The sequence below is a fragment of the Marinobacter halotolerans genome, from assembly GCF_008795985.1.
GTDB classification, from domain to species: Bacteria; Pseudomonadota; Gammaproteobacteria; order Pseudomonadales; family Oleiphilaceae; genus Marinobacter; species Marinobacter halotolerans.
Genome location: NZ_VMHP01000001.1, coordinates 1018735 through 1480107, shown reverse-complemented (window position 1 = coordinate 1480107; position 461373 = coordinate 1018735). Strand labels below are relative to the sequence as shown.

General features: G+C 59.1%; 430 protein-coding genes, 2 pseudogenes and 1 riboswitch (2 of these 433 cut by a window edge). Of the genes and pseudogenes, 245 read left to right on the top strand and 187 right to left on the bottom strand.

What is annotated here, in order from left to right; translation table 11 throughout:
• Positions 1-1514 carry the 5' portion of a hybrid sensor histidine kinase/response regulator gene (locus tag FPL19_RS06960; RefSeq protein ID WP_150911735.1) on the bottom strand. The gene continues 1864 nt to the left of window position 1, outside the view, so the window shows 1514 of its 3378 coding nt (coding positions 1-1514); it begins with the start codon at positions 1512-1514; its stop codon lies off the left edge, out of view.
• A gap of 349 nt (positions 1515-1863) precedes the next feature.
• Between FPL19_RS06960 and urtA the strand changes: the two genes are divergently transcribed.
• From urtA to FPL19_RS06810, 29 genes are all read left to right on the top strand, one after another.
• Positions 1864-3048: an urea ABC transporter substrate-binding protein gene (gene urtA, locus FPL19_RS06955; protein ID WP_150912428.1), complete on the top strand. Its 1185-nt coding sequence runs from the start codon at positions 1864-1866 to the stop codon at positions 3046-3048.
• A 101-nt stretch (positions 3049-3149) separates the two neighbouring features.
• On the top strand, positions 3150-4076 hold the full coding sequence (gene urtB / locus FPL19_RS06950) for an urea ABC transporter permease subunit UrtB (protein WP_150911734.1): 927 nt from the start codon (positions 3150-3152) through the stop codon (positions 4074-4076).
• Between the two features lie 9 nt (positions 4077-4085).
• Positions 4086-5285 (top strand): urea ABC transporter permease subunit UrtC, encoded by a 1200-nt coding sequence (gene urtC, locus FPL19_RS06945; protein WP_150911733.1) that lies wholly within the window; start codon positions 4086-4088, stop codon positions 5283-5285.
• Positions 5285-6043, top strand: a complete 759-nt coding sequence (gene urtD / locus FPL19_RS06940) for an urea ABC transporter ATP-binding protein UrtD (RefSeq protein WP_191965228.1) — start codon at positions 5285-5287, stop codon at positions 6041-6043. The genes urtC and urtD overlap by 1 nt, the downstream gene beginning before the upstream one ends.
• 2 nt (positions 6044-6045) lie before the next feature.
• The gene (gene urtE / locus FPL19_RS06935) at positions 6046-6735 is read left to right on the top strand and encodes an urea ABC transporter ATP-binding subunit UrtE (protein WP_150911731.1); all 690 of its coding nucleotides are present in this window, start codon (positions 6046-6048) and stop codon (positions 6733-6735) included.
• 26 nt (positions 6736-6761) lie between these two features.
• Entirely contained in the window at positions 6762-7808 is a 1047-nt protein-coding gene (locus FPL19_RS06930) for an aliphatic amidase (RefSeq protein WP_150911730.1), read from the top strand.
• Positions 7809-7823: 15 nt separating this feature from the next.
• Positions 7824-8867 (top strand): AAA family ATPase, encoded by a 1044-nt coding sequence (locus FPL19_RS06925; protein WP_150911729.1) that lies wholly within the window; start codon positions 7824-7826, stop codon positions 8865-8867.
• A gap of 101 nt (positions 8868-8968) precedes the next feature.
• The gene (gene fmdA, locus FPL19_RS06920) at positions 8969-10201 is read left to right on the top strand and encodes a formamidase (RefSeq protein WP_150911728.1); all 1233 of its coding nucleotides are present in this window, start codon (positions 8969-8971) and stop codon (positions 10199-10201) included.
• A 5-nt stretch (positions 10202-10206) separates the two neighbouring features.
• Positions 10207-10566 (top strand): zinc ribbon domain-containing protein, encoded by a 360-nt coding sequence (locus FPL19_RS06915; RefSeq protein WP_150911727.1) that lies wholly within the window; start codon positions 10207-10209, stop codon positions 10564-10566.
• 110 nt (positions 10567-10676) lie between these two features.
• Positions 10677-11168: an acyl-CoA thioesterase gene (locus FPL19_RS06910; RefSeq protein ID WP_150911726.1), complete on the top strand. Its 492-nt coding sequence runs from the start codon at positions 10677-10679 to the stop codon at positions 11166-11168.
• Between the two features lie 84 nt (positions 11169-11252).
• Positions 11253-11444: riboswitch (cobalamin riboswitch) on the top strand.
• 158 nt (positions 11445-11602) lie between these two features.
• Positions 11603-14386 (top strand): ribonucleoside-diphosphate reductase subunit alpha, encoded by a 2784-nt coding sequence (locus FPL19_RS06905; protein ID WP_150911725.1) that lies wholly within the window; start codon positions 11603-11605, stop codon positions 14384-14386.
• 16 nt (positions 14387-14402) lie between these two features.
• Positions 14403-15461 carry a ribonucleotide-diphosphate reductase subunit beta gene (locus tag FPL19_RS06900; protein ID WP_150911724.1) on the top strand — a complete coding sequence of 353 codons (1059 nt, stop codon included), beginning with the start codon at positions 14403-14405 and terminating at the stop codon, positions 15459-15461.
• A complete protein-coding gene (locus FPL19_RS06895) occupies positions 15427-15990 on the top strand; it encodes a DUF5615 family PIN-like protein (RefSeq protein WP_150911723.1) in 564 nt (187 codons plus the stop codon). Before FPL19_RS06900 ends, FPL19_RS06895 begins: the two co-directional genes overlap by 35 nt.
• Before the next feature lie 555 nt (positions 15991-16545).
• A complete protein-coding gene (locus FPL19_RS17630; RefSeq protein WP_150911722.1) occupies positions 16546-16767 on the top strand; it encodes a GDCCVxC domain-containing (seleno)protein in 222 nt (73 codons plus the stop codon).
• Positions 16768-16856: 89 nt separating this feature from the next.
• Complete coding sequence (locus FPL19_RS17840; RefSeq protein WP_150911721.1) at positions 16857-17276, top strand: GFA family protein; 420 nt, start codon at positions 16857-16859, stop codon at positions 17274-17276.
• Positions 17277-17392: 116 nt separating this feature from the next.
• On the top strand, positions 17393-17788 hold the full coding sequence (locus FPL19_RS06880) for a hypothetical protein (protein ID WP_150911720.1): 396 nt from the start codon (positions 17393-17395) through the stop codon (positions 17786-17788).
• 373 nt (positions 17789-18161) lie between these two features.
• Positions 18162-18383 carry a hypothetical protein gene (locus tag FPL19_RS06875; RefSeq protein WP_150911719.1) on the top strand — a complete coding sequence of 74 codons (222 nt, stop codon included), beginning with the start codon at positions 18162-18164 and terminating at the stop codon, positions 18381-18383.
• A gap of 87 nt (positions 18384-18470) precedes the next feature.
• On the top strand, positions 18471-18740 hold the full coding sequence (locus FPL19_RS06870) for a hypothetical protein (RefSeq protein WP_150911718.1): 270 nt from the start codon (positions 18471-18473) through the stop codon (positions 18738-18740).
• A gap of 89 nt (positions 18741-18829) precedes the next feature.
• On the top strand, positions 18830-19420 hold the full coding sequence (locus FPL19_RS06865) for a PDDEXK family nuclease (RefSeq protein ID WP_150911717.1): 591 nt from the start codon (positions 18830-18832) through the stop codon (positions 19418-19420).
• A 114-nt stretch (positions 19421-19534) separates the two neighbouring features.
• The gene (locus FPL19_RS06860) at positions 19535-19783 is read left to right on the top strand and encodes a hypothetical protein (protein ID WP_150911716.1); all 249 of its coding nucleotides are present in this window, start codon (positions 19535-19537) and stop codon (positions 19781-19783) included.
• A 112-nt stretch (positions 19784-19895) separates the two neighbouring features.
• Positions 19896-20492 (top strand): PIN domain-containing protein, encoded by a 597-nt coding sequence (locus FPL19_RS06855; RefSeq protein WP_150911715.1) that lies wholly within the window; start codon positions 19896-19898, stop codon positions 20490-20492.
• 66 nt (positions 20493-20558) lie between these two features.
• A complete protein-coding gene (locus tag FPL19_RS06850) occupies positions 20559-21110 on the top strand; it encodes a DUF2971 domain-containing protein (protein WP_150911714.1) in 552 nt (183 codons plus the stop codon).
• Positions 21111-21455: 345 nt separating this feature from the next.
• A complete protein-coding gene (locus FPL19_RS06845; RefSeq protein ID WP_150911713.1) occupies positions 21456-21740 on the top strand; it encodes a hypothetical protein in 285 nt (94 codons plus the stop codon).
• 88 nt (positions 21741-21828) lie between these two features.
• Positions 21829-22176 (top strand): DUF1428 domain-containing protein, encoded by a 348-nt coding sequence (locus FPL19_RS06840; RefSeq protein ID WP_150911712.1) that lies wholly within the window; start codon positions 21829-21831, stop codon positions 22174-22176.
• Between the two features lie 147 nt (positions 22177-22323).
• Positions 22324-22581 carry a type II toxin-antitoxin system Phd/YefM family antitoxin gene (locus FPL19_RS06835; RefSeq protein ID WP_150911711.1) on the top strand — a complete coding sequence of 86 codons (258 nt, stop codon included), beginning with the start codon at positions 22324-22326 and terminating at the stop codon, positions 22579-22581.
• Positions 22569-22871 (top strand): type II toxin-antitoxin system RelE/ParE family toxin, encoded by a 303-nt coding sequence (locus tag FPL19_RS06830; protein ID WP_150911710.1) that lies wholly within the window; start codon positions 22569-22571, stop codon positions 22869-22871. The genes FPL19_RS06835 and FPL19_RS06830 overlap by 13 nt, the downstream gene beginning before the upstream one ends.
• 105 nt (positions 22872-22976) lie before the next feature.
• Positions 22977-23378 (top strand): GFA family protein, encoded by a 402-nt coding sequence (locus FPL19_RS06825; protein WP_150911709.1) that lies wholly within the window; start codon positions 22977-22979, stop codon positions 23376-23378.
• Between the two features lie 246 nt (positions 23379-23624).
• Entirely contained in the window at positions 23625-23834 is a 210-nt protein-coding gene (locus tag FPL19_RS06815) for a DUF3565 domain-containing protein (protein ID WP_150911708.1), read from the top strand.
• 347 nt (positions 23835-24181) lie between these two features.
• Complete coding sequence (locus FPL19_RS06810; protein WP_150911707.1) at positions 24182-25105, top strand: M14 family metallopeptidase; 924 nt, start codon at positions 24182-24184, stop codon at positions 25103-25105.
• Positions 25106-25131: 26 nt separating this feature from the next.
• Here the strand turns inward: FPL19_RS06810 and FPL19_RS06805 are convergent, their stop codons facing one another.
• Entirely contained in the window at positions 25132-27714 is a 2583-nt protein-coding gene (locus tag FPL19_RS06805) for an ABC transporter permease (RefSeq protein ID WP_225314318.1), read from the bottom strand.
• On the bottom strand, positions 27704-28375 hold the full coding sequence (locus tag FPL19_RS06800; RefSeq protein WP_225314317.1) for an ABC transporter ATP-binding protein: 672 nt from the start codon (positions 28373-28375) through the stop codon (positions 27704-27706). The genes FPL19_RS06805 and FPL19_RS06800 overlap by 11 nt, the downstream gene beginning before the upstream one ends.
• 158 nt (positions 28376-28533) lie before the next feature.
• Between FPL19_RS06800 and FPL19_RS06795 the strand changes: the two genes are divergently transcribed.
• The 4 genes from FPL19_RS06795 (at position 28534) to FPL19_RS06780 (ending at position 33062) form a co-directional block, all read left to right on the top strand.
• Entirely contained in the window at positions 28534-29439 is a 906-nt protein-coding gene (locus FPL19_RS06795; protein WP_150911705.1) for a histone deacetylase family protein, read from the top strand.
• Positions 29440-29660: 221 nt separating this feature from the next.
• Positions 29661-30371: a PEP-CTERM sorting domain-containing protein gene (locus tag FPL19_RS06790; RefSeq protein ID WP_150911704.1), complete on the top strand. Its 711-nt coding sequence runs from the start codon at positions 29661-29663 to the stop codon at positions 30369-30371.
• A 201-nt stretch (positions 30372-30572) separates the two neighbouring features.
• On the top strand, positions 30573-32078 hold the full coding sequence (locus tag FPL19_RS06785) for a flavin-containing monooxygenase (protein ID WP_150911703.1): 1506 nt from the start codon (positions 30573-30575) through the stop codon (positions 32076-32078).
• Between the two features lie 63 nt (positions 32079-32141).
• Positions 32142-33062: a lysophospholipid acyltransferase family protein gene (locus FPL19_RS06780; RefSeq protein ID WP_150911702.1), complete on the top strand. Its 921-nt coding sequence runs from the start codon at positions 32142-32144 to the stop codon at positions 33060-33062.
• On the opposite strand, the gene FPL19_RS06775 is transcribed toward FPL19_RS06780, so the two are convergent.
• Positions 33056-34129 (bottom strand): transporter substrate-binding domain-containing protein, encoded by a 1074-nt coding sequence (locus FPL19_RS06775; RefSeq protein WP_150911701.1) that lies wholly within the window; start codon positions 34127-34129, stop codon positions 33056-33058. The genes FPL19_RS06780 and FPL19_RS06775 overlap by 7 nt on opposite strands.
• The gene (gene mltF, locus FPL19_RS06770; protein ID WP_150911700.1) at positions 34126-35499 is read right to left on the bottom strand and encodes a membrane-bound lytic murein transglycosylase MltF; all 1374 of its coding nucleotides are present in this window, start codon (positions 35497-35499) and stop codon (positions 34126-34128) included. The genes FPL19_RS06775 and mltF overlap by 4 nt, the downstream gene beginning before the upstream one ends.
• A 140-nt stretch (positions 35500-35639) precedes the next feature.
• On the opposite strand from mltF, the gene FPL19_RS06765 reads away from it, so the two are divergent.
• Complete coding sequence (locus FPL19_RS06765; RefSeq protein ID WP_150911699.1) at positions 35640-36095, top strand: DUF302 domain-containing protein; 456 nt, start codon at positions 35640-35642, stop codon at positions 36093-36095.
• 231 nt (positions 36096-36326) lie between these two features.
• Positions 36327-37628, top strand: coding sequence for a DEAD/DEAH box helicase (locus FPL19_RS06760; RefSeq protein ID WP_150911698.1), 1302 nt, complete (start codon positions 36327-36329; stop codon positions 37626-37628).
• A 29-nt stretch (positions 37629-37657) separates the two neighbouring features.
• Here the strand turns inward: FPL19_RS06760 and FPL19_RS06755 are convergent, their stop codons facing one another.
• Positions 37658-38134, bottom strand: coding sequence for a winged helix-turn-helix transcriptional regulator (locus FPL19_RS06755; RefSeq protein WP_150911697.1), 477 nt, complete (start codon positions 38132-38134; stop codon positions 37658-37660).
• Positions 38135-38223: 89 nt separating this feature from the next.
• Between FPL19_RS06755 and FPL19_RS06750 the strand changes: the two genes are divergently transcribed.
• The 5 genes from FPL19_RS06750 to FPL19_RS06730 all read left to right on the top strand — a co-directional run bounded on the left by FPL19_RS06750 (position 38224) and on the right by FPL19_RS06730 (position 42230).
• On the top strand, positions 38224-39336 hold the full coding sequence (locus FPL19_RS06750) for an NADH:flavin oxidoreductase (RefSeq protein ID WP_150911696.1): 1113 nt from the start codon (positions 38224-38226) through the stop codon (positions 39334-39336).
• A gap of 166 nt (positions 39337-39502) precedes the next feature.
• Entirely contained in the window at positions 39503-39814 is a 312-nt protein-coding gene (gene bamE, locus FPL19_RS06745; protein ID WP_150911695.1) for an outer membrane protein assembly factor BamE domain-containing protein, read from the top strand.
• Between the two features lie 56 nt (positions 39815-39870).
• Positions 39871-40437 carry an exopolysaccharide biosynthesis protein gene (locus FPL19_RS06740; RefSeq protein ID WP_150911694.1) on the top strand — a complete coding sequence of 189 codons (567 nt, stop codon included), beginning with the start codon at positions 39871-39873 and terminating at the stop codon, positions 40435-40437.
• Between the two features lie 111 nt (positions 40438-40548).
• Positions 40549-41091, top strand: coding sequence for a hypothetical protein (locus FPL19_RS06735; RefSeq protein WP_150911693.1), 543 nt, complete (start codon positions 40549-40551; stop codon positions 41089-41091).
• Positions 41088-42230: a patatin-like phospholipase family protein gene (locus FPL19_RS06730; protein ID WP_150911692.1), complete on the top strand. Its 1143-nt coding sequence runs from the start codon at positions 41088-41090 to the stop codon at positions 42228-42230. The genes FPL19_RS06735 and FPL19_RS06730 overlap by 4 nt, the downstream gene beginning before the upstream one ends.
• Positions 42231-42269: 39 nt before the next feature.
• Here FPL19_RS06730 and pntB read toward each other — a convergent pair whose 3' ends face one another.
• Positions 42270-43667, bottom strand: a complete 1398-nt coding sequence (gene pntB, locus FPL19_RS06725) for a Re/Si-specific NAD(P)(+) transhydrogenase subunit beta (protein ID WP_150911691.1) — start codon at positions 43665-43667, stop codon at positions 42270-42272.
• A 12-nt stretch (positions 43668-43679) separates the two neighbouring features.
• On the bottom strand, positions 43680-45269 hold the full coding sequence (locus tag FPL19_RS06720; RefSeq protein WP_150911690.1) for a Re/Si-specific NAD(P)(+) transhydrogenase subunit alpha: 1590 nt from the start codon (positions 45267-45269) through the stop codon (positions 43680-43682).
• A 408-nt stretch (positions 45270-45677) separates the two neighbouring features.
• Between FPL19_RS06720 and FPL19_RS06715 the strand changes: the two genes are divergently transcribed.
• Together FPL19_RS06715 and FPL19_RS06710 are read left to right on the top strand one after the other, a co-directional pair.
• Positions 45678-47270 (top strand): flavin-containing monooxygenase, encoded by a 1593-nt coding sequence (locus FPL19_RS06715; protein WP_150911689.1) that lies wholly within the window; start codon positions 45678-45680, stop codon positions 47268-47270.
• Positions 47271-47322: 52 nt separating this feature from the next.
• Positions 47323-48066 (top strand): glucosaminidase domain-containing protein, encoded by a 744-nt coding sequence (locus tag FPL19_RS06710; protein WP_225314316.1) that lies wholly within the window; start codon positions 47323-47325, stop codon positions 48064-48066.
• Between the two features lie 60 nt (positions 48067-48126).
• Here the strand turns inward: FPL19_RS06710 and FPL19_RS06705 are convergent, their stop codons facing one another.
• The 5 genes from FPL19_RS06705 to FPL19_RS06685 form a co-directional block, all read right to left on the bottom strand.
• A complete protein-coding gene (locus FPL19_RS06705) occupies positions 48127-48900 on the bottom strand; it encodes an SDR family oxidoreductase (RefSeq protein ID WP_150911688.1) in 774 nt (257 codons plus the stop codon).
• 19 nt (positions 48901-48919) lie between these two features.
• Positions 48920-50068: an acyl-CoA dehydrogenase family protein gene (locus FPL19_RS06700; RefSeq protein WP_150911687.1), complete on the bottom strand. Its 1149-nt coding sequence runs from the start codon at positions 50066-50068 to the stop codon at positions 48920-48922.
• 36 nt (positions 50069-50104) lie between these two features.
• Complete coding sequence (locus tag FPL19_RS06695) at positions 50105-51292, bottom strand: acyl-CoA dehydrogenase family protein (protein ID WP_150911686.1); 1188 nt, start codon at positions 51290-51292, stop codon at positions 50105-50107.
• Positions 51293-51731: 439 nt separating this feature from the next.
• On the bottom strand, positions 51732-52913 hold the full coding sequence (locus tag FPL19_RS06690) for an acetyl-CoA C-acyltransferase (RefSeq protein ID WP_150911685.1): 1182 nt from the start codon (positions 52911-52913) through the stop codon (positions 51732-51734).
• 72 nt (positions 52914-52985) lie between these two features.
• Positions 52986-55082 carry a 3-hydroxyacyl-CoA dehydrogenase NAD-binding domain-containing protein gene (locus FPL19_RS06685; RefSeq protein WP_150911684.1) on the bottom strand — a complete coding sequence of 699 codons (2097 nt, stop codon included), beginning with the start codon at positions 55080-55082 and terminating at the stop codon, positions 52986-52988.
• Between the two features lie 194 nt (positions 55083-55276).
• Here FPL19_RS06685 and FPL19_RS06680 point away from each other — a divergent pair, with 194 nt between their 5' ends.
• Positions 55277-55900, top strand: a complete 624-nt coding sequence (locus tag FPL19_RS06680) for a TetR/AcrR family transcriptional regulator (protein WP_150911683.1) — start codon at positions 55277-55279, stop codon at positions 55898-55900.
• Positions 55887-56699, top strand: a complete 813-nt coding sequence (locus FPL19_RS06675; RefSeq protein ID WP_225314315.1) for a hypothetical protein — start codon at positions 55887-55889, stop codon at positions 56697-56699. The genes FPL19_RS06680 and FPL19_RS06675 overlap by 14 nt, the downstream gene beginning before the upstream one ends.
• Positions 56700-56727: 28 nt before the next feature.
• Here FPL19_RS06675 and FPL19_RS06670 read toward each other — a convergent pair whose 3' ends face one another.
• Positions 56728-57633 carry an alpha/beta fold hydrolase gene (locus FPL19_RS06670; RefSeq protein WP_150911682.1) on the bottom strand — a complete coding sequence of 302 codons (906 nt, stop codon included), beginning with the start codon at positions 57631-57633 and terminating at the stop codon, positions 56728-56730.
• A 109-nt stretch (positions 57634-57742) separates the two neighbouring features.
• Between FPL19_RS06670 and FPL19_RS06665 the strand changes: the two genes are divergently transcribed.
• The 5 genes from FPL19_RS06665 (at position 57743) to FPL19_RS06645 (ending at position 61523) form a co-directional block, all read left to right on the top strand.
• Positions 57743-58747 carry a GlxA family transcriptional regulator gene (locus FPL19_RS06665; protein WP_150911681.1) on the top strand — a complete coding sequence of 335 codons (1005 nt, stop codon included), beginning with the start codon at positions 57743-57745 and terminating at the stop codon, positions 58745-58747.
• Between the two features lie 71 nt (positions 58748-58818).
• On the top strand, positions 58819-59670 hold the full coding sequence (gene rluF / locus FPL19_RS06660) for a 23S rRNA pseudouridine(2604) synthase RluF (protein WP_150911680.1): 852 nt from the start codon (positions 58819-58821) through the stop codon (positions 59668-59670).
• A 15-nt stretch (positions 59671-59685) separates the two neighbouring features.
• A complete protein-coding gene (locus FPL19_RS06655) occupies positions 59686-60309 on the top strand; it encodes a MarC family protein (RefSeq protein WP_150911679.1) in 624 nt (207 codons plus the stop codon).
• A 45-nt stretch (positions 60310-60354) separates the two neighbouring features.
• Entirely contained in the window at positions 60355-60909 is a 555-nt protein-coding gene (locus FPL19_RS06650) for a gamma-glutamylcyclotransferase (RefSeq protein ID WP_150911678.1), read from the top strand.
• A 185-nt stretch (positions 60910-61094) separates the two neighbouring features.
• Entirely contained in the window at positions 61095-61523 is a 429-nt protein-coding gene (locus FPL19_RS06645) for a hypothetical protein (protein WP_150911677.1), read from the top strand.
• On the opposite strand, the gene FPL19_RS06640 is transcribed toward FPL19_RS06645, so the two are convergent.
• Positions 61493-62398, bottom strand: a complete 906-nt coding sequence (locus FPL19_RS06640) for a DMT family transporter (protein WP_150911676.1) — start codon at positions 62396-62398, stop codon at positions 61493-61495. The two genes, FPL19_RS06645 and FPL19_RS06640, sit on opposite strands and share 31 nt — an antisense overlap.
• A gap of 130 nt (positions 62399-62528) precedes the next feature.
• Here FPL19_RS06640 and FPL19_RS06635 point away from each other — a divergent pair, with 130 nt between their 5' ends.
• Entirely contained in the window at positions 62529-63476 is a 948-nt protein-coding gene (locus tag FPL19_RS06635; RefSeq protein ID WP_150911675.1) for a LysR family transcriptional regulator, read from the top strand.
• A 9-nt stretch (positions 63477-63485) separates the two neighbouring features.
• On the opposite strand, the gene FPL19_RS06630 is transcribed toward FPL19_RS06635, so the two are convergent.
• From FPL19_RS06630 to FPL19_RS06620, 3 genes are read right to left on the bottom strand one after another with little or no spacing between them, the layout of a single operon-like run.
• A complete protein-coding gene (locus tag FPL19_RS06630) occupies positions 63486-64256 on the bottom strand; it encodes an ABC transporter permease (RefSeq protein WP_150911674.1) in 771 nt (256 codons plus the stop codon).
• Between the two features lie 2 nt (positions 64257-64258).
• Positions 64259-65254 (bottom strand): ABC transporter substrate-binding protein, encoded by a 996-nt coding sequence (locus tag FPL19_RS06625; protein WP_150911673.1) that lies wholly within the window; start codon positions 65252-65254, stop codon positions 64259-64261.
• The gene (locus FPL19_RS06620) at positions 65251-66021 is read right to left on the bottom strand and encodes an ABC transporter ATP-binding protein (protein ID WP_150911672.1); all 771 of its coding nucleotides are present in this window, start codon (positions 66019-66021) and stop codon (positions 65251-65253) included. The genes FPL19_RS06625 and FPL19_RS06620 overlap by 4 nt, the downstream gene beginning before the upstream one ends.
• 365 nt (positions 66022-66386) lie before the next feature.
• On the opposite strand from FPL19_RS06620, the pseudogene FPL19_RS17835 reads away from it, so the two are divergent.
• Positions 66387-66479: pseudogene (locus FPL19_RS17835) on the top strand (hypothetical protein); the annotation flags it as partial.
• A 224-nt stretch (positions 66480-66703) separates the two neighbouring features.
• Here the strand turns inward: FPL19_RS17835 and FPL19_RS06610 are convergent.
• Positions 66704-69211, bottom strand: coding sequence for an acyl-CoA dehydrogenase (locus tag FPL19_RS06610; protein WP_150911670.1), 2508 nt, complete (start codon positions 69209-69211; stop codon positions 66704-66706).
• 220 nt (positions 69212-69431) lie between these two features.
• Between FPL19_RS06610 and FPL19_RS06605 the strand changes: the two genes are divergently transcribed.
• Positions 69432-71078 carry a methyl-accepting chemotaxis protein gene (locus FPL19_RS06605; protein ID WP_150911669.1) on the top strand — a complete coding sequence of 549 codons (1647 nt, stop codon included), beginning with the start codon at positions 69432-69434 and terminating at the stop codon, positions 71076-71078.
• On the opposite strand, the gene FPL19_RS06600 is transcribed toward FPL19_RS06605, so the two are convergent.
• Positions 71075-71962 (bottom strand): AEC family transporter, encoded by an 888-nt coding sequence (locus FPL19_RS06600; RefSeq protein ID WP_150911668.1) that lies wholly within the window; start codon positions 71960-71962, stop codon positions 71075-71077. The genes FPL19_RS06605 and FPL19_RS06600 overlap by 4 nt on opposite strands.
• A 156-nt stretch (positions 71963-72118) precedes the next feature.
• Here FPL19_RS06600 and FPL19_RS06595 point away from each other — a divergent pair, with 156 nt between their 5' ends.
• Complete coding sequence (locus FPL19_RS06595) at positions 72119-73294, top strand: MalY/PatB family protein (RefSeq protein WP_225314314.1); 1176 nt, start codon at positions 72119-72121, stop codon at positions 73292-73294.
• Here the strand turns inward: FPL19_RS06595 and FPL19_RS06590 are convergent.
• A complete protein-coding gene (locus FPL19_RS06590) occupies positions 73291-74223 on the bottom strand; it encodes a DMT family transporter (protein ID WP_225314313.1) in 933 nt (310 codons plus the stop codon). The genes FPL19_RS06595 and FPL19_RS06590 overlap by 4 nt on opposite strands.
• Positions 74208-75836 (bottom strand): MBL fold metallo-hydrolase, encoded by a 1629-nt coding sequence (locus tag FPL19_RS06585; RefSeq protein WP_150911665.1) that lies wholly within the window; start codon positions 75834-75836, stop codon positions 74208-74210. Before FPL19_RS06585 ends, FPL19_RS06590 begins: the two co-directional genes overlap by 16 nt.
• Before the next feature lie 290 nt (positions 75837-76126).
• On the opposite strand from FPL19_RS06585, the gene FPL19_RS06580 reads away from it, so the two are divergent.
• Entirely contained in the window at positions 76127-76558 is a 432-nt protein-coding gene (locus FPL19_RS06580) for a thioesterase family protein (RefSeq protein WP_150911664.1), read from the top strand.
• On the opposite strand, the gene FPL19_RS06575 is transcribed toward FPL19_RS06580, so the two are convergent.
• The 5 genes from FPL19_RS06575 to FPL19_RS06555 form a co-directional block, all read right to left on the bottom strand.
• A complete protein-coding gene (locus tag FPL19_RS06575; protein WP_191965260.1) occupies positions 76559-77833 on the bottom strand; it encodes an MATE family efflux transporter in 1275 nt (424 codons plus the stop codon).
• Between the two features lie 59 nt (positions 77834-77892).
• Complete coding sequence (tpx, locus tag FPL19_RS06570) at positions 77893-78390, bottom strand: thiol peroxidase (protein WP_150911662.1); 498 nt, start codon at positions 78388-78390, stop codon at positions 77893-77895.
• Positions 78391-78483: 93 nt separating this feature from the next.
• Positions 78484-79689: a Bcr/CflA family multidrug efflux MFS transporter gene (locus tag FPL19_RS06565; RefSeq protein WP_150911661.1), complete on the bottom strand. Its 1206-nt coding sequence runs from the start codon at positions 79687-79689 to the stop codon at positions 78484-78486.
• Between the two features lie 227 nt (positions 79690-79916).
• Complete coding sequence (locus tag FPL19_RS06560; protein ID WP_150911660.1) at positions 79917-80819, bottom strand: LysR family transcriptional regulator; 903 nt, start codon at positions 80817-80819, stop codon at positions 79917-79919.
• A 21-nt stretch (positions 80820-80840) separates the two neighbouring features.
• Entirely contained in the window at positions 80841-82055 is a 1215-nt protein-coding gene (locus FPL19_RS06555) for an alpha/beta fold hydrolase (RefSeq protein ID WP_150911659.1), read from the bottom strand.
• A 99-nt stretch (positions 82056-82154) separates the two neighbouring features.
• On the opposite strand from FPL19_RS06555, the gene FPL19_RS06550 reads away from it, so the two are divergent.
• The gene (locus FPL19_RS06550) at positions 82155-82826 is read left to right on the top strand and encodes a haloacid dehalogenase type II (protein ID WP_150911658.1); all 672 of its coding nucleotides are present in this window, start codon (positions 82155-82157) and stop codon (positions 82824-82826) included.
• Positions 82827-82898: 72 nt separating this feature from the next.
• Here FPL19_RS06550 and FPL19_RS06545 read toward each other — a convergent pair whose 3' ends face one another.
• The gene (locus FPL19_RS06545) at positions 82899-83996 is read right to left on the bottom strand and encodes an alpha/beta fold hydrolase (RefSeq protein WP_150911657.1); all 1098 of its coding nucleotides are present in this window, start codon (positions 83994-83996) and stop codon (positions 82899-82901) included.
• A gap of 186 nt (positions 83997-84182) precedes the next feature.
• Between FPL19_RS06545 and FPL19_RS06540 the strand changes: the two genes are divergently transcribed.
• Positions 84183-85079 carry an acyltransferase gene (locus FPL19_RS06540; protein WP_150911656.1) on the top strand — a complete coding sequence of 299 codons (897 nt, stop codon included), beginning with the start codon at positions 84183-84185 and terminating at the stop codon, positions 85077-85079.
• On the opposite strand, the gene FPL19_RS06535 is transcribed toward FPL19_RS06540, so the two are convergent.
• The 10 genes from FPL19_RS06535 to folE all read right to left on the bottom strand — a co-directional run bounded on the left by FPL19_RS06535 (position 85076) and on the right by folE (position 96616).
• Positions 85076-85288 carry a hypothetical protein gene (locus tag FPL19_RS06535; RefSeq protein WP_150911655.1) on the bottom strand — a complete coding sequence of 71 codons (213 nt, stop codon included), beginning with the start codon at positions 85286-85288 and terminating at the stop codon, positions 85076-85078. The genes FPL19_RS06540 and FPL19_RS06535 overlap by 4 nt on opposite strands.
• A gap of 63 nt (positions 85289-85351) precedes the next feature.
• Complete coding sequence (locus FPL19_RS06530) at positions 85352-87331, bottom strand: ribonuclease R family protein (protein WP_150911654.1); 1980 nt, start codon at positions 87329-87331, stop codon at positions 85352-85354.
• Between the two features lie 73 nt (positions 87332-87404).
• The gene (locus FPL19_RS06525) at positions 87405-89123 is read right to left on the bottom strand and encodes a sensor domain-containing diguanylate cyclase (RefSeq protein ID WP_150911653.1); all 1719 of its coding nucleotides are present in this window, start codon (positions 89121-89123) and stop codon (positions 87405-87407) included.
• 73 nt (positions 89124-89196) lie between these two features.
• Positions 89197-89646, bottom strand: coding sequence for a DUF411 domain-containing protein (locus FPL19_RS06520; RefSeq protein ID WP_150911652.1), 450 nt, complete (start codon positions 89644-89646; stop codon positions 89197-89199).
• 125 nt (positions 89647-89771) lie between these two features.
• Complete coding sequence (locus tag FPL19_RS06515; protein WP_150911651.1) at positions 89772-92339, bottom strand: heavy metal translocating P-type ATPase; 2568 nt, start codon at positions 92337-92339, stop codon at positions 89772-89774.
• Positions 92336-92776, bottom strand: coding sequence for a MerR family transcriptional regulator (locus tag FPL19_RS06510; protein WP_150911650.1), 441 nt, complete (start codon positions 92774-92776; stop codon positions 92336-92338). Before FPL19_RS06510 ends, FPL19_RS06515 begins: the two co-directional genes overlap by 4 nt.
• Positions 92777-92932: 156 nt before the next feature.
• A complete protein-coding gene (locus FPL19_RS06505) occupies positions 92933-93253 on the bottom strand; it encodes a hypothetical protein (protein WP_150911649.1) in 321 nt (106 codons plus the stop codon).
• 58 nt (positions 93254-93311) lie between these two features.
• Entirely contained in the window at positions 93312-95573 is a 2262-nt protein-coding gene (locus FPL19_RS06500; RefSeq protein ID WP_150911648.1) for a bifunctional diguanylate cyclase/phosphodiesterase, read from the bottom strand.
• A gap of 81 nt (positions 95574-95654) precedes the next feature.
• On the bottom strand, positions 95655-96029 hold the full coding sequence (gene folX, locus FPL19_RS06495; protein WP_150911647.1) for a dihydroneopterin triphosphate 2'-epimerase: 375 nt from the start codon (positions 96027-96029) through the stop codon (positions 95655-95657).
• A gap of 20 nt (positions 96030-96049) precedes the next feature.
• Positions 96050-96616 (bottom strand): GTP cyclohydrolase I FolE, encoded by a 567-nt coding sequence (gene folE / locus FPL19_RS06490; protein WP_150911646.1) that lies wholly within the window; start codon positions 96614-96616, stop codon positions 96050-96052.
• Positions 96617-96830: 214 nt separating this feature from the next.
• Here folE and FPL19_RS06485 point away from each other — a divergent pair, with 214 nt between their 5' ends.
• On the top strand, positions 96831-97748 hold the full coding sequence (locus FPL19_RS06485) for an alpha/beta fold hydrolase (RefSeq protein ID WP_150911645.1): 918 nt from the start codon (positions 96831-96833) through the stop codon (positions 97746-97748).
• Here FPL19_RS06485 and FPL19_RS06480 read toward each other — a convergent pair.
• Positions 97742-98806, bottom strand: a complete 1065-nt coding sequence (locus tag FPL19_RS06480) for a GGDEF domain-containing protein (RefSeq protein ID WP_150911644.1) — start codon at positions 98804-98806, stop codon at positions 97742-97744. The two genes, FPL19_RS06485 and FPL19_RS06480, sit on opposite strands and share 7 nt — an antisense overlap.
• Before the next feature lie 114 nt (positions 98807-98920).
• Between FPL19_RS06480 and FPL19_RS06475 the strand changes: the two genes are divergently transcribed.
• The gene (locus tag FPL19_RS06475; RefSeq protein WP_150911643.1) at positions 98921-100003 is read left to right on the top strand and encodes a patatin-like phospholipase family protein; all 1083 of its coding nucleotides are present in this window, start codon (positions 98921-98923) and stop codon (positions 100001-100003) included.
• 11 nt (positions 100004-100014) lie between these two features.
• Here the strand turns inward: FPL19_RS06475 and FPL19_RS06470 are convergent, their stop codons facing one another.
• The 11 genes from FPL19_RS06470 to pilG form a co-directional block, all read right to left on the bottom strand.
• Entirely contained in the window at positions 100015-100806 is a 792-nt protein-coding gene (locus FPL19_RS06470; RefSeq protein ID WP_404802815.1) for an iron chelate uptake ABC transporter family permease subunit, read from the bottom strand.
• Between the two features lie 7 nt (positions 100807-100813).
• Positions 100814-101596: a zinc ABC transporter ATP-binding protein ZnuC gene (znuC, locus tag FPL19_RS06465; protein ID WP_150911641.1), complete on the bottom strand. Its 783-nt coding sequence runs from the start codon at positions 101594-101596 to the stop codon at positions 100814-100816.
• Positions 101589-102095 (bottom strand): Fur family transcriptional regulator, encoded by a 507-nt coding sequence (locus tag FPL19_RS06460; RefSeq protein WP_150911640.1) that lies wholly within the window; start codon positions 102093-102095, stop codon positions 101589-101591. The genes znuC and FPL19_RS06460 overlap by 8 nt, the downstream gene beginning before the upstream one ends.
• Before the next feature lie 100 nt (positions 102096-102195).
• Positions 102196-102660 carry a chemotaxis protein CheW gene (locus FPL19_RS06455; protein WP_150911639.1) on the bottom strand — a complete coding sequence of 155 codons (465 nt, stop codon included), beginning with the start codon at positions 102658-102660 and terminating at the stop codon, positions 102196-102198.
• 11 nt (positions 102661-102671) lie between these two features.
• Positions 102672-103724, bottom strand: a complete 1053-nt coding sequence (locus tag FPL19_RS06450; RefSeq protein ID WP_150911638.1) for a chemotaxis protein CheB — start codon at positions 103722-103724, stop codon at positions 102672-102674.
• Positions 103724-111247 carry an Hpt domain-containing protein gene (locus FPL19_RS06445; RefSeq protein WP_150911637.1) on the bottom strand — a complete coding sequence of 2508 codons (7524 nt, stop codon included), beginning with the start codon at positions 111245-111247 and terminating at the stop codon, positions 103724-103726. The genes FPL19_RS06450 and FPL19_RS06445 overlap by 1 nt, the downstream gene beginning before the upstream one ends.
• An 11-nt stretch (positions 111248-111258) precedes the next feature.
• On the bottom strand, positions 111259-112161 hold the full coding sequence (locus FPL19_RS06440) for a CheR family methyltransferase (RefSeq protein WP_150911636.1): 903 nt from the start codon (positions 112159-112161) through the stop codon (positions 111259-111261).
• Between the two features lie 27 nt (positions 112162-112188).
• Positions 112189-114270, bottom strand: a complete 2082-nt coding sequence (locus FPL19_RS06435) for a methyl-accepting chemotaxis protein (protein ID WP_191965226.1) — start codon at positions 114268-114270, stop codon at positions 112189-112191.
• A gap of 91 nt (positions 114271-114361) precedes the next feature.
• A complete protein-coding gene (locus FPL19_RS06430) occupies positions 114362-114907 on the bottom strand; it encodes a chemotaxis protein CheW (RefSeq protein WP_150911635.1) in 546 nt (181 codons plus the stop codon).
• Positions 114908-114927: 20 nt separating this feature from the next.
• Complete coding sequence (gene pilH, locus FPL19_RS06425) at positions 114928-115290, bottom strand: twitching motility response regulator PilH (RefSeq protein ID WP_150911634.1); 363 nt, start codon at positions 115288-115290, stop codon at positions 114928-114930.
• A 24-nt stretch (positions 115291-115314) separates the two neighbouring features.
• The gene (gene pilG, locus FPL19_RS06420; protein ID WP_135804132.1) at positions 115315-115707 is read right to left on the bottom strand and encodes a twitching motility response regulator PilG; all 393 of its coding nucleotides are present in this window, start codon (positions 115705-115707) and stop codon (positions 115315-115317) included.
• 243 nt (positions 115708-115950) lie between these two features.
• On the opposite strand from pilG, the gene gshB reads away from it, so the two are divergent.
• The 8 genes from gshB to FPL19_RS06380 all read left to right on the top strand — a co-directional run bounded on the left by gshB (position 115951) and on the right by FPL19_RS06380 (position 122848).
• Complete coding sequence (gene gshB / locus FPL19_RS06415) at positions 115951-116907, top strand: glutathione synthase (protein WP_150911633.1); 957 nt, start codon at positions 115951-115953, stop codon at positions 116905-116907.
• A 9-nt stretch (positions 116908-116916) separates the two neighbouring features.
• Positions 116917-117783: an energy transducer TonB gene (locus FPL19_RS06410; RefSeq protein ID WP_150911632.1), complete on the top strand. Its 867-nt coding sequence runs from the start codon at positions 116917-116919 to the stop codon at positions 117781-117783.
• Positions 117780-118346 carry a YqgE/AlgH family protein gene (locus FPL19_RS06405; RefSeq protein ID WP_191965225.1) on the top strand — a complete coding sequence of 189 codons (567 nt, stop codon included), beginning with the start codon at positions 117780-117782 and terminating at the stop codon, positions 118344-118346. The genes FPL19_RS06410 and FPL19_RS06405 overlap by 4 nt, the downstream gene beginning before the upstream one ends.
• Positions 118339-118779 (top strand): Holliday junction resolvase RuvX, encoded by a 441-nt coding sequence (ruvX, locus tag FPL19_RS06400; protein ID WP_150911631.1) that lies wholly within the window; start codon positions 118339-118341, stop codon positions 118777-118779. Before FPL19_RS06405 ends, ruvX begins: the two co-directional genes overlap by 8 nt.
• On the top strand, positions 118776-119282 hold the full coding sequence (gene pyrR, locus FPL19_RS06395; RefSeq protein ID WP_150911630.1) for a bifunctional pyr operon transcriptional regulator/uracil phosphoribosyltransferase PyrR: 507 nt from the start codon (positions 118776-118778) through the stop codon (positions 119280-119282). Before ruvX ends, pyrR begins: the two co-directional genes overlap by 4 nt.
• 22 nt (positions 119283-119304) lie before the next feature.
• The gene (locus FPL19_RS06390) at positions 119305-120318 is read left to right on the top strand and encodes an aspartate carbamoyltransferase catalytic subunit (RefSeq protein ID WP_150911629.1); all 1014 of its coding nucleotides are present in this window, start codon (positions 119305-119307) and stop codon (positions 120316-120318) included.
• Positions 120315-121625 carry a dihydroorotase gene (locus tag FPL19_RS06385; RefSeq protein ID WP_150911628.1) on the top strand — a complete coding sequence of 437 codons (1311 nt, stop codon included), beginning with the start codon at positions 120315-120317 and terminating at the stop codon, positions 121623-121625. Before FPL19_RS06390 ends, FPL19_RS06385 begins: the two co-directional genes overlap by 4 nt.
• Positions 121626-121828: 203 nt before the next feature.
• Positions 121829-122848: a putative solute-binding protein gene (locus FPL19_RS06380; protein WP_150911627.1), complete on the top strand. Its 1020-nt coding sequence runs from the start codon at positions 121829-121831 to the stop codon at positions 122846-122848.
• A 61-nt stretch (positions 122849-122909) separates the two neighbouring features.
• Here FPL19_RS06380 and FPL19_RS06375 read toward each other — a convergent pair.
• Positions 122910-123185: pseudogene (locus tag FPL19_RS06375) on the bottom strand (HU family DNA-binding protein); the annotation flags it as partial.
• 358 nt (positions 123186-123543) lie between these two features.
• Here FPL19_RS06375 and FPL19_RS06370 point away from each other — a divergent pair.
• Both FPL19_RS06370 and FPL19_RS06365 read left to right on the top strand, forming a co-directional pair.
• Positions 123544-124491 (top strand): hypothetical protein, encoded by a 948-nt coding sequence (locus tag FPL19_RS06370; RefSeq protein WP_225314380.1) that lies wholly within the window; start codon positions 123544-123546, stop codon positions 124489-124491.
• Between the two features lie 25 nt (positions 124492-124516).
• The gene (locus FPL19_RS06365; protein ID WP_150911625.1) at positions 124517-126580 is read left to right on the top strand and encodes a TRAP transporter large permease subunit; all 2064 of its coding nucleotides are present in this window, start codon (positions 124517-124519) and stop codon (positions 126578-126580) included.
• Between the two features lie 42 nt (positions 126581-126622).
• On the opposite strand, the gene FPL19_RS06360 is transcribed toward FPL19_RS06365, so the two are convergent.
• Positions 126623-127123, bottom strand: coding sequence for a TetR-like C-terminal domain-containing protein (locus tag FPL19_RS06360; protein ID WP_191965224.1), 501 nt, complete (start codon positions 127121-127123; stop codon positions 126623-126625).
• On the opposite strand from FPL19_RS06360, the gene FPL19_RS06355 reads away from it, so the two are divergent.
• The 4 genes from FPL19_RS06355 (at position 127107) to FPL19_RS06340 (ending at position 131052) form a co-directional block, all read left to right on the top strand.
• Positions 127107-128507, top strand: coding sequence for an NAD(P)/FAD-dependent oxidoreductase (locus FPL19_RS06355; RefSeq protein WP_150911623.1), 1401 nt, complete (start codon positions 127107-127109; stop codon positions 128505-128507). The two genes, FPL19_RS06360 and FPL19_RS06355, sit on opposite strands and share 17 nt — an antisense overlap.
• 2 nt (positions 128508-128509) lie before the next feature.
• A complete protein-coding gene (locus tag FPL19_RS06350; protein WP_150911622.1) occupies positions 128510-129610 on the top strand; it encodes a DUF2855 family protein in 1101 nt (366 codons plus the stop codon).
• A gap of 73 nt (positions 129611-129683) precedes the next feature.
• Positions 129684-130085, top strand: coding sequence for a PA2779 family protein (locus FPL19_RS06345; RefSeq protein WP_150911621.1), 402 nt, complete (start codon positions 129684-129686; stop codon positions 130083-130085).
• Between the two features lie 7 nt (positions 130086-130092).
• Positions 130093-131052 (top strand): PA2778 family cysteine peptidase, encoded by a 960-nt coding sequence (locus tag FPL19_RS06340; protein WP_150911620.1) that lies wholly within the window; start codon positions 130093-130095, stop codon positions 131050-131052.
• Between the two features lie 66 nt (positions 131053-131118).
• On the opposite strand, the gene FPL19_RS06335 is transcribed toward FPL19_RS06340, so the two are convergent.
• The 6 genes from FPL19_RS06335 to mutM form a co-directional block, all read right to left on the bottom strand.
• Positions 131119-132651, bottom strand: coding sequence for a phosphoenolpyruvate carboxykinase (locus tag FPL19_RS06335; RefSeq protein WP_150911619.1), 1533 nt, complete (start codon positions 132649-132651; stop codon positions 131119-131121).
• A 122-nt stretch (positions 132652-132773) separates the two neighbouring features.
• Entirely contained in the window at positions 132774-133628 is an 855-nt protein-coding gene (gene hslO, locus FPL19_RS06330; protein ID WP_150911618.1) for an Hsp33 family molecular chaperone HslO, read from the bottom strand.
• 83 nt (positions 133629-133711) lie between these two features.
• Positions 133712-134119, bottom strand: coding sequence for a ribosome-associated heat shock protein Hsp15 (gene hslR, locus FPL19_RS06325; RefSeq protein WP_150911617.1), 408 nt, complete (start codon positions 134117-134119; stop codon positions 133712-133714).
• A gap of 41 nt (positions 134120-134160) precedes the next feature.
• Entirely contained in the window at positions 134161-134850 is a 690-nt protein-coding gene (yrfG, locus tag FPL19_RS06320) for a GMP/IMP nucleotidase (protein WP_150911616.1), read from the bottom strand.
• Between the two features lie 77 nt (positions 134851-134927).
• On the bottom strand, positions 134928-135263 hold the full coding sequence (locus FPL19_RS06315) for a hypothetical protein (protein ID WP_150911615.1): 336 nt from the start codon (positions 135261-135263) through the stop codon (positions 134928-134930).
• 112 nt (positions 135264-135375) lie between these two features.
• Positions 135376-136200, bottom strand: a complete 825-nt coding sequence (gene mutM / locus FPL19_RS06310; protein ID WP_150911614.1) for a bifunctional DNA-formamidopyrimidine glycosylase/DNA-(apurinic or apyrimidinic site) lyase — start codon at positions 136198-136200, stop codon at positions 135376-135378.
• A 178-nt stretch (positions 136201-136378) separates the two neighbouring features.
• On the opposite strand from mutM, the gene FPL19_RS06305 reads away from it, so the two are divergent.
• On the top strand, positions 136379-137557 hold the full coding sequence (locus tag FPL19_RS06305) for a DesA family fatty acid desaturase (protein ID WP_150911613.1): 1179 nt from the start codon (positions 136379-136381) through the stop codon (positions 137555-137557).
• 4 nt (positions 137558-137561) lie between these two features.
• On the opposite strand, the gene rsmD is transcribed toward FPL19_RS06305, so the two are convergent.
• Entirely contained in the window at positions 137562-138152 is a 591-nt protein-coding gene (gene rsmD / locus FPL19_RS06300) for a 16S rRNA (guanine(966)-N(2))-methyltransferase RsmD (protein ID WP_150911612.1), read from the bottom strand.
• 149 nt (positions 138153-138301) lie between these two features.
• Between rsmD and ftsY the strand changes: the two genes are divergently transcribed.
• The 8 genes from ftsY (at position 138302) to FPL19_RS06260 (ending at position 146415) form a co-directional block, all read left to right on the top strand.
• Positions 138302-139498, top strand: a complete 1197-nt coding sequence (gene ftsY / locus FPL19_RS06295) for a signal recognition particle-docking protein FtsY (RefSeq protein WP_150912421.1) — start codon at positions 138302-138304, stop codon at positions 139496-139498.
• Positions 139499-139504: 6 nt separating this feature from the next.
• Positions 139505-140179: a cell division ATP-binding protein FtsE gene (gene ftsE, locus FPL19_RS06290; protein ID WP_150911611.1), complete on the top strand. Its 675-nt coding sequence runs from the start codon at positions 139505-139507 to the stop codon at positions 140177-140179.
• Positions 140172-141176 (top strand): permease-like cell division protein FtsX, encoded by a 1005-nt coding sequence (ftsX, locus tag FPL19_RS06285; RefSeq protein ID WP_150911610.1) that lies wholly within the window; start codon positions 140172-140174, stop codon positions 141174-141176. The genes ftsE and ftsX overlap by 8 nt, the downstream gene beginning before the upstream one ends.
• Before the next feature lie 194 nt (positions 141177-141370).
• Positions 141371-142240 carry an RNA polymerase sigma factor RpoH gene (rpoH, locus tag FPL19_RS06280; RefSeq protein ID WP_150911609.1) on the top strand — a complete coding sequence of 290 codons (870 nt, stop codon included), beginning with the start codon at positions 141371-141373 and terminating at the stop codon, positions 142238-142240.
• Positions 142241-142471: 231 nt separating this feature from the next.
• Positions 142472-143386 carry an NAD(P)-dependent oxidoreductase gene (locus FPL19_RS06275; RefSeq protein ID WP_150911608.1) on the top strand — a complete coding sequence of 305 codons (915 nt, stop codon included), beginning with the start codon at positions 142472-142474 and terminating at the stop codon, positions 143384-143386.
• Positions 143387-143389: 3 nt separating this feature from the next.
• Positions 143390-144169: a hydroxypyruvate isomerase gene (hyi, locus tag FPL19_RS06270; protein ID WP_150911607.1), complete on the top strand. Its 780-nt coding sequence runs from the start codon at positions 143390-143392 to the stop codon at positions 144167-144169.
• Between the two features lie 103 nt (positions 144170-144272).
• The gene (locus tag FPL19_RS06265; RefSeq protein WP_150911606.1) at positions 144273-144953 is read left to right on the top strand and encodes a winged helix-turn-helix domain-containing protein; all 681 of its coding nucleotides are present in this window, start codon (positions 144273-144275) and stop codon (positions 144951-144953) included.
• Positions 144940-146415 carry a sensor histidine kinase gene (locus tag FPL19_RS06260; protein WP_150911605.1) on the top strand — a complete coding sequence of 492 codons (1476 nt, stop codon included), beginning with the start codon at positions 144940-144942 and terminating at the stop codon, positions 146413-146415. Before FPL19_RS06265 ends, FPL19_RS06260 begins: the two co-directional genes overlap by 14 nt.
• Before the next feature lie 19 nt (positions 146416-146434).
• Here the strand turns inward: FPL19_RS06260 and FPL19_RS06255 are convergent, their stop codons facing one another.
• Positions 146435-146722 carry a hypothetical protein gene (locus tag FPL19_RS06255; protein ID WP_150911604.1) on the bottom strand — a complete coding sequence of 96 codons (288 nt, stop codon included), beginning with the start codon at positions 146720-146722 and terminating at the stop codon, positions 146435-146437.
• Between the two features lie 255 nt (positions 146723-146977).
• On the opposite strand from FPL19_RS06255, the gene greB reads away from it, so the two are divergent.
• Together greB and FPL19_RS06245 are read left to right on the top strand one after the other, a co-directional pair.
• Positions 146978-147469 (top strand): transcription elongation factor GreB, encoded by a 492-nt coding sequence (greB, locus tag FPL19_RS06250; protein WP_150911603.1) that lies wholly within the window; start codon positions 146978-146980, stop codon positions 147467-147469.
• Between the two features lie 175 nt (positions 147470-147644).
• The gene (locus FPL19_RS06245; RefSeq protein WP_150911602.1) at positions 147645-148094 is read left to right on the top strand and encodes a hypothetical protein; all 450 of its coding nucleotides are present in this window, start codon (positions 147645-147647) and stop codon (positions 148092-148094) included.
• 6 nt (positions 148095-148100) lie between these two features.
• Here the strand turns inward: FPL19_RS06245 and FPL19_RS06240 are convergent, their stop codons facing one another.
• Positions 148101-148427, bottom strand: a complete 327-nt coding sequence (locus tag FPL19_RS06240) for a site-specific integrase (protein ID WP_150911601.1) — start codon at positions 148425-148427, stop codon at positions 148101-148103.
• A gap of 139 nt (positions 148428-148566) precedes the next feature.
• Positions 148567-148827 (bottom strand): acyl-CoA-binding protein, encoded by a 261-nt coding sequence (locus FPL19_RS06235; protein ID WP_150911600.1) that lies wholly within the window; start codon positions 148825-148827, stop codon positions 148567-148569.
• Positions 148828-149100: 273 nt separating this feature from the next.
• Here FPL19_RS06235 and tssB point away from each other — a divergent pair, with 273 nt between their 5' ends.
• The 24 genes from tssB to FPL19_RS06115 all read left to right on the top strand — a co-directional run bounded on the left by tssB (position 149101) and on the right by FPL19_RS06115 (position 180058).
• Positions 149101-149601: a type VI secretion system contractile sheath small subunit gene (gene tssB / locus FPL19_RS06230; RefSeq protein ID WP_150911599.1), complete on the top strand. Its 501-nt coding sequence runs from the start codon at positions 149101-149103 to the stop codon at positions 149599-149601.
• 77 nt (positions 149602-149678) lie between these two features.
• Positions 149679-151160 (top strand): type VI secretion system contractile sheath large subunit, encoded by a 1482-nt coding sequence (gene tssC / locus FPL19_RS06225; protein WP_150911598.1) that lies wholly within the window; start codon positions 149679-149681, stop codon positions 151158-151160.
• 3 nt (positions 151161-151163) lie between these two features.
• Entirely contained in the window at positions 151164-151601 is a 438-nt protein-coding gene (gene tssE / locus FPL19_RS06220) for a type VI secretion system baseplate subunit TssE (RefSeq protein ID WP_150911597.1), read from the top strand.
• Positions 151602-151885: 284 nt separating this feature from the next.
• Complete coding sequence (gene tssF, locus FPL19_RS06215; RefSeq protein ID WP_150911596.1) at positions 151886-153658, top strand: type VI secretion system baseplate subunit TssF; 1773 nt, start codon at positions 151886-151888, stop codon at positions 153656-153658.
• Entirely contained in the window at positions 153622-154638 is a 1017-nt protein-coding gene (gene tssG, locus FPL19_RS06210; RefSeq protein ID WP_150911595.1) for a type VI secretion system baseplate subunit TssG, read from the top strand. The genes tssF and tssG overlap by 37 nt, the downstream gene beginning before the upstream one ends.
• A gap of 15 nt (positions 154639-154653) precedes the next feature.
• Positions 154654-155946 carry a type VI secretion system-associated FHA domain protein TagH gene (gene tagH / locus FPL19_RS06205; protein WP_150911594.1) on the top strand — a complete coding sequence of 431 codons (1293 nt, stop codon included), beginning with the start codon at positions 154654-154656 and terminating at the stop codon, positions 155944-155946.
• On the top strand, positions 155943-156476 hold the full coding sequence (gene tssJ / locus FPL19_RS06200) for a type VI secretion system lipoprotein TssJ (RefSeq protein WP_150911593.1): 534 nt from the start codon (positions 155943-155945) through the stop codon (positions 156474-156476). Before tagH ends, tssJ begins: the two co-directional genes overlap by 4 nt.
• Entirely contained in the window at positions 156476-157810 is a 1335-nt protein-coding gene (gene tssK / locus FPL19_RS06195) for a type VI secretion system baseplate subunit TssK (RefSeq protein ID WP_150911592.1), read from the top strand. The genes tssJ and tssK overlap by 1 nt, the downstream gene beginning before the upstream one ends.
• A 3-nt stretch (positions 157811-157813) precedes the next feature.
• Positions 157814-158617 (top strand): type IVB secretion system protein IcmH/DotU, encoded by an 804-nt coding sequence (gene icmH / locus FPL19_RS06190; protein ID WP_150911591.1) that lies wholly within the window; start codon positions 157814-157816, stop codon positions 158615-158617.
• Positions 158618-158627: 10 nt separating this feature from the next.
• A complete protein-coding gene (gene tssH, locus FPL19_RS06185; protein ID WP_191965223.1) occupies positions 158628-161249 on the top strand; it encodes a type VI secretion system ATPase TssH in 2622 nt (873 codons plus the stop codon).
• Positions 161250-161419: 170 nt separating this feature from the next.
• Positions 161420-162994, top strand: a complete 1575-nt coding sequence (locus tag FPL19_RS06180) for a sigma-54 interaction domain-containing protein (protein ID WP_150912419.1) — start codon at positions 161420-161422, stop codon at positions 162992-162994.
• Positions 162991-163647, top strand: coding sequence for a type VI secretion system-associated protein VasI (vasI, locus tag FPL19_RS06175; RefSeq protein ID WP_150911590.1), 657 nt, complete (start codon positions 162991-162993; stop codon positions 163645-163647). The genes FPL19_RS06180 and vasI overlap by 4 nt, the downstream gene beginning before the upstream one ends.
• A 10-nt stretch (positions 163648-163657) precedes the next feature.
• Positions 163658-165097 carry a type VI secretion system protein TssA gene (gene tssA / locus FPL19_RS06170; protein WP_150911589.1) on the top strand — a complete coding sequence of 480 codons (1440 nt, stop codon included), beginning with the start codon at positions 163658-163660 and terminating at the stop codon, positions 165095-165097.
• Positions 165098-165159: 62 nt separating this feature from the next.
• Positions 165160-168756, top strand: coding sequence for a type VI secretion system membrane subunit TssM (gene tssM / locus FPL19_RS06165; RefSeq protein WP_191965222.1), 3597 nt, complete (start codon positions 165160-165162; stop codon positions 168754-168756).
• Between the two features lie 93 nt (positions 168757-168849).
• Positions 168850-170955 carry a type VI secretion system Vgr family protein gene (locus FPL19_RS06160; RefSeq protein ID WP_150911587.1) on the top strand — a complete coding sequence of 702 codons (2106 nt, stop codon included), beginning with the start codon at positions 168850-168852 and terminating at the stop codon, positions 170953-170955.
• Entirely contained in the window at positions 170952-171776 is an 825-nt protein-coding gene (locus FPL19_RS06155; RefSeq protein ID WP_150911586.1) for a DUF4123 domain-containing protein, read from the top strand. The genes FPL19_RS06160 and FPL19_RS06155 overlap by 4 nt, the downstream gene beginning before the upstream one ends.
• Before the next feature lie 3 nt (positions 171777-171779).
• A complete protein-coding gene (locus tag FPL19_RS06150; RefSeq protein WP_150911585.1) occupies positions 171780-175181 on the top strand; it encodes a toxin VasX in 3402 nt (1133 codons plus the stop codon).
• Positions 175178-176308, top strand: coding sequence for a hypothetical protein (locus FPL19_RS06145; RefSeq protein ID WP_150911584.1), 1131 nt, complete (start codon positions 175178-175180; stop codon positions 176306-176308). Before FPL19_RS06150 ends, FPL19_RS06145 begins: the two co-directional genes overlap by 4 nt.
• A 148-nt stretch (positions 176309-176456) precedes the next feature.
• Positions 176457-176957 carry a DUF3304 domain-containing protein gene (locus FPL19_RS06140; RefSeq protein ID WP_150911583.1) on the top strand — a complete coding sequence of 167 codons (501 nt, stop codon included), beginning with the start codon at positions 176457-176459 and terminating at the stop codon, positions 176955-176957.
• Positions 176958-177035: 78 nt separating this feature from the next.
• A complete protein-coding gene (locus FPL19_RS06135) occupies positions 177036-177476 on the top strand; it encodes a VOC family protein (RefSeq protein ID WP_150911582.1) in 441 nt (146 codons plus the stop codon).
• An 80-nt stretch (positions 177477-177556) separates the two neighbouring features.
• A complete protein-coding gene (locus FPL19_RS06130) occupies positions 177557-177970 on the top strand; it encodes a TA system antitoxin ParD family protein (RefSeq protein WP_150911581.1) in 414 nt (137 codons plus the stop codon).
• Positions 177954-178535 (top strand): AAA family ATPase, encoded by a 582-nt coding sequence (locus FPL19_RS06125; RefSeq protein WP_150911580.1) that lies wholly within the window; start codon positions 177954-177956, stop codon positions 178533-178535. Before FPL19_RS06130 ends, FPL19_RS06125 begins: the two co-directional genes overlap by 17 nt.
• Entirely contained in the window at positions 178532-179278 is a 747-nt protein-coding gene (locus FPL19_RS06120) for a polyamine aminopropyltransferase (RefSeq protein ID WP_225314312.1), read from the top strand. Before FPL19_RS06125 ends, FPL19_RS06120 begins: the two co-directional genes overlap by 4 nt.
• Positions 179279-179281: 3 nt before the next feature.
• Complete coding sequence (locus FPL19_RS06115; protein ID WP_150911578.1) at positions 179282-180058, top strand: ATP-binding protein; 777 nt, start codon at positions 179282-179284, stop codon at positions 180056-180058.
• A gap of 31 nt (positions 180059-180089) precedes the next feature.
• On the opposite strand, the gene FPL19_RS06110 is transcribed toward FPL19_RS06115, so the two are convergent.
• From FPL19_RS06110 to pdsR, 3 genes are all read right to left on the bottom strand, one after another.
• On the bottom strand, positions 180090-181400 hold the full coding sequence (locus FPL19_RS06110; protein ID WP_150911577.1) for a DUF3422 family protein: 1311 nt from the start codon (positions 181398-181400) through the stop codon (positions 180090-180092).
• 93 nt (positions 181401-181493) lie between these two features.
• Entirely contained in the window at positions 181494-183503 is a 2010-nt protein-coding gene (locus tag FPL19_RS06105) for an ATP-binding protein (RefSeq protein WP_150911576.1), read from the bottom strand.
• Positions 183504-183506: 3 nt separating this feature from the next.
• Positions 183507-184208: a proteobacterial dedicated sortase system response regulator gene (gene pdsR / locus FPL19_RS06100; RefSeq protein WP_150911575.1), complete on the bottom strand. Its 702-nt coding sequence runs from the start codon at positions 184206-184208 to the stop codon at positions 183507-183509.
• A 212-nt stretch (positions 184209-184420) separates the two neighbouring features.
• On the opposite strand from pdsR, the gene FPL19_RS06095 reads away from it, so the two are divergent.
• The 5 genes from FPL19_RS06095 (at position 184421) to FPL19_RS06075 (ending at position 188650) form a co-directional block, all read left to right on the top strand.
• A complete protein-coding gene (locus FPL19_RS06095; protein WP_225314311.1) occupies positions 184421-186568 on the top strand; it encodes a marine proteobacterial sortase target protein in 2148 nt (715 codons plus the stop codon).
• Entirely contained in the window at positions 186565-187161 is a 597-nt protein-coding gene (locus FPL19_RS06090; RefSeq protein ID WP_150911574.1) for a class GN sortase, read from the top strand. Before FPL19_RS06095 ends, FPL19_RS06090 begins: the two co-directional genes overlap by 4 nt.
• A 49-nt stretch (positions 187162-187210) precedes the next feature.
• Positions 187211-187921 carry a lysophospholipid acyltransferase family protein gene (locus FPL19_RS06085; protein WP_150911573.1) on the top strand — a complete coding sequence of 237 codons (711 nt, stop codon included), beginning with the start codon at positions 187211-187213 and terminating at the stop codon, positions 187919-187921.
• Positions 187922-188003: 82 nt separating this feature from the next.
• Positions 188004-188246, top strand: a complete 243-nt coding sequence (locus tag FPL19_RS06080; protein WP_150911572.1) for a GlsB/YeaQ/YmgE family stress response membrane protein — start codon at positions 188004-188006, stop codon at positions 188244-188246.
• Between the two features lie 2 nt (positions 188247-188248).
• On the top strand, positions 188249-188650 hold the full coding sequence (locus FPL19_RS06075) for an MAPEG family protein (protein ID WP_150911571.1): 402 nt from the start codon (positions 188249-188251) through the stop codon (positions 188648-188650).
• A 16-nt stretch (positions 188651-188666) separates the two neighbouring features.
• Here the strand turns inward: FPL19_RS06075 and FPL19_RS06070 are convergent, their stop codons facing one another.
• Complete coding sequence (locus FPL19_RS06070) at positions 188667-189116, bottom strand: OmpA family protein (protein ID WP_150911570.1); 450 nt, start codon at positions 189114-189116, stop codon at positions 188667-188669.
• 205 nt (positions 189117-189321) lie between these two features.
• Between FPL19_RS06070 and FPL19_RS06065 the strand changes: the two genes are divergently transcribed.
• Entirely contained in the window at positions 189322-190773 is a 1452-nt protein-coding gene (locus FPL19_RS06065; protein WP_150911569.1) for a rhomboid family intramembrane serine protease, read from the top strand.
• A 21-nt stretch (positions 190774-190794) separates the two neighbouring features.
• Here FPL19_RS06065 and FPL19_RS06060 read toward each other — a convergent pair whose 3' ends face one another.
• A complete protein-coding gene (locus FPL19_RS06060) occupies positions 190795-192246 on the bottom strand; it encodes a B-box zinc finger protein (RefSeq protein WP_191965221.1) in 1452 nt (483 codons plus the stop codon).
• Positions 192247-192510: 264 nt separating this feature from the next.
• Here FPL19_RS06060 and FPL19_RS06055 point away from each other — a divergent pair, with 264 nt between their 5' ends.
• From FPL19_RS06055 to acnA, 3 genes are all read left to right on the top strand, one after another.
• Positions 192511-194262, top strand: a complete 1752-nt coding sequence (locus FPL19_RS06055; RefSeq protein ID WP_150912416.1) for an ABC transporter ATP-binding protein — start codon at positions 192511-192513, stop codon at positions 194260-194262.
• A gap of 145 nt (positions 194263-194407) precedes the next feature.
• Positions 194408-195868, top strand: a complete 1461-nt coding sequence (locus FPL19_RS06050; protein ID WP_225314310.1) for a methyl-accepting chemotaxis protein — start codon at positions 194408-194410, stop codon at positions 195866-195868.
• 209 nt (positions 195869-196077) lie between these two features.
• The gene (gene acnA, locus FPL19_RS06045) at positions 196078-198837 is read left to right on the top strand and encodes an aconitate hydratase AcnA (protein ID WP_150911566.1); all 2760 of its coding nucleotides are present in this window, start codon (positions 196078-196080) and stop codon (positions 198835-198837) included.
• Positions 198838-198880: 43 nt separating this feature from the next.
• Here the strand turns inward: acnA and FPL19_RS06040 are convergent, their stop codons facing one another.
• Positions 198881-201730, bottom strand: coding sequence for a PAS domain-containing protein (locus tag FPL19_RS06040; protein ID WP_150911564.1), 2850 nt, complete (start codon positions 201728-201730; stop codon positions 198881-198883).
• Complete coding sequence (locus tag FPL19_RS06035) at positions 201727-203514, bottom strand: sensor histidine kinase (RefSeq protein WP_225314309.1); 1788 nt, start codon at positions 203512-203514, stop codon at positions 201727-201729. The genes FPL19_RS06040 and FPL19_RS06035 overlap by 4 nt, the downstream gene beginning before the upstream one ends.
• A 99-nt stretch (positions 203515-203613) precedes the next feature.
• On the opposite strand from FPL19_RS06035, the gene FPL19_RS06030 reads away from it, so the two are divergent.
• Genes FPL19_RS06030 through FPL19_RS06010 form a run of 5 tightly spaced genes read left to right on the top strand, consistent with a single transcriptional unit; the run spans position 203614 to position 208089 of the window.
• Positions 203614-205248, top strand: coding sequence for a diguanylate cyclase domain-containing protein (locus FPL19_RS06030; protein ID WP_150911562.1), 1635 nt, complete (start codon positions 203614-203616; stop codon positions 205246-205248).
• The gene (locus FPL19_RS06025; protein ID WP_150911560.1) at positions 205245-206402 is read left to right on the top strand and encodes a response regulator; all 1158 of its coding nucleotides are present in this window, start codon (positions 205245-205247) and stop codon (positions 206400-206402) included. Before FPL19_RS06030 ends, FPL19_RS06025 begins: the two co-directional genes overlap by 4 nt.
• Complete coding sequence (locus FPL19_RS06020; RefSeq protein WP_150911557.1) at positions 206389-206778, top strand: response regulator; 390 nt, start codon at positions 206389-206391, stop codon at positions 206776-206778. Before FPL19_RS06025 ends, FPL19_RS06020 begins: the two co-directional genes overlap by 14 nt.
• Positions 206779-206838: 60 nt before the next feature.
• Positions 206839-207159, top strand: coding sequence for a DUF2288 family protein (locus FPL19_RS06015; protein ID WP_150911556.1), 321 nt, complete (start codon positions 206839-206841; stop codon positions 207157-207159).
• Positions 207160-207174: 15 nt separating this feature from the next.
• Positions 207175-208089 carry a lysine exporter LysO family protein gene (locus tag FPL19_RS06010; protein ID WP_150911553.1) on the top strand — a complete coding sequence of 305 codons (915 nt, stop codon included), beginning with the start codon at positions 207175-207177 and terminating at the stop codon, positions 208087-208089.
• On the opposite strand, the gene FPL19_RS06005 is transcribed toward FPL19_RS06010, so the two are convergent.
• From FPL19_RS06005 to FPL19_RS05995, 3 genes are read right to left on the bottom strand one after another with little or no spacing between them, the layout of a single operon-like run.
• Positions 208031-209659, bottom strand: a complete 1629-nt coding sequence (locus FPL19_RS06005; protein ID WP_150911551.1) for a Na/Pi cotransporter family protein — start codon at positions 209657-209659, stop codon at positions 208031-208033. The genes FPL19_RS06010 and FPL19_RS06005 overlap by 59 nt on opposite strands.
• Positions 209656-210864 carry an HD-GYP domain-containing protein gene (locus tag FPL19_RS06000; RefSeq protein ID WP_150911549.1) on the bottom strand — a complete coding sequence of 403 codons (1209 nt, stop codon included), beginning with the start codon at positions 210862-210864 and terminating at the stop codon, positions 209656-209658. Before FPL19_RS06000 ends, FPL19_RS06005 begins: the two co-directional genes overlap by 4 nt.
• Positions 210861-211670: a TatD family hydrolase gene (locus FPL19_RS05995; protein WP_150911547.1), complete on the bottom strand. Its 810-nt coding sequence runs from the start codon at positions 211668-211670 to the stop codon at positions 210861-210863. The genes FPL19_RS06000 and FPL19_RS05995 overlap by 4 nt, the downstream gene beginning before the upstream one ends.
• A gap of 117 nt (positions 211671-211787) precedes the next feature.
• Between FPL19_RS05995 and FPL19_RS05990 the strand changes: the two genes are divergently transcribed.
• Genes FPL19_RS05990 through FPL19_RS05980 form a run of 3 tightly spaced genes read left to right on the top strand, consistent with a single transcriptional unit; the run spans position 211788 to position 215161 of the window.
• The gene (locus FPL19_RS05990; RefSeq protein WP_150911545.1) at positions 211788-212630 is read left to right on the top strand and encodes a polyphosphate kinase 2 family protein; all 843 of its coding nucleotides are present in this window, start codon (positions 211788-211790) and stop codon (positions 212628-212630) included.
• A 42-nt stretch (positions 212631-212672) separates the two neighbouring features.
• Positions 212673-213944, top strand: coding sequence for a D-amino acid dehydrogenase (locus FPL19_RS05985; RefSeq protein WP_150911543.1), 1272 nt, complete (start codon positions 212673-212675; stop codon positions 213942-213944).
• 5 nt (positions 213945-213949) lie between these two features.
• Positions 213950-215161 carry a methyltransferase gene (locus FPL19_RS05980; RefSeq protein WP_225314308.1) on the top strand — a complete coding sequence of 404 codons (1212 nt, stop codon included), beginning with the start codon at positions 213950-213952 and terminating at the stop codon, positions 215159-215161.
• Positions 215162-215167: 6 nt separating this feature from the next.
• On the opposite strand, the gene FPL19_RS05975 is transcribed toward FPL19_RS05980, so the two are convergent.
• The 3 genes from FPL19_RS05975 to FPL19_RS05965 all read right to left on the bottom strand — a co-directional run bounded on the left by FPL19_RS05975 (position 215168) and on the right by FPL19_RS05965 (position 219444).
• Positions 215168-215650, bottom strand: coding sequence for a DUF4124 domain-containing protein (locus tag FPL19_RS05975; protein ID WP_150911541.1), 483 nt, complete (start codon positions 215648-215650; stop codon positions 215168-215170).
• A 134-nt stretch (positions 215651-215784) separates the two neighbouring features.
• On the bottom strand, positions 215785-216993 hold the full coding sequence (locus FPL19_RS05970) for an OmpA family protein (RefSeq protein WP_150911539.1): 1209 nt from the start codon (positions 216991-216993) through the stop codon (positions 215785-215787).
• Between the two features lie 141 nt (positions 216994-217134).
• Positions 217135-219444, bottom strand: coding sequence for an ATP-dependent helicase (locus FPL19_RS05965; protein ID WP_150911537.1), 2310 nt, complete (start codon positions 219442-219444; stop codon positions 217135-217137).
• Between the two features lie 216 nt (positions 219445-219660).
• Between FPL19_RS05965 and FPL19_RS05960 the strand changes: the two genes are divergently transcribed.
• The 3 genes from FPL19_RS05960 (at position 219661) to FPL19_RS05950 (ending at position 222926) form a co-directional block, all read left to right on the top strand.
• Entirely contained in the window at positions 219661-220041 is a 381-nt protein-coding gene (locus FPL19_RS05960) for a DUF2237 family protein (protein ID WP_150911535.1), read from the top strand.
• Positions 220042-220054: 13 nt separating this feature from the next.
• The gene (locus tag FPL19_RS05955) at positions 220055-222160 is read left to right on the top strand and encodes a tRNA(Met) cytidine acetyltransferase TmcA (protein ID WP_150912413.1); all 2106 of its coding nucleotides are present in this window, start codon (positions 220055-220057) and stop codon (positions 222158-222160) included.
• Positions 222161-222233: 73 nt separating this feature from the next.
• Entirely contained in the window at positions 222234-222926 is a 693-nt protein-coding gene (locus tag FPL19_RS05950) for an ankyrin repeat domain-containing protein (protein WP_150911533.1), read from the top strand.
• A gap of 7 nt (positions 222927-222933) precedes the next feature.
• Here the strand turns inward: FPL19_RS05950 and FPL19_RS05945 are convergent, their stop codons facing one another.
• Positions 222934-224052: an enoyl-CoA hydratase/isomerase family protein gene (locus FPL19_RS05945; protein ID WP_150911531.1), complete on the bottom strand. Its 1119-nt coding sequence runs from the start codon at positions 224050-224052 to the stop codon at positions 222934-222936.
• A gap of 185 nt (positions 224053-224237) precedes the next feature.
• On the opposite strand from FPL19_RS05945, the gene FPL19_RS05940 reads away from it, so the two are divergent.
• The gene (locus FPL19_RS05940; RefSeq protein WP_150911529.1) at positions 224238-224573 is read left to right on the top strand and encodes a c-type cytochrome; all 336 of its coding nucleotides are present in this window, start codon (positions 224238-224240) and stop codon (positions 224571-224573) included.
• Between the two features lie 12 nt (positions 224574-224585).
• Here the strand turns inward: FPL19_RS05940 and ppnN are convergent, their stop codons facing one another.
• Positions 224586-225968, bottom strand: a complete 1383-nt coding sequence (gene ppnN / locus FPL19_RS05935; RefSeq protein WP_150911527.1) for a nucleotide 5'-monophosphate nucleosidase PpnN — start codon at positions 225966-225968, stop codon at positions 224586-224588.
• Between the two features lie 140 nt (positions 225969-226108).
• Here ppnN and thiI point away from each other — a divergent pair, with 140 nt between their 5' ends.
• Entirely contained in the window at positions 226109-227584 is a 1476-nt protein-coding gene (gene thiI / locus FPL19_RS05930) for a tRNA uracil 4-sulfurtransferase ThiI (protein WP_150911525.1), read from the top strand.
• Here thiI and FPL19_RS05925 read toward each other — a convergent pair.
• Complete coding sequence (locus FPL19_RS05925; RefSeq protein WP_150911523.1) at positions 227565-228578, bottom strand: histone deacetylase family protein; 1014 nt, start codon at positions 228576-228578, stop codon at positions 227565-227567. The two genes, thiI and FPL19_RS05925, sit on opposite strands and share 20 nt — an antisense overlap.
• A gap of 191 nt (positions 228579-228769) precedes the next feature.
• On the opposite strand from FPL19_RS05925, the gene FPL19_RS05920 reads away from it, so the two are divergent.
• Positions 228770-230221: an NAD-dependent succinate-semialdehyde dehydrogenase gene (locus FPL19_RS05920; protein ID WP_150911521.1), complete on the top strand. Its 1452-nt coding sequence runs from the start codon at positions 228770-228772 to the stop codon at positions 230219-230221.
• A gap of 13 nt (positions 230222-230234) precedes the next feature.
• Here FPL19_RS05920 and FPL19_RS05915 read toward each other — a convergent pair whose 3' ends face one another.
• Positions 230235-230681 carry a phosphate ABC transporter substrate-binding protein gene (locus tag FPL19_RS05915; RefSeq protein ID WP_150911519.1) on the bottom strand — a complete coding sequence of 149 codons (447 nt, stop codon included), beginning with the start codon at positions 230679-230681 and terminating at the stop codon, positions 230235-230237.
• Between the two features lie 14 nt (positions 230682-230695).
• The gene (locus FPL19_RS05910) at positions 230696-231901 is read right to left on the bottom strand and encodes a hypothetical protein (RefSeq protein WP_150911517.1); all 1206 of its coding nucleotides are present in this window, start codon (positions 231899-231901) and stop codon (positions 230696-230698) included.
• Between the two features lie 277 nt (positions 231902-232178).
• Between FPL19_RS05910 and uvrD the strand changes: the two genes are divergently transcribed.
• On the top strand, positions 232179-234344 hold the full coding sequence (uvrD, locus tag FPL19_RS05905) for a DNA helicase II (protein WP_150911515.1): 2166 nt from the start codon (positions 232179-232181) through the stop codon (positions 234342-234344).
• A gap of 41 nt (positions 234345-234385) precedes the next feature.
• Here uvrD and FPL19_RS05900 read toward each other — a convergent pair whose 3' ends face one another.
• The 3 genes from FPL19_RS05900 to arsH all read right to left on the bottom strand — a co-directional run bounded on the left by FPL19_RS05900 (position 234386) and on the right by arsH (position 236728).
• Positions 234386-234838: a phosphate-starvation-inducible PsiE family protein gene (locus tag FPL19_RS05900; protein ID WP_150911513.1), complete on the bottom strand. Its 453-nt coding sequence runs from the start codon at positions 234836-234838 to the stop codon at positions 234386-234388.
• Between the two features lie 87 nt (positions 234839-234925).
• Positions 234926-235996 (bottom strand): ACR3 family arsenite efflux transporter, encoded by a 1071-nt coding sequence (gene arsB, locus FPL19_RS05895; RefSeq protein ID WP_150911511.1) that lies wholly within the window; start codon positions 235994-235996, stop codon positions 234926-234928.
• Between the two features lie 9 nt (positions 235997-236005).
• The gene (gene arsH / locus FPL19_RS05890) at positions 236006-236728 is read right to left on the bottom strand and encodes an arsenical resistance protein ArsH (RefSeq protein WP_150911509.1); all 723 of its coding nucleotides are present in this window, start codon (positions 236726-236728) and stop codon (positions 236006-236008) included.
• Between the two features lie 91 nt (positions 236729-236819).
• Here arsH and FPL19_RS05885 point away from each other — a divergent pair, with 91 nt between their 5' ends.
• From FPL19_RS05885 to FPL19_RS05870, 4 genes are read left to right on the top strand one after another with little or no spacing between them, the layout of a single operon-like run.
• Positions 236820-237584, top strand: coding sequence for a metalloregulator ArsR/SmtB family transcription factor (locus tag FPL19_RS05885; RefSeq protein ID WP_150911507.1), 765 nt, complete (start codon positions 236820-236822; stop codon positions 237582-237584).
• A gap of 46 nt (positions 237585-237630) precedes the next feature.
• Complete coding sequence (locus FPL19_RS05880) at positions 237631-238635, top strand: ArsJ-associated glyceraldehyde-3-phosphate dehydrogenase (RefSeq protein ID WP_150911505.1); 1005 nt, start codon at positions 237631-237633, stop codon at positions 238633-238635.
• Between the two features lies 1 nt (position 238636).
• Entirely contained in the window at positions 238637-239830 is a 1194-nt protein-coding gene (gene arsJ / locus FPL19_RS05875) for an organoarsenical effux MFS transporter ArsJ (RefSeq protein ID WP_150911503.1), read from the top strand.
• A gap of 27 nt (positions 239831-239857) precedes the next feature.
• Positions 239858-240673, top strand: a complete 816-nt coding sequence (locus FPL19_RS05870; RefSeq protein ID WP_150911501.1) for a formate/nitrite transporter family protein — start codon at positions 239858-239860, stop codon at positions 240671-240673.
• An 84-nt stretch (positions 240674-240757) separates the two neighbouring features.
• Here FPL19_RS05870 and FPL19_RS05865 read toward each other — a convergent pair whose 3' ends face one another.
• Positions 240758-241285 carry a hypothetical protein gene (locus tag FPL19_RS05865; protein WP_225314307.1) on the bottom strand — a complete coding sequence of 176 codons (528 nt, stop codon included), beginning with the start codon at positions 241283-241285 and terminating at the stop codon, positions 240758-240760.
• 188 nt (positions 241286-241473) lie between these two features.
• Between FPL19_RS05865 and FPL19_RS05860 the strand changes: the two genes are divergently transcribed.
• The 3 genes from FPL19_RS05860 to FPL19_RS05850 are packed head-to-tail and all read left to right on the top strand — an operon-like array spanning position 241474 to position 244047.
• Positions 241474-242082 carry an ABC transporter ATP-binding protein gene (locus FPL19_RS05860; RefSeq protein WP_150911497.1) on the top strand — a complete coding sequence of 203 codons (609 nt, stop codon included), beginning with the start codon at positions 241474-241476 and terminating at the stop codon, positions 242080-242082.
• The gene (locus tag FPL19_RS05855; RefSeq protein WP_150911495.1) at positions 242069-242866 is read left to right on the top strand and encodes an ABC transporter permease; all 798 of its coding nucleotides are present in this window, start codon (positions 242069-242071) and stop codon (positions 242864-242866) included. The genes FPL19_RS05860 and FPL19_RS05855 overlap by 14 nt, the downstream gene beginning before the upstream one ends.
• Positions 242863-244047 carry an MFS transporter gene (locus FPL19_RS05850; RefSeq protein WP_150911493.1) on the top strand — a complete coding sequence of 395 codons (1185 nt, stop codon included), beginning with the start codon at positions 242863-242865 and terminating at the stop codon, positions 244045-244047. Before FPL19_RS05855 ends, FPL19_RS05850 begins: the two co-directional genes overlap by 4 nt.
• Here the strand turns inward: FPL19_RS05850 and FPL19_RS05845 are convergent.
• Complete coding sequence (locus tag FPL19_RS05845) at positions 243951-244961, bottom strand: arsenic resistance protein (RefSeq protein WP_150911491.1); 1011 nt, start codon at positions 244959-244961, stop codon at positions 243951-243953. The two genes, FPL19_RS05850 and FPL19_RS05845, sit on opposite strands and share 97 nt — an antisense overlap.
• 91 nt (positions 244962-245052) lie before the next feature.
• Between FPL19_RS05845 and FPL19_RS05840 the strand changes: the two genes are divergently transcribed.
• The 3 genes from FPL19_RS05840 to FPL19_RS05830 all read left to right on the top strand — a co-directional run bounded on the left by FPL19_RS05840 (position 245053) and on the right by FPL19_RS05830 (position 250568).
• Positions 245053-246789 (top strand): isocitrate/isopropylmalate family dehydrogenase, encoded by a 1737-nt coding sequence (locus FPL19_RS05840; protein ID WP_150911489.1) that lies wholly within the window; start codon positions 245053-245055, stop codon positions 246787-246789.
• Between the two features lie 67 nt (positions 246790-246856).
• Entirely contained in the window at positions 246857-248965 is a 2109-nt protein-coding gene (locus tag FPL19_RS05835) for a putative bifunctional diguanylate cyclase/phosphodiesterase (protein WP_150911487.1), read from the top strand.
• A 79-nt stretch (positions 248966-249044) separates the two neighbouring features.
• On the top strand, positions 249045-250568 hold the full coding sequence (locus FPL19_RS05830; RefSeq protein WP_150911485.1) for a sensor domain-containing diguanylate cyclase: 1524 nt from the start codon (positions 249045-249047) through the stop codon (positions 250566-250568).
• A gap of 4 nt (positions 250569-250572) precedes the next feature.
• Here FPL19_RS05830 and FPL19_RS05825 read toward each other — a convergent pair whose 3' ends face one another.
• From FPL19_RS05825 to FPL19_RS05800, 6 genes are read right to left on the bottom strand one after another with little or no spacing between them, the layout of a single operon-like run.
• Positions 250573-251520, bottom strand: a complete 948-nt coding sequence (locus FPL19_RS05825; protein WP_150911483.1) for an HAD-IIA family hydrolase — start codon at positions 251518-251520, stop codon at positions 250573-250575.
• 4 nt (positions 251521-251524) lie between these two features.
• Entirely contained in the window at positions 251525-252355 is an 831-nt protein-coding gene (gene phnE, locus FPL19_RS05820; RefSeq protein WP_225314306.1) for a phosphonate ABC transporter, permease protein PhnE, read from the bottom strand.
• The gene (phnE, locus tag FPL19_RS05815) at positions 252352-253149 is read right to left on the bottom strand and encodes a phosphonate ABC transporter, permease protein PhnE (protein WP_150911481.1); all 798 of its coding nucleotides are present in this window, start codon (positions 253147-253149) and stop codon (positions 252352-252354) included. The genes phnE (FPL19_RS05820) and phnE (FPL19_RS05815) overlap by 4 nt, the downstream gene beginning before the upstream one ends.
• Entirely contained in the window at positions 253149-253970 is an 822-nt protein-coding gene (gene phnC / locus FPL19_RS05810) for a phosphonate ABC transporter ATP-binding protein (RefSeq protein ID WP_150911479.1), read from the bottom strand. Before phnC ends, phnE (FPL19_RS05815) begins: the two co-directional genes overlap by 1 nt.
• A 10-nt stretch (positions 253971-253980) precedes the next feature.
• Positions 253981-254934 (bottom strand): phosphate/phosphite/phosphonate ABC transporter substrate-binding protein, encoded by a 954-nt coding sequence (gene phnD, locus FPL19_RS05805; RefSeq protein WP_225314305.1) that lies wholly within the window; start codon positions 254932-254934, stop codon positions 253981-253983.
• A gap of 58 nt (positions 254935-254992) precedes the next feature.
• A complete protein-coding gene (locus FPL19_RS05800; protein WP_150911477.1) occupies positions 254993-255403 on the bottom strand; it encodes an acyl-CoA thioesterase in 411 nt (136 codons plus the stop codon).
• A 202-nt stretch (positions 255404-255605) separates the two neighbouring features.
• Here FPL19_RS05800 and FPL19_RS05795 point away from each other — a divergent pair, with 202 nt between their 5' ends.
• The 5 genes from FPL19_RS05795 (at position 255606) to phoU (ending at position 261119) form a co-directional block, all read left to right on the top strand.
• Positions 255606-256658, top strand: coding sequence for a substrate-binding domain-containing protein (locus tag FPL19_RS05795; RefSeq protein WP_225314304.1), 1053 nt, complete (start codon positions 255606-255608; stop codon positions 256656-256658).
• Between the two features lie 145 nt (positions 256659-256803).
• Positions 256804-258192 (top strand): phosphate ABC transporter permease subunit PstC, encoded by a 1389-nt coding sequence (pstC, locus tag FPL19_RS05790; RefSeq protein ID WP_150911473.1) that lies wholly within the window; start codon positions 256804-256806, stop codon positions 258190-258192.
• Positions 258185-259459 carry a phosphate ABC transporter permease PstA gene (pstA, locus tag FPL19_RS05785; protein ID WP_150911471.1) on the top strand — a complete coding sequence of 425 codons (1275 nt, stop codon included), beginning with the start codon at positions 258185-258187 and terminating at the stop codon, positions 259457-259459. The genes pstC and pstA overlap by 8 nt, the downstream gene beginning before the upstream one ends.
• Before the next feature lie 10 nt (positions 259460-259469).
• Positions 259470-260363: a phosphate ABC transporter ATP-binding protein PstB gene (gene pstB / locus FPL19_RS05780; RefSeq protein ID WP_150911469.1), complete on the top strand. Its 894-nt coding sequence runs from the start codon at positions 259470-259472 to the stop codon at positions 260361-260363.
• Between the two features lie 33 nt (positions 260364-260396).
• Positions 260397-261119, top strand: coding sequence for a phosphate signaling complex protein PhoU (gene phoU, locus FPL19_RS05775; RefSeq protein ID WP_150911467.1), 723 nt, complete (start codon positions 260397-260399; stop codon positions 261117-261119).
• A 72-nt stretch (positions 261120-261191) separates the two neighbouring features.
• On the opposite strand, the gene FPL19_RS05770 is transcribed toward phoU, so the two are convergent.
• From FPL19_RS05770 to mnmH, 5 genes are all read right to left on the bottom strand, one after another.
• Entirely contained in the window at positions 261192-261557 is a 366-nt protein-coding gene (locus tag FPL19_RS05770) for a histidine triad nucleotide-binding protein (RefSeq protein WP_150911465.1), read from the bottom strand.
• Between the two features lie 21 nt (positions 261558-261578).
• Entirely contained in the window at positions 261579-262865 is a 1287-nt protein-coding gene (locus tag FPL19_RS05765) for an FAD-dependent monooxygenase (protein WP_150911463.1), read from the bottom strand.
• A 90-nt stretch (positions 262866-262955) separates the two neighbouring features.
• The gene (locus FPL19_RS05760; protein ID WP_150911461.1) at positions 262956-263516 is read right to left on the bottom strand and encodes an aminoacyl-tRNA deacylase; all 561 of its coding nucleotides are present in this window, start codon (positions 263514-263516) and stop codon (positions 262956-262958) included.
• A gap of 160 nt (positions 263517-263676) precedes the next feature.
• Complete coding sequence (locus FPL19_RS05755; protein WP_150911459.1) at positions 263677-264513, bottom strand: mechanosensitive ion channel family protein; 837 nt, start codon at positions 264511-264513, stop codon at positions 263677-263679.
• Between the two features lie 84 nt (positions 264514-264597).
• A complete protein-coding gene (mnmH, locus tag FPL19_RS05750; protein WP_150911457.1) occupies positions 264598-265686 on the bottom strand; it encodes a tRNA 2-selenouridine(34) synthase MnmH in 1089 nt (362 codons plus the stop codon).
• A gap of 128 nt (positions 265687-265814) precedes the next feature.
• Here mnmH and FPL19_RS05745 point away from each other — a divergent pair, with 128 nt between their 5' ends.
• Positions 265815-266486 (top strand): class I SAM-dependent methyltransferase, encoded by a 672-nt coding sequence (locus tag FPL19_RS05745; RefSeq protein WP_150911455.1) that lies wholly within the window; start codon positions 265815-265817, stop codon positions 266484-266486.
• Between the two features lie 477 nt (positions 266487-266963).
• Here FPL19_RS05745 and FPL19_RS05740 read toward each other — a convergent pair whose 3' ends face one another.
• Entirely contained in the window at positions 266964-267353 is a 390-nt protein-coding gene (locus FPL19_RS05740; RefSeq protein WP_150911453.1) for a VanZ family protein, read from the bottom strand.
• Between the two features lie 83 nt (positions 267354-267436).
• Between FPL19_RS05740 and cysZ the strand changes: the two genes are divergently transcribed.
• From cysZ to FPL19_RS05710, 6 genes are all read left to right on the top strand, one after another.
• Complete coding sequence (gene cysZ / locus FPL19_RS05735) at positions 267437-268180, top strand: sulfate transporter CysZ (protein ID WP_150911451.1); 744 nt, start codon at positions 267437-267439, stop codon at positions 268178-268180.
• 42 nt (positions 268181-268222) lie between these two features.
• The gene (rapA, locus tag FPL19_RS05730; protein WP_150911449.1) at positions 268223-271090 is read left to right on the top strand and encodes an RNA polymerase-associated protein RapA; all 2868 of its coding nucleotides are present in this window, start codon (positions 268223-268225) and stop codon (positions 271088-271090) included.
• 102 nt (positions 271091-271192) lie between these two features.
• Positions 271193-273640 (top strand): acyl-CoA dehydrogenase, encoded by a 2448-nt coding sequence (locus FPL19_RS05725; protein ID WP_150911447.1) that lies wholly within the window; start codon positions 271193-271195, stop codon positions 273638-273640.
• 106 nt (positions 273641-273746) lie between these two features.
• Positions 273747-274127 (top strand): fluoride efflux transporter CrcB, encoded by a 381-nt coding sequence (crcB, locus tag FPL19_RS05720; RefSeq protein WP_150911445.1) that lies wholly within the window; start codon positions 273747-273749, stop codon positions 274125-274127.
• Between the two features lie 237 nt (positions 274128-274364).
• A complete protein-coding gene (locus FPL19_RS05715; protein WP_150911443.1) occupies positions 274365-274571 on the top strand; it encodes a cold-shock protein in 207 nt (68 codons plus the stop codon).
• Positions 274572-274707: 136 nt separating this feature from the next.
• Positions 274708-275403, top strand: coding sequence for a lysophospholipid acyltransferase family protein (locus FPL19_RS05710; protein ID WP_150911441.1), 696 nt, complete (start codon positions 274708-274710; stop codon positions 275401-275403).
• Positions 275404-275412: 9 nt separating this feature from the next.
• Here the strand turns inward: FPL19_RS05710 and FPL19_RS05705 are convergent, their stop codons facing one another.
• Entirely contained in the window at positions 275413-276219 is an 807-nt protein-coding gene (locus FPL19_RS05705) for a dienelactone hydrolase family protein (RefSeq protein WP_150911439.1), read from the bottom strand.
• 63 nt (positions 276220-276282) lie between these two features.
• Entirely contained in the window at positions 276283-276666 is a 384-nt protein-coding gene (locus FPL19_RS05700; protein ID WP_150911437.1) for a PAS domain-containing protein, read from the bottom strand.
• 223 nt (positions 276667-276889) lie between these two features.
• Here FPL19_RS05700 and ald point away from each other — a divergent pair, with 223 nt between their 5' ends.
• From ald to FPL19_RS05670, 6 genes are all read left to right on the top strand, one after another.
• On the top strand, positions 276890-278002 hold the full coding sequence (gene ald, locus FPL19_RS05695) for an alanine dehydrogenase (RefSeq protein WP_150911435.1): 1113 nt from the start codon (positions 276890-276892) through the stop codon (positions 278000-278002).
• A 23-nt stretch (positions 278003-278025) separates the two neighbouring features.
• Positions 278026-278598, top strand: coding sequence for a glutathione S-transferase family protein (locus tag FPL19_RS05690; RefSeq protein ID WP_150911433.1), 573 nt, complete (start codon positions 278026-278028; stop codon positions 278596-278598).
• A gap of 100 nt (positions 278599-278698) precedes the next feature.
• Positions 278699-279310 carry a Yip1 family protein gene (locus tag FPL19_RS05685; RefSeq protein WP_150911431.1) on the top strand — a complete coding sequence of 204 codons (612 nt, stop codon included), beginning with the start codon at positions 278699-278701 and terminating at the stop codon, positions 279308-279310.
• A 109-nt stretch (positions 279311-279419) separates the two neighbouring features.
• A complete protein-coding gene (gene ilvD, locus FPL19_RS05680; RefSeq protein WP_150911429.1) occupies positions 279420-281096 on the top strand; it encodes a dihydroxy-acid dehydratase in 1677 nt (558 codons plus the stop codon).
• A gap of 118 nt (positions 281097-281214) precedes the next feature.
• Complete coding sequence (gene pbpG, locus FPL19_RS05675) at positions 281215-282132, top strand: D-alanyl-D-alanine endopeptidase (RefSeq protein WP_150911427.1); 918 nt, start codon at positions 281215-281217, stop codon at positions 282130-282132.
• A gap of 23 nt (positions 282133-282155) precedes the next feature.
• Positions 282156-282635 carry an asparaginase domain-containing protein gene (locus tag FPL19_RS05670; protein ID WP_150911425.1) on the top strand — a complete coding sequence of 160 codons (480 nt, stop codon included), beginning with the start codon at positions 282156-282158 and terminating at the stop codon, positions 282633-282635.
• Here FPL19_RS05670 and FPL19_RS05665 read toward each other — a convergent pair whose 3' ends face one another.
• The 3 genes from FPL19_RS05665 to FPL19_RS05655 all read right to left on the bottom strand — a co-directional run bounded on the left by FPL19_RS05665 (position 282636) and on the right by FPL19_RS05655 (position 285626).
• On the bottom strand, positions 282636-283328 hold the full coding sequence (locus FPL19_RS05665; RefSeq protein ID WP_150911423.1) for a pseudouridine synthase: 693 nt from the start codon (positions 283326-283328) through the stop codon (positions 282636-282638).
• A 1-nt stretch (position 283329) separates the two neighbouring features.
• Entirely contained in the window at positions 283330-284361 is a 1032-nt protein-coding gene (locus tag FPL19_RS05660; protein WP_150911421.1) for a metal-dependent hydrolase, read from the bottom strand.
• 62 nt (positions 284362-284423) lie between these two features.
• Positions 284424-285626 (bottom strand): lytic murein transglycosylase, encoded by a 1203-nt coding sequence (locus FPL19_RS05655; RefSeq protein WP_150911419.1) that lies wholly within the window; start codon positions 285624-285626, stop codon positions 284424-284426.
• A 269-nt stretch (positions 285627-285895) separates the two neighbouring features.
• Between FPL19_RS05655 and FPL19_RS05650 the strand changes: the two genes are divergently transcribed.
• Entirely contained in the window at positions 285896-286789 is an 894-nt protein-coding gene (locus tag FPL19_RS05650; RefSeq protein ID WP_150911417.1) for a response regulator, read from the top strand.
• Here the strand turns inward: FPL19_RS05650 and phoR are convergent.
• From phoR to FPL19_RS05625, 5 genes are all read right to left on the bottom strand, one after another.
• The gene (gene phoR, locus FPL19_RS05645) at positions 286786-288126 is read right to left on the bottom strand and encodes a phosphate regulon sensor histidine kinase PhoR (RefSeq protein WP_150911415.1); all 1341 of its coding nucleotides are present in this window, start codon (positions 288124-288126) and stop codon (positions 286786-286788) included. The genes FPL19_RS05650 and phoR overlap by 4 nt on opposite strands.
• 56 nt (positions 288127-288182) lie before the next feature.
• Positions 288183-288875, bottom strand: a complete 693-nt coding sequence (phoB, locus tag FPL19_RS05640) for a phosphate regulon transcriptional regulator PhoB (protein WP_150911413.1) — start codon at positions 288873-288875, stop codon at positions 288183-288185.
• Positions 288876-288957: 82 nt separating this feature from the next.
• Positions 288958-289857, bottom strand: coding sequence for a 4-hydroxybenzoate octaprenyltransferase (gene ubiA / locus FPL19_RS05635; protein WP_150911411.1), 900 nt, complete (start codon positions 289855-289857; stop codon positions 288958-288960).
• Positions 289844-290407, bottom strand: a complete 564-nt coding sequence (locus FPL19_RS05630; protein WP_150911409.1) for a chorismate--pyruvate lyase family protein — start codon at positions 290405-290407, stop codon at positions 289844-289846. Before FPL19_RS05630 ends, ubiA begins: the two co-directional genes overlap by 14 nt.
• Positions 290388-290945: a hypoxanthine-guanine phosphoribosyltransferase gene (locus tag FPL19_RS05625; RefSeq protein WP_150911407.1), complete on the bottom strand. Its 558-nt coding sequence runs from the start codon at positions 290943-290945 to the stop codon at positions 290388-290390. Before FPL19_RS05625 ends, FPL19_RS05630 begins: the two co-directional genes overlap by 20 nt.
• A 232-nt stretch (positions 290946-291177) precedes the next feature.
• On the opposite strand from FPL19_RS05625, the gene FPL19_RS05620 reads away from it, so the two are divergent.
• From FPL19_RS05620 to FPL19_RS05610, 3 genes are read left to right on the top strand one after another with little or no spacing between them, the layout of a single operon-like run.
• Complete coding sequence (locus FPL19_RS05620; RefSeq protein WP_150911405.1) at positions 291178-291345, top strand: rubredoxin; 168 nt, start codon at positions 291178-291180, stop codon at positions 291343-291345.
• Positions 291346-291356: 11 nt separating this feature from the next.
• A complete protein-coding gene (locus FPL19_RS05615; RefSeq protein ID WP_150911403.1) occupies positions 291357-292508 on the top strand; it encodes an NAD(P)/FAD-dependent oxidoreductase in 1152 nt (383 codons plus the stop codon).
• Between the two features lie 25 nt (positions 292509-292533).
• Positions 292534-293391 (top strand): acyl-CoA thioesterase, encoded by an 858-nt coding sequence (locus tag FPL19_RS05610; RefSeq protein ID WP_150911401.1) that lies wholly within the window; start codon positions 292534-292536, stop codon positions 293389-293391.
• 4 nt (positions 293392-293395) lie between these two features.
• Here FPL19_RS05610 and FPL19_RS05605 read toward each other — a convergent pair whose 3' ends face one another.
• The 3 genes from FPL19_RS05605 to FPL19_RS05595 form a co-directional block, all read right to left on the bottom strand.
• Positions 293396-295915, bottom strand: a complete 2520-nt coding sequence (locus FPL19_RS05605) for an EAL domain-containing protein (protein ID WP_150911399.1) — start codon at positions 295913-295915, stop codon at positions 293396-293398.
• 141 nt (positions 295916-296056) lie between these two features.
• Positions 296057-296503: a flavodoxin domain-containing protein gene (locus FPL19_RS05600; protein WP_150911397.1), complete on the bottom strand. Its 447-nt coding sequence runs from the start codon at positions 296501-296503 to the stop codon at positions 296057-296059.
• A 16-nt stretch (positions 296504-296519) separates the two neighbouring features.
• Complete coding sequence (locus FPL19_RS05595; RefSeq protein ID WP_150911395.1) at positions 296520-297620, bottom strand: GGDEF domain-containing protein; 1101 nt, start codon at positions 297618-297620, stop codon at positions 296520-296522.
• Between the two features lie 193 nt (positions 297621-297813).
• Between FPL19_RS05595 and FPL19_RS05590 the strand changes: the two genes are divergently transcribed.
• On the top strand, positions 297814-299373 hold the full coding sequence (locus tag FPL19_RS05590) for an inorganic phosphate transporter (protein WP_150911393.1): 1560 nt from the start codon (positions 297814-297816) through the stop codon (positions 299371-299373).
• Between the two features lie 94 nt (positions 299374-299467).
• Positions 299468-299734 carry a hypothetical protein gene (locus FPL19_RS05585; protein WP_150911392.1) on the top strand — a complete coding sequence of 89 codons (267 nt, stop codon included), beginning with the start codon at positions 299468-299470 and terminating at the stop codon, positions 299732-299734.
• Positions 299735-299763: 29 nt separating this feature from the next.
• On the opposite strand, the gene panP is transcribed toward FPL19_RS05585, so the two are convergent.
• From panP to FPL19_RS05565, 4 genes are all read right to left on the bottom strand, one after another.
• A complete protein-coding gene (panP, locus tag FPL19_RS05580; protein ID WP_150911390.1) occupies positions 299764-301440 on the bottom strand; it encodes a pyridoxal-dependent aspartate 1-decarboxylase PanP in 1677 nt (558 codons plus the stop codon).
• Positions 301441-301597: 157 nt separating this feature from the next.
• Positions 301598-301936 carry a DUF503 domain-containing protein gene (locus FPL19_RS05575; RefSeq protein ID WP_150911388.1) on the bottom strand — a complete coding sequence of 113 codons (339 nt, stop codon included), beginning with the start codon at positions 301934-301936 and terminating at the stop codon, positions 301598-301600.
• Positions 301937-301975: 39 nt separating this feature from the next.
• Complete coding sequence (locus FPL19_RS05570) at positions 301976-303679, bottom strand: acyl-CoA dehydrogenase family protein (protein ID WP_150911386.1); 1704 nt, start codon at positions 303677-303679, stop codon at positions 301976-301978.
• A 2-nt stretch (positions 303680-303681) separates the two neighbouring features.
• Positions 303682-304314, bottom strand: coding sequence for a TetR/AcrR family transcriptional regulator (locus tag FPL19_RS05565; protein ID WP_150911384.1), 633 nt, complete (start codon positions 304312-304314; stop codon positions 303682-303684).
• Positions 304315-304569: 255 nt separating this feature from the next.
• On the opposite strand from FPL19_RS05565, the gene FPL19_RS05560 reads away from it, so the two are divergent.
• From FPL19_RS05560 to FPL19_RS05540, 5 genes are all read left to right on the top strand, one after another.
• Positions 304570-304791 (top strand): hypothetical protein, encoded by a 222-nt coding sequence (locus FPL19_RS05560; RefSeq protein ID WP_150911382.1) that lies wholly within the window; start codon positions 304570-304572, stop codon positions 304789-304791.
• Positions 304792-304812: 21 nt separating this feature from the next.
• Positions 304813-305847: a lipase secretion chaperone gene (locus tag FPL19_RS05555; protein WP_150911380.1), complete on the top strand. Its 1035-nt coding sequence runs from the start codon at positions 304813-304815 to the stop codon at positions 305845-305847.
• 138 nt (positions 305848-305985) lie between these two features.
• Entirely contained in the window at positions 305986-306996 is a 1011-nt protein-coding gene (gene hemB / locus FPL19_RS05550; RefSeq protein WP_150911378.1) for a porphobilinogen synthase, read from the top strand.
• 18 nt (positions 306997-307014) lie between these two features.
• Complete coding sequence (ppk1, locus tag FPL19_RS05545) at positions 307015-309159, top strand: polyphosphate kinase 1 (protein WP_150911376.1); 2145 nt, start codon at positions 307015-307017, stop codon at positions 309157-309159.
• Between the two features lie 64 nt (positions 309160-309223).
• Positions 309224-310519 (top strand): DUF945 family protein, encoded by a 1296-nt coding sequence (locus FPL19_RS05540; protein ID WP_225314303.1) that lies wholly within the window; start codon positions 309224-309226, stop codon positions 310517-310519.
• Positions 310520-310553: 34 nt separating this feature from the next.
• Here FPL19_RS05540 and coaD read toward each other — a convergent pair whose 3' ends face one another.
• From coaD to FPL19_RS05520, 4 genes are all read right to left on the bottom strand, one after another.
• Positions 310554-311033, bottom strand: a complete 480-nt coding sequence (coaD, locus tag FPL19_RS05535; RefSeq protein WP_150911374.1) for a pantetheine-phosphate adenylyltransferase — start codon at positions 311031-311033, stop codon at positions 310554-310556.
• A 78-nt stretch (positions 311034-311111) separates the two neighbouring features.
• Complete coding sequence (locus tag FPL19_RS05530) at positions 311112-312704, bottom strand: GMC family oxidoreductase (protein ID WP_150911372.1); 1593 nt, start codon at positions 312702-312704, stop codon at positions 311112-311114.
• 53 nt (positions 312705-312757) lie between these two features.
• Positions 312758-313384 carry a hypothetical protein gene (locus FPL19_RS05525; RefSeq protein ID WP_150911370.1) on the bottom strand — a complete coding sequence of 209 codons (627 nt, stop codon included), beginning with the start codon at positions 313382-313384 and terminating at the stop codon, positions 312758-312760.
• Between the two features lie 71 nt (positions 313385-313455).
• Complete coding sequence (locus FPL19_RS05520) at positions 313456-314901, bottom strand: coniferyl aldehyde dehydrogenase (protein WP_150911368.1); 1446 nt, start codon at positions 314899-314901, stop codon at positions 313456-313458.
• 143 nt (positions 314902-315044) lie between these two features.
• Between FPL19_RS05520 and FPL19_RS05515 the strand changes: the two genes are divergently transcribed.
• Complete coding sequence (locus tag FPL19_RS05515; RefSeq protein ID WP_150911366.1) at positions 315045-315734, top strand: TetR/AcrR family transcriptional regulator; 690 nt, start codon at positions 315045-315047, stop codon at positions 315732-315734.
• 197 nt (positions 315735-315931) lie between these two features.
• Here FPL19_RS05515 and yihA read toward each other — a convergent pair whose 3' ends face one another.
• A complete protein-coding gene (gene yihA, locus FPL19_RS05510) occupies positions 315932-316585 on the bottom strand; it encodes a ribosome biogenesis GTP-binding protein YihA/YsxC (protein WP_150911364.1) in 654 nt (217 codons plus the stop codon).
• Positions 316586-316757: 172 nt separating this feature from the next.
• Here yihA and FPL19_RS05505 point away from each other — a divergent pair, with 172 nt between their 5' ends.
• The 3 genes from FPL19_RS05505 to FPL19_RS05495 all read left to right on the top strand — a co-directional run bounded on the left by FPL19_RS05505 (position 316758) and on the right by FPL19_RS05495 (position 319033).
• Complete coding sequence (locus tag FPL19_RS05505) at positions 316758-317366, top strand: c-type cytochrome (RefSeq protein WP_150911362.1); 609 nt, start codon at positions 316758-316760, stop codon at positions 317364-317366.
• A 149-nt stretch (positions 317367-317515) separates the two neighbouring features.
• On the top strand, positions 317516-318106 hold the full coding sequence (locus FPL19_RS05500; protein WP_404802814.1) for a thiol:disulfide interchange protein DsbA/DsbL: 591 nt from the start codon (positions 317516-317518) through the stop codon (positions 318104-318106).
• A 60-nt stretch (positions 318107-318166) separates the two neighbouring features.
• On the top strand, positions 318167-319033 hold the full coding sequence (locus FPL19_RS05495) for an endonuclease/exonuclease/phosphatase family protein (protein ID WP_150911358.1): 867 nt from the start codon (positions 318167-318169) through the stop codon (positions 319031-319033).
• On the opposite strand, the gene FPL19_RS05490 is transcribed toward FPL19_RS05495, so the two are convergent.
• From FPL19_RS05490 to radC, 5 genes are all read right to left on the bottom strand, one after another.
• Positions 319030-320667 carry a hypothetical protein gene (locus FPL19_RS05490; RefSeq protein ID WP_150911356.1) on the bottom strand — a complete coding sequence of 546 codons (1638 nt, stop codon included), beginning with the start codon at positions 320665-320667 and terminating at the stop codon, positions 319030-319032. The two genes, FPL19_RS05495 and FPL19_RS05490, sit on opposite strands and share 4 nt — an antisense overlap.
• 105 nt (positions 320668-320772) lie before the next feature.
• Positions 320773-321831: a LuxR C-terminal-related transcriptional regulator gene (locus tag FPL19_RS05485; RefSeq protein ID WP_191965220.1), complete on the bottom strand. Its 1059-nt coding sequence runs from the start codon at positions 321829-321831 to the stop codon at positions 320773-320775.
• Positions 321832-321932: 101 nt separating this feature from the next.
• Complete coding sequence (rpmG, locus tag FPL19_RS05480) at positions 321933-322088, bottom strand: 50S ribosomal protein L33 (protein WP_008173465.1); 156 nt, start codon at positions 322086-322088, stop codon at positions 321933-321935.
• An 11-nt stretch (positions 322089-322099) separates the two neighbouring features.
• On the bottom strand, positions 322100-322336 hold the full coding sequence (rpmB, locus tag FPL19_RS05475; RefSeq protein WP_150911352.1) for a 50S ribosomal protein L28: 237 nt from the start codon (positions 322334-322336) through the stop codon (positions 322100-322102).
• Positions 322337-322549: 213 nt separating this feature from the next.
• Complete coding sequence (gene radC / locus FPL19_RS05470) at positions 322550-323224, bottom strand: RadC family protein (RefSeq protein ID WP_150911350.1); 675 nt, start codon at positions 323222-323224, stop codon at positions 322550-322552.
• Positions 323225-323439: 215 nt separating this feature from the next.
• Here radC and coaBC point away from each other — a divergent pair, with 215 nt between their 5' ends.
• From coaBC to argA, 7 genes are all read left to right on the top strand, one after another.
• Positions 323440-324660, top strand: a complete 1221-nt coding sequence (gene coaBC, locus FPL19_RS05465; RefSeq protein ID WP_150911348.1) for a bifunctional phosphopantothenoylcysteine decarboxylase/phosphopantothenate--cysteine ligase CoaBC — start codon at positions 323440-323442, stop codon at positions 324658-324660.
• The gene (gene dut / locus FPL19_RS05460; protein ID WP_150911346.1) at positions 324657-325118 is read left to right on the top strand and encodes a dUTP diphosphatase; all 462 of its coding nucleotides are present in this window, start codon (positions 324657-324659) and stop codon (positions 325116-325118) included. The genes coaBC and dut overlap by 4 nt, the downstream gene beginning before the upstream one ends.
• A gap of 105 nt (positions 325119-325223) precedes the next feature.
• Entirely contained in the window at positions 325224-327854 is a 2631-nt protein-coding gene (locus FPL19_RS17785; RefSeq protein ID WP_150911344.1) for a phosphomannomutase/phosphoglucomutase, read from the top strand.
• A gap of 66 nt (positions 327855-327920) precedes the next feature.
• Complete coding sequence (argB, locus tag FPL19_RS05450) at positions 327921-328817, top strand: acetylglutamate kinase (RefSeq protein ID WP_150911342.1); 897 nt, start codon at positions 327921-327923, stop codon at positions 328815-328817.
• Positions 328818-328839: 22 nt separating this feature from the next.
• Positions 328840-330057 carry an acetylornithine deacetylase gene (locus FPL19_RS05445; protein WP_150911340.1) on the top strand — a complete coding sequence of 406 codons (1218 nt, stop codon included), beginning with the start codon at positions 328840-328842 and terminating at the stop codon, positions 330055-330057.
• 37 nt (positions 330058-330094) lie between these two features.
• On the top strand, positions 330095-331255 hold the full coding sequence (gene argE / locus FPL19_RS05440; RefSeq protein ID WP_150911338.1) for an acetylornithine deacetylase: 1161 nt from the start codon (positions 330095-330097) through the stop codon (positions 331253-331255).
• A 15-nt stretch (positions 331256-331270) separates the two neighbouring features.
• On the top strand, positions 331271-332581 hold the full coding sequence (gene argA / locus FPL19_RS05435; RefSeq protein WP_150911336.1) for an amino-acid N-acetyltransferase: 1311 nt from the start codon (positions 331271-331273) through the stop codon (positions 332579-332581).
• Here argA and FPL19_RS05430 read toward each other — a convergent pair.
• Complete coding sequence (locus FPL19_RS05430; RefSeq protein ID WP_150911334.1) at positions 332552-333634, bottom strand: aminopeptidase; 1083 nt, start codon at positions 333632-333634, stop codon at positions 332552-332554. The genes argA and FPL19_RS05430 overlap by 30 nt on opposite strands.
• Before the next feature lie 171 nt (positions 333635-333805).
• Here FPL19_RS05430 and FPL19_RS05425 point away from each other — a divergent pair, with 171 nt between their 5' ends.
• Positions 333806-337594, top strand: coding sequence for a DUF1631 family protein (locus FPL19_RS05425; protein ID WP_150911332.1), 3789 nt, complete (start codon positions 333806-333808; stop codon positions 337592-337594).
• Positions 337595-337640: 46 nt separating this feature from the next.
• The gene (locus FPL19_RS05420) at positions 337641-338507 is read left to right on the top strand and encodes a phosphoribulokinase (RefSeq protein ID WP_150911330.1); all 867 of its coding nucleotides are present in this window, start codon (positions 337641-337643) and stop codon (positions 338505-338507) included.
• A gap of 21 nt (positions 338508-338528) precedes the next feature.
• Here FPL19_RS05420 and FPL19_RS05415 read toward each other — a convergent pair whose 3' ends face one another.
• The 3 genes from FPL19_RS05415 to FPL19_RS05405 all read right to left on the bottom strand — a co-directional run bounded on the left by FPL19_RS05415 (position 338529) and on the right by FPL19_RS05405 (position 340891).
• Entirely contained in the window at positions 338529-339386 is an 858-nt protein-coding gene (locus FPL19_RS05415) for a pirin family protein (RefSeq protein WP_150911328.1), read from the bottom strand.
• Between the two features lie 146 nt (positions 339387-339532).
• Positions 339533-340324, bottom strand: a complete 792-nt coding sequence (gene speD / locus FPL19_RS05410; RefSeq protein ID WP_150911326.1) for an adenosylmethionine decarboxylase — start codon at positions 340322-340324, stop codon at positions 339533-339535.
• Between the two features lie 144 nt (positions 340325-340468).
• Positions 340469-340891, bottom strand: a complete 423-nt coding sequence (locus tag FPL19_RS05405) for an OsmC family protein (protein WP_150911324.1) — start codon at positions 340889-340891, stop codon at positions 340469-340471.
• Positions 340892-341161: 270 nt separating this feature from the next.
• Between FPL19_RS05405 and crp the strand changes: the two genes are divergently transcribed.
• Entirely contained in the window at positions 341162-341803 is a 642-nt protein-coding gene (crp, locus tag FPL19_RS05400) for a cAMP-activated global transcriptional regulator CRP (protein WP_036132755.1), read from the top strand.
• Between the two features lie 33 nt (positions 341804-341836).
• On the opposite strand, the gene modC is transcribed toward crp, so the two are convergent.
• The 6 genes from modC to FPL19_RS05370 all read right to left on the bottom strand — a co-directional run bounded on the left by modC (position 341837) and on the right by FPL19_RS05370 (position 347135).
• Entirely contained in the window at positions 341837-342916 is a 1080-nt protein-coding gene (gene modC, locus FPL19_RS05395; RefSeq protein ID WP_150911322.1) for a molybdenum ABC transporter ATP-binding protein, read from the bottom strand.
• The gene (modB, locus tag FPL19_RS05390; RefSeq protein ID WP_150911320.1) at positions 342913-343593 is read right to left on the bottom strand and encodes a molybdate ABC transporter permease subunit; all 681 of its coding nucleotides are present in this window, start codon (positions 343591-343593) and stop codon (positions 342913-342915) included. Before modB ends, modC begins: the two co-directional genes overlap by 4 nt.
• Complete coding sequence (gene modA / locus FPL19_RS05385) at positions 343590-344357, bottom strand: molybdate ABC transporter substrate-binding protein (RefSeq protein ID WP_225314377.1); 768 nt, start codon at positions 344355-344357, stop codon at positions 343590-343592. The genes modB and modA overlap by 4 nt, the downstream gene beginning before the upstream one ends.
• 15 nt (positions 344358-344372) lie before the next feature.
• On the bottom strand, positions 344373-345170 hold the full coding sequence (locus FPL19_RS05380) for an SDR family oxidoreductase (protein WP_150911318.1): 798 nt from the start codon (positions 345168-345170) through the stop codon (positions 344373-344375).
• 84 nt (positions 345171-345254) lie between these two features.
• On the bottom strand, positions 345255-346163 hold the full coding sequence (locus FPL19_RS05375; protein ID WP_150911316.1) for an alpha/beta hydrolase: 909 nt from the start codon (positions 346161-346163) through the stop codon (positions 345255-345257).
• Positions 346164-346205: 42 nt separating this feature from the next.
• Positions 346206-347135: a sterol desaturase family protein gene (locus FPL19_RS05370; protein WP_150911314.1), complete on the bottom strand. Its 930-nt coding sequence runs from the start codon at positions 347133-347135 to the stop codon at positions 346206-346208.
• 131 nt (positions 347136-347266) lie between these two features.
• On the opposite strand from FPL19_RS05370, the gene FPL19_RS05365 reads away from it, so the two are divergent.
• A complete protein-coding gene (locus FPL19_RS05365; protein WP_150911312.1) occupies positions 347267-348268 on the top strand; it encodes a helix-turn-helix domain-containing protein in 1002 nt (333 codons plus the stop codon).
• On the opposite strand, the gene FPL19_RS05360 is transcribed toward FPL19_RS05365, so the two are convergent.
• A complete protein-coding gene (locus FPL19_RS05360; protein WP_150911310.1) occupies positions 348258-348995 on the bottom strand; it encodes a glutathione S-transferase family protein in 738 nt (245 codons plus the stop codon). The two genes, FPL19_RS05365 and FPL19_RS05360, sit on opposite strands and share 11 nt — an antisense overlap.
• A 150-nt stretch (positions 348996-349145) precedes the next feature.
• Here FPL19_RS05360 and FPL19_RS05355 point away from each other — a divergent pair, with 150 nt between their 5' ends.
• Positions 349146-349508, top strand: a complete 363-nt coding sequence (locus tag FPL19_RS05355; RefSeq protein WP_150911309.1) for a hypothetical protein — start codon at positions 349146-349148, stop codon at positions 349506-349508.
• Positions 349481-349891, top strand: a complete 411-nt coding sequence (locus tag FPL19_RS05350; protein WP_191965219.1) for an META domain-containing protein — start codon at positions 349481-349483, stop codon at positions 349889-349891. Before FPL19_RS05355 ends, FPL19_RS05350 begins: the two co-directional genes overlap by 28 nt.
• Here FPL19_RS05350 and FPL19_RS05345 read toward each other — a convergent pair.
• From FPL19_RS05345 to FPL19_RS05330, 4 genes are all read right to left on the bottom strand, one after another.
• On the bottom strand, positions 349866-350726 hold the full coding sequence (locus FPL19_RS05345) for a substrate-binding periplasmic protein (RefSeq protein WP_225314302.1): 861 nt from the start codon (positions 350724-350726) through the stop codon (positions 349866-349868). The genes FPL19_RS05350 and FPL19_RS05345 overlap by 26 nt on opposite strands.
• Positions 350727-350825: 99 nt before the next feature.
• The gene (locus FPL19_RS05340; protein WP_150911307.1) at positions 350826-351884 is read right to left on the bottom strand and encodes a quaternary amine ABC transporter ATP-binding protein; all 1059 of its coding nucleotides are present in this window, start codon (positions 351882-351884) and stop codon (positions 350826-350828) included.
• A gap of 11 nt (positions 351885-351895) precedes the next feature.
• The gene (locus tag FPL19_RS05335; protein WP_150911306.1) at positions 351896-352930 is read right to left on the bottom strand and encodes an ABC transporter permease; all 1035 of its coding nucleotides are present in this window, start codon (positions 352928-352930) and stop codon (positions 351896-351898) included.
• 102 nt (positions 352931-353032) lie between these two features.
• Positions 353033-354001 carry an ABC transporter substrate-binding protein gene (locus FPL19_RS05330; RefSeq protein ID WP_150911305.1) on the bottom strand — a complete coding sequence of 323 codons (969 nt, stop codon included), beginning with the start codon at positions 353999-354001 and terminating at the stop codon, positions 353033-353035.
• A 305-nt stretch (positions 354002-354306) separates the two neighbouring features.
• Between FPL19_RS05330 and FPL19_RS05325 the strand changes: the two genes are divergently transcribed.
• Complete coding sequence (locus tag FPL19_RS05325) at positions 354307-354924, top strand: glutathione S-transferase family protein (RefSeq protein ID WP_150911304.1); 618 nt, start codon at positions 354307-354309, stop codon at positions 354922-354924.
• Between the two features lie 2 nt (positions 354925-354926).
• Positions 354927-355541 carry a DUF4202 domain-containing protein gene (locus tag FPL19_RS05320; RefSeq protein ID WP_150911303.1) on the top strand — a complete coding sequence of 205 codons (615 nt, stop codon included), beginning with the start codon at positions 354927-354929 and terminating at the stop codon, positions 355539-355541.
• Positions 355542-355597: 56 nt separating this feature from the next.
• On the opposite strand, the gene trpC is transcribed toward FPL19_RS05320, so the two are convergent.
• From trpC to rpe, 7 genes are all read right to left on the bottom strand, one after another.
• Positions 355598-356419 (bottom strand): indole-3-glycerol phosphate synthase TrpC, encoded by an 822-nt coding sequence (trpC, locus tag FPL19_RS05315; RefSeq protein ID WP_150911302.1) that lies wholly within the window; start codon positions 356417-356419, stop codon positions 355598-355600.
• Positions 356420-356435: 16 nt separating this feature from the next.
• Positions 356436-357464 carry an anthranilate phosphoribosyltransferase gene (gene trpD / locus FPL19_RS05310; RefSeq protein WP_150911301.1) on the bottom strand — a complete coding sequence of 343 codons (1029 nt, stop codon included), beginning with the start codon at positions 357462-357464 and terminating at the stop codon, positions 356436-356438.
• Positions 357465-357727: 263 nt separating this feature from the next.
• Positions 357728-358306, bottom strand: a complete 579-nt coding sequence (locus tag FPL19_RS05305; RefSeq protein ID WP_150911300.1) for an aminodeoxychorismate/anthranilate synthase component II — start codon at positions 358304-358306, stop codon at positions 357728-357730.
• A gap of 16 nt (positions 358307-358322) precedes the next feature.
• Entirely contained in the window at positions 358323-359810 is a 1488-nt protein-coding gene (gene trpE / locus FPL19_RS05300; RefSeq protein ID WP_150911298.1) for an anthranilate synthase component I, read from the bottom strand.
• A gap of 77 nt (positions 359811-359887) precedes the next feature.
• Entirely contained in the window at positions 359888-360010 is a 123-nt protein-coding gene (locus tag FPL19_RS17730) for a hypothetical protein (RefSeq protein ID WP_263656784.1), read from the bottom strand.
• Between the two features lie 18 nt (positions 360011-360028).
• The gene (locus FPL19_RS05295; RefSeq protein ID WP_150911296.1) at positions 360029-360718 is read right to left on the bottom strand and encodes a phosphoglycolate phosphatase; all 690 of its coding nucleotides are present in this window, start codon (positions 360716-360718) and stop codon (positions 360029-360031) included.
• Positions 360715-361401 (bottom strand): ribulose-phosphate 3-epimerase, encoded by a 687-nt coding sequence (gene rpe / locus FPL19_RS05290; RefSeq protein WP_150911294.1) that lies wholly within the window; start codon positions 361399-361401, stop codon positions 360715-360717. Before rpe ends, FPL19_RS05295 begins: the two co-directional genes overlap by 4 nt.
• A gap of 89 nt (positions 361402-361490) precedes the next feature.
• On the opposite strand from rpe, the gene FPL19_RS05285 reads away from it, so the two are divergent.
• Positions 361491-362408, top strand: coding sequence for a DUF3530 family protein (locus FPL19_RS05285; RefSeq protein ID WP_150911292.1), 918 nt, complete (start codon positions 361491-361493; stop codon positions 362406-362408).
• On the opposite strand, the gene FPL19_RS05280 is transcribed toward FPL19_RS05285, so the two are convergent.
• Genes FPL19_RS05280 through FPL19_RS05270 form a run of 3 tightly spaced genes read right to left on the bottom strand, consistent with a single transcriptional unit; the run spans position 362405 to position 364881 of the window.
• Entirely contained in the window at positions 362405-363160 is a 756-nt protein-coding gene (locus tag FPL19_RS05280; protein ID WP_150911290.1) for a DnaJ domain-containing protein, read from the bottom strand. The two genes, FPL19_RS05285 and FPL19_RS05280, sit on opposite strands and share 4 nt — an antisense overlap.
• Before the next feature lie 3 nt (positions 363161-363163).
• Positions 363164-363844, bottom strand: a complete 681-nt coding sequence (gene murU / locus FPL19_RS05275; RefSeq protein ID WP_150911288.1) for an N-acetylmuramate alpha-1-phosphate uridylyltransferase MurU — start codon at positions 363842-363844, stop codon at positions 363164-363166.
• Positions 363841-364881, bottom strand: a complete 1041-nt coding sequence (locus FPL19_RS05270) for an aminoglycoside phosphotransferase family protein (protein ID WP_150911286.1) — start codon at positions 364879-364881, stop codon at positions 363841-363843. The genes murU and FPL19_RS05270 overlap by 4 nt, the downstream gene beginning before the upstream one ends.
• A gap of 320 nt (positions 364882-365201) precedes the next feature.
• Between FPL19_RS05270 and FPL19_RS05265 the strand changes: the two genes are divergently transcribed.
• The 9 genes from FPL19_RS05265 (at position 365202) to slmA (ending at position 373609) form a co-directional block, all read left to right on the top strand.
• A complete protein-coding gene (locus FPL19_RS05265; RefSeq protein WP_225314376.1) occupies positions 365202-367487 on the top strand; it encodes an LPS-assembly protein LptD in 2286 nt (761 codons plus the stop codon).
• Positions 367488-367551: 64 nt separating this feature from the next.
• Positions 367552-368868, top strand: coding sequence for a peptidylprolyl isomerase (locus FPL19_RS05260; RefSeq protein WP_150912406.1), 1317 nt, complete (start codon positions 367552-367554; stop codon positions 368866-368868).
• The gene (gene pdxA / locus FPL19_RS05255; RefSeq protein ID WP_150911284.1) at positions 368865-369860 is read left to right on the top strand and encodes a 4-hydroxythreonine-4-phosphate dehydrogenase PdxA; all 996 of its coding nucleotides are present in this window, start codon (positions 368865-368867) and stop codon (positions 369858-369860) included. The genes FPL19_RS05260 and pdxA overlap by 4 nt, the downstream gene beginning before the upstream one ends.
• A gap of 32 nt (positions 369861-369892) precedes the next feature.
• Positions 369893-370759 carry a 16S rRNA (adenine(1518)-N(6)/adenine(1519)-N(6))-dimethyltransferase RsmA gene (gene rsmA / locus FPL19_RS05250; protein WP_225314301.1) on the top strand — a complete coding sequence of 289 codons (867 nt, stop codon included), beginning with the start codon at positions 369893-369895 and terminating at the stop codon, positions 370757-370759.
• A complete protein-coding gene (locus FPL19_RS05245; protein ID WP_150911280.1) occupies positions 370752-371555 on the top strand; it encodes a symmetrical bis(5'-nucleosyl)-tetraphosphatase in 804 nt (267 codons plus the stop codon). Before rsmA ends, FPL19_RS05245 begins: the two co-directional genes overlap by 8 nt.
• Positions 371556-371577: 22 nt before the next feature.
• Positions 371578-371961, top strand: a complete 384-nt coding sequence (locus tag FPL19_RS05240) for a DUF423 domain-containing protein (protein ID WP_404802813.1) — start codon at positions 371578-371580, stop codon at positions 371959-371961.
• A gap of 3 nt (positions 371962-371964) precedes the next feature.
• The gene (gene thiS / locus FPL19_RS05235) at positions 371965-372165 is read left to right on the top strand and encodes a sulfur carrier protein ThiS (protein WP_150911278.1); all 201 of its coding nucleotides are present in this window, start codon (positions 371965-371967) and stop codon (positions 372163-372165) included.
• Positions 372166-372205: 40 nt separating this feature from the next.
• Positions 372206-373015: a thiazole synthase gene (locus FPL19_RS05230; RefSeq protein WP_150911276.1), complete on the top strand. Its 810-nt coding sequence runs from the start codon at positions 372206-372208 to the stop codon at positions 373013-373015.
• 6 nt (positions 373016-373021) lie between these two features.
• On the top strand, positions 373022-373609 hold the full coding sequence (gene slmA, locus FPL19_RS05225) for a nucleoid occlusion factor SlmA (protein WP_150911274.1): 588 nt from the start codon (positions 373022-373024) through the stop codon (positions 373607-373609).
• 6 nt (positions 373610-373615) lie between these two features.
• Here slmA and FPL19_RS05220 read toward each other — a convergent pair whose 3' ends face one another.
• Positions 373616-374431: an inositol monophosphatase family protein gene (locus FPL19_RS05220; RefSeq protein ID WP_150911272.1), complete on the bottom strand. Its 816-nt coding sequence runs from the start codon at positions 374429-374431 to the stop codon at positions 373616-373618.
• On the bottom strand, positions 374431-375726 hold the full coding sequence (locus FPL19_RS05215) for a pyridoxal phosphate-dependent aminotransferase (RefSeq protein WP_150911270.1): 1296 nt from the start codon (positions 375724-375726) through the stop codon (positions 374431-374433). Before FPL19_RS05215 ends, FPL19_RS05220 begins: the two co-directional genes overlap by 1 nt.
• 225 nt (positions 375727-375951) lie before the next feature.
• On the opposite strand from FPL19_RS05215, the gene FPL19_RS05210 reads away from it, so the two are divergent.
• The gene (locus FPL19_RS05210; RefSeq protein ID WP_150911268.1) at positions 375952-376620 is read left to right on the top strand and encodes a response regulator transcription factor; all 669 of its coding nucleotides are present in this window, start codon (positions 375952-375954) and stop codon (positions 376618-376620) included.
• An 8-nt stretch (positions 376621-376628) separates the two neighbouring features.
• On the opposite strand, the gene FPL19_RS05205 is transcribed toward FPL19_RS05210, so the two are convergent.
• The 7 genes from FPL19_RS05205 to FPL19_RS05175 form a co-directional block, all read right to left on the bottom strand.
• On the bottom strand, positions 376629-377225 hold the full coding sequence (locus tag FPL19_RS05205) for a hypothetical protein (protein ID WP_150911266.1): 597 nt from the start codon (positions 377223-377225) through the stop codon (positions 376629-376631).
• A gap of 28 nt (positions 377226-377253) precedes the next feature.
• Positions 377254-378978, bottom strand: a complete 1725-nt coding sequence (locus FPL19_RS05200; RefSeq protein WP_150911264.1) for an ATP-binding response regulator — start codon at positions 378976-378978, stop codon at positions 377254-377256.
• 87 nt (positions 378979-379065) lie between these two features.
• Positions 379066-380157, bottom strand: coding sequence for a lipase secretion chaperone (locus FPL19_RS05195; protein ID WP_150911262.1), 1092 nt, complete (start codon positions 380155-380157; stop codon positions 379066-379068).
• 100 nt (positions 380158-380257) lie between these two features.
• Positions 380258-381184: an esterase/lipase family protein gene (locus FPL19_RS05190; RefSeq protein ID WP_150911260.1), complete on the bottom strand. Its 927-nt coding sequence runs from the start codon at positions 381182-381184 to the stop codon at positions 380258-380260.
• 155 nt (positions 381185-381339) lie between these two features.
• Positions 381340-381663: a DUF3301 domain-containing protein gene (locus FPL19_RS05185; RefSeq protein ID WP_150911258.1), complete on the bottom strand. Its 324-nt coding sequence runs from the start codon at positions 381661-381663 to the stop codon at positions 381340-381342.
• Entirely contained in the window at positions 381660-384704 is a 3045-nt protein-coding gene (locus FPL19_RS05180) for an efflux RND transporter permease subunit (RefSeq protein ID WP_150911256.1), read from the bottom strand. Before FPL19_RS05180 ends, FPL19_RS05185 begins: the two co-directional genes overlap by 4 nt.
• A complete protein-coding gene (locus FPL19_RS05175) occupies positions 384704-385804 on the bottom strand; it encodes an efflux RND transporter periplasmic adaptor subunit (protein WP_150911254.1) in 1101 nt (366 codons plus the stop codon). The genes FPL19_RS05180 and FPL19_RS05175 overlap by 1 nt, the downstream gene beginning before the upstream one ends.
• A 194-nt stretch (positions 385805-385998) precedes the next feature.
• Between FPL19_RS05175 and FPL19_RS05170 the strand changes: the two genes are divergently transcribed.
• Positions 385999-386538, top strand: a complete 540-nt coding sequence (locus tag FPL19_RS05170; RefSeq protein WP_150911252.1) for a J domain-containing protein — start codon at positions 385999-386001, stop codon at positions 386536-386538.
• 7 nt (positions 386539-386545) lie between these two features.
• Here the strand turns inward: FPL19_RS05170 and FPL19_RS05165 are convergent, their stop codons facing one another.
• Complete coding sequence (locus tag FPL19_RS05165) at positions 386546-387325, bottom strand: secretin N-terminal domain-containing protein (protein ID WP_150911250.1); 780 nt, start codon at positions 387323-387325, stop codon at positions 386546-386548.
• Positions 387326-387654: 329 nt separating this feature from the next.
• On the opposite strand from FPL19_RS05165, the gene FPL19_RS05160 reads away from it, so the two are divergent.
• Positions 387655-388713 (top strand): 3-deoxy-7-phosphoheptulonate synthase, encoded by a 1059-nt coding sequence (locus FPL19_RS05160; RefSeq protein WP_225314299.1) that lies wholly within the window; start codon positions 387655-387657, stop codon positions 388711-388713.
• Here the strand turns inward: FPL19_RS05160 and FPL19_RS05155 are convergent.
• Positions 388658-389329 carry a LysE family translocator gene (locus tag FPL19_RS05155; protein ID WP_150912404.1) on the bottom strand — a complete coding sequence of 224 codons (672 nt, stop codon included), beginning with the start codon at positions 389327-389329 and terminating at the stop codon, positions 388658-388660. The genes FPL19_RS05160 and FPL19_RS05155 overlap by 56 nt on opposite strands.
• A 101-nt stretch (positions 389330-389430) precedes the next feature.
• Between FPL19_RS05155 and FPL19_RS05150 the strand changes: the two genes are divergently transcribed.
• On the top strand, positions 389431-390870 hold the full coding sequence (locus FPL19_RS05150) for a dihydrolipoyl dehydrogenase (protein ID WP_150911248.1): 1440 nt from the start codon (positions 389431-389433) through the stop codon (positions 390868-390870).
• On the opposite strand, the gene FPL19_RS05145 is transcribed toward FPL19_RS05150, so the two are convergent.
• Positions 390815-391096 carry a DUF2061 domain-containing protein gene (locus FPL19_RS05145; RefSeq protein WP_225314298.1) on the bottom strand — a complete coding sequence of 94 codons (282 nt, stop codon included), beginning with the start codon at positions 391094-391096 and terminating at the stop codon, positions 390815-390817. The genes FPL19_RS05150 and FPL19_RS05145 overlap by 56 nt on opposite strands.
• 247 nt (positions 391097-391343) lie before the next feature.
• Here FPL19_RS05145 and FPL19_RS05140 point away from each other — a divergent pair, with 247 nt between their 5' ends.
• The 4 genes from FPL19_RS05140 (at position 391344) to FPL19_RS05125 (ending at position 394907) form a co-directional block, all read left to right on the top strand.
• On the top strand, positions 391344-391817 hold the full coding sequence (locus FPL19_RS05140) for a Dps family protein (RefSeq protein ID WP_150911246.1): 474 nt from the start codon (positions 391344-391346) through the stop codon (positions 391815-391817).
• A 185-nt stretch (positions 391818-392002) separates the two neighbouring features.
• Positions 392003-393646, top strand: a complete 1644-nt coding sequence (locus FPL19_RS05135; protein ID WP_150911244.1) for a choice-of-anchor I family protein — start codon at positions 392003-392005, stop codon at positions 393644-393646.
• A 365-nt stretch (positions 393647-394011) separates the two neighbouring features.
• Positions 394012-394419 carry a hypothetical protein gene (locus tag FPL19_RS05130; RefSeq protein WP_225314297.1) on the top strand — a complete coding sequence of 136 codons (408 nt, stop codon included), beginning with the start codon at positions 394012-394014 and terminating at the stop codon, positions 394417-394419.
• A gap of 8 nt (positions 394420-394427) precedes the next feature.
• On the top strand, positions 394428-394907 hold the full coding sequence (locus tag FPL19_RS05125; protein ID WP_225314296.1) for a PaaI family thioesterase: 480 nt from the start codon (positions 394428-394430) through the stop codon (positions 394905-394907).
• Positions 394908-394924: 17 nt separating this feature from the next.
• On the opposite strand, the gene FPL19_RS05120 is transcribed toward FPL19_RS05125, so the two are convergent.
• A complete protein-coding gene (locus FPL19_RS05120) occupies positions 394925-395809 on the bottom strand; it encodes a LysR family transcriptional regulator (protein WP_150911242.1) in 885 nt (294 codons plus the stop codon).
• Positions 395810-395899: 90 nt separating this feature from the next.
• Between FPL19_RS05120 and FPL19_RS05115 the strand changes: the two genes are divergently transcribed.
• The 3 genes from FPL19_RS05115 (at position 395900) to FPL19_RS05105 (ending at position 397720) form a co-directional block, all read left to right on the top strand.
• On the top strand, positions 395900-396649 hold the full coding sequence (locus FPL19_RS05115) for an NAD(P)H-dependent oxidoreductase (protein WP_150911240.1): 750 nt from the start codon (positions 395900-395902) through the stop codon (positions 396647-396649).
• Positions 396637-397206, top strand: a complete 570-nt coding sequence (locus FPL19_RS05110) for a hypothetical protein (RefSeq protein ID WP_225314295.1) — start codon at positions 396637-396639, stop codon at positions 397204-397206. The genes FPL19_RS05115 and FPL19_RS05110 overlap by 13 nt, the downstream gene beginning before the upstream one ends.
• A 160-nt stretch (positions 397207-397366) precedes the next feature.
• Complete coding sequence (locus tag FPL19_RS05105; protein WP_225314294.1) at positions 397367-397720, top strand: DUF4174 domain-containing protein; 354 nt, start codon at positions 397367-397369, stop codon at positions 397718-397720.
• Positions 397721-397733: 13 nt separating this feature from the next.
• Here the strand turns inward: FPL19_RS05105 and gtfA are convergent, their stop codons facing one another.
• Both gtfA and ggpS read right to left on the bottom strand, forming a co-directional pair.
• Positions 397734-399176, bottom strand: coding sequence for a sucrose phosphorylase (gene gtfA, locus FPL19_RS05100; RefSeq protein WP_150911236.1), 1443 nt, complete (start codon positions 399174-399176; stop codon positions 397734-397736).
• Positions 399177-399193: 17 nt separating this feature from the next.
• Positions 399194-401467, bottom strand: a complete 2274-nt coding sequence (gene ggpS / locus FPL19_RS05095) for a glucosylglycerol-phosphate synthase (RefSeq protein ID WP_150911234.1) — start codon at positions 401465-401467, stop codon at positions 399194-399196.
• A gap of 121 nt (positions 401468-401588) precedes the next feature.
• Here ggpS and FPL19_RS05090 point away from each other — a divergent pair, with 121 nt between their 5' ends.
• Positions 401589-402824 (top strand): MFS transporter, encoded by a 1236-nt coding sequence (locus tag FPL19_RS05090; protein ID WP_404802812.1) that lies wholly within the window; start codon positions 401589-401591, stop codon positions 402822-402824.
• Between the two features lie 34 nt (positions 402825-402858).
• On the top strand, positions 402859-403059 hold the full coding sequence (locus tag FPL19_RS17530; RefSeq protein WP_191965218.1) for a hypothetical protein: 201 nt from the start codon (positions 402859-402861) through the stop codon (positions 403057-403059).
• 44 nt (positions 403060-403103) lie between these two features.
• Here the strand turns inward: FPL19_RS17530 and FPL19_RS05080 are convergent, their stop codons facing one another.
• Complete coding sequence (locus FPL19_RS05080) at positions 403104-404015, bottom strand: alpha/beta hydrolase (RefSeq protein WP_150911232.1); 912 nt, start codon at positions 404013-404015, stop codon at positions 403104-403106.
• A gap of 83 nt (positions 404016-404098) precedes the next feature.
• Entirely contained in the window at positions 404099-405379 is a 1281-nt protein-coding gene (locus FPL19_RS05075; protein WP_150911230.1) for a lactate 2-monooxygenase, read from the bottom strand.
• A 158-nt stretch (positions 405380-405537) separates the two neighbouring features.
• Here FPL19_RS05075 and FPL19_RS05070 point away from each other — a divergent pair, with 158 nt between their 5' ends.
• The 10 genes from FPL19_RS05070 (at position 405538) to FPL19_RS05025 (ending at position 413248) form a co-directional block, all read left to right on the top strand.
• Entirely contained in the window at positions 405538-406164 is a 627-nt protein-coding gene (locus FPL19_RS05070) for an alternative oxidase (protein ID WP_150911228.1), read from the top strand.
• Positions 406165-406252: 88 nt separating this feature from the next.
• Positions 406253-407185 carry a glycine betaine ABC transporter substrate-binding protein OsmF gene (gene osmF / locus FPL19_RS05065; protein ID WP_150911226.1) on the top strand — a complete coding sequence of 311 codons (933 nt, stop codon included), beginning with the start codon at positions 406253-406255 and terminating at the stop codon, positions 407183-407185.
• 3 nt (positions 407186-407188) lie between these two features.
• Complete coding sequence (locus FPL19_RS05060) at positions 407189-408346, top strand: ABC transporter permease (protein WP_150911224.1); 1158 nt, start codon at positions 407189-407191, stop codon at positions 408344-408346.
• Positions 408347-408382: 36 nt separating this feature from the next.
• On the top strand, positions 408383-409330 hold the full coding sequence (locus FPL19_RS05055; RefSeq protein WP_150911222.1) for an ABC transporter ATP-binding protein: 948 nt from the start codon (positions 408383-408385) through the stop codon (positions 409328-409330).
• Complete coding sequence (locus FPL19_RS05050; RefSeq protein ID WP_150911220.1) at positions 409330-410049, top strand: ABC transporter permease; 720 nt, start codon at positions 409330-409332, stop codon at positions 410047-410049. The genes FPL19_RS05055 and FPL19_RS05050 overlap by 1 nt, the downstream gene beginning before the upstream one ends.
• Positions 410050-410175: 126 nt before the next feature.
• A complete protein-coding gene (locus tag FPL19_RS05045; protein ID WP_150911218.1) occupies positions 410176-411018 on the top strand; it encodes a methylated-DNA--[protein]-cysteine S-methyltransferase in 843 nt (280 codons plus the stop codon).
• Entirely contained in the window at positions 410999-411997 is a 999-nt protein-coding gene (locus FPL19_RS05040) for an NAD(P)-dependent alcohol dehydrogenase (RefSeq protein ID WP_150911216.1), read from the top strand. The genes FPL19_RS05045 and FPL19_RS05040 overlap by 20 nt, the downstream gene beginning before the upstream one ends.
• Positions 411997-412302 carry a YkgJ family cysteine cluster protein gene (locus tag FPL19_RS05035; RefSeq protein WP_150912397.1) on the top strand — a complete coding sequence of 102 codons (306 nt, stop codon included), beginning with the start codon at positions 411997-411999 and terminating at the stop codon, positions 412300-412302. Before FPL19_RS05040 ends, FPL19_RS05035 begins: the two co-directional genes overlap by 1 nt.
• The gene (locus FPL19_RS05030; RefSeq protein ID WP_150911213.1) at positions 412295-412534 is read left to right on the top strand and encodes a DUF2798 domain-containing protein; all 240 of its coding nucleotides are present in this window, start codon (positions 412295-412297) and stop codon (positions 412532-412534) included. Before FPL19_RS05035 ends, FPL19_RS05030 begins: the two co-directional genes overlap by 8 nt.
• A 36-nt stretch (positions 412535-412570) precedes the next feature.
• Positions 412571-413248: a glutathione S-transferase family protein gene (locus FPL19_RS05025; RefSeq protein WP_150911211.1), complete on the top strand. Its 678-nt coding sequence runs from the start codon at positions 412571-412573 to the stop codon at positions 413246-413248.
• Between the two features lie 8 nt (positions 413249-413256).
• Here FPL19_RS05025 and FPL19_RS05020 read toward each other — a convergent pair whose 3' ends face one another.
• Positions 413257-414333 carry a TauD/TfdA dioxygenase family protein gene (locus FPL19_RS05020; protein WP_150911209.1) on the bottom strand — a complete coding sequence of 359 codons (1077 nt, stop codon included), beginning with the start codon at positions 414331-414333 and terminating at the stop codon, positions 413257-413259.
• A 70-nt stretch (positions 414334-414403) separates the two neighbouring features.
• The gene (locus tag FPL19_RS05015; protein WP_150911207.1) at positions 414404-414613 is read right to left on the bottom strand and encodes a hypothetical protein; all 210 of its coding nucleotides are present in this window, start codon (positions 414611-414613) and stop codon (positions 414404-414406) included.
• Between the two features lie 134 nt (positions 414614-414747).
• Here FPL19_RS05015 and FPL19_RS05010 point away from each other — a divergent pair, with 134 nt between their 5' ends.
• Positions 414748-415056 (top strand): hypothetical protein, encoded by a 309-nt coding sequence (locus FPL19_RS05010; RefSeq protein WP_191965217.1) that lies wholly within the window; start codon positions 414748-414750, stop codon positions 415054-415056.
• Positions 415057-415078: 22 nt separating this feature from the next.
• On the opposite strand, the gene FPL19_RS05005 is transcribed toward FPL19_RS05010, so the two are convergent.
• Positions 415079-415753, bottom strand: coding sequence for a DUF4396 domain-containing protein (locus FPL19_RS05005; protein WP_150911205.1), 675 nt, complete (start codon positions 415751-415753; stop codon positions 415079-415081).
• Positions 415754-415856: 103 nt separating this feature from the next.
• Complete coding sequence (locus FPL19_RS05000; protein WP_150911203.1) at positions 415857-416291, bottom strand: universal stress protein; 435 nt, start codon at positions 416289-416291, stop codon at positions 415857-415859.
• Positions 416292-416516: 225 nt separating this feature from the next.
• Between FPL19_RS05000 and ndhC the strand changes: the two genes are divergently transcribed.
• From ndhC to nuoN, 13 genes are all read left to right on the top strand, one after another.
• Entirely contained in the window at positions 416517-416918 is a 402-nt protein-coding gene (gene ndhC / locus FPL19_RS04995; protein ID WP_150911201.1) for an NADH-quinone oxidoreductase subunit A, read from the top strand.
• Complete coding sequence (locus tag FPL19_RS04990) at positions 416915-417592, top strand: NADH-quinone oxidoreductase subunit B (RefSeq protein WP_150911199.1); 678 nt, start codon at positions 416915-416917, stop codon at positions 417590-417592. The genes ndhC and FPL19_RS04990 overlap by 4 nt, the downstream gene beginning before the upstream one ends.
• 63 nt (positions 417593-417655) lie before the next feature.
• Positions 417656-419428, top strand: a complete 1773-nt coding sequence (gene nuoC, locus FPL19_RS04985; RefSeq protein ID WP_150911197.1) for an NADH-quinone oxidoreductase subunit C/D — start codon at positions 417656-417658, stop codon at positions 419426-419428.
• Entirely contained in the window at positions 419428-419943 is a 516-nt protein-coding gene (nuoE, locus tag FPL19_RS04980; RefSeq protein ID WP_150911195.1) for an NADH-quinone oxidoreductase subunit NuoE, read from the top strand. The genes nuoC and nuoE overlap by 1 nt, the downstream gene beginning before the upstream one ends.
• Positions 419940-421322, top strand: coding sequence for an NADH-quinone oxidoreductase subunit NuoF (gene nuoF, locus FPL19_RS04975; protein WP_150911193.1), 1383 nt, complete (start codon positions 419940-419942; stop codon positions 421320-421322). The genes nuoE and nuoF overlap by 4 nt, the downstream gene beginning before the upstream one ends.
• A gap of 39 nt (positions 421323-421361) precedes the next feature.
• The gene (nuoG, locus tag FPL19_RS04970) at positions 421362-424076 is read left to right on the top strand and encodes an NADH-quinone oxidoreductase subunit NuoG (RefSeq protein WP_150911191.1); all 2715 of its coding nucleotides are present in this window, start codon (positions 421362-421364) and stop codon (positions 424074-424076) included.
• Positions 424073-425050 carry an NADH-quinone oxidoreductase subunit NuoH gene (gene nuoH, locus FPL19_RS04965; protein ID WP_150911189.1) on the top strand — a complete coding sequence of 326 codons (978 nt, stop codon included), beginning with the start codon at positions 424073-424075 and terminating at the stop codon, positions 425048-425050. The genes nuoG and nuoH overlap by 4 nt, the downstream gene beginning before the upstream one ends.
• An 8-nt stretch (positions 425051-425058) precedes the next feature.
• Complete coding sequence (nuoI, locus tag FPL19_RS04960) at positions 425059-425670, top strand: NADH-quinone oxidoreductase subunit NuoI (RefSeq protein WP_150911187.1); 612 nt, start codon at positions 425059-425061, stop codon at positions 425668-425670.
• An 18-nt stretch (positions 425671-425688) separates the two neighbouring features.
• Positions 425689-426225 (top strand): NADH-quinone oxidoreductase subunit J, encoded by a 537-nt coding sequence (nuoJ, locus tag FPL19_RS04955; protein WP_150911185.1) that lies wholly within the window; start codon positions 425689-425691, stop codon positions 426223-426225.
• Positions 426222-426530 (top strand): NADH-quinone oxidoreductase subunit NuoK, encoded by a 309-nt coding sequence (gene nuoK / locus FPL19_RS04950; RefSeq protein ID WP_150911183.1) that lies wholly within the window; start codon positions 426222-426224, stop codon positions 426528-426530. The genes nuoJ and nuoK overlap by 4 nt, the downstream gene beginning before the upstream one ends.
• Positions 426527-428401 (top strand): NADH-quinone oxidoreductase subunit L, encoded by a 1875-nt coding sequence (gene nuoL / locus FPL19_RS04945; protein WP_150911181.1) that lies wholly within the window; start codon positions 426527-426529, stop codon positions 428399-428401. The genes nuoK and nuoL overlap by 4 nt, the downstream gene beginning before the upstream one ends.
• Positions 428398-429930 (top strand): NADH-quinone oxidoreductase subunit M, encoded by a 1533-nt coding sequence (gene nuoM, locus FPL19_RS04940; protein WP_150911179.1) that lies wholly within the window; start codon positions 428398-428400, stop codon positions 429928-429930. Before nuoL ends, nuoM begins: the two co-directional genes overlap by 4 nt.
• On the top strand, positions 429930-431351 hold the full coding sequence (gene nuoN, locus FPL19_RS04935) for an NADH-quinone oxidoreductase subunit NuoN (protein WP_150911177.1): 1422 nt from the start codon (positions 429930-429932) through the stop codon (positions 431349-431351). Before nuoM ends, nuoN begins: the two co-directional genes overlap by 1 nt.
• Here nuoN and FPL19_RS04930 read toward each other — a convergent pair.
• Positions 431348-432157 carry a M90 family metallopeptidase gene (locus tag FPL19_RS04930; RefSeq protein WP_150911175.1) on the bottom strand — a complete coding sequence of 270 codons (810 nt, stop codon included), beginning with the start codon at positions 432155-432157 and terminating at the stop codon, positions 431348-431350. The two genes, nuoN and FPL19_RS04930, sit on opposite strands and share 4 nt — an antisense overlap.
• 374 nt (positions 432158-432531) lie before the next feature.
• Between FPL19_RS04930 and FPL19_RS04925 the strand changes: the two genes are divergently transcribed.
• The 3 genes from FPL19_RS04925 to FPL19_RS04915 all read left to right on the top strand — a co-directional run bounded on the left by FPL19_RS04925 (position 432532) and on the right by FPL19_RS04915 (position 434343).
• The gene (locus FPL19_RS04925) at positions 432532-433092 is read left to right on the top strand and encodes a sigma-70 family RNA polymerase sigma factor (RefSeq protein ID WP_150911173.1); all 561 of its coding nucleotides are present in this window, start codon (positions 432532-432534) and stop codon (positions 433090-433092) included.
• Complete coding sequence (locus FPL19_RS04920; RefSeq protein WP_150911171.1) at positions 433089-433811, top strand: anti-sigma factor; 723 nt, start codon at positions 433089-433091, stop codon at positions 433809-433811. The genes FPL19_RS04925 and FPL19_RS04920 overlap by 4 nt, the downstream gene beginning before the upstream one ends.
• A gap of 103 nt (positions 433812-433914) precedes the next feature.
• Entirely contained in the window at positions 433915-434343 is a 429-nt protein-coding gene (locus FPL19_RS04915; protein WP_150911169.1) for a DUF7282 domain-containing protein, read from the top strand.
• A gap of 44 nt (positions 434344-434387) precedes the next feature.
• On the opposite strand, the gene FPL19_RS04910 is transcribed toward FPL19_RS04915, so the two are convergent.
• From FPL19_RS04910 to FPL19_RS04870, 9 genes are all read right to left on the bottom strand, one after another.
• Positions 434388-435704, bottom strand: coding sequence for a GGDEF domain-containing protein (locus FPL19_RS04910; RefSeq protein WP_150911167.1), 1317 nt, complete (start codon positions 435702-435704; stop codon positions 434388-434390).
• A 99-nt stretch (positions 435705-435803) separates the two neighbouring features.
• Positions 435804-436931: an NAD(P)/FAD-dependent oxidoreductase gene (locus tag FPL19_RS04905; protein ID WP_150911165.1), complete on the bottom strand. Its 1128-nt coding sequence runs from the start codon at positions 436929-436931 to the stop codon at positions 435804-435806.
• Between the two features lie 2 nt (positions 436932-436933).
• Positions 436934-438253 carry an SAM-dependent methyltransferase gene (locus tag FPL19_RS04900; protein WP_150911163.1) on the bottom strand — a complete coding sequence of 440 codons (1320 nt, stop codon included), beginning with the start codon at positions 438251-438253 and terminating at the stop codon, positions 436934-436936.
• A 95-nt stretch (positions 438254-438348) separates the two neighbouring features.
• Positions 438349-439644: a TRAP transporter large permease gene (locus FPL19_RS04895; RefSeq protein ID WP_150911161.1), complete on the bottom strand. Its 1296-nt coding sequence runs from the start codon at positions 439642-439644 to the stop codon at positions 438349-438351.
• Entirely contained in the window at positions 439641-440186 is a 546-nt protein-coding gene (locus tag FPL19_RS04890) for a TRAP transporter small permease subunit (RefSeq protein WP_150911159.1), read from the bottom strand. Before FPL19_RS04890 ends, FPL19_RS04895 begins: the two co-directional genes overlap by 4 nt.
• A gap of 100 nt (positions 440187-440286) precedes the next feature.
• Positions 440287-441363, bottom strand: coding sequence for a TRAP transporter substrate-binding protein (locus tag FPL19_RS04885; RefSeq protein ID WP_150911157.1), 1077 nt, complete (start codon positions 441361-441363; stop codon positions 440287-440289).
• Between the two features lie 144 nt (positions 441364-441507).
• Positions 441508-442536 (bottom strand): alpha/beta fold hydrolase, encoded by a 1029-nt coding sequence (locus FPL19_RS04880; RefSeq protein WP_150911155.1) that lies wholly within the window; start codon positions 442534-442536, stop codon positions 441508-441510.
• Positions 442469-443530, bottom strand: coding sequence for a PA0069 family radical SAM protein (locus FPL19_RS04875; RefSeq protein WP_150911153.1), 1062 nt, complete (start codon positions 443528-443530; stop codon positions 442469-442471). Before FPL19_RS04875 ends, FPL19_RS04880 begins: the two co-directional genes overlap by 68 nt.
• Before the next feature lie 98 nt (positions 443531-443628).
• Complete coding sequence (locus FPL19_RS04870; protein ID WP_150911151.1) at positions 443629-444093, bottom strand: ATPase; 465 nt, start codon at positions 444091-444093, stop codon at positions 443629-443631.
• 162 nt (positions 444094-444255) lie between these two features.
• Between FPL19_RS04870 and FPL19_RS04865 the strand changes: the two genes are divergently transcribed.
• Positions 444256-445344, top strand: a complete 1089-nt coding sequence (locus FPL19_RS04865; RefSeq protein WP_150911149.1) for a beta-N-acetylglucosaminidase domain-containing protein — start codon at positions 444256-444258, stop codon at positions 445342-445344.
• Positions 445345-445353: 9 nt separating this feature from the next.
• Here the strand turns inward: FPL19_RS04865 and FPL19_RS04860 are convergent, their stop codons facing one another.
• Genes FPL19_RS04860 through ptsP form a run of 3 tightly spaced genes read right to left on the bottom strand, consistent with a single transcriptional unit; the run spans position 445354 to position 450886 of the window.
• Positions 445354-447090 carry a PTS fructose-like transporter subunit IIB gene (locus FPL19_RS04860; RefSeq protein WP_150911147.1) on the bottom strand — a complete coding sequence of 579 codons (1737 nt, stop codon included), beginning with the start codon at positions 447088-447090 and terminating at the stop codon, positions 445354-445356.
• Entirely contained in the window at positions 447087-448052 is a 966-nt protein-coding gene (pfkB, locus tag FPL19_RS04855; protein WP_150911145.1) for a 1-phosphofructokinase, read from the bottom strand. The genes FPL19_RS04860 and pfkB overlap by 4 nt, the downstream gene beginning before the upstream one ends.
• Positions 448052-450886 carry a phosphoenolpyruvate--protein phosphotransferase gene (ptsP, locus tag FPL19_RS04850; protein WP_150911143.1) on the bottom strand — a complete coding sequence of 945 codons (2835 nt, stop codon included), beginning with the start codon at positions 450884-450886 and terminating at the stop codon, positions 448052-448054. The genes pfkB and ptsP overlap by 1 nt, the downstream gene beginning before the upstream one ends.
• Positions 450887-451011: 125 nt before the next feature.
• Here ptsP and cra point away from each other — a divergent pair, with 125 nt between their 5' ends.
• Together cra and FPL19_RS04840 are read left to right on the top strand one after the other, a co-directional pair.
• The gene (gene cra, locus FPL19_RS04845) at positions 451012-451995 is read left to right on the top strand and encodes a catabolite repressor/activator (protein WP_150911141.1); all 984 of its coding nucleotides are present in this window, start codon (positions 451012-451014) and stop codon (positions 451993-451995) included.
• A gap of 23 nt (positions 451996-452018) precedes the next feature.
• Positions 452019-452558 carry a macro domain-containing protein gene (locus FPL19_RS04840; protein WP_150911139.1) on the top strand — a complete coding sequence of 180 codons (540 nt, stop codon included), beginning with the start codon at positions 452019-452021 and terminating at the stop codon, positions 452556-452558.
• A 23-nt stretch (positions 452559-452581) separates the two neighbouring features.
• Here FPL19_RS04840 and FPL19_RS04835 read toward each other — a convergent pair whose 3' ends face one another.
• On the bottom strand, positions 452582-453502 hold the full coding sequence (locus tag FPL19_RS04835) for a ChaN family lipoprotein (protein ID WP_225314291.1): 921 nt from the start codon (positions 453500-453502) through the stop codon (positions 452582-452584).
• A 177-nt stretch (positions 453503-453679) separates the two neighbouring features.
• Here FPL19_RS04835 and dauA point away from each other — a divergent pair, with 177 nt between their 5' ends.
• Positions 453680-455428: a C4-dicarboxylic acid transporter DauA gene (gene dauA, locus FPL19_RS04830; protein WP_150911135.1), complete on the top strand. Its 1749-nt coding sequence runs from the start codon at positions 453680-453682 to the stop codon at positions 455426-455428.
• An 8-nt stretch (positions 455429-455436) separates the two neighbouring features.
• Positions 455437-457383 (top strand): potassium channel family protein, encoded by a 1947-nt coding sequence (locus FPL19_RS04825; RefSeq protein ID WP_150911133.1) that lies wholly within the window; start codon positions 455437-455439, stop codon positions 457381-457383.
• Here FPL19_RS04825 and FPL19_RS04820 read toward each other — a convergent pair.
• From FPL19_RS04820 to FPL19_RS17725, 3 genes are read right to left on the bottom strand one after another with little or no spacing between them, the layout of a single operon-like run.
• Positions 457380-457769: a CBS domain-containing protein gene (locus FPL19_RS04820; RefSeq protein WP_150911131.1), complete on the bottom strand. Its 390-nt coding sequence runs from the start codon at positions 457767-457769 to the stop codon at positions 457380-457382. The two genes, FPL19_RS04825 and FPL19_RS04820, sit on opposite strands and share 4 nt — an antisense overlap.
• Positions 457770-457782: 13 nt before the next feature.
• The gene (locus FPL19_RS04815; protein WP_150911129.1) at positions 457783-458133 is read right to left on the bottom strand and encodes a transcriptional regulator; all 351 of its coding nucleotides are present in this window, start codon (positions 458131-458133) and stop codon (positions 457783-457785) included.
• Positions 458130-459617, bottom strand: a complete 1488-nt coding sequence (locus FPL19_RS17725) for a DUF1538 domain-containing protein (protein WP_150911127.1) — start codon at positions 459615-459617, stop codon at positions 458130-458132. The genes FPL19_RS04815 and FPL19_RS17725 overlap by 4 nt, the downstream gene beginning before the upstream one ends.
• Positions 459618-459822: 205 nt before the next feature.
• Here FPL19_RS17725 and FPL19_RS04805 point away from each other — a divergent pair, with 205 nt between their 5' ends.
• A protein-coding gene (locus FPL19_RS04805; protein ID WP_150911125.1) for an isocitrate lyase crosses the window boundary here: on the top strand, positions 459823-461373 show its 5' portion. 39 nt of this gene lie beyond the right edge of the window; only the first 1551 of its 1590 coding nucleotides appear in the window; its start codon is at positions 459823-459825; its stop codon lies off the right edge, out of view.

Genomic DNA, 461373 nt, shown 5'->3' with positions numbered 1-461373 from the left:
TCGTGTTCGCAGATGCAGCAGGCCACCAGGTGATGATCGGTGGCAATAGGTACAAACGGGCGCGCCATGTAATAGCGCCCGCCTGTTTGCCAGGCAATGAGCGGAGCAATGATCAGGGCAGCGCCCAGGGTGATGAAGTGGGACAGGGCTTCAGCGACCTCTCCCAGGGCGCCGCCGTGGCTGACCATGCCGATGATGGACGCCAGAATCATGGCGCCCACGCCCACCGGATTGATGTCGTACAGGTGCGCCCGTTTGAACTCGATGTGTTTCGGGCTGAATCCCAGAGGCTTGTTGATCACCAGATCCGCCACCAGCGCCCCCACCCAGGCCACGGCAACAATGCCGTAGAACCCCAGGGTCTCCTCCAGCGCCCGGTAAACCCCCAGTTCCATTACCAGCAGTGCGATGGCGACGTTGAATACCAGCCAGACCACACGGCCCGGGTGGCTGTGGGTCAGCCGTGAGAAAAAGTTCGACCAGGCAATGGAGCCGGCGTAGGCGTTGGTGACGTTGATCTTGACCTGGCACAGAATGACGAAGATACCCGCAATGGCCAGCGCTACCTCCGGCGACGAGGTCACGTAGCCAAAGGCCACCATATACATTCGGGTAGGATCAGACGCATCGACCGCCGCAATACCCTGATTCAGGGCCAGCACCGCCAGAAACGACCCGGCAAGGATCTTTACCGTACCGATAACGATCCAGCCCGGCCCGCCGGCCATCACTGCCGACCACCAGCGCAGTTTGTGGCCTTTTTGGGGTTCGGGAATAAACCTCAGGAAGTCTACCTGTTCGCCAATCTGCGCCATGAGTGAAAACAGAACCGCAGCGGCCGCCCCGAAAAGCAGCAGATTGAACTCGCCGCCCTGATTCGGGGCAATGCCTTCGAACTGCGTCCAGTCCGATACGGCGCTGGCGTCCTGATAAAGGATGAACACGAAGGGCAGCAGTTGCAGAATAATCCAGGCCGGCTGGGTCCACAGCTGGAACTTGCTGATGGCGGTAATGCCGTGAGTAACCAGGGGAATAATGATCACCGAACACACCAGATAACCGATCACCAGCGGAATGCCGAACAGCAGCTCCAGCGCCATCGCCATGATCGCCGCCTCGATGGCGAAAAAGATAAAGGTGAAGGAGGCGTAGATGAGCGAGGTGATGGTAGAGCCGATGTACCCGAAGCCGGCGCCCCGGGTTAACAGATCAATATCAACACCATAGCGGGCGGCGTAGTAGCTGATGGGAATAGCGGTCAGGAAAATGATCAGCGCCACCGCACAAATGGCCGCCACCGCATTGTCGAACCCGTAGTGGATGGTGATGGCCCCGCCGATGGCCTCCAGGGCCAGAAAGGAGATGGCGCCCAGCGCGGTATTGGCCACCCGGCCGGCCGACCAGCGCCGCGCACTTTTCGCGGTAAAGCGCAGGGCATAGTCCTCAAGAGTCTGGTTGGCGACCCACTGATTGTAGTTCCGCCGGACGCGGAAAATGTTTTGCCGGGCACTCATGGTGTGGCCTTTCGATGAATGGTGTCTCCGTATGCTTCAAAAGCTGTGCCATCGCGCGTGATCTCCATCAGAGAGGCGGGCACACCTGTGTTGTATCGCGACGCTTGTTGGTGGGGTATGCGTCAAATGACGTAGGGCGCTGGTGTGTTTGCCGAATGGGTTCTTTCGGGGGACCGGAACAGAATGATTATCGAGCGTGCTCCTTCAAACCCGAGGGCAGTGCGAACGACACAAACATTCTGACCGGTACGTAACGCGAGGACTTACCATGACAATGAACAAGCAATCGACCAGGGGAGGCGCCACCGGACGGTGGGGGCTCGGTAAATTCAAGCTGCTGGCGGCTTCAATGGTTCTGGCGGCCTCTGCCAATGCCGCGACGCCTCCTACAGCGGAAGTGAACACGACCGGACTGGCCGTCACTGACGACACCGTCACCGTGGGTATTCTGCACTCGATCACCGGCACTATGGCGATCAGTGAGATCGGCTCGGTGCAGGCGGAAAAGCTGGCCATCAAGCAGATCAACGAATCCGGCGGTGTGCTGGGTCGACAGATCAAGTTTGTTCAGGAAGATGGTGCCAGCGACTGGCCCACCTTCGCGGAGAAATCCCGCAAGTTGTTGCGCCAGGACAATGTGGCAGCCATTTTCGGTGCCTGGACGTCGGCGTCCCGCAAAGCAGTATTGCCGGTCATGGAGCAGTACAACGGCATGCTTTACTACCCGACCTTCTATGAGGGTCTGGAGCAGTCGCCCAATGTGGTCTACACCGGCCAGGAAGCCACCCAGCAGATCCTTGCCAGCCTGAATTGGGCGGCGGAGACGAAAGGCGCGAAAAGCTTCTATCTGCTTGGATCGGACTACATCTGGCCGCGTACGTCCAACAAAATCGCCCGGAAGCACATCGAGGACATGCTCGGCCTCAAGGTGTCCGGTGAAGAGTACTATCCCCTGGGCCACACCCAGTTCAACTCGGTGATCAACAAGATCAAGCTGCGCAAGCCGGACGTGATTTTCGCGTCGGTGGTAGGCGGCTCCAACGTGGCCTTCTACAAGCAGATGAAAGCCGCCGGTATTGATTTCACCGACGAGAAGCCTCTGCTGCTAACCATCTCCGTGACCGAGGACGAGATCCGCGGTATCGGTGGTGAGAACGTGGATGGCATCTACGCCTCCATGAAGTACTTCCAGAGCCTGGATAACCCCAACAACAAAGAGTTTGTTGCAGAGTTCAAGAAGGCTTATGGCGATGACATGGTAATCGGTGACGTCACCCAGGCCGCTTATCTGGGCCCATGGCTCTGGAAAGCCGCGGTAGAGAAAGCCGGTTCCTTTGATATCGACAAGATCCGCGAAGAGTTCGCCGGCATCGAGTTCAAAAAGGCGCCAGAAGGCTACGTGCGCATCCACGAGAACCATCACCTGTGGTCCAAGACCCGTATCGGCCAGGCTCAGACTGACGGCCAGTACAAGGTTGTCTTCGAGACCGAAGAGCTGATGGAGCCCGACCCCTTCCCCGAAGGTTACCAGTAAGACCGGAAAGCCGGTGTCTCCCGGATGGGAGCACCGGCGTTGACTATCGCCAAGACGCCGCTACGGCAAAAAGCATGTTGGTTTGAACGGGAGATAGGGTCATGTTCGATGGCTACACCAGCAGTGAATTGATGTCGATATTTGCCATGCAGGGGTTTGCCGGGCTCTCCCTGTTTTCAGTGTTCGTACTGATGGCCCTGGGCCTGACAATCATTTTCGGTCAGATGGGTGTTATCAATATGGCTCACGGGGAGTTCATGATCCTCGGCGCCTACACCACCTACCTGACCTCCGGATTCTTCCAGTCCTACCTGCCGGGGCTTTTCGGCGGGTACTTCTTTATCGCCATGATTCTGGCCTTTCTGGTCTGTGCCGCATTAGGGGCACTCGTCGAGTGGCTCATGATACGGCACCTCTATCACCGCCCGCTGGATACACTGCTGGCGACCTGGGGCCTTAGCCTGATCATGCAGCAGGCCTACCGCTCTATCTTTGGCGCCCGGGAAGTGGGTGTGGACCTGCCGGAGTGGATGCTTGGTGCCTTCAATGTGACCGATCTGGTGCAACTGCCGATCAACGGTCTGTTCGTGATGATCATAGCGTTGTCGATCGCCGTTGGACTCTACCTGCTGATGTACCGCTCCAACTACGGCAAGAAAGTTCGTGCCGTGGTCCAGAACCGCCCCATGGCCGAGGCCGTGGGCATCAACAGTGCCGGTATTGACCGGGCAACCTTTGCTCTGGGCTGCGGCATCGCCGGTGTGGCAGGCGCGGCCTTCACCATGATCGGTTCCACCGGCCCTTCCTCCGGCCAGGCCTACATCGTCGACACCTTCCTGGTGGTGGTATTTGGCGGCGCGCAAAGCCTGATCGGCACCATTGTGTCGGCCTTCGGCATCTCCCAGGCCCAGTCCACCATGGAATTCTTCCTCAGTGGGTCCATGGCCAAGGTTCTCACCCTGTTGGTGGTCATCGGCATTCTGATGCTGCGTCCGGAAGGACTCATGGCCCTCAAGGTCCGTCGCTAGGAGATTGTGATGAAAACGTCATCCCCAATGAAATGGCTTGGCTCCCGCGAGGGACTGTATTACCTGGGATTGGCAGCGTTGCTGGTTATCGTACTGCCGCTGATCCTGGATCCGTTCCGCCTGAACATGGTGGGCAAGTATCTGACCTACGCCTTTGTCGCGATCGGACTGGTGATGTGCTGGGGTAAAGCCGGCATCCTGAGTCTGGGGCAGGGCGTGTTCTTCGGCCTCGGCGGTTATTGCATGGCCATGTTCCTGAAGCTGGAGGCCTCCACGCCGGAGGCCACCGCCATCCAGTCCACGCCGGGCATCCCGGACTTCATGGACTGGAACCAGCTGACCGCCTTGCCCTGGTTCTGGGAACCGTTCCACAGCTTCTCGTTCACGCTGCTGGCGGTGATCGGTGTGCCTATGTTGTTGGCGTTTGTCATCGGCCTGGCCATGTTCACCCGGCGGGTGGGTGGCGTTTACTTCGCCATCATTACCCAGGCCATAGCCGCCGTCCTGACCATCCTGATCATCGGGCAGCAGGGCTTCACCGGCGGCGTCAACGGCATTACCGATTTGCAGACCCTGAAGGGCTGGGACATCCGCACCGATGAAGCCAGAACCACGCTCTACTTTATCTGTGTGGCCATGCTGTTCCTGTGCCTGTTCGTGGCGCGCTTTGTCCAGAACAGCAAGCTGGGTCGCATTTTGGTGGCGATGAATGCCCAGGAGACAAGGGTGCGGTTCTCCGGCTATGACGTGGCGGCGTTCAAGATCTTTGTGTTCTGCCTGGCCGCGGCCTTTGCCGGCATCGGCGGCGCCATGTTCACCCTGATCGTGGGCTTCATGTCGCCTTCCTTCATCGGCATCGTCGCCTCCATCGAAATGGTCATCTTCTGTGCCCTGGGTGGCCGGTTGTCGATCCTTGGCGCCGTCTACGGTGCGCTGCTTGTCAACGCGGCCAAGAGCGGGTTTTCCGAATCCTTCCCGGAACTCTGGCCCTTCGCCATGGGCGCCCTGTTCATCGGTGTGGTGCTGGCGTTCCCCAACGGTATGGCCGGGCTTTACCAGACCTATGTCATGCCCCTGGAAGACAAAATCTTCAGGCGCAAAAAGGTTGAAGCCGCCCCTGTGGCGGAACCCGAGGCTGCCAGCCCGAAAGCTGAAAAGACCGACGATTACGATCCGATGATGGACAACTACAGCCCGGAGAAATCGTGATGAGCACACCAAAAAGCAAAAAAGGCGACTTTCTGCTGGCGGTCGAGGGTCTGACCGTGTCGTTCGACGGCTTCAAGGCCGTGGATGACCTGTCCTTCTACCTCGACCCAAAGGAAATCCGGGTCATCATCGGCCCCAACGGCGCGGGTAAAACCACGGTACTGGACCTGATCTGCGGCAAGACCCGGGCCACCACCGGCTCCATCAAGTTTGCCGGCAAGGAGCTGACGAAGCTCAAGGAACACCAGATCGTGCATTCGGGCGTGGGCCGGAAATTCCAGACTCCGTCGGTGTTCGAGGACCTGACCGTGTTTGAAAACCTGGAGGTGTCCTACCCCAGGGGACACAGCGTGATGGGTGCTCTGGCCTTCAAGCGGGACGCCACCGTGATTGCCGCCGTGGAGGAGGTGGCGGCGACCATCTTCCTCACGGATGCGCTGAACGAATCGGCGGCGTCCCTGAGCCATGGCCAGAAACAGTGGCTGGAAATCGGCATGCTGCTTATCCAGAAACCGGATCTGCTGATGCTGGATGAGCCAGTTGCCGGCATGTCGGTGACGGAGCGGAAGAAAACTGCCGAGCTTCTGAGGGTGATCACCAAAGACCATACGGTACTGGTGATCGAGCATGACATGCAGTTTGTCGGCGACATCGCCGACCGGGTCACCGTCATGCATCAGGGCAAGGTTTTGTCGGAGGGGTCCATCGAGCACGTGAAGGCGGACCCGAAAGTCATCGAAGTCTACCTGGGGCACTGATCATGCTGAGCATCAAACATCACTCGGTGGCCTATGGCCAAAGCACCATTATCGATGATCTGAATATCGACGTGGCGAAAAACGAAATTGTCGCGGTGGTCGGCCGCAACGGCATGGGCAAGACCACATTGATGAAATCCCTGGTGGGCATGACGCCCACCAGGGGCGGTGAAGTCTCACTGGACGGCGCTTACATTTCAGGGATGAAGAGTTTCCAGCGGGTTCGGGCCGGTATCGGCTTTGTGCCCCAGGGGCGGATGATCTTTCCCACCCTGACGGTGCGGGAGAACATCGAAACCGCCCTGGCGGCGGTGGGTGAAAAGAAAGTGCCGGAGGATCTGTACGACCTGTTCCCGGTACTCAAAGAAATGCAGAGCCGTCGTGGCGGCAACCTGTCCGGAGGCCAGCAGCAACAGCTGGCAATTGCCCGCGCACTGGCTACTCGGCCGAAGGTGTTGCTGCTGGACGAACCGACCGAGGGCATACAGCCCAACATCATCAAGGAAATTGCCAAGACCCTGCGGAAAATTCGCGATGAGCGGGGGTTGTCGATTGTGGTGTCGGAGCAGGTACTGAGCTTTGTGATGGATGCGGCGGACCGGATTCTGGTGATCGAGAAAGGCACGATTGTGCACGAGGAGAACCGGGCCGATGCGGATCAGGACAAAATTGCCAGTTATCTGGCGGTGTGATCGATTAAGCAACCGGGAGACAGACAATGAGACACGGTGATATTTCCAGCAGTAACGATACCGTCGGCGTGGCGGTGGTGAACTACAAGATGCCGCGGCTGCATACCAAAGCCGAGGTGTTGGACAACGCCCGTAACATTGCAGAAATGATCAAGGGCATGAAGGTAGGCCTGCCGGGTATGGACCTGGTGGTGTTTCCGGAATACAGCACCATGGGCATCATGTATGACAACGAGGAAATGATGGCCACGGCGGCCACGGTTCCCGGCGACGAGACGGCCATCTTCTCCGCCGCCTGCCGTGAGGCCAATACCTGGGGCATTTTCTCGCTGACCGGCGAGCGCCACGAGGACCACCCGAACAAGGCGCCGTATAACACGCTGATCCTGATCAACAACGAGGGCGAGATTGTTCAGAAGTACCGCAAGTGCGTGCCATGGTGCCCCATTGAGGGCTGGTATCCCGGCGACAGCACTTACGTGACCGAAGGCCCGAAGGGCATGAAGATCAGTCTGATTATCTGCGACGACGGCAACTACCCGGAAATCTGGCGGGACTGCGCCATGAAGGGGGCGGAGCTGATTGTGCGCTGCCAGGGCTATATGTACCCGGCCAAGGAGCAGCAGATCATGATGTCCAAAACCATGGCCTGGGCCAACAACTGCTATGTGGCCGTGGCCAACGCGTCCGGTTTTGACGGGGTCTATTCTTACTTCGGCCACTCGGCGGTGATCGGCTTTGATGGCCGGACTCTGGGAGAGTGTGGCGAGGAAGATATGGGCATCCAGTACGCCCAGCTTTCCGTGAGCCAGATTCGCGATGCCCGCAAGAATGACCAGTCCCAGAACCATCTGTTCAAGCTGTTGCACCGTGGCTATACCGGCGTGCATGCCTCCGGAGACGGTGACAAGGGTGTGGCGGAATGCCCGTTCGATTTCTACCGCACCTGGGTAATGGATGCCGAAAAGGCCCAGGCAGCCGTGGAGGCCATGACCCGCAAGACCATCGGCACCGCCGAGTGCCCGGTGGGCGAGCTGCCGTTTGACGGCAAGGAAAAATCCGCAGGGGCCTGAGCCCGGGAGGCCTTCGTGCCGTTTATCAATGAACGGCTCGACGCCAATCGGGAATCCATTGAAAAGGACCGGGCCGCTTCAGGCCCGGTCCGTGTTTCCCGGTTTCGCTTTGAGCCAGATGCCGTTATGTCCCGCCTGCGGGAACAGATCGTTGGCCAGCCCGAGGCGCTGACCGCCATGGAAGCCATGCTGGTGCGGGTAAAAGCCGATATCGGCGAGGAAAACCGGCCGCTGGCGGTGCACCTGTTTCTGGGTCCCACCGGCGTGGGTAAGACCGAAACCGTGCGTCTGATCGCCGAGGCCATCGCCGGAAACCGCGATGGGGTGTGTCGAATTGACATGAACACCCTGGCCCAGGAGCACTACGCCGCCGCACTCACCGGTGCCCCGCCGGGTTATGTCGGCAGTAAGGAAGGCCATAGCCTGTTCGACCCGGACAAGGTTCAGGGTTCGTTCAGCAAGCCCGGCATCGTGCTTTTCGACGAGATCGAGAAAGCCAGCAAGGAAGTGGTCCGCATCCTGCTGAACGTGCTGGATACCGGCCGACTGGTGTTTCCCTCCGGCAACCGCGAAATCGATTTTCGCAACACGCTTATCTTCATGACCAGCAATGCTGGCGCGCTGGACGCTGAAGCCTATCACCACCGCTACCAGCATGGCTGGCGGCGCTGGCTTGGGCTCCGGCCGGGTAATGGCCAGGTCCTTCGCGATTCCGCCCTGCGGCGACACTTTGATCCGGAATTCCTGAATCGCATCGACCAGATCCTGACCTTCAACAACCTGACGGACAACTGGCTGGAGGCGCTGCTGGACATAGAGCTGGCCGGACTCAACAAACGCTTGGCCCGCAAGCAGGCCGAGCTGACCCTGTCGCCCGAATTGCGCGCTGAGCTCTGCCACGGCTACGACAGCCGCTACGGCGCCCGGGAAATGCTTCGCGCCTTCCGCCAGCGGCTGGAACCGGCTGTGGCACGGGCGTTACTGGCATTCCCCGAAAGCCGGCAATTCGAAGCGGACGTGCACAACAAAGAGGTCACCGTGCACCAATACGTCGAATGACGTAGGCACCGGGGGTATTTCGCGAATACACCGCCGGGGCCGGATTTCGGATAGTAGGGGCGTACCTAAAAATGTAGGCCAATAACTAGGAGCCCCCTGCCATGGCTGAAACCATTATCAAGATCGACCTGAACAAGTCCGCTTACGAGAACGCGTCCATCCATAACCGCTGGCACCCGGATATTCCCATGGTCGCCACCGTCAAACCGGGCGACGACTTCATCGTGGAGTGTTACGACTGGACCGGCGGCCAGATCAAGAACGACGACAACGCCGACGACGTGCGTGACGTGGATCTGAGCCAGGTGCACTTCCTGTCGGGCCCGATTGGCGTTGAGGGGGCCGAACCAGGCGACCTGCTGGAAGTGGACATCCTGGACATTGGCGCGTTCAAAGAAAGTCAGTGGGGCTTCAACGGCTTCTTCTCCAAGAAAAACGGCGGTGGCTTTCTGACCGAACATTTCCCGGAGGCCCAGAAAAGCATCTGGGACTTCAACGGAATGTTCACCAAATCCCGCCATATTCCCAACGTGGAATTTGCCGGCCTGATCCACCCGGGCCTGATCGGCTGTCTGCCTTCAAAGGACCTGCTGGATACCTGGAACAAGCGCGAAGCCGGCCTGGTAGCAACCGATCCGGAGCGTGTGCCGGAACTGGCGACCCTGCCGAACGGCGACACGGCTCACATGGGTAAAATGACCGGTGACGCCGCCAAAGCAGCCGGAGCCGAAGCGGCCCGCACGGTTCCGCCGCGCGAGCACGGCGGTAACTGCGACATCAAAGACCTGTCGCGTGGTTCCAAAGTGTATTTCCCGGTCTACGTGGACGGCGCTGGCCTGTCCGTGGGCGACCTGCACTTCAGTCAGGGCGACGGTGAAATCACCTTCTGTGGCGCCATCGAAATGGCGGGCTGGATTCACCTCCGGGTGAACCTGATCAAAGACGGTATCAAGAAGTACGGCATCAAGAACCCGGTGTTCAAACCCAGCCCCATCAAGCCACGTTACGACGACTACGTGATTTTTGAAGGTATCTCGGTTGATGAAGACGGCGGCCAGCACTATCTGGATGTGCACGTTGCCTATCGCCAGGCCTGCTTGAACGCCATCGAATACATGACCAAGTTTGGCTACACCAAGGCCCAGGCCTACGCCATCCTCGGTTGTGCGCCGGTGGAAGGTCACATCAGTGGCGTAGTGGATATCCCGAACGCCTGCGCCACCCTCTGGCTGCCGACGGATATCTTCGACTTCGACATCAACCCCTCGGCGGATGGACCGAAGAAGATGACCAGCGGTGCCATGGACGTACCCCTGTCCAAAGATAAGGAGTAATCATCATGCCCGTGTATGACTACAAGTGTCGCGACCATGGCCTGTTCAACACACTGGCAACCATGGCAGACAGCGCCAAGCCGGCGGCGTGCCCGACCTGCAACACGCTGTCGCCCAGAGTGATTGTGCTGCCGCCGCAAATTGCTGCCATGGACCCGGCAAAACGCGCCGCCCAGGACCGCAACGAGAAATCCCGGCACGAGCCGGTGTTCTCAACGGCGGACCAGCGGGCCAATGACAAAGACCACAACCGCGCCTGCGGCTGTGGTTCGGTGAAGCACGGTGCAGGGAAATCCATGCTGTTCTACACCGCCGACGGCAAAAAGATGTTCCCGTCCATGCGTCCCTGGATGATCAGCCACTGATCGGCCAGCGTTGAGTTAACACTGTCACGTGGTGATTGCCCCCCGGCTGATAACCGGGGGGCCTTTTTGTTTCCGCCTATACTGAAACACCCAATAGCGGAGGAAGCGTGATGGAGTTCGGATCTACAACACTGACAATGACGATACTGATGACACCGGATATGGCCAACTTTGCCGGCAACGTCCACGGTGGCAGCCTGCTGAAATCTCTCGACGAAGTGGCGTACGCCTGTGCCAGCCGTTATGCCGGTACCTATGCGGTCACCCTGTCGGTAGACCAGGTGATGTTCCGCCAACCCATTCACGTGGGAGAACTGGTCACCTTTCTGGCCAGTGTGAACTACACCGGGCGCACCTCTATGGAGGTGGGCATTAAAGTGATCACGGAAAATATCCGGGAAAAGCTGGTCAGACACACCAATAGCTGTTTTTTCACCATGGTGGCGGTTGATGAGAATGGCAAAGCCGTTGAGGTGCCGCCATTGAAACCAGAAACGGACCTGCAGATCCGGCGTTACGCCAATGGCGAGGAACGTCGGGCGATTCGGGTTGAGCTGAACGAACGCTATAAGGCGCTGCATGGATCCGAGGGTCCGTCGTGATCGACTGGACCTTTTCCTCCTGCCTTGTAGAATCTGCTATCCATGTATATAGTGTTTTCATCCTTGGTCAGATACCAGATGTAGTGATTATTTTGTAATCACGGTGAGCATGTTGGTATCGGGAATCCGGTGAGAATCCGGAACTGACGCGCAGCGGTATTGGGGAACGAGCGTGGCATCAAGACACTGGCGAAAGCCGGGAAGTCGCCACGCAAGGCAGAACTGTAAAGGTTCACGCCCCTGAGTCCGAAGACAGGCCATGGATACAACTGCACCTTCGCGTTTTAAAGGTGAGCAGATCGGACTCGTCACCATTGTCGGATTACGGCTTCGCCTAATCCGACCTACGGTGTTGCGTGGGCCCACCGTGGCACCTCCGATTCTCTCTGCATACGCGAAGGTTATGGAAAACAACGCGTATTCAGGAGAACACTATGTCCGCCTCTGCCCTGGCTGAAGCCAAGCCTGCCTCACCATCACACTCTCAATCCGAACCCCAGACCGACACCCTGCAAGTCATCAAACGTAACGGCGCACTGGTGGGTTTTGCCCCGTCCAAAATCAGCGTGGCCGTCACCAAGGCGTTTCTGGCCGTGGAAGGCGATTCCGCCGCCGGTTCCGCCCGCATTCACGATTCGGTGGAACGGGTCACCGGCCAGGTGGTCCAGGCCATCAGCCGCCGCCTGAAAGCCGGCGGCAAGGTGCACATCGAAGATATCCAGGATCAGGTGGAACTGGCACTGATGCGGGCGGAAGAACAGAAAGTCGCCCGTGCCTACGTGCTCTACCGGGAGGAACACGCCCGGGAACGGGCCCTGCACACGCCCGTGGAAGCCCACCCGACCCTGACCATCAAAAAGGCCAATGGCGAAGTGGCGCCGCTGGACCTGGGGCTGATGAAAGTGCAGGTAGAGCACGCCAGCCAGGGGCTGAACGATATCGACGGCGAATCCCTGGTAGAGGGCGCATTGCGCAACCTGTACGACGGCATTGCCGAGGAAGAAGTGCTGTCGGCCCTGATCATGACGGCCCGGGGCCGCATCGAACAGGAACCGGACTACAGCGCCGTGACCGCCCGCCTGCTGCTGGAACAGCTGCGCCTGGAAACCGCCACCGCCCTGGAACTGCCGCTTGCGATGCCACTGGCAGAGGTTTACCCGCTGGCGCTGAGCACCTTTATTCAACAGGGTATCGGGTACGAACTGCTGGACGAGGACATGGCAGGCTTTGATCTTGAGCGACTGGGTGCCGCCCTGAAACCGGAGCGGGACTACCAGTTCGGCTTCCTGGGCCTGCAGACTCTGTACGACCGTTATTTCATTAACTGGAAAGGCGACCGGCTGGAACTGCCCCAGGTGTTTTTCATGCGGGTGGCGATGGGCCTGGCGCTGAAAGAAGACGACCCCAACGCCCGTGCCATCGAGTTCTATGACCTGTTGTCGTCTTTCGATTACATGGCTTCGACGCCCACGCTGTTTAACAGCGGCACCCAGCATTCCCAGCTGTCATCCTGCTACCTCACCACGGTTCAGGACGACCTGGAAGATATTTACGGCGCCATTCGCGATAACGCGATGCTGTCCAAATGGGCTGGCGGACTGGGGAACGATTGGACTCCCGTCCGGGCCATGGGTTCCCATATCAAGGGTACCAACGGCAGCAGTCAGGGCGTGGTTCCGTTCCTGAAAGTGGTGAACGACACCGCAGTTGCCGTCAACCAGGGCGGCAAGCGCAAGGGTGCGGTCTGCGCCTACCTGGAAAGCTGGCACCTGGATATCGAAGAGTTCCTGGAGCTGCGCAAGAACACCGGCGACGAACGCCGCCGCACCCACGACATGAACACCGCCAACTGGGTACCGGACCTGCTGATCGAGCGCATGCGCGAGGATAATGACTGGACCCTGTTCTCCCCCAGCGATGTGCCGGACCTGCACGATCTGTACGGCAACGCCTTCCGGGAGCGCTACGAGCATTACGAGGCGCTGGCGGCGCAGGGCAAGATCGCTCTGTCCAAAAAGATCCCGGCCAAGCAGCTGTGGCGCAAGATGCTGACCGTGCTGTTTGAAACCGGCCACCCCTGGATTACCTTCAAGGACCCCTGCAACCTGCGCTCGCCTCAGCAGCACAGGGGCGTGGTGCACAGTTCAAACCTGTGCACGGAAATAACCCTGAACACCAGCGCCGACGAAATCGCCGTGTGCAACCTGGGCTCCATCAACCTGGCGGCCCATATCCGTGACGGCGAGCTGGATGTGCAGCGCCTGGAACGCACAGTGAACACCGCCGTACGGATGCTTGATAACGTGGTGGACATTAACTATTACGCCGTGCCTCAGGCAAAGAACTCCAACTTCAAACACCGCCCGGTGGGCCTCGGGCTGATGGGCTTCCAGGACGCGCTCTATCAACTGAACCTGCCCTACACCAGCCCGGAGGCAGTGGAGTTTGCCGACCTGTCCATGGAGCAGATCAGCTACTTCGCCATACGCGCGTCGGCTACCCTGGCGGGGGAGCGTGGTGCCTACGAAAGCTATGAAGGATCCCTGTGGCATCAGGGCATTCTGCCCATCGACTCCATCAACCTGCTGAAAGAAAGCCGGCGCGAGGGCAACCTGTCCGTCAACACCGACAGCCGCCTGGACTGGACGCCCGTGCGGGAGCTGGTGGCGAAGAACGGCATGCGCAACAGCAACGTGATGGCCATCGCACCCACCGCCACCATTTCCAATATCATCGGCGTGGCCCAATCCATAGAGCCGGCGTACCAGAACCTGTTTGTGAAATCGAACCTGTCCGGCGAGTTCACGGTGGTGAATCCGTCACTGGTGCGGGATCTGAAAGCCGAAGGCCTGTGGGACAACGTGATGGTCAACGACCTGAAGTACTTCGACGGCAGTGTGCAGCAGATCGACCGCATCCCGACAGAGCTGAAAGCCCGCTACGCCACCGCCTTTGAAATCGACGCCCGCTGGCTGGTGGAAGCCGCTTCCCGGCGACAGAAGTGGCTGGACCAGGCCCAGAGCCTGAACCTCTACATGGCAGAACCCAGCGGTAAAAAACTGGATGCCCTGTACCAGCTGGCGTGGGAGCGCGGCCTGAAAACCACCTATTATCTGCGCTCGCTGGGGGCCACCGGTGCCGAGAAAACCGCCCCCGTTGCCGCGCCGCAGCCCCAGGTATGCAGCATCGACGAACCAGACTGCGAAGCCTGCCAATAATTGAGGAGACAAACCCATGCTCAACTGGGACGACGAACCAAACCCCCAAACCAGACCGGCGAACACAGAAGGCCCGGCCCCGGTCAACGTCGACGACAAACGCGTTATCAACGGTGACACCGACATCAACCAGCTGGCGCCGTTCAAGTACCCCTGGGCCTGGGAGTACTTCATGAATGCCAACAAGAACCACTGGACCCCGCTGGATGTGAACATGGCCCAGGACGTCCACGACTACCACCACCGCCTGAACCCGGCGGAAAAGCACGTCTATGAAAACGTCCTGGCCTATCTGACCACCTCCGACATCCTGGCCATGCGCAACATTGGCCTGGCGGTGATGGAAAAAATGAGCGCCCCGGAACTGCAGATCTACCAGGCCCGGCAGGTGTACGAAGAGGCCATGCACACCTGGGCCTACCAGCACTGCATCGAAACCCTGAACCTGGACCAGAGCGAGATCTATAACCGCTACCGCGTGGTGCCCGCCATCAACGGCAAGATCCAGATGGCAAACCGCCGGCTGGACGCCGCCATGCGCTCGGACATGAACCTGCGCAACCGGGACGACCTGCAGGAATTCATCATGTCCTACCTGTTCTTTGCCGCCGTGTTCGAAGGCACCTGGTTCTACAACGGCTTCAGCCCCATCTTCGCTTTGCAGCGCCGGGGACTGATGCGCGGCACCGGTGAACAGCTGCAGTACATTCTGCGGGACGAAGCCATGCACTTCTCGTTTGGCCTGAAAGTGGTAAACCAGATCGTGGAAGAGGAAAACATCCGCTTTGACCCCAGAGCCGTGCGCGAGATGTGGGAGGAATCCGAAGCCGCTGAAATCGCCTACGCCAACTATATCCTGCGGGACCCGATCCTGGGTTATTCCGCGGAATACCACAGCGAACAGTTCCGCTTCGTGGCCAACCGCCGCGCCCGGACCGTGGGGCTGGAAGAGCCCTTCCCAGGGGCCAAGAACGTGTCGCCCTGGCTCGATGAGCAAGCCACCATGCGCAAGGAGAAGAACTTCTTTGAAACCCGCGTAATTGAGTATCAGACTGGGGCTCAACTGGAGTGGTAGCCGGCGTGATGCCGGCCGGGATAATAGCAACGTGATTGAAGGCAGCCTGTGTTCACTGGCGCCACTGCGCTTTCTGTGCGACGAGATGCTCAACAGCCTGGCGCAGTGGCTTCGCATCGCCGGATACGATACCGCCGTGCCTGCCCAGGGCGCGACGGACCGGCAGCTGGTGGACCAGGCCCTGGCAGAGCAGCGCTGGATTATCACCGCTGATACCGACCTGCTGGAGTTTGCCTGCGCGCCTTTCTACGTGATTTATCTGACGGAGCAGGGCGAGCAGGAACGCCTGCGGGAACTGACCCTTCGGCTGGACCTGGACTGGTGCTTTGATCCGTTCAGCCGTTGCAAAAACTGCAACACCCCGCTCCATACCGCCAGGGAGCAGGAAATAAACACCTTTTATCCCGGTGCCCCCAAATGGCCGGGGGAAAAGGTGCTGGCCTGCGCCACATGTCGGCAGCTTTACTGGGAAGGAAGCCATGTCAGGCGGATGCGACAGACGCTTGAGGTAATGAACGGCTGGCGTTAGCCCAGCGGGCTAAGCTTATGATTTATAAATTCTTGGGATTGGCAAAACCGTAATCATGAAGCGGTCAGATTTGTGCAAGCACTGAGGCATCAGTCCAATTGCTGTTATGGCACTTTACGTACATTTCGTCTACATTTTTCAGGTTGTGCCGAGATAGTTGGAGGGCAATGAACATGGAGGTTGCACGGTGCGCTAGCACCTCAATCCTGGAGAATGACCATGAAAAAAATAATGCTAATTTTGGTTCTTGTTTTGTTCGCGTCGACGGCGTTCGCTCATGGGGGCGGTTGCCGAAAAGACAGCCCAGCCGGGCAATGTTGCCATGCAGGTTCAAAGCCTTACCATTGCCACTGAGAGTATTTCTTCCAGCGGGGCTCGGCGGTGTAAGCCATAACAATACGGTCAACCGGACACCAAAAGCGTACCGCTTTTGGTCCCCTCCGCTGGCGCTCCGGCGCAGGTTACCTCAGCGTTATAGGCTTGGTCAGTTTCTGTGCTGAGACACAGTCCAGCGTGGATGGGGCTGAAATTCATACCTTTCGGGAGGGCATGACTATGGTCGATGTAGTCTTGGAATCAACAATCGAGTGTCCAAACTGTGGTCACCAGAAAACGGAAACCATGCCTACCGACTCATGCCAGTATTTCTATGAGTGTGAGTCTTGCCAAGTTCTACTAAAGCCCAAGCATGGAGACTGCTGTGTTTTTTGTTCATACGGCACAGTACCTTGTCCACCGATTCAACAAGGGCCAGGGTGTTGTGCTCCTAGCCCATAACAAGTCGCAGCAGTACGCGGCCGATGGCCGCCGGACGCCACCGACGTGGCGCCGCTGTGCTTCGGCGTTAAGTGTCAAAGGACTGATCGATGAAAGGTGAATGTCTCTGCGGAAACGTGAAGTTCGAAATTGAAGAGGAGATTCGCAACCTCTATCAATGTCACTGTTCGTTGTGTCGCAAAGCCACAGGAGCAGCCGCTAATGCTGCCACTTTTGTGCAGGGTAGCGCTTTTCGTTGGGTGTCAGGCGAAAGTGATATCAGATCCTACATAAAGCCCAGCGGCTTCCGAAGCGATTTCTGTTCAGTATGCGGTAGTCCGGTTCCTAACAGCCTGAGGGGCAGCGGAATGGTCTGGATTCCTGCCGGTTTACTCGATGAATTGGATACATCGAGGATTTCTGCTCACCTTCATACAAAGTCCGCTGCCCCTTGGGAGCAAGAGTCTGCCGAGTGCGTTCGGTTGGATGGTGGGCCTGATAGCCTGGAATCACTTAACAAGTTGTTGTAGTTCGTTCCGGCCTACGGCCTCCACCGGACGCCCCTGTCGGGGCGCCGCTAAACAAAAGCGTTATGCCGCAGGGCAGAGTCACAAGCTGCCATCAACTATAAGCACATAAGGGAATTATGGAACTCGTCAAAAGGAACTTTAAGTGGGTCATGCTGGTGTCAGGCTTGCTGACGGCTACCATGTTTTATGGCCTTGTAGCGCCTCAAGCTGCACTTGAATCAATGTTCGGCGCTTCATTCGACGGTGGCCTTCAATCAATCATTGTGCGCAGCTGGTCAGCCCTCGTCGGCCTTATAGGGCTCGTCTTGATATACGGAGCACTAGTCGAGAGGCACCGGGTCTTTTCCGCTGCGATGGGTGCGATAAGCAAGGCGATTTTCGTGTCACTGGTCCTGATTTACGGCCAAGAATTTTTAGGCCAAGCCGCACCAGCAATCATAATGGATATCGTCGTGGTGCTGGCGACATTGATTTTCTTCGTGGCGGTCAAGGTTCAGCGGTCGGCGGCATAACCAGTGGGTGAAGCTGACCTGTACTACGCTGCGCTCCGCACCGGAAGCTTACCCAAGGCGTTGTGCGGTACAGCTTTATTGAACAAAACAATAGGAAGGAGCCTTTCGGGTGTTACGAATAACACTGCCATTGTTCATCGTTTGCTTGTTTTACCTCCCGTTGGCTTTGGCATCGGTGGACAATATGGACCTGAGGGTATGCCTCGCCCACTCAGACCGAACGAGCCAAATTAGCTGTTGCGAAGAGTTCGGAATCAGCCAAGCTGAATGTACTCGTGTGAACCAAAGCCCTCCCGAGGCTGCCGAGTCACAACCTGATGAAGGTTCGTACTTTTATTGTAAATTTAGAAATTTGGATGGATCGGAAGAAGACATGGCACGTTGGGGCAAAGGCACCGACTTCACCTTTGTGCCAAGTAAAAATCTGTGGGAATGGCGCACCGAGTACACGATTCAGTCGATTGATTCAAATGGGGGCTATTACCAGACAGCATTGAATCCGATTTTTGAAGACCAGGTCGGTAGGTGCGGGCCGGATGTCGAGATTGAGTACAAGGAGAGGCTGAGGGAAATCATGGAGGAGTATCGAAAATGACGCACAACAAGGCGGTCAACGGGACGCCAACTGCGCTCCGCTCCGTTGCCGCCCATTACCGCTGGCGTTAACGATAGGGAGGTTTGGATGCCGAAGGTTGAAGTCGATTTACCTCTGGATGAGGCCATGTATATCTCTGAGCTAGCAAAAGAGCGACAAACCACCTTCGATCTGGTCTTGAAGGATATTATCCAGTCTCACATGGCTGCCAACAGCGTTGAGCAACGGGAGTCTCCCAAATGTCCTGAGTGCGGTGCACTGCTTTCCATGGACGTCCCCGGAGGAGGCCAGGTTGTTTCATTGTGCTCCAATCCAGATTGTGGCTATGTGCTCGAAGCTCGGTCCTATGACAGCTAAATTCGTTAACAAGGCGCTTAAGTTCGTTCCGGCCTTCGGCCTCCACCGGACGCCCTTGTCAGGGCGCCGCTTAGCTTGGCGTTAACCATATGGCCCGATTTAAGCATTTTGAACTTTCTGAATATGTAGCGCATGAGAGGGCGCTTGTGGGAGACGATGCATTCGTCACTCAGCGAGCGAACAATCGCCTGCGAGAAATGTGGTGTGCGGCAGTATTTTCCGAGGGGTACGAAAACCATATCGGACCCTGTGAGGTAGAGATAGCAGAGGAAGACGAGCAGCGCGACTATGACTTTCTTTTTCACGCGCTAGGTAAAGTTTTTCCATTCCAGGTCACAGAAGTTCTGGACGAGGGACGAAAGCGAAATCTCGAATATCGAGCAGGCAATCCACACCATTTTGAGGATGGAGTGGTAGCCGAAAAGTACGCTTATGAAAGACTCAGGCGGGCTATAGAAAGCAAAGTCAGAAAGCGATATTCGAATTCCAGAGAGCTACATTTGTTGTTATATGCCAACTTCATCGGCAAGGATGCTTCTTGGGCAACCTTGGTTGCCAATTTGAGCGATCTTTGTCGTGAGTTTGGCTCGGTTTGGGTCATAACTGGCGCTGAGCTCTGTTGTGTCTCCAGTGGTGCTCCGCTGTATGGGTTTTCGCAGTGGCGAAGAGTCAATGGTTAACAAGGCGCAGCAGTACGCGGCCGATGGCCACCGGACGCCCTTTCCATGGCTCCTTCGTCGCCATTCCAAGGTCGCCGCTGTGCTTCGGCGTTAGATTTTTCTGAAAGGAAGCGTATGAAAAGTCTGCTTTGTTGTATTGGAATATTTTTTATAGCACTGGGAATACAAGGGTGTGCCGCTCCCTACTATGGTTTAACCGGAGAAGAGTGGAACAGTTTGAGTGAGGACGAGCAAGCTGCTGTCAAAGCGGAGTATCGAGACATACTCGCTCTTCAAGAAGGTCAAAAACGTCGCAAACTCCACGATGCAAGGACTCAGTCAATTGTCGACTACGGCATCAATGGTCAAAAATCTGGACAGTAAATCTAACCAATCGGTCAACCGGACGCCAAAAGCTGTGTGCTTTTGGTTCCCGTCGCTGTCGCGCCGGCGCCGGTCACCGCAGCGTTAGGGCAAAGAAACAAGGAGAGCCTGCTTGGCAACAAACTATGTTCTGATAGATTTTGAAAATGTGCAGCCGAGTAATCTGGAGGTTCTCAAGCAGCACCCTTTCAAAGTGTTGGTTTTCGTTGGTGCCAACCAGGCAAAGATACCGTTTGATCTGGCTGCAGCGATGCAGGGCCTTGGGGATGCTGCGCAATATATTAAAATTACGGGCACCGGCAAAAACGCTCTCGATTTTCACATTGCCTATTACATTGGTGAGCTGGCAGCCAAGGACTCAGGTGCGTACTTCCACATCATCTCCCGAGATACCGGCTTTGACACGCTGATCAAGCATCTCAAATCGCGTAGCATCAAAATCCAGCGTGAGCGAGACTTGGCGGAAATTCCAGTAGTAAGAATGTCCACGGCTACCTCTACCGACGATATGGTATCCGCCATTGTTAAAAACCTGGCAGGCCGGGGGCAGTCTCGCCCTCGCAAGGTGAAGACGCTTTCCAACACCATCAATTCGCTGTTCACAGAGAAGCTGTCGGAACATCAGCTAAGCTCGATTGTGAAAGACCTTGAGCAGCGTAAGTACATAAAGGTGAATAACGGCAATGTCTCGTACCAATTGCCGCACTAGCCCTAACAATCGCAGGCAAGGCGACGTCTTTTTCATTGCGGCTTCGCCTCCATTTCAAAGCCGCGCATGCTGCTGGCGTTATATTCGATGGGGATCATGCATCTGTATAAATATCGCAACTTTTTAGAAAACCACATTAATGCGCTGGTCAATAACCAGATGTGGTTTGCCATTGGCGAAACCTTCAACGATCCATTTGATAGCAAACCACCGCTTACCCTTTTTACATATCGTTCGATGGCGGGCTTCCTTTATAAACAGCCCAATTCGGTGATGCTAAATGAGGCCCAGTTCCATCAATTGGTTTCTGAGGAATTGGATAGAGTTAAACAACTCGAAAAGGAGGGGCGGATTCACGAGCATCAAATTTGGCCGTATGCCGAGGTCGTCATCGCCGCAACCCTTAGGCGCTTCATTTTTTGCCTGTCTCGGTGTAATCGGAATATTTTGATGTGGAGTCATTATGCAAATTCTCATACCGGTTTCTGTGTTCGGTATGACCTTGATGTTCTGACCGAGTCCCTTGATCTCTACCATCATCAAGACACGGATTACACTACTGAAATGCCAGATATCTTAAGTCGTATGATGAATGGGGGGGGAGGAAAATCGCTCTGAGGACTTTCTATATATTAAAGCGCCGGATTGGTCTTATGAGCGAGAGTATCGACTGCTCCTGAACGATTTTGCTGAAGGTCCTGATGACCGCGTTCGTTGCGTTGGGCACCCTCCGGAAGCGGTGGATAGGATATATTTTGGACTAAATGCTGACCGTGCCGATATTGATAGATTAAGGAACGCTCTCGAAGGAAGAGAAATTGATTTTTTTCAAATGCAGAGAGGCCGTAGATCAATCGAGTTGTTTGCACAAAAAATATAACAAGTGGCTGTTGCCGGACGCACCTACGCTGGCGCTCCGGTACGCCGCAAAGCCAAAGCGTTAATCCTATTGGAGACTCTCGGATGAGATTATGGATTCTTCTGGCAACTGTTATTCTCACAGGGTGTGATAATAATACATTTTCAGCAGCTCCCGACTTTTCGCTTTTTGAAACCTCAGCAGGTGTTGTCTATTTGATCGACCAGAATACCGGCGAACTGGAAGTAATTCCTCCGAAGCATGTTGTCGTCATAAATGCCGGTGAAGTTTTTAAGGATGATGAGGGGCAGTTCTTCAAATACCGAGGGGATGGCCAAGTCGAGAAGGTTGATGAAACTGAGGCTCTTGTCCAAAAGTACAGTGATTAACCAGCGGCATCACGGAGACCGCTTTTCCGCCGCTTCGCGGCTCCAAACCGGGGCATGTGCCGGGCGTTGAGGCAAGAGGGAATCAAAAATGGACTACGTTGAAGGCTTCGTTGCAGCAGTGCCAACAAAAAATAAAGAGGAGTATATTCGCCACGCGACTGAAGCGGCTCAATTGTTTAAAGAACATGGAGCAACTCGGTTAGTCGAATGTTGGGGCGATGACATCCCGGCGGGTGAAAAGACGTCATTCAAACAGGCGGTGCAATGTCGGGAAGATGAAACAGTTGTCTTTTCATGGGTCACATGGCCGTCACGACAGGCTAGGGACGCCGGTATGAAAGCTATTGCGGACGACCCAAGAATGCAGGAAAACCCAATGCCATTTGATGGAAGTCGGCTTATTTATGGCGGTTTTCAGGTGATTGTGAACGAGTAGTATTCGTCTACCTCATAACCAGTGGGTGAAGCTGACCGGTACTACGCTGCGCTCCGCAACGGCAGCTTACCCAAGGCGTTAGCTGTGATTGCCTCACGCGAAAAGTGATACTATAGTGCCACTTTCAGTCTGATTCAGGGTGAGCCCATGAAAGTCGAGCTTGTTACGAACCTCAAACGCCAAGCCACAAAGATTCTGGCAGATCTGCACTTGTCTAAAGAGCCGATACTGATCACGGAGCATGGTCAGCCATCCGCATACCTTGTCGATGTGCAGGATTATGAGTTTATGCAGCGCCGGCTTGAGCTGCTTGAAGGGCTCTCACGGGGAGAGCGTGCTTTACTGGAGGGAAGAACGTACAGCCAAAGTGAGGCCAGGGAGAAAATGAGTAAGTGGCTGAAGTAATCTGGACGGAGCCTGCCCTTCAAGAACTGGATGCCATCGCTGAGTACATTGCTCTGGATAATCCTGCTGCCGCAAGTCATCTGGTCCAAGAAGTTTTCGATAAGACCGAGCGCTTGGAAGATTTTCCCCAATCCGGACGGATTCCTCCAGAGCTTCCTAATTCGGTATACAGGGAGGTAGTGGTTCCCCCGTGTCGCATTTTTTATCGTGAAGATAAGAAGCGGGTTCTCGTTCTTTATGTCATGCGAGAGGAGCGGCAGCTTCGTGCGTACATGCTTGGGAACAGCTAACCAGGCGCGTCACTCGGATGCCTTTGTCTCCGCTTCGCTACGTCAAACTCACCGGTGCGCTTGGCGCTATGTGCACTTCACCTCTAGGCCACGGAAGAGGTTCTCATGACTGATCATTTCGGTTCTTGTCTTTGCGGCACGGTGAGCTTTCAGGTCAAAGGTGAATTCGATAGCTTCTACCTGTGCCATTGTCGGCATTGTCAAAAAGATACGGGTTCGGCCCATGCGGCAAATTTATTCTCAAAGTCAGCTAAATTGGTCTGGCGGTCGGGTGCACTTGCTGTGACTTCCTTTACGCTTCCAGGCACTCGTCATAACAAAAGCTTTTGTAAACTGTGTGGCTCAGCATTGCCAAACAATCAGATCCCAGGCTTGCTCGTCGTTCCCGCAGGGTGTTTGGATAATGAAGTCTCTGTGTTGCCAACTGCGCACATCTTCACATCGAGCAGAGCGCTTTGGGACGGGGCTATTGGTGACGTGCCGGAGTTCGAGGGCCTGCCAGAGTAGGCTAAGATCACATAATCAGGGGCTTTTGGCGGACGCACTTTCGCTGTCGCTCCGACACGCTGTGCTCCGCGCTAAATTCAAGGAAGAGAGGCAAACATGGAGAAAGTTGTCACAGGCCTGCTGGTGCTCGTAGGCATCATTCATCTCTTGCCGGTTTCCGGGGTTCTGGGCGTGGAACGTCTTTCCGGCCTGCGGCCGCCGCCAGCGCCCTTGTCAGGGCGCCGCTTAGTTTCGCGTTAGGAGGTTATGAAACAACCGATCTCGGGGTTCCACAAAGACGAATTCGACGACTGGGTAGCAGAATTAGCTTGCGGCCATTTCCAACATGTCAGGCACAATCCTCCGTGGCAGAATCGGCCTTGGGTGGAGAAATTGGAAACACGAAATGAGATGCTGGGATCTCTTTTAAACTGCAAGAAGTGCGAGGAAGGCGCTCCACCTGATGAGAAAGTTTAAATCATCCCGGAGCGTGTCATGCCCACCTGACAAGTGCTGGCACGGCGACGCCTACTACATTGCGGCTTTGGCTCCACTCCGTAGCTGCGTATGCTTTTGGGCGTAAGGCGGAGTTATTATGCTGATCGTGTTGCGGGTGTCATTACTCTATTTCTGTTTTGTATTCGCGGCGGGCTTTATCATGTGATACAGGGCGCGAAAGAAACAGGCGTTCCGGCCGACTATCTGGATTCCCTGTCGGCGACAAACATCAAGGAAGACCCGAACAGAAAAAGGATGCAAGGGAGCGTGCGATTTACCGTTAACATGCGCGAACACAGCGCGCCTACGAATGGAGAAAGACTGCTATGAGCTCGGCTACGGCACCCTACCCAATCGGCACGCCCGGCATTCCCTGGGCGGATGCGGAGCACGCCGAGTGGTTGTCAAAACAGACACGCCAACGCAGTTACGAGTCCGACGTGCTGAGTGTGATTGACCGCCTGCGCTCGCGTTTCGACGTGGAAGAGTACGGGCATCTGGATTATGGCGCCGACCGTTATCCGCTGATGGCGATCCGCAGCCGCAACTGGAATGACGAGCTGCCGGTGGTGCTGGTGACCGGTGGGGTACACGGCTATGAAACAAGCGGCGTGCATGGTGCGCTGCAATTCGTTGGTCAGCATGCCCAGGATTACGCAGGCCGGGTCAATCTGCTGGTTGCGCCCTGCGTCAGTCCCTGGGCTTACGAGCGCATTCATCGCTGGAATGCGAACGCGGTTGACCCGAACCGTTCCTTCCGGAGCGACGGTTCGGCTGAGGAATCAGCGGCACTGATGAAACTGGTGGCGCCTATCCGCGATCAGGCGCTGCTGCATATCGACCTGCATGAAACCACTGATTCCGACGAAACCGAATTCCGCCCTGCGCTGGCCGCCCGTGACGGAAAGCCGTTCGAGCCGGGTGAAATTCCCGACGGCTTCTATCTGGTGGATGACAGCGAAAGCCCCCAGCCCGAATTTCAGCAGGCGTTGATCGAGGCGGTGGCGAAGATCACTCATATCGCGCCCGCTGATGACAAGGGCGAGATTTTCGGAACACCGGTAGCTGATCAAGGCGTCATTCGGTACCCGCTCAGTCACCTCGGCCTGTGCGCCAGTATGACCGGCGCCCCCTACAGGACCACGACCGAGGTCTATCCGGATAGCGCCGACGTGAGCCCTGAGCAGTGCAATCGTGCGCAGGTTGCAGCCGTGTGTGCCGCCATCGACTATGCCCTGGCGAATCAGTAGCGGTGATGGGCGGCCTAGGTGCTGTGCTATTCGCTCCGCAACAACAACGCCGGGTCCAGACGCATGGCACGCAGGGTGGGAAGCAAGCCGCCGAGCAGTGCAAGTGAGCTGACGGCGCCTGCCACTAGTGCACCTATCCACCACAGATCCCCTGCCGGCAGTTTCAGCAGTTCAGACGCCAGTGGCAGGGCGATCAGCGCTCCCAGGGCCGTGGCGAACACCGTGGCCAGGAACGTCAGAAGGCCGGTTTCCAGCAGCATCGATTGCCGTATTGCCTGGTGTCGGGCGCCCAGGCAGTGGAGCAGGTTGGCTTCATAGAGTTGCCGCCTGCGGCTGACACTCACCACGCTGGACAGCACCAGAAGGCTTGCCAGCAAGCTGACAGTAGCCACTGCCGCCAGGCCCGCCGCCATCTTGTTGAGCAGGTCACCGGCGGTTTCCAGCCAGTCGGCGGTGCGCAGTGTGATCACGTTGGGTATGTTCTGCGCCAGCCATTGCTGGGATTTCTTCGCGGCCGTGTCGCTCTGGTAAACCGCACCAACGTAACGCCCGATCAGGCCTTCCAGAGCACCATTTTGCAGAATTCCTTCAAACCAGAACCGGGTCTGCAGGCCTTTCTGACGGTAGATGGCCCGGATTTCGGCGTTGATTGGCTGGTCCTGGGCGGTGAATTCAATCCGGTCACCGACCGTCAGCCCCAGCTGGTTGGCTTCCCGGTCTTCCATGGCCATGTACGCAGGTTCGCCTTCCGGGGCAGGTGTGCTCCACCACTGGCCGCTGACCAGTTCCAGGCCCTCCGGATTGCCGGAAAGGTAGCTGAGCTTGTACTCATCCCCCATGGCCTCGCGCCTGGCCTGGGGATTGTCTGCAAGCACCCGGGAAATGGGCGCATCATTGATTTGTGCCAGGCGTGCACGAACCATCGGCAGCAGCTCGGTTTTGCTGGTGGGATCAAGGGATTCAAGGCCGGTTTTCGTCCGGTCCATCTGATCTGGAAACACCTCATATAGAATCAGCGCCGGGGATTCGGCGGGTATGGTGGTTTCCAGTGCCCGCAGCAGAGTGGTGACAACCAGGGTGCAAGCGACCACCAGTGTGAGAGCCGTCCCCAGGGACAATAACGTGGCCCGCAGGGGCGAATCCGGCCGATGCAGGTTGGCCAGCGCCAGCCGCCTGGCAAAGCTGCGATCGGCAAAGCCACCGTTTTCGAGTGCCTTTGCGCCGCGGCGCAATCCCTTGATCAGCGCTTCCAGTAGTCCCCAGAGCACAACGACGGCCAGCAGAAACAGAAACCCCAGTGTCGGTGAAGGCAGCCAGAAAAGTGTGGCGCCAATATAGACGGCCAGCAGCGCATAACTGGCGATTCGCCAGCTATGCGGTTCGTTCGGGGCGGCCTGCACCTGACCCCTGAAAAGCCCGGCCGGCGATGCCGCAAGCGCCCGGGCCAGCGCCGGTAGCGCAAACACGTAGGCTGTCAGCACCGCGAACAGCCAGCTTAATAACAGGGGTATCAGCCACAGGGACAACCAGGAACCAGCGCCCTCAGGCCCAGCCACGGCAAAGGCATCGCCTGCCACCGCGATGGCTACAGCAGACAGCCCAAGCCCGATGGCACCGCCAATCAGCCCCGCCAGGCTGCCCAACAGGCCGATCTGCAGCAGATAGATGACGACCAGGGGTTTGCGGCGCAGGCCCAGCGTCTGCAGTGTGGCAATGGTGCCCAACTTCTCATCCAGATAGGCATGAATGCTGTTGGCTACACCCAGGCCTCCGATGAACAGGGTGGTGAAGGCAATCAGAATCAGCGCCGTGGCGATCTGGTCCAGCCGTTCGGCAATGCGTTCGCTGCGTTCGGCAAAGGTGGTGGTGTCCCAATTGGGCTGGGGGAAGGCCTGCTCGAATTCGTTCAGCCAGGTGTCCAGGTTCTGGTCGGTCTTCACCTTGTATTCATAATCCACGCGGCTGCCCGGACGGATCAGTTCCGTGGCCTCGACTGCCTGTGAAGAAATCATGATCGGCAGACCGCGCCAGTTGGCGTTCAGTCGGCGGTCCGGTTGTTTCTGGATCAGGCCGCTGATGCGGAAGGTGGCGGCGCCGATCTGGATCTGGTCCCCGATGGACTGGCCCAGGCGCTCTGCAAGCAGCGGGTCGATAATGGCGCCCCAGTTGCCATTCTTTTTGTCACTCAGTTCTGCCAGTGACTGGTCCGGTGTCAGCTGCAGCTCGCCGTACAGGGGGTAGGCGGCATCGGGAACCAGTATCTCGGCCCTGAAGAAGCCGTCGCCGTTTTCGCTGCTGACGATGGTGTCGAACTCCCGAATCAGGGCGATCTTTCCGGTGGCGCTTACCCATTCGAGCACGGCGTCTGGAAGCGGTTCACTGGCATCCAGTTCCACATCGCCGCCCATCAGCGCCCGGGTGTCTGCCAGTAGACTCTGCTCGATCACCCGGTAAAGGCTGGCGGTGGCCGCCACCAGGGTGACACCCAGAATAAGGCAGGCGAGAAATACCCTGAGCGCGGAAATACGGGAGCGTAGGTCGGTTATGGCGAATTTCAGCATCCACAGGATGCTGGCCGAACGTGGCCGGTTGGGAGGCTCAGTCCTCATACAGACGCCCGCCGTCCATCCGAACGCGGTGTTGGCAACGCTGGGCCACGCGCTCGTCGTGGGTGACCAGCACCAGGGTGGATTTGCTTTCTCTGTGCAGGTCGAACAGCAATGACAGCACTTTTTCACCCGTTTCCTGGTCCAGATTGCCGGTGGGTTCGTCCCCCAGCAACAGGCTCGGCTGATGCACCAGGGCTCGGGCAATGGCTACCCGTTGTTGCTCGCCGCCGGAAAGCTGCCCCGGGTAATGTTGCAGCCGATGGCTCAGTCCTACTGCGTCCAGCATGGCCTTGGCCTGCTCCCGGGCGCCGGTTTGCCCGGCGATTTCCAGCGGCAGGCTGACGTTTCCCAGGGCGGTCAGACCTGGCAGCAGATGAAACGACTGGAAGATGATGCCAAGGTGCTCACTGCGCCAATCGGCCAGGGTATTGGCGTCCATGTCCCCCAGGCGCTGGTCGCCTACCAGGATTTCGCCGGAGGTGGGGCGCTGAAGCCCGGACAGCAGCAGAAGCAGTGAGGTTTTGCCGCTACCAGAGGGGCCGGTAATTGCCAGAGTGTCGCCAGGCGGAATTGTGAGCGAGGCGTTTTTGAGCACCGCTACGGTCCCGGATTCTGTCGGGTAGGTAAGCTGGATATCACTTATCTGGACACTGGTGGACACCGGGACACCTTTCTTTTTAATGGGTTAAGTCACTGACGCAATAGCATACGATCTGTTCCGGACACTGGCGCACTATCTACCTCACTATGAATGACCTGCAATCTTCGCTGCAACAGTGCCCGTACATTCATACCTGATCACTGGTTACTGGAAAGTGCATGTTGATTCCCATAGTCCATCATCCGGATTACAGTTTTCCGTTCCCTGCAAAACACCGTTTCCCCATGGAAAAGTTCGGCCTGCTTGCGGAGCACATGCGGTCGAATGGACTGCTCACCCGGCAGAACAGCTACCGTCCGGCACCCTGTCGACAGGCCTGGCTGACCCAGACCCACAGCCCGGACTATCTCGCCCGCTTCGCCGGTAACCGCCTGTCTCCCCGGGAGACCCGGCAGATGAACCTGCCCTGGAGCACAGGGCTGGTGCGGCGGACGTTTCTGGCACCGTCGGGCACGGTACTGACGGCGCAGTTGGCGCTGCAATACGGCGTTGCCTGCCATCTGGCCGGTGGCACCCATCATGCACATTTCGACCACGCTGCCGGGTTCTGCATCCTCAATGATCTGGCCATAGCGGCCAACGTGTTGTTGCGCCAGAGCGGGGTAGACCGGGTGCTGATATTTGATGTGGATGTGCACCAGGGCGACGGAACCGCCCGGCTGTTGGCCAATGAGCCGAATGCGTTCACCTGTTCCGTCCACTGTGAACGCAATTACCCCTTCGAAAAACAGGTGAGCGATCTGGATGTGGCCCTGCCGGATGGAATGGAAGACGGGGACTACCTCAAGGTTGTAGAACGCACACTGCGTCAGGCGCTTGCAATGTCGAAGCCCGACATCGTCCTTTACGATGCAGGGGTAGACGTGTTCGCCGGTGACCCGCTGGGAAGGCTGAATATCACCGAATCCGGCATCCGGGAGCGGGATTACCGGGTTTTGCGCGAGCTTAAAGCGCGCGGCATACCCGTCGCTACGGTGATTGGCGGCGGCTATGACGATGACCGGCTAAAGTTGGCCAGGCGCCACGGCATTGTGGTGGAAGAGGCCAGTCGGGTGTTCAGCTGAGAATGAGTCAGATGAGGCCGGGCTCATAGTCGACCCTGTAAAGTAAATCCGTTTTCTTTTTGCCAAAAACGGCCAATTGTGTCGAGTTAATTTACATAAACTTCTCCTGTTCTATTTCGAGTTCACACACCTATCTGTTTTCACGGGCTTTTTGAGGAGTGGAACAGGTCTTGCTGAAGTTCTGTTCAATAGCAAATTCAGCAGACATAGAGATGTAACTTATGAATTTCCAGAAGATGTGTTTTGTCACTGCAATGACGTTGCTGGTCTCAGGCCCGGCGGCCGCTGCCTTGATTGACTTTGAAGATGTGGGCAGCCTCCCCGGCGGCGGCCTGGGTGATAACGACGCCCTTACCGATCAGTATGAAGCCTCCGACGGGGTAACTTTTGACGGCGCATTTATCGAAAAGTCGGGTGAGGCTGATGCCAATCCTCAGGGGTTCCTGAATGATCAGAATTCTGATTACGACCAGCAGTTCCTGGCTTCTCCCGGTCTCGGTGACTGGTTTGTTCGCACGGGCGGGGAAGTAGGATCCCGGGGTGGCAATGGGGTTTATCTTTCTATTATTTACAGCACCGCGGTAAACGCTGCCAGCGGTCAGATCTGGGATATTGATGGAAACAACAGTCAGGGAACCGAACAATGGGATGTCCGCGCGTACAATGGGGCTAACCTGATAGACAGTATGCTTAGCCCCGTAGGTTCAACGAATGGAGCCGGGTCCCTTGATGGCCTGCCCTGGACGTTTAACCTCAGTGGAGCAGCATTCAATCGTATCGACTTTGTGTTCACCGGAACCAAAGATTCAGGTGTTGGCCTGGGCTTCGACAACTTCAACACTTCGTCTGTGACTGTACCCGAGCCAGGAACCTTGGCTCTGCTGGGCCTGGGGCTGGTAGGTACCTTTGTGGCGCGTCGCAGAAAGGCCTGATTGCCAAAGTTTCAGCAACGACAATAAGGGGCTCTGTCTGAAATGGCAGGGCCTTTTTTTTATTTTGATTCAACAGAGAACAGATTTGAGACTGACCGGAATTGCTACCTTGGCGACCTTTCCGGCCAATTTCTGTCCTTATCACTTAGGCTAGAATGCACGGGGAGATGACGACAAGAAATCAGGCCGATGAGGGCAGGTATGAGTGAGCAGCATGTAGATGTTTTGATTATCGGCGCAGGGGTGTCGGGCATTGGCACTGCCTGTCATCTGCGGAGGGATTGCCCGGGTAAAAGCTTCACCATCCTTGAGCGCCGCGATGATCTGGGCGGAACCTGGGACCTGTTCCGCTACCCCGGTATCCGTTCAGACTCGGACATGTACACCTTCGGCTACAACTTTCGCCCCTGGACAGGCGGCAAGGTACTGGCGGACGGACCCTCTATAAAGCACTACGTATCCGAAACCGCTGACGACTATGACGTGACCCCGCATATTCGTTTCGGCCTGGCGGTCAAGCGCGCGGAGTGGTCCACAGAGAGCGCCTGCTGGACGATTACGGCGGAGCGCGAGAAAACCGGTGAAAGGCTCACGTTTACGGCCGATTTCATGATCGGCTGCACCGGCTACTACAACTACGACGCCGGCTATAAGCCCGACTTCCCCGGTGAAGACGCGTTCCAGGGCCAGATCGTCCATCCGCAGCACTGGCCGGAGCATCTGGACTATGCGGACAAGAAAGTGGTGGTGATCGGCAGCGGCGCCACGGCCGTCACCCTGGTACCCACGCTGGCCGAAGAGGCAGAGCACGTGACCATGCTGCAGCGCTCGCCAACCTACCTGATGCCGTTGCCATCGGATGATCGTATTGCCCGCTTTCTGCAGCGGACCCTGCCCTCGAAACTGGCTTACCGTTTGATAAGAGCCCGCAACATCACTGTTGCCCGGTTGCTGTTCAACCTGTCCCGCAAGCGACCCAGGATGATGCGCAACTGGATGCTGAAAACGGTGCGCAAACAGTTGGACGGCAAGGCTGATATGCGCCATTTCACTCCCAGCTACAATCCATGGGACCAGCGCCTGTGCGTGGTGAAAGACGGTGACCTGTTCAAGGCCATCAGGGCCGGTTCAGTGTCCATGGCAACGGACCACATCGAGCGCTTCACGGAGACCGGCATTCTTCTGAAGTCCGGCGAGGAGCTGAAAGCGGATATTATTATCCCCGCCACCGGGTTGGATATTCAGATGCTCGGCGGTGCCGAACTGGTTGTCGATGGCAAGCCGGTGGTGATGCGGGACAAGGTGGTGTACAAGAACGTGATGGTCGAGGGCGTGCCCAATGCGGGAATGGTGTTCGGCTATACCAACCTTTCCTGGACCCTGAAGGTGGACATTGCCGCTGAGTACCTTTGCCGGGTGCTGAACTACATGGATGCCCGGGATTTGCAGGTCTGTGTGGCCAGGGATAGTGATGCCCGACGCGCCGACGATACCGTGATGGGCGGTCTGGATTCAGGTTACATTCGCCGCGCCGATGATCGGCTGCCACGTCAGGGCCTGGATGACCCCTGGCGGGTCACCCAGAACTACAAGTCGGACATCAAAACCCTTCGCTACGGGCCCATAGACGACGGTCATCTCACCTTTATTGCAGACCCGCGTAAACAGAAAAACAGCCAGGACGAGATGTCTCCGGTACTTTCCTGACGCTATTTGTGGCAGGATTCGCGGCACATTCCGGAGACAACTTTCACTGGAGAGTGCTGATTCATGTCCCGCAAAAAAAGAAAAACAGGCCGGCCCCTCTGGCATCCGGTTTACTGGACGTCCTGGTCGCTGGTTTTCACGCTTTACCTTATTTCCCTGCTACCCATGAGCACCAAACAGAACTTCGGCGCCTGGCTGGGCCAGGTACTGGAAGGTAAACTGAAATCTCGCCGGAAAGTGGCCGATACGAACCTGCAAGTGTGTTTCCCGGAGATGGACAAGGCGTCACGTTCACGGCTGATAGAGGCAAATTTCGTGGCCTGTACCCGTGGCGTTATGGAAAGCCTGCACGCGTGGTGGCGGGATATGTCCGGCTACTGTGCGAATGCTCAGGTCGAAGGGCTTGAACATCTGCGGGAAGCGCAGGAAAAAGGCAAGGGAGTGCTGCTTATTGGTGGCCACTACAGTATTTTTGACTTTGCCCTGCCGCTGATTGCCTGCCACCTGAAAAAGCCCGGTTACATGTACCGGCCCAACGCAAATCCGGTGATTGACCGAATGATAGAGCGTGGGCGTCGCCAACATCCCGGCATTCGGGGCTTCACCAAGCGGGAGCTTCGGCCCATGGTGTCTTACCTGAAAAAGGGCGGCGAGGTCTGGTTTGCCTGCGATCAGGACTTTGGCGACAAAACCGAGGTGTTTGTGCCCTTTTTCGGGGTGGATACGCCCTGCATTACCTCGCCAAGCTACATCGCCAAGGTGTCCGGCGCCTCGGTCATCTGCGTCAGCCACTTGCGTCTGCCTGATGGCCAGTACCAGATACGTTTTTCACCGGTACAGGAAGGCTTCGGCCAGGATTCTGCTGCTGATACGGAAGTCTGGAATCGTTTCCTTGAGGGCGCGGTCCGGGAGCATCCTGATCAGTACCTGTGGTTGCACAAGCGCTTCAAGACACGCCCGGAGGGCGCCGCCCGGATCTACTGATCCTGGCCCAGATATTTCATGACGGTGTCCTGCCAGGCATCGGTTTCCGTCACGTTCAGAATCTGCTCAGAGACCGGTTCCCGCAATGGGCTGCCTGCCGGTAAGGCCAGGGCATAGAGTTGTTTCTGGAATATGCCAGGAAGCAGGGTCAGACGGTTGGCGCCCATTTGCAGGTTGCGGTACTGCAGCAGCGGCCGATCGTAGACAACGGCGTCTGTCTCGCCGTTTGCCACTGACTCCATGGCCGATGTCAGATCCGGGTACTGTTGATGGCGAATACGCTGTTCCTGCAGATACTGCTCGCTGGCAGTATTACTGACGGTCGCGACATTGGCTCGGATCAGATCGTCCGGTCCCTGGATCTGCGTACGCAGGTTGTTGACCGTCAGGGAGGAGGTGATAGCTGCCGTGAAGCTGGCCACCATAATCAATCCGGCAAACATCCAGACCAGCGCCACAATCCTGCCGGTCAGGGAAATGGGCGCTTTGTCGCCATAGCCCACGGTGGTCATGGTGACCGCCGCCCACCAGAACCCGGAACCGATACCCTGTGGCGCGGTGCCGCCAAACTGCTCGGGGTTCTGCCTGCGTTCGAACAGCCACAGCACAAAGCCGACGCCCAGTAGCAGGGCGGCCAGGGATAACACCACGCTCAGGAATTCCCAGCTCAGCAGGCTTAGCAGACTGGACATCAGGCCCTGTTCCGATGCCGGGGGAACCGCAATGGATAACCCCGTCTGGTAGAACGGATGGGTGAAATCAAAGGCGGCTTCCCGCTCGGCCGTCATGGTCAGCGCGCCCACGGCGACGTCGATCTCGCCAGCGCGGACCTGTGCCAGCAGATCACTGAAGGGCAGCGGCACCCACTCGTATTCCCGCCCTGTGTTCTCGGCCACCTGACGCCATAGGTCGACGCTGATGCCCTCCCAATCGCCACTGTTCGACTGCATGATGAACGGAGGCACCTCGGTGATGCCAACGCGGATCGGATCGGAAGTCGATTGCGCCGCTACAAAGGCGGGCAGAAAGAGAATCAGGGAGGCCAGCAGCCGCAGTGATCGACTCATTCAAACGCTCCCTGAATAACATCACGATAATTGCGGATACGCTGCACATAGTGGACCGGCTCGTAGCCACGGGCATAGCCGTAACGGGTGCTGGGGTAGTAGCGCTTGTCCGCTTTCAGGGGCAGCACTTCGGCCATGTCTTCCCAGGAATCCGGGTTTTTGCCCAGGTCTCTCGCCAGCTGGCGGGCGTCCAACAGGTGCCCGCGGCCAATGTTGTAACTGGCCAGTGCCAGGAAGGTGCGGTCCGGTTCCGGAATGGTGTCCGGGAGGCGGCGATGGCGATCGGCCAGGTATCGGGCGCCGCCGTCGATGGCTGCAACCGGGTCCAGTCGGTCAGTAACGCCCAGTGACTCGGCGGTGTTGCCAGTCAGCATCATGATGCCTCTAACGCCAGTGGGGGAGACCGCGGCCGGGTCCCAATGGGATTCCTGATACGACAAAGCGGCCAGAAGATCGGCGGGCATGCCGGTTTTTTCCTCGGCAGCCTCGAACTCACTTTTGTAATCGGGCAGACGGTCTTCAATGCGACGGTTCAAAGCTCGAAGATCGACGAAGTCAAATTCACCGATGTAGCTGTAATACCGGGTTTCCATATCGCCAATCGCTTCATCGCCGGCGCTGCTGTTCATCCATTCGTGAGCCGTATCGGCGATGCCCTCAAAGGCCTTTGGCGCATACCAGCCCAGATTCTTGCCGGAGGAGAGATTCATGGCCACTTCGAGATGCGGGAAGTGACGGCGCATGACCTGGACAATGTTGGAGTCGGCGACGGTGCAGTCCAGATCCTGCTCGGCCACTTCCGAAAGGAGGATTTCAGTGGTTAATTCATCATCCTCTGTGAAAGCAATGCCCTCGTGCTGGCCCGCCAGTTTGTTCAGGGTTTCCACATAGCTGGATGCCGCCGTTACCCTGATCTCGACTCCGGCCATTTCTTCCGGCAGGCGCGGCATCGGTCGCTGTTCCCGGTGGCATACCAGTTGCTCGGTGATTTCCGTGTGGGCAGGACCCCGGGTGAAGCGTTCGGTGCGCGAGGGCAGGTGAGTCAGCCCGGCTGCGGCCAGGTGTGTATTCCCGGACTCCAGCGCAGCCAGAACCTGGGCGGTAGACTCATACATGGTCCATTCCACGGTCCACCCTTTGCTTTCAGCGAACTTGCTGACCAAGCTGTACTCCGGCCCGATGGGGTTCTCGTGACGATCCACATAATAGGTGGTGGAGCCGTTTCGGGTGGCCACCTGTAATACGCCGGTCTCTTCGGGGCTGCCGATTTCGGCGCTGGCCTGTTCAGCGGAGGGCTGGCTGCAGGCGGTGATTGTCAGTGCAAGCGGGAATAGGATCAGGGCCATGCCCCGTTTGTGGACGTGAGTCATGTATGGACCTCGTTTTTGGACGTTTTGTGCCTATCCTTACGAATGTGTAATCAAACTGTACCACTTTCGGGAGGATACAGCGCGCAGATGCCAATAGTGTGGCCTATGCTGACCACACGCACTGCCGAAGGAGCTCGTTTATGAACGTTCGTTTCAAGCATCTGCTTTGGGTGGTCAGTCTGCTCATGCCGCTCTCTGTTTTCGGCGCCGAGGGTGTTATTGCGCTTAAAAGCAGCCACAGCGTAGCTGCCACGGCTGACAAACTGACTACGTTACTCAAGGACAAGGGCATGACGGTCATGAATCGCATCAACCACACCGCCGGTGCGGCCTCGGTGGACCTTGAGCTGCGGGCCACGGAACTGGTGATCTTCGGGAATCCGAAAGTAGGTACGCCGCTAATGCAATGTGCCCAGAGCGTCGCCATTGATCTCCCTCAGAAAGCGCTGATCTGGGAAGACGAGTCCGGCCAGGTCTGGTTGGGGTATAACGACCCCATGTACTTGAAGCAGCGCCACGGTATTGAAGGCTGTGATGCGGTGCTGGGAAAAATCGCCGGCGCGCTTGATAACTTTGCCACTGCCGCGACCCGGTAGAAACTGTCTATAGCTATTGTCTGGGCACTCTGTTAGGGTGCTCATCATCCTGCCTCTAGGGATTCCCGCAGTTTTTGGCTTTTAGCCTGTGCGAACCTCCATACGACCTGTCAGAGGACGTCACCCCATTTTTGGCGCGTGACTGTAGTCGTCTTTTTTCCATGACTGAATCATGGTTTCTGCTCCTGCCTGTAAAAGTCCGGGGGCTGAATTATCAAGAGTTGATCCTATATGAGTTTTTCTTCACTCGGCCTGTCCGAGCAACTGGTGCGTGCCACTACCGATCAGGGTTATGAAACCCCATCTGCCATTCAGGCCCAGGCTATTCCTGCTGTGCTGTCCGGCAGGGATGTGATGGCCGCGGCCCAGACCGGTACCGGCAAAACCGCCGGTTTCACGCTGCCACTGCTGCAGCGTTTGTCTGCCAAACCTCGCGAGGGCAAGGGCCCACGGGCGCTTATTCTGACCCCAACACGCGAGCTGGCTGCGCAGGTACACGACAGTGTTGCCCTGTATAGCCGCTACATGCCGACCAAATCTGCCGTGGTATTCGGCGGTGTGAAAATCAATCCGCAGATGATGAAGCTGCGCAAGGGTCTGGACGTGCTGGTGGCAACCCCCGGCCGGCTGATGGATCTTTACCAGCAGAACGCCGTGCGCTTTGATGAAGTGGAAGTGCTGGTGCTGGATGAAGCCGACCGCATGCTCGACATGGGCTTTATCCGCGACATCCGCAAGATTCTGGCTATGCTGCCAGCCAAGCGTCAGAACCTGATGTTTTCCGCCACCTTCTCACCCGAGATCCGCAAGCTGGCCACGGGCCTGCTGAATGATCCGGTTCAGGTGGAAGTGGCCGCCAGGAATACCTCTGCAGAGTCTATCGTGCAGTCGGTCTATCCGGTGGATCAGAGCCAGAAAACAGCATTGTTGAGCAAGCTGGTGCGGGACAACGGTTGGGAGCAGGTATTGGTGTTTACCCGCACCAAACACGGCGCCAATCGTCTGACCCAGAAGCTGGAGCGTGACGGTATCACCGCCGCCGCCATTCACGGCAACAAATCCCAGGGTGCCCGTACCCGGGCGCTGGCAGAATTCAAGCAGGGTGATATTCGTGTACTGGTGGCGACCGACATTGCGGCCCGCGGTCTGGATATCAAACAGCTGCCGCAGGTAGTGAACTTTGAGCTGCCTAACGTGCCGGAAGATTACGTGCACCGTATCGGCCGTACCGGCCGTGCCGGGGAAAGCGGCCATGCGCTGTCACTGGTCAGTGCCGATGAAGGCAAGATGCTGGCGGGTATCGAGAAGCTGATCAAGAAGCAGCTGCCGCGTAAAGAGATCGAAGGCTTTGAGCCGAAGAATAACCTGCCGCTGAAGCCCAAAGCAAAAGCCGACCCGAGTCGGGCACGGAATCGCAATGGAAACGGTGGTCGCCCGGGTGGGCAGGGTCGTCCGACTGGTCAGAATGCTGGACCGGGTGGACGCCGTGGCGGTCGATCAGCCGGTGCGGGACAGGCCCAGCGTCAGGGATAACCTGAAACCCAATAACAAAAAAGCGGTGTTTACACCGCTTTTTTGTTGGCTGTTCCGATTGCCGGTACCGATTCCCTCACCAGTACGTCTCTTACAGACAGAGGGCGTCCGTCAGAGCTTTGCACGGTGATTGGCTGAATCGGTTCCCCGGTTTCCCGGTCCCGCAGATCCAGAGGCGTTTGCTCCGGCGCCGGGTTCCATTTGTCGCCCCACTGCCGCAGTGCCACCACGATCGGGAACAGATCCCGTCCCTTTTCGGTCAACCGGTACTCGAAGCGGGAGCCGTGTTCGCCCACCTCAACCTTTTTCAGAACCTGATTGTCCACCAGCCGTGCGAGCCTGTCGCACAAGATGTTGCGGGCGATGCCCAGCTCTTTCTGAAAGTCCACGAAGCGTCGGGTGCCATACATTGCGTGCAGCACCACCAGGAGCGACCACCAGTCGCCCACTTCGTTGAGTGCACGGGCGACGGAGCAGTTTGAATCGTCAAATCGTTTTCTAGCCATGGAAAGAGTGTAGCGAATAGGGTTGCGTTTTAAAACCAGATTCAATAGAGTTGCGTAAAGAGACCAAATTGATAAGGTTGCGATCTATTATGAGCATGAACCTCGGCCCCGTATTCGAGCGTTTCGAAATCCATAACCTGACGTTGCGAAATCGCGTGGCGATGGCGCCTATGACCCGTAATTTCTCGCCGGGCCACGTGCCAAGCCAGCAGGTCGTGGACTACTATCGCCGCCGCGCTGAAGGTGGCGTCGGGTTGCTGATCTCCGAGGGAACGACCGTTAACCACGAAGCCGCGAACGGCTACCCCAATGTGCCGTTTTTCCATGGTGATGAAGCTCTTGCAGGCTGGAAGGAAGTGGTCGATGCAGTCCACGAAGCTGGCGGTGCCATCTTCCCGCAGCTCTGGCACGTGGGTGCTGTTCGCAAGGGGGGCACAGAGCCCAACAGCAGCGTTCCCGGCTACAGTCCGTCCGGCCTGTTTGCGCCCGGAAAGCCCAATGGCAAGGCCATGAGCAAGGAAGACATTGATGACGTGATCCAGGCTTTCGCGGACGGCGCTCAGGATGCCAAAGCGCTGGGTTTTGACGGCGTTGAGATTCACGGTGCCCACGGTTACCTGCTGGACCAGTTCCTGTGGGAAGGCACCAACCAGCGTGACGATGAGTACGGCGGCAGCCTGGAGAACCGTCTGCGCTTTGTGGTGGAAATCGTAGAGGCCGTGCGCGGGCGTGTGGGACCGGATTTCCCCATCATGCTGAGATTTTCCCAGTGGAAGCAGCAGGACTATGAGGCAAAGCTGGTGAACAGCCCGGAAGAGCTCGAGCAGTTCCTCAAGCCTCTGGTGAACGCCGGTGTGGATATTTTCCACGCCTCGACCCGTCGATTCTGGGAGCCTGAATTCGAGGGCTCGAACCTCAACCTGGCCGGTTGGACCCAGAAGCTTTCGGGCAAGCCCACCATGTCCGTGGGCAGTGTCGGTCTGACCGAAGACTTCATCAGCGGCACCTTCGCCAGCAAGAAAGAAGCGGTGGAACAGTCCGGCATCGATGAGCTAGTGGAGCGCATGGCCAACCATGAATTCGAGCTGATCGCCGTGGGTCGCGCCCTGCTGCAGGATCCGGAGTGGCTGATCAAGGTGAAGGAGGGTCGGATCGACGATGTCGAGGCCTTCGCCAAAAAGTCGCTGACCAAACTCTATTGATGATTTGCACGCAATCCCTTCCTTGAAGTGCAAGCTTTCAACCCCGGCCGAGGCCGGGGTTTTTTTTGTTCCATGGATTAATGGTTCCGTAATCTGAGGGTAAGCCATTGAACCTGGCATATGCGTTATGCTGCCAGTACACACTGACCGTTCCAAGGAGCATGGCATGACGCGGATTCAATCTATTCGGGCACTTATGGTGGCTTTTGTACTGGTGTTGGGCGCGGGTTGCGCGACCGTTGGCAAGGATTTCGCGACACACAAGGTGGACGAAATCACGATTGGCGAGACCACCCGAACCGAGATTCAGGCGATGTTCGGTGACCCCTGGCGCACCGGCATTGAAGATGGCAAGCGCACCTGGACCTACGGCAAGTATCGCTGGTCTGCTTTCGGAGACGCGGAAACGACGGATCTGGTGGTTCGTTTTAACGAAGACGGCACCGTCTCCTCCTACGTCTACAACACCACCGAGTGAGGGTGCCGGCTATCCCCAATCAGGAATCGACAGATCGGCATCAGGATCCGGCAAATATGGAGCAACTGCTGGACCGGATCAAATCCGGCGCCCAGGGCCGCGATTTTGTGTCCATCGGGGAGATGATGGATTCCGTGGGGCGGAGAACCTTTGGTCCCATGGTGCTTCTGGCGGGTATCATTCTGGTCACGCCACTCAGTGGCGTGCCCGGGATTCCGACGCTTATGGGGATGCTGACTCTGCTCACCCTCGGGCAGGTGCTGCTAGGATTGAAACATTTCTGGCTGCCGAAGCTGATTGTCAGGCGAAAAATACCCCGTCAACGACTGCTCAAGGGTCTGAAGTGGCTGCGTCCCTTTGCCAGAAACATTGATCGCATGACCCGTGCCAGGTTCACGTTGCTGGTTAAAGGCCCCGGATTATATGCCATGGCTCTGGCTTGCATGGTGATTTCCGTCGTTATGCCCGCCACGGAGGTGGTTCCGTTCAGTTCCAGCATCGCCGGCCTGGCCCTGGTGGCGTTTGGAATGGCAATGATTTCCAGAGACGGCCTTCTCGCACTGATTGCCTGGGGCGTTTCACTCACAGGTCCGATCATGCTGTTGCGTAACCTGGGGGGTTGAAGAACCGCCCCGACTGGGTTGAAGGTGGAGATAGAGTAAGTAAAACCGGTGATCTTGAGCTAGATTACAGGAGTAGGATCTCTTATTTGCTGGCTAAAAAGGAGAGTCGCCATGGTACGTTTATTCTATCTGGTTTCTTCAATTGACAGTGCTAAGGAAATCTCCGACGACCTTCATCAGAACGGTGTAACTGACTGGCGTTTCCACATCGTCAGTAAGGATGAGGCCGGGTTGTACACCCACCAGTTGCACACGGCTTCTGTTCTGGACAGAACCGATCTGCCCCGCTTTGTAGAGCGCGGCGCGATTGCCGGGTTTGTACTGGCGCTGGCATTTATTGTGCCCCTGGCGTTGCTGGAATTTGTGAATATGCCGGCTGCCGCCTGGATTGCCCTGTTTATCTTCGTGGTCGCCGCCGGCGCCTGGGTGGGCGGATTCGGTGGTATCCAGACTGAAAACTACCGTATACAGCCGTTCCACCAGGACATCGAAGCGGGCAAGTATCTGATTATGGTGGATACCCCGAAACAGCATATCGCCAAGGTCAAGGAACTGATGACCAAGAACCATCCGGAAGCGGAGCTGCAGGGCAAGGACTCCAGCATCAACAATCCCTTTGCCAGCAGGCGCAAGCAGAAGATCAAGCCGGCATGACCAGAACCGGTGTCATTCTGACTGGCGGCGGCGCGCGTGCGGCCTATCAGGTAGGCGTGCTGCGCGCCGTCGCTGATATGTATCCGGACTGGCATTACCCTTTCAACGTCATCATCGGCACCTCTGCCGGCGCCATTAACGCTATGGCGCTTGCCGGCAGCCGCGGTCTGTTCCGTCACAATATTGATCACCTGGAGAAAGTGTGGTCGGAGCTGACCATGGATCGGGTCTACCGTGCCGGATCGTTCAGCCTGATGCGCAGCCTGAGTTCCGTAGCCCGCAAGTTCATCAGCAGCCCGATCGAGAGCGGCCCGATATCACTTCTGGATAATGCGCCGTTGCGGAAGATGCTGAAGCGGGAAATCAATCTGGAGAACATCCACCAGACTATCCGCGAAGGTCATATCGATGCGGTGGGGCTGAATGCCTGTGGCTATAACACGGGTCAGAACGTCTGTTTCTTCGAGGGTATCGATGGGCTGGAGGGCTGGTCCGTAGGGCAGCGTGCCGGTACAAGAACCGAGCTGGGGCTGGATCACATCATGGCCTCGTCAGCCATACCCACGCTTTTCCCGCCGGTACCTATCAATCGTGAATACTTCGGCGATGGCGCAACCCGCCAGATGGCCCACGTCAGCCCGGCCCTGCGTCTGGGCGCACGCAAGGTGATGGTGGTGGGTGTCAGTGCCAACCAGATGAGCACGGTCAAGCGGCCGGAAAAACCCGGTATGCCCACAATGACCCAGGTTCTGGGACACGTTTTTAACGGGATCTTTCTGGATACGCTGGATTACGATATTGAGCGCTCCCGGATGATCAACCAGTTGCTGGAGCTGATCCCCCAGAAGAAATTGAAAGAGGCTGGCCTGGATCTGAGCCCGGTGGATATTCTGGAAATATCCCCGTCTGAACCGATTGACGAGATTGCTGCAAAGTATCTTGATGGTTTACCGCTGATACTGCGCCGTTTGGCAGGGGCATCGGATACTGGAGCGGATGGTAACGCCAGTCTTGCCAGCTTTTTGCTGTTCGACCCGCGTTTCTGCAAGGATCTGATCAGTCTGGGCTACCGGGATGGCCAGAGCCAGGCCAAGCAGATTGAACGCTTCTTTTCAGGGGGAACACAGTCTCGGGGTTGACACCGTCGGGGGCCTTTAAGCCCCCGATCGGAGTAGATATCAGCCCCGCAGGCCTGATACCAGCTTGTCGACGCTTTCCTTGGCATCGCCGAACAACATGCGGGTGTTGTCCTTGAAGAACAGCGGGTTCTCCACACCGGCATAGCCGGACGCCATACCACGTTTCAGCACCACAACCTGCCCCGCCTTCCAGACTTCAAGCACGGGCATGCCGGCGATGGGGCTGCTGGGGTCTTCGGCGGCCGCCGGGTTGACCGTGTCGTTGGCACCAATCACCAGCACCACGTCGGTATCCGGGAAGTCCTCGTTGATTTCGTCCATTTCCAGAACGATGTCATAGGGCACGTGCGCTTCGGCCAGCAGCACGTTCATATGTCCGGGCAGACGACCTGCCACCGGGTGAATGCCGAAGCGCACATTCACGCCCTTGTCCCGCAGGTACTTGGTCATGTCGCTGACGCCGTTTTGCGCCTGGGCCACAGCCATACCGTACCCCGGCACGATGATCACCGAGCGGGCGTTGCGCAGTTCCTCGCAGACTTCATCCACGCTGGTTTCGTAGACGGACTGTTCCTCATCACTGGCGGCCGAGCTGCTGCTGGTCTGGCCAAAGCCACCCAGAATCACACTGATGAAGGAGCGGTTCATGGCGTTACACATGATGTAACTCAGAATCGCACCACTGCTGCCCACCAGGGCACCCACAACGATCAGCAGGTCGTTGCCCAGCATGAAACCGATGGACGCCGCCGCCCAGCCGGAATAGCTGTTCAGCATGGAAACGACAACGGGCATATCGGCGCCGCCGATGGCCATGATCAGATGAACGCCCAGCACGCATGCGATGACCGTCATGATGATCAGGTAGAGGATGCCGAGGCCCATGCTGTCAGTGCTCAGGAACCAGCTGCCCAGAACCACACAGGCAATGATGGCCGCCAGGTTCATCCAGTGGCGCCCGGGTAGGGTCAGCGCCTTGCTGTCGATGCGGCCATCCAGCTTGCCGCAGGCAACCAGTGAGCCGGTGAAGGTCACTGCACCGATAAAGATGCCAAGAAAGACTTCCACCAGGTGGATGGTGTGCTCGGTGCCACTAGTCGCAACCAGCGGTTCGATGTAGCCGGAAAAGCCGACCAGGACCGCTGCAAGACCCACAAAGCTGTGCAGCAGGGCGACCAGTTGGGGCATCTGGGTCATTTCGACTTTATTGGCAATGGGGATGCCGATGCCGGCACCAATCAGTATCGCAATTGCGATGGCGATAATACCGCCATCCGGACCGAAACTCGCCAGGGTGGCACCCACGGCGATAATAATACCCGCAACACCGTAGAGATTACCGCGGCGGGCGGATTCCTGGTGGCTAAGGCCGCCCAGGCTCAGAATAAACAACACACTCGCGACCACGTAGGCCACGCTCACCATTCCTGTACTCATGTTGGGCGTCTCCTACTTGCGGAACATTTTAAGCATGCGGTGGGTGACGTAGAAGCCGCCCCCGATGTTGATGCTGGCAATCAGTACGGCGATGAAAGCCATGATGCCAACGGCGACGCTTCCCGCCTGGGCAAGATGGAGCATGGCGCCAATCACGATAATGCCACTGATGGCGTTGGTGACACTCATCAGAGGTGTGTGCAGGGACGGTGTTACGTTCCAGATGACCTGCCAGCCAATAAAGCACGACAGCACAAAGACCGTGAAGTGGCTCAGGAAGCTTTCCGGGGCGTGGGCGCCGACGCCGTACAGTGCGAAAACGGTAACGGCCAGCAAAGCCACTTTGCCGATCAGGCTCTTTTTCCTGGCCTTTTCTTCGGCGGCTGCTTTTGCTGCCTGTACGTCGGCCGGGGAGGGTTCCTCGGTGCCGGGCTTGTGCTGCGGCGTGGCCGGAGCCTCGGGCTGGGGTGGTGGCCAGGTCACGCTATCCTCTTTCACCACCGTCAGGCCACGAATGACCTGGTCTTCCATATTCACCACCGGCTTGCCGTCTTTCTCAGGCGTCAGCTCGGTCATCAGGTGAGTCAGGTTGGTGGCGTAGAGGTCACTGGCTACCTTCGCCATGCGGCTTGGCAGGTCGGTGTAGCCGATCAGGGTGACGCCGTGCTTGTTGGCTACCTTGCCGGGCTCGGTAACTTCACAGTTACCACCGCGCTCGGACGCCAGATCCACCACCACGCTGCCAGGCTTCATGGATTTGACCATTGCCTCGGTGATCAGCTTGGGTGCCGGTTTGCCGGGGATCAGGGCGGTGGTGATGATGATATCCACTTCTTTCGCCTGCTCGGCAAACAACGCCATTTCCGCCTTGATGAACTCGTCGCTCATCTGCTTGGCGTAGCCGCCGGTGCCGCTACCCTCTTCTTCGCCGAAGTCCAGCTGCAGGAATTCGGCACCCATGCTTTCCACCTGTTCGCGCACTTCCAGGCGGGTATCGAAGGCTCGAACGATCGCACCCATGCTGTTGGCGGCGCCGATGGCGGCCAGGCCGGCAACACCGGCGCCGATTACCATGACTTTCGCGGGCGGCACTTTGCCGGCGGCTGTTACCTGACCAGTAAAGAAACGGCCGAAGTGGTTCGCTGCCTCGATCACCGCGCGGTAGCCGGCAATGTTCGCCATGGCGCTCAATGCGTCCATTTTCTGCGCCCGGCTGATGCGGGGCAGGCTGTCGATGGCCAGCGAAGTGATTTTGTTTTTCGCCAGGTGTTCCAGCAGCTCCGGGTTCTGCGCGGGCCACAGGTAGCTGATCAGGAAACTGCCTTCTTTCATCAGGTCGGCTTCGTGCTTCCTGAGCGCTGTGTTCTTCATTGGCGCACGGACTTTCAGGATAATGTCCGCGTCTTTGAAGAGGGCTTTGGTGTCCTCAATGATGCTTGCGCCTGCAGCTTTGTAGGTGTCATCTGCGTAGTCGGCGGCGTCTCCGGCACCGGTTTCAATCAGTACCTCATACCCAAGGTCGGTCAGTTTCTTGACCGAAGGAGGAGTGGCGGCGACCCGCCTTTCCCCCTCAAAGATTTCCTTTGGAATACCTATTTTCATTGTCACTGAGTCCTCCGGATACACCGGTTATGGGTTAGTGATTCTGTCTGGCAATGAGAGCCTGTACTTCGCTATCAGTCATGCTCTTCAGCATGGCTCCGCGTAACTGCCTATTGACGAACCTTTCGGTTGCAAAGCGAATGTTACCGTGTTGGCAGGGTTTATCAATGTATTCCATGGAGCCATAGGTTATATATCAAATAGTCATACACGAGATTTCCTGAACAGTTTCTGTCGCGAAACCCGGTGATCTGGTTCAAACAGGACAGCCATCGGTTGGCGCAGGCCAATTCGCAGCCAATCCATGTACTCCCGCCAATTTCATTGTGTATACAACCGTATACCGCCTGATAAGTCGCTACCACAGAACATCAGGCCAAGCGTTTTGCACACAATGAGGTGGAGTACATGAAACCGTCGGTACGAGTTGCCATTATCGGCACCGGGTTCTCTGGCCTGGGCATGGGCATCAAGCTCAAGGAAGCCGGTTACGATGATTTTGTCATTCTCGAACAAAGCGATGACGTCGGCGGCACCTGGCATGAGAACCATTACCCGGGGTGTGCCTGCGATGTCCAGTCCGCCCTCTATTCCTTCTCTTTCGAGCAGAACCCCAACTGGACCCGCATGTACGCGCGCCAGCAGGAGATCAAGGCCTATCTCCGGCATTGCGCCGAGAAGTACGGGCTGGTGGAGCATGTTCAGCTGAATACCCACGTGGCCGGCGCCAGGTTTGACGAACGCCGACATCGCTGGACCGTCGAAACCTGTGACGCCCCTGCGCTCTGGGATTACATGACCGAACGGGGCATGGTGGCGGGTGATGAACTGGATCGTTCGGACGAGGCTCTACCCGAGATAAAAACCCTGCGTGCCGATGTGGTTGTCTCGGGCATGGGTGGACTGAGTACACCGGCCTATCCGGTCATCGACGGCCTGGAAAACTTCAAGGGCAAACAGTTTCATTCCCAGCACTGGGACCACGATTATGATTTTCGGGGCAAGCGAGTTGCAGTGATTGGTACCGGTGCGTCCGCGATCCAGTTCGTGCCGGAGGTGGCGAAAGACGCCGCGCACCTGGACCTTTACCAGCGCACACCGGCGTGGATTGTGCCCAAGCCGGATCGGCCAATCCGTCCGCTGGAGCGGGCGTTGTTCAAACGCTTTCCCCAATCGCTGAATGCTTTCCGTCAGAGCATCTACTGGACGTTGGAAGCACGGGTGCTGGGGTTTGTGGGTGACCCACGCATCCTCAAGATTGGCGAGCTCCAGGCCCGTCGTCATATTCGCAACCAGATCAAGGACCCTGTTCTGCGCAGAAAGGTCACCCCGGATTTCCATTTCGGATGCAAGCGGGTGTTGATCTCGAACAACTATTATCCGGCGCTGGCCCAGGACAATGTGGACGTGCTGACTAACGGCATCCGCGAGGTACGTGAAAACGCCATTGTTGAGCGAAACGGCGAGGAGCGTCCGGTGGACTGCATCATTTACGGCACCGGCTTCAAGGCCCAGGACCCGATTCCCAAAGGCATGGTAAAGGGTCGTGGCGGGCAGGATCTGCTGGATGCCTGGAAAGAGGGTGCCGAAGCCTATAAAGGCACGACCATTGCCGGCTTCCCCAATTTCTTCGTGCTTATGGGCCCGAATACCGGCCTGGGTCATAGTTCCATGGTCTACATGATCGAGAGCCAGATCCAGTACGTGCTGGACGCCCTGAAAAAGATGGAAAAGCATGGCTGGAAAAGCGTGGAAGTGAAGGAGGATGCGCTGAGCAAATACAACGCTTCCATCCACGCCAAACTGGGCGACTCGGTCTGGCAGACCGGCTGCAAAAGTTGGTATATGAACGAAAACGGCAAGAACACCACGCTCTGGCCCGGTTTCACCTGGCAGTTCCGTCAGCAGACGCGGCGGTTTGATGCGCGCCAGTATCTTTGCGAATCCGACGTGGCCAGCGCCAGCGAGCCGGTTCCGGCGTTATCGGGCATGAACTGCTAGGGTCTGTTGCACGTAGTGCTTCTACCATTCAAGCAAATCGGTTGAGGCATTGATGACAAACTCTGTAAACAACAAGAAGATCGGAATTGGCGCGGGCGTAGTGCTGGCTGTGCTTGTCCTGGGCTATCTGATGCTTGGATCAGGCGCGCCTGATTTCAAGGACTATGAAGCAGGCACTGAACGCAAAGAAGCCTTCTTCGGGTATTTTCTGCCAATAATTCAGGAAGAAAATGCCAGAATCGCCGAAGTCCGTGAGGAACTGATTGCCTGGCACAACGACCAGGATTCTATTGGTTGGTGGGACGAAGGCACGATTGAAGATATCGCCGCCGACTATCGCATGGACGAGTTTGATGTGTCTGATCAGGCCGCGTGGGACGAGCTGCTGAGCCGGGTTGATATTGTGCCGGCTTCACTGGCTCTTTCACAGGCCGCTAACGAAAGCGCCTGGGGAACATCCCGCTTCGCCACAAAGGGTAACAACTATTTCGGCCAGTGGTGCTTTGAGAAGGGTTGTGGGCTCGTGCCGAACAGCCGTGATTCTGGCAAGACCCACGAGGTTGCGGATTTTGATTCGCCGCAACAGTCGGTTGAACGCTACATGCAGAACCTCAATCAGCATGATGCCTACGAACCGTTACGCGAAGTACGAGCCACATTGCGTGCCAATGACCAGCCGGTAACCGGTTATGCGCTGGCAGCAGGTCTGGGGAAATACTCTGAGCGCGGTGTGGAGTACATCGAAGAGCTCAGGGCCATGATGCGCCACAACGAGCTGGCCGAACACGATCTCTGATTCTTTGATACCAAGTCAGCGTTGGCCTCGAAAACCACGAGGCCAACCTGTCCCTCCGAATCAGCTAACCAGCGTGCCACCATCCACAGCCAGGCACTGGCCCGTGATGTGCCGGCCAGCTTCCGTGGCCATCAAAACCGCAGCGCCTTTCAGGTCTTCTTCACCCCCAAAGCGTTTCAGCGGAATGCGTTCAAGCATTTTGTCACCCTGGGCATCCAGCAAGCCCTGGGACATCTTCGACGGGAAAAAGCCCGGGCACAATGCGTTCACATTGATGTTGTAGTGACCCCACTCGGACGCCAGCGCTCGGGTGAAGTTAACCATGGCACCCTTGCTGGTGTTGTAGGCGATGGTCTGCATGCCTTCCGGGTTGCCGGACAGGCCGGCGATGGAGGCGATGTTGATCACCTTGCCGGTCTTGCGCGGGATCATGCAGCGCTTGCCGACGGTCTGGGTCAGAAAGAAGCTGGCGTTGACGTTCAGGTTCATCACCTTCATCCAGCCTTCGGGCGGATAATCCTCCGCCGGGGCACCCCAGGTGGCGCCGGCATTGTTGACCAGGATATCGATGTCGCCCAGTTGATCAACGACCTGATCAACCACCTTGGGGATACCTTCCAGATTGCCCAGATCGGCGGCGACGGTGATCACCGTCACGCCCAGGCCTTCCAGGTGTTCTTTTGCCGCGTCCAGCTCATGCTGCTTGCGGGCGCTGATGGCGATTTTTGCCCCCAGCTCGCCCAGGGCCTCGGCCATCTGCAGGCCAAGGCCGCGGGAGCCGCCGGTGATAAAGGCGACTTTGCCAGTCAGGTCCAGTAACTGTTTTACGCTCATAGAGAGAATCCTTTTCCGTTCAGGCGCTGGCGGCCAGCAGGCTGTCGCTGACCTGGGCCAGGTGGTGATCGGCGTCGCCGAACAGCAGGTTGATCAGTGTCAGGCGCTTGAACAGATGCGCGGCGAACATCTCGTCGGTAACACCCATGCCGCCGTGCAGCTGAACGCCTTCCTGGGCCACATAGCGGGCACCCTGGCCAATCAGAGTCTTCGCCATGGAGATGGCTTCCCGCCGCTTGGCACGGTCCTCGGAATCCGCGGTGTTGGCGGCCAGAATGGCCATGGATTTCGACTGCTCGGCGTGCATGAACATGTCCGCCATACGATGCTGCAGCACCTGGAACTTGCCGATGGGCACGCCGAACTGCTTGCGTGTCTTGATGTATTCCAGGGTCGTAGCGTTCATGGCTTCCATGGCGCCCACAGCTTCAGCACAGACCGCGGCAATGCCCAGGTCCATGGCCTTCTCGATGTGCGGGAAGGCCTGGTCCAGCTCGCCGAGCAGGTTGTCGGCGCCGACCGCCACATTGGAGAAGCTGATCTCGGCGATGCGGTAGCCATCGTGGGCAGCGAAGTCGTCGATTTTCACGCCCTTGGCGTTGGCGTCCACGATAAACAGCGACAGGCCCTGCTCGTCGTTGGCATTGCCACTGGTGCGGGTGGACACCACCAGCTGGTCCGCCTGGCCACCGTGAATCACCGCGGTCTTCTGCCCGCTGATCATGAAGTGGTCGCCGTCCTTGCGGGCGGTGGTCTGAACCTGGGCCATATGGTAGCGGGCGCCCGGCTCGTAGTGGGCGAACGCCATCTTGCGTTCGCCGGTGGCGATAGCAGGCAGGCAATCATCCTTCTGGGCGTCGTTACCCAGATCGCGGACCAGCCCACCAGCCAAAACCACGGTCGCCAGGTAGGGTTCAACCACCAGGCCACGGCCGAAGTTTTCCATCACCACCATGGTGTCTACGGCGTTGCCGTCCAGTCCGCCAAAGGCTTCGGGGAAGGTGAACGCCAGCAGGCCCATATCTGCAAGGGCAGACCAGGTGCTCGGGTCCGTGCCTTTGCCGGATTCGATGAAGGTGCTGCGCTTTTCAAAGCTGTACTCGTTGGTCACGAAGCGGCGCAACGAGTCGTTCAGCATTTGCTGTTCGTCGGTAAGATCGAAATTCATAAGACCGTCTCTCCAATTCTCTTGGCTGATGGCTCTTTAAAGACCAAGTACAAGCTGGGCAACGATGTTGCGCTGGATCTCGTTGGACCCGCCAAAGATCGACAGCTTGCGCATGTTGAAATAGTCGCCCGCCGAAGGGGTGGCTTCCATAGAGCCTGCACGGGGGCCGTTATAGTCCAGCTCCAGCGCCTCGGGAATATGGGCGATGGAATCCTGGCCGCCGGCTTCCATCAGCATCTCGAACAGCTTCTGGCCGATCTCGGTGCCGCGGATTTTCAGAATTGACGCCTGGGGGCCGGGGCCGCGCTTGTCGGTGAGCACGCGCAGCACGGTCAGTTCCAGCGCGCGGAGTTCAATGTCCAGCTGCGCCAGGCGGTCGCGGAAGCGGGTGTTCTCGATCAGCGGACGCTGGCCGTCCTGTTCCTGATGCGCCACTTCTTTCAGGCGCTTCATCATCGCCTTCCACTGACCGACGTTGGCAAGGCCGGTGCGCTCGTGGCCCAGCAGGAATTTGGCATAAGTCCAGCCCTGGTTCTCTTCACCGATCAGGTTTTCGGCGGGGACTTTGACGTTGTCAAAATAGACTTCGTTAATCTCGTGCTCGCCGTCCAGCATGATGATGGGTTTCACATCGATGCCGGGGTCGTTCATGTCGATCAACAGGAAGGAGATGCCCTGTTGCGGCTTGCCTTCGTTGCTGGTGCGCACCAGGCAGAAGATCCAGTCGGCGTGCTGGCCGAGGGTGGTCCAGGTTTTCTGGCCGTTGACGATGTAGTGGTCGCCTTCGCGCTTGGCAGAGCACCGCAGTGATGCCAGATCGGAACCGGCGCCGGGCTCGGAATAGCCCTGACACCACCAGTCTTCCCCGCTGAGGATGCCCGGCAGGAAGCGCTGTTTCTGTTCTTCGTTGCCAAAGGTCATGATCACCGGGGCGACCATGCGCAGGCCAAAATCGAGCTGGCGCGGGGCGCCGGCGAGGGCGCATTCTTCTTCGAAGATGATCTGCTCAATTGGGCTCCAGCCGGTACCGCCGAATTCTTTCGGCCAGGTGGAGGCGCCCCAGCCTTTGTCGAACAGAATTTTCTGCCAACGCTGGGTCATTTCTTTATCGTGACGCAGGCGTTTCTGAACGCGCTCGCGGATGTCGTCCGGGAGGTTGTCGTCCAGGAACTGGCGAACCTCGGCGCGGAAGGCCTCTTGTTCGGGGGTGTAATTCAGGTCCATTTTTTACCTCTTTGTCTGTTGGCTGAGGTTGATGGTTTTAAATCTTGAGTGGCCTGCTGGTATTAATGCCGGGCCTGGAAACTTGGTGCCGGCGTCGGTCGGTAACGGCCTTTCAAAAAACGCTGTGAACACGTCCGTGTGCGCTTGGGCTCCGCCATCCATGGCTCCGCACATTTTTGAAAGGCCGTTACCGACCAACGCTTCGAGTTTGTTCTTGCCTGCTTTTAGGGACTCCACTTGGCCGATCTGATCCAGTGTTAATCATTGGCACCTGTTCCTCATTGCACCGAGCTATGGGTGGCCGTTGGGAGGGGGTGTCCAAAACCGTGCGGAGCCATGGATGGCGGAGCTCGAGCGTCACATGGACGTGCCGAAGGAGCGAGTTTTGGACACCCCCTCCCAACGGGCACCTCCACCCAAGCCGCAGGCCATCAAATCATCAGGCAACCTCGAACAAGCCAGCCGCTCCCATGCCAGTGCCCACGCACATGGTCACGACCACATACTTCACACCGCGGCGCTTGCCTTCGATCAGCGCGTGGCCGACCAGGCGTGAGCCGGTGGTGCCGTAGGGATGGCCCACTGCAATGGCGCCACCGTTGACGTTCAGGCGGTCCATCGGGATGCCGAGTTTGCGCTGGCAGTAGAGAACCTGGACGGCGAAGGCTTCGTTGAGTTCCCACAGGCCGATGTCGTCGACGGTCAGGCCGGCGCGCTTGAGCAGTTTGGGAACCGCGAAGACCGGGCCGATGCCCATTTCGTCGGGCTCACAACCAGCCACTGCGAAGCCGCGGAAAATACCCAGCGGGGTAGCGTTGCGCTGTTCCGCGACTTTGCTGTCCATCAGTACACAGGCTGACGCCCCGTCGGAGAACTGGCTGGCGTTGCCCGCGGTGACCACGCCACCTTCTTTGGCAGAGCGGATCTTGCTCACGCCTTCCAGGTTGGTACCCGGGCGGATGCCCTCGTCCTGGCTGATGGTCACTTCCTGGCTGCTGAGCTGGCCGGTGGCCTTGTCAGCAACACCCATGGTGGTGGTGATGGGCACGATTTCGTCGTCGAATTTGCCGTCCTGACGCGCCTGATCGGCCAGGTTCTGGCTGCGCACGCCGTATTCGTCCATATCTTCTTTCTTGATGTCGTAACGCTTGGCCACGGTTTCAGCGGTGTCCAGCATGGACCAGTAGAGCTCCGGCTTGTTCTTTGCCAGCCAGGGTTCCATGAAGTAGTTCTGGTTGACGTTGGCCTGGACGGTGGAGATGGATTCCACGCCGCCGGCAACCATCACCGGTACCCGGTCCACGGCAATGTGGTGGGCGGCCATGGCGATGGCCTGCAGGCCGGACGAGCAGAAGCGGTTGATGGTGGCGCCGCCAACGGTGACGGGCAGGCCAGCACGGATGGCACCCATGCGGGCAACGTCGTTACCGGTGGAGCCTTCGGGCAGGGCGCAGCCCATCAGCACGTCTTCGATTTCGTTGGGGTCGACCTTGGAGCGCTCGACCGCGTGCTGGATGGCATGGCCGGCCAGGGTGGCGCCGTGGGTCATGTTCAGGCCGCCGCGCCAGGATTTGGCCAGGGGCGTGCGGGCAGTGGATACGATGACAACATCATTAGACATAACAATTCTCCTTCGTTCGAAGCGCCTGTTTATCGATAAAGGGCAGGCGCCCCGAGGGTATTTGTGGACCGGTTATTTGGCGTCGAAACCTTTGCCTTCTTCGGCACGCTTGGCCAGCAGCGCCGCGGGCTTCCAGAAACCAGGCTGAGTGTGACGGTCTTCAGTGAAGGCCTGCATGGCGCGAACCACGTTGGGCAGCCCAACTTCCTCGGCATAGTGCATGGGGCCACCGCGGAACACGGGGAAGCCGTAACCGGTCAGGTAGACCATGTCGATGTCGGAGGCGCGCTGGGCGATGCCTTCGTCCAGAATCTGGGCACCTTCGTTCACCAGCGCGTACACGCAACGCTCGACGATTTCCTGGTTGCTGATCTTGCGTGGAGTGATGCCCAGTTCGGCGCGAACTTCATCCACTACCTTGTCCACTTCCGGGTCGTGCAGAGCGTTGCGGTTGCCCGGCTCGTAGCGATAGAAGCCAGCACCGGTCTTCTGACCGTAGCGGCCCATCTCACAGATGCGGTCGGCCAGGACCATCTTCACCATGTCCGGATTTTCTTCGTACTGGCGCTTGCGGATGGCCCAGCCGATGTCGCCGCCGGCCAGGTCGGCCATGCGCAGCGGGCCCATGGCAAAGCCGAATTTCTCGATGGCCTTGTCGATCTGCTGCACGCTGGCGCCTTCTTCCAGCATCAGCAGGGCTTCGCGCTGGTACTGGTTGATCATGCGGTTGCCGATAAAGCCGTCGCACACGCCGGAGACCACGGCGGTCTTCTTGATCGTCTTGGCCAGCTTCATGGCCGTAGCCAGCACGTCTTTGGCGGTCTTGTCGCCGCGAACCACTTCCAGCAGCTTCATGATGTTGGCCGGGCTGAAGAAGTGCAGGCCGATGACGTCTTCCGGACGCTTGGTGAAGCTGGCGATCTTGTTCAGGTCCAGGGTGGAGGTGTTAGAGGCCAGGATCGCGCCTTGCTTGCACACTTCGTCCAGCTTTTCGAACACGGACTGTTTAACGCCCATCTCTTCGAACACGGCTTCGATCACCAGGTCCACGTTGCTCAGGTCGTCATAGGTGAGGGACGGGGTCAGCAAAGCCATCTTGGCCTTGGCGTCGTCTTCGCCCATGCGGCCTTTCTTCACACGGCCTTCATAGACCTTGCGAATGGCTTCAACGCCACGGTCCAGGCCTTCCTGTTTCATTTCGACCAGGGTCACCGGGATGCCGGCGTTCAGGAAATTGATGCTGATGCCGGTACCCATGGTGCCACCGCCGATAACGCCGACAGATTTAACGTCGCGGGTTGGGGTGTCAGACGGAACGTCGGCAATCTTGCTGGTCAGGCGCTCGGAGAAAAACGCGTGACGCAGGGCGCGGGATTCCGGCGTTTGCATCAGGTTGACGAAGGCTTCGCGCTCCACTTCCATGCCCTTGTCGAACGGCATGGTAACGGCGGCTTTCACAGCTTCAACGCACTTCAGCGGGGCCGGGTAGTTCTTCGCCATGGCGCCGACAGTGTTCTGGGTGAACATGAAGAAGCCTTCCGGATTCGGATGCTTGGCTTTCAGGTCCCGTACCTTTTTCAGCGGCAGGTTTTCGCTGACCACTTTGCTGGCATAGGCGATGGCAGCGTCCAGTAATTCACCGTCGACGATTTCATCGAACAGGGCGCTACCTTTGAACTGCTTGGCCGGGACCACACTGCCGGAGACGATCATATTCACGGCGTGCTCTGCGCCGATCACCCGCGGCAGGCGTTGCGTACCGCCGGCGCCGGGCAGCAGGCCCAGTTTTACTTCCGGCAGGGCAATCTGGGCATCCGGCTTGGCAATGCGGTAGTGGCAACCCAATGCCAGTTCCAGACCACCGCCCATGCAGGCGCCGCTGATGGCGGCGATGACCGGCTTGCGGCTGGTTTCCACGTAGTTGATCACGGTGGTCAGGATGGGCTCTGCCATGGCCTTGTCGGTACCGAACTCGCTGATGTCGGCGCCGCCGGAAAAGGCACGGTCGGAACCGATCAGCACAACGGCTTTCACAGCGTCGTCGGTTTCAGCTTTCTGAATGCCGTCGACAATACCCCGGCGAAGTTCCAGGCCAAGCCCGTTTACGGGTGGGTTGTCGAGTCGGATAACGGCGGTATGGCCGTTTACGTCGTAATGGGCAGAACTCATGTGGCAGCTCCCTGATTCTGGCATCGGTTAGTTGGGATCGGGTGTCTGGAACACGACTTGAAAGTTCCATACACTGGTGTATTGTTTGTCCATACACTAATGTATGTTTCAGGTGGGGTCAACGGTTTCAGACGCCGTTGATCCGCTGATGTAGAATGCGCCGCCAATCGCCAGCAGTAGGACTCGAATCCAGAATGACTGACGCCAGACCGAAGAAAACCAGCCGCCGCAAGGTCTCCGACAAAGCCCAGCTTACCCGGGATCATTGGCTGGACGCCGCCGCCGGGGAAGTGGCCGCCGGCGGCTTTGGCAACCTGCGGGTGCTGACCCTGGCCAAGAAACTGGGTGTCACCCGTGGCAGCTTCTACTGGCACTTCAAGGATCATGAGGATCTGGTGACCAGCTTCCTGAACCGCTGGCGGGATAGACGCTTGCACGAACTGCAGTACTGGAAGCCAAAAGGCGGCGACGTGGAGACCGAGTTGCGTCAGATTCTGGAGCTGCTGCTGACGGATGCATCCCGAAACATTCGGCGCCTGCAGGTAGAACTGGCGGTACGGGACTTTGCCCGACGTAATGAATATGCGGCGGATCTGGTCAATGAAGTGGACGAATCCCGAATCAGCCAGAACTGCGAGCTGTATAAACGCCTGAGCAATGACCCCCAGCGTATCCGCGACCTGTCACTGCTAATGTATGTGGCGACGATCGGCTCGCAGGTTGTGTTGACCGGTAAGAAGGGTGATGCCGAGACCATTCGGCGGGTTGAAGACCTGATGGCACGTGTGGCTCTGGGGCAGCGGGATGAGATTGAGTAGATTCGTCCTTGGCCTTTTGATGGCCCTGTTTCCGGTAGTGTCTGTGGGGGCAGCCGATGAGCGATGCCTGGCGGCTGCCAGTTCCGAACTTGAGCGTCTTTATTGTGAAGTGATGGCCTCGGGCCGGGGCGCCAGCCTGCCTTCCCAGCCGGACTTCAACCGCAATTCTCCCCGGGTCCAGGCACTGTTACTAAAACGCCCGGCGCAACAACTGGGTCTGACGTTGCCACAACCGGCACAGGTGCAGACTCCAGAATCGCCGGATGAGCCCGAAGCTGACCCATTTCCGGGCGCCGAGCCTTCACCCGGACCAGTTGAAGCACTGGCAGACTGCCGGCTGAATGGTGAGCAGATCCGTTGCCCGGAGGGCGACTACGAGTTGGCGACAAACCGCCGACGTTCGGAACTCGCCGAGGGTGTGCTGGGCCCAAACAACCGGCTGGAGTTTGAGCCGTTCACTGGCAGCCGCGATGATGAACAAGCGGTGCGCCGTTATCTTTCCCAAGCCTACGATCAGTATATCCCCAGGATGCTGCGCATCGGGCTGGGGGCAAACACCATGAGCTTCACTGCCTTTCACAATGCCTTTCATACCCTGGAAAGCGGCGGTGTGGATTTCTCAGAACGCATGGCCCAGACCTACGAACTGCTGAAACAGGACCGTCAGCAACTGGGGGTGAAAACCCGCTATCACGACGAGCTACCGGAGAGCCTTACATTGTGTAGCCATATCAATCGCGACATTGTGGTCTGCGACAATGTGGGAACCAACTGGGTATACGTCCGCGCGAACCGCTGACGTGGCGGCTCGCGCAGATCCCCGTTCATCAGTGCAATTCTGTACGCGCCAGATCCTGCAGCACTTTATCCAGCACCAACGGGCTACGCAGTATCCGATGGTGGCCCAATCCACGGGTGCGGAGAATGTCCCCTTGCACCCAGCCTGAATGAACACGTTCGCTCTGGGCGGGCTCGATGGAGCTGTCATCCTGATCCAGTACGACCAGCCCGCGTTGGGTCAGGGCGCGGGATAGGCTTTCCATGTCCAGTTTGTCCCAGACGGACGGTCCGAACTGTTCTTCCATCAAGCGTAGATGAACGGCGAGGACTTCGGCACTGAGGCCCAGTTGTCGCCCCAGGTGGTCCATGACTGAACGCAGGCTCAACGGCGGCGCCAGCATCAGCAGATACCCTGCCTGCAAACCGTCTGCAATGGCCCGGGCGGCGGCAAGGCTGCCCATTGAGTGCGAGAGGATGCCGTGGATCTCGCCGACGCTGGCGGCGACTTTGGCGACCACCTCGGCCATGTCAAACAGATCCGTCCGCTCACCCTGGGCGCGGCCATGGGCAGGGGCATCGAACAGCACCACACGATACCCCGCGTCTACAAGTGGTGTTATCCAGGCGCCAAACTGGATGCCCGCGCCTGACCAGCCGTGAACCCCCAGAATAACGGGGCCGTTGCCCCAGGAATACACGGGAATGATGTAGGCGCCGTGCTGAAGCTGGGTGTAGCCGTCGACCGAGTCCAGCAGGTATTCATAGCGGGAAGGCATTGGCAGCCGCGAGGGCCGAAACGCCATGTGATTTACCAGGCGCCCGGCTTTTTCCGGGGACACGCGGCCAAGAAGTCGCAGTGCCATGCGGGTGGCTGAAAGCCCGATCGTGTCCGATGCGCCGGGAACGACTGGCTGGCGGATGCTTTCTGATTGAACGTGCACTTGTGTTGTCATGGTGAAAAGTCCTTCTTCCTGTTCGGTGGTTGACGATTTCAGGTTAGGGCTTGTGGTTCCCTGGCAGGAGTGTCATATTTGACTAATAAAGTGCGAAAAGGGCCAAATTATGTTCAGGGTTGCCATAGTTGCCTTGCCCCGGTGCCACGCTTCCGGGGTCCACGGGATTCTCGATTTTTTCACGGTGGCCAATTACTGCGGAGCGCCGCCCTCTGGCACTGATGAGTCGTTGTTTGACTGCCAGGTGGTCACCGTTGATGACCAGCCGGTACGTGGATACAGCGGCGCCCTGGTCACGCCCACCATTGCCAGGAACGACTTCCAGGCGGATCTGATCGTGGTGGGCTCCTCTGTGGAAGCCGCCATCGGTGCGGAGTACCTGGACCGGGCCCTTGCGCCGGCGAAACCGATCCATGGCTGGTTGCTGGATGCAAAAGCCCGGGGTGCGGTGATTGCCAGCGTCTGCACCGGCAGTTTTGTGCTGGCGGAAGCCGGACTGATGGACGATGCGGTGGCGACAACCCACTGGCGGGCGGCGCCCATGTTCCGCGATCGGTACCCGGATATCCGACTGGACGAAAACCAGCTGGTGGTGGATAACGGCCAGATTATCTGTGCTGGCGGTGCCACGGCCTTCGTGGACCTGTGCCTGTATCTTGTGGAGCGGTTTGCTTCACCGTCGGTGGCGCTGGCCTGCAGCAAAATGCTGGTGATGGATGGCCGCCGGCAGGAACAGACACCCTACATGGCGTTCTACAGCACGAAGGCCCATCAGGATGAGGCCATTCGAAAGGCGCAGGGATGGCTGGAGGCGCATTATGCCGAACCGGTTACCATTGATGAGGTGGCCTCTGTCGCCGGCCTGGGAACCCGTACCTTCAAACGGCGCTTCAAGGAAGCCACCGGTGAGACACCGATCAGCTACTTGCAGCACCTTCGCATTGAGGCGGCCAAACATCTGCTTGAGTCCAGTCGTGAGCAGACTGCCCGCATCATCTGGAGCGTGGGTTATGAAGACGCCAGTTCTTTCCGGCGACTGTTCAAGCGCACGGCGGGTTGTACCATGGAGCAGTACCGCAAACGTTTCAGCTACGTATCGCCGGCCGCGGCCTAGTTGCCCAAGGGTAGCTTGCAGTGGGATGATTCAGGCTTTCCATTCCCGGCCAGACACCTGACAGGATTTTCATGCCCGGCAAAGATTCCACCCGTCTGAACAAATACATCAGTGAAAGTGGCCTATGCTCCCGGCGTGAGGCGGACCGTTACATCGAAAACGGCAATGTGGTGATTAACGGGAAGGCGGCCCAGGTGGGAGATCAGGTCTTCCCGGGCGACACGGTGTTGGTGAACGGCCAGAGAGTGGAACCGAAAGCCGAGCAGGACCTGGTGTTTATCGCGCTGAACAAGCCAGTGGGAGTAGTGAGCACCACGGACCCGGCGGAGCCGCGTAACATCGTCAATCATGTAGGCCATAGCGAACGCATTTTCCCGATTGGCCGCCTGGATAAGGACTCCCAGGGCCTGATCTTCCTGACCAGCAACGGCGATCTGGTGAACAGGATTCTCCGGGCGGGCAACAACCATGAGAAGGAATACCTGGTCACGGTGAACCGGCCGGTGACGGTCGACTTCCTGAAAGGCATGGCCTCGGGCGTACCGATTCTGGGAACGGTCACCAAACCCTGCAAGGTGGAGAAGGTGTCAAAAAGCGTATTCCGGATAACCCTGGTGCAGGGCCTGAACCGGCAGATTCGCCGAATGTGCGAGTTCTTCGATTTTGAGGTGGTCAAGCTCGAACGAGTGCGCATTATGAATATCCAGCTCAAGGGGCTTAAACCCGGTCAGTGGCGGGACCTGACGGCGAAGGAACTGGACGCTTTGTTCGAGATGATCAAACATTCGTCTTCGGAAGCCGTGCCGGGCAAACGCCGGGAGGTTCGAAAGCCGGCATCGCAAAAGCCACCACCACAAAAACCGTCGAAGCGACCGGCCCGGAAGCCAAAAAAGAAAGCCCGCAAACCCAGCGTGAAACGCTAACCACGGGACGCTCAAATGCTCGATCTTTTCTTTAGCTCATACATCAGTGGCACTATCCGCTTCCTGTTTCTGCTTGCGCCCTTTTTCGTGGTTACCATGTTTCTGGCGCTGACGCGGGGTCTGCCGGCGCCGGAGAAGGCCTCGATTATTCGCCGTTCGACCCTGTCGGCGCTTATTCTCGGGCTGGTGTTGTTTTTTGTCGGCCCGGTGCTGTTCAAGGCTATTGGCATTACCCTGGATTCTTTCCGTATCGGTGCCGGCAGTCTGCTGTTTCTAACGGCCATCAGCCTGGTGACCAGCGGCACTCGTAACCATGCCACCAGCCTGCCCAACGAGGATCGGGACGACATTGCCGTGGTGCCGCTGGCGATTCCGGTGATGATCGGCCCGGCGACCATTGGTGCCATTCTGGTGTACGGCGCTGAACTGAACCGGGTGCCGGCGGTGCTGGGTGGTCTGTTGGGGCTGGTGTCGAGCCTGGTGATCATGGCGGTTCTGCTGCATCTTTCCGGTTATCTGGAACGGGTACTGGGGAAAACCGGTCTGAACATTCTGTCCAAGATCAGCGGGCTGATCCTCTCGGCCATGGCCGCGGAAATTGTACTGACGGGTATCGCCGGCTTCATGGGTTCCCTGTAATCCCGGGACTTGACTGCGCGGCAAAGCAAAAACGTAGAGGTCGTTATGTCTTTCAGTACCATCGAGCACAACCGCCGACGACAGAATTTCGAGGGCATTTCCTCGGTCTGGTTGTTCGGGTATGGGTCACTTATCTATAAGGTGGATTTTCCCTTTCTGGAGAAGCGCCCGGCTACCATCACTGGCTGGCAGCGTCGGTTCTGGCAGGGGTCCCACGACCACCGGGGCACGCCCGAGGCACCCGGGCGTGTTGTGACGCTGATTGAAACCCCGGGTGCCCGCTGCAAGGGCATGGCGTTCCGGGTGTCGCCGGATGTGTTTGAGCAACTGGATGTGCGGGAGAAGAACGGCTATTTGCGCTTCAGCACGCCCATGGAATTCGATAATGGCGCGGTGGAAGATGGCCTGGTGTACATTGCCACCGAAGACAACCCGGCTTTTCTGGGCCCGGCAACCTCTGAAGACATCGCCCGCCAGATTGCCCGGTCAATCGGCCCCAGCGGCCCCAATCGTGACTATCTACTGAACCTGGCGGAGGCGCTGCGTGCCCTTGGTGATCATGATGCGCACGTGTTCGAGATCGAAGACCACCTCCGATAACGTAGAATCCGACTTCGTTGTGTCAAGCCTGTCCACTGGCATGTAAAGGAAATGCAAAGCCCTCGCCAAAGCCGCGACATCCTCTCCCGAATCCGTATTCTGACTTTAAGACACATCGGTAAACGACTTGCGGATGTGATTTCAGACGGCTGCCAAAACAGCCTGAAACGGTCGGGAGCAGGATAATGAAACAGTTTCTGATAGGTAGTTTTGTTCTGGCGCTTCTGTTGGGCGCTTCACCGGTGATGGCCGATTCGAACCACCACCGCGGTTATTCAGACGGCAACTTCAAACCTTCGCACTATCGGGATGACGACTACCGGGGTGGCCACCGAGACTATGGCCATGATCGCCGGCATGATGATTGGCGGGGCCATCACCCGGGCCGACACCATGGATGGGAGCGGGCCTGGAAAAAGGGCTACAAACATGGGTGGAAGCAGGGCAAACGCCATGGTTGGAAACACGGTAGCTATGGCGATAAACGCAGCTGGCAGAAGCACCACCATGACCGCCATCGCGATCATGGTTACCGTTACCGGCTCCATTACAACGGACTGTTAGGAGCCGGTGTCAGCGGCGGTCATGTCACGATCGATCTTTCCGGGCGCTGATTGCTGCCAAATCCCCGGGCCGGCGCCTTTGGCGGGCGCCGGTGCTTCAGGCCGATGGCCAGAAGGGGCAGTACGATCATGGCACTGCCGGCCAGGAACCACAGATCAGGTACTTCCCCGAATCCGATCCAGCCAATGGCCACGGCCCAGATGAGTCCGGTGTATTCGGCGCTCGTCACCTGGTTGGCGTCTACCTGGCGGTAGGCCAGCAATACGGTGATGTTGTAGCCGAGAATGAACAGGGCTGAACCGGCAGCGCTGATCAGCATGGAGCTGTCCCAGGCTGCACCTTCCCAGAGTGCCAGTGCGCCGGCGGCCGGGATGATCAGCAGGTAATTCAGGAACAGTTTGTGAACCGTGCTCTGCTGTTTCGGCAGCTGGCGCACCATCACGGCGTTGATGGCCAGCGCGAAAGCGGCGCCCAGCGCTGCAACAGCAGCCCAGTTGAATTCCACCGGGCGCAGGATCAGCACGATGCCCAGGAACCCGCTGAATACGGCGGTGATGCTCAGGGGTGTGAGCCGTTCCCTGAAGAGGATAGCGGCCAGCACCATGACCAGAATCGGTGCGGCATAGAACACGGCGTTGGCGGTAGCCAGGGGCAGGTTGCCCAGGGCCACGACCATGCAGAGTATGCCGGCCAGGTGGATATGGGCGCGCACAGCGTGAACTTTGATGCCTTCGAGCAGGTGCTTCCGGTTCAGTTTGCCGGCCAGCGGCATCAGCATGAACAGGGTCAGGACGCAGCGCAGGAAGGCAAACTGGAACACCGGCGCGCCGGGCTCGAGTAGCTTGATAAACACATCCGACAGGATGGCCATTGCATTGCCGATGATCAGCAACAGGATGGCGCTGTTTACGGTTTTTCCTGACATGTTTTACCTCCTTCTCCTGGCCTGATGTTCGCGGGTTCCACAGGGCTCCCTGAACTTGTGAAGGGAGTCTACTGGCGTGCTAGTATCCGATAAAATGATCTATTCACCACTGGTATTAGAAAAATAGATAATGAAACTGCCACCGCTTAAATCCCTGCCTGTTTTCGAGGCCGTTGCCCGTCTGAACAGCTTTTCACAGGCTGCCGAGGAGCTGGCCGTGGGCCAGAGTGCGGTCAGTCATCAGATCAAGCAGCTGGAAACTTACCTTGGCGAGAAGCTGTTCTACCGCAGTGGACGCACGCTGACGCTGACGGATGAGGGGCGGCAGTACCTGGATGGCGTCAGCACGGCGTTGTTGCAGATTGAGCGGGTGAGTGAGCAGTTGCTGGGGCATGAGGAATCCATGTTGCGGCTGTCTGTGTTCAGTTCCTTTGCGGTGCGCTGGCTGGTGCCGCGCTTGCCGGATCTGAAGCGGCAGCACCCGCAGCTGGAGTTGTCGCTGGAGATGAGTAGCAGTAATCCGGTGTTGTCTGACCGGGTGGCGGATTGCTTCATTACCGTCAAGCCGGATTCGCGGGCGTTCAGCTACGAGCTGCTTTACACGGAGCGTCTGTTTCCAGTGTGCAGCCAGGATTACTGGCAGAAGATTCGCAGGGAGCTGGCGCTGGAGGAGGCAACCGGTGACCCGGGGGCGGTGTCGCTTACACCAGCAATGGTGGCGGAGTTTCCGTTACTTTCTACCCACAGTATTTATGACCGGCAGGGTGGCGACTGGGAGGCCTGGTATCGCGAGGCGGGGCTGACTCTGCCGAAGTCCAGCCGGTTACTGCATTCAAGTCACATGCTGTTGTCGCTTGAGGCGGCGCGTTTTCATCAGGGGATTGCGCTGACGAACGACTACATGCTCAGTACACGGAAGGATTCGGAGGATTTTGTGCAGCTGCCTTGCCATTCGGTGATGACCGGAGACACGTTCTATTTCGCCTGGAAAACCAGCCGCCGCCGGGAGCGGGGGATTCAGATCCTGCGTCGGTGGCTGGTTGATGAGGCGATTCGGGGTGGCCTCAGGTCCGAGTGAACCTGGTGATCAGAGATACTGGTAACGCAGTAGCCTATGTTTGATGCGTTCGAGGATAACCTGATCAATAACTGCCGCCAGCACCGCTATCACCAGAATGTTGGTCATGACCCCTGTCATGTCTGCGATTTCGCCGGAATAGGCCAGGGATTTACCAAGACCGGCGCTGAAACCAACGATCATCTCGGCGGAAATCAGCGCGCGCCAGGCATTACCGAAAGCCAGCTGGGCGCCGGTAATCAGCTCCGGAGTGACGGCCGGGAAGTAGACCCGCTTGAGCATCTGGAACTTTGAGGCGCCCATAACCCGGGCGGCCGAGATATGAACTTTTTCCACGCTTTCCGTGGCGTTCATTACGCTCAGGGCCGTGGGGAAGAAGGCGCCGATGGCAACGACCACGATGATCGGCAGATTGCCGAAGCCCATCAGGATCAGGAACAGCGGCACCCAGGCAATGGACGGGATCGACTGCAGAATGATGATGGCCGCTTTCAGGGTGCTGCGGACGGCATTGAGAGTTCCGCCCACCAGCCCGATCAGGATGCCTAGTATAATCGCGGCGCCGTAACCGGCACCCAGACGGGTCATGCTGTTGCCCAGCCCTTCCCAGAATACCGGGCTGTTGAGTTCTTCCCACAGGCGAACAAAGGCCGCCGGTACGTCTGGCATCAGGAAGTCCGGCAGGAACCAGGCCGCCACCTGCCAGAAGAACAGGATGACGGCGATGGCGAAAACATAGGCCCGTTTGCTGGCAACGCCGGTGGACTGGGTATTGCTCATGTTTACAGCCCGCGCGCCTGCTGCCAGGACAGATCAAGCAGGGAATCAACGTTGAAATCGCTATCCGCCGGAAGAATACCCTGGGCCTTCATGATGCCGGCCAGTTCCTTCATGCGGTTGATGTCGCTTTCTGTCAGCTTGGCGCTGAAGTCGTTGGTCTGGATGGCCTGGGTAATGACCGTCTCTGCCGGGATATTGCCCTGGTTGCGGGACTTTACGAACTCGTCTTTGATGAAATAGTCGGTGATCAGCGGAGCCGCCTTTGCCGGATCGTTCTCAAGCATCTCGATGGCCTCGCGTTGGGCGTCCAGTGCTGCCCAAAGCGCGTCCTTGCGGTTTTTCAGGGTTTCGGCAGAGGTGATGACCACCATGCAGGGGAATGGCCATACTTCACCGATCTCGTAGATCTGTTTAACGGGCGCTACCAACTGGGCAATACGGTCATAGGGTTCGAACAGGAAAGCTGCGTCCACGCGACCGCCAACCAGGGACTGAACCGCTACGGCAGGTGCCACACCCATGATATTCAGGTCTTCTGGCTGAAGGCCGGCGTTGGCCAGCATCACGCCCTTGAGCACGATGTCGGCGGTGCTGCCCTGCTTCTGGGAAGCGAGGCTTTTGCCTTCCAGGTCTGCGACGGACTCAATGCCGGAATCTTCCCGCACCACCAAGGAGTGATAACCGCGCTGGGCGCCGCCGACGATTTTCAGATCCGCCCCGCGAGACACCCAGGTGAAGGCGTTGGAGAAGCCAAGCACGCCGATGTCTAGCTGGCCGCCCACGATGCCTTTGATCAGGTCCGTACCAGAGGAAAATTCGATCAGCTGTGCATCCAGACCGTATTTCTCATAGAGGCCTGCTTCATAGGCCAGCATGGCCTGGGCGTCGTCCATAACCCGCACGTAGCCAACACGGAATTCTTCGGCTGCTGTTGCCGGGCTGGTGACAGCCAGGCCCAGCAGAAGGGCAAAAACTGGAGCCAGTAAAGAACGGGTCATGCCATTTCTCCTCGGGAATCGTTAGGGGTGTGTTCTTCAACATCAATGCCGAGCAGGCTCAGGACCTCCCGGCGGACATCGGCAAAAACCGACAGGTCGTGGGTTTTCGGAATGTGGCCCAGCTCGACTTCCCGCAACACGGTTGCCGGGCGGTGGCTGAAAACCATGACCCGGTCTGCCAGGTATAGCGCTTCGTCCACATCATGAGTGACCAGAACAACGGTGGGGCGCTCTTCCTCGATCAGGTCCTTGAGGACACTCTGCAGGGTCATTCGGGTCAGCGCATCCAGGGCGCCGAAGGGTTCATCCAGCAACAGTACTTTGGGCCGGGCGATAAACGCCCTGGCCAGGGCACAGCGCTGGCGCATGCCTCCGGACACCTGATGGGGGTAGTAGTCTTCAAAGCCGACCAGTTTCACTTTCTCCAGCCATTTACGGGCTTCAGTGAGGGACGTCTTGCGGGGCTTGTCCTGGAATTCCAGCGCCAGGGATACGTTTTCCAGTAAGGTCATCCACGGGTACAGGGCGTGCTCCTGGAAGACCAGGGTGCGCTCTGGAGAGGGATTGGCAACAGACATGCCATCGGCAGTCAGGGTCCCGGACGAAGGTTGTTGAAGTCCGGCAAGCATATGTAACAGCGTAGACTTTCCGCAACCGGACGGACCTACAAGCGCAACGATTTCACCGTTGCCGATTGTGGTATCGAACTGCTTGATCACGTTCAGGTCACCAAATGATTTGGTGACCTGATCAAAGTGAAGTCTCATATAGCCCGCCGGAATATCTATATATTCTAAAATGAACTAAGTAAAAATTATTTTATAACTATTAGTTAGTTCTGCAAAGGCCTTTCTGACTCCGGTTTAATAAGATTTGCCAATGAGTTTGAAAGCCTGGGGCAATAGAGCTTGATGTCGGAGCTTCGGTCAGAGGACGAATCCTGGAGAGATTCCATGGTTTCAGGAACGGTTTGGCATGGTCTGACGTGGAATAGGTAGAAAACAGGATCCGGGAGACCGATCTCCTGCGGGTGTAATTTACTGCACAGAGGGGAAATACCTTTATGAACAGACTTATTGCCGTCGCTCTGACGTTCAGTCTTCTGGGGGGCGCGGGTGCCGCTTTCGCCGGAAATCACTCTGATGCGCTGCCGCCGGGGCTGCAAAAGAAGGTGGAGCAGGGTAAGCCGCTGCCTCCGGGTTGGCAGAAAAAGCTGGATATTCGTCCCGGCGAGCGTTTGAACCGTGATCTGTATGATTACGGAACTGTCCGTGACCTGGGGGATGGTCGTCAGGAAGTTCGTATTGAGGACCAGATCTATACGGTGATCAAGGATACCCGGGAGATTATCGATATCCTGGATCAGTAGTTACACTATGACAGGGTTAAGGCCCCGACACAGACGCCGGGGCCTAAGATTAATCTGGAGTAGTCCGTCAGGGACGGACGTTACTCCTCTTCTCTCGGCGGGCGTTCGACGACTTTGCGCTTACCCTTGGCGCACCGGCTCAAGGCCTTGATGCCGTCGGCGTCGAAGGCATCCACGCGGATCACGTCGTACAGTGCTTCCAGCGCTTCCAGCAGCTTGTCGCACTCTTCTTTCTTTATGACTCCTTGATCGCAGGCCCAGTCCACCAGCTCTTTGCGTTGGTGGCCCATCAGCAGGTCGATGCCGCCCAGCTGGTCCTCGTCCCGGTTACGCATGGCCTCGTGCAGGCGGTCGCGCATTTCCTGGGTTTCATTGGCCAGACGATAGGCGTTCAGCACACGGCCCAGCGGATCCTCCGGGTCGGTGTTCACATAGCTGCCGCGGCTGATGCGGTGACGCAGGGGCGTGTCCTTCACAATGCTGTTGGCGACGATGGTACCCAATTTGTCGCTTGGCCCGTTCAGGCCGGTCGCGCCCAGAGGGAACACCAGAACCCGAAGCGGCCAGCGCAGGGCGGGTACCGGGAAGTTGATGATCAGTTCCCGCATGGAAATCTTCAGATCACGCAGGCTGGTCTGCAGGCACCAGTCCACCAGCGGGCGCTGGTCGTCCGGGTAGCCTTCTTCGTGCCACTGCTTGATCACCGCCGAGGCGTAATACAGGTGCACCAGACAGTCGGCCATGCGACCGGACAGCCGCTGGCGGGCCTTGAGGCCGCCGCCTACGGAAAGCAGCGTCACGTCTGTCATCAGGGCGAAAGCCGCTGAAAAACGGGCCAGCTGGCGGTAGGCTGGCTGGATATTACCCTGGCGGGGTACCGGTTCCAGTAAACCGCCGGTCAGTGCGAGCACCGTTGAGCGCAACGCGTTACGGGTCGTGTGGGCAATATGGCGATAGAAGATGCCGTCGAATTTCTCGACCGCGGCCTTCTGGTCGTCCATGCCCGCCGCCTCGATTTCCTCAACGATAAACGGATGGCAGCGAATGGCGCCCTGGCCAAACACCATCAGGCTGCGGGTCAGAATGTTGGCGCCTTCCACGGTAATACCAATGGGCACCGCCTGGTAGGCCCGGGCCAGGAAGTTGCGGGGGCCGGTGATCACGCCGCGGCCAGCGACCACGTCCATGGCGTGGTTGATGACTTCCCGCATCAGGTCGGTGTTGCGGTATTTCAGCAGCGCCGACGGTACCGACGGCCGCACGCCACGGTCCAGCATGCCGGCGGTCAGCAAACGGGCGGCGTCCATCATGTAGGTGTAGCCTGCGATGGGTTCCAGGGCTTCCTGAACGCCCTCAAACTGGCTGATGGAGCGGCCAAACTGCTCCCGTGTCAGCGAATAGGAGCCGGTTGCCAGACTGGCGACCTTGCCCGCGCCGGTGCCCAGTGCCGGCAGGGAGACCGAGCGGCCAATCGACAGGCACTCCAGCAGCATTTTCCAGCCCCGGCCCAGCATGTCTTGGCCACCAATGACCTGATCCATGGGGATGAAGACATCATTGCCCCAGGTAGGCCCGTTCATGAACACGGTATTCATGGGCAGATGGCGGGCGCCAGCGTGTACGCCCTCCAGATCTTTGGGAACCATGACACAGGTAACGCCGATTTCGTCAGCGTCCCCCAGCAGTTTGTCCGGGTCGTAGACCTTGATGGCCAGGCCGATAAGGGTCGCCACTGGCGCAAGCGTGATGTAGCGCTTGTTCCAGGTGACTTTGAGGCCCAGCACTTCCTCACCGTTCCACTGGCCCTTGCAGACAATGCCCATGTCGGGGATGGCACCAGCGTCGGAGCCGGCCACAGGAGACGTCAGGGCAAAGCAGGGAATTTCCTCACCGCCGGCCAGGCGCGGCAGATAGTGTTCTTTCTGGGCGTCAGTGCCGTATTCCATCAGCAGCTCGCCGGGGCCCAGGGAGTTGGGCACCATCACCGTCACCGCGGCAGAAACGCTGCGAGTGGAGATTTTCATCACGATTTCGGAGTGGGCGGAGTGGGAAAAGCCTTTGCCGCCCTGTTCTTTGGGAATCATCAGGCCGAAGAAGCCGTTCTCCCGGATAAACTTCCAGACCTTTTCCGGCAGGTCATAGTCTTCATGGGTGATCTTCCAGTCATCCAGCATGCCGCAAAGCTTTTCCACCGGCCCATCCAGGAAGGCCTGCTCTTCACTGCTCAGATGGGAGGGCTGGTATTCCAGCAATTTCGACCAGTCCGGCTGGCCGGAAAACAGCTCGCCATCCCAGTCCACGCTGCCGGAACGCAGCGCTTCTTCCTCGGTTGAGGAGAGCTTGGGCAGTTGGCCGCGTACCCAGCCCAGCAGGGGTTTGCTCAGCTTATCGCGACGGAAGTTGCCCGGAAACACCAGTGCCAGGCTCAGCGCCAGCAGGCCACCGCCGAAGATAATGCTCAGCAGGTGCCAGCCGTCCAGAAACAGCCCCACAACGGTGGCAACAACAAGGACGCCGGCGGCGGTGGTGCCGCCAATACTCAGGTATATCAGTACCAGGGCACTGATCAGCAGGAGAAGAACACTCATGGTTAGACCTCCATATCGGTATTGCAGTGAGTCACACACTGTTTTTTACCATCGGACAAAGTAACTGCAGTTGCAAGGGATCTACGACGGTGATGTAAAGATAAGTTGCGGCAATGCAATTGATTGTCAAAAAAGCCGGTACGTCCGGAAGCAGGCTGATCCGTTCCGAAGATTTTCAAGAACCATTAACACAATTCTTAAGTACGTATGGAGTGTGTGCATGTTCAGCCGGCTTACCGTTGCGAAACGCCTTACCCTCGGATTTGGTCTGATATTGTCCCTGATGATTGCTATCAGCCTGATTGGCAATAATCGCGTGGGTTTTATTGATCGGACACTGACCGAAGTAGGTGACGGGGCGGCACTGAAGCAGCGGTACGCCATCAATTTCCGCGGCAGCGTGCACGACCGGGCCATTGCCATTCGGGATGCGGTGCTGGTGGAAAACGACCGGGATCTGCAGAAGCATCTTCAGGACATTGAGCGGCTGAAGGCTTTTTACCGGGAATCCGCTGTTCCGATGCAGTCCATGCTAAGAGACGATAGCGCCAGTCGAGAAGAGAAGCGGCTAATGGCGGCCATTGAAGAGATCCAGGGCCGGGCGCTGGCGCTGACCGACGATCTGCTGGAACGCAGGCTAGACGGTGATATTCAGGGCGCCCAGGCGTTTCTGCTAAGCGACGTTTCCGGTGCTTACAGCGAATGGCTGAAACGGGTGAATGCCTTCATTGACCATCAGGAAGAGGTGATTGCCGGCAATGTGGAGGCCGTGCGTGCCACCGCGGGCAGTTTTAACACGCTGATACTGTCAATCACCGGTGTGGCGGTTTTGCTGAGCGTGCTGGTGGCGTGGCTGATCATTCGCAGCCTGAAACGCATTCTGGGCGGTGAACCGGAGGACGTTGCCGACGCCATCCGCCGCCTGGCCGATGGTGAGCTTGATCAGGATATCCACACGCGCTATCCCGACAGTGTGATGGGCGCCTTGCAGGATACCGTTGAACGTCTGGCGGGAATCATTCGGGAGGTTCGTGCCGCAGCGGAAGAACTGAGCAACTCGTCGTCCGAGCTGGAGAGCACCTCCGACAGCAACAGCCATCAGATTCGCCTGCAGGCCAGCGAAGCCGAGCAGATGGCCACGGCCGTCAATCAGATGGCGGCGACGGTTAACGAAGTGGCCGGTTTTGCCGCCAACGCTGCCAGCGCCACACAGAAAGCGGATGCGGAAGTGGAAAGCGGCAACCGGGTTGTTCAGGACACAGCGGCATCCATCAGTCAGCTGTCGGATACCCTGGAACAGGCATCACACACCGTGCAGCGGGTTTCGACCGACAGCGCGAATATCGAGAAAATCATCGAAGTCATCAACGCCATCGCAGAGCAGACCAATCTGCTGGCACTCAACGCCGCTATCGAAGCGGCACGGGCGGGGACCCACGGGCGCGGCTTTGCCGTGGTGGCGGACGAGGTGCGTTCGCTGGCGTCCCGTACCCAGGATTCGACCCGCGAGATCCAGGAGATGATCGGTACACTTCAGGCTGGCGCCAATGAGGCGGTATCGGTGATGGAAAACAGCCGTGGACTGGCCGGCGCCACGGTGGAGAAAACCACGGAAGCCGAAGCGGCGCTGGTGCGTATCCGCGAGGAAGTAGGGGCCATCAACGACATGAACGCACAGATTGCCAGTGCCTCCGAAGAGCAGAGCTCCGTGGCCGAAGAGGTGAACCGCAATATCAGCCGGATTCACGACGCCACGGTTGAAACGTCTGCCGGCTCTGATCAGGTGGCCGGTGCCAGCCGTGATCTGGCGGTTCTGGCCGGCCAGCTTCGGTCCAGGGTCAGCGTGTTCCGTCTCAGAGGCGTTTAAACGTAACCGGCTGCGAACACCACCCCCAGCACCAGTGGCATCACTACCAGGCTGCCCAGGTTGCTGATCAGTACCAGCGAGGCAACCTTATGGGGCTCCTGCTGGTACTGCTCCGCCACCATGTAGTTCAGCACCGCCGGTGGCAGGGCCGCGAAGACCCAGAGAGAAGCTACCTGCAAGCCCGGCAGGTCCATGATGGCAATCATCGGCCAGGCCAGGATCAGGCCGCTGGCGGGGCAGGCAATGGCGCCCAGCAGGCCCAGCTTCCAGTCGCTGAAGTCCACTTCCAGCATTCTGACCCCCAGGGCAAACAGCATCAGTGGAATACACACCTCGCCCAGCATATTCAGCGTCTCCAGCAGCCAGCCGGGCAGGGCGATGCCGCTGAAGTTCACTGCCAGGCCGGCAATGCTGGCAAACACGATGGGCAGTTTCAGTCGTTTGAAAATGGAGGTGTGCGGATCGAGTATGTAGAGCCCGAAAGAGAAATGCAGCAGCATCTCGACGATAAACAGCACGATGGCAGCAGGCAGCGCTGCCTCGCCGAACGCCAGAACCAGAAGTGGCAGGCCCATGTTGCCGCTGTTGTTGAACATCATCGGCGGCAGGAAGGTTTTCAGATTCAGCTTCAGCACCCGTGCCAGGGGATAAAGAATAACGCCGGACCCCAGCACCACCACCGTGGCGGACAGCGCGAGCCCGGCGTATTCCTGCAACGGCGCCTGTTTGTCGGCCAGCACGGCGAATACCAGCATGGGCACGAACAGCTCCATGTTCAGCACGTTCAGACCCTTGATGTCCGGGCTGCGGTAACGGCCATAGAGCGCGCCACAGCCGGCAATGAGGAACACCGGCAACAGCGTGGACAGAATCTGGGCAATCATGAAGGCTCCTGCTGAATGACCAACGGCGTGAACAAACCGTTAGGTTCGCAATTAATATGGCAAGCGGGCAAGTAAAAGCGGGGTACTTGCGACCAAAGGCGAATGAGCCACAGAATAGCCGCTGTTTCTTCTGACTTGTCTACCTGGAGGCCTTCCGTGCCCAGCAAATTTGACCAGCCGCTCTCGCGGGAAAATACCGGCGCAGTGAAATACGACGCCCGCCAGGCGGTTTTCGGTCGCCCGGACGTGATTCCCCTGTGGGTGGCGGATATGGATTTTGCGGCGCCGGATGCGGTTGTCCAGGCCTTGCAAAAGCGGGCCAGTCATCCGGCCTATGGCTACACCCTGTACCCTGACAGTCTTTACGAAGCCATGATCGACTGGTACCGGGAGCGCCACCAGTGGCACATACAGCGGGACTGGATTCTGCTTGTGCCGGGGGTGGTGCCGTCGCTTCATGCTGCCGCCATGGCGTTTTCCGCGCCGGGAGACGGCATTATCATCCAACCGCCGGTATATCCGCCGTTTTTCAGTGCGATCCAGAAAACCGGACGTCAGGTCATTGAAAACCCGCTGGAGGAAGAAAACGGCTTCTACCGGATGGACCTGGAGCACCTGGAAGCCTGCGCTGCCCGTGCAGATGCGAAAATCCTGCAGCTGTGCTCGCCCCACAACCCGGTAGGCCGGATCTGGAGCCGGGAAGAGCTGACCGCTGTACTCGACATTGCCCGGCGCCACTCGCTGGTGGTGGTATCCGACGAGATTCACTGTGATCTGGGCTTCCCCGACAAACCCGCCCACCAGATGCTGGGCGCCCTGGCCTCGGAACAGGATGCGCTGGTCACCACAGTTGCGCCCAGTAAAACCTTCAACCTGCCGGGGCTGGGGCTTTCCGCTCTGGTGGTGCCGGACCCACAGCGCCGGGCGGCACTGAAAGACGTGTTCGATTCCATGCACATGCTGCAATGCAATCCGTTCAGCATGACCGGCTTTGAGGCGGGCTATCGCCATGGCGGGGCGTGGCTGGACGAGTTGCTCGTCTATTTGCAGCAGAACCGGGATTTCGCCGTTCATACCGTAAACTCCGACCTGCCGGGTATCCGCACCAGTGAACCGGAAGGCTGCTACCTGCTGTGGCTGGACTGCCGTGAGCTGGGCATAAGCGATGCGGAGCTGAAACGCTTTTTTGTACACGAAGCGGGTGTGGGCCTGAACCCCGGCATCACTTTTGGCGACCAGGGCAGCGGCTTTATGCGGCTGAATCTCGCCTGCCCCCGGGCGGTTCTTGAGACTGCCCTGATGCAGATGCGAGAGGCACTGGCCCGGCGCTAGTGAACCTTGCGCGAGCGGGTGGCCAGCACCAGCCCGGCCAGAATCAGCGCGCCGCCGACAAGATGGGGCGGCCCCAGGCGTTCCCCAAGAAAGATCCCCGCCAGTACCGAGGCGAATACCGGCGTCAGGTACATAAAGATGGCGGCTTTCGAGGGCCCGATCCGGTGGACCCCGTGATTCCAGAAACCGTAGGCCAGAATCCCGGGGAAAATGGCGAAGTACAGCATCGGCAGTGCCGTTGACTGATTGAGCTCGAAGCCCCCGGAGATGAACAGCAGATCGGTCAGATAAAATGGCGAAATTACCAGCGCGCCCGTGGCGATCTGAACCGTCAGAAAGGTCAGCGGTGGCAGCGGCACCGCCTGACGCCTGAGCAGCACCGAGAACAGCCCCCAGCTGGATACCGCCAGCACCATCAACAGATCCCCCGCCTGTGCCTGCAGCCCGGTCAACACGGCAAGATCACCCCGTGCCACCACCGTGATGATGCCGACAATGGCCAGGGCAATGCCCAGGGCCTGCAGCGGGCGGGTGCGATCACCCAGCAGAAGCCAGGCCAGCAGTGCCACCATAATCGGAATGGTGGCATTGATCAGGGCGATATTGATGGCCGAGGTGGTCAGTGCCGCCAGATACAACAGCGAATTGAAAGCCCCCACGCTGAACGTGGCCAGGGCCAGAATCGAGCGCCAGTGCTGGCGGATAACGGTCCGCTGGCGCAGAACGCCCGGCAACCCGAAGGGCAGCAGGATGGCCAGGGCAATGATCCAGCGCCAGAAGGACATGGACATGGGTGGAATCTCACCGACCGCGCCTTTCGCCACCACCGCGTTACCCGCCCAGAAAAGGGGGGTCAGTACCAGCCCGAGATAGGCAACCCAGATCGGAACCGGGGATGAGTCGGAAGACGGGTTCACAGAGCCTGCCACAGATCCTCCCGGCAGGCGGCGCGGTGTTCCGCCTCAAGCTTCAGCAGGTGGGCAAGTGCGGATCTTGAGGCGACACCGTGAAGCGCCGGCGGCACGTCTTCATAGGCCTTGGCGGTCAACGTCTTCAGATCTGTCGGGCCCACCTGTTTCAGTGCCCGTTCAACCTTATGCTCCCGCGCCAGCCGGTGGGTGATCAGATAGTCGATCACCGACCCCGGCTGGCCCATCAGGAAGCCGTGGGCCGGCGCAATGAACTGCACCGGTTCGGCAAGCAGATCATAAAGCGATTCGATGTACGCCTTCATGTCGCCGTCCGGCGGATTAATGACCACGGTGGAGCCCTGCATGATGTGATCCCCGGAGAAAAGCAGCTGCTGGTCTACCAGCAGGAAACAAATATGATTGGAGGCATGGCCCGGCGTATGGATGGCCTTGAGAATCCCCGCTTCGGTCACAATCAGATCGCCCTGTTCCGGTTCGTCGTCAGGCAGAAAGCTCTGGTCCTGCCCGGGCCCTTCTGGTGCTTTGAGGCCAAAGACTCGACAACCGGTTTTCGCCTTCAACGTTGCTACCGCCGGCGAGTGGTCCAGATGAGTGTGGGTTACAATCACCTGATCGATCACCCCGCCGGTCAGCTCAAGCAACCGCTTGATATGGCCCTCATGATCCGGGCCCGGATCCAGCACGGTAAATCGCTCCCTGCCCAGAATGTAGGTGTTGGTGCCAGGACCGGTCATCATTCCCGGGTTGGGCGCGGTCAGCCGGATAACCCCGGCAGCAATCTCCACCTGCTCACCCGGAATGATCTCGGCCCGGGTGCTGCCTTCCGCTTCCGGGTCCAGTTTTCGCGCTTCGTCGTAGGCCGGCGCGCCCGGCTCGAGTTCCACAGTGGCCTGCTTCTTCAGCGCCGGCCAGGGCTTGCTGGGCGCTGGAGCAGGCAGGTTGGCATGGGCGTACCGCGTGACGGCTTCGGTACTGTCGAAATCGTTCAGTAGACGCAGGGTCTGGAGCGTCGGCAGCCCCAGCAGACGCCGCCCGGCCCAATGGTCATCCAGCGCCTCGGCTGGCGTTAGCCAGACGTGATCAATGGTCTCCGTGCCGTCATGGCTTGCGGGCTGTCCTTCGGGTGCAGCCGTCACAAAAAAACGAGTATCAAAACGCCGGGGCGGCCCGGGCGGTGTGGTCCAGTGCCCCAGGTAGGCGAGCCGGTCCAGTGGAACGGTCAATCCATGCTTGCGGCAAAGCTCCGCAAAGCCAACGTCGCCCTGAAACAGCGCCTCCCGTTCCTGATGAACTGGATGCCCTGCGTCCACCGGCTTGCCATCATCACCATGGGCCAGAAGGATACCCGCCTCTTCGAAGCACTCCCTTACGGCAGCCAGCATATAATCGGCCCCGCCTTCGTCCAGGCTCATGGTCTGGCTGATTTCGGAGTCTTCCGGCCCTGCCGCGTGATGGCGTGCATGTCTTTCGTCATCGTCAACGGCGCCCCCTGGAAATACATAAAAGCCAGGCAGAAAAACGGCCTCCCAGGTGCGCTGCAGAAGCAACACCTGCATGCCTTTGGCCGTATCTCGTGTTAAAACCAGCGTCGCAGCAGGTCGAATATCCATAAAACATCCAAACTTTCAGTAGAGCGCGAACCAAGTCAGAGGCGGCGATCAGGATAGTACTTTCAAAACTGTGCGGAGCCATGGATGGCGGAGCCCAAGCGCCCCAGGGATGGGCCGAAGGAGCGTGTTTTGAAAGTACTATCCTGATCGCTGCTGCACCGCAAAGTTGAGGGCGCCACAGATAAACCCAAGATAGCTACTAATCAAGCCGGTGTCCCGGGGGTGAAGGCGTACAAACAACCAAGTATCATTGCCAACCCCCACAATGGCTATCAGACAGGAGTCTAAAGTTGGCCCGCATCAAGCTTTCATTCCCGGACAACGTCTTTTACTTCGAGACCCAGATGCCGGTTCGCATCACCGACATCAACGGCGCCAACCACCTGGGCAACGACGCCCTGATCTCCATGCTGTCCGAAGCCCGGGCCCAGTTCCTGGTGAATTATGGCATTCAGGAGGCCGGAAACGACGGCATCGGCATCATCGTGACCGACCTGGCCACCATGTACCAGTCGGAATCCTTCTTCCCGGAAATGCTCCGCTTTGAAGTCGGCCTGATGGACTTCAACAAATACGGCGGCGATTTCGTATTCCGCGTGACCAAAGCCCAAAGCGGTCAGCCGGTTGCGATGGCCAAGTATGGTTTCGTGTTTTTCGATTATCAGCGCAAGTCCGTGGTGCCCATGCCCGACAGCTTCCGGGCCAGGTTCGGTACTGACTGATCAGGCCCTGGCAGTCAGCAGTCGAATGCCCCGGCGGTAGAACAGGTAGGCCATAACACCGGCCAGCAGATTGCCGATCAGCGCCCCGGTCATCAGGCCGCTGATGCCGCCCAGTTGCGCCCCAACCCAGAGAAACGGCAGAAAACAGGCGAACAGTCGCAGCGTGGACACCAGCAGCCCACGCATGGCCATTCCCAGAGCATTGCATACGGACACCATCAGGATACACACACCCAGGCCGCTGTAGCTCAGCGGTACCCGAACAAGGTAGCTGCCGAGCACGTCGCTGACCGCTTTGTCACTGGTGAACAGCTCCGAGGCCAGCCCAGAGGTGGCGGCCCATAGCAAACCAATCGCCAGATGCCAGACCACCACAAAGCGCACGGCCAAGCGGATCAGGCTGCGGATGCGCTCAAGTTTGCCTTCCCCCAGCATGCGGCCAATCATCGGGGGCATCGACATGGTCAGTGCCAGCACCACCACAATCGAGAAAAACTCCAGCCGCGTGCCCAGCCCCCAGGCGGCCACCGCGGCGGACCCGAAACCCGCCACAATGGCTGTAGCCAGCATGGCCGAGGCCGGCGGCATTAGCTGGCTGACCATGGCTGGCGCCATAATTGCGCCCAGTTGACGCAGCGACCGGGTCAGCGCCAGTGCGGCCAGGTCGAACCGCAGCCACCGTGATTTCAGCAGCTTGGGATAGATGAACAGGCAACCCAGGGCAAAGGACGTTACGGTCGCCAGGGCGGCGCCGGGCAGGCCCCAGTCAAAAACAAAGATGTAGAGCGGGTCCAGCGCGATATTCAGCACGCTGGTGGCCACCATCAGGTACCCGGGCAGCCGGGTGTCACCATGGGATCGGCAGACGCTATAACCGAAGTACAGCATTGCGCCCATCCAGGCGGAAAGGAGCCAGGGAGTCCAGTAGGTACGAATAAGCGGCAGCAGACTCTCTTCGGCGCCCAGCAGGGTCATGATCAGGGTTTGAGAGAGCCAGAGCCCCACGCAGAGTACGAGCACCAGCGTGGCGCCCACCAGCACCACCAGTCCACCCAGGCGTTCGGCCCGGAGCTCATCGCCCTCGCCGAGCGTTCTGGAAATGATGGCCGTGGTGGCAATGCCCAGTCCCACCTGCAAGCCGATGATCAGCTGCTGCATGGGGAGGGTGAAACCGAGCGCGGCCAGTGGGTCTCGGCCCAGCTGGCCGATAAAGGCGCTGTCCACTAGCTGAAAGGTCATCAGCGAGAGGACACCGAACAGCATGGGCCAGGTCATCGAGAATAGATGACGGCCCAGGCTCTGGTCAGAGTTGGTGGAACCTGCGGACAAACCCGTTACAGCGCGCTCAGCGCTGCGTCATAGTCCGGCTCGTTCTTGATATCGTCAACCAGCTCGCTGTGGATGACCTTGTTGTTCTCATCCAGAACTACCACGCCTCGGGCACAGAGACCGGCCAGCGGGCCATCCTGAATGGCAACACCGTAATCCTGCTGAAAACTGTAGTTGCGGAAGGTGGACAGGGTGATCACGTTGTCCAGGCCTTCGGCGCCGCAGAAGCGCCCCATGGCAAATGGAAGATCGGCTGCGATGACCAGTACCACGGTATTGTCGAGGCCGCCGGCCTTCTCATTGAATTTGCGGGTGGAGGTGGCACAGGTGGGTGTGTCCAGACTCGGAACAATGTTCAGCACCTTCCGTTTGCCCGCCCAGTTTTCCAGGGTGACCTCTTCCAGTCCCTGATTGGTCAGGGTGAACTCTGGCGCCTGCTCGCCGGGTTGGGGAAATGTTCCGCTGACTTGAATCGGGTTACCGCCGCGAGAGACCTGGGCCATAATGTACTCCTGTGTTCAGAAAAGTGGTTGGTGATACAACCTACTCTGTTTAGCCCATTTCGGATGTTTTTTCACGCGATGAATTGCGAACCGTCAGGCTGTTTGGAACTCGGCCGCCGGATAACGGCGAACCAGAAGCAGGTAGCTGGCCAGTGCCGACACGGCGCACAGAGCAATTATGGTGGCCATGACCACCGGCGTACCGTTGTGAAAGTAGCCTACCAGAACGCCAATAAACGCCGCCACCACCATCTGGATAAAGCCAAACAGCGCCGAGGCTGAACCGGCCATGGCGGGAAAGCTGGCCAATGCGCCGGCCATGGTCTGGGGTAGCACCATACCGACGCCGACCATAAATACCATCTGCGGCAGAATAATGGCCCAGACGCTGTGAACGCCCTCCATCGCCAGCATCGCCATGGTCACGCCGCCGAGCACAGCAACGACAAGCCCGCGCACCAGAATCTGATCCGGCACCAGGCGATGCCCCAGGCGGATGGCGGTCAGGTTACCGGCAATATACCCGGCCACGACACAGGCGAAAAACAGCCCGAAATGCTCCGGCTTTACGCCGAAAAACTCGATCAACACGAAAGACGACCCGGACAGAAACGCAAACAGCCCGGCAAAAGTCAGGGAGTTGGTCAGGGTGTAGCCGATAAACCGGATATCCGACCCGATAGCCCGGTAATTCCGGAGCAGGCTGCCGATGGCCATGGACTGACGATGCTCCGGCTTCATCGGCTCGGGAATACCAAACGCGACTACCAGTGCCATCACCAATGAATAGGCGCCCAGCGCCAGAAACAGCGACTCCCAGCCCAGACTTACCATCATGAAACCGCCTAGAGTGGGCGCAATAGCCGGCGCCAGGGCCATGATGCTGGCAAGAATCGCCATGATACGGGCAGCTTCGCGAGGGTTATAAATATCCCGAACCGCCGCACGGCCCAGTACCGGGCCAGCAGAGCCGCCCAGCGCCTGCAAAAAGCGGAACGCAAGCAGCGTTTCAATGCTTTCCGCCAGCGCACAGCCAATGCTGGCAATCGCAAACAGCACAAAGCCACCAATCATGATCGGTTTGCGGCCGAAACGATCAGCCAGTGGGCCACACAATAACTGTGCAATGGCAAAACCAATCAGATAGAGGCTGAGCGTCAGCTGCACTTGGGCGGCGCTGGCAGAAAGATCATCACCAATCATTGGCAGTGCCGGCAGATACATATCAATAGCCAGTGGGCCGAGCGCAACTGCGGCGGCGAGCAATACTGTTGTCCAGATACTGGTAAGCGCAAGCATTTCTTTTCCTGTTAACTTGGGGTTAGAGCGAGGAGGCAGGGGCTTCCGAAACACGCTCCTTGCGGCACATCCATGTGACGCTTGGGCTCCGCCATCCATGGCTCCGTACAGTTTCGGAAGCCCCTGCCTCCTCGCTCCCGCTAGCTTTGAGTTGACTGAGTCTACGCTTTCGAGGCTGACAAATAGCGACCTGACCATTCATACAATGTATGAACAAAACAGATAGATTAGCTGTTCAGTGATGCGGCAACGCTGTTCAGTTGGTTGCGAATCCACCGGTGGGCGGGGTCTGTCTGGTGGCGTTTGTGCCAGAGCATCAGCAGGGTGAAGGGTTTGTAGTCGAAAGGTAGCGGGGCGCTGGCAAAGCCGCTTAAAAGCTGATCGCTCATTCTTCCAGGCGCTGTCGCGAGCCTGTCGGTGCCCCGCAGAAACGCCGGTAAGCCGGAAAAGTTGGATACCGTAACCGCTGTTCGACGGTTCAGGCCGCGCGCGGCGAGAGACCCTTCAAGGGCAGTCTTCTCACCGGCGCCGAACAGAATACCGATATGGTCGGCTTTCAGATAATCCGCCAGGGTTTCCGGCGCCTTTCGGCAGGCAGGGTCGTAGAACACCACCATGTGATCCGTCATTAAACCGCGTTGCATAATGTCTGTGGTTTCCGGAGCGTGGGGCGAAATGATCAGGTCGCATACGTCCTTGCGAAGCATGTCGGCATTGGGAATGCCGGAGGGGATAACCTGAAGCCGGATGCCCGGGGCCTGCTGGCGGAAGATGTTGGCCAGGCCGGGCAATAGCAGATCCCGCTGATAGTCATTGGCGGCGATGGTAAAGGTGAATTCGGCGGTTTCCGGACTGAAAGGCGGGCCCGAGGGCAGCGCATGGAGTTCGTCCAGAATCTGGCGGATGTGGGGCCCTGCCTGAACTGCATAGCGAGTCGGCACAATGCCCCGCCCGGATTTGACGAACAGTGCATCGCCCAGGGCCTGGCGTAGTCGGTCGAGAGTATGGCTGACGGCAGACTGGCTCACGCCCAGGCGCACCGCGGCCCGGGAAACGCTGCCTTCATCCAGTACCGCCACAAAGGTGGCCAGGGCCCGGGTGTCGAGATTGAATGTATCAATGGAATTCATGAATGCCAGTATAACCGGCTGTCAGGGAATGTCCCGCGTGCGGATAAAGTCAGACAGCTCCCGGGCGACGCGGTCGAACTCCGGATTGTAGGTCAGGCGGCTGGTGGGCACCGGCTGAGGCTCGTCGCTGTAGGCGCTGTACCAGAGTTTGCCGGATGGCAGTGCCCGGCATTCTTCGAGGCTTAGCTGATTGGGTTCCAGGCAGCGTTGCAGGGGCTTTCCAACGCCATAAAGCAGGTTGTCCGGCGAGGCAGGCAGCGACTGGTGCGAGAACTCCAGTATGTTCTGGTCTGGCCGGTAGCTGTCTAGCAGAGTGATTTTCGGGTCTGGCTTATAGGGCCAGTCGCGGCGTTGATCCCGGAACACGATCATACGGTTGTCTGGGTGCCTGAAACGGTTGTTGAAGCTGTCCAGTAGGTAGGGAAGGCTGATAACTGAATCCGCCTCGGTCGCCACCAGAAAAAGCGGCAGGTCAGACGGGGCCTGGTCAGAGAATGTCTGCTGCAGGTTGTCCAAGACGTCGCTGAGCTGAACGGCGGCGTTTATGGTCAGGGATTCGTACTTCACCGGGTTCAGTTCCGGCTCCTCTTCTACAAAGTCCAGAAACAGGTTGGCGGTGCTGGCCAGCCAGAGATAATTATCCAGGCCATTCAGTTGCCAGGCGGGGGCAATGGCCACGAGCCCGGCTGGCCGGGGTTGCTGGTCAGATAGTGCCATTTCCGTGGCCAGTGCGCCGCCCAGGGAGAAGCCGCCGATCAGGGGCACATCCACATCGTCAGCCAGCGCATCGAAGTGGGTTCGCACCTGTTCACGCCAGACATCGGCCCGGGCGTTGATCATGTCGCCGGGGCGGGTACCGTGGCCCTGAAGCAGCACAGTGCGGACTTCGACACAGTCTTTTGCCAGCGCTCTGGCAAAATCCCGGAACACAAACGGTGAGTCGCTCAGACCGTGCACCAGCAGGATGCCGCGCGTAGGGCCGTCGGTGCAGGATTCAGGCGGAACCATGCGAAACGGCATGTTCCATTCGACCTGATCCTCTCGCGGGAAACCCTCAACCGGCACCAGGTTGTTTTCCATATAGCGTCGGGTTTCGGCCAGATACGCCGTGAAGTCATCAGCAGGCCCCACCGTCAGCTTTGTCGGTGACGGGGTATAAAGGGGCCCGGTGGCGGAACAGGCGGATGAAAGCATGGCCGCAAGCATAATGAAGAAAGTGAACAGGGCTTTAGGCATGGATCGCTTTTACCAATGGATTGAATGAATGTTCAAATAGTCGGTCGATGTCAGATACGATGAGCAGCCACCGACTGGATGATAACAAGGAGATGAGACATGCAGCCCTATCTGGCCTTTGATGTGTACGGCACGCTGGTGGATCCCATGGGTATGGCCGAGCTTCTGGCCAGCGATGCCCGGGATGCGGCCCAGTCGGTCAGCGCCCAGTGGCGCGAAAAGCAGCTTGAGTTCGCCTTTCGCAAGGGATTAATGCGCGCCTACGAGGATTTCGGCGTGTGCACCCGGCAGGCGCTAAGGTACGCCATGGCCAGCCACGGGCTGTCGCTCACCAAAAAGCGTGAAGACGAGCTGATGAATGCCTACCTTCAGCTTCCCGCGTTTGATGATGCATTGCCGGCCTTGCGGGCGCTGGAAGGCAACTATCTGATGTTCGCGTTTTCCAATGGCACGCCGGCGGCTCTGAAAAAGGTGCTGGGCCACAATGATCTGTTGGCATTGTTTGACGGACTGGTTTCTGTGGACGAGGTGAAAAGTTTCAAGCCGGACCCGGCGGTCTATGCCTACGCGCGCCGGGCCACGGGTGCCATGGATCAGCCCCTGTGCCTGGTGTCCAGCAATGCCTGGGATGTGATCGGCGCGCGCTCTGCCGGCCTGATGGCGATCTGGGTTCGGCGGGATCCCCACAAGGTATATGAGGACTGGGGCATTGAGCCCAACGCCATTATCAACAGTCTTTCCGAATTGCCCGGGGTGTTGTCCAGCTTCTAGGTTTGTTTCTGGCCTCTGAATTTGGTGCATGTGGCCGAGGCTCTTCAAGTAGCCTGAAAATCAGCGACGACCTCAATCCGATCTTTCTGCCAGCCACTCGGCGAGTTCAAGCCAGCTCGCCTTTGGCGCTTTGCTCCCCGCCAGAATCCCCATATGCCCGCCGGGTACCACCCGGAAGGTGACGTCTTCAGAACGAATATGCTCCTGAATCTTGCCGACAGCATCGGGCATCGCCAGGGTGTCGGTTTCGCCGGCGATGGCGAACAGGCTGGCGTTAACGTTTTCCAGGCGGGCGATGTCGTCGCCGATCTGGATCTTGCCTTTTGACGGCTGGTTGGTGATCCACAGGCGCACCACGGCGTCCTGAACAATGCCGCCGGGGTAGGCCACCATGCGATCGAGGAAGGCGGAGGTGGTGGCGTGGTCGGCGACGAAATCCCGGTCGCCGAGTTTGACCAGCAGTTCCCAGTAGCCTTTGAAGCTGCCGATGGGGTTGGTGAGTTTGAAACCGATGGTGTTGGCCCAGCCTGGGCTGTGGAACCAGACCGGTTTCAGGTCATGGAGTTTGAAGCCGGTGCGTTTCTGCACGAAATCTGCTGCGCCGGAGACGCCCTGGTACAGCAGGCCCATCACGCCTGAGGCGTGGCTGTCGATGGGTGAGCCCACGACGATCGCGTTGCGGATGTGCTGGTCCTGGCTCAGGGCGGAGTAGAACAGGGTGAACATGCCGCCCAGGCTCCAGCCGTGCAGGGACAGTTCCTGTTCGCCGCTGTGTTCTCGCACCCGGTTCAGGGCGGCCGGCAGCAGTTCCGCCACGTAGGTGTGCAGGTTGTAGTGGCTGTGTTTGCGGGTGGGGATGCCCCAGTCGATCAGGTAGACCTCGAAGCCCTTGGCCCGTAGAAACCGCACCAGGCTGCGCTGGGGGAACAGGTCGTAGATCAGCATGTTCACCGCCAGGGGCGGCACGATCACGATGGGGGTGCGGTGGCGGGTCTGCTGGACCGGTATCACCAGGTCGTCCAGTTCGATGGTGGTTTCGGTCAGTGGCGGATAGTAGCGCAGGCTGACCAGGCCATCGTTGTGTAGCACTTCGAAGGGTGTTTTGCCGGCCTGCACCATGCTGGCGGCGTTGAAAACCCGGTCGTAGGCGTTTCTGAAAAGATTGGACATAGGGCGTTAGGGCAGTTCAGGCAGAAATGGAAAAGGGACGACGATAGTAGAGCAGCCGGGCGGTTTTACCTATGGCACAATCGTCCAATGCCCCGGGCAAACTGGTCACTTGTGGCCACTGCCTATTATGATTCCGGGTTGTTATGATTCAGCCACGTAAAAAACAACCAGAAAAACAGGATGACCATGCTCAGTTTTCTACCCGCCCCGCTTCTTGGTGTGATCAACTCCATTCTGCTCGCAATCAATACCGTGTTCTGGTGTGTATTGCTGTATATCCCGGCGGTATTCAAGCTGATTATTCCCCATCAGGGCTTCCGGGTGCTGTGTACCCGTCTGATTATCTGGATTTCCGAATCCTGGGTAGCCTGCAACACCGGCTGGATGAAGCTCACCCATGGCACCCGCTGGACCGTGAGCGGCGACGAGAAGCTGAAGCGGGAAAGCTGGTATCTGGTGCTGAGCAATCACCAGAGCTGGGTGGACATTTTTGCCATGCAGCGGGTATTCAACCGCCGGGCGCCGTTTCTGAAGTTTTTCCTCAAGCAGCAGCTGATCTGGGTGCCGGTGATTGGCCTGGCCTGGTGGGGGCTGGATTTCCCCTTCATGAAGCGCTACACCCGTGAATACCTGATCAAGCACCCCGAAAAGCGGGGGGAGGACCTGAAAGCTACCCGCCGCGCCTGTGAGAAATTCCGCTTCACGCCGGTCAGCGTGATGAATTTTGTGGAAGGCACCCGATTTACCCAGGCCAAGCACGACCAGCAGAAATCAAAATACACCCACCTGTTGACGCCCAAGGCCGGCGGTGTGGCGTTCGTGCTGGACGCCATGGGGGATTCTATCGAAACCCTGGTGGACGTGACCATCGCCTATCCCGGCGGCGCGCCGAGTTTCTGGGATTTTCTGTGCGGAAACATTCGTGAAGTGAAGATGGAAATCGACACCGTCGACATCCCTGAGCATCTCAAGGGCCGGGATTACGCCAGCGATGCCGAGCACCGCAAGAACGTCAAGAACTGGCTTGGGAATTTGTGGCAGGCCAAGGATGAAAAGCTCTCGAAAATGCTCGACGCGGCCTAACGGTCGGTGTCTTCCTCGTCGTCTTCAACCTCGTCCGGATGTTCCGCCTTGTAGCGTTCCCATTCTTCCCAGTCGTGGGGCGTTCCGGCATGGGGACGCCTCAGATGCTTGGCATGCTCCATGGCGTTGTGGCGCAGGCTGTGGTCCTGCTCTTCGTCTTCCTCGTCAAAGCCGTACTTTTTGAGGAACTCTGTCGGGCTGATCGGCATCCGGGCTTACCTCAGTAGCAATCTATTCTACAACTAATACGCTGGTACGCCGGTGCCGGATTTTCAAGCCTCGTCGCCGTTGTCGGCCTCTGCTGATGCCTCCACCAGGTTGAAAAGAATCTGTTTGCGTTCATCGTCAACGCCGGCAAAGGACACGGTCACCGGCTGTTCCAGCTGGAAGATGCGTCCATTCTTATTGTGGACCAGCCGCAGGGTGACCGGGTCGAAGCTGAACTTGCCGTCCAGGGTCTTGCAACTGACAAACCCCTCCAGGCCATTGCAGTCCAGGCGAACAAAGAACCCGGCAGGTGTGGTGCGGCTTATGGTGCCGGTAAGGTGACCCTCACCAAGGGTCCTGGCGAAGTCCGAGCGCAGCCAGCTTTCCAGGCTGTTGGCCGCCTGACGGGCCTGAAGCTGAGCCCGCTGAAGGATTTCCAGCCGGTCGTCATCCAGATCTTTCACCGGCGTATCCCAGAGCGCCGATTTGATCAGCCGGTGAACGTGAAAGTCGGTGTATTTGCGCAGCGGCGAGGTGAAGGTCGTGTAGGCGCTAAGCCCCATACCCTGGTGCGCACCGGGCTTCAGGGACAGCTCCGCCCGAGCCAGCTGCCGGGAGATAATGGTTTTCACCGGAACCTCGGCTTCCAGCCCTTCGGTCTGCTTCATCAGCTCCCGGAATCCCTCGGCCTGGCCGATGTCCAGAGAGCTGCACTGGGGAGCAAAGCCTTCCAGCAGGGCCTTTATATTGTCGACCCGGTCACTGCGTAGCCCCGGGTGCTGGATGAACAGGCCGCGGGACTGCTTGCCCAGGAAATCCGCGGCGCAGCGGTTGGCGGCCACCATGCATTCTTCCACCAGCCGATGGGCTTCATTCTGCACCGCCGGTTCGATCTGTCGTACCCGGCGGTTTTCGTCCAGCCGCAGCCGGAATTCGGGCCGGTCGCCGCCGAGAAGCGCATGCTCAGCGCGCCATTTACGAAGCGCGGTGGCAGCCTGATGCAGCTGGTCCAGGCTGTTGGTGACCGCATCCGGCAAGGCCTTTATGTCGTCATCGACCCGGCCTTCAATCAGGTTGGAAACCAGCTCATAACTGAGCTTGCCCTGGGACCGGATGACGGCCCGGTGGAAGCTGTAATCCCCCAGGCTGCCGTCGTTGTTCACCTGCAGATCGCAGACCAGCGCCAGCCGATCAACCTGCGACATCAATGAGCACAGCCGGGTGCTCAGGCTGTCGGGCAGCATGGGCAGGGGTTCACCGGGGAAATAGATCGCCGTGGCGCGACGAAAGGCCTCCTCTTCCGCGGGCGAGCCCGGTTCAATCAGCGCCGTGGGGTCGGCAATGGCGATCGACAGCGTCCAGCCAGTGGGGTTGGGTTCGGCCAGCAGGGCGTCGTCCATGTCCTGGGTGCCGGGGCTGTCGATGGTCACATAGGGCTGATCGGTGCGGTCTTCGCGCTCGGACCGGTGGGCCTCTATAGCGCTTTCGTCCAGCGCCTCGGTCTGGGTCACAACGGCCTCTGGCCAGGTATCCGGAAGATCGAAAGTGGCCAGGGTCAGTGCACGCTCGATGCCAGCGTCGCCGGCCTTGCCGATCACTTTCAGAATGCGGGCCTGGCCCTTGCCGTCCTTGATGGGGTGACGATGAATCTGGCAGTAGATGTAATCGTCCGGTTCGGCGTTCTGGCGCTCTTTTGGCGGTATGAAGATCCAGCGGTTGATGCCGGGGGTTTCCGGGGCCACAAAATGGCCCTTGCCGCGGATGATGTAGCGGCCCACAAAGGTGTCCAGCCTGGACTGCAACAGTTCGTCCACCACGCCCTGTGTCTTGCCCTTGTCGCCGTCCTGCTCGGTAATATTGACGCGATCGCCCGGCAGTACTTTCTGCATCTCCTCCGGTGGCAGGAACACATCCCTACCATCGTCCAGTGCCACGAAGCCGAAACGTCCGTTGGTGGCCTTGACGGTGCCGGGATAAACCACCTTGTGTTCTTCGATGTCGGATTTCAGCTGGCGTAGCTGGCTGAGTGCATCGGCATTGAGCATGAACAGAACCTGACTGGATAAAAATGAGTGTTGCGCCGAAGTATACCGGTTATGAAGGGTCGAGTCAGACCCGTTAGGCGGGGGAAGTTTCGGGATTTGGGCCTTCGGCAATGTATACCTGATTCCGGCCCTGCTGTTTGCCGCGGTAGAGCGCCTGGTCGGCGCGATGGAGCACGGTTTCAAAATCCTCACCCGGCTTGCAGAAGTAACCACCGATGCTGACGGTCACCGGGGCACCGGTCTCGATACTGTCTCTTTCGATGGTCTCGCGGATGCGGGAGGCGATCTGTCGCAGCGTACTGCGATCGCAGGGTGACAACACCACAACGAATTCGTCCCCGCCCCAGCGACCGGGGTGGTCGTAGGGGCGTAAACCGGCTTTCAGCCAGAGTGCAACCCGGCAAAGGATCTCATCACCAACCTGATGTCCGAGCCGGTCATTGATGGACTTGAAATGGTCGATGTCCAGCCATAACAGACCGAAGCCGGTGTCCTGGCGGCTGGCTCGCTGAATTTCTTCCTCGAGCGCCTCGTCCAGCCCCCGGCGGTTTTTCAGGCCGGTGAGGGCATCGACACGGGCCAGTCGGTTCAGGGCTTCGGTGCGCTGGTCCACTTGCCGTTCCAGCTCTCTGGTGGAGTTTGCCAGGGTGTCCGTCATGATTTCGAAATGGCGGGCGAGACGACCGATTTCATTGTTCGGCTTGTCCAGGGCGGGCAGAGCAAAACTGCCGCCGCGTACCTGCTCCACGGCGCTTTCCAGGCCGATGATCGGTTTCAGTATGCGGGAGCGGATAATCAGGTGGAACAGCACCAGTGTAATAACCAGGCTTGCCAGAAAAACGGCGAGCAAGGGCCATAGAAAATTGCTGGGTATCAGGGTCTGTAAATCCAGCAGAGTAATCTCGAACCATCCAATGGCCGGCAGAAACGCAACACCGGCCAGATGCTTCCTGCCATCAACGGTGACAAAGCTGCTTTCAACGGAGGCATTCTGACTACCCCGGTTTTTCAACATCTGCAGCATGCCCAGAACTTTCTGTTTGTCCTCCGGGTCGTCGAACAGCAGGTCTACCGTGTTTTTCTGCCCTTCAGGTTTGATGATGCTGGCGAAATCGATGTAGTTGCGGTCGCGGTAAAGCTGAATAGCGCCGTTGAAGTCTACGAACAGGGTGGTAATACCCTCCTGGTCGATATCAACGATATCCTGAAGGAACGAATCCAGATCCAGACCGGTGCCGACCATGCCGACGATACGGTCTTTGTCATTGCGCATCAGGACGTCGATCCAGAGTTTGGTAACGCCTAGTTCGGTGTCGGGATTGACGTTCAGGTGAAAGTCGCGGCCTTCCTCAATCAATTGGAAAAACCAGGCGTCTTCCGGCTTGTCCGGATCGAGGATGTAGCGTAGTTGGTTGCCGCTGAACTCGCCTTCGGCGTTGTTGTAATAATATTGGCGGGAGTCCCTGAGCGCGACAAAATAGCTGTTGTCCCGGAAATTGCTGCGGAAGCTTTCCATCTCTCGGATCGCCTGGCGATTGAGGTCCTCGTCATCCGGGTTCTGCGCCCATTCAACCAGGGTGGAAGAGTCCGCCATCTGACGCGCCAGCCCGATCTCCCGCTCCAGGGACTGGAGCAGACGGGCACTGTCATAGCGAACCTGAATCTCGGCAACCTGGCGGCCCCAGCGTTCGATGATGCCTTCAGACAGTTCGCGGTAAGCAAGCCAGGAGGCCAGTGATGCCAGGATCATCAGCCCCGCTGCAAGGCCCAGTAGTCGGGTTTTCAGGCTCAAACGATTCCCTCACACTCTGTCTGCTCTGCCACGGGAACAGCATAGTGCAGAGCACACAAAGAGTGTAGGAAAACTAGTTGTGCTCTGAAAACACCCGGGTCTGGCCGTTGGTGTTGAACAGAAGCACCTGATAGCGATCTTTGCGATCCCCCATTTCCATACCCGGAGAGCCTGCAGGCATACCTGGAACGGCCAGGCCTTTCGCGTCAGGCGCATCGGCAATCAGCCGGCGGATGTCGTTGGCAGGCACATGACCTTCAATGACGTAGTCGCCGATAAAGGCGGTATGGCAACTGGCCAGTGAGGGTGTCAGCCCGGCATCGATCTTGATGGGGTTGAGGTTGTTGGTCTCTGTTACCTGAACCTCGAATCCGTTTTCCTTGAGGTGGTCCACCCAGTCCGTGCAGCAGCCGCAGGTGGGTGATTTGTAGACGTGAATGTCGTCCACCGATTCCCCGGCCTGCAGAGGGCTGCTCAGGCTGAAAGTAGCGGCAAGACTCAGGGCCAGCATAGATTTTTTCATGGTGTTACCTCAGTGGTGATGGCTATGATCCTGGTTGGTCTCACTGTTGCCAGAAGGTGACAGCCAGAACCACCAGACGATGGCTGCCATCAGAATCAATCCTCCAGCGTTGACCAGAAATGTACTCATTGGTTCCTCTCCTGATTGGCCTTGCCGGCATTGCTGCTGGTTTTGAACAGCCGCAGCCGGTTGGCGTTGGTCACGACCGTCACCGACGACGCAGACATGGCAGCGCCAGCGATGATCGGGCTCATCAGCAGGCCCCAGACCGGATAAAGCAGGCCCGCAGCAACCGGGATGCCCAGGGAGTTGTAGATAAAGGCCCCGAACAGGTTCTGGTAGATATTACGAACGGTCGCCCGGGATATCTCAATGGCGTCGGCGACGCCGTGGAGCGAGCCTCGCATCAGGGTAATGCCCGCGCTTTCGATGGCAACGTCGGTGCCGGTGCCAATGGCAAAGCCGACATCCGCAGCGGCCAGCGCCGGCGCATCGTTGATGCCATCGCCCACCATGGCCACGGTATAACCCTTACCGCGCATTTCGCTGACGATGGTGGCCTTGTCTTCCGGCAACACCCCGGCGCGGTAGTCGTCGATGCCGGTTTTAAGGGCGATGGCTTTGGCGGTGGCGTCCACATCACCGGTGACCATCATCACCCGCAGACCCGCGTCGTGCAGCCGACGGATCGCCGCCTCGGAGTCGGCTTTCACGGCATCGGCCACGCCAATCACGCCGACCGCCTCCGTTCCATAGGCCAGGAACAAGGGCGTTCCGGCTTCGGAGGTGATCGTTTCCTCACTGTCGTCCAGACCGGACAGATCCACTCCCTCGCTTTCCAGCCAGCGCCGGTTGCCCAGGCGTACCGGTTTGCCGTCAAGCTCGCCTTTCACGCCCTTTCCATTCAGGGCTTCGAAGCCCCTGACGGACTCGGGTGCTGCGTTCTCCTCCTTGGCTTTGGCCATAATCGCCTCCGCGAGAGGATGTTCCGAGTGCTGTTCGAGTCCGGCCGCCAGCGACAGCAGACGCTTCTCGTCGGAGTCAGCGGCGTAAAGCCGGGTAACGGCCGGGTGGCCCTCGGTGATGGTGCCCGTCTTGTCCAGAATCACCAGATCCAGCTTACCTGCGGTCTGGAGGGCATCACCCTGGCGGATCAGGGCGCCATATTCGGCGGCTTTACCAACTCCGACCATGACCGACATGGGCGTAGCGAGACCGAGCGCGCAGGGGCAGGCGATGATCAGCACCGTGGTGGCCGCCACCATCATATGCACGACCGCGGGCTCTGGCCCCACGTTGTACCATACCAGCGCCGCCACCACGGCAATCAACATTACCGTCGGTACGAACACCGAAGAAATCTTGTCGGCCAGGCGGCCGATCGCGGGCTTGGAGCCCTGGGCTTTCTTCACCAGGCGGATTATTTGCGCAAGGGCGGTTTCGCTACCCACGCGGGTGGCTTTGTAGATAATCGAGCCATGGGTGTTCAGCGTGCCCGCAGACACCTCGTCGCCTTCGCCCTTACTGACCGGCATGGGTTCGCCGGTGAGCATGCTTTCGTCAATGCGGGTGCTACCCTCGGAGATTTCACCGTCCACCGGCAGTTTTTCGCCGGGCCGCACCCGGATCCGGTCACCCACGCGAACCTGCTCAACCGGCAGATCCTGTTCTTCGCCGTCGCGGATCACCCGGGCAGTTTTCGCCCGCAGATCCAGCAGCCGCCGAACGGCCTCCGAGGTTTTGCCCTTGGCGCGCAGCTCCAGCGCCTGTCCCAGATTGATCAGGCCGATAATCATCGCCGATGCTTCAAAATACACGTGACGCGCCATCTCCGGCAGGGCCTCAGGGAAAGACGCAACCACAATTGAATAGAGCCAGGCCGTGCCGGTACCCAGCGCAATGAGGGTGTCCATATTGGCATTGTGGAACTTGAAGGCCTTCCAGGCACCGGTGTAGAAGTGACCGCCGGTGGCGGCCATCACGATAAGGGTCAGCACACCCAGCCCAAGCCATGTGCCCTGGTTGGCTTCCGTCACCATCATGGTGCCGAACCCCATGCCCCAGATCATCAGGCCGAGACCCAGGCCCAGACTGATGGCCATTTTCACCAGCAAGGTTTTGTAGTGCTTGCGATCCTCTTCCTGCTTGCGCTCGTCCGCCGCATCCGGGTCTTCAATCACACTGGCGCCGTAGCCGGAACGTTCCACTGCTTTGATCAGCGCCTGCGGATCGGCGCTACCCGTTGCCGTGGCGGTATTATCGGCCAGATTCATATGCGCACCGGTAATGCCGTCCACCGACTTTAGCGCCTTCTCAATGGTGTTCACACAGGATGAGCAAGTCGCACCCGTTACTGCCAGATGAATCTGGTCGCTGTCGCTGGTGTAATGCTGCTGTTTGGCTTCAGTACCGGATTCATGAGTGGCCTGATCGTGAGCATGGTCCCCACCGGTATGACAGGAAGCGTCTGCGGTCAGAGGAGACGCCGGGTAACCCGCCTCAGTGACAAGGCGCGCCGCCTCGTCGGTGTCGATGCCATCGGGCAGCGAGACCGTTTGTTCCTGAAGATTGACGTCAACCTTCTCAGCGCTGCCAGTGAGCGGCGTTAGTGCCTTGCCGATCTTGTTGGCACAACCCTGGCAAGAGGCGCCGGAGATCGACAGCGTCGGATGTAGTAAAGTTTTTTCGTTCATGGAGTCTGGCTCCTCTTAATGGACTCTGGGGAGGATTCGTCCCAGCGTTCGATCAATCGGCAAATGGTGTGGCCATCGGGCGTCCCATCCGGCATATCCTGCCAGGCAGAGAGCGCGGCTTTCATGCGACTGCGCAGCTGCTGCAACTCGGCAATCTCACGCTCAACCTCGGCTAGCCGCTGTTGGAACACATCCCTAACCATGGGGCAGGGCGAGTGATGATCGTCGGCCTGCTCCAGAATCTGCCGGATCTCCGGCAGCGAAAAACCCAGTTGCCGGGCCTTTCTGGCAAAGCGAAGCCGCCGGAGGTCTTCCGTATCGTACTGCTGGTAGTTGTTGTCCGGGTTACGCGTAGGTTTCAACAGCCCCTCGCGGGTGTAAAACCGGACGGTATCGGGATTTACCCCTGCACCTTGCGCTATTTCTTTAACTTTCATCAGCAGGCCCACCCCTAGCATGATCGAGTGATTGGACAAGTCCTGTTTCTGAAACAGGACTTGTCCAATCACGGACGGCACCCGTTAGGAGCGCCACCAGATTCAACTTAGAGGATAGCCTAAAACCTGTGAGCAACTCACAGGTCAAAGGTTTTTTCAGGAAGGGGTATTTTTCGCCCGAAGGAAGGTACCACAGGACTTGCACTGGTCAGGCGCCATCAGCTTGGCCTGCCAGCCAATCTTGTAACCGCAGGCCGGGCACTTCAGACGCATTTGCAGCACAATGATAGGCGCAATGATCACAGCGATAAGAACACCCAGCGGACCCCAGCTCTCGCCGCTGGAAATCCCCAGCTGGCTGCTGAACACCAGAATAAGAGTCAGCGCCACAAAGGCAACAATGAAGTAGCCCTTGTTCCAGGACTCCCACCGCCGCAGACGGTCATTCTGTTCACTGGTCAGATAGTTTGAACTCATGAATCGATACCTTGGAGACTGATACTGAAAGGGTGGTGATTCCGCCCACCTATTTCAATCAACTACTAACCGAAACCTCATAGTTCAGCTTTCCAGTGCGCAAAGCCTTCTCCAGCTCTGCCGCAGGCACCGGCCGGCTGATGAAATAGCCCTGAATCAGATCGCAGCGATGATTCTTCAGAAATTGCAGCTGTTCCGCGGTCTCGACACCCTCGGCAACCACCTCGATTCCCAGGTTGTGGGCCAGATTGATCACCGCCCGGGTGATCACCGCATCATCATGCCTCTCGATCACATCCGTGATAAAAGAACGGTCGATCTTCAGCAGATCCACCGGAAAATCACGGAGGTAACCCAGGGAAGAGTAACCCACACCAAAATCATCAATGGCCAGATGTACGCCCAGTTTATGCAGACGGGTCAGCTGGTTCATGTTGTGTTCGATGTTCTGGATGAAGATCTCTTCCGTCAGTTCCACTTCCAGCTGCGCTGGCGGCACACCGTTGGCCTGAAGTGACGACTGGATATGATCCACAATGTGCTCGTCGTCCAGTTCCCGGCCGGACAGATTCACCGCAATGCGCAGGTGCGAGAAAGGCGTATCCCGCCATGCAGCCAGCTGCTTGCAGGCGGCCATCACCACCCAGCGTCCGATATCCGTAATACGTCCGCTTTCCTCCGCCAGTGGGATGAAATCCATCGGAGGCACCAGTCCGCGGCGTGGATGGTTCCAGCGAATCAGCGCCTCAACGCTTTTGATCGATGAATCCCTAAGATCAAGCTGCGGCTGGTAGTACAGAGCAAATTCGTCGTTGGCCAGGGCCTGGCTGATGTCCTTGTCCAGTTCCAGGCGGGTAACCTCCCGGTCCTGCATGCCTTCGGTATAGAACTGATAGGTATTGCGGCCCTGATCCTTGGCCCGATAGAGCGCGATGTCGGCATTGCGCAAAAGAGTGTCGGCGTCCAGGCCGCTCTGGGGGTAGACCGCAACGCCCATGGTGGCAGTAATGCCGTGGCGCTGACCCTGCACCTCGAATTCATCGGCAAAGCACTGTTTGATCTGTCCCAGCAGGAAGATGACATCGTCCACATTCTCGACGTGTTGCTGACAGACCATGAATTCGTCGCCGCCGGAATAGCCGATGGTTATCCGCTCGTCGCTGAGGTTGTTCAGTCTCTCCGAGACTTTGATAAGCAGCTCGTCACCAAACTGGTGGCCCAGGGAATCATTGAGCGTCTGGAACCGATCCAGATCAATCATGATCAGCGCCACTTGGCGTAGCTGGCGGTCAGCAATGCCGAGGGTGTGGGCCAGATCCTCCATAAAGAAGCGGCGGTTGGCCAGGCCCGTCAGCGTGTCGGTGGTTTCCAGCCGGACCAGATCCTGCTGTACCGACTGGCGCTGGGTGATTTCATCGTCCAGTTCCCGGCGGGTTTTGAGCAGCGCCTGGTTTCGTTTGAGGATCAGTTGAACCAGCAGCGTGGTCAGGCTGGTCAGAATGCCCATGCACAGCATTACCAGAAAGGTCACCATGGGCCAGCCACTGAGCTGGTTGTGGGCCCAGTGGGTAGATGGCGTGACCACCAGGGACCAGTCAAGTGTGGGCAGGTTCAAGTCGGCTGTGCTGGCGAAGGAGTTGTCAGCAGTGAGGTCGGGATTGAGTTGATAGACCAAACGCTTATCGCTAAGGATATTGACCTGCAGCGGGTCGGTCAGGGCCGGGTTCAACAGGTCGCTGGCCAGTACATCCATCTGGAATACGCCGGCAATGAATCCGTTGCTGGACGGCCCTTCGCCCACAGGGGCGTAGATCACCAGGCCCTTGCTACCCTGTTTCAGATCAATCACTCCGGAGATATCCAGGCCGCCGGTTGCCTGGGCCTTTTGCAGGGCTTTCAGCCGCTCCGGGGAAAAGGCGACGTTATATCCAATGACCGATTCGTTGCCTTCCAGAGGTTCGAGCCAGCGAATGTGGTAGCTGTCATCAATCCATTCAATGGCCTGGTAGACACCGAAGTCTTCGAGGTAATTGCGGGCATCCGCTGACCAAAGGTCACGAGAGAGGCTCGGGTTGGCCTCCAGTCGCTGCGCCATACGCTGGATGGCCTCGACGTGAACCAGAAAATCCCGCTCCAGCCGCTGGGCCATGAGCTGGGCCTGGCTGTCCAGGCTTTGTTGCAGGCTTTCGCGGTCCTGTTTTTTGATGCCGTACTGCAAACCAAGCGCAATGCCCAGAAACACCAGGAAAATCAGCGCCGGAAATGCTGGATGAAGCAACCCCCGGGCTATCAAGGTGAGCGTTGACACAGTTTTAGGCACAGATTGCTCCGGTGGACTCAGGAATCGGTCTGAGGCAGGGAGTATGCCAGAAGAGAGCGGGGCGAGACAGTTGGTTAAGTGTTACCGACGTGCTTCCAGGCTAATAGAGACAGAATCCGAATAGCGCAATGCGTGTGGCTTGTCGATTTCCACCCAGGCCCAGGTCACCGCCTTGTGTTCCATGACGATCGTCAGCACTTCGTGGGTCAGCCGCTCCAACAGTGCGAACCGGTTGCCGTCAACATGAGCAATGACCTGCTTGGTGATGGTCCGGTAGTTGAGCGCTGCGCTGATCTCGTTCTGATTAATGGCCTCGGTGGCGTCGTAGGTCAGCCGGATGTTGATCACCACATCCTGCTGGTTATTGATCTCCTCGTCCTTGATGCCGATGTAGGCACGAAGCAGCAAGTCCTTGATCCGGACCGTGGCTTCGTGGATGTCATGGGCGTCGTTCATTGACGTGGCTCCTGCGGCTGTCAGCGATTTCGGATAAGTGTCAGGAATTCGGTACGCGTCGCCTGGGATTTACGGAACTGTCCCAGCATCATGGAGGTGGTCATGCTGGAGTTCTGCTTTTCCACGCCACGCATCATCATGCACATGTGTTGGGCCTCAATGACCACAGCGACGCCTTTGGCATCGGTTGCCGATTCAATGGCCTCGGCGATCTGGCGGGTCAGGTTTTCCTGGATCTGGAAGCGCCTGGCGTACATATCCACGATGCGGGCAAATTTCGACAGGCCCAGTACCTTGCCCTGAGGCAGATAGGCAATATGACACTTGCCGATAAAGGGCAACAGGTGGTGCTCGCACATGCTGTACAGCTCTATATCCTTGACCACCACCATTTCATCCATGCTGGAATCGAACACCGCATCATTCACCAGGGTATCCAGACTCTGCTGGTAGCCCTGGGTCAAAAACTGCATGGCTTTCGCCGCTCTCAGAGGAGTGTCCTGCAGACCCTCTCTTTCCGGGTCTTCGCCAACGCCAGAGATGATCTGCTGATAGTGGCTGGCAAGGGTGTCAAGCTTGTTGGTCATAAATAAAAGTCCGGTGTCGTTCAGGTTTCGCCTGGAATTCGATAGTGACGTGAGCTTAAGGGAAATCCCGGTGCCGCTCCACTATCGATGAAATACGAAGGCTCTATCGGAAAGGACCACTGCGATAGGTGTCCGGCATTTAACCGGCGCATTCTGGCAGGTGGTGCCGCTTTCCTTTAAAGTTGATGCACAGGGTAGGTCGCAGGAATTCCATATGGAACAGGTAATGTCGGGGGCGCCGGGCGGTATTGCGCAGGGGCCGCTGAATACGAGTCTGGAACAATGGCAGCAGGGTGGAAAGTGGTTTTCCTATGGTGGCCATGCCATCTTCAGCCGCATGGCCGGGCAGGGCGATCCTGTGGTTCTGCTGCATGGCTTTCCCACCGCCAGCTGGGACTGGAACCGGCTCTGGCCGATGCTGGCTCAGCATCATCAGGTTCTGACGCTGGACATGCTGGGGTTCGGTTTTTCCGATAAGCCCACCCTTTACGATTACAGCATTGAGGATCAGGCCGACCTTTTCGAGGGGTGGATTGCCGGTCTGGGTCTGAAATCGGTCAGTCTGTTCGCCCATGATTATGGCAGCAGCGTGGCCCAGGAGTTGCTGGCAAGGGAGCAGGAAGGGCTACTGCCTTTCCACATAGAACAGGTCTGCTTCCTGAACGGGGCCCTGTTCCCCGAGGTACACAGCCCGCTATTAATCCAGAAACTGCTGCGCAGCCCGCTGGGTGGGCTGATCAGTCTTGGCCTGACCCGCCGCACCTTTGAGCGTAATTTTACCCGTCTTTTCTCGCCCGGCCGGCCGCCACTGCCAGAGGAGATGGACGACTTCTGGTATCTGCTCACCTACAACAACGGACGGGGCATTCTGCATCGGCTGATCCACTTCATGGAAGAGCGCCGTTGCCACAGGAACCGCTGGGTGGGCGCCCTGCAGAATGCGTCTCAGCCTTTACGGCTTGTCTCCGGTGTGGCGGATCCTGTCTCCGGTGCTGCCATGGCCCGCCGCTTTCGGGAGTTGATTGTCGAGCCCGATGTGGTGAGCCTGAGAAACGTCGGGCATTACCCGCATTTCGAAAGTGCCGGGGAGGTTTACCGCGCCTGGCGTGATTTCTGGAAGCAGCATCACTGAGGCTGAAGCGAGGTGTCCGTCATGGCATCGGCCGGCGGCTCGTCAGTCGGCCTGGCATTGACCACCTGGTTACGGCCCCGTGCCTTGGCCTGATAGAGCGCCTGATCCGCGCGATTCAGCCAGACTGACCAGGTTTCGCCCTTGTTGACCTCGGCCACACTGGCACTGGCAGTTACTTTAATGGCCTCGCCAAACGGGGCCGCGCTGATGCTGGTCAACAGTTCCCGGGCAAGCTGGTCCGCGTCCTTCTGCCGGGTTTCGGGCAGGACCAGCATGAATTCCTCACCGCCAATACGAAACAGCTGGTCGCTTTCACGAAGCCGGCGCAGGATGCGCCTGGGCAATTCCTGGAGCACCCGGTCACCGGCCAGGTGGCCCCAGCGGTCATTGATCAGCTTGAAGTAATCAAGATCCATCAGAATGATGCTGCAAACCCTTTCATAGCGTTCCCGCATCTGGATCTGGACGTTCAGCACATCCGCCAGTTGGGACCGGTTGAGGCAGCCGGTCAGCGGGTCAGTGGTTGCCAGCCGTGTCAGCTCCTCCTGCAGGCGCCCCACCAGCCAGGCGAAGATCATGACAAACACGCAGGTCAGGCCCAGCGAGAAGGTGATCCGCCAGAAATCGGCCTCCGGGAACTTGATAAACGACACCACGGACATGCCAATCAGGAAAAGGATATTGAAAATGGTGGCTTCCCGCAGGGGCAGCAGGAAAAACAGGGCGGCAGCCGCTGGGTAAGCCCAGTAGAGGCCCGCGTGGCCATTAAGCGCCGTTGAATAGATCGCACTGATCACCGCCAGAATCGGGAACAGCCGTCCGTTGAGAAAATAGTGGGCACGGAATTTCAGCAGGGCAATCACGGCCACGGCATTGAGGCAGAAAAGTATCAGCAGAAAAGCAAGTAGCGGATGATCCTGACGCCACTGCACCATCACCAGTGGGGCGACGGCCACAAAGGCCCAGAAATGGAGATGGTAGACAATCTGATGCTTGAAGCCGAGCACTGTGAGTGTCGGGTTCGTATCGAGTTTGTCTGCTACCGCAAGAGGATTCACAACATAGTCCTGTTTACCATTCAGAGTGGCCCGCGTCCCTGATCGGGCTTTATTCGAGTCTAGCCGGCTTCAGGCCAGTTCGCTAGACTGTGCGAGTTCAATAAAGGAGCCCCAATGACCTCTGTTCATACCCGAGCCCCTGCCCTGACGATCCGGGCCGGACGCCGCGCACTTGAGCGGCTGAGGCACAGTCCGCTGACCCCGTCCGATATCCACGTCATTCCCGGCGCGGCGGGGGGGCCGAAAGCACTGGGCATTTCCGGGCTGGATAAAGCAATATTTGGCGACTTTCTGCCCCGGGCACCGCAACAGCGGTCACTGATCGGTTCTTCCATTGGCAGCTGGCGGTTTGCCGCCATTGCGTCCAGCGACGATCCCAGGGCGCAGCTTTCTCGGCTGGCGGAACTCTACACCGCCCAGCGTTTCGCCAAGGGCGTGAGCATGGCGGAAGTCAGCCGGAAAAGTACGCTTTTTCTGGAAGAACTGCTGGCCGGCTGCGAAGACCACATTCTGGACCATCCCTGGTATCGCCTCAGTATCGTTGTGGTACGAAGCCGTGGCATGCTGGAACACGATACCCGGGGCCGCCTGAGCCTGGGGCTGATGAACGCCATCAGCGCCAACATGGTCAGCCGCCGCCACCTTGGCCGTTTTATGGAGCGGGGCATCATCCATGACCGGCGGGCCAGAGCGCCGCTGTCCAAACTGGTGGATTTCCCCAGCCATGAGGTGCCGCTAAGCCGGGAAAACCTGATTCCGGCGCTGTTGGCATCGGCATCCATCCCCATGGTCATGGCCGGCGTTCGCAACATACCCGGGGCCCCCGATGGCCTCTATCGTGACGGTGGTCTGCTGGATTATCACCTGGATCTGCCCTACGAACAGCCGGGTGTGATTCTCTACCCGCACTTTACCGACCGGGTGGTACCAGGCTGGTTTGATAAGTCTCTGCCCTGGCGGCGGGGCGATGCAACCCGACTGCAGGACGTGCTGCTGGTGTCACCCTCGGCCGACTATCTGGCGTCCCTGCCGGACCGTAAACTGCCGGATCGTAAAGACTTCGAGCACTACGCTGGCAACGATGCCGGCCGGGAGCGAGCCTGGCGCAAGGCCATTGCGGCCAGCGATCAGTTGGGTGACGAATTCATGGAACTGGTGGATTCCGGGCGCCTGAAGGACGTGCTGTTACCGCTCTGAAGGTCGCAATATCACGCCGGTGCGCGTCTTGCCGTGCCGTAGACCAGAACAAATACGCAAAAGGCAGTCACCACCACCGAAGGCCCGGCAGGGGTGTCCATAAACCAGGACATGGATAGCCCACCGCTGACGGCCAGACACCCGAAGCCGATCGCCAGCGCCACCATATGTTCGGGATTGCCTGCCAGCCGACGGGCGGTGGCGGCGGGGATGATCAGCAGTGCGGTAATCAGCAATACACCGACAATTTTCATGGCCACGGCGATCACGATAGAAAACATCAGCATCAATGCCAGCCGCAGGCGTTCCACCGGCAGACCCTCCACCTTTGCCAGTTCTTCATGGATGGTAGTCATCAACAGACCCCGCCAGAACAGGGCGAGCAGCGTGAGAATAACCAGTGCTCCGCCATAGATCCAAAGCAGGTCGGTGCGGCTCATGGCCAGCAAATCGCCGAACAGCAGGCCGGTGAGGTCAAAGCGGATGTCCGGCATGAAACTCAGGGTCACCAGGCCAATGGCCAGTGCGCTGTGAGCCAGGATGCCCAGCAGGGTATCGGTTGCCAGCGCCCGGCTCCGCTGGAAAAGCACCAGCACAACAGACAGCACAACGCAGGTGACAATCACGCCCAGGTTAAGCGGTACGCTGATCAGGAAGCTCAGGGCTATGCCCAGTAGGGCAGAGTGGGCCAGGGTGTCGCCGAAATAGGCCATGCGTCGCCAGACCACAAAGCAGCCCAGAGGCCCTGCCACCAGGGCAACGCCGAGACCACCAATCAGTGCCCGCCAGAAAAAGTCGTCCAGGATGGTGTCAATGATGGGCATGGTCGCAGCCTTCATGGGCGGAGTGATCGTGAGCCCCGTCCACCACATCGCCGTGCAGATCGTGGCTGTGATTATGATGATGGTGATAGACCGCCAGGCTTTCAGCCACGGGTCGGCCGAAGGTTTCGATAAAGGCCGGGTCGTGGGAGATGTCCGCGGGATAGCCGCTGCAGCAGATATGCTGGTTCAGACAGATTACCTGGTCGGTGGCGGCCATCACCAGATGCAGATCGTGGGATACCATCAGAACCCCGCAGTTCAGTTCGTCCCGCAGTTTGCGGATCAGGTCGTACAGGGCGGCCTGGCCGTTTATATCCACCCCCTGGGCGGGCTCATCCAGCACCAGAAGGTCGGGCTTGCGGGCCAGGGCCCGGGCCAGCAGCAGTCTCTGTTTCTCGCCGCCGGAAAGATGATGTACCGAAGCATCCGTCAGATGATCGACGCCGGTGCGGCGAAGCGCGTCCCGGCACGCGTCCAGGGGTTGACCGCTCAGCAGCATGAAGCGCCGGACGCTTAGCGGCAGTGTGGGTTCCAGGGTCAGATGCTGGGGTACGTAGCCGACGGTCAACCCCGGTTGCAGGTTGATACGGCCCTGGCTGGCCTTCTGTATGCCGAGAATAGCCTTGATCAGGGTGGTTTTGCCTGCGCCGTTAGGACCGATTACCGTGATGATGTCGCCCCGATGAATGGTCAGGTCGACGCGGTCAACAATCACCCGATCGTCGAATGCGATAGTCAGCTGATGCAGGGTGGCCAGGGCATTACTCATCGGTTTTTCCCGCACCGTCTGCCTGCCCCGCACAGGCCGGGCATACGCCGGATACCTCGACCATGACGTTATCGGGCCGGAACCGGACCTCAGACGCCGCGTTGGCAATGGCGTCGGATACGTCCGGAGCGGAGAGTTCCAGGACATTATTGCAGCGCTGACAGATCAGGAACATGCCCTGATGCCGTGTGCCCGCGTGGGCGCAGCCGATAAAGGCATTCAGTGACGCAATCCGGTGCACCAGTCCCTGCTGCTGGAGAAAGTCCAGCGCCCGGTAAACCGTGGGCGGCGCTGCATTGTGGCCATCCTGGGTTAGCATGGCCAGCACATCATAGGCTCCGAGCGGTCGATGGGATTGCCAGATCAGTTCCAGAACCCGCTCGCGGGTGGCGGTCAACCGGGCATTCTGCCGCTGGCAGATGGTCTTCGCGTCAGCCAGCGCGTCGGCGATGCAGGCATCGTGGTTGTGGTGACGATAGGGTAATGCTTTGGCTGACATGGAAGCAGTCCTGGCGAATTTGAAACATTATAACATTCGCGTTCGCCAGTGCCTATCCAGTGCCCGGGAGCTTGGCCTGCCCGTCTCCGGGGGAAGCGGATCAGCCTTTGGAGGCTTCCACCGCCAATGATTCGAGGAAGCCCAGGTCCGGGATATAGGCGGTTTCACCTTCCACTTCTACCTGCATCAGGTCAGCGGAACCGGTGTCTCCGTCGATTCTTTTGACCTGATCTTCGGTCAGACGTGTCTGGCTGGGAATACCCTGGGTGACCAATGCCATAAAGGGCACGGAATTGTGATGGTCGCCAATGGTGTTGAGAACCACAATCCGCCCACGATTACCGCCGGGAGCAGTGGCATGGCCGCCATTGGCCGCATCGTAGGAAATCACCGGCAGGCTGAGCCCCCGCCATTCCAGCATGCCCGCCATCCATTCCGGTGCGCCGGCCGGTGCCTCGGTGCTGACGAAATCCACCACCTCGGCGATGGAAACGTTGGGTAGCAGCAACTGTCGTCCGTTCATAGGAATCATGACGCAGGAGAGGGTATCGGTTGTGTCTTTCATTGCTCTGTTCCTCAGGCGGAATCCCGTTTCTGCCGGCCCTTGAGCAGGCAGGATTCTTCAATCGTTTTGACCAGTTCCACGGCCAGTTGCTCCGGTGTGCCGCAGAATCCGGCGCAGCCGGTAGCGGCCACGGAATCCGGCATGGAACTGTTGCCGCAACTGGTGCTTTCCTGGACCCAGACCCGGCTGCCATAGGCTTTCAGCAAAGGCGCAGCGATGGCGCCGTCGTTGCCCATGCCAGAGAAGAAAATGGCGTTGCAGCGGCCGCCATAATAATCCCCGACGTTCAGCAGCACCTGATCAATAGAGGGTCCGTAGGGCCCTGGCCAGGGAGAGTTGCGCTCTTCCAGGGCGCCTTCCCCGTCCAGTGTCCACTCGTGCTCCACCGGCATCAGCACCACGTCGCCGTTACAGATGCGGTAACCGGGCTCAGCCTTTTTAAGCTTATAGTGGGCGTGGCGTCCGAGTACACGGGTCAGTACTTCGGTGAAATTGTTATCGATGTGCTGGGCATAAACAAAGCCCACTGGAAGCCCTGCTGGCAGGTTATCAAGAAAGCTCTTGACCGCCGCTGGCCCGCCCAGTGAAGCGCCGAGAATCCAGACATTCTCGGCAACCGACCCCGGTGCTGCCGCCGGTATCCAGTGGGGCAGTGTCGGAGCGCCAGTGGTCCTTTGTGGTTCCTGGGCCAGCTCCTCGATGGAGTCAGCCGAGTCCAGCTTCTCCAGGTGTCCCAACGATTGCTCGAGCTTGTCCAGCAGGCGCCTTTCCCACCGGAAATAGTCGGTAAAGCCGGGTTTGGGGGCCGGATCAAGACCGAACAGGACCGGTGCGTCGGTGTTCTCCAGCAGATGGTCAAACAATGCCGGGTGGTCGGCTTCATCTTCCAGGGTGACCAGCCAGAGGCTGGCTTCCGGAAACGAGGGATAGCCCAGAAGCCTGTCCGGATCGCCGGAAAAGCAAACGTCCAGGCCGAACCTGGACGCTGTTTCCTGCAATCGATGACGTTGCAGGACAATGTCAGAAACAATTCCGACTCGCGGACGTTCTGACACGGTGGCCATCACTGATTACCGGTCAGCCGCTTGATGGTGTCGAGCAGCTGGGTTTCCTGGAACGGTTTGCCCAGATACTCGTTGACGCCAATCGCCAGTGCCCGCTCGCGGTGTTTTTCCCCGGTACGGGAGGTAATCATGCAGATGGGCGTGTCTTTCAGCGCGTCATCGTGTCTGACAAAACTGGCCACTTCGAAACCGTCCATCCGCGGCATTTCGATATCCAGCAGAATGATGTCCGGCCGGTGATCCTGAAGCTGGGCAACCGCGTCCAGACCGTCTTTGGCCGTGATGACTTCCATACCGTTACGCTCAAGCAGGCGCGAGGTGACTTTCCGCACTGTTACCGAGTCGTCCACCACCATGACCGTAGTGGCCTGTTCGGCACGGCGACTTGCTTCTTTGGCGTCTTCGAGACTGGCCAGGCGCTGACGCTCGGACAGAATGTCGGAGCGGATCATGGCCGGCAGGTCGAGAATCACCACCACGTTGCCGTCACCCAGGATGGTTGCGCCGGATACGCCACGGACGGTGCCGAACTGTGGACCGAGGGATTTAACCACGATTTCGCGGCTACCCATCAGGCTGTCCACCTGAAGCGCCATGGGCTGTTCGGCGCCACGCACCAGGATAACCGGCAGTGGCAGGGCCTGGCCTTGAAGCTTCGGATGGTGATCACTGTTCAGCAGGCTGCCCAGATACTGCAGTCGATATTCCTGGCCGGCGTACTCGTAAAGCGGCGCCTCCGGCTTGTAATATTCCTCCAGCTCGTAGGTGCTGACCCGCACAATACCCTCGATGGTGTTCAGCGGGATGGCGTAGAAATCCTCGCCCGTGGACACCATCAGTGCCCGGTTAACGGAGACGGTGAACGGCAGCCGCACGGTAAAGACCGTACCCTTGCCCAGGGTGGAGTCGATATCCAGACTGCCGCCGAGCTGTTTGATTTCGCTCGCCACGACGTCCATGCCCACGCCGCGCCCGGAGATCTGGGTAACCTGGGCGGCGGTGGAGAAACCAGGCTGCAGAATGAACTGCAGGATTTCCCGTTCGCTCAGCTCTTCGTTCTTGTCCAGCATGCCCTGACGGATCGCCTTTTCGCGGATCACGTCGGCTGGGATGCCGGCTCCGTCGTCGATCATTCTCAGAACCACGTCGCCGCCTTCACGGGTGAGCGACAGGGTGACTTCACCGGTTTCCGGTTTGCCCGCTTTCTTTCGATCGGCGGGTTTCTCGATGCCGTGGTCCAGGGCGTTGCGCAGCATGTGCTCCAGCGGCGCGATCATGCGCTCCAGAATGTTGCGGTCCATTTCCCCTTCGGCGTTGCGAACATCGAACTCGACTTTCTTGGCCAGTTCACCGCTGATCTGGCGAACGATACGGCGTAGTCGCGGCACCATGGACGAGAACGGAATCATCCGGGTCTTCATCAGACCTTCCTGGAGTTCCGTGTTGATCCGCGACTGCTGTACCAGCAGGGTTTCCGTATCCCTGACCCGGTCAGACAGGGTTTCCCGCAGGTCGGCCAGGTCGGATGAGGACTCGGTCAACGCCCGGGATAGCTGCTGGATCGCGGAATAGCGGTCCATCTCCAGCGGGTCGAAGTCGTCGCCATAGTCCGGGCCGTGCTCTTTCTCGGCGCGGAACAGGATCTGGGTTTCGGTCTCGATTTCCATCCGGCGCAGCTGTTCGCGCAGACGCTCGATGGTGGCGGCCATTTCGTCCAGGTTATGGCTGAAATCGCTGGTCTGCTGCTCCAGGCGGCCACGGGTAATACTGGTTTCGCCCGCCAGATTCACCAGTTCATCCAGCAGAGGCGCCGATACTCGAATGGTTTCCTGGGGCGCTCGTTGTGCCGCTGCCTGATTGGCTGATTCCTTGGCCGGTGCTTTCTTCTTGGGCGCCGGTTTCGGTGCGGGTGGCTCGGCCTTGTCGGCTTTTGCGGACTCCGCCTTCCTGGCCGGTTTCTCCGGCTCGGGCGTCGGAGCCTTGGGCGCCGCTTTTTCTTCAGGTGGCGGCGCTACGGTGCCGGTGTTCTCGAAGCGCTGACGGATGTCGTTGACCAGGGCAATAATGCCGTCGTGGTCGTCGGTGATCGCCTTCCAATCTGCCTCGTCCGGTTTGTTGCCGCCCAGGTCGATCAGCCGGGTTTCCATCTCGTGGGCTTTGTCGCCCAGGGATGAAAGCTGCGACAGGCGAGCGCCGCCTTTCAGGGTGTGCAGGGCACGCTGGGCTTCCTGATTGAAATGATGATTGCCGGGTTCTTTGTGCCAGTCGCTGAGCAATTGCTCCAGCTGATCCAGAATTTCGGAGGCTTCCTCAAGGAAGATCTCCAGCACCTCAGCGTCCACTTCCTCGGTCTCGGTAACAGCAGCCTCGGCGGTCGCTCCGGACTCAATGGATTCGTGGGCCTGTTTGAAGGCATTGATCAGTTCCCCATCGCCCTGGGGCTTATTGCCTTCTTCCAGGCTGGTCAGCATCGCGCGAAGTGCCGTCTGGCCCCTTTCACTCAGTTCCAGCAGGTCGGCCTGATTGCTAGCGCCGGCAATGATCGGGTCCAGGGCGTCGGACCAGGCTTCCGCCAGTTCAGCAATCGGATCCACATCGGACAGGCGAGCACCGCCTTTCAGCGTATGGAGCTCCTGTTGAAGCTGGGTTACGCCGTGCAGTTCGTCGGGTTCATCGCGCCACTGGGCCAGGCATTCGCCTACGGCTTCGTGAATTTCCAGTCCCTCGTCCAGGAAGATGCCAACCAGATCGTCCTCGGACGCCTCCGGCAGCGCGTCGGCCAGGGATGGTTCTGGGGCTTCCTGTTCGTCAGAAACGGTGGCCTCGGGCTCCTCGGCCTCCGGCGTGGAATCTTGTGGTTTTGAATCTAGCGGCTCGCCGGCCAGGATCGCTTTGACCTTGCGGACCAACTCGTTGGCTGGCGGACAGGGCTTCTCGGTGGCTACCTCTTCCACCATCTGTGCCAGGCGATCGTGGCACGCGAACAACAGCTCGATCATTTCGTCGCTGGCGTCAAGCTGGCCTTCCGCGACCTTTTCAAAAAGATCTTCCAGAACGTGAGTCAGATCGCCGATGGGGTCCACGCCGGCCATCCGGGCGCCACCCTTGAGGGTATGAACATCCCGCTGGAGTTCAGCGGCTACAGACCGGTCCGAGGGATCCTCGGTCCAGGTATGAAGCGCGCTGCCGGTCGAGTTGATCAGGTCGTAGGCTTCTTCCAGGAAAATGCCCAGTAGCTCGGGGTCCAGGTGGGACAGGTCTGTTGGCGCCAGTTCCTCGTCGTCGGAATCTGCTGTGGATTCTTCCGGTTCTGGTGTGGACCGCGGCAGATCCTCTTCCACCTCGTCTGCGGAGTCATCAGGCTGATCGCTGACATCCGTGACCGGACGGTGTCCGGTTGCGCTGTCCATATAGGCGTGAATCTCGCTGATCAGATCCGGTGCCGGGCGCGGGGTTTCCTGTTGTTCAAGGGCGTCTACCATGCCGGCAAGGCGGTCGTGGCAGCGGAATAGCAGCTCTGACAGGGAATCGGTCACCGCCAGGCGGTTTTCGGTCAGGCCCTCGAACAGATTTTCCAGCTCATGGGAAAGATCACCGACCGAGGCGATGTCAGCCAGGCGCGCGCCGCCTTTCAGGGTATGAAGGTCGCGCTGGAGAAGCCGCAACAACTCGGTGTTTCCGGTGTTTTCACTCCAGCTCTGTAATGAATCGGCCGTGCTGTCGATCAGGTCGCGGGCTTCCTCGAGGAAAATGGCCGCCAATTCGTCGTCCATTTCCTCGTCGGTTTCCGCAAGCGGCGGGAGCTCGTTTTCAGTGTCGGCGTTGCTGTCAGCTTCCTCGACTTCATCGTCCAGGCTACGGTCGATCTCTTCCAAATCGTCCGTGAACTCTTCGTCAAAGGCGCTGGGCGCAGCCGGTTCCGGCTCTGCAGTGGCCAGGGAATCCAGATCGGCAATCAATGGTTCACTGGCTTCCGTTGCCAGCCCGGCGGCAACCTGGTCCATCATGTTGATCAGATGCTCGTGTGCGGCCCTGACAATGAAAAAGTAGTCTTCATCCGGCCGGTAGGCCGTTGCCGCGGTGCGCTCATAGGCCTGGCGGATGGCTTCCGACAGTTCCGCCACGTCGGTTAGCTGGGCTTCATTGGCGCCGTCGGTCAAGCGGCTGAGCTCGTCCCGCAGAATATCCCGGGGCTTGGTTTGCTCGGGGTTGGCCGCCCATTCGTCCAGAATCCGGTCGGCATCCAGCAGGATGTCCAGGCCTTCGTTAAGGAACAGTTCCACCAGCTGTGGATTGGTCCGCGGCTCGGTTTCGTGGGTCTCCGGTGCACCACTGCGCAGGGTGGCGTTGGCCACTTTGTCCAGCTTTTCCAGGAACGCATCGGTGCCGGGAAGTTCTGCCTGGGGGTTGTTTTCAATCTGCTTCAGGCCCTGGGCCAGGAAGCTGCAAACCTCGTCAATCAGTTCGATAACATCCCGGTCGGCCCGCTTGTTCTGTGCGCGGGCTTCCTTGATAAACCGCTCCAGCGGCGTAATAACTGCCGCAATCGGCGCAATGCCGGCGGTGTGAGCGCTGCCCTTGAGGGTATGCAGTGCCCGGGAAAGGTCATCGGTGTAGGCAACGCTGGATTTGTCACCCGCGGCATCGAGGTAGTCCCTCAGGGTCTGAAGGTGGGTCTCGGTCTCGCTTTCGAAGATTTCCAGCAGAACCGGGTCAACGGGCTCATCGCTTTCGGAGGCCGGCTGAGCTTCATGCTCTTTTTCGGATGCCTGTGAGCCTGTTTCAGTCTGGTGGGTTTCTGCGGGTTCCGAATCCGGCATGGCACTGGTGTCCGGAATCTCTCCGTTGGCCAGGGCATTGGCGCGGGCTTCCAGCGGCGCGGTGTTTTCTGACGGTGGCCGCTGGTTCTCAAAATCTTCAACCAGCGCGGGCAGTGTGGCGGTCACATCTTCCAGCAGGCTGGCGATGTCGTCATTCATGAAGATGCTGCCGTCGATGACACGGTTAAGCATGTTCTCGACTGACCAGGCCAGCTCACCCACCACCAGCGCACCGACCATACGACCGCTGCCTTTGAGGGTGTGGAAGGCCCGGCGGACTTCGGACAGCGCAGTCCGGTCTTCGTGGTGACGCAGCAGTGCCGGGAGGTATTCGCGGATGGTGTCCAGCACCTCCCCGGCTTCCTCGATAAAGATCTCCAGGATCTCATCGTCGATCAGGTCGTCGCCGAGATCGGCATCAGCATCGGAAACGGGCTCCGCTGAGGATTCTTCTGCGGCTTCCCGGGAAGCTTCCTTCTCGGCCGCCGGTGTTGGTGTTCCATCAGCGTCGGTCTTGCGGGTTGTTGCCAGTGCTTCAGCCTGTTCAATCAAGGCCTGCACGTCGCCGTCGGACTCGCCGTCGCGGAATTCCTGTATCAGCGACGGGATGCGGGCATTGACCTGGTCAATCAGCTTGAACATCTCGTCGGTGGGACGCAGGGTCTGATCAATCACCCGGTTGAGAAGATTCTCCACCGACCAGGCCAGCTCGCCGATGCTGCTGGCGCCAACCAGCCGGCCACTGCCCTTGAGGGTGTGGAACGCCCGCCGCACTTCCGTCAGTGCCTCGCGGTCATCGGCACTCTGGCGCAGGCGCGGATAGAATTCGTTAATGGTCGCCAGGACTTCTTCGGCTTCTTCAATAAAGATGCCTAGAATTTCATCGTCCAGAAGCTCATTGTCAGACGCTTTGGTCGGCGCGCTACCGGATTCCACCGGCGCTTCTGCGCTGATGGTCGGAAGGTCCTCGATCTCGGAGGGATGCTCCCAGGTGGGTTCTTCACCCACGGGAAAGCCCAATTCGCGGAAGCTGGATTCGGCCAGGCTGAGCACGTTTTCGTTCTCGCCAATGCCGTCCGCCAGACGTTCCAGATAATACTCGATGCTGGTAACTGCATCGGCCAGTGTGTCCAGCTGTTTCCAGTCCGGGATCTGTTTGCCGCCCAGGAGAACGTCGGTGACATATCGTTCAGCCGAGGCCAGCATGTCGGCAACCCGGTCAAGGGGGATCAGGGCCAGACCGCCCCGAATGCTGTGAAGCAGGCCGGGTACATGTTCGATCTCACCGGTCTCCCACTGGGAGGCGATGAAATTGACGATGGCCGATTTGACCTGTTCCAGGGTGTTGCGGGATTCCCGCAGCAAGGCACTGCTGGCCTCGCCCAGTTCCCGTGAGCCCAGATTGACGGTGCCGGATTCTTCGTCGTGCCCGGCACGGTCCTGTTTACGTTCACTGTCGAGTCCTGCCAGGCTTGCTTCCACGTACAGAAGCGCACCGGCGATATCCATCAGGGTGCCGTCGTCGACGGCGTCTGACTGGCCGGAGAGCTTTTCAACCAGTTCGATCTGTTCGGTTACGACCTTCCGGGGAATGCCAAGGCCCAGTACGGCCAGGGTGTTGGCCACCTGGCGCAGGCCGGGAAGCAACTCTTCCAGCTCATCGTTCTGGCGCATGTCCGAACGGACAAAAAGATCCAGTTGATCTTTGAGCTTCGCGAGTTCTTCGTTCAGCGCGCTGACCACTGAATGGATAGCGTCACGGCCGGGGCCGGACACTCGATCCTTGGCGGCATCCACGTCGTCATCTGACGGCAGCGCCTGGTCCAGCTGATAGCCTTCGCGCAACTCCCTGACCTGACTGGTATCCAGATCCCGGGCGCGGGCCACGTAGTAGAGCAGGTGTTTGAGCAGGGCTTCCGGGGCCGCCTGTTGAAGAATATCCACGTGCTCGTCGGTGAGCCGGCGAATTTCCGCATCCAGCTCGCGCAGCAGTGATTTGACGGCAGCGTTGACCGGATTGACATGCTCCTGAACGGTTTCGATGAACGCGCCGGCGGCTTTCCACAGCTCGCCGCGGGGCGTGTTGCGGCAGAGCTTGATCAGCCGCTCGATGACCTTCTGCATGTACTCGAAATGGGCGTCCAGGTCGGCCTCGCGGATAACACCCGCCAGGGCGAACTGGTACATCTGCCGCAGCTTGCGGATGTGTCCCAGAACCTTGGGGTCCTGAAGCCGCTGGGAGACATTCGCCGGTGCGTTTTTCCGGGCACGGGAAAGATCGGGCTTGAACAGCGAGGTGTCGGACAGCAGTGCTTCGCCGCGGGCGGCACGCAGATCGTTCAGCAACGGCAACAGCACCAGCGGAAAGTCGTCCTTGCTACTGGCCAGGTGCTCGAGGTATTGCGGCAGCTGCAGGATAGCCTGCATCAACACTTCCACGGCATCGTCGGTGTTGGCGACGGTTTCGTTGAGGATGGCCTGGGTGAGCTTTTCCATTTCCTCGGTCAGCAGGGCCGCACCGTATAGCTCGACCATCTGCAAGGTGCCGTGAACCTGGTGGAGGTAGTTCAGGCAAAAGCGCAGCCGCGCGGTATCGTCCCGATTATCGACGTACGCTTCCAAGGCCTGCTGGCTCTGGGTCAGCGTGTCCTGTATTTCGCCGCGAACCCAGTCCAGGGCGATGCTGTCATGGTGATTGCCCATAACCACTCCGGTTATTCTTCGTCAGGCTGGCGTTTGATCCACGCCAGCACATGTTCCGAGGGTACCCTCTGTAAGCCAGGGGGCTGCCAGTCGGTCAGCTCTCCCTGGCCCAGGACCAGCAGCCCCCCGGGCGCCAGTCTTTCTGCAAGCCGTTTTACAATCTCTCTCCGACGCCAGCGCCGGAAGTAAATCAGCAGATTCTGGCAGAAGATAATGTTCATTCCGTGCATGGGAGCGTGCTTCAGATCCAGCACGTTCAGTCGCGTAAAACACACGCGCTCCCGGATGCTTCCAACAATTTCGACGGTATTCCTTTGTGCCGGATGGAAATACCGGTTTTTCATGGCTTCATCCATGCCGATCAGTTTTCTGGCACTGAACAGCCCTGCCTGAGCTTTATCGATGGCCGGCTTGCTGATGTCGGACCCGGTGACGCCGAACAAGGGCCTCAGCGACAGGGTCTCCATGCACTCATTGAGCACCATCGCCAGAGTATAGGGCTCCTCGCCCGTCGATGAGCCGACACTCCAGGCTTCCAGTGGCCGCTTTTTCAGCGTTTCCCTGGGCCGTGTCAGGACATAGTCCGAAACCAGCCTAAATGCGTCCGGGTCACGAAAGAATCGCGTTTCCTGAACGGTCAGTCTGTCTACCAGGGTCGCCCATTCCATGATGGCGTCAGGGCCGGATACGATTTTCTCGTAATAGGCCTGGTAGCTGTTGCAACCGATTTCCCGCATCCGGATGCCCAGGTTCGTCTCGAGAAACGACTTGCGGCTCTCCGACAGGGTCATGCCCGTTCTGTGTTCCAGCAGCGTCTGCCACTGGCTGAACTGCGCCTCGTCCATGTCCGGGAGTCGGCGCAGCGACCAGATGCCTTCGACAGTTGACAGATGGTCGTCGCTGGTTTCAGCCATAAACAGTCAGCGGCCTCCGATTGAAGCTCAGCTAACCACCGGAACGTCGTCGTCTTCCTCTTCTTCTTCCCGATCAGATGCATCGTCCTCTTCCGGCAGCGTAAAGCCGGCAACCGACGACCGCAGCTCAGACGCCATCTCGGCCAGATTACCGATAGATTTCGCGGTGGCGTTGGTACCGGAGGACGTCTGCGAGGTGATTTCCTGGATGACGTTCATGGTGTTGGAAATGTGTGCCGCTGAAGACGACTGCTGACGCGCGGCGTTGGAGATGTTCTGGATCAGTTCCGCCAGAGACATGGAGACGTTCTCGATTTCCTCGAGCGCGATACCCGCGTCCTGTGCCAGACGAGCACCACGGACCACCTCGGCGGTGGTGTGCTCCATGGAGATAACAGCTTCGTTGGTGTCCGACTGGATCGTCTTAACCAGTGCTTCAATCTGCTTGGTTGCCGCAGAGGAACGTTCCGCCAGGCGCTGTACTTCGTCCGCAACCACCGCGAAGCCCCGGCCCGCGTCACCGGCCATGGAGGCCTGGATGGCAGCGTTCAGGGACAGGATGTTGGTCTGGTCTGCGATGTCGTTGATCAGCGATACGATGTCGCCGATTTCCTGGGATGATTCACCCAGTCGCTTGATCCGTTTGGAAGTTTCCTGGATCTGCTCGCGGATGTTGTCCATGCCACGAATGGTGTTCTGAACCACTTCCGCGCCTTTCTTGGCGATCGCAACTGACCGCTCCGCAACCGCGGAAGATTCGGCGGCGTTGGAAGATACCTGGTCGATGGATACGGCCATTTCGTTTACGGCGGCGGAGGCGCCGGCAATTTCCTGGGCCTGATGCTCGGAAGCGTCAGCCAGGTGCATGGCCGTGGCCTGGGTTTCCTGGGCCGCTGATGCGACCCGCACCGCGGTACCACGAATCGCCTGTACCAGTCCGCGCATCTGGTCGATGGCGTAGTTGATAGAGTCGGCGATGGCGCCGGTGAAGTCCTCGGTTACCGTGGCCTCCGTAGTCAGGTCACCATCGGCCAGGTCTGCCAGTTCGTCCAGCAGTCGCAGGATGGCGTTCTGATTCTGTTCGTTCTGTTCCTGGGTCGTTGCCAGACGTTCCTGGGCTTCGCGGTAGAGCACCACGCCGATCATCACAACGATACCGACCATCGCAGCCAGGATAATGAAGGCCAGGGTGGGGCCGATCAGACGGGAGCCTGCCTGACCAGTGAAGCCCTCGGCCAGACCGGAGAGCTCATCCAGCAGCACCTGGGAATTCTGGAAGATCTGGTTCGCCGCAGTACGTACCTTGAAGAGGTCGGGAGAGGCTTCAAGGATGGCGTCTACGTTCTGTGATACGAATTCGAACAGTTCACCGACCGCTTCCAGGCCGTAGATGGCGTCCTGGTCGGTAACCTGGGTAATGCCCATGGACGGGTTGCCGTTTACCTGGCCGTCCAGTACCCGGCCGAACAGGCGGGCGTCGCGGCCAAAGCGGTCGGCTGCGATTACCGCATCCTCGTCACCGGACAGTACGTTGTTGACCGAGCGTACAATCCGCTCTGCCAACAGTGATTGGCGCTGCGCCAGCGCGATCTGCTCGGCCGGTGCGTCGTTGTCCAGCAGGATGCGGACGATGTCGTCGTATTCCACCTGCAGCTGGGGGATGGTCTCGTTCAGCGTGCGGGCGACTTCGTGAAGGCCAAGTACCGCCGCTTCGGTGGAAAGAATGCTGTCGGCGTTTTCACGAACGGTTTCCCAGGTCTCCTGAACGCCGCTGTTCTGCGCCAGTTCGCTGGGGGGGAGGCCGGTTTCGGGGTTACCATTTCTTACATAGCCCCAGAGCCTGGAAAACTCGTTTCGCGAGTCTCTCAGGGCGTCAAATGCAGAGGCTGTGCCGCCAGCTGCCTCTGTCGCGTTCTTCGCGATTTCCTGGGACAGTACCCGGAGTTCCGCGGTGTGGGCTATGTATTGCTGATCGTGCTGACTGTTCTGGTTGATAATGAACAGCACTGCAACGAGCAGGATGGTCAATGCGATCAGTACGGCGATCAGGCCGGCAACGAGTTTGTTGCCTCCCTGTCCCATACTGAGTTTTCCGGCTCTGTTTTTCATTTTCTGGCTCCCGGCCTCTTCTTAATAGTGGTAAGTCTGTGTCTGCGGGCGCTCTGCAGGTAGGAAGAAGTACCTGCTGCTGTGACCACCCTTACCATTGCGCGACATCCAGGAAGCGTTCGTCGCCGAGCAGGTCGGCGGCGGAAAACACTTTCCAGATTTCCTCATTACGTTCATAGCCGCCATTTACGAACGGCTGAACACTTGCCGGAACTCCCTGTGGCGATGCCACATGGCTGTCCACGGCGAAATACTGCATCCCTGATACGCTGTCGACCACCAGGCCGCTGAACACATCCCCCTGCTCAACCACCAGCACGCGGCGCTCGCGATGGCTGCGTGATGAACGAGGGACGTCGAAAAATCCGGCAAGGTCAATCAGTGGCAGGAGCCGGCCCCGCACATTGGCGGCGCCAAGCATAAAAGAACGAACCCCCGGTATATGGGTATAGCGGGGGACGTGGAGAATCTCGACCACCTCGCCCATGGGTGCAACATAGCGTTCACCGGCCAGAACAAAGCCGATGCCGTTCCAGAGTTCGACGGCTTGCTGCTGCTCCGGCAGACCGGCCGCGAGGGAACGGCTGCGCCGGGCGATATCCGTCAGAACGGCAAAAGGGGCGGCCTGGGCGGACATGCTCACTCCACAGTTGGGAATCAGCCGATAAGGCTGTTGATGGTTTTGATCAGATCGTCTTCGTTGACCGGCTTTACCAGATAGCCTTTGGCGCCCTGACGGGTACCCCAGACGCGATCGGTTTCCTGATCTTTGGTAGTGACGATAACAACGGGAATAGCGGCTGTTTCCGGTGCACGAGTCAGTTGGCGGGTCGCCTGGAAGCCATTGAGGCCGGGCATGACAACATCCATCAGAACAAGGTCGGGTGTCTCTGCGCGGGCTTTGGCAACGCCGTCGGCACCATTGTCTGCGGTCAGCACTTCGTGCTTGTGCTTTTCCAGAATGGTCGAGATTTTCTTAACCTCGGTCGGTGAGTCATCAACAATCAGAATCCGGGCCATGGTGTCCTCAATGCTTGTGCTGGGTTACTGTTCCGCGGCGGGAACGTACTGGCGAATGGTGTTCAGAAGCTCATCCTTGCTAAACGGCTTGGTCAGGTACTGGTCAGACCCGACGATGCGCCCCTTGGCCTTGTCGAACAGGCCATCCTTACTGGACAGCATGATGACCGGTGTTTTCTTGAAGGAAGAGTTGTTCTTGATCAGCGCGCAGGTCTGATAGCCGTCCAGCCGGGGCATCATGATGTCAACAAAGATGATGTTGGGCTGGGAATCGGCAATCTTTGCCAGAGCGTCAAAGCCGTCGGTTGCGGTAATGACTTCACAACCCACTTTTTTCAACAGGGTTTCTGCGGTGCGACGGATGGTTTTACTGTCGTCGATCACCATGATCTTCAGATTTTCGAAGTTGTCATCCATTGTCCAACAGCCTTGCGCTCTGCGTATCGTTATTTTCCAACCGGGCTTTTTAACACAATCGTGAAGGTTGATCTATAAGCCCCGCTTATTTATAGAGTATTGCTGCCCGGATAAAAAGTAGAACTTTGTGACCAAATGTACTTGCGCGGGTACAATACCACCAGTGATCACAGCATAGCACTTTTTATACCGGTCGCTTTGCATAGCGGTTCCGGTTTTCGCACCTTTATATGAAGGGGTTATATGACAGTCCGGCTTGGCATCGTGATGGATCCCATCGAGAAAATTCACTACAAGAAAGACAGCTCTCTGTCGATGCTTGTTGCGGCCGCCAAGCGAGGCTGGTCCATCGAGTATATGGAGCTTTCCGATCTTTACCTTGATGGCGGTACAGCCATGGCCCGCACCAGAGACATTGTGGTGCGGATGGATCCGGATGACTGGTTCACCTTCGGTGAATCCAGGGATCGTGCATTGGGTGATCTGGATGTAATTCTGATGCGCCAGGATCCGCCGGTGGACCGAGAGTTTCTGATGGCCACCTACATACTGGAATCGGCCGAGCAACAGGGGGCTCTGGTGGTGAACCCGGCGTCCACCCTGCGGGACTGTAATGAAAAACTGTTCGCCACCCAGTTTGAGGATTTGACCCCGCCACTGATTGTGACCCGGTCATCCGAGCGGCTGCGTGCATTCTATGCCCGTCATAAAGATGTGATTATGAAGCCCGTTGATGGCATGGGTGGCAGCTCTATATTCCGGATAAAAGAAAACGATGCCAACCTCGGTGTGATTATCGAAACCCTGACCAACAACGGTGCCCATCAGGCGATGGCGCAGAAATACGTGCCGGAAATAAAGCAGGGGGACAAGCGGATCCTGTTAATTGACGGCGAGCCTGTACCCTATGCCCTTGCGCGGATTCCTTCAGACGGTGAGAATCGCGGTAATCTCGCCGCTGGCGGTCGTGGTGAAGGCAGGGAACTGACGGCCAGGGACCGGGAGATTTGTGACCGCGTGGCCCCGGTGTTAAAAAAGAAAGGGCTGATTTTTGTAGGCATTGATGTGATTGGCGACTTCCTGACGGAAATCAACGTCACCAGTCCAACCTGCATCCGGGAACTCGATGCCGCTTTCGGGATCGATATATCAGGCCTGCTGATGGATGCCATCGAGAGGCGTCTTCTGCAACGAGGGTAACAGGCAAGAATGGCAGTTCAGGTCAGCGACTTCGATCGGTTTTCGTTCACGCTTTTCATTGCGTTGGCGCTTCATGCCATCATCGTGCTGGGGATTACCTTTGCGCCCGAGCCGCCCAGGTCGTCTGCCCAGACCATGGAAATTACCCTGTCCCAGTTCGATGACGAGCAGGATCCGGAAAAAGCGGACTTTCTGGCTGAGACCAGCCAGAAAGGCAGTGGTACCAAGGAAGAGCCGGTGGAGATGACCTCGCCTCAGCCTTCCGAGACAAGCGAGAACAGAATACAACCGGTTCAGCCGGTACCGCCCTCCCGGACCGAGCCGGTTGCACGCCAGGAACAGGCGGTGGTTCAGACCGAAACGGAAACCAAGCGCAGTGCTCCGAAGCCCGAAACCGCCGAGCCGGAACCCGAGACGCCCCTGCCGGTGCGAGAGAAAAAGAGCCTGATGGAGCGCAGCCTGGAAATTGCCAGTCTGGAGGCCCGGTTCGACCAGCAGCGTCAGGCCTATGCCCGCAAGCCCAGAGTGATGCGTGTGACGTCGGCTTCTACCCTGAAGTCCACCAATGCGGCTTATGTTCGCAGCTGGGTTAACAAGGTCGTCCGGGTTGGTAACATCAATTACCCTTCGGAGGCGCGGCGTGAGAATCTTTATGGCAATGCCAGGATTCTGGTGTCGCTGCGCGAGGATGGCACGGTAAAGGAACTGGCGATTCTGGAGTCCTCCGGCAGCACCATATTGGATGACGCGGCCATCCGGATTGTCAGGATGGCGGCACCGTTTGCACCTTTTCCTGATTCCCTAAAGGAGAATGTCGATGAGCTGGAAATTATCCGTACCTGGGTATTCGGTAAACAGGGGCTGACTTCCGGATGAGCGCTTCCAAGGAATCCCCCAACAGTCTGCGCAACCATTTTCTGGTGGCCTCTCCCTATCTTCAGGATCCCCGGTTTCATGGCGCGGTGATCTATATCTGCGAGCATTCCGATGAGGGCGCCCTGGGCCTGATGGTGAACCAGCCTCTGGATATCCATCTGGGCGAGATTCTCGAGCAGCTCGATATGGAAGGGGGGGAACTGGATCTGCCGGTATTCAGCGGTGGGCCCGTGGAGCAGGAACGGGGCTTTGTGCTGCATACGCCGGAGCGGAGCTGGCAGAACACGGCGGAAGTGACTCCGGATATCTGGCTGACTACCTCCCGGGATGTGCTGTCTGATATCGGCTATGGCATCGGGCCCGAGCAGTATCTGGTTTGCCTGGGCTATTCCGGCTGGAGTGAAGGTCAACTGGAGGAAGAGTTGTCCAGCAATGGCTGGATCAACTGCCCTGCCTCCGCAAGCCTGCTTTTCGATACTCCGGCAGATGAGCGATATCGGGCGGTGCTCAAGGCAATCGGCATCGACCTCAATCAGCTCAGTGAGTCCATCGGCCATGCCTGAGCCGGGTAGCCGACGGGTCATGGCGTTTGACTTTGGTACCCGGAGGATCGGCGTGGCCAGCGGTCAGGAAATGCTGGGGGCGGGCCAGTCCGTTGCCATGCTGTCCGCCAGAGACGGGGTGCCGGACTGGGACCGGATCGGCACCTTGCTGGAAGAATGGCAGCCCGACCTGGTACTGGTGGGGTTGCCGCTGAATATGGACGATACTGAAAATGACATGTGCGCCCGGGCGCGCAAATTCGGCAAGCGCCTTCACGGCCGTTTTCATCTGCCGGTGGAAATGGTGGACGAGCGTCTGACCAGTTTTGAAGCCAAGGGGCAGGTCATGGCGGAAGGTGGCAGTCGCGACTATGGTCAACACGGGGTGGACGACCGGGCCGCCGTGCTGATACTTGAAACCTGGTTTAATCAGCAGCCCCGGGAGAACCAATGACACAAATGCCCGATGTAGAACAGCTTCTGAAGCAGATGGAAGCCGACTTGCGCAGCGTCCTTGAGCGCAGGGGAGTCACCGAGCCCGTGGTGATCGGGATCCGAACGGGGGGTGTCTGGCTGGCCGAGCAGCTGAATCAGCGCCTTGGCCTGTCCGCGCCTCTGGGTGAGCTGGACATCTCTTTCTACCGGGATGACTTCAGCCGTATCGGTCTCAATCCGAAAGTGACGCCGTCCAGCCTGCCTTTTGACACCGAGGGCCGACATATCGTGCTGGTCGACGACGTCATGATGAGCGGCCGCACCATCCGGGCGGCGATGAACGAGATCTTCGACTATGGCCGCCCCGCCAGTATCATCCTTGCCACTCTGGTGGATCTGGGTGCAAGGGAGCTGCCCATTCAGCCGGATGTGACCGGGCAGACCCTGTCGCTGTCTCCCAACCAGCGGGTGAAGCTTCGCGGCCCGGATCCGCTGACAATTGAACTCCGGGAATTCCAATAAACAGATCACCAGCAGGCGAACCATGACGGCACAGGATTCTCCGACCAGATCACTGCAACTGACCGAAGAAGGGCAGCTGCGCCATTTTCTGACCCTGGACGGTCTTAATCGGGCGCTGCTGACGGACATTCTCGACACAGCGGATTCCTTCATTGAAGTTGGCGAGCGCAGCATCAAAAAAGTGCCACTGCTGCGCGGCCGCACCGTGGTCAATCTGTTTTTTGAATCCAGCACCCGTACCCGCAGCACCTTTGAGCTGGCCGCTAAGCGCCTGTCGGCGGATGTGCTCAATCTGGACATCAACACCTCCGCCACCTCCAAGGGCGAGTCCCTGTCGGACACGCTGCTGAATCTGGAAGCCATGGCCAGCGACATGTTCGTGGTACGCCATTCCCAGAGTGGCGCGCCCCATTTTATTGCCGAAAGCGTGACCCCGGGTGTGGCCATCATTAACGCCGGGGACGGGCGCCATGCCCATCCGACCCAGGCGATGCTGGACATGCTCACCATCCGCCAGCACAAGGGGCGTTTTGAAGGCCTTAAAGTCGCGATCGTTGGCGATGTGCTTCATTCCAGAGTGGCACGCTCCCAGATCCGGGCGTTGCAGGAGCTGGGTGTTGCCCAAGTTCGGGTTATCGCCCCTGCCACGCTCCTGCCACGGGACGTTGAAGCGCTCGGGTGCAGAGTGGAATACGATATGGCCCGGGGGATGAAGGACCTGGACGTGGTGATCATGCTGCGCCTGCAGAAAGAACGGATGGAAGGCGCCCTGCTGCCCAGCGAGCGAGAATTTTACCGGCTTTATGGCCTCAACCAGGAAAAGCTGGGGCTGGCCGACCCGGAATGCATCGTCATGCACCCCGGACCCATTAACCGGGGGGTGGAAATTGAGTCCGCGGTGGCGGACGGCCCCCAGTCCGTCATTCTCGACCAGGTGACCAACGGCATCGCCATCCGCATGGCAGTGATGTCCATGGCCATGGGCGGACAGATGGCCGATCGAAACCGACAGTCAGCAGAAAGGAACGCCCTGTGAGTGTTACCAGCAAGCAGTCATCAACGGACCTGGCCCTGGTCGGCGGTCGTCTTGCAACCACCGATGAAGCGGTGACTCTGGTTATTCGGGACGGCCGGATTGCCAGCGTGGGCCGGCCGGAGCCAGACCAGCAGGCAAAGCAGACCGTCGATATCAGTGGATGCCTGATCAGCCCCGGGTTCGTGGATCTGTGCTGCAATCTGCGGGAGCCGGGAAACGGCCAGAAAGGCAACATAGCCTCTGAAAGCCGGGCAGCGGCCCACGGCGGTTTTACGACTCTCTGTGCCTCCCCCGAGACCTCCCCGGTCAACGATTCCGGTGCGGTCACCAACCTGATTCTTGATGTGTCGGCCAAGCGTTCCTCGGTAAGGATTCTGCCGATTGGCGCCATTACGCGTGGCCTGGAAGGTGAGCTGCTCAGCGATATGGCGGGTCTGTCCGGTGCTGGCTGTATTGCGCTGGGCAACGGTAGCCGGCCGGTCAGCAATGCCCGGGTACTTCGTCGCTGTATGGCCTATGCCCAGACCTTCGGCCTGACCGTTATGTTCAGCCCGGAGAACCGGGCGCTGGCGGCGGATGGCTACGCACACGACGGGCTGGTGGCCTCAAGGCTGGGATTGCTGGGTATTCCTGAGGTTGCCGAAACCGCGGCAGTGATGGAGATGCTGCTACTGGCAGAGGAAACCGGCGTACGCCTGCATCTGAGTCAGTTGTCCTGCGCCCGCAGCGTCGACATGCTCAACGATGCCCGCCAGCGCGGAATTGCCGTGACCGCCGACGTGGCAATGCATCAGCTTCTGTTCACCGACCTGGCACTGGCTGGATTCGACAGTCGGTATCATGTGCGCCCGCCATTGCGTGGCGAGAGTGACCGACTGGCCCTGATAGCCGGTGTGCGCGACGGTGTGATTGACGCTATCACCAGCCAGCATCTGCCCCATGATTCCGCTGCCAAACAGGCGCCTCTGGCGGCTACCGAACCCGGCCTCTCCACCATTGAGACAACCCTGTCCATGGGCCTGATGCTGGTGGAGCGCGGTGAGCTGTCCCGGCAACAGTTATGTCGGGCGCTGACCGAAGGACCGGCGTCGGTGATTGGGCGCCATGCGGTCATTGAGCCGGGGGCGCCGGCCGACCTCTGCGTATTTGACCCCGGCGCGTCCTGGACACCCTCGGCCCGTACCCTCTGCTCTGTCGGACTTCACCATCCGTTTCCTTCCGGATCTGCGCCGGCGGTTTCGCTGCCGGGCGTCGTTCGCCTGACGCTCTGCAACGGTGAATCCGTCTGGTCCTCTGAAACTGACTAGCACGTCAGCCCGGGCCAGAAGTGTGGCCGAAGTGGCCCAACCTCTGTCGAGCCTGTCACATTTTGTTACTTTTTGCCGCTAAGCCCTTGAATAAGGGCACCTCTGCCAACGTATTCTTGCATTATCCGAACTAGTTTCCCGTCTCGGTAATCGACGCACACACGGATGTGTCGATGCCACAAAAATAATGCAGGAGTTGTCCCTTGAAACCATTCAATCTACCGCGAAAAGCCATCGCGACCGCAGCGCTTTGCGCCGGCCTGGTGCTTTCCCCGTTCGCTCAAGCCGAGTCTGAGTTCATCGAACGCAGTTTCTGCGTATTTGACCCGGTTGGCGCCAATGGCCCGCTGTTTGCCATTGCCAAAACCTTCGAGCCCGTTGCCCTGAAACACGGCATCAAGTTCAACCTCCGTGCCTATACAGATGAAAAGGTGGCCGCCGAGGATTTCAAGGCCGGTCAGTGCGATGGTGTTCTGCTTACCGGCACCCGTGCCCGTGAATTCAACAAGTTCACCGGAAGCCTGGAAGCGATCGGAGCCGTGCCCGGTGAAGAGGAAATGCGTCTGCTCTACAACACGCTGAGCCAGCCCAAAGCCCGTTCCCTGATGATTGATGGTGCCTACGAAGTGGCGGGGGTTTTGCCGGCCGGAGCCATATACTTGCACACCCGCGACAGAGGCATCGATACGGTGGAGAAACTGCAGGGCAAACGGATTGCCACGCTGGATTACGATGCCGCGTCCGTGCGCATGGTTCGCCACGTGGGGGCGTCCGTCGTGGGGGCTAACTCCGCCAACTTTGCGGGCAAGTTCAATAACGGCAGTGTTGATCTTGCTTATGCTCCGGCTGTGGCCTATCAGCCTATGGAGCTTTACAAAGGGGTGAATCCGGACGGGGCGGTGGTGAAGTACGCGCTGGGTTACATGAATTTCCAGATCGTCATCCACCGGGAACGCTTTCCGGATGAGGCCAGCAGCTTCATCCGCGAGCAGGCGATGAGCAAGCTGGATGAGGCTTACCAGATCATCGCCAAGGCCGAGTCCGAAATTCCTTCCGATGTCTGGCTGCATCTGCCCCAGGAAAAACGTGCCGAATACGACAAGATGCTGAAACAGGTGCGGCTGTCACTGACTGAGGACGGCATTTTCGACGAGCGCGCTATCAATCTGATGAAGGCAATCCGTTGCCGCGTCAATGGCTCGCGCTCGGAGTGCGCGTCCTGATTCTGACCGGATGCGTTCCGCGGGGGCCCGGGCCGGCCCCCGCTTCCTTTGAGTGAGAAGCTCAGCGAATAGCGTCTTTCAAAGCTTTACCTGCTTTAAACCCGACCGTTTTGCTTGCCGGAATGCGGATGCTGGCGCCTGTCTGGGGATTGCGACCTTCCCTCGCTTCACGGTGGCGAACGTTGAAGGTGCCGAAGCCGATCAGCGTTATATCCTCGCCACGGGCCGCGGCTGCGGAAACCTGGTCTGTGAAGGCGGTAATGACTTCGTTGGCTTTTTCACGAGTGAGGCCGGTCTCGTCGGATACGGCAGCGGCAAGCTCGGGTTTGCGCATAGGTTGCTCCTTGTGTTGATTCGCGGGGCTGACGCGGTACGCGTTTCAGCTGCCCAAAGCTATAGCGGTTCGTCCCCGATTCTGCAAATACAGACCTTAACGGAATTTAACCCGCTGCCCGTGTTTGCGGCGCGGGTCTCATAAAAACAGATGCTTGTCAGGGATAATGCCTGCTCAAGTTACAAACAGTTACAGGGCGGCTCTGCAGCGCGCGTACGCCAAAATAAGTAGAAGGTGCAAGATTATGATGTTCGATCTGCAAACTCAGAGCCAGTCGGGACTCCCTGCCGACGGCATTGCAAAGTGGTTGACCCTGACGCTGGTCCTCACCCTGCTGTCCGGCTGCGGTGCTATCAACAACATGATGTACAAAACCACTGGCGACGTCATGCAGGGCTTCTCCCGCGATCATACCGTTCCCTATCTGCTTGAAAGCAATGACCTGGCCATGGGATGTGCCATGAGTGAGGCGACGGCACCGCTGCTGATGTCTTTCGGGCGTGTCACCACCGAGCCGGATCAGTTGGCCGTTATGCTGTACCTGTCTGCTGGCGGTTGCGCCGAGGAACACGCCCGGGAATACGAGCTGACCGGAATTGCCGCCATGCGGAATCTGGAAGCCGACCAGGCGCAGGATGCCATCATCCGTCAGAAGCGCGCGCTTGCCCTGGCGGCGGAGCGATATTTCTCGGCCTGGAAGTATCACAACTCCTTCTACGGCAAGCCGGTGGAAGGTGAGTGCCCGGCCTTCGATGACGATCTGGGCGAATTCATCTATCTGGCTGGTCTGCTGTCCGGGCTTCAGGCACTCAATGCGGAAATTCAGTCCACCTCGGCAATCGGGGTACCCAAGAATATCGGGTCAACCGTTGCCCGTGCCACCCAGTGCCTGGACAACGAAAAGTGGTGGGGTGCGCCTATGGCACTCCGGGCGACGGTCTGGGCTATGATCCCAGGCGCGCTGCCGGAAGGTGAGGATCCCTTTGTGAGGCTGAAAATTGCCGACAAGCAGGGAGAGGCAGAAGGCGTGCGAATCAGCCATGTTTTTCACGCCATCGCCGCCCAGAACAAGGGCGATCGTGAGCGACTGCGCTCGATCATCCGCAGCCATGCCGAGTCAATTGAACAAACGCCGTCCAACGAGAAATGGCGGTTTGTGGATGCCATGGCGACACAGATGATTGTCGCGATTTCCGACCGCCTGTGGATGGAGAATGCCGGGCACCGAACGCCCATGGGCCAGCTCGGTAACTTCTGGGACGACGAGAAGGAACCGGTGGAAACCATGGATCTTGAAGGTCTGCTGTAAACCCCATATTGCCGAGTGAGTTGTTATGTCCCAAGGTGGTTTTCGCCGTAGTTGGCTGGAATGGTTCTCGTCTTTCCCGGCCTGTCTTTTACTGCTGTCGGTGGTCCTCTTCTCGACCAGCAGTGATATCCACAATCAGATGCTGCGTGGTGGGGAGCAGCTGTGGAGCGGCTATTACAAGCTGCGTATGGACCCGGTCAAGCCAACCTGTGATCCCGATCGGGACGTGGATACTGTGGTTGCGGAAGAAATCCGCAAAAACGAAACCTCACAGGACCCCATGGCGGCCCTGCTGGGCGAAAGCCAAGTAGATCCGGCGGAATTGCGCGTGGCTGTCGAGCGCTCACTGGAGGACTGCCGCCAGCGCCACGAGTCGTTCGAAAACCTGCAGGGGAAGTTGACCACCGGGGTAAAGGCCTATCGTGCGGTTGAGCTTTTCATTGCTGATCTGATTGCCCTGGGGCTGGAATCCCAGCGCTTCATTCTGGTGATTCTGGTAATGCTCTGCGCCGTGACCGCCACGCTGACTCGCCATCATATCGCCATGCGTGCCATGGAAACGCGGCTCGATTATCTGGTCTCCCATGCGCTCCAGACTGTGGCCAACGTCATGTTGCTGGGCTCAAGCGTTATCTTCCGGCAGATGAGTTTTGGCGCTGACGCGTCAGTGTCCAGCATCGAGTTGGCGCTGCACAACTGTTGGATTGCCGGCTTTGCGGCGCTGACGCTGGCCAGCCTGTATCGACTTTTCCGGGTTCCGAAGGATCTGCAGGCCGGTGGTGACCCGAACAAGGCGTTCATGGCAGTACCGCTTTATACCGTGATGTGCCTGATTTCCGGTACCTACTTTGCAATGATCGGTCATGCCTCGGGTATCGGTATCTACCTCGGCAAGATGATGGAGCTGTCTGACATGTTTCTGAATGTCGGACTTTACGTGTGGGTTGGCATGATGCTGAAACAGACCCGGCTCGCCACCCTGGTTTTCAACGTTTTCCGTCCCTGGCGCATGCCCCCCGAAATGCTGGCGGTGGTTGCCGTGCTGGTTGCTGCCGTGCCCACTGCCTATACCGGCGCATCCGGAATATTCGTGATTGCGGCCGGCGCCGTCATCTACAGCGAACTGCGTGCCGCCGGTGCCCGCCGGCACCTGGCCCTTGCGGCCACGGCCATGTCCGGCTCTCTCGGTGTTGTGCTGCGCCCCTGCCTGCTGGTGGTGGTGATTGCCTATCTCAATCGGGAGGTAACAACCGACGAGTTGTTCGGATGGGGTATCTGGGTCTTCGTGTTGACCGCCATCATGTTCTCTGCGGTTGCGCTGACCGTGAACCGCCAGAACGGTTTTAATCTGGCGCCCGCCTCTGAAGCCACGGCCCCGACACTTGTGGCGCTGAAAAAGCTGATTCCCTATGTGCTGGTGATTGCAGCGGTGGTGCTTTTCTATCGGCTGGCGCTGGACGTATCCATGGATGAGTTCTCGGCACCCAGGCTACTGCCGGTGATCATGCTGGCGATTCTGGTCTACGAGCATTTCAGTTTGCGCAGGACCAGGAAGCGCGCAAATCCTGAAGTAAATCACCAGGGCCTGGAACGTAGCGTGCGCTCCGCCACCAATGATACCACGGCCGAGATCGGGGCGCTGCTGCTGCTGCTCGGGTTGTCCGTCAGCATCGGTGGCGTGATCGAGCGTTCCCACATCATGGGCAGTGTTCCACAGTCCTTCGACAGCGTCTGGGCGGCCATGCTGCTGATGGTGGTCATTCTGGTCATTCTGGGCATGATAATGGATGCCTTTGGCGCCGTGATTCTGGTTTCCGCGACGGTTGCCAGCATCGCTTATGGCAGCGGCATTCATCCGGTCCATTTCTGGATGGTGACGCTGGTCGCTTTCGAGCTGGGGTATCTAAGCCCACCGGTGGCACTGAACCATCTGTTGACCCGGCAGGTTGTCGGTGAGGAAGAGGTGCTTGCGGCACAGAATGAGCAGGGTACTTTCTATCAGCGTCATGAACGAATCATCATGCCACTGATAGCCATGGGCATTTCATTGGTGGTGGTGGCGTTCATACCGCTGATTTTCTATACCTGAGGAAGCGTGCAATGCTAATGATCGGGGCCTCGGGTTTTGCCGTTAACTCTGGCTTGACCACGGGGCCGCAGACGCTTCGATAATGTCATCTACCAGCATCTCTGCTGTTTTCATGGTGCGCTCCTTCCAGTCTGACATGTCCACCAGTTGCGCAACGGCATGATTGCGCAGACTGACAAACCCGTGAATCACCGACCAGACCCGGATGGCGGCATCCTGCTTTTCAGGTTTTCTGGCGGTCCCCGGCAGTAGCGTGCCCACCAGTTCCGTCAGGCGTTCAAAGGCTTCAATCCCGGCCATTCTGGCATCGGCAGACGGTTCGTAACTGCCGTCCAGTTTGCCGAATATCAGGCTGTAGTGGGCTTCCAGTTTCTCGGCATTGTTCAGGTAGTTGCGCGATGCCTGCAAGACGGCGTCTCTGGGCGTCTGGTTCCGGGTGTCGACGTTTAGTGCCCTTGAGACGGCTTCGAACCCTTCGATATACAGTGCGTCCAGTATCCCCTGCTTGCCCTTGAAATGGCTGTAGATGCCAATCGTAGACACCCCCGCCTTGCTGGCAATCGCCTTTGTCGACGTTCTTCTGGAAGAGACCGACGCCAATATCATCATGGTGGACAAGCATCACAAGCCGGGCGGCCACTGGAACCTGGCCTATCCGTTCGTCACTTTGCACCAGCCGTCGGCCTATTACGGCGTCAGTTCCTGTGAGCTGAGTAAGGGGCGCAAGGATCAGGTTGGTCTGAACAAAGGCCTGAACGATCTGGCCACGGGCGCGGAAATCAGCGCCTATTTTGACGACGTGATGCGACACCGGTTTTTGCCCACGGGCCGGGTTCAGTATTTTCCCATGTGTGACTACCTGGGTGATGGCCGCTTCCAGTCCTGTCTGACCGGCGAGACCTATCAGGTGAGCGCTGGCAAAACGGTGGACGCCACTTATCTGAAGACCTCAGTGCCGGCCAATCACACTCCGGGCTTCAGTATTGCTCCGGGGGTTCGCTCCATGCCCCTTAACGACCTGCCGACAGTAAGCGAGCCACCGGTGGGATTTGTCGTCATCGGCGGTGGCAAGACCGGCATTGATGCCTGCCTCTGGCTGTTGGAAAACGGGGTCGATCCGGACCGGATTCAATGGATTGTGTCCCGCGACGCCTGGCTGCTGGACCGTCGCAATACCCAGCCCACCGAGGAATTCTTCGAATACACCATTGGAGCCATGGCCAATCAGTTCGAGGCCATTGCCCGTTCGGAGTCAATTCCGGACCTGTTCGACCGGCTGGAAGCCGTCGGCGTGTTGTTGCGGCTTGATCCGACGGTGCGCCCCAGTATGTTCCACGGTGCAACGGTCAGCCAGGACGAGCTGGCCCAGCTTCGTCGCATCCGCCAAGTGGTGCGTCTGGGTCGGGTGACCGCCCTGGAGCCGGACTGCATTCATCTGGAGCAGGGCAGGCTAGACACCAGCCCGGATCATCTGCACATTGACTGTTCAGCCAGCGCCATCAGCAATCTGGAGACGCGGCCGATCTTTGCAGGTGACCTGATCACCCCGCAGACCGTGCGGTCTTACCAACCGGTTTTCAGCGCGGCGTTCATCGCTCATATCGAGGCCGCCTACGGGAAAGAATCAGACAAAAACCGGCTGTGTGGCGTGGTGCCGCTGCCCAATCACGACACCGACTGGATCCGGATGATGATCGGCATGATGATGAACCAGTATCAGTGGTCGCAGCACAAAGAGATCCGGCAGTGGCTGGTGAACAATCGCCTGGATGGCATGAGCCGGATGATCCGGGACATTGACCGGAGCGACTTGGCAAAACAGGACATCCTGAAACGAGTGCGAGACAGCGCCATGCCCGCCATGGCAAAACTTCAGGCCTATGCGGCCGACATCAGATCACAGAATCAGGCATCACAGGAGGCATGACAATGGCGGAATTTCAGGTTCAGAAACACCGGTTCTCGGAGACGAGGCTGGTTCAGAATGAACAGACCGACCGGCAGCCGGAAGCCGGCGCGGGCGAAATTGTGGTGAAAATCCAGTCGTTTTCCTTTACCGCCAACAACATTACCTATGCGGCTGCCGGTGATCAGCTGGGTTACTGGCAGTTCTTTCCACCGAAAGGCAAGGACACTGAGGGCTGGGGTGTCATTCCCGTCTGGGGCTTTGCCGAAGTCGTGGAGTCAGACCATCCGGAGGTTGCCGTGGGAGAGCGCCTGTTCGGTTATTTTCCCCCGGCTTCCTTTCTGACCCTCAAGCCCACCCGGGTCTCTGCCCAGCGTCTGTTTGACGGTGCGGAGCACCGGGCAAAACTGCCGGCCGGCTACAACAGCTACAGTCGGGTGGATTTCGAACCGGGCTATGACCCGGCCACAGACGCCGAGCGCATGCTGCTGTGGCCTCTGCATATCACCTCGTTCTGCCTCTGGGACCAGCTCCAGGAAAATGGCTGGTACGGCGCGGAACAGGTGGTGATTCTGAGCGCCTCCAGCAAAACCAGTATTGGCCTGGCGTACGCCCTGGAGTCAGATGATTCCGCGCCCCGGTCCATCGCGCTGACGTCCGCCCGCAATCTGGAACTGGTCCGTTCACTGGGCGTTTATGACCAGTGCCTGGACTATGGTTCGCTGGCCGAGCTTGATGCGTCAAGGCCGACGGTGATCGTGGACATGTCGGGCAGTGGCGATCTACTGGGCCAGCTGCAGGCGCATCTGGGCGACAGGATGCGCTATTGCATCAACGTGGGACTGACCCATTGGGACGAATTCAAACCGGCGGCCGGTATGCCGAAAGAGCGCACCGAGTTCTTTTTTGCGCCGGGCCATATCCAGAAGCGGATGAAAGACTGGGGCCCGGAGGGCTTCGCTGACCGGACGGCGCATTTCCTTCGAGATACCGCCCGCAAGAGCCGGCAGTGGCTGAAGCTCCATGAAATCGACGGCCTGGAGGGTCTGGCGGAGGTTTATCCCACCGTGTGCAATGGCCAGCGTCCGGCGGACGAGGGGCTGATTGTACGGCTTGGCGGATGATGGAACTTTAACCTCTCATGAGCGTGTTGTCTGCTAGCCTTAGTGCAACGTTGTATCAACAGGAGGTAATGCCATGTCGTCTATCCGAGTGTATCTACGTCAGATTTCTCTGTTCATGATCCTGGCCATGGGTCTGGCGACGACCTGGTCCGCAACCGCTACGGCCGGTGTTGTTGGCACCGGAGACGTGTTGACCGAGCAGCGGGCCGAGGTGGATCGCCAGTCCCTGATGACCATGCTGGAACGCCAGGAGGTGCAGGAAGCGCTCGGCACCATGGGTGTCGACAAGTCCGAGGTAGAATCCCGCATTCAGAGTCTGACGCCGGCGGAGCTTGCCGACTTCAACGAGCAATTGGCAGAAGCGCCCGTCGGGCAGGATGTGGTGGGCATCATTGTTCTCTTCCTGTTGGTGTTCATTGTGACGGACATGCTGTGCGCCACAAACATCTTCAGCTTCATCAACTGTATTCGCTAGAACGGCGGTGACAGGATTTCTCAGGGTGCTGACCGGCACCCTTGTCCTGTTTGTGGCTGGCTGTGCCAGCGTCCCGCCATGGCCGGAAACAACAGCCGGAGCCAGTCAGGCGCCGGTTCAGCTCAATGTGCCTTTCTTTCCCCAAGAGCGTTATCAGTGCGGCCCAGCAGCCCTTGCAACCATGCTGGCCAGCCAGGGCGTGGCTGTAACGCCGGAGGAACTGGTGCCCAAAGTCTATCTGCCGGAGCGCGAGGGCAGTCTGAAAGTGGAGCTGGTTGCCGCTGCCCGTCAGTATGGGCGACTGGTGTATCCGCTGGAGGCAGAGCTGGCGGTTATGTTCGCCGAGATTGATGCCGGTCACCCGGTGCTGGTGATGCAGAATCTCGGTTTCGACTGGTTTCCCCAATGGCACTTTGCCGTGGTGGTTGGGTACGACACTGAAAACCGCGATCTGATCCTTCACACCGATACCCGTCGCGCCAACCGGCAGCCCATCAGTGTGTTTTACCGCACCTGGGACCGTGCAGGGAAGTGGGCTGCGGTTATTCTGCCCCCCGGTGAGTTCCCCGCCACGGCAGAGCCCTTGGCTTATCTGGAGGCGGCCCAGGATCTGGAGGTAACAGGCCAGCAGGACGCTGCCTTTGCTGCTTATCGGTCGGCCTTCCAGCGCTGGCCGGATCAGCCCGCGGCGGTGCTCGGCATGGGCAATATTTCGTTCGCCCGCGAGCACTGGGCTAGGGCAGCGGGTTTCTATGACGACCTTGTGGAAAGGTTCCCGACCTTGGCACCCGGATGGAACAATCTGGCCCATGCGCTGGCCCGTGTCGGATGCCAGAACGAGGCAGCGGAAGCGCTTGCCTGTGCTAATCGTCTGCGCAAAGACCACTACCCGTCGGATTTACCCGAACCCGCCTCGTCAGCCGGAAAATTCAGTTGCCCGACGCTCCGCTGTCCGCTTACTGACTGATTCCGGCGGTCATAAAAAAAGCGCCGTGCCGGTTTGCGACAGGGCGCTTTTTTCATTCGGTCGACGTCAGGCCTTGGGGCCTGCATCGACGATGGCGTCAGAGACGTCAAACTTCTTGAAGTTTTCCACAAACTGACCGATCAGCTCGGCCGCTTTGGCGTCGTAGTCGGCTTCGCTGGCCCAGGTGTTGCGCGGGTTCAGCAGTTTGCTGTCAACCCCGGGAACCGATGTCGGCACATCCAGGTTCAGGGTGGGCAGGTGCTCGGTGTCGGTGTCATCCAGATCGCCGTTCTGAATCGCCGCGATAACCGCACGAGTCGTGGGGATGCTGAAGCGCTCGCCCACGCCGAAGGGGCCACCAGTCCAGCCGGTGTTAACCAGAAAGACCTTGCTGCCGAACTCATCCATGCGCTTCATCAACAGCTCGGCGTAAACGCCGGCCGGGCGCGGGAAGAAGGGCGCCCCGAAGCAGGTGGAGAAGGTGGCTTTCAGTTTGGAGGAAGATCCCATTTCGGTAGAACCCACCAGCGCGGTGTAGCCGCTCAGGAAGTGGTAGGCCGCCGCTTCCTTGCTCAGAATCGATACGGGTGGCAGAACGCCCGTCATGTCGCAGGTCAGGAAAACGATGTGGGACGGCTCGCCGGCACGGTTTTCCAGAACCCGTTTTTCGACGTGCTCCAGCGGGTAGGCGCAGCGAGAGTTTTCGGTCAGGGAAACGTCGGTGTAGTCCGGTTCGCGAGTCTCCGGATTGACACTGACGTTCTCAACGATGGCACCAAAACGGATGGCGTCCCAGATGATTGGCTCGTTCTTCTGGCTCAGGTCGATGCACTTGGCGTAGCAGCCACCTTCAATGTTGAAGACCGTGCCCGGGCCCCAACCATGCTCGTCGTCACCAATCAGGAAGCGATCCGGATCGGCCGAGAGGGTGGTTTTGCCGGTACCGGACAGGCCAAAGAACAGGCAGGTCTCGCCGTCTTCACCCACGTTGGCAGAGCAATGCATGGGCAGCACGTCTTTTTCCGGCAGCAGGAAGTTCTGAACCGAGAACATGGCCTTTTTCATCTCGCCGGCGTAGTGCATGCCGGCCAGAAGTACTTTACGCTTGGCAAAGTTGATGATCACGCAGCCGTTGCTGTTGGTGCCGTCCCGCTCGGGTTCGCATTCAAAATTGGCAGCGTTGAGAATTTGCCATTCCTGTTTGTCTGCCGGGTTGTAGCTTTCCGGGACAATAAACAGGTTGCGACCGAACAGGTTCTGCCAGGCAGTCTCGGTGGTCATCTTGACGGGCAGGTAGTGCTCAGGGTCGGAGCCCACGTGAACGTGGGAGACAAAGCTTTCCTGTTCCGCAATGTAGGCCTCGACACGATCCCAGAGGGCATCGAACTTGTCGGCGTCAAATGGGCGGTTGATTGGCCCCCAGTGAATATCGTCAGAGGTGCTGGGCTCCTTGACGATGAAACGGTCCATGGGCGACCGGCCGGTACGCTCACCGGTTTCAACCACCAGTGAACCGTTTGCTGCCAGTTTGCCTTCGCCTCGTTCAAGTGCCAGCTCAACCAGTGGTGCTGCACTCAGATCATGATAGCTATTACTCACTTCGACCTCGCCCTCGGGGTGTGCTCGTGATCAGTCAGGCGCGCTATTATGCCAGAGGCGCCGGTGAAAAACGACTGCTCTGTAAGCCGCTCTATGACTGGGTTTCAGGCTTTTCAAGCGCCTTAGTGTAACGTATGTCCGGTGAAAAGGTGATCAATGTCGTTTCTATCGAAGCGATAGTGAGCGTGGCAGAACTGGCAGTCCATTTCGATGGATCCCTGTTCTTCAAGAATGTCGTAGCACTCGTCCTTGCCAATGGCTTCCAGGGCGCTCAACGTGCGCTCGCGGGAGCAACTGCAGCGGAAAGCCACGGGCTCGGCGTCGAACAGCCGCACGGTTTCCTCATGGAACAGCCGGTGCAGGAGGGTTTCGCTATCAAGATTGAGCAGTTCCTCGGCTTCGACCGTGCTGGCCAAGTGGTTGAGGCGGTCCCAGAGGTCGGCGTCCTGTTCCGTGTCGCCCGGCATTTTCTGCAGCATAAGGCCGGCACTGCCATGCTCGCCGGCGAACAGGAAGAAGCTGGTGGGGATCTGCTCCGAGCGCTCGAAATACTCTTTCAGGCAGCCTGCCAGGTCGGGCTCTTCCCTGGGCACAACCCCCTGATAGCGCTGGCCCTTGTCCGGGGAAATGGTGATAGCCATTCGGCCCTCGCCCAGCAAGGACTCCAGACTGTCGCGGGTGACGGCCTGCTCATCGTAGCGGGCTATGCCGCGGATAAAGCGATCATGGCTGCACTCTGCCATCAGGGTGCTGACCGGGCCATCGCCCTGGGCCTGGATCGACAGCGTGCCTTCGAATTTCAGCGTGCTACTCATCAGCACACTGGCCGCCAGGGATTCTCCCAGCACCCGTCGGACGGAATCCGGATAAGGCGCCTGGCTGCCGATCTCGTTGTAGCTCTTTTCGAGCTTGACCCAGGCGCCCCGCACCTGGCTGTCCTCAAACAGGAATCGTTGGAACTGGTCCCCGGATGCCATAACTGTGTCTCCTGAAGATAAGAATCTGATACTGAAATCTGAATGGAAGTCTGAGTCGGGAAGCGATGGCGCGGAACGACCCGTCAGAGGCCGTTCTGCTCGCGGAAACGCTGGATGTCCCGGCGGTCCTTCTTGGAGGGGCGCCGGGCCGGGGGAAGCTGGGCGGCCTGCATGGTTTTGCGTTGCCAGGCCAGATCTTCACGGCGTTTCACGCTGTCTTCGGTTTCGTGGTAAAGCGTCTGCGCCTCGGGAGCGCTTCTTCGACGATCACTGATGTCGTCGACAACCACGATGCGTTCCTGCCAGCCAAGCCGCAGTGTTACGGTTGCACCGGTTTCTACCAGCTTGCCCGGTTTGGTTCGCTGGCTGTTGTAGTGCACCTTGCCACCTTCGATGGCCTGTTTTGCCAGGTTACGGGTCTTGTAAAACCTGGCGGCCCAGAGCCACTTGTCCAGTCGCACACGGTTGTCGTCAGTGGTGGTTGCCGTCATGTCTCCCCGCCTGATGGACGTCTGCTCATAGTATAACGGCCTCACGCTCCGGATGGCAGGGGCGAAAGGCTCTGTAGCCCGGGAATGATCTCGTCGAAATGGTGAATAGAGGGAATCTCCGGATGCGGCTCGTTCGCTGCCCGTTGGCTGTCCGGTGCCAGTATGGCCAGACACTGGCCGATGCCTGCCTGGCGCGCGCTTTCCAGAACCGGAAAGCTGTCGTCCACCATCAGGGTGGCTGACGGCCGATAGGGCTGAAGGCTGTCCAGATCCCGCCAGAAGGCGGGGTCTTCCTTGGCTTTGCCCAGTTCATGGCTGGAAACGATGGCGTCGACGTGCCGAGCCAGGCCCGTGCGTTCCAGTTTCAGAGCGAGGGGGTCGGGGTGGCAGTTGGTGACGATGACGGACCGCAGGCCGGCTCGTCGCAGCGCATCCAGGAAACCCGTCACATGGGGGCGGTAGCCGATCCGTTCGCCCACCTCGGCTTTCAGGCCGGTTATGTCGAGAGACAGGCGGTTGCTCCAGTAATCCGTGCAGTACCAGTTTAGCGAGCCTCGCTCCGACATGATCATCGGCACAATAAGATCCCGGGCCTGCTCGGGGCTCAGACCATTGTGATCAGCGTAGCGGCGGGGCAGGTGTTCCAGCCAGAAATGGTTGTCGAAATGCAGGTCAAGCAGCGTTCCATCCATGTCGAGGAACACCGTGTCGAGAGAATGCCAGTCCACCATAAATGCAAACAGCCTGAAGTTGATATGGCTTCAGGCTGCCGAAGAACGGCCCGGATGGCAACCGGGGAATTTACGGATCAGTTGCTGGCGGTGCGCTCGACCTGTTCCGGCTTCCGTCCGTTACGGGTGCAGCCCAGGCAGCGCACAAAGGTCGCCTTGGCAGGGCCGAGGACCAAAGTTTCCCCGGCCTCTTCCGCATTACCGCCAAGCAGTGAGAAAGGCAGTGACACAACATACACAACGCTACCGACAACGGTCGTTGCAAACAGAACGGGCCGCGCGAACAGGGCGTCTCCGGTCATGGCCAGTGCAGAGGGGCTTTCATCAATGGCCTGGGCATGTCCGGCTGAAGAAAAGGCCAGCAGGCAGACGGTCAGGGCTGTGATCACTATGTGGGAAATCTTACCGCTCATGTCTCGTTTCTCCTAAACAGTTCGCCCCATGGTAGCCCAGGACGATAAATACTCTGTTAACTATGAATCATATTTGCGTATTTTCAAACGATTTTTCAGTTGCACGGCCTCTTCAGCGCTGGCATCTGCCGCAATAAACCGTGGAACGCTGGTTCATTCGGATTTCTTTCAGGAGCTGGCCGCATTCCCGGCAGGGTTCTCCGCCGCGGCCATAAACCAGAAGGGACTGGGCGAAATATCCAGGCTTTCCATCGCTGTTCACAAAATCCCGCAGGGTGGTCCCGCCCATCAGGATGGCCGCAGACAGGGTTTCCCGGATGGCTTCGGTCAGGCGATGGTAGCGGCTCAGGCTGATACGCCCTGCCGCCCGCTTCGGGTGTATGCCGGCCTTGAACAGTGCCTCGTTGGCGTAGATGTTGCCCACGCCCACCACCACTCGGTTGTCCATGATGAATGATTTCACCGGGGTCTGTTTACCCCCGGCGAGCCGGTGGAGCATCGGGCCATTGAACTCCGGTGCCAGGGGTTCCGGTCCAAGACTGGCCAGAAGCTGGTGAGTGTCCGGTGTTTCCGACCAGAGCCAGCAGCCGAACCGTCGCGGGTCATTGAAGCGCAACCTGATACCGCTCTGTAACCTTAGCTCGATGTGATCGTGCTTCAGAGGCTCACTGTCATCGGTGATGACCCGAAGGCTGCCGGACATGCCCAGATGGACAATCAGGCTGCCGGCCAGGTCGTTTTTTGTGACCCGTATCAACAGATATTTGGCCCGCCGGTCAACCTCCGTAATGGTGGCGCCTGCGAGAAGGTCGGGCAGATTTGCCGGCACGGGCCACCGCAGCCGGCTGTCTCTCACGACAATTCCGGCAATTACCTGGCCTTCGCAGTGTGGGGCAATGCCGCGACGGGTGGTCTCAACTTCGGGTAACTCAGGCAATTCAGTGGCTCCGGGCTGATGGTGGATACACGTTAATGTAATCAGTCACAAAAGCGTATAGAAACCCTGTTGTTATGGTGAACAACTGTACGCTAGAGTATCAGGGTTGGGTCCGGGCCTGCCTTCGTTCTGAAGGGACATGTTGCCGGACCCCGTGATTTCGAAAGAGGAATAGTCCATGTGGTATAACGGTCTTCTGGACCTGTCGGTGATGCAGCTTATTCTGGTTGCGCTGGGATTAACACACGTCACCATCATCAGCGTTACGCTCTACCTGCATCGTCACTCTGCCCACAATTCCCTGGATCTGCACCCGGTTCTGGCGCACTTCTTCCGGTTCTGGCTGTGGCTGACCACAGCAACCAACACCAAGCAGTGGACCGCAATCCACCGCAAGCACCACGCCAAGTGCGAAACCGAAGACGACCCCCACAGCCCGGTTGTGCTGGGTATTCGCAAGGTGCTTTTGCAGGGGGCCGAGCTCTATGACGAGGCAGGCACCGAAGAAACCCTCCAGAAATACGGCCAACGCACGCCCGAGGACTGGATTGAACGCAATCTATACAGCCGTCACAAGATGCTGGGCATCCAGTTGATGGCGGTTATTGACCTGATGTTGTTCGGCGTGAACGGCATCTGGATCTGGGCGCTGCAGATGATGTGGATTCCGGTCTGGGCCGCCGGCGTGGTTAACGGTATTGGCCATTTTATGGGTTATCGCAATTTCGAGTGTGCCGACAACGCCCGGAACATTTCGCCGCTGGGTCTCCTGATTGGTGGTGAAGAGCTTCACAACAACCACCATACCTACCCGAACTCTTCCAAGCTTTCCCGCCGCTGGTACGAAGTGGATATCGGTTGGGGCTATATCCGCCTTTTCCAGGCGCTTCGTCTGGCCACGCCCAAGGGCTACCGTCCGATTGCCCACCATGTTCCCGGTAAGCAGGATGTAGATGTGGAAACGGTGCAGGCGATTGCCAACAACCGCTTTGACATCATGCGCCAGTATCGCAAGCGGGTGATGGAGCCGGTGCTTCGCCAACAGAAGTCACTGATGGACGATGAGATCCGTCCGCGTTATCGCAAGATCCGTCGGCTGCTGTCCCGCGAGATTACTCTGATCAAGCCCGCGGAGAAGGAGCATCTGGAATCGGCGCTGGAGAGCAATCAGGCGCTGCGCCAGATCTACGAGATGAGTCACGAACTGCAGGCACTCTGGCGTCGTCGTGGCGTGAAGCCCCAGGAAAAGCTGCAGGCACTGATGCAATGGTGCCGTGAGGCAGAGGCCAGTGGCATTCGCTACCTGGAAGATTTTGCCACTCATTTGCGGGCCTATTCGTTGCGCCCTGCGGCCTGAACGACTAGAAGCCTTCTACCCTTAACAGACAGTAGGCCACCTGGCCTGCTGTTTTCTGTTTCAGCAGGTTCCATCCTTGCGGAGCGGTTGGCATTGGCAGACCGCTTTCATGCTCCACGTATATCCAGCTACCCGGCTTCACCCACTGATTATCCGCGATCATGGGAAACAGCTTCTCCAGCCAGCCCTGCCTGAACGGCGGATCCATGAACACAATGTCGAACGGTCTGGCCGGTGATTTGCCCAGAAAGCTGTCGATACTCTGGCAGGCGACCTCCCCGCTTTCTGAGTTCAGCAGCCGCAGGTTGCTGCGCAGGGCCTGGGCCAGTGCCGGCGTATGGTCAACAAATACGGCTGTGCTCGCGCCCCGGGACAGGGCTTCCAGCCCCAGGGCGCCGGAGCCGGCGAACAGATCCAGGCAGTGGCTGCCGGCCAGGTGAAAAGACAGCCAGTTGAAAAGGGTCTCACGGGTGCGTGCCGGGGTGGGGCGAACACCTCCGGCATCGGGGAAGCGCAGTTTGCGGCTGCGCCAGTCGCCGCCGATGATGCTCAGTTCTCCGCCTGCTGACGGTCGCTTTGGGGTTTTTCGGGCCATGACTGTGTTTATCTGATCCTGCGAATGCATTGGTGGTGCGGGTGAAGATCATGGTACGACGGTTCGGATGATCAATCACTTCCCACGGACAGTCTGTTAGAATACCGGCTTTCTTTTATCCCGCGAATCCTACGATCAATGGTATGACTATGATGGCAGAGTGGATTTCCATCGGGCTACTGGCCTTTCTTGTTCTTGTCTTTGTCTCGGACCTGTTTGCCCGGCGACCGCCAAAGCCCCGCGCCAGGGCGGTACCGCAGAAAAAGCCGGAACCACAGCCCGGGGCAGCCCCAAAAAAAGAAGCAGGGCTCGAGCCCTCTGCCGAAGCTGAAGCTCCAGAGCCTGCCGGGATTCCGCCAGAACCTGAAGCTCCGGCTGCGAAGCCTGAGCCGGAAGCGCCGCAGGTCAGCGTATTCGAGCGGGTTCGTCGCGGCCTTGGTAAAACCCGGGAAAATCTGACCGGTGGCTTTTCCGGATTATTCTCTCTGGGCAAGAAGATTGACAGCGATCTGCTGGAAGAGATTGAAACCACCCTGTTGATGGCCGATGTGGGGGTAACCGCCACCACCGAAATCATCGACTCGCTGACGGACAAGCTTGAACGCAACCAGCTCAAGGACGGCGAAGCACTGCGTAAAGCGCTGAGAGATGAGCTTCACGGTCTGCTGGCCAACGTAACCCGGCCCCTGGAAATTGATGACAGCAAGAAGCCCTACGTGATCCTGATGGTAGGCGTGAATGGCGTTGGTAAAACCACCACCATCGGCAAACTCACTAAGCTGTTCCAGCGTGACGGCAAGTCGGTGATGCTGGCAGCCGGCGATACCTTCCGGGCTGCTGCCGTGGAACAGCTTCAGGTTTGGGGTGAGCGCAACAATGTACCGGTGATTGCCCAGCATACCGGGGCAGACAGCGCGTCGGTGATTTACGATGCGGTGCAATCAGCCAAGTCCCGTGGTGTTGACGTGGTGATTGCCGACACGGCCGGGCGCCTGCAGAACAAGGACAACCTGATGAGCGAGCTGGAAAAGGTCGTTCGCGTGATGAAGAAAATTGACGAGACGGCGCCCCACGAGGTCATGCTGGTGCTGGATGCCGGCACCGGGCAGAATGCCCTTAGCCAGGCCCAGGTGTTCCAGCAGGCGGTTGGCGTCAGCGGTATCACTCTGACCAAGCTGGACGGTACTGCCAAGGGCGGCATCGTATTCGCCATTGCCCGCCAGTTGCAGTTACCCATTCGGTATATCGGGGTCGGGGAGCAGGTGGATGATTTGCGCAGTTTCGATGCGCAGACTTTTGTTGAAGCCCTGTTTGATGAAACCCCGGAACGTGCCCCGGAGGCATAGCTCTGAATGATTGAGTTCCGCCAGGTCACCAAGCGTTACGACAGCGATCACACCGCGCTGCGGCAGGTTAATTTTGGCCTCGATCGCGGTGAGCTGGCGTTTCTCACCGGCCATTCCGGCGCCGGTAAGAGTACCCTGCTCAAACTCATTATGGTAATGGAGCGCCCCAGCGCGGGCGAGGTTGTGGTGGGCGGACAGGTGTTGAGCCGGCTTCCCCGTCGCCAGGTGCCCTATATCCGACGCCACATCGGCGTGGTGTTTCAGAACCACCAGCTGCTGTTTGATCGCACGGTGTTCGATAACGTGGCCATGCCCCTGGAAGTGATGGGCGTACCCGCGCGGGATATTGGCCGGCGGGTGCGGGCAGCGCTGGACAAGGTCGGTTTGCTGAGCAAGGAAAAGATGAACCCGTTGCAGCTGTCCGGGGGCGAGCAGCAGCGCGTCGGTATTGCCCGCGCCGTGGTGAACAAGCCCCCGGTTCTGCTGGCGGATGAGCCCACCGGTAACCTGGACCCGCAGCTTTCCTCCGACATCATGGGATTGTTTGCCGAGTTCAGCCAGGTCGGGGTGACGGTGCTGATCGCGACTCACGATATCGCTCTGATCAATGAACTTGGGCGGCGTACGCTGACCCTGGATCAGGGCCGCCTGGTGTCCGGGGGCAGGGGGCTGAATGGCTGAGTCTGGTAACCGCCGCAAAGAACCATCCCGGGGTGCCCGGGCATCAAAGTCGCCGCTGGCACAACAGGCCTCCAGTTACTTTAGCCACCATCGCAAGGTGGCGCGGGACAGCGCCCGCAGGCTCTGGCAGGCGCCGGTGGCCAGTACCATGACCTGGACGGTGATGGGGGTGGCGCTTGCCCTGCCGGTGGCCCTGATGTTGCTGCTTGCCAGTCTTCAGGGAGTTAGCGCCGGCTGGGAGAGTTCGGCACGGGTAACGGCCTATCTGGCACAGGACGTTACCCTGGATCAGGCCGAGGCTCTCAGGAAAAATGTCGGCAACGATAGCCGGGTCGCCGGAGTTGAGCTGATTGACCGGGATACTGCGCTGAAGGAATTCCGCGCGTCGTCCGGCCTCGAGGATGCACTGGATTATCTCAATGAAAATCCCCTGCCTCACACGCTCCTGGTGACCCCCAGTGACGGTTCCCGAACGGCTGACGGCATCCAGACACTGCTTGCGGTCGTCGAGGGCATGGAAGGCGTGGATCAGGTGCAGGTGGATCTGGGCTGGCTGCAACGCCTTAACGCCATGACCGAACTGCTTGAGCGAGCGGTCTGGGCTCTGGCCATTCTGTTGGCGGCGGCCGTGGTGCTGGTGATTGGCAACACGGTCCGTCTGTCGATCGAGAACCGGCGGGACGAGATTCTGGTGGCCAAGCTGGTGGGCGGTACCGATGCGTTTGTGCGCCGTCCCTTTCTTTATACCGGCGCCTGGTTCGGGCTGGGTGGTGGCGTGGTTGCCTGGTTGCTTCTGCAGGTATCGTTATGGTGGCTCAGTGGCCCGGTAGAGCGTCTTGCGGGGCTTTACCGCAGTGATTTTTCACTAAGCGGCCTGACCTTTGATGGTGTGCTGGCGTTGATAATCGCAGCGATGTTGTTAGGCTGGTTGGGCGCCTGGGTTGCAGTCAAGCGCCACCTGGATGACATTGAGCCGGGCGAGATTGCAGGTGGGTGATCCCGGGTCTCGGGAATGCCGTATTGCAATGTTCATCAGTTGCGGCGTAGTTTAGATGGAGAGGTAGTAAATGTTTAAACGCGTCAGGCAGTTGATTCTAAAGCGTTTATAGGGAATTTGAGGAACTTTTTCAGATCTTGGCGGTCCTAGATTAAGTTGATATATTTATCGGCCGTCATATCCGGAGGGATAGTATGAGCACGAACTTACAGGTTCTCGACAGACTGGTTCCCGGCGCCAACCTTGAATCCTATATTCAGGCGGCAGCGCGGATTCCGGTACTTTCTGTCGAAGAGGAGCGTAAGCTTTCAGAGCGGCTGCATTACGAAGGTGATGTTGACGCAGCGAGGGAGTTGGTGCTGTCTCACCTCCGGTTTGTGATCCACATTGCGCGCAGCTATGCCGGTTATGGCCTGAACCAGGCAGATCTGATTCAGGAAGGCAACGTTGGCCTGATGAAGGCGGTGAAGCGATTTAATCCGGAATACGGTGTTCGTCTGGTCTCCTTTGCGGTGCACTGGATCAAGGCTGAAATTCACGAGTTCATCCTGCGCAACTGGCGCATCGTGAAAGTGGCCACTACCAAGGCCCAGCGTAAGTTGTTCTTTAATCTGCGCAGCCAGAAGAAGCGCCTGGCGTGGCTCAGCCACGACGAGGTGAACGCTGTGGCGGCGGATCTGGGGGTTGAGCCGAAGGTTGTCCGCGAGATGGAAGGCCGATTGGCCTCCCACGACACGGCGTTTGACGGTCCCCAGGATGATGACGACGACAATGCCTATCAGGCACCCGCGTATTTCCTGGAAGATCAGCGCAGCAATCCGGCTACCCAGTTGGAGCAGGCGGACTGGACGGATGATTCCAACGGTCGGCTGATGGCCGCTCTGGGCGAGTTGGATGAGCGCAGCCAGGATATTCTCCGCGAGCGCTGGTTGTCTGACAGCAAGTCGACGCTGCACGATCTGGCTGACAGGTATGGTGTTTCTGCCGAGCGGATTCGTCAGCTTGAAAAGAACGCCATGAAGAAAATTCGGATGCAAATGACGGCGGATACCGAAGCTGCCTGATTGACGTCTGAGAAGGACGTAATGAAACGCCACCACCCTCGCGGGCTGGTGGCGTTTTTGTTTGTATACTCTTTCTTTAGTCTTGGGGGAGGAAGCGATTGGGCAGGGGTTTTCAAAACATGCTGTGAATACGTCCCTGTACGCTTGGGCTCCGCCATCCATGGCTCCGCACAGTTTTGAAAACCCCTGCCCAATCGCTTCTTCCAGCTGTGGAGTAGACGAGTAGAAATTATGACCAACAAAAACACTCTTATTGCCTTTCTTGGCGTCGGGTTAATGGGCGGGCCCATGGTTCGGAACCTCCTGGACGCTGGATACAACCTGACGCTCTGGAACCGCACCGCCAGTAAGTGCGATTCGTTCAGCCGTGAAGCAACCGTGGCGGACTCACCGGAAGCCGCTGTTCGTGAGGCCGACATTGTGATCACCATGCTGGAGAACGGAGACGTGGTGGACAATGTGATGGTGGAGCAAGGCGGTATCGGAGCGCTGAAAACTGGAGCGGTCTATGTGGACATGAGTTCAGTCCAGCCATCGCTTGCCCGTCACCACGCCGAGTTAGCCGGGCAACGAGGCGCTGGCTATGTGGACGCGCCGGTTTCCGGTGGCACGGTCGGAGCCGAACAGGCGACCTTGAGCATTATGGCGGGCGGTTCCGAGGAGGATATTGCCCGGGTCCGGCCGGTTTTTGAGGCATTGGGCAAATGCACGCGAATCGGGCCGGTGGGGAGTGGGCAGTTGGCGAAGCTGGCGAATCAGGCCATAGTGGGAATTACCATCGGGGCGGTGTCTGAGGCATTGCTGCTGGCTGCTGAGGGCGGGGCGGATCCGGCGGCGGTGCGGGAAGCGCTGATGGGTGGCTTTGCCGGTAGTCGAATCCTGGAGCTGCACGGTCAGCGGATGATTGACCGGGATTTTGCTCCCGGTGCCCCGGCGCGGATTCAGTTGAAAGACTTGCGCATGATTCTGGATGAGGCCCGCGCAGAGGGGCTGACGTTGCCCCTGGCCCAGCAGGTTCACAATGGCTATCTCGGCCTGATTGCCAACGGTCACAGCGAGGTGGACCACAGTGGCCTGTTGCTGGAACTGGAACACCAGAATGGTGTGCTGATGGGCACATCCATCAAAAAACCAAAAGAGGGATAACCCATGCCAGCCTTTGCAGCAAACCTGTCGATGCTGTTCAACGAAGCGGAGTTTCAGGATCGGTTCCTTCTGGCGGCCGAAGCGGGTTTCAAGGGTGTGGAGTATCTGTTTCCCTATGCCTGGCCCGCTGAAGAGCTGAAGCAGGCGCTGGACGCCAATGGTCTGACTCAGGTTCTGTTCAACCTGCCGCCGGGAGACTGGGATGCCGGTGAGCGAGGCATTGCCTGCCTGCCGGATCGGGTTGAGGAGTTTCAGGCTGGCGTTGACAAGGCTATTCACTACGCCCGTATTCTGGGCTGCTCCCAGTTGAACTGCCTGGCGGGGCTCTGCCCGTCCAACCTGGATGAGGCCGAAGCCTGGAACACGCTGGTTGCCAATGTGGAATATGCGGCTGAGAAACTGGGGCAGGCTGGCATTACCCTTTGCCTGGAAGCCATCAATTCGCGGGTGGATATGCCCGGGTTCTTCCTGGATACCTCATCCCGGGTTATACAGGTGATTGAGGCAGTAGACGCTGACAATGTGAAGTTGCAATACGACATCTACCACATGCAGATCATGGAAGGGGACCTGATTCGCACAATGGAGTGTCTGCTGCCGTGGATCGCCCATATCCAGATCGCGGACAACCCTGGGCGTCACGAGCCCGGCACGGGAGAGATCCATTTTCCGAGGGTGTTTGAGGCACTGGATCGTATGGGGTACAAAGGCTGGGTGGGTGCCGAGTATCGGCCGGCCGGAACAACCACTGACAGTCTTGAATGGTTTCGCGCACGAGCGTGACCGTCGTAAATGGCGACACCCTCTTACAAGATCGTAACTGGCCGCCAATCAGCCATACTCGTACCCTAGCTGTTAATGTAATCCGCTATCAGGAGGACTTCCGGTGAAAGCGCTTGTCATTGAAGACGATCAAGATGTGGCGAATTACCTCGTCAAAGGGTTAAAGGAATCCGATTTTGTCGTGGATCACGCGGCGGACGGGAAAGACGGCATGATGATGGCCGCCAGCGAAGACTACGACATCATGATTGTTGACAGGATGCTGCCGGGGATGGACGGGCTGGCCATCGTCAAAACCGTGCGTGCCACCGGCAATCAGGTGCCCGTGCTGATTCTCAGCGCACTGGGAGACGTGGACGATCGAGTCGAAGGCCTGCGTGGCGGTGGTGATGACTACCTGACCAAGCCCTTTTCGTTTACCGAGCTGCTCGCCCGGATTGAATCCCTGGTGCGCCGCAACCGCCAGTCAACGGAGACGGAAACCGTGCTGCACGTGGCAGACCTGGAGATGGACCTGCTGGCCCGCACGGTCAAGCGCGCCGGCCAGAACATTGATGTCCAGCCCCGGGAATTCCGGCTGTTGGAGTACCTGATGCGTAACGCCGGGCAGGTGGTCACCCGTACCATGCTGCTGGAAAAAGTATGGGACTATCATTTCGATCCGCAGACCAATGTGATTGATGTTCACATCAGCCGTCTGCGGGCCAAGATAGACAAGGAATTCGAGACACCCCTGCTACAGACCATTCGTGGTGCCGGGTACATGCTTCGTGAAACTGCTTAGTCAGCTCAGAACTTCCTCCTTCCAGCTCGCTCTGCTTTACATGGTGGTGTTTGCCACCTCTGTGTTCCTGTTGCTCGCCTTTATCTACTGGCGTACAGCGGGGTTCATGACGGCTCAGACCGATGAAACCATCGAGGCGGAGATCGCCGGGTTGGCAGAGCAGTACCGTGGCAGCGGGGTGAATGGGCTGATCTCGATTATCCGCGAACGCGTGGCCCGGGATCCCAACGCCAAGTCCATCTATCTACTGACCACCGAAGATTTTCTCAAGCTCGCCGGCAATATCGATACCTGGCCCAAGGGCTCGCGGTCGGAAAGTGGATGGATCAACTTCACGCTGGACGAATCCGTTGGCTGGAGCGGCCCGGAACGGCTTGCCCGTGCCCGCATCTTTGAAGTGCAAGGCGGTCTGAGGCTGCTGGTGGGTCGGGATGTGGACGAGCTGACGAATCTCAAGCGGCTGATCGAGGGTGCCATCAACTGGGGTATGGGCATTACGCTCGCCCTTGCGCTGCTGGGCGGCTTTCTGATGAGTCGCAGTACGACCCGCAGAATCGAGGTTATCAACAACACCTCTCGACGCATCATGAACGGGCATCTCTCGCTAAGGATTCCCACCCGAGGCACCGACGACGATTTTGACCAGCTGGCGGAAAACCTGAACCAGATGCTGGACCGGATTGTGTACCTGATGGAAGGTATCCGGCACGTGTCCGACAGTATCGCCCATGACCTGAGAACACCGCTGACCCGGCTGCGTAATCAGCTGGAGAACACCTTGATGTCGGTGGATAACGACGAGGCCCGGGACCAGGCGGCCAGGGCCGTGGCGGAAGCGGATCAGCTGCTAGCAACCTTCAACGCGCTGCTGCGTATTGCCCGGCTGGAAACCCGCGGCAACAGCGCTGATATGAAGCCGGTGTCTCTCGGTGCCCTGGTGACCGACGCCTGCGAGCTCTACGAGGCGGTGGCGGAGGACAAGGACCAGCGTTTCGAGCAGTCCGTCGATAGTGATGTGTCCATCGAGGGCGACCGTGACTTGCTGTTCCAGATGGTCAGCAACCTGATCGATAATGCCATCAAGTACACTCCCGAGCATGGCTTGATCCGGGTCGAGGTACGCAAGGAAGGCGACAACGCCGTGTTCGAGGTGGGGGATAGCGGTATAGGCATTCCGGACAGCGAAAAGGATCAGGTCTTCCAGCGTTTCTACCGGGTGGGCAAAAGCCGGTCCTTGCCGGGAAATGGCTTGGGGCTGAGCCTGGTAAGCGCAGTGGCGGAAATTCATCAGGGCACCATCCGGCTCAGTGATCACCTGGATGATGCGGAGTTCCCGGGCCTGAAAGTCACCATCAGTATGCCGTCCTACTCCGCCAGCCGGAAGCGTCTGAGGGATACCCAGACACTTTCGTCAGCCGAAGCCGGAGACCCGTCTTCGTCAGCGGAGGCTAGAAGCCTTTGATCGATAAATTGGCGCTGGATCAGCTGGCGGACACGCCACGGAACTGATTGAACCGGCTCACCAGAGGCTTGATCAGCGGGTCAGTGCGAGTCTCAATGGCGGTCAGGACGCCTTCGATCTGTGAGCGGCGACGGTCAAATTTCGCCTGCAGGCTGTCCCACTCGCCTTCCAGGTGTTTCTGCTCCAGCATAATAAAGGCTGCCACGTTGTGCCGGTTCAGTTTGCCGGTGACGCCATACTGGTCCAGCTGGTAACCGATACGATCAAGGCCGTTCAGGGCGGTATCAAGCAGTTGTTTTGTGTTCATCGTAATCCCCATCAAAGAGTGACACATTGGTTCTGGCTTATTTGGCGGGAAGATACTGCGCGACTCTAGGCTGCGCAACCTAATACCGACTCTGTCCAAACCGTAACCCCAGAGCCACCCGGCGGTAAGGTGGCCTGTGCATAATGAGAGACTTAGACGTCGAGAGGGTAATTGGCTCTTGCGTCTTCCTCCAGCACAGCGCTAGTTTTACCCCGTGTTTACGGGGTTTTTTTATGTCCGAAGAAAGAGCAGATTATGGCCAGAACACGCTATATCACCGCAGAGGGCGAGCAGGCGCTTCGGGAGGAACTTCGTTTTCTCTGGAAAGAAAAGCGGCCGGAGGTCACACAGGCCGTACGTGAAGCCGCGGCGCTGGGCGATCGCTCGGAAAACGCAGAGTATATCTATGGCAAGAAACAGCTGCGTGAAATAGACCGGCGGATTCGGTTTCTGAGCAAACGCCTGGACGAACTCACGGTGGTTGACCGTTTGCCGGAAGACCGGGGTCGTGTATTTTTCGGCGCCTGGGTGACCATCGAGAACGACGATGGTTCCATGCACACCTATCGCCTGGTGGGGCCGGATGAATTCGATCTGTCCCGTGGTTATCTGAGTATCGACGCACCCATGGCCAGGGCACTGCTGGGCAAGCGGGTCGAGGATGAAGTCAGTGTTCGCACACCAGACGGATGGACCCAGACCGTCATAACACGCATCCACTACGACCCCCTGCCGCCGGTCCGGTAAGACCGCCGAACCCTTGCAATCCGACAAGTGAGGAATGTCACAAATCTGACGGTCGATCAGGTTTTTGGTAATGATTGACGCTAGACTGATCAAAAATTGTCAACCTGACGCGAAACCGTGCATAGGGCATTCGCGGACGTTCAGGCAGGACAGGGATTATAACAAGGCAAGTGTCATGGGCGGATTCGAAACAGCAAGAATAACGATCGGTGTGGCAGCCGTCGTGGTGGCGCTATCGCCACTGGTCGACGCACAAACCGGTGAAAACAGGGTCGAGGGTGGTGCGTTCAGCTATGAAGAGCGCTCCACCATTGAGACCATTCCCTTCCGGTCTCTGGAAGAAGACTCGTTGGCGGATACAGTGATTGAGGGTGGTCTGGAAGCACCCGCTGCGGGTGTTCCGGTTCGCCCGCTAACCGACGACGACTTCTACCTCGATCCCCTGGCTCTGCAGCCGCGGGACGACCGCACGGATCTTGGACGAAGTGAAATCCCGGTGGAATTCAACTTCAGTAACCCGAAGGTGATTCCGGGGCAGACCCACAGCAACCAGTACCAGATCGTGCCCCAGCCGCAGTCCAATCGCTACTACGACTCTTACAACTATACGACAACGCCGCGCTGAGCCGGTTCAGGCTGCGGCTACGGGCTTTGCCGTCTGATGCTCTGGGTCGGCTGTGTTCAGAACGTCCGAATACAGGAACGAAAGGGCTTGAGTGGCCTGATTAAGTCTCGCCCGGGACACTTTAACCCGAGCGGTCAGGTACTCCAGATACCTTTGGCGATCCCCGGCCTCCAGCAGTGACGGGTCTTTCAGATCGTGGAAGAGCACGAATCTTGAAATCCAGTGCAGATAGGTTTGTTCACAACGGTAGTTAAGCTTGTGCCGGCGGATGGCGGTGGTTACTCGCGCCACAAGGCCGGGCTGGGAGTGTTCCAGTGCCTGGGAGATTTCCATCGGAGAAAGCGTCCATGTCGATTGTTGTTGTTATGATGCGCGCATCTTATGACAAGGATTTTACGTCCGCAAAATTTCTTTCATGGAAATTGTAAACAGCCCGGCCAGCCGGGCTGTTCTGGGTAATTCGGATGGGGATTTACTTCAGGGCGTTGAGTTTTTCGATGTACTTCTGCATGGCTTCTTCGGATGAAGTGCCCTTGAGTTTTTCCCAGGCATCGAACTTGGCGCGGTTGACGAAATCCATCATGCCGGGCCGCTTTCCACTGACATCACCTTCGGTCGCCTGCTTGTAAAGAGCATAGAATTCCAGCTTGGTTTCATTGGATGGCTGAAAGTCGCCTTCAGCGTTCTGGATGTAGTTTACGGCTTCTTCGAATTGGGTCTTCAGGTCGCTCATGTCGGGTTCCTTGTGGTGACATTGGATCCGTAGTGTACGGTGGTTATGGAGTATAGCGAGACTCGCCCTGGACGCCAAAATGGCCAGAATGTCGATAGGTTGGCAATTTCTTGCCTCGGGTCTTTTTTTGCCCGGTGCTGGCCATTCTTTGCTTGAGTGCCAATAGATTCCTGTGTAAAGTTTCGTCCGTAACGTGCCAGGACGGTGCGTACAAAGGAATGTATGAACGCAGGTCGTATCAGGACTTGCCAATGGAGCACAGGGAGCAAGCGCATGTCTTCAAAAGACGGTTCCGTCGCGCCTAAAGAGCGCATCAATATCAAGTATGTCCCCGCCACAGGTGATCAGCAGGCAGAAACTGAACTGCCTCTGAAGATGTTTGTTGTCGGCGATTTCAAGGGACAACCCGAAGAAACCCCCATCGAAGAACGTAAGGCCATTTCTGTCGACAAGAACAATTTCCGTTCTGTGATGTCGGAAGCCGGTCTGACCCTCTCAACCACGGTCACCAACAAGCTGGAAGAAGAAGCTGACGAACTGTCGGTCAACCTTGAATTCCAGACTCTGGATGACTTTTCCCCGGACAGCATTTCCCGCCAGGTGCCTGAGCTGAAGAAGCTGATCGAGCTTCGCGAAGCGCTGGTTGCCCTGAAGGGCCCGCTGGGTAACGTCCCGTCGTTCCGGTCCAAGCTGCAGGAACTGCTGGACAACGACGATGCTCGCGACAAACTCCTCCAGGAGCTTGAGCTGGCCACGGACGAAAGCGGCGAATAAAACGGGCTCTTTGTCCAGACTCTGCCATTGACGGCAGATTTTCACTTTGTGTTTAAAACGTACTGAAGGGATGTGGTATGTCTGATACTGCTGAGCAGCAATCTGCTGCTTCTGAATCCGTCGCGGAAGGCTCTCTGCTGGACCAGGTAATGGCCAACAGCCGCATGGCTCCCGCTGATGAAGGCTACGATGTTGCCCGCCGTGGCGTCGCAACGTTTATCTCCAACCTGCTGAAAAGCGACGAGAAAGGCCAGCCGGTCAACAAGGCACTGGTCGACCAGATGGTGGTCGAGCTGGATCGCAAGATCAGCGCCCAGATGGATGAAATCCTGCACGCGCCCAAGCTGCAGGAACTGGAATCCTCCTGGCGCGGCCTGAAACTGATGGTCGACCGCACGGATTTCCGCGAAAACATCAAGGTGGACATTCTTCACGCCACCAAGACCGAACTGCTGGAAGACTTCGAGTTCGCACCGGACGTCACCCAGACCGGTTTCTACCAGCACATCTATTCCACGGAATACGGCCAGTTCGGCGGTGAGCCGGTTGGCGCGGTAGTGGGTAACTACGCGTTTACCCCGTCTACACCGGACATGAAGCTGCTGCAGTATGTATCGTCTGTCGGGGCGATGGCCCACGCGCCCTTCCTGTCCTCGGTTGCACCGTCGTTCTTCGGCGTCGACAGCTACCAGGAACTGCCGGCCATCAAGGAACTGAAAGCCGTTTTCGAAGGCCCAAAGTACGCCAAGTGGCGCTCCCTGCGTGAGTCGGAAGACGCCCGCTACCTGGGCCTGACGTCACCGCGCTTCCTGCTGCGAGTCCCCTACGACCCCACAGAAAACCCGGTGCGCAGCTTTAGCTACAAGGAAGACGTGTCCGGTGACCACGAGCATTACCTGTGGGGTAACACCGCCTACCTGCTGGCCACACGCCTGACCGAGAGCTTCGCCAAATACCGCTGGTGCCCGAACATCATCGGCCCGCAAAGCGGTGGCGCGGTGGAAGACCTGCCGGTTCATACCTTTGAATCTTTCGGCCAGCTGGAATCCAAGATTCCCACCGAGGTGCTGATCACCGACCGCCGCGAATACGAAATGGCCGACGAGGGCTTCATCTCCCTGACCATGCGCAAGGGCAGCGACAACGCCGCGTTCTTCTCCGCCAACTCGGTGCAGAAGCCCAAGCAGTTCCCGAACACCAAGGAAGGCAAGGAAGCGGAAACCAACTACAAGCTGGGTACCCAACTGCCTTACATGATGATCGTGAACCGCCTGGCGCACTACATCAAAGTGCTGCAGCGCGAGCAGATCGGCTCCTGGAAAGAGCGCCAGGACCTTGAGCGCGAGCTCAACACCTGGATTCGCCAGTACGTGGCCGATCAGGAAAACCCCCCGGCAGACGTCCGCAGCCGCCGCCCCCTCCGGGCTGCGCAGGTCACGGTGTCTGACGTTGAGGGCGATCCGGGCTGGTATCAGGTGTCGCTGGCGGTTCGTCCGCACTTCAAGTACATGGGTGCGAACTTCGAGCTGTCACTGGTTGGCCGACTGGACAAGGATTAATCCGTGTTCGGGAACGCCGATGACGGTGTTCGGGCCTCGGGCGGCAGTCTGTTCGAACGACTGGAAAAGGCTGCCGACCCGGCGGGGCAGAGCATGGGGGAAGTGACCCATGTGGTGGATTCCATCAAGCGCCATCTGGTTCGGTTGCTGAACGCCCATCCGGGCAACAGCCAGAGCGTGCCGGATCTTGGACTGGTGGATTTCAACGACGCCACGCTGGGTACCCATGACCTGAACATTCGTATTCGCGGCGCCATTCGGCAATGTATTGAAAAGTTCGAACCCCGCGTGAGCCGGGTGGATGTAATGGCGATGCCCCAGGGGCCGGACCCGTTGCAGCTTCGGTTCCAGGTGACGGTCTACCTGAGGGTGGGTTCGGAAGACGATAAAACGACCATTGATTTGTTATTGGATGACAAGCGCTACTACCGGGTGATGTGAAGAGGGATTTTGCGTCAACTGAAGTAGCTTGAAGACACGGATGAGAGCGGTGGTGCAGTCGGGCTTCCAAAAGTGTGCGGAGCCATGGATGGCGGAGCCCAAGCGCCCCAAGGATGGGCCGAAGGAGCGTCTTTTGGAAGCCCGACTGCACCGCCGCTCGGAGTCAGCGGGGAACGGCGATACCTTTTCTTACGGGAAAAAGAACTCGCTTCGCTCAGACACCTTTGTTCCCTACAGAAAAGGTATCGCCATTCCCCTCATCAGACATTGGTGCAGTAGTCTTTATGAAGTTGAATCGGTTTTACAGGGACGAACTCAGTTTTCTCAGATTGCAGGGCCGGGAGTTTGCCGATGCGCATCCTCAGCTGACCCGTTTTCTGTCTGAGCAGAGCACCGATCCGGACGTTGAACGACTGCTGGAAGGCTTTGCCTTTCTGACTGGCAAACTCCGCGAGAAGGTCGAGGACGAGTTTCCGGAACTGACCCATTCATTGCTGAACATGCTCTGGCCCAACTATCTGCGTCCGGTTCCCAGTTGCACCATCATGCGTTTTGATCCCCAGCTTCATGCGATCAGCGAGCGCCAGCGGGTCGAGCGCCATACTGAAATCAAAAGCCGCCCACTAGGCGACGCCAGCCGCCAGACCCAGTGCCGGTTTCGCACCTGCCGGGCGGTGGATGTGTTCCCATTGACGGTTGCGGATGCCCACGCCGAGCACTCCCGGGAAGTGTCTTCAGTGACCGTGGATTTAGCCTTGCATACAGACCAGCCGCTGTCCTCTATTGGACTGGAATCGCTGCGCTTCTACCTGGGTGGCGAGAATCACATCGGCGAGACGCTCTACCTGTGGCTGAACCACTACCTGCAGAAAGTGGAGCTTACGGTTGGGGATTCGACTTATTCCATTCCCTCCAGCCTGTTGCAACCCGTCGGTTTCGCCAACGACGAAACGCTCCTGCCCTATCCCAAGAACGCCTACCCGGGCTACCGGATACTGCAGGAATACCTGAGCTTTCCCGAGGCGTTCCGGTTCGTTGATCTGCAGGGCCTGGCGCCAAGACTGCCAGCGATTCAGGCGGACGAAATCAGCCTGCGATTCCATTTCAGCCGCATTCTGCCGCCAGATGTGAAAATCCGGGCAGAGAATTTCCAGCTGTACTGCACGCCAGCGATCAATCTGTTCACCCATGAGGCGGACCCGGTGGACCTGAATGGCCGCCAGACCGAATATCGCATCACGCCTTCCAGCCGTTCGCCGGAGCACTATGAAGTGTTCAATATCGAGCAGGTGGAAGGCTGGCTGGAAGGCCGCTCCGGGCTGGGGGAACCGCGGATCTACACTGCGTTCGAGAGTTTTCAGCATGAAGTCGAGCGGGAGCGTGGTCGCAAGGCGCTGTATTACCGGGTTAAGGCCCGGGACAGCGTTCGTGGTGACGGTTTTGATCACTACATCTCGTTTGTGCGGGGCGATGAGTCCGAGTGCATGAACCGCCAGGAGGCGGTGTCGCTCACCCTGACCTGCACCAACCGGCAGCTGCCCCACCAGTTGGCGGTGGGGGAGATCTCCATGGCCACGGAAAGCACGCCGGCGTTTGCGTCCTTCAGCAACATTACGCGACCGACTCACACACTGCGGCCAACGCTGGACGGCAGTCTGTTGTGGACGCTGATCTCGAACCTGTCACTGAATTATCTGTCGCTGTTGGACGTGGATGCCTTGCGCACCGTTCTGCGGGTCTATGACTTCCGCGCACTGGTGGATCGCCAGGCGGAGCGGATTTCCCAGAAGCGGCTAGCGGGTATCCTGAATATTGAAACCAACCCGGTGGACCGGATGATCAAGGGGCTGCCGGTGCGCGGGATTCGCTCGGTGATGAAGCTGGACCAACAGTCGTTTGCCTCGGAAGGCGACCTGTACATGTTTGGCACGGTGCTCAGCCAGTTCTTTGCGCTCTACGCCAGTATCAACGCATTTCACCACCTGGAAGTGGTGAACGAAGACAACCAGGAACGGTACACATGGACGTTACAGCAAGGGCAACAGCCCCTGATGTAGCCGAACTGCAGCCCGTTTTGGGCAATGCACGGCGCTACAACTTTTTCCAGTTGGTGGACCTGATTCACCGGCACCACGGTGATGATCTGGAGCGGTCCCAGGACCAACAGCCGCAACAGGAGCGCATCCGCTTTTCCGCCTCTGCCGGGCTGGGCTTTCCCGGTAGCGACGTGGTCTCGGCGGCGTCGCCGGAGCATGAGCACGCGCCTTACCAGCTGGAAGTCAGCTTTCTGGGACTGCACGGTTCACAGTCCCCACTGCCCGGTTACTACCTGGAAGATCTGGCCTGGGAAGCCGGGCAGAACCTGGGGATTCGCCGGCATTTCCTGGATTTCTTCAATCACCGGCTGGTGACGCTGTTTCATCGGGCCTGGCGCAAATATCGCTATTACGTGAGGTTCCGGCCGGAAGCGTCTGATGGCTTCTCCGATCATATTTTTGCCCTGGTCGGCCTCAGCGATCCGAAATTGCGCCAGGCCACGCCGGTCAACTGGTCAAAAATGCTGGCCTATGCCGGACTGATGGCCGGTCGCAGCCGGTCGCCGGAAGTGGTTAGCGGGATTATCGGTCACTGCTTCGATCTGGACAGTGTGGAAATCGAGCAGTGGGTGCTGCGGCAGGTGGAAATCCCCGGGGACCAGCAGACCCGTTTGGGCCGAGCCAACGCTTCTCTGGGCAACGATACCCTGGTGGGCTCTGCCATTCGCGATCGCAGCGGAAAGTTTGTTCTGCGGATTCGCAATCTCGACCGTCACCGCTTTGCTGATTTTCTGCCCGATGGTCAGGAGCACGAGCGGCTGGTGAAACTGGTGGAATTCGTGACCCGCGAGCAACTGGCCTATGACCTGGAACTTCAGATGCGGGAAAAGGACGTCCGGCCCATGGAGCTGGGCAAGGATGTGCGGCTCGGCTGGAACTCCTTCGTGACGCCGGAAAAGGCCAGCGAGCTTCCGGTTGTAAGCCTGCAGATTCGCCGCTAACAAGGATTAAAGGACATGGAACATCAAGCGAACCACAATCTGAAGCTGGTGGTCAGTAACCCCACCCAGGTTGCCAGCGGTTCAACCCGGGAGCACATATTCGGCGTGGCCGGCGGCTCCATCGGCAGTGCCGAAAGCGATACCTGGCGGCTGTCGTCCCACCGCACCGGTGCTGCTCACGGCCACGCCGAGGTGCGATTTGTGGATGGTGTTTTCTGCCTGATCGACCGCAGCGGCCGCACCTACATCAACAGCGCAACCCAGCCGGTAGGCCGGGGTCGGCGGGCGCGCCTGAAAAGCGGTGATGTGATCACGGTTGGCCGCTATCAGCTCCGGGCCGAGGTGTTTGACCGGCCCCAGGCAGCGGCCGGACTGGACGAAGAGCGCGAGGATCTGTCTCTGGTGGATGTCGAAGAAGGGGATCTGGTGCGGGCAGAAAACCGGCAGGCCCGGGTGGTCGGAGATGAGCCCATGCAGGAACTGAAAGCCGCACCGGGCGAAGCGATCAGTGAGGACCCGATGCAGGCCTGGCGCACAGTCGTTAAAGGGGAAGAGTCGGCCCAAAGCCAGCAGGCGACCAGCACCGCCGTGGTCACCGACGAATACAGGGAAAACCGGGATGTGGCCATCGGGCTGCCCATCCGCCAGGGAGGTAAAAACAGGATGTCGGATAACAGAAGCAGGGCGGGGGAGACAGACTCGCCGGACCAGAGCCGCAATCACATCAGCGGTGCGCCGTTGATGCGAGGTATGGAAAGCCACCTGTCCTTTGAGGACAGCGACGATCTCAGACTGTTCCTGGAGGAAGCGGGGCAGACACTCAAGGCGACTGTAGAAGGCCTGCTGGAATTGCACCAGGGTGAGGACAGCCGTCATCAGGCCCTTCGCACCCGCCTGCAGCCCATTGAGGATAACCCACTGCGCCTGGGAGGTGATTACAGCGATACGGTCCAGACCCTGTTCGCCAGTCAGCGCAGCCCGGTGCACCTGTCGGCGCCGGCCGCAGTCAGTGAAAGTCTGCGCGGCCTTCACCATCACCAGCTGGCCACCCGGGCCGCCATCAGTGAAGGGCTTGACGCCATTCTTCACGCGTTTTCGCCCCAGGCGCTGCTGCGCCGCTTTCACGGTTATCGCCGCGGGCTGAAAACCAGCGAGCCCGAGGGTAGCTGGGCCTGGGAAATGTACCAGCACTATTACCAGGAGTTGAGTTCCAGCCGACAGCAGGGATTCGAACGCCTTTTTCAGGAGGTCTTTGAGCAGGCCTACGACCAACAACTGCGCCAATTACAGAGGGAAGATCTGTCATGAAGTACTGCAAATGGAGTTTGCTGGTTGTCATTCTCTTCATCGTGGGGTGCAGCACACCCTATAACGCGGTAACCAAAACCGCGAAAGTGATGTGGGACCCGGACATCCCCGTTGGCTATCCGGAAGACCTGCCGAGCCGGGTGGACCTGACCATGGTGGCCGAGCCGGATGTGAACCCGAACGAGTCGCTGGCTCCCACGCCCATCGCCTTCCAGATCATCGAGATGCGGGACAGCTCGCGCCTGATGGCGGCGGACTTTGATCAGCTGCTGGGCGAGCTGGAACCTTCACTGGGCCGCAACTACATCGATCACAGTGATTACACTCTGGTGCCGGGGCAGTTCAAGTTTATCGAGCCTTTTGAAATCTCCAACGAGACCCGGTTCATTGGCGTGATTGCCTTTTACGCCTACCCCAACCTGTCCCAGTGGAAGAAGGTGGTGAAGGTAGATCCAATCGGCGGGCAGTACCACCTGTTGGTCAATCTGCGCGACCGTGAAGTTCAACTCAGAAGGTCGGATGAATCCTGATGTCTGCAACCAATAGAGTAGTCTGGAGTGACGGCCTGTTTATCAAGCCGCAGCATTTTCAGCAGCAACAGCGATACCTGGAACACCAGATCAACGAACGTGCCCTGGCGGTATCGGATTATCTCTATGGCTTCAGTGACCTGCAGCTGAACGCCGAATACCTGAGCTTCGGCCGGGTAGGGCTGGTCCGCGCCAGCGGCCTGTTTCCGGACGGTACGCGCTTCTGTCTGCCGGAAGATGACGTGATGCCGGAGCCGATGGAAATTACCGACGCGTCGGTGGCCAATCAGGTGGTGTATCTGGCCCTGCCCCTGGGCAGCGAGAGCCTGGCGGAAGTGGAATGGCCGGAAGCGGCGATTGCCGGGCGCTTTCGTGCACAGAGCGCGGAAGTGCGGGACCTGCATTCTATTGACGGTGACTCCCACGCCATTGACGTGGCCCGGGTGGCTCCGCGGTTGATGCTGGAGCGGGAAGACCGCAGCGCATACGCGGCACTGGCTGTCGGCCGGATTCTGGAGAAACGCCCCGATGGCAGCCTGGTGATGGACCCGAATTTCGTGCCCACCATGCTCAGCGTTCGCGCCGCCCCGCGTTTGCAGCGGTTCGTCGGCGAAATGGCAGGTCTGATGCGTGAACGTGCGAAAAATATCGCCGAACGTGTAGGTGCGCCGGGTCAGGGCGGTGTTGCAGACGTTGCCGATTTCATGCTGCTGCAGATGCTGAATCGGGCACACCCCAAGTTCATGCATCTGGCCAGGTTGCGTCAGCTGCATCCGGAACGCCTTTATGAGGCCCTGCTGGAGCTGTGTGGTGAACTGGTCACCTTTACCGACGAGAACCGCCTGCCTCAGGAGTTCACCCCCTACGATCACGATCTGCCTGAAGACAGCTTTACGCCGCTGATGCAGGTGCTGAGACAGTCACTTAGTACCGTGCTGGAGCCGCGGGCGCTGGCCATCCAGCTGCAGCAGCGCCAGTACGGGCTGACTGTTGCGCCGATTCAGGATGCGCAGCTGATCGGCAACGCCGAATTCATCCTGGCGGTGAAGGCCGATATGCCACTGGACGACCTTCGTAAGCAATTCACCCAGCAGTGCAAGGTGGCGTCGACCGAGAAGATCCGCGATCTCATCAGCCTGCAGTTGCCGGGCGTTCCACTGACGCCCCTGCCGGTGGCGCCCCGCCAGCTGCCTTACCATGCCGGGTTCGTGTATTTCCGGCTGGACGATCAGAGCCAGGCCTGGCAGATGCTGGACAACGCAAGTGGTTTCGCCTTCCACGTGGCCGGCAGCTTCCCGGGAATGGAAATGCAGTTCTGGGCAATCAGGAGCTAAATCATGGCCGATGCACCGGTGATGGACTCAAATAGCGCGTTTCATGATCTGTTGTTCGCCGATGCGGATAACCCCAATGGACGGGACGACGCCGGCCCGGGAGAAGATCAGTTCCAGCTTCGGGGGCTGGAGGACAACCGGCTGATCGATGCGGCCACACCGCTGCTGGGGCTGGTCATCCGTGTGCGCCGGCTGGCGGACTTTCAGGGGGTGGATCGCCTCTACCAGCAGGTTGTGGACGAGGTAGCGGCCATCGACCGGGAACTGGTGGAGCAGGGTTACGAGCGCCCCACCGTGGTGGCCTATCGCTACGTGCTCTGCGCCTTCATCGACGAAGCCGTGCTGGGCACCGACTGGGGGGCTCACAGTGTCTGGTCCCAGCATTCGCTGCTGTCTCGGTTTCACAACGAGACCTGGGGCGGCGAAAAAGTCTTCGCCATTACCTCCCGCATGGAGCAGGAGCCGGAACGCTACCGCGACATGCTGGAGTTCATTCACCTGTGCCTGTGCCTGGGTTTTGAGGGCCGCTACAAGGTTATGGTCAACGGCCGGGATGAATACGAGCAGATCATTCGCGGCCTCAACGAACAGATACGGACACTGCGTTCCGATCAGGAACCACAGCCGCTGGCCAGTGCTCTGGACAACGTCACCCCGGCGCGCAACCGTCTGAGAAGCGGCCTTCCGTTATGGAGCATAGGTGGCCTTTTCCTGGTGGCGATGGCCGGTGTTTTTTCGCTCTACAACACAGCGCTGAATGAACGCATCAGGGATGTGCTCAGCGTACTGGAACAACTCCCGAAATAAGGAGATCACTGTGATTCGGGTAGAACTACCGGCGCTTATCGGGCGCCTCAACGAGATTTGCCGTCAGGGAATGGAATCCTCTGCGGCACTGTGCATCAGCCGTCAGGGCGCGGAAATCACCCCGGCCCACCTGCTGTTCAAACTGCTGGACACGCCCTTTTCAGACGTGCGTCAGATTCTGGAAACCAACGATATCGACCCGCATACTCTGCAGCCGGTTGTGGGTGACAGCCTGAATGGCGAACCTCAAACGGCCGAACAGTATCCATCCTTCTCGCCACTGCTGATCGAGCTGCTACAGGACGCCTGGCTGATTGCCTCCACTGAGCTGGGCCACACTGAATTGCGCTCCGGCGCCGTTATGCTGGCGCTGCTGATGAATGCCGACCGCTATCTGATGCCCCAGGTCAGTCAGCGCCTGAAAGACATCAACCGCGAGCAGCTTCGCCGTCAGTTTGACCGCATGACCAAAGGCTCCGTGGAACAGCCGAAAGCCGACAGTGGCCCTTCTGCTGCGGCTCAGGCCCAGACGGATATGGACCCGCTCAAGCGTTATGCCACCGATTTCACCCAGCGTGCCCGGGACAAAGCGCTGGACCCGGTGGTGTGCCGGGATGTTGAAATCGACCAGATGATCGACATCCTCTGCCGCCGCCGCAAGAACAACCCAATCGTGGTGGGTGATGCCGGCGTTGGCAAAAGCGCTGTAGTGGAAGGCTTGGCCCTGCGCATCGTCAACGGTGATGTGCCGGAGCGCCTGGCCAATGTAGAGCTGTGGACCCTGGATATGGGCGCGCTTCAGGCCGGTGCCTCGGTCAAGGGCGAGTTCGAGAAGCGACTGAAAGGCGTGATTGAAGCGGTGAAAACCTCACCCACGCCAATCATCCTGTTTATCGACGAAGCCCACACCCTGATCGGTGCGGGCAACAGTGAAGGCGGCTCCGACGCAGCCAACCTGCTGAAGCCAGCGCTGGCCAGGGGCGAACTGCGCACCATTGCCGCCACCACCTGGCGCGAATACAAGAAATACTTCGAAAAAGACCCGGCCCTCAGTCGCCGGTTCCAGCCGGTGGCCCTGGACGAACCTAGCCCGCAGCAGGCTGTTCATATCCTGCGGGGCTTGCGCAATGTCTATGAGCAATCGCATCAGGTCCTGATTGCCGACAGCGCGCTCAAGGCCGCGGCCGAAATGTCGGCCCGCTACCTGGCCGGCCGACAACTGCCGGATAAGGCCATCGACGTGCTGGACACCGCCTGCGCCCGGGTCAGCCTGAACCTCAGCACGCCACCACGCCGCCTGAGCCACGTGCGCAGCGAACTGCACCAGCTTGGCATGGAGCAGGAACTGCTGAACCGCGAACAGACCCTGGGCCAGAGCGTCGACCTGACCCGCGAAGCCGAGCTGGTGGAAAAGCTGGAACATCTGCGCAGCGAAGCCAGTAACCTGGAACAACGCTGGGAAGACCAGCGCCAGCTGGTCGCCCGGCTGGTGGAAATCCGTCAGCAATTGTTGGCCGACGACGAGACGGTTGAAGACCAGACGCCTGGAACCGTTGAAGAAACCCCCGACCTGAAAAGCGAAGCCGGTGCCATCGAACAGGAACTGGCTGAAATGCAGGCTGACGAACCCCTGGTTCACGCCCGCGTGGATGCCCGCCAGATCGCCGAAGTCATCGCCGACTGGACCGGCATCCCGGTCAACCGCATGACCGCCGACGAACTGGAAAAAGTCACCCACCTGCCGGAGTACCTGCAGGCCCACATCAAGGGCCAGGACACCGCCATCAAGGCATTGCACCAGCACCTGCTGACAGCCCGCGCCGACCTTCGACGCCCCGGCCGCCCCATGGGCGCGTTCCTGCTGGCAGGCCCCAGCGGCGTCGGCAAAACCGAAACCGTGGTGCAACTGGCCGAACTGCTCTACGGCGGCCGCCAGTTCCTCACCACCATCAACATGTCCGAGTACCAGGAAAAGCACACCGTCTCCCGCCTGATCGGCTCACCGCCAGGCTACGTGGGATTCGGCGAAGGCGGCATCCTAACCGAAGCCATCCGCCAGAAACCCTACTCGGTCGTGCTGCTGGACGAAGTCGAGAAAGCCCACCCGGAAGTGCTCAACCTCTTCTACCAGGCCTTCGACAAAGGCGAACTGGCCGACGGCGAAGGCCGGTTGATCGACTGCAAGAACGTGGTGTTCTTCCTCACCTCCAACCTGGGCTACCAGACCATCGTCAAGCACGCTGACGAGCCCGAGAAAATCGAAGAAGCGCTCTACCCGGAACTGGCCGACTTCTTCAAACCGGCCCTGCTGGCCCGAATGGAAGTGGTGCCTTACCTGCCACTGGGCGAAGACACGCTCAACAGAATCGTTGGCGACAAACTTGACCGCCTGGCCAAACAGATCGGCGAGCGCTATCAGACCGAAGTGGAGCTGGAAGACGGCCTGGTAGACGCCATCCGCAGCCGCGCCACCCGCAGCGAAAACGGTGCGCGAATGCTGGAGTCGATTATCGAGGGTGAGTTGTTGCCACCGGTTTCCCTGGCGTTGTTGGAGAAACTCGCGACGCGGGAGCCGGTGACGAAAGTCACCTTGGGCGTATCTGAAAACAAGTTCACGGGAACGGTTGCTTAGGCCAACTTGTACGTAGCGGTCCGTGCGGCTTTCTTTCCGGAAAACGTGCGGAGCCATGGATGGCGGAGCCCGAGCGTACAGGGACGTATTTACAGCGATTTTCCGGAAAGAAAGCCGCATGGACCGCGGTCCAGAGGCATCAGGGAAAAGGGACAAAAAGAATGGGACGGATGCAGACGGAGTTGCACACCGGCATAGACCTGGCGGTTGAACTGCTCCGGCAGGACAGCCTGCCACAACTGCTAAAAGTCGCCTCACGGCAACTGCAAAACACCTTCGGCCTGACCCGCTGCTGGTCACTGGAACTCGACCTCAGCGGTCGCATGCTTCACTGCGCGGCCCTGGCCGACTCAGCAGAGCAGGGCGAATTCGACTGCGGCGACTTCAGCCACCCTTTCGCCCACCTGATCCAGCAGGGCAAAGCCCGGGAGTTGTCCCGGGCCGCCTGCTACCGGCTCGACCACCCCGGCTTCCAGGCCATGTTCGAAGCCAGCAACCGCCCCCGCTCCCTCTGGCTGGAACCCATCAAAGGCGAAGATGGCCGAACCCTCGGCATCCTCGTGCTCTGCAACGAAGAACCGGAGTGGGAAGGCATCACCGCCCAACCGCTATACCGTGGCCTGCTGACCCTGCTGTCTCATCAATGGGTCAGCCAGCTCAGAAACAGTGACCAGGTCTGGCAGCGCCGCCTGCTCAAACGCTCACTGGACACGTTGCACGACGCCCAGACCATGCGCCAGCGCTGCGAGCAGCTCGCCGGAACCCTGGTGGGAAACTCCCTGGCCATGACCGAGCTGAGATCACAGATTGTCCGCGCCGCTGGCAGCCAGCTTTCCGTGCTGGTACAGGGGGAAACCGGCTGCGGCAAGGATCTGGTGGCCCAGGGCATTCATCAGTTTTCGGACCGGGCGGCGGGGCCAATGGTGGTCGTCAACTGCGCGGCCATTCCCGATTCCCTGCTGGAAAGTGAACTCTTTGGCCACACCAAGGGCGCGTTTTCCGGCGCCGACCGGGCAAAAGAAGGCCTGCTGGCCCAGGCCAATGGCGGCACCCTGTTCCTGGATGAAATCGGCGATATGCCCATGGCGCTGCAGTCGAAACTGCTGCGGGTGCTGGAAAGCCGTCGGTTCCGGCCGCTGGGCGCCCAGCAGGAGCAACATTCCGATTTTCGCCTGGTGGCAGCCACCCATCAGCCATTGCACGAATGCATTGAAGACGGCCGCTTCCGCCGGGATCTGTTTTTCCGCCTCAGCCAGTTCCCGCTGCGGGTTCTGCCCCTGCGGGAACGCCCGGATGACCTGGCCCCGCTCTGCCATCACTTTATCCGTGAATACACCGCCCGCGAGGGCGCAGGGCCCATGGGCATCAGCAGCCACGCGCTGAAACTGCTGGCCGGATACGGCTTTCCCGGCAATGCCCGTGAACTCAGAAACATCATCGAGTTCGCCTGCCTGCAAACGCCGGTGGGCGACGATATCCAGCCGGAAGTGCTGCGGCTGGATGAACTCTTTCCGATCCAGGAAAGCTGCTTTGGCGAGCAGCCGTCGGGGGCCGGCCTGGTTGGCCTGCCCCCGGCTGAAGAAGTGTTTGATCTGCGGGCCGCCTCCCAGGCCTACGAAGCAGCCATCATCCGGGAGCGTCTGCGTCAGTACAACGGCAACCGGGCTCAGGCCGCGGACAGCCTTGGCCTGCCTAAACGCACCCTGGCCCATAAATGTCTGAAGTATCAGGTAACAGAAGTATGAACAGGATCATTCGAAGTTTTTATCCAGGCCTGGTGGCCGGTGTCGCCCTTCTTTCTGCTGCAATCGCCGGCCCCAGCCAGGCGGAAATCAGCCAGCAACTGGCCGCTGCACGGCAATGCACCGGTGAAGTGAAGCGGCTGGATCGACTGGCCTGTTTCGATGACGTGTTCGGTACACCGATTTCCTTCACCCTGCCTGAGGACATGACCGGGCAACAGCCGGAGAACTGGCGCCAGGCGTTTGCCCAGGAGCAGCGCAGGCGGCCCGGGGACGGCCCGATTTACCGCGATACCGGCCATATCTCCGGCCATCTGATGACCCTGAGCGCCCTGGGCTCCGCGCCGCCCAGGCCACTGCTGGCCATTCAGTGCCAGAACAACATAACAGAACTGTCGCTGATGCTGCCGGAGGTGATTTCGGACGAACGGCTGACCATGGATTTTGGCCAAGGCCAGCAGGTCTGGCGGGTGCGTGATGGCGGCTACGTGGTCAGCGGCGGGCGGGGCCTGCCCGCTATCCGGACCATTCTGGACATGTCCGGTTCCAGCGATGTCACCGTGGCTTCTTCCAGTAGCCGTATCGATGGGCTGATGTTTGACCTGACCGACTTTGGCAAAACACTCAGACCGCTGCGCGAAGCCTGCGGCTGGTAGGAGACAGATCATGCAGGCAGTAGAGCAGCATCCCTATGTGGAGCCGGTGGTCGCCGTCATTGCCGGTGACAATCCGGCCGGTGAGAGCCTGGCGGAAGACGCCACCATGGAATACCTGGAAAACGAAATCATGAAGGTGGGGTCGCTGGCCCATACCGGCGTGGAATGGTCGAAGGTGGAAAGCGAGTCGCTACGCTTGCTGTCGGATACCAGTAAGGATATCAAAGTGCTCGGGTTTCTTCTGGTCTGTCTCCAGCGCGGCGGGGATGGCGAGCGCTTCGCGCTGTCCCTCTTTCTGCTCCAGCAAGTGCTGGGCAGCTGGTGGGAAGACGCCTGGCCCTATCCCGGGACCCAAGGCAAACGTGCTCGCAGGATGCTGTTCACCCAGATGCTTCAGCGTGCCCGGAAAGAAGTCGATGCCGTGTCTTTCAATCCGGGTGTCGGTGATGGCCGGGACTATTGCCTGACCGTGCTGGCCCAGCTGCAGGAGCAGGCCAGAGATCGAGAATTACCCGATGAAGACCTGCTCGGCCTGCGTCGCGCCATAGAGAAACTGCCCTCCCCGACGGAGGCTTCGCAAACGGCCCAGGAACCGGCCGGGAACGCCGCGCCGGCAACAGGCAGTCAGAAGGAGGATAGCCGACCTCAGGCCGCCAGCGCGGGAACGGCATCCCTCGGCGGGCTGACGCTGGATTCGTCCAATGAAAGGGCGATGCGCCAGAGCCTGTTGAAAGTCGCCGACCTGCTCACCGAACTGACGCCCTCGGAACCACTGGGTTACCGGCTAAGGCGCTACGCCTTGTGGCACAGCATCACCTCGGTGCCGCCGACCCGTGACGGTGTAAAAACTGATCTGGCGGCGGTCAGTGCTGATCGGGTAGCGGATTATCGCGAAGCATTGGGCAAGTCGCCCGACCAGGCGCTCTGGCAGCGGATTGAGCAGAGCCTGTCGGTCAGCCCTTTCTGGCTGGAAGGGCACTGGCTCAGTGCTCAGGTCGCAGGTTCGCTGGGCCATCACGAGTGCGCGGAAGGCATTCGGCAAGCGGCCAAGGCCTTCGTGGATCGGCTGCCGGAACTGGCTGATACCACCTTTAACGATGGTACGCCTTTCCTGCCCAAACCTGCCGCTGACTGGCTCTACAGTGGTCCGGCGAAAGGCGGGACCGGTGTTGGGGCCAGTGCCTGGGAAAGCGCCTACGAAGACGCCCGGGACACGCTGGAACAGAAAGGCCTGGCACCGGCCATGCAGATCCTCGAGGAAGGACTGGAAGGCGCAAGGGAGCCGAGAGACCGTTTCTACTGGCGCCTGATGAGCAGCCAGTTGATGAAAGACAGCGGTATGAAGGGCCTGGCCCGTCAGCAGGTTCAGGATCTGAGGGATCAGACGCAGGGCCTGAGCCTGGCGGATTGGGAACCCGGGCTGATGGCCCGTCTTGACCGGCTTGCATAAAACACAGTCCAGCGGGTTTGCCCCGGCTGGCACGGAAGAATGACACGAATTACCTGACAGGAATGGACACCATGTGGAGACACGCCTTACTCATCGGACGCCGGGTTCTGCCCTATCTGCGCACTGCCGCGCCTATCGTTCTGGTCATGGGGGTGGTTGCCTTGCTGGTTGCCACCTGGTGGCTGGGCCCGCGGCTGGAAATCGGTGGGGAATACCCGTTTGCCGCCTGGCAGATGCGGGCGCTGGTTACCCTCGGTGTGGTGCTGCTGGTGGCCATGGTCTGGGGCGTGGTTCTGGCCAGGCGGCTCGGCAAGGTCAATGCCGAGAAAGTGGAAGAAAAGCGGGAAGAGGAAGATCCCATCCTGCCACTGGAGCGCCGTCAGCTGCGCATGCTGGACAAGCGGCTGGCGGAGCTGAAACGCAATCTGCCGGGTCGCAAGGGGGTCTATCAACTGCCTTGGTATCTGGTGATGGGCCTGGAAGACGCCGGTAAAAGCAGCCTGATCCAGCGTTCCGGCCAGACCTACACGCTTACAAACGTCACCCGCAACGCCCGCACCGAGCGCAATCCTTACGGGTTCGAGTGGTGGGTTGGGGATAACGGCGTATTGATCGACCCGGACGGCGAACTGCTGAGCCAGGACGCCGGGCAGGGCAGTGCCGGCAGTGAGATCCAGCAGCGCCTGTGGAATCATTTTCTGTCCTGGCTGGAACAGAACCGGCCTCAGCGCCCGCTGAATGGCGTCGTGCTGACCGTGGACCTTGCCCGATTCTGCAAGGGTAACGGCGCCCAGCGCCAGGCCCAGGCCATTCTGCTTCGCACCCGTCTGCGGGAGCTGATGGAGCAGCTGGGGTCGCGCTTGCCGGTGTACATCACCTTTACCAAGCTGGACCTGATGTACGGCTTTGCGCCATTTGCCAAAACCCTCAGTAAGGCAGAGAAGCAGTTGCCGCTTGGCTGCACCTTCCGGATGGAAGGTCAGCAGGACCCCGACGACTGGCTGGTGGAATTCGAGCAGAGCTTTACCGCCATGGTGGAGCGTCTGAATGATCGGCTTCCGGATGTGCTGGCGGCCACGCGTGATTCCGAAGAGCGCGCGGCGGCCTATTCCTTTACCCGCCAGATGGCTGGCCTGAAGCCCGCGCTGGAAAGATTCCTGGCGGACCTGCTGTCCGCTGACGCCTTCTCCACACCGGCTCTGGTACGGGGCGCCTACTTCACCTCTGTGTTACAGGAAGGAGTTCCGGAGGATGCGTTTGTGTCTGCCGCCGCTGACAGTTATGGCCTGGCCGAGCCGATCCAGCCGGCCCAGCGCGGCGGGCAGTCCGTCAGCCTGTTCACCGAATCCCTATTCCCGAAAGTGATCTACCGGGAAGCGGGCCTGGCAGGGGACAACCACCGGGTGACCGCCCGCCGCCGTCGTGGTTTCGCGGTGGCAGCAGTGGTGGCCATTGCCTCCGGTATCGGCATGACTGCGGGCTGGCAGCACTACTTTATCCAGAATGCCGATGCCGCCATGGCGGTGGAAAACGGCGTGGAAAGTTTCATCCGGAACTGGCGCCCGGCCGGGTATGAGCCGGATACCACCGGGCGCAGCCTTCTTGAACCACTGGACCAGCTCCGGGAGGCGACCCTGGCATTCGGTGACTATCGCAGCGAACCTGCGGTAATTGCCGATATGGGGCTTTATCAGGGCCATAAAGTGGGCCCGGAGGTGGAGAAATCCTATCTGGATATTCTGGCCTACCAGTTTGTTCCCGCGCTGATGCTGGGTGTGATGGAAGAAATGGGCGATGCGCCGGATCTGAGCTCTGAACGTCTGGATCATCTGCGGGTGCTTCGTATGCTCTACGATGCCAGCGGGCGCCGGGCGGATATTGTTCGCCGCTATATGCGTGACTACTGGCAGCAAGCGTTTCCGGCCCAGCGGAATGTTCAGCAGCGGCTGGTCAGCCATCTGGACTATGCCCTGGCCCATACGGATCTGAATGCCCGGGCGCAGAACGGCGACGCTACTGCGGAGATGGCACTTGCCCCGTTCCGCAGTAGCGTTCAGTGGGCCCAGCAGGAGCTGGGCAGCATTGCCACGCCGGAGCGTGTCTATCGCGACCTGGAAGTTGAGGCCGCCCAGAATTTCCGCTCGCCCCTGGACCTTGCCCGTGAATCCGGGCCGGCTTTCAGCACGGTGTTTGTGCGGCTGGACGAACACGGCGAGCCGCTTGGCGACGAGCTTGCGGCGACGGAAGATCCCATCCGGATCCCATCCCTGCTGACGCGGGAGGGGATGGATTCCTGGTTCCTGAGAAAGTCGGATTCTGTCACCGAACTGGCGTTGATCGACGCCTGGGTGCTTGGCCGACGCAATGATGTGAATTTCAGTGAAACCGACGAGGCCCGTCTTCGCACAGAACTGCAACTGATCTACGCGGAAAAGTACGCGGCTCGCTGGCGCGAGGCTCTCAGCCGACTGGATATCCGGGAATTCAGCGATATCAACCACGGTGTACGGGTACTGGAAAGCCTTACCAGCGGGCACGAGCCAATGAGGCAGATGCTGGCCAATGTCACGGCCAATACCCGGCTGATTCCGGGCGGTTCCGAAACAGCCGACGCAGCCAGAAAGGTGCTTGAACAATCCGCGCACTTCCAGATGGTTCAGAACATCGAGCGGCAGTTTACCGAACTTAATGAACTGCTGACCCGGAAGGGCGACCAGCCCAGTGGCCTGGATCAGGTGATGGAAGTGGTGGAAAGCCTGCACATCTACATGCGCAACATTCAGGAATCGCCGGATAGGGGCAAGGCGGCGCTGTCTGCCGCCAGGGCCCGTATGGGTCTGCAGGGCGCGGACCCGATTTTCACCCTGCAACGGGTAGCGGCCAATCAGCCTGCGCCCCTGGACCGCATGCTTGAAAAACTCGCCGCACAAAGCTGGCGCGTGGTGCTGGATCAGGCCGTGGCCCAACTGGAGCGTCAGTGGTACCAGGAAGTCTATCAGCCGTTCCAGCAGAGTCTTGCCCGTCATTATCCGTTCAACCAGGGTGCGGGCCGGGACGCGGCGCTGCAGGATTTTGAAAGGTTCTTTGCACCCGACGGCCTGCTCGACCGCTTCTATACCGACAACCTGAAGCTTTTCCTGGAAGATCATCCGGAACATATTGCAGGGACCCAGCGTGCGAGTCTGGTCCGCCGGGATGTGGTGCGCTCCCTGGAAAAGGCGGAAGAGATCCGGCGGGCCTTCTTTACCCGCAGCGGCTCACTGGATGTGGAATTTGCCCTGGAGCCTCTCCATCTGTCCTCCAATAAGCGCCGCAGCGTGATGAACGTGGATGGCCAGCTCGTGGAATTCAGCCACGGACCGCGTCAGAGCATTCCGCTGGTGTGGCCGAATACCCTGCGGGATTCGGTGGAAAGCCGTATCACCCTGGTGCCAACGGAAGTGAACCGCTCTCCTAGAAGCATTTCTGAGAACGGCCCCTGGGCCCTGTTCCGCCTGCTGGATGAGGCCGACATTACCGGTGTCAGCAGCAGTGCCGTGGATGTGAGGTTCGCACTGGATGACGGTGAAATGCGGTACCGGCTACATGCGGGCAGTAACACCAACCCGTTCACACAGGAGCTATTGGCGGGGTATCAGATACCACGCAGTCTGTATTAAACTACTGCCCGGTCGGCGAACAACAGGACGTTGCTTCGCCGACCTTCAGATTCCAGCTTCCTTTTTACCAAGGACTCTTCAAGGACCGAAGACATGCCCCAGGCAAGTGGACTGCAGTTCACCGCCACCATTGGCGGACTCCCCCGGGATTTTTTCACCGTTGTCGGCTTCGAGCTGACCGAAAGCCTGTCGAGCCTGTTCCATGGCCGGCTGGACCTGGCCAGCACCTTCTCGGACGTTTCAGCCTCGGACGTGCTGGAACAACCGGTCGACCTGGTGGTGTGGCAGAACGGCGAGCCCCTTCGCCGCTTCACCGGCGTGATCAACGAATTCGCCCGGGGCGACAGCGGCCACCGCCGCACCCGCTACGAAGTCATCATCCAGCCGCCCTTGTGGCGCCTGGGCCTGATGCACAACAGCCGTATCTTCCAGACCCAGGCGACCGATGCCATCGTGCGCACCCTGCTGGAAGAGCGGGGCATCATCGACACCACCTTCGACCTGAAACGCCCCCCCATCGAGCGGGAATACTGCGTTCAGCATCGGGAAAGCGACTTATCCTTTATCGAACGCCTCTCTGCCGAAGAGGGCTGGCACTATCGCTACAGCCACGGCGATGTAAATGGCGAAGAACAGCCCCAGTTGATCATCGCCGACCACCACGGCGACGCCCCCAAACTGGCGCCTTCCGAATACAACGCCAAAGCCGGCGGCAGCACCAGACAACCAGCGATCTTCCGTTTCAGCTATCAGGAACGAGTCCGCGCAGCTTCGGTAGCCATGAAGGACTACACCTTCAAAAACCCCGCCTACGCCCTGATGCACGAACACCAGGCCGATAAACTGGATAGCCAGCGGGAAGACTACCAGCACTACGACTACCCCGGCCGCTTCAAAGCCGACGCCAGCGGCCAGCCCTTTACCGAATCGAGACTGGACGGACTAAGAAACGACGCGAGCACCGCCACCGGCAAAAGCAACCGCCCGGACTTCACCGTCGGCGCCAAAACCGAACTGACCGAACACGACAACCAGACTCTCAACAGGGAATGGCTGTTCACCCGTGTCACCCACACGGGCCAACAGCCCCAGGCCCTGGAAGAAGAGGGCGGTAGCGGCCCCACCACTTACCACAACGACTTCCAGGCCATTCCGGCCGACAGAACCTGGCGGCCAAACCCAAACACCATTAACCGTCCCATCATGGACGGCCCCCAGATCGCCATCGTCACCGGTCCGGAAGGGGAAGAGATTCACTGCGACGAACACGGCCGAGTCAAAGTCCGGTTTCCGTGGGATCGGCGCCTGCGGCAAAACAAGGTAGAGAGCGAAAAGAACGATGAACACAGCAGCGCCTTGCTCAGAGTCAGCCAGGGCTGGGCCGGCGGCCAGTATGGCTTTATGGCTCTGCCCAGAATCGGCCACGAAGTCATCGTGTCTTTCCTGGACGGCGATCCCGATCAGCCGATCATCACGGGCAGAACCTACCACGCCACCAACACGCCGCCTTATGCGCTGCCGGAACACAAAACCCGCACCACCCTCAAAACCCAGACCCACAAGGGCGAGGGCAGTAACGAACTGCGGTTTGAGGACGAGGCGGACAAGGAACAGATCTATATCCATGCCCAGAAAGACCTGGACCTGCTGACGGAAAACAACCGCACCGAAGTTATCAGGAACGACAGCCACCGCACCACAGAGAACAACGACTTCAGCCATATCAAAGGCAACCAGCACAGCACCGTGGATGGCGAGAAACGGGAGTCCATCGGCGGCGATTACAGCCAGAACATAGGCGGCACCTTTCAACAGAAATCCGGCCAGGGCACCTTGAGTGAAGTCGGCACCGAAGTGCACCACAAAGCCGGCGCCAAAGTGGTTCTGGACGCAGGTGCCGAGTTGACCATTTCTGCCGGTGGCAGCCTGCTGAAGCTGGATCCGAGTGGGGTGACGCTGTCTGGGCCGGGGATCAAGATCAATTCTGGTGGGGCGCCGGGGAGTGGAAGTGGACAAGCTTTGGTGATGCCGGCTATGCCGCTGGTTATCGAGAGTGACCGGCCCCAAAAGCCAGAGCAGGGCGCACTGGCGGAGGTTGGGCAGAGGGAAAATGCCCCGGCCATCAATGTAGAGTCGCAGATTGCGGCACTCAGGAAGGGCAATGCCACCTGCCCGGTTTGTGAGGAGCAGCATTCATGAACCAGGAATGTGGGCCTAATTCTGAATCGCCGTTTGCACATCTTTTCTGGCCCGACGATCAACCTGTTGGGCTTGTGCTGGATGGTGTCGCTATCCCGGGGCTCGGCGAAAGGATATACCAGTGGGCTGGTGGTCAGCCCTCTGTCGCGGAATGCCTGTACGCTTCGACCCGTTGGGAGGCAGTTTCAGACCTGTCCCCCTGGCTCGTGTGGCTCAGCGGGCCGGAAGATCCGGTGCTGAAAGGGTTTCTGGAGCAGGGGGCCGAGCAAGAGCAGGGGTACTTGCTGATTTCAGCTAAAGACCACGCTACCTGTACTCGCTGGATGCGGTCCCACCTGCAGGTAGAAATGGCGCCGGGCTACGATGAACTGGTGCGCATTGCCCATCCGGCGCTGGCTCGGACACTGATAGGAGGCAATCTGGCCCGTTTTTCAGTCAGAGCTGTGGATCAACTGATTGTCCCGGATCGTGTCAGCAGACAGTGGCATATTGTCGAGCCTCCGGCTGTTCAACCAGGAAGCATTGGTGACCAGGCCGGAAAAATGAGGGTTTCGCCTGATTTGAAGTGTGCTTTCGAAAGCTTCAATCGCCGCAAAGACGCATTGCAGATATGGAGCAACCTGGAAGAGTCGGTGCGCAACCAGTTGGGTGGCCCGGATTTGAGGGATGCCTACCCGGCACTCTGGAGAATAATGGAAGAGGCAATTGGAAGCGGTTGCAACAGCTTGCGGGAAATCATGCAGTTCCTGTTCGGTGCATTGCAAGGACAAACCGATAGAAATGCCGTGATGGAAACGACACTCCCATTGGATCAAGGATGAACAATGACACGGATACAGCGTCCCGCTGACGAGCGGGCAAGCAGCGATCTTTCGTGCTGGGAACAGCCAGGCACCCCCATTGATGAGCCGGCTTCATGTCCACTGTTGAAAACTGTGCACCTGCTGCCCGTCCGATATGGCCGGGTGGAAGTTGCACCAGCTGATACGGACCCCGGCTACCCATACTCACTGACCTCCCGCCCCCTTGGCTACCGCCTACTGAGGCATGGCTACCTTTACATGCTGGATGCGAATACCGGGGAGCTCCACGAGTACGTCCATGAAAACGGTGAATTGTCGGGCCACAACGACGGCAAGCTGGAGTACCCGAAGCAGCACACCCTGTATGTTTGCTTCACCGATGTGCCCCTGACTGAACGCAAGAAAGCCCAGGTACTCGACAGCCAGGAGGAGCGGGCGCACTTCATGCAGGAAATTGACCTGGCCAGCGCCTCGCCGCTTAGCGGCGGCAAGCACTTGTTGACGCCCGAACAGGCCAAACAATGGGTGGCTGAATTTGCCGAAGACTATACGCCGGATGCCCCCGAAGAGGGTCACGTCCAGGAAAGCGAGCCCTACCATTGGGAGAACCAGCCCTACTACCATAAGACCCGATTCGGCAAGTTGATCAAGCAGCAGGCCGTGGAAGACCCGGACGATTGCCTTTGCCTGGTGCTGCAGGACGACGTGGGCGTGATGCTGGACCTGGCCCAGCATCAGGATGATGTGGTGGGTTGGATCGGCGACTGGGCGCAAGGTGGTGAAGAGCCGGGGCACACCGAGCGGGACTATATGCTGGGGGCATGGATAGAGTCCATGACGCTGATCAACGATCACTCCCTGGAGGCAGCTGGCGAAAGGCCGGGAGGCGAGCCTTTCCAGGAGCTGTACGAGAGCACCAACGAGGCACAGCGCCAGGCCATCTACGATTACCTGGAGGTACGCAAGGATTACCGTGGCCCGCAGCCGATGGGGCCCGAAACTTACCTGCGCGATCACCACTGGGATAATCCCCTGGTCCGGGCACAATTGGCCATGATCGATGCCCTGGGGCAAGCAACCTACGAGCAGCACCGCGACACCATCAATCAGCTCAACCTGCAGAACTATCACCAGCTCAACGGCGCCAAACTGGGCCAGCGTGGCATCAACGAACTGATCGACCGCCCCCGTATGGACGCCTTCATGACGGCGCAGAGGGCCAAGCTGGCAAGGTGGCAAGGGTTGTTGGAGGACATCACCGACGACCGGACCAACCTGTTGTGTGATTCCCGCATTCACCAGGCCGCCTGGTATTTCGACCCGGCGGACGAGAAGCAACTGGAGGCGGCCCTGGACCTAAACTATGCCTGCCTGAAGGATCTTTGCCGCTCCGACGAGGCGGCAGAAAAGGTGCTGGCCTGGTTGGAGGAGAACCCCCAGTACAGTCATCCCCTGTTCCACACCTTGCCCAAGACCGCCCAGGCGCCGGACGCAGAGCCCTCGACCACCTACTTTGGTATCGCAGGGGCCGGCTACAGCCTGGTGACCAAGGCCGCCGAATGGGCGCGTCGCCTAGCCGATGTGGAGGCCGTACACCTGCCGGACCTTGAGTTACGCTCCCAGCAGATCCAGGCAAAGGCGGCCGCCATTGGCGACACCCTGGCACCGGCGGTGTCAAAAGGTATCGCCCAAGCCATGGAACAGCTTTACCAAGGCATTGAGTCAAACCGGATACCGTCCCTGGACGACCTGTTCCGGGATCTGCCGTATTTCTTCAAGGGCAAGATGCTCAAGGCCATCCAGGCCGGTGAGGTAGAGTTCCGCGTTGCTTCGGAACCGGAACTGACCACCTTTCGCCAGAACCTGGAACAACTTCTGGCGCTGAACGAACGGTTGGAAACCCTGACCCACGACCACGACGTGGCCAAGGCCACCCACGGCCACAAATCCGAGCGGGCGCAAAGCATCGTCGACGAGTTCAAGGCCACCCGGGAGGAACAGCGAGCCGTGGGCCGGCGCCTTGCCGGTGCTCTCAGTCCGGTGGATGAAACCGATACCGGCCTCAGGCTGGATCCGGCGGACACGGGCAGGGCAGGCATCTCCCTGCTACTTCCCACCGCAGGCCAGCAGCAGATGGGCACGGTGATGGGCCACATCCGCCAGGGCCTGACCTCGGCGCCACGGGTGAACCTACTGGGGGATGGGCTGGGTGTGTTGGTGTTTGTGGCGCAGGCGGTGAACTTCTGGAATGTTCTAGATGAAGTGTTCTCTGATACGAATAGTGGCAAGACTGCTAACAAGTTTTTTGAAAGCCTGTTCGCTACTGCTGGTGCCGGTTTCCTAGCGGCGCAGAGCTTATCGGACACGGCCTTGGTGTCTAGGGCCCAAACCCTGGCTAAGGCTTGGCAGCGCAGTGCCGTGCAGTCGGTCCATATCCAGATGGGCCGACTGCATGTTGGGTTGGGAATATTTGCATACGGCGCGGGTGCTATCAGTGCCGCCATTGGCACATACAAACATGCCAACAATTGGCTGGAAGCGGTACGAACCGGTAATGCTGAGGCGCAATTGGGTGCGACCCTCGGTATGCTGGGCAGCGGCGGTTTGGCCATGACCAATGCGTACGGGTTTGGCCGGTCCGTCCAGATGGGGTTGGGCGTGGTGAGAGCCAGCGACGATGTCGCCAAGGCCGCTGCCTGGGCCACCGCCGGCACCCGGCTGTCCAGCCTGTTCGCCCGCCTGAACATTGCCGGGTTGGTGTTCACCGTGTTCGAGCTGGGCGGAACCTGGCTGTACAACCGCTACAATCTGAGCGAGCGCGACCAGTGGCTGCAAACCACCCCCTGGTCCCGGGAGCCCGGCCAGGTCCACAATGGATCGCTGGCAGAGTACGAGCAGGCTTTCGCCCGGCTCGGTAACAGCCTGTGCCTGGAGAAGGTCCCGGCGCAAGAGGAAGACGGTAAGCACCAACTGGTTCTGAACTGCCACGCCCTGACGCCGGAGGGGTTAATAGAGCCCCTGGGCCAGCCGGCACCCCGGCGAGTGTGGCTGAGCGCCTGGCGCATCCGGCCGGAACGCTCGGGCTGGTTCCGTGACACCCCGGAAACCTGGGTGCGCTGCTCCCATGATATCCTGACGAACCTGGACATCCGGGAAGGGAGTGGGCACCTGCAACTGGCGTTCTTGCCACCGGATCACAGTAAGAGCGGTACGGATCCCGAAACCCAGGACCTGGCGCTGATGGTTCGGTTGGATACCCTGCATTCGAAAGAACGATACACCCAGAAGGTGTACATGCTCAAGGTGACGCCAGACAGTGACTGGCCGGTGACGCCTGTCCAGGAACCTCCCCAGGATAAGGAGGGCAGGATCTTCTGGTACCAGGTACGCAATCCCTTTATGGAACTGGATATCTTCCAATGACACTGGAAACGCCCGAGGTAGATATAGCCAATGCCCCCAGGGCAGGCAAGGTTGAGAGCTTCCCCAGCGGTCGGCTCACCTTCCTGGCCCCTCTGCCCCTGCCCACCGGCCTGCCGCCTACAGACCACGGCCGTGCGGTGGGGACTATAAATGATCGTTACCTGGACTTCGGGGTGGGGCTACCACCGGTGTTTGGCTGGCAGATCACTCTTGGCGGCCCTTTTGGGTTGTTTTTGTTGTCTGCAGTTGTAGGTCCATTGATTGCTTTGGCCGCCGGTTTTCATTTTGGCACCAAGGACGATGCCTTCCGTGTGTTCTGGCAAATTTTTGATGCCGGTTTCTGGATTGGCTTATGGGCGTGGGCATTTTTCCTCCTGCTCAGCCTGGGTATTTGGTACCACCAACACCTCAAGTTCAAAACCGTTATGCCCACCCGCTTTAACCGCCAGCGCCGCGAGGTATGCTTCGTGCCCAAGGGTCACCGGGAGCCAATCTTCGTATCCTGGGAGGAACTGGTGGCCTGGGTGACCGAGGCCCAAGGGGTGACCGAGTACGGTGTACAGCATCAGTACGGCTTCGGAGTGGGTTTTCTCCACCCGCAAACTGGCAAGAAATATACGCTGGAATTCCAGACTTACGGCTTGCCTCAGGCTATCAGCAACTGGGAGGCCATCCGGGCCTATATGGAGTATGAGGTGCATACTCTGAAGGAAATACAGGACGCGCTGGAGCTGCAAGGCCCAGACGACCCGCCCTGGGAGGGCGTACAAGTGTTCCGCAACACCAAGGCACGCCTGCACCAGCGCCGCCAAGCCGGCGAGGTGGGCTGGTTCCATACCCTCGGCTGGTACCTCTACCACCTGATGACCTTCTGGACCATCCCGAACCGGCTGGTGGAGTGGGAGGTCAGGAAGATCAAACGCATGAGCCGCAAAACGCTGCCCAGGGCCATGGCGGAGTGGTCCGAACCGCTACCGGAAGACCAGCGGGCCAGACCCAGCGAGGAACTGAAGCGCCAAAGCAGGCGGGTGCTGGAACTGCAAAAAGCGGATCCGCAAAGGCCGATTACCGAGATCTTTGCCCAGGTCAGTGAGGAGTTTTCAGGTGAGGGATCGATGATCGCTTGATCCGGAGCCAATCGCCGCCACATGGAGGATCCAGCCTGGGCGAAGGGCTGGTGTCCAGCTTGCCAGAACCCTGGGCCCGGGTACGCGCAGTCAGTATTCAGAAACCGCTAGGCAAGTTACTCGAAGGTTCGATAGAGCAGGAAACTTAATGATTGGCCGCTGGTTAATGAACAAGGTTCTGGATCCACTGCCTGTTTGGCTGCAAGTGGCAATTGTTTTGGTGATTTGGAGCCCGGTTGTGTGGGACTATTTTTTTGCCGTCGAGGAAACCGCTTTTGTATTGCACAATCACACGGTGCGGCCTATTTCCGAGGTGATTGTAGGTGAGATTTGGGTTGGGAATGCACCTGCGTTTAATGGGTATTCGACCGGAAGCGGCGTTATATGCTGCGCTCAGTTGGAAAAAGAAAGGGTCGATGTTAGATGGAAGCTTAGTGTTACCCAGAATCAATATGAGGCCGGGATTAGGGCGGAGGATCTGAAAAAGGAAGTTCTTATCCCAGGGCGTAGTGAGGATGACTCTTATCTTCACGTTCATATTTACCCAGGTAGTTCGGTTGGGCTGTTTTGGAGTGAGACGAGGCAGTCTGAATTTCAGGTAATCCAAGGTGAGAAAATACAAGATAATGTTGTCGGGAAGAGCGGCTGACAAGGTTATCCCATCATATATGAGTTATGGTTTTTAGTCTCAGACTGAAATAATTCAACGCTCAACGGGATGAATACGATGCAATACCTCCACACCATGATCCGCGTCAGCAACCTCGACGAAACCCTCCACTTCTTCTGTGATCTGCTCGGTATGGTCGAGATTAGCCGCAAAAGCAGCGACAAGGGCCGTTTCACCCTCGTCTTCCTCGCCGCTTCGGAAGACGAGGCCCGGGCCAGGGAAGACCGGGCTCCAATGATCGAACTGACCTACAACTGGGACCCGGAGGAATACACCGGCGGTCGCAATTTCGGGCATCTGGCCTACCGGGTGGATGACATCTACAAGTTGTGCAGTCACTTGCAGGCCAATGGCGTTACCATCAATCGACCGCCCCGGGATGGCCATATGGCGTTTATCCGGTCGCCGGATGGCATTTCCATCGAGCTGCTCCAGAAGGGTGAATCGCTGCCGCCACAGGAACCCTGGGCGAGCATGGAAAATACCGGTACCTGGTAAGCGGTTGCCATCCGTCGTTGCAATTTGCAACACCCGTGATAGTCTGTAGCAAATGCTGAGCCCTGTTGCAGGAGGCTACGATGACAACTGCTGTCCGTCTTGATGATACTCTGGTTCGCCATGCCGCAGCCGAGGGTGCCGTTCACCGGCGCTCAACGCCCAAGCAGATCGAGTACTGGGCCGAGATTGGCCGGGCGGTGGCCGGTGAAGTCAGCGCCGAGGACCTGATTGCGATTGTTCAGGGGATTCGCCAGGTCCGGGTTGAGCCTGTGCAGGCCGAGTCTGTTACCAGTGAAGACCTCTGGAGTGAAGTGGATCGGGCCCGCGAAAGCGGTGAACTGGGCCGCTCGATTGCCCGGGGGCGCACGGTGTATCAGGCGTCTGAAGCGAAGCCGGGCTATCTGGAGGCGGTTTATCCAGACGGTTCCCGGGAAGTAGGGCAATTCCGCAACGGGCGCTTTGAAGCACTGAGCAGTCGTGACGACGCAGCCTGAGCTCTGGCTGCTGATTGGCGGGAACGGTGCCGGAAAGACCACTTTCTACCAGCGCTTCCTGGCGCGCCGCAAGATTCCCCTGGTGAATGCCGACAATATCGCCCGCAGCCTGTGGCCGGACGCGCCGGAGAAACACAGTTACGAAGCGGCGCTGATTGCCGAGCGGGAACGGTTCCGGTTGATTGAGGAGCGCCAGAGTTTCTGTTTTGAAACCGTCTTCTCCCACCCCTCCAAGGTCGATTTTGTCGGAACCGCGAAGGCAGCGGGTTTTCGCATCCGCATTTTCTATTTTCACCTGGAGCTGGCCTCACTGAACAAGGCCCGTGTGGCTTCCCGGGTAAAATCCGGCGGCCACAGTGTCCCGGAAGCGAAGATAGAGTCCAGAATACCCAGAACCCTGGCCAATCTTCGCCAATGTGTCGGCCTGGCAGACGAACTGCATCTTGTCGATAACAGCAGCCTGGACCGGCCCTATGTGCGGCTCGCCCTGTGGCAGTCGGGGCAGTGGCATCTTTATCACGAAACCCTGCCCCAATGGGCCAGGGAACTGATCGACCCTGATTGACCGATTTGGAGAGCCCCATGGGCCTGATGTTTGAGGAAATAGACAGCCAGCCGTCAGCGCTGGGGGAAATTACCCTGCGCCGGCGCCGTATTCCGGCGCTGGGCGACCGGGATATCTTCGAGGTGAAGCTGGGCGATGAGTTTCTGATGTCCAGCATGTTTGTGGATGCGGAAGTGGCGCTGGCGGATCTGGGCATCGAACGGGCGGCAGGTGAGTCGCTGGATGTGGTGGTGGGTGGTCTCGGCCTGGGTTACACCGCGGAAGCCGCGCTGCGCCATGATCGGGTGAATGAGCTGCTGGTGGTGGATGCTCTGGATACGGTGATTAACTGGCACGAACAGGAAAAGGTACCCCTGGGGAAACTGCTGAATGCGGACCCGCGCTGTCGTTATGTGTTGGGCAGTTTCTTTGACTTTGCCGTGTCGAATGAAGGGTTTGATCCACAGTCACCCGGCCGCCAGTTTGATGCCATTCTATTGGATATTGACCACTCCCCGCGCGCGCTGCTGAACGAATCCAACGCCAGTTTTTACACCGCCGAAAGCCTGGGCAAAATGGCCCGCTTCCTGAAGGAATGCGGTGTGTTTGCCATGTGGTCCAACGACCCGCCGGATGAACCTTTTATGGATACCCTGCGGGAGCTGTTTGTGGAGGTGGAGGCCCGGGTGGTGTCTTTCTACAATCCCTTCCAGAACCGCGAATCCACCAATACCGTCTATCTGGCAACCAGGTCCGGGAGCTGAATCATGGCCGAAACCACATCGATCGAGTGGGCCTCCACCACCGCCGCAGTCTGGCGTCGCCATCGTTCCGGCCTGCGCGCCATCCGCCGTCTGGACCCGGTGCAGTGGAACAGCCTGAAGGGCATTGACCGGCAGCGGGACGCGATTGCCCGCAACACCGAGCGATTTTTGGCGGGAGAACCGTCCAACAACGCGCTGCTGTGGGGCTCTCGGGGTACTGGTAAGTCCTCGTTGATCAAGGCGCTGCTGAATCGCTACGCCGGTCAGGGCCTTCGGATGATCGAGGTGGACAAGGACGATCTGGTGACCCTGCCGGAGATTGTGGATGACCTCTGCGAGCAGCCCTACCGCTTCGTGATTTTCTGCGACGACCTGTCGTTTGATGTGGGCGAGTCCAGCTATAAAGCATTGAAAAGTGTGCTGGAAGGTTCGCTGGAGTTGCCGCCTGAAAACGTGCGGGTGTATGCCACTTCCAACCGGCGGCATCTGATGCCGGAATTCATGTCGGATAACCTGCAAAGCCAGGTCCGAGATGGCGAGCTTCACCCGGCCGAGGCAATTGAAGAGCAGGTGTCGCTGGCGGACCGCTTCGGCCTTCAGCTGTCTTTTTACCCTTTCCCCCAGGATACCTATCTACAAACTGTGGATTCTTTCTTTCCCGATGTCTCCGATCGGGCGGCGTTGCATCAGGAGGCGATCCGGTTTGCCACCGCCAAGGGCGTTCGCAACGGACGCACCGCCCAGCAGTTCTTCCGTCAGTTTGCGGGCACTTTCGATTAGGCGTGGCTCGGCGATTAGGTGTGGCTCAGGCTCACTTCTGCTCGGCAAGCCTGAGAAAGCGACGCCGGATCGACCGCACGGTCAGGTAGACCAGAGCAAGCGTGGCGGGAATCGCCAACCCCAGTAGCAGCGGCTTGTTGAATACAAAGCCGGCTTCCTGGGCCACGTCCATGGCCATGCGCATCAGGGCAATCAGGTAGTAGGAGATCACCACCACCGAGAAACTCTCCACCGTGTGCTGCATCATCAGCTGGACTTTTGAACGCTGGTTCATGGATGTGAGCAGCTGCTGGTTCTGGCTCTGTATCGCCAGTTCCACCCGAGTACGCATCATATCGGACGCCCGGCCCAGCCGGCGGGAAAGGTCATCGAGGCGCTCGCTGACGGACTCGCAGGTTTCCACCGCCGGGGTCAGGCGACGGTTCATGAATTCCCGGATGGTCAGGTGGCCGGAAAGCTCGTCTTCACGAAGCACGGCCAGGCGCGCCAGCACCAGCTGATGATAGGCCCGCGTGGCGGAAAAGCGAAAGGTTGAATGGGCCCTGAAAGCCTCAATTCTTGCCACCATGCCGGTTAACTTTGCCAGCACGCCCTGCTCGTTGACTCCGGCGTCGTGGGTCAGTGAATCGGTGATCGTCGCCAGGTTCTGATCCATCTGATTCAGGTCGGGGGTCATGGCCTTGGCCTCGGGCAGGGCCAGCAGCGCCATCAGGCGATAGGTTTCCACTTCTATCAGGCGCTGGGTCAGTCGCCCGAGCTGGCTGTCGGACAGGCCTCCGTTGATGATTATGAACCGTCCAAACCCGTCCTCGTGCAGTTTGAACGCGCTCCATACCTGGGCCTTGCCCTCCGAAGGTCGGCTGCCAACCAGCCGTTCGCCGTCGAAATACTCCCGGATGGCTGCTGTGTCGGGTGCCTGGTCTGTCTTCGTTTGTTGCAGGTCGATGTGGAAGGCGGCGATGACTGTGCCGGTCAGTCGCTTCAGCCAACCCTCGGGAAGATCCGCCAGGCCGGTATCCGTGAACGGCCGATGACCTTCCTTCGCGCCAAGATGGATAAACGTATAGGCGGTGAACTCCATGTGCAGCTCACGGCGGATTCTGAGGTTGCCGAAGGTGGCTTCGAAGCAGCTTTCCTCATCATGTGGAATGGGCTGGCCCAGTTGTGCGTGCAACTCCTGCCAGTGATGGAACTGGGCGTTGCGCTGTTCCGGTGTGGTGATCAGGGCAAGATGAGTCACCTGGGACGGGCAGGGAAGCACCTGGAAGGGCCGCGCGTGGAGCTCGTTGTATAGGGATTCCCGCAGGGGATGGAAGTCGAGCTTGTGCGGTGGCGGATTCAATGTTCTGTCCTCGGCGGGCGGCCGTTGCGGGGTTGGCGGTATTTCGGAATAACAGTAGCGGCTTCTGTTGCCGGTGCAAACACGACATGTGGTTTAAGACTGAGGTAGGGCTACCGTAAAACGCACGCCGTCCTGCTCATTGCCCGCCTGGATTCGCCCACCGTGATGCTCGGCAATCAAGCGGGCAATCAACAATCCCTGCCCCAGGTGGCCTTCCTGCCCGGAGGAGCGGAGCGAGACAAAGGGACTGAAAATGTCGTTGGCCAGTTCATCAGGAAGGGCCGAGCCCTGATTGAATACGCTCAGCAGAAGATTCTTGGCGTCCACTCGTAGACTGATTTCGATCAGGCCGTTCTCCGGGGTGAAGTCCCGGGCGTTATCCACCAGCTTGTCGAGCAACTGCACCAGCAGTTCCGGCGAGCCGTAATAGCGCACACCCTGTTGCGGGCCCTGGTAGCGGATTCGGAAATCCGGCGCCAGTGACTGGTAGGCTTCGGTGGTCTGGAGGCAAACATCAGCCAGGTCGAAGGTCTCTTTTTCCGCATGGTCCAGGCTCTGTTCCAGCCGGGCCGCTTCGCTCATGCCGTGAAGAATCTGGCTCAGTCGCTCTGTCGCGGTTCTGGCTCTGGCCAGATAGTTTGCCCGGTCTTCTTCACTGGTGCTCTGGCCCAAGTTCTCCAGCGAGGAGCGCACAACTGCAATCGGAGTTTTCAGTTCGTGGGACAAGCGCCGCGAGAAACTCTCCAGATAATGGGTGTAGCCATGCAGCCGTTCTGTGAGGTGGGTGAACTGGCGCGAGAGGTCCCCCAGCTCGTCTTTTGCCTTGACCGGAGGTAGCGTTCCCAGCAGGCGGCCGTCCTCGTCAATGCTGGCGCTGACGGCCCGCTGCAGCCGGGTAATTCGCCACGACAGCCAGCTGGCGTAACCCAGCAGTACCAGCATCAGCCCCACCAGCAAAAGCGCACTGCGGGCGATCACCGAACCCAGCGTACTGCCGGAAAGCGTCAGCATCTGGTCGAGGGATTCTTCCAGCACCAGCGTATGGCCATCGGCCAACGCCTGGGTCGCCAGCAAATGAAGGTCGCCGTTGGTGTGTCGCACCAGCGCCTGATCCGGTAGCTCCGCAGCGGTAAACTGGCGGGCCTCGTCTTCAATCGCAGCCGGCTCGGGCTGGTAGGCGCGCACCAGAGCCCGCAGGCCGTTCAGGCTGATCTGCTCAAGGATCTGCACCGGCGTCAGGCTGTCGAAATCCGGTGCGCCGCCGGTCGAGGGTTGGGTCTGCCGGGCAATCACCCAGCCTTCCGGCTCCAGGATCCAGGCGTTCTGTCCCGGGGCGATCAACCGGGCCAGCTGATTTTCCAGTCGGGCCTGGCGGCTGATCAGTCGGGTATTGGTGTAGTCAAATAACACCTCGCGAGCCGTGCGTTCCCCGGTTTCTGTCTTGTGGGGCCCGATCAGGCGAAAGCCAAACGCGGCCCCCTGTTCCGGCCGGGGTAAGCGCAGTTCCAGTTGGTGGCCGCCATCGCCGGTCGATTCCCAGGTGCCCCGAATCCGGTAATCCCGCTCGTTATCGGTGCCTGGAATCAGTCCGTTGACGTTGCCCCGGTCGATGCTGCGTAACCTGCGCTCAATCACGCCGGCGTCTTCTTCCAGGAAAATCCGCAGTTCATCGAAAGGTCGATCGGGTTGGGCGGGGTCGTACATGGCCTCACCCCGATGGCTGATACGGAGCAGCAGGTACAGGTTGCTCTCCTGAACCGCCACTCGCCAACTCAGCGTCCCTTTGCCAGGGAGATCGCCGCTGCCCTGCCATGGCTGATGCTCATGCTCCTCGTCATAGTCTGGCCAGTCCGAGCCAAAGCCGTCGATCGTCAGGGGGCGGTTCAGGGTGGGCGCGTAGGTGACGGCGTCGGGTGTCGGGTCAGGTTTCAGGGTCTCTGCGCGCTGCTCAATCAGCCCCGCCAGTCTTTGCGCCTGTTGTTCCAGTTGGCTGCTGGCCTGTTGCCGCAGGGCGGTGTCCAGTTCCAGAACAAACTGCAGGCCCGCCCAGGGAATGATGAGCATCAGCAGGCTGGCAATGAAAAGCTGGCGTTTCAGGGTCACGAATCAGGCCTCATGGGCGTTCCAGCGATAGCCCATGCCATAGGCGGTATGAATGCCGTCAAAATCCGGGTCCACGCCTAGGAACTTGCGGCGGATGCGTTTGATGTGGGAGGTGACAGTATTGTCGTCCAGCACCGTGCTGGCAGCGTCCATCAACTGGTCGCGGCTGCGCACGTGGCCGGGGTGCTGAACCAGGGAATGCAGCATCCAGAACTCGGTCACGGTGAGCTCGATAGCCTGGTTGTCCCAGTGGGCGGTCATACGGTCCACGTTGAGCGACAGCCGGCCACGGTTCAGTACCTCGTCGGGCTGTTTCAGGGCTTCGGCCCAGGCGTCGGCCCGGCGCAACAGGGCCGTCACCCTGGCCAGCAGGTGGTCCATGCTCATGTCCTTGGTGACATAGTCGTCCGCGCCCAGGCGAAGGCCGTGGACGGAGTCAATATCGCTGTCCCGGGCGGTCAGAAAGATGATGGGCAGGGTGGGCGACAACAGGCGCAGGTCCTGGCACAGGGTGAACCCACCTTCGGGCTCGTCGCCCAGGCCCACATCAATAATCGCCAGATCTGGCAGCCCCGAGCGCATGGCCTGATAGGCGCCAGCTCTGTCGCCATAGGCGGATACCCGGTAGCCACGGCGTTCAAAGGCATCGCGGTAGTTCTCACGAATGGCCGGTTCGTCTTCGATCAACACAATATGACGCTTCATAAACCCTGGTAAACCCGCTGTGATAACAGGCTCCATTTAACCACGGTGCCGTGGCAGAACAAGGGGGCGGTGCCGCTTCGCCATAATTCATCATTATTCGTCGGGCGTTTTGCCTGTTTCTGGCACTGAATGGTCCTTTCCGGAGGTTGAAATAGCGAACAGTCGCTCTTGCACCGAGCGTTCGCTTTCTGGCTGAAAAAGGAACTGGAACCATGCTGTCGATTCACTCGCTGTCCCGACCCGCCCCACGGATAACGCCCGTGCGTGTCCGCCGGATAATGGAGGCTATTTCGCTCTGGCTGGCCATGCTGCTGTTGCTGTTTGTGCAGCCGCTGTATGCGGAGGCATCCACGCGTGGCGCTGATGGCGTCGAGAGCGCAGGCGAGTTGCGGTTTGTGGACGATCAGGGCCGGCATCTGGAATCGGCAACCATGGTTAATGCCGATTACCAGGTGGAAGTCACCGGGCTGGTGGCGGATGTCCAACTGAAACAGACCTTCCGGAATACCAGCCGGCAGTGGCGGGAAGCCGTGTATGTTTTTCCGCTGCCGGAGAAGGCCAGCGTGTACGGCCTGACCATGGTGGCCGGCGAGCGGCGTATCGTGGGGGAGATCCGCGAAAAAGCCTTGGCCAGACAGGAATACACAAGGGCCAAAAGTGAAGGCCGCAAAGTGGCCCGGGTAGATCAGCAGCGGCCGAACCTGTTTACCACCTACCTGGCTAACATCCCGCCGGGGGAATCCATTGCCATTGAGCTCAGCTACCAGCAGCCGGTGCGCTACCAGGGTGGGGAGTTCGAACTGCGCATCCCTACCACCCTGACGCCTCGCTTTATGCCCGGCCCGCCAGTCACTGATGCTGAAACCACCTGGAACAAAGGCTGGGCGACGCCTACCACCGAAGTGCCGGACGCCGATGAGATCAGCCCCTTCACGGTTCTGCCTGGTGACGTAAAGCCCGGCAGCCATCGGGCAACGGTCGCCATGAGCATCAGGGCCGGCTTGCCGGTCAGCCGGGTCAGCAGCCGCAGTCACAGTCTGAGCAATACCTGGAACGGCAACACCGTGGAGGTAACTGTTGGTGAGGGAGGATTCGCCATGGACCGGGATCTGCTGGTGCGCTGGGCGCCGACCCGGGGTATAGCGCCTTCGGCCGCGGTTTTCCGGCAGCAATGGCAGGGGGAGGACTATCTTCTGGCGATGATGATTCCGGGGCTGGAGTCGGAACAGCAGGTTCCGCGGGAACTGGTGTTCGTGATTGACACCTCCGGGTCCATGGCGGGGGAATCCATCCGTCAGGCAAAACAGTCTTTGCTGCGCGGGCTCGATTCCTTGGGGCCTGACGATACCTTCAACGTTATCCAGTTCAACAGCCAGACGGCATCGCTGTTTATGGATCCGGTACCCGCCACCGGTAACTATCTGGCCCGGGCCCGTCGGTATGTGCAGGGTCTGCATGCCGATGGCGGTACGGAAATGGCACCTGCGCTCGATGCGGCGCTGGGGCGGCATGGCCCGGCGGCCGGCTCTGAAACGGCGGAGGGCGTTCAGCGCCTGCGTCAGGTGGTGTTCATTACGGATGGTTCGGTCGGCAACGAGGCTGACCTGTTCCGTCGAATCGAGCGCCAACTGGGTGACACCCGTCTGTTTACGGTGGGCATTGGTTCCGCCCCCAATATGCACTTCATGCGCGAGGCGGCCCGCTATGGTCGCGGCACCTACACCTCCATCAACAGCACCGCCGATGTGCAGCGCCCACTTGATGAGTTGTTCGGCAAGATGCAGTCGGCAGTATTGACCGATATCCAGGTCCACTGGCCCGATGCGGAAGCTGGCAAGAGTGCCCGGCCCGCGCGAATCGGCGACCTGTTCCGTGGCGAGCCGCTGATTCAGGTGGTTCGGGAGCATGCCCCCCATGGTGAGCTGAAGATGTCGGGTCAGTTGCCGGATGGCAGCCCCTGGCAGCAGTCTCTCGATCTGGCGCAGGCCGCCGAAGGCAAAGGCCTTCATCGGGTCTGGGCGAGTCGGAAGATTGATGGCCTGCTGGACGCCCGGACTCTCGGCAGGGCCTCTGGCGAAAACAAAACACCGATCGTCGAACAGGTGACGCGCCTGGGCATCGAGCACCAACTGGTGACCCCTTACACCAGCTTTCTGGCAGTGGACAAAACGCCGTCGAGGCCGGTGGATTCGACACTGGCAATCGACAGCTTTCCCACCCTGCTGCCGGCCGGTTCCAGCACCGGAATGCTGCGATACCCGCAGACCGCCACCATCTCGCCCCTTCTGCAGGCTTTGGGGCTGCTGGGGTTAATGTTCAGCGCTGCCATTGGCCTGTTGAAGAAGAGGGCATTCGTATGAAGCACTTTTGTACCCTGGTAACCGTTTGCTCTTTTACCGTCCTGGCGTTCGGTCTGTGGATACCGTTCAAGGCGGTGGTCGCCCAGCAGTTACTGGAGCTTGCCTGGGCCGAAAGCCAGGCCCGTCAGCAGCAGGTTCGCCCCTGGCCCTGGGCCGACACCTGGCCGGTCGCCCGCCTGACGCTACAGCAAGGGGCGGATGATAGCGGAAGGTCCCTGATTGTTCTGGACGGTGCCCATGGTGAAAGCCTGGCTTTTGGGCCCGGGCAGGTTTTTGGCAGCGGCGACAGTCGGGGGCCGGTGATCATCGCCGGTCATCGGGATACCCACTTCAAAAGCCTGCAGACGCTGGAGGCCGGCCACGATCTCCGGCTTCAGGGTCGCGATGGTCAATGGCAATCCTATCGCGTTATCGATACACGCGTGGTGGACAGTCGCCACCAGCAGATCAACACCGCACTGCTGCCCCCGGACACCCTGTTACTGGTCACCTGCTACCCGTTTGATGGCCTACAGGCCAATGGGCCGCTACGCTATGTGGTAGAGGCAAAGGCAACCCCGAGCGAGCTGGTTGCCGCGGTTGTCGAACGTTGAAAATGGCGTACACTTGTGCGCCTGAAAAACTGCATCAGGGTAGTATTTGATGGGATTGCTGAGAAAGTTTCTGGCCTGGTTGAGCATGCTGGTGATCTGCCTGTTCGCTCTGTTCTTCTACCTGGCCCGGCCCTTTAACCCCGACAACAATCGTTATCTGGCCTGGGTTATTGCCCGGGTAGGGCGGGCGCTGTTGGGAATGAAATGCACCATCACCGGCAGAGAAAATATTCCGGTGGATCGGCCCACGGTGGTTATCGCTAACCACCAGCACAATGATGACCTGTTCATGCTGGGCGGGCTGTTGCCCCCGCGCACGGTGACCGTCGGCAAAAAAGCACTGATCTGGGTGCCTTTCTTTGGCCAGGTGTTCTGGCTGGGCGGTAACGTGATTATTGACCGCAGTCGCTCCAACAAGGCGGTTGCCGTAATGCGCGCCACCGCCGATGCCATCAGTAAGGAGCGCAAAAGCCTGTGGGTCTTTCCCGAGGGGACCCGAAGCCGGGGTCGGGGACTGCAGAGCTTCAAGAAAGGCGCTTTTCACGCCGCTGTGGCCGCCGGTGCACCGATCACCATGGTGTGCGTCAGCCAGTATTATGACCGCACCATTGGCTGGTCAGGCCGCCGCGAGCCGGTTGCCATCAAGGTATTGCCGCCGGTGGAAACCGCAGGGCTGACAGCGGATGACATCCCCCGGCTGATCAGCGAATGCCACGCCACTATGGCGGCCACGATCGACTCATTGGCGCCGCCGTCCTGAACAGAGGATCCGAGGCGGCGGAATTGCTTGAAGCCGCCCGGTAAAACGGGCAGTCTTCCCCAACAACCCAGGGAGATAAATTATGAATCTGATTCTGTTTCTGATCATTGGTGGTGTTGCCGGCTGGCTTGCCGGGTTGATCATGAAAGGCCGCGGTTTTGGCGTCATGGCCAACATCGGTATTGGTATTGTTGGCTCTGTTCTGGGTGGTTTTGTGTTCCGGCTTCTGGGGCTGGCAGCCCAGGGCGCGATCGGCGAGCTGGTCACCGCAACGGTAGGCGCGGTGCTGCTGCTTGCCGTTGTCAGCGCCATCAAGAAGGGCTGAAGATGATCGTTCCTGTTTCCGCTGTTTTCGCCGCTGTTCTTGGTCTTTTATTGCTTTTTCTTTCTTTTCTGGTTTCCCGCTACCGCCTGAAATTCAAGCAGGGGTTGGGGGTCAGCGAGGATATCGACTTCCAGGCCACGGTACGCGCCCACGCCAACCTGGTGGAATACGCACCCATTGGCCTGATCATGCTGGCCATTGCTGAATTGAACGGGGTGTCGAGTACGCTGATCTACTGGATAGGTATGGGCTTTGTGGTCGGGCGTCTGCTGCACGCCTTCGGCATGATTAACGGTCGTGGCGGCCCGCACATGGCCCGCATGGCGGGCATTCTGCTGACCTGGCTGGCTATTCTGGCGCTATCACTGTTGTTGTTCTGGAACGTGTTCCAGGTTTACGGGTAAATGCCACGCGGGCCCCTCAAAGGGCCCGCGCCATATCCACGTTCAGGTATTCCAGTTCCAGGCGCCGGTTGGCGGCATGGTCTTCAGGCCTTGCCAGTGGTCGCGCGCTGCCCCAGCCGCTGGTCAAAATCTGGTTCTCTCTGGCCCCTTCGAAGATCATCAGTTTCGCGGCACTGCTGGCCCGCAGCCGTGAAAGAAACTCGTTATACTCGCCAACCCCAAAGACATCGGCGTGGCCATGAATGTGCAGGCAGGCGCCGGGGTTGTGCTTCAGCCAATGTGCGTGCTGGCGCAGCAGGTCCTGGTCCTCATCGTTTAGACGATGCTGGTTGAAGCCATAGTGGAAGCGCAAACGGTGAGGGCGCCCAATGGAAGTCTCCGTTGATGCTTCACCCTTTACGGCCATGCTTGCCTCGATAGCCGTTCGGGCCAGCAGCTCAGGGTGATCCAGTACAAGTGTCGTCATGCTCTGTTCCTCAGGTGCATAGTCTGTTCTTTTTATTGTCCCGGCTACTATTAGAGGTGGCCGGGACAACCGCAATAAGCGATTGGTCGAAAGATTCCCAATGGTCTTCGCCTTTCGCTTCAGATTTATTACACCGCGAAAAACAGGCCATGCTGTGGTAAAAAGCAGTTCTGCCGAGGCGAATTATGACCAATTGTGACAACCCATGCTGATTATTCCTGCTGAAAGCACCGTTAACTGGAAGCGTCCACCCTGGATGACCCTGGGGCTGGTCATGACCTGCCTTCTGGTGTTTCTGTTCTATCAGGGGGATGACAGCCGGCTGGTTAACGAAGCCGTGGAAGCCTACCTGGAAACCGATCTGCAATCCCTGGAGGCCCCGGCCTATGAGGATTATCTCCAGCGCAGTATTCGCCTGAACGGCCGGCAGTCCCTGGTTTCCCAGCTTCAGGATTTCAATACCCTGCAAGAGCAGGATGAACGGGGATGGATAGCGGTTACCCTGCTCTTCGATTCGGAGTTTTATCAGTACCTGCTCAACAACCGGGACGTGATCTGGGCGCCGGAGCAGCGCCGGGTGTGGATGGCCCAGCGCAGCGAGATCCAGCAGCGGTACGTAGACCGGCTCAGCGCCAATCAGCTGGGGCTGGTGCCGGCGGAATTCTCGCTGTACACCCTGATCACCTACCAGTTTTTGCACGGGGGCTGGGGCCACCTGATCGGCAACCTGGTGTTCCTGTTCCTGCTTGGTTTTACCGTGGAAAAGGCGCTGGGCGCCGCCCGTTATCTTCTGGCCTATCTGGCCTGTGGTGCGATTTCGGGTCTGGTGTTCACAGCCTTTTCCCTTGGCAGCGCGGTGCCGCTGGTAGGGGCATCGGGCTCCATATCCGGCCTGATGGGGATGTATGTCGCCATCTACGGACTGCAGAAAATCCGCTTTTTCTACTTTGTGGGCGTGTATTTCAACTATTTCCGCGCCCCGGCACTGGCGATGCTGCCGGTGTGGCTGGGTAAGGAAATCTATGACTACTGGTTTGCCGGGGCCACCGGCATCGCCTACATGGCCCACGCCGGCGGGCTGGTAGCCGGGGCAGGGCTGGTCTGGCTGCTGGGCAAAAGCTGGCTTCAGGTCAAAGAGGAATTCTACGAGCCCGAGGACGAAGAGCAGGACGAACGCTTTACCAGCGGCTACGCCCAGGCCATGGCCAGCCTGGGCCGCATGGAGTTTGATCTTGCCCGGCGCCAGTTCGAAGCGCTTCGGAGGCACTATCCGGACCGTACCGTGCTGCTGGAACACCTCTACCAGCTGGCCAAACTACGGCCCGATCTGCCTGACTACCGGGAGTACGCCCGCGAGCTGATGAACGAATCCCTGAACCGGCGCCAGCCTGAGCGCACCATCGAAGTCTGGGCTGAATACATGAAGCAGGGTGAAAGCCATGCGCCGCTGGCACCGGAAGATCACAATCGGGTGCTGTTTACCTGCCTGAAAAACGATGACCTGAAATCCGCCGAGCGGGCCTTTGAGCGCCTGCGCGGCGCCGGTGATAAAGCGCTGGCGGATGAGGCCTGCCGACTGCTGGCGGAAGAATTCGACAAGCGCCAGGTCGCTCCCAAAGCCCGTCATTACCGCCAGTTACTGGCAAACGGCGTCTGAACGCAGCCCCCCGGGCTTTCGCTACTCGACGCTGAACGACGCTTTGGGCCCTTTCAGGGGCTCATGGTTCTGCGCCTGCTGCAAGTAAACGTCAATCTGTTCCTGTAGCGGGTGGTTTACGCAACGTTTCTTTATGAAGGTAAGGAAGGCCGTGGCCTTCTCCCATTGCCCCAGCCCATTCGCCAGCGCCTGGGCCACCACCAGGTAGGCGTGGGGCAGGCATTCGCTGTCGGGAAAGCGTTTGTGAAAATCCTGCAGCAGCTTAAGCACCGGCTTGAACTGTCCCCGGTGATAGAGGGTTCTGGCGCAGTGCAACGCCAGTTCGGGATCATTCAAACGGAAGCCCGGTTCAGTCTTCTCGATTGTGTTCAGCAGGCTTGCCAGGGACTCGCCATCGTTCCTGTCGGCCAGCATGGTGAGCAGCCGGGGGTGATAGCGGTAGAGTTCCTGATGATCGTCCCTGGCCGTAAGCAGGGCGTGCAGTTGTTCCAGCCGGTGGGCATTGGAAGGGTCCCGCTTGAGGCTGTCTTTCAGCATCGACTGCACCCGGTCGTAATTGCCGTCCTTCAGATTCATGTCGATGTCGGCATCAAAGCGATGGGTGCGATCCCGGTTCTGCAATTCACCCAGGCTCTCCTCGTCCTGGTGGTCACTGGCGAAGCCGAGCTCCTCCTGATACTGGAACAACAGATAGCCCAGCATGTGAAACAGCATCAGCGTAAAGGTGCTGTTCAGGAAGCCGGCCAGAATATTGGCCATCTGGGGTGCAAAATGGTTGAAGGCGAACTCCTGGGCCGCGCCCGAGGCGATGGACAGCAGGATCAGGTAACCATAAAGCAGAAAGTAGGGGCTGCCGATACGGGAAATGAGAACCGCAAGATTCATCGGGTTGACCGCCGCCGCCACCGAATGCTCTATGGCCAGCACCATGACGCTGGCCGGCAGTGCGAGTACCACCAGTGCCAGTGCGACCAGCATCAGTACCGGGCCGCCCAGCATCATGGCGGCGCTTACCAGAGCCCCCATGAGGATGAAGACCAGCAATTGCAGAATGACAATGTCAAAGCCGCTGCCGCTGAAGGCGACGGACACGGGCGGCGGCTTCATGTGCCCCTCGGCGGTATGGCGGATCACCGCATAAGTATACTTCAGTAATGCCAACACCAGCACCAGTGACACAATCAGCCCGACAATATTGCCGGTAATCACCAGTGGCACCAGCGTGCAGATGGCGATAACCAAGAGCGGATCGGTGTGGAAGGGGTAACGGAAAAAAGCGCCGATCCTGTTCCAGAAGGGCACCACCTCGGTGGCGGCTCCCAGGTAGCGCATGGCCCGGTTGCATTTGGGGCAGAGGGCATGCTGTTTTCGCTGGTCTGCGTCCGGCATGCAGCGGGAGCAAAAGTGAATCTGGCACTCACCGCAGTGCCATTTTGCGGGGTCGCCCGGGTGGTAATCGCAGTCGTGTTTCACAATGGGTCCGGCTCGAATGGTTCCTGGAACAGTCGGCTGCAATGATGGCAGATGGCAGGCTTTGTCACCAGTGAACAGACCAGAGTGTTCAAAGTAGGGCGAAAGGAAAAGGCCGGTTATTGGGCCGCAGCCGGCAGAGCATCGTATGCTTATCCCTGAATCGGATTTACAGGAGGCTGTTTGGAACAGGCAACAGAGCAGGGGAATTTTTATGAAGAGACGGACGCAGACAACGCCCCGGCGCATGCCTATACCTGGCGGGGGATACTCTCGCTTGCGCTGAAACACAAACCGCGACTGGTCCGGGCTAATGTGCTGGCCATTCTGGCGACGGTGGTCAGTGTGCCTATTCCTCTGCTCTTGCCGGTGCTGGTCGATGAAGTGCTGCTGGACGAAAAAGGCCCGGTATTGCCGGTGATGCAGGCGGTGCTGCCGGAGTCATTGCACCTGCCGTTTGTCTACATCGGCATTATGGTGGTAACCGCCTTCCTGTTGCGGCTGCTGGCCCTGAGTTTCAATGTGCTGCAGTCCCGGGAATTTTCCAAAATCTCCAAGGATGTAGTTTTCCGGGTGCGCTCCCGCCTGTTGGGGCGTCTGCGCAGGGTGGCCATGTCGGAATATGAAACCCGCGGTTCCGGTGGTATTACCAGCCACTTTATTACCGACCTGGACACCATCGACCAGTTCCTTGGCACCACCATCAGCCGGTTTATCGTGGCCAGCCTGACGGTGATTGGCACCGCCTGCGTGCTGGTGTGGGTGCACTGGCAGTTGGGTCTGCTGATTCTGCTGTTCAACCCGCTGGTGATTTTCGCCACCATGCTGATCAGCAAACGGGTGAAAGAACTCAAGCGCCAGGAAAACAGCGCCTATGAAGATTTCCAGGGTGATCTGACGGAGACCCTGGATGCCATTCACCAGCTTCGCGCGGCCAACCGTGAAGGTCACTATCTCCAGCACCTTGTCTCCCGCGCGCGGGTGGTGCGGGATCACGCCATCCAGTTCGAATGGCGCAGTGACGCGGCCAGCCGGGCCAGTTTTGCCTTGTTCCAGTTCGGCGTGGATACCTTCCGGGCTGCCGCCATGGTGACGGTGCTGCTCAGTGATCTGAGCATCGGCATGATGTTCGCCATCTTCGGCTATCTGTGGTTTATGCTGACCCCGGTTCAGGAAATGCTGAACATGCAGTACGCCTGGTTTGCCGCCAACGCTGCCCTGGGCCGTATTAACCGATTGCTGGCGCTGAAGGAAGAACCGCGCTATCCGGCAATGGAGAATCCGTTCCGGGGTCGTCACACGGTAGATCTGGAGCTCAGGAATATCCATTTCAGTTATGGCGAAGAGCAGGTGCTGAAGGGTATTGATCTGAAGGTCGAGGCCGGAGAAAAAGTGGCGGTGGTCGGCGCCAGCGGTGGCGGTAAATCCACGCTGGTGCAAGTCATTCTGGGCCTTTACACGCCTCAGCAGGGCGAGATTTTAGTGGGTGGTGTGCCGGTGGAGCGAATCGGCCTGCCGTGTCTGCGGGAAAACGTGGCTACGGTGCTGCAGCATCCCGCGCTTTTCAACGATACGGTGCGCCAGAATCTGACTCTTGGCCGACAGAAGGACGATGAGGCCCTCTGGCAGGCCCTGGCTATTGCCCAGCTCGATCAGACGGTGGCCGATATGCCGGATGGGCTCAATACCATGATCGGTCGCCAGGGCGTGCGCCTGTCCGGCGGTCAGCGCCAGCGTTTGGCCATCGCACGCATGGTACTGTCAGATCCGTCGGTGGTGATTCTGGATGAAGCCACTTCAGCGCTGGATGCGGAAACGGAATTCCAGTTGCACAAGGACCTTGAGGCTTTCCTGCGCCAGCGCACCACGCTGATCATTGCCCACCGGCTGAGTGCCGTAAAACAGGCGGACCGGGTCTATGTCTTCGAGGATGGGTTCATCTCCGAGGAAGGACACCACGACGAGCTGATTGCGCGTCAGGGACTCTATGCCCAGCTTTACGGGGACCGGCAGGTCTGATGTGTGTCTTTCCTTGTCAACTTATTGCCGACTCCGCCGTTAAACTGCTATCAAAGCCGTATTCAGAGAGCCAAAAATGATAACAACCCAGATTTCCAGTGGTGAACAGTTCGCCCGTGAGCAGGTTTTGACTACGGACCAGCAAATGTTGACGATACTCCTGCTCCACCTTCCGGTGGTGGGGCTGCTGATCCCCTGGGGCTACGGTACCTATACCTTCGCAATCGTCGGGTCGCTGCTGGTCAGCGCGGTGGCAATGGCGGGCTATTTCCTGTTCCGCGGTACCCGCGCCTGTTCGGTGGTGTTCGCTGCCTGCCTGATGCTGTTTTCGGCGGTTATGATACAGGCGCAGCTGGGCCGCATTGAGATGCACTTTCACATCTTTGCGGCGCTGGCGCTGGTAATTATCTACCGGGACTGGATGCCGGTGATTGTGGGGGCTGCTGTGATTGCGGCACATCACCTGATACTGACGGCCGTTCAGATGGCGGAAGTTCAGATTGGCAGCATGCCGGTGGTGATATTCAATCATGGACTGGGCTGGGATACGGCGTTCCTGCATGCCGCCTTTGTGGTATTCGAATCGGGTATTCTGTTGTTTTTCGCCCGCAGAATGGGTGCGGAAAGACAACAATCGATTCAGATGATCTCGATCGTCCGCGAGTTTGACAGTGAGAAAGACCTTCGTGGGCGCCTACCGACGGAGGACAAGAGTGTCAGTGCCCTGTCCTTCAACGAGATGATGAACCAGTCGGTCGCGCTGATCAGGCAGCTTCGCGATTTCTCCGGTGTATTGCGCCGCAACGCCGATGATCTTGCCAAAGCCAGCAAGAAAACCCGCACCTATGTGGATGAGCAGCAGGAGCAGGCGGACCAGGTCGCCAGCGCCAGCAACCAGATGGCGGCGAGTGTTCAGGAAGTCGCGCAGAACGCGCAACTGGCATCAGAGGCATCGTCGGATGCGGCCGGTGCTGCGGCAGCCGGAAGCAAGGCCATGGACAGCGCCCGCACCATGACCGAGGCGACCAATCAGGCCCTGGGCGACAGCTCCCGGATGGTGAGCCAGCTTGCCGAGAAAGTAGACTCCATCGCCCGCGTAACCGGCTCGATCAACGATATTTCCGACCAGACCAACCTGCTGGCGCTGAACGCAGCTATCGAGGCGGCCCGTGCCGGCGAACACGGCAGGGGTTTTGCGGTGGTCGCGGACGAAGTCCGTTCACTTTCGAGGCGCACCCAGGAATTCACGGATGAAATCCGGGCAACCGTAGGCGAGCTCCAGGACCTGTCTGAGGCTACCCGTGCAGCCATGGAGATGGGCCAGAGCCGGTCCGGTGAATCAAACCGTGCGATTGGCGAGGCGGCGGACGCCATCAGTCGAATTGAGGCCGCTATCGGCGCCGTGACTGACATGAATCAACAGATTGCCTCCGCCTGTGAGCAGCAGTCTGCAACCTCCGTGCAGATCAACGAGAGTATTCATTCGGTGGCAACCCGCAATAGCCAGGTCGCCGGTGAGGCCGGTGGCGTTGAGAAGATATCGGCAGAGATCGAGCGCGCGATTGCCGATGTGGATGCCCTGGTGAGCCAGTACCGGGTCGACTGAAGAAAGCGCCGCACAACAGAGACGCCCTGCAATTTCCGGCCGGTGGTTGAACTCCGGCCAATCGGTGCAATAGTTAAGGAAGACTTCAAAAACCCGATTGAAACCGTCATCCTGAATGTCTTTACGGGTCCAGAGCCGATTCGGACGATCACATTCTCTCCTCCCGGCTTTCCGTAATGGGCGGATAATGACGAAAAGGAGGCAACATCATGTCTGGCGACAATCTCAGTAAAGACAGTCTGAACACACTCTCTAGCCTGGATGCAGGCGGTAAGACCTACCACTATTACAGCCTGCCCAAGGCGGCGGACACGCTGGGCGACCTGAACCGGCTCCCGTTCTCACTGAAAGTCCTGATGGAAAACCTGCTGCGCAACGAGGACGACACCACCGTCGAGCGCAAGCACATCGACGCCATGGTTCAGTGGATGAAAAACCGCCACTCCGACACCGAAGTTCAGTTCCGCCCGGCGCGAGTATTGATGCAGGATTTCACCGGTGTCCCTGGGGTTGTTGACTTGGCTGCCATGCGCGCGGCGGTTCAGGCAGCGGGCAAGGACCCGGCCATGATCAATCCGCTGTCGCCGGTGGACCTGGTGATTGACCACTCGGTGATGGTGGACAAGTTCGGCGATCCTTCCTCTTTCAAGGATAACGTTGCCATCGAGATGGAGCGCAACGAGGAACGCTATGAATTCCTGCGGTGGGGCCAGCAGGCCTTTGATAATTTCCGCGTAGTGCCACCGGGCACCGGCATCTGTCACCAGGTTAACCTGGAGTACCTGGGCAAGACGGTCTGGCAGAAAGACATTGAGGGCAAGACCATTGCCTACCCGGATACCCTTGTCGGCACCGATTCCCACACCACCATGATTAATGGTCTGGGTATTCTGGGCTGGGGTGTCGGTGGTATTGAGGCCGAGGCTGCGATGCTGGGCCAGCCCGTATCCATGCTTATCCCCGAAGTGGTGGGCTTCAAGATTACCGGCAAGCTCCGCGAGGGCATCACAGCAACAGACCTGGTGCTGACCGTTACCGAAATGCTGCGCAAGAAAGGCGTGGTGGGCAAATTTGTCGAATTCTACGGCGATGGCCTGAAGGACATGCCAGTGGCCGACCGCGCCACCATTGCCAATATGTCCCCTGAGTACGGTGCGACTTGTGGCTTTTTCCCGGTGGACGACCAGACCATCAAGTACATGCGACTGACCGGCCGTGACGAGGCACAGCTGGAGCTGGTTGAAGCCTATGCCAAGGCCCAGGGATTGTGGCGTGAGCCGGGCCATGAACCGGTCTACACCGATACCCTTGAGTTGGATATGGGCGACGTGGAAGCCAGCCTTGCCGGCCCCAAACGTCCCCAGGACCGGGTGGCGCTGAGGGATATGAAGCGCTCGTTCGAACTGCTGATGGAGACTGCAGAAGGCCCCGCCGAGACCACCGCTGACAAGCTTGAGTCGGAAGGTGGACAAACGGCTGTGGGCATTGAGAAAAGCTACGAGCACGCAGCCAGCCAGCCGCTCCATATGAACGGCGAGAAAACCCGTCTCGACCCCGGCGCTGTGGTGATTGCGGCGATTACCTCCTGCACCAACACCTCCAACCCGAGCGTGATGATGGCAGCAGGACTGATTGCCCAGAAAGCCGTCGAGAAAGGCCTGGATACCAAACCATGGGTCAAGACTTCACTGGCGCCCGGCTCCAAAGTGGTCACGGATTATCTTCGGGTTGGCGGCTTCCAGGAGCCTCTGGATAAGCTCGGGTTCAACCTGGTGGGCTACGGCTGCACCACCTGCATCGGTAACTCCGGCCCTCTGCCGGACGAAGTGGAAAAGGCCATTAACGATGGCAACCTGACCGTGGCCTCGGTGCTGTCCGGTAACAGGAACTTCGAGGGCCGGGTACATCCTCAGGTGAAAACCAACTGGCTGGCGTCGCCGCCCCTGGTAGTGGCGTTTGCACTGGCCGGTAATGTGCGGCTGGATCTGTCGAAAGACCCGCTGGGTACCGATAAAGAGGGCAACCCCGTTTACCTGAAGGACCTGTGGCCGAGCCAGCAGGAAATCGCCGAGGCGGTGGAAAAGGTCAAAACCGACATGTTCCACAAGGAGTATGCCGAGGTCTTCGACGGCGATGCCACCTGGAAGGCCATCAAGGTGCCGGAAAGCAAAGTCTACGAGTGGTCCGACAAGTCCACCTACATTCAGCACCCACCTTTCTTCCAGGGCCTGAAAGAAGAGCCGGACGCCATTGAGGACATCAAGGACGCCAACATCCTGGCGCTGCTGGGTGATTCCGTCACGACTGATCACATTTCCCCGGCCGGGTCCTTCAAGCCGGATTCCCCTGCGGGTAAATATCTGCAGGAGCACGGCGTGCAGCCGAAGGATTTCAACTCCTACGGGTCTCGCCGTGGTAACCATGAAGTGATGATGCGGGGCACCTTTGCCAACGTTCGTATCAAGAACGAAATGCTGGATGGCGTTGAAGGCGGTTTCACCAAATTCGTGCCCACCGGTGAGCAGATGCCCATCTACGATGCGGCCATGGAATACCAGAAAAAGGACACGCCGCTGGTGGTGATCGCCGGCAAGGAATATGGCACCGGCTCCAGCCGAGACTGGGCAGCCAAGGGCACCCGCCTGCTGGGCGTGCGTGCGGTCGTTGCCGAGAGCTACGAGCGCATCCACCGCTCCAACCTTATCGGTATGGGCGTGATGCCCCTGCAGTTCCCGGAAGGCACGGACCGCAAAAGCCTGAAGCTGACCGGCGAGGAGACCATCAGCATCGAAGGCCTGTCTGGCGAGATTAAACCGGGCCAGACCCTGACCATGACGGTGAAATACAAGGACGGTTCAACCGAAACCTGTGACCTGAAATCACGCATTGATACGGCCAACGAGGCGGTCTACTTCAAGCACGGCGGTATCCTGCACTATGTGGTGCGGGAAATGCTGAAGTCGGCGTGATTTAATCTGAGCAGGACTCAGGATCGCGACAGACCCGGAGGCCTCAGGCCTCCGGGTTTTTTTGTGTGATCGGCAATTTCAGCCAGAAGTTAGCCCCCCTGCCTTCCTCGGACTCGAATCCGACTTCGCCGCCCATCTGGGTCATGATCTCCCGCGTGATGGCCAGTCCCAGGCCGGTCCCTCCTATGCTTCTGGTGGCAGAACTGTCGGCCTGAGCGAACTTCTGAAAAATACGAGACCGGAAGCTTTCCGGCACACCGGGCCCTTGATCGGTGACACGGATTTCGAAATGGTTTTCTTTCTGTTCCAGGGTTACGGTGACCTTACCTTGCAACGGTGAGAACTTGATGGCGTTGGACAACAGGTTGGAAAATGCCTGGTTGAGGCGGGACTTGTCGGTCGTGATTTCGGGAAGGCCCGAATCCTCGAGTAATACGACACTAACGCCGCAATCGACAGCATAGGTCCTCAGCCGTTCGATAGAGTCCCGAATAATGGGCGGGATCGACTCTGGTGCCATATTCAGGGTCATTTTGCCGGACACGAGCTTTTCCATGTCCAGCAAATCGTCCACCAGCTGCTTCAGTTGTTCGCTGTTGCGGTAGGCGATGGCGATCATACGCTCAACCTGCTCGGGGAGCGCTCCCAGTGAACCACCTGCGATCAACCCGAGCGACCCGGTGATGGAGGTTAGAGGGGTGCGCAGTTCATGGCTGACGGTGGAAATGAACTCGCTTTTCATCCGATCGACTTTCTTGCGTTCTGATATATCTTCAATCAGGGTCCAGACCAGGGGGCGACCTTTGGAGTCCTTGATCCGGATACCGCGGATCAGGGCGGGGTAGTGGGAGTGATCCGATTTCTGAACGGATATCTCCAGAGGGCCGAAGCGGCCGTTTTCTTTCAGGCTGGTGATGATGTCCCATCTGTTTTCTTCTGCGTCGCCCAGCAAAAGGTCCCGGAAATCCTTGGCCATGAGCTGCGCACGGCTGTAGCCAGTGGGTTCCAGTAGGGCTTCGTTCACATCCAGAAACTCCCCGGACAGGAAGTCATTGAGTGCAATACCAATAGGCGAGAGTTCGTAAAGCCTGCGCAACTGGGCCTCACTCTCGTAAAGTGCCAGTTCCGTGCGTTTTTTCTCGTCGATGTCTGCGATATAGCCGTGCCAAACGACGCTGTCGTCCGGCATCCGTTCCGGGGAAGCCTTGCCCTCAACCCATCGCCAGGCGGAGTCGGTCTGATCCGTCTTGACCCGATACTGATGCTGCCAGACGGTGAGTGATTCCGCAGATCGATCAATACTCTCTGTCACCGGCCCCAGGTCGGAAGGGTGAATCCGGTCGAACACTTTCGACGCATCGTCCTTCAGCTCCAGGTTCTCAAGTCCGTAGATATCCCGGATGTGCGGACTGGCAAATGGAAAGGCCGCGCTTCCGTCCGGCCAGAGCCGGTACTGGTAAAGTGCGCCGGGTGTCTGATCCACAAGCTTGGTCAGCATCTGAACACTGATTGTACGCTCCAGTACACTGGCCACCCAACGGGCCAATAACGTCACGAAGGTGACTTCTGTGTCTGAAAACACGTTCTGGCGGGGTTCCGGGGACGAAAAATTCAGCGTTCCAAAGAGCCGGTCGCGCACGTAAATCGGGGCAGCCAGATAACTCTCGAGACCGAAGACGTTGTAGCATTTCTTGTGTCGATAATCGGATTTGGCCATATGCGAGATGGCCAGGCTTTCATTTTTCTCAAACAGCATCGAACAGTAGGTATCTTCCAGGGCAAAACTGGCGCCTGATTCAAGTCCGGAGCCTTCCGGCGCTGCAAACCAGCGAACGGAATAGACGCGACTGTTGATTTCACTGACGATACCGATTGGCAGATCCAGATAATCCGTTGCCAGGCTGAGCGCCCTCTGGATGCGGGCGTCATCGTCGGCTTCGGACCCCAGAGCGAGCTCATTAAGGATGCTCAGAGCCCTGTTTTGCTGCTGGATACGCTCAAGATTTTGCATTTCTTCGGTGACGTCAGCGTGCGTACCGAACATCATCAGCGGCTCGCCGGCGTCCGTCCATTCCAGAACCTGGCCACGGTCATGGACCCAGATCCAGTGGCCGGATTTGTGCCTCATCCGGCAACGGAAATCATACTCGGGTAAATGGCCCTTAAAATGTTCCTGAAGCAGCCTCTCGGACTCTGCGAGATCGTCTGGGTGGGCCAGGCTGAGCCAGGTCTGAATACTGACGGGCTCGAGCTCTTCCAGCCGGTAACCGCAGATCTCGGCCCAGCGCTGATTGAAAACGGTCTCATCAGTCTGCACGTTCCATTCCCAGGTGCCGACTCTTGTTCCTTCAATTATGGCCCGAGTACGACCTTCGCTTTTGCGCAGTGCCGCGTAAAACTTTGATGCTGCGTGGTGCTTGATCTCCTGCTCAACGCAGTCCGCGAATTCCCGCAGCAACAAACGGTTCTGCTGGTCAAAGGTTCGTGGCTGTTGATCGATAATGCACAGGGTGCCCAGCGGGAAACCCTCTCTGTCGCGCAGAGGTGCGCCGGCATAGAAACGGATAAGCGGGGCGGAGGTGACCAGCGGATTATCCCTGAAACGGTCATCCTCAAGGGTATCCTCGATCACGAACATGTCCGGATAGTGAATGGCGTAGCCGCAGAACGAGATGTCTCTCGGTGTTTCTGAAACGGACAACCCGTCTGCAGATTTAAACCATTGTCGATCTCTGTCGACCAGGCTGACCAGGGCAATTGGCGCGTTAAAGGCGAAGCGAACCATACGCGTGAAGCGGTCAAAGCGTTCTTCAGCCCCTGTGTCGAGCAGGCCGGAACGATCCAGAGCTGCCTGCCTGAGAGCTTCGTTGGTTGGCATTCCGGGCGCTTTCATGAAGCGGACTCCCTCGCACCGGTGGTGGGCAACTCGACCCAGAAATGCGCACCCCGATCGTTGTACGCGCCGATACGTCCACCGAGCATGAGCGTCAACTCACGACAGATTGCCAGGCCCAGCCCGGTGCCCTTTGAAGCCTTTTTGGTACCAGCTTCAGCTTGGGCGAAGCGCCTGAACAGACGCTCTCTGAACTGTTCCGGAAAGCCGCTGCCGTGGTCACTTACCGTCAGGCGAACCATGCCATCCGGCGCTGATTGAGCTTCGACCCGCACCTCACCATGGTCAGGAGAGAACTTGATGGCGTTGCTGATGAAATTGTCCAGAATCTGTCGCAGCCGATGGGCGTCGGTGTGAATCATCAGCTCTCTGTCACACTGGCCGATCAGGGCAATCCGGTGCTCCCGAGCGGTCGCCTGATTGTCCTCAATCGCCTGTGTCACGATGGGGGCCAGTGGTTGGGTGGCCATCGTTGCCTGCATTTCGCCGGCAGCCAGCTTGTTAAAGTCCAGCAGGTCCGAGATCAGCAACTGCAGTCGTTCGCTATTGCGAAGAGCCAGCTTGCTCATTTCTTCCGCTTTGGCCGGAAGCTTGCCCACCACCCCGGAGACAATCAGCCGAAGCGCGCCGTTCATGGATGTCAGGGGTGTGCGCAGTTCATGGCTGACATTGGACAGGAAATCCTCCTGCATCTGGCTTGTTGCATCCCGTTCGTCCTGTAACTGATTGAATGCCAGAGCAAGATTTCGCACCTCAGGGGGACCGGCCACCGCCAGTCTGGAAGATGAAGCGCCCGAGGACGACATGTTTCGAATCCGCTGCGTCATCTGGTCCAGGGGCTTCATGGCAGAACGGGTAACCATAAAGCCGAGAGGAAGAATGACCAGAATAATGATCAGGCTGATCTTAAAAAACTGACGGAAGGATTTCGTTGCCGGCGCATTCGCCTGGTCTTCGGGAACGGCCCGGATAAACAGCCAGCCCAGGCGTTCCAGGTGGCTGGTGGCGTAGATTAGCTGGTTGCCGTCCGGTCCGGTCACCTCCCCCAGACCCATACCGGACAGGGCTGCGTCGATGAGCGGATTTTCTCCCGGTGAGGGTAATGACCGGATGCCACTCTCCTCATCTGTCGATTCTACGTAGAGAAAGTTGTCGGTATCGACCACTAGCAGGTGCGCCTGCTGCCGCTGGCTCAGTTTGAGGGCATCAGAGGGAATCAGGTTTGTTTCGTTGAGGTTGATACTGCCTGACAGAAAGCCAAGCAGATCATCGGCATCGCTCTCAATCGGAACCACGAACGAGAGTATTGGCACCCCTGTGGCGCGGCCGATGATCGGGCGGCTGATGACCGGCTGCCGGGTTTCCAGGGCCCTGGCGAAGTGTGCCCGGTCGGCGTAATTAGTGCCGATACGGCCCTCCACGAAATCACTCTCGGCAATGGCGGTAGCTTTTTCATCGAGTACCACCAGGCCGTTGGAAAAAAGCTCGAGCAAAGCGGATTTCCGGCCAATGAAGTCTTCAATCCGGGATGTGGAGAGCCGGTTTTTGCCATCGGTCAATGTGGTGCTGAAGGCATCGAGTATTGCAAGGCGGGTCTGAAGCCGCTGGCTAACCATGGTCGAGACGCGTTGGGCCTCGTAAGCCTGCTGTTGGGCGAGGATGGCTCCGAAATCCTGGTTCAGTGCCCGGTAGGCTGTCATGGCGACGGCGATAATGGCCGTCAGACTGAAACAGACAATGATAATGGCAAGGCGGGTACCAATGCCCAGTGAGTGTCTGAACAATCGTTATTATCCTTTCGACGGTTACATTAAAAACTTGCTTTCATGGGAGAATAGCCGAAAGTAATTCCAAAGTTTGTAAAATTAGGTGTGGAAATCTTGATGGCCGACGCGGGTAGCAACGATGTCAGCGCGAAACTGGAGGTTCTGCGGCAAAGGTTCAGGGATAAGGCACTAAAGGAATTCGATGCACTGGATGCGATTGCCAGGTCATTCCTTGCCGGCCAGGCAGATTGCCAGGAGCTTGACCAGGTTTATCGCATTCTTCACCGACTTGCCGGTTCGGCCGGAACATTCGGCTATTCTGCCCTGGGGGAAGAAGCCCGACGGCTCGAGTTGTGGGTCAAACCGCAGGTTGATGACTGCGAGGATGGCTTTTTAAAGTCATCAGAAATCAATGAGGAGTTCTTCAGCCACCTGGTCAGCCTTCGGGAGATGCTGGCTCTCAGCGACCGCCAGCATACCGAAACGGAAGCCAGCGTCTATGCAGCGCAGCCGGATGAGGCGCCGGTGCTGGTGATAGAACCGGATGCTTCGAAAGCGGAACAGTTGGCGGAGGGCCTGGCGCTATACGGCTATCGGGTCTCCGCGATAAAGTCCCTGGTGGAGTGGAACCCGGCATCCGATACCCGACCTTCCGTTGTGGTTGTTCGCGATGAGGTTATGCTGGCAGAGGCAAGCCGGTTACCTGCCGAATTCAGAGAACTGCCGGTCATCTGCATTGGGGTATCCGATTCCTATTCCCATCGGTATGCCCTTGCACGGGAGGGCGCCGAAGCTTTTTTCTCCGACCCGCTGAATCTGCCTCTGCTGGCAGATCACCTGGAACGTCTGCTTACCGATCACGCGGACGCGGCCAGTGGCCGGGTTCTTATCGTCGATGATGACCCGGAACTCAGAGAGCATTATCAACTGGTGCTTTCCAACGGCGGTATGGAGGCAGAAGGCGTCACCGGTGACCCATCCGTCCTGTTGCCGAAACTTTCAGAATTCCGCCCTGACATCGTGCTGATGGATGTTCAGATGGGCGGCATTTCCGGCACGGCGCTGGCGCGTATGATGAGATTCGAGCCAGAGTTTCTAAGCCTGCCGATCGTCTATCTGTCCGCGGAAAGCGACCGGGAGCTGCAGCTAGAAGCACTGTCCAAGGGCGGTGATGATTTTCTGACCAAGCCGGTTTCCGACTCGTTTCTTCTGCGAACTGCCCGCATTCGCTGCTATAGAGCCAAACAACTGGACAAGCTGGTTTCCAGGGACAGCCTGACCGGCCTGCTCAAGCATTCTCTGGTGAAAGCCGAGGTTGCCAAAGAACACGCCCGCTGCCGTCGCATGCATCATGATTCTGTTGTCGCGATGATGGATCTGGACCATTTCAAGAAGGTCAACGACACTCAGGGCCACCGCTCTGGGGACCTTGTCATCAAGGGACTGGCCAACCTTCTACGGCATCGACTGCGAAAGACAGATGTCATCGGTCGTTACGGCGGGGAGGAGTTTCTGGTGGTGTTGCCCGAGTGCACTCTGGAACGGGGACAAGAGGTGCTGCAGGCTGTTTGTGAAGACTTTTCACGGATCGTGTTCGAAGGCGGCGCTGGCGAGTTTTCGGTGACCTTGAGTGTCGGTATGGCAGCGCTGCCCGATTATGACCATCCTGAGGAAGCCATCGAGGCGGCTGATCGGGCGCTCTATGAACGTAAACGGGCAGGCAGAAACGGCGTGACTGCGGTTGGCTTATGAAAATTCTTATCCTTGAGGACGACGAGCTGGTTGCAGATCTCCTGGAAACTGTCGTTTCCGGGCTTTGTTCCGGCGCCAAGATACAGGTTGCGAGCCAGGTTTGGGAGGCCAAGGAACTTTGGAAGAAAGATCCTGCGGACCTGGTCATCGCTGACTGGAACCTGCCGGACGGATCGGGGCTTGACTTGGTTCGGGAAATTCGCCGGTCTGACCGCACAACGCCTGTGGTGATCATCACGGGCCGATCGGACCGGGATTCCATTTTGCAGGCCGCCAATCTGGGCATTAGCGGTTATATCGGCAAGCCCTTCACCGTGGAGCTGGTTCACGAACGACTCAGCAAGTTGATTGACCAGAAATCACCAACGGATATTGGAACTCCGTCCCTTGAGGACCGGTTGGCGGCCGTATCCGAGTCCGAATCCGGAGTTCATCTTCCCGGGGCAACCGAGGCCTCTGCCATTCTGGAACTGGCGCGACGGCAGGATGATCTGACGCCGGGCCAGCTGGCCGAACGCTGGAAACAGGATGCTGCGCTGAGTGCCAAGCTGCTGGAAGTGGCGAATCGGGCGTCACTGAAACGCTCCGGCCAGTCGGTCCAGAGCGTTAAGGATGCGATTACGGCGATCGGCGTGCCCATGGCGCTCAACCAGGCCCTGGCCCTGGCCATGGACGTAGCCGGTCAGCTGCCTGAGAAGCGGTTGAAAGAGCTTGCCCGGGTTTATCAGCAACAGGCGGAAGAGGTGGCGCTCCAGGCCCAGCGGCTGGCACTGCTTCTTGGCGAGCGTGGCGAATCTTACTTTACCGCCGGGCTTCTGAGCCGGGTGGGCGAGCTGGTTACCCTCAGGGTTATTCAACAGCACTTCGATTCCGGGGACACAATGACCGATGAGCAGATCCACCAGGCCCTGCGTGACTGGTCCCAGGTGCTCGGGAACCGGGTGAAGATTCAGTGGCGTCTGTCGCTTGCCCTGCGGGAACTGATCGGTGCGATCTATCTCCTGCAGAGTGATACCGTCTCCAGAGATCGCCTGATTATGAGAGCGGCGGCACTCAGAGCAGCGGGTGAGGAAGACAGTGAACAGTGCCGGCGCGTGCTGCGCCGGCTGGGGATCAGTGAACAGGAAGGAGAAACCGGGCATGGAAAAGAATGAACCGCTGAAACGGGTGATGCTGGTGGAGGATGAAGAGGATATCAGGGCGGTTGCGGAAGTGGCCCTGGAAACCGTCGGCGGCTTCACGTTGAAAGCCTGTGCCAGCGGAACGGAGGCATTGGAATCCATCGAAGAGTTTGCGCCTCAGCTTGTCATTCTGGATGTCATGATGCCCGGTATGGATGGCCCGGAAACCCTGCGGGCCATCCGCAAGATTCCTGATCACAAGTCTACCCCCGCCGTGTTTATGACCGCAAAAGTCCAGTCCGAAGAGATAGCCAGCTATCTGGCTGAAGGCGCCTTAAGCGTCATTCCCAAACCCTTCGACCCCATGACGCTGGCGGACCGGGTACAGGAAATCTGGCGGTCCAGCTGACGCATCGGTTAAGCTTGCGTTCTTCATTGTATTTTCATTTTTGCTCTAAAGGTTCAGTGCATGTCTTCTGATCAGTCGCGGGACGAACTGCTATCAAAACTCAACCTGGAAGCCTCCCAGATCAAATGGCGTGATCTGCAGACCTACTTCGCCCGTGGGCATGTGGTCCGGGTCTCGCCTGATCTGGATCTGCTTGCAGTGGCCGCCGAGCTGGCGGCGGATAACAAGGCGACCTTCGAACACTGGATGTCCAACGATCAGGTGGGCCAGGTGACGCCCGATCAGGCTCGTCACTGGTATGAAGAAGACAGTGAGCTCTGGGCCGTGGTGATTGCGCCCTGGGTACTGGTTCAGGACCGGAACGACCATGTCCTGCATTGACCCGGCGGCAGGCCTATGCTGACGGGTGCACTGCTGATACTGGCACCGCTGTTCCTGGGGTTTGCTGTCCGTCTGGAAAATCGACGGGTGATGACCGTTATCCACTATTTGGTGGAATCGCTAGTGTATTTCATTCTGGCGCTGCTCGGCCTTGGCCTGGGGCAGATGAGCGGTCTGGCGGATCAGCTGGCGGGTATGGCAGTGCAGGTCTTTGCCCTTGTCGGTGTTCTGCTGGTGGCCAATCTTGCCGGGCTCTGGTTGCTGCACCAGTTCCAACCCATGGTGCCGGAAAAGGCAGACCCTGCGGCCGCGCCTACCGGCTATCGCCGCCTGTTTCTCGCTGGGCTAAAACCTCTACTGGCCGTGCTGGCCGGTGTAGCGGCAGGGTACTGGCTGCTGCCGGACCTGCCCATGGCAGAGGGCCTGGCTACGGCGATGTTGATGCTCCTGTTGCTGTTAATCGGCCTGCAGCTGCGCAATGCGGGGCTGTCATTGCGACGCTTGTTGTTCAATCGTCACGGTCTGGGTATCGCCCTGGTCCTGGCGGGCAGTTCTCTGCTGGCGGGTCTGGTGCTGGCACCTATGCTGGACACCGGCTGGTACCAGTCGCTGGCACTGGCATCGGGATTTGGCTGGTATTCCTTGTCCGGGATCGTCATCGGCGACGCTCTGGGTCCGGTCTGGGGCGGCGTTGCCTTTCTCAATGACGTGATCCGGGAGATTATTGCTCTGGCAATCATTCCCTTGTTGATCGCCCGGCGACCGGGTATGGCCATTGGCTATGGCGGCGCGACCGCCATGGATTTTACCCTGCCCATTATTCGCAGTAGCGGCGGGCTTGCCTGTGTACCGGTGGCGATCGCCTCCGGGTTTATTCTCTCGTTCCTGTCTCCGGTGCTGATGGCGGTGTTTCTGTCGCTGTCGGCGTGACCGGCTCTGTCGCACGGGCCAGGTGTGCCTTGTGCCACTGGTCGCAAAGACGTTTTACCGAGCTCATGACATCCAGCAGGTCGTCGCCTGTTTCCGGCGTCAACAAGCGCTGAACCATCATCCCGAGAACAGTGGACTTGAGGCGCTGGTATTCGATAGCGGCGGTGTTTGCCGAATCCTGTCCGATTTCCCGGCTATTGATCAGTTCCCCAACAGCGGCCAGATACCGGTCAATGGCCGGGCCCAACGCTGCCGGACCGATGGAGCGGTAATCATTGCGAAGGCTTGAAAGCTGGGGTGCAAGGCTGGCGGCCTCGGCCAGGTAGCGGCAGGTTCGCACGCTGTTAGTCAGCGCTGTGACGGTTTCTTCCAGACTACCACCGGTTCGCACTTTGGAGATGTAGTCAGTGATGGTGTTGTTCAGTCGCTGAGCGGCAGACGCCTGTGCAAACAATTGGTCAGGCGGTAGTTTCGGCTGCGCCAGGCTGGCTTTCAGCAGAATTCCGGTCATCCCGAACAGACGATTCATTTCCAGCCGCGCTGCGGACAGGGCCAGGTCAGGCGTGGTGATTAACGTGCTGTCGAGATAGCGGGGTTCCGCGTTGTCCTCTTCCCGGCTCCGGAAGAGTTTGCCGAGAAGCCTCGCCATCCGGCCGGTCAGCGGAAGCATCAGCATCGCGCCCAGCACATTGAAAAGGGTGTGGAACAGCGCGAGAGAAAGGGCCGGGTTTGCCTCCAGGTCCATGGCGTCTGCCAGCCAGGCCACCAGCCAGAGCATGGCAGGCAGAATGATTAGAGCAAGCAGGCCCGTTATGGCATTGAACAGTATGTGGCCAAGTGCAAGGCGCCTGGCATTGGCGGTCGCTTTGAGTACCGAAATGGCGGCGGTTGAGGTGGTGCCCAGGTTGGCACCAATGACTGCCGCCGCGGCGCTCTCCAGCGGTATCAGGTTGCCCGCTGCGGCGGTCAGAATCATGGCCAGCGCAGCACTTGAGGACTGGGTCAGCAAGGTGGCCAGAAACCCCATAAGGAGAAAGAAGGGCAATCCGTAATTTCGGCCAAAGAGCGTTTCACTTCCTAGGCCAGCGGTTAGGCCGTCCAGTGATTCTTTCAGCAGAGCCAGGCCGAGGAAGAAGAGAGCGAAACCGGCAAGAGCTTTCCCCAAAGCCTGATATCGGGGCGACGGGGCGGCGATTTTCAGTGCCACGCCTGACGCCAGAATCGGCATTGCCAGGGCCTCGATCTTGAAACCGAATCCGACGAAGCTCACCAGCCAGCCGGTCATGGTGGTGCCGATGTTGGCACCAAAAATAACGCCCAGGGACTGGGTCAGGGTCAGCAGCCCGGCATTGACGAAACCGATGGTGGCGACGGTAACGGCACTGGAGGATTGCACGATTCCGGTAATGAGTACGCCGGCACCCAGCCCCCGCAACGGCGTACGGGTCCATTGTCCCAGCAGGTGTTTCAGGTGGTGGCCCGCAAAGTTCTTGAGGCCATCGGTCATCATTTCCATGGCCAGAAGGAAGAGCGCCAGGCCGCCCAGAATCTGGAAAACAGAGGACATCATTCGAGGAATTTTATTACATCAATGTTGTATAGCTCCGGATCCACCGAACGCAGAATCCGGTCCTGATTGTCGGGCCTGGCCAGATCCATCCTGGTCACGCTGACGGGCGCGCGGGCATGGGTATCGTACATGACGCGAAGCACGGGCAGTCGCTGATCGTCGTCGTTGGTTTCGACGACCACGCCCAGGCGGCCGCTTTCCAGCAGCACCAGGGATCCAATGGGGTAGAGGCCGACGCAGCGGATGAACTCCCTTACCAGTTTCGGGTCCAGATGATCGCCGCTCCATTCCAGCAGCTTTTTCAGCCCATGGCTGGGGGTAACCCCCCGGTGATAAACCCGGTCAGCGGTGATGGCGTCATACACATCCGTAATGGCGACCATGCGACCGTATATCGAAATTTCTTCGCCCTTCAGTCCTTCGGGGTAGCCGGAGCCGTCCAGCCGTTCGTGATGCTGGGCCGCGGTAATAATCGAGAGCTCGCCAATGCCTTCGGTGGTGGCCAGTATGTCCCGGGAATGTCGGGCATGGGCTTTCATCACCTCGAACTCCTCGGCGCTCAGCCGACCTGGTTTGTGCAGGACTTCGTCCGGGGTCAGAATCTTGCCGATGTCGTGCAGCAGCGCGCCTACAATGGTCTGATGCAGGGCGTCGGATGACAATTTGCGGTACCGGCCGAACAGCGACATCAGTACGCTCAGGTTGACCGAATGCTCCAGCAGGTAGTTGTCTTTCTCGCGGATCCGGCCCAGGCAGCTGAGAGCGTTCGCGTTGCGAAAGACCGAGTTCTGCAGTTCGTCAGCCAGTTCGTGAATCGGGGCGATGTCGATGGCACCGCCCAGTTTGACGTTGCTCATCAGGTTGCCGACCAGCCCCTGGGCCTGGGTGTGGATCTGCCGGGCCTTTTCCATCTCTTCCGCAACCGAGGTCTGCCTGGCCATGCCCGGTGTCAGTTCGCCGGCGCTATCAAGCAGTTTCTCGTTGCGCAGGTCTACGTCCCGGGCGGGTTCGGAATCCTGCGTGTCCAGGCCTTTAGCGGCGTCGATGTAGACGTGTTTGACCCCCATGCGCCGGATTTTATCGATGGTTTCGTCTTTCTTGATAACGCCGCGTTTACGCTGGGTGTTGTGGGGAATCCAGTCGTTGTTCAGGTCGGTGATGTACATACCGACCTTCAGTGCCGTGATGGGGATGCGTTTGATCATGTATGTGGGAAAAACGTCCTCAGGCTATTGGCGTAAGTGGACGCCAGAACATCCTGCAGCGGCAGGTCTTTAACCTCGGCAATTTTTTCGGCCACAAACGGGATGTAGAAAGGGGCGTTTTCCTTGCCGCGATAGGGCACCGGTGCCAGGAAGGGCGAATCGGTCTCCAGCAGAATCTGTTCAATTGGAGTCATGCGAACGATGTCCCGGACATTTTCCGCCTTGTTGAAGGTGGTGATGCCGTTAAAACCGAGGCACCAGCCTTCACTGAGGGCATACTCGGCCAGGCCGGGGCCGGACGTGAAGCTGTGAATCACGCCCCGGCGCTTCAGCGATCCCTCGAATTCCTTCAGAATGTCGATGGTATCGTCATCCGCCTCGCGGCTGTGAATCACCACCGGGCGGTCGGTGTCGCTGGCAATCTGCAACTGGCGCCGGAACACCTCGCGTTGCACATCGCGATCAGCGTTGTCGTAGAAATAGTCCAGGCCGATTTCGCCGACCGCCACAATCTTTTCGTCGCCAGCGTGGGCGCGGATTTCCGCCTCGGCTTCATCGGAATATTTTTCGGCATCATGGGGGTGAACGCCCTGGGTGCCGTAGACCCAGGGAGCGGTCTGGCTGAGTTCACGCACCGTGCCCAGGTTTTCCGGGGAGACGGCAATGGTAATCACCCGCTCGATGTTTACCCGCTGCATTTCCGCCAAGGTGTCTGCCAGCGGCCGCTCCTTCAGGTAATCCAGATGGCAGTGGGTCTCGATGATTGGATGATCGAAAACGGGTATCTCGCGACGTTTTTTACTCATTATTGGCTATTTCGCTCCATCGCAACCGCAGCGGGGGCTGCTATCCTGAGTGATTAGTCACAACAGTTTAACAGCTTGTCTGATTGTTGACCTGCATCGCAACGATAGGGGCTTTGGATGAAATCGACGGACGCGATCGGACTCTGGGCCAGACGCTGGTGTTTTGACACTACCAGACGGAGTTTCAGTGACTACCCGACGCTACTGGACGAGGATGTGGATCTGCCCGGGCTTGAGGCCAGTCTGGATGAGATAGGCGAATTCCAGCGACGGCTCTGGGCGAACCGTGAAAAGGCGTTACTGATCATTGTTCAGGGCCCGGATACCAGTGGTAAAGACAGCCTGATTCGCACCCTGGCCACTTATACCGACCCCGCAGGCTTCCATGCCTGGTCATTCGGCCGCCCCGAAGGCGCGGAAATCAGGCACGACTTTCTCTGGCGGGTCTCCCGCCTGTTGCCCGGCCTGGGGGAGATGGTCGCCTTCAATCGGAGCCATCATGAAGCGGCGATTGCCGAGCGCGTTTGGCCCGTGCACGCGCCGGAAAGTTACAACTGGGCCAACCGCTTCCGGTCAATCCGGGAGTTTGAGCGCCACCTGACCGAAGAAGGTACAACACTGATCAAGATATGGCTGAATCTCTCAGAGGATGAGCATCGCAGGCGATTACTGAAGCGTCTGGACAAGCCCAGAAAGCGCTGGAAATTTGATGAATCCGACATCGACGGCTGGGAAAAACGCGGTCAGTATGAGGCATTCGCTGAAGAAGCCGTTGCCGCGACCCACACTGATGACGCACCCTGGTATATCGTGCCTGGTGATCGTAAGCCCCATGCACGGGCCATTGTTGCCGCAATCCTTGCAGAAAAGCTGAAGCAGATGGCGCCTCACTACCCGCAAGAGCATGCCGGTGTGCTGGAGGCCTATCGGCGTCTGCTGGCTGGAAGCGGATCAGACTGACCCTTCCCGCTTACCGGAGTTCCCGAATCAAGGAGTCTGTTCATGCACATAGCAGTGGTTGGTGGCGGCGTTGTTGGTGTTGCCACCGCTTATGAGCTGAATCGCCGTGGCCACAGGGTAACCGTGCTGGAGCGCCACGGGGTCGCCGGCAATGAGACCAGCAAGGGCAACGCCGCCCAACGTTCCTATGGCGTGGTATACCCCTGGGCCGACCCTGCTATGGTGACCAAAGCCATCCCCTTTCTGCTGAAAAAGGATGGCCCCCTGAAAATGTCGTTGCCGCCGTCCAGGAATACCCTGCGGTTTCTGTTTTCCACCCTTCGCTATGCCTGGTCACCGGGCCTGTTTGGCCTGAACAAGCGCGCCATGCTGAGGCTGGGTATGCACAGCCGGGAGAAGTTTCTGGCCCTCGAGCACGAAGTGAAGCTGACCTTTGATGGCGGCCACGGCGGCCTGCTGCACCTGGCCAGTACGCCGGAAGCGCTGGAAGGCTATCGCACAACACATAAGCTGCTCAACGAGCTGGGCATCGCGTCCCGACTGCTTTCTCCGGAAGAGGTGCGAAAGGCCGAGCCGGGAATGACTGGCACCGGGCCTCTCTATGGCGCTCTGAGCTATGACACCGACGGCACCGGTGATTGCCATATGTTCTCCCGGGAGCTGGCGAAGGCCTGTGAAGCCAGAGGCGTCAGTTTCCGTTTCAACACCGACACTACCCACCTTGTGGCTGACGACAGACGGGTAACCGGTGTGGCGGTTCGTTCTGCAAATGGCGCAAACCAGACCATTGAAGCGGACGCGGTGGTGGTCTGTGCCGGCTGCTGGTCGAATGAACTGACCCGCTCCCTTGGCCTTAAGCTCCCCATCTATCCGGTGAAGGGTTACAGTCTGACTGTGCCAATGAAAAGCAACGATCAGGGGCCGCTGTCCACCATTCATGACGACCGCTTCAAGGTGGTTTCCACCCGTCTTGGCGATCGCCTACGTGCCTCCGGGTTTGTCGAAATGGCCGATTTCAACCGCGACATTCCGGAGCAACGGCTGGCGACCATCCGCAAATCCGTGGAGTCCCGTTTTCCGGGCTGCGCGGACCTCCATGCTGCGGAGACCTGGACCGGCTTCCGCCCCATGACTCCGGACGGGCCGCCGATCATTGGTCGTGGCCCGCGGGAGAACCTTTACCTCAACACCGGCCACGGTACCTTTGGCTGGACGCTGTCCGCGGGCAGTGCCAGCGTAATCGGTCAGTTGATTGATGGCGAGCAGCCGACCGTATGTCTTGATCCGTTCCGGCCCGGTCGGTTTCGGGAGTAGTTGCCTTGGCGTTCTCTTCCTATGGCGCCGGGTGGCAACAGCTGAATGAGTGGCTACACGAGCACCGGGAGTTCTGGCGGCCGGCCCCCTTTACCAGCCCGGCACCGGATTGGACGCTGCGCTGGCCGGACATGGCCCGACAGGTTAGTGGCTTCAGTGACGACGACTGCCAGCGTTTTGAAAACGACCCGGTCGCGCTGGCGAGTTCGCTGGCGCCGCTGCTGCCGTCTTTGTCCAGACTGCAGAAGCTGACAGACCTGCCGATGCTGACCGACGAGTTAACGGCGCAGGCGTGCACCCTGCCGGAAGTGCGTGCCCGGGACATGCCGGGGCGTAAACGCCTTCAGTCTGGCGCCTTCTCGGCGGCGTTGCGACCCCTTGGCGCCCCGGTTGTGGACTGGTGCTGCGGCAAGGGGCACCTGGCACGAACGCTTTTGCCGTTTTCCGATCACCCGGTTACGGGCTACGACTGGTCCCCGGCGCTGGTGGATGATGGCAACCGGCTGGCGCAAAAAGCGGGCGATGCAGTGCGGATGCAGTGCCAGGATGTGATGGCGGATGACCTTCTCCTGCCGGATAACAGCCACGGCGTTGCCCTTCACGCCTGTGGTGACCTGCATCGCAGGTTGTTGAGGCAGGGCACTGGTCAAAGCCTGCCGCGACTGAGCATTGCGCCCTGTTGTTATCATCTTTCTGAGGCTCCGCTATACCGGCCACTGTCGCAGGCGGCTGCCGAGTGGGCCGGGTGCCTTCGCCTTGATCGGGCGGACCTGAAACTGGCGGTAGAGGAAACGGTCACCGCGCCGGCCCGAGTGCGTGATCAGGTGCAGAGGTTCAGCCGTTGGCGGCTGGGCTTCGATGGCCTGCAGCGGGAATTGCGGCAGGTGGACGACTATCTCCCCGTGCCCTCGCATCCGAACCGGATAGCGAGGGGCAACTTCCGGGAGTTCTGTGGCTGGGCTGCCGAGCAAAAAGGGCTGAGCTTGCCGGACAATGTCGATTACCCGGCCTGGGAGGCGTACGGTGCGAGCCGACTGGCGCAGGTTCGTCGGCATGAGCTCATCCGTCACCTGTTCCGCCGCCCACTGGAGCTCTGGCTGGTGCTGGATTATGCGTTGTTTCTTGAAGAGCAGGGCTATCGTGTGCGCATCGGCACCTTTTGCCAACGGCACCTCACGCCGAGAAATCTGCTGATTGATGCCAGGCTTGAGGGCTGAACGGGCTCAGGGCTTGCGGTAAACCACCTTTTCCACGCAGCCATTTCTGAAATACACGTAGGTGAGCTCGTAAAGGGCTCCGTAATATTTGGTCTGGTAAACCCAGGTTTCCTGGGGCGCGGGATAGGTTTCCGGGGGTTTGCCGAAGGCGTCGATAACGTTTTCCCGGGTCATGCCTTTGACCACCTGCTCACGAATGAGATAGCGGCGCAGATCCGTGGAGTTTATATACCGGCAGGTGTCGGACTCGGCTTCGCTATTGGAAATTTCCGGTTTGGGCGACGTTTCTGGTTCCGGGGCCGGGGGCAGGTTCTGACCAAAGTTTCCGCCAATGCGGTTATCCTGGACGGTAATCTTCTCGGCGCCGTCACCGCAGGGTTCGTCCGCAAAGCGGACACCGGTTTCCGACTCACAGCGGTAGATCTCAGCCGCTGCAGGGCCCGGCCAGCCAATCAACACGCCTGCTGCCATCGCAACCACTTTCAGCATAGTGACCCCGCTATATATGCGTTTGCCCGACCGCTGTCATGGCAGGCACTTCGCCCTGAAACAGAAAAGGCGCCCGGAGGCGCCTTACTGCTCTTGCTCTGTCATAGTCCATACGGCCGACCGGCCAATATGGCTTAACGCTGCATCTGGAAGCGAGCCTCAACGCGGCGGTTTTCGGCGCGTCCCGCAGCAGTGTCGTTGCTGGCGATAGGCTCGGCTTCACCATAGCCCACGGCACTGACGCGGTCTGCACTGATGCCCAGGGGTCCGGTCAGACGTGCGGCCACTGCGTCAGCCCGGCGCTGGGAGAGGAAACGATTGTAGTCGTCATCACCACGACTGTCACTGTGACCGGCGATTTCCACTGTGGCTTCCGGATTATTGCGCATGTAGGTGGCTACCTGGGCAATCTCGCTGTCAAAGCGGTCACCGATCACCGAACTGTTGGTGGGGAAAGTCACGTTCAGTTCGATGGTTTTGACAGTCTCGGTCTGACCGGTGCAGCCAGTGGCATCCACTGTTGCGCCTGCGTCCGTGCCCGGGCACTGATCCTTGCTGTTGACCACACCGTCGTTGTCGTCATCCCGTTCGCAGCCACGGTTGTTCACGCTGGCGCCTGCGGGAGTGGACGGGCACTGGTCGCGGTTGTCGGCGACGCCGTCATTGTCGCTGTCAGGCACGCAACCGTTGCTGTTCACGCTGGTGCCGAACGGTGTATCCGGGCACTGGTCCCGGCTGTCCGGTACACCGTCCTTGTCGGAGTCTGCCGGCTGGCTGGGTTCCGGAGATGAATCCGAAACAGTGCGATTGAAAGCCAGGCTGATGCCCAGCGATACCTGGGTGTCAAAGGTGCTTTCTTCAGGGCCATGGAACTGGCGCAGATCACCACGCAGTGACACGGTTTCGCTGATGTTATAGCGGACACCGCCACCGACGTTCACCCGTGTCTCGTCATGGTCTGACCCGAGGGTGTTATAGCCGATCCCGGCGTCTCCAAAATCGGTATTGCCAGCGCCCAGAGCCACGTAGGGATTCCAGGACTCTTCCTGGCCGGCAAAATAGTAGAGTGCATCCAGGCGCATGTCCTCGTAGTCACTGTGCCCGGGTACGTATTTCTGGCCAATGCTGTCCGAGGCATAGACCCCTTCCAGTGCCCAGTGGGGTGAGAAGCGGTATTCCACGCCAATACCGGTGATGCCGTCTTCTTTCAGGTCACGTTGGTCGTCAAACACCTGATAGGCAATGAAAGGATTGATGTAGATGGTCTGCTTGCTATCCGCCAGAGCCGGCGTGGCCATTGATGCTGCCAGAGCGGCGACTGTCAGTGGGCGCATGATGTTCATGCGGAACCTCCTGTTCTGTTGTCGTTGTGTTGGGTCTTTCTCGTTATTTTTTATAAGGTTTTTAATCTCACTACGGTAAATTTACGTTACAGATTCAAAAAAAACAAAATAAAGCCGGTTAATGTTGTCTCTGGCCCCGGTTCAGGGTTCTTCTGTAAGGCCCGTAAAATAAAGGTGTGCGCTTTTCTTACTGAAGTTCAGCGTGTCGCCGGAGTCAAACCTGACTTCGAAAGACTGGTTATCCTCTCCGGCTACGGATCCGGGGCCCAGCACCGCATGCTTCAGCCGTTGCAGGGTCCACACCGGCCGCTCCCCGGAAGTGTCGGACTGCCGGGCGCCGCTCAGAGTGACGGCTTCCCGGGCGGCATAGCGTTCGGCGGTTTCGGTCAGCGGTGCGCTCAGGGTGAGCTGATACTCGTCATTGTTCCGTTGCTCCAGCCAGCCTCCGAGTTCCCGGGAAAGGTCAAAACAGAGTTCGCTGACAAAACGGCTGGGGCCCAGATCCCCTTCCAGGTGGGAAGGGCCGCTCAGGGGGCGTGTAATCAGATGAAGACTATGTCTTGTGCGGGTCATGGCCACGTAAAGAAGGCGGCGTTCGCTTTCAAGAAACCCTTTGAGGTCCTGTTGGGATCTGGGGCTATAGGGCAGATACTTTTCCTGCAGGCCGGGCAGTATCACCGTCGACCATTCCAGCCCCTTGGTGCGGTGGATAGTCGAGAGCAGCACACCGCCGGGCCCGTCTTCGCCCGCCTGCTTTCGCTGGCCTGCCTGTTCCTTCAGTGCTTTCAGGTGAGCCAGGGCGCCGGCGCAATCCACATCCAGTGATGCCAGATAGCCCCTGAAGCCCTGAACGGTTTCGATACGCTCTTCCGCCGATTCGTGAGTCAGAGCCAGGCTGCGGATACCTTCGTTAAGCTCCGTGGCTTCGGCATACTCGCGGATGACGTCCGCAACCGGGCCCTTGTGGCCGTTCAGGCGGGCCAGGGTTTCCCCCAGTTTGCGCAGCTTGCGGGCCGCCATGGGTGCCAGGGCGTCGAAGTCCAGAGCCAGCAACCGCTCATGCCAGCCGTTGGAAAATCCGGACAGAAAACGGGCAAGCTGTTCCAGTTCCGGCTCCTTCAGACCCACATGGGGAAAGCGCATCAGATGCCGGGCGATATCCAGTCGGTCTTCGTCGGGAAGATTTGGCAGGCGGTTGCCAATCACGCTCAACAGGCTGGTGATGGCCTGAACCTCGCGGCTGAAGAGCGCGCCTTTGCCCGCATCAATGCGATAGGGTACCTGTTGCGCCAGCAGTTTCAGTTCAATGGGAACGCTCTGGCTCCAGACCCGGAACAGAATGGCAGTGCTGGCAAGGCTGGCGTCGTCCATCGGCTCCAGCAGCTTTACCACGGTATCGCTGTCATTCTCCTGCTGGTGCAGGGTGATCCGCGTGTCCGGCGTGATGGGGTGAGAATGGCACTGCACGTCTTTGCGGCCGGTGTTGTGACCGATCAGGTGATTGGCCAGCAGTGCCACCTGGTGTCCATACCGGAAGGTGTAACTCAGGGTCTGCTCCAGGGGCTGGTCAAACTCCTCGCTGAAGCGGGTGAGAATGAACTCTGGCCGGGCACCACGGAACTCATAAATGGTCTGGTCCGGATCCCCCACCACCGTCACCCGGGCACGGTCTCCGGCCACGTAACGCAGCAGCAGATGCTGGATTTCGTTGGTATCCTGATACTCGTCCACCAGAATCATATCCATCTTGTTGCCCACCAGCCGCTGCAGCGGAGGATTCTGGTGAATCGCCATCACCGGCTCGTACAGCATATCGGCGTAGCTGATGCGGCTCTGGGATTTGCGCCATTGCTCAAAACTGTGGAACAGGTCAATCAGGTAGCGGTGTTTGTCGGAATACCCCAGCTCCTCGAAAACGATCTCGGCGGGGGAGAGGGTGGTCTTCACCCGATCAATGAAACTGACGGCGGTTTCCACAAAGTCCTTCTTGTTGCGCTTGATCTCGTCTTCCAGATCCTCCGGCGCCAGCCGCCGGGTCAGTTGCCAAGCCTGAAAGCTGATTTCCTGGTCGGTGAGAATCTTTTCCGAAAATCCCGGCAGATAGCCATCTTTGATAAACCGCCGGTAAAGCCGCAGCCCCATGGCATGGTAGGTCCGTACTTCCGGCAAACGCAGTCCGGTATTTCGACTGACGTCCCGCAACTTCCACTCGAAATCCTCCCGGGCGCTACGGTTGAACATCAGTACCAGCAGCCGGTCGGGATCGTGGCCCTGTTGCAGCAGATAGCGAATGCGCCAGGCCAGGGTAGAAGTCTTCCCGCTACCAGCCACGGCAGTGATTACCGCATGCTCAAATCCGGCAGTAATGATGTCGTTCTGCTCACCAGTCAGAAAATCCGGCAGATCCGTAGCGGTATCAGTTGCAGTAGATGTTAGGGTTGGGCTCGTCATGGCGCTATTGTACGGAGCAACTGGCAGCGCAGATACCAGTCCGACATAATTGCGTTCACCCCGGGGCTCGTTGGCGGTTTGGGACAGGGGCTTTCAAAACTGTGCGGAGCCATGGATGGCGGAGCCCAAGGGTCACATGGATGTGCCGTAAGGAGCGTGTTTTGAAAGCCCCTGTCCCAAACCGACACTCCCCCCAAGCTAAATGGAGAAAGATTTATGGCGACGACTGCTGAACCGGTCAATGTTTTAGGCGAGAAACTAGAGGTCTGCGGAACGGACCCGCAAACTGGCTTCTACCGCGATGGGTGCTGTAACACAGGCCCTGACGACTTGGGCGCCCATGTGGTGTGTGCTGTGGTCACGGACGAGTTTCTGGAATATTCCAAATCCAAAGGTAACGACCTGAGCACCCCGAGGCCGGAGTTCGGTTTCGAGGGCCTGAAAAGCGGGGATTCCTGGTGCCTGTGTGCCTCCCGCTGGCAGGAGGCTTTCGAGGCTGGCTCTGCGCCTCGTGTCAAACTAAAGGCCACCCACCGGTCCGCGCTTAAGTATTCGACTCTGGACGACCTCAAGCGTCATTCAATGGATCTGAGTTGAGCCTTTGACGACCGTGCCTGATCAGCCGGGCGTTTCGGCCTGGCGGCAATTCCAGCGGCGTCTGCGGGAGGCCGGCCACCGGCGGTTGGTGTTGCTTGAAGGCGACCGCCAGGCGTCCCTGGACTGGCTTGCCGAACATCTTCCGAAGCTTTCTGTTGCGCCCGGCGTCTGGGTCGGGAAGGACGAGGCTCCCTCAATTGAGGGCATTGATCCCATCCCGGCAAAGCATGCCCGACGCTGGCTGGGGCGGGATCTAAGCTGTGTCGTCTGGGACGGCTGGCAGGGCAATCCGCCGGACGGGCTGGCAGCGCTGGCGGGTACGCTGGGCGCCGGCGGTTTGCTGTTCTGGTTGATGCCGCCGCTGGATCAGTGGCCCACCTTCAAGGATCCGGACTACCGGCGGGTTGGGCTGGATTCGTCCTCCGTACATCCGTTTCTGTCCCGTCTGGCCCGCGTGATTGCCGACGACGCTTCGGTGATTCGTCTGCAGGCGAGCCAGGGTTCTGCTGCCGCGCTTCCCGAACTGCCTGTTGGCGATCCGCCGTTTCAGGTGCAGGCGACGCCGGAGCAGATCAGGCTGATCGAGAGCCTGGTAAAGAGCGGCCTTGGCCGGCGTCGCAGGCCGTTGGTGGTGACCGCAGACCGGGGTCGGGGTAAATCGGCGGCGCTGGGAATGGCCGCTGCCAGGCTGGTTGCCGAAGGTCGTAAGCAGGTGGTGGTCACCGCGACCGGCCCGGCCGCGGTCGAAACGCTGCTTCGTCATGCAGAGCCTGCCGTCAGTGAAGGCAGGGTCCGGTTTTTCTCCGTGGACGATTTGCTGGAGCATCGCCCCGAAGCCGAGGTTGTCATGGTGGATGAAGCCGCTGCGGTGCCGCCAGATCGGCTGAAACAGATCCTTATGGGCTGGCCCCGGGTGGTGTTCGCAACCACGGTTCACGGCTATGAAGGGGCCGGGCGGGGCTTTTCCGTGCGGTTTCGCTCTGTGCTCGACCGGGAAACACCCCACTGGAAACAGATTGCTCTCCAGGCGCCCATCCGCTGGTCTGAATCCGATCCGCTCGAACCCCTAATCAGCCGAATGTTTCTGCTCAATGCCGAGGCCACAGGCTTGCCCGATGGGGAACAGCCACGAAAACCGGTAACTGTGGAGCGGTGGGAGCCAGCCAGTGCACCTGACAACGAGCTCGAGCAAAGCTTCGGGTTGCTGGTCGATGCCCACTACCGCACCACGCCATCGGACCTGCGGCAGTGGATGGACGATCCCTCGGTGGTGAGCTGGCGGGCAACGGTTGATGGCGTCGTTGTCGGAGTGCTGTGGGCGGCCCTGGAAGGTGGTCTGGATGATGCGCTGGCAGAGCAGGTGATGCTGGGTCGGCGGCGCGTTCGTGGCCAACTGTTGCCGCAGTCGCTGGCGTTTCACAGTGGTTTCGCCAGCGCCGCCCGACAGCAGATATTGAGAGTCGTGCGGGTTGCGGTCAGTGCGAATGTTCGTCAGCAGGGCGTCGGTACTGCTCTGGTTCGGGCTGCCCGCGATTATGCCGAGGCCGCAGGCGTGGATGCCCTGGGCACCAGCTTTGGTGGCAATGCCGAGCTGGTGACATTCTGGCAGTGCAGCGGGTTGGTGCCGGTCAGGCTGGGGTTGTCCCGTGAGCACAGCAGTGGGGAGTTGCCGCTACAGATGTTGCTGGGCACCTCGGAACCGGGGCGAGCGCTCACAGAAGCATTGCAAGATCGCCTGGCGCGCCACTGGTTAACGCTGGTGCCCCACAACTGGCCTGATCTGGAGCCACGGTTGCTGCTGCAGTTAACCGCCAGCCTGCCATTGGTCCAGCCGCTGAACGAAGACGACCGGCGGGATCTGACAAGTTTCGCCCGGGGCCACCGCGGGTTTGACCTGACTCTGCCGGTGTTGCGCATGCTCTCCATGGCGGATGGCATTGCCGCGCGGCTGCTGGCTGATGACGATTCCGGTCTACCAGTACTCTGGGCCCGTGCGGTTCTCCAGGGCTGGAGCTGGTCCCGGTTGCGCGGCTACGGTCTTTGTCCCGGGCGTGAGCAGGGCGAGGATCGGCTGCGCCTGGCCGTGCAAAATCTTTTGCAGAACCGGCCGGACTTGTGACCAGCTCGATTTAATTCTTGCCTGCGGGTAACCAGAATAACCGCATTCATGTTCAACCAGAGACCCGATAATCATGGCCCAGGGAACCGGACCCACCTTTCACACTGTTTTGCTGACACTAATGATCAGCCTTTTACTGGCCGGCTGCGCCAGCCCAAAGCCTTCCAATCTCGCCCAGCGGGAAGCCTCAGCGGCCAATACGCCACTGATAGAAGCGGTCAGCCGTGGTGATTTCGAGAAGGTTCAGGCGCTGGCGGAATCCGGTGCCTCACTGAACACCCTGACCGAGCAGGGAACGCCGCTGGAAGCCGCTGTAAAAGCCCGTGAGGACCGTATTGTCTGGTTCCTGCTCAGTGAAGGGGCGTCACCTGACCTGGTCGGGAGCGCCGAAAGAACGCCATTGATGACGGCAGCGGCGAATGGTGATCGTCGGCTGGTGCGCTTGCTGCTTTCCGCCGGTGCGGATGTGAATGCCCGGGATGCCGGTGGCGCCACGCCGGTGATGCTGGCCGCCCGCAGTGGCCATTTGCCGGTGGTAAAGGTGTTGCTGGCGGCCGGCTCCAATGTCAATGTCAGCCAGGATGGCCGCTCACTGCTGATGCAGATTGTTGAGGGTGGGGATCTGTTGACCGCCGAAATGCTGGTCGCTGCCGGTGCCGACGTGAACTATCGCAACGACCGGGGCGTGACCGCTCTGGATATTGCCCGTGCCGAAAACAACCGTGACCTGGAAATGCTGCTGATTCAGGCCGGCGCGGAAATCTGAATAGGGTTCAGTCGAGCTTCATTGGATCGGTGCTGTCGTCGAGCGTCGGTGTGAAATGGCTTTCCACCACGTCTTCGGGTACCTCCGCGACGGAGCCGAACGACCATCTGGGGGACTGGTCACGATCAATCAGACGTGCGCGGATGCCTTCTATAAGGTCGGGTCTTTCGGTGCAACGGGTGGCCATGGTCAGCTCCATCCGGAAAATATCCTTCAACGACATCTGCTGCGCTTTTCTGAGCTGGGTCCACACCAGCCAGGCTGTTACCGGACAGCCTCCCCGGAGGTTGGCGGTGGCGGCCTGCCACCAGTCCGACTGTTCATCTGCGTCCAGAATCCGATCGACAATCTCCGGCAGATGATCGCCAGCGCTCAGGCGGGCAATGGTCTGCTCATGTCGTGCCAGCTCACTCTCCGGTAACGCGCGATAGTCAGGGAGTTCAAGCTGGCGGAACAGGCGGAACAGACGGTTGTCATCAACAGCGCACTCGCCACTCCAACGTTCCTGTTGCAGGCGCGAAACCAGTCCCTCTGCCTGCTCCGGCTGCAGAACCATATCCGCAAGTCCCACACGCATGGCATCGGACACGTTCAGGCGGGCACCGGTCAGGCCCATGAACAGGCCCAGCCTTCCCGGCAGGCGATTCAGGAACCAGCTGGCGCCCACATCCGGGAACAGGCCGATAGAAATTTCCGGCATCGCCATGACGATATCCGGCGTGACCAGCCGGTAGCGGCTGGCGGTCAACAGCCCCAGCCCACCGCCCATCACGGCACCATGGGCCAGGGTGATGACCGGCTTTGGAAACCGGTGAACCGTGTAATCCAGGCGGTATTCCCGGGCAAAGTAGCCCGCAGCTCGGGTGGGCTCTTCCGCTTTCCCGGCGTCTTGCGGTGACAGGACCTGGTAAAGCTCGCGGATATTGCCGCCGGCACAGAAGCCTTTCTCCCCAGCGCCCCGCAAAACCACCAGACAAATTTCCGGCGACGCTGCCCAGCCATCAAGCGTCATCTGCATACGGTCGATCATGTCACCGGACAGGGCGTTGAGTGTTTCCGGCGTGTTCAGTGTGATGACGCCGACAGAGCCTTCCCGGCAGGGAAGCTCCTGAACCTCTATGGGCATAGGGGGCTCTCCGATGAGTGCAATTTGATATCAATTCGAAAACCCGGCGTATCTGCAAAGGGATGGTGGTATCGGCGCTGCGATGTAACTCACCGGTATGCTGTGCTATAAATTCCGGGGTCAGAAAACTGATATTTAAAAAGAGCGCTTTCTAGCGCCAACAAAATGATGAGAGGGTAAAACCAATGAGTCTGAAACGCTATACCATTGCAGGACTGTTTGTACTGGGTTTCATCTTTCCGGCCGTGTCTGCAGCAGCAGATGCCGAGGCAGGTAAGGCCAAGGCGGCGGTCTGTGCGGCGTGCCATGGCAAGAACGGCATCGCCCAGATTCCCACTTATCCAAACCTGGCTGGCCAGAACGAACAGTATCTGGTGCTTTCATTGAAAGCTTATAAAAACAAGCAGCGCAGTGGCGGCCAGGCAGCCATCATGCAGGGTCAGGCAATGGGCCTGAGTGACACGGATATTGCCAATCTGGCTGCCTATTACGCCAGTCTTCCCGCCGATGGCGGCAAGTAAAAGACGCTAGCCTCAGTCCTGTTTACCGACGATTCGGTAGCTGGGTTCGTAGGCGCCGGAACCGGGCAATTTCATCCGGTTCTGGGCCACAAACTGTTTCAGCATCTCTCCAAGAGGCATCAGCAGCGTTGGATCTCCGGAGATTTCAAAGGGCCCATGTGCTTGTACCTGCTCGATACCGGTCTCCTTGACGTTACCCGCCACGATGCCGCTAAAGGCCTTCCGCAGGTTGGCGGCTACCAGGTGCGCCGGCTGGTCACGGTGCAATGCCAGGTTGCGCATCCGTTCATGGGTGGGCTCGAAAGGCAGTTGGAAGACCGGGTCTATTTTCAGCATCCAGTTGAAGTAGTAGGCGTCCTGCATGGCGCGGCGGAAGGTTTCCACCTCGTGCATGCCGCGCTTCATGGTCTGGGCGACCCGGACCGGATCGTCGATGATGATTTCATATTTGCTGGCGGCTTCATCACCCAGGGCATTGCGGATGAACTCGTCGATCATTTCGAAGTATTCCATATTTTCCTGCTGGCCGGTGAAAACCACCGGAAAGGGCAGGTCGGCATTTTCCGGGTGTAGCAGAATGCCCAGCAGATAAAGGATCTCTTCAGCCGTGCCCACGCCGCCGGGGAAAACAATCACGCCGTGGCCTGCCCGCAGGAAGGCTTCCAGGCGTTTCTCGATATCCGGCAGGATAACCAGTTCATTAACGATGGGATTGGGGGCTTCGGCACCAATGATGCCCGGCTCGGTCAGGCCAATGTAACGGCCGTCTTTTACCCGCTGTTTGGCGTGGCCGATGGTGGCTCCTTTCATCGGGCCCTTCATGGCGCCGGGGCCACAACCGGTGCAGATGCTCAGGCCGCGCAGGCCAAGCTGATGGCCCACCTCCTTGCTGTACTGGTATTCCCGCTCGTTGATGGAGTGGCCGCCCCAGCACACCACCAGATCCGGTCGCCGGCCTGCCTGCAGTACCCGGGCGTTGCGCAGGATATGGAAAACCAGGTTGGTGATGCCCTCTGGCTCATCCCGCTTGAAACCGGCGGCAGACTGGGGAATGGAATAGGAGTAGATGATATCCCGCAACACCGAGAACAGGTGCTCACGCATGGCCCTGAGCATTTCCCCGTCCACAAAGGCGTGGGCGGGTGCGTTGATCAGTTCCAGCTTCAGGCCTCGCGGCTGGGGCACCAGGCGAACGTCGAAATCCGCGTGGGCTTCCATCAGGGATTTGCAGTCATCGGTTTCCACGCCGGTGTTCAGAACCGCGAGCGCGCACTGGCGAAACAGCTGATAGAGCCCGCCCTCGCTTTTATCCTTGAGCCGGTTCACCTCAAAGGTGGACAGAATCTCAAGACTGCCTTCGGGGGACACAAGGGCGTTGATGGTGGAAGCGCTCATTGGCGGAAAAGCTCCTGGAATTGAAAAAAGCCGCAATCGGACAAATGATACATATGTGATGCCCGATTTTGATGCACAAATTGAAAACGGTACACTACTCAATTACTCCAGATTACGCCAATGCGCACAAACCAGACTTTATGAAGCTTTTGATCCGCCCCGCTCCCGAAATTGCCCTAAAGGGCAAAGCTGTGCGCCGTCAGCAGATGCGGCTGCTGCGCCAGAATGTCCGCAAGCTCCTCGGACGCCTGCAAAGCAGTGTAAGGGTGGGCGGCCGCATCCGGGTAGAAGGAACCTGGGATCGGGTCATAGTGGAACTTCCCGAAGACCGGACTCTGTTGCCGGAAGCGATCGACACGCTCCAGCGGGTGCCGGGGGTATCCACAATCCAGGAAATCAGCGTTTTTCCCTGGACGACCATGGATGCGGTGGCTGAGCAGGCCGTTCAGGCATTCCGCAACCGGCTGAAAGGCCGGACCTTTGCTGTGCGGGTTCGTCGGCATGGAGATCAGTCGTTCCGGTCCCGGGATCTTGAGTGTCTGGTAGGCGCTGCGCTTATGTCGGACTGTGAGCCGAAGGGCGTCGATCTCACCCGGCCGGATCTGGAAGTCCGTATCGAGGTCCACGACCATCACTTTCACATTGCCCATCGTCGCCACCGGGGTGCTGGGGGCTACCCCCTGGGGTCGGTGGAAACGGTGATGACACTGATGTCCGGCGGGTTCGATTCGTCGGTAGCGGCCTACATGATGATGCGCCGTGGTATTCGCTCCCATTTCGTGTTTTTCAATCTCGGCGGTGCCGCCCATGAAATCGGGGTACGGCAGGTGGTTCATTACCTCTGGGAGCGCTACGGCGCTTCCCACAGCGCCAAGTTCGTGTCCGTGCCGTTTGAAGGCGTGGTGGGCGAAATCATGAGATCGGTGAACAGCCGCCATTGGGGTGTGGTGCTTAAACGCCAGATGCTGAAGGCCGCTGCCACAATCGCTGGTGAAAACAATGCCACGGCCCTGGTCACGGGCGACTCGGTTGCGCAGGTATCCAGCCAGACCCTGGCAAACCTGAATGTGGTGGATCGAGCCTGCGAACAACTGGTGTTGCGCCCGCTGGTGTCGATGGACAAAGAGGCCATCATTGATATGGCGCGGACAATCGGAACTGAGCCGTTTGCCAGAACCATGCCGGAGTATTGTGGTGTGATTTCCCGCAAACCGGCAACCCGGGCAAAACTTGATCGGGTAGAGGCAGACGAGGCAAAAATGGACCCTGAGGTGCTGTTACGGGCCATTGAAAGCCGTCAGGACACATCGGTGGAACGTCTGCTGGAAACAATGCAGACCCCGGAGGAGGTGGAGCTGGTGCAAACCCCGGCCCGGGAAGACGTGATTATCGATCTTCGCCATCCCGAAGAGGAGGCTGTCGCCCCCCTGAAACTGAACAGCAACCCGGTTCTGGAAATTCCGTTCTATGAGCTGAATGAACGGATCCAGACCCTGCCGGATGACCAGCAATACCTGCTGTACTGTGACCGCGGCACCATGAGCCGGATGCAGGCCTGCAACCTGAAAGCTGAGGGGCACAACAACATCAAGGTGTTTACCCCTCAAGGCCCTTGAAGAATTCCTGAACGTTTTTGCTCAGTGCTTCCAGGTCATACCCGCCTTCCTGAACCACCAGTGTCGGCAACCCTGTCTCGCGGACGTGGGTTGCCAGCCGGCAGAAGCCTTCCGAGCTGACAGACACTTTCGCCTGCGGATCGTTGTGGTAAATATCAAAGCCCAGGGCAAGAATCAGCACATCGGGCTGATACAGCCTGACCGCGGCCAGGGCTTCGTCCAGTTTTGCGAAGAAGTCTTCCTCGGACGATCCGTGGGGCATGGGCAGGTTGATGTTGTAGCCGCGGCCTTCGCCTTCACCACGCTCTTCTTCGTGGCCGGCGACGACCGGATAGAAGTTGGTCGGGTCGCCGTGAATGGACACATAGAGCACATCGCTGCGGTCGTAGAAGATTTCCTGAATCCCCTGACCGTGGTGCATGTCGGTATCCAGTATGGCCACCCGGCCAAACCGCGACCGCAGATGCTCCGCTGCAATAGCGGCATTGTTCAGGTAGCAGAAACCGCCGGCGGCATCCTTACGGGCGTGATGCCCGGGTGGCCGGCAGACGGCGTAGGAGGAACGCTCGCCGGCAATCAGGGCATCGGCGGCACCCAGGGCACTTTGCGCGGACCAGTAGGCCGCCTCCCAGGTTTTCTCGCCAATCGGGCAGCTGCCGTCCGCCTGGTAGCGTCCGGCCTCGGCAAGAATGCCTTTCAGGGCATTGGGTGAGCGTACGAAAATATTCGAGATTACTTCATCGCCCCAGTCGCCCATGGCTTTCCAGCGACGATGAGCCGATTCCAGGAATCGCAGATAACCCAGATCGTGAACTTTCGAGATGGGCGCCGCGCCCTGATCGGCCGGCTGGAGTACCTGTACGCCCAGTTCTTTCAACCCTTCCAGCATCTGTGCCGTGCGATCCGGCACTTCCTGAGGCTGGCGCATCTGCCCACGGGTGAAATAGGTTTTGGGAAGGTGCTGGTCTTGCAAGGGGTGAAAAAATGCCTTCATCTTTGAGGCCTCCTGAATGCGTTTGGTAAGTCGAGTATAGAAGGGGATGGGCGCAGATCAAAACGACGCGCCAGGACTTTACTCGCCCGACTTTACAGTGGCGGTTTCTGCATCCACTATGAGAGACATATCACATTGACGCAAACACGATTTTACCTATTCGCTATACATATTTTAGAGGAGTTCAGAAGATGGAGTCACCATTGCTTCCAAAGCTGACTGGCTACATTGGCGGTCGGTGGTCTGATGCGCCGGCTGGCAACACCTTCGAGGTATACAACCCGGCAACGGGCGAGGTGGTTGCGAACGTTGCCTCCATGTCCGAGGCAGAGGTCAAAGACGCCATCGCCGCTGGCAAGTCAGCACTTAGGCTGACCCAGCCTTACTCCCTCGAAACCCGCCGCAAGTGGCTGGAAGATATCCGTGACGCTTTGAAAGCCAACAAGGAAGAGGTGGGCCGGATTCTGTGTACCGAGCACGGTAAGCCATTGAAAGAAGCCCAGGGGGAAGTGGATTACGCAGCCGGCTTCTTCGATTATTGCTCGAAGCATATACAGGCGCTTGATGCCCATACCATCGCCGAGAAGCCCAAGGACTGCACCTGGACGGTTCATTATCGCCCCATCGGCGTGGCCGGGCTGATCACGCCCTGGAATTTCCCCATCGGCATGATTGCCAAGAAACTGTCGGCCGCGCTGGCGGCCGGTTGTCCGTCGGTGATCAAGCCCGCCAGTGAAACCCCGCTGACCATGATCGCCCTGTTTGCGTTGATGGATAAGCACGTGGATCTTCCGGACGGCATGGTGAACCTGGTGATGGGCAAGGCTAGCGTGATCGGTAAGGCTCTGTGTGAAAGCCCGGACGTGCCCATGCTCAGCTTTACCGGCTCCACCGAAGTGGGTCGCAAGCTGCTGATCGACACGTCTGACCAGGTCAAGAAACTGGCCCTGGAGCTGGGGGGCAACGCACCGTTCATTGTGTTTGACGACGCAGACCTGGATGCCGCAGCCGATAACCTGATCGCCAACAAGTTCCGTGGTGGGGGCCAGACCTGTGTCTGCGCCAACCGCATTTTCGTGCATGAAAAGGTGGTGGATGCTTTCGCTGAAAAGCTGGCCGAGCGGGTTAATCGCATGACCATCGGCAACGGTCTGACCGAGGACGTAGACCTGGGTCCGCTGATTAATAAAGCCGGCTTCGACAAGGTCAAACGCCATGTCGAGGATGCACTGCAGAAGGGTGGCCAGTTGGTGGCCGGTAAAAAGCCGGCCGATCTGGGCGAAGGCCACCTGTTCTTCCCGCCCACCGTGATTTCCGGTGTGACCCGGGATATGGCCTGTTCTCGCGAGGAAACCTTCGGGCCGCTGGTTCCCATGGCTACGTTCCGGGGCGAAGAGGAAGTCATCGAAGCCGGCAATGACACCGAGTTTGGCCTGGCCTCCTACGTGTTTACCGCCGACGCCGAACGCGCCCAGCGTGTGGCCGCCGGCCTGCGGTTTGGCCATGTGGGCTGGAACACCGGCACCGGCCCGACACCGGAAGCACCGTTTGGCGGCATGAAGGCATCCGGTATCGGCCGCGAAGGCGGTCTGGAAGGCCTGTTCGAGTTTGTCGAGGCCCAGACAGTACCGCGGGGCTTCTAAGCCCCGCAAGCGATCAGGGTTCCGGTGTCAGCGCCACCTTGACGCTGTCATCCACCAGGGTGGAATCGAGATAACCGATAGCACCCAGGGTGGATGACACCACGCTTTTCATGCCGCTGGCCGAGGATATTTCGGTCGGCGGCTGCCCCTTCCCGGTCAGGACCTGACGTGCCCAGAATGTCTTCAGCCAGGCGTCCGAACGCTCGGTGATCAGCTCATTGAAGTCGTCTCGCATGCTGTTTCCCGCAGGCAACTCGAAAGCCACTGCTCGCTGGCCGTCCGGCATCTGGGAGCTGCGATTGAGGTAGATGTCACGCACCTGCTGTCGGGTGATGCTGTCCGGCCCGCCGGGGTGGACGATGATGACCAGTTCGGCATGCGCTGTAGCGCCAAGCAACACTAGTACCGCTGCCGCGACCAAAGCCAGCCGGTTCGGTCGCTTCAGTGACAATAAGCCCATGGTTTGCCTCCTGATCAGAATGCGGCGTCGAGCCGGACGGTATAGACGTCGGTGCTGTCGAATGCGTTGTCCGGATTGCCGGCCAGAACAGCCAACTGATTGCCAATCAGCCCGCCAGTGGTATGGCCAAAGCCCCGGGCATGGGTCCAGTCAAACTTCATGGCGACGGACGACACCAGGTCCCAGCGGAAACCCAGGCTGTAGGCCTGGCGGCGCACGTCCAGTACCGCCAGCGGTGTGCCTTCGCGCCGGAAGTTGTCTTTGCTCTCGATCCAGGAGGCGGTCACATAGGGGGTGACTTCGCTGATACGGCGGCCGAATGTGATATAGGCGGAATCCGTATTCTGGAACACGCCGTCTACCTTCACCCGGGTCAGTTCAGACATCAGCAGCCAGGCACCATCATCGTAGGACAGGCCCAGCCCCATGAATTCGGCCTTTTCGTCCTGGCCCAGATTGACCGGGCCGCCAACGCTGCCGACGGAAGCCTCGGCGCGGGCGTAAACGCCGCGGAAGGTCCAGAGGTAATTGGTCCAGTTGGCCGTCAGGCCGTTGAGGTTGCGAAGCTCTACGTCAATGGTTTGACCGAGGGAGTCCGCCTCGTCGTCCAGATGGCCGGCAAACACGCGGGTCTGTAGTGACGAACTGTCGAAGTTGAAGGTATGGGCCAGATCGCCGCCCAGGTAGCTGCGCACCGGTACCGGGTCATAGACCGCTTCCGGCGGGCGGGCCCAGGGCTGGCCATAGCCGATTTCAAGGGTTTCGGATTCCATGAACAGTGGGAGACGCATCTTGCCGGCGCGAACTTCGGTGCCGGTGCGGAACTGGTGGCGCAGGTAGCCCCACTCCAGCTCGGTGTCCCAGTATTCACTGCCGCGGGAAACCAGTTGCAGCACTGCCGCAGTGTTGCGGGCGAGGTCAAAGGTGCCCTGCAGGCCAAACAGGCTCAGGGTCTGAAGATCCGAGTCTTCCGTGGCCTCGTCATAGCCCGCGTTGTTGGTGGCACGGGTATAACCGGTGCTGAAAAAGCCGTTAAACCGGGTTTTCTCCAGGCTGGTTTCGGTCATCTGCTTTTGCAGTGTGTCCAGGCGGGCTTCCAACTGATCCAGACGTTGCTGGTGATCCTGACTGTGTGCGGGCAGGGCAAGAAGGCTCGTCAGAAGGGTAAGCGGAAAAACTGCGCGGGTGGACTTTCTGAAACGGAATAGGGAGTACTTCATACATCAGCTCCTTGATGTCTGATCGCGGCTATCTAATCGCGACTGGGGTGCGCCATCCTGGCTTTGTCAGGGCCGTTTCGGGCCCCGTCTGTTCAACTCGGTCGGAAGTATACATATGTCGTGGGAAATTTCCCAAGCCTGTAGGGCAAAAAATGGCTCGGGTTCGTATTCTGGCAATCTTTCGCCAACTCTTTTTCAGAACTGTTGCCGTGCCTTTCCCCTGTTATAATCCGGCGGCTATCGGCATCAAATTCACCCGATCACAGCGGTTTTGCCCATGGATGTTTCCCCGATTATCGATCCCCTGAACGACGCTCAGCGCGAGGCCGTCACGGCCCAGAACGACCACCTGCTGGTGCTGGCGGGCGCAGGCAGCGGCAAGACCCGGGTGCTGGTTCATCGCATCGCCTGGCTGATGCAGGTAGACAAGGTGCCGCCCACCGGCATTCTGGCCGTCACCTTCACCAACAAGGCGGCAAAAGAGATGCGTTTTCGCATCGAGCAGATGATGGATATTCCCGCCCGAGGCCTCTGGTTCGGTACGTTTCACGGCATTGCCCACCGGCTGCTGCGGGCCCATCACAAGGATGCAGGCCTGCCAGAAAACTTCCAGGTGCTGGACAGCGACGACCAGCTGCGCCTGGTCAAGCGGGTCATGCGCGAGCTGAAAATTGATGAAAGCCGCTGGCCGCCCAAACAGGCCCAGTGGTTCATCAATGGCAACAAGGATGAAGGCTTGCGGGCCGAACATATCCAGGAAAACCCCGGTGACCATTTCACCAGCACCATGCTCACCGTCTACCGCCAGTACGAGAAGCTGTGCAATCTGGGTGGCCTGGTGGATTTCGGCGAGCTGCTTCTGCGCTCCCACGAACTCTGGCTGCATCGGCCGGAACTGCTGAGCCACTACCAGAGCCGCTTCCAGCAGATTCTGGTGGACGAGTTCCAGGACACCAACGCCATCCAGTACGCCTGGTTACAGATTCTGGCGGGCAATCGCGTCCCCATGACGGTCGTCGGAGACGACGACCAGTCGATCTATGGCTGGCGGGGCGCCAGGGTGGAAAATATCCAGCAGTACCAGCGGGACTTTCCCAATGCCCGGCTGGTGCGCCTGGAGCAGAACTACCGTTCCACCCAGCTGATCCTGAAAGCGGCCAACGCGGTGATTGCCAACAACCAGGGGCGTCTGGGCAAGGAACTCTGGACCGACGGCGTGGATGGCGAACCCATCAACCTATATGCCGCGTTCAACGAACAGGACGAGGCCAACTATATTGCCGACACGATCAGTACCTGGGTCAGTGAAGGCAACCTGCGCAGCGAGTCGGCTATTCTGTATCGCTCCAACGCCCAATCCCGGGTGCTGGAAGAATCCTTGATCCGCCAGGGCATTCCCTACCGGGTATACGGTGGTCTGCGGTTCTACGACCGCCAGGAAATCCGCAACGCCATCGCCTATCTGCGATTGGTGCACTATCGTCGGGATGACGCCGCTTTCGAGCGAGTGGTGAATATTCCCGCTCGTGGTATCGGTGCCAAGAGTCTGGCGGATATGCGCGCCTATGCCACGGAGCGCAGCATCTCCCTCTGGGAATCCGCTGAACGGCTACTGGAAGCGGGACAGGTGAAAGGCCGCGCCAAGACCGGACTGCAGTCCTTTATGGGCATCATCGAACAACTGACGGAGATGGTAGACGACGCCACCCTGCACGGGCTGATGAAGAAAACCCTGGAGCTGAGCGGCCTGAGGGATTATCACGCCAACGAGAAGGGCGAAAAAGGTCAGGCCCGGGCGGAGAACCTGGACGAGCTGGTGAATGCTTTGGCGGACTTTGAGGCGGAAGAAGGAGTTGACCCGCTGTCGGAATTCATCGCCCAGGCGGCGCTGGATGCCGGTGAAGCCCAGGCCGAGGCGAACGAGGACTGCGTGCAGCTGATGACACTGCACTCCGCCAAGGGTCTGGAATTCCCGCTGGTGTTCCTGGCGGGGGTAGAGGAAGGCCTGTTTCCCCACAGCATGTCACTGGAAGAGCCGGGGCGGATGGAAGAAGAACGGCGCCTGGCCTATGTGGGCATCACCCGCGCCATGAAGAAGCTGGTGCTTACTTACGCCGAATCCCGCCGCCTGTACGGCCAGGAAAAATTTCACGCGCTGTCCCGTTTCGTCCGTGAAATCCCCGGTGATTGCATCCAGGAAGTACGGCTGCGTAACACCGTCAGCCGGCCTGCCATGGTCTCGCGCCCCAATGAAAGCCTGTTCAGCCAGGATTCCGCCCAGCAGTCCGGCTTTAGCCTGGGGCAGCGTGTTCGTCACCCAAAGTTTGGTGAAGGCATTGTGATGAACAGCGAGGGTAGCGGCCACCACACTCGGGTTCAGGTGAACTTTGATGAGGGGGCGAAGTGGTTGGTGCTGGCGTATGCGCCCCTGGAGGCTTGCTGAATATTGGCGAGGCACAGGTATAATCGGCAGTACAGAGGTTTTCAGTGCCGGGGCAAGCGCAGAATGATCATTGCCGCAATCGCTAGCAGCACAATAGCCGCCGCCTCGAAGAGGATGTTCTGTGGGTCCATGTCCTTGCCCTGCAGCACAATCAGTCGTGCCAGAGCTGTCATGGCGATGAATATCGGATAGACAAACACCGAGCCCTGTCCGGTGTAGGACACGATCACCATGGCGACAACCTCGGTGTACAGAAACAGCAGCAGAATATCGGCAAGTTCAATAACGCCCCGTTCGTAGACGACCAGAATTTCCGCCCCGGCGGCGCCCAGGGTCAGCAGCCCGGTCACAATCAGTAGCAGCTTCTGGATTACATTGAAGCCACCGACCACAACAACCCGCTCTCTATCGCTTATGTTCGGAGCTTCAGGCCGTTTTGCGGCCGCCTTGTCACTATGGCGTTTGCTCCCGTTATCCGATTCTGACTCGCGCATGCTTAACCTTTTGTGGACTCGCCCGTTATAGGCGAACCCGCTCAGCTTAGATAACAATCGCCGGCGGGGCCAGAAAGCGGGGCCGTTTCAGGCAGGGAAGCGGTTCCGTGTCTTGTTGGCAATCCGCACCAGAACCAGCATCAATGGCACTTCTACCAGAACGCCCACCACCGTTGCCAATGCCGCCCCGGATTGCAGACCAAACAGCGCGATGGCCGCCGCCACCGCCAGTTCGAAGAAGTTACTGGCGCCAATCATGGCGCCCGGCGCGGCGATGCAGTGGCGTACTTTCCACAGCCTTGCCCAGCCGTAGGCGAGGAAGAAGATCAGGAAAGTCTGGACAATCAACGGTACGGCGATCAGGGCGATGTGCAGCGGATTCTCCAGAATCACCTCGCCCTGGAAGGCGAACAGCATCACCAGGGTGACGATCAGTGCCGACGGTGTAACAGGCCCCAGACGCTTCATGAACTCGTCGTCGTACCATTGCTGGCCACGTCTGGCGATCAGGGTGCGCCGGGTCAGATAACCGGCGGCCAGAGGAATCACAATGTAAAGCACTACGGACAACAGCACTGTATTCCAGGGTACCTGGATGTCGGAAATGCCCAGCAGGAACACCACGATGGGCGCGAAGGCGAACAGCATGATAATGTCGTTCAGCGACACCTGCACCAGGGTATAGGCAGCATCGCCTTTGGTCAGGTAGCTCCAGACAAATACCATGGCAGTGCAGGGTGCGGCGCCCAGCAGGATGGCGCCCGCCAGGTATTCGCTGGCCAGTTCCGGGGCTATCAGTGGCTCGAACACCACCATCAGGAAGAACCAGGCGATGGCAAACATCGTGAAGGGTTTGATCAGCCAGTTGACGATGGTGGTAATGGCCAGGCCTCTGGGTTCTTTTCTGACACCCACCACCGCACTGAAATCGATCTGCGCCATCATCGGGAAGATCATAGCCCAGATCAGAATCGCGATGGGGATGGATACCTGGGCGTATTCAAATCGGGACAGGGTTTCTGGCACAACCGGCGCCAGTTGTCCGAGGGAAACGCCGGCAACGATTGCCAGCGCCACCCAGACCGACAGGTAGCGGCCGAACAGATCCATGCCCCCTTTGGTATCGACCGCTGTCACGGTTTCAGTATTGCTGCTCATTGAGTCTCCTCACATGCTGCGCTGGTTGACGCGCTTCGAGACGTCTTCGGCGCTTTCCACCCGTTCGGAATAACGGTCCGTCAGGTAGTCACTGCGGTCCCGTATCAGTAACGTGAATTTCATCAGCTCTTCCATCACATCCACGATCCGGTTGTAGAAGGGCGACGGCATCATGCGGTCATTGTCGTCGAACTCTGTAAATGCTCTGGGCACTGACGACTGATTGGGGATGGTAACCATCCGCATCCAGCGGCCCAGCACGCGCAGTTGATTGACGGCATTGAAAGATTGGGAGCCGCCGCAGACCTGCATCACCGCAAGGGTTTTGCCCTGTGTGGGGCGCATGCCGCCGATGGAAAGCGGAATCCAGTCGATCTGGGTCTTCATGATGCCGGTCATAGCGCCATGGCGTTCCGGCGAGCACCACACCATGCCTTCTGACCAGTGAGCCAGGTCCCGCAATTCCTGGACTTTGGGGTGGGAGGCTTCTTCGGCATCGGCCAGTGGCAGACCCCTGGGGTTAAAGATACGGGTTTCGGCGCCCATGGCCTCGAGCAATCGGGCTGCCTCCTCGACCGCCAGGCGGCTGAATGAGCGTTCCCGCAGGGAGCCGTACAGCAACAGAATCCGTGGCGGATGGGACGAAGTTTTTACCGTGAATAGCTGCTCCGTTGTTGGTGCGCGGAACCATTCCGGATCGACGTTGGGGATGTCCTGGTCTTGGGTGCTCATTCTTTTGCCGGATTCCTTTACTCGTAGAGATGTCGGATCTATTCTGCACAAAAATAGATATTCATAATGCCGAATATATGGAAGTTCAGATATGAAGCGCCGTATTTTATTTGTCTGCACCGCCAACAGTGCCCGTTCGTTGATGGCCGAAGCGTTGCTCCGGAACATGGCCGGGGATCGGTTTGAGGTAGCCAGTGCCGGTACCGAACCAACCAGGCCCCATCCGATGGCGCTTCAGGTTCTTGAAGAGGCCGGCATTGCCACCGAAGGGCTGCACAGTAAGCAATTGGCGGAGCTGCAAGGGCAATACTGGGATTACGTGATCACCCTTTGCGAGAAAGCCGCGAACGAGTGCGGCACGGTCTGTCAGCAGGCCCAGCAGATTGCCTGGGATTTTGCCGATCCGGTACCGGCCAACCGTCACGCCACGTTTGCGCTCACTCTGAAAGAAGTCAAAGAGCGCATCGCTCTGTTTGCGCTGGTGCACCAGAAAGAAACCGGGCCGAAGCCGGCCAGCTACAACCCGGTGACGGTATTCAAGGCCCTGGCAGACGACTTCCGTCTGTCGGCGCTGTTGCTGATTCAGAGCCAGGAACAACTCTGTGTCTGCGAGCTGACTGAAGCCTTTGAGGCCCCGCAGCCAAAAGTCAGCCGGCATCTGGCGACGTTGCGGGATGCTGGCCTGCTGGTCACGGAGCGTCGGGGACAGTGGATCTACTATTCCCTGGAACCGGGTATGCCTCGGTGGCTGGCCCGCGTGCTGGATGAAACCGCCAGCCACAACGCCGGACTGATAAAGAGCCCGCTTGCCCGTTTGCAGGCAATGGCAGACCGCCCGTCTGTCCAGTGCCTGTAACTATCACAGGATTGAAAGTCGGAAGAGACACCCTCAGGAGCGCATCATGAACAAAATCAGAGTAGGCATTAACGGATTTGGCCGCATTGGACGCCTGACTTTGCGGGCTGCGTGGCAGTGGCCGGACATGGAATTTGTGGCGATCAATGATCCGGGCGCCGATGTCGGAACGCTGGCTCACCTGCTGAACTTCGACAGCGTCCATGGTCGCTGGAGCCAGGAGGCAACTGTGGACGGATCCGATATCGTCATTGAGGGCCAGCGCATCCCCGTGACCCACAACCGAACCATCGGTGAAACCGATTGGTCGGGCTGTGATCTGGTGATCGAGGCCAGCGGCGTGAACAAGAAAGTCAGCGCCTTGCAGGCCTACCTGGACCAGGGGGTAAAACGGGTGGTGGTCTCTGCGCCGGTCAAAGAGAAGGGCGCCAAGAATATCGTGCTGGGAGTGAATGACGATATCTTTGAACCCGCCACGGATCGCATAGTGACAGCGGCCTCTTGCACTACCAACTGCCTCGCACCGGTGGTTAAGGTGATTCATGAGAAGCTGGGCATCAAGCACGGCTCCATCACCACCATTCACAGCCTGACCAACTCTCAGGTTATCATCGATGCGCCCCACAAGGATCTGCGTCGGGCAAGAGCCTGCGGCAGTTCATTGATCCCCACCAGCACCGGTTCAGCAACGGCGATTATCGAGATATTCCCGGAGCTGAAAGGGCGTCTGGATGGCCACGCTGTGCGCGTGCCGCTAACCAATGCGTCGCTGACCGACTGCGTGTTTGAAGTTGAAACGGCCACGGACAGGGATACCGTAAACCGGCTGCTGAAAGAGGCGGCCGACGGCGAATTGGAAGGTATCCTGGGTTACGAAGAGCGACCGTTGGTGTCGATCGATTACAAAACCGACCCGCGTTCCTCCATTGTTGATGCCCTGTCCACCATAGTGGTGAATGGCACCCAGGTGAAAATCTACGCCTGGTACGATAACGAATGGGGCTATGCCAACCGCACTGCGGAGCTGGCTCATCGGGTGGGCGCTGCCTGATATGACGGCTGCCATCCGACAGTACCTGGTGATCACTGGCAACTACTGGACCTTCACCCTCACCGACGGCGCCCTGCGGATGCTGGTGGTGCTGCATTTTCATCAGCTGGGTTACTCTCCCCTGGCAATCGCCTTGCTGTTCATCTTTTACGAGTTCTTCGGGGTGGTGACCAATCTGGTGGGCGGTTACCTGGGTGCCCGCACGGGGCTGAACCGCACCATGAACATCGGGCTGTTTTTGCAGATTGTTGCCCTGACCATGCTGGCGGTGCCGGCGGCGATGCTTACGGTACCCTGGGTCATGGCGGCGCAGGCGCTGTCAGGGATTGCCAAGGACCTGAACAAGATGTCCGCCAAGAGCGGCATCAAGCTTTTGGTGCCGGACGAGCAGCAGGGCACCCTTTACAAATGGGTGGCGATTCTCACCGGCTCCAAGAACACCCTCAAGGGGGTCGGCTTCTTCCTCGGTGGTGTGTTGTTGATGGCGACTGGCTTCAGGGGAGCGGTCATTATCATGGCCGTGGCTCTGGGGCTGGTCTGGCTGTCCAGCCTGTTCCTTCTGGGGCAGGATCTGGGCAAGAGCAAATCAAAGCCCAAATTCCGCGAAATCCTGTCCAAGAGCCGAGCCATCAACGTGCTCTCGGCCGCGCGAATGTTCCTGTTCGGGGCTCGGGATGTGTGGTTTGTGGTAGCCTTACCGGTATATCTCAGCACCGCTTTTGGATGGGACCACTGGAAAGTCGGCGGCTTTATGGCCAGTTGGGTTATCGGCTACGGGTTCATCCAGACTATCGCGCCGAAGATTACCGGCGACATGGAAGGCATAAAGCCTGCTGCGCTATGGGCGGCGGCTCTGGCGCTGATTCCCGCCGCCATTGCTGGAGGCCTGATGGCGGGCTGGTCACCGCAGGTTGTGATTTTGGGTGGCTTGTTTTTGTTCGGGGTGCTATTTGCCATCAATTCCTCCCTGCATAGCTACCTTATTGTCAGCTATGCCCGGGCCAACGGTGTTTCTCTGGATGTGGGCTTCTATTATATGTCCAACGCTGCTGGCCGTTTGCTTGGCACCATTCTGTCTGGCTGGGTTTACCAGGCCTACGGAATTGAAGCCTGTCTGTTGATATCCGGCGGGCTGGTAACAACAGCGGCGCTGCTGTCTCTGATGCTGCCGGAGAAACGCCCCGTGATTGTCTGATGGACGGGCATTTGAGGATTAGAATATATGCCAGATCACACCGATCTTGATAGCGACGAAAACGAACAGGCTGATGAGTACGAGAGCGTTCCCTCGTCGGTTATCTTCGAGGCGATCCGGAGGGAAGGTGAACACGAGCTGTCGCGTTCGACGAGTGCGCTCTGGTGGTCCGGAGTCGCGGCCGGTCTGGCGATAAGCACCTCGGTTCTGTGCAAAGGGTTTCTTGCATCCATACTGCCAGATGCTGATTGGGCCGCGGGCATCTCAAATCTTGGCTACACTGTCGGGTTCCTGATCGTGATCCTTGGCCGGATGCAGTTGTTCACCGAGAACACAATCACGCCGATACTGCCGTTGTTCCTCAAGCCAACGCGCTCGTCCTTTTACCAAACCGCGCGCCTGTGGGGCATCGTCTTTGCCGCCAATCTCGTGGGGTGCATGGCGGCGGCATTAGTGCTCGTCTATGGACACATCGTGCCGGAGGCCCGTTTCGAAGGCATTCTTGCCATCTCACATCATTACGCTGAGGCAACCGGCTTTGAGCATTTTGCCTGGGGCATCCCGGCGGGGTTCCTGATCGCTGCGCTGGTCTGGATTCTGCCGCGCATGGAAAGCGCGGGCGAGGTGTTGATGATCGTCATAGTGACGTACATGATCGGCGTCGGCGGTATGTCGCACGTGGTTGCCGGTTCGACCGAGCTGTTCATTCTCGTCGTTCAGGGAGAACTAGGCATTGCCGCCGTGGTATTTGAGGGCATCCTGCCTGCTTTAGCCGGGAACGTCCTTGGCGGCACGGGCATTTTCGCGGCGCTCACCTATGCGCAGGTGCGTGAGGAGATTTGAGAGGCTTACACATTCGCACCGGGCGGAATCACGCTCTGCGATCACCAAGCGGAACAGATAAGGACTCTTGTCATAGCGCCGGGTTTAGAAACGGATGACCAGCCCGGCGCCAGCTTCCACCTGTAAGTAGCCGCTGCTTTCGAATCTGAGTTCGCATCCCCCTGAGCAGAAGGCCGAACCCCCGGAATTCAGGGCGGTGTAAACACCGCGCAGATCCAGCCGCAGGCGCAGTTCTTCCGTCAGGAAGAACTGATAGCCACCCCCCAGAGAGAGGGCAGCCCGGTGGTGGGTTTCGTATCTCGAATCGTCCGGTTCAAGGCGGGTAACCCCGATCACACCAGAGACAAACCCGCCGTGATTCTGGCCACCAGGGAAATATACCCCGCCGAACTGGATCTGGTAGATGGTCAGGTCGATGCACTCCACGCCCGGTGCAAACAGACCGTTGTCCAGCCTGGCGGAGGTTGTCTGTCGTCCGAAATAGAGTTCGCCCTGTTTGCCGGCCTCCGGCAGATCAAAATTGAATACCAGCCCCTGGCTTGCGGAATCCCTGAAGTCGATCCGGTCTGTCGTGCTGGCGCCTGCGGTCGCGATATCCACCGAACTGCTCATTCGGAAACCTGCAAATGGCGTAAGGCTGACGTCCGCTGCGACCGGAGGGGCGATCAGTGAAGATGCCAAAGCGAACGGGAAAAGAGATCGAAGCTTCATACATCCGTGGCCTCTGTGGCTGGTTGTCGGCAGGACACTGTGCAATGGTATAGCCGTTACAAATTTTGGTGAGCCCTGGTAATACTATCTTGACAGATCTTGTGCTTGAAAATCTCAGCGTTGGCACTCTCGATAAGGTGTCACTGACGGTGCCGGGAGGCCAGGTTGTCTGCCTGTCCGGGCCTTCGGGTAGTGGCAAGAGCCGCCTGCTGAGGGCTGTGGCGGACCTGGAGCCACATGGCGGCAGAGTTTCTCTGGGCGATGCAGTCCAGTTGGATATTCCCGCCCATCAGTGGCGAAGCCGGGTGGTGATGGTGCCAGCAGACAGTCAGTGGTGGTTTGATGAAGTGGCAGGGCACTTTCCGGATGATGCCGGTTCGAAACTGCCTTCCGCTCTGGGTTTCCCGCCAGAAGTGATGGGCTGGTCGGTGAGCCGGCTGTCCTCCGGTGAGCGCCAGCGGCTTGCACTCTGGCGCGCCCTGGTGCTTGAGCCGGAGGCGCTATTGCTGGACGAGCCCACCGCCAATCTGGATAACGACACCACGGCAACCATCGAAGCCTGGTTGCTGACCGAGATCCGTAGGCGGCAGATCGCTGTGCTGTGGGTCGCTCACGATCCCTCGCAGATCCATCGGGTGGCGGATGCCCACTACCGGATTCAGGGAACCAGTCTGGAGCGCGCCCATGGAAGTGATTGATCTGGCCTGGTGGAAGCTGGGCCTGGCGGCGCTACTGGTTCTGGCCCTGGCGGGGACCGGGTATCTCGCCCGTCTCGGCATCACCCGAAACCTGTTGATTGCTGCACTGCGCACGGTGATTCAACTGGCATTGATCGGCCTGGTGCTGGAAGCGCTGTTCGCATCGTCCGCGTTCTACTGGATTGCCCTGCTGGCCGTGGTCATGTTGCTGGTCGCCGGGCGGGAAGTGGTGGCTCGTCAGGGTCGGCGCTTACAGGGCTGGTGGGCGTTCGGTATTGGTACCGGGGCGATGTTCGTCTCGTCTTTTTCCGTCACGGTCCTGGCCCTGACGGTAGTGATCGGCCCCGAACCCTGGTATGCCCCGCAATACGCCATTCCATTGTTGGGTATGATGCTTGGCAACACCATGACGGGCGTCAGTCTGGCGTTGGACCGGTTGAATGAGTCGGTCTGGCGTCAGCGGGCGGTTATCGAGAACCGGCTGATGTTGGGCCAGACCTGGAGTAAGGCGCTGGAGGATATCCGCAAGGACGCCATGCGCAGCGGCATGATGCCGTCCATCAACGCCATGGCCGCCGCCGGCATTGTTAGCCTGCCCGGTATGATGACGGGCCAGATCCTTGCCGGTAGCCCGCCGGCGGTGGCGGTTAAATATCAGATTCTGGTGATGCTGATCATCACCGTCGGTACCGGCTTCGGGGCGGTGATGGCGGTCACCTGGGGCGGTCGCCGGCTGTTCGACGATCGGGAGCGTCTGCGGCTGGATCGACTGGTGAAACCATGAAAGACCTTTTGCGGCGGTATCCGCTACCGGTGATTGTGCTGGCGCAGCTGTTCGGCACTTCGCTCTGGTTCAGCATCAATGGCGTCTGGCTGTCGCTGTCGGCAGAACTGGGGCTGACAGAAACCGACCTGGGCCGGTTGACGCTGGCGGTTCAGGCCGGCTTCATCGCCGGCACTCTGACCATCGCCGTCACCGGTCTGGCGGACCGCTTTGGCGCCAGCCGGATTTTTGCCCTGTCGAGCCTGCTTGGGGCAATGGTCAACGGCGGGTTCATTTTCGCCGCAGGCCAGCCGCCGCTCGATTTCATCCTGCGGTTCGCCACCGGGCTTTGCCTGGCGGGTATTTACCCACTGGGTATGAAGCTTGTGATCGCCTGGATTCCCCGCTACGCCGGGGCGGCGCTGGCCTGGCTGGTGGGTATGCTGACACTGGGCACTGCGCTGCCGCACCTGATGCGTGGAGCAACCCTGGGCATGCCCTGGCAGTGGCCGCTGATGGCAGCGTCCGTTCTCGCGCTGGCCGGAGGACTGCTGGTGTTTCTGCTGGGGGACGGCCCGCACCTGCCCAAAGGCAATGGCCGTCTGCCTCTGAGCCAGGGCCTGGCGGCGCTGCGAATGCCCCGGTTTCGCGCGGCGGCTGGCGGCTATTTCGGCCACATGTGGGAGCTCTACGCCTTCTGGACCCTGGTACCCCTGCTGATTGGCCGTGAACTGCAACGCCTGGGGCAGGAGGATGCACTGGTTCCCTGGCTGGCGTTTGCAGTGATCGGTAGTGGGGCCGCTGGCTGTGTTGGCGGTGGTCGCCTCAGTCGAACTCTGGGTAGCCAGTGGGTGGCCCGCTGGGCACTGACGCTGTCGGGGCTGGTCTGCCTTCTGTATCCCTGGTTGAACGGTTTGCCCCCGATGTTTCTGATCGGCCTGCTGCTGGTCTGGGGCATTGCGGTGGTTGCGGATTCGCCACAGTTTTCCGCACTGGCAGCGGCAACGGCGCCAAAGGAGTCAGTGGGCTCTTCCCTGGCGGTGATGAATGCGGTCGGCTTTGGTCTGACTCTGCCAGCTATCTGGCTGACCAGCGGGCTTTGGGGTCAGTACGGTGTCTGGGTAGTGCTTTTGCTGGTGCCAGGGCCTGTGTTGGGGCTCTGGTCGCTGGCACGGATGAGTCGGGGCAGCCATTTGACGTAGCCGGTCATGCCGAACAGCTCTACCAGCGACTGGAACACAATCACCACCACCGCCGGCGCCCATAGGTCTGGCAGGGCTATAGCGAAAGGCAGCACCACAAAGGAATTGCGGGTGCCGAAACTGTACGCCAGGGTGCGCCCACGGGCGCCCGGCAGATCAAAGATCCGGCTGAGCAGTTGACCCGCCAGAGCCGCCGCCACCAGATAGAGCGTGAAAATCACCAGCAGTAGCCAGAGGATGCCGCCGCTTTCCGTCACCAGGGCAATCTGGGAGCCGGCGACCAGGAAAACCACCAGGGTCAGAGCGGGCACCGGCAGCCAGCCCAGAGCCGAAACCAGGCGCTCAACTTTGGGCCGCTTTTCCGCGCCCTTTTCCGTCAGCCAGGCCAACAACAGAGGTGTCAGTATCAGCCCGAAGAAGACTGGCAGCAGGTGCCCGGCCAGATTGGCGTCCACCATGGCCTCATCCAGAAACAGCCAGAGATAGAGCGGCAGCAAAACGATCTGCAGGATCAGCAGGATCGGGCTGGCAGCAATGGCCCGGGTTCCGTCCCCGCCGCCCAAGTGGGTAAAACTGATAAACCAGTCGGTACAGGGCACCAGCAGAACCAGCAGTATGCCCAGCCGAACCGCCGGGTCCGCCGGCGCCAGGAACATCAGCAGCCAGACAATGCCGGGCATGACCAGGAAATTGCCCAGCACCAGCGCGGCGTTGAATCGTTTGTCCCGGAAGGCCCGGGCCAGATGGGTCAGGGGTATCTGGGTGAAGGTGGCGTAGAGCAGCACGCCCAGTACCGGCCAGAGCATCTCTTCGAAGTATGCCGTGGTTTCGGGCAGGCTGTGGCCGAGGGCCATTCCGGCCAGTATGCCGGACAGGTAAAGCCAGACCTGATACCTTTCCAGTGTGTCGCGCATGAATTCCTCGCCGTTATCAGCCGGGCCACCTTGACCGCCCTGCAACCGGTTTTTATGCTGAATCGGGTACCGTTCCTTCAGGGAGACAGTTATGGACAGCAGAATAAAGGTACAGTCGCCTCTGGTCATCCTTCATGGTGACGAGATGGCGCAGGTTGCTTTCGAGCATATTCTGGAAAAATTCGTTTCAGCGCGTCTGGATATTCAGCTTGAGGAAATCGACCTGTCCGCGGAGAACCGTCTGCTGACCAACGGCCAGGTGGTGATTGATGCCATTGATGCCCTGCAACGCTGCGGCGTCGGGGTGAAGAACGCGGGCATGACCGTCAATCGCAGTCAATTGGAAGAGTTGCTGTGCAAGCACCCGGAGGTGGACGCAAATAACCTGTTTTCACTGGCCACCAAATCCCCCAATGGCGCGATCCGCAAGGGTATCAGCGGCAATATTACCCGTGAGGACATTCAGTTCCGCAACTTGAAGATCAGCCGGCCGGACTGGATTGGTCGCGATATTGAAGTCGACACCATGGAATTCGGCGGCATCAAGGATAGCTTTAACCAGCTCTCCGAGGCCACCGGTGTTGTCAAACTGATGTTTGTGGGCAGCAGCGGGGACCCGGTAGAGCTGCACCGCCGAGAGGTCCGCAAGGGCGACCCCTGGTTACTCGCCACCAACGATGTGGAGGATGTGCGAGCCTGGGCGCATCGTTTCTTTCAGCGAGCCGTTGACGAGAAACGGGATGTCTACCTGGGGTTGAAGGACACCGTCATCCCCGGCTACGACGGCGCCATGCGCACCGTCATTGAGGACGTTTACCACAGCGATTATCGCAAGCAGCTGGAAAACCTGGGGCTGAACTACCATTACGAACTGATCGACGCCCAGGCCGCGCGCATCGTTTCGAACCCGCCGAAACGGGCGCTCTGGGGTGTGCCCGACAACACCACCGGGCGCAAACTTTTCAAACTGGTGAATCAGCTGCGGGAAGTCGGCATTCCCAGCCGCGGTGCCCATGTCTCCATTTCCCGTATGAGTGCTGGCGGTGGTGACCAGTACGGCAGCTTCAACATGCCCGCCACGGAAGACGGCATTCTCAAGGTCATTGTCGATGGTGACGAGAAACATGCCCGGCGGGTCAGGGAAGGCGATCCGATACTGCTTATGTCCAATGACCGTGAAGCCATCAAGGACTGGGTAACCCAGGTGTTCCGTGACGCGTCCCGTAAAGACAAAGAGGTCTATTTCGGGCTCAAGCGGGAGTACATGGAGTACGACGAGGTGTTCAGCAATGTGATCACCGAGGTGCGCCGGGACCTGGCCCGGGAGCACACGCCGCCGCCGTCCTTCATGATTATGCGGCCGTCCAGCCAGCTCAGGAAAATGATTACCGACCCACCCAGAAACGCGCTCTATCCCTCCCAGAATCTGGACGGCGACATTTTCTCCGACATTTCCGCTGCTCTCGGGGGCAGCCTGGCGACGGCCAGTTCCATCATCGAGAGCAAGGATGGCACCATGCTGTTCGAGGCACCCCATGGCACCGCCCATGACCTTTATCTCAAATACCTCGAAAGCGAGGGGCGCGAAGCGCACTTCAACCCGTCGGCCCTGATTTTTGCCCTCGCCAACGCCCTGGAAACTCTCGGCGAGCGCGAGGACAACCAGCCTCTTGCCGACTATGCGATCAGACTGAAATCGGCCCTCACCGATACCGTTGACGGGGGCGTTGTAACGGCGGATCTGAAGGGCAAGACCGTTGACCCGGCGTCCGAGCAGGTGGTGGATATGGCCGGATTCCTGGCCGCGGTTGAGGGAAACCTGACCTGACTTGAAAAAAGCCCTGGAAATGCCACATTGTGTTAAAGGGCCCTACAAACTATGAGGCATTTCAAGGATGAGACTGGCAGAGTTTATCCGCGCCCATACGGAGCATATTCTTCGGATATGGGAGTTTGATGCCAAACATATTCTTCCCGCTGAGCGCTTGTCCAGAGACGAGTTGCGGGACCATATCGAAGAGATATTGCTCGGTATTACCGTGACACTTGAGCAGTCCCCGGACGAAGAGGGGCGGCCTCCTGACTTCTGCCCCTATAATCCCGAGAGCAGTAACTCCGCACGTGTTCATGGTTCTGAAAGGCACGACCTGGGTGCCGACATCGTCCACGTGGCGGCGGAATTCCGCGCCTTGCGCCATACTGTGATCGAGCTCTGGGTCCAGTTTAACGGCGATATCGATAAAGAGGGTGTCAGGGAACTGATCCGGTTCGACCACGAAATCGATCTGGCCCTGGCGCAGTCCATTGAGAACTACGTCCATAGAAAAGAGAGACAAGGCCGTCGGTTAGAAGCCATGCTGTCTTCACTGCCTGACCCCTGCTATGTGCTGAACCCGGATGGCACTTTCCTGTATGCCAACAACGCCATGGCCGAACTCTGTCAGGTGTCGCCAGAAGAGATTGTTGGTCGGTCGTGCTCAGAAATGCCGCTGCCCTCCCAGTATAACGGTGAAACCAAACTGAAGGACGTGATCCGTTTCCGGGAGCAGCGGGAGAGTGAAGTAAAGATGCAGAGCCCTGCCGGTGAGACCCGCTATTTCGAGTGTCTGTATGCGCCGGTACTTGATGAACAGGGCGAGGTGGAAGCCGTATCCGGCATCGCCCATGATGTGACCCTGCGCAAGGAGTCGGAAACAAGGATCTGGCGTCATGCCAATTACGACCTTTTGACCCGGCTGCCCAACCGTCGGCTGTTCATGGACCGGCTGAGCCAGCACGCGGCGCACTCTGATCGCACCGGCGATCCGTTCGCTCTGCTCTTCATTGACCTGGATCATTTCAAGACAATTAACGACACCCTCGGACATGAGGCAGGTGACGCCCTGCTGAAAGTCATTGCAGAGCGTGTCAGCGCCTGCGTGCGCCAGACGGACACGGTGGCTCGCATCGGCGGTGACGAGTTCACAGTGCTGCTGCTGGACACCGGTGACCGCGAGCTGATAGAGGCGATTGCAGACAACATTCTCGGCGAGCTGAAACGGCCATTCCAGTTGGGAGAGGAGAAAGTCACGATCTCGGGCAGCATCGGAATAACGCTTTTCCCCGGGGATGCCGGCACAGCGCAGCAGCTGTTAAGCGATGCCGATCAGGCCATGTATCTGGCCAAGCATTCCGGTCGCAACCGGGTGTGCTATTTCACTGAAATTATGAAGAGCGCCCGCACCGAGCGCCAGCAACTGATCAACGATTTGCGGGAAGCGCCCCTCAAGGAGCAGCTGAGGTTGTTTTATCAGCCCATTGTTGACCTTGCCAGCGGCCGCATCGTCAAGGCCGAAGCGCTGTTACGCTGGCAGCACCCGGAACACGGGCTCAAACTGCCGGATGAGTTCCTGGCGTTGGCAGAGGAGACCGGTCTTATGTCGGCCCTGGAACACTGGGTGTTTTCCGAAGCCGCCAACCAGTCCGCGCGCTGGGTAGAGCTGATGGAGGGCGAGTTTCAGCTCAGCATTAACTCATCGCCCGTGCAATTTGTCAGGAACAGTCACAGCAAAGCCTGGCAGGCGCACCTGGAAACCTTTTCGCGTTCCAAGGGTGGCTTTGTCATTGAACTCACGGAGAATGTTTTCCTCAGTGACTCAGAACAGCTTGATAAAAGTTTCTCCGAGCTGGCAGCAGCCGGTGTGCAATTGGCACTGGATGATTTTGGCACCGGCTATTCATCCCTGGAGTATCTCAAGCGCTTCAATGTGAACTACCTGAAGATTGACCAGAGCTTTGTGCGGGAAGACGGGCCCCGGTCGAGCAGTGGCACTATTGCCGAGACCATCATCATGATGGCCCACAAACTGGGTCTTGAGGTGGTGGCAGAGGGCGTCGAGACGCAGGAGCAGATGGAGTGGCTCAAGGCAGTGGACTGCGACTTCGCCCAGGGGTTCTTTTTTTCTCAGCCAATGCCCGCCCCGGAGTTCGAACAATTGCTTCGTGCCGGTCATATCCATCACTGACGCCTGGGCGCCTTAGCCGGAGTGAACTACACTCTTCGGTAAAACGAGAATTCCGCCCTGTCAGAGGGATGCGCTATCTATGGCAATCAAGTCCAGTCACGGGCAGCAAATTGCCTCCTCCACCGGGTTTTTCCAGAAGCTGGCTTCTGGGGTGCCCGGTGTTCTCTTTACGTATTGGCTCAGTGCCGATGGCCAGTCCCACCATTACCCGTTTGTCAGTAACCAGGTGCATTCGTTGCTCGGGGTCGACTCGTCGATATTGAACCAGAACGCTGACTCCGTGTTCTCGGTGATTCATCCCGCTGACGCGGGCGAAGTGGTGGAAACTATCCAGCAGTCGGCGCTGACTCTGGAGCCGTGGCGTTATCGGGCCCGCCTGAAGCTCATAAGCGGCGAGTACGAATGGTTCGAAGTGCACGCCCGGCCTGAGCGCCAGGAGGACGGCAGTACCGTCTGGTACGGCCAGTTTCACAACATCCAGCATTACAAGAACCTGGAACAGAGCCTACGGGAGAGCGAGGCCGAATTCTCCTTTCAGGCGGGCTTTCAGAAGCTGATTGCCCGGCTTTCCAGTGAATTCATCAACCTCGGTTTTGGCACCATTGACCAATGCATTGATGAAGTTCTGAAAAGTATTGGAGAGTTTTTCGAAACAGACCGGGCCTATCTCTACAGTTTTTCCGAAGAGTACCGGCGGATGTCCAATACCCATGAGTGGTGCAGGGAGGGCGTGCCCTCACTTATCGCCGACCAACAGCAGGTGCCGATTGCCGACTTTCACTGGTGGCATCAGCAGATAGAAAACATGGTGGCGGGAAACCGGGTGGTGTTTATTGAGGATGTGGACAAGCTGCCAGCGAACGCCTCGTCCGAGCAGGCCATGCTGCGGGAACAGGGTGTGTCGTCCATGTTCTGTGTGCCGATCAGGGTGCGTGGCAGGGTCAGCGGATTCTTTGGCGTGGATTCCCTGAGACGTCGTGACTGGCGCCAGGACCAGGCAGACCTGTTGATCATTGTGTCGGGCCTGCTGTCTGGGGCGCTGGAGCGTTTCCGGCTGGAAGAAGAGCTGCTGAATCAGTCCATTCGGGACCCGCTGACAGGCCTTCACAACCGCCGCTATCTGATGCCCCGGCTGGAGGAAATGCTGGGCCGGAGGGATCGGCGCGGCGAACCCTTTTCCTTGGCCATGTTTGATCTTGACCGGTTCAAGGCGATCAATGACTCGATTGGGCACCTGGGCGGGGATAGCATCCTGCAGAGGTTCGCCGAAATCCTTCTGCATCATGTCCGACCCATGGATGTGGTGGCCCGGTTCGGCGGCGAGGAATTCATTGTAGTGTTCAGCGACGTGGCAGGCGGTGACGTGCGTCATCTGGTAGAGCGGATTCTGAATACAGTGCGTCTGGAAAGCTTTGTGTTTGACGGGCGCCCGATTCCCGTCACTGTCAGCGCGGGGGTGGCGGACATTGGCGAATTCAATGACGGCTCCGCCAGCCCCGATGCCCTGATCTCCATGGCTGACCACCGGCTGTATCTGTCGAAACAGGCCGGCCGCGACTGCCTCACCGATTCATCCGGAACCTTCCTCGAATGGTCCAGATAGCCGCTCAGATGGAGGGCGCTACCCAGTCCGGTGTAATGCCGGACTGCCGCACGCAGTCATCGATATTCATGCCTTTCAGTGAGCCGTGGTTGCACACCAGCAGCGTGGCCATGCCGGCGGCCTGTGCCCCGAGGATGTCGGTGTGGAGAGTGTCCCCCACCATCAGAATGCGATTTCGTTTTATGCCGTCAAGCCGATCCAGGGTGGCTGCGAACGCCGGGGCATAGGGTTTTCCGAAGAATTCCGGCTGAACGCCCGTGGCTTCGCGAAGTCTATGGGCAAAGTACCCCGGCTCTAGGGTCAGGCAGTCTCCCCTTGGGGCCACCAGATCCGGGTTGGCCACTTTCAGCGGCCGGCTGTGCCGGTTCAGGCTGGCGGTCAGTTGCTGATGGATTGTTTCGTTCCAGTCTTCACTGCTCATGAAGATGAAACCGCCGAATCCGTCCAGCTCCCGGTCGGTAATACCCGGGCGTACCGGCTTCTGGTTTATTCCCGGCAGCGACTGGCTGCCCGAGTGGGATGGTGCGATCACGCCCCAGAGATCGTCCTGTCGCGGCGCCCGGGCCAGGGCGTCTTCCAGCAGCCAGCGGCTGGAAATAATCTGGTGGTCGGTCAGATCAAACCCCATGCCGCGATACTTTTTCGTCAGATTCTGAACGCTTGCGGTGGCGGCGTTCGAAAGCACCAGAACCGGCTTGCCACCCGCCTGCAGAGACGCCAGACGCTCAACCGCACCAGTGATGACCGAGGGGCCGGTGTTCAGAACGCCAAAGGCGTCAAATACGAACGCATCGAAACGGTCCGACAGTGGCTCAAGGGATGGTACCCATCGGGGGGCTTCTGCGCTGGGTTTGGCCTGGGGAAGCTGGTCCCGCAGGCGCTGGTATTGTTCGAAGGCCCAGGTCGGGGTAGGGACTAGGCCTTCAAAAGAGGTGGGATGGGTGTCTTTCATGCCCTCAGATTACCGCCTGACGTACCCGCGCGGAAACCCATTCTGAAATAACCACTGTTGCGAGGATCACTACGAAGATCATCGCCACCTGATTCCAGGCCAGGGTTGCCAGTGATGCGCTGAGCTGCAGCCCCAGGCCGCCAGCGCCTACCAGACCCAGGATGGTGGATTCCCGGATGTTGATGTCCCAGCGGAACACGCTGATCCCCCAGAAGGCGGGTAGTATCTGCGGCACAATGGCGTAGTCGATCACCTGGGCACCGCTTGCTCCGGTTGCCCGCACCGCTTCCACCTGGCTGGTGTCGATTTCCTCAATGGCTTCGTAGAGCAGCTTTGCCACAAAGCCGATGGATCGAAGGCCGATCGCAATCACCCCCGCCAGCAGGCCAGGGCCGATCACGGCGACCAGCAACAGCGCCCAGATCAGGGAATTGATGGAACGGGAGGCAACAATCACCAGCAGCGCCAGCGGACGGACGAATCGGGTGCTGGGCGTGGTGTTACTGGCCGCCAGAAAGGCCACCGGAATGGCGATGGCAACGCCGATCAGGGTCCCGAGGGTGGCAATGTTGATGGTGTCCCAGAGCGGCTCCCAGAGTTCACTGATATAGCCCCAGGCGGGTGGGAACATCCGTCCGCCGATGTCAGCGGCCTGTGCCGGTGCGTCGCTGACAAAGGCCCAGATGGTGTCCCGGGTCATTAGTTGCCAGCAGAAGACAGTTAATGCCACCAGTGCGAACCATCCCAGCCATCGCAGCAAAACCTGCTTGCGGGAGCGGAAATGCCAGACAGGGGGTGCTGGTGAGGTGGCCGGTGAAATCGGACGGTCTGTCACTGGACCCACCTGCGAATATAGGAAGAGGAGTATTCCACCACCAGCACAATGGCGATGATGATGATCAGGATGGCCCCGGCGGAATCGTATTCGTAACGGTCAATGGCGGTGTTCAGGGTAGCGCCAATGCCACCGGCACCGACAATACCGATCACTGCCGATTCCCGGAAATTGATGTCCAGTCGGTAAAGCGAGAGTCCCACCAACCTTGGCATCACCTGGGGCTGCACGGCGTAATTGACCACCTGCCACCAGCCTGCGCCGGTCGCCCGGATCGCTTCGATCTGGCTGCGGTCGCAGGCCTCAATGTCCTCCGCCAAAAGCTTCGACAGGAAGCCGATGCTGGCAAACGCCAGGGTCAGGAAGCCGGCGAAGGGCCCAAAACCGAACATCGCCACCAGCAGAATCGCGATGATGATCTCCTGAAACGAACGGGACAGGGTAATGATTCCGCGGCAGGCCAGGTAGACCGGTGCTGGTGCCAGGTTGCGGGCGGCGCCGATACCGATGGGTACGGACACCAGAATGCCGGCAACGGTGGAGGTCACCGTCATGGTCAGGCTTTCAATCAGGCCCTCGCTGATGTCCCGCCAGCGAGTGGTGAAATCGGGGGTCAGAAAGCCTTCCACGAATTTCCAGCCTCGATCGAGCCCCAGATACACCCGCTGCCAGTCGACCTCGATACTCTGCATTGCCAGTACAAGGTAGATCAGCGCTCCGACGTAGATTGTCCGTCGCCAGAGCGTGTGGGTGAAAAGAACCGGTGGCCGTTTCCAGGTGGTGGGGTGGGACATTACACCCCCTCGGCCAGATCAACGGTCGGCGTTTGGGGGTCATCCTTGCCGGACTCTTCGCCCCGCATCCGGGTCCAGTCCTCGTCCCCGTAGATCAGGGTCAGTACTTCATCGGTGAGCGCGTCTGGGGAGCCGTCGAAAACCACTTCTCCGGCACGTAGGCCGATGATCCGGTCAGTAAACTGGCGGGCCAGCATCACGTCGTGAATATTGATTATGGCCGGCAGTTCCCGCTCGCGGCAGGCGTCGCCGATCAGACGCATGATCTGGCGGGAGGTTTTCGGGTCCAGCGAGGCTGTGGGTTCATCCACCAACAGCAGTTCCGGATCCTGTTCCAGGGCGCGGGCGATGCCCACCCGTTGGCGCTGGCCGCCCGAAAGCGCGTCCGCGCGTTTGTTGTAGTGCTGTGACAATCCCACCTGCTCCAGCAGTGAAAAGGCCTTGGTGATGTCGTCTGCGCAATAGCGTCGCAGGAATGAACGCCAGGCGGGGACGTAGCCCAGCCGACCGGACAGTACGTTTTCCATGACCGTCAAGCGCTCCACCAGGGCGTATTCCTGGAAGATCATGCCTATACGCCGTCGGGCGCGGCGCAGTTCCCGGCCCCGAAGCCGGGAAAGGTCCGATTCGCCCAGTACGATGGTGCCACTGGTGGGCTCAACCAGTCGGTTGATGCAGCGAATCAGGGTCGATTTACCTGCCCCCGACGGCCCGATCAGCCCGAGAACCTGCCCTGCAGGAACCTCGAAACTGACCTGGTGCAGCGCCGTATCACCGGTGGCATAGACTTTGGAAAGTCGGTCCAGCTTAAGTAGGTTCAAGAGTCACCGTTTACTGGCAGTTGTAGGCAACACCGTTGGCGGCGTCGATCTTTCGGATTACTTCCCAATGCTCCTTGAAGGTAATGGGAATGAACTGCGCCTCGCCGGACTTGGAGAACTCTTCTTCCAGTGCCGAACCTTCCCAGTCAAAAGAGAAAAAGGCCTCTTTAATCTGCTCTTGCAGTTCAGGCTTCAGGTTATGGGCCAGGCCATAGGCGGTGGTGGGAAAGGTCTGGGACGTGTAGATGGTTTCGATCTGGTCTTTGCTTACCACATCCCGATCCAGCATGCGCGCCAGCACTGAATTGGCGATAGCCGCCGCCGGATAGTCCCGGTTCGCCACGCCGAGAATGGAGTTGTCATGCTTGCCCGAGAATACCGGCTCGAAATCCTCGCCCGGGACCATGTTGTAGTCGGCTTTCAATATTGCTGAGGGCGCCTTGAATCCCGAGTTGGAGGTCTGGGAGGTGAAGGCCAGTTCGCCGCCGCGGATGTCTTCCACGCTATCAATACCGGAATCCGGATGAGTGATGATTTCCATTTCATAGCCGAAGGAGCCGTCTTCCGCCGCCATCATGGCGAACGGACGAAGCCCGGCGCAGGCAACGGCAAGAGGGTTGGAGCCGGTATTGAATCCGGCGATGTGCAAGCGTCCGGCTCGCATGGCTTCAATCTGCGCGGCGTTGGACTGAACAGGAAAGAACTGGACCTTTTTGCCAGTGACGTCAGACAGGTGGCTCAGAAATCCGGACCAGACTTCACGGTAGACGGCAGGATCTTCAACCGGGGTGTAGGCGAAGATCAGGGTGGACGGGTCGACCAGTTTCGACTGGTCGGAGGGGATATCCGCAATCAGGTCACCGTCTTTATCCTGGTACTGCGAATCGAGACTGAACTCTGCCTGGGCGGACAGGGGCGCCAGCAGCAGGGCGCAGGCAATGGATGGAAGCGTTTTCATGTTCATCGTCGATCTCCGGTTACGGGAAGTTACATCCCGACCCTAAGACTAGACGATGACGTTTTTATGACAACTCGGGCTGGTCCGGTACTTCGCGGATACGGCCGTGCTCGTCAATAGCCACGTAGATGAAGAGCCCTTCGGTCACTTTACGGGGGGTTCTTGCACTGCGGTCCAGGGTCCAGACTTCGATGTTGATTTTCATGGAGCTGCGGCCTACTTCCACCAGTTCGCCGTAGCAGCCGACCTGGGCGCCCACTCTCAACGGTGAAAGAAATTCCATCCGGTCCATGGCTACGGTGGCGTTGCGGCCCTGGGATGTGCGCCCGGCGAGGGTGGCAGCGGCAATGTCCATATGGCGGACCAGCCAACCGGCAAAGACGTCGCCGTTGGGGTTGGTGTCGGAGGGTAGGGGAACAATCTGGGTAATCAGTTCGCCGCGCGGCGCAGGCATATCGTCATTCAGGGCTGTCATGGGTACTGCCTTTATGGTGGCGCTGGAATTATTTTTGGTATACGCATGTTAGCGTCCCACGAGGTGTCTGCAAGAAAAATCCACTGACCTGTTCTATATTTCAGGGGTTGTCACAAAGTTGTCACAAAACGTCTTTAAGGTTTGCGTATCGGTGAAGCAACCCGACCATAAAGTCAAAATGACAGCTAGATGGAGACTCAACGTGATTAACCTTAAAACAGCCCTCACCTCAGTAGCACTGGCAGGCAGCATCGCTGCCGTGTCGACTCCTGCCATGGCTCGCGACACTATCAGCATCGTCGGTTCTTCCACTGTTTACCCGTTCGCCACCGTTGTGGCCGAGCGTTTTGGAACCAAGACTGACTTTGCCACGCCCAAGCTTGAATCTACCGGCTCCGGCGGCGGCATGAAGTTGTTCTGCCAGGGCATCGGCACCCAGCACCCTGACATCACCAACGCTTCACGCCGCATGAAGACTTCCGAATACGATCTTTGCATGGGAAACGGCGTTAAAGACATTACCGAATTCCGTATCGGTTCAGACGGTATCGTGATTGCCAGCTCTCAGGAAGCCCAGAACCTGGAGCTGACCCTTGAGCAGCTGTTCCTGGCCCTCGGCAAGCAGGTGCCGAACCCGGACAACGAAAACGAATTGATCCCGAATCCTTACAAGACCTGGTCCGAGGTTGATTCCGATCTGCCGAACGTCAAGATCCGTGTAATGGGTCCGCCTCCGACTTCCGGCACCCGTGACTCATTCAACGAGCTGGCCCTGCAGGGTGGCTGTGAAGACCTGCCGGCCGTTGCCAAAATGAGCGAGGACGACATGGAGAGCGTGTGCCAGAGCGTTCGTGAAGATGGCGCGTTCATCGAAGCTGGCGAGAATGACAACCTGATCGTGCAGAAACTGATTGACGACGCTGGCATGTACGGTGTGTTCGGTTACAGCTTCCTGGAAGAAAACTCTGATCGTCTGCAGGCTGCTACCCTTAACGGTGTAGAGCCGACCAATGAAGCAATCGCGAGCGACGAATACCCGGTCGCACGTTCACTGTTCTTCTATGTCAAGAAAGCACACGTTGGCGTTATTCCCGGCATTGCTCAATACGTTGAAGAGTTCACCAGCGCTGCGGCGATGGGACCAAACGGCTACCTCAAGAGCGTTGGCCTGATTGTTCCCACTCGTGATGCCCTGATGAACCTTCAGGAGAAAGCCGAGAAAATGCCGAACCTGGCCAAAGAAGAGCTGATGTAAGCAGGTAAGCGTTACTGTCGTTACCTGAGATAGGGGTGCGGGCCGAAAATGGCCCGCACCCTTTTGCACGTTTACAGCTCACAGTGCGAAACCTGTTTTAAATCTTTACACTTGTCGCCTATCAAAGTGTCAGACGGGAAAATACATGCAATCATCCACGCTCCTCTTACTGACCCTCGTACTGGCCCTGGTGGCCTACGGTCTGGGCTACGCACGGTCCCGGTCGCTGGCGATGCCCCTGGGTGGTATTCGCCACCTCAAGTCACTGCCATTCTATTACGGTGCCCGGGCAGCGCTCTGGTGTGTCATTCCAGGGTTGCTGGTGCTGGTAAGTTGGGCGGCATTTCAGGATAAAGTCATTCAGACGCTGGTTATTGGTTCATTGCCGCAGGACATGGTGCCGGATTCAGAGGGCGAAGCCAGTCTACTGCTCAGCAAGATCAGCAACGTTGCCAGTGGTGCGCTGCCACCGGCGTTCGTGGATGGTCCCATCGCCGCGGCTGCGGAACGTCTTGAGTCGCTGCGTCAGCAAAGCCAGTTTCTGATGAGCTCGCTGGTCATTTCGGTGACGGTACTGGCAGGATTTCTGGGCTGGGTACGAGTCGGGCCAAGGGTCAACGCCCGGGCGCAGGTGGAGTCGATTCTAAAGTGGCTGTTTTTCTCCTGTGCCGCCCTGGCGATTCTGACCACCATGGGCATTATTTTTTCAGTGGCTTTCGAGACCTTCCGGTTTTTTCAACAAATTTCGTTTATCGAGTTTTTCTTTGGCACCAACTGGAGCCCCCAAACCGCCCTGAGGGCGGATCAGGTGGCGGCCCAGGGTGCCTTCGGCATGATTCCGCTGTTTACCGGCACTCTGTTGATCTCTGCGATTGCGATGGTGGTTGCCGTGCCTGTTGGCCTGCTGTCCGCCATCTATCTGTCGGAATACGCCAACAAGCGGGTTCGTGGCGTGGTCAAGCCTCTCCTCGAGATGCTCGCGGGCATTCCCACCGTGGTTTATGGCTTCTTCGCGGCATTGACTGTGGCGCCGTTTATCGCCGATTTTGCCGCATCTCTGGGCATTGATGCTTCCTCCCAGAGTGCCCTGGCCGCCGGTGGTGTCATGGGCATCATGATCATTCCGTTCGTGTCGTCCCTGTCCGACGATGTGATCAATGCCGTACCCCAGACCCTGAGGGACGGCTCCCTGGCCCTGGGCGCCACTCAGTCGGAAACCATGAAGAAGGTGATTTTCCCGGCGGCCCTGCCAGGGATCATGGGCGGCATATTGCTGGCGGTCTCACGCGCCATTGGCGAAACCATGATCGTGGTGATGGCGGCAGGGCTGGCGGCAAATCTCACTGCCAACCCGCTGGAGACCGTCACCACGGTCACCGTGCAGATTGTCACTCTGCTGACCGGCGACCAGGAATTCGATAGCGCCAAGACCCTGGCCGCGTTCGCACTGGGCGCCATGCTCTTCCTCGCTACCCTGCTTCTGAACGTGGTGGCCCTGAAAATCGTTCGCAAATATCGGGAACAGTATGACTGATCAACGTTCACAGGCGGAGATTGTCCGCCGGTCACTCAAAGCGCGTTACCGCAAGGAACTCCGTTTCCGGGCCTACGGCATACTGGCCATTGCCATCGCGCTATCGGCGCTGGTTGTGCTGTTTGCAGACATTATCGGCAAGGGTTATACCGGTTTCATCAAAACCACCATCACCATGGAAGTACCGCTGGACGGTGAGATGATGTACCTGGATGATGCCACCGATGCGCGTCAGCTCAAGAATGCGGATTTTGTCGAGCCTTTGCTTCAGGCTCTGATCAAACAGGTACCGGGCGCCAACCAGGATGACAAGGATGCGGTCCGGGATCTGCTCAACCCATACGCCTCCATTGAGCTGCGCAACATACTCAAAGCGCATCCGGATTGGCTTGGTACCACCCAGACCATCACTGTTCTGGCTCATACCGACGTGGATGTCTATGTGAAGCATGCCGGTGATGATGCCTATTCCATCAAGCTGACCGAGCGCCAGCAGCGTTGGGTGGACCAGCTGCTGGAGAAGGGTGTGGTGGACACCTCCTTCAACGACGTGTTGTTCTCCAATGGCGATTCCCGTGACCCGTCCCGGGCCGGCGTGTTGGGCGCGATTGTAGGTTCCCTGCTGACCATGTTCGTGACGCTGGTGCTGTCGTTCCCGATTGGTATCGCAGCAGCGATCTATCTGGAAGAGTTTGCACCGCAGAACAAGTTCACCGATTTCATTGAAGTGAATATCAACAACCTGGCGGCGGTGCCATCGATCATCTTCGGTCTGCTGGGTCTGGCGGTCTTCATCAACCTTTTCGGTCTGCCTCGCTCGGTACCGTTTGTGGGCGGCCTGGTGCTGACGCTGATGACCCTGCCCACCATCATTATTTCCAGCCGGGCGGCGATCAAGAGTGTGCCTCCTTCCATCCGGGAAGCGGCGGAAGGTATCGGTGCTTCTAAAATGCAGGTGGTGTTGCACCACGTTCTGCCACTGGCGATGCCGGGTATGCTGACTGGCTCCATCATCGGGATGGCGCAGGCTCTGGGCGAGACAGCACCGCTACTGCTGATCGGCATGGTGGCATTTATTGTGGATGTACCCACGGGCTTTTTCGATTCGGCAACGGTACTTCCGGTTCAGGTATTTCTCTGGGCGGGCAGCCCGGAACTGGCCTTTATAGAACGCGCGTCGGCGGCCATTATGGTGCTGCTGACATTCCTGATTAGCATGAACGCATTGGCCGTCTGGCTTCGCAAGCGCCTTGAGCGTCGGTGGTAAGGAGATAAACATGAACACGATGAACCCTACAATTTCCAGTGAAGCGGATCGTCATGCTGTCGAGGCGGAGGAAGCGGTTCCTGTGAGGGACCAGCCGGAAGAGACTGTTATTGAAGAGGGGAAAACGGTCGGTAAACCGTTCGCAGACAATCCCAAGTTCAAGTTACGGAACGTGAGCGTTTCCTACGGCAATGATCGTGCAATCAAGGACATCAGCCTGGATATTGGCCAGAACGAGGTTATCTCGTTTATCGGCCCCTCTGGCTGTGGCAAATCCACCTTTCTGCGCTGCCTGAATCGCATGAACGACAGTATTGATATCTGTCGTATCAAGGGTCAGCTGATGCTGGATGATGAGGATATCTACAGCTCGAAGCGGGATGTCGTCGAACTGCGCGCCCGGGTGGGCATGGTGTTCCAGAAGCCGAATCCTTTTCCCAAATCCATATACGACAACGTGGCCTACGGCCCGCGTATTCATGGCCTGGCCAACCGCAAGTCGGAACTGGACGATATTGTTGAAAACAGCCTGCGTAAAGCCGGCCTGTGGAACGAGGTAAAAGACCGGCTGGATTCGGTGGCAACAGGTATGTCGGGCGGCCAGCAGCAGCGCCTGTGTATCGCCCGTGCCATTGCGGTCAGCCCCGAGGTGATCCTGATGGATGAGCCCTGCTCGGCGCTGGATCCAATTGCCACGGCCCGTGTGGAAGAGCTTATCTCCGAGATGTCGGAAAGCTACACTATTGTCATCGTGACCCACTCGATGCAGCAGGCGGCGCGGGTTTCCCATCGCACCGCGTATTTCCACCTGGGGCATCTGGTGGAAGTGAATGAAACCAATAAGGTGTTTACCTCACCGGAGCACCCGCTTACCGAATCCTACATCACCGGGCGTTTTGGTTAACGCCGGTGCGGTTGATTACTGGAGAACATAGCTATGCCAGATAGAAAGGATGATGTTTACGGCGATCACATCTCGCACAAGTTCAATGACGAACTCATGGCCCTGAAAAGCGAGTTTCTGGAAATGGGCGGGCTGGTGGAGTCCCAGGTTGACCGTGCCATCAATGCGCTGGTGGACAACGACGGCCACCTGGCAGACGAGGTGCGTGCTACCGACAAGAAAGTCGACCAGATGGAAATCGAGTTGGACGAAGAGGCAACGTTGATTCTTGCCCGGCGCCAGCCTACGGCGCGCGATCTGCGGCTGGTGGTGGCTGTTATCAAGATGGTGTCTGACCTGGAACGGGTCGGGGACGAGGCCAAGAAAATTGCCAAGTTTGCCATCAAGCTATCAGAGGAAGGCCAGGCGCCCCGGGGCTATGTGGAAGTCCGTCACATTGGCAACCACGTGCTGGGCATGCTGCACGATTCCCTGGATGCCTTTGCGCGCCTGGATTCCGAGCAGGCATTGCGGATCATGAAGGAAGACAAGCGGGTCGACGAAGAGTACCAGGCGGCCACCCGCACCCTGCTGACCTTCATGATGGAAGACACCCGCAACATTTCCCGCTGCATGTCGGTCATGTGGATTCTGCGCGCCCTGGAACGGGTAGGTGATCATGCCTGCAACATTGCCGAAAATGTGATTTTCATGGTCAAAGGCGAGGACGTGCGGCACACACCGGTGGAAGAAGCCGAGAAAGTCGTCGGCCGCTGAGTTTTCCACCGATGCTGCTGCAAGCGGGCCGGCAATACCGGCCCGCTTGCCTCCCCCCAAGGTCGGAATGCCTCAGGCCTGCTTCATTTTGTCGGTATAGGGCGGCCAGCCGAGGGGTTTGCCGGCCAGCACGTGCAGGTGGATGTGAAACACGGACTGGCCAGCGCTTTCGCCGCAGTTCATCACCGTTCGATAGCCCTCGTCGGCAAAACCCATCTCTTTTGCCAGTTTGGCCGCAACCCAGTAAAGATGACCGACCAGTTCGCGGTCGCCTTCCTCCATATCGTTGATCGTCGCGATTTCCTTTTTCGGGATGATCAGCAGATGGACCGGTGCCTGCGGGTTGATATCGCGGAAAGCCAGGCTGACGTCGTCTTCATGGACGATATCCGCCGGAATTTCGCGGTTCATGATCTTGGTAAAGATTGTGCCTGACATGAGTTCTCCCTCTCTCTGAAGCTAAAGGTGTCTGAGCCCGGGCAGCCGCTGAGCGATCTGGCGGGCCAGGGGTGGTAGTTCGTCGTCGATCCCCATAGCGTAGCGGGCCACCTGATTACGGGCAAAGGGCATGGCTTTGGCGGCGCCCAGCCCCAGGTTGCGCAGCAGGTGCAGCGGCGGTGTCTCGTTGCTGAACAGATGGTAGAACAGGTCCATCGCCATCATCATCCGGCGGTTGGCGGGGCGCCGCTGGTTTTCATAGGTAGCCAGCCACTGTGCGTCTGCCAGGTCACTGCCGGCCCGGCGCGCCTCTCGCAGTTGGGTCTGCAGGCACTGGGCATCCTGAAAACCGAGGTTAACACCCTGTCCGGCCAGCGGGTTGATGGTGTGGGCGGCATCGCCGACCAGCACAACCCGCTGATTCACATAGTGTTTGGCATGCTGGCGGGCAATCGGGAAGCTGGCCTTCGCTTCGATATGGGTCAGCGGCGGCAGTTCCGGTGGAAAGGCCATGGCGATTTCCTGCAGCAGTTGATCATCGGGAAGCGCTTTCAGGCGGGCCAGCACCTCCGGTGAGTCATACCACACCAGGGATGCCCAGCTTTCTCCATTGCCCGCGCTGTGCAGGGGCAGAAAAGCCCTTGGACCGGTGGGGAAGAAGCCCTGCCAGGTGATGTCTTCCACCGGCCCCTGGTACCTGGCGGAGATTACCATCGCCTGCTGCTGGTACTGGTTGCGGCTTACGCCGATACCGGCCAGATTCCGCACGACAGAGCCGGCGCCGTCTGCCCCGACGACTAACCGACTTTCCAGAGTGTCGCCGTTATCAAGGGTCACTCTGGCGGACGTGGCATCGTTTTCCAGCGCCGTCAGGGTGCGTCCCGGGAAAACGCTGACGGTGGGCTGGCTGCTGGCAGCGTCCCAGAGGGCCCGTTGGGTAACCGAATTCTCGACAATGTGCCCCAGGTGGCTGGCGGACAGGTTGCGGGCATCGAAGGTGACGTCCGCCAGTTTGCGCGGAAGCAAGTTGCTCAGGGGGTGACGGGTTTCGTCCCACACGGCAAGCCGGGTGTAACGGGTGGCGCGCATGGCGTTAATGGCCGACCACACACCCAGTTGATCGAGATAGCGTTCACTACCGGCGCTGATGGCGGAAACGCGGATGTCGGGGGCCCGCCCTTCCTGGAATTGTGCGGGCTCCGCCTGGTCGATCAGGGCTACGGTGAAGCCGCTCTGTCCCAGGCCGGTAGCCAGTGCTGAACCCACCATGCCGGCACCGACAATCACTATATCGAAAGCTTGAGTCATAAAGATGTCCTGTCTGAGGCGTCCAGTTTACGCAAACAACCGGATCAGACAAGCAATACGACCCAGGCCCGGGCTTTGGCCTGTCGGTGCTCAGTAGCCTGCCATATTGGCAGCGTGACCTTCGGTCAGGGCGTCTCCTGTGGTTGTCCGTTTACGGGTAAGCCAGGCGGGCTTCTGGCTGCCGGGTCTGACAAAACCCTGCTCCAGCACCATGGGACGAACAAGTTCCAGAAAATCGCTGGTTTTCATGTGGATGGATTCGGTGTGGCTGCCGGCGGCAAAGGCCAGCTCCGGCTGCCTGGTCAGCGCCTCAGCGCAGTAAACCGGCATGTTGAACAGATTACCGAAAGGGGGCATGGCGCCGACTTCGCAATCGGGGAAGCGGTCCTGGAATTCCTGTTCGTCGGCCAGATCGACAAAATCCGTGTCGAGGATGCGGGTCAGGCGATCCCAGCGTATCCGCCAGGTTGCCGGCATCACCAGCATGGCCATCTTGCCGTCGAGCTCCAGAATCACCGTCTTGACCACCCGGTCTCCGGCGATTTTTACGTGGTGGGCAAGTTCCTGGGCAGTGAAAGCGGGGGGGTGAGGCAGGCACATATATTCAACGCCTGCGTGATCGAGGTGCTTCTTCAACTGCTGTACCGGCATAGTGACAACCTCCTACCAGCAATGACAGCGGTACTGAAGCCGCGGGCTTCAATGACCTGGCGGCGGCATTTGAGCTTTGCCGCCGCCATCATTGGTCAGCTTAGTCGAGGCATTCAGGAATGCGAGTAACAGATTGTGTAAATGAGAGTTCAGTCACCCGTCAGTCGATCTTGCTGTTGTAGACATGCACATCCCGCTGGGGGAACGGAATGGTGATGCCGGCCTCGTCAAAGGCTTTCTTGACCTTTTCGTGCATATCCCAGTAGTAGGGCCACAGATCATCCGTGGCTACCCAGGGGCGGAACATCAAGTTGACGGAGTTGTCGCCAAGGCTTCCGACACAGATCCGCGGTGCAGGGTCCTGAAGCGAGCGTTCGTCTTCGTCGAACAGGCGCTGGAGAATGGCCTTGGCCTTGTCGATATCGTCGTCGTAGTGAATGCCGAAGGTCATGTCGCAACGGCGCTTGTCATAGATGCTGACGTTCACCAGCGTGGCGTTGGACAGACTGCCGTTGGGGATGACAATACGACGGTTATCGAAGGTATTCACGATGGTGTAAAGGATCTGGATTTCAGCCACGGCGCCAAGATGCCCCTGGGCTTCAATGGTATCGCCAACCTTGAAAGGCTTGAAGATCAGGATCAGTACGCCGCCCGCGAAGTTGGACAGACTGCCCTGCAATGCCAGACCAATCGCCAGGCCGGCGGCACCGATAACGGCGATAAAGGAGGTGGTTTCGATGCCGATCATGGATGCGACCGAGATCAGCAGCATGATCTTGAGGATGGCGCCGATCAGTCCGCAAAGGAACTTGTTCAGCGTGGGGTCTTTTGCGCCCAGCTTCTTGTCCATCACGCCGATAACGCGGTTAATCAGCCAGAGACCGAGAACCAGCGTAACAATCGCCAGCAGCAGCTTCGGGGCATAGGCCATGATTAGCCCGCTGGCCTGATCATAAAGTTCCGGCACATTGATGTTGCCTACAAGGTCTTCCATCTATTCGCTCCTTTGGAATGGAATGTTGTTTTCGAACAAACATCGTCTGCGAATGGTTATAGCAGACGAGTCTGACAACGCCAGTTACTCCGCGAAACCGCGAATGGTTTCAGGACCACCCCGAACAAGAATTCGCCCGGCCTTCTGGGCCAGTTGATAGTCGTACATGGGGTCGTAATAGTGCTCGAGCAGTGACGCGATCCAATAATCGTGGCCACTTACGTCGCCGGTGGCGTGTTGGTTTTCAAGGGCTTCCTGCATTGACTGGCGCAGACGCTGGTGGCGTTCGCCCCCAAGACGTTTGCGGATGCGGTCCAGGGCGCTCAACAGGTAGTCTTCAAAATTTGACCAGCCTGCTTCCTCGCCATCGCGCCGCGAATAGTCGGAGGCCATTTTCACCACGTAGTCCTCGCGGATGATCCGCACCCGTTCCTCGATCGGTTGCTCCAGTACCAGCAAAGGCGCAGCGGCCATGCGCTCTCTGAGGCTTTGGGGCAGGGCACAGCGGCCTACCAGGCGGCTTTCATCCTCAAGGTAAACAGGGCCGCCCACTCTGTGATGGGCTTTCAGCATGGCCACTGCCAGGCGGTTTTCGAAATCAATCTGGGTAGGCTGGGGTGTCACTTCACGGCCGAAGCTGGAGCCCCGGTGATTTGCCAGTCCCTCCAGGTCCACCGGGTTGGGAAGCTGGTTCAGTACCCGGGTTTTCCCGGTGCCGGTGCGCCCGCTGACAATAAGGAATTCCGATTGGGCGATGCGTTCTTCCAGCTGGTCAATCAGAAAACGACGCAGGGCCTTATAACCGCCTTTGATCAGGGGGTAATCAAGGCCGGCCTGCTGGATCCATTGTTGGGTCAGTCTGGATCGAAGTCCACCACGAAAACAGAACAGGTAGCCGTCCGGGTGATCCGCGACAAAACGCCGCCAGGCTTCGATACGTGCCTCTTTTACAGTGCCGGACACCAGTTGGTGACCTAGTTCGATCGCTGCATCCTGGCCGTCTTCCTTGTAGCAGATGCCCACTTGATGACGCTCTTCGTCATTCATCAGCGGGGCATTGACGGCATTGGGAAAGCTGCCCCTGTCGAATTCCACCGGAGCACGGACATCCAGTAGTGGTGTGTCGTTCAGAAAAATCGAGAGGTAATCTTCGGTGTCTGGTCTGGACCGCATAGGTGAAGATCGTCGGCGAAAAATGAGGCGCCAGTATAACGGAAGTGCCGGGCCCTTGTCCGGCGCGGGTGCCTGAGCCCCGCAGACGGTCTACAATGGCGCCTGGTCAGCTGGTTCAGGAGTTAATTATGGCATCGGCGGAAGTCCTAAATGGCCACCTGGCCAAAACCCTGAGTCGGGGCAGGGTCGCCGCTACGCGACCGGCGGGTTGTCCGCAGATTTCCCTCTATTTGTTTGATCCGGACGCTCTGGAAGGGCCCATAAGCCATGATGAGGCGCAGGCGGTGGTTGCGGAGCCCGCTTACTGGTCATTCTGTTGGGCCAGCGGTCAGGCTCTGGCTGCTTATATCCTGGCACGCCCGCATCTGGTGGCGGGCAAGCGGGTGCTGGATTTCGGTTCCGGCTCCGGTATTGTGGCCATCGCCGCGGCGATGATGGGTGCCCGCGAGGCAATTGCCTGTGATATTGATCCGGCAGCGCTGGATGCGGCGGCGGCAAACGCTCGTCTAAACAACATCAGCCTGACTCTGTGTGAAGACTGGGAAAACCGGCCGCCGGGAATCGATATTATGACGGCGGCAGACGTGCTCTACGATCCCGATAACCGCCCGTTGCTTGAGCAGTTCCGGCAGTCCGCGCCTCAGGTTTTGCTGGCAGACTCGCGCCTGGCCTGTCTGGGCAACAATGCCTACATCCAGCAGGCAGTGCTGCATTCAAGAACTTGGCCGGATCTTCATGAATTCGAGGAGTTCAATAGGGTGAGGATCTATCTGACGGCGACTGACGACGCGGAACGCTGACATAAAAAAAGGGCAACTGTTAAGTTGCCCTTTCCGGAACAGGTCATCGCGTCCTTGCGTTACCGGCAGCAGCCCTGCTGCCGAATATCTGTCCATGATCCCTGTATAACCCGTCCGTGGTGCCAGCATCCGAGCCAACAATCCAATTAGTTTCCCTTAAGCGCGAGGCGTCCCTGTGTCCTTGCCTCTCCCTGCGTCCAGTGCGGGGGTGCGTCCGTTGCGTCGTCCCTTTCCCTGTCATCCTTGATGGGAGAACTATATCAATCTGCAGGTTTCGTTCGTGTGAAACAGTTCGGGGTTTTCAGCGAGCACTGAAAGTGGGTTTTAGAAAAAGTTTTAAAAACAGGGGTTTAAGATTTTCTCATGAGGAGTTGAAGGTATTACGTATGATAGACAACCGTGCTTTCTCACGGAAACGTGAGAGATATCGCACAAGGAGGTAGGGCAATATCGCAAATCCAGAAACCGGTGCAGAGCTCAGCGTCCGGAAGAATAGGGCTCACGGTTAAAAATAAACCGGCAGGGCAGCAGGCCCAGGACGATTCCGCCTCCGTCTGTTGCCAGATCAAGGAGAGAAAATTCTCGATGCGGCAGGAATGCCTGAGTGATCTCGATCAGCAGACCGAAACCCAGAACCCCGAGCGCAACCCAGATTCGCGACAGATAGGGCCAGGCCAGACGGGTCACAACCGTTAGCTGAATAAACGCAAGCAGATGATTGATCTTGTCGCTGGAAGCCGAGGGTATTGGGTAAGGCTCGCTGGTGGTCGCCAGAAAGAGAATGACCATGGCCGAAAGCACAAGGCCGGTGCGCCAGAATGGCTGGCACCGGAGAAGGCGCTGCAGGTTATTTGCGATAGAACTCATGAAGACGGTCGGGCTGTGGTGAAGTTTGCATCATGATATGCTCTGCAACCCCTACTGTCATTGAAGCTGAGGTGCTGCGAACCATGTTGAAAGGCAATTTTGTCCGCGGCCTGGGATATCTCGGAGAGGGCTTTGGTCTTATCCGGCAGCCGGGCCTGCGATTGTTCGTTGTCATTCCGCTGATCATCAATGTTCTGCTATTCGGTCTGCTTTTCTATTTCATGGCGGAACTGTTCACCGGCCTGATCGCCGCCGCAATGAGCTGGCTGCCGGACTGGGCATGGTTGCAAAGCCTGGACTGGCTGTTCTGGCTGCTCTATGGCGTGGTTATCCTTTTGATGCTTGCCTATGGTTTTGTGATCGTCGCCAACCTGATCGGTTCCCCCTTCTACGGCTACCTGTCCGAGTTGACGGAAAAACACCTCACCGGGCAGGAGGTCAACACGGATGACGGCTGGGCGCAGATCATCCGTGACATCCCCCGTGCGCTCTGGCGTGAAGTCCAGAAGATTCTCTATTACGTGCCCCGGGCGCTGGGTCTGCTGATTATCGGCCTTATTCCGGTGGTGAATCTTGTCGCTGCGGTGCTCTGGTTCGGTTTTAACAGCTGGATGATGGCGCTTCAGTATGTGGACTTTCCCGCGGATAACCATCGGGTCAGTTTTCCGGATCTGCGCCGGTCGCTGGCCGCCTCGCGGCTTTCCGCCCTGGGCTTTGGCCTGCCGGTGGCACTGGCGGCCATGGTGCCGGTTCTGAACCTGATTGTGGTGCCTGCTGCCGTCTGTGGTGCTACCGCTTTTTGGGTTCGTGAGAACCAGTCCAGCTGAGGTTCAGCTTTCTCGCATTTATTTCCATTTTCTGGAGGCTTCTTGGATACATCGGATTTTGTCATTGGCCAGCGCTGGGTCAGCCACAGTGATACCGGACTCGGGCTCGGCATCGTAACCGAGCTTTCCGGGCGCAGAGTGACGCTGGGGTTCCCGGCAGCCGATGAGGAGCGCACCTATGCTATTGATAACGCGCCCCTTTCCCGCATCATGTATCAGATCGGCGAGGAGATTGAAACCTTCGACGGCGAGCGTTTCGTGGTTCGAGCGGTGGAGGATCTTGGCGGCGTCCTGATGTACTACGCCGACGACGGTGGCGAGGAACTTGCGCGCGTATCGGAAGTAAAACTCAGCAGCGCCGTTGATTTTTCCGCGCCCCATCAGCGACTTTTCGCCGGTCAGTTTGACCGTAATGGCGCCTTTCGCCTGCGCATGGCCACCGTTCGCCATCAGGACCGGTTGCGGGCGTCAGACGCCCAGGGACTGATCGGTGCCCGCACCCAGCATCTTCCGCATCAGATCTACATTGCCCATGAGGTAGCGACGCGTTTTGCTCCCCGCGTGTTGCTGGCGGATGAAGTGGGACTGGGCAAAACCATCGAGGCGGGCCTGATTCTTCACTACCAGCTGCAAACCCAGCGGGCGCGCCGTGTGCTCATTGTGGTGCCGGATTCACTGGTGCACCAGTGGCTGGTGGAGATGCTGCGGCGCTTTAACCTGCGGTTCTCGATTATCGACCAGGGCCGCTACGAGGCCGAGTCGGCGTTCGCTGATCTGCCCGATGAGGAAGATGAGGACTTTGCCGACGACCCGTCGGCCAATCCGTTTGAGGCTGAACAACTGGCCCTGTGCAGTCTGGATTTCTTGATGAGCAATCCACAGGCCCAGGAAGACGCTCGCCTTGCTGGCTGGGATCTGATGGTGGTAGACGAGGCCCATCACCTGGCCTGGAGCCCGGAAGCGGCAAGCCCGGAATACCAGCTGGTTGAACAACTGTCCACGGCCAGTCAGGGCCTGCTTTTGCTGACGGCAACCCCGGAGCAGGTGGGGGTGGCCAGCCACTTTGCGCGCCTCCGCCTGCTGGACCCGGCGCGTTTCCACGATCTTGAAACCTTCCGCAAGGAAGAGGCCCGTTATGAATCAATCAACAACGCGGTAACACGACTGAGAGAGCAGGGCACGGATCTTGACGACAGTGACCGCAAGTCCCTTAAGGGGTGGCTGGGTGACGATTTTGACCGGTTGATCTCTGCTCCGGACCCGGTTCAGGGCATTATTGATGCACTGCTTGACCGTCACGGTACCGGGCGGGTGCTGTTTCGCAACACGCGGGCCGCCATCGCCGGCTTTCCGGAGCGCAGGCCTGCTGCCATCCCGCTCCCGTGTCCGGAAATCTACGACCCGTCCGTACGCTATGGCATGACGGCGCTAACGCCGGAAATCACCGTTGATGAAGAACTCTGGCTGGCGGAAGACCCCAGGGTCGGCTGGCTGGAGCAAACGTTGACCCAGCTGAAGCCGGCGAAAGTGGTGGTCATTTGTGCCCACGCGTCAACGGCTGTGGCTCTGGAGCACTATCTGCAGTTACGGGCCGGTATTCGCAGCACCGCGTTTCATGAACACCTGAGTCTGGTGGAGCGGGACCGGGCTGCGGCCTATTTTTCCGACGACCAGCAGGGCGCCCATGCGCTGATCTGCTCGGAGATTGGCAGCGAGGGTCGCAACTTCCAGTTTGCTCACCATCTGGTGTTGTTCGATCTGCCAGCAAACCCGGATCTGCTTGAGCAGCGTATCGGGCGCCTGGACCGGATCGGCCAGACCGAGGCCATCGACATCCATGTACCCTATCTGGAAAACACCGCTCAGGCGGTGCAGTTCCGCTGGTTTGACGAGGGCCTGAATGCCTTTGCGGCCAGTTGCTCGGTGGGGGTTGCGGTCCAGGAAAAGGTGTCGGAGCAGTGGGAACAAGCAATTGGTGGTGGCAGTAGCGAACAGCTATCAGCGCTTATTGACGACTCGCAGACCGAGGCCGATCGCTTGCGGGAGCTGCTGCGCAAAGGTCGGGACGCGTTGATCGAGCTCAACTCCTGTCGCCCGGAAGTGGCCCAAACCCTGATTGAAGCGATTGAAGCCGAGGAAAGCGGTGACCCGGTGCGGCAGTACATGCTCGACGCCTGCGACATTCTGGGCGTGGATATTGAAGACCATTCCGAGCACGCCGATATATTACGTCCCGGTGAGCAATACCAGGCCGGGCACGTCACCGAGCTTCCGGAAGACGGCCTGACCGTGACCTGGGATCGCCAGCAGGCGCTTCAACGGGAAGATATGGCGTTTATGAGTTGGGAGCACCCACTGGTGAGTGGCATCATGGAATCGGTCACCAGTTCCGGTCTGGGCAAAGCGGCACTGGCCACTATGACGGTGAAAGCCCTGCCCGCGGGAACCCTGTTGCTGGAGGCCCTCTACACGGTGCATTGCCCGGCGCCTGAATCGCTTCAGCTGTCCCGTTTTCTGCCGGTATCGCCACTGCGACTGTTGGTAGACGTCAATGGCCGCGATCTGTCCGCGACGCTGCCTCACGACCGGTTGAACGACATGTGTTCCAACATCCGCCGCCGGACCGCCCAGTCCATCGTGCCGCAGATCCGGCCCCAGGTGGAAACCATGGTAGATCATGCCGAGCGCCTCGCAGCACCGCATCTTGAGCCCTTGCGGGCCCAAGCGCTTGAAGGGCTGGGCCAGTTACTGAAGCCGGAGATCCAGAGGCTTGAATCCCTGAAGCAGGTCAATCCGGCGATCCGGGAAGAGGAAATTGCGTTCTTCCGGGAGCAACTGGCGGCAGCGGAGGCGGCTATTGGCCAGGCAAGCCTGTCGCTGGAGGGTATTCGGGTGATTGTAACTGCCTGAAAGTGAATCGGTTGCTATTCAATCATCATCTGTTGATGTACTTTAGTCGTAGATGATTGATGGTATTTTTATTCAAGTTATTGAAAACAGAGAGTGTTGAAAATGACGATTATTCTGCTTGTGGTTGCTGTAGTCGGGCTTCTGGCCCTGATGCGCAAGGAAGCCGGCGCCAAACCTGTGATCGGACTGCTTGGCATTACCGGCGTTCTATCGCTGATCTTCGCCTCCGGTCTGTTGGGCCTGATTCTGCTCGTTGGCGCAGCAGCCACCGCTGTGGCCGGTCTTCCCGGCTTCCGCCAGAGCTGGTTGACTCCGCGGGTTTTCGCCATGTTCAAGAAAGTGGCGCCGAAGGTGTCGGATACCGAAAAAGTGGCCCTGGAAGCCGGCACCGTAGGCTGGGACGGCGAGCTTTTCACCGGTCGTCCGGACTGGCACAACCTGTTGATCAATCGCAACACAGGACTCACTGAAAAGGAGCAGGCGTTCGTCGACAACCAGTGCGTTAAAGCCGCGTCGATGTGTAACGCCTGGGACGTTGGTGTCGAGCGTGCTGACCTGCCTCCCGAGCTTTGGGAATACCTGAAGAAAGAAGGCTTCTTCGGCATGATTATTCCCGAGGAATACGGCGGCCTGCATTTCTCCGCAAAGGCCCAGAGCGCCGTGCTGCAGCGTCTGGCCTGCAATGAGACCCTGATGGTCACCGTCGGCGTGCCGAACTCCCTCGGCCCCGGTGAGCTGCTGGTGAAATACGGCACCGAAGAGCAGAAGAACCACTATCTGCCCCGTCTGGCCGATGGCCGTGATATTCCCTGCTTTGGCCTGACCGGCCCGCGTGCCGGCTCTGACGCCACGTCGCTGCCGGACACAGGTATCGTGTGCAAGCAGAAGTTCAACGGCAAGGAAACCGTCGGCATCAAGCTGAATTTCGAGAAGCGCTGGATCACCCTGGCACCGATTGCCACGGTTGTGGGTCTGGCCTTCCGTATGTTCGACCCTGACGGTCTGCTGGGGGAAACCAAAGACTACGGTATTACCTGTGCATTGATTCCCCGCGACACCGACGGCATGGAAATCGGTCGCCGCCATTGCCCTATCGGCAGCCCGTTTATGAACGGCCCGATCAAGGGCAAAGACGTGTTCATCCCGCTTGACTACATCATCGGCGGCCAGGAAATGGCTGGCCAGGGCTGGCGCATGCTGGTTGAGTGCTTGTCGGTCGGGCGCTGTATCACCCTGCCGTCCGGCGCTGCAGGCGCTGCTGCCTATTCCGTGGGTACCTCGGGTGGCTTTACCCGTATTCGCCGCCAGTTCAATACGCCGGTGGCGGATATGGAAGGTGTCCAGGAGCCTCTGGCCCGCATCGCCTCCAGCACCTATATCGCTCAGTGCGCGGTGAACCAGACCGCCAATATGATCGACAAGGGCGAGAAGCCTGCTGTGCCCTCGGCGATTCTGAAATACCACCTGACCGAAATGCAGCGAAGCGTGCTCACGGACGCGATGGATGTCCACGGCGGCAAAACCGTGACTCTGGGCCCGCGCAACTATCTGGGCATCGGCTATAGCGGTGCGGCCGTTTCCATCACGGTTGAGGGCGCGAATATCATGACCCGCAGCCTGATGATCTTCGGGCAGGGCGCGATCCGCTGCCATCCGTACGTGCTGAAAGAGCTGGCGGCCAAGGACAATGACGACGTCAAGGCATTCGACGAGGCCTTCTTCGGCCATGCCGGCCTGATCTTCGGCAACGCCGCCCGGGCACTGACCCTGGCGTTTGGTATCGGCAAAACAGACGTGCCGTTCGACAATGTTGCCCGCAAATACGCCCAGGGCGTTGCCCGCTTCAGTGCGGCCTTCGGCCTGTGTTCCGATGCGGCGATGACGACACTGGGTTCAGAGCTCAAGATGCGTGAGCTGATTTCCGCCCGCCTTGGCGACATTCTGGCGAATATGTACCTGGCGTCCATGGTATTGAAGCAGTGGCACGAGAACCAGCCGGTGGACGGCGAGCGGGATCTGATGGAATACAGCCTGTCGATGCTGCTTAACCGCGCAGAAAACGCACTGGATGAATTCCTGCAGAACCTGCCGAACCGCGCCGTAGCGATGGTCCTGCGTGGCATTACCATGCCGCTGGGACGTCGCTGGGACAAGCCCCACGACGATCTTTCCAGAAGCCTGGCCCGTGCCATATCCACTGATAGCCCGGTACGCACCAAGCTGCTTGAAAGCGTCTGGAGCACCAACGAGGAAGGCACAGTGGAGAACCCGGTGGCTCGTTACAACGGTCTGCTGAAAGACTACGACAAGGCTGAAGCCCTGTACCGCAAGGTCACCAAGGCTTATGCCAAAGGCCAGCTTCCAATGACAGCGCTGCACCCGGAAGAGCGCTTCGAAGAAGCTCTGAAGGCGGACATCTTCTCCAAGGAAGAGGCCGACTTCATGCGTCAGTATGAAGAAGTCGTTCTTGAAATGCTGACCGTCGACGACTTCCCGTTTGAGGCGTTCGCCGCTAACAAGGACAGCCTGATCAGCCACAACGTAGGCTGATAAATCGGGCAAGGTCGTAAAAAGGGCGCCATCGTGGCGCCCTTTTTTTTGGTAGTATCCGGAGGGGACGCCAATCGATGGAACTCCAGGAAACGGGAAAAGAGCCATGTGGTTATCAGTCATTGCAGTCAGCGCTGGAGCGGTCATCGGTGCCAACCTCAGATGGTTCCTGGGCCTGTGGCTCAATACCAGCTATCACGCCGTTCCCTACGGCACCCTGGTTGCCAATCTGTCTGGCGGTTGGCTGATTGGCCTGCTGATTGGTTATTTCGCCCAGGGCACCTCGCTGGCGCCGGAATGGCGACTGTTTGCTATTACCGGCCTGTGTGGCGCACTGACAACCTTCTCTACTTTTTCCCTGGAAATGCTCACTGCGCTGCAGGAAGGCAAATGGGGCATGGCCCTGGCGGGAATTGCCGCTCACGTTGTCGGATCGCTGCTGATGACGGCCATTGGCATCTACACCTTTGGCCTGCTGCGGGGATGATGGGTAACACTACTTATCCAATAACATAAATTTACTCTTGGCAACGGGATTAACTAGGAGTAGAGTCAGTTCTGTAGGAAAGATTAGTAAAGCATTCATGATCAAGACGAATCTCCGCAGTAAGTAGTGAACGTCCTGTTTTTGATTCCGCGATTTCTGTTTTTCCGTAAACGCTGACCGTTCATCATGGTGATGCCCGGCGGCACATTAAGTGATTGATTTCAGGAAGTTTAAGATATGTCTACTACTACCGGTACTGTTAAGTTCTTCAACGAAGCTAAAGGCTTTGGCTTTATCACTCGTGAAGGCGGCCCGGACGTATTCGTTCACTACAGCGCAATTCAGGGCAGCGGTTTCAAGACCCTGGCAGAAGGCCAGCAGGTTGAGTTCACCGTTACCCAGGGCCAGAAAGGTCCTCAGGCGGAAAACGTAACTGCCGTCTAATTGACCGCAGATTCGTGAGAAAGGCAGCTTAGGCTGCCTTTTTTTATGCCCGGATTTTGTCATTCTTATCCGCTTGTGACATCTTTTAAGCCCTACCATCTTTGATAACCTGACCTGATTCATGCCCAGGGTGTGTATGCTGAGTCTTTTGAAAGCCGTCTGGATACTATTCTGGGCCGCGTTGCTGACACTGATTCTGTTCTTTCCCATCGTCATTGCCGCGCTCCTGGGCCGCAGTGGCAATGCTGCTTTTCACGGTACCCAGGTTTTCGCCTGGTGTATTCTCCGTCTGGCGGGCATTCGGCTTCGTGTCAGCGGGCGGGAACACATTGATCCTGCCCGGCGCTATGTCATCCTCAGTAATCATGCCTCTTTCTTCGACCCGCCGGCTCTGGTGTTGGCGCTGGGTCTTCAGTATCGATGGGTGATCAAGAAGGAGGTGCGAAAGGTACCGTTATTCGGGCTGGCGCTGGAAACCTCACGGAATCTGTTCATTGACCGTTCGCGCGGCAGCGATGCGCTGGAAAGCATCAAACGGGGTGTGGCCCAGCTGCCGGAGGCAACCAGTATCCTGATATTTCCGGAGGGAACCCGTTCGTGGGATGGCCGGCTGCTGCCTTTCAAGAAAGGTGGCTTTGTGATTGCCCGGGATGGACAACTGCCGATTCTGCCCGTCACGATTCGCGGGTCCCACGACCGGCTGCCCAAGGGAACAGCGGCGTTCTCACCGGGGCTGATCGAGATTGTAATCCACCAACCGGTGGAAACAGCCGGCCGCGAAACGGATGAACTCAGTTCAGAGGTGAAGGGCACGATTGGCAGTGCCCTTTAATTAAACATCTCAGTTGCCGAACACCTCGCTATACAGTTCCAGGGTTCCTTCCCAGGAACGGGACGCTGCATTCTGATCATAGGCGACGGGCATGCCGAACTCCTCGGCAATCTGGTCAGCTCCAGGATTGGTAAAGGAATGAAGCACCCCCGGGAAGCTCACCAGAGTGAGGTCCACTTCGGCGTCCTGCATTTCTTTGACCAGCCCGGCGACCTGTTCGGAAGGCACCATCTTGTCTGCCCCGCCGGTGTATACGTGGATGCGAGGCTCTACCTTGCCCGCTTCGGCGCTGATGGGGCTGCCCAGTGCGCCGTGGTAGCTCACGACGGCATCCAGATCGACACCCAGGCGCGCCATGTTCAGAACTACGGCACCGCCAAAGCAGTAGCCCTGGGCAGCAATCCGGCTGGGGTCAACGCTGACGTGTTGCTGCAGCAGGTTTTTGGCGGCCATGAAGCGTGCCTTGACCTGGTCCATGTCCTTGGTGGCTTCCTGCATAAAGCTTTTGGCGTCCTCGGGATGCTTCGCCAGCTTTCCGGAGCCATACATGTCAAGAGCGAAGGCGGTATAACCCTCCAAGGCCAGTTTTTCCGCCTGTTCCCGTGCAAATTCGTTATGACCCCACCATTCGTGAACAACCAGAACGCCGGGGCGTTTTCCGTCGATATCGTCGTCGTAGGCCATGTAGCCGGTGAAGGTCTTGCCATTAACCTGGTACTCCACAGTCTCTGTCTGCATTGCTGCCGATACCTGTGCGCTTGCAAGCGTGAGGGCAACCGCTGCTGTTGCGGCCAGCCCATATCTGATTGTTTTCATATGTCATTTCTCCGTTAGGTCAATCGCTTATCCGGTGCCGGACTCTTTTACTACGCCTCACCCCTAATCAATCGCTCTCTGGACTGCCACATAGTGAGTGACCTGGTCCCCGTTCATTAACGGTGAAATCTTCCACTCAATGGTAAAAGCGGAGCCATCTTTACGGTAATTGATGGTGTTGCCGTGAAAGGTCCGGTTGTTCTTCAGATCTTCAGCCAAACGCTCCTTCACTCCGCTCTCTGTTTCCGGCCCCTGGAGCAGTCCCGGCGTCTTTCCGATAACCTCTTCTGCAGAGTAGCCGGTAAGGTTGGAAAATGCCTGGTTCACAAAAATGATCACAGAGTTCTTATGATCGGATGTCGCTTTTGTCACCATAATCGATTCAAAAGCCAGGCTGGCTACGGTTTGAAAAAGTGGCGACTGCAGTACGTCTTCAGAATTGTCCATACATGTCCCTTTGCACTAAAGATTGGTCTTGTGAAATGGATGACCGCCAATTCTACGAACTACACCTGCCTCTGTATCTGTTCCGGACGCTGAACTCTGCTACCGATCTCCTGAAGTCAGTGCTTTCAAATGTCGCTGCGCATACCGGCGCTGTTTACTACACTGAGTGTTATGTTCACGTGCACAAGACGGTAGCACAAAGGACTGACCAGAGAGGCCAGCCATGAAAATCGGCGTTCCAAAAGAAATCAAGAACCATGAGTATCGGGTAGGCATGACGCCGGCGGCCGTCCATGAGCTTTGTGGCCATGGTCACACCGTTTACGTACAGGCAGACGCCGGTGCGGGTATTGGCTTTAGCGATGAACAGTACCGCAGGGCTGGGGCCGAAATTGTTGATGATGGTCCGTCGGTGTTTGCCGCTGCGCAGATGATCGTCAAGGTAAAAGAACCCCAGCCTGATGAGCGGTCTTTGCTTACGCCTGACCATCTTTTGTTCACCTATCTGCACCTGGCGCCAGACCAGGTCCAGACTGATGACCTTGTTGAATCCGGTGCCACCTGTATTGCCTATGAAACGGTCACTGACCGTCACGGCCGGTTGCCTCTGCTGGCTCCCATGTCGGAAGTGGCCGGGCGCATGTCGATCCAGGCTGGCGCTCATTGTCTGGAAAAATCACTGGGAGGTCGCGGGGTTCTGCTTGGGGGTGTCCCCGGCGTGAGTCCCGCCAGAGTGGCAATCGTCGGCGGTGGAGTGGTAGGGCAGAATGCCCTTGCCATGGCAGTGGGCCTGGGGGCGCAGGTCACGGTGCTGGATCGGAACATGGATGTGCTGCGCGAACTGGATCACCTGTATGGCAACCGGGTCAGCACTCTCTTCTCCACTGCCGCGACCCTGCAGGAAGCGGTAACAGAGGCGGATCTGGTTATCGGCGGTGTGCTGATACCGGGAGCGTCCGCACCTAAACTGATCACCCGGGAAATGATCCGTGCGATGCCCGAAGGTAGCGTTATCGTGGATGTGGCCATCGACCAGGGTGGTTGCACCGAAACTTCAAAGCCGACTACTCATGATGCTCCCACTTATGTAGTGGACGGGGTTGTGCATTATTGCGTTGCCAACATGCCCGGTGCAGTGGCCCGGACGTCGACTCTGGCCCTGAACAATGTCACCCTGCCGTTTATCGCGGCGTTGGCGGACAAAGGGCCGGAGCAGGCAATGAAGGATGATGCCCATCTTCTGGCGGGGCTTAACGTCTACCGGGGCAGGGTAACTCACAAGCATGTAGCCGAAGCAACCGGCCATGCCTACTGCGACCCTGAATCACTGATCTGACACTGGCTGGCAAAGGTAACCTCATGAAACTTCTTGGCTCGACTACCTCACCCTACGTGCGTCGTACCCGTCTGCTATTGGGAGATATCGACTACGAGTTCGTGAATCTTGATATCTACGGTGAAAACCGCGACGTTCTGCGGCGCAACAATCCTGCGCTGAAGATCCCCATGCTGATTGACGGCAATCAGGAAATCTATGATTCGAGGGTCATTGCACGCTATCTCAGTGAGGTTCAGAAACTGCCGGCATTGTCCTGGGATCAGGAGAATCAGCTGACACTGATTGATGCGGCCAATGATTCCGCCGTGATCCTGTTGCTCTCGGAGCGCTCGGGCATTGACACCAAAAGTGGTGCCCTGTTCTACGAGTTGCAGCGGGAACGCATCATGACGGCAATGAGAACGTTGTCGGCCATGGTGGAAGAAGGGCAGTTCGAGCATTGGCACTACCCGTCTATCTGCCTTTTTAGCCTGATTGACTGGGTCTATTTCCGGGATCTGGTGGATTTTTCCGGTGTTGAAAGCCTGATTTCATGGCGTGACCGGATGCAGAATCAACCCCATGTGAAGGCAACGGATCCCAGGCAGAGCTGAGCGGGAGATAAATTTTTCCAATCCGGTGTTTACCCGGTTCAATTTCGTTATAGTTGGAGTATAACAACACAATACAACACGAATTGATGAGGTTCCCGCGATGCTCCTGAATCACGCTTTTGGACTCTTTACCCACCCGGATAGCGAATGGGCAGCAATTCGCAAGGAAAAAGCGCCTCCGCGCCGGCTTTATGTCGCCTACGTGCTGGTTCTGGCGGCAATCGGTCCGATTTGCGCCTACATTTCGACGTCCCAGTTTGGCTGGACGGTCGGTAACGAACGACTGATCAAGTTCACTGAAATCAGTGCCATGCAGTTAAGTGTTCTGACCTATCTCGCCATACTGGTCGGTGTATTTGCCCTCGGGTACGCGATAAACTGGATGGCCAGAACCTATGGTGCCCATGAGGAACAGGTACCTTCCAGGGGGATTGCGCTGGCATCTTACTCCTGCACGCCTCTGTTCATGGCGGGTTTTGCCCTGTTGTATCCGAATCCCTGGTTCAACGTCATCGTTTTCCTGATCGCTGCCTGTTATGGCGCCTGGCTCATGTTCGACGGCCTGCCGATTGTTATGGGCATTCCCAAGGATCAGGCCCTGATGTACTCCGGCGCGCTGCTGACGGTAGCCCTGGTGATTCTGGTATCAACTCGGGTTGGTTCGGTCATCCTGTGGAATTATGGCTTCGGGCCGGTCTACGTAAACGGCTAGGCCCGGCGCTGGCCCACCCATTGAATACAGAACGGGCGGTCTGAGAAGACCGCCCGTTTTTCAGTCGGGCCGACAAGATTTCAGCTACGAAAATATGGAGAAAAAGGTCATGACAGACGACAAACGCCGTCGTTATTCCGCGCCGGTTGTAGATGGACTGGGAAAATCTGCAAGCCGGGCCATGCTGCGGGCCGTGGGCTTCAAGGACGAGGACTTTCGCAAGCCGCAGATTGGTATTGCGTCCACCTGGAGCAATCTGACTCCCTGCAACATGCACATTGACAAACTGGCGCAGGAATCGGCGGCGGGTGCTGATGAAGCCGGTGGCAAGAGCCTGACCTTTAACACCATTACCATCTCTGATGGTATCGCCAATGGCACCGAGGGCATGAAGTATTCTCTGGTGTCCCGGGAAGTCATTGCCGACTCCATCGAGACCGTCGCCGGTTGCGAGGGCTTCGACGGTCTGGTGGCCATTGGCGGCTGTGACAAGAACATGCCGGGCTGCATGATGGGCCTGGCCCGGCTGAACCGGCCCTCGGTCTTCGTCTACGGCGGAACCATTATGCCCGGCGAGAACCATACCGATATTATTTCTGTATTCGAGGCGGTGGGCGCCCATGCACGCGGCGATCTGGACCTGATCGAAGTCAAGCAGATTGAAGAAACCGCGATTCCCGGCCCTGGCTCCTGCGGCGGCATGTACACAGCCAACACCATGGCGTCTGCCATTGAGGCCATGGGCATGAGCCTGCCGGGAAGCTCCGCGCAGAACGCGGTATCGGACAGCAAGGCCGCCGACTGCCGTGCTGCCGGTGCCGCCGTGCTCAATCTGCTTGAGAAAGACATCAAGCCCTCTGACGTGATGACCCGCGAAGCGTTCGAGAACGCCATCACCGTGGTCATCGCCCTGGGCGGATCCACCAACGCGGTACTGCACCTGATTGCCATGGCCAATACCGTTGGCGTCGAGCTCACCCTGGATGATTTCGTGACCATCGGCAAGCGAGTCCCGGTGCTGGCGGATCTGCGCCCCAGCGGTCGCTACATGATGTCGGAGCTGGTGGCCATTGGCGGCATCCAGCCGCTGATGAAGATGCTGCTTGATCGCGGCCTGCTGCACGGTGGCTGTCTGACGGTCACCGGTAATACACTGGCGGAGAACCTGGCGGGTATTGACCCCTATCCTCAGGGTCAGGACATCATTCACGCCTTCGACAACCCGATCAAGGCAGATAGCCACCTGCGTATTCTCTACGGCAATCTGGCACCCACTGGTGCCGTGGCGAAAATCACTGGCAAGGAAGGCACCCATTTCACCGGCCGGGCCCGGGTTTTCCATTCTGAAGAAGAAGCCCAGGAACGCATCATGGACGGCACGGTCGTGGCCGGGGATGTGCTGGTCATCCGTTACGAAGGCCCCAAGGGTGGCCCGGGTATGAGGGAGATGCTGACCCCGACATCCGCCATTATGGGTAAGGGCCTGGGTAACGATGTGGCTCTGATCACCGACGGTCGTTTTTCCGGCGGCAGCCACGGTTTCGTGGTGGGCCATATTACCCCGGAAGCTGCCGATGGCGGCCCGCTGGCGCTGGTTGAGAACGGGGATACGGTGACCATTGATGCAGTGGCCAACCGTATCGAGCTGGATGTCTCCGACGAGGAACTGGAGCGTCGCCGCAAGTCCTGGGTGGCACCACCACCGCGCTTTACCCGGGGTGTTCTGGCGAAGTACGCCCGCACTGTAAGCTCGGCCTCCGAGGGTGCGGTAACCGATAAACCCTGAACAAGCGGTAATCCCGGTGGCACTGCCCATACAGGCGGGCAACGCCACCGGGTGCTATAATAGCCCTTTAAATCAGGGCTCCAGGCCCTTGTATGGATCGCAATTTCAGGGTTTGCAGATGCTCCGTTTCGCAGTTGTTCTATTGGTTGTTCTCGTTCACGCGGTGGCTCCGGCACACGGCCATCAGGAAACAAAGGATGAGGACGGTCCCAGTCTGGCTTCCGTCAACGCAGCGGTGGCCTACGTAGACGGCGACGACCTGGTATACGGAAAGAACGCTGACCGCGCGGTGCCCATCGCTTCGGTGACCAAGTTGATGACGGCCCTGGTGGTACTCGAATCCGGCCAGTCGCTCAATGAATGGATTGAGTTCAAAGAGCGCCATATTCCCGCACCCGCTAACGCCTATACCCGCATTCGCATTGGCTCTGAGCTGCAGCGCGGCAATATGCTGCGTATTGCCCTGATGTCCTCCGAGAACTTTGCCGCCTATACACTGGCTCGCCACCACCCCGGCGGCTACGATGCGTTTGTGGCTGACATGAACGCCAAGGCCCGTGAACTGGGCATGGAAAACACCGTCTTTGTAGACCCCACCGGCCTGTCCGTCGATAACCGGGCCTCTGCCTCTGATCTGGTCAAGCTGGTGGTCGCCGCCAACAAACATCCTGAAATCAGCGAGTACTCCACAACACGCTATTTTACCGCCCGATTCCGCGGGCCGCGCTACCGGCTGCCCTTTGGCAATACCAACGCGCTGGTTCACCGCGAGAGCTGGGGAGTGGATATCAGCAAAACCGGCTATCTCTCAGAGGCCGGTCGTTGCCTGGTGATGCTGCTGGAGTTCGAAGGCAAGCAGCTGGTCACGGTGCTGCTGGATTCGCTGGGTACCCGCTCCCCCATGGGTGACGCCGGGCGAATCCGCCGCTGGCTAAGCACCGGAAGCAGTGGCAGTGTTGCGGCCGCCGCCCGCGACTATGCACGCCAGAAAAACGAAACCTACTCTGAGACAGATTCTTCCGTTTCGGCAAATTGACTGTTCTGGAAAGGACTCGCTCCATGATCACGATTCTGACCACTGGCGGTACCATCGACAAAGTCTACTTTGACGCCAAAAGCGAGTTCGAGATTGGCGACACCCTGCTGCAGGAACTGCTGACGGAAGCCAATATTCACGAGGGCTACCGCCTACTTGAACTGATGCGCAAAGACAGCCTTGATATGACCGAAGACGACCGGGATGTCATCGTTGAGGCGGTCGGCGAGACCAACGCCACGCGTATTCTGATTACCCATGGTACCGACACCATGGCCCAGACGGCGGAAGCGCTCAAGGACGTGCGCGATAAAACAATCGTGCTTTTTGGCGCCATGCAGCCGGCGCGGATGCGCCGCAGTGATGCGGTTTTCAATCTGGGGTTTGCCTGGGCCGCCGTAGGTCTGCTGCCGCCGGGGGTCTACATCGCCATGAACGGTGAGGTTTTCGAGGCCGGTGCGGTACGCAAGAACGTCAAAGACAAACGGTTTGAACGGGCCTGATCAGCTAACGCTGCGGATTTCGTCCAATGTCAGATCCCGGTATTCGCCGGGGGCCAGATCAGCATCCAGAGTGATATCGCCAATCCGCAACCGGTGCAGTGCGCTCACATGGTGGCCCACCGCTGCCATCATCCGTTTGATCTGATGGTAGCGTCCTTCCTGAATGGTTAACTCCATCGTCCGATCGTCGATCAGCTGGACCCCTGCAGGCAGGGTTGGTGCCGATTCGTCTTTGAGCATCACACCGGTTTCCAGCTGGGAGATTGCATCCCGGCTGATTGGCTCATCCAGCCCCACCCGGTAGGTCTTGCGGCAGGCGGCGCGGGGAGCAGTAATGCGATGGGACCAGGCGCCATCGGTGGTCAGTAGCAGCAGGCCGGTGGTGTCCTTGTCCAGTCGGCCGGCAATGTGCAGCCCATCCCGCAGCCCGGCGGGCAGCAGATCCAGCGCCGTGGGCTGATTGCTGTCAGTGGTGGCACTGATAACACCCTCTGGCTTGAACAACATCAGATAGCGCTGCCCCGGCAGGGCCAGGCTAGCTCCATCCAGGGTGATTGTGTCTTCCGCTTCAACACTGGCCGAAGCCTGTCGACAAGGATGTCCGTTGCGTTCAACCCGCCCCTTGCCGATGGCCCGCTTTGCGTCTTTCCGGGAAAGATCAGTGGCATTGGCGATGAAAAAGTCCAGGCGCATGTCAGGAACAGGTCTCTCCGGATGCTGGAATAGTCAGGCTGGCAAGGCACAGGGTGGTGGCCTGACCCGTGGTCCGTTGCCAAAGGACACGAAGCAGATCACCACGGATCTCCGGTCGCGGAATCCGTGTGCTGGGCTCAGGCATTAAGCCCTGCCCATTATAGCGCCCCAGAGTAAAGACAAAAGGATGAGCGCCGGGAAGGCCCAGGCGGATATCCGTGGCGGTCAGGGTCTGGCCCTCAAGGCCATAGGCGACCAGGCCATCGGTGAACCATTCCAGCCGGCGCGCTTCAGCGCTGGCTTGGGCAGCCTTTGCCAGTTCCGGTTGAAGCGGGAAAAACTGAAGTACGAGCGGGGCATCGCCGTCCAGGAATCCGGTGATGATCTCAACCCGCTGTTCCTCGTTCTGTACCGTTACCCGCCAGAGCAGGGTATTGAACGGCATGGGCTGTACCAGCCGGGGAGCGTCCTTCAGGCCTGCTTCGGCCAGCGCCGGGTCTACACGGCTGGAGATTATCTGTTGCGCTACCAGCGTCCAGCCCAGGTAGAGTGTCGACAACGCCAGTCCCACCGTTACCGCCCGGGTTGCAGGACCGCGCAGCAGGAAAATAAACACGCCGGCCAGTAGCGGCAGTGTGTAAAGCGGATCAATAATGAAAATACTGCTGATGGCCACCGCCTCGTAAAAAGGCCAGAAGATCTGGGTGCCGTAGGTGGTGAACGAGTCGAGTATCGGGTGGGTCAGCAGAATCAGACCGGTGAGCCATAGCCAGCGGCCATAACCCAGCGCCGGGCGCCAGCGATTCAGAAGCCAGGCCAGCAACAGTGACAGTGGAAACAGGATCAGTAGAGAGTGACTGAAGCCCCGGTGCTGGGAGAAATTCGCAATCGCACTGCCGTAATCGATCACCACATCCATATCGGGCAGTGTTCCCAGCACCGCCCCGATCAGCAGCGAAGAGCGCCCCAGGGTTTTGCCGCCAATAGCGCCGGCCAGTGACGCACCCAGCGCCGCTTGTGTAATGGAATCCATGAACGCCGTTCAACCTCACTTGCTGGCAAAGCCCAGATATAGGCCCTGAGTCCGGTTTTGGATCAGGTATCTATGCCCACGGCGTTGAGCACCGGGATGCCCGGATAACCGTCCGCCACCAGGTCGTTGGCTTTCTGGAATTCCCGGATTGCTGACCGTGTGCCCGAGCCCAGAATCCCGTCGATCGGGCCCGGATCATACCCGCGGCTGGCCAGAGCCTGCTGAAGATCAAGAATCTGCTGGCGGGACAGGGCCGGGAGATCCTCCGGCGGCGGCACCTGAAGGCCACCGGCGCCGGCAATCCGGTCCGCCAGGTGACCAACGGCAATGGCATAGAACTCAGAGCGGTTCCAGCCCATGATCACGTCGAAGTTATGGTACACCAGGAAGGCGGGGCCGCGATGCCCGGCGGGCACCAGTAGGGAGGCGTCTATATCTTCCCGGGCGAGGGGCCGGCCGAAAGCGTCGGTAATGCCCATCTCCCGCCATTTCGCCAGAGGCAGTTCACGGCCATCGGACAGGCGGTAGTCAAAGTTCTCCGGCAGCAGTACTTCCCGGCCCCAGCGGTAGTCGCCGTTCCAGCCCATGGACTCCAGGAAGTGGCCGGCCGACATCAGGGCATCCGGCAGGCTGTTCCACAAGTCCCGGCGGCCGTCGCCGTCTGCATCCACTGCATGCTCCAGGAACACCGTCGGCATGAACTGCACGTGGCCCATGGCACCGGCCCAGGAGCCTTCCATCTGTTCAGCAGGGATCGCACCCTCATCAATAATCTGCAGCGCTGCAACCCACTGCCGGGTGAAAAATTCGCTGCGACGCTCATCGCAGGCCAGGGTGGCCAGGGAGCCGGGCACCGACATCTTGCCGAAATAGGAACCAAAATTGGTCTCCAGACCCCAGAAGGCCAGCAAGTAGGGGCCCGGCACACCGGTTTCCCGGGTGACCCGGTTCAGCAGATCCCGATGGGTCTTTAGTAGTTCGCGACCCTGCTGAATCCGGCTCTCATTGACCCGGCGATTCAGGTAGTCGGCGAAGGTTGTTGTGAACTCGGGCTGTTTGCGGTCGAGCTCGATCACCCGCTCAATCTGCTCGACTCCGGCGACCACCGCCGTCGCGGTTTCTCGGGATACGCCGGCACGAACGGCCGTTTCCCCGAGCTCTGCCAGGCACTGGTCAAAGTCACTGGTTGGCTGGGTCTGGGTCTGCGACTGCGCCATTGCAGGGTTGACCATGGCACTTGTCGCAAGAAAACCGGCGATAGTCATCAGCCGGCCCAGCCATCTTGCTGAACGTTTTTGTGGCGCTTGGTAGGGCACGCGGAACCTCGGTCTGGAGTCGTTGATTCACCTCCATGGTAGCCTGTTTTCGTGCCGCTGAAACACCGTAAACCATGGCTTTGTGTGACATTTCCTTAACACCGGGTTCGCTATGATGAGATCTGTTGTGTTTTTGTCGCTACCTGATGCCCGACCCTGACCTTTGATCTATAGTTGAGTTGGAATTTTGCCCAATAACACATCAGAAAGGCGTCACTATGGCAATGCTGAAGGCACTGGTTGTCGATGACGCCAGTTTTGTCAGGGATCTGGTCAAGCGCACCATCCGGCAGCGTTTCCCGGTGATTGAAACCACGGATGCGCAGAATGGGCGTCGTGCCCAGTCGCTGATGTCCCGGGCCCGTTTTGACCTGATCCTGTGCGACTGGGAAATGCCTGAAATGTCGGGTATTGAACTGCTGCAGTGGATGCGTGAGCAGCCCCAGTATGCCGGGGTGCCGTTCATCATGATTACCAGCCGCGGTGACAAGGACCACGTGGTGGAAGCGGTCAAGGGCGGCGTGTCGGAATACCTCGGCAAGCCTTTCAGCCCCGAGGGCTTGAGCAACAAGATTATCAAGGTGATGGGCAGTCAGTTGACGGATGCCATGGCCCGTGGCGGCAAATCCATGGCCGGACCGGCCGATGCCCTGCGCGAATCCGCCGATCTGCTGACCCGGAAAACGGACCGGCCCGCCCCATCGTCGGCGACCAGCCCGCTAAAGGATGAAAGTGCCGGGTTGCTTTCCGGTCAGGCCGCCGGTGCGGCGACGGATAAAGCCGCAGCGCGCAAACCTGCCCCCAGTGTGGCTTCCGTCCGGTTTGCTGACAGCACGCTCAAATCAGTCGTCAGGGACATCAATCTGACCGAAGTGCGGGTGTTGGCCAAACGAGATCAGTCCTTTCCGGGTATTCTGGATCAGGCGGTGGTGGATATTGATATTGGTGATGACAAGATGGCCCGTCTCAATGGCTATGTTCACCAGTTGCAGGCCGTGGACAAACGTCAGGATACGGATTTTGTCAGCGTGACCATCCGCTTCGTGGATGAGGACCCGGTCAAGCTGGAAGACCTCTCCCGTTTCGTTGCCCGCTTCCGCGGCGGTCGCTAGCCCTTGTCGGCCATAGGTCGGCGGACTTGTTGTGCGGGCGGCTTTTCGGTGAGTCGTTCGCGGGGGAAATGACAGATAAACTCGCTGCCACCGCCGATATGGCTGCGGATGTCCAGCTTGCTGTCGTGGTTGATCAGAACATGTTTAACGATTGCCAGTCCCAGCCCGGTGCCACCGGTTTCCTGATGGCGGCTGGGGTCAGCACGGTAGAAGCGTTCCGTCAGCCGCGGGATGTGTACCGGATCGATGCCGATGCCGGTGTCCCGCACAGACAGGTGGCCACCCTCCCGATCCGTCTTCCAGCTGACGGTGATTGTGCCCCCCGCCGGAGAGTACTTGACGGCATTGAAGATCAGGTTGGAGAAGGCGCTTCGCAGCTGGCTTTCATCGCCTTTCAGCCAGTGGCGCTCGCCGATGCTGACCTGAAAGTCGTGGCGCTGGTCACCGCTGAGCGCCTCGGCGTCGTGGCAGATCTGGTGGACCATGCTGCTAACGTCGGTTATCGAGTCATTCCGGGTTTGCTCGCCGGTCTCGATCTTGGACAACAGGATCAAGTCGGTGATCAGGGCCTCCATGCGTGACGACTGCTGGGCCATTGTGTTGATGGCCCGTCGCCACTTGGGAGGCAACTCGGCGGCATGATCCACCAGGGTTTCGAGGTAGCCGCTGATTACGGTTAGTGGCGTTCGCATCTCATGGGACACGTTGCCCACGAAATCCCGACGCATCTGTTCCAGGTGGTAAAGCCGTGTCACGTCTTTTGCCACGATCAACCGGTCGTTGTCGCCGAACAGGCTGAACTGCATCTGCAGCCGGATGTGGGGCTTGGCCGGTGAGTGGATTTCCAGGGGTTCCCGATATTCCCGGGCGTCAAAATAGGCCTTGAATGCAGGGTTGCGGATCAGGTTCTGGATATACTGGCCCTGATCGGAGCTTTGCCGGAAGCCCAGCAAGTGTTCGGCCGAGCCGTTCCACCATTCCATGGCGCCGTTGGAATCGGTCATCACCACGCCATCGTGCATGGCATTGGTGGATTCCTGCACCCGGTTGATTCTTGCCATCAGCCGGTCTCTTTCCTTGAGGTGATTCTGGTGCAGCCTGTGCAACCCATCAAACAGGTCACCCCAAAGGCCGACACTCTGGGGCGCTTCTTCACTGATACTGGGATGGTTCAGCCAGAAGTACAGGCGTTTGGCCTGAACCAGTGTCCATACCAGGTAAATCAGAAGTCCAATGGTGAGACCATAGACCGGATAGCCGAAAAACCATCCGGCAAGTGTGCAGGTCACAAGAAACGAAATGATCCACCGCAGGTACTTCGACCAGTTTTGTTGCATTCACGGGTTCCCGGGCCAGTTCTGGCAGTCTTTACTGCACGACTATCCGTTTGTGGTCAGGCTGCTCGGGTCGAGAAACGGTAACCGGTGCCACGCACGGTCTGGATCAGGTGATCATATTGCCCGCCGAGGGCTTTGCGCAAACGCCGGATGTGAACATCAACGGTTCGCTCTTCCACATAGACGTTGCCGCCCCAGACCTGATCCAGAAGCTGAGACCGAGTATAGACCCGCTCCTGATGGGTCATAAAGAACTGTAGCAGCCGATATTCCGTGGGGCCGATATTCAGGGCGCCGGTTGTGGTGGTGACGCGATGTCCTATCGGGTCCAGCGTGAGGCCGTCCACTTCGATCGGGGACTCAACACCGGCAGGGGTGGCCCGTCGCAGTACGGCTTTCAGGCGGGCAACCAGCTCGCGGGGGGAAAAGGGTTTGGTGATGTAATCATCCGCGCCCACTTCCAGGCCCTGGATTTTATTATCTTCCTCGACCTTGGCGGTCAGCATGATGATGGGAATTTCCGCGGTCGCCTCTTCTTTCTTCAGGCGGCGAGCCAGCTCGACGCCGCTGGTGCCGGGCAACATCCAGTCCAGCAGGATCAGATCGGGCTGTTTGTCCACGATCAGGGAATGGGCTTCCCGGGCATCCGCCGCTTCCAGGTAGTTGTAATCCGCCATTTCCAGAGCGACAGCAATCATTTCCCTGATGGACGCTTCGTCATCAACAATGAGGACAGTTTTTCCAGTCATGAGCATTAACCTGTGTCAGACCTTTTCAAGATGCCTGCTATTACAACCGGCTCATGTTACGAGTATATGACAATGACTGGGGTCAGTGTGTTGATCCGCCCAGCATCAGATCAATGACCAGCCCGAGGAAAACCGCAAACCCGGCCCAGTTGTTGTTGAGGAACGCCTTGAAGCAGCCTTCCCGCTCGCGGAAGCGGGCGAGGTGCTGCTGGTAAATGAACAGGCAGGCCATGGTGATAACGCCCAGATAATAGACCCCTCCCAGCTCTGCCTGGTTACCGACGAGCAGCAGGATCAGCACCACCAGTGACTGGAGTACTGCAATAATGGCTCGATCGCCATCGCCAAACAGAATGGCCGTGGACTTGATGCCGATTTTCAGGTCGTCGTCGCGATCCACCATGGCATAGAAGGTATCGTAGGCCACGGTCCACAGCACGTTGGCGGTGAAAAGCAACCAGGCCAGACGGGTTACTTCACCGGCTTCCGCCGCCCAGGCCATGGGAATCGCCCAGGAAAAGGCGGCGCCGAGAAAAAGCTGGGGCAGGTGGGTGTACCGCTTCATGAAGGGATAGATAAAGGCCAGTACCACGCCGCCAAAAGACAGGTAGAGGGTCAGCGGGTTGGTAAAGAACACCACCATCAGAAACGCTAGCAGGCAGATACCAGCAAACAGCGCCACGGCTTCCCAGCTCTGGATACGGCCTGAGGTCAGTGGACGGTCCTTGGTGCGCTTGACATGCCGGTCCACCTTGCGGTCGGCAAAGTCGTTGATGGCGCATCCGGCGGCGCGCATAAGAAACACACCCAGGGTAAATACAATCAGGTTGCCTGCCTGCGGCAGACCGCCAGCGGCCAGCCATAGCGCCCAGTAGGTTGGCCATAGCAACAGAAGACTGCCGATCGGTCGGTTCAGCCGCAACAGAAGTGCATAATCTGCCAGGCGCGCCCGGACCGCGGGGGATGTTTCAGTCTTCGGCATAGAAACCTCCTTGGGGCAGAAAGTACTCTCCCACCAGCAGTCGCCTGTGACCGCTGAAGAATTCGGATCGCCTGGCGGCCCTGGGCTGGTCTGGTGTGTCGCGATGGCAAAGGCCGGTCTCGAAATCGCCTCTGTGCCATTCGGTGTTGCTGAAAAGATAGGCTCCCAGGGGTTGCCTTCCCAGATGTCGCAGGCGCCGGCCCCGGCCGGTAAGCGTGGCCATGGGAATAACCGTGCGGGCCAGTACCCAAGGCGTGCCATCTCCCAGCAGACAGACCTCCCGGATCCAGGCGCGGTGCCGTGGCAGCAGGCCCAGTGTGCGGGATTCTTCGCGGCTGGGGCGGGCAAAACCCTCGCTCAGAATGTCGACCCGGAAACTGTCATGGCAGCGCAGTTGCAGCGCCCGTGTCAGTGACCCCTCGAGCTTCAGCCAGTGACCGAGCTTGCCGTGTATGGCCGGGTCCCGCAGGCCGGCAGCCGCGAACGAGCGGTACCAGTCGGTCTCTGGAATACGGATCCTGGAAACGGCGTCAGAGTCCCTTGACGGCATAAATTCCCGGAGCGTTTCGCCAGTATCCCTTGTAGTCCATTCCAAAGCCGAAGAGGAATCGGTCTTCCACCGTCAGGCCGGTGAAATCGGCTTTAAGCCCGGGCCGGGCCTTCCGGTCATGCTGCTTGTCCACCAGCACGGCGGTCAGCACTTCGGCAGCACCGTGGGCCTGGCAGTAATCCGCAATCGCGCAGAGAGTCGTACCTTCGTCCAGGATATCGTCCACGATGATGATCGTCCGGCCGTTCATGTCAACGTCCGGGCGAAGCTTCCACTCCAGAATGCCACCGGTGGTCTCCTGCCGGTAACGGGTGGCGTGAAGGTACTCCGCCTGAACCGGAAACTTGAGCAGTGGCAATAATTGGCCTGTCAGGATAAGCCCGCCGTTCATCACGCACAGCAGAAGTGGGTTAGTCTCTCGCAGCCGTTCGCTGATCTCGCCGGCCATGGTGCGGATGGCGTTGTGAACGCGGGCTTCGTCGACCAGGCAGTCCGCTTCGGCCATTACCTGGTTCAGTTCGTCGACTGTTTCGGTCATTGCAGTCAGGTCCTGTTTTCAAACGGCAAAGTATACCGGAGGAAAAGCGATGAAGGGAGGGTCGGAATGGTTGGGCGGTCGCTGGTGCGATTGGTCTCGGTCCCGGCGATGAGTATGATAGGCGATCTGTTGCGGCGAACAGCTGTACGAAATTATTTGATCGATCGGTTGTCGGACAATTACTATCACGTTCCGGCTACAGTCGGGGCAGAAACTATAAGCGGAGAGCGTTATGAAGAAGTGGCAGTGCGTAGTATGCGGGTTTATCTATGACGAGGCGGAAGGCTGGCCGGATGACGGTATTGAGCCGGGTACCGCCTGGGAGGATGTACCCGAGGACTGGGAGTGTCCGGATTGCGGCGTAGGCAAGGAAGATTTTGAAATGATCGAAATCGGTTAAGGATCGATTACATGAGCACACAAGCGCCCATCGTTATTGTGGGAACCGGGTTGTCGGGATACACCCTGGCCAGAGAGTTTCGTAAGCTGGACCAGGAGACATCCATCCTGATGTTGACCGCCGATGATGGCGCGAGCTACTCCAAACCCATGCTGTCCACCGGCTTTACCAAGGGCAAAGAGGCCGATGAGCTGGCCCAGGCCACGCCGGACAAAATGGAAGAGCAACTGAACGTCACCGTACGCACTTTTGCCACCGTGACCGGTGTGGATACCGCCGCCCATCAGTTGATCCTGGGGGAGGAGCGGCTGGAGTACAGCAAGCTGGTACTGGCCTGGGGAGCGGATGTGATTCGCCTGTCCATTCCCGGTGACGGGCAGGAACACGTCTACTCCATCAATGATCTGCTGGATTACCGCGCCTTTCGCAAGGCCCTGGGCAGCAGCAAGCGGATTGCCATCATGGGAGCCGGCCTGATTGGCTGCGAGTTTGCCAATGATCTGAGCAACGGCGGTTACGGTGTGGATGTAATTGCCCCCTGCGACAATCTGATGCCGGGGCTGCTGCCCGAGCCGGCGGCCCAGGCGGTGCAGTCGGCACTGGAGGAACTGGGTGTGCGGTTTCATCTTGATACGGTGGTCAGCCACCTGACTGCCAAAGGTGATGGCGTGGCGCTGTCACTGGCAAACGGCGAGGAACTGGAGGCCGACCTGGTGCTGTCGGCGGTCGGGCTGCGGCCCAGAAAGGAACTGGCGGCAGAGTCCGGCCTGCAGACCGATCGGGGTATTGTGGTCAATCGGGCACTGGAAACCTCTGCTGCGGACGTTTATGCCTTTGGCGACTGTGCCGAGGTGGACGGACTGGTGCTGCCCTATGTCATGCCGTTGATGACCTGTGCCCGGGCGCTGGCCAAGACCCTGGCGGGGGAGAGAACCGAAGTGGCCTACGGCACCATGCCGGTGATGGTCAAAACACCCTCTTGCCCCACCGCGGTGTGTCCACCACCACCTGGTGCAGAAGGCGAGTGGGTTGTTGAGCAGGATGGCCAGAACGTGCGGGCGCTGTTCAAATCCGGTGACCAGGTTCTCGGGTTTGCCGTCACCGGCAGTTATGCCGTAGAGAAACAGGCGCTTTCAAAAACAGTGCCGCCCATTCACGGCTAGGCTGATGAACAGTACAGGAGAAGGAATGCTCGACGTTACCCGCAAGCTGGTGGAACTGCTGGATCTTTCACCTATTGGTGATGACCATTTTCAGGGCGCCAGTGAGGATCTGGGTTTTCCCAATGTGTTTGGTGGTCAGGTGCTGGGGCAGGCTCTGATGGCCGCCAGCCGCACCATTGAAGACCGTATGCCACATTCCATGCACGCCTATTTCCTGCGACCGGGCAACCATCAGCTACCGATTGATTATGAGGTGCAGCGGGTCCGGGATGGCGGAACCTTTTCGGTCAGGCGGGTGATTGCCCGTCAGGACGGCAAGGAAATTCTCACCGGGTCGATGTCGTTCCAGGTGGCGGAGGAAGGGTTTGATCACCAGTTCCAGATGCCGGACGCTCCCGGCCCGGAAGGTCTCAAGTCTGAACAGGATTACGGCAAGATACTGGCGCCCCATGTGCCGGAGAGTCGACGTGCCACGCTGACCCGCGACCGGCCTATCGAAATCCGCCCGATTGATCCGATGAATCCGTTGGCGCCGGAAGCCAAACCGCCCTACCGTCAAAGCTGGTTCCGCGCTCAGGGCCATCTGCCGGATGATCCCATGTTGCATTGCTGTCTGCTTGCCTATGCCTCGGATTTCGCCTTTCTGGGCACCTCGCTCAATCCTCACGGCGTGACCTTTCTGAGCAAAAACATGCAGGTGGCCAGCCTGGACCACGCCATCTGGTTCCACCGGCCGTTCCGGATGGACGAGTGGTTGCTGTATGACAAGGACAGCCCCAGCGCCTCCGGAGGACGCGGATTTAACCGCGGCAGCTTCTATGATCGGGACGGCCGGCTGGTAGCGTCTACCACCCAGGAAGCGCTGATTCGCCAGCGCACGTAATGTGTCAACCGAGCTGCCGCGCAGAGTCTTCGGAATCGAAGGCTCTGAGCCAGGCAGTCAGTTCATCGAATGGTAGCGGCGGGGTGAGCACAAAGCCCTGAATCATGTCGCAGCCCATCTCTTCGAGCAACGCCAGGGTGGCATCATCTTCCACGCCTTCCGCCACTACCAGGTAGCCTAGGCTGTGACACATCTCGATGGTGGTTCTGACGATGACCCGGTCGTCGGTCTGGGACAGAAGTTCGGTGATCAGTGACTGGTCAATCTTGATTTCGCTGGCGGGCAGCTGCTTGATGTAGGACAGCGACGAGTAGCCGGAACCGAAATCATCGATGGACAGTGGTATACCGGTGCTGTGTAGCGAATTCAGCGCTTTCAGGGAGTTTACCGGGTCCTGCATCATCGAGGTTTCGGTCACTTCCAGGGTAATGGCGCCGCGCACTGACTGGTAGCTGCTCATCAAGCGTTGCACAAAAATCGGGAAGTCCGGCTCCCTCAGGTTGTTCGGGGAAATATTCACCGATATGTCCAGTGGAAAGCCCTGTTCGTGAAGCTGTGCCCGCAGCTGCAGGGCGTTTTCCAGTACCCACCGGGTCAGGGGTTTGATCAGCCCGGTCTGCTCCGCAATGGCAATGATTTCGTCCGGTCTGACGGGCGTCTCCCTGCCTGGCCAGCGAATCAGTGCTTCCAGCCCGACAATGGAATGGGATTTCAGCGACAGCTTCGGCTGCAGATACAGTCTCAGCTCGTCGTTCTGCAGAGCCGCCCGCAGCTCCGATACCAGCGTGAGCCGGTCCGCACTGTAGGAATCGCGGGATGGCTGGTAGAACGCCAGGCCCCGGTCCCTGGCGTCTTCCGTACCCTGGGCGATATAGGCGCGCCGGATCAGTGTGGTGGCATCGTCGGCGTGATCCGGGTAGATGGCGGTGCCGGTGCGTGGATCCAGTGGCAGCTGCATGCCCAGGTAGTCCAGGGGCTCGCGGATATCTTCCAGGGCCCGCACCATGGCCTTGGGTGACTGGGCAATGTCGTCGGTCGCCACCACAAAGCCGAAAGTGTCTGTTTCAAGCGATGCCACGTAATAGGAGGTCTTCCCGGAAGTTTCCAGGGCATAGGAGCCTGGCAGCTCGCGGATGGTGGCGTTAAACCGCTTTGCAGCCAGTTCTATTAGCCGATCCGTGTTGCGGTGGCCCAGGGTTTTGGTGATCGCCTGGAGGTTGGTCAGATGAATGACGCCAATGGAGTAGCGGGTTCTGCAATCGCGGTTGATCAGCTCATTGATGGCCATTTCCAGGCTGGTTCGATTGGGCAGTCCGGTCAACGGGTGGTGCAGCGCCTGATCGATCAGCCTGACCTCGGCATGCCGTCTTGCGGCCATGGCTGCTATTTCCGCTTCCCGTGCCCGCACCTTGTCTTCACGTTCCTGGTACAGACGCGCCGCCAGGGCAATAGTCAGCAGAATCGCTTCCATGGCAGAGCCGATTTCAATGGCGTAGGCGGTGAAGAAGTTGTTGGGCAAAAGGCCGTATTTGTTGGCGGCGGCGACCGCGCTGCCGAGGGTGAGCAGCCCCCAGGCAATGGTGTAGTAGCTGGCCTGAGGGTTGCCCCTTATCCATTGCACCGGGCCAATAATCGTCAATAGCAGGCAGCTTGGTATGGCGAGGGCCACACTTAGCTGGCTGGCGACACTGTAGCTGGTAACGAAAGAGATCACGAAAGCACCGACATTCAGTGCTACGGCCACTCTGATCATCAGATCCATGGTGGGGCCGGTTCGCCGGAGGTTCAGGAATTCACGGGAGAACAGCAGGGTGAATATCACTGCCGTAGGCACGAGGATCATCATTGCCTGGTTCTGCAGTTCCGGGAGGCCGGGCCATAACAGATGGAACGCGGTCCCGTTCAGTGTGCTGATCAATAGCAGATAACCCGCAGTGGTCAGCACGTAAAGCAGATACATGCGCTCGCGTAGCGCCAGGAAGATAAACAGGTTGAAGAACAGCACCGACAGCATAATGCCGTAGTAGACCGAGTGCAGCTGGTCCGTTATCGATACCTGTTCAAAGAACGCGGCCGGTGTCCAGATCCGCATGGGCACCTGCATCGCTCCCTGTGTTTTTACACGCAGGACAATCTCGTAGCGGTCGTCGGGACCGGCCTGGAACGGAAACAGGAAGTGCCGGTGAATAACCGGTCGCTGGTTGAATGGGTGATGGTCACCGGTGACCACCTGCTTTGAAAGCTGGCCGTTTTCCAGCAGGTAGAAGGTGATGTCATCAAGCTGGGGGTAGCGTATCTCCAACAGCGCCCGGTTGCCGGGCAGATCAGGTACGGGGAAACGGAGCCACACAACGTCGGAAATGTAGCCGAAGTTGAGGCTCTCTTCCTCCAGGGGCTGCCAGAGACCGGAGGCCAGTGCTTCGCCAAGGCCCATCTGCTCTGATGGCGCTACCCGGAGGTAGTCGGCATCCGGGATGGTATAGCCCGCGGACCCGGGGCTTGCCTGGACTGTGAAAGCCATCATGATCAATGCGCCGATTAAGGCGAAAGACTGAGCAATGTGGCGCACGGTTTACCATTATTGTTGTCGGGTTTCTGGCAAGTATGGCCTGAAGCGTCGGGGCGCTCAAGGTCCAATTGACAAGCCCTGAATTACTCTATCTGTTTATAGAAGAGCCAGCCATTCTCTTGCCCAGATCAGGGCTTCCTGTTCCGGCTCGGTGGTTTCCATGGCATCAATCTTCAGCGTGTTGCCGGTTTTGGCCGCTCCGGTTTCCAGAAACGCCTCTTCGAGAAGGTCTCCTGCGCCGCAGAAGGTATCACCGTAGGAGCTGTCGCCCAGAACAATGACGCCAAATGGACGTCCCGGCTGCTGGGGCAAGGTCTCTCGTAGATCAAGATAGAAAGGCAGCAGGTTGGGAGGAACCTCTCCTTGCCCGGTTGTTGAAGTGCAGATCAACACCGGATCGGAGTTGCCGGTAATGTCGGTCAGTTCCGGCTGCTCATTGACTACCACCGTGTGACCTTCGGGTTCCAGCGTCTTTTTCAGTTCTCTGGCGGTAAGCAGCGCGCCGCCGAAGACGCTGCCAACCAGAATGCGGATAGATGCCATGCTGTGTCCTGTTGTATCAGTTTTCGGCGGCCACTGTATCCGGGTCCTGGGTTCTGACCCTGGGGGCAATCCGGTTGCGGCCGCTCTCTTTGGCGCTGTACAGGTAAAGGTCCGCCTGCTTCAGCAGATCATCAATAGAGCCTGCCTTGGCGATGGAACAGATTCCGGCGCTCATGGTAACCGGCATGGTCCTGCCTGCGAAACTGAACTCGTGCCTGGCCACTTTATGGCGCAGGCGCTCGGCAAGCGTCAGTGCTGGCAGCAGGGAGGTATCCGGCAGCAGAATCAGGAATTCTTCTCCACCCCAGCGGGCGGCGATGTCGGTCTGGCGGATAACAGACTGCATCAATGTGGCAAAATCCCTCAGCACCTGATCACCGGCATCGTGGCCGTATTCGTCATTCACGCGCTTGAACAGGTCCAGGTCGATTAGCGCGACGGAGAAGTGATGGCCTGAGCGCTGGTAGCGCGAAAACTCATCATTCAACCGGTGCTGCATTTCCCGGCGGTTCGACAGACCGGTCAGTTCATCAGTCTGGGCCGCGTGTTCATGGGCCTCGGCCAGATCCACAAGTTCCTTGCGGGCATTGAGGCGGGACGCTTCCAGCACAAAGCAGAAGATGGATTCGAAGGTCAGCGTGGCGAAGAAGCGGATCTTGAAGTCAGTGCTGTATTCGGCGGTCACAATCGGCAGTTCGGGGAACTGGAACACCACCACGGCCACCAGCACGCAGAACAGCAGTACCGCCGTGCCGGTTTTCAGATCCGTGAGATAGAACAGCAAGGGGGGGAACACGTAGAACCAGAGCGGGCCGGTATTGCTCTCGCCGCCGGTGATGATCAGGTAACCGAACAGCAGCCCGACAATGGAGATCAGCCCGCCTTTCTGGCGATTGCGGTTGCCCGTTAAAGAGAAGACGAGCATGTTGCCCGCCACCAGCGCACCGAAGCCCCAGAGCACCCAGGAGTGGGTGTGGTGTTCAGCAAACCAGGCCTTGCCGCCAATACCCACCAGGAACAGCACGGCCATGACTGACAGGCCTGTGAGAAGGCGTGATACACGTGCTTCTTCGCTTTCAGTCGCCACCTGGTGGCTTGTCTGTGGAGGTTTGGCCATGGGCTCTTATTGTTCGTTCTGGAGGGCGCCGGTTATTGGGGACATAACTTAGCCTACTCGGAAAGGTTTTGCAGTGATTTTGGTCAAGGGCCGGCTTTATTACCGTTATGTTTCATTTCTGTGTCAAAGATTTTATAGTTCTCCCGCCGTCAGGCCCGACAAAGATTAAATCCTCAAGCCGTGAGAACCGATTATGGCCAGCAATACCGGATATCTGGATACACTCCTGACCAGCCCAGCCACCGAGCGTTACCGCATCGGTTTCAGTTTTCTTTTTCTGTTGGGCGTTTTCCTGGTCGTGGGCCAGATCAGCACCGGCATGCCCAACAGCATGCTGTTGATGGCGGCCGCAGTGATCGGTGGCTATATGGCCATCAACATCGGCGCCAACGATGTTGCCAACAACGTTGGCCCGGCTGTGGGCTCCGGCGCCATGACGCTGGGCGGAGCCGTGGTGATTGCGGCGATTTTCGAGGCGGCAGGCGCCATTATTGCCGGCGGTGATGTGGTCTCTACCATCAAGGGAGGGATCATTGCGGCCGAACGTCTGGATGACGCCAGCACCTTTGTCTGGCTGATGACGGCGGCGCTTCTGGCAGGCGCCCTCTGGTTGAACCTGGCTACCTGGATGGGTGCTCCGGTATCGACAACCCATTCTATCGTGGGCGGCGTGCTGGGCGCTGGGATTGCCGCTGGCGGCTGGGGTATTGCCGACTGGGCGGTGATGTCGAAAATCGTTGCCAGCTGGGTGATTTCACCGGTGATGGGTGGTGTTCTCGCCGCGCTCTTTCTCTACGCCATAAAACGCACTGTGTTGTATCGCAAGAACCTGGTTTCCTCGGCTCGCACATTTGTGCCCTGGCTGGTGGCGATCATGGCCTGGGCCTTTGGCACCTACCTGATGGTGAAAGGCGTCAAAAAGGTGATCAAGGTGGATTTCCTGGAGGCGACCCTGGTCGGGCTGGCACTGGCAGCCGTCATATTTGTGGCAATGCGTAGTCTGGTGAGTCGCCGCGCCGCGACCATGGAAAACAGCGCTGCCGGGGTCAACGAGCTGTTTACCTGGCCTATGATCTTTGCCGCGGCGTTGCTGAGCTTTGCTCACGGTGCCAATGACGTGGCTAATGCCATCGGCCCGCTGGCGGCCATTAACGACGCTCTGTCCGCGGGCGCAGTGGTGACCGCCGCCGCCATCCCCCTCTGGGTGATGCTCGTGGGTGCGCTGGGTCTGGCAGTAGGGCTGATGCTGTTCGGTCCCCGGCTGATCAAGACCGTAGGCAGCGAGATCACCGAGCTGGATAAAACCCGGGCCTTCTGTATTGCTCTTTCTGCGGCGCTGACCGTCATCATTGCCTCGCAATTGGGCTTGCCCGTCAGCTCCACCCATATCGCCGTGGGCGGCGTCTTCGGGGTGGGTTTCCTGCGTGAATACCTGAAGAGCAACTATGCCTCACAGCTCCACAAAATCATGGAGAGCCATGACCCGGGAGAGCAGGAAAAACTGCGTCCCTTCCTGGATGACTTCCGCAACGCTTCCCTGGAGCAGATGGAACGACTGCTGCAGGAGTCCAAGAAGCGCAAGCAGGTGCCTCTGTCGAAAAAGGAGCGCAAGCGGCTGAAGAAAATCTATCGGGAGGAAATGGTCAAGCGCTCTCATCTGACCCGTATCGTGGCAGCCTGGATTATTACCGTGCCGGCTTCGGCGATCATGGCGGCGATTCTGTTCTTCACCATCCGCGGCCTGCTGGTTTGAGCCGATTGCCTGAGCCGGGGCCGATGGCCCATACTAGGGTTTGATAGGGTGGAGCCGAAGGCTCCAAAACGCTTGTTTGTCCGGGGATGAATGAATGAGTTCAGCTTCAGAAAGCCGTCAGGCCAAAATTATTGACGAGCTCAGGGTATTTATAAAGAAAGTCCTGAGTGATCCGACTATTGCGGTCAAGTCCGTCGAAATTGCCCGTAAATATCGTGATCAGCCCGGTGCTGATGAGCACGTGGCGCGGGAGATCAGCGCCAATACCACCATCCGGATTCCGGAAAACTGGAGCGATGCCGACCGCATGTTTCTGGATATTCTGGATGAAGTGCTGGATGACGAGGAAGCCCTTTACTGAGACTTCCTTTGATACCGGTTGATCGGGGGTCAGGCGTGCCTGATGTTACGCTCGGCGCCCCCGGATGCGGCGTCAGCCATCTGTTGCAGAATGGCGATCTCGTCCTGAATGTCCTCTTCTTTTGCCAGTTCCCGCTGCTCCGCCAGGATGTCCGCCAGGATTTCCCGGGTTGTCAGGGGGTTGGCCAGCACCACCCGAAACACAATGGAGGGGAAGTGGCCGTACCGCGCCGGCTCCAGCCGTGTCCGTGAGACAAAGGCCTTGCCCCGCTCCCGCTGGGTTTTCTGAATGAATTTGGTAATCCGGTTCAGGCAAGTGTTGATCTTTTCTGCCTGGTCCACCGTGGCTGACGCCAGTGCATCCTGAACGTTCTTGGGGCAATAGCGATAGGTCAGAATGTTCAGTTCCGGCCGGGTGATCAGTTCAAAATCCGGCTCGTTATCAATCATCTCCGCGAAGGTCCGCGCCTTGTCGATGCCCTGATCAATCAGGATTTCATAGCCCTCCCGGGCCAGAATCTTCAGGCCGGACTGGATCAACATGGACATGCCGGGGCGCGATCCTTCCAGCGTGGTACTGCCGAGGTCGCGAGACCCCTTACGAATGATGTACTGGGCATGATGCTCCACGGCACTGGCCAGTGCCGGGTCGCGGAACACCACCAGGCCCGCGCCCATGGGGACATAAAGCTGCTTGTGGGCATCGAAAGTGACCGAGTCGGCCTTTTCTATGCCTCGCAGCAGATGCCGGTGGGTGCGGGAAAAGAGCGTTGGTCCGCCCCAGGCGGCGTCCACATGAAAATGCGCACCGAACTCCCGAGCGATGTCTGCCATGGCATCCAGGGGGTCGACATTGCCGGTTTCGGTGGTGCCCGCAATACCACAGATGGCGATCACGCGGATCTTCTGGCGGTGAAGCTCCAGGCATTTTTCCCGCAGCGCGTCGGTCTGGATCTTGTTTTCGTCATCGGTATCCACCGGCACCAGAAATTCCCGGCCCAGCCCGAGCACGTCCGCCGCCTTGCGCAGTGAATAGTGGCCGCGACGGGACACCAGAATGGCAGCGCCCTCGCAGCCGTAATAGCGCAGTGCCCGGAATAAACCTTCCTGATGAATACCGCGGAAGCTGCCTTCGGCAGGAAACGCATTGTTGCGGGCGACCCACAGCGCAGTCAGGTTGGCGACCGTGCCACCAGAGCACATGGCGCCCAGCGCATGGCGGGGGTCGTGCATGTACTTGCGGTAAAAAGCACCGTCCTGCTCATAGACCAGCCGGTGAATCATGCCTAATACCTGGCGTTCCATGGGCGTGAAGGCCTTGGACGTTTCGGTTTTCACCAGGTTCTGGTTCAGGGCAATCATGATCTTGGACAGCGGCAGCATGAAATAGGGCAGCGCTGAGGTCATGTGGCCGATAAAGCTGGGGGATGCGGTATGGACCGAGTTGGCCACCAGCTTCTCGAGCAGGAACTGGGCCTGTTCCGACACAAAAATGGGTTTTTCCGGTATGGCGTAGTCGGAAAAATCCTTTTCCACCTCGGACAGGTCCCGTTCAACCGCGACAATATGCTCCTGAAGGAAGCCAGCGAGGTTGCGGGAAATGTTCTGATCGATACGGCTCAGGGTTGATTCAGGGGCCTCGGGTACCGTGAATACACGGTGCATGGCTTCAATCGAGGCCTGGGCCGACTTTTTCTTTCCAGTCATAGGTGCCACACGCTTTCAGTGGTCGACCACCGGCCCGTCCCGGGTGCCGTGTGGAAGGTGGAAACTATCGGTTATTGCCCGTCGGGCAAGGGGCTGCGTTCCCTGAGGGGAGCTAGTATACGGCGCTGTGCCGTCATACGCTACAGCAGGCCTTTGATCACAGAATCTCGCGGTGTACGTCCAGAATGGCGGCGTCTACCCGCTCTTCAATGGCTTTTTCCACCTGGTCCAGACGTTCGGAAATCTGCCTGGAAGAGCCACCCAGAGCGGCAACCGTCCAGGTTGCGCAATCCAGGGTTTCCTGATCCGCCGTTTCGGCGACCGCCAGGTCGGATTCTTTTCCCCAGACGGCTTTCAGCGCCGTAAACACCTTTCGCTTTGCTTTCAGGTCAGGACAGCCATATAGCTGAAAGTGCAGGGTGAGCACCCCGACGTGCGGGGTGATCACCGGATGGTCGTCTGCGGTGTTCAGAAGCTTGCGCAATGCATCGGACATAGGCGTTCGCTGTGTTGGACCGAGTTGAAGATATCCCCATCAGTCTACTACAGGAGTCGCCCGGTCGATAATGCCTGCGGTATTCAGGCCCGAAGGCAGGTTGCCATAGTTCAGACCGCCGGTGTACTCAAGCCGCGAGGCGCAGAAGGCATCGGCGGAAGCCGGGTCGGAGTGGCGAAGCAGCAGTGATGCCTGCATGGCCAGTGCCAGCCGGTCCACCAGATTGCGGGCGCGGTATTCGAAGTCGCTGATATCGGCAAAGTCGTTTTGCAACTGAGCCAGGAAGCGGTCAAAGCGGCGGTCGGCGCCTCTGGCAAGGCCCGCCTCGCGGAAGAAGGCATCAAGGGTGTCCGGTTCTTTCTGCAGCGCCCGCAGGGTGTCCAGGCACTGGACGTTGCCGCTGCCTTCCCAGATAGCGTTCACCGGCGATTCCCGCAGCAGCCGCGGCATGATGCAGTCTTCCATCACGCCATTGCCGCCAAGGCATTCCATGGCTTCGTAGGCGTGGTTGGGGGTGCGCTTGCAGATCCAGTATTTACCCACGGGAGTAGCCAGCCGGGCTAGCAGCCGTTCATGTTCAAGGTGTTGATTGTCCAGCGCGCGAGCAACCCGCATGGTGTAGGTCAGGGCCGCTTCACTCTCCAGCGCCAGATCAGCCAGGACGTTCTGCATCAGCGGTTGCCGGTTCAGTTGCTGGCCGAATGCGCTGCGATGACGGCAGTGATGGGTGGCCTGGGCAATGGCCTGGCGCATACCGGCAGAGCTGCCGATCATGCAGTCGAACCGGGTCATGGCCACCATTTCAATAATGGTGGGTACGCCGCGCCCCTCTTCGCCGACCATCCAGGCGAGTGCGCCGCGCAGTTCCGCCTCGCTGGAAGCGTTGGCAACATTGCCCATTTTGTTCTTCAGGCGCTGGACCTGCCAGGGATTCTTGCTGCCGTCCGGACGCCACCGCGGCATCAGAAAACAGGAAAGGCCGCTACCGGTCTGGGCGAGTACCAGAAAGGCATCGCACATGGGGGCAGAGACAAACCATTTGTGTCCTACCAGTTCATAGGATTGCCCGGGTCCGCCGGCGCCAATCGGGTAGGCTCTGGTGCTGTTGGCGCGCACGTCACTGCCACCCTGTTTTTCGGTCATGGCCATACCGATGGTGACCGACTGCTTTTCAGTGTCCGGCCGATTGGACGGATCGTACTGATTGGCAAGAATCTTTTGTTCCCAGAGGGCCGCCAGCTCAGGTTGTTTGCGGATGGACGGCACCGCAGCGAACGTCATGGTGATGGGGCAACAGTGGGCGGCCTCGACCTGGGAGTGCATGTAGTATTTTGCCGCGCGGGTAGCGTGGGCTCCGGTTCCCGGCTGGGCCCAGGGGCTACTGTGTAGGCCCTCTTCCATGGCTTTGGCCATCAACTGGTGGTAGGCCGGGTGAAAGTTGACCTGGTCTATGCGATGGCCAAAACGGTCGTGAGTGTCGAAGGCCGGTTTGTTGGCGTTGGCCTGGAATCCCAGCTCAATGGTGTTTGCGGCACCGGTCCAGGCACCGAAACGGTCAAGGTCAGCCACCGCATGGGCTGCGCCTTCCCGAGCCACCGCTTCCTGCAGCGCGGTGTCCTGGCTGAACAGGTTGTAGTTTTCCAGGGCCGGGGGCTGGTTGGTTACCTCGTGGGTAATGGCAAGATCCGGGGCATCCACCGGATGGTTCAGCGGTGCTTCTGGCTGTGGCTGGCGGGCATTCATGTCTACCTCCGATTGCCAGTCAGCCCCTGCATGCAAAAACAGATGATGGAGTCGACCAGCGGATGACTGTCGTTGTTACCGGCCTGGACCGGCGTTTCCGCCATGGATGGCGATAACGGGCCCACCAGGCTTTCGGCTATGGCCCCGACCAGACAGGTACTACTCTGGGCGGCCTGTTGTTGCGGCAGACTTCCTTCTGCCATGCCTTCTTCAATGGCTCGTTGAAACAGCTCTGCATAGGCGCGGCGAAACTGCAGCCGTTCTTCCTCCACCTTCGGGTCCACCGGCTCGGCGATCAGCGACCAGGCCATGGTGGGCGCTCTCAGGGCTCGCACTGCAAACTGGCGCAGGGCACGTTCGAGTCTGATGACGGCGTTTCCTTCGGTGGCCAGTGCTTCCGCCACCTTATCCACTTCACGCTGGGTCGCTATCCGGAAGATTTCGGCGAACAGGTCTTCCTTGGATTCGAAATGGCGGTAAATAGTGCCGGTTGCCACCCCCGCGCACTCGGCAACCGCCGTTACCCGCGCATTGCGGAATCCACCTTCAACCACACACTGCTGGGTGCACTCGACAATGCGCCTGCGGGCCTCGGCTTTGCGGTTCCGCATCTTTTCAGTTTCGCGATAGGCCATTCGGCCTCCTTAATAAATATTGAACCACGGTTCATTTCTTCAGTCAACGATTATGCCCGTTTGATGGGTTCAGTTTATCCTTCAAAAACAGAACAATGGGGATAGTTACAAAAAATTACAAAAAAGACTTTGTAAGGAAATAGCGCTGTCATCAAAAGCGCATTATAAAGACGCCAAGACGGTGACTGTACAGGGTTTCTGTTGAGTGAGGCGTTGCGACGCCTTTATTACTGGGTTCGTTATGGGAGAGACTCCATGAGCGAATTTGACGAAGGAAATCTGGAGCAATCCGGAAGCTGGTCCATTGATACCGAAGACACCCATTCCATCGCCGGACGCGCGCGGATCAGGGCACAACTTCAGCATGACATTGAGGCGTTTCTGAGTCAGGGTGGCAGAATCGAGGAAGTGGACACCGCCTTTCGGAATGATGCACCTAGAAAGGTGGACGTGGGCTTCAACAACCGCTCCCTCTGAACCTCTATCTAGCAGGTACTGATGAAGCGAGCTCTGACACTGGCGACGGTCGCTCTTTTCGGACTGGCCGCCGCCATTGCCCTGACACTTGTGTTTTCGGCCTCCGGTCCATCCCCCGGCTCGCCGTCGGGTAGCCCCGACGGCGCTTCACTCGCCGGATCGGCCGACGACACGACCGATGTTCGACCGACCGACGAATACCCCTCCCGGCTGCTGGCTTCCGAATCGGTGGAGATTCCGCAGCAGCTTCCGGATTCTCTCAGCGGCACCAGCGTTCCCCGTGGCTGGGACCAGACAGACGTCAATGGCGAACTGGTGCCGACACCGCAGCTGCGCCAGTTGTTCGAGCATTACCTCGCGGCACTGGGCGAGGAGACTCTGGAGCAACTGATCGCGCGGATCGAGCGGGCGCTGTCCATTCTGCATGAGCCGGCCCGTTCCCAGGCCATTAATATTCTTGGCTCCTATCTCGATTACAAACTGGAACTGGGCGAGCTGGAATCCGCCGCCGGTGAGGTCGCCTCCATGAGTCCGGACGCTATGGCCAGCCAACTTGCACGGATTCGTGCCCTGCGCCGTCAATGGATGGATACGGAGACTACTCAGGCGTTCTTTGCGCTGGAAGAAGCGGTGGATCAGTATCAGCTGGCCCGACTGCGGATCCGCGCCGATGAGTCCCTCAGCGCCAAGGCGCGGGAACAACAGTTGCGGGAGGCCGAACAGGCGTTGCCGGCACCGGTACGGGAAGCCCGTCAGCGCACCCGTAAGTTTTCGGAATACGAGCAGGTTCAGCAAGCGCTGGCGGACGATCCGCAAGCGTTGCAGGCCTGGCGTGTCGATGCCTTCGGCATGGAAGCGGCGGAGCGTCTGGCTCAGGTTGAAGCGGATCAGCAGGCCTGGGGGCAGCGCTGGCAGGCATACCGACAGGCAAAAGCCGAACTGGAAAAGCTGGGGCTGGCGGGGCCCGAACGTGAGGCGGCCATAAACCGCCTGCGGCAGCAGCATTTCACGGGTGCAGAGATATACCGTGCCGAGGCGCTGGACTCGATCCAATAGCCCCGATGCTGGTCATCAAATTGTCATAATCCCTTGTCACGCTGCAACAGGATCCGGGTGAAGGGCCTGCCCCGGCTGCTTTTGGCCGTGTATGATGGAACCTGGAGCGTTCCATCCTGGCTGGCAGAGGAGAAGTTTGTGAGTTCACCGGTGAATCGTCATTACCCCGGCACCCGTTTGCGTCGAAATCGGGCCGACGACTTCTCCCGCCGAATGACTCGGGAGAACCACCTGAGCGTCGATAATCTGATTTTCCCGGTCTTCGTGCTGGAAGGCGAGGAACAGCGGGAAGCCGTGCCCTCAATGCCAGGGGTTGAGCGCCTGAGTATTGATCTGCTGTTGGAGCAGGCGGGGGAGCTGGTCAAACTCGGAATTCCCGCCATTGCCCTGTTTCCGGTGGTGCCGGCCGACCAGAAAGATCTGGAAGGTTCCGGCGCCTGGAACCCGGAAGGGCTGGCGCAGCGGGCCGTGAGAGCACTGAAGCGGGCATTTCCGGATCTTGGTGTGATCACCGATGTGGCACTGGACCCGTTCACCACCCATGGCCAGGACGGCATCATCAATGAACAGGGCTATGTACTGAATGACGTAACCATCGAAGCGCTGGTGCGTCAGGCCCTGTCCCACGCCGCCGCCGGCGCGGACATTGTGGCACCCTCCGACATGATGGATGGCCGGGTTGGTGCCATTCGCGATGCCCTGGAAAGCGCCGGCCATGTAAATACCCGGATTCTTGCCTACTCTGCCAAATACGCATCCAGCTACTACGGGCCTTTCCGGGATGCGGTTGGTTCGTCTGGTAATCTGGGAAAGGGCAACAAGGCCACTTACCAGATGGATCCGGCCAACAGTGACGAAGCCCTTCACGAAGTCGCCATGGACATTGCCGAAGGCGCCGACATGGTGATGATCAAGCCGGGCATGCCCTATCTGGATATTGTCCGCCGGGTAAAACAGGAACTGCAGGTTCCCACCTTCGTTTACCAGGTCAGTGGTGAATACGCCATGCACATGGCGGCGGCGGAAAATGGCTGGCTCGACGGTGACGCAGTGATGATGGAAAGCCTTATGGCCATGCGCCGGGCCGGAGCCGACGCGATTCTGACCTATTTTGCCGTCAGGGCGGCGAAACTGATGCGAAAAACCTGACAACGGAAATAACGCCCAATGACCACGGAATCAGCAAATCAGGACAATGCAGTCGAGTCACCGAATGTGCCGGCGCCGGTTGAACTGCCGGAGCCGGGCAACGATATTAACGTGGCCGCTGCCGAAAACTATTTCAACCGGGAACTGAGCCAGCTTCAGTTCAACTACCGGGTGCTGAAGCAGGCTCTGGATACAACACACCCGTTGCTCAACCGGCTGATGTTCTGCTGCATTTTCAGCAGCAACATGGACGAGTTTTTCGAGATCCGGGTGGCCGGCCTTCGCCAGCAGATCAAATATGGCCGGGAAACCCTGGGGTCCGACGGAATGATGCCGGAGGAAGTGCTGGGGGAAATCAGCCGTGTGGCTCACGAGTACATCCGCGAGCAGTACGAAATTCTGAATGACGTGCTGATTCCTGAAATGGAGCGGGAAAATATTCATTTCGTGCGGCGCCGGGAATGGACGGCAGAGCAGGCTGACTGGGTGCGTCACTATTTTGAAGACGAGATCCTGCCGGTGGTCAGCCCCATCGGGCTCGATCCCTCCCATCCCTTTCCACGACTGGTCAACAAGAGCCTGAACTTCATTGTCGAGCTCGATGGCAAGGACGCCTTCGGTCGTGAAACCGGCATGGCGATCGTGCCGGCGCCCCGGTCGTTGCCCCGTCTGGTTCGCCTGCCGGATGATGTTTGCAGCGGCGGTGAAAATCTGGTGTTTCTGTCCTCCATGATCCACGCCCACGCCGAGGAACTGTTCCCGGGAATGGAAGTGAAGGGCTGCTACCAGTTCCGGCTCACCCGTAATGCCGACCTTGAGCTGGAAGACGATCTGGAAGACCTGGCCTCAGCCCTGCGCGGTGAGCTGTTGAGCCGTCGCTTTGGCGACGGTGTGCGGCTGGAGGTTGCGGATAACTGCCCGGAAGAGCTTGTGCAATTCCTGCTGCGGGAGTTCGGCCTGACCGATAGGGATCTTTACAAGGTCCACGGCCCGGTGAACCTGACCCGTCTGATGGCCGTGGGTGGCCTGGTGGACCGTCCGGACCTGACCTATTCCAATTTCTCGCCGTCAATTCCACGATTGATTCGCAGCAAGGACTCGATGTTCGATGCCATTCGCAAACGGCCGCTTCTGTTGCTGCATCCCTATGAAAATTTCAGCCCGGTGGTGGATCTGTTGCGTCAGGCGGCCAAGGATACTCAGGTTCTGGCCATCCGGCAGACACTTTACCGCACCGGTGCCGATTCCGAGATTGTCGAAGCACTGATGGACGCCGCCCGTCGGGGCAAGGAAGTGACCGCCATCATTGAGCTGCGTGCCCGGTTTAGCGAAGCGGAGAACCTGGAACTGGCCAGCCGCCTTCAGGAAGCCGGCGTGATCGTGGTCTACGGCGTAGTGGGTTACAAGTGTCACGCCAAGATGATCCTGATCGTGCGTCGGGAAGAAGGGCGGCTGCGTCGCTATGTCCATCTCGGCACCGGCAATTATCACGCCGGCAACGCCCGCCTTTACACCGACTACAGCTTTATGACCTGCGACGAGTCCATCGGCGACGATGTGAACAAGCTCTTTCAGCAGCTGACAGGCATGGGTAAGGCCCTGAAGATCAAAAAGCTGTTCCATTCGCCTTTCACCCTGCACAGCCGCCTGCTAGCGCTGGTGGACCGTGAAGCCGAACTGGGTGAAAAGGGGCGGATCATACTGAAATTCAACGCGTTGACCGAGCGGGAGCTGATCAAGGCGCTTTACCGGGCTTCCCAGGCCGGGGTCAAGGTCGACCTGATTATCCGGGGTATCTGCTGTCTGCGGCCGGAAGTTCCGGGGCTGTCGGAGAATATTCGCGTTCGCTCGATTATCGGCCGCTTCCTTGAACACACCCGGGTCTATTACTTTGGCAATGACGGCCGCCCGGATGTCTATTGCTCCAGTGCTGACGGTATGGAGCGGAACCTGCTGAACCGCGTGGAAACGGCGTTTCCGGTGGAGGACCCGTCCTTGTCGGCACGCCTGCGGGAGGATCTGGATACCTATCTGGCCGATAATTGCCAGTCGTGGATCTTGCAGTCTGACGGCAGTTACGTTCAGAATCAGCCCGCTGAAGGCGAGGACCGTTTTGCGTCCCAGCTGGTTTTACTTGAACGTCTGACAGGCACATCACAATAGCCAACAGCCAGACCCTGCCCAGAGCATGGAGGCTACACGGAGCATGGAGCAAGGAGAGAGAAATTTGAAAAAAAGATGGATGGCGGTCGGTGCGGCGGCGTTGATGATTGGGGCAGCCGCGCCCTGGGGTGTGGGACTCTACACACAGCAGCAGTGGCAGGGTGTCGAGGCGGGAGTGAACAACGCCCAGAATGTTTTCCGACTGGAAACCCGCAACTATGACCGTGGCTACATGAATGCCACGATGAATGGTTCCATTGTATTCACTGCCCCCGAAAGCGGAGAACAGCACAGCTTCGAGTTCCAGGCCCGGGTCAGCCACGGTGTGACCGGCAGTCTGATGGATTTTACGTCCGCAGAGGATCTGAATGGGCGCGCCAGTCAGTTCTTTCCGGATGAAAAGCCCCGCCTGACCCTGCAGACCAATCTTTGGGGTACCGCAACGGTCGAGATGACCGTGCCGGAAACCGACGTCATCGATGAGGCCACCGGTGAGACCCTGACCACCGCCCGTGCCTATGGCCGTGCCGATATCAGCTCCGCCGGCGCTGACATGGAGATCCTGGTCACCTGGCCGGGTATGACCCTCAGTGGTCAGGACGTCCAGTTCACCCTTACCGATTTCGAGATGGAAAATTCCCTGGAGCACCTGACCGGTGACCTGTGGCTGGGTGATGCCCGGATGACCCTGGCCGGCATTCAGATCGATTCGGCGGATCAGCCCTCCGTGACCTTCGAAGGCCTGTCCATCACCAGCGATACCGACGTTTCGGACGATGGCGAGCGGTTGAACGGTCTTTCAAGCATCCAGCTGGAAAAGGTTGCGGCGGGCGGAACAGAGTATGGCCCACACGAAGTCCAGATTTTGTTTGAAAGCCTGGATGTGACAAACCTTGAGCAACTGTCATCCGCCATCAGTGAGATGCAGCAGGCGGCCATGACACCGGCTGGCGACCCTGACCCCCAGGCGTTGATGCAGCAGCAGATGGAGGCATTCCAGCGGGTTAACGAGGCTTTGGTAGGGCTGGCAACAGAGGGCTTCAGGTTTGGGCTGCCGAAAATCGATCTGAGTACGCCGGAAGGCCCTATCCGGGGCGAGCTGATGATCAGCCACCCGGAACTGGACGCCAAGGACAAAGGTCAGAACCTGCTGGTGATGCAGGGTCTGGTAGGCAACCTGGATATCAGCATGCCCGTTGAACTGATGGATCAGAATCCGTCACTGGCAATGCAGGTGGCACCACTGATCAAACAGGGCATGGTGATTCAGGAGGGCGATCGCCTGCGGATGGTCGGCACCCTGGGTGATATGGCATTGACCATCAACGACAAGGTGCTTCCTCTGCCGCCGATGTTCTGATGTGACTGGGGCCGGTCATCGGGCCCCAACCTAATTAGCCCGCAAACTTCTTCTTTAGCGCCGCTTCCACCGCCGGGTCGACGAATTCGGACACGTCACCGCCCAGCGAGGCAATTTCCCGTATCAGCGTCGAGGAAATATAGGACAGGTGGTTGGCTGGGGTCAGAAACACGCTCTCCACTTCCGGTGCCAGGCGACGGTTCATGTCCGCAAGCTGGAACTCATATTCGAAATCCGAAACCGCCCGCAGGCCCCTGAGAATCACTGTTGCTCCCTGTTCCCGCACGAAATCCGCCAACAGGTTGCTGAAACCGGTCACCGTGACGTTTGGCAGGTGCGAGGTGGAAGATGCCACCAGCTCGCAGCGTTCTTCAAGGGTAAGCAACGGTGATTTCTTCGGGTTGTAGGCAATGGCAACGACAACTTCGTCGAAGAGCCGTCCGGCGCGTTCGATCAGATCTGTGTGGCCGTTGGTGATGGGATCAAACGTACCGGGGTAAATGACTCTTGTCATCGGATGCTCCTTCTATCTGAAGCCGACAGGATAGCAGCCTTGCCCGCGAACCAAAACGCCGGGCAGGGCTGCCGGATGTCAGCCGCGGAGCCTGCCAGCCAGATGGGTACTGTTTCTCGCGGCCAGGGCGTAAACCGACAGTTGGGGGTTGGCGCCGATACTGGTGGGGAAGATGGAGGCATCGTGAACACTCAGGTTGGCCAGGTGATGATGCTCGCCAAAGCCGTTGACCACGGATTCCCGGGGATCCTGGCCCATACCGCAGCCGCCCATCTGATGGGCGGTAAACAGCCGCACCCGATGCGACTCCATCGCCAGGTCATCAATGGCCTTGCGCGCTTCCGGCCAGGACGAAAACCAGGGCGAATCCAGGTGCATCAGCCGTACCCTTTGGGCACCGGCCGCAAACTGGATCTCGGCCATCCGGTGGAAGGATTCCCTCAGCCCGCGCCAGAGGTAATCGGTCACCGGATAATCCAGCACCGGACTGCCATCGCCCCTGAGGCTGACGGTCCCGCCGGGGCTGTCCGGGTGAAAACCGTCCCGCAACAGTGCCAGAACCGAGTTCATTCTGGGCAATCTGGACAGGTCCAGGGTCTGATCTGCGCCGTGGCCAGGAACAACGCCGGCGGACATGGCCGGATGCAGGGGCGGCACTTCCAGCTTGAAGCCCGCCGGGCCGTCCACTCCGCCGGAGAAATTGAATTGGTCCGAATAGATGGACTGGGGCGCGCCATAGTAGGGGTCGACCGTTTCCGCCATTTCCGCCACCGTGGCGTTCACCGGATGGATAAAGGTGCGTTTGCCGATGCGCTCGTGGGGGTCAGGAATGTCCGAGCGAAGCAGCAGGCCCGGGGAGCCGATGGCGCTTGCTGCCACGACAAAATGACGGGCCCGCAGTTCCACCGTCACACCGGACGGGATGATTCCGTCTGCGGACATTGCCGAGGCGGTCAGATGATTAATACGGTCCTGTTTGACAACCAGTCGCTCTGCCCGCAGGCCGTGAAACAGCGTGGCGTTGTTGTCCAGGGCGCCGGGAATGGTGGTGGTCAGGGCACCCTGCTTGGCGTTGGTGGGGCAGCCAACGCCGCAGTACCCAAGGTTCCAGCAGCCTTTGACGTTGCGTGGGATGATCTGCCACGACCAGCCCAGCTTCTCGCAACCCTGGCGCAGGATATCGTTGTTCAGATTGGGATCGACCCTCCAGGGTTCGATGTTGTGGCGCTCTTCCCGACCGTCGAACCAGGGTTTCATGGCCTCGGGGCTCAGGCCATCGAGTCCGAAACGGCTCGCCCACCAATTCAGGGTAGGCGCGGGTGTGCGGAAGCTGGAGGTCCAGTTCACGGTGGTGGAACCGCCCACACAGCGCCCCTGCAGAATCGATATGGCACCGTCTTTGGTAACACGACTCATGCCTTCCTGATAAAGCGAGGCATAGGCGTCCAGCTCATTCATGCGGAAATCTTTCTGATAATACAGGCGGCCTTCCTCCACCAGGATCACAGACAGTCCCGAACGGGCCAGAATTTCCGCCGTGGTGCCGCCCCCGGCGCCGGTGCCGATGACCACCACGTCGGCCTCGTGGGTCTGGTTTCTGGTGAGAGTGGCGCCGTCGGTGACTTTCCAGCCGGATTCTAGCCCGCGGGCAATTCGGTCCGTTATAGACATGGGGTTCTCCGTAAGTTCGCGGGACGCGGTAAGCAGATTTCAGATCCAGGGTTTCAGGCGCCGGCGCGGAACTGTGGCAGCGCGTCCACAGCCCACTGGGGCGGCCCGGGGTAGCCGGAGACATGCCAGTGGTCTTCGTGGCCATAAAACGCGACGTTGCTGACCTTGGTCAGTGCAATGTAGCCGTTGTTGAACAGCCCGATGCCGCTGGTGCGCCAGCGATTGAGGAATGCATCCACCTCTGCGGTGCTGGCGTTGGCCCAACCGGACCAGACCCGGGCAACCGTGACCCGGGTAACGCTGAAGTTGAGCAGGTCGAACAGCCCCCGTAGCTCTTTACGGTTGGCTGGGCCGAACTGGTAGATGCCGGCATCAATGCGCTCGATGGTCTCGCGAATCTGTGCCCGTCGCCGTTCCGGCTTCTCAGTCAATGCCGGGCCGACCAGGGCAGGCAACAATGCCTGGAAAAGAACGATGTCGTCTTTGGTCAGGAAGCGGTAGCGGTAGCCGCCGTGGCGGGTATCTTCAAGGGTGGTGTAACCGCCGCCCGCCGGTGATGTGGCACAGCCGGAAAGCCCGGCCGTTACGCTGACCGTTCCCAGAAAGAGGGCCCCACCCATGCCGGTGCGTAAAAAGCTGCGACGATCCAGGTCAGTGGACGCAGTGATGTGTTCAGGCATGACATCTCTCGTTATTTTTATGATTCTTTTTTGTGTCGCATGCCGGCCCGTGAGGGCCGGCATCAGGATCATTATCGGATGAACAGCTTATATATCATCTTGTGGGCGGTCGTACCGTGAGGTGCGTACACAAATTTGCCACTGTTGAACCGTTGCTTGCTGAAAATTGACCGTTGATGGGAGAAGGTCATGAAGCCTTCCTTGCCATGGTAGTGGCCCATCCCCGAGTCGCCCACGCCGCCAAACGGAAGATCGTCCTGGGCCACATGCAGCACGGCGTCGTTGATGCACATGCCACCCGAGAGGGTATTGTTGGTGACATGCTCCTGCTGGGATTTGTCGTAGCCGAAATAGTAGAGCGCCAGCGGACGAGGCCGGTCATTGATGTAGTGTATGGCCTCATCCAGACTGCCGTAGCTGATCACCGGAAGAATCGGGCCGAAGATCTCGTCCTGCATGAGCTTCATGTCCGGCGTTGTGTTCAGCGCCAGGGTGATGGGCATTTTTCGGGTGCCGTCTTTCAGATTCTCCTGGGCCGGGTTGATCTCGATCAGATCGGCACCCTTGTTTCTGGCGTCTTCCAGGTAGCTCTGAAGGCGCTCGTACTGTCGCTCATTGATAATGGAGGTGTAGTCGTCGTTGTCCCGCAGGGTGGGGTACATGGCGGACAGCTGCTTGCGGAATTCATCCACAAAAGACTGAACCCGGTCGGCGGGGCAAAGTACGTAATCGGGCGCGACGCAGGTCTGGCCCGCATTGATGGCCTTACCGAAACCAATGCGCTGGGCCGCATCTTCCATCGGCACGTCCGCGGCCACAATTGCCGGGGATTTGCCGCCCAGTTCCAGGGTCACCGGCGTCAGGTTTTCCGCGGCTGCTTTCATAACCAGTTTGCCCACGGAGGTGGAACCGGTGAAAAGCATATGGTCAAAGGGCAGTGCAGAAAAATCGGCGGCTACATCGGCTTCACCGTTGATCACACTGACCAGATCTTCAGGGAAGTTGGACTCGATCAGCTCGCGGAATAGGGCCGAGGTGTGAGGCGTGTATTCCGACATCTTGATCATGGTGCGGTTACCGGCCGACAGCGACGCTATCAGCGGCCCCACGGCCAGATACAGCGGGTAGTTCCAGGGTACGATCACCCCCACGACGCCCTTGGGCTGGTAATTTACCTGATTGCTGGCGGGCTGGAAAAGTAAGGATACATGGCGTTTTGAGGGCTTCATCCAGCTGCCGAGGTGCTTCAGTGTGTAGTTGATGCCTTGAATGGACGGCATTACTTCGGCAATCAGTGACTCGTCCCGTGAGCGGCAGCCGAAATCACGATCCATGGCATCCAGCAACTGCTCCTGATTGGCAAGCAGCAGCCGCTTGAGCCGCTTCAGATTCTCCTGTCGTTCGGTCAGGGTCGGCATGGGGTTGTTGCGGAATGCCTTTTTCTGATCGTCAAAGATGCGGTGGTTCTGCTGAATCTGCTTCTTGCTCTCGGTCAGCTGCACAACGTTGGCAACCATAATCGTTCTCCCTGGCGACCCATGCCCCGCAGGGCAGGTCATCTCTGATGAAAAAATGCTCAATTTGCGTTATTGGCTATTATTAGAGTATATACTCTAGGTAGTCAAGTCACTCCCATTTCATCGCAATAAACGTTGAGCCTATGAAAACCAGAGACAAGATCCTGCTGTCCAGTCTGGAGCTTTTTAACGAGCGCGGAGAGCGGAATGTGACCACCAACCATATAGCGGCACACCTGGCAATTTCGCCCGGCAATCTCTATTACCACTTCCGGAACAAGTCAGACATCATTTACGAGATCTTCCTCGAGTATGAAAAGCTGGTGGATTTCTATCTTGATATTCCGGAAAGCCGGCCGATTACCCTCGAAGATCTGACCTTCTACCTGGAGTCGGTCTTCGACGGGCTGTGGAGTTACCGGTTCTTCCACCGGGATCTGGAATACCTGCTGGACAGTGACCGTCGTCTGCGGGAGGACTACCGTGAATTTACCGAGCGCTGCCTGGTGGCAATCAGCCGCATTTTCCAGAAACTGGCGGAAGCTGACATCATTCACTATCAGCATGAGGATCTCAGGTCCGCCATGTCCCTGAACGTCTGGCTGGTGATTACCAACTGGATGGCCTATCTGAAAACGGCCCATGCCAGCCAGGGCGATGGTGAGCTGACACTGACCCACCTGAAGCAGGGCATCTATCAGGTGCTGACACTGGAAATTCCCTACCTGACGCCGGATTATCGCGAGCGGGTCATGGCGTTACGGGAGAAATACCGGCCGGAACTGCCGGATGCCGCGGATCGTGCCGCGCTGGCGGCGAATGAAGGATCCTGAGGATCCTGGAGAAGCCGGGAACTTTTCCATAAACCCCGTGTCTACCAATACAGACACCCGCGATTCGGACATCGCCGGTGTCTTCCTGGGAGTGCTTGCCGGCAGAGCCCGGTGAGAGAACTCAGGTTTTAGTACGTCGCAAACCCTGACGTTTCGCGGCCTGTCAGTTTGGCAGGCCGTTTTTTTATCTTTCTGTTTTATTCTGCGGTCGAGTGACCGCTTTCTTCCGACTCAGCTTCCAGCCAGACGGTCAGGGCATCCCGGGTTTCGTCCAGCCCGCGTTTGGAAGTAGCGGAGAACATCACCAGGTGTTCGAGGCAGCCAACCGCCTCCAGTTTCCGGGCAATCCCCATCATCGCGGTTTTAGCCTGACCGAACTTCAGCTTGTCTGCTTTGGTGCAAAGAATCATCAGCGGTAGGTTGTTATGGTCGCACCATTCCACCATCATTTGGTCAAAATCGGTGAGCGGGTGGCGAATGTCCATCACCAGCACCAGGCCGCGGAGGCAGCGACGATCGTTAAGGTAGTGGCCCAGATGTTTTTGCCAGTCGTCCTTCATGTCCCGGGAGACTTTGGCATAGCCGTAGCCGGGCAGATCCACCAGACGACAGTTCTCGCGGTTCAGGGAGAAAAAGTTGATCAGCCGCGTGCGGCCCGGCGTTTTACTGGTTCGCGCCAGTTTGCCGTTGGTGGTGATGGTGTTGATGGCGCTGGATTTACCGGCGTTCGAACGCCCCGCAAAGGCTACTTCCGCGCCGTAATCGGCGGGACACTCATCGAGCCGTGAGGCGCTGATGAGGAAGCGGGCACTGTTGAACGAAAGGCTTTTGGCGGTCGTGTCAGACGTCACGGAGATCGGATTTCCTATTGGATTTCAGTTGTCAGGGATTAATGTATAATGCTACACCAATTATCGGCGGAACGCCTTGGATAGCCGCCATCAGTCCCGGTTTGTGTCTTTTCACCAGTGCCTGCCGGCTGCATAACGAAGAATACTTTTGGATGAGAGAAGCGGAGCGAGCATGAAGAAACTGATCGCAGGAGTTGTTCTCGGTGTTAGCCTCACGGCGATGGCGCACGGGGCGGGAGATCCTGAAGCAGGCGAAGCGAACGCACAGGTTTGTGCGGGATGTCACGGTGCCGGTGGCGCCAAACCGATTGCCCCGGACTACCCGAAGCTGTCGAATCTGGGTGAGAAATATCTGTACCAGCAGCTGAAACTGATCAAGAGTGGCGATCGCGCCATTGCCTCGATGACCGGCATTCTGGACAACCGCTCGGATCAGGATCTGCAGGACCTGGCTGCCTATTTTGACAGTCAGGATATGCCGATAGGTCAGGCTGATCCGGACCTGGTTGATCAGGGCGAGTCGCTTTACCGCGGCGGCAACATGGCGACGGGCGTGCCAGCCTGCGCGGCATGTCACAGCCCCACCGGCAACGGTATCGATGCGGCGGGTTATCCCCACCTCGGCGGTCAGTCAGCGGCTTATGTCGAGAAGCAGTTGAAGGCCTATCGGGACGGCGAACGGGCCGCTGGCCAGAACGCGTCGATCATGATGGACGTTGCTTCCAAGCTGACCGATCAGGAAATCAAGGCGGTTTCCAGTTATGTGTCAGGTCTTAACTGATCGGGCCGTTTGATGAAACTTCTGAAACCCCGCTCCGGCGGGGTTTTTTGTTGTCTGTCACTCGGTCATAATCGTTTCAAACCTATTCAGAAAACCGGAGAACACAAATGATCAGAAGCGTCCGGATGCTCGTTGTCTCGATCTTTGCCATGCTTTTTATGGCCCAGGCAAACGCCCAGTCCTATGAAGAGGGGCGCGATTACGTTGCCCTTGATACGCCGGTAAGAACCGCCAGTGACACCGGCATCGAGGTGGCGGAGGTGTTCTGGTACGGGTGCCCCCATTGCTATGCTTTCAAGCCGTTGATCGAGAATTGGGCGGAAACCATTCCGGATGACGTCAATTACGTGAAGATTCCGGCAGCCCTTGGCGCCTCCTGGGAGCCTCACGCCAAGGCTTTCTACGCGCTCAAGGCCATGGGAGAACTCGATAAGGTGCATGATGCGCTTTTCGACGCGCTGGCCGGGGAACGTCGCCCATTAAACTCCGGAGAAGCTCTCGCAGATTTTGTGGCCCAGCACGGGGTGGATGGTGAGGCGTTTCTGGAGAACTACAACAGCTTTGGCGTCAATGCGCGGATGCAACAGGCGCAGGCCAAGGTTCGCGGGGCGCGGGTAACCGGCACGCCGACGGTGCTGGTTAACGGCAAATACCGGGTAACGGCCAGCATGGCAGGCAGTCACGAAGCGGTGCTTGATGTGGTGGATTACCTGGTTGAGAAGGAGCGCCAGGCGCAGTAAAACAGTAGTTGTAGCGATGGGCCAGCAGGCGCCCGGCCCACTGAACAGAGCTGCCTATTTATGTACAGACGGATCAGAAAGCAGCTGGAAGGAATTCTCAGGTCGGCCGATGAGCCTCAGCCCCGGGGGCGAAGTTCGGGCGATGACCATGTGCCGGATTTTGAACCTCACCGGCATATCCGGCTGCTGACCTTTAATATTCAGGTGGGCATCAATACGGCCTCCTACCGCCACTATCTGACCCGTAGCTGGCAGCACCTGCTTCCGCATCGAAAACGCATCGAGAACCTGGACCGTATCGCAGTGCTGTTGCGCAATTACGATGTGATTGCCCTGCAGGAGTGTGACGGTGGCAGTTTGCGAAGCGGGTACATCAATCAGGTTCAGTATCTGGCGGAAGCAGCCGGAATTCCATACTGGCATCAGCAACTGAACCGGAATCTAGGGCAGCTGGCACAGCACAGCAACGGGTTGCTCAGTCGCTACCGGCCACTGGGTGTGGAGGAGCATAAACTGCCCGGTCTGATTCCCGGCAGGGGTGCTATCGTTGCCCGCTATGGCACGGAAAGTGATCCGCTGGTTCTGGTCATGCTCCACCTCTCCCTGAGCAAGTCAGCCCAGAACAAGCAGTTGGGATTCATTCGGGAGTTGATTTCGGATTATCAGCATGTGGTGCTGATGGGAGATCTGAACAACCATGCGGAGCAGTTGCTTAGCAACACACCCCTCAAGCACGCCAACCTGGTGCCACTACCCGCAACCGCCCACAGCTTTCCGAGCTGGCGGCCCGAACGGGCGCTGGACCATATCCTGGTCAGCCCCAGCCTGGAGATCCGCCGCTCGGAAGTGGTCAGTTTCCCGGTGTCTGACCATCTGCCCGTCGCCCTGGACATCAAGCTGCCCAGTGGCTACGTGCAAACCTTTTAGAGGCTGTCCACGGTGATATTCAGGTCAAGCCCTGTAAGGTAATAGGTGGCGCCTTCCATGGTTGCGCGATAACCGGTGCCGTTGAATACGCGAACAACGTAGGTTCCCGCACCCAGGGACTTTTCCATGACGGTCTCTTTGCTGTCGGTGCCCGGGCCACCGGTGAAATCGATCCTCTCCTGGTCATTAAAGAAAGTAATGCCACCGCTATTGTCTTGGTCAGTGAACAGGGAAATCCTCATGGACCCGGACCCGAGATTGGCATAACCGTTGACGGTGATCCGATAGGTGCCGTCGGTAGGTGCGGAAAAACGGTAATAGCTATAGGCTGGGAAGTCCGATGCGCCAGTGACGTAGTTTCCGATCTTTCCGGCATGGTTTTGACCCAGCGCCAGGGGAACGGCTTCATCCAGAGCGGGACCACCGTCATTGATGGGGACCAGTCCGATATCAAACTCGGTTGGGCCGCCGTTGTTAGCTGCCGGAGCAAAATAGAGCTCGAGGCACTTGCGTTCGTCCGGGTCCATCCGGTCTGTCAGACCCTCAATCACCGAGCGACCGATTGCCTCCGAGGTTTCGGTGGAGTTGTCGCAAAGTCGGTTGGTGTCCTGATCGTCAAAGCGGAAGAGTTTCCAGTTGTTGCCTGAATAGGCGTCACCGGAAATCCCTGACACCTCCACCCGGTAATGACCCGGTTTTTCGAATATCATGGCGGCAGCCACTCTTGAGTCGTCTGGGCTATTGCTGTTCAGATTCTGGATTGGGTCATCGCCAGAGCAGAATACCTGGCGATTGGATACCGCAAGGCGGGTTTGCTCACAGGCACCCGGGATCCAGGCGAAGCCTAAGGAGCTCCCGTCGGCCGGATCGCCGCCGAATTCAGCGACCAGGTTTGCTCTGGCATCGGCCAGCAGGTCCGGTGTCTGGCCAGCGCTGACGATCGAGCTGTAGGTGGACTGCGCGGCACCGTTTATCTGACCATCGTCAGCGAAATCATCACGCAGGCTGTTCAGTGCCTGCTGATCCAGGCCGGCCTGTAGAGCCGCCGCTGAGAAAAGTAACAGGTTGGCGTTATCGGACTCTGCCGATCCACTCTGGCCGTCCAGGATGTCGAGCGCGCTGGCGGGCGTTTGCGTGCCGGCGATGGTCTGCCACTCCTGGCGGGCCTGGTCTCTGGCATCGGAAAACGATTTTCCGCTCTGCATCAGTGCCTGAATGCGGGCAGACTGGATGTGTGTGTAAAGGTTGATATTGGTGCCGTTCGCCTCTCCGGCAAGCATCATTGCGTCCAGGTAGCGGCTCTCACTGGAGAAGGTTCCCGTCACCTCGTCAAAGAATGTTCCTTCAATCCGGATGCGAGTCCCGCCCTGCCATCCAAGGCTGTCAAACTGGTAGCTGCCCCGGCCGTCGGTGGTGCTGGTGGACGCGGACTGGCTGCCGATAGTGCCATCTGCAAGCAGGTTGCGGGCGGTTGCGCCGGCCCCCTGCTGAAACGGTCCTTTCTGGGATTCACCCTGGGCCGCTGTGCCACTGTCCTGACCACCGGGAGTGCCATCTCCTCCATCACTGCCGCAACCGGCCAGGGTCGCCGCCAGAACCGGTAATAGAATTCTATGCCAACCTGCTATACGCATTTTCAGACTCCTTCCCTCTGATGTGTAAGGCAGACTTTCACTGCCTGAAACGAGGGTAGGGGTGCGAGCAAGTGGCGGCTTCCCTACATGTAGGGAAGTGGTGATTTAATCTCTGCCCCAGACAAAGCGGTTCATAAGCTCGGATTTGCCGGCCACACCGAGTTTGTCGTACAGGAAATGGCCGTGGGTAATGATTGAACTGCGGCAGATATCCCAACGTTCGGCCATATCGTGGAATGAGTCACCCTCTGCCAACGCACAGGCAACCTGCCGCTGGCGCCGCGAAAGAGGCTGATCAAGAGTGCGACGGAACATCATCAGGCCCGCCGGTATGGATCGCCGGCTGGTGAGGGCAATTCTGTCTGTACCGATCAATCGTTCGAGGGTCATGTGGAAATTGCCCCAGGCACATTCTGTTTTCAGAGTCTGGGGTTCGTTTTCAAGCCCGCTGGCGGCCCGCACGACCTCCGGCGGAACGCTGAAGTTGAAATCTGCTGGGCCCTGGCCCGGCTCGGCCTGATTCTGCATGGCCAGATGCAAGCGGAAGGTGCGGGTAGCGCTATGCAGTTTGCCTTCACTGTCCAGTTCGGCGACGCCCGGTTCGTACTCATCCACCATGGGCACTTCAGCGGTCGGGCTGCATTGCAGCAGGCGCCCGATCCAGTCGGCGCACTGGTCCATGATGGCCAGCTCCGGGTCGCTAAAGTCGGGAGCGCCGTCTCCCCGAAAGATGACCAGTCCACCAAGCGGGATGTTTTCAAAGGTAACAGCGCAGCGGGCCATGTCCCGGATCTTCCAGGGCAGCAGCATTTCCCGGAACATGTCGGTTTCGTAGAAGTCGGCCAGCGACATTTGCACGATGTCTTTCAGGCGCCGAGATCGGACCTGATTACGCATATTGCTGCGGAAGGTCTCGCCGGCAATGGTTTCTTCGCTGGCGGAATTGGCAAACCCACGGGCATAGGCTGCCAGGCCTTCTTCGATGCCCAGCAGACGCGAAAATCCTCCGGCTACCTCTCCGGACGCGGACGCCCAGATCAGCATGCTTCCAAGTATGTGAGGGATGCTGTTTTCAACCAGGTCGAGCGCGTCCACCACGCCGGCAGCCGACGACATTCTGAGGTCCGACAGAGTGTCCAGCTTTTGCAGGGTTTCCTTCGACATGGCGGCCTGTTCCTTTATTTCTCCTACCGCATTTACCCGAAGCGTAGACAAAAAAATGCCCCGGGTTTGAGGCCGGGGCATTTTCGGGGGAGGCAAAGATCTTATTTGATCTTGGCTTCCTTGTACGCAACGTGCTTGCGGACAACCGGATCGTACTTTTTGATCTCGATTTTTTCCGGGGTGTTACGCTTGTTCTTTTTGGTCGTGTAGAAGTGACCAGTACCTGCTGATGAAACCAGCTTGATTTTCTCGCGCATGATGCGGCTCCTTAGAATTTCTCGCCGCGGGCACGAAGATCGGCCAGCACAGCGTCAATGCCTTTTTTGTCGATTACACGCATACCTTTGGTAGATACGCGCAGCTTTACAAAACGCTTCTCTGACTCAACCCAGAAACGATGATTCTGAAGGTTGGGCAGAAAACGACGACGGGAATGGTTCATCGCGTGAGAAACGTTGTTACCGGCTACCGGTCGCTTACCGGTTACCTGACAGACTCTGGACATACTTGCCTCCGACCTGAGCTAGGGTCCTGAAAATGCGTTTTAAATTCGTTCATTCGCGTTTCTGGTTTTTTGCTTGTGCTAGAACTTCTGCTTAAAAGTGCACGCTACTCGCCAGACGCCGCCAGAAAGGGCAGCTTTTATACCAGAACTGCCCGCCCAACGCAAAAAATTGTTGGTGTTTTGGCCAGTTTTTCACCGCTTCCGGTCCGGTGTCTACATCAGTCCTCTTTCGGCTAGGGATATTACCTCACCGTGGCCCACGACCATATGGTCAAGAACCCTGATATCCACCAGACCCAACGCCTCTTTGAGCCTCCGGGTCAGCGACACATCCGCCTGACTGGGCTCGGCCACACCGGACGGGTGATTGTGAGCAAAGATGACCGCGGCGGCGTTCACTTCCAATGCCTGTCGGACCACCTCCCTGGGATAAACCGCGGCACCGTCGATGGTACCCCGGAACAGTTCCTGGTAGCGGATCACCCGATGACGATTGTCCAGAAACAGTCCGGCAAACACCTCGTGGGGATAGGTGCCCAGTCGGCTGTTCAAAAAGCGCCGGGTGTCCTCCGGCGACCGGAGCGGGTCGCCCTGGCGCAGAGGTTCATCCATCACGCGCCGGGCCATCTCCATGGCAGCCTGTACCTGAGCGTACTTGGCAGTGCCCAGCCCCTTGACGGCACAGAACTGGCGCTGGGAGGCAGTCATCAGGCCCCGTAGCCCGCCGAAGGAGTCCGTCAGGTGTCTTGCCAGGGCCATTACTGGCATGCCTGCTGTGCCGGTCCTCAGAAAAATGGCCAGTAGTTCTGCATCTGACAGGCTGTTTGCCCCATGGGCCAGCAGCCGCTCTCGTGGACGCTCGTCTTCCGGCCAGTGTGTGTTTGGCATGGTCTCGATTCCTTTCGATCTGCACTCTCGATTTCCGGCGTATGGCCACACATCCTGTGCCGCCCCGGGGCCTTCACAAAGTGTGGAGTTTACCATGGGCCGCGGGCTGTCCGAAGCGCCCGGACGTGCTATCTTATAAGCCTTTCATTTATATGAGGTACAGCTGGCCGCCCGATGGTGTGCAGCTGTCTCGGAGCCACAGCCCAGGAGCCACTATGGCCGCTGATAGAATCCTGCTGGGAGTCACGGGAGGCATCGCCGCCTACAAGAGTGCGGAACTTGTGCGCCTGCTGAAAAAATCAGGGCGCGAAGTTCGCGTGGTCATGACCCGTGGTGCCGAAGCCTTCATGACACCCATGACGTTCCAGGCCTTGAGCGGAGAGCCGGTTCGCTCTTCGCTGCTGGATCCGGATGCCGAAGCGGGCATGGGCCACATCGAGCTGGCCAAGTGGGCCGATCTGGTTGTGGTTGCCCCCGCCTCGGCGAACTTTATAGCCCGGCTGGCCAACGGCATGGCTGATGATCTGCTGACCACCCTCTGCTGCGCAACGGAAGCGCCCATTGCCCTGGCCCCTGCGATGAATCAGGCCATGTGGAGCAATCATCGGACCCTGCGCAACATCGGTCTGCTGGAAGCCGATCCGCAGATTCAGCTCTGGGGTCCCGATCAGGGTTTTCAGGCCTGCGGCGATGTCGGGCCTGGTCGAATGCTGGAGCCTGCGGGGCTTTTCGAACTGGTTGTTCAGGCCCTGGCGGGAGCAGCTTCCGGAGACCAGCCACTGACTGGCAAACGGGTGGTGATCACAGCCGGTCCTACCCGCGAACCCATCGATCCGGTGCGATACATCAGCAATCATAGCTCCGGCAAGATGGGCTATGCGCTTGCGGCGGCCGCCCGTGCCGCCGGGGCCGAAGTGGTTCTGGTCAGTGGTCCGGTGGCTATCGATACCCCTGCCGGTGTGGAGCGTCGATCAGTAACGACGGCCGAAGAGATGCTTGAAGAATCCACCCGCGCGGTGGATGCCGGCTGCGATCTGTTTATCGCCACTGCGGCCGTGGCGGACTACCGGCCCGACGTCTTTGCAACTGACAAGATCAAGAAATCCGACGAGTCAATGAGCGTGGCACTGGTTCGTAATCCTGACACTCTGGCGACCATTGCGGCGCGCAGTGACGCGCCGTTCACCGTCGGGTTTGCTGCCGAAACCCGGGACGTCGAGCGCTACGCCCTTGATAAACTGTCACGAAAAAACCTGAACATGATTGTCGCCAATGATGTTTCTGCGCCGGGCATGGGCTTTAACAGCGACAATAACACCGTCACCGTGTTCTGGCCCGGAGGCCACGAAAACATCGGGCCGGATACCAAGGCCAACCTGTCCCGGCGGCTGATCTCACTGATTGCCGATCAACTGACTCAGAAGGAAAGTTCATGACTCGCCAGACCTTTCAGGTCCGCATTCTGGATGACCGGATCGGGCAAAGTGTCCCGTTTCCTGAATACGCTACCGAAGGATCCGCGGGGCTTGACCTGCGGGCCTGCCTGGATGGCCCTCTCACCCTTAGGCCCGGGCAGACCGAACTGATCAAAACCGGGCTGTCTGTGCACATTGCCGACCCTTCGCTGGCGGCAATGATCCTTCCCCGCAGTGGTCTTGGTCACAAGCACGGAATCGTTCTCGGCAACCTGGTGGGGCTTATTGATTCGGACTATCAGGGCGAACTGATGGTGTCCTGTTGGAACCGTGGCAGTACCGAGTTCACCATCGAGGTGGGCGACCGCATTGCACAGCTGGTTCTGGTCCCGGTGGTGCAGGCGGACTTTGAGGTGGTGTCAGAGTTTGATCAGAGTCTGCGTGGTGATGGCGGTTTCGGCTCAACTGGCAGCCAGTGACACGGCAGTTCCCCGGGGTGCTACAGATTGGTCACTAGGGTCTATACTCTCTGGAACTCCCCGAATCATTAATAAATCCGGACGCTTGTATCAGCAGGATGGACTATGAAGCTTGGCAAAAAGAAGAAAACGGACGACGCCGCTGACTCCCCAGAGCACGCCAAACCGGCAAAGAAGCAGGCCAAAGCACAGAAAACCGCCACAAGTCACCATCATAAGCGGCTGGGTTCGGTTGCTGTCAAGCAGGCACTGGTGGTGTTTCTGGCTGGCGTGGTGTCCGCAGCGCTGGTCTATTTCCTGCTGGTTGTGCCAGCCGAATCCCATCGGTTTGAAATGCAGGCCGCTCTTGCCGCTGATACCGCTGCGGCAAGGGTTGACCAGCGGCTGGCTCTGCTGCAATCAACGGTTGCCGGAATGGGCAGTCAGGGGTATGTGCGTCAGGCGCTGGACGGTGACGGCTCATTGTCCACCGCCATGGCCAATCTGACCGAGGCCATGCCGGAAGCCGAGGGAGTGTATCTTTTCCCTTATGGCGAGATCCCGCGCACCTCCAGTTCGCCCACTCTGGGGTTTGCGGGGCTTGATCTTGCCCGCCGGGCGGAAACCGGCCGCCCGCTCTATCCGGATGCCTTTCCCCGGGATGACAAATGGTATCTGCAGATGGCCGCGCCGGTGCGCCGGGATACCGGCAACGCCGTGGTTGGAAGTGTTCTCGCGGTATTCGATGCCGCTCAGCTCAGGCCGCTGCTGTCGGGCCTGAACGATCAGCTTGAGGGTGAGTTTGCGATTGTTCAGTCGGTTGCGGGCTCGAACCGGGTCATTGTCAATAATGGCAGTGGTGGCGGCGAGCCGGTTCTGCGCAACCTGATGAACCCGGACTGGAAACTGCGGTTCACCCCGTCCGCGGCGCCCGCGCCCCTGATCAGCATAGTGGCCGTTGGCGCTCTGGTGGTGGGGCCGGTATTGCTGGCAGCAATACTGATCTGGGTCATGCTGGGCGGAGCCCAGCGCAGTCTGCGCCAGGAAGTGACGGTATTGATCCAGTGGGCGCACAAGGCGTTTGGCGGCGAAAAGGTAAAACCGCCCGGTTTCAAATGGGATATGGTTGCCTCGGCTGCCGAGGTCCTGTATCGGCTCTCCCAGATGGTGGATAAGCGTGCGGCCAAAATGGCCGAATCCGCCCGCCCGAAAAAGAAATCAGCAGCGTCCAGGGAAGGCGCAGCAGCAGGTGATGAGCCATTGTTTGAAGAAAAGGACATGCTCGACATCGACATGCTGGACGGTGACGACGATGTACTGGGCTTTGGTGGCTCCGACTCTCTGGATGACGCCCCCGGTGTCGAAGAGGTGTCTCTGCCGGATGTGAATGTCTCGGAGACCATCTTCCGGGCCTATGACATCCGCGGCATCGTGGGAGAAACACTCACCAATGAGATTGTCAGAACCATCGGCGTTGCTATCGGCAGCGAAGCGATCGAACGGGGTGTGAAAAGCATCTGCATCGGCTATGACGGCCGACACTCCAGCCCGGATCTGGCAGACGCGCTGGGCACCGGCATCATGTCCGCCGGCTGCGATATTATCCATATTGGTGCGGTGCCGACGCCGGTTCTTTACTTTGCTACCCACGAACTGGGCACCGGTTCCGGGGTGATGGTCACCGGTAGTCATAACCCGGCCAACTATAACGGCCTGAAAATCATGCTGGGCGGTGAAGCCCTGTCGGGCGAGGCCATTCAGCGGTTACTTCAGCGGATCCAGACCGGAGACTTTGTCAGCGGCCAGGGCAGCCAGTCCTCCGAGGATGTGCGCCGGGCCTATCTGGACCGTATTGTCGGTGATATTGCCGTGGCCGCGCCGCTGAAAGTAGTGCTGGACGCCGGCAATGGCATCGCCGGTGAGCTTGCGCCGGTGCTGGTGGAAGAGCTGGGCTGCGAAGTGGTGCCTCTGTACTGCGAAGTTGACGGCGATTTCCCCAACCACCACCCGGACCCGGGCAAGCCTGAAAACCTGAAAGACCTGATCGCTGCCGTGCAGTCGGAGAAGGCGGATCTGGGACTGGCTTTTGATGGCGACGGAGACCGGATCGGCGTGGTGACCAACACCGGCAAAATCATCTGGCCGGACCGCCTGATGATGCTGTTCGCCCGGGATGTTGTGTCCCGCAACCCTGGCGCTGATGTGCTGTTTGATGTCAAATGCAGCCGCCGCCTGTCCGGCGTGATCTCGGAAGCCGGTGGCCGTCCTGTTATGTGGAAGACCGGTCATTCCCTGATGAAGGCGAAAATGAAAGAGACCGGTGCGCTGCTGGCAGGGGAAATGAGTGGCCATATTTTCTTCGGCGAGCGCTGGTACGGGTTCGATGACGGGCTATACTCGGCGGCCCGCCTGCTGGAAATACTGGGCATAGAAGATCGCGACAGTAATGAGGTGTTCGAGGAATTCCCGGAAGACATCAGCACACCGGAATTGAACGTGGAGGTCACCGAGGAGACCAAGTTCAAAATTATGGAGCGCCTGGGTCAGCAGGGGGATTTCGGCGACGGCAGCGTCAGCACCATCGACGGCATCCGCGTGGAATTCAGTGACGGCTGGGGATTATGCAGGGCGTCCAATACCACACCTGTGCTGGTGCTTCGCTTTGAAGCTGAAAGCGACGAGGCACTGGAGCGCATCAAGTCCGTTTTCCGCGAGCAGCTCAACAAGGCGGCGCCCGATCTGGTCGCTGATTTCTGAGCCGCGGGCCCGGGCATAAGCAAGTTAATTCTCAAGACTGTTAATCCAATCGTTAGGGCATATTGAATGGCTTTGGATCGTGAAACCGCAATGCAGGTGGCTGCTGTACTGAGCAATGGCCTGCCCTATATTCAACGCTTTACCGGCAAGACGGTCGTGATCAAGTACGGCGGTAACGCCATGGAAAACGACGAACTGAAAAGCAGCTTTGCCCGGGACGTGGTATTGATGAAGCTGGTGGGTATCAACCCGATCGTGGTCCATGGTGGCGGCCCACAGATTGGTGAATTGTTGGAGCGACTGAACATCCAGTCCCGTTTCGTTAACGGCATGCGGGTGACCGACAGCCAGACCATGGACGTGGTGGAAATGGTGCTAGGCGGCCAGGTGAACAAGCAGATTGTGTCACTCATCAACCGCCATGGCGGTACAGCGGTGGGTCTGACGGGCAAGGATGCAAACCTGATCCGCGCCAAGAAACTGGAAGTCATGGACCGTTCGCCGGAACTTGAACGTCCGGAGATTATCGACATCGGCCATGTTGGCGAGGTGGCCAGCGTGAATGTGGAAGTCATTGAAATGCTGACCCGCAGCAACGTTATTCCGGTGATCGCGCCGATCGGTGTGGGACCGGACGGTGCCTCCTACAACATCAACGCTGATCTGGTAGCTGGCAAGGTGGCAGAAGCCATGAAGGCGGAAAAGCTGATTCTGCTCACCAATGTTTCCGGGCTGAAAAGCAAGGAAGACAAGGTGCTGACCGGCCTGACGGCCAAACAGGTAAACGATCTGATCGACGATGGCACGATACATGGCGGCATGCTGCCCAAAATCCGCTGCGCGCTGAGCGCGGTGGAAAACGGTGTGCGGACAGCACATATTATTGACGGCCGTGTTGCCCACGCTACCCTGCTGGAAATCTTTACCGACGAGGGTGTGGGTACGCTGATCTCACGGAACTGACCGCCTGGAAAAGGATTGAATCATGAAACGCCTGCTGACCCTGCTGGTTGTACTTGCCCTGATGGGCTATCTGGCGTTCAAGGGCGGTGTCTGGTGGCTGGCGGATCAGCGTCTTGCCGAGGCGGATCGCGCCGTGGACGATATCGGCGTCATTGATCATGGCCAGATCCGCTCGGACATTTCAGGATCGCTGACTCTGGTGGACGGCTTCTATGAAGATTTCCGGCTGTCACGACCGCTGAAAGTGGGGCGCCTGACGTTCGACGCCGGTTCGCCGGTAGCGCTGGTCAATGCCCTGCTTGACCCCTCGGCTCTGCCCTCACAATGGAGGCTGAGAGGCGAGCAGCTTTCGATGACGCTCGATAACGCCCTGTTGAGCAATTGGGTCACGGAATCGGGCGAGCCCGGAACTCCGCCACTGTTTGCCCCGGTCTGTGGCCCGGATCCCCAGCAGCGCTTGAGCACCGCAGATCTGCTCGGTCTGGGTATTGCCCGGGTCACCGGTGAGGTGCTCTTGCGCCAGGATGCCTCTCAGGTTTACGGGGAAATCACCACGGCGGAAACGGGCAGCCTGGAAGTGCTCTGGCCTGGGGCCCGCTTCAACCCTCTGGACCCGACGGCCCTGATGACCTCCAGCACACAGCCGGTGAGTGTCACGCTTCGGGACGGCGGCCTGATGCGCCGGATAGCAGCCTACTGTTCCCGTGAGGCCGGTATGGAAGCCAACCAGTGGCTCAGCCTTGCAACGGAGACTTTTCGGGCCGGACTGGCCGACCGCGGTTTCCGGGCCAGCGACCAGTTGATCGCCCTTTACCGCCAATGGCTGACCGAAGGTGGTGAGTTGAGCCTGGAACTGCGCCCTGGCGAGGCATTGTGGGGTGTCCCGGTAGGTGCCTCCGCGCCTTTTGTGACCTATAACGACGCCCGCGTGCCCGATGTCTATCTGGAGCGGCTGGAAGTCGCGCCGGAACCTGCAGAATCCGCCGAGCCGGCCGAGGAAAAGCCGGCAGCGCAGGCGCCGGGCTGGCAGGTTGCCGACAAGGCGGAAGCCGCCGGACTGATTGGCCAGACGGTGAGAGTCACCCTGGCAAATGGTAATGTGGTGGAAGGGCGCCTGGCAGCTGTCAGTGAAGAACGAATGGAAGTAGCACGGCTGGTTGACGGCGGTGAGGTGGCTTACCCCATCGCAACCCGGCTGATCGATGGTTTTGAAGTCTGGCGTCGCGGCCAGACTCCCTAGGTTTTCCCTGGTCCCGTCCAGGGACGGAGGTATCTGAATGCCCGCATCCACACAGCATCTCCCCGGTATCCAGGACATGCTTGCACGGCTGATTTCCCAGCCGTCCATCAGCAGCGCCTCGGCCGAGTGGGATCACAGCAATGAACCGGTGGTGCGCACCCTGGCGGAGTGGCTTGAACCCATGGGGTTCGAGGTTGAAGTGCTGGACGTGCCCGGTATGCCCGGCAAGGTCAACATGATCGCCACGCTTGGTCGCGGCCCCGGTGGTCTGGTGCTGTCCGGGCATACTGACACGGTGCCTTTTGACGACAAACGCTGGCAGAGCGATCCGTTCCGTCTCACCGAGCGGGACAATCGTTGGTACGGCCTCGGCACCTGCGACATGAAGGGCTTTTTTCCGTTGGCCATTGAAGCGGCCAAAGCCTTTGTGAACGAAAAACTGCAGCAGCCGCTGATTATCCTGGCCACCGCCGACGAAGAAAGCTCGATGAACGGAGCCCGGGCACTGGCGGAGGCAGGGCGACCGAAAGCACGCTATGCGGTGATCGGCGAGCCGACGGGCCTCAAGCCGGTACGCATGCACAAAGGCATCATGATGGAGCGTTTGGTCTTCGAGGGACAGTCCGGCCATTCCTCCGATCCGGGCCTTGGCCGGAATGCGCTTGAAGGCATGCACGAGGCTCTGGGGCACTTGCTGGCCCTGCGCAAGAGCTGGCAGGAGCAGTACAGCAATCCCAATTTCCGGGTTCAGGTGCCCACCATGAATCTGGGCTGTATTCATGGGGGCGATAATCCCAACCGAATCTGCGCCCGCTGCGAGCTGCATTTTGATCTGCGGCCACTGCCGGGAATGGATATGGACGCGCTGCGGCATTCGATCAAACAGACCCTGCAGCCGCTGGCACAAAGCCGTGGGCTGTCCATGGAGTTCGAGCCGCTGTTTGACGGTGTGCCGCCGTTCGAGACGGCCGAAGACGCCGAACTGGTGCGGGCCTGTGAAAAGCTCACCGGCCATACCGCGGAGGCGGTGGCGTTTGCCACTGAAGCGCCCTGGCTGCAGAAGCTGGGTCTGGAAACACTGGTGATGGGCCCCGGATCCATCGATCAGGCTCACCAGCCGGATGAGTTTCTGGAATTGTCACAACTCGACCCTGCGGTCAGGATCCTGAAAGGTCTGATCCGCAAGTTTTGCCTCTAGGCTGGAGAAAACAGGTTGAAATCCAACGAATGGCTGCATGGGTTCCGCCACTCATCGCCCTATATTAATGCCCACCGTGGTCGCACTGTGGTGTTGAGCATTGGGGGCGATGCGATTGCCCATGACAATCTCATCAACATCATCCATGACATTGCCCTGCTGAGCAGCCTTGGGGTGCGACTTGTGGTGGCGTTTGGCGCGCGGCCGCAGATTCAGACGCGGTTGGATGCGATTGGGGCCGAGTCGGTTTTCCACCGGGGCCTGAGGGTGACACCGGAATCCCAGTTATTGCCGGTACTGGAAGCCATTGGCGGTCTGCGTGCCTACCTGGAAAGCCATCTGTCCATGGGTATGGTGAATTCGCCCATGCACAATGCCCGCATACGGGTCACCAGTGGCAACTACATGACGGCCCGGCCCGTGGGCGTGCTGGACGGTATTGATTTTGGCTACACCGGCCGGGTCCGGCGGGTAGATGTGACTGGCATTGAAAAACTTCTGGAGCTGGGCCACATCGTGCTGCTGCCACCCCTGGGCTATTCGCCCACCGGCGACGCATTTAACCTGTCCTATGAGGATGTGGGCGGTCAGGTTGCCGCTGCCCTGAAGGCGGAAAAACTGATCATGTTTACCGAAAACCAGGGCCTGCCGGAAGATGACGGTTCGCTGATCCGTGAACTGACTGCCAAGCAGGCCACGGAGCGCCTGTCTGCGGGTAAGGTTGAAGGGCATGATGGCGACCTGCTCAAGGCTGCCTGCGATGCCTGCGTGAAAGGAGTTCGCCGGGCCCACATCATCAGCTATGTCCAGGACGGTGCCCTGCTGGAAGAGCTCTTCACCCGGGATGGCTCCGGCACCCTGGTCAGCGGCGACAACTACGAGCAGATCCGTCCGGCGAGAGTGGAAGACATAGGCGGCATTCTGGGCCTGATCCAGCCCCTGGAGGAACAGGGCATACTGGTGCGCCGCTCCCGCGACATGCTGGAAACCGAGATCGGCTGCTACGTGGTGGCGGAAAGGGACGGCACCATCGTGGGTTGTGCCGCCCTGCACGCCTATCCGGAGGAAGGCGCCGGCGAGTTGTCGTGCTTTGCGGTAGACCAGGCCTATCGCCGTGCCGGACGCGGGGATGACATTCTGGCGATGGTCGAGAAGCTGGCCCGTGGTCAGGGTATCCAGCGTCTTTTCGCCCTGACCACGCAAACGGAACACTGGTTCCGGGAGCGCGGCTTCAGGCCGTCGTCGGTGCAGGAACTGCCGGGGCCGAAACTGGCGTCCTACAACGTCGAGCGAAAATCAAAGGTCTTCGTCAAACCGCTGGTTTAGTGCCTCCAGCCGCGCTATCCGCTGTGGTTTGTCCAGCTCCGCCAGGGCTTCCACCGCCCGGTAGAAGTCGTCAAACCTTCCGCCGGTTTCCCGCAGCAGTTGGCGAAACCCCGGTACATACTGGTTGTACTGGCGAAACAGCGCCAGGTTGGCGTTGTTGAGCGACGCAGGGGCAGCGCCGAAGGGCCCGGGCTGATCCCAGTGCTGCGCCAGAGCCAGATAGTCCCGTCGCAATTTCTCGAAAATGGCAGCTTTGCGCTGCCGCATCTGCGCGGTCGACAGACTGGCGTCGCGCTCATAAAGGGCTCGCAGTTCGTCGGTCGTTTCTTCAACAAGTTCCAGTGTCTGGTTGCGCTGGCGCAGCCGATCCAGGGCCTGATCGAAGCCGGCGGTGTCGCCGGTTTTCTGCAGCCAGGCCCGCAGACCTTCAAGCTCCACCGCTGTGGCGAAGCTTTCGTTGAAGGCTGTGTCCTCCGGGATATACACCACCTGGTGGGCCAGTTCATGGAATATCAGGGCAACCATTTCCGAATCGGATAGCCGGGTAAACCCGGAGTGCAGTGGGTCGTCAAACCAGCCCAGTGTGGAATAGGCCGTCACACCGCCGATGAAGGTGTCATAGCTGCGGTCAGCAAAATCGCGGGCTTCTGCCCGGGCATCCTCGAGATGGTAGTAGCCGCGATAGGCCTGGCAGCCGATCAGGGGATAGCACCACTGGTGGGCCTCCAGGGAAAACTCCGGAACAGCCACCAGATTCACAAGGACCCAGGGACGGTCCAACGACGTATATTCAGAGAACGCATCGCCTACCGGCAGGTGCAGGTTTTTCCCGGCGAACTGCCGGGCCTGCTGAGACAAACGCAGTTTGGCTTTTAGCGGCCCGGGCGTAGATGGGGCGTCCAGCCAGTCCTCAACCGGTTCGGTGGCCATCATCAGTGACAGGTGCCCGGCGGCCGCCTGGTGATAGTAGCCAAGGGAAGAGCAACCGGAAAATATTGTGAAACAGATCACTATAAGTAGCGTAAGGGGATAGATCTGACTAAGCTGTCTCATGGGTCTGGCGGTTCTTTTGTGGCCGGCTGGACCAGTGGGCACGGAATCTGTTTCACGCTACCATAATCGGCCAGGTGGCATTGATTTATCCGTGTTCAGGGAGTCCCGGCCGGTGACCAGAATCCTGACATCCCAATGGGTCACCGGAGTTTACCAATAATCAGGTAGTTCATGGATCCGAAAGAACGTCGTTCGAGCCCCCGTAAGCCCATAAAACTTGCGGCCCAGCTGGATCTGGGCAATGGCCAGACCTTGCCCTGCCAGATTGCAGACTTCTGCGCGGAAGGTCTGTTCGTACGCTATTCCGGCGATACCGCCAGGAAGCTGGACCAGCTTCTGAAGAGCCCGTCAGCAAGGGACCTGTTGGTTCGTTTCCGCAGTACGGACGGCCGTCAGCGCCACGAGTTGAACGTGGATGTGCGGCGCCGCATCGACGGTGCCATGGGCGTCAGTTTTAACCGGTCAAATCCTGCTGCCATTGATGCTCTGCTTGCCATGGTGGGAGCGAACCGGGAGCAGGACCGGGTGTCCCTGAAAGCTCCAAGTGACCGGGTGCAGTTTGTACTGCATCAGGCGGCCAAAGCTGTGGTTCAGTATATCGAGCCGCTGATGGACGCAGCCCTGGTCCAGATGATTGCTACCCTGAAAGAATCAGCCCAGAAGGCGGGTAACAACCAGCAGGCGAATGAACTGATGGATGCCGCCGGGCAGGTGGAAGCCCGTCAGCGGGTGATCTGGCACCAAATGGCGAAGAGCCTGGAATCCCCGCTCAAACCGGCCCCTAAAGGTGCTCCCGGGGCTGAACTGTCGGTGGTGGACAAGGGTGAATTCGAGGATTGGCTGACGCTGCGGGTAATGGTCACCAAAGCTGACACCCAGTATCGCGGCGATCTGCTGCAGTTGAAGCTCAGGCTCGACAAGCTGGGGGTTTCCAACGCAACGGGGCATCACAATCCGTTAGGCCCCGGGCTTATCTGCGAGGCGTTTCACGCCGGCCTGACCCAGCTCAAGGTAAACCGCGAGGTAGAAAAGATCTGCCTGCGGGTATTCGATAAATCCGTGCTCAAGCATCTGGAGCCCATGTATCAGGAGCTGAACAATATCCTGATACGCCACGGTGTATTGCCGGACCTGGATCTGACCAAATACCTGAGTGAGCAGCCCTCGCAGAAGTCACAGCCAGAAACAGAGCAAAAACAGAAACCGCAAGCGCAACCGAAAGAGCGCGTGGCGGAGTCTGAAAATGCCGGAGCTGACGGAGCGCCAGAGGCAGATGAAACCGGGCCCCGGGAAACGTCACCCCGCCGGCGTTTTACCGGGCCGTCTCGCTCTTCCTCTGAGTTCCGGGGCTATTCCTCTGCGGCCAAGACTGCCTTTGCCACGGTCAAAAGCCTGCTGGGTACACTGACTTCCAGCCGCATTGCCCGGGGTGACCCCGAGCCGGTGGAATTTGCCCCCGGCGCCCGCGAACTTTCTGCCGGCGAATTCCACAGGCAGCTTCAGAAGATGCAGGCGGAGCCGGCACCGACTGAGGCCGAAACCACGTTGCGCAAGCGTGTTGTCGAGCGCGTCAAGGAAGACGGTGAGCATGCCCTGGGTCAGGAACATCAGGCCACGCTGGATGTGGTGGACCGGTTCTTCAGCAGTGTAGTGGAAAGCCCGAAACTGAGCACCTATGCCCGGGAGCGAATGCGCTCGCTGGAGGTACCGGTTCTGAAAGTGGTTATGCGTGATCCGGAGTTTTTCGAAGACCGCGACAGCCCGGTCCGGGGCGTGATGGATCGCCTTGCCCAGCTGGGGGTGAAAGGAGGGCGAATTAACCCGGTTGTCCAGCGCCGCATCGATGAGCTGATCCAACGGATCAACACGGATTTTGAGCAGGATACCGGTGTTTTCGAAAACGCCGTGGGCGAGCTGGACATGCTGATTGACCGGCAGAATCTGGTCTACCGCCGTAATGTGGAAAGGGTAACGGCCGCGGCAGAGGGCGCCCAGAAAGTGGCCGAATCCAAGCAGGCGGTGGCCGGCGTTCTCGATCAGAAGCTGGGTGGTCGCAAGATCCCCCGAGCGGTCCTGAGCTTGCTGGACGGAGGCTGGCGAGATCTGCTGTCGCTGACCTGGATCCGCCAGGGAGAGGACAGCCCGCTCTGGCAGGATTACCTGTCGGTGGTCGACTCGCTGATGACCTTTGCCGACGACCCCCAGAGCGACATCAACCTGCCGGAACTGCTTCGGGTAATCCAGGACGGACTGGCCTCGATCTCCAGCAACCACATGCCGTCGTCGCAGATTCGGGACGAGCTGAAGCAGTTTCTGGTGCGTAGCCCCTCCGAGCCGCCTGAACTGGTAGAGGTACCGGTCGCCAAGCCGAAAGAGAAAAGCGAGCAGGCTGTCTCCGAGCGGGAGCAGCGTAGTCTGCAGCGCTGGATTAATCGTGCCCAACAGCTGCGCACCGGTGACTGGATGCGGGATCAGGACAAGCCCGACGAGCCCCAGTACATTCGCCTTGTCTGGGTGGCTCGTGGCTTCAGCCGGTTTGTGTTTGTAAACCATCAGGGCATGCGAGTGGTGGAGCTTGAACTGGAAGCGCTGGCCCAGAAGATGCGCAAAGGCATGATCGTGCCGGACAGCCAGTACGAGCGGCCGCTGGTGGATGAAAGTATCGATCGCATGGTCAAGAAGGTCTACGACCAGCTGTCCTGGGCATCGACCCACGACGACCTCACCGGCCTGCTGGGTCGCCGGGAGTTTGAACGCATGCTGGAACAGCAGCTGGCGATCCGCGAAGACGAGCGTGCACTGGTTCGGCTGGATCTGCGCCAGTTCCGGTTGTTGAACGACACCGCCGGCTACCAGGCCGGGGACCAGGCCCTCAAGCAGGTGGCCGATATTCTGCGCAGCCACGTGGGCGACGGCATGCCGTTGGCGCGCCTGGCTGGGAACGAGTTTGCGCTGATGCTGCCAGCGGAGAACTCCCTTGAGGGCGCCCGGGGAATTATCGAGGCCATCGAGAAAACCGAGTTCAAGTTCGACAGTGGCAGCTACCACCTGTCAGCCAGTGCCGGGCTGGCGGCTGAAATGCCGGGGCTGACGGACGCGGAACGCTGGCTGAAGGCGTCCGAAGAGGCCCTCAAACGAGCGAAAAAACGTGGACACGGCAAGGTTATTGAGTATTCCATGGATGCCCACGACCAGGCGCGCCAGGACCAGATTGCCGCCAAGGTGGCCAGCCTGGGGGATCTGAACGAGGAACGGATGCTGCTGCGGTGCCAGAAAATGATCCCGCTGCATGCGGACACCACCATGTCGCCCCAGTATGAAATCCTGATCAGCATGTATGACGACAGCGGCAACCTGATCACCGGAAAGGATTTTGTCCGCATGGCCGAGCGCTATGACCGCATGCAGGCGGTGGATCGCTGGGTGGTGGGCCACGTGCTGGACTGGCTGCGGGACAAGGCGCCGGACCCGGCCCATATGGGCGGCATCTGCATCAACCTGTCAGGGCATTCGCTGAATGACCAGTCGCTGATGGAGTTCATCTACGACAAGCTCAGCCAGAAAGACGCGCCGATCGAGCGGATCTGGTTTGAGATTACCGAGGCCTCGGCGATCAATGACCTGCAGAGTATTTCCGAGTTCGTGGAAGAAATGAAGGAACTGGGCTGCCGTTTCTGCCTGGGAGATTTCGGCACCGGGCCCACGTCTTTCCAGTTCCTGCGCAGCTTGCCGGTGGACCTGATCAAACTCGACAGCGCGTTCACCCGTGAGCTGGACAAGAGTGAGACCGACCGGGCCATGGTCAAGTCGATGATCGATATGGCGCACTACATGAAACGCGAGGTAATTGCGTCTCAGGTGGAAACCCGTACAGTACTGGATATGCTGACCAGTCTGGGCGCCGATTACGCTCAGGGCTTTGTGATTGAAAAACCACGATTGCTCAGCAGCCTCGACTGAGAGCTGGACAGCGACTCTTGATTGCTACCTCGGACGCCCTAGCACCATGTCAAAACGCCATCCGATCATTGCAGTTACCGGCTCCTCCGGCGCGGGTACCACCACCACCGGCCGCATATTCCGCCGGTTGTTCGCCAGCGAGTCGCTTCACGCCGCCATGGTCGGGGGTGACAGCTTTCACCGGTACAGTCGGGCACAGATGGCGCGCCTGGCTGCCAAGGGCCAGTTCGGGGAGCGCAACCACTTTGCCCTGGCCGCCAACCATATCGACAAGCTGGAAGCGCTGTTCTATGACTACGGCCACACGGGCAACGGCCAGTATCGCCAGTACGTCCATGACGAAGACCGGCAGTTGATCGCCGAAGGCTTCAAGCCCGGCACTTTTACCCCCTGGGGGCCGCTGGCGGCGGATACCGATCTTATGTTCTACGAGGGCCTGCATGGCGGGGTGATCAGCGACACCTACAACATTGCCCAGCACGTGGACTTGCTGGTAGGCGTGGTGCCGATTGTCAATCTGGAGTGGATCCAGAAAATCCACCGGGATACCAACATCCGGGGCTATTCCCAGGATGCGGTGGTGGAAACCATAATCAATCGCATGGACGACTACGTTCACGACATCGTGCCGCAGTTCTCTCATACTCATGTGAATTTCCAGCGCATTCCGCTGGTGGATACGTCCAATCCGTTTGTGGTGAGGGATGTGCCCACCGAAGACGAGAGCATGGTGGTGATCCGCTTTCGGGACTCCTCCGAGGTGGACTTTCCCTATCTGCTACAGATGATTGCCGGCAGCCATCTGTCCCGGTACGACACGCTGGTGATACCGGGCACAAAACTGTCATTGGCCATGGATCTGATCATGCGCCCGATGGTACTGGAGCTGATGGCGCACAAGCCGTTCGCCTGAGCGCCAACGGCGAGTCCACATTCAGGCTGTCAGCCGGCCATCACGGTAATCCTGTAGCGTCTGCTCGATTTCCTCGCGGCTGTTCATTACGAACGGGCCGTACTGCACCACCGGTTCGCCAATCGGCCGGCCGGCGATCAGCAAGACCCTGGCGCCTTCAGTGCCTGCTTTTAGCTCGATGCGGTCGCCATCGGACAGGATGTGGGCAGACGAGCGCGCCAGTTCCTCGGTGCCGTTATCGGTCTTCAGCCCGGCGCTGCCCTCATAGAGATAGACCAGGCCGGCCAGGCCCTGCGCCACCGGCAGTTGCACCTCGCCATTGGCCGGAAGATGAATATCCGCATATAGGGGCTGGGTGGAACCGCCGGTCACGGCGCCTTCATGAACCTCTTCCCCGATAGACAGCGAACCGGCGACCAGTTTGACCCGAGCATCCCCGAGGGGCAGGTCCGGTATTTCCTCCGGCTGGATATCCCGGTAACCGGCCGGTTTCATTTTCTCCGCGGCCGGCAGGTTGAGCCAAAGCTGGAAGCCGCGCATCTGACCGGATTCCTGCTGGGGCATTTCCGAGTGCACAATGCCGCGCCCGGCCGTCATCCATTGCACACCGCCGTTTTTCAGGTTGCCACGGTTACCCAGGTGGTCCTCGTGCAGCATGTGCCCTTCGATCATGTAGGTAACGGTTTCAAACCCGCGGTGGGGGTGGGACGGAAAACCGGCAATGTAGTCCTGGGGCTGGTCCGAGCCGAACTCGTCCAGCATCAGGTAGGGGTCGAGCCGGGTGTGTGGGCTCTGGCCCAGGGAGCGTTTGATGCGCACACCGGCGCCGTCCGATGTTTCCATCGCAGCAATGCGGCGGGTAATGGATCTTGATAACATGGCAGTCTCCTTGTTCAGCAGATAATGCTATTAGAGGCTATGACCGGCGATCTATAAAACGAAGAATTCTGGAGAGGGCCATCAAAAAAACTGACGGTTCCGGCCCTGGGGGATCGAAGGCTGGCCGGAACCGGTTTGCGGGGGCGCTATTCGACGTTGCGGGAGTAGAAAATCTCGAGCATCTCGCGGCGCAGGCGGTCCTCGATGGACTGGGCTTCCGCCGGGTCCAGATCCTCTGCGTTTACTCCGAACACATAGTTATCCAGCTTGAAGTTCTTGAGCATCATCTTGGTGTGGAACATGTTCTCCTGATACACGTTGACGTCAATCATCTGGTAGGCGTTCTGGGTATCCTCGGTCAGATAGTTCTGAATCGAGTTGATGTCGTGGTCGATGTAGTGCTTCCGGCCGTCGACGTCGCGGGTGAAGCCGCGGACGCGGTAATCGACGGTGACCACATCGGAATCAAAACTGTGGATCAGGTAGTTCAGTACTTTCAGCGGCGAAATCAGGCCACAGGTGGACACGTCTATGTCTGCCCGGAAGGTGCTGATGCCCTCATAGGGGTGGCTTTCCGGGTAGGTGTGAACCGTCACATGGCTCTTGTCCAGGTGCGCAAGGATGGTGTCGGGCAGGGGGCCGGGTGATTCTTCGTTGTCCGGCTCGCCGTCGCTGATCTCGTGTTCGGCAATCAGCATGGTGACCGACGCACCATGGGGCTCGTAGTCCTGGCGGGCAATATTCAGCACGTTGGCGCCGATGATCTTGACCACGTCTGTCAGAATCTGGGTCAGGCGCTCGGCATTGTACATCTCATCGATATAATCAATGTAGGCCTTACGTTGCTCTTCGGTCTGCGCGTAGCAGATGTCGTAGATGTTGAAGCTCAGCGATTTGGTCAGGTTATTGAAACCATGAAGCTGTAGTTTGGATTCCATGTTCAGCCTCCCCCCAGGAGTTCGGAATAGTCCGGAGTCAGTCGAATGTCAGTGGTCATGGTTGCGTGCCATGTCGCTCATGCCGGCCGGAAAAGCCGCGTATTATGCACACTGGCGCTTGCGTTGGGTAGAGCCAATCCTGCCTCAGGACGCGGCCCGAACTTCGTAACTGTGGGTGATTTCCACACCGCCTTTTACCAGCATGATAGACGCTGAGCAGTATTTTTCAGCCGAAAGGCTGACGGCGCGCTTTACCAGGTTTTCTTTCAGGCCATTGCCGGTGACCACAAAGTGCAGGTGAATCCGTGTAAACACCGAGGGCACAGCCTCTGCCCGTTCGGCTTCCAGCTCGGTATGACAGTCGGTGACATCCTGGCGACTCTTCTGGAGAATGCTCATGACATCGAACGATGAGCAGCCACCCAGTCCCATCAACACCATCTCCATGGGACGGGGCCCCTGGTTTTTTCCACCGTGATCCGGTGGCCCGTCCAGCTGGACGGCGTGCCCGCTTCCACTGGTTGCTTTGAAGCCGGCATTCCCGGTCCAGTCTATGGTTGCTTTCATCCGCAGCTACTCCGGTAAATTCAGGTTTTACTGGTCACGGATGCTAGCATATCGACCTGCTGGCGGGCAGTGGTGGATAGGCAGTATGGACAGCCCTGCTAAGAGGGAGGTAGGGCAGAACCATGGATCTGGGCTATACTGTTTGCAGTTGCCGAGGCAGGCCCTTCTTGTTATAAGGTCCGCTCATTCATGAAAAGCCCGCAAGGAAAGCAGGGTAAATAACAACAATTCCTGAATTCCCGCCAGTTCTAAGGAGGCATGTCCCGCACTATGGCTACTATCGTCAAGCCGGTTGAGCAAAAAACCAAGCACCTGGACTATTTCCTGTCCCAATGCCATCGCAGGCGCTATCCCGCCAAAAGCACGATTATCTACGCCGGTGACAAAAGCGATTCCCTGTTTTACATCGTGAAGGGATCGGTGACCGTCATTATTGAGGACGACGACGGCCGCGAAATGATCATGGCCTACCTCAACGCCGGTGATTTTTTCGGTGAGATGGGGCTGTTCGACAATATGGATTCCCGTAGCGCCTGGGTTAAGGCCAAGAGCGAGTGCGAAGTGGCTGAAATCAGCTACACCAAGTTCCGGGAAATCGCCCAGCAGGACCCAAGGGTGCTGTATTTCATCGGCGAGCAGATGGCCTCGCGCCTGCGCCAGACCACCCGCAAGGTTGGCGATCTGGCGTTTCTCGACGTTACCGGCCGAGTTGCCCGTACCCTTCTTGATCTTTGCAAGGAGCCGGACGCCATGACCCACCCGGACGGCATGCAGATCAAGATCACCCGCCAGGAAATCGGCCGTATTGTGGGCTGCTCCCGGGAGATGGTGGGGCGCGTACTGAAGACCCTGGAGGATCAGGGCCTGGTCCGGGTTAAGGGTAAAACCATGGTTGTCTACGGCACCCGTTGAGCCAGCAGGCAGGCGGGCCGCCCGGGCCCGCCGCTATTCGATAATCGCCACACTCTTGATCTGAAGCCACACGCTGGCGCCTTCCTGTAACCCCAGTTGCTGCACCGACCGTGAGGTCACCTTTGCAAGAAAGGGCGTTCTGCCCGCCAGCAGGCGCAGGGTGCTCACACCCGTGTCCTGTTGAGGCACTATGTCCGTGACCCTTGCCGCCAGAACATTCTGAATGCTCTGGTCGTGGTGCGGATTAAGGGCAATGCTGACGTCCTTCGCCATGACCCGCAGCCGCACCTCAGTGCCCGGCTCCAGCCCCTGATGATCCCGCAGCCAGAGTTCACCGCCATCGAACCTGGCCAGACAAAGGTGCCACTGCGGGTCCTGTTGGCTGATCCGGGCGGGCACAACCACCGACGCACCTTCTCGTAGCGCCAGCGTCTCATCGGGTTGTGCCAGCATGGCCTGAAGGCCGCCTTCCGACATCACTTTGCCTTTACGCATGATCACCAAATGGTCCGCCAGACGGGCCACCTCGCTCACCGAGTGGGAGACGTAGACCATGGGGATATCCAGGTGTGCGCGTAAGCTCTCAAGATATCCCAGAACCTCGCGTTTGCCGGGTTCGTCGAGTGCCGATACCGGTTCGTCCAGCAAAAGCAGGCGGGGGCTTGTCAGAAGTGCACGGCCTATGGCCACGCGCTGCCGCTCGCCGCCTGAGAGACTCTCGGGCCTGCGTTTCATCAGGGGCGCCAGCCCCAGCCAGGAGACGACCTGGTCTGGGGCAATCCGGCGCTCGGACTCCGGTACGCGGCGGTAGCCGAACAACAGGTTGGCTTCCACCGACAGATGGGGCAATAGGCCGGTTTCCTGAAAAACATACCCGAGTGGGCGCCTGTGGGTCGGCAGGTTCAGGTTCCCGTCCTGCCACAGCGAGCCATTGACCCGCATCAGGCCTTCTCCGTCCTGCAGGCCGGCCATGCATCTGAGAAGCGTCGTTTTACCGCAGCCGGAGTGGCCGAAAATGGCGGTGACGCCCGAGCCGGGCAGCGTCAGGGATACGTCCAGGTGAAAGCTGCCCAGCTGGGCCTTGAACTGTGCCTGAACCTGACTCTCTCTCATGAATGCAGGCCCCGCTCACTGATGCGTCCGTTAATCAGGTAGAGGGTCATTAGCACCAGGAATGAGAAGGCCAGCATGCCGCCGGCCAGCAGGTGGGCCTGACCGTAGTTCAGGGTTTCCACATGATCGTAGATTGCCACGGACAGCACCCGGGTTTCACCGGGGATATTGCCGCCGATCATCAGCACCACTCCGAACTCGCCCAGGGTGTGGGCAAAGGTCAGCACCGCCGCCGTCAGAAAGCCCGGGCGGGCCAGGGGAATCACCACGGTGAAGAAACGGTCCAGCGGCGATGCCCGAAGGGTCGCCGCCACTTCCAGCAACCGGCCGTTGACCGTGGAAAAAACGTTCTGCAGTGGCTGGACGGTAAACGGCAGCGAATAGAGTACCGAGGCAACCACCAGGCCGGCAAAAGTGAAAGGCAGGGTGCCCAGTCCCAGCCACTGGGTCAGTTGGCCGACCGTGCCCTCAGGCCCCATCAGCAGCAACAGATAAAAGCCCAGCACGGTTGGTGGCAGTACCAGCGGCAGGGCAACCACCGCGGCAACCGGCTGGCGTAGCCAGTGCTTGCTGCGGGCCAGCCACCAGGCCAGCGGCGTGCCGATCACCAGCAGCACAGTGGTGGTGATGGCGGCGAGCTTGAGTGTCAGCCAGATTGTCGACCATTCCGGGGTCATAGTGATTCCGTCAGATCATAGCCGTGGCTGCGGATGATGGCCCGCGCCTCGGGCGATTTCAGAAAAGTCATCCAGGCCAGCGCCGCGGGGTTGTCCCTGGCCCGTTCCAGCAACGTGGCCTGCTGGATAATGGGCTCGTGCAGATCAGTAGGCACTCGCCACACGGATCCGTCCCGATTTTCGGTTAGCAGCTGTGTCAGCGCAATAAATCCGCCCCTGGCATTGCCGGTGGCAACGAACTGGAACGTCTGGGCGATGGATTCTCCCCGCACCAGCCCGGCCTCAAGCTGCTGCCACAAGCCGAGTTTTGTCAGGGCCTGTTGCGCCGCCAGGCCATAGGGCGCCGTGGCCGGATTGGCAATGGCCAGAGGCCGCTGGAAACTGCCGGCCAGGAAGGCCTCGGGATCGGAAAAGGCATCCGGGTCGGGGCTCCATAGGGCAAGACGGCCGATGGCATAGGTAAAACGGGTGTCGGGCTCGGTTAACCCCAGGGCTTCCAACCGTTCCGGGCGCCACTGATCGGCGGCCATGAACACGTCAAAGGGCGCGCCCTGGCGGATCTGGGCGTAGAGCTTTCCCGTCGAGCCATAGCTGATAACAATACTGTGCTCTGTGGTCTGTCTGAAGAGGTCAGCAAGAACCTGGGTGGTGGCAAAGAAATTGGCGGCGACGGCCAGCCTCGCTTCTGCCCCGGTCGCGAGGGCCGGGACAAGCACCAGAGCCAGGATCAGCCCGCGGAACATGGAAAATCCGGTCTTTACCATCACAGCCACAGTCGGTCAGTTCTGCTTCTTGGCCATCTTGAACATCATTTCCGGAGCCAGGCGTTTGACCCAAAGGGCAGCCATTTCCTTGCCTTTGCCCACCGGAATTTCGCGTTGGCCCTTGTCCAGACCTTTGACAATGACGTCCGCACATTCGCCGACATCCATGCCGCCGGCAATGTCCTCGTCTTCTTCGCCGAACGCGGAGCCATCGGCGGCCAGGGCGTTACGGGAAATGTCGGTGCGGATGAAGCCGGGGGTGATGGTGGACACCAGAATGCCGTCGTCTTCCACTTCGGCCCGAAGGGCGTCAAAGAAGCCCATTACCGCATGCTTGGCAGCGCAATAGCCGGTGCGCATGGGCACGCCAACTTTGCCGGCCACGCTGGCGGTCACCGCAAGATGGCCGGAACGGCGTTCCAGCATATGGGGCAGCACCGCCTTGGTCAGGGCAATCTGGCCCATCACATCCACGTCCATCAGCCGCTGGTAGACCGATAGCTCGGTATCCTTGCACAGGGATCGCTGGGATACCCCGGCATTATTGATCAGCATATCAATCTGGCTGTAACGCTCGAGCACTTCCGACACCTTGCCAGGCAGCGCGTCCAGCTCGGTCACGTCCAGCGGCAGCACAAACAGATTGGCTTCCGCGGCTCCGGAGTCGATGCAACGCTGCTTTACCCGTTCAAGTTCCGATTGCCGCCGGGCCGACAGCACCAGCCGGGCATTGTCCCGGGCAAAACGCAGGGCCAGGGCCTCACCGATGCCGGACGAAGCACCGGTAATCCAGACGACTCGATTGGTAAACATGGGCGGCTCCCGTTGTGAAAACCCGTTTTAGCATAGGGTGTGGAATAGCGTAGGGGTGATCTTAGCGTTCCGGAGCGGTCGCCGTCATGGTTTTGCGGGCAACAGACACTGATAAATGTGATTCCACACCTCGTCGGCTACGGTTTCGTTCACCAGTTCATGACGGGCGCCCGGGAATAGCCGTTCTGAAACCACCCTGACGCCCGCCCTGCGGAGGTTGGCAATATGACGGTTAAAGCCCTTGCCCATTTCACCCACCGGGTCCTGGTCGCCCGCCATCAGGTTGACGGGCAGGTCCTTGCGCCACTGGGCCGGGTTCAGGCTCAGCATGCCACCAATAAAGTCGGTCCAGAGCCCGACGGTGCATGAGAAGCCGCAAAGCGGGTCGTTTTCATAGCGGTCCACGTGGGAAGGATCACGGCTTAGCCAGTCGTGGCCGGTCCGGTTGGGTGCAAATTCCTTGTTGAAGGCGTCGAAGGAGAGGGTGTCGATCAGCGGGCTGCGATGGTGCTTGCCCCGCAACAGCTTAATCAGCTTTACCAGCCCGAGATAGGGGGCGAGCTTGAGGCGGTCAATACGGTTGGTGGCACATAGCAGCAGGTTATCAATCTGCTCGCCGTATTGCTGCACATAGGCCTGGGCAATGAACGATCCCATGCTATGTCCGAAAAGACTCAGGGGACGATCCGGGTATTCTGATCGGGCGTGCTGAATCACCAGCGACAGGTCGTCAATCACCTTCTGCCAGCCGTCCTTATCGGCGTAATGGCCCCGGTTTTCCGGCGGGCAATGGGGGCCGTGGCCCCGGTGCTGAATGGCGTAGACTGCAACACCACGTTCGTTCAGCCAGTGGGCAAGCGGCTCATAACGGGCGGCGTGTTCGGCCATGCCGTGCGCAATGACCAGAACCTGGCTGGCCTGGTCCGGAATCCAGCACAGCAAAGGGATGCGATGGCTGTCCGTGCTGGCAATAAAGCGTTCCTGTGCGTTCATTGGGGTCAGGTCCGTCTGTGTTTTTATTGGAGAGGATGAAGTCTACCGGGAACCGCCTTTGCGTTGCCACTCCGGCGGTTTCCAGAGGTGTTTCAGCTTCTGGGCAAGCGGTCCTGGCCGGGCCATATCCCGGAACATATCCCGGTATTCGTGGGTCCAGAGTACCAGCAGGTTGTTGGACGGGACCGGGGTGGTAATGCCGTACTCCGGTGGCGCCTGTTCGTCTTCCGCCACAAAGGTGCCGAACAGCCGGTCCCAGATAATCAGGGTGCCGCCGTAATTGCGATCAATATAGCCGGGGTTCCGGCCATGGTGCACTCGGTGATGGCTGGGGGTATTGAACACCATCTCAACAGGCCAGGGCAGTTTGTCGATCACGGTGGTGTGAATGAAGAACTGGTACACCAGCGACAGGGCATAGGCCACGCCGATCCAGACCGGGTTGAACCCGATCAGCGCCAGGGGCAGGTAGAAGGTCCAGTTACCGTTGAAAATATTGGTGGCGTTCTGGCGCATGGCAGTGGAAAAGTTCATCCGCTCAGAGGAATGGTGAACCACATGGGCCGCCCAGAACCAGCGAACCCGGTGGCTGCAACGGTGCATCCAGTAGAAGCAGAAATCGACCCCGATAAAGGTCAGCGCCACGGTCAGAGCGTTCAGCTCCAGATCCAGCAGCCGGAAGTGATAGCACAGGGCGTATACCGGAAACGCGATTAGCCCGGCAAAGAGCAATTCGGTGGTCTGGTAGCCGGCGCCGAGGGCAAAATTGCGAATCGCTTCCCGCACGTCCATTTTTGCCGGGTTGTGGCGAATCCGGAAATATTCCCAGACCGCAACGGCGATAAAGACCGGCGTGGCAATCATGAAAATCAGCTGGCGTTCGTCCAGTGCCAGCCACGGGGCCAGGGTCTGCCAGAGCGTCAGCAGTCCGCTCTCGTTCAGGGCATTGGTCATCATGTCTATCAGGGTCATGACGGGGAAGTCTCATGGTTGTTCGTAGACCGTCAGTGTCGCGCGGGCTTATCCAGTAGAATTGACAATACACGCCATAAAATTGACTATTCATGTCATCTGCCGGAAATTCCGAACGGGAGCACAAAACAGTGGCAAGCGTCATACGCGTAACCGGCGCCTGGACCGGGCTTTTGAAGGACTGGCTGGACCAGCAAAAGCTGGAGGCGGAAACCCTGCGACCCCAGCTGGCCCGCTGGTCGACCCAGGACAATGTGCCGGTGGAGGTGTGGCGGCGGATGCTGGCGGATGGCCTGGCCCTGGCACGTCACCGGCCAGCACCGGAGCTGGAAGTTGGGGCGTGCGTGACGCCACGTCATGTGGGCGTTCTGGGCTACCTGGTGCTGGCCACCGATACCCTGGGCGAGGCCATGCTGGCGTATCAGCGCTACGAAACCCTGTTTTACGGTACCAGCCTGGCGGAAATTGGTAACACGGAAAGTGAGGCGGAAATCCGATGGCCCGCCTCAGACAATGAGCTGGGTCAACAGGCAGACGGCGTGGCGATAGCGGCGCTGGTGACTTTTCTGCGCCGCCAGATCGACCAGCCGCCTCCACCGTCGGGCATCAGCTTTCTCCACGATGTGGATTCGCAAACGGCCCGCGCCTATGAGACGTTTTTCGGCTGCCCGGTAACCTGGAACGACCGCTATGTGCGGGTGCGTTTCCCGCTTGAATATCTGGGCCTGCCCATGCCCCGGCGTGACCCCACGCTTCGGCGGCTGCTCGACAGGCAGGCCCGGGCCATGCTGCAGGCGTTGCCCCAGAGCTCTGAATCGGACCGGCAGATGCAACGGGTGGTATTACGCATGCTGTCGGACGGGGAGCCCACTCTGGCCCGGGCTGCGGCGGCCATGCATATGTCGCCGAGAACCCTGCAGAGGCGGCTGGCCCGCCACGGGCTGAGCTGGCAGCAATGGCTGGATCGCAGCCGGGAACAACTGGCTCACCAGTATCTGGAAGACCCGTCGCTGACCCTGGCGGACATTGCGCTACTGCTCGGGTTTTCCGAGCAGAGCGCGTTTAACCGGGCCTACCGTCGCTGGACCGGTCGATCACCGGGACGGGACCGGAGGCAGGGGTTTACCGGTTAGCGAGGTAAAGGTCTTCCAGAGTCTGCAATTGGGGCTGCCATTGGGCCAGCCAGTCCCGCACGGGTTCGGGAATACGTTTCGGCTCGGGCCAGGGCACCGGGTATTGCGGCGGCTGAAACATGGGCGCGAGAAACGCCGCGGCGGTCAGGTCCGCCCGGCTAAAGCTGCCACCGGCCAGGAAGGGGGATTTCTCATAGGCCCCGGCCAGTTCGGTCAGGTAACGCTCCATGATCTCGCGGGACGTGTTGGCGGTTTTTTCGTTGATCTTCATCCATTTGCGCATGATTTCATCCACCCGGCTGAACGCCAGCCGGATAAGATAGCGGTTATAGAAGGGCGTACCCGCTGTCAGCATGGGCGTCACCACTTTCGGGCGCTGCAGGAAATAGTGGTAGGCAAAACAGCGAACCGCGGGCCCCAGTTCATCATCCATGCGCTGCTCCCAGGCCAGAGCCTGTTCACGGGCGGCAGGGTCAGACGGGGTCAGCGGGCGTTCAGGGAAGGTCTCCTCCAGATAGTCGATAATTCGGGCGGAACCCTGAACGCAACGGCCATCGTGGACGATGACCGGCACCGAGGAGGCGTCCGCGCCCAGCTTTTTAAGGGCATTCACATGCTGGCCGGGAAGAAGGTTGACCGTCTGGTGGTTAATGCCCTTGAAATCCAGCGCCCAGCGGACTTTTTCGCAGTAATGGGATATCGCAAACTGATAGAGTTGAAGAGCCATGGACAAGAGCCTCCTTGCAGTCAATTAGTGGCACAAGAGTAATGCCTTCTGGCGGGAAATGGTATGGATTCCGGGGCTGGCTGAAGTAGACTTCCGTTCACTGACACTCAGTGGCACTACCACAGGCAGGTTGAAAAGGAGATTGACCGAATGAAAGCAATTCACGCACGGGTATTGGTGGGCTTGTTGCTGGCAACCGCACTGGCGGGCTGCTCTTCCAGCCCGGAAAAGCCGCCGGAGATTTCCGGGGCCGGGGAAGCGGGGGGCATCGATAAGCCGTTCAGGGCGACAGGAAACGAGCCTTTCTGGCACGTGATCATCGAGCCGGGCCAGCTTGTACTGGAGCGCCCCTCATTGCCCATCGAAGAGCTGCGCTACCAGACTGTCGACAAGTCCGGAACGGGTCGCCGTTTCAGGGCCTCCCGCGAGGGCCTGGTCATTGAGGTAGTCACCGCGCCCAGCTCTGCCGGGACTCGATGTCCGGCATGCCCCATCCATACCAGGTGCGTCTGATTCTCAACGGTGACATGACATCGGGGTGCGGTGGCGACCCCAGGCAACTGCTTACCGGCACTGAATGGGATGTCGAGGACATCGCCGGTCGCGGTCTGGAAGAAAAATCCCGTGCCACCCTGGAGTTCATGCCGGATGGTCGTATCCACGGCACCGCCTCCTGCAACCGATACACCGGCAACTGGTCCCTGACCGGTGCCACTATCGAGATGGGAAAACTGGCGTCGACACGCAAAGCCTGCCCTTCGCCGTTAATGGATCAGGAGGATCGGTTTCTGCGCCTGCTTGAGTCGGCCCGGACTTTCGATATCAGCGCTCAGGGGGCGTTGGTGATTACCTCCGTCAATGGCGCAAAACTCAGGGCGCTTCCGGCCTCGCGCTAAGGCCGTAGCTGTTCAGAATGGCGTTTATACGGCCATTGTCGATCAGTGCCCGGGTGCCTTCAGATAGCAGCCGGGCCAGCTCGTCGGAGTTGCTGAGTGCAGGCGAAAAGGCAACATAGGAGAGGGTTTCGCCGACTTGGCCGGCTCTGCGGGGCCGGTCAATTTCCGGGTTGTTGCGGACCGCCCAGTCCATCACGTAATCGTCTTCGGCAAACAGATCTCCCCGCTGCTTTTCCAGCAGACTCAGGGCACGTTCCAGCGGTGCCGGGCCAGACAAAATCCAGATTCTTTCCCGGTTTTCCCGGTTGTTATCGATATAGGCATCCAGTTCGGCTGTGTAGGAATAACCGTTGATGGCCAGCAGGTTCCGGTTTTCCAGGGATGCAATTCCGGTGTAGCGCCAGTCGCTGTCGGGGCTGGTGTAAAGACCGATCGAAGCGCGACCCTGCGCCACATCCGGGAACACAAAATCCGGTGCGTCCGTCCTGAAGGCGCCCACCACGCCATGCACTTTGCCCTGGCGCGCCATTCTCAGCGCTCTTGCCCAACTGATATTGCGGTATTCGAGGGTGTAACCGGCCATCGCCAGAGCTTCCCGGGCGATGTCCACCATGTAGCCTTTCTGGGGGGCATCGACGGCGCAGTTGTGGGGGCACCAGGGATCGGCTACCAGAACAATCTGGCGGTCTGTCTCGGCGGGCGTTGGAATTTCAGGAGGTGGTTCAGGACTGGATATGTTTTCAGGCAGCACATCCTGTGTGGCTGTCGGCTCGTCAGCCCCGAAACAGCCACTCAGTAGTGCGAGGATGATCAGAAACGTCAGGATTCTGCACATGATCTCTGTCGGTGTTGCCTCTGCCTCGAGGCCATAATTCCATTGTAGACCCGACCGGACTGTGCGACCAGAGCTTTCCAAACACCTGGCGTGCCTTTACTAGAGCTGTGCGCGCTCACTGCTGTCTGACGCTTCCGTGGGAACCAGCGCTTTTACCAGAACCTTCATGTCCAGCACGCCGACCTGGTTGCCTTTGCGAGTAACCCGATATACCAGGTCCGTGTTGCCGTTGGATTTGGCAATGACCGACTCCAGGTTGTCATGCTCTGACACATCCCCGGCGCATTCCGATGGTGCATCCTTCGTTCTTTCCATCACCGAGCGAACCCGCAGCACCCTGGCGCGGTTGATATCCGAAATAAAATCAGTAATGTACGGATCGTTCGGATTCATCAGTATTTCCTGGGGTTCGCCCTGCTGCACCACGTGGCCGTCCTTGAGGATGACCAGGTGGTCGGCCAGTTTCAGGGCCTCGTCCAGGTCATGGGTGATGAACACGATGGTTTTCTGCAGCTCTTCCTGGAGTTCCAGCAGCAGATCCTGCATATCGGAACGGATCAGCGGATCGAGGGCAGAGAAGGCCTCGTCCATCAGCATGATGGGGGAATTGGAGGCCAGCGCCCGGGCTATGCCCACCCGCTGCTGCATGCCGCCGGACAGTTCGTGGGGATACTGGTCGCCATTGCCCTCCAGTCCCACACGGGCCAGCCATTTCCGGGCTTCCGACTCGAAGTCCTCCACCCCGAAGCCCCTCACTGAAAGCGCCATGCCGGCGTTTTCGAGTACCGTGCGGTGGGGCAGCAGGGCAAACTTCTGGAATACCATGGACATGCCTTCGCGGCGCAGTTTGCGCAGACGCTCTTCATCAAAGTCGAGAACGTTTTCGCCGTCGAGAATGATTTGCCCCGAGGTCGGTTCAATCAACCGGTTCAGGTGGCGGATCAGGGTGGACTTCCCGGAGCCGGACAGTCCCATGATCACCGTGATTTCGCCTTCCTGCATGTCTACGTTGATGTCTTCCAGGCCCAGCACATGCTTGTGTTTTTCCAGCAGCTCGGGCTTGCCCATGCCGCGCTTGACGTACTCCAGGGCGATCTCCGGTTCACTGCCAAAGATCTTGTAGAGATTCTTGATGGATATTTTGATGTCCCGGTCCACGATTCGCTCCCTTATTGTTTCTGCGAGGCGTTGATACGCGCCAATGAGGCTTTGGTGACCCGGTCAAGAATCACGGCCAGGATAACAATGCCCAGGCCGGCCACCAGGCCCACGCCCAGTTCCAGGTTGCGGATGCCCTGAAGCACCAGCACACCGAGGCCGGGTGCCGACACCAGCGAGGCGATAACCACCATCGCCAGGCTCATCATGATGGTCTGGTTGACGCCGGCCATGATGTTGGGCAACGCCAGCGGGATCTGCACCTTGAACAGCTTCTGGCGGCTGGTCATGCCGAAGGCGTTGGCCGCCTCCATCACGTCTTTGTCCACCAGCCGTATGCCAAGGTTGGTCAGACGGATGACCGGCACGATGGCGTACAGAATAATCGCGATGCCATACAGTTTCGATTCGGTCACGCTGAACAGGAAAATCAGCGGAATCAGGTACACGAAGGGCGGCAGTGTCTGCAGCATATCGAGCACGGGAACCGTCAGCCTCTGCATCATGTCGCTACGGGACATGGCAATGCCGATGGGTACACCAAGTAGCACGCACAGGAAAGCGCAGACAAATATGATGGCCAGAGTCTGCATGGCGTATTCGTAGTAGTCGATAAAGGCCAGCAGGCAAAGACTGCCAGCCACGAAGCCGACCAGCTTCCAGGATTTGGTAACAAACAGAACCACCGCCAGCAGCAGCGGAATAACAATCCACCAGGGAGCATTCACCATGGCGTAGAGGGTGCCATCCAGAGCCCAACTCAGGGGCTGGGTAATCGGATCCAGTACAATGCTCAGGTTGTCTTTGACCGCAAGGAAACCTTCTTCAAGGCCCTTGGTCAACTCTCGGGATTTGGGAAAGGCCGCACAGGCATCGTTGAGCGCATCCATCGATGGAAAAGGCAGCTCCCAGATGGACACTTCCTGTGTTTCCGTCCCTTTTGATTTGTTAAGCAATGCAGCCATGGACATGGGCGCGTCGCTCGAGCCCTCGGCACACCAGTCTTTTAGCCCGAGCGAAGAAAATAAAAAGTCGTAGGTAGCCATGAGAGGTCAGTATCCGTTCCACATTCAGAATGAGGTATCGCGTATGACTTTTTCCAAGCCAGACAGAAGAAGAGCCGGCGAACCGGCTCTTCTCTGGGGCTTTTACTCTCCGATCACGGAGGCAAGGTTCTGTCTGGCCGAGTCATTCAACCAGGCGGACCACACGTCACTGTTGTTGCTCAGGAAGTAAACGGCCGCCTCTTCAGCAGAGGCATTGTTTTCGTCCATCCAGGCCAACAGGGCACTCATGGTCGAGGTCTTGAAGGTCATGTTGCTCATCAGCTCGGCGATTTCCGGCTCGCGATCACTGAAATCGGTGGTGACCGAGGTCAGGATGGTCGCCGCCGGGAAATCGGAAACGCCCGGGTTCTCGACGTCCTGGGTCTGATTGCGCTGGTGTACCTCAGGCTTGACCTCACCCAGATCCACGCGGGTCATGTCGTACTTGCCGAGCGGTACGGTCGGTCCCCAGTAGTAGCCGAACCAGGGCTCTTCACTCTGCACGGCGGATGCCATGGAGGTAGCCAGGGTTTCACCGGATCCGTGGTTGAACACCTCGAGACCGGATTCTTCCAGATCCAGGGCGCGGACCAGGTTGTCACTGACCACCCGGCAGCCCCAGCCACTGGGGCAGTTGTTGAAGCGGCCGCCTACCAGTTCAGGGTTAGCCATAACGCCTTCAATGGTGGTCAGTTCCGGATGCTTCTCGGCCAGATAGGTTGGAATCCACCAGCCTTCAACGCCGCCCGGGTCCAGAACCTCGGCTACGCGCTTGATCTTGCCCTGCTTTTCAAGCTCCAGGTAAGCTTCGCCGGCGGAGTTCAGCCATAGCTCGGTGACGATATCCGGCTCTCCGTTTTCCGCAACAGAGGTGACGGCAGGAACGGTGTCAGAGGGAACGATAGTCACCTCGCATCCATAGCCCTGTTCCATAAGAAACTTGGCGGTGGCTGTTACCACAGCGTTGGATGCCCAGCCCATTTCGGTGATGGAAACTTCACCGCAATCAGCTGAAGCGAGTGAGGGTGCTGACAGTGCGCACAATAGCGCTACAGGCGTTAGCTTTCTCATAGGAATGCTCCTTTTGGGGTTTTCGGAGTGCGACATTGTGTTAAAAGACTGTCGCAAGAAGGGAGGCTGTATCCTGAATCGGATACAACGGGAAGACTGGATTCTGTGCGGAATTGAGGATTCAAATCGTTTCGTTCCGGTTACAGCTCACCTTTTAGAGTAATGATCCTGACAAGAGTTACAAGCTATTCATGTAAAACGTTACTACAGAGCAAATGCTTATTCCGCTTTGCTTGACGCCTCGGCGATAGGGCGTCAGTCTTTCCGTCAGACCGGTTTTTTCCGATAGTTTGGAGTCTAAAACAATGAAAATTTTTGAAACCAGTACCGCCCCCAACCCCCGTCGTGTCCGCATGTTCATGGCCGAGAAAGGATTGCTGGACGAGGCGGAGTTCATTCAGATTGATCTGCAGAAGGGTGAAAATCTGACTCCGGAATACGCGGCGAAAAACCCCATGAAAAAGGTGCCGGTGATGGAACTGGATGACGGCACCTGTATTTCGGAAACCATGGCAATCTGCCGCTATTTCGAGGAAAGCTATCCGGATTCGCCCACGTTGCTCGGCAATACACCGCTGGAAAAAGCGCAGGTGGAGCAGTGGCTGCGTTGGATCGAGTTTTCGTTTTTCATGCCTACCGGCATGTGCTTCCAGCACACCAGCGGCTATTTCAAGGATCGCATGAATCCGATCAAGGAATGGGGTGAGGAATGCGGGAAAACCGTGGAGAAATTCATGGGGTTCCTGGACAAGCATCTGGAAGGCCGGGACTTCATCTGTTGCGATCGGTTCACGGCGGCGGACATCAATGCCTTTACAACCATGGCGTTTGCACGGGTGGTGGATATCCGCATCCGTCCTGAGCAGGAGAACCTGAAAGCCTGGTTCGAGCGCATAAAGGAACGTCCCTCATCGAAGGTGTGATTATGAGTACCGAGCAGCCTCTTGCCTGTGCATTGAATGCCATTGATTCTGCCAACAAGGCGGACCCCAATCAGGAGCAGGTTGATGGGCAATGGCTGCCCAAGGAATACGCCTACAGTCTGCACATGACCCGCTGGCTGTTCGAGCTGGAGCCCGTGCCCTCCCCACGCATGCAGGTGGCCTGCCGGGCCCAGCACATCGAACGCTGGACCATGCCCCGCAGTGATTTCCCGGAGGGCCGCAAGGCCTACTACCAGTGGCGTCAGGCCTGCGGTCGGATGCACGGTCGTCGGGCGGCGGAAATCATGGCGCAGTGTGGTTTTCCGGAGGATGAGTGTCAGCGGGTGGAAACCATTCTGACCAAGCGGGAGTTGCGCCAGGATGAGGACACTCAGCTGCTGGAAGATGTGGCGTGCATGGTGTTCCTTGAGCGTTATTTTGCTGATTTCTATGAGCAGAAGGTGGATTACGACCGGGAGAAGTGGCTGCGTATCGTGCGCCGGACCTGGGGCAAGATGTCCCATCGGGGGCATGAGGCGGCTTTGAAGCTGGCGGAGGGGATGCCGCCGCATCTGTTGGCGTTGTTGCGGGAGGCTTTGGCTGATCCTGAGGGCTAGTTCTGGCCCGAGCCTCGGGGGAACCTCGCAAAAGCCAGGGTCGAGGCAGGAACGGGCTAGCGTTCTGGAAAGAAAAACTCGCTCAGTCTTTTTCCTGGTTCCTCTGCCCGCATGAACGATTCACCCACCAGAAAACCGTAGATACCCCGCTCTGTCATGGCGTTCACATCATCAATCGTCATGATGCCGCTTTCGGTAATGGTTAACCGGTCTTCCGAAATCCGGTGATGCAGTTCGAAGGTGGTATCCAGGCTGACATCAAAGGTGTGCAGGTTGCGGTTGTTGATGCCGACCAGGGGTGTTTTCAGCGTCAGCGCATCGTCCAGTTCCACGCCGTCATGCACTTCCACCAGAACATCCAGCCCGATGTCGTGGGCGATGCCTTCCAGTTCCTGCATCTGGTCACGGGTCAGGCAGGCGGCGATCAGCAGGATGCAGTCGGCGCCGATTGCGCGGCTCTCGTACACCTGATAGGGCGCCACCATGAAATCCTTGCGAATCACCGGCAGGCTGCAGGCGTTGCGGGCGGCTTTGAGGAAGTCTTCATGGCCCTGGAAGAAATCCTGGTCAGTGAGTACTGACAGGCAGGCCGCGCCGCCTTGTTCGTAGCTTTCAGCAATAGCGGCCGGTTCAAACGGGTCGCGAAGGACGCCTTTGCTGGGGGAGGCCTTTTTGATTTCGGCGATGACGGCGGGGGTTTTGGCGTTGATGCGTGAACGCATGGCATCAGCAAACCCGCGAGCAGCTGGCTGGTCGCCGGCCATGGCTTTCAGGTCGGCGATGGATAGCCCGCGTTTGCGCTCGTCAATTTCTTCCCATTTCCGGTCAACAATTTTCCGGAGAATCGTGGGGGTTTTGTCCAGGTGTCTTTCAGTCATTTTCAGGCCTGTTTAATCAGAAGCACTGGGAGAAGTCGGCAAGTTCCGACATCTTGCCAGCAGCAAGCCCAGAGCCCATGGCATCGAGCGCCATGTCGACACCAGCAGTTGGGGTCTTGGCCAGCCCGGCGACATAAATCGCCGCTCCGGCATTGAGAGCAATAAGGTCACGGGCCTTCTCGGCCATTTCGTCGTGACCCCGGCCAAAGGCGGCTTTGATCAGTTTCAGTGAATCGTCTGCGGTATCAACGGTCAGGCCGACCAGCGATTGGCTCTTGATGCCAACGTCTTCCGGCGTCATGTCGTACTCGGTAATCTCGCCATCCTTAAGTTCGGCTACATGGGTAGCACTGGCAAGGCTGATTTCGTCCAGGCCGTCTTTGGCGCACACCACCATGATGTGCGTCGCGCCGAGGCGGTAAAGCACTTCGGCCATTGGGCGACAGAGCTCCCGGTTGAACACGCCAACCAGCTGGCGCTTGACGCTGGCGGGGTTGGTCATTGGGCCAAGGATATTGAAAATGGTGCGGCAGCCCAGTTCCTTGCGCGGGCCAATGGCGTGTTTCATGGCGCTGTGATGGGCGGGCGCAAACATGAAGCCAACGCCGATCTGTTCCACGCACCGGGCCACTTCTTCCGGCGCCATCTGCAGGTTGATGCCCAGCTTTTCCAACAGGTCGGCACTGCCGCTTTTCGAAGAAACTGCCCGGTTGCCATGCTTGGCCACAAAACCGCCGGCGGCAGCCACGACAAAAGACGCAGCGGTGGACACATTAAACAGATTGGCCCCGTCACCGCCGGTGCCAACAATGTCCACCAGCGGCTCGGCATTCACGGTGACCTTGGTCGCCAGCTCACGCATCACCTCGGTGGCGCCGGCGATTTCGTCAATGGTTTCACTCTTCAGGCGCAGCCCCATCAGAAACGCCCCGATCTGCGCATCGCTGGCCTCGCCTTTCATGACGATCCGCATAACGTCCTTCATTTCCTCCGTGGATAAATCCAGGTTGGAGGCAATGCGGTTCAGTGCTTCTTTCATGTCCATTCGTGGGCCCCTTGGGTCAATCTGCTTCTTGTATTCTGTGTTTGGTTCTAGCTTAGCAAGTTCCTGGCTAGTGTAGGACCTCTTGCTCGGTCAGCCCTCTGGCCTGGGTGCATGGCCGCTGGGTGGGATAGCTACTTCGCAAAATCGCCTCAAGACGTCCCTGTGCGGCTCGGGCTCCGCCATCCATGGCTCCGCACGGTTTGGGAAGGCGATCCCCCTCGTTGACCGAATCCAGATCCAGCCCCCGAGGCCAACAAACAAAACTAACCCCGGAGAAAGTTCCGAAGCAGCTCATGCCCCTGCTCAGTCATAATCGACTCAGGGTGGAACTGAACGCCTTCGATGGGCAGGGTCTTGTGTCGGACGCCCATGATTTCCTCTACCGAGCCGTCATCGTGGCGGGTCCAGGCGGTGACTTCCAGGCAATCCGGCAGTGACTCTTTTTCGATGACCAGGCTGTGATAGCGGGTTGCCTGAAGCGGATTGTTCAGGCCACGAAATACGCCCTGGTCCCGATGGAACACCGGCGACACCTTGCCGTGCATGACCCGCCCGGCGCGGATGACATTGCCGCCGAATACCTGGCCGATGGCCTGATGGCCCAGGCACACGCCCAGAATCGGAAGCTTGCCCGCGAAGTGTTCGATGGCTGCCATGGAAATGCCCGCCTCGTTGGGCGTGCAGGGGCCGGGCGAGATTACCAGGCGCTCCGGGTTCAGTTCTTCAATCTTCTCGATGGTGATTTCATCATTCCGGTACACCTGCACGTCCGCACCCAGCTCTGCCAGATACTGCACCACGTTGTAGGTGAAGGAATCGTAGTTATCGATCATCAGCAACATAATCTTGTCCTCCGCCTCAGTGGTCGAAATCGTTGTAGGTCATGGCTACCGCGCGGAAGATCGCGCGGCCCTTGTTCATGGTTTCTTTCCACTCGAGGCGGGGCACCGAATCGGCTACCACGCCGGCCCCTGCCTGGATGTGCAGGGTCTGGTCCTTGATCACGGCGGTGCGGATAGCAATGGCCGTGTCCATGTTGCCGTTGAACGACAGATAGCCTACGGCACCGCCGTAGACGCCGCGTTTTACCGGCTCCAGCTCGTCGATGATTTCCATGGCGCGGATCTTCGGCGCGCCGCTCAGCGTGCCTGCCGGCAGGGTGGCCCGCAGTACGTCCAGGCAGCTGGTGTTCTCTTTCAGACGGCCGGTGACGTTGGAGACAATGTGCATCACGTGGGAGTAGCGCTCCACGATCATCTTGTCGGTCAGCTTCACCGTGCCGGTTTCTGATACGCGGCCGGCGTCGTTGCGGCCCAGGTCGATCAGCATCAGGTGCTCGGCAATTTCCTTGGGGTCGGCCAGCAGTTCACTTTCCAGGGCCTTGTCTTCGGCATCGGTGGCGCCGCGTTTGCGGGTGCCGGCGATGGGGCGAACGGTGACTTCGTCATCTTCCACCCGCGCCAGGATTTCCGGTGACGAACCGACGATGTGGAAGTCGTCCAGATCCAGGAAATACATGTAGGGCGACGGATTCAGAACCCGCAACGAGCGATACAGGTTCAGCGGTGGTGCCTCGAACGGAATCGACATGCGCTGGGAAATCACCGTCTGCATCACGTCGCCGTCCAGCACGTATTCCTTGATCTTGCCCACGGCCGCTTCGAATTTGTCCTGGTTGAAGCCGGAGACGAAATCGCTCTCGTCGACGGTTTTACCGCTGAGATGAGCCGGCGTCTGGGGCGCATCGGAGGTCTGCCGGTGCAGCCGGGACTCCAGCTCGTCGATCCGCTTCTGGGCTTTCTCGTAAGCGCCGTCTTCATTCGGATCGGCGTGCACAATCAGGTGCAGTTTGCCCCGGAGGTTGTCGAACACCACGATTTCGTCCGACACCATCAACAGGATGTCCGCTGTGCCGATCTGGTCCGGCGGGCAGCTTGGCTTGAGCCGGGGCTCGATGTAGCGGACCGTGTCATAGCCGAAGTAGCCCACCAGGCCGCCATTGAATCTGGGCAGCTCTTCCAGGTCCGGGGCGTTGAAGCGGGTCTGGTAGTCCTCGATAAAGGCCAGCGGGTCATCGGCAGTGGCTTCTTCAACCACCTGTCCGGAGCGGGTGATGGTGATTTTTTCACCGTACACCTTCAACACTTCCACGCTGGGCAGGCCGATGATGGAGTATCGGCCCCATTTCTCGCCGCCCTGCACGGATTCAAACAGGTAGGAATAGGGGCCACTGGCCAGCTTGAGGTAGGTACTCAGCGGCGTATCCAGGTCGGCCAGAACTTCGCGGTAAACGGGGATGCGGTTATAGCCGGCCTGTGCAAGCTCGGCGAATTGCTCGGGTATCATGAGAGTAGTTCCTGACATCTGTTCTGCAATTTGGCACGGCAACGGTCATCGCTGTCATGTGCCATGAAAGGGCAAGCTCAAGCCGTGCGCCATCGCCACCAGCGAGTCGTGCGGCTGGTCAGTACGCTGCTATGCGCGCCGCGATCTGCAGTCAGATTCAGTCCCTGCATGGCAGGAATCTCCCGAATGAAAAGTTTCAAAATCAACGTCCTGTGAGATTACAAAAGCTGTGTCAGCGAATCAACCGTTGCGTCGGCCCTGAGTGCATCCGCCGGTGCTCCGAAATTATAGCCGTAGCGCACCGCCACGCATGGGATGCTGGCGGCCCGGGCGGCGCTGATGTCGGCCGCGGAATCGCCGATCATTACCGTGGTGCCGCGGGTGCCGCCCAGTGCTTCCATGGCGTGAATCAGTGGCGCCGGGTCGGGTTTCTTTACTGGCAGAGTGTCGCCACCCACGCAGATCTTGAAGTAGTGGTCGATGCCCATCTGTTTCATTAACGGCGCAACAAACTGCTCCGGCTTGTTGGTGACCACACCCAGGCGGCATCCGTATTCGGTCAGTCGCTGCAGGCAGGGTTCAACGCCTTCATAGAGTTTGGCGTGTTGCCCGTTGGCCTTTTCGTAGGCGTAAAAAAACAGTGACAGGGCGTCCTTGTAAAGGGCCTCGTCTTTTGCCGTGGCCGGTTCCCAGTCGGCTTTGCCTGCCAGTGCCCGGCGCACCAGTACGGAGGCACCGTTGCCAACCCAGTTGCGAACATTGTCAGGGCCGGCTTTGCGGCGTCCCAGTTGCTCCAGCATGGTGTCGACGGCTGCAGCCAGGTCCGGGGCACTGTCTACCAGCGTGCCGTCCAGATCAAACAGCGCCACCCCCGGCCACCGTGGGCTGAACAGCCCGGCAAGACTCATTGGCTGATGCTCTTGCGGGCCAACTCCAGTTCCGCGCGCATGGCATCGATGGTGGCCTTATAGTCGTCGGTCTTGAAGATGGCAGACCCGGCCACAAAGGTATCCGCGCCCGCTTCGGCGATCGCGCAGATGTTGTCGGTTTTCACGCCGCCGTCGATTTCCAGACGGATGTTGTAGTTGCTGGCGTCAATCCGTTTGCGGGCTTCCCGCAATTTGTCCAGGGTGCCGGGGATAAACGACTGGCCACCAAAACCCGGGTTCACGGACATCAGCAGGATCATGTCCAGCTTGTCCATGACATGGTCAATGTAGTGCAGGGATGTGGCGGGATTGAACACCAGCCCCGCCTTGCAGCCGCCGTCGCGGATCAGTTGCAGCGACCGGTCAATGTGATTGGACGCTTCCGGGTGAAAGGTGATGTAGGTTGCACCGGCGTCGATAAACATGCGGATCAGGTCGTCCACCGGTGACACCATCAGGTGCACGTCGATGGGGGCGGTGACGCCGTGCTTGCGCAGGGCCTCGCATACCATCGGGCCGATGGTCAGGTTGGGGACGTAGTGATTGTCCATGACATCGAAATGCACGATGTCGGCACCGGCGGCCAGAACGTTATCGACTTCTTCGCCGAGTCGGGCAAAATCGGCGGACAGAATGGAGGGGGCAATCTGGAACGGATTCATGAAGGCTCTCTATGCTCTCGGTACTCATGGGAAGCTGCTAGTCTAACAGTTTGCAGGCCATTTTTCGCACACCAATAAGAGAGACTCCGGTGAAGATATTGCTCGTCCCTGTCGCCGTGTTGATGATTGTGTCCAGTGTCGCGGCGGCCGAAAGGCCGATGGTTTCAACCGGCCTTGGGGCCGAAGCCATCGCCCGCAATCATCCGGATTCCGCGGTCTGGCTGACAGCCGAAGACCAGGAGCCCACCCTGGCGCTGTTCCAGCCGGAGCAGGAGCTGCCTGCCCGAGGCGCGCTGGTGATATTGGCAGACGAAGGTATATCCGCAGCCTCCGGAGTGGTGGATGCCCTGCGGGCGCCGCTGAGCCGGGCCGGCTGGGCGGTGATGACTCTGGGGTTGCCGGCACCGCCTTTCGCCGTTCAGGAGTGGTTGCGGCAACAGAACAATACCGTCCCGGGGGCTGGCACGGAACCGGCTGGTGAACCTGCCGATGCCCAGGGCGAGGAGACCGACCAGGAACAGGAACCGGAGGAAAAGTCGTCGGTGATGATCAATGTCATGGAGTCGGTGCCCCCGGACAAGGCCCTAGAGCAGTATCGGGAGAGGGTGATGGCGTCGCTTGACGCCGCCGTGGACGCCCTGCAGGAGCGGGAGTACAAGAGAATCGTGCTGGTCGGGGTTGGCCGGGCGGCGGGTCATGTTACCCGTCAGGTGAGGGCAGACGGCCGGGCATCGGATCTGATCTGGATCGCCCCCCGATTCTATACCGACGAATCCTCCGGTCTGACGGAGTTGCTGGCCTCGGCCAGGTCGCCCTCGATTCTTGAGCTTTACAGTACCTTCCCGGGCGATAAAACGCTGGACCGGGTCGCCCGCGAGCGGGAAGCGGCCATGGAACGCTCTGGTATCAGTGGGTACGAGCGACAGCCGGTGGCAATGGCCCGGCAGCCACAGGCAAGAGAGGCTCGCAAGTTGTCGAACCGTATTTCAGCCTGGCTGAAGCGCTAGTTCGGGTGGCGGCGGTCGACCAATTCCCAGGCCTGCTGATATCGCAGCAGCCGGTCCTTGGCCTGGGCCAGTTCGGCGGCGCTCAGGTTGCGCTGGGCCAGCTTGTCTGGATGGCACTCGGATACCCGTTTGCGATAGGCGCGTTTAACCTCCGCCCGTGAGTCCCGCCGGGTAACCCCCAGCAACTGCAGCGCCTGTTCATAGGTGGTGGGTTGGGCCTGGGTTTCCGGTTCGGTAATCCAGACTTTGCTGGCATAGCTGTCCAGAATGTCATCACTGATACCGATGGGCAGGCCCATCTGGTCAATGGCGTCCTCGCACCGGTATCGCCGCTTTTTGCCGGGGCGGCCGGAAAGCTGGGCAGCGTGGCACAGGCAGATGGCAACCCGCAGCGACGGTGAGGGCCATAGCCGGTGGGAGATCCGCAGCCGCAGGGCCCGGCCCCTGGGAATGGTGTCGGCCTTTTTACCTTGCTGGAACTGCCGTATGGCCTTGCGGCGCTGGCGCTGGGAGAGTCGAAGAGCCCGCATCAGGGTTTCGGCAAAGCCGATGTCTTTCTCGGTTACGCGCCCGTCGGCTTTGGCGATGTAGCCCAGAAAGAAAAACAGACTGCGGCGGCACCAACCCGGCAGCCGGGTGCGAACCATCAGTTCGCTGGCCTGGTGGCCGCAGGCAGACAGCTCACCCAGCAGGCTGGTGAATTCGGCTTCCATGCGACGAGGCAATGTGTTGTCCGGCGTTTTAGATGCCATGGTTCAGGCCTTTCCCCGTGCCAGAAGCGTATCCAGTTCCTTTAGCCGGTCCGGCGTTCCGATATCCATCCACTGGCCGGTATGGTGAATACCCCGCACCCGGCCCCTGGCAATGGCCTCATGAAGGATCGGCGCCAGTTTCAGCGGGCCCGCTTCCAGTCCGTCAAACAGTCGACGATGGAGCAGGCTGATGCCGGTGAACGTGAGTTTTTCGGCGCCGTCCTTAACCACGCGGCCCTGTTCATCCAGGCTGAAATCGCCCTGTGGGTTGTGCTCTGGATTGTCGGTGAGCACTAGCAATGCATCTGCACCTGCGGGCGGTGTCAGATTGCCAGGATCGAAGTCGCACCAGATATCGCCATTGATCACCGCAAACCAGTCGTCGCCGGATTCGGTGAGCAGGGGCAGGGCTTTGACGATTCCGCCCGCTGTTTCCAGCGGTTCGCCCTCGGCCGAGTAGGTAATGCGGACGCCGAATTCATTGCCATCGCCCAGCGCTTCCTCGATCTGTGTGCCCAGCCAGGCATGATTTATCACGAGCTCCCGGAAACCTGCACGCTGAAGATTTTCCAGATGGTGCACGATCAGCGGCTTGCCCCCGGCGCGGAGCATAGGTTTTGGCGTGGTCAGCGTCAGCGGCCGCATGCGTTCGCCTTTACCCGCCGCAAGAATCATGGCTTTCACAGGTGGCGGGTCTCCACGGAACCGATGGTTTCTTCAATGGCCGGCAGCACCCGGTCGGTCAGCCACTCGTGGAAGTGTCTCAGCGCCGGTTGCTGGCCACTGGCATGCACCAGGTAACAGACGGTGCGGGGAATGTCGCCAAGGTAGCCGGGCTTGCCATCGCGGATATCCAGCCGGGCGAAAATGCCAGCGGCCTTCAGGTGCCGTTGCATGCCCATCAGCTCGAACCATTGATGGAAGGTGTCCGGGTCTGCGTTGTGAACGCCGGCGCTGCGCGACTGCTGGCGGAACTCTTCCTGCCATTGTTGCACTCGGGCGGTTGGCCAGTTGATGTAGCAGTCTTTCAGCAGGGATACCAGATCGTAGGTCACCGGTCCGCAGACCGCATCCTGGAAATCAATCACGCCGGGGAGGTCGGTTCCCGGACGAACCAGCAGGTTGCGGGAGTGATAGTCCCGGTGAACGGTTACCGTGGGCTGGGCCAGCGCGCTTTCCCGCAAGAACGCAAAGGTGGTGTCCAGCAGCGCCCGCTCGCTGTTGTCCAGGGTCAGCCCCAACTTTTGCGTCAGCAGCCAGTCGGGGAAGAGCGCCATTTCCCGGTCAAGCAGCTGGGCGTCATAAGGCGGTAAAGGGTAGTCCGGGGCGGATGTGGCCTGCTGGATCGCCAGCAACTCGTCCAGTGCCCCTTTGTATAGCGCGTCGGCGTTGGCTTCAGTCAGTGCGCCCAGCATCAGGGTGTCGCCAAAATCCTCCAGCAGAAGCAGGCCCTGGTCCAGATCCTGGTTCAGTATTTCCGGCACCGCGACGCCCTGGGATCGCCAGTGCTTCGCAATAGCGACAAAGGGGCGGCAGTCTTCATGCTCTGGCGGTGCGTCCATCACTATAAACGGCTGCGCCTCGTTTCGACCCTCCGGCTTGCCGTGCACCCGGAAATACCGGCGAAAGCTGGCATCGCCGGAAACCGGCTGCGGATCGGCCATTTCAAAGCCGGGAAACTGTTTTACCCATTGGGTGAGGGTTTGCAGACGATTGTCCATGGGGCCGGAAAGATTCCTGAAGTAAGCGGGAAAATAACGTTGATGCCAGACATGTGGGCGTGATCGTCCAGATGCAAGGTTCAAAACTTAGCAGATCTGAAGCGGGAGGTTAAATCACAATTGCTGTCACCACCGCCGGCCCACTGTTTCCGTTAACAAGGCACCGGCCGCCGTGTAAACTAGGCCGCGTTAATCGCCTATCAGCACAGGATCTCCAGACCGTGTCAGCCCGACTGAAGCTGCACATTTTGCCCAGCCGATTGCAGCTGCCCCGGAAGGGCTGGTGTGCAGCACTGGCGGGCGGTGTCTGGTTGTTTACCGTGTCGCCGGCGCTGGCGCAAGAGCCACCAACCGCGGCAGAGATTGACTGGCGTCCCAGGGCCCAGTTGCCATCGGACGTGGCACAGCGTCTGCCATCTTTCTGCGCGGGTGGGTACCTGCCCTCGACGCCGGGCGACAACGCATCAGGCGCTGCTGGCTCGATGGAAAGCCAGCCGCTGACCGCCAGCGGCCTGGAAGCCCGCTACGAAATCGACTCCGAGCTATTCCTTGAAGGCGACGTGCGCATCCAGCAGGGCCCGTTCACCGTCACCGGTGCCCAGGCCCGCTACAGCCAGGCGTCGGGCGAGGTGGCGATTCAGGGCCCGCTCACCAGCCGTGGCGACGGTTTTCTGCTGACCGGCGATCGAGCCAGTTACAACGCCAACACTGGCTATCTGGATATCCGCTCGGCAACCTTCCTGCTGCATGGGGCCGAGATGCGGGGCGCTGCCGATGAACTGGTCAGAACCGCTGACAACATAGTGCGGGTTGAGCAGGGCGAGCTGACCACCTGTGCGCCGGGGCAGAACGACTGGTCCATCGTTGCCTCTGACATCAAGCTTGATCAGGGCGAGGGTGTGGGCACGGCGAAACATATGCGTCTGCGGGTAAAAGACGTTCCGGTGTTCTACTGGCCCTACCTCAGCTTTCCCATTGACGAGCGCCGCAAATCCGGTTTCCTGTATCCGGCCTTCGGGTCGTCCAGTGCCGGTAGCGGCGGTTTTCTTTCGGTACCCTACTATCTCAACCTGGGCCCCAACTACGACGCTACCGTCACCCCCCAGTTTATCAACGGCCGGGGGCTGTTCACCGAAATGGAAGGCCGCTACCTGAGCCAGTACGGGCAGTCCGAACTCCAGTTTGGCTACGCCGGTAACGACCAGGCGTACGCCGACAACGAGCCGGGCGCGGACGGCGAGCGCTGGGGCGTGGATTTCAGTACCCAGGCAACCTTCAATGAGTACTGGATCGGGTACGGGGATTATTCCGCCGTCAGCGACAATGATTACCTGAGCGACCTGAACCGCAGCCTGAGTATCAGTCAGGCCACCCACTTGCAGCGCCGGGGCGGCGTTCGTTACCTGGGCGAGAACCAGCAACTGGACGCCTACCTGAGCGGCTATCAAACCATCAGTGATTTCATTGCCGAAGCCGACCGGCCCTATTCCCAGTTGCCAAATATCCAGTACAGGGGTGTCGGTGATCTGGGGCCGGTGACCCTCGGGCTTGATAGCCAGTACACTTTCTTCTACCGCGACAACGACACCCTTACCGGTCTGGAACAGGCCAACGGGCACCGCCTGCGGGCCATCCCCGAACTGGCGTTGCCCCTGCGGTCTGTCTGGGGCTATGTGCGTCCGTCAGTGGCGGTGGACTACACCCGCTACAGTCTTGAGGACTACGGCCTCGGCGACGGTGACTTTGACCGTTCCGTGCCCGTGGCGGAATGGGATTCCGGGCTGTATTTTGACCGCCGCTCAACCCTGTTTGATGTGCCATACGCCCAAACCCTGGAACCGCGCCTTTACTACGCCTGGGCCGACGCCAAGGCGAACCAGTCGCGGATTCCGGATTTCGACACCGCCCTGCGCCCATTCAGTTTCGATGAACTTTTCCGCAGAAACCGCTTCTATGGTGGCGATCGGGTGGGGGATACCAACAAACTGGCGATGGCTGTGACCAGCCGGTTCTATGATCTGGTCACGGGGCTGGAACGGGCGAGCGTCAGCCTGGGCCAGGTGCAGTACTTCGAAGACCGCGAGGTTACGCTGGCCGGCGAGGGCGCATCTGACCGCAGCGATTCGCCGCTGGCGGGGGAAATGGTGCTGCGACCTATAGCCGGTCTGGAGATTCGCACTTCCGGCCTGTGGGATCCGGAAACCAGCAAAACCGAACAGAGCCGCAGTCAGCTGGTGTTTCACTCGGAGGAATACCGCTATCTGGCCAGTGTTGGCCACAGTTACCGCCGGAATGAATTCGAACAGACGGATATTGGCGGCGTTGTGCCTGTCACAGACCGTGTTAGTCTGATCGGCCGCTGGGCGTATGATTCCCAGCTCGACCGCACCGTAGGGTCGCTGGCAGGATTGGAATACAATAACTGCTGCTGGAGCGTACAGCTGGTTCATCAGAACTACCTGACTGACGAGCAACAACTTGAAAACCGGGTGCTTTTCCGGGTTGAACTGAAAGGCCTGGGTGGCAGCGGCGGATCGTCAGAGGAGATCTCCGAAGCCATCGTGGGCTTCGATGAACGAGAGCGCCGCCGCTTCGGCGAGCGTTGAGATGACAAGCAGATTCTTCCGGCTGGGCACTGATGTCCGCCGGGTTTTCCATACAGAGGTGATTATGAGGGCGAACCTTCGCCAATGCGCAAAGGCCATGGTGTTAATGATGGCTGTGATGATGTCGGTAGCGGTTCAGGCGGAGCGCAAGCTGCTGGATCAGGTAGTCGCGGTCGTCAACGAGTCCGTTATTCTGCAGTCCGAGCTTGATGCGCGCATCAACACCATCGTCGGTCGTCTGCGGGCCCAGGGTACCAGCCTGCCACCGCGATCGGTGCTGGAAGAGCGGGTTCTGGACCAGCTGATCACCGAATCCATCCAGCTTCAGCTGGCGGACCGGATCGGCATGAGAATCAGCGACAACGAGTTGAACGAAACCATTGCGTCGATCGCCCGAAGCAACAACATGACCCTGTCCCAGTTCGAGAACCAGCTGGCGCGTGAAGGTGTGAGCTATCAGGAAGCCCGCGAGCAGATTCGCAATGAGATGCTGACCAGCCGGGTGCAGCAGCGCCAGGTGGGCAGCCGTGTCCGCGTGACCGACCGGGAAGTGGATAATTACCTGGAGGCCACCTCGGGCCAGTCTCGAACCAACGCTGAGTACGAGCTGGCGCGGATTCTCGTGGAAGTGGAAAACCCCAACGATGAGCAGGAAGTGGCCGCCGCCCGTCAGGAAATTGAAGACCTGCGGCAGCAGATCCTGGACGGCCGTGACTTCCGCTCGGTGGCCGTTGCCGAATCCGATGCCAGCAACGCCCTGGAAGGCGGCAACATGGGCTGGCGCAGTGAAGGCCAGCTGCCGTCACTGGTCGCCGATGTGGTGCCGGAAATGGCGGTCGGTGAAGTGTCGCCGGTACTGGAAAACAGCAGTGGCTTCCATCTGGTGGCGGTGCTGGACAAACGTGGCGGCAACAGTGCCCAGATGGTGGAGCAGTCCCGGGTCCGTCATATCCTGGTCCGGACGGATGAAACCACCAGCGATCAGCAGGCCGAGGAACAGATCCGTGCAATTTACAAACGGCTTCAGGAAGGCGCGTCCTTTGCGGCTCTGGCCAAGGCCGAATCGGACGATCCGATTTCCGGCTCCGACGGCGGAAACCTGGGCTGGGTTGGCCCCGGCCAGATGGTGCCGCAGTTCGAGGATGCCATGATGAACGCCGAAGTGGGCGAGCTGAAAGGCCCGTTCCGTTCACAGTTTGGCTGGCACATTCTGCAGGTGCAGGAACGCAGACAGCTGGATGTCACCAATGATGTAAAACGGGCGGAGGCCCGCGAAGCTATCTATCGCCGCAAGTTCGATATTGAACTCCAGAACTGGCTGCGGGAAATTCGCGACGAAGCCTTCATAGAATTCAAGAACGACGATCCTGCCGCGTCATGACAACAACGGTGACCCTGGCACTGACCCCCGGCGAACCCGCCGGCATTGGTCCCGAGCTCTGCCTTCAGCTTGCCGCTGAGCAACGTTCTGCGGGACTGGTAGCGGTTGCCAGCAAACCCCTGTTGGAAGCGCGCAACCGTCTGCTCGGGCTGGGTATCACGCTGCAGGACTGGATGCCGGGTACCGCCGCCGAGACCGCGCCCGGAAAGCTTTCTGTCTACCATGTGGACGGCCTTGCAACCACCGAAGCCGGCAAGCTTGACCCGGCCAACAGCGCGTACGTCCTGGACACGCTGACCGTCGCGACCCGCGGCTGCATGGAGGGGCTGTTCGACGGAATGGTCACCGCACCGGTGCACAAGGGTGTTATCAACGACGCGGGCATCGAATTCAGTGGCCACACCGAATTTCTGCAGGCGATGTGCGGCGTTGAGCGCGTCGTAATGATGCTGGCCACGGATGAGCTCAGGGTTGCCCTGGTGACCACTCACTTACCCCTGAGTGAGGTGCCCCGGGCCATCACACCGGAACGCCTGACCCAGGTAACGCGCATCCTCAATCAGGACCTGAAACGGTTCTTCGGCGTGCAGCAGCCACGCATTCTGGTGGCCGGCCTGAATCCCCACGCCGGTGAAGGCGGCCATCTGGGGCGGGAAGAACTGGATATCATCGAGCCCACTCTGGAGTCGCTCCGCGGTGAGGGCATGACCCTGACCGGCCCGCTGCCCGCCGATACCCTGTTTACGCCCCACTGGTTGGACAACGCCGATGTCGCCCTGGCGATGTACCACGACCAGGGATTGCCGGTACTGAAGTTCCAGGGCTTCGGCCGGGCAGTGAACATCACGTTGGGGTTGCCGATTGTCAGAACCTCGGTGGATCACGGTACAGCACTGGATCTGGCCGGCACCGGCCGCGCCGATGTGGGCAGCCTGAGGCAGGCCGTCCGGGTCGGCGAGCATATGACCCGATGTCAGAAGGGTCTGAATTAAAGCGTGTTCCATTCAAAACAAGCGAGCAGTGTGTGAGCAATAAACCCGGCCGCCCTCAATCAGGCCACAAAGCCAGAAAACGATTTGGCCAGAACTTTCTGCACGATCCCGGCGTGATCGAGCGCATTATCCGCGCCATCAATCCGAAGCCGGACGATGCCCTTGTGGAAATCGGCCCGGGCCTCGGGGCGTTGACCGAAGAAATGCTGGCGGTGAATGGCCGGCTTCAGGTGGTCGAGCTGGATAGGGATCTGATTCCCGTGCTGCGCACCAAGTTTTTCAATTACCCGGATTTCCGCATCCACGAAGCCGACGCACTGAAGTTCGATTTTGGCCAGCTGGTGGAGAACGGGCAGCGAATCCGCATCATCGGCAATCTGCCCTACAATATATCCACGCCGCTGATTTTCCATCTGCTGGGGCACTCCGGTGTGGTTGAAGACATGCACTTTATGCTTCAGAAAGAAGTGGTGCAGCGGCTGGCAGCCGTACCAGGCGACAACAACTACGGCAGGCTGGGTATCATGGCCCAATACTTCTGCCGCGTGCAGCCCCTGTTCGAGGTGGGGCCCGGCGCGTTCAAGCCGGCGCCAAAGGTGGATTCCGCCATTGTGCGGATGGTACCCCACGAAACCCTGCCGCATCCTGCGAAGGATTACCGTCTGCTTCAGGCGGTGGTGCGCACGGCGTTCAGTGCCCGGCGCAAAACCCTGCGTAAGGGCCTGGCCGGCATGGTGAGCGTTGAGCAGCTGAACAGCGTAGGTATCAACGACGGATTGCGCCCTGAAAATCTGGCGCTGGCGGATTACGTCGCCATTGCCGATCTCCTGGCCGAACAGGCCGGAGGTGCAAGGCCAGATGCCGGTGCAGTGGGCGATCAAGAGGTAAGTAATGACTGACTATGCGATCGGAGACATCCAGGGCTGTTACGACCGGCTGATGGATGTGCTTTCCAAGGTGGATTTTTCACCCTCGCGGGACCGGCTCTGGGTGGCCGGAGATCTGATCAACCGGGGGCCGTCCTCGCTGGACTCCCTGCGTTACGTCGAAAGCCTGGGCGACTCCGCCGTGGTGGTGCTGGGCAACCATGATCTGCACCTGCTTGCGGTTGCCATGGGCGGCCACGCGCTCAAGAACAAGGACACCCTGAAAGAGATTCTGGAAGCGCCGGACCACCACCATCTGTTGAATTGGCTCTGCCAGCAGAACCTGCTGGTCCAGGACAAGGACCGCAATTTCGTGATGGTTCATGCCGGCCTGCCTCATGTCTGGAGCGCTGATCAGGCGGCGGGTTACGCCCGCGAGGTGGAAGCAGTGTTGAAGGGCCCGAACGCTGCCGATTACTTTGCCGGTATGTACGGCAATAATCCTGCCCGCTGGGATGACAATCTACAGGGGATGGAGCGATTACGGGCGATTACCAACTACCTCACCCGAATGCGGTTTATTGCCGAAGACGGCACCCTGGAATTTGCCGCCAAGGAATCCGCGGAAGACGCCCCGGACGGCTTTGCCCCCTGGTTCCGATACCAGCGCCCGGACGACGTGCGGATTATTTTCGGCCACTGGGCTGCGCTGGGAGGTAACACCGAAAACGAACGTTTTATCGGATTGGACACCGGCTGTGTCTGGGGCGGCCAACTGACCATGATGAACCTGGACACCGGAGAGAAAATTCACTGTGACTGCTCCTGACAAACCTGTTCCCGGGCAGATCCTGCTTCGCTGGCCTCTGGTTGTTGGCGGCCTGCTGGCGCTCACTGCGGTGATGGCCGGCGCTTTTGGTGCCCACGGGTTACGCGGAGTGGTCAGCGCGCGGGGGCTTGAAGTTTTCCAGACTGCCGTCACCTATCAAATGTACCACTCGCTTGGGCTCATTCTGCTTGCACTGCTGTCCGGTGCAGGATTGAGCGTCAGACTGCTGTCGGTTGGCGCCGGTTTTTTTGCCGCCGGCATCGTATTGTTCAGCGGCAGTCTCTACCTGCTGGTGCTGACACCGATGAGTTGGCCGGGACCGGTCACCCCGATCGGCGGCGTTTGTTTCATGGTGGGCTGGGTGCTGATGGTTGTGGCAGGTAAGGGTAGTAAAAGGCAGGTATAGAAAATGCAGATTCAGGTAAACGGCCAGTCCATGGAATTCGGCGACGGCGCAACGGTCTCGGACCTGATCCAGCGGATGGAACTGGAAGGCAGACGGCTGGCGGTAGAGGTCAACGAGGACATTGTACCCCGCAGCGAACATCCCCGATTCAGCCTCAGCGATGGCGACCGGGTAGAGGTCGTCCACGCAATTGGTGGCGGGTGATCGTCAGACCCGCTTATTCAACGAATTTCAAGGTATCAGCATGAGTGAATACTCCGAAAGACCGCTTCCCGAAGACCGGCCGCTGGAGATAGCGGGCCGCGTTTATCAGTCACGGCTTCTGGTCGGCACCGGCAAGTATCGTGACCTGGCAGAAACCGGCCACGCCATTGAAGCCAGTGGCGCCGAAATCGTCACCTTTGCGGTGCGCAGAACCAACCTGGGCCAGAATCCGGACGAGCCGAGCCTCCTGGATGTGGTATCGCCAGCAAACTACACCATGCTGCCCAACACCGCCGGCTGCTACACCGCGAAAGACGCCATCCGCACCTGCAAGCTGGCCCGGGAACTGCTCGACGGCCATAACCTGGTGAAGCTGGAAGTGCTGGGGGAAGAGAAAACCCTCTATCCCAACATGACCGAAACCCTGGTCGCGGCCGAGGCGCTGATCAAGGACGGGTTCGAGGTGATGGTGTACTGTTCCGATGACCCGCTGCTGGCCAAGCGCCTGGAAGAGATGGGCTGCATTGCCATCATGCCGTTGGGCGCGCCGATTGGCTCCGGCCTGGGCATCCAGAACCGCTACAACATCCGGCTGATTGTCGAGAATGCGAATGTGCCGGTGCTGGTGGATGCCGGTGTAGGCACCGCATCCGACGCGACGCTGGCCATGGAGCTGGGTTGCGACGGCGTGCTGATGAATACCGCCATTGCCCAGGCCCGTGACCCGATCCGTATGGCCAGGGCCATGCGCCTGGCGATTGAATCCGGCCGTGACGCCTACCTTGCCGGGCGGATGCCCAAGAAACTCTACGCCAGCGCGTCGTCACCGCTTGATGGGACCTTTTTCTAAAACCCTATGAGCAACCAGCCCCCAAGTCGTCGTGATGCCATCCTGCAATGCCTGCTGGAAATGCTGGAGCAGGACCCGGGTGCCCGCATAACCACCGCCGGCCTGGCGCGCTCCGTGGGCGTCACCGAGGCGGCGCTCTACCGGCATTTTCCCAGCAAGCGGAAAATGTTCGAAGCGTTGGTGGAGTTTGCCGAAGACGCGGTGTTCACCCGCTGCCAGACCATTCTGCAGGAACAGGACGACGCCCAGGTAAGGCTCAGGCAACTGGTGCATCTGGTATTGATCTTCGCCGAGCGCAATCCGGGCCTGTGCACGGTATTGACCGGCGACGCCCTGATGGGTGAAAACGACGCCTTGCGCGGCCGGGCGTCGCAGTTTTTCGAACGGCTGGAAACCCAGATACGCCAGATCATCAAGGAAGGGGAACTCCGCCAGGGGCTGAAGTTCAATACCAGCGCCATTCGTGGCGCCGACTGGGTGATGGTGTTTCTGGAGGGGCGGATTCAGCGGTTTATCCGCTCCGCCTTCGCCCGCAAGCCCTCTGCCGATTTTGAAGAGTGCTGGCCGTCGGTGGCCCAGGGCGTCTGGGCCTGATCCGACCTACTTGTAGCCTGAGGCCTTGCGCAGAATCTGTCGCACCGGCTCCCATATCTCGGGCGCAGAAATCAGAATATCCCGTCCCCACAGATCCGCCGGCATGCCTTCCGGCACCTCGCTGAAATGCCCGGCGGTCGCGCCGGCCTCAAGGGCAATCAGCCTTGCCGCGGCAAAGTCCCAGGGGCTAACGTTTTCGTAGTAGATATCCAGCCGCCCGCAGGCCACCCAGCATATATCCAGGGCCGCCGAGCCGATGCGCCGTAAATCCCGGCACCGGTGAATCATGGCATTCAGCCGGTTCACCAACGGTTCCAGCGCGTCCTTGGTGTAGGGAAAGCCGGTGGCAAAGAGTGATTGCCTCGGGTCCGTGGCGCCGCTGTGGCTAATAAACCCGCCGTTCAGAGTGGCACCCTGGCCGAGAACGGCCCGGAAAGTTTCCTTTGAAAAGGGCGCGTGAACTACCCCCACCTGAACCCGCCCTTTTTCCGCATAGGCAATGGACACCGCCACCTGCGGGTGGCCGTAGGCGTAGTTCACCGTGCCGTCGATGGGATCGATGATCCACAGCGGTGTATCCAGTTGCTCCGCCTGCTCCAGGTCGGGCATGGTCTCTTCCGACATAATGCGGTGGTCCGGGAACTGCTCGCGTATAGCGCCGGTGATCATTTCATCGGCCATGACGTCGGCATGGGTGACCAGCTCGGTCTGCTGTTTGTAGTCGGTTCGCAGGGTATTCTGCTCGCGCTCCTTACGAACCAGTTCTCCTGCCCGGCGCGCCAGGTCTTCGGCGAATTCGGCAATCCGGTTGATGTCCGGCATTAAAGCTCCTCCAGCCAGGCGGCGATTTTATCCATGGCGGTCACCAGCCGGGGGCAGGCCTGGTCCACGAAGTGTTCGTCCAGTTCCGTATCGGCGTACTGGCCGCCGGCCAATTCCAGGGCCTGGGCGCCGTCGAAATCCACAAAGGCCAGGCGCGCCGCGAGATGGTCCGGCACGAAGCCAAAATCGCTGGCCGGCAGTATCGCCACACCGGTCTTTTCCAGCAGGGACTGGCACAGGGCCTGGCTGGTTTTGATGTCCCGCCGCGCCAGTGCTTCCCGGAAGCCGGAAAAGTCCGGAAACAGGTAGAAGGCGCCTTCCGGTTTCTGAACCACCGCACCCATGGCCGACAGCCGCTTATGCAGGTACTCGCCCACCACCTTGAGAACCCGGCGGGACTGTTTCAGATACTCGTCCAGATCCGGGCCGCCGTCGAACGCCGCAATGGCGGCGTGTTGTATCGGGGCGCTGGTGGCGGTGTAGGTTTCACTGGCAATAATGGCCATGGCGTCCTGAAGCGGGCGCAGCTCCGGCGGAAAAATAAAGGTGCCCAGGCGCCATCCGCCCGCGCCGGCCCACTTGCTCAGGCCGGTGCTGACAATCGTGCCCTCGGGGTAATAACGGGCGATGGACTTGTGTTTGCCTTCGAAGTGCACCTCGCCGTAGATCTCGTCCGACAGCAGAATGATCTTGTACTTGCGGGCCACATGGGCAATCGCCAGCAACTGGTCTTCCGTGTAGGTGCAGCCGGTGGGGTTGGACGGGTAGTTCAGAATCAGAATGCGCGGGCGCGAGGGGTCGTCCCGGCAAACGATGTCCAGCTCCTCAGCGGTCAGCTGCCAGTTGTTCTCGGCGTGGGTCGGCAGCCAGTGTACCGAGCGGCCGATTATCCGGGCCTGGGGCGCGTAGGATACCCAGCTTGGCCGGGGAATCAGCAGGTCGCCGTAGTAGGCCAGCTGCAGCATGAACAGCAGCTCTTTCGACCCGGGGCCGATCAGCACGTCTTCCCAGGTCGAGCGCATGCGCTCACTGCGGTTAACGTAGTTCGAGATAGCCTCGCGCAGAGTTTTCAGACCCTTGACCGGCAGGTAGTCCTTTTCGTGGGCATGGTCCCGCAAAGCCGCAACCACTCGCTCGGGCACCGGGAACGGTGACTGGCCAAGGCCCAGCTTGATGATGTCCCGGCCTTCGGCTCTGAGCTGGTTACTGGTCTCGTTAATGCGCAGGGTAGCTGAAGGCTGGATGCCCCGCACGTTGAGGTTGATGGCATAACGGTGATCGTTCTGAATATCCATTGTCCTTGTTGTCGCCCTGAATTGCCTGGAAATGAAGGTTCTCAATTCTGAAATTCTAGATGTTAAACGGACATCGGGTATCAGGGTTTACCGGCGGTGTGCAGGTCTGCCCGAATAACGGACCTGCGTCACAGAATTGTTAACCAGCCAACGTTCCGACTGGATTTTGCCCCGTATAGTTAATGGTACCGCAGTAACAACAACAGAGAACGTGCGGAGCAAGCGATGGATACCGGAATGCCTGGTGAGGCGACTGCTGCCTCACCGTCATCCGGGTGCAGTGATCTTCTGCCCCGGATACTCATTGTTGATGATCATCCATTTTTTCTGTTTGGCCTGACCGCCATTCTGGAAGAAGAGTCGCTGGCCGGTTCCGTGTCCTGTGTGGGCACTATAGCCGAGGCGGTCAGTGACCTGCAGAAATCGCCGGAAACCTCACTGGTGCTGCTGGATCTCGGCCTGCAGGGCGAGGCCGGCCTTTCCCTGTTTGCCGAGCTGGAAAGGCTGGGCATGCCCGTGCCGGTGGTGGTGATTTCCAGCCGCGAAGACGAAACCTCCGTGCGGGCGGCAAAGTCGGCCGGTGCGGTGGGCTTCTTCCCGAAATCAGCCGACCGCCGAACCCTGATCACAATGATCCAGCGGGTCAGCCAGGGAGAGCTGTTCTACCCATCCTTGCAGCAGCCCCCGATCCAGGCTGATGGCCTCACACCGAGACAACTTGAGGTCCTGACCCTGCTGGCCCAGGGTTTGCCCAACAAACGTATCTGTCAGACGCTGAATCTCACCGAACACACGGTTAAAACCCACCTCAAGGCGATTTTTGCTCATCTCGGCGTGCACAACCGCACCGAGTGCGTGTCTGAAGCCCGGGCGCTGGGTTTGATCTCGGGTTAAGCGCCCGGTCAGAGCAGGCCCAGCTGCAGTTCGACCTGGTAACCGCCGTCCCCTCGCGTGACAACGGTTCGATTGTTGCCGCTCACCTGCATGCCCTTTTGCTCGGCAATAACATACAGCTCTTTCCAGGCGCTGCTGTTATCGACGCCGGCCTTGCGGATGACGGAAAGGCATTTAAATTCGGATTTAATGTCCTGCTCGAATCTTGGCACCATCTGGCCAGAGCCAGTCACCGGATAGCCCACGCCAATAGTCACTTCCCCGCTGGTCTGCTTGCGCCAGTCGGGAAGGAAAAGCGTCAGCGGACCCACAATGTCCAGCTTGGCTTTTTTGACGGCGGCGATGGCCACCTTTTCTGCCAGCGGCCCGGTTTGGGCGCCTATGTCGTCAGCCGGAAGATCGTATTCGCCGGTAAAGTAGGTCGCCCGCGGCACCGTCGTGACCTGAACCGGTGAACCCTCCAGTGTGCCGACCTGCCGGGCCTGCGAGTCCTGATTGCTGGCGGAGGTGGCGCATCCGGCCAGGCCCACCATGAGTAGAAGCGGCAGGGCAAGCCTGAGGATCCGGTGGGTGATGCTCGGTGTCTGCGGAGTTTTGTTTGTCATGGAATTCCTTACGTCAGGTAATGGATAACTAGCGGCGCATCAACTGCTGAAGCGCGGCCCGCAGCCGCATGGGCTGCAGTGGTTTGTGGAGGGTCCAAAGCCTTCGCGATGGATTGTAACCCTCCGCCATGGAGGTGTCAGCGGTCACCATAACGCCGCCACTGATAGCCTGGCGCTGGCTGAGGGTAGCAAAGAGCTGGTCCCCCGGTTCCCCCGGCAGGTGTAGATCGGTCACCAGAATGGCGTTGGACAGGCCTTCGCTATGTTCAAGCGCCTGCTCGGCATTGGCAAAGGCATGCACGTCATAGCCCCAGCCGCTGAGAATCCGCTGCATCCAGTGCCGTGATTCGTCGTGATCCTCGACCACCAGAAGACCCTGATGTGGACTGTCTGGAGAGAAAGAGAGGGTGTTTTCAGTCACCTGGTGGGGCTGGCAGGCGGGCAGTGCAACCCGGAAACAGGCACCGTTGTCGGTATCGGAATCCAGCGTACAGGTGCCATCCATCAATTCGGCAAGCTCCCGCACAATCGCCAGTCCCAGGCCCAGTCCGGGGTCGTCCGATCGGCAGGTGCGGAAAAACGGGTCGAAGATTCTGGCACGGGTGGCCTGATCAATGCCGCGCCCGTTGTCACTGACGGTGAACGCCAGTTGCCCGTCGGCTGAACCAACGCTGATTTCAATCCGGCTGGCGGCACTGTGGTCCAGCGCATTGAACACCAGATTCTGCAGGATGCGATGCAGCAGCTGTGGGTCTGCCATGACCGCTTTGCCGTCACTGACATCCCGGAAAACCATCTCGACGCCCAGATTGTTCGCCCTTTCCCCGCAGGTTTGCTGCAACTGCTCAAGCACTCGGGCGGGCGTCAGAGGTTCGGTTTCCGGCTTCACCATACCCTCCTGCAGGCGGGAAATATCCAGTACCGATGCCAGCAGGCCGTTGAAGTGGGCCACGGAGGTTTTCAGGCGGTCCACCAGCGCTGACTGTTCCGCCGGCAGGGAATCGGCTCGGAGGTTCTCAAGAATCAGGCTGATGATGTTCAGCGGTTGGCGCAGATCGTGGCTGGCGACGGTAATCAGGCTGGTCTTGCGTTCGCTTTCCTTTTCCGCCTGGCTTCGCAGCGCCTCCAGCATCTGCCGGTCCAGAAAATGGGCGCGCTGGCGGTGTTCGCTGAGCCAGCTACCCACCATGCCGATGATGTTCGCGGTCATGATAAAAAAACCGTTAATGGCCAGCTCATTCAGCGGCATGCCGGTCACATATTCCATGGCCAGATAGGTCAGCACCAGAATCAGCGAGAGGGTGGAAACCAGCCGGAAGGGTATGCCCATGGCAAAGTAGCCGAACATCAGCATCAGCAGGATGCCCTCGTAGGGCAGCGGGAACTCCGCCAGACGGGCAATGCCGATGATGGCGATCACGCTCAGGCCGCCGACCAGGTAGGCCAAACCGTAGAACCGAAGAAAAACACCGGGTCTGAGGGGCTGCCAGGAGAGCCACCACACCAGTGAAATGGTGGGGCAGGTGATCAGAAGTCGGATGAAAACGGTCTGGCGGGCCAGGCTGTCTGGCAACATTGCCCAGTCCAGCAGGGAGTACACCAGGAAAAGCACCAGCGCACTGGCGGACACAGGCCGTGCCCGCTCGCGAATACCCTGATCGCGGATATCCCGGTACCGGGACTCCAGCGCCGGCTGGAATCGCAGCCGGCGAAAGCCCACGGCCTGCTGGTGCCGCAATTGTTCAATGGTCATCTGTTTTTTTGCCCGGAAGGGTTATTGTTTTCAGCAGTCTAACCTTACGGGGCCCCGGAACGGTAAACCGATTGTCCGTTGCGTGGATCAGGGCGAATTTCCATCCAGGGATTTGAGTCTTGCCCAGGTGCGGGCCTGCTCGCTATCGAAGTGTTGCTTCAGGAGCTGGCTCTGCTGGCTCTCGAAATCCCCCTGGCTGATGCCGGCATTTTCCAGGCTGGCCAGTGCCTGCTGGTATTGCTGGAACCGGGCGTCGAACTGTTCGCGCTCTTGCAGGTAGCCGACAACCTCTGCCGCCTGCTCCGGCGCCACGCCAAGCGCCTGAAGACGTTGTCCGGCTTCACTGGGCGAGCTGGCCTCGGCAATGGCGGCCTGACGTAGCCGGCTCTTTTCCGCCTCGCGGATCATGCCGTTCTCGGTTTTGCGCAGGGGTTCGGGAAGCTGCTCGCGATGCCAGTCCATCAGGGTCTGTTTGCTCTGGGCGGACAGGTCCTCCCGCTGCTGGATTTCAATGCGGGCCAGGGTGTATTCGCCATAGGCTTCCTGCAGCCCGAAAAAGGCGTCGTGGGTTGCCGGGTCGAAGGCGTTGCGGCGAATCTGCTTGAGGTCCGACAGCGCCGTTTTAAGCATCTGTAGCTGATAGTCCGGGTCCTGCTGGCGGGAAGGGTCCAGCCCCTGGCGCCCCAGTTCCACGGCCTGCTGTTTGTAGTCCAGGTACTGGTCAAGAATGGCCATGGCCTGGTCGGCGGCCGCCGCCGGCAGGTTGTTGCGGGCCAGGGCTTCGATTTCTGCCAGGGCCGTCTCAGGTGACACTTCCCCAACGGTATTCAGGAAGTAATCAAAAAAGTCTTTGGTGGATAGATCCACAATCAGGTTGCCGTTCGCGTCTGCCTTCAGGCTGCCGTCAATGTCTGTGCCCGCCAGTGACGAGGCGAAAGGTTTGTCTCCGAGAGAGGTCGGCGTCTGGTAGGCAATGCTGTTTGCTGGCGCAGTAATGGGCTTGGGCGAGGTATCCGCTTTTGTGGTAACGGGAGCGGAGTCCGTCGCGGGCGCCTGGGAACTGGTCACGGGTGCGGGCGGGGTGTCTTCGGTCATTACCCACACGGTGGCAGCGACCAGGGGGATCAGTGCAATCAGTGGAAAAATGGCGCGTTTCAGCGCGGTTGGCTGTTCAGGCATAGGAGGCACCGTCTACTTCATCGGTCAGATCCATGAACCGGAGGTCACCGGGCCCGTCAGGGGCGCCGGCGACCTGCGGATATAAGAATTCACGGGTGAATTACAGGCCGCGATTCTTCAACCGGTTTGCCTGGCTGCGATACAGCGAGACCGGGTTGGTCCACCAGGAACGGGCGCCGAAGATATGGTTGATGGCGTCCACATGGTTCATGTCGTAGTGGGTGCCAATCACGTTACCCATCTTGGTGGCGCATACGCCCACCAGCCCGTCGCTGTCCTCGTTGCCAAAGGCCAGGGAGGTGATGCCCAGGAAGGGGTCGGAAACGTCGGTCCAGTTGGTGTAAACGGCTTTACCGGTCCAGGAGAACATCTTGACGCGGTTACCGTTGATCCACTGATCCTCTGCCGTGCCCGAGCAGGACCAGCGGTTCACGCCTTTCCAGCCCAGGGCATTGTTCAGATCGGTGGTGCCACGGGTGGTCAGGGTTTCCAGCGCGGCCAGGCCGTTCTGCGGGTTATCGGCACTGGACAGGGCATTCACCAGATCCCCCAGTGCGTTGGCGATGGCCTGTGCGCCACCTTCAACATAACTGCCCGGTGGAATGATGCCGCGCACCACGTCCGCCACTTTGGAACCCTTGTTAACGCCGTTGATCGAAGTGATCGAGGCAATCTTGTGGGGAATCAGCGCCGCGGTTACGCGGGAGGTGGGGGCGCCCTGGCTGTGTGCCATCAGGTTGACCTTGGAATGCCCAAGCCCGTTGACATAGTTGGCCAGCTGCTGGCCCCTTTGCTCGCTGCTGTTCACGAAGGAAACGCTGGCGGAATACACCTGGGCGCCACTGCGCTCCAGATTCCAGGGAATATCGTGAAAGTAGTTGATAAGGCCGCCGAGGGTATTGAAACCGGTCACACCGTGTACCAGAACAATGGGATGCCTGGTATCGGTATAGCTGGCATGGCTGAGCGTCGGTGCACCAAGCACCATACAGCCCATGATCACTGCAGAAGTGATGAGTTTGCGCATGGTTGACTCCTGTTGTTTTTGTCGGTTGGCTCTCCGGAATAGGAGGCCTTCGTCGCCAATGCACTAACGATTATTTGCGATTCGGGCAGAAGTAAGAATCGCCCATTTGGGGGAGGTGCCGCTGACAGCGGATTTAAAGGGGAGTCAGGAAAGAATCAGTGGAAAGGGCCAAACCGGTGGGGCTCCAGTTCGCTGTGGATGATGCGCTGGCCCAGCATGATGATGCGCCCCTGGTAGCGTTCTTCACCGGTCACGGTGAAATCGAACATGAAGCGCCGCCAGACCCGCAGGCTGCCCCGGTCGTCGCGCTTGAACCAGAGGCCGCGCAGATACACGGCGTCGTCCAGAAGCATGACATCCATGGAATCACAGTAGCGTTTGGCCGCCTGCAGAACCGAATCTTTTATGGCCTTGCTTCGCCACCAATACCAGATGGCGAAGCCGGCCACAAAAATCCAGAACAGATTGCTCAGCGTCATGAAGCGGCGGGCTGGGCGTTGTGATCCCGGCCCAGAAGGATATAGAACGCCGGCAGCACGAAGATGGTGAACAGCGTACCGATGCCAAGGCCTGCACTGATGGTCAGGCCGATGGCAAAGCGGCTTTCCGCGCCCGGGCCGATGGCAATCAGCAGCGGCACCATGGCGAAGATCAGCGCCAGTGATGTCATGATGATTGGCCGCAGGCGAATCGCCGCAGCTTCAATCACTGCATCAAACTTGTTCAGCCCGCGATCTTTCTGCAACTGGTTTGCGAACTCGACAATCAATATGCCGTTCTTCGACACCACACCAATCAGCGTGATCAGTCCCACCTGGGTGTAGATGTTCATGGTGGCAAAGCCAAGCACGATGAACGCCATGGCACCGGCCACCGACATGGGCACCGACACCAGTATGATGAACGGGTCGCGCCAGCTTTCGAACTGCGCCGCCAGCACCAGATAGATCACCAGCAGCGACAGGAAGAAAGTCACCACCAGGGCGCTGCCCTGGGTGGCCAGCTGCCGGGTCTGGCCGGTGTAGTCGTAGCTGAAGCCCTGGGGGAAGATCTCCGCGGCGGTGCTCTCCATGTAGTCCATGGCGGTACCCGCCGCCACTCCGGGCTGCACCACACCCTGAACCGTCAGCGAGTTCTGCTGGTTGAACTGGGTCCGGTTCGACGGTTCAACGTCGCGGGTAAAGCTCACCACGCTGCCCAGGGGCACCAGCTCACCGGTGTCGGTGCGAATCTGATAGTCGTTCAGCTTCTGCTCGTCCAGGCGGAACTGCTGATCCACCTGGGGGATAACCTGGTAAGACCGACCTTCCATGTTGAAACGGTTGATGTAACCACCGCCCAGCATGCTGGCCAGGGTCTGGCCGATGTCCTGCATGGACAGCCCCAGATCAGCCACGCGATCCCGGTCCACCTGGATGCGGGTGATGGGCCGGTCAAAGTTGATGGACTTCTGCAGGAACATGAAGTTGCCACTGCCCATGGCCTTGCCCACCAGCTCGTCCGCTACTTCGTTCAGCTGCTCGTAGCTGTTACCGGTGGTGATTACGAACTGGAACGGCAGGCCGCCGCCGGAGCCGGGCAGGGACGGACGCGGGAACACGGCTGTTTGCAGGCCGGTTACCTTATCCAGCTCGGCGGCCAGCTTCGGCTGTACTTCAAACTGGCTGGTCTCGCGCTGGCTCCAGGGGGCCATCTTGAAGCCGCCAAACACGGCGTTGGGGCCGGTAATGCCGATGATCATGAAGTCTTCTTCGTAACCCGGCACCGTCGACATCCGGTTCTGGACTTCATTGCCATGCTCAAGCAGGTAGTCCAGGGTCGCCGTCTGTGGTCCCAGGCCCTGATAGAACAGGATGCCCTGATCTTCCGTCGGCGCCAGTTCGCTCTGGCTCATGTTCACCATGAAATAGATAGAGCCCAGCACCACCACTGCGAAGAAAACCACCACGGATTTGGTCTGCATCAGCGAGGTCAGGGCCGACTTGTAGGCGTTGGCAAGGCCGTTGAAGGTACGCTCCACCATTTGCTCGAATTTCGCAGGGTTACCGTGGGGCTTGAGTACCTTGCCCGACAGCATCGGTGACAGGGTCAGTGCGACGATGCCGGAAATCACCACGGCGCCGGCCAGGGTAAAGGCGAATTCGGTGAACAGAGAGCCGACCAGGCCGCCCATAAAACCGATGGGCGCATAGACCGCCACCAGGGTGGTGGTCATGGCGATAATGGGTACGGCCATTTCCCGCGCGCCATGAATGGCGGCGTCAAAGCGGGATTCCCCCTGCTCGATGTGTCGATGCACGTTTTCCACCACGATGATGGCGTCGTCCACCACCAGGCCGATGGCCAGCACCATCGACAGCAGCGTCAGCAGGTTCAGGGAAAAGCCGAACGCCAGCATGATAAAGGCACCACCGATCAGCGACAGTGGTACGGCCACCGACGGTACAATGGCAGCCCGAATAGAGCCGAGGCACAGGAACACCACCACCAGAACGATCATCAAGGCTTCCAGCAGGGTCTTGATGACCTCGTTGATGGAATCCTCGATAAAGTCGGATGCGTCGTACGCCAGACGGGCGCTCAGACCCGAGGGCAACTGGCTTTTGATGCCCGGCATTTCGTCTTTCACCAGCCCGGCTACGGTCAGCGGGTTGGCTCCCGGCGCCAGCTCAATGGCCACGTAGGTCGCCGGCTGGCCCTTGTAGAGGGCCAACTGGTCATAGGTCTGTGAGCCCAATTCCACCCGGGCGATGTCCTGCAGGCGGATCTGGGATCCGTCGAACTGCTTGACCACCAGGTTGCGGAACTTCTCCGGATCGGCAATATCCGTATCGCTGGTCATGCTGATTTCGGTGTAGGTGCCCTTGGTGTTGCCCACCGCTGCCTGGTAGTTGTTGGCTCGCAGTTTGGCGACCACTTCCTGGGGCGTCATGTCCACCGCCGCCAGGCGTTCGGGGTTCAACCATACCCGCAGGGCAAAGGTGCGGCCCAGCAGCTCCGCCTTGCCAACGCCCGGCAGTGCCTGCAACTTGGGCTGCACGACCCGGGTCAGATAATCGGTAATCTGCGGTACCGCCAGCTCTTCGCTGTAGAAGGCGATGTACATCAGGGCGGTGGAGTCACCGGTGGTGGAGGTGATCACCGGGTCCTGAGCTTCCGCGGGCAGCACGTTGCGCTGGCTGGCCACCTTGGCCTGAATTTCCGCCAGCGCCGCGTTGGCGTCGTAGTTCAGTTCCATCTTGGCCTCGATGGTGGAGGTGCCCTGGGAACTGGTGGAGGTCAGGTAATCAATACCACTGGCTTCGGCTATGGCCTGCTGCAGCGGTGTGGTGATAAAACCCTTGATCAGGTCGGAACTGGCGCCCGGGTACGCGGTAGTCACCGTGACGGTGGTGCTTTCCAGTTCCGGATACTGACGGATTTCCATTTCCAGGGCTGCCCGGGCGCCCAGCAGGAGTATCAGAAGGCTGACCACCGTCGCGAGAACCGGACGGTGGATAAATATGTCGGTGAATCGCATTACTCAGATGCCTCCTGCGCTTGCCCGTCTTCCTGTATCTCGACCTGCTGGCCGGCACGCAGACGGAGCAGACCCTTGGCAACCACGGTTTCGCCGGCCTCCAGGCCGGAAAGCACCGCTGCCCGGGTGTCGCGGGTTTCACCGGTTTTGACGGTGCGGCGGTTGACCACCTTCTGGCCTTCGTCGTTCTCTTCAACCACGAATACAAAGTCGCCATAGGTGTTATAGGAGATTGCGGTGCGGGGCACCGTAACTACCTGGTCATCAGCCGGTTGGCGTGTCTGGATGGTGGCGAACATGCCCGGGCGCAGGCGGTTCTCCGAGTTGTCCAGGGTGGCGCGTACGCGCACGGTACGGGTTTGCGGGTTCACCGAGGTGTTGATGGCGGTGACCTTACCCTCGAAGGTTTCATTGGGAACGGCTGCCACGGTGGCAACCACCGGGTAACCTGTGGCTACCTTGGGCAGATCCCGCTCCGAGAGGGTGTAGTCCACATAGATGGGATCCAGCATGTTGATTTCCACAATCGACGTGCCGGTGGGAATATACTCGCCCTGGTCGACCATGCGGATGCCGAGGGTGCCATCGAAGGGTGCACGGATGGTCTTCTTGTTCAGCTGCGCCTCTGCTTCATTAACCCGAGCCTTGGCGGCGTCGAAGTTGGCTTTGGCTTCATCGTACTGGGACTGGGACACCGCCCGCTTGGGCAGAAGGTCGGAAATCCGCTGGAACTCCTGGGCCGCCAGCTGTGCTTCGGCGCGACGGGTGCGCACGGCTGCCTCGTCAATTTCAGCATTCAGCCGCACCAGCACATCACCCCGCTTGACGGTGTCGCCGGATTCGAAGTTAATCTCTTCAACAACGCCGGGCAGTTCGTTGGCAACGCCAATACCGTTTACCGCTTCAATGCTGCCAACCGCCTTCACCGCGAGGGTCCAGCTCTCGGTAATGGCTTCGGTGGCCGCAATCTGGGTGGGCGGCTGGGGCTGGGACATCTGTTCCTGCATCTGGCCGAACTGGTAGAACTTGTAGCCAAAGATGCCGCCAAGAACGGCACCAAGGACGATGATGACGATCACAAAGCGGGAAGCGGTGCGCATAGCTGAAATCCTGGTCAGAATTTATAAAAGAGTAAAGAATAGCATCCTATACAACGCGCGAGCACGCTGTCACTGACTTGTCCGTGGAAATGCGTACAATTACTGCGAGTTTCAGACAACCGTAATGCAGCTGTATGACAGGCATACTATAAGCGGCACGTGTCTACGTTTACGCCCATCAACAGGATTAGTTCATGCACTGGATACTTGGAATTGCCCTCACCATTGCCGTGTTCGTTATTCTCAAGCGGTGGGGCGCCCTGAGTGCAGAGAAAAAGAAAACCGCCGCCTGGAAGATGGTTCTGGTGGTTGGTGGTGCACTGCTTGTTTTCATGGTTTTGACAGGCCGGGTTCATGTGCTGACGGCTGCGGTTGCCGCGCTGCTGCCACTGCTGCGAAAACTGCCGATGCTGCTGAAATTCATGCCCATGGTCCGGCGGATGACAGGCCAGAACCAGTCACAGTCGGGCGGACAGAACGGCGCTGAGGGCGCAAACGGGGCCGAAGGCCATGGCTCGGGGCGAAGAACCACGGCCAGTTACGGCGGGATGGGCCTGGATGAAGCCTGCGACACTCTGGGCCTGACTCCGGCCGCCAGCCGCGAGGAAATCATCGCCGCCCACCGCCGGTTGATCCAGAAAATGCACCCGGACCGCGGCGGGAACGACTACCTGGCTGCGAAAATCAACGAAGCCAAAAGCGTCATGCTAAAGCACTGTTCGTCTGCCGCCTGACCCCCGTTTAAAGAAGGTCCACCCGAACCTCATAGGAGGTTGAGCCCTTGCTGTCCTGGCCGGTGCTGTAGACGATGCCGGACTGCTGTCCGGATACCGTCTCGCGCGTGCTGCCCAGTGATACCCACTGCCCCGGCTCTACCCGGCGGATGGTCATCAGGGCTTCGGTTTCATAGCCGGGCACGCCGCTGTCTGGTTCCTCCTCAAACGAGACAATGCTCAGCTCGATCGCTCTGTCGGAAATCACCTGCGGGCTGACAATAAACCCGCTGCGGGTTTCCACCTGTTCCAGAAATACCGCCGGATTACGCCCGCCGCGAATGGCCATGGGCAGGGCCCGCACCTGGCCGGAAGTAATCTGGGCCGACTGACCTTCCTGAACCATCAGCGAACGCTGTCGGGTCTGCTGGGTTGAGATGGTTTTGCGGGTCGCCTGCACATTTACCTGGTCGTTGGTGATGGTGATTCCGCTGCCCCCCTGCTTGCCCATACTGTCGTTCACCGAGCGCACGGAAATACGCATCTGCACCGGGGCTACATCCATGGTTTCAATCAGCTGGCCGATTTCATCCAGCACCCGGGGCTCGGCCCGCACGATCAACTGCTGGCCCTGGCTGGATACGGTAAGCTCATCGCCGGGGTAGAGATCGCGGAGCTGCTGTGCCACATCAGCGGCCGAACGCTGGCTTAATTCGTATTGCCGCGCTTCCGGGGCGGCCATTAGAGGGTTGGCCAGGCCGGCCATCAGAACAGCCATCAAAGCCGCAACTATAAAAGGAAGGCGCATGGCTTTCTCCAAAGCGGTTGCAATCCCGCGAACACGGGGGTTATATTAAAAAGCATGAAGACAACACACGCGATCTGTCAATTGAACAAACTGAAAGCTTTCGGTCATGAACCGATGGCTGCAGTCGCTGCTGTGTTTTTCTGGTGGTTTGGTTATGGCTATTTTAGCCACAGCCCGGGCCGCCGTTAGAAACGTCTTGAACGACTGAATAACGAGGAAGGCAGCCCGGCACCTAACCAGGCTGCCACCGGACTCGAAAAGCCCCGACTGGTAGCCAGCCCAGCCGGGGCTTTTTTGATTCGGACACAGGGAAACAGGACCCAATAAAAATGAACATGCCAACCAGCATTGACGCGCTGACCGCAACCCAGGCTCAGCAGGAAACCACGGGCACCGCAGCGGCCACGCCCCTGCCCACTCCGGGGCAGCTTAGGCGGGAGTTCCCCGTGCCTGCGGACGTACAGGCCCGGATTGCCGAACAGCGCGACGCCGTGCGACGCATTCTAAGGGGCGAGGACTCGCGGCTGCTGATCGTCATGGGGCCTTGCTCCATCCATGACGAAGTGGCGGCGCTGGAATACGGTGCAAAGCTCAGCAAGCTGGCCGATGAGGTCAGCGACCGCTTCCTGATCGTGATGCGGGCCTACCTGGAAAAGCCCCGCACTACCGTAGGCTGGAAAGGCCTGTTGTATGACCCGGACCGCACCGGCCAGGGCGACCTGAACGAGGGCCTGGTTCGCTCGCGCCGGCTGTTGTTGAACCTGGCCGAAATGGGCCTGCCCATTGCCACCGAAGCACTGAGCCCCTTCGCCATGGACTACCTGGGGGACCTGGTCAGTTGGACCGCCATCGGCGCGCGCACCACCGAATCCCAGGTGCATCGGGAAATGGCCAGCGGCCTGCCCATGCCCGTGGGCTTCAAGAACGGCACCGATGGCACGGTAGGGGTTGCGGTGAATGCCATGAAATCCGCCGGCCACCCGCACCAGCATTTCGGTATCGGCGAAAACGGCGCCCCGGCCATGCTCAACACCCCGGGTAACCCGGACACCCACCTGGTACTGCGCGGTGGCCGAGGCATCACCAACTACGACGCCGACAGCATCCGCGAGGCCATGGCGGCGCTGGACGCAGGCGGGGTTTCAACCTCGGTGATGGTGGACTGCAGCCACGACAATGCCTGCAAACAACACGAACGCCAGATGGATATTGCCAGAGACGTAATCGCCCAGCGCAATGCCGGCAATAGCGGAATTCGCGGGCTGATGCTGGAAAGCTTCCTGGAGCCGGGCCGCCAGAGCGACGGCGGGGAACTGCTCTACGGCTGCTCGATTACCGATCCGTGCCTGGGATGGGACCAGACGGAGGCTCTGATCCGCTTACTGTAGAAAACAGCAGCTGCCCGGCCAGTAACAGCAGCACGCCGCCCATCAGCCGGTCCAGCCAGTGGCCGAAGCGGTTGAAGCTTTTGCGCACCCGCTCGAGGGTGAAAAACACGGCGACCAGGGCAAACCACAGCCCGGTGGCCAGCGCCATGTAGATGCCGTAGCCCGCCTGCAGGGCAACCGGCGTGCCGGGGCTGATCACCACCGAGAACAGTGACACAAAGAACAGTGTCGCCTTGGGGTTAAGCGTATTGGTCAGGAATCCCAGGCGCAGGGCCGCAAAGCCGGATTGCGCCACGCGGGGCTGGGTGTCCACGTAAATGCCGCCGGCCCGGGCCTTCAGGCACTGGATGGCAATCCACGTCAGGTAAAGCGCGCCCATCACCTTCAGAACGCTGAAAAGCACCACCGACTGCTGGATCAGCAGCCCGATGCCCAGCAGGGAATAGCACACGTGCACCAGAATCCCCGCGCCAATGCCGAAAGCGGTCAGCAGCGCATTGCGCCTGCTCTGGCACAGGGCCTGGCGCAGCATCACCGCAAAGTCCGGGCCCGGGCTTGCCACCGCCAGCAGGTGAACCAGCGCCACCGTCAGAAACTCCGCCCAGTAATTCTGCATCCGTTCGCCCCCGGTTTGCTCGCCGCCGTATGAAAAGTCTGACAGCATAGGTCGAAACCGGCTTTTTTTCACGAACGCGTGAAGCATCAGGAGAAATATCGATGGAAAAGCGAGACGTAGACGTTGCCATCATCGGCGTGGGCACCGCAGGCATGGTCGCCTACAAGCGGGTAACCAAAGCCACCGACAAGGTGGTACTGATCGAGGCCGACCAGTACGGGACGACTTGCGCCAGGGTTGGCTGCATGCCCAGCAAGCTCCTGATTGCCGCCGCCGACAACGCCCACCAGATGCAGCTTGGGGATCTGTTCGGCATATCGGCCGGCAACATCACCGTGGATGGCAAAAAGGTGATGGAACGCGTCCGGTCCGAGCGGGATCGCTTCGCCGGATCGGTGGTCCGTTCGGTGGAGAACTTCCCCGAGGAACATCGGCTGATGGGCCATGCCCGGTTCGTTGGCCCCAACCGCCTGATGGTGGGGGACCACACCGAAGTGAACGCCGAGCGCATCATCATCGCCACCGGCGCCCGCCCAAACATCCCCGGCTTCCTGAAAGACGCCAAGGACCGCCTGGTGGTGAACGACGACATCTTCGAATGGCAGGACCTTCCCGAGTCCGTGGCGATATTCGGCCCCGGGGTAATCGGCCTGGAACTGGGGCAGGCCCTTGCACGGCTGGGGGTGCGGGTGCGCATGTTCGGCAAAAGCGGCTCCATCGGCGCGATACAGGACAAGACCATCCGCGACTACGCCCTGAAAACCTTCAACGAGGAATTCCCCCTGGACCCGGAAGCCGACGTTAAGAAAGTCGAGCGGGTGGAGCAGGGCGTTGCCGTCACCTTTGCTGAGAATGGCAGCGACACCACCGAAACCTTCGACTACCTGCTGGCCGCTACTGGCCGCCGCCCCAACGTCGACGGGCTGGATATACAGAATGCCGGTATCGAACTGGACGACAAGGGCAGCCCGGTATTCGACCCCTACACCCTGCGCTGCGGCGACAGCCATATTTTTATCGCCGGCGACGCCAACAACAGCCTGCCGCTTCTGCATGAAGCCGCCGATGAAGGGCACATTGCCGGGCAGAACGCGGCGTCCTGGCCGGAGGTGCGTACCGGCCTGCGCCGCACCCATCTGGCCATCGTGTTTACCGATCCGCAGATCGCCACCGTGGGGCTTACCCGCGACCAGGTTGATGAGCGCTGCAAAGGCTGCTTTGCGGTAGGGGAAGTGTCGTTTGAAGACCAGGGGCGCAGCCGCGTGATCGGCAAGAATCGCGGGCTATTGCGGGTTTACGGGGAACACGGCACCGGCCTGTTCATGGGCGCGGAAATGTTCGGCCCGGCGGCGGAGCACATTGCTCACCTGCTGGCCTGGTCCGCCCAAAAGCGGCTGACCGTCAGCGAGATGCTGGAAATGCCCTTCTATCACCCGGTGATTGAAGAGGGCCTGCGCACGGCGCTGAAGGACCTGAACCGCAACCTCAGCATTGGCCCTGCGCCTGAGGAAGGCTGCACGGATTGTGGGCCGGGCGTGTAACCCCGGCGGCCCGGCGGGCCCAGATGCGCTCGTGGAAGAAATAGGCAACCGTGTTGATGGCCGGCTCGACCATCGCGATCAGGCTGCCGATCAAGATGTCGCCGGTCAGCAGATAGGCAACGGTGAAGGCAACCGTAAAGTGCGTCATGGCGAAGGTGATGGTTTTGATCAGTGACTGATCTCCCTTCGAGCCATGGTTGTGTATGAAAAGCTTCAGCGCGCTCATGGGTGACTCCGAATCCGTGTAGCTATGAAACGTGGTATTGGAATCATTAGACGCTGAGTGAGAATCAATGTTAAATCAATTGTTTTGAGATTTCTGATAGGAAAGGGCTATTCAGCCTTGGCGAGCCAGAAGCATAGGCATTAGACCGTACTATCAGGGGTATTGGTGAACTAAACTTCCCTTATTTCAGTAATCTAAGTTAGCGTAGAAGCCAATATTTCATCATTTGCTGTCAAGGAGACACGCTATGAGCAAGAACTTCATCGGCCTGGATACTGAAAAAACTGCCAAACTCGCCGACTCACTGAACGATCTGCTGTCCAATTACCAGATCTTCTACATGAACGTGCGCGGCTACCACTGGAACATCAAGGGTGACAACTTCTTCGAACTGCACGTGAAGTTCGAAGAGCTTTACGATGACCTGCTGCTGAAGATCGACGAAATCGCCGAGCGGGTCCTAACACTGGGCCACCGCCCGGCCCACGCCTACAGTACCTATATCGAAAAATCCGAAGTGCCGGAGCGCAAAGACGTATCCGACGGCAAAGAAGCCATGGAAAACATCGTGGAAAGCTTCGCCAAACTGATCACCCGCCAGCGTGAACTGCTGCACCTGGCCGGCGATGCCGACGACGAAGGCACCGTGGCACTGATGAGCGACTACATCTCCGAGCAGGAAAAAACGGTCTGGATGTATCGCAGCTACCTGGGCCACTAAGAGCCCGGAGAAAGAAGAGAGCGCGGAAAGCGTGACGAGAGAGCAGGGCGGCCATACGGCCGCCTTTTTTATGGAACACTGAAACACGCCTGCCTTGAAACTGTCTTCATACTGACCCCGAGCTGTCATATCGCCGCCCTAAATTAATGAGTCACTAAACATCCCACTGACTCACTGAGGCGACTATGGAACTTCGCAAATCCCTGCTTACCCTGGCCATTACCGGCTCGCTTGTTACCCTTGCCGGCTGCACCGACGACGGCACTGACGGCACCGATGGCGCCCCCGGCACCAGCCAGACCCTGATCGAACTGAACACCCTGGGCACCTACGCCAGCGGCGCCTTCGACGAAGCGGCAGCAGAGATAGTCGCCCACGACCCGGCCAACCAGCGCCTGTTCGTGGTGAATGCGAATGATGTAACCGTAGACGTACTGGACATCAACGACCCGGCCATGCCGACGCTGATGGGCACCATCGACGCCAGTGCCGAGGGCGGCGTTGCCAACAGCGTGGCGGTATACGGAGACCTGGTGGCCGTGGCCATCGAGGCAACGGTAAAGCAGGACAACGGCAAAGTGGTTTTCTACAACACCACCGACCTGAGCAAGATCGGTGAAGTCACCGTCGGCGCCCTGCCAGACATGCTGACCTTCACCCGCGACGGCCAGAAAGTACTGGTGGCCAACGAAGGCGAGCCTAGCGACGACTACACCAACGACCCGGAAGGCTCCGTCAGCATCATTGACCTGAGCAATGGCGTGGCCTCGGCTACCGTCACCACCGCCAGTTTCGCGGGCTTCAACGCCGACCAGGCCGAACTGGAAGTCGCCGGCCTGCGGGTATTCGGCCCCGGCGCCACCCTGGCCCAGGACATGGAGCCGGAATACATCGCCGTCTCCATCGACAACCAGAAAGCCTGGGTCGCCCTGCAGGAGAACAACGCCGTAGCCGAACTGGACATCGCCGCCGGCACTATCAGCGCCATCGTGCCCCTGGGCTTCAAGGACTATAACCTGATCGGCAACGAGCTGGACGCCAGCAACGAAGACAGCGGCATCAATATCCGCAACTGGCCGGTGAAAGGCATGTACATGCCCGATTCCATGGCCAGCTACGGCTACAACGGCAAAACCTATTACATCACCGCCAACGAAGGCGACGCGCGGGACTACGCTGGCTTCAGCGAAGAAGCCCGGGTAGCCGACCTGACCCTGGCCCCCGGCGTGTTTCCGGCAGATATCCAGCAAGAGCGCAACCTTGGCCGCCTGAACATCACCACCACACTTGGCACCACCACCGATTGCGGAGCCCTGGCAGTAACCGAGTGCTATAACGAACTCTACTCCTACGGCGCCCGCTCCTTCTCCATCTGGTCCGCCGACGGCCAACGGGTATTCGACAGCGGCAGCGAATTCGAGCGCATCACCGCCAACCTGATCCCGGACAACTTCAACGGCAACAACGACGAAAACAGCTTCGACAACCGCTCCGACGACAAAGGCCCGGAACCCGAAGCCATCACCACCGGCCAGATCAACGGCCAGACCTTCGCCTTCATCGGCCTGGAGCGGGTAGGCGGCATCATGGTGTACAACGTCACCAACCCGCAGAACCCCGAGTTCGTGCAGTACCTGAACAACCGCGACTTCTCCGTAAGCCAGACCCAACTGGAACAAGGCATGGCCGGCGACCTGGGCCCGGAAAGCATCGTGTTCATCCCCGCAGGCCAGAGCCCGAACAGCCAGCCCCTGCTGGCGGTGGGTAATGAAGTAAGCGGCACCACCACACTGTATGGCATTGACGTGATCGAACTGACGGCCGAATAAACCCACGGTTTTACTTCCCTTGCGCGCGCCGGCTGGCTAAAGCCCCGGCGCGTTTTTTTGTGCCTGTACGAAAGTTTGCGGTGGCGGTGGGGTGGTTGATGGGCTAGGTTTTGGCGGAATCGCGTGATTATGAAGAGGTCGCGTTTTGGAACAATGACGCGTTTGGTTTAATCGCTGTTAGGTTAGGTTCCAGGAGAAAGGTTGTACTAAGGAAATTGTTTGGGCGAAAAAAGGAAGAGCCTCTCAAAGAGAATGCGGTGCGTGTGGTCCTCTCTGAGGAGTACTACATGCTGTTGTCGGACGTGCCTACGCTGCGCTCCGGCACGCCGCAAGGCCAAGCGTAAGGCGCCAGGGGGAAACCGAACGTGAGCATTGTGCGATTGGTGAAGGTAGCAGCGATTTACTTCGCCGTGGTGTTTGGGGTCGGGTTCCTCCTCGGTCCTATTCGTGTTCTGTGGCTGGAACCCCGCCTGGGTGTTCGTGCGGCGGAACTCATTGAAGCTCCATTCATGCTTGTGGCTATCATCCTGGCCGGGAGATGGGTGGGTCGTAGGCTATGTCCCTCTCACGGCCCCTCGTTCCGGCTCAGCGTCGGTCTGCTCGCTGCTGGCCTGGTGCTTGCCGCCGATGTGGGGGTAGGCGTTGGCCTTCGGGATATGTCGGTGACTGAGGTGTTTACACAGCGGGATCCCGTATCCGGGCCGGTGTACTACGCTCTCGTCGCGTTAACCGCCGTGAGCCCGTGGTTGTTTGGCCGGCAACTTGCGATCTGAGACTTCCATTGCTGCAAAGCTTCGCGTTGAAGCGTCAGTTGATTGAAAGGGGACATCCGCAAAAGGAAAAGGCAGTGAGTGACTTGTTCGAATTCGGTAAAAAGATATTGGAGAGCCAGCCATTCAGCGTTCTGCTCGGCACTGAGCTTGAACTTTTTGAGCCCGGAACGGCGGTTCTTGGCCTGGTTGTGCGCGAAGAGCTGAAGCAGCAGCATGGTTTCGTCCACGGCGGTGTGATCAGTTATCTGGCAGACAATGCATTGACCTATGCCGGTGGCTCGGTGCTGGGCGATTCGGTTACCTCCGAGTACAAGATCAATTATTTGCGACCTGCTATCGGTAGAAAACTGTTGGCAAGAGCAACAGTGCTTTCGTCAGGGAAAAACCAGGCTGTGTGTCAGTGTAATGTTGTGGCAATTGGGGATGAAGGCGAGCGCATCGTTGCCGTTGCTCAGGGAACCATCACCAGGGCCGGCTTAAAGGAATAACCAGGCTGGTCCCGGTTCTAACCAAGCCGCTTCCGCAAACACTCCCCAATAACCTGTGTAAACTCCCGAATTCGCTTCACCCGCCTCAGATCAGGATGGGTCAGAATCCACAGTGGAATGTCCAACTCTCCAATGGAATCCGTCAGCCGGCAGAGCTCTGGATCTACCTCCCCCAGATAGTCCGGAAGCACGGCAACAGCCGCGCCTGATCGCGTGGCGGTTTGCATGCCCAGCATGGAGTCGACCCGGTAATGGCTGAACTCGTCCAGTCCATTCCGGGCCATCCAGGTTTCCAGGGCACGGTTGCCCATATGGTTGTCCGGGCCAATCCATAGGTGCCCGGTTAAGGTTTGCAGGGGCGTCTGTTCGTTCTGCCAATGCTGTCGCTGCCCGTAAACGCTTTGCCGGATTACCCCAACCTTGCGACCAACCAGCGTTTCCGGCGGGTTATCGGTGGGGCGAATGGCGACGTCCGCTTCCCGTTTGCTCAAACTTTGCACCTGGTTGGAGATGACGACTTCCAGCTTGATGTCGGGATAGTCCGTCCGAAAGGTGTCGAAGGGTTTGGCCAGCAGGCCCGCAAACAGGGTGTCGGTGGTGGTGACCCGGATGGTGCCGGACAGCTTCAGGTCTTTTCCCGCTAGTCGGCGTTCGGCGCCGGTGATGTCTGTTTGTACCCGTTTTGCGACCGCGAACAGGTCCTCGCCGGCGGCGCTTGCGGAATAGCCAGTGCGTGAACGTTCAAACAGGGTGACGCCCAGCTGATTTTCCAGATTCGTCAGCCGGCGGAAGACGGTCGCATGGCTCACTCCCAGGCGCCTGCCAGCGCCGGACAGCGTGCCCGTGTCGGCAATGGCGGCGATGATTTGCAGGTCATCCCATCGGATGTTCTGTTCGTTCATGCAAGCTCAGTTGTAAGATATTGGGAATGTATGTGCATCTAAGAACAGCATAGGCTATCCCCAGATGAATTCAAAAAGGGGTGAAACCTTATGAATGTGTTGATTGTACTGGCGCACCCGGAGCGGGCGTCGTTCAATGGCGGGCTGGCGGATGTGGCGAAGCAGGCCCTTGAGTATGCGGGGCACACCGTCGAACTGGACGACCTCTATCAGGAAGGATTCGATCCGGTTGAACGCGCCAGCCACTATTCCCAGAGGGTAGATGAACAGTATTTTGCGCCCTTGACCGAGCAGCGCGCCCATTATGAGCGGGGTGCCCTGGCGCCGGAGGTTCAGCGGGAAATTGGCCGGCTGGAGTGGGCCGATCTGGTGATTTTCCAGTTTCCGTTGTGGTGGCATGCGCAGCCCGCCATTCTGAAAGGCTGGTTTGATCGGGTGCTGGTTTACGGCGGGCTCTACTCCGGCAGCAGGCGATACAACCGGGGGCATTTTCAGGGTAAAAAGGCCCTGTGTTCAGTGACCACCGGGTCTCCGCATCAGGCGTTCATGCCCTTCGGTCGCGCTGGCAATATGGTGGAATGGCTGTGGCCTATGCATTCCTCGCTTTATTACGTGGGGTTTGAGGTGCTGGCGCCCCAGGTCAGCTATGGCATTCAGGGTGGTGGCATTCGTTATCAGGATGAGTCTGAATTCAGGGATCAGTTGGAGCAGAATAAAACGGTGTGGGCGGATCGGTTGCCAGGTCTGTTTAACGAGTCATCCATTCCTTTTACCGGGTGGGAAGACTGGGACCAGAACGGTGTGCTTGAACAGACTCATCCCATGCGATGGCGACTGTAGGCAATAAGGTGGCTGCGGCTTTATTGTATTTGTTCGGCTTGCGGGAGAGTTCTTTCATAAGCGGAGCGTTATTCGTAAAAGGAGGAGTCGTGCATCATTTAGCGGCCCACTGGATTGTGGGGTTACTGAGAGATCGGAATATCCCCTTTCTAATCTGTGGAGGACTCGCTGCAAAGGGATATGGCTCCGAGCGTGACCTGAATGACATCGACCTTTTCGTTCCCGGTGAACACTTTTCGTCAGTGGTTCAGGCCGGCCAGGAATTTGTATCCAAGGCTGCCGCCCACCGCCAAGAGGAAGGTTGGGATCTAACTTACGTCCAGTTCAAGTTTGAAGGCATCAAAGTGGAGGTAGGTAACGCTGACGGTCCGAAAATCTTCGATGCAGGCAACGAGACATGGGTTCCACTCAACATTGATTTTTCTCGCTATGCGACCGTGCATTTGCTGGGCCTTGAACTGCCCCTTATGCTGAAGGACGATCTGGTCCGGTATAAATCTGTGCTTTCACGTCCGGTGGATATCGAGGATGTCCGTGCCATCCGTGAGAGCGAATAACCAGACCATGCCGCAGATCAACAGGGAGCAGGCGATACATTGATAGCCGGGCAGAGCATCGCAGGGGGTAACGATGATCTCAAAGTTTTGTGGATTTCGACGCGAAGCCATTTTTGCCTATTTGCTGCTACTGATCTCGGGGACCGCCGACGGAGCCGATATGAACCGACTGTCCGATTACCGATGGAACAACCGGCTTGTGCTCGTGCAGGCGGCGCCTGACACAGAGGGTGCGATAGACACCTTACAGGCCGCGCAGGCCGGTATAGACGATCGGGATATCATCTGGTTTGTGAACACCGAATCAGGCCTGGTCTCGAATCAGGGGGCGCTGACCAGGGGCGTTGCACAAGACGTAACGGACCTGTTGGAAAAGAGCGATGCGGACGAACGCGTCCTTCTGATCGGCAAGGACGGCGGTATCAAAAGTCGCGAGCCGACCCTGAATTTGGATGCTATTTTCCGCCGAATCGATGCCATGCCGATGCGCATTCGGGAGATGCGGGAGGATTGAGGTCTGTCTGGGCTCAGCATTCCAGATGCCTGGTCTTCCCGGTTTCCACATCCACGTAGTTCACCTTCACCGTTTTGAAGTTCAGGTCCACAAACAGATGGCAGTAATACTCGCCGTGGCGCCAGGCCATGGCGACGCTGGAGCTGTTGGAATAGTTCAGTTCGAAGTGCCCATCAAAGGCCGGGTAGTTGCTGCGGAACTTCATCAGGCTCAGCAGGCGTTGGACTACCGGTTTCTGAATGTCTTCTTCCACTTCGTCCAGGGTGTAGTAGTGGCGGTTGATGTCCCTCAGTTCGCCACTTTCTTCCATCAGTTCATGATCGTTGCAGCCGGCCAGGAGGCCCACGTAATAGACCTGCGGGATGCCGGGCGTGAAGAACTGGATGGCGCGGGCGGCGATGTAGGCGTCGTCGTTCTGCATCAGTGCGTCATAGAAGGTGCAGGTGAGCTGGTAGATGGCCCCCACGCTGTGAATGTTGGCCGCTGAGCGCCGCATGATGGGGTCGGCGCTGCGGGCGTCGATGTTGTCGATCAGTACACGGATTTTCTCGTCCGGCAACACGCCCTCCACATCCGGGATGCAGATGCCGTCGTGGGTATCCAGCACGGTGACCATGTTGCGCGGGCACATGCGCAGCCAGTTCTTCAGGTACACGCTGTTCGCATCCAGCAGCGAATACAGTAACAGCGGCGGCAGGGCGAAGCCGTAGGGGTGCATGTTCCGGCGGCTGATGGCGTACTGGTAGCTGGTGTGGTCATGCACTTCCGGCAGGCATTCCGCGCCGTGTTTCAGGGCGACTTCGTTGATCCAGTCGAGTATCTGGTACACCTCCGGTTCCACCAGGAAGCAGCTGGTGCCAATGCGTTTGGTGGTGTAGCCGAATGCGTCTAGGCGCAGCAGGTTAACGCCCTTGGAGGTCAGGAATCCGATGTAGCTTTCCATCAGCTGGTAGGCCAGGTCGGATTCGTAATTCAGGTCGATCTGCTGTTCGGTGAAGGTACACCACACCCGGGTTTTGGTGCCGTCAGAAAGGGTCACTTCACGGAAGGGTTCTTTCTCCTTGCGGATGTGGATCTTCGCCATGTCGTCCGGCGAGATCTCGCCGAATTTGTCCACGTGCACAAACAGATCGGCGTAGTCCGAGTCGAAGCCGTTGGCGATGAAATCGCGGAACTCGGGGGATTCGTCCGAGATGTGGTTAACGGTCAGGTCCACGCACAGGTCGTACTTTTTGGTGAAGGCTTCGATGTCGTCCCAGGTGCCAAACGCCGGGTCCACCTCCTTGTGGGTCAGCGGCGAGAAGCCGCCATCGGCGTTGGAGGGAAAAAACGGCAGGATGTGCAGCCCCCCGATGGCTTCGGACAGATGCGTGTCGACGACCGTGTAGAGGTCTTTCAGGTTATTGCCGATCCGGTCCGGGTAACAGATCAGCTGCACCGCATTTTTTAACAACATGGTTCGGTGTCCTCGGTTCAGGCGGCGAAGTGACCAATGGGCAGAATTTTTTCCAGTTTGGTGGCGCGGCGCTGTTCGGCGGTGTCGATAAATTCCCGCCCCCAGTAATCAATGTCGTAGCGGCTGACCACTTCGAACGCCTCGCTGAGCCGGTTCTGTGCTTCGCTGCGGCTCATGGCCAAAGCGTAGTAGCAGGTGTCGGCAAGATCCTGGGGGTGATGGGGGTTGGCCAGAATAGCCCCGCGTAGTTCGGCGGCCGCGCCGGCAAATTCCGACAGCACCAGCCGGCCACTGCCCTGGGTCAGGCCCTGGGTGGCGATGTATTCCTTGGCTACCAGGTTCAGGCCGTCCCGCAGCGGGGTAATCCACATCACGTCTGCCATAGTGTAGTAAGACACCAGTTCCTCGAACGGCAGGGCGCGGAAGAAGAACTGCACGGGCGTCCAGCCCACCTGGGCGAACTGGCCGTTGATGCGCCCGACCGTCTGTTCGATCTGCGACAGCAGTTCCTCATAGATAGTCATGCCAGCGGCGGCGGGCACACAGACCATCATCAGGGTGACTTTGGTTTTCAGCTCCGGGTGTTCGTTCAGCATGCGCTCGTAGGCATCCAGTTTTTCGATGATGCCTTTGGTGAAGTCCAGGCGCTCGACCGACAGTATCAGCCGAACGTCCATCAGTTCTTCACGCAGGACTTCCATGCGGTCAATCACGCTCTGGTCCGCCAGGGCATTGCGCACGCGGTTCAGATCCAGCCCCACCGGGTGGGCGCCGAGGCCGATCCTTCGATCATTCACCTTGATCTCGGTGCTCATCTCGTCAAGGCCCACGGCACAGCCGTAGGTCAGAAACCGGGGCGCGCAGCCGGCTTTTTCGGTGACTTCCAGGGGCGTGACACCGCGCGCCACATCCACAAAGTTCTCGGCCTGCCGGGGAATGTGGAAGCCGATGTGATCGCACTGCAAAAGGCTGCCAACGATTTCACGGCGCCACGGCAGCACGTTGAACACGTCCGCCGAGGGGAAATAGGTGTGGTGGAAAAAGGCAATGGTGAGGTCCGGTCGAATCTCGCGCAGGTAGGCCGGCACCATCCATAGATTGTAATCGTGAATCCACACCACGGCGTTTTCGGCGGCTTCTTCGGCGGTTCGCTCCGCAAACTGCTTGTTGACCTTGAGGAACACCTGCCAGTGATCATCGTGGAAGGTGGCCCGCTCCCAGAAGGTGTGCAGGGTGGGCCAGAACGCTTCTTTGGAGAACCGCTTGTAGAAGATTTCCACGTCGTCCTTGCTCAATGGCACCCGGGCCGCCACCAGTTGTTCATAGCGGTCGGTATCGACTTCGGTGTGGGTCTGGAAGGGTCCAAGGTCCGGGTCGTCAATGGACCAGGCCACCCAGGATCCGGCCTTGCCGTCGGCGAAGAAGCTCAACAGGGTGGGGATGATGCCGTTGGGTGATTTCGGGCGCCGGCGGATCAGCTCGCCATTTTCCACGACTTCTTCGTAAGGCAGGCGGTGGTAAACAATGACCAGATCCGATTTGCCGGAGCTCATGGCATCCGGCGCTTCGGCTTCAATGCCCAGGTGACCCAGATACCCGAAGTGCTCGAACGCTTCCAGGATACCGCCACAGCCGGTTGCGCCGGCGTGGAGAACCCGCGCCTTTTGCTCGGTAGCTTGTAGCAGGGCAGATTCGGATTCCCCAACGCAGACGCCTTTGAAACCGTACTCGTACATCGAAAGGTCGTTCAGGGTATCGCCCGCCACCAGGACGGACTCCGGGTCTACCTTAAGATGCTCAACCAGGCGTGACAGGGTACGCCCCTTGTTCACTCCCCGGGGCAGAATATCCAGATACTTGCCGCCGGAGAACAGAAGATTGCACGAAAGGGCTTCGACCCTGGCGACCATGTCATCGGTGACCACATCGGCCGCACAGAAATAGGATACCCGGCGTTCTTGGGGTACTTCCTGCCGCTGCAGGCCGTCAAAGGATTGCAGGGCGTCTTCAATCATCTGCTCACCGGGCCAGAGATCGTCTATTTCCCCTTGTAAGGGCTGAATGGCCTGCTGGGAGTTGCCGTTGACCACCGTGCAACCGACGTCACAGATTATGTAGTCCGGTTGCGGAATCGTCGGGTCGGATAGCAGTGGCAGGACTGATTCAAGCCCGCGACCGGTCACGAACACCAGATCGATTTCGGGGTGGGCAACGATCAGCCGGTAGAGCTTGAGGCGGTTTTCGGGGTCGCCCGCGAGAAAAGTACCGTCGAGATCAGTGGCAAGTAACATGGTCTGCTCCTATCAAGGCTTTCACTCATGTCAGGAGTTCGTTGCACCTTTCATACCGGAATCCGCTTTATCCGGGTCGTCTGTGGCGCAGCGATTGCAGGATAACCGGGTATCCCGCCGTATAAGCCGGTCGAAGGAGGTGTGTATCTGGACTATTGTGCGCCCTATTGGTGCAATTCTCGCCAGCGTCGCTCTATTACAGCTCGGTAGCGGCCTGCTAAACACCCTGCTGGCCATCACGGCCAACGAAGTCGGTTTCTCCACGGCACGGATCGGCGTAATCATGTCCGGTTTTTTCGTGGGGTTCGCCTGCGGCATCTTTATCAGTGGCCGTTTGATCCGCCGCATGGGCCATATCCGCACCTTTGCCTTCTGCGCGGCGGTGTGCGCGTCCATCGCGCTGCTGCACCCCCTGTGGGTTGATCCCTGGGCGTGGATGGCGCTCCGCTTTCTTTACGGTTTGTCCCTGGTCACACTGATGACGGTGACGGAGAGCTGGCTAAACACCCGCGCTGAGAAGCACGAGCGCGGACGGGTATTCGCAATGTACATGGTGGTCAACCTTGGGGGCATTGCCCTTGCGCAGCAACTACTCAGGCTGAGCCCGAGCGAGCTGCTGGTGCTGTTTTCGGTATCGGCCATCCTCAGTTGCTGGGCGCTGCTGCCCATCACCATCAGCAGTCGCAGCCAGCCCCACATTCCCGAACGGGCCAAAAGCAGCCTGAAGAAAATCATCGGTTTTGCGCCGCTGGCCGTGGCAACTTCGGCGCTCTCCGGTCTGGCGATGGGTGCTTTCTGGGGAATGGCGCCCTTGTACGCCAGCAAGCTCGGATTCGGGTTGTCGGAGGTGGGCCTGTTGATGAGTCTTACCATTGTGGGCGGTGCTCTGCTGCAGATCCCGATCGGCCGGTTTTCTGATACTCAGGACCGCCGGAAAGTGCTGATCGTTGTGTCGGCGCTGGCGGCGTTGATGTGCCTGATGATGCCGTTTGCCTGGAGCAATGCATCACTGATGGCCGTGTTCTTTCTGTGGGGGAGTCTGTCTTTTTCGCTCTACCCGCTGGGCGTGGCCCAACTGCTCGACCAGCTGCACCCCGACGAGGTGGTTTCCGGCTCCACGGACATGCTGGTGTTGCACGGAGCCGGCGCTGCCGTGGCGCCTCTGCTGGTGGGTTTCATTATGACTCTGGTCGGCCCTCAGGGCATGCCGCTCTATATGGCGGTTATTCTGGGCCTGCTTACCCTTTATGCGATCTATCAGGTTCGCCATGTCTCGGTGCTGACCGCCGGCGAGCATGCGCATTTTGAGCCGATGGCGCAGTCGTCCCATGAGATCGTTGAAATGATTGAGCGGTAGATAGTTGCTGAGTGACCCGCGTCCGGGACAGCCGGTGTTTCGTAAGCGCCGTGCCGATACTCTGTACACTCAGTTGCACTGCGCCATAGCACAGGCTGCTGATGCCATCGTGGGATCGTTTGACCACCCGCGCCCAGGGCCGGGTCACCGCAAAGACATCCAGAGCCTGGAACGATTCGTCGGCAATGGCCAGGTGCACCCGTTTGATTTTTTCAACTCCGTGGCCCGAACCTGACGCCAGCACATCCGCAACGCCAAGCCACCAGTCCTGTTGCTCATTCATACCAGCCACTCCTCAAGTTGTTTCGCCACGTCCGGATGCCGTGCCAGCGTCACATGATCGACGCCGGGAAAGGTGGCCATGCCGGCCAGATGCCAGCCCGACCTCTGTTCACCCCGGGCGCTGGACTCGTGGACCAGCGCATCACCAAATAAGGCATTCACCGGGTTTTGGCGCGCGCGGGCCAGCAGACCGCACACCACAAAATGTTTGACGCCGGGCAGTAACGGCGGTGACTCCTCGCCCTCGGCGACCACGTCACCACGGGACAGATTGCGGATACCTTCGCTGCGCAGATCCACCACTTCCCCAATGACGCGCAGATAATCCCGGGGCATGTCGCTCATCAGTTCTGCAACCGCATGGGCGCCCCGTGCAAGCCAGGAACCATCATGGGGTGAGCCAACGTATACGCAGTCCGTCAGAGCATCAACCCACGCCTGCCCACGAGCCTGGGCCACGTGGCAGGCGCTGCGAACCAGCAACCCGCCCATACTGTGGCCGATCAGAATCAGGCGCGTGACCGGCACCGGCCAGCCCGCCACCAGCTGCTCCAGCAGGTCGGCCAGCTCTTCGCCGTTGCTATAGATGGGCCGTCCGGTGTTGTATCTAAGCGTCAGACTGGAAACACCGCCGGGAATGCGACGGGACAGACTCGAACCGTAGGTGTCGCCGCTCGTGCCGGGAATCTTCCAGACGGTTTCCAACTCCATCAGCCCGTGAATCGACAGGCAAAGCGTGCCGCATGCCATGGTCGGCTGCGGTGCGCCAACGTCCAGCGGGCGACCACCCTCCAGCACCTGCATGGCCACCGCGAGTGGATTCTGACGGGATTCCAGCCAGTCGCCGACAAAACCACTGACGATGGCACTGGTGTGGCGCTGCCAGGTGGGCATTTGACCAGAAGGCATGGGTATCGTCCTTTTGCATGATGTCTGACCAGTCTACGCCGATTTTGGGCAATGCAATTGACTTTAGAGGCCCTTTTGCAGCGTCAACGCAACGCCTCCGGTGTAATCTCGCTGATGGACTTACAACCGGACAGCCCCATAGTGAGCTCGAAATCCGTTTTCAGGTTGGCAATTACTTCCCGCACTCCGGCTTCGCCGGCAATGGCCAGGCCATAGACCCAGGGCCGGCCCAGGCAGACAGCGGTGGCCCCGAGAGCCAGCGCCTTGAACACGTCGGCGCCTGTGCGGATGCCGCTGTCCATGATGACCGGCATTCGGCCGGCAACGGCTTCAACCACCGCCGGCAGGGCCTCGAGGCTGCCGATGGCACCGTCCACCTGGCGCCCGCCGTGGTTGGAGACAATGATGCCGTCCATGCCGTAGTCCACCGCCTTGCGGCCGTCGTCCGGATGCTGGATGCCTTTCAGCACAATCGGCAGGCTGGTGTGGTCGCGGAGCATTTTCAGATCGTCCCAGGTCAGGGAGGGTTTGGAATACACCGAGATAAATTCCTGTACCGCTGCCATGGCCTTGCCAGAACTGATGCCGTCCAGAGTCCCACCGGGCCAGGACTGGCCGATCTGTTTGAGTGCTTTGAGGGTTTCCAGCGTCAGTTTGGGCCTGGCCGTGCCGCCCTGCTGGCTCGGGTTTTTCAGGCTTTCCAGAAACACCGGGTCGCTGGTGTACTGGGCTATGCCTTTGCCCCGTAAAAAGGGCAGGTAGGCCAGGTCCAGATCCCGGGTGCGCCAGCCCAGCATGGTGGTATCCAGGGTGACTACAATGGCCTCGCAGCCACAGGCTTCGGCGCGGCTGACCAGGCTGCGCACCAGGTCATCGGATTTGCTCCAGTACAGCTGGAACCAGCGCGCTCCGTCGCCCATGGTGTCGGCCACCTTCTCCATGGGCTGCGACGCCTGGTTTGAGAAGATCATGGGTATGCCCTCGGCCGCGGCGGCCCGGCCAACGGCTGCATCGGCATCCCGGTGGGCCATTTCCAGCACGCCGATCGGGCTCAGCAAAAACGGGCTTGGCAGGGTGCGGCCGAACAGGTTGACGGTGGTGTCCCGTTCGGAAACGTCCTTGAGCATGCGCGGCACAATGCGCTGGCGGTCAAAGGATTCCCGGTTCGCCCGCATGGTGCTTTCCAGGCCCGCACCGCCGGCGATGTAGGCGTAGGCTTCCTCGCTCATGGCGGCGCAGCCCTGGCGTTCGAGCTCGTGAAAATCCACCGGCACCCGTGGTTTCTCGCCGCCCAGGCCTTTGCTGTAGATGTCCTGCTGGCGGTTGATGGTTGGGGCTCGGCGAGCGGCGGGGTTGTTGTCCATGGGGGCACTCCTTTTGGAACTCCTTAGGGAACTCCGTTGTTTTTATCAGACCTTCACTATACTGAATGACTAGTCACACCCAAAGGCCGACGAATTACGGACGATTGCTGGCGTACCGATGAACCCAGATGGCTGGAAGTCTGGCCGCAGGAGTTGTAATGAATAAAGTAGTCACGGATATCGAGCGTACTCACTTTGCGCCCAAGGATTTTTCCGACCGTATCGCCTACATGACGGTGCGTTTCATGCGGTTTTTTGCGGATGCCTTTTTCGCCGGCCGCTATGGCCATCGTGCCGTGGTGCTGGAAACGGTGGCGGCCGTCCCCGGTATGGTGGCCGGGAACATCCAGCATCTGAAGTCACTGCGCCGGCTGAAAGATGACGACGGCTGGATCCATACGCTGCTGGCGGAAGCCGAGAATGAGCGGATGCATCTGCTGACGTTCATAAACATCGCCAAGCCGTCGACCTTCGAGCGGTTCCTGATCATCATTGCCCAGGGCATGTTCTACAACGGCTTCTTCCTGTTCTATCTTCTATCCAACAAAACCGCCCACCGCATCGTGGGTTACCTGGAAGAAGAGGCCGTCCACAGCTACACCGAATATCTGGAAGGCGTGGACAGCGGCAAGTATGAGAATGTGCCCGCGCCACAGATCGCGATCGACTACTGGCAGCTGCCCCAGGATGCCCGGTTGCGGGAAGTGATCATTGCGGTGCGCGCCGATGAAGCCAAGCACCGGGATGTGAACCATGGGTTTGCGAATACGCTGACGGATGGTTGAAGCCTGAATTCAGCGCCAATGGCGAAAGCCAATCCCGGCTTGTTCTCGTAGACTCATGCCATAGACTTAAAGAGGTTTTCGACAACTAATGAGAGGAACGGCTGTGTCTACTATTCCCCTTCTTCGCCGCCTGGCGGCCTGCCTGGTATTGGTTCTTTCGGCTCCTGCTATGGCGGCGGAGCCGGTGGTGGTGTCTTCCAAAATCGATACCGAAGGCGCTGTGCTTGGTCAGATGATTCTGCAGTCACTGAAAAGCGCCGGTATTCCGGTGGAGAACCGCCTTCAGTTGGGCGGCACCAGCATCGTGAGGAATGCCATCAAGGCTGGCGAAATCGATATTTACCCGGAATACACCGGTAACGCTGCGTTTTTCCATGATCAGGCCGATCGGGATATCTGGAAAGACGCCGACCAGGCCTACGAACAGGCGGCAAAGCTGGACAGGAATGCGCACAACATTGTCTGGCTGAAGCCGGCAGAGGCGAACAACACCTGGGCCATGAGTGTGCGGGGCGATCTGGCGCAGGAGCACAATCTGAGCACGCTGGAAGACCTGGCGCACTATCTGAATGACGGTGGCCGCTTCAAGTTTGCCGCCAGTGCCGAGTTTGTGGAGTCTGCCAGCGCGCTGCCGGCCTTCCAGGAGGCCTATGGTTTCAAGCTGGAGTCTGACCAGCTGCTGATTCTCTCCGGCGGCAATACCGCTGCAACCCTCCGGGCGGCGGCGCTGAACGACAACGATGTGAACGGCGCCATGACCTATGGCACCGACGGCGGCCTGAACGCGCTCGGTCTGAAGGTTTTGGAAGATACTGCCGGTGTGCAGCCCGTCTACCAGCCTGCGCCCATTGTCCGGGCTGAGGTTCTGGAAACCTACCCGGGGATTCGGGATGCCCTGAATCCAGTCTTTGAATCGCTGGATCTGGAAACGCTCCAGCGCCTGAACGGTCAGGTTGCGGTAAATGGCGTGCCGGCGGAAACCGTCGCCCGCGATTATCTGGATTCCCTGGCCCGGGACTGAAGTTTGTCGATTAACCGTGTCGTGCCGGTGCTGGGGCTGCTTGCCCTGGGACTGGTCTGGGTTCTGGACCTGGGTACTATCCTGCCCAACCGCATTGTGCCGGGCACCGGCTACGGGCTTTGGTCTGCCGTTGGCTGGCCGGGGGCGTCACTGGTCACCGCGGTGCTTGTGGGCTGTTTGCTGCTTTCCCTGTTGCCGCTGCGTTCCCGCTATCTGCCCCTGTTGATTCTGGTGAGTGCTTCCCTGGCGCTCCTGCCGCTCTTGCTGGAAGTGTTCGCAGCCCGGCATCTGCCGGAAGACTCCCCTTATGCGCGTTCCTCTATTGCCGCGGGCTTCTGGTGCCTGTTGTTTTTCCTGTCGTTGATGCTGATTGAGGTTCTGGGCCGCGTGGGCAGGGGGCGGGGGCTGCAGATGGGTTTGCTGCTGGCCATCAGCGGAAGCTGGGTCTGGTTTTTCAGCGGTGATGGGCTGGAGAGCCTGTCTTTGGTCCGGGAATTCAATGCCCGACCGCAGAAGTTCGAACAGGCGCTATGGACGCACCTGGCACTGGCGCTGGGCGCGGTTTCAGTGAGTGCGGTGCTGGCCTTTGGGCTGGCGATGAAGATGATTCGAAGCGTGGCCTGGCGCCGGCCCATTCTGGGTGTTGTCAGCTTTCTGCAAACAATTCCCAGCCTGGCGGTGTTCGGTTTGCTGATCGCGCCTTTGAGCGCCCTGGTGGAGGCCTTTCCGTTCCTGCAAACCCTGGGCATTCGTGGCATTGGCTGGGCGCCGGCCATGCTGGCACTGGTGGCCTATAGCCTGTTGCCGATGGTGCGCAATACTTACGTGGCACTGACAGACGTGCCGGAAAGCCTCGCCGATGCAGGGCGGGGAATGGGCATGAACGAGCGCCAGCTGTTTTTCGGGCTCAAGCTGCCACTGGCGCTGCCGGTGATTGTCGAGGGTGTTCGCATCACGACTATTCAGGCGATTGGCCTCACAGCGGTGGCGGCGCTGATTGGCGCCGGTGGTTTCGGCAGCTTTATTTTCCAGGGCCTGGGCCAGGCGGCGATGGATCTGGTGTTGCTGGGTGCCTTGCCCACCATTGCACTGGCGTTGCTGGCCGATGCATTACTCACGATGCTGGCAGCCAGCCTTCGACCCAAACCGGCGACGACATGACGGGGAAAAGCATGACGGGGAATAGGATGCACCTGGATGATTGAACTGAAGAATGTCACCCGCCGCTTTGGCCAGTCCGTGGCGGTGGACAATATCAACCTGACCATCGAGACCGGAGAGGTCTGCGTGCTGGTGGGTAGTTCCGGCTGCGGCAAATCCACCACGCTGAGGATGATCAACCGCCTGCTGCCCCGCAGCGCCGGCGAGATTCTGGTGGATGGCGAGGATATCAACACCATGAATCCGGAGCAGCTGCGGCTGAACATGGGGTACGTTATCCAGGGCACCGGTCTTTTCCCCCACTGGACGGTTGCCCGTAACGTCGCCATGGTGCCCCAGCTTCTCAAGTGGCCGCGGGAACGGATCGATGAACGGGTTCACGAGTTGTTGACCCTGCTGGATCTGGATCCGGACATTCATGCCAACAAATACCCCCAGCAATTGTCCGGCGGCCAAGCCCAGCGGGTGGGCGTTGCCCGCGCTCTGGCGGCCAATCCCAATATTCTGCTGATGGATGAGCCTTTCGGCGCCCTGGACGCGATCACGCGGGAAAACCTTCAGCTGGAGATGTTGAAAATCCAGCGGCAGGTACAGAAAACCACGGTGTTTGTCACCCACGATATTGACGAGGCCCTGAAACTGGCGACCCGGATTGCCGTGATGGATCAGGGGCGCATCATTCAGCACGACACCCCCGAAAACCTCCTTCGCCGGCCCGCGTCCGAATTCGTCGAAAACCTGGTAGGCAAAAAGGACCGCGGCCTGAAACTGATGAGCCTTCGTCGGGTAGGGGATCTGATGCACCGGTACCCGGAGCCGGTAGACCCGGAATCGGGGGTGGAAGGTGTTCAGGAAGACGACAGCCTGCGCCTGGCTTTGTCGGTCATGCTCTGGCGGGAGAACGGTGAACTGCCCGTGTTCAATGGCGATGGTGCGAAGATCGGTGTCATCTCCCGCGAACGTATTTTGCAGGCAGGCGCGTGATGCGAGCCTGGCTTGCTCCTGTCCTGCTGGTGGTTTTGCTACTTGCGCTGAGCGCCGGTATGTCAGCGCTGGAACCGCTGTATGAGTGGGTGCAGCCGGATAAACAGCAGGTGATTTATGAGCGGGCAAGTTTTCTGTCCTTGCTTCAGAACCATGTACTTCTGGTTTTTATTTCGGCCTGTATCGGCACGTTTGTCGCCGTTGCGGGCGGGATTTTTGCGACCCGGCCGGTGGGTCGGGATTTCCTGCCCCTGGTCAGCCAGATCGCCTCCATCGGCCAGACTTTCCCGCCGGTGGCAGTTCTGGCGCTGGCCGTGCCGGTTTTGGGCTTTGGCGAGGCGCCCATACTGGTGGCGTTGATCCTGTATGGACTGCTGCCCATCCTTCGCAACACCCTTGCGGGACTTGAAGGGGTGGACCCGACCGTCAGGGACGCTGCACTGGGCATGGGAATGTCGCCACTCAGGGTGCTTTGGCAGGTGGAGCTTCCCCTGGCCGGCCGGGTGATTCTTGCCGGCATCCGCACGTCCGTGACCATCAACATCGCCACCGCTGCCATTGGCTCAACCATCGGCGCCCGAACCCTGGGCGACCCGGTGATCGCCGGGTTGGTGAACGGCAATACCGCTTATGTGTTGCAGGGGGCAATTCTGATTGGCCTGTTGGCGTTAACGGTGGATAGTGTGTTTGAGGCGGTTGAGTCCAGGACATATGCCTGATCGCTTTTGGCAGCCTCATTACTTGAGCAAGATTCGGGTCGGCAGCCGCCGTCTGGCCTTTTACTATAGACTCTGTCCGGGCTTTGCCCCGTGAAACTGAACAGAGCCAGGCTGAGAGGATAAGCCATGTCAGACTACGACCGAATCGCAAGCGCCATGGCCTACCTGGTGGATCGGGCGGCGGACCAGCCGAGCCTGGAGGAAGTGGCTGCCCATGTGCATCTGAGCCCCTATCACTTCCAGCGGCTGTTCTGCCGTTGGGCGGGTACCACGCCCAAGCGCTTTTTACAGGTTTTGACATTGGAGCGGGGTAAGGGGTTGCTGGACAGCTCCCGTTCTTTGCTTGATGTGTCCCACGAGCTGGGATTGAGCGGCAGTTCCCGGCTGCATGATCACTTTGTGCAACTGGAAGCGGTTACGCCCGGCGAGTACAAAAGCCGGGGCAGGCAGTTGCATATCGACTATGGCGTTCACTCCACGCCGCTGGGGCCCATGTTTGTGGCGGTCACCCCGCGTGGGGTCTGTCGGGCAGGGTTTGTGGATTTCAGCAGTGTCGAAGACTCTGTTGATGACCTGCACAATGCCTGGCCTTTAAGTTCCATTCGTGAAAACCTGACGGCCACACGTTATGTGATTGATGCGTTTTTTAGCCGCGATACCGTTTCCGGCGACGGCCCGTTATCTCTTCATGTAGCCGGCACCAATTTCCAGATTGCCGTGTGGCGGGCTTTGCTGAAGATCCCGATGGGCGCACTGGCGAGTTATGGTCAGATCGCCGAGGCGGTAGGTGCCCCGAAGGCCGCACGAGCAGTGGGTAATGCCATCGGCGCCAATCCTGTTGCTTTGCTGATTCCCTGCCACCGAGTGATTCAGCGCAGTGGCGCGCTGGGAGGCTACCGCTGGGGGCCGACCCGAAAACTAATGGTACAGACATGGGAAAGAGTTCGAGATGAGCCGGTTACCGCATAACAATGAAATGAACGCACTGATCTACCGCAAGTTCGGTTCGGCCGAAGTGCTGGAGTGGGCCAGCCAATGGCCAGCGCCGGAGCTGACTGATAACGGTGTGCTGGTCAGAGTGGTTGCCGGCAGTGTGAACCCCAAGGATGTGCTGCTGCGCAAAGGCAAGTTCAGCAAGACCCTGGCGCGGGACCCATTGCCCCGGGTGTCGGGGCTGGATTGTTCCGGGGAGATTCTGGCGGTGGGGAAAAACGTCACCGGCTATGCCGTCGGCGACAGGGTTTTTGGCATGACTAATCGCTTTTGCGGTGGCCTTCATGCCGAGGTGGCGCTGCTGGACGCTGACGAGATTTGCCCTGCGCCCGGCAATATTTCCCTCGATCAGGCGGCCAGTGTGCCGCTTGCGGCGCTGACCGCACTCCAGGCTTTAAGAGATCTGTGCAAGGTCCAGCAAGGGCATCGGGTGTTGATCAACGGCGCCAGTGGCGGTGTAGGCCACTTCGCGGTGCAGATTGCCAAAGCGATTGGCGCCGAAGTGCATGCGGTTTGTGGCCCTGACAACCTGGAGTTTGTAAAAGCCATCGGGGCGGATGCGGCCTACAGCTATCGGGATCAGGCTGCCAATGAGTTATCGCAGCAGTTTGAGGCGGTGTTTGATGTCTTCGGCAAATTCACCTGCAAGGCGTTTTCCCGGCAACTCGGCAAGCAGGGCATTTTCGTCAGCACTGTGCCCAAGGCTTCCACCATTCTTCCGGAATTTCTGGCCAAAACCGGCCTGGCCCGGCAGGCCCGGCTGGTGATCGTGAAATCCCGCTCGGCGGATCTGGCGCAATTGAAGGACTGGATCGAAGCGGAGAAGCTCGTTCCGCATGTTGATGCGGTCTACCCGGTTACCCGGGCAGGCGACGCACACCGGCATGTGGAATCCAGGCACACGGTGGGGAAGGTCTGTATCCGGTTTGTGGAAGACCCGGCCGGGGCGCGATGATGACTGCTGGCTGGTCACAGATCGACAATGTGAAAGACGTGACCGACCCGGGCGTATCCTGCTCGACCTGCCGCGCCTGTTGCTGCCGGCTGGAGGTAATGATTATCTCGGATACCGGCGTCCCCGAGCGGCATATTGCGGTGGATGAGTGGGGCGGCGAAACCATGCTGCGGCTGGACGATGGTTGGTGTTCCGCGCTGGACCGGGACACCTTCCTGTGCACAATCTATGAAAACCGCCCCTGGATCTGTCGGGAATTCGAGATGGGGTCCTACGAATGTCTTCAAGAGAGAAAAAATGATTGACCGGAAACATGAAAAAACGGCGTTTTCGTTTTTTATGTCACTGCTTATGTCCTGCATCATGTCGCTGGTAATCAGCATCTATAACGTGGGGCTGGTCAGCAATATCATCTCGATCTGGTTAAGTGCCTGGGCCTTTGCCTTTGCGGTGGCCTTTCCCACTATCCTGGTGGTGGCGCCAGTGGTGCGTAAACTGGTCACTCTCGTATTGAAGGACGAGCCCGAGCGGCCCTGAGATAATTGCCAATATCCAAACATAAAGGGAACATGAATGCTCAAGTTACACGGTTTCGCCTCCAGCAATTACTACAACGTACCCAAGCTCGCTCTTCTGGAGAAGGGCATAGAGTTTGAAGAGGTACTTTCCTACACCGGCGTTGGCCCCAAATACAATCCGGAGTATCTCGACAAAAGCCCCCTGGGCAAAGTGCCGGCGCTGGAGACGCCCGAAGGGTTCATTAGCGAATCCCGTGCAATTCTGGAATACATCGAGCGGGCCTACCCGGAGCCATCCCTGTTGCCTGCCACACCTTTCGATATCGCCAAGGTGCAGGAGCTGTCGCAGTTCATCGAGCTTTACCTTGAACTTGTGGCCCGCCGGCTGATTCCCAACCTGCTGGGGCGGACCCAGCCGGATCCCGCTGTGCTGAAAGAGGTCGAAACCGGCCTTGATAAGGCGGTGGCGGCGTTGCCCAAACTCTCGAATTTTGAACAGTTTGCCTATGGCGACCAGTTCACCACAGCGGATATTGCGGCCATTCTGAACCTGCCGATCGTGCGCAGTGTTGGCAAGGTGTTTCTGGGAAGGGATCCGCTATCCGAAGTACCGGGACTGGATGCCTACCACGCCCGAATGGAAGAGAGACCCCATGTCAAAATGATTCGGGCGGGTGAGGCTGCGGATCGCCCTGGGTTTATGGCCCATCTGAAGGCAATGTACGGCATGTAATTGCCCGGTCAGTTCTGCATCGGGATATCGTCTTTCCAGCGGAATCCCACGCCCCCGGCCTGCCAGACGCCATCCTGGTTCAGCGGGTGCGGCCGGGATATCTGGATGTACTGGGGCAGCCCGAAGTGGGGTGCAAGGTTGCGGGGCGACTTGATGGTGACGCGGTCCATGATACGCAGGCCCTGTCGTTCGGCGGGCAGGTGTGCCTCTGGTGCGGCCCGGTGAGCCAGGGCCCAGTTGTCGATGTAGAGCAGGTCGCCGGTGTCGTAGTGATAACGGATGCCGTAGCCCTTCTCGAATGAAGCGTTCAGCAGGTCGTTGTAATCGTTGAACAGTTCTTTCATTTCTTCGGCGTTCAGCAGCCGAAGCTGGTCGGTGCTGGCGGGTTGCTGCTGTAATTCTTCCAGCGTCATGTCTTCTTCTGGCAGGCGCTCGATGATCCCACCAGTCATGCCCAGATGGAGCCAAACACTCTTGCGACCGGAAATGGGATGGGTGTGCACCAAGGGGTGGGTGACCCCCGTGGTGGAATTAACTGAAACCAGCCGTTCCCAGTAAGCCTGTTTTTCCGGTGGCAGCACATCAAACGCCGCGCCCTGATGGGCAAAGTGGGTGCCACCGCCCTGTTCGGGGGCCCGGGCCATGTAGTAGGCGGAATGGGAGAAGGTCGCCGCCTCGAAACTGCCGTCGTTGTGCCATTGGGGGCCGACACCCAAAATGCCGTGGCGGTTATCGTTCGAGCAGCGGAAGATGTCGCGGTTCTTGTCTGGCGTTGCCGGGTGAACACCATGGGTGGAATGGATCTCGCCTGCACCCCACCACTTGCTTGCATTCACCAGCTCGTCAGCAGAGATGTTTCCCTGATGTTTGAAGACCAGGAAGCCCCGCTTTGCCATCTCTGTTTCCAGAGCGCGGATGACCGGCTCTGAAAGACCGGAGCGAACGTCGGCGCCGTAGATTTCAAAGCCAAGGGGTTCCAGCTGCTTGACCGTCAGGCCTTCCTGCTCGAAGAGGGCGATATTGGATGGGTCCAGCGGGGGAATGGTCGGGGTGACAGTGCTGAACTTCTCGGCGGCTTGTCCCATAGTCGTGACCTACCTTTTATCGGTGAGTTACGGCCAGCTTAACCGAGTGTGTTTCAGTGACAAGCCCCCGTTACTCTTCCTGATCCTTTGCGGCTGCCCGTCGATTGTCCCGGGCGGTGAAGCCCCAGCCGACGGCAGTAAGAAGAATCAGACCGGTAATGATGGGCGGGACTACGCCAAGGGTCGTCACCGCGGCGATGACCGAGGCGACGGCTGCCACGGCGGAGAGCTTCCAGGAATAACCGCTGGTGCCGGACTGTCTTGGGGGGACTTCTGCCATAAATAATTCCTTGTTTGCCTGCCCGCAGGTTAGCAGGAATCGCCGCGTTTTTCTGGCTTCAGGTGCCCTTTGTGTTACAAGATGCCTGCCAGGCCTTCATCACGAAGCTTTTCCAATCAGCAGGGGTTCAAGCAGTGACATTAAAAACTCTGATTCTTTTTCTGGCAGTGGGCATTCTCGCAGGCTGCCAGACCTCAACTTATGTTTCATCGGCTGCTACCGATGGTGACGGCGTTACCTGCAATGAAATCAGCCAGGCCTTCAATGCCTATCAGCAGGATCGCCAGTCGGCCACGGCCTGGTCCCAGTTGGCCCAGTTGATCAGCCCTACCGCCGGTAACTATGCGGATATGGGCGTGCAGAAGGCGGCTCAGTATTACGACCAGATCAAGGCGACCACCAACCTCGCCCTCGCGGTGCGTGGCTGTCAGCCGGTGCGGTAAGTCACTGCCGAACAAAGCTGATTCAGTGGCAGTGCGCTGACTGCTCGGCATCCCGCGGGTCGCCCATGCCGCCTTTCATTCCTGTTTTGATCAGCAACAGGTTGGCGGGCCATGCGGCGAATAGTCCCAACGACAGCGATACATAGAGTGATGACCAGAAAAGCGCATCCCCCATGGTTGATTCACCGCCAAGATAGAGATCGGTGGTGATCGCCACAGATTCCATCACCACGATACTGATGGATTCCGCCAGAAAGGCGCCCGAAAATGCGTCTTTGAACGACATTCCGTTCTGCATCATCGGACCGATGTTGAAGGCAAAGCCAAAAATGTAGGCCAGAGAAAAGGTAATGATGGCGGCCCAGAAATTGCCCATCGCAAACAGGCCGACCGAGATGATCACGCCCAGGATCTCACCAATGCCGCAGCCGGAATAGCAGTGGGCCACCGAGCGGAAGCCTTTCCGCGCCAGGCTGTCGGTGGGTATTTCCTTGCGCCCGGAGTAGCGGTAGATCAACAGGCCGATCGGCCCGGAATAGAGCACGGTCAACGCCCACACCCACTGCATGATGGATGGAATGTGATCGTTGTTCGTGCGCAGGTCACGAATCACCCAGATTACGCTGGCCGCAACCAGCGCAAGCCAGACCCCCAGGCCCGTCCAGGTGTCGATCAGGTTCTGGATCTGTTCAATCATGAGATTTAAAAGCCTCTGAAATCCGGAAATGATCTCCTATGAGAAGATGTGCACCCAAAGATGGATTTCAAGGGTTACCCCGTCGTAGACGTTCGGGGTGACTTTATTGGCTTACCACCGTGACAGGGCCTTTGGCGTGCCTGACAACCCCTTCACTGATGCTGCCCATTACCAGGCTGCGCGCCATTGAATTGCCCCGACGCCCGAGCACCATGTGGGCGCCTGGATGTTCCTCCAGATAATCGCTGATCTCCTCGACCGGATGGCCTCTGAGTACAACTTCCTCGTCCGGGTCGATGTTGATTACTTCTTTTGCGGCCTTGAAGGCGTTCTCCCCGAAATCCTGCTGTTCCTGTTCGATATCAGCGGGCCATACGCCAGTAAAGACCAGCCGCTCAGCCTTGCTGCCAGGAAATACGGCCAGTAGCTTGAGTGGCTGGTTCAGCGCGGTAGCAAGCTTCTCGCCCATTTTTGCCGCCTGGATTGAGTGCTCTGATCCATCACAGGCAACAACAATGCAGGGAGTCTGATTTGACATGATGTGTCCTCCATTTCCTTTGGCTGGACTATTCAAAATAGCACAAATAATGAGCAAATCAGGCTGCGACAAATATTTTGTGGCATCAGGTATATAGGTTATTGATTTGTCAGAGGCATCAATTTGCGCATTCGACTATCCACTGTTAGTTTTAATGGTATCGGGTCTTCCTTGAGGAGACTGCCCCTTTGATGATGGCAGTAACCAGGCTGCCACGGAGAGTTCATGGCCGATACTGTCACCGACATTGTTGTCCGCTACTGGGCAACCGGCTTTTTTATCGTTGCCGCGCTGGGCCTTTGTGCTTTTATGGTAGGCATTTCCAGTCTGCTGGGTGGGCGCAGCGAAGGTGTCAGCAAATCTCTTCCGTTCGAGTCCGGTATTGTGGGCACTGGCGATGCGCGCCAGCGTTTTTCCGTTAAATTCTATCTGGTCGCGATGCTGTTCGTGATCTTCGATATCGAAGCTGTTTTCCTGTTCGCCTGGGCCATCGTGATTGAGGATGTGGGTTGGACCGGGTTCTGGGGCGCCGCTGTATTCATTCTCATTTTGCTGGCAGGCCTGCTATATGACAGCCGAACCGGTGCTCTGGACTGGGCACCGGAAGCATCTGGAGGCGAGAAATGACCTATACCCTCACCAGGGCAGATCAACCGGTTAAAAAAACCACCCGTTATCCGGTCAAGGGCGAACAGCCGTCAGAGGACCCGGTCAAACGTCAGCTTGAGCGCAATGTGTTTACCGGCAAGCTCAGCGACGTGCTGAATGATGCGGTGAACTGGGGTCGCAAGAACTCCCTCTGGCCCTACAATTTCGGGTTGTCCTGCTGTTACGTGGAAATGACCACGGCGTTTACCGCGCCCCATGACATTGCCCGGTTCGGTTCCGAGGTCATCCGTGCCTCTCCGCGGCAGGCGGATTTCATGGTGATCGCCGGTACCTGTTTCATCAAGATGGCGCCGGTAATTCAGCAACTTTACGATCAGATGCTTGAGCCCAAATGGGTGATTTCCATGGGTTCCTGCGCCAATTCCGGCGGCATGTACGACATCTACTCAGTAGTGCAGGGCGTGGACAAATTCCTGCCAGTAGACGTTTACGTGCCGGGTTGCCCACCCCGGCCCGAAGCTTTCCTGCAGGGGCTGCAGTTGCTGCAGGATTCGATTCAGGAAGAACGCCGGCCCCTGTCCTGGGTAGTGGGGGACCAGGGCGTCTACAAGGCGGATATGCCTTCCCAGCGGGAAAAGTGGCGGGATCAGCGCATCCAGGCCACGGAACTGAGGACACCCGACAAACTCTGACCCAGTTCGCCGTCGTTTCATCACTGCGCTTCCTCATCGATCGCAAGGAGCTGAACCACGAGCATGAACAAGGACACCGTCAGTACTCCGGACGACACCGGTGAACAGCTTGCTCAAGACCTTCGGAAGGGTTTTGGTGACCGTGTGCTTCACGAGCAGCACACCTATACCGGTATGCCCGTCCTCTGGGTTGCCCGCGACGCGCTGACGGACGTGCTGGGCTACCTGAAAGGCCTGTCCGGTCCCTTTGATCTGCTTTTTGACCTCTCTGCCATTGATGAACGCCTGCGCAGCCACCGTCATGGCCTGCCAGCCGCCGATTACACCGTGTTCTACCATCTGCTTTCTGTTACCCGCAATGCCGACGTCATGCTCAAGGTGGCGTTGCCGGAGGGCGATCTGAGCCTGCCAACCGCGACCGGGGTTTTCCCGGCGGCGAACTGGTACGAGCGTGAAGTCTGGGACATGTTCGGCATTACCTTTGCCGGCCACCCTCATCTGACCCGCATACTGATGCCGCCCACCTGGACGGGCCATCCCCTGCGCAAGGACTACCCCGCCCGGGCCACTGAGTTCGACCCCTACACGCTGACCGTAGAAGGACAGGACACCGAGCAGGAAGCCATGCGGTTCGAGCCGGAGGCCTGGGGTATGGAGCGTGAGCGGGACGGCGCCGAGTTCATGTTCCTGAACCTCGGGCCCAATCACCCCTCTGCCCACGGGGCCTTCCGCGTTGTGCTGCAACTGGATGGTGAGGAGGTTGTGGATTGCGTGCCGGATATTGGCTACCACCACCGTGGTGCCGAGAAGATGGCCGAGCGCCAGTCCTGGCACAGTTTTATTCCCTACACCGACCGCATTGATTACACCGGCGGGGTAATGAACAACCTGCCCTACGTGCTGGCGGTGGAGAAACTCGCGGGCATTGAAGTGCCGGACCGGGTGAAAGTAATCCGGGTGATGATGGCGGAGATGTTCCGCATTACCAGCCATCTGCTGTTTCTGGGTACCTATCTGCAGGACCTGGGCGCCATGTCGCCGGTGTTCTATACCTTCAGCGATCGGCAGCGTGGCTATGAGGTCATCGAAGGCATTACCGGCTTTCGCATGCACCCGGCCTGGTACCGCATCGGCGGCGTGATGCAGGATTTGCCCCAGGGCTGGGAAAAGCTGGTGCAGGGCTTCCTCGACTGGATGCCTGCGCGCCTGAAAGAGTACGAGCGGGCCATGATGGAAAATGCCATCGTGCGGGACCGCACCCGCCATGTGGCGGCGTTCAATACCGCCCAGGCTCTGGAATGGGGCGTCACCGGTCCCAACCTGCGGGCCACCGGCTGCGACTTTGACCTGCGCAAAAAACGCCCCTATTCCGGTTATGACCAGTTCGATTTTGAGGTGCCTCTCGGCGACAACGGCGATGTGTTTGACCGGGGCCAGCTGCGCATTGAAGAAATGCGCCAAAGCCTGCGCATTATCCAGCAGTGCGTGAACAACATGCCCGCCGGCCCCTACAAGGCGGACCATCCGCTGACTACGCCGCCGCCCCGGGAGCGCATGCTGCAGCACATCGAGACCCTGATTACCCACTTCCTGCAGGTGTCCTGGGGGCCGGTGCTCAAGCCCCAGGAGTCCATGCAGATGATCGAGGCGACCAAGGGGATCAACAGTTATTACCTGACCAGTGACGGCAACACCATGAGTTATCGCACCCGTATCCGCACGCCGAGTTTCCCGCACCTGCAGCAGATTCCTTCGGTGATGCGGGGCGGCTTCGTGCCGGATCTGATTGCCCATCTGGGCAGTATCGATTTCGTAATGGCAGACGTGGACCGCTGATGATGGCAACGACCGCAGAGACCACCGGAATTATCGGCACCGACGGCTTCGAACTGCACCCGGAGGACGAGGCGGCCATGCTTGAGGAGGCGCATCACTATGAGCAGCCCCAGGCGGCCAGCATCGAAGCCCTGAAGATTGTGCAGCGCCGCCATGGCTGGGTGCCGGATGGCGCCATTGCCGCTATTGCCCGGGTGCTGGGAATCGGCCCGGGCGAGGTGGAAGGCGTGGCGACTTTCTACAGCCTGATTTTCCGCCAGCCGGTGGGGCGCCATGTCGTGCTGGTCTGTGACAGAAGCGCCTGTTTCCTGACCGGTTTTGACGAACTCAAACAGGCGCTGGTGAAACAGCTGGGCGTCGACTACGGCCAGACCACGGAAGACGGTCGCTTTACCTTGCTGCCAGTTTGCTGCCTGGGCGCCTGTGATGGTGCCCCGGCACTGATGATTGATGACGATACCTATGGCCCGGTGTCACCGGACGACCTGCCTGGCCTGCTGGAGGGCTATCCATGAGCCAGTCCATTACCAGCCAGCGACACTCGCTGGCCTATCGCAGCCGGCTGTTACAGCCGGAGGCAGAACGCCATGCCGACACTCATCCGCTGACCTGGCGGCTGCGGGATGATGGCGAAGTGGTCTGGCTTGAGGAATACCTTCGCAAGGACGGCTACCAGTCCGTCCGCAATGCCCTGAAAAAAGGCGATCCCCAGGCCATCATCGCCTCTATGAAAGAGGCCAATGTGCGGGGGCGCGGGGGCGCCGGCTTCTCCGCCGGGCTCAAATGGAGCCTGACCCTGCAGGGCGGCGATATGCCCCGGGGTTACATGATCTGCAATGCCGATGAAATGGAGCCGGGCACCTTCAAGGACCGCTTGCTGATGGAGCAGCAGCCGCACCTGCTGATTGAGGGAATGATTCTGGGCGCTTACGCCAATAATTCCCGTTACGGCTATATCTTCCTGCGGGGCGAGTATGTGGAGTCGGCCCGGGTTTTGAACAAGGCGATTGAAGAGGCGCGGCAGGCCGGCTGGCTGGGCGGTGATATCGATGGCAGCGGTTTCGATTTTGATATTGCCGTGCATACCGGCGCTGGCCGCTATATCTGCGGCGAGGAAACCGCCCTGATCAACTCCCTGGAGGGCAAGCGCGCCAATCCCCGCGCCAAGCCGCCATTCCCGGGCCAGTCCGGTGCCTGGGGCAAGCCGTCGGTGGTGAACAATGTGGAAACCCTGTGCAACGTGCCGGCGGTCATTCTGAAGGGCTCTGACTGGTATCAGTCGCTCTCGGGTGACCGCACGGATGACGGTGGCAGCAAGCTTTACGGGGTGTCCGGCCCGGTGGAAAAACCGGGGCTCTGGGAGCTGCCCATGGGGACATCGGGCAGGGAGATTATGGATCGCGCCGGGGGCATGCGGGACGGGCGTAAACTCAAAGCCTGGCTCCCCGGCGGTGCAAGCACCGGCTTCCTGTTACCCGAACATCTGGATCTGCCGCTGGACTTCGATACCGTGGGCAAGGAAGGCAGCCGACTGGGCACCGGCCTGCTGACGGTGGTGCCCGAAGATCGAAGCATGGTGGCGGTGATGCGCAATCTGGAGGAGTTCTTTGCCCGGGAATCCTGCGGCTGGTGCACTCCCTGCCGGGACGGTCTGCCCTGGACGGTGAAACTGCTCTGGGCGCTGGAGCAGGGGCAGGGGGAAACCGGCGATATCGAACTGCTGGACAAACTGGCGGCGGATTGCGGCCCCGGGCTGACGTTCTGTGCTCACGCGCCGGGCGCCGCCATGCCGTTGCAGACCGCGCTGAAGCATTTCAGACACGAGTTTGAGCAGGGCGTCAGCAAACCCAGAGGCAAGGCCCACCCGGATCCGATCCCGGTGGGAGAAGTCTGAGAGGAATTCGAGAGAAACCTGAGAGGCATAGGCAGGACCATGGCAACGATTCACGTGGATGGACAAAGCTACGAGGTCAATGGGGCGAATAACCTGCTCCAGGCCTGCCTGTCCCTGGGTCTGGATATTCCCTATTTCTGCTGGCACCCGGCCATGGGCAGCGTGGGTGCCTGCCGTCAGTGCGCCGTGCGCCAGTATAAAGACAAGGACGATGACAAGGGCATGCTGGTGATGTCCTGCATGACGCCCGCTGCCGACCAGACCCGTATCGACATTGAGGATGAGGAAGCGAAGGACTTCCGCGCCAGCGTGGTGGAGTGGTTGATGATCAACCATCCCCACGACTGCCCGGTGTGTGAAGAGGGTGGCCATTGCCACCTGCAGGATATGACGGTGATGACCGCCCACGACCGGCGCCGCTACCGCTTCCGCAAGCGCACCCGCCGCAACCAGTACCTGGGGCCGTTTATTGCCCATGAAATGAACCGGTGCATTACCTGCTATCGCTGTACCCGCTTCTACAACGACTATGCCGGCGGCACCGATCTGGGCGCCTTTGGTGCCAAAGACAATGTCTACTTCGGCCGCTACCAGGAAGGCACGCTGGAAAGCCCGTTTGCCGGCAACCTGACCGAGGTATGTCCCACCGGTGTGTTCACCGACCAGAGCCATTCCGAACGCTATACCCGCAAATGGGACATGCAGTTCTCATCCGGTATCTGCCACCAGTGTTCACTGGGCTGCAACATCAGCCCCGGGGAGCGCTATGGCGAGATCCGGCGGATCGAAAACCGCTATCACGGCGAGGTGAACGGCTATTTTCTGTGTGATCGCGGCCGCTTTGGTTATGGTTATGTGAATCGGTCTGACCGGCCCACGGTGCCGGAATACCGGGAAGCCCGGGGCGAGCCGGTGACCCTGGAAGTGGACACCGCCCTGAACCGCATTGGTGACGCCCTGCGCCATGCCCGTCGGGTGATTGGCATCGGCTCGCCGCGGGCCAGCCTTGAGAGCAACCACCAGCTTTTGGAGCTGGTGGGGCAGGACAACTTCTCCACTGGTATTGAGGCCAGGGAGCAGGCCTGCCTCAACCTGATGAACCACCTGCAGCGGCATGTCGGACTGCCCACGCCCGCGCCCCGGGAAATTGAGGAGCACGACGCCATGCTGGTGCTGGGGGAGGACCCGGTACAGAGCGCCGGCCGCCTGGGCCTGAACCTGCGTCAGGCGGCCCTTGCCCGGGCAGAAGCGCTGGGAGCGTCCATCGGTATCCCTCAGTGGAATGCCGAGGCTCTCAAAACCCTGGCCCAGGACCGCTACCATCCTCTGTTTATTGCCTGGCCCGCCCCGACGGACCTGGACGAGGTGGCCGAGGCCCGCTATGCCATGGATCCCGAGCGAATTGCCCGTCTCGGCTTTGCCGTGGCCCACCGGATTGATCCCGCTTCCCCGAATGCGGAAGGCCTTTCCGTTGAGGACGAACAGGCGGCAGATCGAATCGCCGAAGCATTGATGAAAGCGGAGCGCCCGCTGGTGGTCAGTGGTGGTTCACTGGCCTCGGAGGCGGTGCTTGAAGCCGCCGGCAATGTTGCCAGGGCACTGTCCCGGCGAGCGAAGAGAGGCGGACTGGTATTGATCCGGCGTGAGGCCAACAGCACCGGGCTCTCCCTGATGGGTGGCCAGCCTCTGGACTGGGCTCTTGATGAGTTGGCCCAGGGCAACGCGGACGCGGTGGTGGTCCTGGAGAATGATCTTTACCAGCGCTTGCCCTCCGGTCGTGTGGACTCGGCCCTGGCGCGGGCGGATATACGCATCGTGCTGGACCATCAGCGCACCGCGACGACGAAGCATGCGGATTTTCTGTTATCCGCCGGCAGCTTTGCCGAATCCGACGGCACCCTGGTTAACCTTGAAGGTCGCGCCCAGCGGTTTTTCCAGGTGTACGATCCCCTTTACCTTCGCCCGGAAACCCGAATCCACGAAAGCTGGCGCTGGCTGCATGCACTGAGCGCCAACCGGCAGGGGGAAACCGCTGGCGATATCAATCTGGACGCGGCGGTCCGCGCCTGTGCGGAGGCGCATCCCGCTCTGGCGGGAATGAGCGGCGCCGCGCCGGATTCCGGCTTTCGGATCGACGGCCTGCGGCTGGCCCGGGAACCCCATCGCTACAGTGGCCGCACGTCCATGCGGGCGAATCAGAACGTCAGTGAGCCGAGAACACCCCAGGACCCGGATTCTGCGTTTGCCCATTCCATGGAGGGGTACAGCGGGTTCCACGAGGCTCGCCAGCAGGTGCCGTTTGCCTGGGCACCGGGCTGGAACTCGCCCCAGGCCTGGAACAAGTTTACTGACGAAGTGGGTGGCCACCTGCGCGGTGGTGACCCCGGGGTGCGGCTGATCGAGCCGGTGCCCGGCCAGGGCCGTTACAGCCAGCCGGGTGACTATGTCGAGGCGCCGGAAGCACTGCGAGCGTTGATTCTGCCAAGGCTTTTCGGCGGTGAGGAAACCTCCAGCCGGGCAGCGCCTATTCAGGAGCGGACAGAGCAGGCCTTCCTGACTCTGAGCCCTCAGGACGCCAGGCGTCTTGGGGTGAAAACCGGCGACTCACTGACGATTGCTGAAGGGCTGAGCCTGCCGGTACAGGAGATGGAAAGCTGGCCTGAAGGCTGGATGGGTATACCCGCCGGTGTTACGCCGGGCGTATTGCCAGGGGATAGCCTGGCTCCTGATCGGTCGGCGGGAGGTGCCTCATGAGCTGGTGGACACCGCAACTGGCCGCCGTTCTCTGGGGTATGTTCCAGGCCCTGGTGATTCTTTTGGGCGCGGTCATTCTGGGCGCTGTGCTGACCGTTGTGGAGCGCCGCCTGCTTGGGCTCTGGCAGGACCGCTACGGCCCGAATCGGGTGGGGCCTTTCGGCACGCTCCAACTGATCGCTGATATGATCAAGATTTTTTTCAAGGAGGACTGGATACCGCCCTTCGCGGATCGGCCGCTGTTTGTGCTAGCCCCCATTATTGCCTTTGCCTCCCTGCTGCTGTCGTTCGTGATCATTCCCATCACGCCGGGATGGGGTGTGGCCGACATGCACATCGGGCTGCTGTTTTTCCTGGCGATGGCTGGCATCAACGTATACGCGGTGCTGCTCGGGGGCTGGGCCAGCGGCAACAAGTATGCCCTGCTGGGGGCCATGCGGGCCTCGGCCCAGACCCTGTCCTATGAAGTGTTCATGGGTCTGTCCCTGATGGGCGTAGTCGCCCTGGCCGGCTCCTTCAATATGCGGGACATCGTCAACGCCCAGGAAGGTTTCTGGTTCATCATTCCCCAGTTCTTCGGCTTCGCCACTTTCTTCATTGCCGGTGTTGCCGTCACCCACCGCCACCCCTTCGATCAGCCCGAGGCGGAACAGGAACTGGCGGACGGCTATCACGTGGAATATTCCGGCATGAAGTTCGGCATGTTCTTCATCGGCGAGTATGTGGGCATGGTGCTGGTGTCCGCTCTGATCGTGACACTCTTCTTCGGTGGCTGGCACGGCCCCTGGCTGCCGCCGATTCTGTGGTTTGCACTGAAAACCGGCTTTTTTCTGATGATTTTCATACTGTTGCGGGCTGCACTGCCGCGGCCACGTTACGACAAGGTGATGCATTTTGGCTGGAAGGTGTGCCTGCCGCTCACACTGATCAATTTACTGGCTACCGGCGCGGTGATGCTGCTGGTGGAAGGATAGGAGGACTTATGGAAACGAAGGAGAGGAGAGAGCAGGAGGGCGCCAGTAATGTCCCCCTGATTCGATCACTGACCTCAACCTCTTTCCTGAGGCTGGTGCCGGCGACCTGGTCCCAGATACGTACACTGGGCATGGTGTTCATGCACAGCTTCCGTAAGCGGGAAACGGTGAACTATCCCGAGCAGGAGGTGTATCTGCCACCACGGTATCGTGGGCGCATCGTGCTGACCCGGGACCCGGACGGCGAGGAGCGTTGTGTTGCCTGCAACCTTTGCGCGGTGGCCTGCCCGGTGGACTGCATCTCCCTGCAGAAGGGTGAGCAGGAAGACGGCCGCTGGTACCCGGAGTTCTTCCGCATCAACTTCTCCCGCTGCATCTTCTGCGGCATGTGCGAGGAAGCCTGCCCGACCTCGGCCATTCAGCTGACGCCGGATTTCGAGATGGGCGAGTACGACCGTCAGCAGCTGGTGTATGAGAAAGAGGATCTGCTGATCAACGGGCCCGGCAAGGACCACGACTACCATTTCTACAAGGTCGCCGGCATGGCCATTGGCGGTAAAGGCAAGGGTGAGGCGCAGAACGAGGAGGCACCGGAGGATGTGCGTACGCTGCTGCCCTGATCAGACAAGGAGGCATTGATGGAACTGGCTTTCTACCTCAGCGGCCTGGTTGCAGTGCTGGCCACAATCGGTGTGATCACCGGCACGAGCCCGGTTCACGCGGTGGTGTACCTGATTGTCTCGTTGATTGCCGTGGCGCTGGTGTTCTTTGCCCTGGGCGCGCCCTTCGCGGGGGCTCTGGAAATCATCGTGTACGCCGGGGCCATCATGGTGCTGTTTGTGTTCGTGGTGATGATGCTCAATCTGGGACGGGACACAGACCGGGACGAGACTTTCCTGCATCCGCGCAACTGGGTCGGCCCGTCGGTGCTGACGCTGGTTCTGCTGGGGGCGCTGTTTACCCTGATTGGTCAGGGCGGCATCGGCCAGAGCATTGACGGCGATCTGCTGACCGCCCGGGCCGTTGCGCTGACCCTGTTCGGGCCGTGGCTGATGGTGGTGGAGCTGGCGGCTATTCTCCTGTTGGCAGCGCTGGTAACGGCGTCCCATGTTGGTCGTCGCAACAATCCGCTTCGCGGGCGCAGCAAACCGGGAAAGCAGGGAGGCAAGCCATGACGGGAATTCCCATGGAACATGGACTGATTCTGGCATCCATCCTCTTCAGCCTGGGGCTGTTGGGGCTCATGCTGCGCCGCAATATGCTTTTTGTGCTGATGAGCCTGGAAGTGATGCTCAACTCTGCGGCGCTGGCGTTTGTGGTAGCCGCGACCGCCTGGGACCAGCCGGAGGGTCAGGCCATGTTCCTGCTGGTGATTACCCTGGCAGCGGCAGAAGCCAGCGTCGGGCTGGCGTTGATGATCCAGCTTTACCAGCGGTTCCGTTCCCTTAATCTGGATGAAGCCAGCAGGATGCGCGGATGATGGCAATGGCGATGGTGCTCTCGTTTCTGTTCCCACTGGCCGGCACTCTGATTCTGGGCTTCTATGGCGGTCGCCTGGGGTCCCGGGCCAGCGCGATTGTGGGCGTTGGCAGCGTGGGTCTGGCGGCGCTGGCCACCGGCGTGCTGGTGATGACGCACCCCGGTGGCGACAGTGTGGCAGGCGTAACCCTGTGGAACTGGATCTCGGTAGGGGATTTCCAACCCACCATTGGCCTGGCGGTGGATGGCCTGGCGCTGGTGATGATGTCGGTGATCACCGGCGTGGGTTTTCTGATTCACCTGTTCGCCGCCTGGTATATGGTCGGCGAGGGCAGCATTGCCCGCTTCTATGCCTGGATGAACCTGTTCGTGTTCAGCATGTTGCTGCTGGTCATGGGCGATAACCTGCTGTTGCTGTTCCTGGGTTGGGAAGGCGTTGGCCTATGCAGCTATGGGCTAATCGGCTACTACTACCAGAGCAGTGCCAATGGCCAGGCCGCCATGAAGGCTTTTGTGGTTACCCGTATAGGTGATGTGTTTCTGGCCTTGGGTCTGTTCCTGATCTTCATGGAACTGGGCTCTCTGGATATCGACACGGTGCTGGCCCGGGTGCCGGAAGTCTGGGCGCAGGGCAGTGCCACCGCCAACCTGGCGGCCCTGCTTGTGCTGGGTGGCGCCCTTGGCAAGTCAGCCCAGGTGCCATTGCACACCTGGCTGCCGGACGCCATGGCCGGCCCCACGCCGGTGTCTGCATTGATCCACGCCGCTACGATGGTCACCGCCGGTGTCTACCTCATTGCGCGGCTCAACGGCCTGTTCCTTCTGGCGCCGGATGTGCTACTGCTGGTTGGCGTCATTGGAGCTGTATCCCTTCTGCTGGCAGCCTTTGCGGCGCTGGCCCAGACGGACATCAAGCGGGTGCTGGCCTATTCCACCATGAGCCAGATCGGATATATGTTCCTCGCCCTGGGCGTAGGGGCCTTCGATGCGGCCATTTTTCATCTGGTGACCCATGCGTTCTTCAAGGCGCTGCTGTTTCTGTCGGCCGGGGCGGTCATTATCAGCTGTCATCATGAGCAGGACATGGCGCGCCTTGGCGGCCTGTGGCGCAAACTACCGGTGGCCTACGGTGGCTTTCTGGTGGGTGGCGCCGCTCTGGTGGCATTGCCGCTGGTGTCCGCAGGCTTCTTCAGCAAGGACGAGATTCTGTGGCAGGCCATGGCCGCCGACCAGACCGGTCTGCTGGTGGCCGGCCTGCTGGGTGCCGTGCTGACCGGGCTCTATACCGTGCGCTTGATCCTGGGCACTTTCCACGGCGAGCCGGGCAGCGACCATGCCCGCAATCCGGAGCCGGGCACCAACCCCGTGACCCATCATCTTCCGCTAGTCGTGCTGGCGGTGCTGTCCACTTTCATCGGCGCCTGGATCTATCCGGGGCTGGGGGATATCTTCCCGACCGCCCCCGGGGAGAGCACCAGTACGGGACACACTCTGCTGCAAATTCTGGCTATGGGCGCTGCCATTGCCGGCCTGCTTCTGGCGGGTTGGCTGTTTATCCGCAAGCGTGACTGGCTTGCGGAGCAGGTTCGTGAGGGGTTCGGTGCTGGCCTGTGGAAACTCTGGCACCACGCCTGGGGCTTTGATGCCCTGTTCGACAGGCTGCTGGTCCGGCCCTGGAATCTAATGGTGAAGTGGCTGCGGGTGGATCTGGTGAACCTGATGATGAACCTGCCGGCGTTGATCGCGCGGGTGCTGAATTCGGGCATGGTTCGGGCCCAGAACGGCCGGGTGCGCAGCTATGCACTGATGATGGTGCTGGGCGCCACGATCATTCTGTTGACACTGGCGCTGACGCCGGGAGGCGCGGCATGATCCTGCTCTGGCTGATACTGATTCCGTTTATTGGTGGTCTGCTGTGCTGGCAGGCGGAGCGCTGGGGCGAACAGGTGCCCCGCTGGATCGCCCTGGGGACCATGCTGTTTGTGCTTCTGATCAGCATCCTGTTGTGGCTTGGTGGTGACTTCAGCCTGCCGCTTGCCGGTGGCAGTCAGTGGCTGCTGGAATGGCGGACCGATTGGATTCCCCGTTTTGGCATTGAGATACACCTGGCGATGGACGGTCTGTCGCTCATTCTTGTCGCCCTGACAGGCTTTCTCGGGGCACTGGCAGTGCTCTGTTCCTGGCACGAGATTGACGAGCGTGTGGGCTTTTTCCACCTGAACCTGCTGTTCATCCTGGGTGGCGTGGTTGGTGTTTTTCTGGCACTGGACCTGTTCCTGTTCTTCCTGTTCTGGGAAATGATGCTGGTGCCCATGTATTTCCTGATTGCACTGTGGGGGCACAGCGGCTCACCGGGGCAGACCCGCATACGTGCCGCCACGCGTTTCTTTATTTACACCCAGGCCAGCGGCCTGCTGATGCTGGTGTCGATTATCACCCTGGTGTTTATCCACTTCGGCAATACCGGCGAGCTTTCCTTCAGCTATAACACGCTACTGAATGCTGACATTCCGGAGGGGCTGGCGCCCTGGCTGATGCTGGGGTTCTTTATTGCCTTTGCGGTGAAACTGCCGGTGGTACCCTTTCACGGCTGGTTGCCGGATGCCCATGCCCAAGCGCCGACGGCCGGCAGCGTCGATCTGGCCGGCATTCTGCTAAAAACCGCAGCCTACGGCATTCTGCGGTTTGCGTTGCCGCTTTTCCCGGAAGAGTCCCAGGCCTTTGCGCCAGTTGCCATGACCCTGGGGCTGGTGGGCATTGTCTACGGCGCCGTGTTGGCTTGCGGGCAACAGGACATCAAGCGGCTGATTGCCTACACCAGTATATCCCACATGGGTTTTGTGCTGATTGCCCTGTATTCCGGCTCGGAACTGGCGATTCAGGGGGCTATTGTGCTGATGGTGGCCCATGCCTTCTCCAGCGCCGGATTGTTCATTCTCAGCGGCCAGCTCTATGAGCGCATCCATACCCGGGATATGAGCGTCATGGGCGGGCTCTGGTCCCGTATTCCGGTGCTGCCGGGGTTCACCATGTGTTTTGTTGCGGCGTCCCTGGGTATGCCCGTAACCGCCAATTTTGTGGGTGAATTCATGGTGCTGTTCGGAACCTTTCCCAACGCGCCGACCGTGGTGGTGATTGCCAGTGTCGGGCTGGTGCTGGCTGCGATCTATTCCCTGCTGCTGATGCAACGGGTGCACTTCGGTCCCGAATTCCGGCAGGGTGCTCTGCGCGGCCCTGATGTCAGGGAATACGCCATGATGCTGACGCTACTGGTGCTGACGATCGCCGTGGGGATCTATCCGCAACCGCTGCTGGATACCACCGCTGCCCTGGCCGCGCCGGTGGCGGAGCTCTTCAGCGAGGGCGCTAATCTGCCGGTTCAGGCCGGGGAGGTGAACTGATGCTGACCCTGGCTGACCTCGTTGCTTTGTTGCCGCTGATTATCGTCGGTTCCACCGCCGTGGTGGTGATGCTGGGCATTGCCTGGCAGCGCAATCACGGGCTTGCCGCCTTGCTCTCGGCCGCTGGCCTTCTGCTGGCTCTTTTATTGGTACCGGTGGCGTCCGGGGCCCCGTCATCGCCGCCGCTGATGGTGATGGACGGCCTGGCTATTATGGGCAGTGTGCTGGTGTTGTTGTGCGCGCTGGTAACCGTGGCACTGAGCCATCATTACCTGACCGGCTATATCGGCCCCCGGGAAGAATTCTATCTGTTATTGCTGTGCGCGGTGACCGGCGCTCTGGGGCTGGTCGCCAGTGATCATCTGGCCATGCTGTTTATCAGTCTGGAACTGCTGTCGATGCCGCTCTACGGCATGCTGGCCTATAGCTTCCGGGCCGAGCGGTCGCTGGAGGCTGGCATCAAGTACCTGATCCTGTCCGCCGCTGCGACCGCGTTCCTGTTGTTTGGCATGGCTCTTATCTATGCCCGCACCGGCCGTATGGATCTGGCCGGCCTGACGACGGCCATTGCAGCCGGCGAGGACCTGTGGACCCTGGCCGGGGCGGCACTGATGCTGGTGGGCCTGGGCTTCAAACTCTCCATCGTGCCGTTCCATCTCTGGACGCCGGACGTTTACCAGGGCGGACCGGCACCGGCGACCCTGTTTCTGGCGACGGTCAGCAAGCTGGCGGTGTTTGTGCTTCTGCTACGCCTGGTGCTGGTGGCGCCGGTATTCAGCAGTGACTGGCTTGGCGCCCTGGTGACCGTGCTTGCGGTACTGACCATGCTCGGCGGTAACCTGTTGGCATTGTTTCAGCAGAACATCAAGCGACTGCTGGGCTATTCCTCCATTGCCCACTTTGGTTACCTGTTGGTGGCAATCGTCGTGGGCGGGCCGCTGGCTACAGAAACCGTCGGGGTTTACCTGATTACCTATCTGGTGACGACCCTGGCGGCATTCGGGGTGGTTGCCCGGCTCTCCAGCCCGTTCGAGGGCGAGGATGCCGCCGGGCTGCATCATTATCGCGGTCTGTTCTGGCGTCGGCCCTGGCTGGCGGTGGTAATGACGGTAAGCTTTCTGTCGCTGGCGGGTATTCCGCTGACCGCTGGGTTTATTGGCAAATTCTATGTGCTGGCGCTGGGTGTGGCGGATGCCCGTTGGTGGCTGGTTGGCGGTATCGTCGCTGGCAGCGCGGTTGGCCTTTATTATTACCTGCGGGTGATGGTCACGCTCTATCTGCCGGAGCCGGGCAAGCAGAGACGGGAGATCGCCACGGACTGGGGCAGCCGTATTGGCGGGCTGACGCTGCTGGTGGTCGCCCTGTTGATCCTGGTGCTGGGAATTTATCCGTCGCCCATGATCCAGTGGGTTAACGGTTAGAGCGTCAGCGGGTCAAACCGGTAGAAGTCACAAAGCAGCTTGTAGACCTGCGGTTGCTCCTGTTTCAGGTGGTCGGGTTGCTGGAAGAAGGCCTCGGTCAGTACTGCGAAAAACTCGGCCGGCTCGGTGGCCCCGTATGGGTCCAGCCAGGGCTTCTGGTGATGGCGAAGGGAGTGACGCAGGTGCTCATAGGCATGGGTCATGGTCTTCTGCCATTGCTGCGCCTGCTCACCGCTCAGTGGGGGCGCGCCGTCGGCGGTTCCGTCAAGGTAGTCCAACTGATGGGCGAACTCGTGGAGAATGACGTTGTGGTGGCCCTTCGGGTCTACAGCACCTTCCTCGCATTCCGTCCAGGCTAGTACCACCTGGCCGCGACTGGAAGCTTCACCCGCGCGGATCTGATTGCTTTCGCTGACCACCAGGCCGTCGCTTTCCACCTCTCTGACCCGATAGGTGTCTGGATAAACCAGAATGCTGTTTACCTCGTCAAAATCCGAGAAGTTGCGGGCGACGATCAGCAGGCAGGCGTGGCCGGCAACCGTGAGCCGCACAGTGTCGTCCACCTCGAAGCCGTCGCAGCCATAGAAGGACTTTTCCGCCAGGAACAACTGCACGTGCTGGTCCAGCTGATTTCTGAGGTCAATAGGTAGTCGGGAATAGAGGGGCACTCTGGATTCCAGCAACTGCCGCCAGGATTCCGGGAAAGGCTCTTGAAGCTGCCTGTCCCGCCGCCATCCCCGATAGAAAAACAGGTAGAAAACCGAAAAGCCGATAACCGCAAAAACGCAGAGAGTGTAGATCAGCATTGGCAGCGATCCGTTACCCGATCAGGCTTTGATTGCGGCAGGGGCCTTATCCGCGCGCCATGGCTTGCCGTCGCAGGTCGCGTAGTTGGGGCAGTCAGGCATGCAGCCCCGACAGGGCAGGCGAGGAGCTTTTTCCGGATTGGTTGCAGACGTGTGCTGTGACATGGGGTACCTGCTGGTTTAAAAGGAAGCACCGGACTTTACGGCCAAAGAATAGAATCGGATGCCAGAGCACTATACGCTCTGGGCCATAAACTCTGAAAGCCCAAAGGCGAAACTCTACCCGGACCGTAAATCGTAATCCGCCAGCAGCTGGTGGTGAACAACCCCTGATTTTCGCCTACACTGTTGATTCCTATCTTCCGGTGTATTTCATGGATTCAGGTTCTTCATCAACAATCGCGGACGTTAGCGCAATGATTGGCCGCGTGGCCAAATCAGATCGCGCCGCGTTCGCCAGTCTCTATCAGGCCACGGCTCCGAAACTTCTTGGTATCGTACTGCGTATCCTTAATAACCGGGCCTGGGCGGACGAGGTGATTCAGGATGCCTATCTGAAAATCTGGCAGAAAGCGGACCAGTTTGATGCCAACAAGGCATCGCCCATCACCTGGATGGTTTCCATAGCCCGGAACGCCGCAATCGACGAGCTGCGAAAGCACCCCGCCGGACGCACCACCAACGATGACGAGCTGGATCTGATAGCAGGTCGGCAACCGACAGCTCAGGACCAGGTAGAAGATCAACAGGCCGTGAACCAACTGAACCATTGCATTGACCAACTTGAAAAGGAACGCCAGGACATGGTGCGCCTGGCGTACCTGAACGGCTGGTCCAGGGAGGACCTGGCCAGCCAGTTCGGTCAGCCAATCAATACCGTGAAGACCTGGCTGCGCCGCGCACTGCAGGACATTAAGGGGTGCCTGGAATCATGACCGAGCGCGATGATGATCTGGACATTCAAATTGCCGAGTTTGTGCTGGGCACGCTGCCGTCGGACGAGCGAGAAGCTCTGAAGGCGCGGCGCGAGCAGGACCCGACTCTGGATGCCCGCATTCTGGAGTGGGAATCGCGTTTGTCTGCCATGGCAGATGATGTCGAACCGGTGGAACCCGATCCGGCCCTGTTCGCCCGTATTGAGCAGACGCTTGGACGGGATGACAGTAACGTGATCGCACTGCGTCGCCAGGTGAATCGCTGGCGCTGGAGCACGGCCCTGGTGTCGGCGGCGGCCATGGTGCTGGTGGCGGTTCTAACCTTCCAGCCACAACCGGAGAAGGCGACCGAGTCCTTTGTGGCGGTATTCCAGCACAATGACCAGCAGCCGGCTTTCCTGCTGACGGTGAATCTCGAGGATCGTCAGGTGAATATCCGGCCAGTGACGGCCGAAGCGAAGCCTGACAAGTCATACCAGCTATGGATCAAGGCCGACGAACTGGGCCCCAACCCCCAATCCGTGGGCGTATTGGGAGACCGGTTCGAGCTGGACAATGATGTCCTGAAAAAATATGACCCGGCTCTGCTGAGGAACGCCACCTTTGGCATCAGCGTTGAGCCTCCGGGAGGCTCTCCCACCGGCCAGCCTACTGGCCCGGCGATTCATGGTTACCTGTATCCCGCAGGCCAAGCGCCGAATGACAATAATTCCCGGTGATTCACCGGGTCTGAAACTTTCACCCAGCGTTCCCGTAACTGCCAGTAACCCATCTGTAGAACCATCCCGGATGATGGGTATTACTGACACCAAGGAGAACGTAATGAAAAAGCTTCTGAAAGATAGTGTACTGATGGCCGCCCTGGTAGCAGGCGTGATGGCAACGGGCATGGCGCAGGCAGGCCACGGCGAGGACAAGGTTTGGGCTGACGACCAGTCTGTTGCAAATGGCACGGTAACCGCCAAGAAGGTAAACACCGGCGCTAACGGCTGGTTGGTTGTACATCGCACCGATGAATCCATGAAACCGGGCCCTGTGGTTGGCCATGCGCCCATCAAAAAGGGCATGACCCAGGACGTGGCGGCGATTCTTACTGAGGAAGTTAAGTCTGGCGAGATGCTGATGCTGATGGTTCACGCCGAAGACGGTGGCATGAAAACCGGTATCTTCGAGTACACCCTCGGCGCCAAGGAAGATGGTCCGATCAAGAATGATGGCAAGCTGGTGATGCAGACTATTACTGCCAAGTAGCTTTCGGTCGGGCTCCGTTCGCAATTCCGCAGCGGAGCCCTTCTTTACCCGCCGTATTTGTCCACATACATATTGGCGTCTGCCCGGATTATCAGTTGACGGGCCGTGTCGCCATCTTCCGGATACAGGGCCACCCCGATACTGCTGGTGACGCTGACGCTCTGGCCGTCGAAGCTCACCGGGGCTGCCAGCATCTCACGGATTTTCTCCACTGCTTTTTCAACCACGCCTGGTGCCCCGTCGATATCGGTCAATAGCACCGTAAACTCGTCACCGCCCATGCGGCCGATGGTGTCTGTCTTACGGGTACCCTGGACCAGTCTGCGAGCCACTTCCCGTATCAGCTCGTCGCCGGCCTCGTGGCCCCAGGTGTCGTTGACGCGCTTGAAATCGTTCAGGTCCAGATACAGCAGGGCCAGTCGCTGCCCCTTGTTTATTGCCGCCTGGAGGGAGGTTCCCAGCAGGTCATGGAACAGGGCGCGGTTGGTGAGGCCGGTCAGTGAGTCGTGGTGGGCCATAAACCGCAGTTCCTCATCCGCTTTCTTGCGTTCCACCGTGGTGGCGACCTGTGTGGCCACAAACTGGAGTAGCTCCTGATCCGCATGGGTCAGGGGGGCGGCGATGGACGTTCTTTCCAGAATCAGGATGCCGAGGACCGATTCCCGGGAAAGCAGGGGAACACCGAGCCAGTCCCCCGCCGGGATGTTGGCGTTGTCACGGGCCGGCTCTTGGCGGGATTCAAGCAGGGGCTGTCGATCTGAAATGACCCTGGCCAGTGGCGTGCCGGCTTCAATGGCTGTCTCGAGCCAACCGTCCGGGTGTTCACTGTCCCAGTCCGGAACCCTGAGGCTTTTCTTGTCGGCGTCGTAGAACGCCAGGTGCAGGGTGTCGCCCGGGAAGAGTTCGCTGATTACGTCTCTTATGCCTGAACAGAGCGTGCGGAGTGTATCAGCGTCGTGTGCTGCCTCGGATATCTGGTAGAGGGCGTTTTTGGTCTGATCGGCCCGCCTCAGTGCGGTTATGTCCCGGGCCACTCCGATGCGCAGGCGGTCTTCTTCATACCAGCGCGCTGACCAGAGAAGGTGCACGATGCTGCCATCTTTGTGAATGTAGCGGTTTTCGATGTTCGTACGGGGCTGGCCTTTGTTTACTTCGCGAGCGATTCTGCGGGTGGGTTCCCGATCCCCGGGATGGATGAACTCGAAAATCTTCTGGCCGGTCATCTCGGCGGCGGTATAACCCAGCAGTTGTTCGCAGGCATCGCTGACAAAAACAATGTGGCCCGATTCGTCCACGACAAAAACGGTGTCCAACAACAGATTGATCAGCTTGGGAAACAGAGCCTGAACATCAATAGTCATAGGGGCAGTCTTGCACGTTATTGGACAGCAGGGGAGCTGTCAGCATAGTGCGGAATTGCCTTCAGTGATAGAGAAAATCACCGCCCCGCCCGGGCCATGTCAGACCTGCGCTACTTCCAGTGGTGGTACTTCCTGGTGCAGAAACCACTTTTCGGTGACCACTTTGCGGGTGAACCAGTGGGACCGCATGAGGGTGCTGGCCAGGGGCGACTTGACCCAATCAGGAACCTGTAGGCCGGATTTCTGCTCCTCCGAACGATTGCCAAACCGGCGTGCGATAGCCTCGCCGTAGGGTTGCAGCGACTGGGCAGAGAATTCTTCCAGGTCCCAGATAAGATCGGCCGCCATCAAGGCGGATTCGATGGCAGGGCGTATGCCTTCGCCACTCTGGGTATAGGCCAGGCCGGCCGCATCGCCGATCAGCATCAGCCCCTCATCTACCAACGGGCGCTGGGCATGGTCATATAACAGGTAGGCATGGCCCTTGAAACGACCAGGCAGGTCGTCGGGAATACGGCCGGTGGATTTCATCTCGTTCACAAAAGCATTCAGGTGTTCGGTCAGTTTGTGGTTGTCTTCCCGGCCCAGGCCAATGTTGAGGAAGTTTTCTTTACGAAATACCCAGGCGTAGCCCTTCAGGTCCTTGCAGAACCAGAGTTCCGGAGTATCGCCACGGGCCTGGCAGTGCTGGGCCTGTTCCGGTGTCATCTCAAACTCGACTTCCTTGGCGGCTACCACGGTCTCGTGACTGCCGGGGCCGTCGCCGAGCAGCTTGGCCACGGGACAGAAATGCCCGCCAGCACCAACAACCAGCGGCGCCTGCCAGGTGTCGTTGACAATCCAGTTGCCGCCGTCTTTTCGGATGTTCTTGACCGGGATGCCCAGTTCCTTGGGGGAATCCACCCGGTCCAGCAGATAGGCGTCGAATTCACACCGGCGAATGCCGTAGCTGACCACCTCGCCATGATCGTTCTCGACCGCGGGCTGCCCCATCATGCCAATGCGGAACTGGCTGATGGGCTGCAACGTGCGGCCCCTGCCGTACTCTTCAGGATCAATATTCAGGCTGTTCATGACTGCCGGAGTCACCCACCCCGCACAGGTCTTGTCGCGGGGAAAGATCTTTTTGTCCAGTATCAGGACGCGCTTTCCGCTGTTGCGCAAGGCATTGGCCAGGGTGGAGCCGGAAGGGCCGGCGCCCACGATGATCAGATCGTAATACTCCATATTCAGCCCTCCGGTACCGCTGAGGTTTCGTAAATGTCCCGGCGACTCTGAGGCAGTTCGTTGTTCTGACCGTGGGTGAACACTACCTGAAAGAGCTGGAGGGAGCCGGCACGGAAGGCCGCGATGGATCCGGCCAGATACATTTCCCAGGCCCGGGCAAAGTGCTCATCGTATATGTCAGTGACCTGCTCGCGATGGCCCTGGAAACGGTCCATCCAGTGGGTCAGGGTCTGGGCGTAGTGCAATCGCAGGTTTTCCACATCCAGCACGGAGAACTCGCCTTCCTCGCAGATGGTGACGAATTCGGAAATGCTGGGCGGGTAGGCGCCGGGGAAGATGCGCTTTTCAATCCAGGCGTTCATCAGCATGGGGCGATTGCGGCCGATACTGTGCAGCAGTGCCAGGCCATTGGGCTTGAGTACCCGGCGGATCAGCTGGGACATGGCCGGAAAGTTTTCCTTTCCCACGTGCTCCAGCATCCCGATGGACACAAACGCATCGTATTGGCCATCAATGTTGCGGTAGTCGTCCTCGATGTATTCGATCAGATGGTCCAGTTTCTGCCGACGGGCTTCTTCCCGGGCGTACGCCAACTGTTCTTTTGAGATGTTGTAGGCATGAACCTTGACGCCATATTCCCGGGCCATGTACCGGGCCAGTCCGCCCCAGCCACAACCGGCTTCGGCAACCGTCATACCCGGTTTCAGGCGAAGCTTGCGGCAAACATGTTCCAGTTTCGCCAGCTGCGCCTGCTCAAGAGTAATGTCCGGGGATTCGAAGTAGGCGCAGGTGTATTGCATTTCGGCGTCGTCGAGCCAGAGCCGATAGAAATCATTGCCCAGATCGTAATGGTGGTGGATGTTTTCCCTGGCTTCAGACATCCCGGTGGAACGGGGGCTGTGATTGCGCCATAGCGCTTCCAGCCATTTGGGCCACTGCCTCTGGGCCTTATGTACATGGCGATAGAGAACTTCCATTAACTCGGACAGATCCCCATCTACCTGCAGGCGGCCGGCGCTGTAGAGGTCCCCGAATGCCAGATTGGGATTGGTGACCAGGGTGAGTAGTGCTTTGTGATCAGTCAGTCGCAGAGTGAACTCGGCGGTTGCCTCTTCGGGCTCGACTAGCTCACCGTTCCACAGCTCAAAGCGCACCGGCGGAGAGCCGGCCATCCGTAACAGTTTGCCCAGAAGCCATCGCTCATAGCTGTAAGGCTCGCGATCTGCCGGGGATTCTTCAGTGGGCAGTGTGAGTACATGAGGCCGTTGCTTTTCCGGCTGGTTTTCGTAAGCGATTGGGTCTCTTGCCGTGCTGTCACTCATCTTGCCGTGTCCCCCTTTGGCTGTGACTTGTCTATAGACTTTAGTATAGAAAAGTATCAGCGTTTGTCATATTTGACAGGGGGACCGGCCTGTTTTTAGTAGGTTGAGCTCATTCCGAACCATTCGGGGAAAATGATGATCATGGCCAGTACCACAATCTGGATCAGAATGAAGGGCACTATGCCCCGGTAGATATCCACCGTTCGGACCTCCGGCGGTGCTACGCCTTTGAGGTAGAACAGCGAGAATCCGAACGGGGGCGTCAGGAAGCTGGTTTGAAGGTTCATAGCGATCAGGATGGCAAACCAGAGCATGTTGATGCCCATGGATTCGGCGATCGGTGCCAGGATTGGCACGATGATGAACGAAATCTCTACAAAATCGATGAAGAAGCCGAGAATCAGGATCACCAGCATCGCCAGGATGATAAAGCCCCACTCGCCGCCGGGCAGCATGTGCAGCCAGTCTTCCAGCAGGTAGTCACCGCCGGTGTAGCTGAACACCATGGAGAAGGCGGTGGCGCCAATCAGAATGGCGAATACCATGGCGGTGACCTTCACCGTGTCTTTGGACGCATTCCAGACCATCTTGAATGAGAACTGACCGTAAAGGATGGCCAGCACTACCGCTCCTACGCCACCCAGGGCCGAGGATTCGGTGGGTGTGGCGATACCGGTAAAGATTGACCCCAGAACAACAACAATCAGCGCCAGCGGCGGGATGATGGCCAGCAATGCCGAGCCGATTTCCTGCTTGCGGGAACGGGTAGGGTCTTCCGGCATGGCCGGGGCCATCTCGGGTTTCAGGCGGGTCAGCACCAGTATATAGCCGATATACAGGCCGATCAGGATAACGCCGGGCCAGACCGCGGCCTTGAACAGGTCACCCACCGGCAGGCCGAGTACGTCTCCCAGAATAATCAGGATAATGGACGGCGGCACGATCTGCCCCAGGGTGCCGGAGGCGCAGATGGTGCCGGTGCTCAGACGCTTGTCGTAGTTATGAGCCAGCATGACCGGCAGGGAAATCAGACCCATGGCCACGACACTGGCGCCGACAACACCGGTGGAGGCAGCCAGCAGCGCGCCAACCAGTATGGTGGAGATGGCCAGCCCGCCGGGGAGCCCGCCAAACAGGCGGCCCATGGAAGTCAGCAGCTGTTCCGCCAAACGGGTGCGCTGGAGCACAACGCCCATGAAGATGAACAGCGGCACCGCCATCAGTACCGTGTTCTGCATCACGCTCATAATGCGGAAAGGCATAAAGGCGAACAGGTCCATGCCCTCGGCATAGATCCCGAAAAACAGGGCAACGCCACCAAAGGTAAACGCCACCGGGAAGCCCACCATCAACATCAGCAGGGCCACGCCGAACATAATCATACCGATCATGCCAGACCTCCCGCGCTGTGCTCACCTTCGTATTCTTTCTCTCCGGACATTACTCGCAGGGCAAAGGTCGCCATGTTAAGGCCGGCGGTGGCGATGAAAAACGCCGTGATCGGAATCACCGATTTAACGATCCAGCGGTGGGGAAGGCCGCCCGGATCGCCGCTGCCTTCACCCATATTGTAGGATTCCATGGCGAAGCTGTAGCCGTAATAGCCAATCAGGTACGCAAACGGAATGATAAAAATAAAGGCGCCGACCAGGTTGACCCAGGCTTTGGCCTTGTTGCTCCACCGTGTGTAGAACACGTCCACCCTTACATGGCCGTCTGTGCGCAGCGCGTAGGGAATACCCAGCATGAAGACCACCGAATAGAGATGCCATTCCATTTCCTGCATCCCGATGGACACTTCGTTGAACGCGTAACGGGCCACAACGTCATAGAACACATTGATGGCCATAAGGATCATGGCCACGCAGGCGACCCAGCCGCAGAGATTGGAGAGGCGGGCCAGGCCCTCGTCCAGTTTGATAATCCAGCGCATTACAGGTCCTCCGCCAACCGGTTTGGCGATTTTCAGTGGCTACAAACGACAAAACCGGGACCTCTCGGAGAGCGATCCCGGCTCTGTGACTAACGCTATCTTACTCGACTTCGGCCATGGTGTTCAGGTAGGCACGGGTCGAAATGTCCGTGTAGGCACGGGACTTGTTCAGATACTCTTCCTGGGACTCGATGATGCGAGCGGCTTGCTCGTTACCCTCGGCAGCCTCCTTCAGGAGCTTTTCGTTGGCCTTGTACATGGCCTGGAAAACGCTTTCGGGGAACTGCTTGATCTGCACGTTCGGGTGCTCGTCCTTGATGTTTGCCCAGGCTACTGCGTTCGCATGCTGCGACTGTACCAGCATATCGTAGGCTGACAGACGCATCGCTGTTCGCAGGATAGCTCTCAGATCTTCCGGCAGCTCATCCCAGGTGTCCTGGTTGACCAGGAACTGCAGCTCGGTGGCGGGCTCGTGCCAGCCGGTGTAGTAGTAGTCGGCAATCTGCTGGAAACCAAGGCGCAGATCCAGTGCCGGGCCTACCCACTCAACTGCATCAATGGTGTTGCGCTCAAGCGCGGTATACAGCTCACCCGGCGGAATGTTGGTAGGGTTGACGCCCACTTCGGCAAAGACTTCGCCGGCAAAGCCGGGAATGCGCATTTTCAGGCCCTGGAGGTCTTCCAGGGAGTTGATTTCCTTGCGGAACCAGCCGCCCATCTGCACGCCGGTGTTGCCGCCCGGGAAGGACATCATGTTGTGCGGTTCATAGACTTCCTGCATGAGTTCCATGCCATCGCCGTGGTAGAACCAGGCGTATTGCTCGATGGCGGTCATGCCGAACGGCATACTGGTGAAAAACAGGGTCTCGGGAACCTTGCCTTTCCAGTAGTAGGAGGCGGAATGCCCCATGTCGTACTGGCCGGCTTTGACCATGTCGAATACGCCGAAGGGCGCCTTATGCTTGTTGGAGGAATCGATGCGGATACGCAGACGGCCACCGGACATTTCTTCGGCCAGCTCTGCCATGCGCTTGGTGGTGTCACCGAAAATCGGAAAGTTGGGTCCCCAGGTTTCCGCCAGGCGCAGTGTAACGGTGTCCTGGGCGAGAGCCTGTGTTGAGGCAAATGTGGTGGCTACAGCCAGCACAGCTGCGGATAGAACAGAACGGATCTTCATTGCTCTTCTAGCCTCTTTTGTCGTTTTTGTGTTGAGAGCCTCTCCCGATTTCGGGAGGAGTAACTCCTTACTCTAGGTCAACTTAGCAATATTCGATAGTTAACGGAACGAAAAAGCGGTGTCTTTACGACCTAGGTCTAGCCGTTATGGCGACGGGTCTGAGGCGTCGCTGATGGCCTGGCGGATACGGCGAAACAGGGTTGTCTGGAACTGCTCGTCCATGGGGTAAAGGTGGCCTGTGCCGGGCATCAGAGTGAGAGTTGCCTTGGGCAGCCTCGATGTCAGGTGCCGGGCATAATCCTCGGGGACAAACGGGTCCTGTTCACCTTGATAGACCCACACTGGCGTAGCCACTTCGGACAGATGAAAGCCCCAGTCAACCAGCTCGGTCAGCAGGTCCGTGGCAATGGCATGGCCGCCGCTGGCCAGGCAGGCGAGCTGGTCCTGCCGGAAGTGCCCCTGTTTCTGTAGCTGGCCGAGCAGCTGACGGTCCTGCTCGCTGACCAGCTGCCTTGCTTCGCGCAGGTACAGCCCCGGGTGTCGACGGGACATCCATACGACGATACGCACTACCAGACGAACCAGCGCTGGGCTCAGGCGAGCCAGTCGCGGCCCCGGCCAACGCGTGCCCTCAATCACGCGCTGGGTACCCTGATATTCCCCGAAATGGGTAAAACCGGACAGGCAAATGCCCAGATCCATGCGCGCCCCGAGCCGGTATCCGCAGGCCAGGGTTCTAGAGCCACCGCTGGACCAACCCATATGGCTGAAGCGCCGTATTCCCAAAACATCAATAAGTTGGCGGATATCCTCCGGGTAATCCAGCAGGGTGCGGCCCGGCTGAAAATCGGACTCGCCGATGCCCGGGCGGTCCGGTGTCAGTATCCGGAAGCCGTGCTCCATGGCCCGCTGATGCAGAAACCTGCCCTCCAGGCGGCAGCCGGGCATGCCATGGCCGAATATCAACGGATAGCCGTCCGGGTCCCCCTGATCCGTAAACGCGAGGGTGCGCCCGTCCGTGAGAGTCAGACGCTGTTCGTTGATAACGGTGTGTCTGGTGATGGGGCTGGTAATGTGGCTGCTCTCCCTGGCTGCTTTGTCGGATCTAGAAAAGGCTGATTTGCTCTCCCCCGGGGCGCCGGAAAAGGTCCGTGCGCAATGGCTCGGCCTCATGCAGCCCCAGCCCCAGCTGTTTTGCCCGCTTCGCGAAGCGCTGGCGGATCAGGTCGGAATAGGGCCCGCTGCCGGTCATCCTGCGCCCGAACGTGGCATCGTAACTTTTACCACCGCGCAGATCACGGATGCGGCCCATCACTCGCTCGGCCCGGTCCGGGTAATGTCTTTGCAGCCAGTCGCGGAAGAGCTCGTCCAGTTCCAGGGGCAGGCGCAGCATAATCCAACTTGCCCGTTGGGCGCCGGCATCGGCCGCGGCTCTCAGAATTGCCTCGATTTCATGGTCGTTTATAAACGGGATCACCGGACCGAGTATGATACCGGTGGGCACCTCGGCTGCGGTGAGTTCCCGGATGATCTTGAGGCGTGTGGCGGGTGCAGCTGTGCGCGGCTCCATCCGGCCTTTGAGGGTATTGTCCAGGGTGGTGAGGCTGACCCGCACCGAGCAGAGGCCCTTGGCGGCCATTTCCGATAGCAGATCCAGATCACGGAGAATCAGGGCACCCTTGGTGATAATGGAGACTGGATGTTGGTATTCGGCCAGTACTTCCAGTATCTGACGGGTAATGCCCCGGTCCTTCTCAACCGGCTGGTAGGCGTCCGTATTGACGCCCAGGGCAATGGCAGACACCCGATAGCCCGGCTTGTCCAGCTCTCTGCGAAGCTGATCCGCGGCGCCCGGTTTGGCAATCAGCCGGGTCTCAAAATCCAGCCCCGGCGACATGTCCCAGTAGGCATGGGTGGGTCGGGCAAAACAGTAAACGCACGCGTGTTCGCAACCCCGGTAGGGATTAATGGACTGGTCGAAGGGCACGTCCGGCGACTGGTTGCGGCTGATGATGCTTTTTACCCGCTCATCCACCACTTCCGTTGCCACGGAATCCGGGCAGATCTGATCCGCCGGGTCCTGATACCATCCGTCATCCTGCTGGCGGTCAGTCACAATCGGCTGAAAGCGGTTATGGGGGTTAAGCGGTGTGGCGCGGGTTTTCATGGCAGAATCCGGAACACTGTTTTTATGTACAGTACTTTATGTCCACAGTACTCCGGGCGCCAGCAAAAATCCAGTCATCATTCCCCTGCGGACAAACCTCAGAGGTCGTTCATTGAACTGACCTGATGCGCCAGCCTCATGGCTTCATTTTCCTCCATTTCACGGAGTGACTCTACGAGTTCGCTGGCTTCGGGTATTTCCGTTTTAAGGGCAAGGTCCTTGTAAAGGTTGATCACCTGATCGTGGAATTCGAAGATTTTCCGGGTGATGGTGTCAAAATCCATCGCAGCGTAATGACCGTCGCAGGTATCGTGGTTTCTCACGCCCCTGTGCTCATTTTCATAGAAATCATAGAGTCTGGTTTGCAGGGCCTTTTTATCGGCCTGCTTCTCGAACTCCGTGGTGATCTGCTCAATTTCCGCCTCGTGGCGCGCCAGGTAGGCGAGTAGGGCACTTGCACGTTCGTCCCGGTTTTTCTTGGCACACTCGGAAAGACAGTGAGACAGATGACGGTGGAGCTGGCGAGCCCACTCAATAAGATCTTCGTAGGTTTTGATTTCCATTGCGCAGTCTCCTCCTACCGCTTCGTGCTGGCGATTTGTTGTAAGTTGGATATTGTTAAAGTCTAGCGAAGATCGGGGCAAATGTCCGGTGACCGCCGGGTTACTATGCGATAACCTCCGCAAATCAGAGCCTTCACCCGTATCGGTTAAATGGATTCATCAATGTCGATTGCTCCCCCATCAGGTCAGCCCCCGCTAGGTATCATTGAAGGCTTCTACGGCCCGCTCTGGACGTGGGAAGAGCGACGGCAGGTGGTGCGTTGCCTGGCACCCCACGGATACCGCAACTACTGGTATGCGCCCAAGGCTGATACTTTCCTGCGCCGGCGCTGGACCGAGCCTCACCCCGATGCCGTGGCCGGTGAGTTGGCTGATTTTGCGCATTTCTGCGCGGAACAGGGCGTGAAATTCGGTATCGGACTTAGCCCTTTCGAGGTTTTCAACAACTTCAATGATTCCGCCAAAACGTCTCTGGCACAGAAGCTGGCGGTGTTTGACCAGTTGGGCATTACTGATCTGGCGATTCTTTTCGACGATATGAAAAGCGACACTCCGGGGCTGGCCGTTTGCCAGGCCGATATTATCCACTGGGTGGCGGAGCGAAGCGGCGCAGACCAGCTGACTGTCTGCCCCAGCTACTATTCCGATGACCCGGTACTGGACCGGGTGTTTGGCCAGCGACCGGCGCACTATCTGGAAGATCTGGGTAAGGCGCTGGATCCGTCCGTGCAGGTCTTCTGGACCGGCGAGGAGGTCTGCTCCCGTGAGGTGTCTCCCGGGCATCTGCAACGGGTTGCACAGGCGCTGGGGCGCAAGCCGGTGCTGTGGGATAACTACCCGGTGAACGATGGCGATCGCATGTCGCAACACCTGCACCTGCGCGGGTTCACCGGCCGGCCGGCGGCTAACGGCGATTACCTGTCCGGACATGCCATTAATCCGGCATTGCAGCCCACACTTACCACCATTCCGGCGCTAACACTGGCGCGGAATTATCAGCAGGGCAAGGACTACCAGTACGGGCAGGCCTTTCGCGAAGCGGCAACCGAGGTGCTGGGCGCGGACCTGGCCCGTCAGCTGGTGAATGATCTGCTGGTATTGCAGGACACCGGCCTGGCTCGGATCAGCGAGGAACGCCACGCGGCGCTGACGGCCTGCTACCGGGGCTTTGATCACCCGGCCGCCAGGGAAATCCTGCGCTGGCTGGCCGGAGACTACCAGGTTACTGATGAGATGGTGCAGACCCAGTAACATCGACGATCAGGAGGTTGGCGCCACCTCGGCCTTGCCGGTTTTGATCAGGGCGTAACCAAAACCGATCACCAGCGAGCCGATGGTGATGGCGGCCACGTAGGGCAGAACCACACTGACCGCATTGGGAATGGCCAGTACAAACAGACCGCCATGGGGCGCCAGCAGTTTTACCGCGAACAGCATGGACAGTGCGCCGGTGATGGCGCCGCCGATCATGCACACCGGAATCACTCGCAGCGGATCCTTGGCCATGAACGGAATGGCGCCCTCGGAAATAAAGCACAGCCCCAGCACGAAAGAGGCCCGCCCGGCCTGGCGTTCGGCCTCTGCAAACTTGGCCCGTGCCACAAAACTGGCCACGCCCATGCCAATGGCCGGCACCATGCCGGCCGCCATAATGGCGGCCATGGGGGCAGAGCCACCGGTTCCCTCCGACAGCAGGCCCACGCCGAAGGTATAGGCGGCTTTGTTGACCGGCCCGCCCAGGTCGAAGCACATCATCGCCCCGAGAATGCCGCCCAGCAGAATGGCGTTGGTGGTCCCCATGCTTTCCAGGAAGTCCGTCATGCTGTCCATCAGCGCGGCGGCCGGTTCACCGACTACGTAGATCATGGCCAGCCCGGTGATCAGGCTGGCGAACAGCGGAATAATCAGAATGGGTTTGAGTGATTCGATGCTTTCCGGCATTGGCAGTTTGCGGCTGATAAAACGGGCCACGTACCCCGCGAGAAAACCGGCGATGATACCGCCAAGAAAACCAGCACCCAGCGTGCTGGCCAGGTAGCCGCCGATCATCCCCGGTGCCAGGCCGGGGCGGTCGGCAATGGACCAGGCAATGTAGCCGGCAAGCAGCGGGATCATCAGCTTGAAAGCGGTACCGCCGCCGATCTGCATCAGCGCGGCGGCCAATGTGCCTTCCTGTTCAAAGGCATCAATCCCGAATACAAAGGACAGGGCGATCAACAGCCCGCCTGCCACTACCATGGGCAGCATGAAGGAAACACCGGTCAGCAGATGCTTGTAGGGACCCTTGCTTTCGCCGCCGCCGGACGCGGACGCTTTTTTCTCGCTGGACTCGACCGCAGCCTTGGCGAGTGCGTCTTCGATTGTGGGCCCGGGCTTTTTCAGGGCATTGCCGGTTGATGTACGCCAGAGCCGCTTGCCGGCGAAACGACCGGGATCCACTTCGATATCGCAGGCCAGGATGACTACATCCGCCGCTTCAATTTCCTCCGCGGTCAACGGGTCCTGGGCGCCCACGGAACCCTGGGTTTCAACGCGAATCTGGTGGCCCGCCTCGGTGGCCGCGGTCGTCAGGGCCTCGGCCGCCATGAAGGTGTGGGCAACGCCGGTCGGGCAGGCCGTGACGGCGACGATACGTTTGCCCTCGGAGCCAGCGGGTGCCGTTTCCGTCCCGGCGGATTCCGATGGCTGGTAGGGTTCTGCCTGTTTTTCAGCCTCTTCCAGAACCGCCATAGGCTCGGGCAGGGCTTGGGTTAATGGCACCTGGTAAAGGCGCTTCCCGGCGAAGGCGCTCAGGTCGGTTGGTGTGCTGATAGCGGCAATCACAAGGTCCGCCGATGCAATCTCTTCCCCGGAAAGGACAGAGGATCGCTGCTGCGGCGTGCGGATGTCGGTGCTGGCTTCCCAGCCTTTATTCTGCGCCGCACGTTCCAGCGCCCGGGCCGCCAGAAAGCTGGTCGCGACACCCTGGGGGCAGGCGGTAACAATGATCAGTCTCATAATGGCATCTCCCCATTGTTGTTTTGCCCGGGCCAGGGGGTGACGCGGGTTTGCTGGATCAGTCGGGTGAAGTCTTCCGCCATCGGGTCGCCGACACCGGTATGGCGAACGCACTCGGCGGACAGAGCAGTGGCGGTGGACAGCACCTGCTCGGGGTGGTGATCTTCAAGTAGCCCATGGAGCAGGCCGGCAAGCAGCGTGTCGCCAGCGCAGACGGTACTCACAGCCCGCACCGGCGGCGGGCACGACTGCCAGTTGCCCCGGGGCGAAAGCCAGAGCACGCCTTTGGCGCCCATGGAAATCACGACATTGTCGATGCCGCCGTCCTGAAGCTTGCGGGCCGCCCGGTGTATGGCTTCCGGGCTATTCATTGGCCGGCCTGCCCATTGCGACAGTTCACCCAGATTCGGTTTGATGCCGTCCGGCAGGGCAGCAATTCCGGCAGCCAGGGCCGGGCCACTGGTGTCCAGCCACACCGGCACCTCGGCTTTCCTGGCTCGGGCGATCAACCTGGATAATGCTTCCGGTGAGACGTCCGCGGGTAGGCTGCCGGCAATGGCGAGTGCGTCGCATTCGCTAAGCAGGTTGTCGAGGCTGGCTTCGAGTTGTTGCAGTGAATCGGGGGGTGCTGTGAACCCGGGGCCGTTAAGGTCAGTTACCCGGCCATCGTCTTCGGCGATTTTTACGTTGATGCGATTTTGCCCGGGCACCCGGATAAAACGGTCCTCCAGAAGCTCGGTTTCGAACAGGCGCTCGAAGGGGGCGGCGTTGAGGCCGCCCAGCAGGCCGGAGACACAGACCCTGTGGCCCAGACGGGACAGCACGCAGCCGAGGTTAATGCCCTTGCCGGCGGCGTCCAGGCGCGTGGTTCTGGAACGATTGACGGTTCCGAGGCTGACCGCGCCGGTTTCGAGGTTCAGATCCAGCGCCGGATTCAGTGTAATCGTGAGTATGCGCGCCATTACTGGGCCTCCAGGGCGTCGCGCACCTCGGCGGCGGTCGCTTTGCCCAGGGCCAGAGTGGCCTGTTTCCGTGCCTGGCCCAGGCTCAGCCCGCGAATGCAGGCTTTCACCAAAGGTACCCGCCGACTGGTGACCGACAGCTCGTCCACCTCCAGGCCCAGCAGTACCGGAATGGCCTGGGGGTCGGAAGCCAGTTCGCCGCAGACGCCGACCCAACGCTGGTGGGCGTGAGCGGCCTCGACCGTCATGCGGATCAGTTGCAGCACCGAGGGGTGCAGGCCGTCGGATTCCGCCGAAAGCTGACCGTGGCCGCGGTCGATCGCCAGTGTGTACTGGGTCAGATCGTTGGTTCCCACCGAGAAAAAGTCCACTTCCGGCGCAAGGGTGTGCGCAAGCAGTGCGCAGGAGGGCACTTCGATCATCACGCCGACCTGCAGATCCTGGCAGGGAATATCGGCGCGGGCCCGCTCGACAATGGCTTTGGCGGCGCGGAATTCCGCCAGGTCTTTGACCATGGGGAACATGATCCGCAGCGGGCGGTTGTCGGCGGCGGTCAGCAAGGCGCGGATCTGGGTCTCGAGGATGTTCGGGCGCGTCAATGACAGGCGAATCCCCCTCATCCCCAGGAACGGATTGTCTTCCTGAGGCAATGGCCAGTAGTCCAGCGGTTTGTCGCCACCCACGTCCAGGGTGCGGGCAACCAGTGGCAGGCCGTTCAGGGCATCAAAAGCGTGGCGGTATTCCTTCACCTGGGTGTCCAGGTCCGGTGCTTCCGGATGTGCCATGAAAATGAACTCGGTGCGCAGCAGGCCGATGCCATCGGCGCCCCGTTCCACGGCGTCGGAGGTATGGGCGGTATTGCCCAGGTTGGCGCAGACCTCAATGGTGTGGCCGTCGGTGGTGGTGGCCGCATCGTTGCGGCATTCGTGGGCGTCCGTCTGAAGGCGGGCAAGCTGGTCCAGCCTGCGATTGATGCGTTCACGACGCTCCGGGCCCGGATTGGGCACCACGCAGCCGCGCTCGCCATCAACCACCAGGTCAACACCATCATCAAGAGTCAGAATCCGCTCGCCGGTGCCCACCACCGCCGGCAGGCCCAGAGCCCTTGCCAGAATGGCACTGTGAGAGGTGGCGCCGCCCCGGGCGGTTACCAGTCCGCGAACCCTTCGGGTATCCAGCCGCGCGACATCAGACGGGCCCAGGTCGTCAGACACCAGCACGTAGGACTCGTCCGGCGGCGTGGGGGTGGCAACACCACAGAGGTTGGCCAGCACGCGGCGGCCCACATCCCGCAGGTCAGCCGCCCGCTCGGCCAGCAGGCGGTCGGGCAGCGCTTCCTGGGCCCGGGCGGCAGTGTCGATTGCCTGCCACCAGCCGGCTTCAGCGGAGCTGCCCTCGTTAATAGCCTCCTGAGCGGCCTGCCGAAGGTCGTCGTCCTGCAGCATTTCCACATGTACCGACAGAATTGGCGCGGCTTCACCACCTTCAGCCTGTCGGATCAGTGTGCGTAACTGGCCATCCGCCTCGTCGATGGCCCTGCCCAGTCGGCTGTTCTGCTCGTCCGGGTCGCCGGCTGTGGCGGCATAGTCCAGTACTGGCTGTCGCATGATAAAGGCCGGGGCCAGCGCCAGCCCCGGCGATGCGGCGACCGCCTTCAGCGGCTCGTCATCGGCCAGAGGCTCCGGCGGAGCTTCCGGTGTTGGTGCTTTCTGCTCTGTTTCCTGCGGTCTCAAGGGCGAAACCGATTCCCCCAGTCCGTCCCGGACGGCCTGGCAGACGTGACTCACTGCCTGTTCTGCTTCGCTACCGGAGGCGGAAACCACCAGAGTCTGGCCCCGGCGGGCACCCAGCCCGATGATGCGAGTGAGGCTGGTGGCGGAGACGGAGTTGCCGTCGCCCTCTTCCAGACGCAGGCGGATGTCGGCATTGTGCCTGCGGGCCTCTTGAACCAGCTGTTTGGCCGGCCGGGCGTGAAGACCATGGGTGTTCAGCAGCCGAACTCGTTCGCTGACCGCGTTGGCCTGTTCGCCGGATAGCCGGGATAGCACCGCATCGACGGAGCGGCCCTGCAGCGGCGTATTCTGGGCCAGAAAGTTGTCGATGCGTTCAAGCAGCTCGCGGCAGTCGTCACCCAGACCGGCAAGGCAGAAAACTCCCGCCAGTTCTTCGGTTGCTTCCCTGGGCGTTGCGAGAGCCAGAGCAGGGCGCCGGTTGCCAATGCTGTGGTGAACCAGCCAGAAACCCTGGCCAAGACTGACCGCTGGCTGGCCGACAATTTCCTTCATGAATGCACTGTCCACGCAGCCCAGGCTCTGCAGACGGGCGGCAGCGTTCATCGCCAGCTCGGTTCCGGAGCGGGTTTCTACGCCCAGGCAAAGGGTGTCCGCGTCGCATTTGGGAACCACCGGTTCCTTTGACAGCAGCGCTGCCAGCGCGGTGGTTTCGGTGGTCTGCGCCAACTGCTGCGACAGGCCCGGTTTGTCGAGCACCCGGGTCAGATGGCGCAGAATATCCAGGTGTTCATCCGACTGTGCAGCGATGGCCACCAGAACATACACGGTGCGGTCGTCGTGCCATTTTACGCCCTGGGGAAACTGCAACACCCGGATGCCCGTGCTGATCACTGCATTACGACTTTCCGGCGTGCCGTGGGGAATGGCGATACCATTGCCGAGAACCGTCGAAGACTGTTGTTCCCGCGCCAGCATGCCAGCGTGATAGTCGGCGGTGATGCGGCCAGCTTCCTGCAGGTGCTCACTGGCCTGGTTCAGGGCGTCCTGCCAGTCGGTGGCCTTGCAGCCGAGGCGGATATCGTTGGCGGTCAGCGTCAGCATCGGGTGTGGCCTCGCTTTTGTTGTTGGCAAACAGGCTTGCTGAATCGTGTCAGCAGTCATAAAATGAATCATGAAACAGATCTGATCAGAAATCAAGCAATCTGTACCCGGGAGGAAATCGCCCCATGACTCTTGCAGAACTCGCCCGACTTGCCGGGGTGTCACGCACCACTGCAAGCTACGTCATCAACGGCCAGGGGCCGGCGCGCAGAATCAAACAGGCTACCATCGACAGGGTGCTGGCCACGGCCCGGGAATACCATTTTCAGATTGATACCCAGGCGGCGGCCCTCCGTGGTGGTGCCAGCCGCACCCTGGGGTTCATCCTGCCGGACCTTGAGAATGCGAGCTATGCACGACTAGCCAAGTTGCTGGAGCAGGGCGCCCGTGCCCGGGGTTATCAACTACTGATTGCCGGTTCCGGGGACGACCCGGAGACCGAGCGCGAACTTGCTCGTTCCCTCAAAGCCAGACGATGTGATGTGCTGATTGTTGCCAGCGCGCTGGCGCCGGATGACCCTTTCTATCAGCAGATGCAGCAAGACGGGCTTCCGGTCATCGCCGTGGACCGGGCCCAGTCGCCGGGCCTGATCAGTTGCGTGGTCAGCGATAATCGCAAGGGGGCGGCTGCTCTGACCCGGTCGGTGCTGGAACCGGGCACAGATTCAGTGGTCTGGCTGGATGCCCTGCCAGACCTTGTAATGACCCGGGAGCGTCGCCGGGGCTTTGAGGAAGTGGCGCGGACTCGCGGCGCCCGCTGGTCGGTCTGCAGTGGCGACCACTACGACCGAGCCACTGGCGCCGCCCTGATGCATCGGGTTCTGGCCGAACAGGGCCTGCCAGATGCGCTGATCACCGCGTCCTATACATTGCTGCAAGGGGTGCTTGATACGTTGCTTGAACAGCCCGGCGGCTTGCCGGAGTCGCTGCGGATAGCTACCTTCGGAGATGACCGGCTGCTGGATTTCCTGCCGGTCCGAGTTCACTCGTTACCACAGAAACACGAGGCCATTGCCGAAGCGACACTGGAACGGGCGCTTGCAGCAATTTCGGGTCACAGCGAGCCGGAGACCATCATCATTAACCGGTCGCTGAAACGACGTCGCTGAGCCGATGGCCGTGGAGGATTCCCATGGCACAGGTTGAACTGAACGGAAAAATAGTGGAGTGCGTGCGGGGCGACATTACCCGTCAGAATGACATCGAGGCTGTTGTTAACGCCGCCAATGCCCAATTGATGTCCGGTGGCGGCGTGGCCGGTGCGATTCATTCCGCCGCCGGCCCGCGGCTGGCGGAGGAGTGCCAGCCGATGGCGCCGATTAAGCCGGGCGAAGCGGTGATCTCAGGGGCTCACAATCTGCCAAACCAGTATGTGATTCATTGCCTGGGACCTGTTTATGGCGTTGACGAGCCCTCGGATCAGCTGCTGGCGGATTGCTACCGGAACGCGCTGGAACTGGCCGATAGTATGGGCATTGAATCCGTGGCCTTTCCGGCGATTTCCGCTGGGGCTTTCGGATATCCCCTCGAAGGCGCGGCCGAGATGGCCCTGGATACGGTGATAGGCGTTTTACCGCGGCTTGAAAGTGTCCGCCGGGTACGCTTTGTCTTGTTTGGCGAAGCGGACGAGCAGGCGTTCAGCCGTCAACTGCGATCGGTCGAAGAGGAATAGGCAAGGTGCCGGCAGGCCACTGTTCAGTCGCAGGATATTTCCGATGCTTCGCGGAACTGCTTCATCATGGCCTCGCGCTGACGTTCACTGTTCTTGTAGGGCTCGGGCAGTGGCTGCAGGAAATAGAGGAAATCGCCCTTTCCCCGATTGGCCCCCAGTAGGCTCTGGAGGCTATCATCTGCGTCCCAGAGCACCGGGCTGATAACCGCCACTTCCAGATCCGGGCGCTTTTTCTCCAGCACCGCCACCATGCCCAGGCGGTCCTCGGCGTGGAAAGTGCCGGTCAGGTGGATCACCTGATGGCCGGGATTATCAGCCAGCGCTTCGATCACCTGATCTGCCATGGTGTTGTCCCTCAGAAGCTGCGCTTTGTAGCTGTTTTCCAGGCGCTGGCTGTCCCTCGACTGATCATCACTGATGCCGTGGCCGTGTCCCATAATCCGGAAGAACTTGTCGCGATAGGCCGGGGTATCTACAAACGGTTCGTCCGGCAGCCGCGCCCGCTGAGCGGGCTCGAGTTGATCAAGCCAGGCTTCGCCCCGGCGGCCGACACAGCGCACAACATCCGCCGGTGCGTTGGCGGCCACCACCGGAATATTCCGATTTTTAGAGAACTCCACAAGAGGCCTGTAAGAGGCCTTGTAGTTCGACCAGGCATCGGTGTCGGCAATCAGTTCTTCCTCACCGGTCTGCCCGCCGAGGTAACGATCAAGTTCACGCTGGTCTTCCAGGGTGAATTGTTCCATCGTCAGCACCTGCTGCGGACGTTGCTGATAAAGTGCCGAACGTACCAGCGACTGCAACAGATGGGCGCCATGGTGGCCGTGGTATTCACCGATAACCACCACATCGGCGGTTGCCAGCGCGTTGGCAAGCCCGTTGACAGAGAGCAGGCTGCCGTCGCTGTCGGTAATGATAGAATCGTACTGCGATTGTGGTGGCACAATGCCTGAGCCCTGGTCTGGACCTGAACCCCCAGCAGACAGCGATGTGCATCCTGAAATGGCGAGGATAGTCAGTGCGACGAGTGTGCGGTATCGATCAGTCATAATCGCTTATACGATCACGAAACCGGGTTGGCTGTCAGCCTTTTGCTTACGGACTTATTTCAGGAATTACTGATGCCCCATCGCGCCCATCTGTTCTCGCTTCGCCTGGCCCACGCCTTCCGTGAGGCCTGCATTGACGAGCGATACACCACCGCGCGCCTTGGTCGTGACGTGATGGCGGGGATCACGGTTGGTATTATCGCTATCCCGCTGGCCATGGCCCTGGCGATTGCCAGTGGCGTACCGCCGCAGTACGGCCTCTATTCCGCGTTTATCGCCGGGTTTGTGATCGCATTGACCGGAGGAAGCCGGTTCAGTGTTTCAGGCCCCACGGCCGCTTTTGTGGTGATTCTCTACCCCGTTGCCCAGACTTATGGGCTCGGTGGTCTGCTGCTGGCCTCGCTGATGTCTGGCGTCCTGCTGATCATAATGGCGTTGATGCGCCTCGGCCGGTTCATTGAATACATTCCCGAAGCGGTCACCCTTGGGTTCACCGGGGGCATTGCCGTGGTGATTGCTACTTTGCAGGTCAAGGACTTCTTCGGTCTGGAGATCGTGCAGATGCCGGAGCACTACTGGGACAAGCTGGCTGTGGTTGGCCAGGCGATCCCGGAGCTGGACGCCATGGCGACCTTGGTCGCTGTCCTTACGCTGTCCGTTATGTTGTTATGGCCGCGCCTGAGGACGCCGGTACCGCCCCATCTTCCGGCGGTGGTGATTGGCAGTCTCCTGGCTCTGGTTATGAATAATAATGGCGCGGCCATAGAAACCATTGGCTCCCGTTTCAGTTATCTGATGCAGGATGGCTCCCTGGCTGGCGGCATTCCGCCTTTTCTGCCGGACTTTGCCTGGCCGTGGACTCGGCCGGGCGCCTCCGGTGAAATCCTCGGGGTTAGCTGGTCCACGGTACAGGAACTGCTGCCGGCGGCATTTGCCATCGCCATGTTGGGGGCGATTGAATCCTTGCTTTGCGCGGTGGTTCTGGATGGCATGACCGGCAAGCGCCATAGCGCCAACAGTGAATTGTTGGGGCAGGGTATTGGCAATGTCATCGCGCCCTTCTTCGGCGGTATTACCGCGACGGCTGCTATTGCACGCTCGGCAGCCAATTACCGTGCTGGTGCCGAATCGCCGGTTTCTGCCATGGTGCATGCCCTGGTTGTCCTGCTGGCACTGGTGTCACTGGCGCCCTTGCTGGCTTATCTGCCGATGGCGGCCATGGCGGCTTTGCTGATTATGGTGGCGTGGAATATGAGTGAGGCGCCGAAAGCACTCCACCTGCTGAAAACTGCGCCCCGTAGCGATATGCTGGTGTTTATTACCTGCTTTTCGCTGACCGTGCTGCTGGATATGGTGATTGCAATCACCACGGGCATCCTGCTGGCGGCCGTGCTATTCACACGGGAAATGGCCCGGATGACCCGCGTCACGGATATTACCGGTGGCAAACGGGTGGCGGGATCCCCTCTTCCGGACGGATGGCAGGTGTTCAAGATCAACGGTCCCCTTTTTTTCGCCGCTGCCGACCGTATTTTTGGCGAACTGGCTCAGCTGTCGGCCAGTGCCCGTGGTTTCATTCTCTACATGGACGGGGTGACGATTCTGGACGCCGGTGGGTTGTCTGCCCTGAACAAGCTGATTGATACCTGTCGGCAAGACGGTACACAGGTCGTCATCGCAGACCTGCAGTTTCAGCCCCTCCGCACCCTGGCCCGGGCGGGTGTGACACCGGAGGAGGGCGTCGTCCGATTTTATCCGACTCTGGACGAGGCCCTCAGCGGGGAGAGCTCTTCTCGCGACGTTTTTCAATCAAGATGTTAAGGAAGATCATGTTGCCATTCCGTTTCGTCGACCGCGTCAAATTCATCGTAGAGCGCCAGTTGGTCAAAGGCGCGGGCTTTCAGCTACTTGTGGTTGGCGTTTTTATTGGAATGATATCGCTGATTGGTGGCCTGTTGGTGATCCCTTTTGGCGGGCCCCATGAGGATGTCGGTGACGCTATATGGTGGGCATTCCTGCGGCTGACGGATCCCGGTTACCTGGGGGATGACGTCGGCAATTGGCAGCGGCTGGTGTCCACGGTTCTGACCATCAGCGGCTACGTTGTATTCATGGGTACCCTGGTCGCCATCCTGACCCGCTGGCTGATTGCCAAGATGACCGACCTGGAGCGAGGGTTGACGCCGGTTACGCTCCGCAATCACATTGTGGTGCTGGGCTGGACCAGCCAGACCCTGCCTTTGCTGGTAGAGCTGCTTGGCTCCTCCGGTCGCATGCGGCGGTTTCTGGAAAAGCACGACACCAGCCGTTTGCGATTGGTAGTGCTTTCGGAGACAGCATCGGCAGCGCAGGTGCATGAGTTGCGAAGCGAGCCCGGCATTGGCCGGAAGGCACGCCAGATCATTTTGCGGTCTGGCTCGGCCATACAGCCGGATTCGCTGCAGCGGGTGGCCTGTCTGGATGCATCGGCGGTGATCGTGCCCAGCGCGGCGCACCAGGCCGGGAGCCTGGTAACCTCAGACGTGGAAACGGTAAAAGCGCTTTTGTCGATTGCCTCCCAGGCGCGACAGTTGAATGCACCCCTGCCTTTCGTGGTTGCCGAGATCCAGGACGTGCGCAAACACCCGGTGATTGAGAGGGCCTACCCCGGCGAAGTGGAAGTGGTTGCCGGTGATGCCACCATCAGCAGATTGATGGTGCAGAATATCCTGCATCCGGGGCTGTCGGAGATTTTCAATGAATTGCTGACCGCTGGCGATGGCAGTGAAATTTACATCCGCGGCGGTGAATCTCTGGCCGGGCTGACTCTGGGTGAGCTCGCCTCCCAGCGGCCAAAAGTCATTGTTCTGGGTATCCTGAAGCAGGCCGGCAAAGGCTGGAATGTTCAGATGCCTGCTGCGTCGGATACCCGGATTGAGGCGGGAGACCGGGTTGTCATTCTGGCGCGTGATTACTCTGAAACAGAGGCTGACCCGAAGGCGCCGGCACTGAACCTTATCAGTCGTCGGCAACCTGCCAGCCAGGCTGCCCGGACGTCGGAAAAGGTTCATCGGGTGCTGGTGCTGGGCTGGAACCGCCGCGTTCCCAGCCTGATTGACGAGTTCTCGAGCTACAGTCAGAGGCGGTTCGAGGTAGACGTTGTTTCGGTGGTGCCCGCCCGTGAACGCCAGCAGGAGATAGACCGTTACCTGACAGAGCCTGGCAGGGTGGTTTGTCGCCATGTAGAAGCGGATTACATGGTAGAAGGGGAGCTGCGCCGGGTCGGCCCGCTAAACTATGACTCTATCCTGCTGTTGAGCAGCGACCGGTTGGCCTCGGGTGAGGAAGCCGATGCCAGGGCAATGGTGGGCTATCTCCAGCTTGAGGATCTGCTGAGTGAGGGCGGTAACCGTCCTCAGTTGCTGATGGAACTGAGCGACCCTGACAACCGCGACCTGCTCACCGGCCATCAGAGCGAAATGATGATCAGCCCGATGATCGTCAGTCATGTGCTGGCCCAGGTGGCACTGCGGCGGGAGCTGCGCATCGTGCTGGACGAGCTGTTTACCGTGGGCGGCGCCGAGATCCAGTTCCGGGACCCGCAGGATTACCCGTTACCGGCAAGCGCAGACTTCGAGGTGCTGGAAAAGGTGCTGGCGGACCGTGGTGAAGTGGCGCTGGGAGTCTGGCGTGATCAGGCCAATGCACAGGGTCGTCACGCGACTCTGAATCCTCCCCGGGATGAATATCTGGACCTGGGCCAGGCCGACAGGCTGATCGTGCTCTGTCGAGCTTAGTCGATGGTGTCCAGCAAGGCGGACATAATGTCGTCCATCACCACGAAGCCCACCAGGTCATTGTCTCTCAGCACCAGCAGTCGCTTTACCCTGTGCTGGCTCATCAGACTGGCGGCGTAGCGGATGCCCAGGTGTTCGCCTACGCTGATGACCGGTTTTGCACAGGCGTCATAGACATTCAGCAAATCAATGTCGCCGTCTTCCGCAACGACTGCCTTAACAATGTTGGTGTAAGTGATCAGGCCATAGGCATCGTGGTCGTTCTGTTTATCCACCACCAATGACTTCACGTTGTGCTTTTTCATCAGCGAAAGGGCGTCCCTCAGACTGGCAAAAGCCGATACATTGATGGTTTCCCTGATCATCACATCTTTGACAAGTTTCATTCCGACTCCCCTCTTAAAGTGAGTCTTTCAGGTGTTGTTCGAATTTTTCAACCTGGGACAGATCAATGCCGCCCAGATGTTCCAGGGGTAGGGTAAAAACCAGCCCCTGGGAGTCATTCTTTGTCGGCATCAGTATGCGCTGGATGGCCTTCAGGATATCCAGCGATAGCCCTTTTTCCAGCACCATTAGAAGCACGCTCTGGCTGCCGTCATAGGTCAGGCCGAAGAAGGTTTTCTTGGCGGTATTGCTGATTCCGCGTCCGGCCATGACAGTGATGCCCCCGGCGCCAAGGTCCCTGGCGGCATCAATGCACTCCTGTTCCTGATCTTCCGGTACGATAGCGACGAGTACGGAGAATTTCATTTGGCTGTTTTCCTTCCTGCAGCAAGGTGTTCGATAACAATGGCATAGGCCATCACCGTTATGATGGGAAAGATTGAGGCGAAGGCAATCAGCCCGAAGCCGTCAATCAGCACACTGCGCCCCGCGACGCTGCCAGCGAGCCCGATACCGAGCGCCGTGACCAGGGGTACCGTCACTTCGGACGTGGTCACTCCGCCGAGATCGTAAGCCAGGGCCACAATATAGCGTGGCGCAACGGTGGTCAGAAGGATCACCACCAGGTAACCCCCCATGATGTAGTAATGGATAGAGTCGCCAACGATGATCCGGTGCACACCGACGGTAATTCCGATGGCAACGCCAAGCGCCACCAGCAGGCGAATGGCATTGCCGTTCAGAGTACCGGCAGCGGCTTCCTCGGCCTGCTGGCCAATCGCGATCAGCGCCGGTTCAGCCATGGTCGTGGCGAAGCCGATGCAGAATGCAAACAGGTAAACGAACAGGTAGCCGTCAAGGGTCATCAGCTGTTCCGCCATGCTGGTGCCGATGGGAAACAGGCCCATTTTCAGGCCCACCACAAAAGCGTAAAGCCCCAGAATGACCAGGGCGAAACCGAACAGAACCTTGCGGGGGTTGCTCAGCCCCCGCCGCAATACGAGGTACTGAAAAACGAGAATAGTCAGAATGATGGGCAATACATCCCGAATCATTTCCGCCAGTTCCAGCAGGATTGTCAGGGGGCCGGTGGCTGCCGTCTCACCAGGGTTCCTGTCGTTGACCAGCTCGCCACCAGTCTGTTCTCCGGAATAAACCACAATGCCATACAGCTGCACGGTAATCATGGGCACCATCACCGCCAGGGCCACCAGCCCGAAGCCATCGGTGAGAGGATTCCTGCCGCGGATAGAGACAGCCAGGCCGATGCCCAGCGCGGCGACCAGCGGCACGGTGACCACATTGGTGGTGACGCCACCGGAATCATAGGCAAGGCCAACGATTTCTTCAGGGGCAAACCAGGTAACGATGACGACGGTGATGTAGCCCGCAATCATGAACCAGTGCAGCGGGAAGCCCATAATCGTTCTGAATACCCCCAGCGCAACCACCGTACCAACGGAAGTCGCGACCAGAAGTCGTAGCGTCAGGGCATCAATTCGGCCACCACTGATTTCCTGAGCCTGCTGCGCCACCGCGATCAGCGCCGGTTCCGCAACCACGGCGGAAAAGCCGATGGCGAATCCGAAAGACAATAGAATCGGCAATGAGCCCCGACGGGCAAACTGGTTCGAAAGACTCTTGCCGACCGGGAAAATGCTCAGTTCCAGACCTTGAAGAAAAAGCGCGACGCCAACGGCAACGATCAGCAGGCCAAAGGCCATGCTCAGGCTGTTCTCCGGTACTTGTTGCAGAACCAAAAGCTGAAAGAATGTCACCACCAGAATGATGGGAAAAAGATTTTTCAGGGCATGGAGAAAGGAGCGGCCGAACGCTTCCAGATAAAACACAGGTGCTTGCTACCTTCTGCTTTTATCATTCATAAGAAAAATGCCGAATATAGATAATATAAATTTCAATTATGAAAATAAACGCTCTAAAGTAGTCGCCAACGTCAGCAGACTGGTCGTTTTTCGATCACCTGCTGATGCTCCGAAGTCGCTTTTAGAGCAGAATTCAAAGAGCACCTCAAACCTTAGAAGACAGGACTGAGATATGCCATACGCAAAAGACGTTGACGCCATTGCTTCCATTCTGAAGCAGAACCCTACCTGGAACGCCATCAAGCCTGAGCACGCGGCTCGTATGCGCGCCCAGAACAAATTCAAGACCGGTCTTGATATCGCCAAGTACACCGCCAAGATCATGCGCGAAGACATGGCGAACTACGATAATGACACGTCCAAGTACACCCAGTCTCTGGGTTGCTGGCATGGCTTCATTGGACAGCAGAAAATGCTGTCCATCAAGAAGCACTTCGGTACTACCAAGCGTAGCTACCTGTACCTGTCTGGCTGGATGGTTGCGGCTCTGCGTTCTGAGTTCGGCCCGCTGCCTGACCAGTCCATGCACGAGAAAACTGCTGTTTCCGGCCTGATCAAAGAACTTTATACCTTCCTGCGTCAGGCAGACGCGTGGGAACTGAACCACCTGTTCCGCGCTCTGGAAGAAGCCCAGAAAGCCGGCGACAACGCCAAGGCTGACGAGCTGGTCAAGCAGATCGACAACCACGAAACTCACGTTGTACCGATCATCGCCGACATCGACGCTGGTTTTGGTAACGCAGAAGCGACTTACCTGCTGGCCAAGCAGATGATCGAAGCGGGTGCCTGCTGTATTCAGCTGGAAAACCAGGTATCTGACGAGAAGCAGTGTGGCCACCAGGACGGCAAAGTAACCGTTCCCCACGCGGACTTCCTGTCCAAGATCAACGCTGTTCGTCTGGCGTTCCTCGAGCTGGGTATTGATGACGGTGTTATCGTTGCCCGTACTGACTCACTGGGCGCAGGCCTTACCCAGAAGATCGCCGTGACCAACGAGCCTGGCGACCTGGGCGACCAGTACAACAGCTTTATCGACGGTGAAGTGATTGAGAAAGCAGAAGACATCAACAACGGCGACGTTGTGATCAAGCAGAAAGGCCAGCTGGTTCGTCCGAAGCGTCTCGCTTCTGGCCTGTTCCAGTTCAAGCCTGGTACTGGCGAAGATCGTGTTGTTCTGGACTGTATCACAAGCCTGCAGAATGGTGCTGACCTGCTGTGGATCGAGACCGAGAAGCCCCACGTAGGCCAGATCGCAGCCATGGTTAACCGCATCAAGGAAGTGGTGCCGGACGCCAAGCTTGTGTACAACAACAGTCCGTCGTTCAACTGGACCCTGAACTTCCGTCAGCAGGTATTCGATGCCTGGAAGGAAGAAGGCAAGGACGTTTCCGCTTACGAGCGTGCCGACCTGATGAACGCCAAGTACGACGACACTGACCTTGGCAAGCTGGCAGACGAGTGGACAGCCAACTTCCAGCGCGATGGCGCTCGTGAAGCGGGTATCTTCCACCACCTGATCACTCTGCCCACTTACCACACGGCGGCCCTGTCCACCGACAACCTGGCTAAGGGCTACTTCGGCGACGAAGGCATGCTGGCTTACGTTGCGGGTGTTCAGCGCAAGGAAATCCGTCAGGGCATCGCAACTGTGAAGCACCAGGATATGGCCGGGTCCAACATCGGCGATGACCACAAAGAGTTCTTCGCAGGTGATGCGGCTCTG

Coding starts and splice junctions, on each gene's coding strand:
- ftsE (WP_150911611.1), top strand. CDS start 139,505: ATGATTGAGTTCCGCCAGGTCACCAAGCGTTACGACAGCGATCACACC.
- FPL19_RS05655 (WP_150911419.1), bottom strand. CDS start 285,626: ATGACTATCGCCGGTTTTCTTGCGACAAGTGCCATGGTCAACCCTGCA.
- FPL19_RS05155 (WP_150912404.1), bottom strand. CDS start 389,329: ATGCAGAATTACTGGGCGGAGTTTCTGACGGTGGCGCTGGTTCACCTG.
- FPL19_RS05565 (WP_150911384.1), bottom strand. CDS start 304,314: ATGGCCTATCGCGAAACTGAAAAGATGCGGAACCGCAAAGCCGAGGCC.
- FPL19_RS05135 (WP_150911244.1), top strand. CDS start 392,003: ATGGAACTTCGCAAATCCCTGCTTACCCTGGCCATTACCGGCTCGCTT.
- FPL19_RS04905 (WP_150911165.1), bottom strand. CDS start 436,931: ATGGAGTATTACGATCTGATCATCGTGGGCGCCGGCCCTTCCGGCTCC.
- nuoH (WP_150911189.1), top strand. CDS start 424,073: ATGAGCTGGTGGACACCGCAACTGGCCGCCGTTCTCTGGGGTATGTTC.
- FPL19_RS05600 (WP_150911397.1), bottom strand. CDS start 296,503: ATGGCATCTATCCGCATTCTGGTTGGCAGCGTCTTCGGCGGCGCGCTG.
- FPL19_RS06665 (WP_150911681.1), top strand. CDS start 57,743: ATGTTCAGGGTTGCCATAGTTGCCTTGCCCCGGTGCCACGCTTCCGGG.
- tssF (WP_150911596.1), top strand. CDS start 151,886: ATGAAGTTGAATCGGTTTTACAGGGACGAACTCAGTTTTCTCAGATTG.
- FPL19_RS05195 (WP_150911262.1), bottom strand. CDS start 380,157: ATGCCTGAACAGCCAACCGCGCTGAAACGCGCCATTTTTCCACTGATT.
- FPL19_RS05370 (WP_150911314.1), bottom strand. CDS start 347,135: ATGACCCTGATAGACATGATGACCAATGCCCTGAACGAGAGCGGACTG.
- FPL19_RS06545 (WP_150911657.1), bottom strand. CDS start 83,996: ATGTCCAATCTTTTCAGAAACGCCTACGACCGGGTTTTCAACGCCGCC.
- FPL19_RS06410 (WP_150911632.1), top strand. CDS start 116,917: ATGGCAGTTCAGGTCAGCGACTTCGATCGGTTTTCGTTCACGCTTTTC.
- tpx (WP_150911662.1), bottom strand. CDS start 78,390: ATGGCCCAGGTCTCTCGCGGCGGTAACCCGATTCAAGTCAGCGGAACA.
- pilH (WP_150911634.1), bottom strand. CDS start 115,290: ATGGCCCGGATTCTGATTGTTGATGACTCACCGACCGAGGTTAAGAAA.
- FPL19_RS05670 (WP_150911425.1), top strand. CDS start 282,156: ATGATCACGATTCTGACCACTGGCGGTACCATCGACAAAGTCTACTTT.
- FPL19_RS17785 (WP_150911344.1), top strand. CDS start 325,224: ATGAAGCTTGGCAAAAAGAAGAAAACGGACGACGCCGCTGACTCCCCA.
- FPL19_RS05270 (WP_150911286.1), bottom strand. CDS start 364,881: ATGGACAATCGTCTGCAAACCCTCACCCAATGGGTAAAACAGTTTCCC.
- FPL19_RS06390 (WP_150911629.1), top strand. CDS start 119,305: ATGACGGCACAGGATTCTCCGACCAGATCACTGCAACTGACCGAAGAA.
- FPL19_RS06860 (WP_150911716.1), top strand. CDS start 19,535: ATGAAAAGTCTGCTTTGTTGTATTGGAATATTTTTTATAGCACTGGGA.
- nuoL (WP_150911181.1), top strand. CDS start 426,527: ATGATGGCAATGGCGATGGTGCTCTCGTTTCTGTTCCCACTGGCCGGC.
- FPL19_RS05970 (WP_150911539.1), bottom strand. CDS start 216,993: ATGAACATCATGCGCCCACTGACAGTCGCCGCTCTGGCAGCATCAATG.
- FPL19_RS05230 (WP_150911276.1), top strand. CDS start 372,206: ATGAGTGAATACTCCGAAAGACCGCTTCCCGAAGACCGGCCGCTGGAG.
- FPL19_RS06355 (WP_150911623.1), top strand. CDS start 127,107: ATGCCAATCGTAGACACCCCCGCCTTGCTGGCAATCGCCTTTGTCGAC.
- FPL19_RS05620 (WP_150911405.1), top strand. CDS start 291,178: ATGAAGAAGTGGCAGTGCGTAGTATGCGGGTTTATCTATGACGAGGCG.
- FPL19_RS06365 (WP_150911625.1), top strand. CDS start 124,517: ATGTCCCAAGGTGGTTTTCGCCGTAGTTGGCTGGAATGGTTCTCGTCT.
- FPL19_RS06090 (WP_150911574.1), top strand. CDS start 186,565: ATGAAGCACTTTTGTACCCTGGTAACCGTTTGCTCTTTTACCGTCCTG.
- FPL19_RS06065 (WP_150911569.1), top strand. CDS start 189,322: ATGCTGATTATTCCTGCTGAAAGCACCGTTAACTGGAAGCGTCCACCC.
- FPL19_RS05660 (WP_150911421.1), bottom strand. CDS start 284,361: ATGGATTCCATTACACAAGCGGCGCTGGGTGCGTCACTGGCCGGCGCT.
- mnmH (WP_150911457.1), bottom strand. CDS start 265,686: ATGCGGTCCAGACCAGACACCGAAGATTACCTCTCGATTTTTCTGAAC.
- FPL19_RS05920 (WP_150911521.1), top strand. CDS start 228,770: ATGGAGTCACCATTGCTTCCAAAGCTGACTGGCTACATTGGCGGTCGG.
- ggpS (WP_150911234.1), bottom strand. CDS start 401,467: ATGTTACTTGCCACTGATCTCGACGGTACTTTTCTCGCGGGCGACCCC.
- FPL19_RS06705 (WP_150911688.1), bottom strand. CDS start 48,900: ATGAGCGTAAAACAGTTACTGGACCTGACTGGCAAAGTCGCCTTTATC.
- FPL19_RS05945 (WP_150911531.1), bottom strand. CDS start 224,052: ATGCCCATAGAGGTTCAGGAGCTTCCCTGCCGGGAAGGCTCTGTCGGC.
- FPL19_RS06040 (WP_150911564.1), bottom strand. CDS start 201,730: ATGAAAGCGCCCGGAATGCCAACCAACGAAGCTCTCAGGCAGGCAGCT.
- FPL19_RS05865 (WP_225314307.1), bottom strand. CDS start 241,285: ATGAGCAGTTCGGTGGATATCGCGACCGCAGGCGCCAGCACGACAGAC.
- FPL19_RS04895 (WP_150911161.1), bottom strand. CDS start 439,644: ATGATCGGTATGATTATGTTCGGCGTGGCCCTGCTGATGTTGATGGTG.
- FPL19_RS05140 (WP_150911246.1), top strand. CDS start 391,344: ATGAGCAAGAACTTCATCGGCCTGGATACTGAAAAAACTGCCAAACTC.
- crp (WP_036132755.1), top strand. CDS start 341,162: ATGGCTACTATCGTCAAGCCGGTTGAGCAAAAAACCAAGCACCTGGAC.
- FPL19_RS04920 (WP_150911171.1), top strand. CDS start 433,089: ATGACCGAGCGCGATGATGATCTGGACATTCAAATTGCCGAGTTTGTG.
- ftsY (WP_150912421.1), top strand. CDS start 138,302: ATGATGGCAGAGTGGATTTCCATCGGGCTACTGGCCTTTCTTGTTCTT.
- FPL19_RS06535 (WP_150911655.1), bottom strand. CDS start 85,288: ATGCCGATCAGCCCGACAGAGTTCCTCAAAAAGTACGGCTTTGACGAG.
- FPL19_RS05295 (WP_150911296.1), bottom strand. CDS start 360,718: ATGAGTCTTGCCGGGCTGTTCAGCCCACGGTGGCCGGGGGTGGCGCTG.
- nuoK (WP_150911183.1), top strand. CDS start 426,222: ATGACGGGAATTCCCATGGAACATGGACTGATTCTGGCATCCATCCTC.
- dut (WP_150911346.1), top strand. CDS start 324,657: ATGACTCGCCAGACCTTTCAGGTCCGCATTCTGGATGACCGGATCGGG.
- FPL19_RS05965 (WP_150911537.1), bottom strand. CDS start 219,444: ATGACGAGCCCAACCCTAACATCTACTGCAACTGATACCGCTACGGAT.
- FPL19_RS05050 (WP_150911220.1), top strand. CDS start 409,330: ATGCGAGCCTGGCTTGCTCCTGTCCTGCTGGTGGTTTTGCTACTTGCG.
- FPL19_RS06135 (WP_150911582.1), top strand. CDS start 177,036: ATGCAATACCTCCACACCATGATCCGCGTCAGCAACCTCGACGAAACC.
- FPL19_RS05330 (WP_150911305.1), bottom strand. CDS start 354,001: ATGAGAAAGCTAACGCCTGTAGCGCTATTGTGCGCACTGTCAGCACCC.
- FPL19_RS06635 (WP_150911675.1), top strand. CDS start 62,529: ATGAAACTGCCACCGCTTAAATCCCTGCCTGTTTTCGAGGCCGTTGCC.
- FPL19_RS05025 (WP_150911211.1), top strand. CDS start 412,571: ATGCTCAAGTTACACGGTTTCGCCTCCAGCAATTACTACAACGTACCC.
- FPL19_RS05105 (WP_225314294.1), top strand. CDS start 397,367: ATGAACCGACTGTCCGATTACCGATGGAACAACCGGCTTGTGCTCGTG.
- FPL19_RS05485 (WP_191965220.1), bottom strand. CDS start 321,831: ATGTCGAAGGAAACCCTGCAAAAGCTGGACACTCTGTCGGACCTCAGA.
- FPL19_RS05755 (WP_150911459.1), bottom strand. CDS start 264,513: ATGGAAGACCTTGTAGGCAACATCAATGTGCCGGAACTTTATGATCAG.
- ftsX (WP_150911610.1), top strand. CDS start 140,172: ATGGCTGAGTCTGGTAACCGCCGCAAAGAACCATCCCGGGGTGCCCGG.
- trpD (WP_150911301.1), bottom strand. CDS start 357,464: ATGGACATGAAAGAAGCACTGAACCGCATTGCCTCCAACCTGGATTTA.
- FPL19_RS06095 (WP_225314311.1), top strand. CDS start 184,421: ATGCTGTCGATTCACTCGCTGTCCCGACCCGCCCCACGGATAACGCCC.
- FPL19_RS05170 (WP_150911252.1), top strand. CDS start 385,999: ATGCACTGGATACTTGGAATTGCCCTCACCATTGCCGTGTTCGTTATT.
- FPL19_RS05160 (WP_225314299.1), top strand. CDS start 387,655: ATGAACATGCCAACCAGCATTGACGCGCTGACCGCAACCCAGGCTCAG.
- fmdA (WP_150911728.1), top strand. CDS start 8,969: ATGGCTGAAACCATTATCAAGATCGACCTGAACAAGTCCGCTTACGAG.
- slmA (WP_150911274.1), top strand. CDS start 373,022: ATGAGCAACCAGCCCCCAAGTCGTCGTGATGCCATCCTGCAATGCCTG.
- FPL19_RS05570 (WP_150911386.1), bottom strand. CDS start 303,679: ATGAATGCCCGCCAGCCACAGCCAGAAGCACCGCTGAACCATCCGGTG.
- FPL19_RS05700 (WP_150911437.1), bottom strand. CDS start 276,666: ATGGACAATTCTGAAGACGTACTGCAGTCGCCACTTTTTCAAACCGTA.
- FPL19_RS06485 (WP_150911645.1), top strand. CDS start 96,831: ATGGAACAGGTAATGTCGGGGGCGCCGGGCGGTATTGCGCAGGGGCCG.
- phoU (WP_150911467.1), top strand. CDS start 260,397: ATGCCAGATAGAAAGGATGATGTTTACGGCGATCACATCTCGCACAAG.
- FPL19_RS05490 (WP_150911356.1), bottom strand. CDS start 320,667: ATGCGTATAGCAGGTTGGCATAGAATTCTATTACCGGTTCTGGCGGCG.
- FPL19_RS06075 (WP_150911571.1), top strand. CDS start 188,249: ATGATCGTTCCTGTTTCCGCTGTTTTCGCCGCTGTTCTTGGTCTTTTA.
- ald (WP_150911435.1), top strand. CDS start 276,890: ATGAAAATCGGCGTTCCAAAAGAAATCAAGAACCATGAGTATCGGGTA.
- FPL19_RS05705 (WP_150911439.1), bottom strand. CDS start 276,219: ATGAAAACAATCAGATATGGGCTGGCCGCAACAGCAGCGGTTGCCCTC.
- FPL19_RS05910 (WP_150911517.1), bottom strand. CDS start 231,901: ATGAAGTACTCCCTATTCCGTTTCAGAAAGTCCACCCGCGCAGTTTTT.
- FPL19_RS05165 (WP_150911250.1), bottom strand. CDS start 387,325: ATGCGCCTTCCTTTTATAGTTGCGGCTTTGATGGCTGTTCTGATGGCC.
- FPL19_RS06625 (WP_150911673.1), bottom strand. CDS start 65,254: ATGACCCGTTCTTTACTGGCTCCAGTTTTTGCCCTTCTGCTGGGCCTG.
- rpmB (WP_150911352.1), bottom strand. CDS start 322,336: ATGTCCAGAGTCTGTCAGGTAACCGGTAAGCGACCGGTAGCCGGTAAC.
- FPL19_RS06585 (WP_150911665.1), bottom strand. CDS start 75,836: ATGGATATTCGACCTGCTGCGACGCTGGTTTTAACACGAGATACGGCC.
- FPL19_RS05870 (WP_150911501.1), top strand. CDS start 239,858: ATGCCAGATCACACCGATCTTGATAGCGACGAAAACGAACAGGCTGAT.
- FPL19_RS04990 (WP_150911199.1), top strand. CDS start 416,915: ATGACCTATACCCTCACCAGGGCAGATCAACCGGTTAAAAAAACCACC.
- FPL19_RS05685 (WP_150911431.1), top strand. CDS start 278,699: ATGCTCCTGAATCACGCTTTTGGACTCTTTACCCACCCGGATAGCGAA.
- FPL19_RS06695 (WP_150911686.1), bottom strand. CDS start 51,292: ATGGACCTGAATTACACCCCCGAACAAGAGGCCTTCCGCGCCGAGGTT.
- nuoI (WP_150911187.1), top strand. CDS start 425,059: ATGGAAACGAAGGAGAGGAGAGAGCAGGAGGGCGCCAGTAATGTCCCC.
- FPL19_RS04890 (WP_150911159.1), bottom strand. CDS start 440,186: ATGCGCTGGATTATCAAACTGGACGAGGGCCTGGCCCGCCTCTCCAAT.
- FPL19_RS06435 (WP_191965226.1), bottom strand. CDS start 114,270: ATGAAAAACAGAGCCGGAAAACTCAGTATGGGACAGGGAGGCAACAAA.
- urtD (WP_191965228.1), top strand. CDS start 5,285: ATGAGCACACCAAAAAGCAAAAAAGGCGACTTTCTGCTGGCGGTCGAG.
- FPL19_RS05885 (WP_150911507.1), top strand. CDS start 236,820: ATGAAGCGCCGTATTTTATTTGTCTGCACCGCCAACAGTGCCCGTTCG.
- FPL19_RS05915 (WP_150911519.1), bottom strand. CDS start 230,681: ATGGGCTTATTGTCACTGAAGCGACCGAACCGGCTGGCTTTGGTCGCG.
- speD (WP_150911326.1), bottom strand. CDS start 340,324: ATGGAATCCAAACTACAGCTTCATGGTTTCAATAACCTGACCAAATCG.
- FPL19_RS06815 (WP_150911708.1), top strand. CDS start 23,625: ATGAAACAACCGATCTCGGGGTTCCACAAAGACGAATTCGACGACTGG.
- FPL19_RS06835 (WP_150911711.1), top strand. CDS start 22,324: ATGAAAGTCGAGCTTGTTACGAACCTCAAACGCCAAGCCACAAAGATT.
- FPL19_RS06155 (WP_150911586.1), top strand. CDS start 170,952: ATGAACCAGGAATGTGGGCCTAATTCTGAATCGCCGTTTGCACATCTT.
- FPL19_RS06575 (WP_191965260.1), bottom strand. CDS start 77,833: ATGACCTGGCCCATGCTGTTCGGTGTCCTCTCGCTGATGACCTTTCAG.
- FPL19_RS05070 (WP_150911228.1), top strand. CDS start 405,538: ATGAATAAAGTAGTCACGGATATCGAGCGTACTCACTTTGCGCCCAAG.
- FPL19_RS05960 (WP_150911535.1), top strand. CDS start 219,661: ATGGCGACGACTGCTGAACCGGTCAATGTTTTAGGCGAGAAACTAGAG.
- FPL19_RS06025 (WP_150911560.1), top strand. CDS start 205,245: ATGAAAATTCTTATCCTTGAGGACGACGAGCTGGTTGCAGATCTCCTG.
- FPL19_RS05040 (WP_150911216.1), top strand. CDS start 410,999: ATGAGCCGGTTACCGCATAACAATGAAATGAACGCACTGATCTACCGC.
- FPL19_RS06550 (WP_150911658.1), top strand. CDS start 82,155: ATGCAGCCCTATCTGGCCTTTGATGTGTACGGCACGCTGGTGGATCCC.
- FPL19_RS05080 (WP_150911232.1), bottom strand. CDS start 404,015: ATGCCTTCTGGTCAAATGCCCACCTGGCAGCGCCACACCAGTGCCATC.
- FPL19_RS04840 (WP_150911139.1), top strand. CDS start 452,019: ATGGCACAGGTTGAACTGAACGGAAAAATAGTGGAGTGCGTGCGGGGC.
- pfkB (WP_150911145.1), bottom strand. CDS start 448,052: ATGGCGCGCATACTCACGATTACACTGAATCCGGCGCTGGATCTGAAC.
- coaD (WP_150911374.1), bottom strand. CDS start 311,033: ATGACAAGAGTCATTTACCCCGGTACGTTTGATCCCATCACCAACGGC.
- FPL19_RS06840 (WP_150911712.1), top strand. CDS start 21,829: ATGGACTACGTTGAAGGCTTCGTTGCAGCAGTGCCAACAAAAAATAAA.
- FPL19_RS06445 (WP_150911637.1), bottom strand. CDS start 111,247: ATGGGCAATCACCATGACAGCATCGCCCTGGACTGGGTTCGCGGCGAA.
- FPL19_RS06755 (WP_150911697.1), bottom strand. CDS start 38,134: ATGGCTAGAAAACGATTTGACGATTCAAACTGCTCCGTCGCCCGTGCA.
- FPL19_RS06345 (WP_150911621.1), top strand. CDS start 129,684: ATGTCGTCTATCCGAGTGTATCTACGTCAGATTTCTCTGTTCATGATC.
- rsmD (WP_150911612.1), bottom strand. CDS start 138,152: ATGGCCCGAAAAACCCCAAAGCGACCGTCAGCAGGCGGAGAACTGAGC.
- FPL19_RS04915 (WP_150911169.1), top strand. CDS start 433,915: ATGAAAAAGCTTCTGAAAGATAGTGTACTGATGGCCGCCCTGGTAGCA.
- FPL19_RS05305 (WP_150911300.1), bottom strand. CDS start 358,306: ATGTTGCTGATGATCGATAACTACGATTCCTTCACCTACAACGTGGTG.
- greB (WP_150911603.1), top strand. CDS start 146,978: ATGGCCAGAACACGCTATATCACCGCAGAGGGCGAGCAGGCGCTTCGG.
- FPL19_RS05220 (WP_150911272.1), bottom strand. CDS start 374,431: ATGCCGGACATCAACCGGATTGCCGAATTCGCCGAAGACCTGGCGCGC.
- FPL19_RS06455 (WP_150911639.1), bottom strand. CDS start 102,660: ATGAAAGACACAACCGATACCCTCTCCTGCGTCATGATTCCTATGAAC.
- FPL19_RS05150 (WP_150911248.1), top strand. CDS start 389,431: ATGGAAAAGCGAGACGTAGACGTTGCCATCATCGGCGTGGGCACCGCA.
- FPL19_RS06305 (WP_150911613.1), top strand. CDS start 136,379: ATGTGGTATAACGGTCTTCTGGACCTGTCGGTGATGCAGCTTATTCTG.
- FPL19_RS06080 (WP_150911572.1), top strand. CDS start 188,004: ATGAATCTGATTCTGTTTCTGATCATTGGTGGTGTTGCCGGCTGGCTT.
- pstB (WP_150911469.1), top strand. CDS start 259,470: ATGAACACGATGAACCCTACAATTTCCAGTGAAGCGGATCGTCATGCT.
- znuC (WP_150911641.1), bottom strand. CDS start 101,596: ATGAGTAATGCCCTGGCCACCCTGCATCAGCTGACTATCGCATTCGAC.
- nuoF (WP_150911193.1), top strand. CDS start 419,940: ATGAGCCAGTCCATTACCAGCCAGCGACACTCGCTGGCCTATCGCAGC.
- FPL19_RS06875 (WP_150911719.1), top strand. CDS start 18,162: ATGGCACGTTGGGGCAAAGGCACCGACTTCACCTTTGTGCCAAGTAAA.
- tssM (WP_191965222.1), top strand. CDS start 165,160: ATGGACACCATGTGGAGACACGCCTTACTCATCGGACGCCGGGTTCTG.
- FPL19_RS06005 (WP_150911551.1), bottom strand. CDS start 209,659: ATGATGTCCTCTGTTTTCCAGATTCTGGGCGGCCTGGCGCTCTTCCTT.
- trpC (WP_150911302.1), bottom strand. CDS start 356,419: ATGACTGAAAGACACCTGGACAAAACCCCCACGATTCTCCGGAAAATT.
- nuoJ (WP_150911185.1), top strand. CDS start 425,689: ATGGAACTGGCTTTCTACCTCAGCGGCCTGGTTGCAGTGCTGGCCACA.
- coaBC (WP_150911348.1), top strand. CDS start 323,440: ATGGCCGCTGATAGAATCCTGCTGGGAGTCACGGGAGGCATCGCCGCC.
- hyi (WP_150911607.1), top strand. CDS start 143,390: ATGCCAGCCTTTGCAGCAAACCTGTCGATGCTGTTCAACGAAGCGGAG.
- FPL19_RS06880 (WP_150911720.1), top strand. CDS start 17,393: ATGGAACTCGTCAAAAGGAACTTTAAGTGGGTCATGCTGGTGTCAGGC.
- pbpG (WP_150911427.1), top strand. CDS start 281,215: ATGCTCCGTTTCGCAGTTGTTCTATTGGTTGTTCTCGTTCACGCGGTG.
- FPL19_RS04825 (WP_150911133.1), top strand. CDS start 455,437: ATGTTGCCATTCCGTTTCGTCGACCGCGTCAAATTCATCGTAGAGCGC.
- vasI (WP_150911590.1), top strand. CDS start 162,991: ATGAACAGGATCATTCGAAGTTTTTATCCAGGCCTGGTGGCCGGTGTC.
- FPL19_RS04860 (WP_150911147.1), bottom strand. CDS start 447,090: ATGAGACTGATCATTGTTACCGCCTGCCCCCAGGGTGTCGCGACCAGC.
- FPL19_RS06850 (WP_150911714.1), top strand. CDS start 20,559: ATGCTGCTGGCGTTATATTCGATGGGGATCATGCATCTGTATAAATAT.
- FPL19_RS05045 (WP_150911218.1), top strand. CDS start 410,176: ATGTCAGACTACGACCGAATCGCAAGCGCCATGGCCTACCTGGTGGAT.
- panP (WP_150911390.1), bottom strand. CDS start 301,440: ATGACTGGAAAGAAAAAGTCGGCCCAGGCCTCGATTGAAGCCATGCAC.
- FPL19_RS05055 (WP_150911222.1), top strand. CDS start 408,383: ATGATTGAACTGAAGAATGTCACCCGCCGCTTTGGCCAGTCCGTGGCG.
- ppk1 (WP_150911376.1), top strand. CDS start 307,015: ATGACCACGGAATCAGCAAATCAGGACAATGCAGTCGAGTCACCGAAT.
- FPL19_RS06015 (WP_150911556.1), top strand. CDS start 206,839: ATGTCTTCTGATCAGTCGCGGGACGAACTGCTATCAAAACTCAACCTG.
- FPL19_RS05585 (WP_150911392.1), top strand. CDS start 299,468: ATGAGTTCAGCTTCAGAAAGCCGTCAGGCCAAAATTATTGACGAGCTC.
- FPL19_RS05260 (WP_150912406.1), top strand. CDS start 367,552: ATGAGGGCGAACCTTCGCCAATGCGCAAAGGCCATGGTGTTAATGATG.
- phnD (WP_225314305.1), bottom strand. CDS start 254,934: ATGAACATGAAAACGCTTCCATCCATTGCCTGCGCCCTGCTGCTGGCG.
- FPL19_RS06180 (WP_150912419.1), top strand. CDS start 161,420: ATGCAGACGGAGTTGCACACCGGCATAGACCTGGCGGTTGAACTGCTC.
- FPL19_RS06700 (WP_150911687.1), bottom strand. CDS start 50,068: ATGAATTTCGATCTTACCGACGAACAGCAAATGCTGAACGACTCGTTG.
- FPL19_RS06505 (WP_150911649.1), bottom strand. CDS start 93,253: ATGAGTTCAAACTATCTGACCAGTGAACAGAATGACCGTCTGCGGCGG.
- FPL19_RS05320 (WP_150911303.1), top strand. CDS start 354,927: ATGAGTACCGAGCAGCCTCTTGCCTGTGCATTGAATGCCATTGATTCT.
- FPL19_RS06600 (WP_150911668.1), bottom strand. CDS start 71,962: ATGATTGCCCAGATTCTGTCCACGCTGTTGCCGGTGTTCCTCATTGCC.
- FPL19_RS06460 (WP_150911640.1), bottom strand. CDS start 102,095: ATGTCAGCCAAAGCATTACCCTATCGTCACCACAACCACGATGCCTGC.
- FPL19_RS06685 (WP_150911684.1), bottom strand. CDS start 55,082: ATGAGTTCTGCCCATTACGACGTAAACGGCCATACCGCCGTTATCCGA.
- tssK (WP_150911592.1), top strand. CDS start 156,476: ATGTCTGCAACCAATAGAGTAGTCTGGAGTGACGGCCTGTTTATCAAG.
- FPL19_RS05325 (WP_150911304.1), top strand. CDS start 354,307: ATGAAAATTTTTGAAACCAGTACCGCCCCCAACCCCCGTCGTGTCCGC.
- tssC (WP_150911598.1), top strand. CDS start 149,679: ATGTCTGATACTGCTGAGCAGCAATCTGCTGCTTCTGAATCCGTCGCG.
- FPL19_RS05760 (WP_150911461.1), bottom strand. CDS start 263,516: ATGCCGGTACAGCAGTTGAAGAAGCACCTCGATCACGCAGGCGTTGAA.
- FPL19_RS05110 (WP_225314295.1), top strand. CDS start 396,637: ATGGCGACTGTAGGCAATAAGGTGGCTGCGGCTTTATTGTATTTGTTC.
- FPL19_RS04910 (WP_150911167.1), bottom strand. CDS start 435,704: ATGACTATTGATGTTCAGGCTCTGTTTCCCAAGCTGATCAATCTGTTG.
- FPL19_RS05665 (WP_150911423.1), bottom strand. CDS start 283,328: ATGCGCCTGGACTTTTTCATCGCCAATGCCACTGATCTTTCCCGGAAA.
- FPL19_RS05610 (WP_150911401.1), top strand. CDS start 292,534: ATGCTCGACGTTACCCGCAAGCTGGTGGAACTGCTGGATCTTTCACCT.
- modC (WP_150911322.1), bottom strand. CDS start 342,916: ATGAGAGAGAGTCAGGTTCAGGCACAGTTCAAGGCCCAGCTGGGCAGC.
- FPL19_RS05245 (WP_150911280.1), top strand. CDS start 370,752: ATGACTGACTATGCGATCGGAGACATCCAGGGCTGTTACGACCGGCTG.
- FPL19_RS06240 (WP_150911601.1), bottom strand. CDS start 148,427: ATGGAAATCTCCCAGGCACTGGAACACTCCCAGCCCGGCCTTGTGGCG.
- FPL19_RS05745 (WP_150911455.1), top strand. CDS start 265,815: ATGGCATCGGCGGAAGTCCTAAATGGCCACCTGGCCAAAACCCTGAGT.
- folE (WP_150911646.1), bottom strand. CDS start 96,616: ATGACCAACAAGCTTGACACCCTTGCCAGCCACTATCAGCAGATCATC.
- FPL19_RS05200 (WP_150911264.1), bottom strand. CDS start 378,978: ATGACCATTGAACAATTGCGGCACCAGCAGGCCGTGGGCTTTCGCCGG.
- FPL19_RS06605 (WP_150911669.1), top strand. CDS start 69,432: ATGTTCAGCCGGCTTACCGTTGCGAAACGCCTTACCCTCGGATTTGGT.
- phoB (WP_150911413.1), bottom strand. CDS start 288,875: ATGACTGGAAAAACTGTCCTCATTGTTGATGACGAAGCGTCCATCAGG.
- FPL19_RS06130 (WP_150911581.1), top strand. CDS start 177,557: ATGACAACTGCTGTCCGTCTTGATGATACTCTGGTTCGCCATGCCGCA.
- FPL19_RS05995 (WP_150911547.1), bottom strand. CDS start 211,670: ATGAGTAAAAAACGTCGCGAGATACCCGTTTTCGATCATCCAATCATC.
- nuoN (WP_150911177.1), top strand. CDS start 429,930: ATGCTGACCCTGGCTGACCTCGTTGCTTTGTTGCCGCTGATTATCGTC.
- FPL19_RS05725 (WP_150911447.1), top strand. CDS start 271,193: ATGACGATTATTCTGCTTGTGGTTGCTGTAGTCGGGCTTCTGGCCCTG.
- pyrR (WP_150911630.1), top strand. CDS start 118,776: ATGACACAAATGCCCGATGTAGAACAGCTTCTGAAGCAGATGGAAGCC.
- FPL19_RS05405 (WP_150911324.1), bottom strand. CDS start 340,891: ATGAAAGCAACCATAGACTGGACCGGGAATGCCGGCTTCAAAGCAACC.
- tagH (WP_150911594.1), top strand. CDS start 154,654: ATGGAACATCAAGCGAACCACAATCTGAAGCTGGTGGTCAGTAACCCC.
- ptsP (WP_150911143.1), bottom strand. CDS start 450,886: ATGCTGACGCTGACCGCCAACGATATCCGCCTCGGCTGCAAGGCCACC.
- FPL19_RS05835 (WP_150911487.1), top strand. CDS start 246,857: ATGAGACTGGCAGAGTTTATCCGCGCCCATACGGAGCATATTCTTCGG.
- FPL19_RS06070 (WP_150911570.1), bottom strand. CDS start 189,116: ATGACGACACTTGTACTGGATCACCCTGAGCTGCTGGCCCGAACGGCT.
- FPL19_RS05825 (WP_150911483.1), bottom strand. CDS start 251,520: ATGAAAGACACCCATCCCACCTCTTTTGAAGGCCTAGTCCCTACCCCG.
- FPL19_RS06610 (WP_150911670.1), bottom strand. CDS start 69,211: ATGAGTGTTCTTCTCCTGCTGATCAGTGCCCTGGTACTGATATACCTG.
- FPL19_RS06870 (WP_150911718.1), top strand. CDS start 18,471: ATGCCGAAGGTTGAAGTCGATTTACCTCTGGATGAGGCCATGTATATC.
- FPL19_RS06825 (WP_150911709.1), top strand. CDS start 22,977: ATGACTGATCATTTCGGTTCTTGTCTTTGCGGCACGGTGAGCTTTCAG.
- rpoH (WP_150911609.1), top strand. CDS start 141,371: ATGAGCACGAACTTACAGGTTCTCGACAGACTGGTTCCCGGCGCCAAC.
- FPL19_RS05210 (WP_150911268.1), top strand. CDS start 375,952: ATGGATACCGGAATGCCTGGTGAGGCGACTGCTGCCTCACCGTCATCC.
- FPL19_RS06430 (WP_150911635.1), bottom strand. CDS start 114,907: ATGTCCGCCCAGGCCGCCCCTTTTGCCGTTCTGACGGATATCGCCCGG.
- FPL19_RS06865 (WP_150911717.1), top strand. CDS start 18,830: ATGGCCCGATTTAAGCATTTTGAACTTTCTGAATATGTAGCGCATGAG.
- FPL19_RS06900 (WP_150911724.1), top strand. CDS start 14,403: ATGCTCAACTGGGACGACGAACCAAACCCCCAAACCAGACCGGCGAAC.
- FPL19_RS05180 (WP_150911256.1), bottom strand. CDS start 384,704: ATGCGATTCACCGACATATTTATCCACCGTCCGGTTCTCGCGACGGTG.
- FPL19_RS06565 (WP_150911661.1), bottom strand. CDS start 79,689: ATGCTTGCGCTTACCAGTATCTGGACAACAGTATTGCTCGCCGCCGCA.
- FPL19_RS06630 (WP_150911674.1), bottom strand. CDS start 64,256: ATGAGCAATACCCAGTCCACCGGCGTTGCCAGCAAACGGGCCTATGTT.
- FPL19_RS06785 (WP_150911703.1), top strand. CDS start 30,573: ATGAGTGAGCAGCATGTAGATGTTTTGATTATCGGCGCAGGGGTGTCG.
- FPL19_RS06790 (WP_150911704.1), top strand. CDS start 29,661: ATGAATTTCCAGAAGATGTGTTTTGTCACTGCAATGACGTTGCTGGTC.
- tssB (WP_150911599.1), top strand. CDS start 149,101: ATGTCTTCAAAAGACGGTTCCGTCGCGCCTAAAGAGCGCATCAATATC.
- FPL19_RS06720 (WP_150911690.1), bottom strand. CDS start 45,269: ATGAAAATAGGTATTCCAAAGGAAATCTTTGAGGGGGAAAGGCGGGTC.
- icmH (WP_150911591.1), top strand. CDS start 157,814: ATGGCCGATGCACCGGTGATGGACTCAAATAGCGCGTTTCATGATCTG.
- rluF (WP_150911680.1), top strand. CDS start 58,819: ATGCCCGGCAAAGATTCCACCCGTCTGAACAAATACATCAGTGAAAGT.
- pdxA (WP_150911284.1), top strand. CDS start 368,865: ATGACAACAACGGTGACCCTGGCACTGACCCCCGGCGAACCCGCCGGC.
- urtB (WP_150911734.1), top strand. CDS start 3,150: ATGTTCGATGGCTACACCAGCAGTGAATTGATGTCGATATTTGCCATG.
- crcB (WP_150911445.1), top strand. CDS start 273,747: ATGTGGTTATCAGTCATTGCAGTCAGCGCTGGAGCGGTCATCGGTGCC.
- FPL19_RS05000 (WP_150911203.1), bottom strand. CDS start 416,291: ATGTCAAATCAGACTCCCTGCATTGTTGTTGCCTGTGATGGATCAGAG.
- FPL19_RS05380 (WP_150911318.1), bottom strand. CDS start 345,170: ATGTTTACCAATCGAGTCGTCTGGATTACCGGTGCTTCGTCCGGCATC.
- tssG (WP_150911595.1), top strand. CDS start 153,622: ATGGACGTTACAGCAAGGGCAACAGCCCCTGATGTAGCCGAACTGCAG.
- FPL19_RS05005 (WP_150911205.1), bottom strand. CDS start 415,753: ATGATTGAACAGATCCAGAACCTGATCGACACCTGGACGGGCCTGGGG.
- FPL19_RS06010 (WP_150911553.1), top strand. CDS start 207,175: ATGCTGACGGGTGCACTGCTGATACTGGCACCGCTGTTCCTGGGGTTT.
- FPL19_RS05710 (WP_150911441.1), top strand. CDS start 274,708: ATGCTGAGTCTTTTGAAAGCCGTCTGGATACTATTCTGGGCCGCGTTG.
- phoR (WP_150911415.1), bottom strand. CDS start 288,126: ATGCAACAAAACTGGTCGAAGTACCTGCGGTGGATCATTTCGTTTCTT.
- FPL19_RS06670 (WP_150911682.1), bottom strand. CDS start 57,633: ATGACAACACAAGTGCACGTTCAATCAGAAAGCATCCGCCAGCCAGTC.
- FPL19_RS04815 (WP_150911129.1), bottom strand. CDS start 458,133: ATGAAATTCTCCGTACTCGTCGCTATCGTACCGGAAGATCAGGAACAG.
- dauA (WP_150911135.1), top strand. CDS start 453,680: ATGCCCCATCGCGCCCATCTGTTCTCGCTTCGCCTGGCCCACGCCTTC.
- FPL19_RS05950 (WP_150911533.1), top strand. CDS start 222,234: ATGGCCCAGGGAACCGGACCCACCTTTCACACTGTTTTGCTGACACTA.
- FPL19_RS05035 (WP_150912397.1), top strand. CDS start 411,997: ATGACTGCTGGCTGGTCACAGATCGACAATGTGAAAGACGTGACCGAC.
- FPL19_RS06540 (WP_150911656.1), top strand. CDS start 84,183: ATGCTCAGTTTTCTACCCGCCCCGCTTCTTGGTGTGATCAACTCCATT.
- FPL19_RS05800 (WP_150911477.1), bottom strand. CDS start 255,403: ATGACAGCCCTGAATGACGATATGCCTGCGCCGCGCGGCGAACTGATT.
- FPL19_RS05985 (WP_150911543.1), top strand. CDS start 212,673: ATGCACATAGCAGTGGTTGGTGGCGGCGTTGTTGGTGTTGCCACCGCT.
- FPL19_RS05355 (WP_150911309.1), top strand. CDS start 349,146: ATGAAAGCAATTCACGCACGGGTATTGGTGGGCTTGTTGCTGGCAACC.
- FPL19_RS06690 (WP_150911685.1), bottom strand. CDS start 52,913: ATGTCTAATGATGTTGTCATCGTATCCACTGCCCGCACGCCCCTGGCC.
- FPL19_RS05505 (WP_150911362.1), top strand. CDS start 316,758: ATGAAGAAACTGATCGCAGGAGTTGTTCTCGGTGTTAGCCTCACGGCG.
- FPL19_RS06735 (WP_150911693.1), top strand. CDS start 40,549: ATGGTACGTTTATTCTATCTGGTTTCTTCAATTGACAGTGCTAAGGAA.
- FPL19_RS05595 (WP_150911395.1), bottom strand. CDS start 297,620: ATGGCCAAACCTCCACAGACAAGCCACCAGGTGGCGACTGAAAGCGAA.
- acnA (WP_150911566.1), top strand. CDS start 196,078: ATGTCTGGCGACAATCTCAGTAAAGACAGTCTGAACACACTCTCTAGC.
- pdsR (WP_150911575.1), bottom strand. CDS start 184,208: ATGAAGCGTCATATTGTGTTGATCGAAGACGAACCGGCCATTCGTGAG.
- FPL19_RS04870 (WP_150911151.1), bottom strand. CDS start 444,093: ATGGAAATCAAAACCTACGAAGATCTTATTGAGTGGGCTCGCCAGCTC.
- FPL19_RS06905 (WP_150911725.1), top strand. CDS start 11,603: ATGTCCGCCTCTGCCCTGGCTGAAGCCAAGCCTGCCTCACCATCACAC.
- yrfG (WP_150911616.1), bottom strand. CDS start 134,850: ATGGTGGACTGGCATTCTCTCGACACGGTGTTCCTCGACATGGATGGA.
- FPL19_RS04930 (WP_150911175.1), bottom strand. CDS start 432,157: ATGCTGATCTACACTCTCTGCGTTTTTGCGGTTATCGGCTTTTCGGTT.
- FPL19_RS06640 (WP_150911676.1), bottom strand. CDS start 62,398: ATGTCAGGAAAAACCGTAAACAGCGCCATCCTGTTGCTGATCATCGGC.
- FPL19_RS06030 (WP_150911562.1), top strand. CDS start 203,614: ATGGCCGACGCGGGTAGCAACGATGTCAGCGCGAAACTGGAGGTTCTG.
- thiI (WP_150911525.1), top strand. CDS start 226,109: ATGAAGCTTTTGATCCGCCCCGCTCCCGAAATTGCCCTAAAGGGCAAA.
- osmF (WP_150911226.1), top strand. CDS start 406,253: ATGAGAGGAACGGCTGTGTCTACTATTCCCCTTCTTCGCCGCCTGGCG.
- phnE (WP_150911481.1), bottom strand. CDS start 253,149: ATGTCCCACCCCACCACCTGGAAACGGCCACCGGTTCTTTTCACCCAC.
- folX (WP_150911647.1), bottom strand. CDS start 96,029: ATGAACGACGCCCATGACATCCACGAAGCCACGGTCCGGATCAAGGAC.
- FPL19_RS06555 (WP_150911659.1), bottom strand. CDS start 82,055: ATGCCTAAAGCCCTGTTCACTTTCTTCATTATGCTTGCGGCCATGCTT.
- FPL19_RS06780 (WP_150911702.1), top strand. CDS start 32,142: ATGTCCCGCAAAAAAAGAAAAACAGGCCGGCCCCTCTGGCATCCGGTT.
- FPL19_RS05770 (WP_150911465.1), bottom strand. CDS start 261,557: ATGTCAGGCACAATCTTTACCAAGATCATGAACCGCGAAATTCCGGCG.
- FPL19_RS06910 (WP_150911726.1), top strand. CDS start 10,677: ATGGAGTTCGGATCTACAACACTGACAATGACGATACTGATGACACCG.
- FPL19_RS05650 (WP_150911417.1), top strand. CDS start 285,896: ATGGCAATGCTGAAGGCACTGGTTGTCGATGACGCCAGTTTTGTCAGG.
- FPL19_RS06255 (WP_150911604.1), bottom strand. CDS start 146,722: ATGAACACAAAACAACTGCTTGATACCGCCCTGAACGGCCTTGATCGT.
- uvrD (WP_150911515.1), top strand. CDS start 232,179: ATGGATGTTTCCCCGATTATCGATCCCCTGAACGACGCTCAGCGCGAG.
- FPL19_RS05850 (WP_150911493.1), top strand. CDS start 242,863: ATGAAAGACCTTTTGCGGCGGTATCCGCTACCGGTGATTGTGCTGGCG.
- FPL19_RS06680 (WP_150911683.1), top strand. CDS start 55,277: ATGACTGACGCCAGACCGAAGAAAACCAGCCGCCGCAAGGTCTCCGAC.
- nuoC (WP_150911197.1), top strand. CDS start 417,656: ATGAACAAGGACACCGTCAGTACTCCGGACGACACCGGTGAACAGCTT.
- FPL19_RS06315 (WP_150911615.1), bottom strand. CDS start 135,263: ATGAGCGGTAAGATTTCCCACATAGTGATCACAGCCCTGACCGTCTGC.
- FPL19_RS05925 (WP_150911523.1), bottom strand. CDS start 228,578: ATGAAGGCATTTTTTCACCCCTTGCAAGACCAGCACCTTCCCAAAACC.
- FPL19_RS06085 (WP_150911573.1), top strand. CDS start 187,211: ATGGGATTGCTGAGAAAGTTTCTGGCCTGGTTGAGCATGCTGGTGATC.
- tssJ (WP_150911593.1), top strand. CDS start 155,943: ATGAAGTACTGCAAATGGAGTTTGCTGGTTGTCATTCTCTTCATCGTG.
- FPL19_RS05430 (WP_150911334.1), bottom strand. CDS start 333,634: ATGAGACAGCTTAGTCAGATCTATCCCCTTACGCTACTTATAGTGATC.
- FPL19_RS06560 (WP_150911660.1), bottom strand. CDS start 80,819: ATGAATTCCATTGATACATTCAATCTCGACACCCGGGCCCTGGCCACC.
- FPL19_RS05335 (WP_150911306.1), bottom strand. CDS start 352,930: ATGGCTACCTACGACTTTTTATTTTCTTCGCTCGGGCTAAAAGACTGG.
- urtE (WP_150911731.1), top strand. CDS start 6,046: ATGCTGAGCATCAAACATCACTCGGTGGCCTATGGCCAAAGCACCATT.
- FPL19_RS05990 (WP_150911545.1), top strand. CDS start 211,788: ATGAAATCGACGGACGCGATCGGACTCTGGGCCAGACGCTGGTGTTTT.
- gtfA (WP_150911236.1), bottom strand. CDS start 399,176: ATGTTGTTAAAAAATGCGGTGCAGCTGATCTGTTACCCGGACCGGATC.
- gshB (WP_150911633.1), top strand. CDS start 115,951: ATGACAGTCCGGCTTGGCATCGTGATGGATCCCATCGAGAAAATTCAC.
- FPL19_RS05900 (WP_150911513.1), bottom strand. CDS start 234,838: ATGCGCGAGTCAGAATCGGATAACGGGAGCAAACGCCATAGTGACAAG.
- FPL19_RS06020 (WP_150911557.1), top strand. CDS start 206,389: ATGGAAAAGAATGAACCGCTGAAACGGGTGATGCTGGTGGAGGATGAA.
- modB (WP_150911320.1), bottom strand. CDS start 343,593: ATGACCCCGGAATGGTCGACAATCTGGCTGACACTCAAGCTCGCCGCC.
- FPL19_RS06275 (WP_150911608.1), top strand. CDS start 142,472: ATGACCAACAAAAACACTCTTATTGCCTTTCTTGGCGTCGGGTTAATG.
- FPL19_RS06440 (WP_150911636.1), bottom strand. CDS start 112,161: ATGGCTGAAACCAGCGACGACCATCTGTCAACTGTCGAAGGCATCTGG.
- FPL19_RS05350 (WP_191965219.1), top strand. CDS start 349,481: ATGCCCCATCCATACCAGGTGCGTCTGATTCTCAACGGTGACATGACA.
- pstA (WP_150911471.1), top strand. CDS start 258,185: ATGACTGATCAACGTTCACAGGCGGAGATTGTCCGCCGGTCACTCAAA.
- FPL19_RS05425 (WP_150911332.1), top strand. CDS start 333,806: ATGGATCCGAAAGAACGTCGTTCGAGCCCCCGTAAGCCCATAAAACTT.
- FPL19_RS06235 (WP_150911600.1), bottom strand. CDS start 148,827: ATGAGCGACCTGAAGACCCAATTCGAAGAAGCCGTAAACTACATCCAG.
- FPL19_RS04880 (WP_150911155.1), bottom strand. CDS start 442,536: ATGAGGCCGAGCCATTGCGCACGGACCTTTTCCGGCGCCCCGGGGGAG.
- bamE (WP_150911695.1), top strand. CDS start 39,503: ATGACGCGGATTCAATCTATTCGGGCACTTATGGTGGCTTTTGTACTG.
- FPL19_RS05420 (WP_150911330.1), top strand. CDS start 337,641: ATGTCAAAACGCCATCCGATCATTGCAGTTACCGGCTCCTCCGGCGCG.
- FPL19_RS05940 (WP_150911529.1), top strand. CDS start 224,238: ATGAGTCTGAAACGCTATACCATTGCAGGACTGTTTGTACTGGGTTTC.
- FPL19_RS05560 (WP_150911382.1), top strand. CDS start 304,570: ATGAGCGAATTTGACGAAGGAAATCTGGAGCAATCCGGAAGCTGGTCC.
- FPL19_RS05605 (WP_150911399.1), bottom strand. CDS start 295,915: ATGATGGCTTTCACAGTCCAGGCAAGCCCCGGGTCCGCGGGCTATACC.
- urtC (WP_150911733.1), top strand. CDS start 4,086: ATGAAAACGTCATCCCCAATGAAATGGCTTGGCTCCCGCGAGGGACTG.
- FPL19_RS05360 (WP_150911310.1), bottom strand. CDS start 348,995: ATGGCTCTTCAACTCTATCAGTTTGCGATATCCCATTACTGCGAAAAA.
- FPL19_RS04925 (WP_150911173.1), top strand. CDS start 432,532: ATGGATTCAGGTTCTTCATCAACAATCGCGGACGTTAGCGCAATGATT.
- FPL19_RS06915 (WP_150911727.1), top strand. CDS start 10,207: ATGCCCGTGTATGACTACAAGTGTCGCGACCATGGCCTGTTCAACACA.
- FPL19_RS05075 (WP_150911230.1), bottom strand. CDS start 405,379: ATGGACAACAACCCCGCCGCTCGCCGAGCCCCAACCATCAACCGCCAG.
- trpE (WP_150911298.1), bottom strand. CDS start 359,810: ATGATACCCGAGCAATTCGCCGAGCTTGCACAGGCCGGCTATAACCGC.
- FPL19_RS06760 (WP_150911698.1), top strand. CDS start 36,327: ATGAGTTTTTCTTCACTCGGCCTGTCCGAGCAACTGGTGCGTGCCACT.
- FPL19_RS06450 (WP_150911638.1), bottom strand. CDS start 103,724: ATGGCCACCGTGTCAGAACGTCCGCGAGTCGGAATTGTTTCTGACATT.
- FPL19_RS05145 (WP_225314298.1), bottom strand. CDS start 391,096: ATGAGCGCGCTGAAGCTTTTCATACACAACCATGGCTCGAAGGGAGAT.
- FPL19_RS05625 (WP_150911407.1), bottom strand. CDS start 290,945: ATGACCGAAACAGTCGACGAACTGAACCAGGTAATGGCCGAAGCGGAC.
- FPL19_RS05590 (WP_150911393.1), top strand. CDS start 297,814: ATGGCCAGCAATACCGGATATCTGGATACACTCCTGACCAGCCCAGCC.
- FPL19_RS05205 (WP_150911266.1), bottom strand. CDS start 377,225: ATGACAAACAAAACTCCGCAGACACCGAGCATCACCCACCGGATCCTC.
- ndhC (WP_150911201.1), top strand. CDS start 416,517: ATGGCCGATACTGTCACCGACATTGTTGTCCGCTACTGGGCAACCGGC.
- FPL19_RS06145 (WP_150911584.1), top strand. CDS start 175,178: ATGACACTGGAAACGCCCGAGGTAGATATAGCCAATGCCCCCAGGGCA.
- FPL19_RS06475 (WP_150911643.1), top strand. CDS start 98,921: ATGACCTCTGTTCATACCCGAGCCCCTGCCCTGACGATCCGGGCCGGA.
- argB (WP_150911342.1), top strand. CDS start 327,921: ATGGCTTTGGATCGTGAAACCGCAATGCAGGTGGCTGCTGTACTGAGC.
- FPL19_RS05880 (WP_150911505.1), top strand. CDS start 237,631: ATGAACAAAATCAGAGTAGGCATTAACGGATTTGGCCGCATTGGACGC.
- FPL19_RS05530 (WP_150911372.1), bottom strand. CDS start 312,704: ATGTCTATAACGGACCGAATTGCCCGCGGGCTAGAATCCGGCTGGAAA.
- FPL19_RS04900 (WP_150911163.1), bottom strand. CDS start 438,253: ATGAGTGACAGCACGGCAAGAGACCCAATCGCTTACGAAAACCAGCCG.
- FPL19_RS05030 (WP_150911213.1), top strand. CDS start 412,295: ATGATTGACCGGAAACATGAAAAAACGGCGTTTTCGTTTTTTATGTCA.
- ppnN (WP_150911527.1), bottom strand. CDS start 225,968: ATGAGCGCTTCCACCATCAACGCCCTTGTGTCCCCCGAAGGCAGTCTT.
- FPL19_RS05175 (WP_150911254.1), bottom strand. CDS start 385,804: ATGCGCACCGCTTCCCGCTTTGTGATCGTCATCATCGTCCTTGGTGCC.
- FPL19_RS06050 (WP_225314310.1), top strand. CDS start 194,408: ATGTTGACGATACTCCTGCTCCACCTTCCGGTGGTGGGGCTGCTGATC.
- FPL19_RS05190 (WP_150911260.1), bottom strand. CDS start 381,184: ATGCGCAAACTCATCACTTCTGCAGTGATCATGGGCTGTATGGTGCTT.
- FPL19_RS06765 (WP_150911699.1), top strand. CDS start 35,640: ATGAACGTTCGTTTCAAGCATCTGCTTTGGGTGGTCAGTCTGCTCATG.
- FPL19_RS05555 (WP_150911380.1), top strand. CDS start 304,813: ATGAAGCGAGCTCTGACACTGGCGACGGTCGCTCTTTTCGGACTGGCC.
- FPL19_RS06715 (WP_150911689.1), top strand. CDS start 45,678: ATGAAACCGTCGGTACGAGTTGCCATTATCGGCACCGGGTTCTCTGGC.
- FPL19_RS06515 (WP_150911651.1), bottom strand. CDS start 92,339: ATGAACGAAAAAACTTTACTACATCCGACGCTGTCGATCTCCGGCGCC.
- argE (WP_150911338.1), top strand. CDS start 330,095: ATGCCCGCATCCACACAGCATCTCCCCGGTATCCAGGACATGCTTGCA.
- FPL19_RS06510 (WP_150911650.1), bottom strand. CDS start 92,776: ATGAAAGTTAAAGAAATAGCGCAAGGTGCAGGGGTAAATCCCGATACC.
- FPL19_RS17630 (WP_150911722.1), top strand. CDS start 16,546: ATGGTCGATGTAGTCTTGGAATCAACAATCGAGTGTCCAAACTGTGGT.
- rpmG (WP_008173465.1), bottom strand. CDS start 322,088: ATGCGCGAGAAAATCAAGCTGGTTTCATCAGCAGGTACTGGTCACTTC.
- FPL19_RS06405 (WP_191965225.1), top strand. CDS start 117,780: ATGAGCGCTTCCAAGGAATCCCCCAACAGTCTGCGCAACCATTTTCTG.
- FPL19_RS06930 (WP_150911730.1), top strand. CDS start 6,762: ATGAGACACGGTGATATTTCCAGCAGTAACGATACCGTCGGCGTGGCG.
- arsH (WP_150911509.1), bottom strand. CDS start 236,728: ATGAGCACCCAAGACCAGGACATCCCCAACGTCGATCCGGAATGGTTC.
- FPL19_RS05765 (WP_150911463.1), bottom strand. CDS start 262,865: ATGACTCAAGCTTTCGATATAGTGATTGTCGGTGCCGGCATGGTGGGT.
- FPL19_RS05840 (WP_150911489.1), top strand. CDS start 245,053: ATGGACAGCAGAATAAAGGTACAGTCGCCTCTGGTCATCCTTCATGGT.
- hslO (WP_150911618.1), bottom strand. CDS start 133,628: ATGGCATCCGGGGACCAGTTCCAACGATTCCTGTTTGAGGACAGCCAG.
- FPL19_RS06140 (WP_150911583.1), top strand. CDS start 176,457: ATGATTGGCCGCTGGTTAATGAACAAGGTTCTGGATCCACTGCCTGTT.
- FPL19_RS06620 (WP_150911672.1), bottom strand. CDS start 66,021: ATGAGACTTCACTTTGATCAGGTCACCAAATCATTTGGTGACCTGAAC.
- FPL19_RS05690 (WP_150911433.1), top strand. CDS start 278,026: ATGAAACTTCTTGGCTCGACTACCTCACCCTACGTGCGTCGTACCCGT.
- FPL19_RS05845 (WP_150911491.1), bottom strand. CDS start 244,961: ATGCGCGACACACTGGAAAGGTATCAGGTCTGGCTTTACCTGTCCGGC.
- FPL19_RS06520 (WP_150911652.1), bottom strand. CDS start 89,646: ATGAAAAAATCTATGCTGGCCCTGAGTCTTGCCGCTACTTTCAGCCTG.
- FPL19_RS05615 (WP_150911403.1), top strand. CDS start 291,357: ATGAGCACACAAGCGCCCATCGTTATTGTGGGAACCGGGTTGTCGGGA.
- nuoM (WP_150911179.1), top strand. CDS start 428,398: ATGATCCTGCTCTGGCTGATACTGATTCCGTTTATTGGTGGTCTGCTG.
- FPL19_RS06655 (WP_150911679.1), top strand. CDS start 59,686: ATGCTCGATCTTTTCTTTAGCTCATACATCAGTGGCACTATCCGCTTC.
- FPL19_RS06160 (WP_150911587.1), top strand. CDS start 168,850: ATGCCCCAGGCAAGTGGACTGCAGTTCACCGCCACCATTGGCGGACTC.
- cysZ (WP_150911451.1), top strand. CDS start 267,437: ATGTTGAAAGGCAATTTTGTCCGCGGCCTGGGATATCTCGGAGAGGGC.
- radC (WP_150911350.1), bottom strand. CDS start 323,224: ATGCCAAACACACACTGGCCGGAAGACGAGCGTCCACGAGAGCGGCTG.
- tssA (WP_150911589.1), top strand. CDS start 163,658: ATGCAGGCAGTAGAGCAGCATCCCTATGTGGAGCCGGTGGTCGCCGTC.
- FPL19_RS05495 (WP_150911358.1), top strand. CDS start 318,167: ATGTACAGACGGATCAGAAAGCAGCTGGAAGGAATTCTCAGGTCGGCC.
- FPL19_RS05185 (WP_150911258.1), bottom strand. CDS start 381,663: ATGACGCTGAGCAATCTGTTCTGGATTTTTGTGGCCGGCTTCGCCATC.
- arsJ (WP_150911503.1), top strand. CDS start 238,637: ATGACGGCTGCCATCCGACAGTACCTGGTGATCACTGGCAACTACTGG.
- modA (WP_225314377.1), bottom strand. CDS start 344,357: ATGGTAAAGACCGGATTTTCCATGTTCCGCGGGCTGATCCTGGCTCTG.
- FPL19_RS06740 (WP_150911694.1), top strand. CDS start 39,871: ATGGAGCAACTGCTGGACCGGATCAAATCCGGCGCCCAGGGCCGCGAT.
- FPL19_RS05740 (WP_150911453.1), bottom strand. CDS start 267,353: ATGAGTTCTATCGCAAATAACCTGCAGCGCCTTCTCCGGTGCCAGCCA.
- rpe (WP_150911294.1), bottom strand. CDS start 361,401: ATGAATCCGTTCCAGATTGCCCCCTCCATTCTGTCCGCCGATTTTGCC.
- FPL19_RS06150 (WP_150911585.1), top strand. CDS start 171,780: ATGACACGGATACAGCGTCCCGCTGACGAGCGGGCAAGCAGCGATCTT.
- FPL19_RS05015 (WP_150911207.1), bottom strand. CDS start 414,613: ATGGCAGAAGTCCCCCCAAGACAGTCCGGCACCAGCGGTTATTCCTGG.
- hslR (WP_150911617.1), bottom strand. CDS start 134,119: ATGACGGCAACCACCACTGACGACAACCGTGTGCGACTGGACAAGTGG.
- FPL19_RS05975 (WP_150911541.1), bottom strand. CDS start 215,650: ATGCTGAAAGTGGTTGCGATGGCAGCAGGCGTGTTGATTGGCTGGCCG.
- FPL19_RS06710 (WP_225314316.1), top strand. CDS start 47,323: ATGACAAACTCTGTAAACAACAAGAAGATCGGAATTGGCGCGGGCGTA.
- FPL19_RS06810 (WP_150911707.1), top strand. CDS start 24,182: ATGAGCTCGGCTACGGCACCCTACCCAATCGGCACGCCCGGCATTCCC.
- FPL19_RS17840 (WP_150911721.1), top strand. CDS start 16,857: ATGAAAGGTGAATGTCTCTGCGGAAACGTGAAGTTCGAAATTGAAGAG.
- ubiA (WP_150911411.1), bottom strand. CDS start 289,857: ATGCCGAAGACTGAAACATCCCCCGCGGTCCGGGCGCGCCTGGCAGAT.
- mltF (WP_150911700.1), bottom strand. CDS start 35,499: ATGACTCACGTCCACAAACGGGGCATGGCCCTGATCCTATTCCCGCTT.
- FPL19_RS05345 (WP_225314302.1), bottom strand. CDS start 350,726: ATGTGCAGAATCCTGACGTTTCTGATCATCCTCGCACTACTGAGTGGC.
- FPL19_RS06675 (WP_225314315.1), top strand. CDS start 55,887: ATGAGATTGAGTAGATTCGTCCTTGGCCTTTTGATGGCCCTGTTTCCG.
- FPL19_RS06750 (WP_150911696.1), top strand. CDS start 38,224: ATGAGCATGAACCTCGGCCCCGTATTCGAGCGTTTCGAAATCCATAAC.
- FPL19_RS05855 (WP_150911495.1), top strand. CDS start 242,069: ATGGAAGTGATTGATCTGGCCTGGTGGAAGCTGGGCCTGGCGGCGCTA.
- FPL19_RS05120 (WP_150911242.1), bottom strand. CDS start 395,809: ATGAACGAACAGAACATCCGATGGGATGACCTGCAAATCATCGCCGCC.
- thiS (WP_150911278.1), top strand. CDS start 371,965: ATGCAGATTCAGGTAAACGGCCAGTCCATGGAATTCGGCGACGGCGCA.
- nuoE (WP_150911195.1), top strand. CDS start 419,428: ATGATGGCAACGACCGCAGAGACCACCGGAATTATCGGCACCGACGGC.
- FPL19_RS06530 (WP_150911654.1), bottom strand. CDS start 87,331: ATGCTCAATGCCGATGCACTCAGCCAGCTACGCCAGCTGAAATCCGAC.
- FPL19_RS05415 (WP_150911328.1), bottom strand. CDS start 339,386: ATGTTATCAAGATCCATTACCCGCCGCATTGCTGCGATGGAAACATCG.
- FPL19_RS05215 (WP_150911270.1), bottom strand. CDS start 375,726: ATGGATATTCAGAACGATCACCGTTATGCCATCAACCTCAACGTGCGG.
- FPL19_RS05500 (WP_404802814.1), top strand. CDS start 317,516: ATGCTTTTTATGGCCCAGGCAAACGCCCAGTCCTATGAAGAGGGGCGC.
- FPL19_RS05715 (WP_150911443.1), top strand. CDS start 274,365: ATGTCTACTACTACCGGTACTGTTAAGTTCTTCAACGAAGCTAAAGGC.
- FPL19_RS04865 (WP_150911149.1), top strand. CDS start 444,256: ATGTCGATTGCTCCCCCATCAGGTCAGCCCCCGCTAGGTATCATTGAA.
- FPL19_RS05830 (WP_150911485.1), top strand. CDS start 249,045: ATGGCAATCAAGTCCAGTCACGGGCAGCAAATTGCCTCCTCCACCGGG.
- FPL19_RS06805 (WP_225314318.1), bottom strand. CDS start 27,714: ATGAGGACTGAGCCTCCCAACCGGCCACGTTCGGCCAGCATCCTGTGG.
- FPL19_RS05115 (WP_150911240.1), top strand. CDS start 395,900: ATGAATGTGTTGATTGTACTGGCGCACCCGGAGCGGGCGTCGTTCAAT.
- FPL19_RS04885 (WP_150911157.1), bottom strand. CDS start 441,363: ATGAAGATCCGTTCTGTTCTATCCGCAGCTGTGCTGGCTGTAGCCACC.
- FPL19_RS06000 (WP_150911549.1), bottom strand. CDS start 210,864: ATGATCAAACGCATCCCCATCACGGCACTGAAGGTCGGTATGTACATC.
- urtA (WP_150912428.1), top strand. CDS start 1,864: ATGGTTCTGGCGGCCTCTGCCAATGCCGCGACGCCTCCTACAGCGGAA.
- cra (WP_150911141.1), top strand. CDS start 451,012: ATGACTCTTGCAGAACTCGCCCGACTTGCCGGGGTGTCACGCACCACT.
- ruvX (WP_150911631.1), top strand. CDS start 118,339: ATGCCTGAGCCGGGTAGCCGACGGGTCATGGCGTTTGACTTTGGTACC.
- FPL19_RS05280 (WP_150911290.1), bottom strand. CDS start 363,160: ATGGCATCTAAAACGCCGGACAACACATTGCCTCGTCGCATGGAAGCC.
- FPL19_RS05375 (WP_150911316.1), bottom strand. CDS start 346,163: ATGAACGCACAGGAACGCTTTATTGCCAGCACGGACAGCCATCGCATC.
- FPL19_RS05520 (WP_150911368.1), bottom strand. CDS start 314,901: ATGGTTGCCAACGTTGTGCAGCTGACCGAGAGCAAGAAGCAGATTCAG.
- FPL19_RS06245 (WP_150911602.1), top strand. CDS start 147,645: ATGGGCGGATTCGAAACAGCAAGAATAACGATCGGTGTGGCAGCCGTC.
- FPL19_RS05515 (WP_150911366.1), top strand. CDS start 315,045: ATGAAAACCAGAGACAAGATCCTGCTGTCCAGTCTGGAGCTTTTTAAC.
- ilvD (WP_150911429.1), top strand. CDS start 279,420: ATGACAGACGACAAACGCCGTCGTTATTCCGCGCCGGTTGTAGATGGA.
- FPL19_RS06795 (WP_150911705.1), top strand. CDS start 28,534: ATGTTGATTCCCATAGTCCATCATCCGGATTACAGTTTTCCGTTCCCT.
- FPL19_RS05575 (WP_150911388.1), bottom strand. CDS start 301,936: ATGTCCGATGCATTGCGCAAGCTTCTGAACACCGCAGACGACCATCCG.
- pntB (WP_150911691.1), bottom strand. CDS start 43,667: ATGAGTACAGGAATGGTGAGCGTGGCCTACGTGGTCGCGAGTGTGTTG.
- FPL19_RS05445 (WP_150911340.1), top strand. CDS start 328,840: ATGAAACGCCTGCTGACCCTGCTGGTTGTACTTGCCCTGATGGGCTAT.
- FPL19_RS05525 (WP_150911370.1), bottom strand. CDS start 313,384: ATGCCTGAACACATCACTGCGTCCACTGACCTGGATCGTCGCAGCTTT.
- FPL19_RS06650 (WP_150911678.1), top strand. CDS start 60,355: ATGTCTTTCAGTACCATCGAGCACAACCGCCGACGACAGAATTTCGAG.
- FPL19_RS06370 (WP_225314380.1), top strand. CDS start 123,544: ATGATGTACAAAACCACTGGCGACGTCATGCAGGGCTTCTCCCGCGAT.
- pilG (WP_135804132.1), bottom strand. CDS start 115,707: ATGGATGACAACTTCGAAAATCTGAAGATCATGGTGATCGACGACAGT.
- FPL19_RS04820 (WP_150911131.1), bottom strand. CDS start 457,769: ATGAAACTTGTCAAAGATGTGATGATCAGGGAAACCATCAATGTATCG.
- FPL19_RS06730 (WP_150911692.1), top strand. CDS start 41,088: ATGACCAGAACCGGTGTCATTCTGACTGGCGGCGGCGCGCGTGCGGCC.
- arsB (WP_150911511.1), bottom strand. CDS start 235,996: ATGAGCAGCAATACTGAAACCGTGACAGCGGTCGATACCAAAGGGGGC.
- FPL19_RS06350 (WP_150911622.1), top strand. CDS start 128,510: ATGGCGGAATTTCAGGTTCAGAAACACCGGTTCTCGGAGACGAGGCTG.
- FPL19_RS04875 (WP_150911153.1), bottom strand. CDS start 443,530: ATGAAAACCCGCGCCACACCGCTTAACCCCCATAACCGCTTTCAGCCG.
- FPL19_RS06775 (WP_150911701.1), bottom strand. CDS start 34,129: ATGAGTCGATCACTGCGGCTGCTGGCCTCCCTGATTCTCTTTCTGCCC.
- FPL19_RS06845 (WP_150911713.1), top strand. CDS start 21,456: ATGAGATTATGGATTCTTCTGGCAACTGTTATTCTCACAGGGTGTGAT.
- FPL19_RS05020 (WP_150911209.1), bottom strand. CDS start 414,333: ATGGGACAAGCCGCCGAGAAGTTCAGCACTGTCACCCCGACCATTCCC.
- FPL19_RS06115 (WP_150911578.1), top strand. CDS start 179,282: ATGGCCGAAACCACATCGATCGAGTGGGCCTCCACCACCGCCGCAGTC.
- nuoG (WP_150911191.1), top strand. CDS start 421,362: ATGGCAACGATTCACGTGGATGGACAAAGCTACGAGGTCAATGGGGCG.
- FPL19_RS05630 (WP_150911409.1), bottom strand. CDS start 290,407: ATGCCGTCAAGGGACTCTGACGCCGTTTCCAGGATCCGTATTCCAGAG.
- pstC (WP_150911473.1), top strand. CDS start 256,804: ATGCAATCATCCACGCTCCTCTTACTGACCCTCGTACTGGCCCTGGTG.
- FPL19_RS06645 (WP_150911677.1), top strand. CDS start 61,095: ATGAAACAGTTTCTGATAGGTAGTTTTGTTCTGGCGCTTCTGTTGGGC.